This is a genomic window from Pseudoalteromonas sp. FUC4, from assembly GCF_008370255.1.
GTDB lineage: Bacteria > Pseudomonadota > Gammaproteobacteria > Enterobacterales > Alteromonadaceae > Pseudoalteromonas.
Window position 1 is genome coordinate 173,014 of sequence record NZ_SEUI01000004.1, and the last position, 346,076, is coordinate 519,089.

At 39.5% G+C, this 346,076-nt stretch carries 300 protein-coding genes, 12 tRNA genes, 1 other RNA gene, 2 pseudogenes and 1 riboswitch (1 of these 316 running past the window's edge); of the genes and pseudogenes, 198 read left to right on the forward strand and 117 right to left on the reverse strand.

Annotated elements, in window-relative coordinates; translation table 11 throughout:
• The 4 genes in view from EU510_RS13020 to EU510_RS13035 are tightly spaced (at most 48 nt apart) and all read left to right on the forward strand, a layout consistent with a single transcriptional unit that may run on beyond the window.
• Positions 1–663: the 3' portion of a Fe(3+) ABC transporter substrate-binding protein gene (locus tag EU510_RS13020; protein ID WP_149593842.1), read on the forward strand. 342 nt of this gene lie to the left of the window's left edge; 663 of the gene's 1,005 nt are visible here — the last part of the coding sequence; its start codon lies beyond the left edge, outside the window; its stop codon occupies positions 661–663.
• Complete coding sequence (locus EU510_RS13025; protein WP_149593843.1) at positions 663–2,294, forward strand: ABC transporter permease; 1,632 nt, start codon at positions 663–665, stop codon at positions 2,292–2,294. The genes EU510_RS13020 and EU510_RS13025 overlap by 1 nt, the downstream gene beginning before the upstream one ends.
• On the forward strand, positions 2,295–3,344 hold the full coding sequence (locus EU510_RS13030) for an ABC transporter ATP-binding protein (protein WP_149593844.1): 1,050 nt from the start codon (positions 2,295–2,297) through the stop codon (positions 3,342–3,344).
• 48 nt (positions 3,345–3,392) lie between these two features.
• A complete protein-coding gene (locus EU510_RS13035; RefSeq protein ID WP_149593845.1) occupies positions 3,393–4,292 on the forward strand; it encodes a Dyp-type peroxidase in 900 nt (299 codons plus the stop codon).
• 7 nt (positions 4,293–4,299) lie between these two features.
• On the opposite strand, the gene argR is transcribed toward EU510_RS13035, so the two are convergent.
• Positions 4,300–4,767 carry a transcriptional regulator ArgR gene (argR, locus tag EU510_RS13040; RefSeq protein WP_002957753.1) on the reverse strand — a complete coding sequence of 156 codons (468 nt, stop codon included), beginning with the start codon at positions 4,765–4,767 and terminating at the stop codon, positions 4,300–4,302.
• Between the two features lie 225 nt (positions 4,768–4,992).
• On the opposite strand from argR, the gene mdh reads away from it, so the two are divergent.
• Entirely contained in the window at positions 4,993–5,925 is a 933-nt protein-coding gene (mdh, locus tag EU510_RS13050; protein ID WP_002957751.1) for a malate dehydrogenase, read from the forward strand.
• A gap of 247 nt (positions 5,926–6,172) precedes the next feature.
• On the opposite strand, the gene ispB is transcribed toward mdh, so the two are convergent.
• Positions 6,173–7,144 (reverse strand): octaprenyl diphosphate synthase, encoded by a 972-nt coding sequence (gene ispB, locus EU510_RS13055; RefSeq protein WP_149593846.1) that lies wholly within the window; start codon positions 7,142–7,144, stop codon positions 6,173–6,175.
• Between the two features lie 422 nt (positions 7,145–7,566).
• On the opposite strand from ispB, the gene rplU reads away from it, so the two are divergent.
• From rplU to EU510_RS13090, 7 genes are all read left to right on the forward strand, one after another.
• Positions 7,567–7,878: a 50S ribosomal protein L21 gene (gene rplU, locus EU510_RS13060; protein WP_002957748.1), complete on the forward strand. Its 312-nt coding sequence runs from the start codon at positions 7,567–7,569 to the stop codon at positions 7,876–7,878.
• A 16-nt stretch (positions 7,879–7,894) separates the two neighbouring features.
• On the forward strand, positions 7,895–8,152 hold the full coding sequence (gene rpmA / locus EU510_RS13065) for a 50S ribosomal protein L27 (protein WP_002957747.1): 258 nt from the start codon (positions 7,895–7,897) through the stop codon (positions 8,150–8,152).
• Between the two features lie 138 nt (positions 8,153–8,290).
• Entirely contained in the window at positions 8,291–9,448 is a 1,158-nt protein-coding gene (gene cgtA / locus EU510_RS13070) for an Obg family GTPase CgtA (protein ID WP_149593847.1), read from the forward strand.
• A gap of 73 nt (positions 9,449–9,521) precedes the next feature.
• On the forward strand, positions 9,522–10,013 hold the full coding sequence (gene folA, locus EU510_RS13075) for a type 3 dihydrofolate reductase (protein WP_149593848.1): 492 nt from the start codon (positions 9,522–9,524) through the stop codon (positions 10,011–10,013).
• 78 nt (positions 10,014–10,091) lie between these two features.
• The gene (locus tag EU510_RS13080) at positions 10,092–10,469 is read left to right on the forward strand and encodes a DUF3718 domain-containing protein (protein ID WP_149593849.1); all 378 of its coding nucleotides are present in this window, start codon (positions 10,092–10,094) and stop codon (positions 10,467–10,469) included.
• A gap of 294 nt (positions 10,470–10,763) precedes the next feature.
• Entirely contained in the window at positions 10,764–11,648 is an 885-nt protein-coding gene (gene galU / locus EU510_RS13085) for a UTP--glucose-1-phosphate uridylyltransferase GalU (RefSeq protein ID WP_149593850.1), read from the forward strand.
• Between the two features lie 130 nt (positions 11,649–11,778).
• Positions 11,779–12,252 carry a peroxiredoxin gene (locus EU510_RS13090; RefSeq protein ID WP_149593851.1) on the forward strand — a complete coding sequence of 158 codons (474 nt, stop codon included), beginning with the start codon at positions 11,779–11,781 and terminating at the stop codon, positions 12,250–12,252.
• A 103-nt stretch (positions 12,253–12,355) separates the two neighbouring features.
• Here EU510_RS13090 and EU510_RS13095 read toward each other — a convergent pair whose 3' ends face one another.
• Positions 12,356–14,482 (reverse strand): S8 family peptidase, encoded by a 2,127-nt coding sequence (locus EU510_RS13095; RefSeq protein WP_149593852.1) that lies wholly within the window; start codon positions 14,480–14,482, stop codon positions 12,356–12,358.
• A gap of 328 nt (positions 14,483–14,810) precedes the next feature.
• Between EU510_RS13095 and EU510_RS13100 the strand changes: the two genes are divergently transcribed.
• Positions 14,811–15,995, forward strand: coding sequence for an NAD(P)/FAD-dependent oxidoreductase (locus tag EU510_RS13100; RefSeq protein WP_149593853.1), 1,185 nt, complete (start codon positions 14,811–14,813; stop codon positions 15,993–15,995).
• Here the strand turns inward: EU510_RS13100 and EU510_RS13105 are convergent.
• From EU510_RS13105 to EU510_RS13115, 3 genes are all read right to left on the reverse strand, one after another.
• On the reverse strand, positions 15,992–17,110 hold the full coding sequence (locus EU510_RS13105; RefSeq protein WP_149593854.1) for a GGDEF domain-containing protein: 1,119 nt from the start codon (positions 17,108–17,110) through the stop codon (positions 15,992–15,994). The genes EU510_RS13100 and EU510_RS13105 overlap by 4 nt on opposite strands.
• 171 nt (positions 17,111–17,281) lie before the next feature.
• Positions 17,282–18,388, reverse strand: a complete 1,107-nt coding sequence (locus EU510_RS13110; RefSeq protein WP_149593855.1) for a DUF917 domain-containing protein — start codon at positions 18,386–18,388, stop codon at positions 17,282–17,284.
• Between the two features lie 74 nt (positions 18,389–18,462).
• Complete coding sequence (locus EU510_RS13115) at positions 18,463–20,604, reverse strand: TonB-dependent receptor (RefSeq protein WP_149593856.1); 2,142 nt, start codon at positions 20,602–20,604, stop codon at positions 18,463–18,465.
• A gap of 195 nt (positions 20,605–20,799) precedes the next feature.
• Here EU510_RS13115 and EU510_RS13120 point away from each other — a divergent pair, with 195 nt between their 5' ends.
• On the forward strand, positions 20,800–21,330 hold the full coding sequence (locus tag EU510_RS13120) for an Lrp/AsnC family transcriptional regulator (protein WP_149593857.1): 531 nt from the start codon (positions 20,800–20,802) through the stop codon (positions 21,328–21,330).
• A gap of 12 nt (positions 21,331–21,342) precedes the next feature.
• Here the strand turns inward: EU510_RS13120 and EU510_RS13125 are convergent, their stop codons facing one another.
• The 4 genes from EU510_RS13125 to EU510_RS13140 form a co-directional block, all read right to left on the reverse strand.
• A complete protein-coding gene (locus EU510_RS13125; protein ID WP_149593858.1) occupies positions 21,343–22,620 on the reverse strand; it encodes a purine-cytosine permease family protein in 1,278 nt (425 codons plus the stop codon).
• A gap of 232 nt (positions 22,621–22,852) precedes the next feature.
• On the reverse strand, positions 22,853–24,052 hold the full coding sequence (locus EU510_RS13130) for an AGE family epimerase/isomerase (RefSeq protein WP_149593859.1): 1,200 nt from the start codon (positions 24,050–24,052) through the stop codon (positions 22,853–22,855).
• Positions 24,049–25,026, reverse strand: a complete 978-nt coding sequence (locus EU510_RS13135) for a carbohydrate kinase family protein (RefSeq protein WP_149593860.1) — start codon at positions 25,024–25,026, stop codon at positions 24,049–24,051. The genes EU510_RS13130 and EU510_RS13135 overlap by 4 nt, the downstream gene beginning before the upstream one ends.
• A 16-nt stretch (positions 25,027–25,042) precedes the next feature.
• Entirely contained in the window at positions 25,043–26,344 is a 1,302-nt protein-coding gene (locus EU510_RS13140; RefSeq protein ID WP_149593861.1) for an MGH1-like glycoside hydrolase domain-containing protein, read from the reverse strand.
• 196 nt (positions 26,345–26,540) lie between these two features.
• On the opposite strand from EU510_RS13140, the gene EU510_RS13145 reads away from it, so the two are divergent.
• The 4 genes from EU510_RS13145 (at position 26,541) to EU510_RS13160 (ending at position 33,244) form a co-directional block, all read left to right on the forward strand.
• Positions 26,541–28,982, forward strand: coding sequence for a TonB-dependent receptor (locus EU510_RS13145; RefSeq protein WP_149593862.1), 2,442 nt, complete (start codon positions 26,541–26,543; stop codon positions 28,980–28,982).
• Positions 28,983–29,179: 197 nt separating this feature from the next.
• On the forward strand, positions 29,180–30,760 hold the full coding sequence (locus EU510_RS13150) for a sodium:solute symporter (protein ID WP_149593863.1): 1,581 nt from the start codon (positions 29,180–29,182) through the stop codon (positions 30,758–30,760).
• 10 nt (positions 30,761–30,770) lie between these two features.
• Complete coding sequence (locus EU510_RS13155; protein WP_149593864.1) at positions 30,771–32,012, forward strand: glycerate kinase; 1,242 nt, start codon at positions 30,771–30,773, stop codon at positions 32,010–32,012.
• A gap of 74 nt (positions 32,013–32,086) precedes the next feature.
• On the forward strand, positions 32,087–33,244 hold the full coding sequence (locus tag EU510_RS13160; RefSeq protein WP_002957728.1) for an ROK family transcriptional regulator: 1,158 nt from the start codon (positions 32,087–32,089) through the stop codon (positions 33,242–33,244).
• A 74-nt stretch (positions 33,245–33,318) separates the two neighbouring features.
• On the opposite strand, the gene EU510_RS13165 is transcribed toward EU510_RS13160, so the two are convergent.
• The 3 genes from EU510_RS13165 to coaBC form a co-directional block, all read right to left on the reverse strand.
• The gene (locus tag EU510_RS13165) at positions 33,319–36,087 is read right to left on the reverse strand and encodes a prolyl oligopeptidase family serine peptidase (protein ID WP_149593865.1); all 2,769 of its coding nucleotides are present in this window, start codon (positions 36,085–36,087) and stop codon (positions 33,319–33,321) included.
• A 140-nt stretch (positions 36,088–36,227) separates the two neighbouring features.
• Positions 36,228–36,815 carry a nucleoid occlusion factor SlmA gene (slmA, locus tag EU510_RS13170; protein ID WP_004335558.1) on the reverse strand — a complete coding sequence of 196 codons (588 nt, stop codon included), beginning with the start codon at positions 36,813–36,815 and terminating at the stop codon, positions 36,228–36,230.
• Between the two features lie 111 nt (positions 36,816–36,926).
• Positions 36,927–38,120 carry a bifunctional phosphopantothenoylcysteine decarboxylase/phosphopantothenate--cysteine ligase CoaBC gene (coaBC, locus tag EU510_RS13175; protein ID WP_149593866.1) on the reverse strand — a complete coding sequence of 398 codons (1,194 nt, stop codon included), beginning with the start codon at positions 38,118–38,120 and terminating at the stop codon, positions 36,927–36,929.
• A 144-nt stretch (positions 38,121–38,264) separates the two neighbouring features.
• Between coaBC and radC the strand changes: the two genes are divergently transcribed.
• The 3 genes from radC (at position 38,265) to rpmG (ending at position 39,617) form a co-directional block, all read left to right on the forward strand.
• Positions 38,265–38,939 carry a RadC family protein gene (radC, locus tag EU510_RS13180; RefSeq protein ID WP_149593867.1) on the forward strand — a complete coding sequence of 225 codons (675 nt, stop codon included), beginning with the start codon at positions 38,265–38,267 and terminating at the stop codon, positions 38,937–38,939.
• A 274-nt stretch (positions 38,940–39,213) separates the two neighbouring features.
• Entirely contained in the window at positions 39,214–39,450 is a 237-nt protein-coding gene (rpmB, locus tag EU510_RS13185; RefSeq protein WP_016708423.1) for a 50S ribosomal protein L28, read from the forward strand.
• 11 nt (positions 39,451–39,461) lie between these two features.
• Positions 39,462–39,617, forward strand: a complete 156-nt coding sequence (gene rpmG / locus EU510_RS13190) for a 50S ribosomal protein L33 (RefSeq protein WP_004335545.1) — start codon at positions 39,462–39,464, stop codon at positions 39,615–39,617.
• Between the two features lie 448 nt (positions 39,618–40,065).
• Here the strand turns inward: rpmG and EU510_RS13195 are convergent, their stop codons facing one another.
• Positions 40,066–40,992: a manganese-dependent inorganic pyrophosphatase gene (locus EU510_RS13195; RefSeq protein ID WP_101216007.1), complete on the reverse strand. Its 927-nt coding sequence runs from the start codon at positions 40,990–40,992 to the stop codon at positions 40,066–40,068.
• A 118-nt stretch (positions 40,993–41,110) separates the two neighbouring features.
• Between EU510_RS13195 and EU510_RS13200 the strand changes: the two genes are divergently transcribed.
• Positions 41,111–41,626, forward strand: coding sequence for a hypothetical protein (locus EU510_RS13200; protein ID WP_149593868.1), 516 nt, complete (start codon positions 41,111–41,113; stop codon positions 41,624–41,626).
• Positions 41,626–42,435, forward strand: a complete 810-nt coding sequence (gene mutM / locus EU510_RS13205) for a bifunctional DNA-formamidopyrimidine glycosylase/DNA-(apurinic or apyrimidinic site) lyase (protein ID WP_149593869.1) — start codon at positions 41,626–41,628, stop codon at positions 42,433–42,435. The genes EU510_RS13200 and mutM overlap by 1 nt, the downstream gene beginning before the upstream one ends.
• An 86-nt stretch (positions 42,436–42,521) precedes the next feature.
• Here the strand turns inward: mutM and EU510_RS13210 are convergent, their stop codons facing one another.
• The 4 genes from EU510_RS13210 to EU510_RS13225 are packed head-to-tail and all read right to left on the reverse strand — an operon-like array spanning position 42,522 to position 46,099.
• Positions 42,522–43,022, reverse strand: a complete 501-nt coding sequence (locus tag EU510_RS13210) for a DUF3299 domain-containing protein (protein ID WP_149593870.1) — start codon at positions 43,020–43,022, stop codon at positions 42,522–42,524.
• Between the two features lie 14 nt (positions 43,023–43,036).
• Complete coding sequence (locus tag EU510_RS13215) at positions 43,037–44,326, reverse strand: ABC transporter permease (protein WP_149593871.1); 1,290 nt, start codon at positions 44,324–44,326, stop codon at positions 43,037–43,039.
• Positions 44,323–45,021 (reverse strand): ABC transporter ATP-binding protein, encoded by a 699-nt coding sequence (locus EU510_RS13220; protein ID WP_149593872.1) that lies wholly within the window; start codon positions 45,019–45,021, stop codon positions 44,323–44,325. Before EU510_RS13220 ends, EU510_RS13215 begins: the two co-directional genes overlap by 4 nt.
• A 7-nt stretch (positions 45,022–45,028) precedes the next feature.
• Positions 45,029–46,099, reverse strand: coding sequence for a CDP-glycerol glycerophosphotransferase family protein (locus tag EU510_RS13225; RefSeq protein WP_149593873.1), 1,071 nt, complete (start codon positions 46,097–46,099; stop codon positions 45,029–45,031).
• A 178-nt stretch (positions 46,100–46,277) separates the two neighbouring features.
• Here EU510_RS13225 and EU510_RS13230 point away from each other — a divergent pair, with 178 nt between their 5' ends.
• From EU510_RS13230 to EU510_RS13260, 7 genes are all read left to right on the forward strand, one after another.
• Positions 46,278–47,381, forward strand: a complete 1,104-nt coding sequence (locus EU510_RS13230; protein WP_149593874.1) for a phosphoribosylaminoimidazolesuccinocarboxamide synthase — start codon at positions 46,278–46,280, stop codon at positions 47,379–47,381.
• 122 nt (positions 47,382–47,503) lie between these two features.
• Positions 47,504–48,166 carry a methylamine utilization protein gene (locus EU510_RS13235; RefSeq protein ID WP_149593875.1) on the forward strand — a complete coding sequence of 221 codons (663 nt, stop codon included), beginning with the start codon at positions 47,504–47,506 and terminating at the stop codon, positions 48,164–48,166.
• A complete protein-coding gene (locus EU510_RS13240; RefSeq protein WP_149593876.1) occupies positions 48,159–50,474 on the forward strand; it encodes an EAL domain-containing protein in 2,316 nt (771 codons plus the stop codon). Before EU510_RS13235 ends, EU510_RS13240 begins: the two co-directional genes overlap by 8 nt.
• Entirely contained in the window at positions 50,461–51,294 is an 834-nt protein-coding gene (locus tag EU510_RS13245) for a DUF3034 family protein (protein ID WP_149593877.1), read from the forward strand. The genes EU510_RS13240 and EU510_RS13245 overlap by 14 nt, the downstream gene beginning before the upstream one ends.
• On the forward strand, positions 51,294–51,713 hold the full coding sequence (locus EU510_RS13250; protein WP_149593878.1) for a group I truncated hemoglobin: 420 nt from the start codon (positions 51,294–51,296) through the stop codon (positions 51,711–51,713). The genes EU510_RS13245 and EU510_RS13250 overlap by 1 nt, the downstream gene beginning before the upstream one ends.
• A 180-nt stretch (positions 51,714–51,893) precedes the next feature.
• Positions 51,894–52,988 (forward strand): capsular biosynthesis protein, encoded by a 1,095-nt coding sequence (locus EU510_RS13255; RefSeq protein WP_262501230.1) that lies wholly within the window; start codon positions 51,894–51,896, stop codon positions 52,986–52,988.
• On the forward strand, positions 52,988–53,821 hold the full coding sequence (locus EU510_RS13260) for a sulfurtransferase (protein ID WP_149593880.1): 834 nt from the start codon (positions 52,988–52,990) through the stop codon (positions 53,819–53,821). Before EU510_RS13255 ends, EU510_RS13260 begins: the two co-directional genes overlap by 1 nt.
• 153 nt (positions 53,822–53,974) lie before the next feature.
• Here the strand turns inward: EU510_RS13260 and EU510_RS13265 are convergent, their stop codons facing one another.
• Positions 53,975–54,334: a DUF5522 domain-containing protein gene (locus tag EU510_RS13265; protein WP_149593881.1), complete on the reverse strand. Its 360-nt coding sequence runs from the start codon at positions 54,332–54,334 to the stop codon at positions 53,975–53,977.
• Between the two features lie 43 nt (positions 54,335–54,377).
• On the opposite strand from EU510_RS13265, the gene EU510_RS13270 reads away from it, so the two are divergent.
• Complete coding sequence (locus EU510_RS13270; RefSeq protein WP_149593882.1) at positions 54,378–54,704, forward strand: hypothetical protein; 327 nt, start codon at positions 54,378–54,380, stop codon at positions 54,702–54,704.
• A gap of 93 nt (positions 54,705–54,797) precedes the next feature.
• Here EU510_RS13270 and EU510_RS13275 read toward each other — a convergent pair whose 3' ends face one another.
• Positions 54,798–55,766, reverse strand: a complete 969-nt coding sequence (locus tag EU510_RS13275) for a class 1 fructose-bisphosphatase (protein ID WP_149593883.1) — start codon at positions 55,764–55,766, stop codon at positions 54,798–54,800.
• A gap of 154 nt (positions 55,767–55,920) precedes the next feature.
• Between EU510_RS13275 and EU510_RS13280 the strand changes: the two genes are divergently transcribed.
• The gene (locus EU510_RS13280) at positions 55,921–58,350 is read left to right on the forward strand and encodes a zinc-dependent metalloprotease (protein WP_149593884.1); all 2,430 of its coding nucleotides are present in this window, start codon (positions 55,921–55,923) and stop codon (positions 58,348–58,350) included.
• 98 nt (positions 58,351–58,448) lie between these two features.
• Here the strand turns inward: EU510_RS13280 and EU510_RS13285 are convergent, their stop codons facing one another.
• Positions 58,449–59,222, reverse strand: a complete 774-nt coding sequence (locus EU510_RS13285) for a YggN family protein (RefSeq protein ID WP_149593885.1) — start codon at positions 59,220–59,222, stop codon at positions 58,449–58,451.
• 325 nt (positions 59,223–59,547) lie between these two features.
• The gene (gene rapA / locus EU510_RS13290) at positions 59,548–62,442 is read right to left on the reverse strand and encodes an RNA polymerase-associated protein RapA (RefSeq protein WP_149593886.1); all 2,895 of its coding nucleotides are present in this window, start codon (positions 62,440–62,442) and stop codon (positions 59,548–59,550) included.
• Between the two features lie 306 nt (positions 62,443–62,748).
• Here rapA and EU510_RS13295 point away from each other — a divergent pair, with 306 nt between their 5' ends.
• Genes EU510_RS13295 through EU510_RS13305 form a run of 3 tightly spaced genes read left to right on the forward strand, consistent with a single transcriptional unit; the run spans position 62,749 to position 68,890 of the window.
• Positions 62,749–64,146 carry a PhoH family protein gene (locus tag EU510_RS13295; RefSeq protein WP_149593887.1) on the forward strand — a complete coding sequence of 466 codons (1,398 nt, stop codon included), beginning with the start codon at positions 62,749–62,751 and terminating at the stop codon, positions 64,144–64,146.
• Positions 64,147–64,197: 51 nt separating this feature from the next.
• On the forward strand, positions 64,198–68,007 hold the full coding sequence (locus EU510_RS13300; protein ID WP_149593888.1) for a PAS domain-containing hybrid sensor histidine kinase/response regulator: 3,810 nt from the start codon (positions 64,198–64,200) through the stop codon (positions 68,005–68,007).
• Positions 67,991–68,890, forward strand: a complete 900-nt coding sequence (locus EU510_RS13305) for a diguanylate cyclase (RefSeq protein ID WP_149593889.1) — start codon at positions 67,991–67,993, stop codon at positions 68,888–68,890. Before EU510_RS13300 ends, EU510_RS13305 begins: the two co-directional genes overlap by 17 nt.
• Positions 68,891–68,955: 65 nt before the next feature.
• On the opposite strand, the gene EU510_RS13310 is transcribed toward EU510_RS13305, so the two are convergent.
• Both EU510_RS13310 and EU510_RS13315 read right to left on the reverse strand, forming a co-directional pair.
• Positions 68,956–69,336: a DUF3192 domain-containing protein gene (locus EU510_RS13310; RefSeq protein WP_149593890.1), complete on the reverse strand. Its 381-nt coding sequence runs from the start codon at positions 69,334–69,336 to the stop codon at positions 68,956–68,958.
• 185 nt (positions 69,337–69,521) lie between these two features.
• The gene (locus EU510_RS13315) at positions 69,522–70,466 is read right to left on the reverse strand and encodes a D-2-hydroxyacid dehydrogenase (protein ID WP_149593891.1); all 945 of its coding nucleotides are present in this window, start codon (positions 70,464–70,466) and stop codon (positions 69,522–69,524) included.
• Between the two features lie 412 nt (positions 70,467–70,878).
• Between EU510_RS13315 and EU510_RS13320 the strand changes: the two genes are divergently transcribed.
• Positions 70,879–72,012, forward strand: a complete 1,134-nt coding sequence (locus tag EU510_RS13320; RefSeq protein WP_149593892.1) for a 1-acyl-sn-glycerol-3-phosphate acyltransferase — start codon at positions 70,879–70,881, stop codon at positions 72,010–72,012.
• A 108-nt stretch (positions 72,013–72,120) separates the two neighbouring features.
• Entirely contained in the window at positions 72,121–72,366 is a 246-nt protein-coding gene (locus tag EU510_RS13325) for a DUF1289 domain-containing protein (RefSeq protein WP_149593893.1), read from the forward strand.
• Here EU510_RS13325 and EU510_RS13330 read toward each other — a convergent pair.
• Entirely contained in the window at positions 72,363–73,061 is a 699-nt protein-coding gene (locus EU510_RS13330) for a transporter substrate-binding domain-containing protein (RefSeq protein WP_149593894.1), read from the reverse strand. The genes EU510_RS13325 and EU510_RS13330 overlap by 4 nt on opposite strands.
• A 120-nt stretch (positions 73,062–73,181) precedes the next feature.
• Here EU510_RS13330 and EU510_RS13335 point away from each other — a divergent pair, with 120 nt between their 5' ends.
• The 3 genes from EU510_RS13335 to EU510_RS13345 are packed head-to-tail and all read left to right on the forward strand — an operon-like array spanning position 73,182 to position 78,329.
• Positions 73,182–73,385: a DUF3283 family protein gene (locus tag EU510_RS13335; RefSeq protein ID WP_149593895.1), complete on the forward strand. Its 204-nt coding sequence runs from the start codon at positions 73,182–73,184 to the stop codon at positions 73,383–73,385.
• Positions 73,386–73,399: 14 nt separating this feature from the next.
• Complete coding sequence (locus EU510_RS13340) at positions 73,400–73,801, forward strand: GNAT family N-acetyltransferase (RefSeq protein ID WP_149593896.1); 402 nt, start codon at positions 73,400–73,402, stop codon at positions 73,799–73,801.
• Positions 73,802–73,826: 25 nt separating this feature from the next.
• The gene (locus EU510_RS13345; RefSeq protein WP_149593897.1) at positions 73,827–78,329 is read left to right on the forward strand and encodes an EAL domain-containing protein; all 4,503 of its coding nucleotides are present in this window, start codon (positions 73,827–73,829) and stop codon (positions 78,327–78,329) included.
• Between the two features lie 16 nt (positions 78,330–78,345).
• Here the strand turns inward: EU510_RS13345 and EU510_RS13350 are convergent, their stop codons facing one another.
• Both EU510_RS13350 and EU510_RS13355 read right to left on the reverse strand, forming a co-directional pair.
• Positions 78,346–79,299: an ion transporter gene (locus EU510_RS13350; protein ID WP_149593898.1), complete on the reverse strand. Its 954-nt coding sequence runs from the start codon at positions 79,297–79,299 to the stop codon at positions 78,346–78,348.
• Complete coding sequence (locus EU510_RS13355; RefSeq protein WP_149593899.1) at positions 79,299–81,968, reverse strand: bifunctional acetate--CoA ligase family protein/GNAT family N-acetyltransferase; 2,670 nt, start codon at positions 81,966–81,968, stop codon at positions 79,299–79,301. The genes EU510_RS13350 and EU510_RS13355 overlap by 1 nt, the downstream gene beginning before the upstream one ends.
• A 114-nt stretch (positions 81,969–82,082) precedes the next feature.
• Between EU510_RS13355 and EU510_RS13360 the strand changes: the two genes are divergently transcribed.
• A complete protein-coding gene (locus EU510_RS13360) occupies positions 82,083–82,799 on the forward strand; it encodes an SIMPL domain-containing protein (RefSeq protein WP_149593900.1) in 717 nt (238 codons plus the stop codon).
• A 275-nt stretch (positions 82,800–83,074) separates the two neighbouring features.
• Positions 83,075–83,518, forward strand: coding sequence for a hypothetical protein (locus EU510_RS13365; RefSeq protein ID WP_149593901.1), 444 nt, complete (start codon positions 83,075–83,077; stop codon positions 83,516–83,518).
• Here EU510_RS13365 and EU510_RS13370 read toward each other — a convergent pair.
• The 8 genes from EU510_RS13370 to EU510_RS13405 form a co-directional block, all read right to left on the reverse strand.
• The gene (locus EU510_RS13370) at positions 83,501–84,169 is read right to left on the reverse strand and encodes a hypothetical protein (RefSeq protein WP_149593902.1); all 669 of its coding nucleotides are present in this window, start codon (positions 84,167–84,169) and stop codon (positions 83,501–83,503) included. The two genes, EU510_RS13365 and EU510_RS13370, sit on opposite strands and share 18 nt — an antisense overlap.
• 90 nt (positions 84,170–84,259) lie before the next feature.
• Positions 84,260–86,095 carry a DUF885 domain-containing protein gene (locus EU510_RS13375; protein WP_149593903.1) on the reverse strand — a complete coding sequence of 612 codons (1,836 nt, stop codon included), beginning with the start codon at positions 86,093–86,095 and terminating at the stop codon, positions 84,260–84,262.
• Between the two features lie 79 nt (positions 86,096–86,174).
• On the reverse strand, positions 86,175–87,311 hold the full coding sequence (hemW, locus tag EU510_RS13380) for a radical SAM family heme chaperone HemW (RefSeq protein WP_149593904.1): 1,137 nt from the start codon (positions 87,309–87,311) through the stop codon (positions 86,175–86,177).
• The gene (gene rdgB / locus EU510_RS13385) at positions 87,308–87,907 is read right to left on the reverse strand and encodes an RdgB/HAM1 family non-canonical purine NTP pyrophosphatase (protein ID WP_149593905.1); all 600 of its coding nucleotides are present in this window, start codon (positions 87,905–87,907) and stop codon (positions 87,308–87,310) included. The genes hemW and rdgB overlap by 4 nt, the downstream gene beginning before the upstream one ends.
• Before the next feature lie 4 nt (positions 87,908–87,911).
• Positions 87,912–88,355, reverse strand: a complete 444-nt coding sequence (locus tag EU510_RS13390; protein WP_149593906.1) for a DUF4426 domain-containing protein — start codon at positions 88,353–88,355, stop codon at positions 87,912–87,914.
• A gap of 57 nt (positions 88,356–88,412) precedes the next feature.
• Positions 88,413–88,946, reverse strand: coding sequence for a YggT family protein (locus tag EU510_RS13395; protein WP_149593907.1), 534 nt, complete (start codon positions 88,944–88,946; stop codon positions 88,413–88,415).
• Between the two features lie 26 nt (positions 88,947–88,972).
• Positions 88,973–89,794 carry a pyrroline-5-carboxylate reductase gene (proC, locus tag EU510_RS13400; protein WP_149593908.1) on the reverse strand — a complete coding sequence of 274 codons (822 nt, stop codon included), beginning with the start codon at positions 89,792–89,794 and terminating at the stop codon, positions 88,973–88,975.
• A gap of 17 nt (positions 89,795–89,811) precedes the next feature.
• Complete coding sequence (locus EU510_RS13405; RefSeq protein WP_149593909.1) at positions 89,812–90,525, reverse strand: YggS family pyridoxal phosphate-dependent enzyme; 714 nt, start codon at positions 90,523–90,525, stop codon at positions 89,812–89,814.
• A gap of 2 nt (positions 90,526–90,527) precedes the next feature.
• Between EU510_RS13405 and EU510_RS13410 the strand changes: the two genes are divergently transcribed.
• Together EU510_RS13410 and EU510_RS13415 are read left to right on the forward strand one after the other, a co-directional pair.
• Complete coding sequence (locus EU510_RS13410; protein ID WP_149593910.1) at positions 90,528–91,568, forward strand: type IV pilus twitching motility protein PilT; 1,041 nt, start codon at positions 90,528–90,530, stop codon at positions 91,566–91,568.
• 9 nt (positions 91,569–91,577) lie between these two features.
• A complete protein-coding gene (locus EU510_RS13415) occupies positions 91,578–92,711 on the forward strand; it encodes a PilT/PilU family type 4a pilus ATPase (protein ID WP_149593911.1) in 1,134 nt (377 codons plus the stop codon).
• A gap of 77 nt (positions 92,712–92,788) precedes the next feature.
• Here EU510_RS13415 and ruvX read toward each other — a convergent pair whose 3' ends face one another.
• From ruvX to EU510_RS13445, 6 genes are all read right to left on the reverse strand, one after another.
• Positions 92,789–93,238 (reverse strand): Holliday junction resolvase RuvX, encoded by a 450-nt coding sequence (gene ruvX / locus EU510_RS13420; RefSeq protein WP_149593912.1) that lies wholly within the window; start codon positions 93,236–93,238, stop codon positions 92,789–92,791.
• Positions 93,239–93,276: 38 nt separating this feature from the next.
• On the reverse strand, positions 93,277–93,834 hold the full coding sequence (locus EU510_RS13425; RefSeq protein ID WP_149593913.1) for a YqgE/AlgH family protein: 558 nt from the start codon (positions 93,832–93,834) through the stop codon (positions 93,277–93,279).
• Between the two features lie 156 nt (positions 93,835–93,990).
• The gene (gshB, locus tag EU510_RS13430; protein WP_149593914.1) at positions 93,991–94,941 is read right to left on the reverse strand and encodes a glutathione synthase; all 951 of its coding nucleotides are present in this window, start codon (positions 94,939–94,941) and stop codon (positions 93,991–93,993) included.
• A gap of 54 nt (positions 94,942–94,995) precedes the next feature.
• Positions 94,996–95,730 carry a 16S rRNA (uracil(1498)-N(3))-methyltransferase gene (rsmE, locus tag EU510_RS13435; protein ID WP_149593915.1) on the reverse strand — a complete coding sequence of 245 codons (735 nt, stop codon included), beginning with the start codon at positions 95,728–95,730 and terminating at the stop codon, positions 94,996–94,998.
• 69 nt (positions 95,731–95,799) lie between these two features.
• Positions 95,800–96,294, reverse strand: a complete 495-nt coding sequence (locus tag EU510_RS13440; RefSeq protein ID WP_149593916.1) for a hypothetical protein — start codon at positions 96,292–96,294, stop codon at positions 95,800–95,802.
• 66 nt (positions 96,295–96,360) lie between these two features.
• Positions 96,361–97,254, reverse strand: coding sequence for a hypothetical protein (locus tag EU510_RS13445; RefSeq protein ID WP_149593917.1), 894 nt, complete (start codon positions 97,252–97,254; stop codon positions 96,361–96,363).
• A 77-nt stretch (positions 97,255–97,331) separates the two neighbouring features.
• On the opposite strand from EU510_RS13445, the gene glnE reads away from it, so the two are divergent.
• On the forward strand, positions 97,332–100,127 hold the full coding sequence (glnE, locus tag EU510_RS13450) for a bifunctional [glutamate--ammonia ligase]-adenylyl-L-tyrosine phosphorylase/[glutamate--ammonia-ligase] adenylyltransferase (RefSeq protein WP_149593918.1): 2,796 nt from the start codon (positions 97,332–97,334) through the stop codon (positions 100,125–100,127).
• A gap of 69 nt (positions 100,128–100,196) precedes the next feature.
• Here glnE and EU510_RS13455 read toward each other — a convergent pair whose 3' ends face one another.
• The 3 genes from EU510_RS13455 to tolC all read right to left on the reverse strand — a co-directional run bounded on the left by EU510_RS13455 (position 100,197) and on the right by tolC (position 103,207).
• Positions 100,197–100,769, reverse strand: coding sequence for a toxin co-regulated pilus biosynthesis Q family protein (locus EU510_RS13455; RefSeq protein WP_149593919.1), 573 nt, complete (start codon positions 100,767–100,769; stop codon positions 100,197–100,199).
• Positions 100,770–100,810: 41 nt separating this feature from the next.
• Positions 100,811–101,740, reverse strand: a complete 930-nt coding sequence (gene lpxL, locus EU510_RS13460; protein WP_149593920.1) for an LpxL/LpxP family Kdo(2)-lipid IV(A) lauroyl/palmitoleoyl acyltransferase — start codon at positions 101,738–101,740, stop codon at positions 100,811–100,813.
• Between the two features lie 111 nt (positions 101,741–101,851).
• Positions 101,852–103,207: an outer membrane channel protein TolC gene (gene tolC, locus EU510_RS13465; RefSeq protein WP_149593921.1), complete on the reverse strand. Its 1,356-nt coding sequence runs from the start codon at positions 103,205–103,207 to the stop codon at positions 101,852–101,854.
• A gap of 151 nt (positions 103,208–103,358) precedes the next feature.
• On the opposite strand from tolC, the gene EU510_RS13470 reads away from it, so the two are divergent.
• The 10 genes from EU510_RS13470 (at position 103,359) to EU510_RS13515 (ending at position 114,528) form a co-directional block, all read left to right on the forward strand.
• Entirely contained in the window at positions 103,359–103,985 is a 627-nt protein-coding gene (locus EU510_RS13470; protein ID WP_149593922.1) for an NUDIX domain-containing protein, read from the forward strand.
• 26 nt (positions 103,986–104,011) lie between these two features.
• Positions 104,012–104,470, forward strand: coding sequence for a DUF1249 domain-containing protein (locus tag EU510_RS13475; protein ID WP_024596230.1), 459 nt, complete (start codon positions 104,012–104,014; stop codon positions 104,468–104,470).
• Positions 104,457–105,242, forward strand: coding sequence for a metallophosphoesterase (locus tag EU510_RS13480; protein WP_149593923.1), 786 nt, complete (start codon positions 104,457–104,459; stop codon positions 105,240–105,242). The genes EU510_RS13475 and EU510_RS13480 overlap by 14 nt, the downstream gene beginning before the upstream one ends.
• Complete coding sequence (locus tag EU510_RS13485; protein WP_149593924.1) at positions 105,227–105,787, forward strand: YqiA/YcfP family alpha/beta fold hydrolase; 561 nt, start codon at positions 105,227–105,229, stop codon at positions 105,785–105,787. Before EU510_RS13480 ends, EU510_RS13485 begins: the two co-directional genes overlap by 16 nt.
• 107 nt (positions 105,788–105,894) lie before the next feature.
• Positions 105,895–107,784 carry a DNA topoisomerase IV subunit B gene (gene parE / locus EU510_RS13490; protein WP_149593925.1) on the forward strand — a complete coding sequence of 630 codons (1,890 nt, stop codon included), beginning with the start codon at positions 105,895–105,897 and terminating at the stop codon, positions 107,782–107,784.
• A 29-nt stretch (positions 107,785–107,813) separates the two neighbouring features.
• On the forward strand, positions 107,814–108,908 hold the full coding sequence (locus EU510_RS13495; protein WP_024605067.1) for a PQQ-dependent sugar dehydrogenase: 1,095 nt from the start codon (positions 107,814–107,816) through the stop codon (positions 108,906–108,908).
• A 10-nt stretch (positions 108,909–108,918) separates the two neighbouring features.
• Positions 108,919–111,213, forward strand: a complete 2,295-nt coding sequence (gene parC / locus EU510_RS13500; RefSeq protein ID WP_149593926.1) for a DNA topoisomerase IV subunit A — start codon at positions 108,919–108,921, stop codon at positions 111,211–111,213.
• Positions 111,214–111,398: 185 nt separating this feature from the next.
• The gene (locus EU510_RS13505; protein WP_149593927.1) at positions 111,399–112,112 is read left to right on the forward strand and encodes a 1-acylglycerol-3-phosphate O-acyltransferase; all 714 of its coding nucleotides are present in this window, start codon (positions 111,399–111,401) and stop codon (positions 112,110–112,112) included.
• Positions 112,112–112,447, forward strand: coding sequence for a ribonuclease E inhibitor RraB (rraB, locus tag EU510_RS13510; RefSeq protein ID WP_007376503.1), 336 nt, complete (start codon positions 112,112–112,114; stop codon positions 112,445–112,447). The genes EU510_RS13505 and rraB overlap by 1 nt, the downstream gene beginning before the upstream one ends.
• 893 nt (positions 112,448–113,340) lie before the next feature.
• On the forward strand, positions 113,341–114,528 hold the full coding sequence (locus tag EU510_RS13515) for a polysaccharide lyase family 7 protein (RefSeq protein WP_149594089.1): 1,188 nt from the start codon (positions 113,341–113,343) through the stop codon (positions 114,526–114,528).
• A 76-nt stretch (positions 114,529–114,604) separates the two neighbouring features.
• Here the strand turns inward: EU510_RS13515 and EU510_RS13520 are convergent, their stop codons facing one another.
• The gene (locus tag EU510_RS13520; protein WP_149593928.1) at positions 114,605–115,576 is read right to left on the reverse strand and encodes a zinc transporter ZntB; all 972 of its coding nucleotides are present in this window, start codon (positions 115,574–115,576) and stop codon (positions 114,605–114,607) included.
• 286 nt (positions 115,577–115,862) lie between these two features.
• Here EU510_RS13520 and EU510_RS13525 point away from each other — a divergent pair, with 286 nt between their 5' ends.
• Genes EU510_RS13525 through EU510_RS13535 form a run of 3 tightly spaced genes read left to right on the forward strand, consistent with a single transcriptional unit; the run spans position 115,863 to position 118,250 of the window.
• A complete protein-coding gene (locus tag EU510_RS13525; protein WP_002961974.1) occupies positions 115,863–116,297 on the forward strand; it encodes an ATP-dependent zinc protease in 435 nt (144 codons plus the stop codon).
• Positions 116,298–116,299: 2 nt separating this feature from the next.
• A complete protein-coding gene (gene rimK / locus EU510_RS13530) occupies positions 116,300–117,205 on the forward strand; it encodes a 30S ribosomal protein S6--L-glutamate ligase (RefSeq protein WP_002961977.1) in 906 nt (301 codons plus the stop codon).
• Positions 117,192–118,250: a succinylglutamate desuccinylase/aspartoacylase family protein gene (locus tag EU510_RS13535; protein ID WP_149593929.1), complete on the forward strand. Its 1,059-nt coding sequence runs from the start codon at positions 117,192–117,194 to the stop codon at positions 118,248–118,250. Before rimK ends, EU510_RS13535 begins: the two co-directional genes overlap by 14 nt.
• 358 nt (positions 118,251–118,608) lie before the next feature.
• Here the strand turns inward: EU510_RS13535 and EU510_RS13540 are convergent, their stop codons facing one another.
• The 4 genes from EU510_RS13540 to recQ form a co-directional block, all read right to left on the reverse strand.
• Entirely contained in the window at positions 118,609–119,181 is a 573-nt protein-coding gene (locus tag EU510_RS13540; protein ID WP_149593930.1) for a mechanosensitive ion channel domain-containing protein, read from the reverse strand.
• 64 nt (positions 119,182–119,245) lie between these two features.
• Positions 119,246–120,955, reverse strand: coding sequence for a ShlB/FhaC/HecB family hemolysin secretion/activation protein (locus tag EU510_RS13545; RefSeq protein ID WP_149593931.1), 1,710 nt, complete (start codon positions 120,953–120,955; stop codon positions 119,246–119,248).
• A gap of 160 nt (positions 120,956–121,115) precedes the next feature.
• Entirely contained in the window at positions 121,116–121,400 is a 285-nt protein-coding gene (locus EU510_RS13550; RefSeq protein ID WP_149593932.1) for a DUF3630 family protein, read from the reverse strand.
• Positions 121,401–121,407: 7 nt separating this feature from the next.
• Positions 121,408–123,231, reverse strand: a complete 1,824-nt coding sequence (gene recQ / locus EU510_RS13555) for a DNA helicase RecQ (RefSeq protein WP_149593933.1) — start codon at positions 123,229–123,231, stop codon at positions 121,408–121,410.
• Positions 123,232–123,364: 133 nt separating this feature from the next.
• On the opposite strand from recQ, the gene EU510_RS13560 reads away from it, so the two are divergent.
• Together EU510_RS13560 and rarD are read left to right on the forward strand one after the other, a co-directional pair.
• The gene (locus tag EU510_RS13560; RefSeq protein ID WP_024596241.1) at positions 123,365–123,820 is read left to right on the forward strand and encodes a thioesterase family protein; all 456 of its coding nucleotides are present in this window, start codon (positions 123,365–123,367) and stop codon (positions 123,818–123,820) included.
• Between the two features lie 51 nt (positions 123,821–123,871).
• Positions 123,872–124,792, forward strand: coding sequence for an EamA family transporter RarD (gene rarD / locus EU510_RS13565; protein WP_149593934.1), 921 nt, complete (start codon positions 123,872–123,874; stop codon positions 124,790–124,792).
• Between the two features lie 23 nt (positions 124,793–124,815).
• On the opposite strand, the gene EU510_RS13570 is transcribed toward rarD, so the two are convergent.
• Positions 124,816–126,051, reverse strand: a complete 1,236-nt coding sequence (locus EU510_RS13570; RefSeq protein ID WP_149593935.1) for a diguanylate cyclase — start codon at positions 126,049–126,051, stop codon at positions 124,816–124,818.
• Between the two features lie 87 nt (positions 126,052–126,138).
• Positions 126,139–126,513, reverse strand: a complete 375-nt coding sequence (locus EU510_RS13575) for a DUF413 domain-containing protein (protein ID WP_104643301.1) — start codon at positions 126,511–126,513, stop codon at positions 126,139–126,141.
• A gap of 91 nt (positions 126,514–126,604) precedes the next feature.
• On the opposite strand from EU510_RS13575, the gene EU510_RS13580 reads away from it, so the two are divergent.
• The 8 genes from EU510_RS13580 to ung all read left to right on the forward strand — a co-directional run bounded on the left by EU510_RS13580 (position 126,605) and on the right by ung (position 134,664).
• Entirely contained in the window at positions 126,605–127,477 is an 873-nt protein-coding gene (locus tag EU510_RS13580; protein ID WP_010553277.1) for a LysR family transcriptional regulator, read from the forward strand.
• Between the two features lie 480 nt (positions 127,478–127,957).
• Positions 127,958–128,890, forward strand: a complete 933-nt coding sequence (locus EU510_RS13585) for a porin (protein ID WP_002961381.1) — start codon at positions 127,958–127,960, stop codon at positions 128,888–128,890.
• 67 nt (positions 128,891–128,957) lie between these two features.
• Positions 128,958–129,082, forward strand: a riboswitch (cobalamin riboswitch).
• 163 nt (positions 129,083–129,245) lie between these two features.
• Positions 129,246–130,058, forward strand: coding sequence for an ABC transporter ATP-binding protein (locus EU510_RS13590; protein WP_149593936.1), 813 nt, complete (start codon positions 129,246–129,248; stop codon positions 130,056–130,058).
• Position 130,059: 1 nt separating this feature from the next.
• Positions 130,060–131,064 carry a FecCD family ABC transporter permease gene (locus EU510_RS13595; RefSeq protein WP_149593937.1) on the forward strand — a complete coding sequence of 335 codons (1,005 nt, stop codon included), beginning with the start codon at positions 130,060–130,062 and terminating at the stop codon, positions 131,062–131,064.
• Between the two features lie 4 nt (positions 131,065–131,068).
• The gene (locus EU510_RS13600; protein WP_149593938.1) at positions 131,069–132,553 is read left to right on the forward strand and encodes a cobyric acid synthase; all 1,485 of its coding nucleotides are present in this window, start codon (positions 131,069–131,071) and stop codon (positions 132,551–132,553) included.
• Entirely contained in the window at positions 132,546–133,145 is a 600-nt protein-coding gene (gene cobO, locus EU510_RS13605) for a cob(I)yrinic acid a,c-diamide adenosyltransferase (protein WP_007376484.1), read from the forward strand. Before EU510_RS13600 ends, cobO begins: the two co-directional genes overlap by 8 nt.
• On the forward strand, positions 133,145–134,005 hold the full coding sequence (locus EU510_RS13610) for a cobalamin-binding protein (RefSeq protein ID WP_149593939.1): 861 nt from the start codon (positions 133,145–133,147) through the stop codon (positions 134,003–134,005). Before cobO ends, EU510_RS13610 begins: the two co-directional genes overlap by 1 nt.
• Positions 134,002–134,664 (forward strand): uracil-DNA glycosylase, encoded by a 663-nt coding sequence (ung, locus tag EU510_RS13615; RefSeq protein ID WP_149593940.1) that lies wholly within the window; start codon positions 134,002–134,004, stop codon positions 134,662–134,664. Before EU510_RS13610 ends, ung begins: the two co-directional genes overlap by 4 nt.
• 107 nt (positions 134,665–134,771) lie before the next feature.
• Here the strand turns inward: ung and EU510_RS13620 are convergent, their stop codons facing one another.
• Positions 134,772–134,960: a DUF3545 family protein gene (locus EU510_RS13620; protein ID WP_007583746.1), complete on the reverse strand. Its 189-nt coding sequence runs from the start codon at positions 134,958–134,960 to the stop codon at positions 134,772–134,774.
• Between the two features lie 212 nt (positions 134,961–135,172).
• Complete coding sequence (tal, locus tag EU510_RS13625) at positions 135,173–136,123, reverse strand: transaldolase (protein ID WP_149593941.1); 951 nt, start codon at positions 136,121–136,123, stop codon at positions 135,173–135,175.
• A 225-nt stretch (positions 136,124–136,348) separates the two neighbouring features.
• Here tal and yaaA point away from each other — a divergent pair, with 225 nt between their 5' ends.
• Positions 136,349–137,128, forward strand: a complete 780-nt coding sequence (yaaA, locus tag EU510_RS13630; protein ID WP_149593942.1) for a peroxide stress protein YaaA — start codon at positions 136,349–136,351, stop codon at positions 137,126–137,128.
• 120 nt (positions 137,129–137,248) lie between these two features.
• Entirely contained in the window at positions 137,249–138,205 is a 957-nt protein-coding gene (locus EU510_RS13635; RefSeq protein ID WP_149593943.1) for a mechanosensitive ion channel family protein, read from the forward strand.
• Between the two features lie 571 nt (positions 138,206–138,776).
• Here the strand turns inward: EU510_RS13635 and EU510_RS13640 are convergent.
• Positions 138,777–139,097, reverse strand: coding sequence for a BON domain-containing protein (locus EU510_RS13640; protein WP_002961403.1), 321 nt, complete (start codon positions 139,095–139,097; stop codon positions 138,777–138,779).
• A gap of 273 nt (positions 139,098–139,370) precedes the next feature.
• A complete protein-coding gene (gene srmB, locus EU510_RS13645) occupies positions 139,371–140,597 on the reverse strand; it encodes an ATP-dependent RNA helicase SrmB (RefSeq protein WP_149593944.1) in 1,227 nt (408 codons plus the stop codon).
• Positions 140,598–140,672: 75 nt separating this feature from the next.
• Here srmB and EU510_RS13650 point away from each other — a divergent pair, with 75 nt between their 5' ends.
• The 3 genes from EU510_RS13650 to EU510_RS13660 all read left to right on the forward strand — a co-directional run bounded on the left by EU510_RS13650 (position 140,673) and on the right by EU510_RS13660 (position 142,543).
• Positions 140,673–141,371, forward strand: coding sequence for a tRNA1(Val) (adenine(37)-N6)-methyltransferase (locus EU510_RS13650; RefSeq protein WP_149593945.1), 699 nt, complete (start codon positions 140,673–140,675; stop codon positions 141,369–141,371).
• 120 nt (positions 141,372–141,491) lie between these two features.
• Positions 141,492–141,938: a DUF2147 domain-containing protein gene (locus EU510_RS13655; protein WP_149593946.1), complete on the forward strand. Its 447-nt coding sequence runs from the start codon at positions 141,492–141,494 to the stop codon at positions 141,936–141,938.
• 137 nt (positions 141,939–142,075) lie between these two features.
• Complete coding sequence (locus EU510_RS13660; RefSeq protein ID WP_149593947.1) at positions 142,076–142,543, forward strand: YHS domain-containing (seleno)protein; 468 nt, start codon at positions 142,076–142,078, stop codon at positions 142,541–142,543.
• 383 nt (positions 142,544–142,926) lie between these two features.
• Here EU510_RS13660 and fldB read toward each other — a convergent pair whose 3' ends face one another.
• Entirely contained in the window at positions 142,927–143,448 is a 522-nt protein-coding gene (fldB, locus tag EU510_RS13665) for a flavodoxin FldB (protein WP_024605911.1), read from the reverse strand.
• 94 nt (positions 143,449–143,542) lie between these two features.
• Here fldB and xerD point away from each other — a divergent pair, with 94 nt between their 5' ends.
• The 16 genes from xerD to EU510_RS13745 all read left to right on the forward strand — a co-directional run bounded on the left by xerD (position 143,543) and on the right by EU510_RS13745 (position 160,457).
• Complete coding sequence (gene xerD, locus EU510_RS13670; RefSeq protein WP_002961416.1) at positions 143,543–144,469, forward strand: site-specific tyrosine recombinase XerD; 927 nt, start codon at positions 143,543–143,545, stop codon at positions 144,467–144,469.
• A gap of 63 nt (positions 144,470–144,532) precedes the next feature.
• On the forward strand, positions 144,533–145,261 hold the full coding sequence (gene dsbC, locus EU510_RS13675; RefSeq protein ID WP_002961417.1) for a bifunctional protein-disulfide isomerase/oxidoreductase DsbC: 729 nt from the start codon (positions 144,533–144,535) through the stop codon (positions 145,259–145,261).
• A gap of 78 nt (positions 145,262–145,339) precedes the next feature.
• Positions 145,340–147,061: a single-stranded-DNA-specific exonuclease RecJ gene (recJ, locus tag EU510_RS13680; protein ID WP_149593948.1), complete on the forward strand. Its 1,722-nt coding sequence runs from the start codon at positions 145,340–145,342 to the stop codon at positions 147,059–147,061.
• Between the two features lie 144 nt (positions 147,062–147,205).
• Positions 147,206–148,304, forward strand: a protein-coding gene (gene prfB, locus EU510_RS13685; protein ID WP_149593949.1) for a peptide chain release factor 2 whose coding sequence is annotated in 2 segments (ribosomal slippage) — positions 147,206–147,280 and positions 147,282–148,304 — 1,098 coding nt in all. Because the reading frame shifts where the segments join, the coding sequence is not laid out codon by codon here.
• A gap of 26 nt (positions 148,305–148,330) precedes the next feature.
• Positions 148,331–149,866: a lysine--tRNA ligase gene (gene lysS, locus EU510_RS13690; protein ID WP_149593950.1), complete on the forward strand. Its 1,536-nt coding sequence runs from the start codon at positions 148,331–148,333 to the stop codon at positions 149,864–149,866.
• A gap of 322 nt (positions 149,867–150,188) precedes the next feature.
• The gene (locus tag EU510_RS13695) at positions 150,189–150,371 is read left to right on the forward strand and encodes a hypothetical protein (protein ID WP_149593951.1); all 183 of its coding nucleotides are present in this window, start codon (positions 150,189–150,191) and stop codon (positions 150,369–150,371) included.
• A 128-nt stretch (positions 150,372–150,499) separates the two neighbouring features.
• Positions 150,500–150,592: transfer RNA gene (locus EU510_RS13700), tRNA-Ser, on the forward strand.
• Between the two features lie 38 nt (positions 150,593–150,630).
• A tRNA-Arg gene (locus tag EU510_RS13705) sits at positions 150,631–150,707 on the forward strand.
• Between the two features lie 73 nt (positions 150,708–150,780).
• Positions 150,781–150,857 (forward strand) — tRNA-Arg (locus tag EU510_RS13710).
• 148 nt (positions 150,858–151,005) lie between these two features.
• Positions 151,006–151,082 (forward strand) — tRNA-Arg (locus EU510_RS13715).
• 115 nt (positions 151,083–151,197) lie between these two features.
• Positions 151,198–151,274 (forward strand) — tRNA-Arg (locus tag EU510_RS13720).
• A gap of 895 nt (positions 151,275–152,169) precedes the next feature.
• The gene (locus EU510_RS13725; protein ID WP_149593952.1) at positions 152,170–153,345 is read left to right on the forward strand and encodes an exo-beta-N-acetylmuramidase NamZ domain-containing protein; all 1,176 of its coding nucleotides are present in this window, start codon (positions 152,170–152,172) and stop codon (positions 153,343–153,345) included.
• A 9-nt stretch (positions 153,346–153,354) separates the two neighbouring features.
• Entirely contained in the window at positions 153,355–155,013 is a 1,659-nt protein-coding gene (gene pbp4b, locus EU510_RS13730; RefSeq protein ID WP_149593953.1) for a penicillin binding protein PBP4B, read from the forward strand.
• A gap of 191 nt (positions 155,014–155,204) precedes the next feature.
• Complete coding sequence (locus tag EU510_RS13735) at positions 155,205–156,581, forward strand: Na+/H+ antiporter NhaC family protein (protein ID WP_149593954.1); 1,377 nt, start codon at positions 155,205–155,207, stop codon at positions 156,579–156,581.
• Positions 156,582–156,818: 237 nt separating this feature from the next.
• Positions 156,819–158,561, forward strand: coding sequence for a potassium/proton antiporter (locus EU510_RS13740; RefSeq protein WP_149593955.1), 1,743 nt, complete (start codon positions 156,819–156,821; stop codon positions 158,559–158,561).
• A 219-nt stretch (positions 158,562–158,780) separates the two neighbouring features.
• Positions 158,781–160,457, forward strand: a complete 1,677-nt coding sequence (locus tag EU510_RS13745) for a P-loop NTPase fold protein (RefSeq protein ID WP_149593956.1) — start codon at positions 158,781–158,783, stop codon at positions 160,455–160,457.
• Between the two features lie 79 nt (positions 160,458–160,536).
• Here EU510_RS13745 and EU510_RS20175 read toward each other — a convergent pair.
• The 7 genes and pseudogenes from EU510_RS20175 to EU510_RS13780 form a co-directional block, all read right to left on the reverse strand.
• Positions 160,537–160,755: pseudogene (locus EU510_RS20175) on the reverse strand (hypothetical protein); the annotation flags it as partial.
• 190 nt (positions 160,756–160,945) lie between these two features.
• Complete coding sequence (locus EU510_RS13755) at positions 160,946–162,565, reverse strand: methyl-accepting chemotaxis protein (RefSeq protein WP_149593957.1); 1,620 nt, start codon at positions 162,563–162,565, stop codon at positions 160,946–160,948.
• A 179-nt stretch (positions 162,566–162,744) separates the two neighbouring features.
• Positions 162,745–163,368, reverse strand: a complete 624-nt coding sequence (locus EU510_RS13760; RefSeq protein ID WP_149593958.1) for a hypothetical protein — start codon at positions 163,366–163,368, stop codon at positions 162,745–162,747.
• A pseudogene (locus tag EU510_RS13765) lies at positions 163,355–163,912 on the reverse strand (sigma-70 family RNA polymerase sigma factor). The gene EU510_RS13760 and the pseudogene EU510_RS13765 overlap by 14 nt, the downstream one beginning before the upstream one ends.
• 65 nt (positions 163,913–163,977) lie before the next feature.
• Positions 163,978–164,613 carry an energy transducer TonB gene (locus tag EU510_RS13770; protein ID WP_149593959.1) on the reverse strand — a complete coding sequence of 212 codons (636 nt, stop codon included), beginning with the start codon at positions 164,611–164,613 and terminating at the stop codon, positions 163,978–163,980.
• A 119-nt stretch (positions 164,614–164,732) separates the two neighbouring features.
• Positions 164,733–167,033, reverse strand: a complete 2,301-nt coding sequence (locus EU510_RS13775) for a TonB-dependent siderophore receptor (RefSeq protein WP_262501233.1) — start codon at positions 167,031–167,033, stop codon at positions 164,733–164,735.
• A 15-nt stretch (positions 167,034–167,048) separates the two neighbouring features.
• Positions 167,049–168,632 (reverse strand): PepSY-associated TM helix domain-containing protein, encoded by a 1,584-nt coding sequence (locus EU510_RS13780; RefSeq protein WP_149593960.1) that lies wholly within the window; start codon positions 168,630–168,632, stop codon positions 167,049–167,051.
• 664 nt (positions 168,633–169,296) lie between these two features.
• Between EU510_RS13780 and EU510_RS13785 the strand changes: the two genes are divergently transcribed.
• Together EU510_RS13785 and EU510_RS13790 are read left to right on the forward strand one after the other, a co-directional pair.
• On the forward strand, positions 169,297–169,803 hold the full coding sequence (locus EU510_RS13785) for a DUF3087 domain-containing protein (protein ID WP_149593961.1): 507 nt from the start codon (positions 169,297–169,299) through the stop codon (positions 169,801–169,803).
• Between the two features lie 34 nt (positions 169,804–169,837).
• Entirely contained in the window at positions 169,838–170,287 is a 450-nt protein-coding gene (locus EU510_RS13790; RefSeq protein WP_149593962.1) for a low molecular weight protein-tyrosine-phosphatase, read from the forward strand.
• Positions 170,288–170,337: 50 nt separating this feature from the next.
• Here EU510_RS13790 and EU510_RS13795 read toward each other — a convergent pair whose 3' ends face one another.
• Positions 170,338–171,450 carry an energy transducer TonB gene (locus tag EU510_RS13795; RefSeq protein ID WP_149593963.1) on the reverse strand — a complete coding sequence of 371 codons (1,113 nt, stop codon included), beginning with the start codon at positions 171,448–171,450 and terminating at the stop codon, positions 170,338–170,340.
• 249 nt (positions 171,451–171,699) lie between these two features.
• Here EU510_RS13795 and EU510_RS13800 point away from each other — a divergent pair, with 249 nt between their 5' ends.
• The 6 genes from EU510_RS13800 (at position 171,700) to csrA (ending at position 177,772) form a co-directional block, all read left to right on the forward strand.
• Positions 171,700–172,323: a GTP cyclohydrolase II gene (locus EU510_RS13800; protein WP_149593964.1), complete on the forward strand. Its 624-nt coding sequence runs from the start codon at positions 171,700–171,702 to the stop codon at positions 172,321–172,323.
• Between the two features lie 81 nt (positions 172,324–172,404).
• On the forward strand, positions 172,405–173,193 hold the full coding sequence (locus EU510_RS13805; protein ID WP_007378958.1) for a BPSS1780 family membrane protein: 789 nt from the start codon (positions 172,405–172,407) through the stop codon (positions 173,191–173,193).
• On the forward strand, positions 173,193–173,645 hold the full coding sequence (locus EU510_RS13810; RefSeq protein ID WP_138489623.1) for a regulatory protein RecX: 453 nt from the start codon (positions 173,193–173,195) through the stop codon (positions 173,643–173,645). The genes EU510_RS13805 and EU510_RS13810 overlap by 1 nt, the downstream gene beginning before the upstream one ends.
• A 19-nt stretch (positions 173,646–173,664) precedes the next feature.
• Positions 173,665–176,265 carry an alanine--tRNA ligase gene (alaS, locus tag EU510_RS13815; RefSeq protein ID WP_149593965.1) on the forward strand — a complete coding sequence of 867 codons (2,601 nt, stop codon included), beginning with the start codon at positions 173,665–173,667 and terminating at the stop codon, positions 176,263–176,265.
• Positions 176,266–176,271: 6 nt separating this feature from the next.
• The gene (locus EU510_RS13820) at positions 176,272–177,489 is read left to right on the forward strand and encodes an aspartate kinase (RefSeq protein ID WP_149593966.1); all 1,218 of its coding nucleotides are present in this window, start codon (positions 176,272–176,274) and stop codon (positions 177,487–177,489) included.
• 91 nt (positions 177,490–177,580) lie between these two features.
• A complete protein-coding gene (csrA, locus tag EU510_RS13825; protein ID WP_004587515.1) occupies positions 177,581–177,772 on the forward strand; it encodes a carbon storage regulator CsrA in 192 nt (63 codons plus the stop codon).
• A 50-nt stretch (positions 177,773–177,822) separates the two neighbouring features.
• Here csrA and EU510_RS13830 read toward each other — a convergent pair whose 3' ends face one another.
• The 3 genes from EU510_RS13830 to EU510_RS13840 form a co-directional block, all read right to left on the reverse strand.
• Complete coding sequence (locus tag EU510_RS13830; RefSeq protein ID WP_149593967.1) at positions 177,823–178,290, reverse strand: YcxB family protein; 468 nt, start codon at positions 178,288–178,290, stop codon at positions 177,823–177,825.
• Between the two features lie 133 nt (positions 178,291–178,423).
• Positions 178,424–178,615 (reverse strand): hypothetical protein, encoded by a 192-nt coding sequence (locus tag EU510_RS13835; protein ID WP_002961938.1) that lies wholly within the window; start codon positions 178,613–178,615, stop codon positions 178,424–178,426.
• A 58-nt stretch (positions 178,616–178,673) separates the two neighbouring features.
• Positions 178,674–178,847 carry a DUF1328 domain-containing protein gene (locus tag EU510_RS13840; RefSeq protein WP_002961939.1) on the reverse strand — a complete coding sequence of 58 codons (174 nt, stop codon included), beginning with the start codon at positions 178,845–178,847 and terminating at the stop codon, positions 178,674–178,676.
• Positions 178,848–179,366: 519 nt separating this feature from the next.
• Here EU510_RS13840 and EU510_RS13845 point away from each other — a divergent pair.
• From EU510_RS13845 to EU510_RS19920, 5 genes are all read left to right on the forward strand, one after another.
• Positions 179,367–179,612, forward strand: a complete 246-nt coding sequence (locus EU510_RS13845) for an OadG family protein (protein ID WP_149593968.1) — start codon at positions 179,367–179,369, stop codon at positions 179,610–179,612.
• An 11-nt stretch (positions 179,613–179,623) separates the two neighbouring features.
• Positions 179,624–181,405, forward strand: coding sequence for a sodium-extruding oxaloacetate decarboxylase subunit alpha (oadA, locus tag EU510_RS13850; protein ID WP_149593969.1), 1,782 nt, complete (start codon positions 179,624–179,626; stop codon positions 181,403–181,405).
• A gap of 13 nt (positions 181,406–181,418) precedes the next feature.
• The gene (locus EU510_RS13855; RefSeq protein WP_149593970.1) at positions 181,419–182,549 is read left to right on the forward strand and encodes a sodium ion-translocating decarboxylase subunit beta; all 1,131 of its coding nucleotides are present in this window, start codon (positions 181,419–181,421) and stop codon (positions 182,547–182,549) included.
• Between the two features lie 128 nt (positions 182,550–182,677).
• On the forward strand, positions 182,678–183,649 hold the full coding sequence (locus tag EU510_RS13860) for an aldo/keto reductase family oxidoreductase (RefSeq protein WP_149593971.1): 972 nt from the start codon (positions 182,678–182,680) through the stop codon (positions 183,647–183,649).
• A gap of 13 nt (positions 183,650–183,662) precedes the next feature.
• Positions 183,663–183,839 (forward strand): hypothetical protein, encoded by a 177-nt coding sequence (locus EU510_RS19920; RefSeq protein WP_188085425.1) that lies wholly within the window; start codon positions 183,663–183,665, stop codon positions 183,837–183,839.
• Positions 183,840–183,914: 75 nt separating this feature from the next.
• On the opposite strand, the gene EU510_RS13865 is transcribed toward EU510_RS19920, so the two are convergent.
• The gene (locus EU510_RS13865; RefSeq protein WP_149593972.1) at positions 183,915–185,228 is read right to left on the reverse strand and encodes a peptidoglycan DD-metalloendopeptidase family protein; all 1,314 of its coding nucleotides are present in this window, start codon (positions 185,226–185,228) and stop codon (positions 183,915–183,917) included.
• A gap of 323 nt (positions 185,229–185,551) precedes the next feature.
• Between EU510_RS13865 and tyrS the strand changes: the two genes are divergently transcribed.
• The gene (tyrS, locus tag EU510_RS13870; protein WP_149593973.1) at positions 185,552–186,751 is read left to right on the forward strand and encodes a tyrosine--tRNA ligase; all 1,200 of its coding nucleotides are present in this window, start codon (positions 185,552–185,554) and stop codon (positions 186,749–186,751) included.
• Positions 186,752–186,814: 63 nt separating this feature from the next.
• Here tyrS and EU510_RS13875 read toward each other — a convergent pair whose 3' ends face one another.
• The 4 genes from EU510_RS13875 to folE2 form a co-directional block, all read right to left on the reverse strand.
• Entirely contained in the window at positions 186,815–187,759 is a 945-nt protein-coding gene (locus tag EU510_RS13875; protein ID WP_149593974.1) for a cobalamin biosynthesis protein, read from the reverse strand.
• Positions 187,760–188,467: a 5'-methylthioadenosine/S-adenosylhomocysteine nucleosidase gene (gene mtnN / locus EU510_RS13880; RefSeq protein ID WP_149593975.1), complete on the reverse strand. Its 708-nt coding sequence runs from the start codon at positions 188,465–188,467 to the stop codon at positions 187,760–187,762.
• 121 nt (positions 188,468–188,588) lie between these two features.
• Entirely contained in the window at positions 188,589–189,185 is a 597-nt protein-coding gene (locus tag EU510_RS13885; protein ID WP_149593976.1) for a DUF2726 domain-containing protein, read from the reverse strand.
• A gap of 115 nt (positions 189,186–189,300) precedes the next feature.
• Positions 189,301–190,221, reverse strand: a complete 921-nt coding sequence (folE2, locus tag EU510_RS13890; RefSeq protein ID WP_149593977.1) for a GTP cyclohydrolase FolE2 — start codon at positions 190,219–190,221, stop codon at positions 189,301–189,303.
• Between the two features lie 232 nt (positions 190,222–190,453).
• On the opposite strand from folE2, the gene arcB reads away from it, so the two are divergent.
• Positions 190,454–192,772: an aerobic respiration two-component sensor histidine kinase ArcB gene (gene arcB, locus EU510_RS13895; RefSeq protein ID WP_149593978.1), complete on the forward strand. Its 2,319-nt coding sequence runs from the start codon at positions 190,454–190,456 to the stop codon at positions 192,770–192,772.
• Between the two features lie 16 nt (positions 192,773–192,788).
• Here the strand turns inward: arcB and arcA are convergent, their stop codons facing one another.
• From arcA to trmB, 4 genes are all read right to left on the reverse strand, one after another.
• Positions 192,789–193,505, reverse strand: coding sequence for a two-component system response regulator ArcA (gene arcA, locus EU510_RS13900; protein ID WP_002962549.1), 717 nt, complete (start codon positions 193,503–193,505; stop codon positions 192,789–192,791).
• A 490-nt stretch (positions 193,506–193,995) separates the two neighbouring features.
• A complete protein-coding gene (locus tag EU510_RS13905) occupies positions 193,996–195,600 on the reverse strand; it encodes a sensor histidine kinase (protein WP_149593979.1) in 1,605 nt (534 codons plus the stop codon).
• 151 nt (positions 195,601–195,751) lie between these two features.
• Positions 195,752–196,777, reverse strand: coding sequence for a methyltransferase (locus EU510_RS13910; protein ID WP_149593980.1), 1,026 nt, complete (start codon positions 196,775–196,777; stop codon positions 195,752–195,754).
• Between the two features lie 66 nt (positions 196,778–196,843).
• Positions 196,844–197,569 (reverse strand): tRNA (guanosine(46)-N7)-methyltransferase TrmB, encoded by a 726-nt coding sequence (trmB, locus tag EU510_RS13915; protein WP_149593981.1) that lies wholly within the window; start codon positions 197,567–197,569, stop codon positions 196,844–196,846.
• 161 nt (positions 197,570–197,730) lie between these two features.
• Here trmB and mutY point away from each other — a divergent pair, with 161 nt between their 5' ends.
• Entirely contained in the window at positions 197,731–198,792 is a 1,062-nt protein-coding gene (gene mutY / locus EU510_RS13920; protein WP_149593982.1) for an A/G-specific adenine glycosylase, read from the forward strand.
• A gap of 35 nt (positions 198,793–198,827) precedes the next feature.
• Positions 198,828–199,100 carry an oxidative damage protection protein gene (locus tag EU510_RS13925; protein ID WP_149593983.1) on the forward strand — a complete coding sequence of 91 codons (273 nt, stop codon included), beginning with the start codon at positions 198,828–198,830 and terminating at the stop codon, positions 199,098–199,100.
• Positions 199,101–199,157: 57 nt separating this feature from the next.
• Here the strand turns inward: EU510_RS13925 and EU510_RS13930 are convergent, their stop codons facing one another.
• On the reverse strand, positions 199,158–201,941 hold the full coding sequence (locus EU510_RS13930) for a hybrid sensor histidine kinase/response regulator (protein WP_149593984.1): 2,784 nt from the start codon (positions 201,939–201,941) through the stop codon (positions 199,158–199,160).
• 339 nt (positions 201,942–202,280) lie between these two features.
• Here EU510_RS13930 and EU510_RS13935 point away from each other — a divergent pair.
• The 11 genes from EU510_RS13935 to EU510_RS13985 all read left to right on the forward strand — a co-directional run bounded on the left by EU510_RS13935 (position 202,281) and on the right by EU510_RS13985 (position 210,719).
• Positions 202,281–202,356, forward strand: a tRNA-Phe gene (locus tag EU510_RS13935).
• A 71-nt stretch (positions 202,357–202,427) separates the two neighbouring features.
• Positions 202,428–202,503 (forward strand) — tRNA-Thr (locus EU510_RS13940).
• A gap of 55 nt (positions 202,504–202,558) precedes the next feature.
• Positions 202,559–202,634 (forward strand) — tRNA-Phe (locus EU510_RS13945).
• A 57-nt stretch (positions 202,635–202,691) separates the two neighbouring features.
• Positions 202,692–202,767, forward strand: a tRNA-Thr gene (locus tag EU510_RS13950).
• Between the two features lie 51 nt (positions 202,768–202,818).
• Positions 202,819–202,894 (forward strand) — tRNA-Phe (locus EU510_RS13955).
• Positions 202,895–202,996: 102 nt separating this feature from the next.
• Positions 202,997–203,072 (forward strand) — tRNA-Thr (locus EU510_RS13960).
• A gap of 191 nt (positions 203,073–203,263) precedes the next feature.
• A complete protein-coding gene (gene nfsB / locus EU510_RS13965; protein ID WP_149593985.1) occupies positions 203,264–203,932 on the forward strand; it encodes an oxygen-insensitive NAD(P)H nitroreductase in 669 nt (222 codons plus the stop codon).
• A 56-nt stretch (positions 203,933–203,988) separates the two neighbouring features.
• On the forward strand, positions 203,989–204,621 hold the full coding sequence (locus tag EU510_RS13970) for a putative quinol monooxygenase (RefSeq protein ID WP_149593986.1): 633 nt from the start codon (positions 203,989–203,991) through the stop codon (positions 204,619–204,621).
• A gap of 296 nt (positions 204,622–204,917) precedes the next feature.
• The gene (locus EU510_RS13975; protein ID WP_149593987.1) at positions 204,918–206,333 is read left to right on the forward strand and encodes an efflux transporter outer membrane subunit; all 1,416 of its coding nucleotides are present in this window, start codon (positions 204,918–204,920) and stop codon (positions 206,331–206,333) included.
• Positions 206,323–207,639, forward strand: coding sequence for an efflux RND transporter periplasmic adaptor subunit (locus EU510_RS13980; RefSeq protein WP_149593988.1), 1,317 nt, complete (start codon positions 206,323–206,325; stop codon positions 207,637–207,639). Before EU510_RS13975 ends, EU510_RS13980 begins: the two co-directional genes overlap by 11 nt.
• Positions 207,636–210,719, forward strand: coding sequence for an efflux RND transporter permease subunit (locus EU510_RS13985; protein WP_149593989.1), 3,084 nt, complete (start codon positions 207,636–207,638; stop codon positions 210,717–210,719). The genes EU510_RS13980 and EU510_RS13985 overlap by 4 nt, the downstream gene beginning before the upstream one ends.
• Before the next feature lie 139 nt (positions 210,720–210,858).
• Here EU510_RS13985 and ssrS read toward each other — a convergent pair.
• A non-coding RNA gene (ssrS, locus tag EU510_RS13990) (6S RNA) lies at positions 210,859–211,041 on the reverse strand.
• A gap of 193 nt (positions 211,042–211,234) precedes the next feature.
• Here ssrS and EU510_RS13995 point away from each other — a divergent pair.
• From EU510_RS13995 to EU510_RS14010, 4 genes are read left to right on the forward strand one after another with little or no spacing between them, the layout of a single operon-like run.
• Entirely contained in the window at positions 211,235–211,798 is a 564-nt protein-coding gene (locus EU510_RS13995) for a UPF0149 family protein (protein WP_149593990.1), read from the forward strand.
• Positions 211,799–211,836: 38 nt separating this feature from the next.
• Positions 211,837–213,159, forward strand: a complete 1,323-nt coding sequence (gene pepP / locus EU510_RS14000; protein ID WP_149593991.1) for a Xaa-Pro aminopeptidase — start codon at positions 211,837–211,839, stop codon at positions 213,157–213,159.
• A gap of 14 nt (positions 213,160–213,173) precedes the next feature.
• A complete protein-coding gene (gene ubiH / locus EU510_RS14005; RefSeq protein WP_149593992.1) occupies positions 213,174–214,361 on the forward strand; it encodes a 2-octaprenyl-6-methoxyphenyl hydroxylase in 1,188 nt (395 codons plus the stop codon).
• A complete protein-coding gene (locus tag EU510_RS14010; RefSeq protein WP_149593993.1) occupies positions 214,358–215,524 on the forward strand; it encodes an FAD-dependent oxidoreductase in 1,167 nt (388 codons plus the stop codon). The genes ubiH and EU510_RS14010 overlap by 4 nt, the downstream gene beginning before the upstream one ends.
• 288 nt (positions 215,525–215,812) lie before the next feature.
• Here EU510_RS14010 and EU510_RS14015 read toward each other — a convergent pair whose 3' ends face one another.
• Positions 215,813–217,012, reverse strand: coding sequence for an alpha/beta hydrolase-fold protein (locus EU510_RS14015; RefSeq protein WP_149593994.1), 1,200 nt, complete (start codon positions 217,010–217,012; stop codon positions 215,813–215,815).
• Positions 217,013–217,357: 345 nt separating this feature from the next.
• Between EU510_RS14015 and rpsF the strand changes: the two genes are divergently transcribed.
• The 9 genes from rpsF to alr all read left to right on the forward strand — a co-directional run bounded on the left by rpsF (position 217,358) and on the right by alr (position 223,512).
• Positions 217,358–217,699, forward strand: coding sequence for a 30S ribosomal protein S6 (gene rpsF, locus EU510_RS14020; protein WP_149593995.1), 342 nt, complete (start codon positions 217,358–217,360; stop codon positions 217,697–217,699).
• A gap of 43 nt (positions 217,700–217,742) precedes the next feature.
• Positions 217,743–218,060 carry a primosomal replication protein N gene (gene priB / locus EU510_RS14025; protein ID WP_004588456.1) on the forward strand — a complete coding sequence of 106 codons (318 nt, stop codon included), beginning with the start codon at positions 217,743–217,745 and terminating at the stop codon, positions 218,058–218,060.
• Positions 218,061–218,072: 12 nt separating this feature from the next.
• On the forward strand, positions 218,073–218,300 hold the full coding sequence (gene rpsR, locus EU510_RS14030) for a 30S ribosomal protein S18 (protein WP_007378475.1): 228 nt from the start codon (positions 218,073–218,075) through the stop codon (positions 218,298–218,300).
• Between the two features lie 35 nt (positions 218,301–218,335).
• Entirely contained in the window at positions 218,336–218,788 is a 453-nt protein-coding gene (gene rplI / locus EU510_RS14035; protein ID WP_149593996.1) for a 50S ribosomal protein L9, read from the forward strand.
• 186 nt (positions 218,789–218,974) lie between these two features.
• Positions 218,975–219,523: an RNA polymerase sigma factor gene (locus EU510_RS14040; protein ID WP_149593997.1), complete on the forward strand. Its 549-nt coding sequence runs from the start codon at positions 218,975–218,977 to the stop codon at positions 219,521–219,523.
• Positions 219,510–219,992, forward strand: a complete 483-nt coding sequence (locus EU510_RS14045; protein WP_149593998.1) for a hypothetical protein — start codon at positions 219,510–219,512, stop codon at positions 219,990–219,992. Before EU510_RS14040 ends, EU510_RS14045 begins: the two co-directional genes overlap by 14 nt.
• Before the next feature lie 9 nt (positions 219,993–220,001).
• Positions 220,002–220,940, forward strand: coding sequence for a DUF4097 family beta strand repeat-containing protein (locus EU510_RS14050; protein ID WP_149593999.1), 939 nt, complete (start codon positions 220,002–220,004; stop codon positions 220,938–220,940).
• 113 nt (positions 220,941–221,053) lie between these two features.
• Positions 221,054–222,433, forward strand: coding sequence for a replicative DNA helicase (dnaB, locus tag EU510_RS14055; RefSeq protein ID WP_149594000.1), 1,380 nt, complete (start codon positions 221,054–221,056; stop codon positions 222,431–222,433).
• Positions 222,433–223,512 carry an alanine racemase gene (gene alr / locus EU510_RS14060; protein ID WP_149594001.1) on the forward strand — a complete coding sequence of 360 codons (1,080 nt, stop codon included), beginning with the start codon at positions 222,433–222,435 and terminating at the stop codon, positions 223,510–223,512. Before dnaB ends, alr begins: the two co-directional genes overlap by 1 nt.
• A gap of 31 nt (positions 223,513–223,543) precedes the next feature.
• On the opposite strand, the gene EU510_RS14065 is transcribed toward alr, so the two are convergent.
• Positions 223,544–223,783 carry a DUF2960 domain-containing protein gene (locus tag EU510_RS14065; RefSeq protein ID WP_002963045.1) on the reverse strand — a complete coding sequence of 80 codons (240 nt, stop codon included), beginning with the start codon at positions 223,781–223,783 and terminating at the stop codon, positions 223,544–223,546.
• Positions 223,784–223,883: 100 nt separating this feature from the next.
• Between EU510_RS14065 and EU510_RS14070 the strand changes: the two genes are divergently transcribed.
• The 3 genes from EU510_RS14070 to EU510_RS14080 all read left to right on the forward strand — a co-directional run bounded on the left by EU510_RS14070 (position 223,884) and on the right by EU510_RS14080 (position 225,762).
• Positions 223,884–224,135, forward strand: coding sequence for a YkoF family thiamine/hydroxymethylpyrimidine-binding protein (locus tag EU510_RS14070; protein WP_149594002.1), 252 nt, complete (start codon positions 223,884–223,886; stop codon positions 224,133–224,135).
• A gap of 199 nt (positions 224,136–224,334) precedes the next feature.
• Entirely contained in the window at positions 224,335–224,952 is a 618-nt protein-coding gene (gene pnuC, locus EU510_RS14075; protein WP_149594003.1) for a nicotinamide riboside transporter PnuC, read from the forward strand.
• A gap of 3 nt (positions 224,953–224,955) precedes the next feature.
• On the forward strand, positions 224,956–225,762 hold the full coding sequence (locus EU510_RS14080; RefSeq protein ID WP_149594004.1) for a phosphotransferase: 807 nt from the start codon (positions 224,956–224,958) through the stop codon (positions 225,760–225,762).
• A gap of 3 nt (positions 225,763–225,765) precedes the next feature.
• Here EU510_RS14080 and EU510_RS14085 read toward each other — a convergent pair whose 3' ends face one another.
• The gene (locus EU510_RS14085) at positions 225,766–225,948 is read right to left on the reverse strand and encodes a helix-turn-helix domain-containing protein (protein ID WP_149594005.1); all 183 of its coding nucleotides are present in this window, start codon (positions 225,946–225,948) and stop codon (positions 225,766–225,768) included.
• Between the two features lie 245 nt (positions 225,949–226,193).
• Here EU510_RS14085 and EU510_RS14090 point away from each other — a divergent pair.
• The 3 genes from EU510_RS14090 to EU510_RS14100 all read left to right on the forward strand — a co-directional run bounded on the left by EU510_RS14090 (position 226,194) and on the right by EU510_RS14100 (position 227,721).
• Positions 226,194–226,268, forward strand: a tRNA-Arg gene (locus tag EU510_RS14090).
• Between the two features lie 213 nt (positions 226,269–226,481).
• Positions 226,482–227,015 (forward strand): hypothetical protein, encoded by a 534-nt coding sequence (locus EU510_RS14095; RefSeq protein WP_149594006.1) that lies wholly within the window; start codon positions 226,482–226,484, stop codon positions 227,013–227,015.
• A 1-nt stretch (position 227,016) separates the two neighbouring features.
• On the forward strand, positions 227,017–227,721 hold the full coding sequence (locus tag EU510_RS14100; RefSeq protein WP_149594007.1) for an NRDE family protein: 705 nt from the start codon (positions 227,017–227,019) through the stop codon (positions 227,719–227,721).
• 113 nt (positions 227,722–227,834) lie between these two features.
• Here the strand turns inward: EU510_RS14100 and EU510_RS14105 are convergent, their stop codons facing one another.
• A complete protein-coding gene (locus tag EU510_RS14105) occupies positions 227,835–229,598 on the reverse strand; it encodes a lysophospholipid acyltransferase family protein (protein WP_149594008.1) in 1,764 nt (587 codons plus the stop codon).
• Positions 229,599–229,947: 349 nt separating this feature from the next.
• On the opposite strand from EU510_RS14105, the gene EU510_RS14110 reads away from it, so the two are divergent.
• A complete protein-coding gene (locus EU510_RS14110) occupies positions 229,948–231,162 on the forward strand; it encodes an HD-GYP domain-containing protein (protein ID WP_149594009.1) in 1,215 nt (404 codons plus the stop codon).
• Here the strand turns inward: EU510_RS14110 and EU510_RS20105 are convergent.
• On the reverse strand, positions 231,122–231,445 hold the full coding sequence (locus tag EU510_RS20105; protein ID WP_149594010.1) for a hypothetical protein: 324 nt from the start codon (positions 231,443–231,445) through the stop codon (positions 231,122–231,124). The two genes, EU510_RS14110 and EU510_RS20105, sit on opposite strands and share 41 nt — an antisense overlap.
• 283 nt (positions 231,446–231,728) lie before the next feature.
• Between EU510_RS20105 and EU510_RS14120 the strand changes: the two genes are divergently transcribed.
• Entirely contained in the window at positions 231,729–232,967 is a 1,239-nt protein-coding gene (locus EU510_RS14120) for an outer membrane protein transport protein (RefSeq protein ID WP_149594011.1), read from the forward strand.
• Between the two features lie 113 nt (positions 232,968–233,080).
• Here the strand turns inward: EU510_RS14120 and EU510_RS14125 are convergent, their stop codons facing one another.
• From EU510_RS14125 to pepA, 3 genes are all read right to left on the reverse strand, one after another.
• Positions 233,081–235,936 carry a valine--tRNA ligase gene (locus EU510_RS14125; RefSeq protein WP_149594012.1) on the reverse strand — a complete coding sequence of 952 codons (2,856 nt, stop codon included), beginning with the start codon at positions 235,934–235,936 and terminating at the stop codon, positions 233,081–233,083.
• A 53-nt stretch (positions 235,937–235,989) separates the two neighbouring features.
• Entirely contained in the window at positions 235,990–236,436 is a 447-nt protein-coding gene (locus tag EU510_RS14130; protein WP_002962020.1) for a DNA polymerase III subunit chi, read from the reverse strand.
• 149 nt (positions 236,437–236,585) lie between these two features.
• The gene (pepA, locus tag EU510_RS14135; RefSeq protein WP_149594013.1) at positions 236,586–238,097 is read right to left on the reverse strand and encodes a leucyl aminopeptidase; all 1,512 of its coding nucleotides are present in this window, start codon (positions 238,095–238,097) and stop codon (positions 236,586–236,588) included.
• Positions 238,098–238,406: 309 nt separating this feature from the next.
• Between pepA and lptF the strand changes: the two genes are divergently transcribed.
• On the forward strand, positions 238,407–239,519 hold the full coding sequence (gene lptF / locus EU510_RS14140; protein ID WP_149594014.1) for an LPS export ABC transporter permease LptF: 1,113 nt from the start codon (positions 238,407–238,409) through the stop codon (positions 239,517–239,519).
• Positions 239,516–240,583 (forward strand): LPS export ABC transporter permease LptG, encoded by a 1,068-nt coding sequence (gene lptG, locus EU510_RS14145; protein WP_149594015.1) that lies wholly within the window; start codon positions 239,516–239,518, stop codon positions 240,581–240,583. The genes lptF and lptG overlap by 4 nt, the downstream gene beginning before the upstream one ends.
• A gap of 81 nt (positions 240,584–240,664) precedes the next feature.
• Here lptG and EU510_RS14150 read toward each other — a convergent pair whose 3' ends face one another.
• From EU510_RS14150 to EU510_RS14165, 4 genes are all read right to left on the reverse strand, one after another.
• Positions 240,665–241,165, reverse strand: coding sequence for an RDD family protein (locus tag EU510_RS14150; RefSeq protein WP_007587274.1), 501 nt, complete (start codon positions 241,163–241,165; stop codon positions 240,665–240,667).
• 169 nt (positions 241,166–241,334) lie between these two features.
• Complete coding sequence (locus EU510_RS14155) at positions 241,335–242,099, reverse strand: DUF6515 family protein (protein ID WP_149594016.1); 765 nt, start codon at positions 242,097–242,099, stop codon at positions 241,335–241,337.
• Between the two features lie 378 nt (positions 242,100–242,477).
• Positions 242,478–242,735: a hypothetical protein gene (locus EU510_RS14160; protein WP_149594017.1), complete on the reverse strand. Its 258-nt coding sequence runs from the start codon at positions 242,733–242,735 to the stop codon at positions 242,478–242,480.
• A gap of 384 nt (positions 242,736–243,119) precedes the next feature.
• Positions 243,120–244,259: an alkene reductase gene (locus EU510_RS14165; protein ID WP_149594018.1), complete on the reverse strand. Its 1,140-nt coding sequence runs from the start codon at positions 244,257–244,259 to the stop codon at positions 243,120–243,122.
• An 80-nt stretch (positions 244,260–244,339) separates the two neighbouring features.
• Here EU510_RS14165 and EU510_RS14170 point away from each other — a divergent pair, with 80 nt between their 5' ends.
• The 7 genes from EU510_RS14170 (at position 244,340) to EU510_RS14200 (ending at position 253,552) form a co-directional block, all read left to right on the forward strand.
• Complete coding sequence (locus EU510_RS14170; RefSeq protein ID WP_223176419.1) at positions 244,340–245,257, forward strand: LysR family transcriptional regulator; 918 nt, start codon at positions 244,340–244,342, stop codon at positions 245,255–245,257.
• Positions 245,258–245,389: 132 nt separating this feature from the next.
• On the forward strand, positions 245,390–246,751 hold the full coding sequence (locus tag EU510_RS14175; RefSeq protein WP_149594019.1) for a TolC family protein: 1,362 nt from the start codon (positions 245,390–245,392) through the stop codon (positions 246,749–246,751).
• Complete coding sequence (locus EU510_RS14180; RefSeq protein WP_149594020.1) at positions 246,748–247,893, forward strand: efflux RND transporter periplasmic adaptor subunit; 1,146 nt, start codon at positions 246,748–246,750, stop codon at positions 247,891–247,893. The genes EU510_RS14175 and EU510_RS14180 overlap by 4 nt, the downstream gene beginning before the upstream one ends.
• Positions 247,893–251,081 (forward strand): efflux RND transporter permease subunit, encoded by a 3,189-nt coding sequence (locus EU510_RS14185; protein WP_149594021.1) that lies wholly within the window; start codon positions 247,893–247,895, stop codon positions 251,079–251,081. The genes EU510_RS14180 and EU510_RS14185 overlap by 1 nt, the downstream gene beginning before the upstream one ends.
• Positions 251,081–251,764: a response regulator transcription factor gene (locus EU510_RS14190; protein WP_149594022.1), complete on the forward strand. Its 684-nt coding sequence runs from the start codon at positions 251,081–251,083 to the stop codon at positions 251,762–251,764. Before EU510_RS14185 ends, EU510_RS14190 begins: the two co-directional genes overlap by 1 nt.
• Positions 251,761–253,053 carry a sensor histidine kinase gene (locus EU510_RS14195; RefSeq protein ID WP_149594023.1) on the forward strand — a complete coding sequence of 431 codons (1,293 nt, stop codon included), beginning with the start codon at positions 251,761–251,763 and terminating at the stop codon, positions 253,051–253,053. Before EU510_RS14190 ends, EU510_RS14195 begins: the two co-directional genes overlap by 4 nt.
• A 154-nt stretch (positions 253,054–253,207) precedes the next feature.
• Complete coding sequence (locus EU510_RS14200) at positions 253,208–253,552, forward strand: PDZ domain-containing protein (protein WP_149594024.1); 345 nt, start codon at positions 253,208–253,210, stop codon at positions 253,550–253,552.
• A 248-nt stretch (positions 253,553–253,800) separates the two neighbouring features.
• On the opposite strand, the gene EU510_RS14205 is transcribed toward EU510_RS14200, so the two are convergent.
• Together EU510_RS14205 and EU510_RS14210 are read right to left on the reverse strand one after the other, a co-directional pair.
• Positions 253,801–254,658 carry an MBL fold metallo-hydrolase gene (locus EU510_RS14205; protein ID WP_149594025.1) on the reverse strand — a complete coding sequence of 286 codons (858 nt, stop codon included), beginning with the start codon at positions 254,656–254,658 and terminating at the stop codon, positions 253,801–253,803.
• Positions 254,659–254,856: 198 nt separating this feature from the next.
• Entirely contained in the window at positions 254,857–256,740 is a 1,884-nt protein-coding gene (locus tag EU510_RS14210; protein WP_149594026.1) for a propionyl-CoA synthetase, read from the reverse strand.
• 186 nt (positions 256,741–256,926) lie between these two features.
• Here EU510_RS14210 and EU510_RS14215 point away from each other — a divergent pair, with 186 nt between their 5' ends.
• Positions 256,927–257,328, forward strand: a complete 402-nt coding sequence (locus EU510_RS14215) for a nucleotide triphosphate diphosphatase NUDT15 (RefSeq protein WP_188085427.1) — start codon at positions 256,927–256,929, stop codon at positions 257,326–257,328.
• On the opposite strand, the gene EU510_RS14220 is transcribed toward EU510_RS14215, so the two are convergent.
• The 3 genes from EU510_RS14220 to EU510_RS14230 all read right to left on the reverse strand — a co-directional run bounded on the left by EU510_RS14220 (position 257,329) and on the right by EU510_RS14230 (position 260,650).
• Positions 257,329–258,426 (reverse strand): polysaccharide lyase family 7 protein, encoded by a 1,098-nt coding sequence (locus tag EU510_RS14220; RefSeq protein WP_149594028.1) that lies wholly within the window; start codon positions 258,424–258,426, stop codon positions 257,329–257,331. It lies immediately after the preceding gene.
• A gap of 345 nt (positions 258,427–258,771) precedes the next feature.
• Complete coding sequence (locus EU510_RS14225) at positions 258,772–259,545, reverse strand: substrate-binding periplasmic protein (protein WP_149594029.1); 774 nt, start codon at positions 259,543–259,545, stop codon at positions 258,772–258,774.
• Positions 259,546–259,645: 100 nt separating this feature from the next.
• Positions 259,646–260,650 (reverse strand): AraC family transcriptional regulator, encoded by a 1,005-nt coding sequence (locus tag EU510_RS14230; RefSeq protein WP_149594030.1) that lies wholly within the window; start codon positions 260,648–260,650, stop codon positions 259,646–259,648.
• 97 nt (positions 260,651–260,747) lie between these two features.
• Between EU510_RS14230 and EU510_RS14235 the strand changes: the two genes are divergently transcribed.
• Together EU510_RS14235 and EU510_RS14240 are read left to right on the forward strand one after the other, a co-directional pair.
• Positions 260,748–261,194 carry an SRPBCC family protein gene (locus tag EU510_RS14235; protein ID WP_149594031.1) on the forward strand — a complete coding sequence of 149 codons (447 nt, stop codon included), beginning with the start codon at positions 260,748–260,750 and terminating at the stop codon, positions 261,192–261,194.
• Positions 261,191–262,021 carry a sterol desaturase family protein gene (locus EU510_RS14240; RefSeq protein WP_149594032.1) on the forward strand — a complete coding sequence of 277 codons (831 nt, stop codon included), beginning with the start codon at positions 261,191–261,193 and terminating at the stop codon, positions 262,019–262,021. The genes EU510_RS14235 and EU510_RS14240 overlap by 4 nt, the downstream gene beginning before the upstream one ends.
• On the opposite strand, the gene EU510_RS14245 is transcribed toward EU510_RS14240, so the two are convergent.
• Positions 262,018–262,401, reverse strand: coding sequence for a hypothetical protein (locus EU510_RS14245; RefSeq protein ID WP_149594033.1), 384 nt, complete (start codon positions 262,399–262,401; stop codon positions 262,018–262,020). The genes EU510_RS14240 and EU510_RS14245 overlap by 4 nt on opposite strands.
• Complete coding sequence (locus EU510_RS14250) at positions 262,398–262,703, reverse strand: hypothetical protein (protein WP_149594092.1); 306 nt, start codon at positions 262,701–262,703, stop codon at positions 262,398–262,400. The genes EU510_RS14245 and EU510_RS14250 overlap by 4 nt, the downstream gene beginning before the upstream one ends.
• 273 nt (positions 262,704–262,976) lie before the next feature.
• Here EU510_RS14250 and EU510_RS14255 point away from each other — a divergent pair, with 273 nt between their 5' ends.
• Both EU510_RS14255 and EU510_RS14260 read left to right on the forward strand, forming a co-directional pair.
• Positions 262,977–263,396, forward strand: coding sequence for a VOC family protein (locus EU510_RS14255; RefSeq protein WP_104642088.1), 420 nt, complete (start codon positions 262,977–262,979; stop codon positions 263,394–263,396).
• Between the two features lie 176 nt (positions 263,397–263,572).
• On the forward strand, positions 263,573–264,367 hold the full coding sequence (locus tag EU510_RS14260; protein WP_262501234.1) for a hypothetical protein: 795 nt from the start codon (positions 263,573–263,575) through the stop codon (positions 264,365–264,367).
• 2 nt (positions 264,368–264,369) lie between these two features.
• Here the strand turns inward: EU510_RS14260 and EU510_RS14265 are convergent, their stop codons facing one another.
• Positions 264,370–265,974, reverse strand: coding sequence for a diguanylate cyclase (locus EU510_RS14265; RefSeq protein WP_149594034.1), 1,605 nt, complete (start codon positions 265,972–265,974; stop codon positions 264,370–264,372).
• A 75-nt stretch (positions 265,975–266,049) separates the two neighbouring features.
• Complete coding sequence (locus EU510_RS14270; protein ID WP_149594035.1) at positions 266,050–266,934, reverse strand: AraC family transcriptional regulator; 885 nt, start codon at positions 266,932–266,934, stop codon at positions 266,050–266,052.
• A gap of 184 nt (positions 266,935–267,118) precedes the next feature.
• Here EU510_RS14270 and EU510_RS14275 point away from each other — a divergent pair, with 184 nt between their 5' ends.
• Positions 267,119–268,264 carry an iron-containing alcohol dehydrogenase gene (locus EU510_RS14275; protein WP_149594036.1) on the forward strand — a complete coding sequence of 382 codons (1,146 nt, stop codon included), beginning with the start codon at positions 267,119–267,121 and terminating at the stop codon, positions 268,262–268,264.
• Between the two features lie 357 nt (positions 268,265–268,621).
• Positions 268,622–269,068 carry a DoxX family protein gene (locus tag EU510_RS14280; protein ID WP_149594037.1) on the forward strand — a complete coding sequence of 149 codons (447 nt, stop codon included), beginning with the start codon at positions 268,622–268,624 and terminating at the stop codon, positions 269,066–269,068.
• A 70-nt stretch (positions 269,069–269,138) separates the two neighbouring features.
• Here EU510_RS14280 and EU510_RS14285 read toward each other — a convergent pair whose 3' ends face one another.
• Positions 269,139–272,234 carry a beta-galactosidase gene (locus EU510_RS14285; protein WP_149594038.1) on the reverse strand — a complete coding sequence of 1,032 codons (3,096 nt, stop codon included), beginning with the start codon at positions 272,232–272,234 and terminating at the stop codon, positions 269,139–269,141.
• A 112-nt stretch (positions 272,235–272,346) separates the two neighbouring features.
• Between EU510_RS14285 and EU510_RS14290 the strand changes: the two genes are divergently transcribed.
• From EU510_RS14290 to EU510_RS14310, 5 genes are all read left to right on the forward strand, one after another.
• Positions 272,347–273,165 carry a helix-turn-helix transcriptional regulator gene (locus EU510_RS14290; RefSeq protein ID WP_149594039.1) on the forward strand — a complete coding sequence of 273 codons (819 nt, stop codon included), beginning with the start codon at positions 272,347–272,349 and terminating at the stop codon, positions 273,163–273,165.
• Between the two features lie 80 nt (positions 273,166–273,245).
• On the forward strand, positions 273,246–273,554 hold the full coding sequence (locus EU510_RS14295; protein ID WP_149594040.1) for a hypothetical protein: 309 nt from the start codon (positions 273,246–273,248) through the stop codon (positions 273,552–273,554).
• A gap of 150 nt (positions 273,555–273,704) precedes the next feature.
• On the forward strand, positions 273,705–274,967 hold the full coding sequence (locus EU510_RS14300) for a TolC family protein (RefSeq protein WP_149594041.1): 1,263 nt from the start codon (positions 273,705–273,707) through the stop codon (positions 274,965–274,967).
• Positions 274,964–276,211 (forward strand): efflux RND transporter periplasmic adaptor subunit, encoded by a 1,248-nt coding sequence (locus tag EU510_RS14305; RefSeq protein WP_149594042.1) that lies wholly within the window; start codon positions 274,964–274,966, stop codon positions 276,209–276,211. The genes EU510_RS14300 and EU510_RS14305 overlap by 4 nt, the downstream gene beginning before the upstream one ends.
• Before the next feature lie 8 nt (positions 276,212–276,219).
• Positions 276,220–279,357 carry an efflux RND transporter permease subunit gene (locus tag EU510_RS14310; RefSeq protein WP_149594043.1) on the forward strand — a complete coding sequence of 1,046 codons (3,138 nt, stop codon included), beginning with the start codon at positions 276,220–276,222 and terminating at the stop codon, positions 279,355–279,357.
• A gap of 72 nt (positions 279,358–279,429) precedes the next feature.
• Here the strand turns inward: EU510_RS14310 and EU510_RS14315 are convergent, their stop codons facing one another.
• Complete coding sequence (locus tag EU510_RS14315) at positions 279,430–280,665, reverse strand: TMEM143 family protein (RefSeq protein ID WP_149594044.1); 1,236 nt, start codon at positions 280,663–280,665, stop codon at positions 279,430–279,432.
• Between the two features lie 194 nt (positions 280,666–280,859).
• Here EU510_RS14315 and EU510_RS14320 point away from each other — a divergent pair, with 194 nt between their 5' ends.
• From EU510_RS14320 to EU510_RS14335, 4 genes are all read left to right on the forward strand, one after another.
• On the forward strand, positions 280,860–281,444 hold the full coding sequence (locus EU510_RS14320) for a YqaA family protein (protein ID WP_149594045.1): 585 nt from the start codon (positions 280,860–280,862) through the stop codon (positions 281,442–281,444).
• Positions 281,445–281,542: 98 nt separating this feature from the next.
• On the forward strand, positions 281,543–282,448 hold the full coding sequence (locus EU510_RS14325) for a GGDEF domain-containing protein (protein ID WP_149594046.1): 906 nt from the start codon (positions 281,543–281,545) through the stop codon (positions 282,446–282,448).
• 164 nt (positions 282,449–282,612) lie between these two features.
• Positions 282,613–283,974 carry a hypothetical protein gene (locus EU510_RS14330; RefSeq protein WP_149594047.1) on the forward strand — a complete coding sequence of 454 codons (1,362 nt, stop codon included), beginning with the start codon at positions 282,613–282,615 and terminating at the stop codon, positions 283,972–283,974.
• A gap of 127 nt (positions 283,975–284,101) precedes the next feature.
• Positions 284,102–286,759, forward strand: coding sequence for a DUF2339 domain-containing protein (locus tag EU510_RS14335; RefSeq protein ID WP_149594048.1), 2,658 nt, complete (start codon positions 284,102–284,104; stop codon positions 286,757–286,759).
• Positions 286,760–286,876: 117 nt separating this feature from the next.
• Here the strand turns inward: EU510_RS14335 and EU510_RS14340 are convergent, their stop codons facing one another.
• Entirely contained in the window at positions 286,877–290,317 is a 3,441-nt protein-coding gene (locus tag EU510_RS14340; RefSeq protein ID WP_149594049.1) for a PAS-domain containing protein, read from the reverse strand.
• Positions 290,318–290,729: 412 nt separating this feature from the next.
• Here EU510_RS14340 and EU510_RS14345 point away from each other — a divergent pair, with 412 nt between their 5' ends.
• The 13 genes from EU510_RS14345 (at position 290,730) to EU510_RS14405 (ending at position 305,814) form a co-directional block, all read left to right on the forward strand.
• Positions 290,730–290,993 carry a DUF4212 domain-containing protein gene (locus EU510_RS14345; RefSeq protein ID WP_002961535.1) on the forward strand — a complete coding sequence of 88 codons (264 nt, stop codon included), beginning with the start codon at positions 290,730–290,732 and terminating at the stop codon, positions 290,991–290,993.
• A 10-nt stretch (positions 290,994–291,003) separates the two neighbouring features.
• On the forward strand, positions 291,004–292,728 hold the full coding sequence (locus EU510_RS14350) for a sodium:solute symporter family protein (protein WP_149594050.1): 1,725 nt from the start codon (positions 291,004–291,006) through the stop codon (positions 292,726–292,728).
• A 124-nt stretch (positions 292,729–292,852) separates the two neighbouring features.
• Entirely contained in the window at positions 292,853–294,691 is a 1,839-nt protein-coding gene (locus EU510_RS14355) for a DUF294 nucleotidyltransferase-like domain-containing protein (protein WP_149594051.1), read from the forward strand.
• Between the two features lie 15 nt (positions 294,692–294,706).
• The gene (locus EU510_RS14360) at positions 294,707–295,330 is read left to right on the forward strand and encodes a 3'-5' exonuclease (protein WP_149594052.1); all 624 of its coding nucleotides are present in this window, start codon (positions 294,707–294,709) and stop codon (positions 295,328–295,330) included.
• A gap of 169 nt (positions 295,331–295,499) precedes the next feature.
• The gene (locus tag EU510_RS14365; RefSeq protein ID WP_149594053.1) at positions 295,500–296,753 is read left to right on the forward strand and encodes a DUF3644 domain-containing protein; all 1,254 of its coding nucleotides are present in this window, start codon (positions 295,500–295,502) and stop codon (positions 296,751–296,753) included.
• Positions 296,754–296,782: 29 nt separating this feature from the next.
• A complete protein-coding gene (locus EU510_RS14370; RefSeq protein ID WP_149594054.1) occupies positions 296,783–297,511 on the forward strand; it encodes an SIMPL domain-containing protein in 729 nt (242 codons plus the stop codon).
• Positions 297,512–297,585: 74 nt separating this feature from the next.
• On the forward strand, positions 297,586–298,248 hold the full coding sequence (locus EU510_RS14375; protein ID WP_149594055.1) for a peroxiredoxin-like family protein: 663 nt from the start codon (positions 297,586–297,588) through the stop codon (positions 298,246–298,248).
• A 178-nt stretch (positions 298,249–298,426) separates the two neighbouring features.
• The gene (gene epd, locus EU510_RS14380) at positions 298,427–299,443 is read left to right on the forward strand and encodes an erythrose-4-phosphate dehydrogenase (protein ID WP_007587176.1); all 1,017 of its coding nucleotides are present in this window, start codon (positions 298,427–298,429) and stop codon (positions 299,441–299,443) included.
• A gap of 64 nt (positions 299,444–299,507) precedes the next feature.
• The gene (locus EU510_RS14385) at positions 299,508–300,683 is read left to right on the forward strand and encodes a phosphoglycerate kinase (RefSeq protein WP_002961525.1); all 1,176 of its coding nucleotides are present in this window, start codon (positions 299,508–299,510) and stop codon (positions 300,681–300,683) included.
• A 201-nt stretch (positions 300,684–300,884) separates the two neighbouring features.
• Entirely contained in the window at positions 300,885–301,949 is a 1,065-nt protein-coding gene (gene fba / locus EU510_RS14390; protein WP_149594056.1) for a class II fructose-bisphosphate aldolase, read from the forward strand.
• Between the two features lie 718 nt (positions 301,950–302,667).
• Positions 302,668–303,357 (forward strand): phosphate regulon transcriptional regulator PhoB, encoded by a 690-nt coding sequence (gene phoB, locus EU510_RS14395; protein WP_006791869.1) that lies wholly within the window; start codon positions 302,668–302,670, stop codon positions 303,355–303,357.
• A gap of 65 nt (positions 303,358–303,422) precedes the next feature.
• A complete protein-coding gene (gene phoR, locus EU510_RS14400; protein WP_149594057.1) occupies positions 303,423–304,730 on the forward strand; it encodes a phosphate regulon sensor histidine kinase PhoR in 1,308 nt (435 codons plus the stop codon).
• Positions 304,731–304,845: 115 nt separating this feature from the next.
• Positions 304,846–305,814, forward strand: coding sequence for a PstS family phosphate ABC transporter substrate-binding protein (locus EU510_RS14405; protein ID WP_002962686.1), 969 nt, complete (start codon positions 304,846–304,848; stop codon positions 305,812–305,814).
• Between the two features lie 232 nt (positions 305,815–306,046).
• Here EU510_RS14405 and EU510_RS14410 read toward each other — a convergent pair whose 3' ends face one another.
• From EU510_RS14410 to sfsA, 8 genes are all read right to left on the reverse strand, one after another.
• The gene (locus tag EU510_RS14410; RefSeq protein ID WP_149594058.1) at positions 306,047–306,283 is read right to left on the reverse strand and encodes a hypothetical protein; all 237 of its coding nucleotides are present in this window, start codon (positions 306,281–306,283) and stop codon (positions 306,047–306,049) included.
• A 33-nt stretch (positions 306,284–306,316) separates the two neighbouring features.
• The gene (gene panC / locus EU510_RS14415) at positions 306,317–307,165 is read right to left on the reverse strand and encodes a pantoate--beta-alanine ligase (RefSeq protein WP_149594059.1); all 849 of its coding nucleotides are present in this window, start codon (positions 307,163–307,165) and stop codon (positions 306,317–306,319) included.
• Complete coding sequence (gene panB / locus EU510_RS14420) at positions 307,165–307,959, reverse strand: 3-methyl-2-oxobutanoate hydroxymethyltransferase (protein ID WP_149594060.1); 795 nt, start codon at positions 307,957–307,959, stop codon at positions 307,165–307,167. Before panB ends, panC begins: the two co-directional genes overlap by 1 nt.
• Positions 307,960–307,989: 30 nt before the next feature.
• Positions 307,990–308,475, reverse strand: a complete 486-nt coding sequence (folK, locus tag EU510_RS14425; protein WP_149594061.1) for a 2-amino-4-hydroxy-6-hydroxymethyldihydropteridine diphosphokinase — start codon at positions 308,473–308,475, stop codon at positions 307,990–307,992.
• 4 nt (positions 308,476–308,479) lie between these two features.
• Positions 308,480–309,961, reverse strand: coding sequence for a polynucleotide adenylyltransferase PcnB (pcnB, locus tag EU510_RS14430; protein ID WP_262501235.1), 1,482 nt, complete (start codon positions 309,959–309,961; stop codon positions 308,480–308,482).
• Positions 309,962–310,039: 78 nt separating this feature from the next.
• Complete coding sequence (gene gluQRS / locus EU510_RS14435) at positions 310,040–310,984, reverse strand: tRNA glutamyl-Q(34) synthetase GluQRS (RefSeq protein ID WP_149594062.1); 945 nt, start codon at positions 310,982–310,984, stop codon at positions 310,040–310,042.
• Between the two features lie 20 nt (positions 310,985–311,004).
• Positions 311,005–311,448 (reverse strand): RNA polymerase-binding protein DksA, encoded by a 444-nt coding sequence (gene dksA / locus EU510_RS14440; RefSeq protein ID WP_149594063.1) that lies wholly within the window; start codon positions 311,446–311,448, stop codon positions 311,005–311,007.
• A 307-nt stretch (positions 311,449–311,755) separates the two neighbouring features.
• Positions 311,756–312,475, reverse strand: coding sequence for a DNA/RNA nuclease SfsA (gene sfsA / locus EU510_RS14445; protein WP_149594064.1), 720 nt, complete (start codon positions 312,473–312,475; stop codon positions 311,756–311,758).
• Between the two features lie 123 nt (positions 312,476–312,598).
• Here sfsA and pepB point away from each other — a divergent pair, with 123 nt between their 5' ends.
• Entirely contained in the window at positions 312,599–313,894 is a 1,296-nt protein-coding gene (gene pepB / locus EU510_RS14450; protein ID WP_002962668.1) for an aminopeptidase PepB, read from the forward strand.
• Positions 313,895–314,077: 183 nt separating this feature from the next.
• Complete coding sequence (locus EU510_RS14455) at positions 314,078–314,644, forward strand: phosphoribosyltransferase (protein WP_002962666.1); 567 nt, start codon at positions 314,078–314,080, stop codon at positions 314,642–314,644.
• A gap of 65 nt (positions 314,645–314,709) precedes the next feature.
• Here the strand turns inward: EU510_RS14455 and EU510_RS14460 are convergent, their stop codons facing one another.
• Complete coding sequence (locus EU510_RS14460) at positions 314,710–315,366, reverse strand: Crp/Fnr family transcriptional regulator (protein ID WP_149594065.1); 657 nt, start codon at positions 315,364–315,366, stop codon at positions 314,710–314,712.
• Positions 315,367–315,654: 288 nt separating this feature from the next.
• Here EU510_RS14460 and EU510_RS14465 point away from each other — a divergent pair, with 288 nt between their 5' ends.
• Complete coding sequence (locus EU510_RS14465) at positions 315,655–315,891, forward strand: YgjV family protein (RefSeq protein WP_149594066.1); 237 nt, start codon at positions 315,655–315,657, stop codon at positions 315,889–315,891.
• A 353-nt stretch (positions 315,892–316,244) separates the two neighbouring features.
• On the opposite strand, the gene rdgC is transcribed toward EU510_RS14465, so the two are convergent.
• Positions 316,245–317,162: a recombination-associated protein RdgC gene (gene rdgC, locus EU510_RS14470; RefSeq protein ID WP_149594067.1), complete on the reverse strand. Its 918-nt coding sequence runs from the start codon at positions 317,160–317,162 to the stop codon at positions 316,245–316,247.
• Between the two features lie 103 nt (positions 317,163–317,265).
• On the reverse strand, positions 317,266–319,035 hold the full coding sequence (locus EU510_RS14475) for an ATP-binding protein (protein ID WP_149594095.1): 1,770 nt from the start codon (positions 319,033–319,035) through the stop codon (positions 317,266–317,268).
• Between the two features lie 355 nt (positions 319,036–319,390).
• Here EU510_RS14475 and EU510_RS14480 point away from each other — a divergent pair, with 355 nt between their 5' ends.
• From EU510_RS14480 to EU510_RS14545, 14 genes are all read left to right on the forward strand, one after another.
• The gene (locus EU510_RS14480; RefSeq protein ID WP_149594068.1) at positions 319,391–319,759 is read left to right on the forward strand and encodes a response regulator; all 369 of its coding nucleotides are present in this window, start codon (positions 319,391–319,393) and stop codon (positions 319,757–319,759) included.
• 228 nt (positions 319,760–319,987) lie between these two features.
• Positions 319,988–322,405 carry a bifunctional aspartate kinase/homoserine dehydrogenase I gene (thrA, locus tag EU510_RS14485; protein WP_149594069.1) on the forward strand — a complete coding sequence of 806 codons (2,418 nt, stop codon included), beginning with the start codon at positions 319,988–319,990 and terminating at the stop codon, positions 322,403–322,405.
• Between the two features lie 9 nt (positions 322,406–322,414).
• Positions 322,415–323,350: a homoserine kinase gene (gene thrB / locus EU510_RS14490; protein ID WP_149594070.1), complete on the forward strand. Its 936-nt coding sequence runs from the start codon at positions 322,415–322,417 to the stop codon at positions 323,348–323,350.
• A gap of 11 nt (positions 323,351–323,361) precedes the next feature.
• Positions 323,362–324,645: a threonine synthase gene (thrC, locus tag EU510_RS14495; RefSeq protein ID WP_149594071.1), complete on the forward strand. Its 1,284-nt coding sequence runs from the start codon at positions 323,362–323,364 to the stop codon at positions 324,643–324,645.
• Positions 324,646–324,914: 269 nt separating this feature from the next.
• Complete coding sequence (glyA, locus tag EU510_RS14500) at positions 324,915–326,171, forward strand: serine hydroxymethyltransferase (protein ID WP_149594072.1); 1,257 nt, start codon at positions 324,915–324,917, stop codon at positions 326,169–326,171.
• Positions 326,172–326,275: 104 nt separating this feature from the next.
• Complete coding sequence (nrdR, locus tag EU510_RS14505) at positions 326,276–326,725, forward strand: transcriptional regulator NrdR (RefSeq protein ID WP_002961761.1); 450 nt, start codon at positions 326,276–326,278, stop codon at positions 326,723–326,725.
• Positions 326,726–326,727: 2 nt separating this feature from the next.
• Positions 326,728–327,861: a bifunctional diaminohydroxyphosphoribosylaminopyrimidine deaminase/5-amino-6-(5-phosphoribosylamino)uracil reductase RibD gene (gene ribD / locus EU510_RS14510; RefSeq protein ID WP_149594073.1), complete on the forward strand. Its 1,134-nt coding sequence runs from the start codon at positions 326,728–326,730 to the stop codon at positions 327,859–327,861.
• A gap of 16 nt (positions 327,862–327,877) precedes the next feature.
• Entirely contained in the window at positions 327,878–328,531 is a 654-nt protein-coding gene (locus EU510_RS14515) for a riboflavin synthase (protein ID WP_002961757.1), read from the forward strand.
• Between the two features lie 29 nt (positions 328,532–328,560).
• Positions 328,561–329,673 (forward strand): bifunctional 3,4-dihydroxy-2-butanone-4-phosphate synthase/GTP cyclohydrolase II, encoded by a 1,113-nt coding sequence (gene ribBA / locus EU510_RS14520; protein ID WP_149594074.1) that lies wholly within the window; start codon positions 328,561–328,563, stop codon positions 329,671–329,673.
• A 100-nt stretch (positions 329,674–329,773) separates the two neighbouring features.
• Positions 329,774–330,238, forward strand: a complete 465-nt coding sequence (gene ribE, locus EU510_RS14525) for a 6,7-dimethyl-8-ribityllumazine synthase (protein ID WP_002961753.1) — start codon at positions 329,774–329,776, stop codon at positions 330,236–330,238.
• A 15-nt stretch (positions 330,239–330,253) separates the two neighbouring features.
• Positions 330,254–330,664 (forward strand): transcription antitermination factor NusB, encoded by a 411-nt coding sequence (gene nusB / locus EU510_RS14530; protein ID WP_002961751.1) that lies wholly within the window; start codon positions 330,254–330,256, stop codon positions 330,662–330,664.
• Between the two features lie 46 nt (positions 330,665–330,710).
• A complete protein-coding gene (thiL, locus tag EU510_RS14535) occupies positions 330,711–331,685 on the forward strand; it encodes a thiamine-phosphate kinase (RefSeq protein ID WP_149594075.1) in 975 nt (324 codons plus the stop codon).
• Positions 331,682–332,167 (forward strand): phosphatidylglycerophosphatase A, encoded by a 486-nt coding sequence (locus EU510_RS14540; protein WP_024596288.1) that lies wholly within the window; start codon positions 331,682–331,684, stop codon positions 332,165–332,167. Before thiL ends, EU510_RS14540 begins: the two co-directional genes overlap by 4 nt.
• Positions 332,168–332,204: 37 nt before the next feature.
• Positions 332,205–335,291: a ligand-binding sensor domain-containing diguanylate cyclase gene (locus EU510_RS14545; protein WP_149594076.1), complete on the forward strand. Its 3,087-nt coding sequence runs from the start codon at positions 332,205–332,207 to the stop codon at positions 335,289–335,291.
• Positions 335,292–335,363: 72 nt separating this feature from the next.
• Here the strand turns inward: EU510_RS14545 and dxs are convergent, their stop codons facing one another.
• From dxs to EU510_RS14560, 3 genes are all read right to left on the reverse strand, one after another.
• On the reverse strand, positions 335,364–337,226 hold the full coding sequence (gene dxs / locus EU510_RS14550; RefSeq protein WP_149594077.1) for a 1-deoxy-D-xylulose-5-phosphate synthase: 1,863 nt from the start codon (positions 337,224–337,226) through the stop codon (positions 335,364–335,366).
• 105 nt (positions 337,227–337,331) lie between these two features.
• Positions 337,332–338,219, reverse strand: coding sequence for a (2E,6E)-farnesyl diphosphate synthase (gene ispA / locus EU510_RS14555; protein ID WP_149594078.1), 888 nt, complete (start codon positions 338,217–338,219; stop codon positions 337,332–337,334).
• 2 nt (positions 338,220–338,221) lie between these two features.
• Entirely contained in the window at positions 338,222–338,464 is a 243-nt protein-coding gene (locus tag EU510_RS14560) for an exodeoxyribonuclease VII small subunit (RefSeq protein WP_002961738.1), read from the reverse strand.
• A gap of 321 nt (positions 338,465–338,785) precedes the next feature.
• On the opposite strand from EU510_RS14560, the gene pomA reads away from it, so the two are divergent.
• From pomA to EU510_RS14580, 4 genes are all read left to right on the forward strand, one after another.
• A complete protein-coding gene (gene pomA / locus EU510_RS14565; protein ID WP_007587114.1) occupies positions 338,786–339,553 on the forward strand; it encodes a flagellar motor protein PomA in 768 nt (255 codons plus the stop codon).
• A 2-nt stretch (positions 339,554–339,555) separates the two neighbouring features.
• Entirely contained in the window at positions 339,556–340,476 is a 921-nt protein-coding gene (locus EU510_RS14570; protein WP_149594079.1) for a flagellar motor protein MotB, read from the forward strand.
• A 152-nt stretch (positions 340,477–340,628) separates the two neighbouring features.
• Positions 340,629–341,117, forward strand: a complete 489-nt coding sequence (locus EU510_RS14575) for a hypothetical protein (RefSeq protein WP_149594080.1) — start codon at positions 340,629–340,631, stop codon at positions 341,115–341,117.
• 70 nt (positions 341,118–341,187) lie between these two features.
• Positions 341,188–343,128 (forward strand): DNA topoisomerase III, encoded by a 1,941-nt coding sequence (locus EU510_RS14580; RefSeq protein ID WP_149594081.1) that lies wholly within the window; start codon positions 341,188–341,190, stop codon positions 343,126–343,128.
• A gap of 24 nt (positions 343,129–343,152) precedes the next feature.
• On the opposite strand, the gene EU510_RS14585 is transcribed toward EU510_RS14580, so the two are convergent.
• On the reverse strand, positions 343,153–344,463 hold the full coding sequence (locus tag EU510_RS14585; protein WP_149594082.1) for a M20 family metallopeptidase: 1,311 nt from the start codon (positions 344,461–344,463) through the stop codon (positions 343,153–343,155).
• A 111-nt stretch (positions 344,464–344,574) separates the two neighbouring features.
• On the opposite strand from EU510_RS14585, the gene EU510_RS14590 reads away from it, so the two are divergent.
• On the forward strand, positions 344,575–345,432 hold the full coding sequence (locus tag EU510_RS14590) for a tetratricopeptide repeat protein (protein ID WP_149594083.1): 858 nt from the start codon (positions 344,575–344,577) through the stop codon (positions 345,430–345,432).
• Positions 345,433–346,076: the final 644 nt, after the last annotated feature.

Consider the following 346,076-nt stretch of genomic DNA (forward strand, 5'->3'; position numbering starts at 1 on the left):
GTTGCGCTTACTAAGAGAGTGCGTAATGTGTATTCATCAAAAGAGCGAGTTGGTGAGTTACCTAAGCTCACTTATGAAGATTTAGCAGATCCTAAATACAAAGGACAAATTTGTACGCGCTCTGGCAAACATCCATATAATTTAGGTTTAGTAGCTTCTATGATTGCACACCATGGTGAAGCGCATACTAAAGAGTGGCTTGAAGGTGTTAAGGCTAATTTAGCACGCAAGCCTCAAGGTAACGATCGTGCTCAAGTTAAAGCTGTTAAAGAAGGTTTATGTAACTTGGCATTAGGTAATAGTTACTACCTTGGCAAAATGCTAGAAGATAAAGAACAAAAAGGCTGGGCTGAGGCCGTAAATATTAACTTTCCGAATCAAGTTAATCGTGGCTCACACATAAATGTATCGGGTGCGGTTATTACCAAATACGCTAAAAACCCTGAAAATGCATTAAAGCTCATAGAGTATATGACCGACAGCAAAGCACAAAACATGTATGCCTCATTAAATATGGAGTATCCAGTTAAGTCGGGTGTTGAATTATCAAGTTTGGTTGCCTCTTGGGGTAGCTTTAAAGAAGACAGCTTGCCACTTGATGAGATTAGTAAATATCGTCCGTTAGCACTTAAGCTAATTGATGAGGTGAAGTTCGATCTTTAATGACTAATAAATTTAAGCTGTCTAAATGGCAGCTATTTGCGTGGTCGACTGGCTTAATACTATCGGCCCCGTTGTTTTTTCTTCTTTTTGAATCTCTACAAGGTAGCTCTGAGGTGTTTTCTCACCTGTGGGATACCGTGCTTTGGGATTACATAACTAATACCGTATTGTTAGTTTTAGGTGTTTGCGTCCTGAGCTGCGCCATAGCTTTGCCGCTTGGGTGGCTAACGGCTTACTGTAGTTTCCCAGGTAAAAAACAGTTTGAATGGGCACTTATGCTGCCCCTTGCTATGCCCACCTATATTATTGCCTATGTATACACCGATTTATTAGATTATGCGGGCCCGGTGCAAATAGCACTGAGAAAATGGTTTGGCTGGCAATCACCTAGCGACTATTGGTTTTTTGATATACGTACATTACCCGGCGCCATAGTTATGATTGCCTTGGTACTTTATCCGTATTTATTTTTGATTTTTAAAACGGCCCTTCGCGAGCAGTCATTCAAATTAGTACAAGCTAGTCAGTTAATGGGGTTATCTCCTTGGCAAAGCTTTTTTAAAGTCAGCTTAGTGCTCTCTCGTGGGGCTATTGTGGCGGCTCTTGCACTTATTAGTATGGAAACCATGGCTGACTTTGCAACAGTGAGTTATTTTGCCGTAAGTACATTAACAACCGCCGTATACGATACGTGGTTTGGTTATTACTCACTTACAGCGGCCGCTAAAATATCGGGTGTGATGTTACTGCTGTTATTTTTAGCATTAATGGCAGAGCGTTTTAGTCGTCGTAATCAAGCGGTATTTGAGCGCCAATCAAGTGTAAATAGTGAATCGCTTTATGTATTAAAAGGAAAGTCTGCTTGGCTCGCAACCGCATTTTGCTGCTTTATTTTACTTATCGCTTTTTTAATCCCTATTGCAGTACTTATAAATTATGCCATTACCTACTTTGATAAAGCATGGAATGTTGAGTTTTTTAGTTACGCTTGGCAAAGTTTAAAAGTGGCAGGGGTTGTAAGTGTTATAACCATTACATTGAGTGTTTTTGTGGTTTTTTATCAGCGTGTGGCAAAGCAAGCGTATCCGCTTATTCCTGGACGTTTAGCAAGCACAGGCTATGCGCTGCCAGGAACTGTACTCGCTATTGCGGTTTTGTTACCTCTTACATTGTTAGAGAACACCATTAACACAGCGCTTGAGCCGTATGATTTAGATATTGGCTTACTGCTTACAGGTAGCATTCTTACTATTATTATTGCTTATATTGTTAGGTTTTACGCCATTGCACACGGAGCAATTGAGTCGAGTTTTTTACGTATTAGTCCATCACTTGATATGGCAAGCCAATCAATGGGTAAAAGCCAAGGGCAAACGCTGCGTTTAGTGCATCTACCTTTACTGCGAAGAGGGTTACTCACTGCAGCCCTATTGGTATTTATTGAGTGTATGAAAGAGTTGCCAGCTGCGCTATTGCTCAGACCGTTTAACTTTGAAAGCTTAGCCACTCATGTATTTCAGTATGTTAGCGACGAGCAATTAGAGCTTGCTTCAATATCTGCATTATTTATTGTTATTGTTGGGTTTATTCCTTTGTATTTTATTAATCGTTCTATGGAGCAGCGTAGTTAAATGAGTAGTTTGATTTTACAAGGCGTGAGCTATCACTATAACGGCACAAAGGTTATTCACGATTTAGATTTAACAGTGGGTAAAGACGAAATTGTTTGCCTACTCGGGGCGAGTGGGTGCGGCAAAACAACCACATTAAAAGCGATTGCAGGTTTAATTGAAGCCAAGCAAGGGTCTATTTTTATAGACGGTAAGTTAGTGAGTGATGAGCAATCTTTTGTCTCACCTGAGCATCGTAACATCGGTATGATGTTTCAAGACTATGCGTTGTTTCCGCATTTAACGGTGGCAAACAATATTGCATTTGGGCTTAGTAATATGAGCAAAGCTCAAAAGCAACAACGCGTTGATGAAATGCTTAAGCTTGTGCATTTAATTGGCTGTGCTGACAGGTTTCCACATCAGTTATCGGGTGGCCAACAGCAACGCGTCGCTATCGCTCGTGCATTAGCTTATAAACCTAGTTTATTACTCCTTGATGAGCCTTTTTCAAACATCGACACACAAGTACGCTTTGAATTAATTGCCGATATACGTCGAATTATTAAGGCAACTCAAGTATCTGCTGTGTTTGTTACACACTCAAAAGAAGAGGCGTTTGCGTTTTCAGATACACTTGCCATTATGCATCGCGGTAAAATTGCACAACAAGGCACGCCAGAGCAGCTTTTTGCAGCTCCATGTTCAAAGGAGGTTGCAGAGTTTCTGGGTCAGGGCATATACTTAAGCGCAGAAGTGTTAACCGCAACTGAATATAAAACACCATTTGGTTTAGTCGAATCTTATGTTGAGAGTAAGCATAATGTAAGTGCAGGGCTTATATACGTGCGCCCCCATCAAATAGAATTAATGGCAGATAACCAAAGTGACAAATACAGCAAGCGAGCTACAATCATAAGTCGTCGCTTTATTGGTTCGGCGTATGTTTATTCGCTTGTTATTGATGAACAAGAAATTGAAGTTGCTGCACAATATGGCCAGTCATTTGAAAATAATGATCAGGTTATAATAAAAATAAAACCTCACACGGTGAATTTTTTCGAATCGTAATTAATTTGTTATTCGCTGTGTTTTTATCTGTAAAACTAAGGAATAACAATGGCGCAAGCGCAATCAGGGATTTGTGCTGAAGCAAACTTACACGGTTTGCACTTATTTTTTAATGTGTTTGATGGTCAAGACGAATCACTTCGCGCAAAGTTAAAACAAGTAAGCGCTATAGAAGAAGAGTTTAGCGATCAATTTTCAGAATCAATGCTCTCTTGTATGGTTGCTATTGGTGCGCAATACTGGCCGCATATCCTCCCTGAATATATTCCAAGCGAATTGCAGAGCTTTCCTAATATAACCCATAGCGATCACCAAATGAGCGTACAACCGTGCGATTTATTTGTGCAAATTCGCTCTGACCGTGAAGATGTTAACCATTTATTTGCACTGCAAATTTTAAAATTATTTGCACCCGATGTAGAGCTAGTGGAGCAAATTCGTAATTTTCGCTTTTTAGATGGTCGTGATTTTAACGGTTTTATTTATGGTGGCGACACCGCGCATGGAAGAAAAAAGCGCGCTACGGCTTTAATCAGCAACCCTGGTAGCTTTGAAGATCAGGGGAGTTATATTCATGTTCAGCGTTATAAACATGATTTAACTATGTGGCAGCATTTATCATTGAGTGAGCAAGAACAAATAATGGGGCGTACGCGTCTAGATAACACGCTAATTACCCCAGCACTCGAAACCAGCCATGCTTCGCGAAGTGAGCTAAAAGACGAAGACGGACAACCGCTACTATTAAATCAAAGCATGCCTTATGGCGACGTGTATGAGCAGGGAATGTTATCAATTACATGCGCTTGTACGGGCACCGCATTTGAAAAAGTACTTAATAGTCGTTTAGGGGAAGGGGATTGCTACGACCACTGGCTTGATTTTACTCAAGCCGATATGGGCTCTGCTTTCTTTGCACCTTCAATAGGGTTTTTAAAACAAATTTAATTTGCTATTAAACCGTATCAAATAAAATGCGAACGCGTTCAAGTGTTACATCTATTTCAGATATTTTAGCAGGAGCGATAAAAATAGTGTCATCGCCGGCAATAGTTCCTAGTACGCCATCAGCTTTACCTAATGAATCTAATAAACGTGCAATAAGCTGAGCAGCACCTGGGCTGGTACGAATAATGATCATCATTTCGTTGTGCATAATGTCGATTACTAATTGGCGTAATGGGCTTTTAGCCGTAGGTACACCCATTTCAGCAGGTAAGCAGTAAACCATTTCTTGTTTGGCATTACGTGTGCGTACAGCGCCAAATTTACTTAACATGCGTGATACTTTACTTTGGCTTATATTGTCGAAACCTTGATCTTTTAACGCATCAACTATTTCGCCTTGAGAGCCAAAATTTTCTTCTTTTAATAGTGATTTAAATGCTTTTACCAGTGCTTCTTGTTTATCTTGTGGTTGCATAGTCTTTATTCGTTTTTGTTATTTATGCCGCAAATTCTACACAAAAATGAATAATTATGCAGCAGTTGTTTAGTTAACTTGCCAGTTTGATGCGTTAAATCACATAAGTTTACGACTATGGTCGAAAATATACTTGAAATAGACAGGATAAATTTGTTTTTAGTCGCTAATTTCATTATCTTAAGAGCCACAAATGTTTCCTACCTCAAATTACGGAGAATTCCAATGAAAGTTGCTGTATTAGGTGCTGCAGGCGGTATCGGCCAAGCGTTGTCTTTATTATTAAAAACAGGCTTACCAGCTGGCTCTGAATTATCACTTTATGATGTTGCACCAGTAGTACCAGGTGTTGCGGTTGACCTTTCTCACATCCCAACAGATGTTAAAGTTGCAGGCTTTGGCGCAGACGATTTAAATAAAGCGCTTGAAGGTTCTGACATCGTTCTTATCCCAGCGGGTATGCCACGTAAACCAGGTATGGATCGTGCTGATTTATTCAATGTAAATGCTGGCATCATCAAAACTTTAGCAGAAGGCATTGTTGCCAGTTGTCCTAAAGCGTTAGTAGGTATTATTACTAACCCAGTAAACGGCACAGTTCCAATTGTTGCTGAAGTATTCAAAAAAGCAGGTACTTACGACGCTAAACGCGTATTCGGTATTACTACGCTTGACGTTATTCGTTCAGAAGCATTTGTTGCTGAACTTAAAGGCGTAGACGTAGCAACTGTAAAAGTACCAGTAATTGGTGGTCACTCAGGCACAACTATTCTGCCTCTACTTTCTCAAGTTGAAGGTGTTTCTTTCACTGATGAAGAAGTTGCTGCACTTACTCCACGTATCCAAAATGCGGGTACTGAAGTTGTAAATGCTAAAGCAGGCGGTGGTTCAGCTACGCTATCTATGGGTGCTGCTGCAGCTCGTTTTTGTATGTCTTTAGTTAAAGGCCTACAAGGTGAAGAAGTTGTAGATTACGCTTACGTTGCTGTTGAAAATGGCGATGCAGAGTACTTTGCACATCCAGTACGTTTAGGTAAAAACGGCGTAGAAGAAATTCTTTCTTACGGCGAACTAAGCGCATTTGAAACAAAAGCAAAAAATGACATGCTTGAAACTCTGAAAAAAGACATCAAAGAAGGTGTTGATTTCATGGCGTAATAGCCAGTTTGAGCGATACCAATTGCATTAAATAAATGAGCAGTTATTACGATGGATAAATAGCTCGTTAGCAAGGCAAATATTACGATGTATAGTTGTTCTATATAAATAATATTTAACGCAGCTAATGAGTTATTTAGCCCGAAAGAATGCTTAATGTTTTGATAAAATTGGTATATAAAAAAGCCTGCATTTGCAGGCTTTTTTATTGCTCAGAATTAATGTCACACTGTGTAACTAGTTAAAACTAGTGGTCGCGGTCAACCGCAATACGGGCAAGACTTATAAGTGCTTGCTTATAGTCAGACTCAGCTAAAAAATCTAAACAGGCAATGGCTTTGTCGGCCTCAAGCTCTGCTTTTTGCATTGTAAACTCAAGCGCATTAGTTTGTTCTAGTGCAGTTAAAATTTCTTCTAAATGCTCCATACCATTACTGTGCTCTATTGCATCACGAATAAGCTGCGTTTGCTGCTCGCTACCATGTTGCATAGCATAAATAAGCGGAAGGGTTGGTTTGCCTTCAGCTAAATCATCGCCAATGTTTTTACCTAGCTGCTCAGCATCTGCATTATAATCGAGTACGTCATCTACTAGTTGAAACGCAGTACCTAAATGCATACCGTATAGGTTTAGTGCATCAAGTGTCGCTTGGTCTTGCTCTGTGATAATGGCAGCAAGGCCTGTAGCTGCTTCAAATAATTTAGCCGTTTTAGAGTAAATAACCTGCATATAGCTGGCTTCAGTCGTATCTGGGTCATTGCAGTTCATTAACTGTAATACTTCACCTTCAGCAATAATGTTTGTTGCATCGGCAAGTACTTGCATAACCTGCATTTTTCCAAGGCCAACCATAAGCTGAAATGAGCGAGTGTAAATAAAGTCACCAACCAATACGCTAGCAGCATTACCAAATTCAGCATTTGCTGTAGGCGTGCCACGTCGTAAGTTTGATTCATCTACAACATCATCATGCAATAGCGTTGCTGTATGGATAAACTCAACAATTGTTGCAAGTGTTATGTGATCTTTACCCTGATAGCCGAGCGCTTTGGCTGCTAAAATAGCCAGCATTGGACGAACACGTTTACCGCCACTGCTAACTATATATAAACCAAGCTGATTAACTAACGCCACATCTGAACGCATTTGCGCATGTATAAGTTGATTGACGTCATTCATATCGCTTTCGATTAACGCCTGGATAGCTTTTATATCCATTGATCTCCGAGCCAATTTTTATGTGTGAACGGCGCAGATTGTACAACAAAAAATGCACTAGCTCGATATTTTGTGACGATTGATTGAAAAAACACTATTAAAGTACTTAATTTAGACTGAATTAGCCAAGATAACTGATTAATTGATAACCAATACACAGTTGGTAGCGTGCTTAGATATTAAGCTGTGAAGGTCATATTTGAGAGCATTAACTTATTTCGGCTAAGAGTTAAAAAGCGCTTGGCAAAAGGGCTAATTAATATAAAATGGGGTAAATATTGAATTGCTCTCAAAGCAGCTACTTTTTATTCATTTTAATTACAAAATAGGCTTGCTAGTTATTTCGCGTTAGCGTAAACTTCGCGCCCTATCGAAGAATATTTTAGTTGCGCCGATTTGAGGGTGCACAGACGGAGTTAATTATGTACGCGGTTTTCCAAAGTGGTGGTAAACAGCATCGTGTGACTGAAGGTCAAACGATTCGTCTTGAAAAATTAGACGTTGAAACTGGTGCGGCAGTAGAATTTGATTCAGTACTTTTAGTTGCTGATGGTGAGAAAATCGAGATCGGTGTACCGTTCGTAAACGGTGGCAAGATAACAGCTGAGGTTGTTTCACATGGTCGCGGTGAGAAGATTAAGGTTGTTAAATTTAGACGCCGTAAGCATTCTCGTAAGCAAATGGGCCATCGTCAATGGTTCACTGAAGTTAAAATCACTAGCATTAGCGCTTAATTAGAGGTACTTAGAAATGGCACATAAAAAAGCAGCTGGTAGTACTCGTAACGGTCGCGATTCAGAAAGCAAACGCCTAGGTGTTAAGCGTTTTGGTGGCGAATCAGTTCTAGCGGGTAGCATCATTGTTCGTCAGCGTGGAACTCGTTTCCACCCTGGTACTAACGTAGGTATCGGTAAAGACCACACTATCTTCGCAAAAGCAGATGGTAAAGTTCAGTTTGAACAAAAAGGTCCTTTAAACCGTAAATACGTAACTATCGTAACTGAGTAATCAGTAAGGTAGTTAAAAACCCCGCCTTTGCGGGGTTTTTTGTTTTGTAGTCAGCCAATATATACCCAAGCCTGCATTTGTGTTGGCTTGGGTATATAATAGAGTTATTAAACAAGCCAATCCCTAAAGTGAGTAATCATGAAGTTTGTAGATGAAGTAGAAATTCGCGCAGAAGCTGGAGACGGTGGCAGCGGCATCGTGTCTTTCCGTCGTGAAAAATATGTTCCAGATGGTGGACCAGACGGCGGTGACGGTGGAGACGGTGGTAGTGTTTATCTACAAGCGGATGAAAACTTAAATACCTTAATTGATTATCAGTTTGAGCGCTTCCATAGAGCTGAACGTGGTACTAACGGTCGTAGCCGTAACTGTACAGGCCGAAAAGCTGATGACTTATTTGTTATGGTGCCTGTAGGCACACGCATCATGGATGTTGACACCCAAGAGGGACTTGGCGACTTAACTCAACATGGTCAACGAATTTTGGTTGCAAAAGGTGGTTTCCACGGCTTGGGGAATGCGCGTTTTAAATCAAGTACTAACCGAGCGCCTCGTCAAAAAACATTGGGCACACCAGGTGAAGTACGTAACTTAAAATTAGAGTTACTATTATTAGCTGATGTTGGCTTACTTGGACTACCAAATGCCGGTAAATCTACGTTTATCCGCAGTGTATCTGCAGCAAGACCAAAAGTAGCTGATTATCCATTTACGACGCTTATTCCAAACTTAGGTGTAGTACGTCCTGAAGCAAATAAATCATTTGTTATAGCTGATATTCCGGGCCTAATTGAAGGTGCATCTGATGGCGCAGGCCTAGGTATACGCTTTTTGAAACATTTAGAGCGTTGTCGTGTGTTATTACACATTATTGATGTAATGCCGGTAGATGGTTCAAACCCTGTTGATAATGCGTTTTCGATTATTAACGAGCTGCACCAATACAGCCCTAAATTAGCTGAGAAGCCACGCTGGTTAGTATTTAATAAAATAGATTTATTACCAGAGGATGAAGCAAAAGCGTTATGTGAAACGATTGCAGAAGAGCTGGGCGAAACTGAAAATATCTATCACATTTCAGCAATTAATAAACTTAACACTCAACCATTAATCCACAACATAATGACACTACTTGATAGCATGCCTAAAGAGAAGTTTGTACAAGTGGAAGATGAAGAAGTTGAATTTAAGTGGGATACCTATCATGAAAAAGCCACTAAAGGTAAGGGCAATGATGATGATTGGGATGACTGGGATGAAGATGATTACGACGTAGAAGTTGTCTACGAGCGTTAATTAAATAGAATTTACTAAAAAGGAGCTTATGCTCCTTTTTCTTTGTTTAAGAATAAAGTACTAGGTGTTTATTATGATAATTTCAATGATTGCAGCAATGGCAAATAACCGTGTAATTGGTCTAGATAATAAAATGCCATGGCATTTACCTGCAGATCTTCAACATTTTAAAAAAGTGACAACAGGTAAGCCTGTCATCATGGGTCGTAAAACTTTTGAGTCTATAGGCCGTCCATTACCTGGGCGCCGTAATATTATTATTACTCGAAACAGCGAATATACTGCAAAGGGTATTGAAGTAGTAACTACGCCAGATGCCGCATTAGAACTCGTTACTACAGCTGAAGAAGTAATGATTATTGGTGGTGGTAATATCTATGAGCAATTTTTACCAAAAGCAGAACGCTTGTATTTAACCTTTATTGACTTAGATGTGGAAGGTGATACCCAATTCCCTGATTACAATAAAGTCGCTAATTGGAACGTAAAAAAAGAGCAAGAAAACCTTCCTGATGAAAAGAACAAATCTAGTTATAAATTCGTAACCTTATATAAAGCACGTTAACATTATTGCGTAATTTTTAGTGGGTTGGTATAATATTAAACAGTCTATATAAGAATAAAGTACTATAAAGGGTTTGTCATGTTTAAATTATCAAAGCTAGTTGTACTTACTGCTGTTATCGCTGTAAGTTCGTTTTCGTACACAGCACCTGCAAGTGCTGAAGATCAATTAGCGGTATCTATTTGTGAGTATATTGCTGCAGACGATAAAAACCGATTACGCAGCAAGCTTAAAAGCTCTCGTGTAAAAATCCGTAATATTTATGATGCAGTACAATGTAATGGTAATAATTTATTACGCCATGCTGTTGCTAGTAATGCAGTGGATACTGGTGAGTATATAGTTAAGAATCTATCGAAAAGCTCTTTAGCAGATGGTGCTGACATTAGCTGGGCTGAAGGCAACTTTGCCAGCTCACCACTTATTGCAGTAATTAAAGATCGCGCTGGTCTTTAATCATAAACAGATTTTATAGCTCTACCTTCAATAGGGGATTGTTAAATATTGATTAGTCTGAAGTTGTTATTAATAACAACTCCAGACTTTTTTATTTGGCTAAGGTAATCACACCCCACCAACACAATCATTAATAAGTTTTCTATTTACCTATCTATTTTGTATTCCCAAAGTGTAAAGTCTTCATTTTAAAAGCAGCTTCAAATTTACTTCTTCAAAAGAGCTAACTTTATTCAGCTGGTATCTATTTTGTATCTGCTAGTTTATTTACAAACTTAATCACTAAGGACAGATATGAAAGCTGTAATTCCAGTAGCAGGCTTAGGGACGAGAATGCTCCCTATGACAAAAGCTATCCCAAAAGAAATGCTCCCAATAGTCGATAAGCCTCTAATTCAATATATTGTCAGCGAATGTGTGTCCGCTGGTATTAAAGATATTGTGTTAGTTACGCATAGCTCTAAAAATGCAATCGAAAACCACTTTGATACAAGTTATGAACTAGAAGCGACTCTTGAGAAGCGTGTTAAACGGGCTTTATTAGATGAAATTCGCTCTATTTGTCCGCCTGATGTAACTATTATGAGTGTACGCCAAGGTGAAGCTCAAGGGCTTGGACATGCTATTTTGTGCGCTAAACCAATCGTTGGTGATAACAACTTTGTTGTGCTCCTGCCTGATGTGATACTTGATGCCTATACTGCGGATCAAGAGACTGAAAACTTAGCAGCAATGATCAAACGCTTTGAAGAAACACAAGCAAGTCAAATAATGCTTGAGCCGGTAGCTAAAGAAGACGTTAGTAAATATGGTATTGCGGATATTAATGGCGTTGATCTAATGCCAGGCAAAAGTGCTGCAATAAAAGCAATGGTTGAAAAACCTGATGCAGATTTAGCACCTTCAAATCTTGCTGTTGTAGGGCGATATGTACTGAGTAAGAATATTTGGCCTCTTCTTGCAAAAACGTCTGTAGGTGCTGGCGGTGAAATACAACTTACAGATTCTATTGACGCATTAATGGCACAAGAAACCGTAGAAGCATTTCATATGAGTGGTCGTTCTCACGATTGTGGAGATAAGTTAGGCTACTTAAAAGCAATTGTTGAGTACAGTCTACGAGATGAAAAGCTAGGTAATGATTTTTCAAGTTTTATAAACGATTTGAATTTACCTTAATACAGCGCGTATTCTTCGTTCTATGGTAGGCTGTTTTGAGCTACTAAGTTAGCCTTACTTTTTATACATAGAAGTAGGCTACGTAGTACAATTATTACTTATTCTGTATTAATTTTTTCAAGGAATTACCATGATTGAGCAAGGCCAAGAATTACCAGCAGTTACACTAACGCAATTAACTGACGATGGTATTCAGTCTATTACAAATAAAGAGTTGTTTGAAGGTAAAAAAGTCGTGTTATTTGCAGTACCAGGTGCATTTACACCAACATGCTCTAATGCACATTTACCTGAATTTATTACCCTTGCTGATAAAATTAAAGCAAAGGGCGTTGATGCTATTTACTGTGTATCCGTTAATGATGCATTTGTAATGAAAGCATGGGGCGACTCACAAAACGCACAAGAAATTTCAATGCTTGCTGATGGCGATGGAAGTTTTACTAAATCGTTAGGGCTTGATAAAGATACTGCTGGCTTTGGTGGTGTACGTTCAACGCGTTACGCTATGATTATCGAAAATGCAGTAGTAACTGGTTTATTTGTAGAGCAAGACAAAGAGTTTGTTGTAAGCCGCGCAGAATCAGTACTAGATAAGCTATAACAGTAATAAAGTGTAGATTTTAGCTCTAGCTAATCAGCTAGTTACTATAAAAAACCGATGTTGGAAACAACATCGGTTTTTTATTTAAGGCTCAAACTTTAAATTACGGTTGGTATTGTCCGCTAAGTGTTAAACCAGAAAAAGTTTGATAAGCGTTAACGCTTAAGTGCCAAGTACCTGCTTGTGGATTGGTAAATGTACATGTTTCTGCATTGCCATTTTTATAAGGGCGACAATCGTACGTGGTGGTTGTTGGTTGGCTGCCATATTTTACAAATAAATCAGCATCGCCACTTCCACCTGACGTTGTTACTGTAAACGTACTCATTCCTGCAGGTACATCTAACGTGTAATGTTTCCACTGACCAGTATTGGCTGTCACATCGCTTATAGTGCCGCCGCCAGCTTGTGGAGTACCTGAACCGCCACCAGATGATGAACCACCAGTAATATTACCCACCAAGCTCACAGCTGAATACGCAGAGTAGCCGTTAAGCATTACATGGTAAGTTCCTGCAGTAGGGTTATCAATAGAACACTCTTCGCTATTTCCGCCTTTATAAGGGCGACAGTCATAGGTAGTTGTTGTAGGTTTGCTGCCCGCACGTACGTATAAATCAGCATCACCAGTACCACCACTCATAGTGAATGTTACGTTAGTAGCACCGCTTGGCACTGTCATCGTGTAAAATGCTTGTGCGTTCGCAGCCCCACTTAAACCTGTTTTAGCTTCACCATTAATAAGCTCGCTATCGCCACCTGTAGGCGGGGTAGTGCCGCCACTTGCTGCAGCAACAGCTGCGGCTGCATCAACAATACCCGTACCACAGCTAGTACATGTCGCAGGGAACGAACGAGTTGTTGATTTTAAAATACTTTCTATTTCGTCAGGCGTTGCATCTGGTTTTGCTTGCTTAATAAGTGCCGCAACACCTGCTACGTGAGGCGCAGCCATTGATGTACCTTGTGAAAAGCCATAGCTGTCGCTTGAAGGTGTAGACGAACCTGAATTGTAAGTTGATAGAACGCCTTCGGAGTCGTTTGCAAAGCTTTGTGCGCCACCTGGCGCTGCTACATCAATATTGCTACCGTAGTTAGAGTAATAAGCTCTGCCGCCATTACGGCCCACTGAGGCTACGTTTACTACACCGTTACAGTTGCCTGGGTTGTAGTTTGCTGAGTTATCGTTATCGTTACCTGCAGCAATAACTACCACAGTGCCGTTACTACGTGCTGTGTTAATTGCATTTTGAGTTGTAGAGCTACATGAACCGCTGCCACCTAAACTCATATTAATTACATCAGCAGGGTTTGAGTTAGCAGGAATACCTGAAACACTTCCACCAGATGCCCAAATAATACCGTCTGCAATATCTGAGGTTAAACCACCACACTTACCAAGTACACGAACAGGCACTACTTTTGCGTTATAAGCTACGCCTGCAACACCTTCACCGTTATTGGTTACCGCAGCAACTGTGCCGGCAACGTGCGTACCATGCCAGCTAGAGTTTTGTGCACCGTTAGTACCACACTCATTTGCTGCAACAGCATCACCAGGATCACGTGCATCGCTATCGCGACCACCACCGTCATTTGCTACCGATAGGTTAGAGATCATATCGTAGCCTGGCAAAATATTAGCGTTTAAATCAGCATGTGGGCGGTAACCTGTATCTAGTACCGCTACAACTACACCGCTACCTGTTGCAGTATCCCATGCAGTAGGTAAGTTTAAACCACCGGCTTGCTCGTAGTAGTGCCATTGGTCATCAAAACGTGGATCGTTAGGAGTTGAAAACGGCTTTAACATTTGATCCACTTCAATGTATTCAACATTGCCAGAATCAACCATTTCTTGCATAAACTCTTGAGCCTCTGCAGCACTTAATTTTTTATCGGCACGCATTACGTGATGGTTATTAAGTGCCATTGCACGGATGTATTTTGCTTTTACTTTACCTTTTTTAGAAGCGAAGTTTTTAACAAAGCTTTGTGCGCGCTTCTTCATGCTAGATGGGCTTGCCTCTGCAGTTGAGAGGCTCGCCATTTTGTTATTATTTTTATATTTAATAATGAACTGAGTTTCGAAACCGCCTTGGCTTTGTAGTTTAGCCGATGTTTCAGCCATTGAACTTGAAACTGATTGAGCCATGCCAGATGTTGCAGCAAAAAGCGTACTAACTGTAATTGCAATTGCGCATCTTTTAAAAGTTTTACTTGTTGTCATAATTATCCCTAGATTTTTATTCATTATTTCGTGATGCAAGATCACGATCCAGGAACGAAAGTAAATCATATGTTAACTAGGTTAAAATATCAATTTATTATGTACCTCTTTCATTTAGTTATAACTCAGGTTTTTAGCGGTTTACTCGTTGTTTAGTATTTGTAATATAAATTAAAAATAAGTATAAAGGATTGATTTTTTGTGCGGGTAATTATTCCCGACTTATTACTAATGCGTTTTTGTTGTGTTATTGCTAATAATTTAAATGCTAGGTTGTTAGCTATCAAACTTTGCTATAATCGAAAAAATTTTTTTGTAGGGTAAAATAATGAGTCAAGTAGATGTAATTGTAATAGGTGCGGGAGCAGCAGGATTAATGTGTGCAGCGCAAGCTGGATACCGTGGCCGAAGCGTTACAGTACTTGATATGGGGAAAAAGCCAGGTCGCAAAATTTTAATAAGTGGTGGTGGGCGTTGCAATTTTACAAATGAAAATGCAACCCCTGATAACTACTTATGCGCAAATGCTCATTTTGTTAAATCATGCTTAAGTCGTTATACACAGCATGACTTTATTGAGCTGGTGGACAGACATGGCTTGGCGTATCACCATAAAACACTAGGTCAGCTTTTTTGCGATAACAATGCACAAGACATTGTTAATATTTTACTGACCGAATGTGAGTGGGCCGGGGTAAATATAAAACTACGCAGTGAAGTGATCAGTGTATCAAAAACCGAAACCGGCTATAGCGTTACCACAGAGCAAGAAACCTTAAGCTGTGAGTCGTTAGTTATAGCATCAGGTGGCTTAACTATGCCAAAACTAGGGGCTACACCAATAGGTTATAAAATTGCAGAGCAGTTTGGCTTAAGCGTGTTACCAACTATGGCTGCACTTGTGCCGTTTACTCTGCATCAGCATGATAAAGAGCGTTTTGAAGGGCTTTCGGGAATTAGTATTCCATGTGAAGTTTCAAGCGAAGACGGCACCGTATTTAAAGAAAATATCCTCTTTACTCACCGAGGGTTATCGGGCCCTGCAATATTGCAAATAAGCTCATTTTGGCGAGCAGGGCAGGCTGTAACTATAAACCTGCTACCTGAAATTGATTTAAGGCAACAACTTGCTGATTGGCGTGAAACACAAGCCCAAAAGTCGTTAAAAAACAGCCTTGCGACTATTTTACCTAAACGCTTTATAGAAATACTGCATGAAAGCAAAGCGATTCCAGATTGTAATATTAATCAGCTTACACATGCTCAAATAGATGAGCTGGTAAATTACATTCACGCTTGGCAAATTAAACCCAATGGCACAGAAGGTTATAGAACAGCAGAAGTAACATTGGGCGGTGTAGATACCGACGAGTTGAGCTCAAAAACCTTTGAAGCTAAAAAAGCTAAAGGCCTATACTTTATAGGCGAAGTAACCGACGTAACTGGTTGGTTAGGGGGCTACAATTTTCAGTACGCCTGGAGCTGTGGATTTGCTGCAGGGCAATATGCTTAGGCGTTAACTTTATTTAGATTTAGCTGTTTTATATAGTCTGGATAAGCGGTAATAGTTAAATTGTTATCGCTACAACAGACTAAATTACGGCCATTATTTTTAGCTTCGTATAGTGCTTTATCAGCCCGTTCCAATATCTTTAGTACAGTATCATCCGTTTGAATAGGGGCTAAACCTATACTGATAGTAAGAGATATATTTACAATTGGATGAGTGCCCACATACTCTTTTAGCTCATTAGCTTGTGCCATCGCATCGGTTATAGAGGTGCCTGATAAAATAACAGTAAACTCTTCACCTCCCCATCGTGCAATTAGAGAGCTCTTTGGCATTTTATTTTTTAGTATATTGGCAAATTCACTTAAAACGCTATCACCTACTAAATGACCATAAGTATCGTTAATGTTTTTAAAGTAATCTATGTCGCAAATAAGTAAGCAGTTAGACGTTTTTGACACTTCATTTTTTGCAATTAACTGAGATAGTTCAGAATCAAATTTTTGTCTGTTATACAGGCCAGTCAATTTGTCTGTCTCAGCTAAGTGTTGTATTTCTATATTACGCGTTGCTAAATGTTGGTAGGCTGAAAATCGTGTTTTTTCGTAAAATCTAAAAATTAAAATATGAGCAAGGCTTACCTCTATAAGGTTAAATAAAGAGCCTAAGCCAATTGTTACAGTTTGCTGTTGTTGTAAATACACAAGATATGCACAAATAGCAAAAGCGACTGTACTAAATAGGCTTCCCCAGTTTCTTCCAACTAAAAAAAAGCTAAAAGGCGGGATCAACGTTGCCCAAAATAAAGAATGCGCATGTCCGCCTACAGAAATCACAAACATCATTATTAAGCTAACAACCATAAGGGCAACGGCCCATGCTGCTGCATTTACATTGGCTGTTTTATTAAACCAAGTATAAATACCTAACGATATAGCAAGCCCTAAGGCATCAATTAAAGCAATGTCATAACTTTCAAAGTAGAAAAGGTTGAGGAGTGTTAAAACTAAAAAATAACTCGTAGTTATTAGTAAAGAGTGGGCTATTAAACGAGTACGCCAAAAGTCTTTATGATCTTTAGGGTATTGCGGAAACTCCTTATACCAAAAACCTAGCATACCAAATAATCCTTGAGTCCTTTAATTTAAAGATTATTACCTATATAAGATTTTTATTATAGCTTTTTAACTTTGATTAAAAGAGTATTGCAGGTTGGAAGTGAGTTATTTATATAAAAGCTTAACGGGTTAAACGCTAAGCTTTATAATAATTCAGGTAGAGCTGAATAGTTAACTATTTATAGCAGGGCGATAATCATTCTTAACACCTGCGTAATTAGGGCCAAATATAGAAAGTCCTTTTGGCGTTGTAAACTCAACAGGTGCTGGCAAAATAATAACGGATACAGGCATACCTATTTCATAATTTGGGTTGGTGATTGGCGTACCCGCTTGTGTGTTTAGGCAACAAATTAAATCAGGAATGGTAACGTGTACTTCTCGATTTAAAAACGCAGCCATATTTTCGTTTTTAACCGTAATTTTATAACTGTTACCAGCAAATTTGCCAGTACCAGCAAGCATAACTTCGCCTATGGTAAAGCCTTCAAGTGTTTTAAATTCAAACCCACTAACAACTCCTTCAAACGCGACAAATCCATTACCTTGCTCGGCAACTACATTAATAGTGTTTTCATTTGAGTTGTTGGCTTCGCGCATGGCTCTTCCAAGCTTTAATGCTTTACTTATCGTGCCGTGAATAACCGCATCTTTCATGTGTTCAATAGGAAGAATATGATCAATGGCTGCGATGTCGCTACGGCTTATTTTGGCAAGGGCACGCACTACGGTTTCAGCGCGTAAGTCATCCATAACGTTTTCACAAATAAAGCATTCGCCAAATTCGTTTGCGGTAATAATTGGTGCCGCGGGTAAATTATTTAAATAATAGGTTGAGTGGGTAATTTCAGGAACAGCTCGTCCAGCAGGGTCGGCATCAATAATATAGCCGTCAAACATAGCCGCTAAATAAAACGATACCGCAGTATTAGCACCACCTAGTTCGCAACAAATCGTTCCGTAAATGGACTCTTTATTAATGTACTCAAGGGCGCGATCGTAGGCCGCTAAAATAGAATGCTTACCTGTACGTGGGAGATTAGCGTAAGCGCGCTCTTCCGTATCTGTTAGTGGCGAGATTGCCCCTAAAATATAAGGTGTGCATACAAGCTCACCCGCGGGTACTTCATCTGCGCTAATAAGTTTAAACGTTTTACCTAGTGCAAGGGCTTCGTCAATGTAATTTATGCCTTCACTTAGCTCACCGCCACCACCGGTACCTAAAATGGCGCAGCCGTATAAAATATCAATTAGTTGTTCACGATTAAGAATTTGCATGTGTGTATCGCTATTGGTTATCTAAAAAAGAGGCTGCCTTAAGATTGTTTAAAGCAGCTATTTGAGAGTAAAAATTAAAAGTTGTAGCTTAGCTCTACGCCGTAACTACGTGGTTTATTAGGTTGGCGCGCAAGTTCAGTAATCCCATCGCCATATAAAAATATATCTTCAATGGCACGCTCATCAGTGAGGTTGTCTACGTAAACTTGCACTGTCCATTGCTCAGATTTAATGCCAACCCCGGCATTAAGGTAGGTGTAGCGTGATGACTCTACATCTGGAATATCAATGCTGAAGGTTTTAGGCCCTTCTATTAATACCTCCGCGCGGGAAAACAGTGACCACTGGCCGTTTAATTGCGTATTATGATTGGCCGATATGCTGTAGTTGTATTCAGGGACCCAAAACTGTGGTCTGCCAGTAAGCTCAGGGCGCAGTGCAAAGCTTTTTATTTCTGAATCAATAATACCTGCGCTTAGGTTTATGCTTAAATTGCTGGTGGCTGCATAGGCCGCTTCTAGCTCTAAGCCTTTGGTTTGCACTTCATCAATTGATAGATTTTCGAGGGTGTATGTATCTACATTAAATTGCGTAAATTGAGCATCGTCTTGGTCAATAATAAACGCAGCTCCATTAAGGGTTAATTTGCTACCAAACAAAGACGTTTTAAAACCCATTTCGTAGCTATCAGACACTTCTTGATCAAAGGTACGGCTAATTCCTTCTGCAGGCTCATTAAAGCCGCCACTTCTAAATCCGTGCGAATAACCCGTATAAAGTAAAAAGTCATCCGTAACTTGGTATCCTAAAGTTACTTTTGGCTGTAGTTGGCTAAACGACTTTTTAGCGTAAGTATCTGTTTTATTAGTTGGGTCAAACGACTCGCGAGTATCGTGATCGTAACGTAGTGCACCGGTTAGCTCTAACTTCGAGGTAATATCGTAGTTAAATTGCCCCGCAAGAGCCCACGCATCACTGCTGTTATTATCGATAATAGATAAGTAAGGTTCATCGTTTGCAAAGTCTTTACGGGTGAGTATTTGTGCATCCGTAAAGTCATCATAAAAAAGTACCGCAGTGTCGCGGTCGCGCTGTTGATAAAATGCCGACACAGACCATCTAAACTCCTGATCTGACTGAGATATAAATCGAGACTCAACAGTTAACGATTCAATGTCGTATAATCCCTCAGTACCAAACGGTGCTCTAAAAAAACCGTCTTCGTCAATAAAGGTTGCATCAGCTGAGTAGTCGCCATCGTAAAAATGTTCATTTTCAGAATTGCTGTAAGCGGTAACAAATTCAAATTTACCTAAATCGTAATGTTGCGTCAGCTTAGCGCTTAGCTCATATACATCACGCTCATCTTCGTTAATAATATTTTGTGAGGTATTAATAGAGAAGTCTTCAATGGTGTCATCGTTTACTCTTTGATAGTAAGCAAAACCTGCTTCGCTTGACGTGTATTTACCTTTAAGGTTTATTGATGTGTCTTCAGTCAATTCAAATTCTAATTGCGAAAATACAGATTGTTCTTTTAATGGATCGGCTTTATCGCCCGTGTAAGTATTTTTAATAAGGCCATCGGTATCTTTTATATAACCACCGGCTCTAAAATAAGCTGTGTTTTCATCATTTAACGACCCTGATACAACCGCATTTAGGTTATAGGTATTGCCGTTACCAATTGATCCTTTAACTCTACCTTCAAAGTCTTCAATAGGTTTTTTTGTCGTAATAATAATCGCGCCACCAATAGCGCCTCTACCGTACAGTGCGCCTTGCGCGCCACGCATAACTTCAATGCGCTCAATATCTACTAAGTCTTGGTTAATAAACTCTAAATCGGGGGCGGTTACACCATCAACAACAAACGCCAGTGGCGGATCGCCTACTTGCGGTGTAATTAACCCTCGAATAGTTATGCGCGCAAGGCCGGGTCTAAAGTTATCAAGTTGCGATAGATTAGGCGTTAAATTAGCAACATCACGAAAGCTGGTAATACGAGATTTTTCAATCGTATCGGCGCTAAAGGCGGTAACAGAGTCTGGCACGTTTTGAATTGACTCAACACGTCCTCGAGAGATAACAGAAATTTTTTCGATAGTGTTAGCTGTATTATTTTGTTCTTGTGCATTAACGTGTGACAAGCACGATAAACTCACCGCCGATGCTAAAAGCGTTTTATGGAATTTTGTTCTATTGTATCTGCTCATGTTATATGTCCTAATGTCACGACTAAGGTAATGTTTTTAACGTACAAACATTGTCGCTTTTTCAGACAAAATAATATTTTGTAAAACCTCAAATGAGCACAAACATATTGTGAAAATATCCAATAGGCGCTAAGTTTTATGTACATTTTGACAAGAGGTTTACAAAATTAATTATTTTTCAATGTGAAACCAGTTATGAAAAAAACGATAAAAATAGACAGATATAACCAAAAAATATTAGCAATAGTGCATCTTACTGCTGATCTCACTAATGTAGAGTTAGCAGAGCGAGTAAACCTTTCTCCCAGCGCTTGTTTTCAACGCGTTAAAGCATTAAAAGAAGCTGGGTATTTTCGTACATTTCATGCCGATATTAATCTTGAACAAATATGTGAGCATGTGTTTGCCTATATGGAGTTTACTCTTGAGGACAATAATTTAGCTGCTAGACGTAAGTTTTTAGCTGAAATACACGATATCCCTGAAATAATGGATTGCATGCAGTTAAGTGGTGATATTGATTATATTTCGTTTTGTTGTTTTGCAGATATTCAGGCGCTTAACGCAATGTGCGATAGGTTAACGGGCAGTAGTAATTATACGATTAAAAAATTAACCACACGTATCGTGCTTGAGCGAGCCAAGTTCTTTTTAGGCTACCCGCTTGAAAAGCTAAGATGGCGAGACGAAATGAAAATAGAAGAAGACGAACAAGGCGCTGATTAGCGCCTTGATTAGTTATAAGTGCTTATCAACTGGTTTTGGCTTAATTACCTTTACAAAAAAAGTATAAATAATTGCGGTTAAAATAATGGCATCAATAACAGTAATGCCACTCAATGACACGTTAAATATTGCCCCATTACACACAGCAAATGCCGCACCTACAAACCAAGCCGTAAATGCAGGTACCGAAAAGCGCGCGTTATTAGTAAGCGTACTGGCGTTGTACGCATCAGGCTTTATGAATAATGCATCAACAATAATAACGCCTGCAACGGGCACAAAAATATCTGACAAAAATGCTAAAAAGCTAATAAACATATCTAAAATATTTATAAATGCCGCGCCAATTCCTACTAGCCCTAATAAAACAATAACCCACTTTTTATGCCAGTACGGAAAAGTTGCTTCTACACTGAGTGCGGTACTGTATAAGTTTAGTGAATTTAAAATCCAACTTCCTGCAATCACAATAAAAAAAGCCGAAAACCCTAGGTTGAGCGCAAGCATTAAACTGAGTATTTCTGTTTCTTGCATGGCGGCTGCTGCAAATACAGCTACAAAAATAACGAGCAGTTCAATAATCATATAAGCAATAAAAGAGGTGTATATGCCGCCACGTTTTTGTTTAGAAAAACGGGTTATATCGGGCAAGATAATTGCGCCAATAATAACGCCACCAACAATAGCGGCTACACCATCTTCAAGTGATAAGTCTGCTGACTTTTCTAAATTAATAAAATCAATAAATGGCATGTTATCTAATGCGCCAAATAGCATCATAGCGGTGACCGCAGCCAAAATAGGGATCATGATAGAGGCCAGCACATTAATAGCTTTAAATCCGTATAATGTGGTTATGAGCATGGCGCAGCCAGCAGCTATATCAATTGGCCATTCAGGCATAATAATATTAAATTCAGCGCTCAGTAGACGTACTACTGCATTCGAAAACAAGTCAATATTTACTCCAAACCAGCCAATTAATGACAAAGCAAAAGCTATATTTACAATGCCAGCACCTGCATTACCAAAGGCTATTTTTACTAACAGATAAGAGCTTAAGCGGCTTTTTACACCTATTGTGCCCATGGCACCGCCAATTACGGTTAAAATGATAGATCCAATGACTAACGCCCAAAGTGTATTACTCACAGTTGAACTTTGATGAATTTCTAAGCCGGTTATAAATGTGGGTAATGAAAAGCTTAGCATTGCAGCAATTGCGGCAATACGTGGCCAAGCAACTTGTTCGTTTGTGCATATGGCGTGGGGATCTTTCTCGTTGGGCATTACCTGTTCTCTTATTTTTATATCTTTAATATTACTATACGCTGCTGGCGTGCAAAATTTTCTATTATTGGTGTGGTATTCAAAAGATTAGGTTTAAAAAAATGGCTGTAAAAAAATATTATTTTGTTAAGTTGATAACCCTTTTTGAGGTGAATAAAATCCAGCGCAAAAAAAACCGCCAAACTGGCGGTTAAAAGGTCTACACAACACTGTAAAAGTTATAACTACATAGTTACTTTAATAGTTCGAGCACATCAAAGCAGGCACCCATTGTATGATAATCAGTTTTACCTATTGGGCTTTTCATCGTGTCTATTTTTTTATTGTCAGCGGTTAAAATTCTAAACCACGCACCGTATTTATGATCAACTAAATGCTGCCACGAATACTGCCAAATTTTGTCGTACCATTGCTGATATTTTTCATCCCCTGTTGCTTGATAAAGATAGGCTGCACAACACAGAGTTTCGGCTTGAACCCAAAAGTACTTATCGTCATCGCAAATAGTTTTATCAGGAGCAAAGCCGTAGCAAATACCGCCGTGTTTTTTATCCCACGCTACATTTATTGAGTTATCAAATAAGGCTTGAGCGCGTTCAATAAGCCATTTTTGTGGCTTATGCTTATTTAAAAACATAAGCAGTTTTGACCACTCTGTTTGATGGCCAGGTTGAAAGCCCCACGGGCGAAATAAATTTTTAGGATCATCTTTGTTGTACTCTAAATCGACCTGCCAATTTATATCGTAATGCTCCCAGATTAATCCGCCCATTAAATTAGCTTGGCGATTAACCATGTTGTCGGCAAGTGTGAGCGCACGGTTTAAAAATATCTCGTCTTTTGTGGCTTCATAGGCGGCAATAAGTGCTTCGCAAGTGTGCATGTTGGCATTTTGGCCGCGGTATGAATCACATTGTGTGAAGTTGCTGTTGTGCTGATCTTTATATAAACCGGCTTTTGCATCCCAAAAATGTGTTTCCATTGTTTGAAATGTATCGTTGAGGTATTCGCGCGCCTCTGTAACGCCTGCGCGGTACGCCCAGCTGTACGCTAAAATAACAAATGCAAAGCCATAGCAATGATTGGTGTTATCAAGCACGGTTGCTTGGCCGTTTTCAACTTTTAATAACCAGTTGTAGCCGCCTGTTTGCTCAACAAGGTGATGCTTACGAATAAACTCAATCCCCGATTTAACACGGTTTAGGTACTTTTCGTCATTAAAGGTTTGATACGCGCGTGCATAGTTAAATACAAAACGGGTAGAGCTTACTAAATGGCGTGTTTGTTTATCAAATACCTCACCATTATCAGAAAAGTTTTGGTAAAAACCACCGTGTTCGTCGTCAATATTTGGCTCATAAAACGCTAACGTGTCGCTAATGTGCTGCGTTAAAAACTCACGGCTTTTAAAGTTATCAGGTGTACTTTTCATAGTTCGCTCCTAAAATCGTGTAGAGACTTTTGGTTAGGTAGGGAGTTAAATGCCCCTTTGTAAGATGCGGCATGGGCACCACATAACGAAGCAAATTCAAAAATAGTTGTTAGTGTTTCGGGCGTGTTGCAAAGCTCGCTAAAAGAGCTGGGTGTCAGGTTTTGTAAGCCTAGTTGATACAGCAATCCACCTACAAACGCATCTCCTGCAGCGGTGGCATCAACCATAGTAACCTTTTTAGGGTGAAGCGTTTGCTTGGCATTTTTTGTATACCAATGCATAGGGTTGCCTGCATCGGTAACTACAAATAGCTCACAACCGTTATTAAGTGTTTGGGTAATAAACTCATTGCTCGATTGCTCACCCGCTAAGTATTCAAGCTCTTCTTTTGAGGCTTTAATAATTGAGCAGTCTTTTAATAACGGTAAAATATGCTTGCGAGGGTTGGCATCGCTTGGCCATAAATTGAGGCGCAAGTTAATATCAAAGCTCACAATTGAATTATTTTGTTTTGCAAATTTAACACCGTAAGCGGTGGTGTTTCTGATGTTTTTTTCGGTTAATGTGTTTGAGCAAATATGAAAAATATCGCATTGCTCAAACCATTCGCGACTAAAGTCATCGTTACTAAAGTGCAAATCGGCGGTGTTATCACGGTAAAACTCAAACGTGCGATCGCCATCGTTATCGAGTGATACAAACGCGAGAGCTGTTTTTGCTTGGTTGGTAAAACGCATAAAGTCGGTTTTTACACCTTGCTCTTTTAATGCATTATGTAAAAAGTCGCCAAAGCTATCAGTGCTTAGCATTCCTGCAAAGTAGGCATTACCGCCTAGCTTTGCAATGGCAACGCTTACGTTTGCAGGCGCACCGCCTGCAAACTTTGTAAACGCTTCGTGTTCGTTGCTGTTTTGGCTTAATTTATTTGAAAGTAAATCAACCAGTACTTCACCAAAGCATATTGTGTGTTTCATGATCTTGCCTTAGTTGTTAGTCAAGTAGCCAATGTAATGCTATTGCAGCTGTCCACGAGAAATCTTTACCACCACAGCCTGCACCTGTTTCTGGGTTAAAATATTCGTAGTAGCCTGACTTAACAACTAGGTTGCGAGTGTCATCTTGAATTTTGTCAGCCGTTGTTGCAAAGCCTGCCTCTTTAAGGCCTATGGCTATCATCCAGTTGATGTGTAACCAAATCGGGCCACGCCAGTAGCGTTGTGGCTCGTATTTTTCCTCTTTAGGGTGAGTAGATGCCACACTAAATTGGCTCGACTCAATAAAATCTTCGGTGGCTGTATTAATTATTTTAGTTTGCTCATCGCTTGTTAAACCTGCATATACAGTTAATAGTGCAGCTGATGTTTTAACTTTAGCCAAGCTGTTAGTTAATACATCTCTGCAATAAAAGTACTGGCTTTGTTCACACCATAAAGTGTTTATGGCTTGCTCTGTTATTTGTAAGCGCTGTGCTAAGTAATCAGTGCGAGTATCGTTTAAGCCAAGTTGTTCACCCATTTTGAGTAAATCTTTGGTTGCACGGTGTAAAATAGCAATAATACCTAGGTCATTCATTTTATACGGACAGGTTTCGTAAATTACTTTACTGTCAAAGTTGTTACGTTTAAAAAAGTCTACAAGGTATAAAAAGCGGTCGTATTCACTTTTATGTGGACGCTGAGAAGAATCTACATGACTTGTATCACGGCGCGTATATTCCCAATCCACACATGGCACAGCATGAAGAGCGTCATCCCACGATGGGCTGTTATCCATGCCCGATTCCCACGGGTGGTAGGTTACTACTAAGCCTGTTTTTTCAGGATCTCGGTCGTTGTACCACCATAAATGATAATCAACTACTTGTGAGAATAACGCTTTAACTTTTTGTTCTGCAAGTGCTTTATCTTTAGCGCTGGCAAGCATTTCTTTCATTATAGTGGCGACTACTGGCGGCTGTGAAATAGACGTACTTTTAATTTTTTTATCCGAACCCCATACGTCAGGGCCAGGAAAATAAGTATCAGAATCTTTATGAAACAAGATGTGCGGCACCATGCCATCATCCCATTGGCCTGAAAATAACACATCAATTTCTTGCCATGCGCGGCTTTCGTCTGATTTCATCCAGCCTAGTGCTGTAATGGCTGAATCCCAGTTCCACTGAAACGGGTATAGGCCATGTGTTGGTACTGTATAGCCACCTAAGTCGTTTGCTATAAGTGTTTTAGTAGCAAGGTCTGCAAGCGATGAAGCCGTTGCTGAGTCAATTTTACCGCTGTTTATAGTAGTCATATTGGGTGCTCTTTGTGTGTTATTTTCGATTTGGATAATATTAAAGCACTCATTATGGGTTGTAAATGTTTTTTTTCTGTGCTTAAATCCTGTTCGAAGTAACAAAAAACTAACATGTTTACTTGATTATTTCGGCTTTGCTTAGCCACACTCTAAGTAAATACACACAGACAACTAGCACAATTGGAGAATACCCGTGAATAAAACAACGATCGCCTCTATTGTATCTTTATGCCTTGCACAGGGCGCTTATGCAGCAGAAGAAACTGCACCAGATACAGCAAAAAAAGCTAACAACGTTGAGCGTATTATCGTCTCTGGTACCAGTAAAGGGCGTGTTATTTCAGACACTCCACAATCAGTAACATCTATTAGTGAAGACGAGCTGGTAAAGCTGTCTTCAAGTAGCCAAGCGGATGTGCTTCGCTATATTCCGGGTATTAAAGTGGAAGGCGGTGGCGGTGAAGTCGCTACAAATCTTCAAGTAAGAGGATTACCTTCATCGGGTCAGTTTCAGTTTACGCCACTGTCGTACGACGGTTCACCTAGTTTGAGTGTTTTTGGTTTAAACTCATCGGCGTTTGATGTGTATTACCGTAATGATTTGGGTATTGAGCGTGTAGAGTTTGTACGGGGTGGTGTATCTAATTTATTTGGCCAAGGCTCTGTGGCCGGCATTATTAACTACATTTCTAAAACGGGCAGTGACGATCCGCAAAGTACCGTACAAATGGAGCTTTCTGACCAAGGGCGTACTCGCTTAGATTTTGCAACGAGCGGTCCACTTAATGAAGATGGCTTATATTACGCACTTTCTGGTTTTTACCGTTACGATGAGGGCCCGTTAGATACAGGCCTTGAGACTAAAGGTACACAGTTGCGTGGTAATATTCGTAAAGAATTTGATGATGGCTCTGGCTCATTTACTGTTTACGGACAGTACATTGACGACCAAGCGCAGTTTTACTTACCTATTCCACTTGATGGCGACAGCCGCGAGCGCTTAATTGGTAACGATGGTCGTGAAGTCGAATCACTGCAAACGGCGCAAGTATCTAACTTAACGTACGATACAGCAAATGGTCGTTATGAATCGCCAATCAGCGATGGTGTAGTTACTAAAGGTGGTTCTATTTCAGTGGTGTTTGAAAAAGAACTCGCTAACGATTTTGCCATTAACATGCGCAGTAAATACGCTAAATACCAACACGAATTTAATTTATTTTTAGACGGCGACGGTATTATTAATGTACCTGAAAGCCAAGACGACTTCTTAGCTAACAGAGGGCTAGGTGATGCAAGCGGTGCTGAGTTTTCTTATGTTAATTCAGGTGTCGCACTTGCAAGTGATGACTTACTATTTGCTAACCGTATTTTAGACCGCGACCGCCCAGCTGAAGATTTTTCTGCAGAATTTAATATCATCAAAAGTATTTTTGTAGGTGATTTTAGCCACGATATTACAGTTGGTACATTTTTCTCGCACAGTGAAGCCGACGACGATAACGTTATTACAACTTATTTAGGTGAGTTTAATAACAATCCTCGCTTAATCGACTTAACGTATACCGATGTTAATGGCGATGAGGTTCAGTACACTCAAAATGGTATTAGTGGCCCAGGTATTTCTTATACTAACCAAACCATTAGCGCTACCCGCAGAGCATTGTACGTAGCGGATCAAATGGAAAGTGACGATTGGATTTTTGACTTTGGTGTTCGCTACGAAGAAATTGAAGGAAAAATTAGTCGCGAAGGCAGCCAAGTAGTTCAGATTTCAGATGATCCAACGCTTGCACCTAACTTACAAGTTAACACTACGGGCAGTGGTGTAATGACTTACGGCGAAGTCGACACGTCTGAATTTGCTGTATCAGGAGCGGCGTTATATCGCTTAACTGACAATTTAAATGTATATGCCAATGCATCTCGCGGGTTTTTCTTCCCAGAAATTAGGGGTATTCAGTTTAATGATTTAGGCGAGCCAGCTAGCTACGAAGCCGAAATTGTTGAGCAAGGCGAGCTAGGTGTTAAGTTTTTTGATAACGACTTTAGCGGCAGCATTGCGTTATTTAGAACTGACTTAAAAGACAGACGCAGCGTAGACTTTGTAAATGATGGTAATGGGGGCGTATTAGAGCTGCCAGTAATGCAATCAACTAAAGCAACGGGTGTGGAGCTTACCGGTCGTTACGATATTACCGATGAGTGGGCTGTTGATGCCAATATGACCTATACCGATCACGAATTTACTGAGTTTGACTCAGACCCTTCTATTATTGGTAACGAATTACGTCGTAAACCAAAAATATTATTTAACTCATCTATTAGCTACACCGCAGATAACTGGGATGCATCGATTTACCATAACTTTACCGGTAAAAACTATGCTAACGACTCAAACTCGGTAGAACTTGATTCATTCCACTTATTTAGATTTGATGCAGGATATAACTGGCAAGTTGCACCAGAGCAAACAGTACGCTTAAGCGTTGGGGTATTTAATCTGTTTGATTCTGACGGTGTTACTGAAGGTTCACCTCGTCTAGGTAACAGCCAAACGGCAGATAACCCATACTTTGTAGGTCGCCCAATTCTCCCACGACGCGTTACTTTAAGAGTTAAATACGACTTTTAAATAAATGCTTTATGCCTATTAACTCACTTTGGGGTTAATAGGCTTTTTGCATTGTGATGCATTTTTCAGCTAAGTTAGCTACAGGTTTATCTTTTTGACTAGGCTCGTTTATTCAAAAAGGTAAGGGCAGGTAGCCGCTTGGTATTTTAATTTTGAAAAGGCGCAGTGTTTTCATATTGTGAATACGCGAATTAATTATGAATATATTAGATTTTTCAATAGTTGCTCTTTATCTTGGTGCCTTATTGGTAATGGGATTTATGCTACGCGAACAAACCAATAAAAGTGATTACTTTTTAGGGGGTAAAAGCTTAGGTTGGAAACCTTTGGCTTTGTCGGTAATGGCCACTCAGCTTTCGGCTATTAGCTTTATTTCGGCTCCTGCATTTGTTGGTTTGCGTGAAGGCGGTGGTATGCAATGGCTCTCGTATGAGCTGGGTGTTCCGCTGGCGATGATTTTAATTTTAGCGACTATTTTACCCAAGCTTTATAAAAGCGGCATTGTCAGTATTTACGATTATTTAGAAATGCGCTTTGGCCGCTCAACCCGTGTGCTTATTAGTGTGGTGTTTCAATTTAGCCGTGCGTTTGCCACCGGCATTATGATTTACGCGGTATCGCTTATTTTACAAGGCACCATGGGGATAGAAGCATGGCAAGCAATTGTACTAACGGGAGTTATAACCGTTTTGTATTCACTGCAAGGCGGGATGAAAGCTGTAGTGTACGGTGATGCGATTCAAATGATCATCATTGTATTGGGTACTATTGCTTGTATTGGATTTGGATTATATCACTTAGGTGGGGTTGATACCTTTATTGCCAATATTGATTCGAGCCGATTAGAAGCGATTAAGTTTGATTCATTTGGTTTTAGTGGAGATGGCTTTGGCTTTTTACCGATGATTTTTGGTGGTGTGGTACTTTACGCCTCTTACTATGGGTGTGACCAAACGCAAGCGCAACGTGCGCTCAGTGCAAAAGATCCTAAAAACCTACGCTACATGATTTTAGCAAATGGTGTAGTGCGCTTTCCTATTACTATTTTATATTGTGTGTCGGGTTTAATTGTAGGCACACTGGCAATGAGTAACCCTGAATTTTTAGCAAAAATTCCAGCAGATAACCCTGATTGGATGATGCCTATATTTATTTTAGATTACCTACCGCACGGCTTAATTGGTTTGTTAGTTGTCGCTATTTTGTCGGCAGCGATGTCGTCACTTAGCTCTGCAATTAATTCACTTTCGGCGGTAAGTATTGAAGATTACAGCCGTATATCTAATAAAGAGCTAGACCAACCATCTTACTTAAAGTTAGCAAAATACTTAGGTTTAGCATGGGGCGCAATTACCTTAGTACTATCACTTTTTGCCGGTGACATAGCGCCGACCATTATTGAAGCTATTAACAAAGTCGGCTCGTTATTTTATGGCCCAATACTGGCAGTATTTTTAGTTGCTGTATTAAGTAAACGCAGTGCTGCATTGCATGCCAATATTGGCTTAATTAGTGGTGTATTAATTAATTTGTTGGTGTCGGTATTTGCGCCAGATGTTTTTTGGTTTTGGTGGAATTTTATCGGTTTTGTAAGCGCTGCGGTGATCATTTATGTTACGAGTCGTTTAATTCCAAGAGAGGTAAACGAAGTCACAAAAGTACAAAATGCCGAGACAGTATCAAACTCAATTTTAACTGGCAAAGATATCGTTATGCTACTTAGCATGTTTATTGTGATGATATTAATTTGTTTAGCTATTCCTTCAATTTTTTCGTGAGCTGTGACTAATGGATTCTAAAAAGTTGTTTTTAATTGATTTATTTACCACTGCGGTAAATGCCTGCAAACCGAGTGCTTGCATGAGTAAGTATTTAGAAAATGTAGATGCAAGCAAAGGTTTGTGTGTAGTTGGGGCGGGTAAAGCCGCCGCTGAAATGGCCGCCGAAGTTAATCGCTTTTATGGTGATAAATGTTTTGGCGCAGTGGTAACACGTTATGGCTACGAAAGTAGCGGTGATACTGGGCGAATTAAAGTGCTTAGTGCAAACCACCCAACACCAGACGATAACAGCTTAGCTGCTGGCAAAGAGTTATTGGAGCTTGTAAAAAATAATCCGGCTGATATTCCTATTTTGTTTATTATTTCGGGCGGCGGTTCGTCGTTGATGTGCCTACCTGTTGATGATGTGCCTTTTTCACAAAAGCAAAAGCTTAATCAGTTTTTACTTAGAAGTGGTGCAAGCGTTGATGAAATAAATGTAGTGCGTAAGCAGTTGTCACTTGTTAAAGGCGGTAAGTTAGCGCAGGCCGCTAAGTCGGATTACGTTACGCTTATTATTTCAGATGTAGTGGGGGATAAACCAAGTGATATAGCATCAGGCCCTACTATTAGCGATGGCAGTACTAAAGCCGCTGCACTGGCTATTTTACAAAAGTACAATTGGCCGGTAATTACAGAGGTTCAAGCGCATTTATTAAAACCAGAGCAAGAACGAGTTGCTGATACCGTGGGTGAGTACTTTATTATTGCAAATGCGCAGCATGCTATTGATAGCGCTATAGGTGTTGCACAGCACGAAGGCTGGGAAACCCAGGTACTAGGGTATGATATTCAAGGCGAGGCTAAAGAAGTTGCAAAGCAACATGCGGCTATCGCTCTTGAGCAAAAAGCCCAAGGCAAGCGCGTTATGTTGTTCTCAGGTGGCGAGCTTACCGTAACCGTTGCTGATGTTTATGGCGATGGCGGGCCCAATCAGGAATACTTAATGGCGTTGGCTGAGGTACTTAATGGCGAAGCGGGTATTTACGCACTTGCTTGTGATACCGATGGTGTTGATGGTAGTAAAGATGTAGCGGGTGCGTATATAAATAACAGTACGATTGCTCGCGCACAAGATGCAGGCGAAAACTTACACGCACAGTTAGAAGGACATAATAGCCATCAGTTTTTTAAAGCCATTGATGATTTAATTATTACTGGGCCAACTAACACAAATGTGAATGATTTTAGAGTGATAGTGATTGAGTAGGCGCAGTTTGCCCACTTGTTCTTTATAATGGTTTCACGTAATCTTGTGCTCCAATTTTGTTAGGGTTAATAGCTATGTTTTCGTTAAACAACAGTAACTTATTACGCTCTGGTTTTGAGCTTGGAAAAGGCGAAAAACTATTTCAAGATATTGAGCGCGATATTATAAAAGTGGTGTTTTGGGAAAAGTGCGTAACTCAAAGTCATATTGTGAGCGCAACTCGTATTCCACAGCAAACTGTGTCGCGTTTACTTAAGTCGTTAACCCAACACGGTGTAATTGTACAAACTGATACGCTAATACCTAATAAAAAAGGCAAACCTGGGTTTGGCATTGCCCTTAATCCCGATTACGGATTTACCTTTGGCTTAGCTATTTTGCTTGATGCTATTTCGCTTGCTGTAATGGACTTTACGGGAAAGGTGGTTTACACCCATATGCAGCTAATGTCGGATATGAGCATTAATAATGTGCTTAAATGTGCACAAAAGCTGGTGGAAGATATAAGCGCAGAGCGCGATATTCCGAGTGAAAAAGTACTGGGGATGGGCGTGGGGATCTCTGGCTTTTTTAGCTCAATGGACGGTAAAATGAATACCCACCATATGCTAGAAGAGTGGTCGCAGGTTGATATTATCGATATTGTGTCGCAGCATTTTCAACTCCCTACTTGGGTTGTTAACGATGCAACAGGCGCAGCTGCAGGCGAGGGCGTTGCAGGTATTGGTCGTGAGTACAAAAACTTTGTTTATATGTTTGTATCGGCCGCATTTGGTGGTGGTATTGTAAATAATGGCGACGTACTGCGCGGTACATACGGAAATGCAGGTGAGCTTGGCGACATGCTACCGCCTAAATTATATGCCCACCCTAATCTTGAATTATTAAAACGTATTTTGAAAAAAAATGGCGTAGCGGTTACTTCTATTTACGACCTGCATGACAACTTTGACCCCGATTGGCCAGGCGTTGAAGAGTGGCTGTTTAAAGTTCAAGACTCATTTGATTTAGTGGCAACCTGTTGCTCTGCATTATTAGATGCTGAAGCGATTATTATTGGTGGCCATATTCCAAAAGAGTTGGCTGAAAAGGTTATTGCACGTACAGAGGTTTATGCACAATTTAGACGTGGCGCTAAACGCCCTATGCCTAAGTTGGTGGTATCTAATATTGATAATTTTCCGGTATCAATTGGCGCAGCCACATTGCCATTTAGAGAATTGTGTTTGTAGGGTAAAAAACACACATTTTAAAAACAAAAAAGCCGATATTGTTTATGCAATATCGGCTTTTTTGTTTGGGTTACTTACTCTTCAACGAATGCCTCGCCTTGTGTCATCCACTTTGCAGCTGGTTTGCCTTTTAAGTAATGATCAAAGTATTGCATCATACGCACTGAAAAATCGACCTGATTAGGAAACTTTTTCAAGTGGTGTGGTTCACCCTCGTATTGTAAAAATGTAGCGTCTTTTCCTGCACGGCGTAGTGCTAAATAATACTGCACGCTTTCATGCCAAGGCACTGCATCATCTTTGTCGCCAGACATGATTAAAATAGGCGTATTAACTTTGTCTGCAAAAAATACTGGTGAGTTTTCTATGTACAGCTCTGGTGCTTCAAATAAGTTTTTACCTATACGGCTTTGCCCTGTTTCGTATTGAAATTGACGTGCAAGACCCGATTTTAAACGTATGCCACTGTAAGCACTTGTCATGTTTGATACTGGCGCGCCAGATACAACCGCTTTAAACATATTTGTTTGGGTTATCATAAACGCACTTTGATAACCTGCCCAAGAGTGACCTTGTAAGCCTATTTTACCTGGGTCGGCTATGCCTAAATCTATTAATTTTTGGGTGGCGTTTATCATGGTTTGCGTTGACGATTTACCTGGGTGACCTATTTCAAAACGAATGTCTGGTAAAAATACTGCATAACCGTTTGAGGTAAACATAGGGAAGTTAGGGCGATGGTTTAATTCCATTTTAGGAAAATCAAACATACGCTGGCTCATGTAACGGTAAAAATACACAACCACAGGCACTTTATCGCCTTTTTTATAGCCCGCAGGTTTTATTAGTACGCCTTGTAAGTCTTCGCCATCAAAACCTTTATAGCTTATCAGCTCTGGCTTTTCGCCCCAGGCAAAATTACTAATTTGTGGGTTTAGCGTGGTCACTTGTTTTGGTGCGCTAAAGCTAAAATCTGTTTGGTAGTAATCAGGAAATTGATTATAAGTTTGCTCGGTAAATATGTATTTATCAGCCTTTTTAGCTTTTTTAACCATATCAAAGCGTTTATTACCGCTAAGTACCTTAGTTAGTGTGTTAGTGGCTAAGTCGAGCTTTGCAACTTCGCTTTGTTTAGTTTGTAAGTTAATTGCAGAGACAAGTAATGTATCGCCTTTTTTAAAGCCTACTTGGGTTTTATCAAGCTTAATAATACGGTACTGCGTATTGCTTTGTTTACCATTAGTTAAGCGTTTAGCTTGCTGCGTTTTTACGTCAAATGCCCAAATATCGTATTTACTATAAGCAAGCACTTGGCTGCTATCGAGCATCCAACCAGCAAAACCATAACCAGGTTGAGTAGATGGGTAGTCGTGTTTATCATCAGCAAAGGTTGCCTGAATCGCTTTTGTAAGCGGTGTTACTTTATTATTTTTTAAATCTTTTAGCTGTATTTGGCTATCGTTAAAATAAGCCGCAAATTCACCATTTGGTGCAAGGCTTGGTCTAAATGGGTAGTTGCTAATAATGGGTGTTTGCTTACCTGTATTTATATTTACTGCAAAGTAATCAGCAAAAAAACCGCCGTACATTATTTTTTCTAGGTAGGGAATGTTTGATGAGCCAAGTAAAGATACATCTCGCTGAGGGTTTAGTGCAACCTCAGGCATATTAGTGGTACTTAGCTGTACCACTTTTTGCGAGTTAACGTGATATACCACACTGTAATGGCGATTTTTATTAACTTCGTTCCATTGCTGCTCTTCACGTGGTTTTATTTGCGCATCGTTGTTGTGCCATACATCTAAACCTTTGTGTTCACGAATTGTGTCAAAATCGTATAGTGAGGCTTCATCGGTATATTCTTTGGCTTTTACTTTAGCTGCTAATTTTGGATGGTTTTCAAAATATAAACGCTCGCCATTTTCTGACCATTCAAGGGAGGCTGTTTTACCTAGGGTCCATGTTTTATTAGGTGAGGCTATTGTTGAAAGTTTATCGTTTTTATATAGCTGTAAAGTGTAGCTTCGGCGGCGCGTGTCATCATTTACATAATTACCCAGTGTAAACGCTGCAATATTGTCAGTTGGGTGCCACGCTATTTTATTTGCGATTACGCCCGGTTCATCAATTAATACGCTGCAATTAAAGTCACTTAGCTCAATTAACGCTATTTGGTTGTTATTACCATCGCTGTAACTTTGACTCACTAATAGCTGGCTGTTAGTTGAGTTAATAGCGTAGCTAAATACGTTTTCTATTGTATGGGTGCGTTTATCAGATAAATTTACGATAACAAGCGCATAGCTCTTATCTTTTTTATCGGGCGTGATAGCGTTATCTTCTTCGTTTTTAGTGCTATCGGTTTTATCGTCTACTTTTGCGTCATCGTCTTTTTTATTCAAACGATAAGCAAGCCACATTCCGTCATCTGATAACGTGTAATCTTTTACATCAGCAAAGCTTTGTTGGGCACCTGATTGTGTGTTTACGAGTACCAGATTGTTTTTAAGAGTGTCTTTTTTTTTGGTTGTTTCTTTTTCAAGTAAGGTAGGTACTTGTGTAAAAGCGACCCAGTTAGCGGCTTTATTAATATGAGGCTTAGTGCCGCGTTCTACTTCTGCGATGAGTGTATTGCTTTGTAGTGAGTAAACTTGGCCAGTTGCATTTCCACGATACGGCGTTGCACTAAAAGTGAGTACTTGACCATTGTCAGACAGTTGTGTGCTTTTAGCTGATTTAAAACCAAATACGTCTTTAAATTGCAGCGATTCTTTAGCGTGTATAGCGGCGCTAGTTAAGCTGGCAATGAGTGCTGTGCTTAATAGGGTGAGTTTTGTTTTCATTATTGATTCTCGTATTATGACATTGTTTCATTGTAACGAGTTTGGTTCATAATTCGAGCGGATCAGATAAATGGCAGCTATATACGACAAAACGACCCGCAGGTCGTTTTTTAGTATTCAATTTATTAATTTAGCAAACATTACAGCCAAATTTTTTGTAGCTCAAGCCATTGCTTTTCAAATTGAACACTTGGTTTGGCTTTAAAATCACTACGTACAAACTGATTCATTTTGCCTTCAACGTAGGCAAGCAAAAAGTTTGCAAGTGTAAGCTCATCACTTTGAAAGTTTTTACCCTCACGTAATTTGCGCTCACGAAGTACTTGTTTAAACTGAGTTTCTAGTTTTTCAAACAAGGTTTGTACACGTTCACGTAAACGTTCCTGCTCACCTTGCAGAGCATCGCCCGTTAAAATGCGAGTAATACCTGGGTTTTTTTCAGCAAAGGTTAGAAGTAATAATAGAATGTTATAAATGCGCGTTTGGCTTTCTTTTTCGTTTTCAATAATAATATTTATACGAGATAAAAGGGTATCTTCAATAAACTCAATTAAGCCCTCAAACATACGCGCTTTGCTCGGAAAATGACGATATAGCGCAGCTTCAGACACACCCACCTCAGCAGCTAGTTTTGCTGTGGTGATGCGTTGTCCTAAATTAGTTTCTAACATTTGTGCGAGTGCTTGCAGTATTTGCTCTTTGCGATTACTTCTTTTTGTCGCAGGCATGAACATTCCTTTTTATTAGTTATTCTTAGTGGCGCAGTTAAGAACCCTAGTCATTTTTTGTTCAAATGAATGGCGTATGTTAATGTTTTATTCAGTTTGTTTCCAGCCTTTTTATAGATGTTTAGCCAGCTGTTCGATCACCTTGCGAGCTATTTCTATTTTACTTGTTGTTGGTAATTCTAGTTGTTCATTGTGCCAGTACAGTGTTAAAGCATTATGATCGGAATTAAACCCTAAGCCACTTTTTGATACGTCATTAGCGCAAATCATATCTAGATTTTTATTTTGTAGTTTACCTTTAGCATAGCTTTCTACATTTTGAGTTTCGGCGGCAAATCCAACCGTATAGGGGCGGTTTTGTGTAAGGTTTGCAATAGCTGCAATTACGTCAGGGTTTTTAGTTAAAGTAAGGGTAAGTTCGTCGCCTTGCTTTTTCATTTTTTGAGTCGCAATGTTTGCAGCTCGATAGTCCGCAACAGCAGCGCAACCTATAAAAGCATCTGATTGTGGTGCATAGGTAAGTGACTCAGTTAATAGCCCCTCAGCGCTTTCTATATTGATAAGGTTTACACCAGTAGGGACTTTTATAGTGACAGGACCCGAAATTAAATTAACCTTAGCACCGAATTGCAAAGCAGCTTCTGCCAGTGCATAACCCATTTTTCCAGAGCTGTGATTAGATATAAAGCGTACCGGATCGAGAGGCTCTCGCGTTGGGCCTGCCGTTATTGTAATTGTTTTTCCTGCAAGTAATTGCGGTTGCTCTTTCGCTGTACATAGTGCAACTAGCTCATGTGGCTCTAGCATGCGTCCAGCGCCTACATCGCCACATGCTTGCTCACCTTTACCTGGGCCCCAAATAAGTACGTTACGTGCTTTTAATGTGGTCAAATTTGCTTGCGTAGCTGCGTGTGCATACATTTGCTGGTTCATGGCTGGTGCTATGGCTACTTTTGCAGGCGTTGCTAGCAATAGCGTTGTTAGTAGGTCGTCAGCAATGCCTGCTGCCATTTTAGCAATAATATTGCAGGTAGCTGGAGCAACTAAAATTAAGTCAGCCCATTTTGCAAATTCAATATGCCCCATTGAAGCTTCAGCAGAAGGGTCAAGTAACGAGTCAGAGACTGTTTCTCCACTAACAGCTTGCATGGTCAGTGGTGTAATAAAGTGTTTAGCTGATTCAGTCATAACTACTTTTACTTCACAACCAGCGTCTTTTAATCGCCTAACGAGTTCTGCACATTTATAAGCTGCAATACCGCCGGTAATACCTAGTACAATTTTTTTGTTTGTTAAGTTAGTCATGGATGTTCATCAGTTTTTATTAAATATTGGGCTTAAAATAACAAATCTTTACCCGTACAGCGAAGTTTTTTAATTCGAAATAACAGGCTAAATTTTAAATTTGCATTACATTTATAAGACACTTTCGCCTCTCAAGGATGAATAATGCAACTTACTTCACTTCCAAACTCACTTCGACCTCGTGAAAAATTGATCGCAAAAGGAGCTAAAGCGCTTACTGATGCTGAGCTCCTTGCCATATTTTTACGAACAGGGTTACCAGGAATGAATGTAATTGAGTTGGCTCAGCATCTATTAAACGAGAATAAAACACTGCATAATTTGTTTAATGCCAGTATTGAAGAGTTTTGCTCTCAAAAGGGGTTAGGGACCGCTAAATATGTACAGCTACAAGCTGTGTTAGAGCTAAGCCAGCGCTATATGCAGGAGCGTTGCCAGCGAGATGCGGTATTTAATTCGCCAAACTCAGTTTATGACTACCTAACAATTCAAATGCGAGGCTTGCAACAAGAAGTATTTATGGTGTTATACCTAGATAGCCAAAATAGATTAGTAAAAGATGAAATACTTTTTTATGGCACAATTAATTCTGCCAGTGTTTATCCGCGTGAAGTGGTAAAGGCTGCCCTTAAAAATAATGCAGCCGCTGTTATTTTTGCACATAATCACCCAAGTGGTATTGCAGAACCGAGCCAAGCAGACAAACTTATTACGAATAAATTGCAGCAAGCACTGCAATTGGTCGACATAAGTGTGCTTGATCACATCATTGTTGGTGGGGAAGCGTGTGTTTCGTTTGCAGAGAGAGGCCTTATTTAGCTTTGTTAGATACAGAAGTGTGTTAAAAATGAGCTGTTTAACGTATTTTGGCAAATTAGTTTAATTTAAATGCAGTTTTTACTTTCCCTAAGGGCATTCGATCTTTATAATTAGCCGCTATCAAATTTACATATATGAGCTGATTGGATAGATCAGTGTTTGATCTTTGCCTGTAAAAGCTGTATAAAGAGCGCCCTTCGATTTATCTCTAGGGCGGAAATACACGGCCTTAGATTAAATTAAGCTCGAGCGAAGTTATTGGAGATATATAGACATGTCTAAAGTATGTCAAGTTACAGGTAAGCGTCCTGCGGTTGGTAATCACCGTTCACACGCGAGAAACGCGACTAGACGTCGTTTCCTACCTAACCTACAAACACACCGTTTCTGGGTTGAAAGTGAAAAACGTTTTGTAACATTACGCACTACTACTAAAGGTATGCGTATTATCGATAAAAAAGGCATCGACACGGTTCTTACAGAAATCCGTGCTCGCGGCGAAAAAGTTTAAGGATCTGAATCATGCGCGATAAAATCCGTTTAGTTTCAACTGCCGGTACTGGTTTTTTCTACACTACTGACAAAAACAAACGTAACATGCCTGAGAAGATGGAAATCAAAAAGTTTGATCCAAAGATTCGTAAACATGTTCTTTTTAAAGAAGCTAAAATTAAGTAATTTTATCTCTTTTAGAATTTAAAAACCCAGCTTAGGCTGGGTTTTTTGTTTTTTAAAATATGATTAGGGCGTGTTAATCGTTGTGGATTGAAATTTGTTCAACCTAGGGGCACAATTAAATCGCGGCGCGAGGTTTGTAACCTAGTGGGCTAAGTAAAAATCGAGCAAAGCTTCCGCGTCCTGCTTACGCCCCTTACCTACGTTCATGTAGGCGACAAGGAGTTAATTGTCCCTAGAAAGAACCCACCGGGCAGCGCATGTTTGGCATTTATGCTGCATTATCGCCTATTTATGGGGAGCAACCACGCACGATAGGCTCTGCCTTGCCTTAATACCAACATGCTGCTGCAAATTCAACCACCAAAAAACAACACGCCCTAACAAATTGACATAAAAAAACCTCGTTGGCATAACCAACAAGGCTTTTAAATTAATTAGCGAAAACACATTAGATTTTTGTGAATGCATCTTGTAGTGGTGGTACTACTTGCTTTTTACGGCTCAGTACACCATCTAACCATACTTTATCATTCTCAGGTTTTACACCGTAAGCCTGCTCAACTAAGTTTGCATCGTCAGATACAATTAGCATTTCTGAGCCTTCTTTCATTATATCGGTAAGCAGTAAAAATACAGAGTGGCGGTTGCCCTCAACTTTTAGCTTAGCAATATCGGCTGCAAGGTCTGCTTTAATATCGTCAAAAACAGCAAGGTCGATTACTTCTAGTTGGCCAATGCCTACTAGGTTTCCGTTCATGTTGAAATCTTTAAAGTCACGCATTACTAAATCACGTGCTGGTGTGTCTTCTACCGCAGATTTAACGCGGAACATATCCATACCAAGCTCTTTAAAGTCTTCGATGCCTGCAATTTCAGCAAGCGCTTCAACACATTTAATATCGGCTGTGGTACATGTTGGCGATTTAAATATAACGGTGTCGCTTAAAATTGCACACATCATAATACCCGCGATGTCTTTAGGGATTTCTACGCTGTAGAAGTCGTACATCATTTTAATAATGGTGTTTGAACAACCAACAGGACGAATCCAACATTCAAGCGGAGTAGATGATGTTAAGTCACCTAATTTGTGGTGATCTACCACGCCAACAACGCGCGCTTGGTCGATATCATCAGGTGCTTGTGTTTTTTCTGTGTGATCTACAATATACACATCTTCACCCGCGTAGCTTAATTTAAGCTCTGGTGCTTCGAAGCCAAATTTATCAAGGATAAATTGAGTTTCAGGTGAAATTTCACCAAGACGAGTTGGAATTGCTGGCTCATCGATTTGGTTTTTTAAATAAGCCAGTGCAATTGCACCACAAATAGAATCTGAATCTGGGATTTTATGGCCCACTACATACATAGACATTGACGGAACTCCTTTAAATTTGCCAATATTCTAACAAAGTCTGCGCCCTTTAACATATAGACAGTGCAATTAAGTTTTAGTTACACTTTAAAATCTTGAATTTACTAGGTGTATAAATATGCGACTGGGCCGTAAAGGTTGGAACAACGTTATAATATTTTCGATGTTGATTATGATCTTCTTTTTAAATGGCTGGCATAAGCAACTTTTTGGAGGGGAGGATAAACAAACATTACAAGCTGTACTCCCCCAGCAAAGTTTTGTACTGACACTGCAATTTGTTGATCAAAAAATTGAGCGCATAGGAACAAGTTGGCGTACAACACCACTACAAAAAGATATACCGCTTGTGTGGCAAGCATCTGAGCAGCAGCTTAGTGATTTAGTTAACCAATGGCAAAGCGCGGCGTTAATGGGGGTTAATGAGTCTGTTGTTTTTAACCCTAATGCACCTTTATACGTTGCTACATTTGAGTTAGCTGGCGAAAGTATGCCGTGGGTTTATTTGCTCTACAAAGGCGATGGGCAATATTATTTACTCGAAAAGAGAAGCCAGCGAATACTCGCACTCGATTTAAAAACTGCTCAGCAGTTATTTCCTAGTTTTGATTTTTCACAAAGTGAGTCTAATTAATGCCTGAATTACCAGAGGTAGAAGTGAGCCGAATGGGCATCACTCCCCACGTACAAAACCAAGTTGTTACTAAGGTAAATATTTACAATGCCAGTATGCGCTGGCCAGTGCCCGATGACGTGTATCAACTTGAAGGGCTAGTTGTTACAAGTATTGAACGACGAGCTAAATACTTACTTTTACACTGTGAGCTTGGCAGTACTATTTTACATTTGGGTATGTCAGGTAATTTACGTGTTGTAGATAAAAGTGAGCCGCTTAAAAAGCATGACCATGTAGAGTTTATTTTTGGCAACGGTAAAGCACTGCGCTTAAACGATCCTCGTCGCTTTGGTTGCTGCTTATGGCAAGAGCCCGGTGAAGTGCATAAGCTACTCTCTAAGCTTGGTCCTGAGCCGCTTACCGATGATTTTTTTGCTAAACGCGTGTACGAACAATCGCGCAATAAAAAAGTACCCGTAAAGCAATTTATTATGGATAACGCAGTGGTGGTTGGTGTTGGTAATATTTACGCGAATGAATCGTTATTTAAAGCGGGTATACATCCAAAGCGAGAAGCGGGAAAAGTATCGCTCAAACGTTATCAAGCACTTATCCCTATTATAAAAGACACGCTTGCTGCGGCCATTATGCAAGGTGGTACAACGCTTAAAGACTTTGCACAAAGTGATGGTAAGCCCGGGTATTTTGCTCAAGAGTTATTAGTATATGGGCGCAAAGGCAAGCCATGTATGACGTGCGAAAACGAATTAGAAGAAATTAGATTAGGGCAACGCAGTACTATTTTTTGCTCAAATTGCCAAAAGTAGTTATTTAAATATTTAGTTATTTGAATTTTATCGATTCTAAATTTAATGAGATTTAAGGGGCCAGCTTTAAAAGCGGGCCCTTTATTTTAAAGCTCAAACGGTGCTACACCGACTGCTTTCATTTTATATCCTACCTGTGCGATTTCGCCCGACCATGTTTCTGTGCTTATTATTCCGGTTACAACGATTGCGTCGTACAGACTATCTATAGGCACACCACCTTTAATCGTTACATGGATTATTTGATTTGGCGGTGGTGGTGGTACGTGTATACAGGCGCCAAAATAAGGCACGAGTAAAAACTCAGTAATGACTTCGCTATCGCCCTCAAGTGGCACAACAAAACCTGGCAAACTTACCGATTGACCATCAAGCGCTTTTACCACTGGTGCATCTAAATCAGGTTGCACCCAGTTTTGATCGCTACCTTCGTGATTAGCTTGTGCTTGAGTGTCTATTTGCATATGACCTTTGGGAATTAAGTCTTCCCAAAAAATTTCTTTTGGTGGATTGGCATAGCTCGCTACGCTTATAAATAATAAGCTAATAGCTGCAATGTATTGAAAAGCTGTTTTAAAAAATGTCATAAAATACCTAAAAATTATGCTTTTATACTCATGCCATCGCTGAGTGAATAAAAATAAGCGCGAGTAGCGGGTATTAAGCCAATAATAAAACCTGCGGCCATAATAACCCCGATTAAGCCCAGTTCATAGTAAGAGAGCATTGTGATATTTACGCTTATACCAGCATGGCTTTGTAAGTAACCGCCAGCTGAAAAAATAACTAAGTAATAAAGCGCACTACCTACTAGGCAACCAAGTAAAGTTGTCAGTAATGACTCAATACTTATAAGTGTAAATAAATGCCAAGGGCGAGCGCCTACTGAGCGCAATATAGCAAGTTCGCGACGTCGCTGGCTCAAGTTTGCAAGCAATGTCGTTAACATGCCAAGTAAGCTTACTAACACGACAACAGCTGAGAATAGCAATAGTATTTTTTCTACTATGGCGAGCATTTCCCATAACTCTTTAAGTGTTACGGTTGGCATAATGCCAAGTAAGGCTTCTTGCTTATATTGATTTATATTGCGCCTAATTTGTAATGTGTACAAAGGCGAATTAAATCCCATTAGAAATGCTGTAATTTGCTTTGGATGACCAACTAGGTTGTTATGTTCGTCATGCTCATGCTCATGCTCATGCTCATGCTCATGCTCATGCTCATGCTCATGCTCATGCTCAAGGCTCGCTTTACCGCCGTGAATTAAATCGATTGCAGCCAAAGGAATATGCAGCGTTTTATCAACTGGCGTGCCTGTAGGGTTTAAAATGCCGACGATTTTAAATGGATTATCGTCATGATGATGAAAACTAGTATTCCCCATGCCGTGCGATATAACAATAGAGTCGTTAAGTTTGTAGCCTAACTTATTAGCGACTTCACTACCTAGCACCACTTCGTTAATTGCGGCAAAAGGGTGGCCTTTGTTAAAGGTTAAATTTTGTTTTTTTGCAAAGCGATAATGGCTAAAGTAATCAAATGTTGTGCCTAGTACCGCTTGGCCTTTATGGCTGTCGCCTAGGCTTATAGGTATGCTCCACTTTACGCCTCGCTGACTTGTTATGTATTCATAACTTTTCCAACTTACGCCGTTATTAGTATGGCCAATTCTAAATACCGAAGAAAGCAGCAACTGTATGTCGCCGGTACGCGCACCCACAATTAAATCAGTGCCCGAAATAGTATTACTAAAACTACTTTTAGCATCAATTCGTACACGTTCAATACTCAAAAGTAGCATTACACTAATTGCGATAGTAAATAATGTAAGCAGTACACTTGCGCGGCGATTTAATAAGCTTTTGTAAGCAAGTTTAGCGATGATCATACCTGCTCCTGCAAATTTATAAGGTCAATGGAGCGGTTAAATAAAGGCTTTAGTGTTTCATCGTGGCTCACAAATACCAGCGTACTATCAGATAACTTTGCTTGTTTAAACAGTAGCTTTATAAAGTTTTCACGATTATTTGTATCGAGTGCTGATGTGGGCTCATCTGCAATTATTATTTCAGGGCTGCCTATAAATGCACGAGCGGCAGCAACGCGCTGTTGCTGTCCAATACTAAGCTCTGCTACATCCTTATGATGATACTGCGCAGTAAGCCCTAAAGCATTTAATAATCGTATGGCTTCTTGTTGTAAGGCAGAGTTTTTATTTGATGATTGCTTTAATATTTTTTGTTTTCGGCTTTTTGAAAACTCACACCCAAGCGTTATATTTTCAATAGGAGTTAAATAAGGAAGCAGGTTAAAGTTTTGAAAAATGTAGCCAATGTGATCCGCTCTAAAAACATCACGGGTGGTATTGCTTAATGTAGTTAGGTTTTGTTTTAAAATTAATACCTCACCGCTAGTGGCTGTATTAATGCCAGCAAGAATCGCTAATAAGGTCGATTTACCTGAGCCACTAGGGCCGTGTAAAAAAATATGCTCCCCTTTTTCTATAGCTAACTCTTTTATGTTGAGCGTGAGTGAGCTATCGCTTTTATGCCACTTAAAAGTTACGTTTTTCAGGTTTATCATTATCAGGTTACCAACCCCAGTAGTTTAGATCTTTACGCATTTTTAGCTGTCTTATTATATTTAATGGTTTGGGTTTTAGTTTTTCGTTACTTTGTAAAAATTCATTAGCTGCATTTAATACGCGCTGACTAGATTGGCCATCGGTATACGGGTGAAGTTCTTGGCAATAGCTTTCAATATTTTGCATTAAATCACTAGGTTTAGTAAGCGCGTGTTCAACAGCTGCTTCTACTTCATCAGCGTCGGTAATATCAAGTAAATGAGGAAGTGGTTTTTGATTACAAAACGTGACTACCGGTTTGCGTAGTAGTAAAAACATTAAAAGAACTGACGATGTATCGCACAGCATGACATCAGCAGCTTGCAGTAACGGCAAAACGTTATCGGTTTCAATAAATGTTAGATTTTCGTTACTCAGCGCTTTATATTTTTTAACCCATTCGGTAGGCATTTTAGGATGAAACTGCATTAAGATACGCCACTTACCTTGTTCACTAAAATGTTTTATTTGCTCATATAATTTAGGAGCAAGTGATAGCTTTCGTGAGAAAGTAGAGCATATAAGTAAAGTAGGACGAGGGTCGTCGCTTACATAAGGATTATTTGAAGTATTACTAAAAAGTGGATCGAGTGTTGGCCAGCCAGTTTCTGTTACTTTAAAGAAACCATGCTGCTTAGCTAGCTCTTTAAATCGGGTTGTTGTATTTGGGCCTTGCGTACAATATAAATCGTAACAACCACGAATAGTAAAATGACCACGATTACCTTCAGAACTGCGCTTTTCAGAATTAAAACCATGAAATACAGCTACTTTTTTACCCGGAATAAAACTAGGTACTATATTTCCCGGTATAAATGTAATGTTTGGAGCCCAGCTTTTAACATCTTTTATGGTATGTAAACGTGGCTCGTCTGTGGTTAAAAAATCGGGGTTTACTTCACTACCCGCTAAAAACCAGCGTACTTCACCACCATGTGCCAATATTTGCGCCTGCAAGGGTCTCAAGATAGCGTATGAATAATTCTGAGAAATATACATTAAGTATTTTTTATTTTTAGTGGCAGTTAAGTAGTTCAAGCTATCTCCTCAGGCTGGTTAGCACATTAAGTTTACCCCATTGCGAGTCGCTTATAAATATATGCCTTTATTTGTTTTAAGCATCCGATTGAGCTTTGAGGTTGGCTAGATTATTATACAGCCCATATAACCCCATACCATACTTTGCTCGAAGAGCATCCCTAACCCCGGAGATAGCATGACTAGCTATAAAGTTTTAGACGTAAACGATGATTTACCCATCCGTACCAAAGGTGAAGTACACAGCGGTAAAGTTCGTTCAGTTTATTGGTTAACTGATGAAGACAGCGCTCGATTAATCAAAGACAAAAGCTACCAAGTACCGACAGGTACTGAGCTTGCGATTATGGTTATTTCAGACCGAATTTCTGCATTTGATTGCATTTGGCAAGGCGAAAACGGTTTAAATGGCGTACCAGGTAAAGGTATAGCGCTAAACTCAGTTGCAGCCCATTGGTTTAAGTTATTTGATAAAGCGGGCCTTGCGGGTAATCATATTGTTGATATTCCACATCCGTATGTGTGGATTGTACGCAAAGCCAGTACCGTAAAAGTAGAGGCAATTGCTCGCCAATATATTACGGGTAGCATGTGGCGTGACTACGCTAAAGGCATACGTAACTTTTGTGGTATTGAATTACCAGAAGGTTTAAAAGCAAACCAAAAACTTGATAACGTTTTAATTACGCCATCAACAAAAGGTATTATTGAAGGCGTTGCTGATATTCCATCTGTTGATGATGTAAATATTACTCGCGCTAACATTACTAATAACTTAGATGTATTTAACTTTAAATCGGCAGATGATGTAACCAAATACGAAAAACTGTTAGTTGAAGGTTTTAAATTAATTAGTGATGAACTAGCGAAGCTTGAGCAAATTTTTGTAGATACTAAATTTGAGTTTGGTTATGTAGAGGATTTAAATGGCGCGCAACAGCTTATATATATTGATGAAGTAGGCACACCTGATTCGTCACGTATTTGGGATGAAGCTGCTTATAAAGACGGTAAAATAGTTGAAAATTCTAAAGAAGGTTTTCGCCAATTACTTATTAATAACGTGCCAGAGAGCGACGTATTATTAAATAAAGATCGGATGAGTGAGCGTGAGCAATTAGCTAAAGATTATATTTTACCTGAATCAGTAATGCTTGAAGTGTCAAATACCTATGTTGGCATAGCGAGTAAAATTGTTGGCCGAGATATTGTGATCCCTGAAGATCCTCGTCAAGAAGTTATTACTATTTTAGATAATGATTACGGATTAATAGTTAAATAACAGTACTTAAGTGCTAATAAAGCCAGTAACTAAACCTTTATTTTTAGTTACTGGGCTATAATTCTTGCAATTAGTGCTCGTCTCTAATTAACTTAACCTAACATTAATGTTTAGGTGTTGTTATGTTTGAACGGGCATTGCAAAAGTTTGCTAAAAGTTATTACTTTTTAGCTATAGGATTGTTTTTTAGCCATTTTGCTTTAAGTGCAAATATTGAATTAGTAATAAAAGATCAACACGGCCAAAAGTTATCAGGTGCTGTGGTTGAGCTTAATATTGCTGACAAACAAGGCACACCATCAAACTTGCCCATTGCTATAATGGATCAAGTCCATAAGCAGTTTTTACCCGAGTTATTAGTTGTACAACAGGGTCAAAAAGTTAACTTTCCTAACAGCGATAATATTCGCCATCATGTTTATTCTTTTTCACAAGCTAAGCCTTTTCAACTAAGATTATATTCAGGGCAACCAAAAGAGCCCATTACGTTTGAGCAACAAGGTGTTGTTGTTTTAGGGTGTAATATTCATGATTCTATGGTTGGCTATATCTATGTAGCGAGTAGTGAATCCGTATATAAAACAGATAAAAAAGGCTATGTTAGTTTGCCTATTAATACGCTGCCTGCGCAAATGAGTGTGTGGCATTCTTTACAAACAGCACCATTGGAGAATAAAAAAATGATAACAATCAATTCTCAAAAACAGTTACAAATAACAGTAAACACATCAACCCCAGCACCTAGAAATACCTTTGGTAGTAAGTTTAAGGTTGGTAATGACTAATAGTTTACGAAATCGAATAACCATTTTATGTGTTGGCTTAGTGTTATTAACCACTATGGTCAGCTTATTTAGTTTTTGGTGGTCTACGAGTAAATTTCAAGAACAAAAAGTAAATCAAGATATTACTGTAGCGCAAAATGTTTATAAGCAATATTTGAAATCAAAAGAAAGCTTACTACTAACCGCAGCAAAAGTACTCACCTCCGATTTTGGTTTTAAGCAAGCTGTAGCTACGCGAGATGCTGGAACAATAAGCAGTGTGCTATTCAACCATAGCCAACGTATTGATGCTGAATTAATGCTGTTACTTGATTTATCGGGTAAGTTAATTTCGGCTAATACAAATGAAGATGCTTTTGCACATGACTTAAAGCCGTTGATGGAAGAGCTTTTAAGTGCGCCAGAAGAGTCTAGTTTTGTGGTGTTAAATAACGAGCTTTACCAAATTATTTTATTACCAGTAAGAGCGCCGCGAACAGTAGCCTATAGTTTGGTGGGTTTTAAAATTGATGGCAATGTAGCCCATGAACTAAAAAGCTTAACAGGCATGGATGTAAGTTTTATAGGCAGTGCTGACGATATTGTTATTAGCTCATTAGCTAATCGCCCTGAGCAATTTGAACCGGTTAACTATTTTAGCACTGTAACCACGTCACGCTTTTTTGGTGAATACTTGGTGTACCGTAACCGCGATATAGACCTACCATCGTTATTGACTCATCCCATAATTATTTTACTGAGCGCTGATTTAACACAAAGCTATAATGACTTCGAAAAACTTCTTTTTACACTTATTATTTTAGCTATTTTAACTATGTTTGTGGGTGTAGTAACGAGCAGTATATTTGCAAATAATTTAACTACGCCACTTACTCAATTAGCTGTAATAGCAAGGCAATTTGCGCAAGGTAATTATGCATTTGAATTTAAAGGGCGAAGGCAAAGTACCGAAATAGACACTTTAGTAGCCGCGTTTGATAGCATGGGTAACGACATTAATCAGCGCGAGCAACAAATTAGCTTTCAAGCCCGACACGACTCCCTAACAGGCTTTTATAACCGCTCAGCAATGCTTGAGGTGCTTGATGATGAGCTAGATTCATCAGGCGAGTACACGCTTGTTGCAATAGACATAAAAGGTCTTCGTCATATTAACGACAAGTTAGGCCCGCGCATCGGTGATGACTGCCTAAAGGCGGTCGCTTACAGAATAAGTGAATTTTCGGACGAGTTAGGGGGCTTTCATGCACGCATTGGTGGCGATGAGTTTTTAACGGTATTTCCGACTGCTGCAGTACGTGAGCAAAAAAGCGGTATTGTGGGTTTAATGGCACAATTACAAGCGTGCTATACAATTCAAACACTTAAAATTAATTTACGCTTCAGTGCGGGCATTGTGCAGTATCCTACGCAAGGTATTGCGAGTGATGACTTAATGCGCCGTGTATTAATTGCAGTAGAAAGTGCAGCCAATAATCAAGAAAGCATACATCACTATCAAAATGGTGAGGACGAAGCGCATTTAGAACGCTTAATAATGCTTGATGAATTAAAGCAGGCAATTAGTGGTGACGATGGCCAGTTATTTATGACTTATCAGCCTAAACTACACATGAAAACGCAAAAAATAGATAAAGTTGAGTCACTTATTCGTTGGCAACGAAAAGACGGAAGCTGGGTTAATCCCGAGCTATTTATTGACTTAGCGGAGCAGTCGGGGCTTATCGTTGAGCTAACCGCGTGGGTAGTTAATACGGTTATTGCACAAGTCGCAGATTGGCAATCTAAAAATATAAACTTACAGGCTGCAATAAATGTATCTGCGCAAGATATAGCATTTCCAGGCTTTCATGCTGCATTAGTTCGCACGCTTAAAAAGTACAAAGTAGATCCTAAGCTGATCACTATTGAGCTTACAGAGCGCGATATGATAGAAAACGAAGAAAAAGGTATTAAAGCGCTTGAAAATCTTAAGGCAATTGGCGTTAAAATATCATTAGATGATTATGGTGTAGGGCAAACTTCACTTGGCCGATTAAAAATGCTGCCTATTGATGAGCTTAAACTAGATAAGTGCTTTATTTTAAAGCTTGATGAATCACAAAAAGATCAATTTATAGTGCAATCATCAATTACGTTGGGGCATCAGCTAGGTTTCTCGGTTGTAGCTGAGGGGGTTGAAACGCTTGGCTCATTAAATTTACTAAGGGGTATGCAGTGCGACCATGCACAAGGCTATTACTTAAGTAGGCCTTTAAAAGCAGAGCTATTAGAAGAATGGCTGGAGGAATACTATGCAAAAAATTAAGTACTTATTAGCAAGTTTGTTTTTAATAGTTAGTGTGCCGAGCATTGCAAGCAATGGAAAACTGTTAGCTACGCCGGGAGTTTCTCAAATAGAAGGCAGTGGCGGCGGGGGGATTGTACCGTGGGCACAACTTGCTGGGTACGCAAGTGATGATGAATTTTCGGTAAATGGCTTTTGTAGCCGCGCAGATGTAACCGACTACACACTTGATGTATGTGGTGCGCAGCTTAATTTATTTAATCGTGTTGAACTGAGCTATGCCCAACAGCGCTTTGATGTACCAGCACTTGATACCGAAATAGAGCAATCAATTACAGGTGCTAAAATACGTTTGTACGGCGATATTGTTTACAGCGATTGGCCGCAGCTAAGTTTAGGTATTCAACATAAATCACTGGATGATGGCAGTATTGCAACACTTGTAGGTGCAGAAGAGACTAGCGGCACTGACTACTACCTAGCTGCTAGTAAATTACATTTAGGGGCTATTGCTGGCTACAACTGGTTTTGGAACGTAACTACACGATACAGCGAAGCTAATCAACTTGGTTTACTGGGTTACGGTGGAGAAAATGCTAGCGGAAAAGTGTTATTTGAAGGCAGTACAGCACTATTTTTTAGTCGCGAAGTTGCCGTTGGTATTGAGTATCGTCAAAAATCAAATAACCTAAACTTAGGTGAGCAAGATTGGAAAGATTTATTTATAGCGTGGATGCCCAATAAGCATGTGAGTGTAACGGCTGCTTATCTTGATTTAGGGAGTATTGCAGGGGCTGACGATCAAACAGGTTGGTACCTATCGGTAACAGGGTATTGGTAATGAAAAACATTAGTATTTTTTTAATCTGTATCGGATTACTTTGCGGGTGCGCGAGCTCAACTCAGTTATCACTTTATCAAAAACTAGACGGTAAAGCGGGCTTGGCTCGAATAGTCGATAGTTTTATTTATCAGATAGGTAATGATGAGCAAGTTATTCATTACTTTGAACACAGTAATATAGAACATTTTCGTCAAGGCTTTATTACTCATATGTGTATGTTAGTTGAGGGCCCATGCACATACGATGGCGACTCTATGGTGGCTATTCATACAGGTATGCATATTACAGAGAAAGACTTTAACCGTGTAGTTGATTTACTTATAAGTGCAATGAATGAGCAAAATATCAGCCATAGCTTACAAAACGATATTCTTTCTAGAATGGCTCCTCTTCGTAGTGAAATTATAAAAATATAATATTAACAATGCCTTTAAAATAGTTAACAAACAAGGGAACTTTGTATTTTAAATATTGTCTATATGGCATTATTACAATAGAAACAATAGTTGACGTGTATATCCTGTATGGCTTATCTATTTATCTCTCGCAAAAATGTACATGCAAAATACTATAAAAAAATAATCAAAAAATTGTCGATGGATTGCCAATTACATATCATGGGAGCGCCTAAGCTTTCTGCTGTTAAATATTTAAAAAATGCGTTTCAAGTTAATTTTACTGATGTAGTTAACTCTCAACTAAAACGTAAAAGAGCACGTAATGCTATCTGGAATAACCCTGTTATTACTGCTGTTTATACTGCAGGATTAGTTTTATTTGAACGGTTACGATACGCTAAGTATTTTGCCTTATTAACCGAGACTAATCCTGAGTGCATTGTTACCTGGAATGGTAATAAACTTCCAAATACCACAGTTGCTATGGCTGCAAAAGCATTAGGTATTAAGCAATTTTATTATGAGAATGGCTTGCTTCCCGGTACAAGTAGTTTAGACCCTAGTGGTATAAATTATAATGCATCATTAAGCCGCGACCCTTCTTTTTACTTAAATTTTGATCCACAAGATGAGTTAAATTTTTGTGCGCCGGATTTAATTCCAAGAGCTGATCATAAAAAGCGCTGTGAATTTGAATGCGCCGATGTGCCAGAACGCTATATATTTGCACCTTTTCAGGTCCCTCACGATACTCAGTTAGCGAGTTTTTCGCCTTGGATAGATTCCATGGATATGTTTTACGAGGAAGTGATTAAAGCCCTCAAAAGCTTAAACGATCCAAGTTTAAAAGTGGTTTTTAAAGAGCATCCGTCGTGGCATAAGCATTACGCTCATCTTTATGAAAAAGACTCGATTGCAGTTTTTGCTAATGGAAATCAAACGAGTGATTTGATTAAGTGCGCTGAAGCGGTAGTAACGATTAATTCAACGGTCGGCTTAGAAGCATTACTACTAAATAAACGAGTTTTAACACTTGGACAAACCTGTTACAACATTGAGGGTTTGGTAAAGCATGCAAGCACTGCAGAGCAACTAGCAGAGAATATGAACGAAGTAGTGCAAGGCTGGCAACCAAACACATTATTAAGGGATAAGTTTTTTAGTTTTATTGAGCATGTATATTGCATTCCTGGTGTTTGGAAACACACTGAAGATAAACACATTAAAGCGATTGAAGCGCGTTTTACGGGTAATGATGAGTTTGCTAAGTATCATGGCAATAAGGAAAACTAATGAAAAACCTAATCAGCTGTCAGCAATTACACGAGCAACTTAATAATCTTGCATTAGTGATATTTGATGCAGGCATGCTGCGCCCTGGTGTTTTAGGTACTTATTCGCCGCAAGCTATGCTGCCAAGCGCTAGACGTTTTGACATAAAAAACGAGTTGGCAGATAGATCAAACCCCTTACCAAGTACAGTTTGCAGCGCTAAGCAGTTTACTCAAGCTATGCAAAATGCAGGTGTAAATAACGATTCACTTATAGTTGTATACGAAGATGGCGGTTTATTTAGCGCAGCAAGGGCGTGGTGGATGTTTAAAGCTATGGGGCATCACAACGTAAAAGTACTACATGGTGGCCTTAAAAAGTGGTTAGAGAGTGGTTACGCCACACAGCAAGGTTATAGCAAATCGTTAGGTAAAGGTGATTTTACGGCAAGCTATAATTCTGCGTGTTTTATCAATAGCCAACAAGTGATTGACGCAATTGATGAGCCCAGCACTGTATTGCTAGATGCACGTGCTTATAAACGTTTTACAGGCGAAGAAAGTGAACCCCGAAAAGGCATGCGTAGCGGGCATGTCCCAAATAGTCGCTCGTTACCTTTTATGGATTTACTTAATAAAGGTGAAGCTAAACCACTTGCCGAAATTAAAGCGATATTTAATGACGTAATCGGTGATGCGCAGCAGTTACAATTTAGCTGTGGCTCAGGTATTACGGCGTGCGTTTTAGCGTTATTTGCTACCGAATGTGGTTACAGTAATTTAAGAGTTTATGATGGCTCGTGGAGTGAGTGGGGTGCAAGTGATTCATTACCCATCGCCACAGGAGAAAAGTAGATGTGTTGGATATGTAAAGCTTGCTCACGTTAAAAACGCAGCGCCTCTAAACCTCTTTGTGAATAACAGTATTTAAAATATTACTCACAAGGAGAAGTGAATAAAATGAGAAGGTAAAAACCAATGTTTGCTCGTATTTGTATTAAATAGTTTTTACTTTCTAAAACCATAAGGGCAGTTTTTACAACCATTTTTACAGCACGAACCACGCTTTAAAAAAAACCACTTACTAAATATCATGTAACCACTTTGCATGGTGTAGTCGAGCCCTTCAATTAAATTGTCGTTACCTCTAAATTGCTTTGCAAAGTCTATTTGGGTTTTAATAGGTTGTGTATAAACACCCTCTAAAAAAGTATTTATTTTATTAATCGTGCACTTGCGGCATAAACAACTTGTTGCTGTGGTATCTAGCGGTAAAATAGCCGGCAGCTCATTGCACCAACACGTTGATATATCGTCTACATTACACGTTAGAGTGCTGTGACACTGAGTGCAGTTAAGTTGAGTCATTATAATTCTTTTTAGTAACAGTGAGCCAAGAATAACAAATATTATGAACACACAAAAAGCATTAGCTGAATTTATTACATTTGGTGAGCAAAGGGACGAAGCTATATCGGTTATCGTTTCAAGCCCTGCTGATAGCAATCAAACTCATTATACTCTCTCAGCCGAGGTTTTAATTGATGTACTTAAGCGCTGTTTAAGTAACGAAATAGACTTAGATGATTTAGAGCTTTGGGCAAACGTAATTGAATCGCGAGATGACATTGATTGTGCTGAGTACGAAGGTTTTATTTATGCGCTCAGTAATAGCGAGCAAATGGGAGTGCTTAATCATCAAAAGCTTGCTCAAATAGTTGCGTTAGTAAAAGTTTGATTTGTTTAAAAGCGAGGTACAAAACCTCACCTACAAAAAACCGCACTTCAATTGAATGCGGTTTTTTAAATTGAGGATAATCGTTTTAAGCGATTATTTATGATATCCCAAGCACGTTTCGACTTCGTTTTTAGAACCTAAAATAACGGCTACTCGCTGGTGGATTGCATCAGGCTGAATATCCATAATACGCTCAGTACCGGTTGATGCTATGCCGCCAGCTTGCTCTACTAACATAGCCATTGGATTTGCTTCGTAAAGCAGGCGTAATTTATTTGGCTTTTTAGGATCTTTGGTGTCTGTAGGGTAAGTAAACAAACCGCCACGGCTAAGCACGCGATGTACATCGCCCACCATTGCTGCAATCCAGCGCATATTAAAGTTTTTAGCGCGCGGGCCTGTATCGCCTGCTAGCAAATCATCGATGTAGTTTTGCATAGCTGGCTGCCAATGGCGTTGGTTAGACGTATTAATTGCAAATTCATTTGTGTCAGCAGGAATGCTTGCAAAATCTTGTGTTAGTAAAAAACTACCTTGGGTTTTATCAAGGGTAAACATGCGAGTGCCTTTACCTGTTGTAAGGGCAAGCATAGTTGATGGGCCGTAAAGCACGTAACCCGCAGCCACTTGTTTGTGGCCAGGCTGCATAAATATGCTTTGATCAGCTGCATCTGAGCCTTCAGGCGCTTCCATAATCGAAAATATAGTACCTACCAGCGAGTTAATATCGGTATTTGATGAGCCATCGAGTGGGTCAAATGCAACTATGTATTTAGCGTCTTGATTACCGGCAACTGTGTAGTCTTCTTCTTCAGAGGCAATTGCTTTAACCGTACCTGATTCCAGCAAAATATCTTTTAACAGCTGATTAGATAATACATCAAGCTTTTTTTGAGTTTCACCTTGAATGTTTTCATCAAGGGTTGAGCCTAATACGCCAGAAAGCGCGCCTTGACCAACGCGAAACGAAATTTCTTTACATGCCGCTAAAACTGTTCGAATTAATGATAAAAGTTCTCTTGAACAACCATCTTCAAGTAATACTGGAGGGAGTCTACGCATTCTATTTTCCTGATAACGTGTTAAAACCAATCATAATGTGAGAGAGATTAGCTTAGAGCGCTGAAATTCGTCTTAAATAACTGTATTGTTTAAATAGCACCCTATAATGGGACCACCTAATCGTACTTAAAACACAAATAACAAAGATAAGATTATGAAAAAAATACCACTACTAAGTTACATATTCTTTACTGTGCTGTGCTCTATCATAACTCAAGCGCACGCAGCAATTAAGTCAATTGATGAATTTACTACGCAAATGAATCATTTTCCGGGCTATTATTCGTTTTTTTACGATACCCAAAACGGAAAAGTATATTTAAAAGTAGATAAGTTTGAACAACAATTTTTACTGCAGCAAAGCTTGCCTTACGGTATTGGCTCTAACGACATAGGCCTTGACAGAGGTCAACTTGGTAATACTCACCTTGTGCAGTTTGAGCGTTTTGGCGACAAAGTAATGCTGCGGGCTGTAAATACTTACTATCGTGCCAACACAAGTAATAAGGCTGAACAGCAAAGTATTAAAGAAGCGTTTGCATCAAGTATACTTGCTGGTTTTAAAGTGGTCGCAGAAGATAAAGCCACAGCACTTATTGATTACACGCCTTATTTATTAAGTGATGTACACGGTGTAAGCCGCACGCTTGCTGCACGTAAGCAAGGGAACTTTAGCCTTGATGAATCACGTAGCGCCGTTTATATGAATCGCTCAAAAGCATTTGTAAAAAACACCGAGCTTGAAGCTGTACTTACATTTAAAGGCACAAAACCAGGTGAATTTGTTCGCCAAGTAAGTGCCGACCCTTATGCGCTTACTGTTCATATGCACCATTCACTGATTCAATTACCAGATGATAACTACACGCCTCGTAAGTTTAATCCGCAATCAGGTTTTTGGAGTATAGAACATAAAGATTACGCAGCGCCGCTTGGCGAATCAATGTATGTGCGTTATATACCGCGTCATCGTCTAACTAAAAAGGACTCAAGTTTACCTATTAGTGAACCTGTTAAACCAATTGTTTATTACCTTGATCCTGGCGTTCCAGAGCCCGTTAAAAGCGCTTTGCTTGAAGGTGGAAAGTGGTGGAACGACGCATTTACTGCTGCAGGATATAAAAATGCATTTATAGTAAAAGTGCTGCCAAGTAGCGCCGACCCTATGGATATTCGTTACAACGTCATTCAATGGGTACACCGTGCAACGCGTGGTTGGTCGTACGGAAGTTCTGTAATTGACCCACGTACAGGTGAAATACTTAAAGGGCACGTAACACTTGGCTCATTGCGTGTTCGCCAAGATATTTTAATAGCTGAAGCACTCGCTGCTCCTTATTTAAAAGGTAATGAAGTTGCTAAAAACTTACAAGCTATGGCGCTTGATCGTATTCGTCAATTAAGTGCACATGAAATTGGCCACACGTTAGGTATTTCTCATAACTTCGCGGCATCGGTAGGTGATAGAGCTTCTGTAATGGATTACCCACATCCGCTACTTAGTTTTAATGAACAAGGTAAGCTTGATGTAACGCGCGGGTATGCAACAGGCATGGGCGTATGGGATACCCAAGTAATTAAATACGGCTATAGCGATTTCACTAACCAAGATGAAAGCGCAGAACTCGCTGCTATTTTAAAAGAAAATAAAGCCAAAGGCCTTGAGTTTATATCAGATAGCGACGCTCGTGCTAAAGGTGGCGCGCATCCAACAGCTCATTTATGGGATAACGGCACTAATCCTTCGCAGGAACTTTTAAGAGTACTCGACGTACGTAAAAAAGCGCTTTCGCAGTTTGGTATTAATAATATTAAAACGGGCGATTCATTATCGCAATTAGAGGAAAAACTAGTTCCGCTTTATCTGTTTCACCGTTTTCAGGTTGAGGCTGCGGTTAAGCTTATAGCCGGTGTTGATTACGAATACGAAACACGTGGTGATTCACCCATAAAAGGTGCACAAGTCGTTAATAAAAAAACACAGCAAGAAGCGGTAAACGCTATTTTTGCAACGCTTAAGCCCAGTAACTTATTACTTCCTGAATCTGTACTATCGCTAATTCCGCCAAAAGCGTATGGCGAGTCTAAGTCGCGCGAGAGCATAGTTGGACGCACAGGATTAACGCTCGATGCAATGGCATTACCCGAGGTTGCAGTGCAGCATAGCTTGTCGCTTTTATTAAATGCACAACGTTTAAACCGCCTAGCGCAGCAACAAGCACGTAGTAATGACTTTTATAGTTTAGATGAGTTACTTGAGGAGCTATATGGCCAAGTGTTTAGCGTGTCATCACCTAATACAATGACAGGTAAAATAACTCAGCGCGTGCAATTTTTAACTGCGAAAACCATGGCTGATTTAGTAGCAAGCGATAGTGCAAGCCCTGAAGTGCAGGCGCAGTTACGTTACTACTTAGTTAAATTGAGTGAAGACTTTAACCAAAACTCAATGCTGAGCCATACAAGTATTGGCGAGAGTGCATTTAAGCAATATTTAGCTGAGCAAGTAAATCAGTTTTTAATTAAAGGACAATGGCCAAATAACTTTAAAGTGCTGCCAATCCCACCGGGCTCACCAATTTAGAATAAAAAGTAGAAGCGCTTATTTTTAATCAATCATAAAGCAAAACACCGAGTATATTTATACTCGGTGTTATTTGATTATAAAAATGAATACGTAATCTAAGATTTTATTTGCACTAAATCGTAATCAGCCATGCCAGGTACTATTGCCTGTAAGCGAGACTCGGTTACATCGAGTGCATTTAAACATTCGCAATACTCAGAAGCCTTAAGCTCTAATTGATGTGCCTTTTTTTGTAGCGACTTATCAATTTCTCTTGAGATAATATCCATGCGTTGCCCCATGTCGTTAATGCGATCTTCTATATTACCTTCACGCGATTTAAACGCATCGCCAAGTGATACCAAAATAGCACCTAACGATCCATGAACAGCAGAGTGAATTTGTTGGCTGATCTCTTTAGTAAAAAAATCATCTATTTGCGAAAGTGATTGAGGGGCTATAAAAAAGAAGTCATCTCCGCGCTTAAACTTATCCATTAGCGCGCGTTCTACATACTGCAGTTGTGTTTTAAGTACTTCAGGTTCTTTGTCTGACATACCTTCAACTACGTGTTCAATAGCGCTTAAACCTAAGTTAACACCATCGGTAGCAAGGTTTACTAATTCGGGGACTGTGTGGCGAATACCATTACTAAACTGTTCGAGTACTTTGCTTTCGTCATCGCTTAAATCAACCCAATAACCGCGAATAAACAGTTGGTTATTGTTATTAATTTGTACACGAGTTTGGCCTTTATCTAATATGCGAATTGCATCGTCAGTAATAATTAAACCATGACGTAATTCAACATCGCATTGGGCTTGAGCAAAGACACTGCTGCTTGAGAGCGCTATGGACAACGCCAATATCGAACGAGATAGAAACGCCATAAACACCTCAAAAAGACTAAAATGGAAGGCGAGTAGGTTAACAAAAAAACAACTTTATGCAAGGGAAAATAAACCTGGCAGCTATCTCACAGAATAGTTGTATACAGTGCAGCTTGAGTTTTTAGACACGGTTATGTTGGGCAAAATCAACAGTCCAACAAAGGGCTTAATATATAGTTAAAAGGGTAGAATTGGCTCACTACAGAATAAGAACACGTGGCTTTGTAATGAAGTTTAAAAAGATACAGCTATTTATATCAATTAAGGCTTAATAGCCGACTCTAAATTTACTACGGAGTCGGCTCAAAAGACTAAAACTAAATATTTAGTGTGAAACCACTATTAATCGAATTGCATCAAGTTGTAACTGCGTTTTTTCAATATACGTAGTTAGGTCGTTGCGTTGCTTATCGTAGAAGGTAATTTCTTCTTGGCGAATATTCGGATTAATTTGCTTAAGGGCAACAAGTCGCTCTTGCTCTTCACTGAGTGACGTTTGCATTTTAGCAAGTGACGCTGCGCGAATAACTTCAAGTTTTTCTTGTGCCATATCTTTAGCGGTAGTGATCATCGGGTGAACAGCGCTTTGCAATGCACCGGCAAGCTTACTTGCTGTTTGGCGGCCAACGGCAGATAACTGCTGATTAAAGCCTTCAAATGCCACGTTTTCACCTAGGTTATTACCTGCTTTATCTAGCAATATACGAATTGGTGTAGGCGGTAAAAAGCGACCAACTTGTAGTACTTTTGGTGCCATTGCTTCTGCAACAAAAATAAGCTCAACAAAAAAAGTACCTGGTGGTAGTTTTTTGTTTTTAAGTAAAGCCACCGATGCGCTACCAAAGTCGTCGTCACAAATCATATCCATGGTGCCTTGCACCATAGGGTGATCCCAGCTGATAAAGTGTACGTCTTCTTGCGAAAGTGCCGTGTCGCGATCAAAGGTAACCGTCATGCCATCTTCTTTAAGCGATGGGAATGATGGGTTTAACATATGTTCAGTTGGTTTTAAGATAATGGTATTTTCACCTTTATCTTCTTGGCTTACACCAAATGTGTCGAACACGTTGATCATGTAGCTTGGTAATTCAAACTGGTTATCAAGTTTTTCTATTTCAGTCACAAGCGAATCTGCAGCACCTTGACCCGATGAATGTAGCTCTAGTAAACGATCTCGTCCACTTTCCATTTTTTTACGCAGTACTGCATTTTGTTGTGCTACTTGCTCAAGTAATGGATCGAGTTCGTCTTCATCGCAGTTATGCGCAGAAATATATTCAAGTAGGTCATCACGGAACTCTTTATAAAGCATTTGCCCCGTTGTTGATGTAGATTCGAATGCATCTAGACCTTCGTTATACCAACGTAGCAGTACTTCTTGAGCGGTGTTTTCAAAATATGGCACGTGTATGTTCACATCTTGCGTTTGGCCTATACGGTCTAATCGACCAATACGTTGCTCTAGTAAATCTGGGTTCAGTGGTAAATCAAACAACACTAAGTGATGCGAGAACTGGAAGTTACGACCTTCTGAGCCTATTTCTGAACACAGTAATATTTGTGCATTATCGTACTCGTCTGCAAAAAATGCAGCAGCGCGGTCACGCTCAATAATCGACATACCTTCGTGGAATACTGACGCTTTAATTGCTTCGCGTTCACGCAGTATTTGCTCAAGGCTGATAGCTGTTTCAGCTTTAGCGCAGATAAGCAGTACTTTTTCACGCTTAAGTGTTTTAAGGGTGTCGATTAACCAATCTACACGTGGATCGAATAAGCCCCAGCTTGCGCTTTCGCCTTCAAATTCTTGAAATATTTTTTCAGGAAAAAGTGCACGGTGTGCACTTAGTTCAGGGTTTTGAATGCCGCCCATATTACCAAGAACCGACATAGCCGTTTTATACTGCTTTGGTAATGCCATTGGGTAGGCGTGTAATTTACGACTTGGGTAGCCATCAATGCCGCTGCGGCTGTTTCGAAATAATATACGACCCGTGCCGTGGCGATCGAGTAGCATGTTAAGTATTTCTTTACGTGCTGGTAAATCACCTTGCTGTACTTTTTCAAGAATATCAGTAATATCGGTTTCTTTTAATAGCTCAATTAGCGTGGCTTTGGCTGCGTCGTCTAGCCCTTGCTCTTGCAGTAATTGATTTGCAGCTTGCGCTACATCTTTATAATTAGCTTCTTCTTCTTTAAACACGTCATAGTCGTAAAAACGATCCGGATCGAGTAATTGTAAACGCGCAAAGTGACTGCTGTGACCAAGTTGATCAGGCGTTGCTGTAAGCAAAATAAGGCCCGGAATATCTTGGCTAAGCTCTGCCATACGTTGATACTCTGAGCTTGGCTTGCCGTTATTGATACTTAGATGATGTGCTTCATCTATTACTAAAAGATCCCAATCAGCAAGCGTTGCTTGTTCAAACCAACGTTTTTTCTTGGTTAAAAACTCAAGGCTGGTAAGTACTAGTTGCTCAGTATCAAACACGTTTGGTGAGTCGGCAAACGCTTCGTCGCAGCGCTCTTCATCAAAAATAGAAAAACGTAAGTTAAAGCGGCGTAGCATTTCTACTAACCATTGGTGCTGTAGATTTTCTGGCACAACAATGAGTACGCGACTTGCACGGCCACTAATAATTTGTTGATGTAGTATCATGCCCGCTTCAATTGTTTTACCAAGGCCTACTTCATCTGATAAAAGTACGCGTGGGGCAAAACGTTTACCCACTTCTTGGGCAATATAAAGCTGGTGCGGAATAAGATTAGCACGTTGACCAATTAAGCCTTTAATAGGCGATTGTTCACGTTCAAATTTATGTAGCCACGTTTGGTAGCGAAGTGTGTAGCGATCAAAACGATCTACTTGGCCTGCAAATAAACGATCTTGTGGTTTATTAAACTTAATAAAATGATCTAAAAAGGTTTCTTTAAGTTTAGCTGTTTCGCCATTATCAACACGGGTGCCGTGATAACAAAGTAACTCGCCTTGTACTTCAATAGACTCTACTTCTAATTCCCATTCTTCAACGCTTTTGATCACATCGCCAGGATTAAATGCCACACGGGTAACAGGTGCTTCTGCACTAGAATAAACACGGTTTTCACCACTGGCAGGAAATAATATGCTGACCTGACGGCCTTCAATGGCAACAACGGTGCCTAATCCTAAATCTGACTCTGTATCACTGATCCAACGCTGACCTAAGGAAAAATTCATGTATGTCTCGTCTATGATGAAAAAGGCGGCTATGTTACCTGTAAGCTAACACCACTGCAAGGCGCTATTTGGCTCACTTTTAATTAATTTTGTAAGTGTTAATTATTACTATTAAAACAACTTATATGTGGCTCTTTTTTTAAGTAAATAAAAACTAATTACAGTTTGTAATAAAACGGACTTTTATGACAAATAGACTAAACTTACATTATGCCTTGGCAATTAAGTATTGCAGGTTTAAGTTTTGCCCGTTTTACTTAGTTATTTTGGTATAGCATAAAAATCATAAAGCGTAAGGAAAGTGCTATGGAAAAAGCTTCGAACCTTGAAAGTAAAATGTATGTGCTAGATACCAACGTACTACTTCACGAACCACTCGCTTATTTGTCTTTTCAAGAGCATGACGTTGTTATCCCAATGACGGTGCTTGAAGAACTTGACCACATAAAAGACAGAAAACACGATGTAAGCCGTGATGCGCGGGTCGCTATTCGTGGTCTAGATGAAGTACTTAAAAATGCAACGCCTGAACAAATGCTACAAGGCGTGGCGCTGCCGAGTAACAAAAAGGCAAAAGCGAGCTCTGCAGGTACCCTCATTATTGTAAACGATCATTTATTTGCCGACTCTATTTCTGGTCTGCCGGGTAACGAAAACGACCATCGTATTATCAATTGCGCTGTGTATTTACAAAAGCAGCACAGCGATTCAAAAGTAATACTTGTAACAAAAGACATAAACATGCGTTTAAAAGCCAAAGGCGCAGGGCTTAAATATGTTGAGGATTACCGCACCGACCAACTTATTGACGATATAAGCTTACTCACTAGTGGTTATAAAAAAATTGAAGGGGATTTTTGGGACCATGTAGGGGAGTGTAATACGCAGCAACACGGACGTGATACGTTTCATGATGTGCCTAAAAACTTAATACCTGATGTATTTTGTAATGAATATTTACTTGATGGAGGGGAGCAGTTTGCGGCGCGTGTTAAATGCTACGATAACGAGCACATAACACTAAAAGATATTGGCGTTGAGCGCCTAATGCATCAACAAGCATGGGGCGTTAAGCCAAAAAATATTTATCAAGGAATGGCGTTTGATGCGCTGCTCGATACAAGTATAGAGCTTGTTATTTTAACTGGCCCAGCAGGGTGCGGTAAGACTTTATTAGCGCTTGCCAGTGCGCTTGAAATGGTAATCGAGAAAGGTATTTACGATAAAGTAATCGTCACCCGTAATACGCCAGAAATAGCAGAGTCTATCGGCTTTTTACCAGGCACGGAAGAAGAGAAAATGGCGCCTTGGCTTGCAGCCATTACCGATACGCTAGAGGTACTCCATAAAGGTGACGAAAACCCGATATCGAGCCGAAACTACATAATGGAGAAGGCGAATGTACAGTTTAAGTCGGTTAACTTTATGCGTGGGCGTAGTATTCAAAATGCAGTGGTCATTTTAGACGAGAGCCAAAATTTAACGGCTTCTCAGCTAAAAACTATTATTACCCGCTGCGGCGAAGGTACTAAATTAATTTGTACGGGTAACTTGGCGCAAATAGATAGTAACTATTTAACACCAGTAACATCGGGCTTAACGTACATAGTAGAGCGCTTTAAAAACTTTGAAGGCAGCGCAACTATAAACCTCAACGGTGTTGTACGTAGTCGCTTAGCGTCATTTGCAGAAGAGAATTTATAACTTGCGCTTAACAAATTGGCTCGATAGTCTATCGATTGATTTTCGAGCCAAATGGCAGGCAGTATATTGAATTTTTTACCTCTGAAGCATTATTATCGTTCATTATTTATTGCGCTGTTAGTGCCATTGATTGCTGCTTTTTTACTGTGTTTACACTTATATAATATAAAGCTTGAACGTGCAGTTGAAAAACGTGAAGCCGATTTTACGAATGTTTCAGCGCAGGTTACTCACGGGATGGAATCGGTGAGTAATTTACTTACCACAATGTTTAGCTTGTACGAGCAAACGACTTATCCAAAAATAAACCAAGATTTGCTCGAAGGCATAAATCAGTATGATGGTTACTATTATCGTCATTTTATTGATCAAAGTACTGAAATTGTAGGTAAAGGTGAGTTTGCGTTATCTGCTAAGGCATTAATGCAGTGGCAAAAGGCTATTACATTAGGGCCTTCGTTTAATACAACGCTTGCGTTAATGCAGTCGTTATCTGCTGTAGCGTATGTTGATGATAATGGTTTTGCTTATGTAAGTAGGCGCAATAAAAGCCAAAGTTTAATGCTTACTGAAATTCTAAATGGAAAATTTAAGCCAAAATTTTCGCAAAACAAACTTACTTCAAGTCCTATTGTTAAAGTTAATGACAAATCATATTTTGCTATTGGTCGACAACGAAGCACTGGCTCAGCCGATTACATTATTTTAATTTATGATGTTCAGGCAATTTCTGGGTGGTTAAAAAAGGTCTCACCGAGTAGTGGTGAATACGTTTTTATGAACCAATCACATCAAATTATCGCCAGCTCTAAACAGTTAATAGAGCAAGCGACAGCGTTAAAAAATTATTGGCCAGACTTGGCCGAGCATCAGAGTCAAAAAACTGTGTTAACTAGTGATAGTAATTACTTTATGCAGCCTATGGGTGAGTTACCCATTCATGCAGCATTTTACGAGCACAAACCTCAATTAATAAGCTCAATTAAGTATGAGATATTACTAGAGTTTACATTTTTAACGCTATTTTTAAGCATTATGTTTGGCGTGTTTTTTTGGTTAAGTCAGCGCATTTTTATAAAACCAATGACTCACTTGATGTCCTATCTTGAGAATAACGGTACACAACCCCAAGAGCAGCTAAACTACAAAGTACCGTTGAGCTGGCAGCCTTGGTTTTCTAAAGTTAAACGCGTATTTAATAAAAACAAAGAATTGGTTGATTCGTTACAAAGTGCGAATAAGGCGCTGGATAACCAAGTTCAGCTGCAATCAGAAAAACTAAGCCGCAGCTACGAAGCCAAAGAGCGCCACCTAGCTTTGCTCAACACGATGCTAAACAGTGTGCCTGATCTTATTTATTTTAAAAATATTGATGGATCATTTTTAGGATGCAATAAAGCATTTGAAGCATACATTGGTAAAGATCAAACTGCGTTAGTCGGTAAATATGTAGATGATTTAGGCGACAACGATCAGCAAATAAATACGCTTGAAAAACAAGTATTACAAAATAGAAATAGTGTTGAACAGCGAATAGAAACCGATACGAAATCGTATCAACTTACTATTGCCCCTTTTTACAATGAGCACCAACACCTGTTGGGAACTATGGGGATTGGCCGTGATATTACCGAGCAACAGCAAACATTACTGGCTTTAAAAGCGTCAGAATCTAAATTTAGAAGTGCGATTGAATTTGCAGCTAATTGTGTGGTTTTACTTTCGTTAGAGCACACCATATTACAAGTAAATAAAGCAGCAAGAAAGCAGTTTTCTGAACATCCAGTACTTGTGGGGGAGCAGTTAAAAGCACTATTTGATGATTCTCAATGGCAGCAAGTAAAAAGTACTTTAGCGCAATTACTAGATGATAAAAAACGCGTGTACCACTTAACTTTATCGCAAGGGCGGCTAGCAAGCTGGTTGCAACTGAGTGTATCGCTTGTATGGGATGAAAACCGCGATCCAGCCTATTATGTTATTCACATTCAGGATGTGAGTGCGCTAACTAAATCAAAACTAGATGCTGAGCGGGCAACTCTAGCTAAAAGCCGCTTTATAGCCAATTTAAGCCATGAAATACGCACCCCGCTTAACGCAGTTTTAGGGTTGCTTGATATGCTAATTGAGCAAGGGTTAACTCAAAAGCAATTACAGCAAACTGACCAAGCAAAACATGCTGCACAAAGCTTATTACTAATGCTCAATAGAATGCTTGATTTTGCACGTATAGAAAGTTCGCAAACTGATTTAAAACAAGCATCTTTTAGTATGGTTGAGCTGGTGGATATCTGCGAAAGTCTAACGGCTCCATTGTGCGAAGGAAAAGGTATTGAATTTGTTATTGATATCGACCCTTTAATAGCGCCTGATTTGATATGCGATAGTATTCGTTTACAGCAAATATTAGGTAACTTATTAACTAATGCTGTTAAGTTTACAAAAACAGGTTCCATTACTTTAAAAATGGAACTCATTAAAAGCGATAGCCTAGAGCAACAGCATATTTGCTTTAAAGTAATTGATACCGGTATGGGTATAGATGAAGCCGATCAGAGGCGTTTATTTGACGCCTTTACGCAAGGTGATGAATCTTCAACACGCATACATCAAGGTGTTGGACTCGGTTTAGCGATTGTTAAACATGCCGTGTCGTTAATGGGTGGGGAGATTGCTTTAAAGAGTAAAAAAGGCCAAGGTTGTGAGTTTTATTTCAGCATTAGTTTTTTAGTTGATACGGGTAAAAACACGATGTTACCGACTAACACTTTGGCTATTTTATCTGAGCAAAGCAAAGAGCTTAAACAAATAACAAATGCATATAAAGAATTTGCTAATATTAATTTAGATGAAGTACTAAAATACCCAATTAAACTCTCCAATGTTCAGCAGATAATAATAGATGCTGCTGACCTACCAGCACTGTTAAATATTGAAGCGATTAATGATTCGTTGTCAGCTAAAGAAACATCGGTGATTATCATTAATCATCAGCACACGCTTAATTTACCAACGAGTGAGCATCTAGCAGCGCATCACGTTAAAGCATCGGCGTTAGGGCAAAGGTTATTTAGTTTGAACACGGTGCAAAAGCCAAAAGTCGATACCTGTACTCCAATACATAATATAACTGAAATTAAAGCTGATATATCGGGTCTACTTGTATTAGCAATTGATGATAATCAGCTTAATTTAGAAATAATTAGTAGTGTATTACGCCAAGCAAACGTAAGTGTTGTTACGGCTTTAAGCGCATCGATTGGCATGGAATTACTACACGTTTTAAAGCCAGATTTAATATTGATGGATGTGCAAATGCCTCAAATAGATGGCTGCCAAGCTACGGCTTTAATTCGTCAACAGTTTGACGCAAAACAACTACCTATTTTTGCATTAACGGCCCATTGTGAACCTGCGGATATTGAGCGTTCTTTAAAGTGTGGTATGAATAAACATTTAACCAAGCCAGTAGTTGCTAAGGTGCTTATTGACGCAATTGCCGATTTAAACTTGGTTAAACCAAGCTTTTTCGAAAAATCATTCGCTTTAACTCAATTTAGTATGGATGAAAAACTGCTCAATACTATGATTGATAAGTTTGCTAGCTTGTGTGAAACACAATTATCTCAAATTGAAGAAACAACCAATAAAGATGATTTGGTACGCTTAGTGCATAGTATAAAAGGTGTTGCAGGTAATTTAGGTTTTATACGACTATCACACTGTGCTTTATTATGTGAAAGAGAGATTAAAACAACTAACAAGCCTATTGAAATAACACTCAAAGAGCTTATTATGCAGTTAGAACAGGTAATTGTTTTTATTAAAGGGTTAGGGGTTAGGGATGTCGAAAAGAGCTAAAGTACTTATTGTAGATGATGATCCAATCAATAGATTAGTACTTGAAAAAACACTTAAAGGAGAACACGACGTGTTCTTGGTTGAAAGTGGTGAAAAAGCACTTACCTTTGTAAAAACAGCGCAAGTTGATTTAATAATCCTTGATGTGATTATGCCCGGAATTGACGGCTATCAAGTACTTGTAGAACTTAAAGAAAACCCGATAACTCAGTCTATTCCTATCATATTTATATCAGCCAATCGCAGCCATGACGATGAAGCAAAGGGTTTAGAGCTCGGTGCAATGGACTATATAACTAAGCCATTTAGTCCTTCTATCGTTCGCGTTAGGGTACGTAACCAATTACTTATAAAACAAAAAAATGATTTGCTAGAAATGCTAGCTTCAATAGATGGCTTAACCGAAATTCCAAATAGACGCTATCTCGATGAAAATTTATCTCGAGAATGGCGCCGCAGTAAACGCAATGGCACACCGCTATCGGTTCTACTTATGGATATAGACCACTTTAAACGTTACAACGATTGCTACGGACACCGTGCAGGTGATGAATGTTTAAAGGATGTTGCGCAAGCACTCGCAGCACAATGTGAACGAGGTAGTGACTTTATTGCTCGTTATGGCGGCGAAGAATTTGCAGCTGTGCTACCTGGAATGGATAAGCATGAAGCTATGGAGTTTGCTAACAAATTACGCAATGCTGTAAACGCTTTGAACATAGAACATAAAGCCTCATTAAATGCGGACCACATTACTATAAGTATAGGTATTGCTACAACTCAAATGGGCAGAGTGTATGCTGAACAGGCATTACTAGAAGAGGCCGATTTAGGCTTATATGCTGCCAAAGATGCAGGGCGGGATAGAATAGTCGCACGGTAAAAATTTAATACACAAAAACGCCAATATTTATATTGGCGTTTTTGTATCAAACTGCCTTTTATTAGTTACTGCGTGATCATACCTAAAGCGGTCTCACCAATGCCCACTAACTTATCATTTTTAAATACAAGTGGCGTACATTCATCTTTTGTTGTTTTTGAATCTGAATGCTTGCTATGCGTTACATAAAAAAGTACTTGGTATACATCGTCATCTTTTTTTAATAGCTCTGTAAAATTAGGCGTTTTTAATTGCGTTAAAACAGATTGGTAGCTGCTATCCATTTTTAGCTCTGATATAACTTCACGATTATTTTTATGTCGTGCTTGCCAGCTTGATGAATTTTTCCCTGCCCAATGAGTCTCAGCTTCACCATCTGATACGGCAATAACACAGCCTGTTAAAAATGGAGCGATTAAAGCGGCTGCTAAAAGTGATTTTTTCATTTTTATTTACCTTAATAATATTTTTAATTGGTTATTAACAGTATTAAAGCAAAGAGTAGACCATACTGATAAGTTTTTATGAATCAGCTTGTTAAGTGAGTTAAGCTGTTTTTATGTAATAAAATATTAAATATATTAGTAAAAACAGCCATTTTTTAGCTTATTTGATTACTACAATAAAATGGCTAAACCAAGCGGTTGCGTAATTCACCTTTAGTAAATGCCGCAATGTTTAAATTTACTTCATTAATTAAGCGCACAATAGATTCAGTACTTGCCCATGCAATATGTGGAGTAAGTAATAAGTTATTGCCTTTGTAATTAGCTAGCGGGTTTGAAAGCTCTGCAGGTTCTTTAGTGAGTACATCAACACCGGCTCCTGCAATTAAGTTTTGCTCAAGTGCTGTTGCTAAGTCGGCTTCGTTAATAATACCACCACGTGCAGTGTTAATAATTATAGCGTTTGGCTTCATCATTTTAAGCTCATTAAGTGCTATTAGATCGCGTGTTTCATCTGTTAGCGGGCAGTGTACACTGATTATATCGGCTGTTTTAATAACGTCTTCAAAAGGCGTACGATCATCGCGACAAGCAACTCCTTTACGCTCTGCAACAATAACATTAGCGCCAAATGCCTCAGCCACTTTAGCAACGCCTTTGCCTAATGTACCGCCACCTATAATGGCAAATGTTTTACCTTGTAAATCATTAAAGCTGTAATCGAGTATGCAAAACATTTCGCTTTTTTGCCACGCGCCTTGCTGGCAATCTGCCTGATAGCGATGTGTATTACCCAGTAAGTTAGTAATTAAAGAAAACGTATGTTGAACAACAGAAGGTGTTGAATAGCCAGCTACATTAGTAACGGCAATACCAAATTCTTTAGCGGCTTCTAGATCAACATTATTAGTACCAGTTGCACTTACACAAATTAATTTAAGCTGTGATAGTTGGCTAATAGTGTCGCGATTTAAAACCGCTTTATTAGTGATTAATACATCTGCGCCTTGGCAATGTTCAATAACTTGCTTTGGGCTAGTAAGTTCATAAGTCGTTAATTTACCAAGCTGTTCAATACAAGTAAGAGACGTTTTAGCTAACGTAGCGTTATCGAGAATAGTAATGTTCATTATGAGCCCTAAAATAAGTGGATCTAAAAGAGTTAAAATCGTAAAAAGAGGCCTACGATCCAGCAAAAATCTAAAATATGGGCTTAAGGTACTACGAAAGAAAGGCTTTGTTAATGGTATTACTACCAAATGATTAGAGGGCATGTAATTAAAGGGTTTAGTATTAGTGGTCTGCCCACTAGCTGATTAAGAACATGGTATTTTGATCAACTGATCAGTTTTTTGCACTTTTAAGCAAGCTCATGGTCATAGAAGCTAATTAAACTCGGCTGTAAATAGATTTTTTAGCGAGTTGCTAAAAATAAAAATCGTTTTTTGATTATTTCGCATTTTAGATTGGCTGAGTTATAATCGGATATAGACATAAACGGTGCGCTTTGGCGTGCCGTTTTTTAACATTGTAGATGTAGTAATGAGTGAATTAGAAGATAAATACGCAGATATACGCCCATACAACGACGACGAAGTTGCGGCGTCGCTTACTCGTTTAATTAACGATAATGCGTTTATTGATGTAATAGCAAAGTATAATTTACCGCGCTTCTTATCGGCAGTGCCTTTTATTGCACGCCCATTAGTAAGAAGTCAGTTACGTAAAAAGTGGGGCAAAGTAAGCACCGTTGAAGACGTACAAAACGAAGTGGCGCAATACTTAGATAAATTAGTAAAACGCACCACGTCAAAAGTAACCTTTTCTGGGTTAGATCAGTTAGACCCAAACCAAGCTTATTTATTTATTTCAAACCACAGAGATATAGTGCTCGATCCTGCATTAGTTAACTGGGGTTTATATCAACATAAAATGAAAACAGTGCGTATTGCTATTGGCGATAATTTATTGCAAATACCTTACATTACTGAGCTTATGCGTTTAAACAAAAGCTTTATTGTTAAACGCTCAGCAAAAGCGCCAAAAGAAATGCTCAAAGCGCTCACCCAGCTTTCATCTTATATTTACGACTCTTTAGTTGGCGGTAATTCTATTTGGATTGCGCAAAAAGAAGGGCGTGCAAAAGATGGCTTTGATCAAACTGATCCGGCACTTTTAAAAATGCTGCAACTAAATGGTCGTAAGCAAAAGAAAGAGTTTGGTGAATATATTAAAGAGCTTAAAATTGTTCCTGTGTCTATTTCGTATCAATATGAGCCGTGTGCAATCGCTAAAGCAAAAGAGCTTTATCATAAGCAACACCATGGTGAATATATAAAATCAGCAGGTGAAGACATTGCAAGTATTGTTGAAGGCTTTAGCACCGCGAAAGGGCATGTACATTTAGCATTTGGGCAACCAATAGAAGAGCAATGCGATAGCGCAGAAGAGCTTGCTAAAACAATTGATCAGCAAATAGTGGATTCATTTTACTTACACCCAGGTAACTATATTGCTGGTGGCTGTAAAAAGGCGGTTATTGACTCTCCAGATACCGCTAAGTTTGAGCAGCGTTTAGCACTGGTACCAGAGGAGTTAAAACCGTTAGTACTGGCTATGTACGCTAAACCGTTTCATCGTAAAACAGAGATAAATACGAATAGCTGCGAGCATTAATACTCTTAGCTTAATAGCCTTAAAAGTAAGCAGCAATTAAATTGCTGCTTTTTTTTTGCTCAAAAATGACGCTATACTAAGCACCTCTAATTAAACGGTGCTAATGCTATGCAACAAATTGAAATATTTGATATTCCAAGCCCTTGCAAAAGTATTTGTTTAGTTAATAACAGAGGATATTGTAAGGGGTGTTATCGCAGTCGTGATGAGCGCTTTACATGGAACTCACTTACTAACGCCCAAAAAAAGAAGGTGCTTAGTTTATGTCAGCAGCGTTATAAACGTTACCTACAAAAAAAGCAGCAAAGTGTAGTTCTAAATAAACAGGCGCAGCAGCAAGGATTCGACTTTTAAAAGCTCAACCCATACTTGGCTCTTAGTGCGTATACGGTACCGTTGTCAGTTAGGTTAATTAATGACATTTTAAGTTTTTCTACTAGGTTTTTATTACGTTTATTTAAATAATGATAAAGCGGATACGTACTCAACACTTCTTTTTCAAAGCAACCTTGGGGTGTAGGGAGATCGTTATTTTGCATTATAAAGTTAATCATTAAAGCCCCTTGTACTTTTTTCTGGGCTAGTAAATTAAGCTGGGCATTCATACTTTTAACTTTAATAATATTTCCTGCAAATTGTGTACTTCCTAAATAATGCTCTTGGACAGGGTAGCCATCAACAATTGCGACACTATCGAGTTGTTCTAAACTGCGAGGTAAACAATTTTTATATAATACTAAGTCAAACTTGAACAGTTCATAATCAACTCTAATTAAGTTCTCATAGTTTTCTTCAATGCTTGCGTCTCTCCCTAACTGCCCATCAAGTACGCCATTATTTGCAGCGAGCAAAGCATTTTGATGGTTAAAATCGATTATATTTATTTTAAAACCTATATCTGCGTATGCTAATTTTAAAAGCTCTAAGGCATAATCAGCTTGAGGTGTGCTTTGCGGACGGTTAAAAGTAAGGTTGTATTGATGGCTAAAACAAGGTGCAATAAAAAATAAATTTACCAATAATAACAAGATACTAAAACGTCTGTTCATTATCGGTTCCAATTACTACAGAAATAAATAAAATAAGACGCGTATAATAACAAGTAGATTACCTCTTGCCCAGTTTAGAGAGGGGAATCAAATAATCTTAAAAACGAATGAGGAAGTATTGTGAGTTTTAATTTATGCCTATTACCACGTGAAGAAAAATATCAAATTCAGTTAGATTATGAAGCGTCTTTTTGGGCGTATCAAATTAAGCGTAACAAAAAAACGAGAGAGCAAGTTTACAGCACAATCCATAGCCGCCCAATGGCAGAGCAAATGGTCTTGAAACAAAAATTTGAACAGTATTTAGCGCTAATGCTTAGCTAAATATCGATATAAAAATGTATAAAGTTGAAGTGTTAAATGAACTAAAAACCCCACTTGTGAATAAATTTTACAAAAAGCACAGCGTAAGAGGGCGTGCTAATAAACAGGATAAGGTATGGGTTACTTACTATAATAATGAAATAGTGGCAGCATGTAGATTACAAGATAAAACAGCGTTTTTATTTTTATCTACCATGTTTGTTGCGCTGGAACATCGCGGTAAAGGGATTGCAAAACAATTGCTATCCACACTCTTGAAGTCCCAAAATAGAGAGATAAAGACCTTCGCATATGAAAACGTAGCTGATTTATATCGCGCTATTGGTTTTAACCAGGTGTTAACATATACTCTTGCTTTACAAGTACTTTTTGATACTTACAAACATCGAAATATAGTCGCTCTAGAGTACCCATAATAATAAATAATAATATGGAATAAGCATGAGTAAATGCGTTAATGGGATAATTAGTTGCTTTGTAGTTTTAATAACTATTCTAAGTTGCCAAGTAGAGGCACAAGTAAAACGTTTATCTCCAAGCGAAGGTTTATCACAAAGCTACGTTAATACTATGCTTATAGACACTAACGGTTACCTGTGGCTTTCGACTGAGGCCGGGCTCAATCGTTATGATGGCTATCAAGTTATTCCAATAAATGGACCTAATGGTGAATTAGAAGAGGCGATCATCGATCGTATTTACCAAGACCCTCAAGGACATATTTGGATTGCCTCGTTACTTGCAGGCCTATTTAGGTACGACCCCGTAACAGATTCATATCAGCAATTCCTTGAAAAACCTACCAGTGAAGAAGAAATTATCAATCAGTCTGTTTTTAGTATGGTGGCCGTTGATAAAAAAACGCTTTGGATTGGGCGAGGCCGCGATTTTGCAAAGCTTGATATCGCAACCGGAAAAATAACAACTATTTTTGAGCTGCCTGCTAAATATAAAAATACCCTTGTGAGAAAGCTGTTTGCTTACAATGGTTATATATTTATAGGTACAAGCCATGGCGCATACGTATTTGATATTGCCACAGAGCAAGTTAGACCTCTACAGCATTTAAAAGGTGAAGCTGAACATATTTACCAAAATAATGTTAAGTCGTTCGCATTAGGTGAAAATAAACAGTTGTTAGTCGGGGCGGTACAAGGCTTATACGAAGTTGATATTAGTAACTTATCAAAAATGTTTGAACGCCCAGATTTACCTTTTAAGAGTAAAGTATTACTAAGTGACCTAAATGTTTGGAGCATAGTAAACGAACACGGAACAATAGATTTAGCTACCGACAAAGGCTTGTTTAAATTTGATTTAAACACCGGTGAGATGATTAAAAATACTCGAATAGCCCAAAGTAAGTACACACTTGCTGATACCAGCATTATTGATATGGCTAAAGATAAATCGGGTGGTACATGGGTTGCGACTAAAACTGATGGAGCGTTTTACTTATCTCACGACAGTTATCATTTTAATAATGTCGATGGCACTTTGCTCGGTGGGGATGGTTTATCACATCACTCTATCTGGGGGATTACCGAATATAAAGACAAGCTTTGGCTTGCAACGCATAATGGTATTACCGAGGTTGATTTAAAAACAAACATTGGTAAAGCTTATTTAAAAGACTACAAAGTTGACTTACTCACCACTGAGTTTACCGTATATGAAATAATGCCCTATAAAGATAATTTATGGCTTTATACAAACCGTGGTTTATTTATTTTTGACCCTGTAACGCATCAAGTGAGCGAACCTAAAGTACATAACCCTGCTAATCAAGAGCTGATTACTGGTAGGGTGCATGGCGTTACACTAATGCCAAATGGCGATCTATACTTTGTACACTCAGATCATGGGGTATTTATATACAATATAGATTCACAGGTAGTAACGCGTTTGGGTGGTCAGTTTGAACAATTTGAACCCTTTTTAGCTCATGGCTTTTTACCCGCGTTGAGTAATAAGCCAGACTCGCCACTATTTTTTAATGCTGGAATTTTATATCAAGTAAACCCAAGTGATTTAGCACTTAAAATGATTTACAAAGTGCCAAAGCAGCATGAAAACGTAGCCATTAGCGTGCTTTCTTATTTAATAGATAACAACAATATATTGTGGATATCACTTTCTAATTTTGGATTGATAGGCCTTGACGCATCTACTTATCAATTAGTACATACAATCGATTTAGAGAAGAATAAATTAGGCACATTGCTTTACGATATGGTGCTAGATGATGATGGCATGATTTGGATGAGTAGCCATAAAGGCATTTGGCGATTAAACCCAGAAACACTTCATTTTCAACAATTTTCTACGTCAGAAGGACTACTCTCTGCTGAGTTTAATAGTAACGCCATGGCACAGCTTAAAGATGGCCATATTGCGTATGGTAGCTTAAAAGGTTTTACTTATTTTCACCCGATGGAAAACCAAAATTACCAATCACTTATTGATCACGTAAATATTACGCGAGTTGATTTAATGTCACGAGATTTATCGCTTGATTTAAAGCAGCCGCTCAACGAGGTTGTGTTAAACCATGATGATATAGGGCTTGAAGTGGCATTTTCTGCCATGGCATTTAGCAATCAAGAACGCATCATTTATGAGTATCAACTCGATAATGGACAAAAAAGTTATACTCGAAATAACAACCGCGTATTGTTTCCAAAATTGAATCCAGGTAATTACCAATTAAAAGTTTGGGCTAAAGACCCCCTGACTGGAGAATATACCTCGCCTGCTATTTTAAAAATAAAAGTAAAATATCCGCTTTGGCGTGCACCTTATTTTATGGCGCTTTACGCCATGCTGTTTATTGGCTTTGTTGCTATGTGGGTTATGCGCCGTAATAAAATTCAGCGTATTTTGTTGGCAGCAAATAAAGAAAGTAAAGAAAGCGAAGCGCGTTTAAAACTAGCGCTTGAAGGCAGCGAATCGGGTGTATGGGATTGGGAATCAAGCAATCCAAGTATTTACCAACCTCGCTTAGCGAGTGAGCTAGGCTACGAAAATGAAACCGTGAGCCTTGATGAATATTTATCTAAAATTCATCCTCAAGATAAACAATTATTTCGCTTAGAGTGGCTTGAATTTTTATCTACCGATAAAGGTTACTTTAATTGTACTTATCGCCTGCGTCATGCAAAAGGCTATTGGCGCTGGTATAAGGATTTTGGAAAAGTAGTTGAGTGGGATGATAAAACACCACAAAAAGTGGCGGGTACGTATACAAATATGACCCGTGAAATGGTGTTTGAAGAGCATGCTTTACTATTTACAGCAGCGTTTGAGCAAACGCGTGATTGGGTGTTTATACTCGATAAAAATTTAAATATTCGGGCTTCTAATAAATCACTACAAACCGCCTTTAACTTCTCCGCAGAGTCGTTATCTAGCCGGACTTTAAATTTAGGTATATCGCGCAGCAATCGTTTTGATTATTTACGCATTATGCAAAAGCTATCTGTTGGAGAGCACTTTTCGTGTGAAGACAGTGTGGTTTTAGCTAATGGTGAGTCGCGTCATGTACTTGTGAAAATAAGTGCAGTAGCCGATAACGAGCAGCGCCTTAATAGTTATGTGATTATTTTAACCGATATAAACGCACAAAAATCAGCTGAAAACGAGCTGCACTTACTGGCCAACTACGACGCCTTAACTGGGCTGCCAAATCGTACATTATTTAATGACCGGGTTGAACACGCCCTAGAACAAGCAAAACTGCATGGATGCAAAGTGGCTTTGTTACACATCAATATTAAACGTTTTAAATACTTTAATGATTCTTTAGGGCACGAAGCGGCTGATGAGCTAATTAAAGAAGTTGCTGAGCGCTTAAAGTGTTCTTTGCGACCATCGGATAGTGTTGCGCGATTTGGTGGCGATGAGTTTGTTGTGCTAGTAGAAGATATTCATCAGATAGAGCAAGTACTTATAATATGCACTAAGTTAATGGATTGCGTGAATCAAAATATTACGATTAATGGCCAAGTTGTAAACGTTAATTTAAGTATTGGTGTGTCGATATCGCCAGATGACGCAGAGCAAGGCCCTGCACTTTTAAAAGCTGCGAGCATAGCGTTATATCATGCAAAAGACTCTTTAGAGGGGCGTTATCAGTTTTATAAGCAAGAGATGAATCAGCATGTTCAAAGAGCGCTGCATCTTGAATCTCAGCTTACTAGAGCGTATCAAGAAGAAGAGTTTTGTAATTATTATCAGCCCATTATTAATGCTAAGAGCCAAAAAACAGAAGGCTTTGAAGTACTGCTGCGTTGGCCCGAAAATAAACTAGTACAAACTCAAGAGTTTTCGATGGCAGCAGAGGGAATAGGCTTAATTACAAAAATTATGCTGCAGACCTTTGCGCGCGCTTTATTGGAGTTAAAAGAGTGGCGAAAAGCCTCACCTAACCTGTATTTATCTATTAACTTATCAGCACTAGATTTTGAGTTTAAAGACCTTGTTCCTGAAATTAGAAGAGCGTTAAGTAAAGCGGGTGTATCGTCTGAGGCAATTGTTTTTGAAATAACCGAATCAATATTAATGCGTGATTCAAAAGAAGCGCTGCATAGCATGGATCAACTTAAAAAGTTGGGTTGTAGATTGTACATGGATGATTTTGGTACAGGTTACGCATCACTTACGTATTTAAAACGTTTTCCTATTGATGTACTAAAAATAGATAGAAGCTTTGTACAAGACATAGGCATAGATTCTGACGATGAAGCTATTATCCAATCAACACTTGCCCTTGCTGATAGTTTAGGTAAAGAGTGTGTTGCGGAAGGCGTAGAAAGCTCGCATCAACTTGCTTTTCTAAAGGCGAGAGGGTGCAAGCATTTCCAAGGGTATTTATTTAGTAAACCGGTACCTAATACCGACGTACTCGCGCTTATTAATCGCGATTGGAGTGACATATTCAATTGAGAATAGTCGTACTGATTTAGGGTCTTTTACCGCAGTGTCTGCAAAACATATGGCTGTTATGCTCATTTAACTGCGTTTTAATGGCCTTATTAGCTTCTAGCTTACTCAAGCCTAACTTATGACGTAGCTCTTCTAGGTGTATTTGTTGAGTGTCATTAAGTGTGCCACCTTGAATTGACTCGTGCACAGCGTCTTCAAAAAACTGACGGCGCTTACGTATTTGTTCTGAAAAACTAGATGCCAATAACCCTGTAGGAATTGCGATCATGCCCATGCTTAGAAGAGTGATCACACCGCCAAAAAATTTCCCCATTGCCGTTATAGGCACTACATCGCCATAACCAACGGTCGTCAGCGTTGCCATTGCCCACCACATTGCCGCAGGAATAGAGCCAAATTTATCGGGTTGAATATCGTGCTCAATTAAATAAATTCCGCATGAAGCTAAAATAAGCACGACGGCCATTATAAAAAAAGCAGCCATTAATGAACTACCTTCATCCATAAATGCTTGTAACAATAACTGCATTGCACGGGAGTAACGAGTGAGTTTAAATACTCTTAATAACCTAAGTACGCGTAAAAAACGTAAATCGAGCGGGAATAAAAACATCATTAAGCTCGGCAAAATCGCGATTAAATCAACAATTGCCAAAGGGGAGAAAAAATAGCTAAGCCGACGTTTGGTATGAGACCCTTCCATTGCTGCATATTTTGTTTTATCTACACAGGCCCAAAGCCTGGCTAAGTATTCAATAACAAAAATAGCGACCGAGACAATTTCTAACACCAAGAATTCGTTGTAATATTGCTCAGCCACACTTGGAATTGACTCAATAACAATGGCTACAACGTTAATCATTATTATGCTAATGAGTGCAATATCAAGAATATGCCCTGGACGTTGATATTGACCTGTGCCTTCAAACAGGCAAGCCATTTTTTGGCGTAACGTTTGCGGTTCATTCATTATTTAAGTTTAAGCACCATGTTAATACTGCCTTCTTCAAAGTCGCGACTAATTGTAAAACCTAGCTTACGGGCAAGTTTAATCATCCCTGTATTCTCTGGTAAGGTGATGCCCTCAACTGACTCCACACCTTGGTGTTTGCAGTGATTAATTGCAGCGCTCATTAGTATACGACCAAGCCCTAAGCCTTGGCAGTCTGAGCGCACTACTATAGCAAACTCAGCATGTAGGTTATCGGGGTCCATAATGACGCGAGACACACCCAGAGTGCGGGTTTTACCTTCAAAGCGTTGGCAAACAATAAACGCCATTTCACGGTCGTAATCAATTTGCGTCATTTTAGCGAGTTGATCGTGGTTAAACTGTGGTAGTTCGCCAAAAAAGCGTTTATATCTGTCCTCTTTATTAAGTGATTCATCAAATGCTTTATGGGCTTGCTCATCTTCTGGCTTTATCGGTCTGAGCGTAGCTTGGGTGTTGTTTTTAAGCGTTACTACTTCAACAAGTTCAATAGGGTAGGGACGAATAGATAAGCGCTTACGATTGCTCTGAGTTTGATAGCGGCTAAGTGTCATGGTGGCATCGAGCACTAAAAATTGACCATTACTGGCAAGTATAGGATTAAGTTCCATTGAGCTTATGTCAGGTTGATCAATAACTAACTGAGAAATACGCGTTAGCAGTGCACACAAACGATACTTATCAACCTTTTCGGGGAGTATGCGCTCCTTTAGTACGCCTTTATCGTGCGCTGCGGCAATTAAATACTTTGCTAAGTTCATATTCAGAGGAGGCAGAGCAACGGCGGCTTGTGCATATTCAAGGCCGGTGCCTGCTTCACCTAATAATATAACTGGGCCAAAATTAGGCTCGGTTTTAATCGCAATTCGCAGCTCATTTGCGCCTGCTCGCGGCGCCATTTTTTGTAATGAAAACCCTTCAATAACAGCATCCGGATACGTATTTTTAATACGAATAAGCATTGCAAAAGCAGTTTGTTCAACCTCGTTCGCGTCATTTAAGTTAAGCACCACACCACCTACTTCAGACTTTGAAGCAATACTTGGGCTAATAAGTTTCAGCGCGACCGGAAAACCAAGCTCTATGGCTTGCTCTTTGGCTTCTGTTGGGGTGTAAGCCACTTCAGTTTGAATGCATTTAATACCATAGTGGTTTAATACTTGGCTTGCCTGATGGGTAGGTAAGTAGCTTTGTCCGTCATCTAAAAACTCATTAATAAGCGCTTTAGCGGCTACTTTATTTATTTTTGCGTCATCAGTGTTCGACTCAGGTGTTTGCGTTAAATGTTTTTGGTTTCGACGATACGTTACCAAGTGCATAAATGCACCAACAGCCCCTTCGGGCGTACGATAAGTAGGTATTGCGTTGTTTGAGCACACTTTTCTGGCAGCGTAAGATGCGTCTTCACCCATAAAGTTAGTTATAACGTAAGGGCGCGCCATTTTAGGCAATGTTTGTAAGGTTTCTACAATAATGTTGGCGTAGTCTTCGCTGGGCGCAAGCGCTGAGGGAGTATGGATAATCAGTAAATTTTTAACTTCTTTTGCGTGCAGTAAAATTTCTAATGCTTGCTTGTACCGAGCAGGTGCTGAGTCGCCAAAAATATCCACAGGGTTTGAGGTGGTTTCGGATTGTGGGATGACTTTATTTAGCGCATTTCGGGTTTCAATGCTTAGCTCTGCTAATTTACCGGAGTTTTGAATAAGCTCATCAACGGCCATAACACCCGGGCCGCCACCATTAGTTAAAATTGTTAGTTGTTCTACTTTTAATAATTTTGGATGCATGGCGAGTGTTTGTGTCGCTGCAAATAGTTCTCGTAAATCATTTACCCGCAGCATACCCGCTCGTTGAAATAACGCATCGTAAACAGCGTCAGAGCTTTGCTTTCCGCCGGTGTGAATTTCGGCTGCAAGTGCGCCCGCAGTTGTTTTACCTGTTTTAATCGCAATTACAGGTTTACTAAAGGCCGCAGCTCTTGCTGCTGATATAAAACCACGAATATCTTCAATGTTATCTATGTAGAGTAAAATAGCTTTGGTTTTGGCATCACGACCTAAAAAGTCGAGTAGTTCATTAAAGTTTATATCAAGGCAATCGCCTACAGATACAAAATATGAAAAGCCAATTTCTTTGTTTTTAGCCCAATCTAAAATGGTTGAGCATACTGCTGCTGATTGCGATACAAATGCAATTTTACCAGGACTTGCCACGGTATGTGAAAAGCTCGCATTTAAACCAATATGAGGGATCAGCAAGCCTAAGCAATTGGGTCCAAGCAAAGTAACTTGCTTGGCTTGAGCGCATGCTTTAAGCGCGCTTTTTTGCTCCCCAGATAGTCCATCGGCAATAACAATAGCCGTTTTACAGCCCAGCTCTCCAAGCTGCTCAATAATATCAATTAAGGTATTTTTGTTAGTACAAATAACAGCAAGGTCAGGTACTTTTGGTAAGTCAGCAATAGAGGGGTAAGCAAGTACGCCATGTACTGCGCTATGGCTTGGAGTAACAGGCATTATCGGCCCTTTAAAGCCACCCTGAAGTAAGTTGCGCATAACCACAAAACCAGCCCGAGTTGATATATTCGAGGCGCCAATAACAGCCACTGAGCTTGGGTTAAAAAATTGGGTTATACGCTTAAGGCTCATGGTTTTTCCTAGGCTGATTAAATTTTGCGTTATTTATAGTCTCAATGTACCCTGTTTACTGTGTTATTTCGAGCGTCTAGATGCTTATTATTGATATCAATCAAGGAGATTATTGTGAATAAAACCCCCGGTTTTTACATTGTTATAGCGGCTATTTGTTTAAGTATAGGCTTAATTAGCTTAGGGTTTATTTTAAAAAGTACCGCTCTAAGTGTAAAAGGGATGGAACGTACTGTGCAGGTTAAGGGATTGGCCGAGCGAGAAGTAATAGCCGATACGGTAATTTGGCCTCTGCAATTTAGTGATGCCGACAATAATCTTGAAAAATTAGTAAGCCGAGTTGAGAAAAAAAATGATGCGGTAACTGCTTTTTTAAAACTCCATGGTTTTGACGACGATGAAATAACAATAGGTAGCCAGTCAGTTATTGACAAGCAAGCGCGTGAATACAGCAATGAAAATCAGCAATTTAGATACATAGTGCGCTCAAATATTACTGTTTATTCTGCTGCGCCAGATAAAGTGCAAAACGCGCTGAGTAAAGTAAGCCAGCTTGCTAAACAAGATATCGCAATAGTGCAGGATAGCTACGAGACAAAAGTTGAATACATCTTTACTGGCCTCAATGATGTAAAACCTGCGATGGTGCAAGAAGCTACTGAAAAAGCGCGTGAAGTCGCTAATAAATTTGCTAAAGACTCTAATTCAAAATTAGGCAAAATAAAAACAGCTCGCCAAGGGCAATTTAGTATCAGTAATCGAGATTCAAATACACCGCAAATAAAAAATATAAGAGTGGTGACCAGCGTTGAATATTATTTAAATGATTAGGGCCTGTTGACCTTTCAGGATTAAAATTTGTTCAATCTAGGGGCCGATTTAATCGCGGCGTGAGGTTTGTAACCTAGCGGGCTAAGTAAAAACCGAGCAACAAAGAGTAAATTGCCCCTAGGCAGAACCCTTCGGGCAGCGCATGTTTGGCATTTATTCCACGTTATCGCCTATTAATGGGGAATAATCACACTGCATAGGCTCTGCCTTGCCTAAATACCAAACATACTGCTGCAAATTTAACCTCGAAAGATAAACAGGCCCTAGGAGATAATATGTCAGAGTCTAAATATGGTCAGTTTGTACTGGCTCCCCGTTCGTACTTCTTTACTGCTATAGCGAGCGTAGTATTTGCGTTTATAGGCTTTAGTTATAATGCATGGCGGATGGAGGCAAGTGAAGAGAATAACAATACACGCATTGCTAGCTTTCAAATCTTACAAGAGCTAGCCGAGCTTGAGCTTATTGTATTTGCGGCACATTACGATAATAACAAAATAGATGGCAGCCCCAGAAAAGGCTGGGTTAAAGTTAACTTAATTCATGACTTAAGCTACTTGGCCGTTGATGAAGTACATTTAAAAACAAAAGACTTACAAAAGGTCTGGCAAACAAATTGGCCAAATATGGTTGATCACCAAAGTGCTGCGCAATCTATTACACATGCCATAGACAGTGTGCGTACAGAAGTTGTGAGTGAATTAAAGCGCCTTGATTAAGTGAGCAACTTGCGCCGTTGAGCGTTGCAAGTAAGCGGCGCTCAGTAAAATTGTGGTCTCGTTAACTTTTTGCCCTTTTAGTGCGTTGGCAAGCTGCTGTTTTGCGTTAGGATTTTGTTTTTGCTCTATTTCCATTAATGCTAACAAAGCTGAAAATTCATGCTTTACCGGTGTGCTCGGTTTATGTGCATAGGCTATGTAGCAGGCAACCGGTGTTAAGCCATGAGAGTTGGGCTGCGCGAGCGCTTTAGCTAACTCATCATTTGATTCAAACAACATCAAAGAGCGCACATAGTTAAATGGCAGCTTTGTCGCATCGGCATGCTTAAACACATTGTGTAGTACGTTATTTCCTTGTGTATCTTGTACTAAAAAGCCTTTATTTACTTTCAGCGCAGGGGTAAAAAAGCTCAATGCGTCAATATTAGTGAGTTGATTAATAAAAGAAGAAGGCGCTGTGTTAGAGCTTAATATCCGCGTTGCTATGTTTTGCATAAAGTCATACTTAACACTCAACCTTTGGGCGCTGTCATATAAATGGTTAAGCTGCAAAGTTTGCTGAGCAGGACTTAACTGCTTAAAGTCGTTATCGAGCTCATTTAACTGTTGCTTTGAAATACGCGCATTAAGTAGTTGTATGCTTAAATCCATTATTATTTCCAAAAATCTTTTTTACTACTATAAAACAAAAAAGGCCGCAAATGCGACCTTTCATATTTAAAGCAATTGTTTAAATTGGTTTTAAGCTTTTTTGCTTGCTACCCATTCATTAACAAAGTTTTCTAGTACATTAAGTGGTACAGGACCATTTTTAAGCACTACGTCGTGGAACTGGCGAATATCAAACTTATCACCCAGTTGCTTTTTAGCGTCTTCACGAAGCTCTAAAATCTTAAGCATACCCACTTTATAAGCCGTTGCTTGTGAAGGCATTACAATGTGACGCTCAACCATTTTAACACCGTCAGATGTTGCATTAGGCGTGTTATTTACGTAGTAATCAATACCTTCTTGGCGAGTCCACTTCATCGCGTGAATACCCGTATCAACCACTAGACGACATGCGCGCCATAGCTCCATTGAAAGACGACCAAAATCTGAGTAAGGGTCTGAGTACATGCCCATTTCTTTAGGAATGAACTCTGAGTATAAACCCCAACCTTCAATGTACGCTGTGTAGCCACCAAATTTACGGAACTTAGGAACGCCTTCTAGTTCTTGCGAAATAGCGATTTGCATGTGGTGACCCGGAATACCTTCGTGGTAAGCAAGTGCTTCCATTTGATATGTTGGCATAGCTTCCATATCGTAAAGGTTTGCGTAGTAAACACCTGGGCGTGAACCATCTGGAGCTGGCTGTTGGTAAAATGCCTTGCCCGCTGCTTTTTCACGGAATGCTTCAACTGCTTTTACTTTTAAATCAGCTTTTGGCTTAACAATAAATAGCTCATCTAAACGCGTTTTCATTGTATCAATAAGTCCAGTGGCTTCATCAAGGTAGCGTTGCTTACCTTGTGCATCATTAGGGTAGTAAAATTGTTTGTCAGTTTTCATAAACTGCATAAACGCTTTTAAGTCACCTTTAAAGCCTACTTTATCTTTAATTTCGCGCATTTCATCATGAATACGTGTCACTTCAGATAAACCAATTGCATGAATTTCTTTAGCGGTTAAATCTGTTGTTGTAGTGCGCTTAAGTGCGTTGTTATAAAACGCTTCACCGTCAGGTAGTTTCCATGCGCCATCGCGATCGTCAGCACGTTTTTCAAGCTGTGCTAGGTAATTAATTAGCTCAGAGTAAGACGGTTTAACAGCCGATTTTAATGCATCTGATGCATCGCTAATTAACGAGTCTTTTTCGTCTTGGCTAATTTCAAGCGCTGTTACTTTTCGTTTAAAGTCGGCAAGTAATGTAGAGTCATCGCCTTTTTCAAACGGCGCACCGTGGATAATATTTTTGCTTGAATCAATAACATGCGGAAACACAAACTTAGGAGCAATAATCCCCTTATCAGCACGAGTTTCTAAATCAGTAATTAGCTGATCAATAACGTCAGTTACACCGTTTAGGCGTGAAATGTAGTCTTTAGCTTCTTTTACATTACTAACTGAGTGTTGATTAATTAAAAACGCAGGGATCATAGAATGCGTACCAAACATTTGGTTCACAGGGTAATTATGGTAACGCCATTTAAAGTCAGCAATTGAGCTTTCAAGATCCTGTTTTTTTAAGTCGTAGCTAACTTTAGTTGCGTCATCTAATAAGTCACGGTTAATGGCTTTTAGTGTAACTAAGTCTGCTTTTGTTTGTGCTAAATCTTTAAGCTTTCTTTCTTCGCTGCCATCGTCCCACTTATCGTAATCTTGCTTAATCCCCATGTATGTTTGATATACAGGGCTGCTCATTACATCGCGGTTAAATGTATCTTCAAAAAATGCATTGGCTTTGTCTATTTCACTTTGTTGTGATTGAACTGCTTGTGCAATAGGGGCTGAAGTAGACTGTTGTGTTGTTTGCTGGCAACCAGCAAGTAGTGCAACGCTTACTGCGGCCGCAATAAAAGTGAGTTTACGCATTGTTTTCCCTTTTGTTGTTAGAAACCCATTAGGGTGATTTATATTTATTAGTTTTATATTGCTGTGCAGTGCCTTCGCGCTACACAAACAATTCTAGCAGGTCATTTAAAAAGCGATGACCTTTTAAGGTTACCTGCCAATGGTTATCTGTTTGAGTCAATAAACCTTTATTTACTGCTTGGTTTAATGCACTTTGCTGACTTTGCAGCGCCAGTGTTGTTAGTTTATTAAAATCATTAATTGGGCAAGGCTCAACAAGGCGAAAGCGATTCATAAAAAATTCAAACGCTAAATCGTCTTGCTCTACATGCCAGCTTTTATACATATATGGTTTAATTAAATCCATATAGCCGCGTGGATGTTTAACCTTTTCGGTACGCGTTATAAGCCCTGTATTTGCATCAGTAACCTTACCATGCGCGCCACAGCCAATACCGAGATAATCGCCAAAACGCCAATAATTTAAGTTATGTTGGCATTGATAGCCCGGTTTTGCATAGCCCGATATTTCGTATTGCACGTAACCGGCTTGCGCGAGTAACTCAACCCCTTGTTCTTGAATGTCCCACAGTGTTTCGTCTTGTGGCAAGGTAGGGGGCTTTGAAGCAAACTGAGTATTGGGTTCAATAGTTAATTGATACCAAGATATATGCGGAGGATCGAGCGCTATTATTTGTTTTAAATCACTCAATGCATCATCAAGTGTTTGGCCCGGTAAGCCATGCATTAAATCAAGGTTAAAGCTTTTTAAACCGGCTTCTTTAGCTTGCTGCGCGGCATAATTTGCCTCGTCGCTGCCATGAATCCGACCAAGTGCTTTTAATTTGTCGTTTTGCATGCTTTGCACACCAATAGAAATACGGTTAATGCCTGCTTTTACGTAATCTTTAAAGCGACCTGTTTCTACTGTACCAGGGTTGGCTTCAAGGGTAATTTCACAATTGTCTTCAAGCCCAATTAGGTTGTCGACTTCATTTAATAATCGGGTATAAGCTGCACCAGTTAATAAGCTTGGCGTGCCGCCACCAATAAAAATACTGTGAATTTTACGCCCTTGTACTAGGTGCAAATCCGCTTTTAAGTCATCAATTAAGTGTTGAACATATTCAGCTTCAGGTATTTCACCTTTTTGCCCGTGGCTATTAAAATCGCAGTACGGACACTTTTGCACGCACCAAGGCACATGCACATATAAGCTCAGTGGTGGAAGGTTCACAGGCCGCCTTTTTGCTGTAGTTCTAGTAATAATTTTTGCAGCGCTTGTCCGCGATGACTCACTGCATTTTTTTGCTCTTTTGTAAGCTCAGCACTCGTACAACTTTGCTCTGCTACAAAAAACACTGGATCGTAACCAAATCCACCGTTGCCATTTTGAGTGAGCGTAATTTCGCCTTCCCAACTAGCACTACAAATAAGCGGAGTAGGGTCGTTTGCGTGGCGCATTAACACCAGTACACACCAAAAACGAGCACTACGGATAGGGTTATCACCTAAATCAACGAGTAACTTATCGATGTTATCTTGATCGCTAGCACCTGGGCCTGCAAAGCGAGCTGAATACACACCGGGCGCACCATTTAAGCCATCAACTTCTAAACCTGAGTCATCGGCAATTGCAGGCATGCCAGTAATTTTAGCGGCATGGCGTGCTTTAATAATGGCATTTTCAACAAAGGTAGTGCCGGTTTCGGCAACTTCACCTACGTTAAAATCGCTTTGTGGAACTACATTAATATTCAAAGGGCTTAGCATGTTAGCGAGCTCTTTTACTTTGCCAGGATTACCTGTAGCAAGTACTAAAGTTTTGGTCATGTTATTAATCTACGTAAAATTTTTGCTGAAACTGTAATTTTTGAAATTGATTATTTTGTTGTATCTCAATCTCAAAGCGTAAAATCTCTTCGTTGGTGTAATCAACTTGGGCAAGGTAATAAATTGAATCACCTTCTTTTACTTCTTTAAAAGTAAGCGTTTGTTTGTTGCCAAGTAGGTTTTTAGCTGTGCCTGTAAGCTTTGCCGTTTGTGCTGTGTTTTCGGTATTATTTTTTAATATAGAAATATTCACAATGCCTTTGTATCCGCTCCGTTCAAGGCCATACGCTGTTGCTATTTTTGGCTGAATAAAAGTAGAAGGAAAGGCGATGTAATGTACTTGCCAAGGGCCAAGCTCTTTGTATTGTGCGCCTTGCATTTCTTCACTTTGCGCGTTAAACGTAAATGCTAAACAAGCAATAAAACAAAACTTAATTAAACTGTTCATTATGGTGTCCTATATAAAAAAGAGGCCATAAGGCCTCTTTTACTTAAAATTGAGTGCTTACGCTAAAAAGTCCATAAACAGCATTTGTAAAAACTGAATACCAATAATAAGTACTAATACTGATAAATCTAAACCACCCATTGGCGGAAGAATTTTACGAATAGGTTTAAGCATTGGCTCAGTAAGCTGATGAAAAACCGCTTCAATAGGGTTATAGCCTTGGCTAACCCAACTTAAAATAGCGCGTATAATAAGTACCCAAAATACTAAATTAAGGCCTTCTTTTAGTACCGTTATAAGTGCTTGAATAAGCACAGGCTGTATTGCCCACGCATTATATATAACAAGCATTAAAGTACTAATTTTGGCTACAGCCACTATAAATGCCAACAATAGAGATGCTAAATCAAGCCCACCAAATCCAGGAATGATTTTACGCAGTGGTTTTACCGCAAACGAAGTGGCTTTAACCACAAACTGGCTCATTGGATTATAAAAGTCGGCTTTTGCCCACTGCAGCCAAAAGCGCAGTAATACCACCATTAAAAACAAATCAAACAGGGTACTGATTAAAAATTGCATGGCATTCATAGTGTAACCTTCAATAAAAAGTGGTTTTAAAGTTCTTTTTCCATTTGCTCCGCGCGTGCAATACACGCATCCATAGCATCGCCAACGGTTTTAGTTAAGCCTTCATCTTTTAAGTGCTCAACAGCTGCGTGAGTAGTACCGCCTTTAGATGTTACGTTTGAACGTAGTTGCGAAATACTAATATCAGGCTGGCTAAGTGCCATTTCGGCAGCTCCAAGTGCTGTTTGTTGCACTAAACGTCGAGCATCTTCATCGTTAAACCCCAGTGCTTTGGCTTTTTCTTCTATTGCTTCCATAAATAAGAAAAAGTAAGCAGGAGATGAGCCCGTAACCGCAATAATATCGTTAATTTGCGACTCTTGCTCAACCCATACAGCGATGCCAGTACATTCAAAAACTTGCTGTACAAATTCGTGCTCGCTTTGTGTTTCGCCAGCGCCATATAAACCTGATACACCACGCCCTAATAAAGACGGTGTATTTGGCATACAACGTACCATTTTAACGTCTTGGCCTAGCATTTCACGTAAACGCTTAACGGTTAAACCTGCGGCAACCGATATAAATAATTTATTACTAAAGTCTACGCCTGACTCTTGAAACGATTTACATAAATCGCCCATCATTTGAGGTTTAACAGACAAAACAATTACATCAGCATCGCGCAGGGCTTCGTTATTGTCACTGGTGGTTTGCACCTTGAAATCGGCTGCTACCTTTGCAAGCTTTTCTTGGTTGCGGTTAGTAGCAATAATATTACTTGCGTTAAAACCATTTTTTACCATGCCACCAATAATGGCGTAGCTCATATTACCTGTGCCTATAAATGCGATTTTTTTATCTGACATAAATCTGTTATCACCTTTTAAGTTCGTGTTCCAAAAATGTCTGTGCCGACTCTTACCATGGTTGAGCCTGCAGTAATGGCAGCTTCAACATCGTTACTCATACCCATCGACAAAGTATCTATTTGAGGATATTGGGTCTTTAGTTTATCAAAGCAAGTTTGTAATTGCTCAAAAGATTGAGTTTGAGCTAACGGATCGTCGCTTTTTGCGGGAATAGCCATTAAACCGCGAAGTGTTAAGTGCTCACATTGGTTAATAAACTCAGCAAGTTCAGAAATTTGCTCAACACTACAACCCGATTTGGCGTCTTCTTCGCTTATATTTACTTGAATAAGTATATTAAGAGGCGGTTTATCGTTTGGGCGCTGTGAATCTAATCGCTTTGCTATTTTTATGCGATCAATACTTTGTACCCAGTCAAAGTTGGCAGCCACTAATGCACTTTTATTTGATTGAATAGGGCCAATGAAATGCCAAATGATGTCGCTATATGACTGCAGTTGAGTTATTTTATCTATAGCCTCTTGAACATAAGATTCACCAAATTCGCGCTGGCCATGCTCATAAGCTGCTATAACATCTTCGCTTGGTTTAGTTTTAGACACTGCAAGTAGAGTGACTTCGTTAGTGCTTCGCTGTGCAATTTTTGCCGCGTCTGCAATTCTAGCGTAGGCGGATGTGAGTCGTTCTGCTATTGTAACCATATATTTATCAGTTAGTTGTGGAGTCATAAATGGATATTACCGAATTATTAGCGTTTAGTGTGCAACACAAAGCATCCGATTTACATTTATCATCGGGTGTTTCACCTATGATACGCGTAGACGGTGATGTTCGTCGCATTAATATACCAGCCCTTGCAGATAAAGACGTAAACAGTCTGGTTTACGATATTATGAACGATAATCAACGCAAGGACTATGAACAAAACCTCGAAGTGGATTTTTCGTTTGAAGTACCTAATTTAGCACGTTTTCGTGTGAATGCGTTCAACTCTAATCGCGGGCCAGCTGCGGTATTTCGTACCATACCAAGTGAAGTGTTAACACTTGATGATTTAGGTGCGCCAGATATTTTTAAAACAATTTCTGACACCCCTCGTGGACTCGTATTAGTGACAGGGCCTACAGGCTCAGGTAAATCAACAACACTTGCCGCTATGGTTGATTACATAAATCAAAATAAACATCACCATATTCTAACAATCGAAGATCCAATTGAGTTTGTTCACGATAATAAATTAAGCCTTATTAATCAACGAGAGGTACATCGCGATACTCATAGCTTCTCAAATGCGCTTCGTAGTGCACTGCGTGAAGACCCTGATGTAATACTTGTAGGTGAGTTACGTGATTTAGAAACAATTCGTCTTGCAATGACCGCAGCCGAAACCGGTCACTTAGTATTTGGTACGCTGCATACGACGTCTGCACCAAAAACCATTGACCGTATTATTGATGTATTCCCAGGTGAAGAAAAATCGATGGTGCGTTCAATGTTATCTGAATCTTTACGTGCTGTTATTTCGCAAACTTTACTTAAGAAAGTAGGAGGTGGGCGAGTTGCCGCACACGAAATTATGATTGCAGTACCCGCAATTCGTAACTTAATCCGTGAAGATAAAATTGCACAAATGTATTCATCTATTCAAACCGGCGCGTCTGTAGGCATGCAAACAATGGATCAGTGCTTAACTAATTTAGTTAATCGCGGGATCATCACTACTGCCGCAGCGAAAGAAAAAGCACAAGACAAAACACAATTTGGTGGGTAAGAAATTATTATGGCTTTATCTTTAAACGACTTTTTATTAGTAATGATTGAAAAAAAGGGCTCGGATTTATTTGTATCGAGTCAACTACCAGTAAGTGCCAAAATTAATGGTGAATTAATCGCGCTAAGTGACGATAAACTTACTGATGAGCAGGCTTTAGATCTTGTTGAGTCAGCAATGAGCGAAAAGCAAAAAAATGAGTTTCATACCACCAAAGAGTGCAACTTTGCGATAGCAACAGACGAAGGTCGTTTCCGTATTTCTGCTTTTTGGCAGCGCGATAGAGCGGGTATGGTTATTCGCCGAATAGTAACGCAAATACCTGATGTAAGTGAGCTGGGTCTACCTTCTACACTTACCGATGTCATTATGTCTAAGCGTGGATTAGTTTTATTCGTTGGTGGTACTGGTACCGGTAAATCAACTTCACTAGCTGCGCTTATTGGCTACAGAAACCGTAATCAACGTGGTCATATACTGACTATTGAAGATCCGATTGAATTTGTTCATGAGCATCGTAAAAGTATTATTACTCAGCGCGAAGTCGGGCTTGATACCGAAAGCTTTGAGTCAGCACTTAAAAGTTCATTACGCCAAGCGCCAGATGTAATTTTGATTGGTGAAATTCGCTCTCAAGAGACTATGGAATACGCACTAAGCTTTGCCGAAACCGGGCACCTGTGCGTTGCAACACTTCATGCAAATAACGCCAACCAAGCAATAGACCGTATCATGCACTTAGTACCAAAAGAAAAACACGATAAGCTCAAGTACGACTTAGCACTTAACTTACGTGCAATTGTTGCTCAGCAATTAGTCCCTACTGCTGATGGCGAAAGCCGAGTTGCAGCTATTGAAATATTGCTTAACTCACCGATGGTTGCTGAACTGATTAAAAGTGGTGATATTGGCGGTATTAAAGAGGCAATGGCTAAATCGAAAGAAATGGGCATGCAAACCTTTGACCAAGCCTTATTTGAGTTGTACAGACAACAACGAATCAATTACGCTGATGCACTGCACCATGCTGATTCGCCAAATGATTTACGCTTAATGATTAAGCTGCGTAATAACGAACAACAAGGCGCGGGCTTTTTACAGGGCGTTACTATTGATGGGCTTGATGATAAAAATAGCGATTAATAATTTAAAAGCAATCAATAAAAAAGCGCCAATAGGCGCTTTTTTTATTTGTATAACGGGTTGTTTATATAGCAGGCTTATTCACCATAACTAGACTCAAAAAAACTTTCTAAAATAATAACCGCAGACATATTATCTACGTTACCTTTGCCTAAGTTTTTATAGCCGCCACTTTCAAAAAGTCGCGCTTTAGCATCCGCGGTCGTTAAACGCTCGTCTTGTGTTTGCACAGGAATGCCATAATGATTATGTAATCTGTTGGCAAACTTTTTTGCTTTAAAGGTAACCTCTTGTGAGGTTCCATCCATATTTAGTGGTAAGCCAACAACCATTAAGTCAGGTTGCCATTCAGTCACTTGTACTGCAATATGCTCCCAATTAGGAATACCATCTTGTGCTTTTACAGCCTTAAGGCTAGATGCACTGCCTGTTAGTTCTTGCCCAATAGCAATCCCAATACTTTTGGTGCCAAAGTCAAAGCCCATTACAGTGCGTTCGCCTTGCGGCTTAAGCGATTTTTTTGTCATGTGTATCTTGTTTAAGTTTACTAAGGGTTAAGTTACTATTATGCGTGACCCGCTTCAGGGCTGAGTTGGCTAATATCGAAGCCCAACATTGAAACTGCTTTTTCCCATCGTTTTTCAACGGGGGTATCAAAAATGATCTTCGGATCTGCTTCTATGATCAACCAGCTGTTATCAAGTAACTCTTGTTCGAGTTGGCCTTGTTCCCACCCTGAATAACCCAGTGTAATAATAAATTGATCAGGTGCTTGTGCAGTGGTTAAGTTTGCTAAAACGTCTTTTGAGGTAGTGATCATAATGTCACTACTGAGTTTTTGACTTGCTGAATAACCCGATTGAGGAGAGTGTAGTACAAAGCCACGGTCCGTTTTAACGGGTCCACCTGCAAACACAGTTACTTTTGCTGCGTTTTGAGTTTTGTCGTTATCAATTTCTATTTTATCTAAAAGCTCGCCAACAGTAACATCAATAGGTTGGTTTATTACCAAGCCCATAGCCCCATCTTCATTGTGCTCACAAATATAGGTAACAGCACGTTTAAAAAAAGGGTCTTGCATCGACGGCATCGCGATTAAAAAATGATTTTCTAATGATTGCATAGATCTCACCCTTTTTAGTTAATGAACTTTGAGTATGGCACATACCTTTGTTTTTAAAACTAAAAAAGCACTTTCATACAGTTTAAAAATTAATAATCAACAATTGTATTAAGATTTATAACACGAAAGCGCTTTTTAATAGTGATAGGTAGGTGCTTATTTACCTAACTTTCTTTCAATGGCATCAAACAAAATACCTGTAATAGAAATATCATAAGCTGCTTCAATTTCGCGTACGCACGTTGGTGCAGTTACGTTAATTTCAGTTAATTTATCGCCAATAATATCTAAACCTACAAATATTAAGCCTTTTTCTTTAAGCGTTGGTGCGACTGCTTGCGCTATTTTTAAATCTGATTCGCTAAGTGGACGCGCTTCGCCTCGACCGCCAACAGCTAAATTACCGCGTGTTTCACCATTTTGTGGAATACGTGCTAAACAATACGGAATCACTTCGCCATCAATAACCAATACGCGCTTGTCGCCTTGTTTGATCTCTGGGATGTAATTTTGCACCATCGCAAAACGACTGCCGTGCTCGGTTAGTGTTTCGCAAATTACACCAATGTTTGCATCGTCTTCTTTGATACGAAAAATTGATGCACCACCCATACCATCAAGCGGTTTTAAAATAATGTCTTTATGCTCGGCTAAAAACTCACGAATTTGCTTTTGGCTGCGTGTTACTAACGTATCAGGTGTGTGTTCGCTAAACCAAGCTGTAAATAGTTTTTCGTTAGCATCGCGTAAGCTTTGTGGCTTGTTAATTATTAACGTACCTTCTTGCTCAGCACGCTCTAAAATATACGTCGCGTAAATGTATTCAGTATCAAAAGGAGGATCTTTACGCATTAAAATTACATCAAGGTCGGCAAGGGCTATAGTGGTTTTTTCTTCAAGCTCGTACCATTTTTCTGCATTGTTGAATACTTGCGCTTTAGACGCTGTAGCGTACGACTTACCTTTACGAAGTGATAAATCATCCATCTCCATATAATAAATTTCGTAGCCGCGTTCTTGCGCTTGCATCATCATTGCAAAACCGGTGTCTTTTTTGATGTTAAATCCACTAATAGGATCAGAAATAATACCTAACTTAATTGCCATGCGCTGTGCCTTACTATAAATGTTACTGTTTATATGAGGGTGCTTTTAGTTATTTCAATTAGCTAAATCGCCAAATTGAAGTTGTAATGCACTTAAGACCGTTAAAGCAGCGGTTTCCGTTCGTAAAACACGCGGGCCTAAGCGAATATCTACAAATTCTAGTTGTTTAGTTAATGCCATTTCATCGTCGGTAAAGCCACCTTCAGGCCCCACTAAAAAGCGTACGCCATCTTTAGGTACCGTAATGGTTTTAATACTGTGCTCAGCACGAGGGTGAAGCGTGAGCTTAATTTCATTGGTTTGCTGTGCAAGCCACTGCTTTAAATCTACAGGAGGATGAATAATTGGCACAAAATTACGCCCAGATTGCTCTGCCGCTGCAATTGCTATTTTTTGCCATTGTTGGTGTTTTTTCTCAAGGCGATCGCCCATTAGTTTTACACCACAGCGCTGACTAAAAAGTGGGGTGATTTCGGTAATACCCAGTTCAACCGACTTTTGAATTGTAAAATCCATTTTGTCACCACGTGAAACACACTGGCCTAAATGAATTTTAAGTGGGGATTCTACGTCATGAAGGTTTAGCTCTAACGGCATTACAACGACTGTTTTTTTTGTTACCTCAATTATTTCACTAAGGTATTCGCCGCCTTCGCCATTGAAAATAGATACTTGCTCGCCTACTTTCATGCGCAGCACTCTGCCAATATGCCCTGCAGCATCGTCATCTAAAGTTACAGGGGTGTTTAAGGCAATATTCGATGTTTGATAAATATGAGGAACTCGCATAGGGCGTCACTTACTACTTAGCGTAAAAATATATACTGCTATGGTAAGTAAGCTCGCAGCTGTGCGCAATTATTTATTTTTATTAAGTTGCTCGGCGAGATCTATTAAATCTTGTGGTGTGTGCGCTATATCGTGGTGATTTTGCGAAGGTTCGGTTAACGTCTCATCAGTAACCCGGCTTAGTGTATAGCCTGTATCATCAAGGTTTATTAAAAAGCGATCCTTATGCAACGAGTTATAAATAAAGCGCTGCTTATCACTTGCGAGTAAGTAGTCGGCATTATTAAAAAGTACACCATTTAAATTATGATGTTCTTTTAAGTAGTTAATGAGTTCAGATACGCTAATTTCGTTTTCAAGATCGCAATAACTATAGTCTTTAATAAGCTCGTCAAACATCATTTTTACTAGCTGACGGGTATTACTGCCTGCTGCAATAAGCGTACTGGCTTTTGTTTTGCCATTATTATTTACATAGTGTTCGGCAAATGCTCGGCTAAATTCGTTATCTATGTCGATTAGCAAATAGTTCGTGGCTTCAAGTGGCATAGGGCCTCGTTGCATCTAAGCAAAGTAATTACCTTAATACTTAAATGCAAACGATTTAATCGCTGTATTTTTAGTAAAGGCCTAAAGAGAAAACATACTAATAAGTAAATAACCTATAGCACAAAAAACAGCAAACTCTATACATGCAACACCAATGTTATCTTGGTGGTCTATTTCAAGAGCCGTATCAATATTTGGTAAAGAGATAGCTTTTATCACATACGTTAAGCTGTAAAGTAGTATCCACATTACACCGCAATGCATAACGAGTGTAAATATGTTTTCTACCATTTTACCGTTTTGAAATGCAGCACTAGATAAGCCAGCGTACACAGCCAGTGCTAAACCAATAGATTTGCCTGCGTACCTTATTCCAATTGACGTATTTTCTAGATTAAAGTTACTTTGCAATGAGGCACCTTGATTTGCTTTTGCGAAACGGTGTTCTCGTATTTTACTATCAAGTGCAAACATTCCCTGAAGTGTAAAAAAGCTAACAAAAGCAATAAGTAAGTTACTAAACCCTTGTGTATGCGTCCACGTGTATAAACCAAGTGCAATTATACAGTTAGCTATTAACATGCCGGAATCTACCAGTGCGGCACATACATTTTGTTTTAATATGGCAGCTTCTTCGTTAAACCTGTGTAGTATCCATTTTCTGTGAATTAAATGACCCACTTTTATAAAAGTGAATAAAAGAATAATAATAATTAACACTTTTAATGGGTTTGACTGTGCCGTGCTTACGCTTATTTCGTCAAATAAAAAGGCTATAGTGGCTATAACAACCGATATTTCAGATGCAAAACTAATACCCATGGCAAAGTTGTCGTGTTGCGCTAACTCATCTTTAAGCGCTTGTTTTGCTTTGATTTGAGTGGCAACTCGTAAACAAAAAATAGTTATGCAAATAACCGCAAAACTAATGGCAATCGCAATAAAACTAGTGTTAGATAAAGACAAATATGACATGGTGATCCTAATTAAGTTAACCTTTCTAGGTTTTAATCATTCTAGTACGGTTATTGATGATATAAAAGAGAGGATTGATGAGTAACGTAAAGCAACTTCCTATTCAATTACAAAAACTTGGCTTGATGCGCTTTGAACAGTTATACCCGCAGCAAAGTAAACAAAGTGAAGTTGTAAGGTTATTAGCATTAAGTGACTTTGCTTGGCGCAGTTTAGAGTCTCAACCTGATTTAAAAGATTGGCTTTTGTGCAAAGACGAAATACAAAACAGGCATGTTACTTCTCCCTTTGATGGCCTAGAGCTTACTGATATAGATGAAGCAAAGTGCAATCAAATTTTACGAAAGTACCGCGAAAAGTACTGGCTGAAGGTTGCATACCTCGATCTGTGCTGCGCCAACCCAATTGCCGATAGCATAAACTATATTAGCCAACTGGCTGATATGCTAATTAATAGTGCCAACCAATGGGCGCATGCACAGGTGGCTAAAGTAAATGGTGAGCCGCTTGATGAGCAAAACCAAGCAATGCCATTAATGGTTTTAGGGATGGGGAAGCTCGGCGGGCAAGAGCTAAATTACTCCTCTGATATTGATCTCATTTTTGCATATCCGCGCAGTACAAAAACCCAAGGTGGCCGCAGAAGCCTTGAGGCCCAAGTATTTTATACCAAAGTTGCACAAAAGCTCATTGCATCACTTAACCAAGCGACCGGTGATGGACAAGTATTTAGAGTTGACATGCGGTTGCGTCCGTTTGGCGAAAGCGGCCCTTTGGTTATGAGCTTTAACGCTATTGAAGATTACTACCAAGAACAAGGGCGCGATTGGGAGCGCTACGCCATGTTAAAAGGACGCTTAATTGGCATGCCTAATAAATATTGGGATGAATTTATTAAGCTTTTAAAGCCGTTTGTTTATCGCCGGTATATTGATTTTTCGGTGATTGAATCACTGCGTAAAATGAAGCTAATGATTGCACAAGAAGTGCGCCGAAAACGCTTAACTAATAATATAAAGCTCGGTGCAGGTGGCATACGTGAAGTAGAGTTTATAGTACAAGCCCTGCAAATGGTACGAGGTGGGCGAGAGGCTAATTTACAAACTCAATCACTACTTAAAGCATTAAATGAGCTATCACTTAGCCAAGTTATAGACGAGCAAGAAGCCATAGAGCTTAAAAGCAATTATCTTTATTTACGAAAAGTTGAGCAGTACCTCCAAATATTTGACGACCAACAAACACAAACACTTCCCGATGATGAATTAAATCAACAGCGTTTAAATTTATTATTAGAACAAGCCGATTTTGATGCCACTTTAAGCAGTATTGAAAAGGTGATGAAGCAAGTTAACGGTGAGTTTGCACTGGTTATCGGCGAGGAAACTGTGCCATTAGATACCTGTGAAGGCGCATTTATTAGTGCTTGGGATCATGGCGATGTGAGCTTTTTAAAAGAAGCTAGAGATGAATGGCAAACACCCCTTAACGATTTTAAATTAAGGCTGTCTAAGGTAAATATAGGTAACCGAGGGCGTGACACTCTTGATAAATTAATGCCTGTTCTATTAAGTAAGTTAAATGACTTTAATGCCAGCGCAGCTGCTTTTACAATGGTTTGCCAAATTTTTAATAAAATAATTTCACGCACTGCTTATTTAGAACTACTGCATGAAAACCAAGGGGCATTAAAGCAACTCGTTTTACTGTGTTGTCATAGCAAATGGATAGGCGAGCATATTTCTCGCTACCCTATATTGCTTGATGAGCTAATAGATCCGGCGGTTCTTTATAAACCGACACCATTAACGGCTTATAAAGATGAAATAAGACAGTATTTTTTACGAATAGAGCATGACGATTTAGAACTGCAAATGGAGTCGCTTAGGCAGTTTAAGCAAACGCATCAATTACGAATTGCAGCTGCAGATGCAACCGGTGTTCTCGATGTAATGAAAGTAAGCGATCACTTAACGGTACTCGCTGAAGTGATTGTTGATCAAGCTGTTAATATTGCATGGCATAACACTGTTAAGCGTTTTGGTATGCCTCCTGGCACTGATGACGAAAACAAAGGCTTTGCTGTTATCGCATATGGTAAAACGGGCGGCTTAGAAGTAGGGTACGACTCAGATCTAGATTTGGTATTTGTACACAATCATGATGGCTCAAGCCAAACAAATGGTGAAAAATCGATAGATTCTCGGCAGTTTTATTTAAAGCTCGCTCAGCGCTTAATGCATTTGTTTAATACTCGTACTGCTTCAGGAATTTTGTATGAGCTTGATACACGACTTCGCCCTGAAGGTGCATCGGGTTTACTGGCTATCAATCTAGAGAGCTTTAATCACTATCAGCAAACTCAGGCATGGACGTGGGAGCATCAAGCACTTGTTCGAGCTCGTCTGATTTTAGGTCAAGATGATCTGATAGATCGTTTTTCACAAATCCGTAAAAATATACTATGCCAACAGCGCGATGATGCCGTATTAAAAGCGGATGTAATAAAAATGCGCGAAAAAATGCGGGATCATTTAGCGAAAGGAAATACTGAGCAATTTGATTTAAAACAAGATGTTGGTGGTATGGCTGATATTGAGTTTATTACGCAATATTTAGTACTTAAGCACGCTAATCAATTTGAGCAGCTTAGCGTTTATTCAGATAACGTAAGAATATTAACAGATGCAGCAAATATAGGGTGTATTACCAAAGAGCAAAAACAGCAGTTAATTAAAGCGTATATTGATTATCGCTCGTGTTATCACGTATTGAGCTTGGATCAAAAGGGCAAATTAATATCACGAGAAACGTTCTTACAAGATATAACTAACGTAACGAACATTTGGAATAGTATTTTTGAATTGAATTGAATTGAATTGAATTGAATTGTAAAACCCAAGTGCTTGCTTGGGTTTTTTTGTATTTAAACATTTAAACAGTTAAACGTTTAGTTTCAAACAGTTTGTACGTACAAATTCTGAGGGTAACTCTGTAATAACAGCCGCTCTTTGTTTGTGGCAAAAGTAAGTATAAACCTCATACTCAAAGTCGTCATTTATAGCGCGGCCAATTTGATAAAGAGCAGAAGTAAAGTTACTGTCTACTCTAAAATGATCTTTAACTACGTAGTCTTTACTTAAATACCAGTAAAGCTCAATACCTTCATTTTTTGCGTATTTATTGAGTACGTTTTTAAGTGTTGTGCCATTTTCAAAGCGCCTCGGTTCAACTTTTCCAGTCCAACTTGTTGGCATAGGATCAACTGTACGCGCACGTTCAGCTAATACTCTATCTAATGTTTGTTCTGGTGTTTTAAGTTTTAAAACAAATTGATCTCGTTCTTTATTACTTTTTACTTGGTTACGAATAGAAGAGTAAAATCGTGACAATCCTTCTGCGGCTGCATTTTTAGATTTTTTAATATCGAATACAGAACCATCACCCAACAAAAAGTATACGGCGAGTGCTATTAACACAACTGCAAATGATAAATGCCTAATCCAAAACCACATTATTATTCCCCACCTTATTTGTTCCTATTATTGTTATACCATTACTTTTTATAAAAAGAAGGGGTATTTTTATCAGGTCGAGTTTTAAAGCGACGGTGCAGCCACATGTATTGTTCAGGAGCTGCATTTATACATAGCTCTACGCGTTGATTAACGCGTGTTACATCAGCTTTATCATCACCACTTGGGAAGTTTTCAAGCTCAGGCACTACCTCTAAATGATACTTACCATTTTCGTCACGGCGCGAGATTAAGCTCATAGTTTCGCAGTTTTTACTGCCAGCAAACATGAGAGTACCCGTTGTTGTTGCTGTGTCAGGAACTGCGTAAAATGGCACAAACTCACAGCGGTTACGGCCGTAATCTTGGTCAGGTAAGTAATAGCATACTTTTTTATTTTTTAATGATTTTAGTAAGCCTTTTACATCTTTCCTGCCAATTAAGTATTCGTTAGAACGAAGGCGGCCATTAGTTGTAAAGTATTCCATTAGAGCGTTGTTATGAGGGCGATAAAAGCCTAAACCTTGGCATTTTAATCCCATTACACGACTTGCCATTTCAAGATGCAAAATGTGGGGAACAAGTAATAAAACACCTTTACCAGATGCCTGTACGCGCTCAAAATGCTCCAAACCTTTGATTGAGCCATATACACTTTTTACTCGCCACTGCGGCCACCACCAAGCCATGCCAGTTTCGACCATTGCAATGCCGGTGTTTTCCATATTTTTGAGTACAAGTTTTTTTTGATCTGCTTCGCTCATATCAGGAAAGCACAGCTTAATATTTACTTCTGCAATATGGCGACGGCGCTTCATAAATTTATGGACTAAGCGGCCAAGTTGCTTACCCATTGCCAGCTGTAGCTTTTGTGGTAGCCAAGAAATTAAATATAAAAATAAAACGCCAACCCACGTTAGCCAGTATCGAGGGCCTAAAAAAGATGCTTTAAAAGGAGATGAGGTGACCACAAAAATCTCTCTGAGAATAAAAACGATAGTTTAACGCTAAGCGCTATAAAATACAAAAAGCCAGCTACATGCTGGCTTTGAATAAATCTATATTATGTTTAGCTGTAAAAGTTAAGCTGATTTTAAACCTTGATTTATAGCAACTAAATCTTCACTTGTTAGTGTACCCGCAGCTTGTTTTAAGCGAAGGGTAGATAACACATAACGGTAACGCACATCAGCAAGGTTACGTTTTGCATCGTATAAATTTTGCGTACTCACAAGTACGTCAACAATGGTACGAGTACCTACTTCAAAACCAGCTTCAGTTGCTTTAAGGGCACTTTGAGCTGAAACAACGGCTTGCTCTAGCGCTTTGTAAGTAGCAATGTCAGAAACAACTTGATTATAAGATGTAATCACTGTGCGAGTTACTGCACGGTAATTTGTTTCATAGTCTTGGCTAGCACCTACGTAAAATGCTCGGGCTTGATTTGTTGCAGCAACTGTTGCACCACCTGAATACAAAGGTACGCTAAAGTTAAGCGCTACAGAGCTTGAGTCTGAACGTGGCTGATCATCAAAGTTAGCGCCATTTATTTGATTGTCTGTAAGAGAGTCACCATAATTTGCACTTAGTGTTAGTTTTGGATAATGACCCGCTTTTGCTAATTCAATTTGATCTTTTGCAATATCAACCGTTACTTTAGACACCTGCAGGTTGATATTTTTATCTTCAGCTACTTTAACAAAGTCGCTTGAGCGCTTAGTTGGTTTAGTTGTTGAGAAAGTATCTGTATTTAAAAAATCTAATTTTTCGTGGTATTTACCTGTAATCTCACGAAGCTGCTCGCGTGCTGTTTCTACAGCATTACCTGCAATAATTTCTTGAGCTACCGAGTTATCAAACTGAGCTTGCGCTTCGTGTACGTCTGTAATTGCTGTTAAGCCTACCGCATAACGTTGTTTTGTTTGCTCAAGCTGACGTTCAATTGCACGTTTTTCAGCTTCAACAAATTCAAGGTTATCGCTGGCACTTAATACGTTAAAATAACCCTCAGCAACGCGTACAATTAAGTTTTGTTTAGCTGCATCGTATAGGCCGCTTGCTTGAAGTGCTTGCTTGTCGGCAATATCTAACGTATTCCAGGCACCTAAATCAAATAATGTTTGGCTTAAACTTACACCACGAGAGAATTGGTCTGTGTCACTTTCAACTTTTACTTGGTTAGATAAGTCGCCAACGCTTTGGTACGACGTTGCATCGCTTTTTGTATAACCCATGGTTAAACCAATTTGAGGTAGTAGTGCACTCATCGCCAAATCGCTTTGGTAAGACTGTGCATCAGCTTGGGCTTTGGCTTTTAAAACAGTAGGATCGTTAGCTGTCGCTATTTCAAAAACTTGTAGTAAATCTTCAGCTTTCACTGCTGTTGCACCTAGTGCGCATGATAAACTAACTAGCGCCGCAAGAATGTTCTTTTTCATGTGGGGTTCGGTCCTTAGACAATTTTTGTACTAAAAGCATGTTAACCTGTTTTACTGCATAACAAAAAAAATAATTAGTAAAACAGTATGTTCAAGTGTAACAGAATATATTAACGCATTTTAAAACTTTAGATAAGTAGGAAGTAAGTACATGATTGATAAAAAGCTCGTTCAATTTACACATAAAGATGTGGATTTAAAGCCAATTAAAAACCTTTATAAAGGTTTTTTTCAGGTTGATTTATACCAGTTTGAACATGCTCTTTTCGCAGGTGGAAAATCTAAAGTAATTAGCCGCGAAATTTTAGAACGTGGCGATGCCATTGCAGTACTGCCTTACGACCCAATATCAGATACTGTTCTTTTGATTGAGCAAATACGTATTGGCGCTATTAAAAGTAAGCATTCGCCGTGGCTACTAGAATGTATAGCCGGAATGACAGACGGCAGTACGGATTACGAATCTGTTGTAAAAAAAGAAGCGTATGAAGAAGCAGGGCTTGAATTAACCGAGCTTGAATTTATGCTCTCATACCTATCAAGCCCAGGTGGAACAACTGAGCGCTTACACTTATATTTAGCACGTGCTGATTTAAGCCAAGTAGAATCAGGTGTATATGGTCTTGAAACTGAAGGCGAGGATATAAAAACTCATATTTTATCGGTTGATGATGCGCTAATGCGCCTCAATAACGGTGAAATAGATAATGCGGCAACGGTTATTTGTATGCAGTGGCTTGCGCTAAATCGCGAAAAAATGGCAAGCAAATGGGCATAAACTCTTACTAATATTATGGCGGAACTTTGACAGCACAATTAGCAACAAATCGATATATTCAAAACCTCCCAAAGTATTTAACACTTTGTGAGCATAACTATGTGCGACTATTAAAGTTGTTACCGAGCGAGCGCAATATAGGAAGCATTCGTGAAGTAAAACTTGGCAACAGTGAATTTGCTACAAAAATTGATGGCAGCGCAAAATACACTATGGATATTTCAATTAAGCAGCTAACAGGAATGGTTAAAGGGATAGCGCCGCTGTATTTAACGGCTCGCTTGTATCACGATGCGAAAGTAGCTGAAATTATTCATCACGATTATCATCAACGCATAAAACCATCGTACGGATACCCCAATCCTAAAATGCATCAAAAAGATGAAAAGTATCAACTTAATGCTTTTTTATACGACTGGTTAGTGGCCTGTGTAGAGCACGGGCAAGCAACATTAAATTGGGATGTAAATAATGGCTTGGTTTGATGATACATATACATTTGATAAATCATCTCTGTGCATTGCGCATATTACCGACAGCCATTTATTTGCAGATAAAAATGATGAATATTTTAATGTAAATACTGCAGCTAATTTTGAACAAGCTTTGGCACACATCGCTGAGCAGCCAGTAGATTGCGTAATTTTTGGTGGTGATTTAACACAAGACCATAGTTTCGAATCGTACTTATTATTTAGTGAACTTGTAAATGCAAGTGACATCACTTGCCCTGTATTTTGGGTGCCAGGTAATCATGATGAACTAGCAATGCTTAGCCGAATAAGTGGCGGGCAAATAAATTCGGCTAAACATATTATTGCTAACGGGGTTGAGCTACTTCTTATTAATTCTAAAGGGCCTACACCCGCAGGATGGGTTACTGGCGCGCATTTAGATGAAATAACTGATGCTTTAGTCAACTCGAATAATAGTAAAGTTATCTTTTGTCATCATAATCCGCTACCAATAAATGGCTATCTTGATAAGCACTTATTAGAAAATGGTCCACAGCTTTTAAATATTTTAGTTAATGGTAATAATGTATCTGCGCTTTTTCATGGTCATGTACACAACGACTATGAACAAAATTTTAGAGGCTTGCCTATATATGCAAGTCCTGCCAGTTCAGTACAGTTTGTAAAATACACTCCAAAGTGGGAGCAAAAAAATGCGGGGCCTGCTTACAGAATGCTAAATATAAAGAGTACAAAAGATAAAGTTGAATTAAAAACGGAAGTGGTATGGCTAAGCGCGTAATTTATATTCATGGCTTTAATAGTTCACAAAAATCATATAAAGCTGTGCGCTTTGGTGAGCTTATGGCAAACTATGACGTTGATTATTGTGTACCGAACTTAAACCACGAGCCCCTACAAGCTATAATTGAGCTTGAACAATTGCTAACGCCCGATACCGTTTTATTAGGTAGCTCGTTAGGTGGTTTTTTTGCCACGTATTTATCGCAGCGTTATCAAATCCCTGCAGTGGTTATTAATCCCGCGGTCGCACCCTATAATTTATTACAGTCGTTACTTGGGCCTAATTATAATCCGTATCAAGATTATCATTACGATTTAAATAACAGTCATATTGAGGCGCTGAAATTACTCGCTGTAGATAAATTAGCATACCCTGATTTACTGTACTTATTACAGCAAACAGGTGATGAAGTGTTGAACTTTCAACACGCAGTAAAATATTATTCGCAATGCAAGCAATTGATAGAGTTTGGTGGCGATCATAGCTACGTTGAATTTGAACGCACCTTTGCAAGTATTGTAGATTTTCTTAAAATCACGTAAAACTAGTTAGCCTGAACTGAGGTTAGTTACTATATTAACGCTTTAGCGCATATAACAATAAAACTAGTAAACGTATTAGAGCCTTAGCGGATATAAAGACAAAAACTATGAGTGATCAAAATTATAACGCCGAAGCCATTGAAGTACTTAATGGATTAGATCCGGTAAAACGACGCCCAGGGATGTACACCGATACCGTACGCCCAAACCATTTAGGCCAAGAGGTTATCGATAACAGTGTCGATGAAGCTATGGCGGGTCATGCCACTCGTATCGACGTAATACTCCACGAAGATAACTCGCTCGAAGTGAGCGATGACGGACGTGGTATGCCTATTGATATTCACCCTGAGGAAGGTATCCCAGGGGTTGAACTAATCTTCACTAAGTTACACGCCGGTGGTAAGTTTTCTAATAAAAACTACCAATTTTCGGGTGGTTTACACGGTGTAGGTATTTCTGTAGTAAATGCGTTATCTACACGTGTAGAAGTAACGGTAAGGCGCGACGCTCAACAATTTAGAATGGCTTTTGAAAACGGCGACAAGGTAGAAGACTTGAGCGTAATTGGTACTGTTGGTAAGCGCAATACAGGTACCACCGTTCGTTTTTGGGCTGATGTTAGCTATTTTGATTCTGCAAACTACTCAATTACCAAGCTTAATCATTTATTAAAAGCCAAAGCGGTGTTATGCCCAGGACTGCGTATTAAGTTTGTTAATAAGCAGACGAAAGAAACCAAAGAATGGTTTTACGAGACGGGCTTAAAAGATTACCTAATTGAAGCCGTGAAAGGGTTTGAAACATTACCGCAAGACCCATTCGTAGGTGAGTTTAAAAGCTCAATTGAAGGCGCTGATTGGGCTGTTGTATGGCTACCTGAAGGTGGCGAATCAATAGCGGAAAGCTACGTAAACTTAATTCCTACCGCGCAAGGTGGTACACATGTAAATGGTCTGCGCCAAGGCTTGCTTGAAGCAATGCGAGAGTTTTGTGAGTTTAGAAATTTACTACCTCGTGGCGTAAAGCTAACACCGGATGATATTTGGGAGCGTTGTAGTTACGTATTGTCGGTTAAAATGCAAGACCCACAATTTGCAGGGCAAACCAAAGAAAAACTTTCATCGCGCTCATGTGCCGCATTTGTATCGGGAGTTGTAAAAGATTCGTTTAGTTTATGGCTAAATGAACATACTGATACCGCAGAACTATTAGCTGAACTATGTATTTCAAACGCGCAAAGCCGGTTGCGCGCAGCTAAAAAAGTCGTACGTAAACGAGTTACTGCAGGTCCTGCATTACCAGGTAAATTGACCGATTGTAGTGCTGCCGATAATGACCGAACCGAGCTGTTCTTAGTGGAAGGTGATTCTGCTGGTGGTTCTGCGAAACAAGCGCGAGACCGTGAATTTCAGGCAATTATGCCGCTACGTGGTAAAATTTTAAATACCTGGGAAGTAGAGTCGGGGCAAATACTAGCATCACAAGAAGTACACGATATTTCAGTGGCACTGGGTATTGACCCAGAATCAACAGATATGTCGGGACTGCGTTACAATAAGATTTGTATACTGGCCGATGCTGACTCGGATGGATTACATATTGCAACATTGTTATGTGCACTGTTTGTTCGTCACTTTCCAGAGTTAGTAAAAACAGGGCATGTGTATGTTGCAATGCCGCCATTATTTAGAATAGATATTGGTAAAGAAGTTTATTACGCCTTAGATGAAGAAGAAAAAACCGCTATTTTGGCGCGCATAGAAGCCGAGAAAAAACGCGGAAAAGTAAACGTACAACGATTCAAAGGTCTGGGTGAAATGAATCCGTTACAGCTTCGTGAAACCACGATGGATCCTAATACGCGACGCTTAGTGCAGCTTACGCTTGATGAAGAAATAGAAACCATGGAAATGATGGATATGCTACTTGCTAAAAAACGATCGCCTGATCGTCGTCAATGGTTAGAAGATCATGGCAATAAGGCGCTCGTTTAATTGCTTGTGCCTAACACTAGGAGAGACAAATGAAAAAATTACTAGGAAGTTTGCTGTTACTTGGGCTGACTAGCGCTCCTGCAATGGCTAAAAATATACTCGATAAGCTCACCGTAGCACCGGGGTTTGAAATTAGCTTATTTGCAAATGATGTAGAAAATGCACGTCAAATAGCCGTTTCAAAAAAAGGTATTGTGTATGTTGGCTCTCGTAAAGCGGGCAACGTATATGCGCTTATTGATCACAATAGCGACGGCGTAGCAGATAAAAAAATTGTTGTGGCTAAAGGCTTAAACATGCCCTCTGGTATAGCAATTAAAGATGGCGACTTATATGTTGGCGAAGTGCATCGTATTATTCGCTTTAAAAATATTGATACCCAATTAAAAGATCCAAAGTTTGATGTGGTTTATAACAAACTACCGAGTGAGCGTCATCATGGCTGGAAATTTTTACGTTTTGCACCAACGGGAGAATTAATCATTCCAGTGGGTGTGCCGTGTAATATTTGTGCTGAGGATGAGCGTTTTGGTCGTATTTTTGCACTTAATGTAGAAACAAAACAAATAAAAACAATAGCTAAAGGCGTTAGAAACACAGTGGGTTTTGATTTTCATCCTGCTACTCAAGCTTTATGGTTTAGTGATAATGGTCGCGACATGATGGGCGATGATATTCCACCTGATGAGTTAAACCGTGCAACACAAGAAGGAGAGCATTTTGGTTTTCCGTATGTTCATGCCGGTGCAATTATTGACCCTGAGTTTGGTGAAGGTAAAAACATTGCCGATTACACGTCGCCAGCACTTGCACTTCCAGCGCATGTAGCGCCATTAGGTATTCATTTTTATAACGGTAAGCAATTTCCAGCAAGTTATAAGCAACAATTATTTGTTGCTGAACATGGCTCATGGAACCGTTCTAAAAAGTCAGGTTATAAAGTAGGCCTAGCAACAATCGAAGTAGGTCGCGTAACTAAATATACGCCATTTATTACTGGCTTTATGAAAGACGAAACAACATTTGGACGCCCTGTTGCATTTGCAGAATTAGGTGACGGCAGTCTGTTAGTAAGCGATGATTACGCCAATGTAATCTACCGTGTAAGCTATAAGAAAAACTAGGTAAGCTTTAATGAGTGATACAGATACCTTGCTAATGCAAGGAATTGAGCAACAAACAATGGGGCGTTTTACCGAAGACGCCTATTTAAATTATTCCATGTACGTAATCATGGATCGTGCCCTACCGCATGTAGGTGATGGCTTAAAACCAGTACAGCGTCGTATTATTTATGCGATGAGCGAACTGGGTTTGTCAGCTAACGCTAAGTACAAAAAATCAGCTCGTACAGTGGGTGATGTACTCGGTAAGTACCATCCACACGGCGACAGTGCCTGTTACGAAGCCATGGTATTAATGGCGCAACCGTTTTCTTATCGCTACCCTTTGGTAGATGGACAAGGAAACTGGGGTGCAGCAGATGACCCTAAATCGTTTGCGGCAATGCGTTATACCGAAGCGCGTTTATCTAAGTTTTCAGAAGTACTGCTTAAAGAGCTTGGCCAAGGCACCGTTGATTGGACACCAAACTTTGATGGCACAATGGATGAACCTGTTGTACTGCCTTCTCGTTTACCACATATTTTACTCAATGGTATAACGGGTATCGCCGTAGGTATGGCAACAGATATTCCGCCACATAACGTACGTGAAGTGGCTAGCGCATGTTGTTTATTACTTGATAAACCAAAAACAGAGCTTGAAGAATTACTTGAGCTTGTACATGCACCAGATTACCCAACAGATGCTGAAATAATTACCCCAAAAGCCGATATTCATAAAATATATAAAACCGGTCGTGGGTCTATCAAAATGCGTGCGGTTTACACCGAAGAGCATGGCGATATTGTTATTACAGCGCTGCCGCATCAATGTTCTGGTGGTAAAGTACTTGAGCAAATTGCAGCGCAAATGAACGCTAAAAAATTACCTATGATTGCTGATTTACGTGACGAGTCAGATCACGAAAATCCAACGCGTATTGTAATTATCCCGCGCTCAAACCGCATTAAAGCTGAGCCATTAATGGCGCACTTATTCGCAACCACCGATCTTGAAAAAAATTACCGCGTAAACTTAAACATGCTAGGCCTAGATGGTCGCCCGCAAGTTAAAGACTTGCGCTGTATTTTAAGTGAGTGGCTAACATTTAGACGCGAAACAGTGCGTCGTCGTTTGCAGTACCGTTTAGATAAAGTATTAGCGCGTTTGCATATTTTAGAAGGTTTATTAGCCGCCTTTTTAAATATTGATGAAGTGATTGAAATCATCCGCAGCGAAGATAAACCAAAGCCTGTATTAATGGATCGCTTTGATTTAACTGATACGCAAGCAGAAGCTATTTTAGAATTAAAACTTCGTCATTTAGCAAAACTTGAAGAGTTTAAAATTCGCGGTGAGCAAGATGAACTAGCCAAAGAGCGTGATAAATTAGTGCAAATTTTGGGCTCAGAACGTCGTATGTCAACGCTTCTTAAAAAAGAGATTCAAGAAGCTGCAGAAATGTATGGTGACGATCGTCGTTCGCCAGTGATTGAGCGCTCAGAAGCGAAAGCGCTTAACGAAAAAGATTTAATTCCATCAGAGTCAGTTACTGTTGTGCTATCAGATAAAGGCTGGGCACGTGTTGGTAAAGGCCATGACTTAGATGTACAAGGCTTAAATTACCGCTCAGGTGATAGTTACAAAGCCTCAGCTCGTGGTAAGAGCAATCAACCGGCTGTATTTTTAGATTCAGCAGGGCGGGCATTTGCAACCGATGCGCACAGTTTGCCTTCGGCGCGTAGCCAAGGGGAGCCAATGACAGGTCGCTTTAACTTAACATCAGGTGCTAATTTTGAGCACGTGGTGATGAGTGAAGACGAGCAAGTATTGCTTATGGCGTCAGATGCAGGTTACGGCTTTATTACCGACTTTAAAGACTTAGTAAGTAAAAATAAAAATGGTAAAGCGCTGGTAAGTGTCCCTAAAGGTGGCATATTACTCTCTCCTATTAGGGTGAACGATGTTGCTAGCGATTACTGTATGGCTATTTCTAACGAAGGTCGAATGCTTTTATTCCCGCTGCGTGACTTACCAAAATTAGGTAAAGGTAAAGGGAATAAGATTATTTCTATACCAGGTGCCAAAGTACAAGCCCGTGAAGAGTTTGTAAAAGTGCTTGCTGTTGTGCCACAAGGAAGCAGTGTTACGCTTCATGCTGGTAAGCGTAAACTAACACTTAAACCAAGTGATTTAGAGCATTATCATGGTGAGCGAGGGCGTAGGGGTAATAAACTACCTCGTGGCTTACAGCGTGTTGACGAAGCCGTTGTTGAGCTGACCCCACAAAATGATGAGCCAATAGAAGCCATTAACGAAGAGTAACCAATTACTTTTTTTGTATAAATAAAAACGGTCTGCATTTGCAGGCCGTTTTTGTTTTAAAACCATTTTAAAGCAATATAAAAACAAAGAGCTTGCATATTTCAGCTTACACTTGTGCGCTATTGACTCGTCTGTGTCACAAAATAACGTTATAATAATCATAATTGATCTTTGGAGAAGCCCATTTGCTAGCTGTTATACGCGTTTTTATTATGCTGATGTTTATATTATTCAGTTGTATTTTTGGTTTATTACTTTCGATTGTAAGACCATTTCACCCCAATAATGTACATGTTATAGCGGGCTGGTTTGGCTCAATGGCTAAAATGATTGGCGTTAAATTAGTTTTAACACGTCATAAAGATGCCGTTGATGCAGGCCCTGCAGTTTATGTTGCTAATCATCAAAATAGCTACGATTTATTTACAGTGCCAGCAATGGTGCCTAAAAACTGCGTAAGTTTGGGGAAAAAGAGCTTAAAGTGGATTCCATTTTTTGGTCAGCTTTATTGGTTGTCGGGTAATATATTAATAGACAGATCGAATCGCTCCAAAGCAGCGGGAACTATTTCAAAATCCGCTGAAAAAATTAAAAATAATGGCTTATCTGTATGGATGTTTCCAGAAGGAACTCGAAGCTATGGAAGAGGGTTGCTACCGTTCAAAACGGGTGCATTTCACACCGCAATGAGCGCAGATGTACCCATAATTCCGGTATGTATGAATACAACACATAAAACCATTAAGCTAAATCGTTGGGATAATGGTACAATTTACATCGAAATGTTAGCGCCTATACCGCTTGATAAAGAAATTAGCGCGCGTGAGCATGCTAAAAGCGTGCATAGCATTATGGCTGCTAAAATAACTGAATTAGATGCTCAAGTGAGAGAAAAATAATGGAAAACTGGCGTGAAATAAGTGAAGACATCGTAAGTTCACTACTTGAAGATGGATCAGATCCTGAAATACTTTATGAAGTAGAACACCATTTTGTGTGTGAAGACTTCCCTAAACTAGAGCAAGCTGCATTGGCTGCTTTTAAATTAGGCTACGATGTTGAAGAGCCAGCAGAGCTTGAGCTTGAAGATGGCAGTAAAATTTGGAGCTTCGACATAGTAGTTGAGGCTGAGCTAGACGTAGACGTTATTATGGAAGACGTTGATAAACTAGCGCAACTAGCCGTTGAGTGCGAAGTAGAGTACGACGGTTGGGGCACTTACTTTCAAGAGTAATGTAATAAACGAGTATTTAGATTAACTAGTTTAAAAGCGAGTGTTGTAAAAACACTCGCTTTTTTGTGCCTATAATTAGGGTATGTTTATTTTCGAGGTTATACCAATACGCAATAAGACTTAATCAATTAGAAGGATTAAATCTGATGCTAACTACATTAAAAATATCTGATATGGAGCAACTAAATAACGAAAATTTGCTTTGTTATCGACACGATTTTCTTACCTCAAAGTAGATCACTTAATTAATCGAATTGGTATTAAATAAATACCCTGCCACAAATTCAATCATCAAAGATCAACACGCACTAGCTAGAGACTAATAAACCTAAATATTTAAGGCTTTACTATGCTAGTTAATGTGTTAATTAAAGCTCCGTGTAATTAATTATTCGTACTAAATCTATTTTCAAACCAAGCTATGTTAGCGCTTTATTGGTATGACCAGTTTCTCTCAATTACAATTTAATCGAAATTTAATTCGGTTTATTCATAAAGCATTAAGCTATAAATAGAAAATTGGTAATAGATGGTTTTATTTTAATTACTACTATTTTCTGAAATTAACAAATAGTAACATTCGTTTTTTTGAACTCATTTGTTTTTTAACTCATTGTTTTTAAACTCTTAATATTGCTTTTTTTATTCTTTTTAGAACGTTTAACTGATTTCATGGTAACAATTCGCTTGTTGACATATTAGATACAAAAAATATAGCCTTGATTTACCGGTTTGGTGATGTTTTGGTAATGCCAATTTAAATTTTTAATTTGTTTTTTGGTATTACCAATTTTTTTGAATTGAAAGTCTGTTTATACGATGCAAGCTAAGTTTGGTATTTATTACTAAGTTAGCTGTTAAATTATTTATACAGATTTAAAGGAATAAAAATGATGGTTAAATATAAAAAGTTACTGATTTGCTCTGCAATCGCTGCGAGTACTTCTTTTGCGCATGCTGCCACGATTGATAATTCTGGTTTTGAAGATGGCTGGAGTAACTGGAATGAAACAGAGCCCGCAGCACTATCTTCAGACGCATACAAAGGCTCAAAGTCACTGAAAATACAAGGTAGTCCAGGACGTGTTTACCAAAATGTAGATGTAGATCGAAATACTCAGTACACATTGAGCGCCTACGTACTCGGTAAAGGGCAAATTGGGATTAACGATCTTAATGGCTTATTTGCAAGTGAGAAATTTAATGTTTCTTCGTGGACAAAAGTATCTAAAACTTTCACCACAGCTAGCACTAGTTCACTACAAGTTTTTGCTAAGCATGACAAGAGCTCAAACGATGTTCGCTTTGATAACTTCTCATTAACTAAGGGGAGTTCTTCTGGTGGCGGAGACACGGGGGGCGGTGATACTGGTGGCGGCGACACAGGTAATGGCTCTGGTATAGCAAGCAACATCACCAACGGTAGCATTTTTGACCTTGAAGGTAACGATCCTCATCCATTAGTAAATAGTGACACTTTAGAGTTTGTTCCTCTAGAGGCGCGTCATATCACTCCAAACGGTAATGGCTGGCGTCATGAATATAAAGTAAAAGAAAGTGCACGTGTTGCTATGACCGAAACCTATGAGGTTTTTGAGGCAACTGTAAAAGTTGAAATGTCTGATGGTGGTAAAACGATTATTTCTCAGCACCATGCTAGCGATACAGGTACGATTTCAAAAGTATATGTTTCAGATACTGATGAATCAGGCTTTGATGATAGCGTAGCGGGTAACGGAATTTTTGATGTATATGTTCGCCTGCGTAACACTAGTGGTAAAGAAGAAAAACATGCACTAGGTACTATCAGAAGTGGTGGGTCATTTAATCTGAAAGTAGTAAATGATTACGGTGATGTAGATGTAACTGCACTAGGTACTACCTTTGGTATTCCTGTAGAAGATGATTCAGAATCTTACTTCAAATTTGGTAACTACCTACAATCGCAAGACCCATATACACTAGATGAGTGTGGCGAGTCAGGTAACTCAGACTCTTTCAAAGAGTGCTTTAAAGATTTAGGTATTACTAAGGCTAAAGTAACAATGACTGACGTTAGTTACACACGTAGAACTAACTAATTATTTAATTGTTAAGTAGTTTAAAAGGCCATTCAGTTTAAAGCTGAGTGGCCTTTTTTAATGTTTTAAAATTAATTTATAACCATTTTTTATTTTTAAAATACACACCAATACCGCCAGTAAGTACAATTAAAAATATAACAAAAGCACTAAACGCATAAGGGCTCTCTGTACCAGGAATACCGCCAACGTTTACACCTAAAAGCCCCGTTAAAAAGCCCAGCGGTAAAAAAAGTGCTGCCACTACAGACATAACATACATTCGCTGGTTTAACTGCTCAGAGACTTGGTTAGTGATTGTTTGCTGAATAATTTGCGCACGCTCAATCGAACTATCTAGCTCTTCAAGATAACGAATTAATAAGTTGGTGGTTTCATTAAGTTTTGCTTTATCGTCATCTAATAACCATAGGTAGTGGTTATTTACCATTGAACTAAGGGCTTCTTTTTGCGGTTTTAAATAACGTTTTAAGGCAATAGTTTGGCGTCGCAATTGTGATAAACCTTGGTTGTCGAACTTTTTACTTGGTTCATCTATTTCTTCTTCAAATTCGTCGAGTGTTTCATCTAGTGAATCAATAACGCTTTGCATCCGTGAGGTTAGTTTTTGTGTAATAGAACACACTAACTCAGAAATATTGCATGGACCTTTATTTTCATTTAAACAGGCGAGCGTATCTTGCACCGATAATAAACGGCGCTTACGGGTGGTAATTAAAATATTTTCGCTGATAAATAAACGAATTGAAACCATGTCTTCAGGGCTTTGAGCTGGATTTAAATTCACACCACGTAAAAATAACATATGGCCATTAGTTGTAGCTGTAATACGTGGGCGTGTTTCATCAGCAATTAAAGACTCTAATTCGTAATCGTTTAAATGAGGCTGTGCCTTGAGCCACTCAACTGCCTCACCTTGGCTATAGTCCATGTGCACCCAAAGTTTACCTTGGTTTGGTTGCCAGCTATTTAGCTCATTAGTGCTTCCAATAGGGCGAGCGCCGCCTTGTCCATCAAGTACAAGTGCATGTAGTAAACCATTAATCATAATTGTTTCTCATAATAGTGTGTTTTTAATACCGTTAACTATAGTGTATCTACTTAGGTATTTTAAACTTACCTTTATTTTTAATAAGTTAAGTTTAAATAGCAAAATATATGCAGAGCCTCTGGGATGAGTAAAATGACATTAACGTACGACTTAGCAAGGCGTGCATTGTGTGACCAGTTGCTTTAAAAGATCAATTTAATTTACTAATCGACTAGATAAATTTATTTCGTTGGTGTTTTTTGACCGGTAGCGTATAAGTCACTTTTTTATTAAGGGCACATTTATGACAGCAAAGATCACAGTTGGTTGGCGTGAGTGGTTAAGTTTACCTGAGCTTGGTATTAACGAGATAAAAGCAAAAATTGATACTGGCGCTCGCACTTCATGTATCCATGCAATTAACATTGAAGAATACGAAGTTGACTCAGAAAAATGGGTTAAATTTACGGCCCAACCACTGCAAGATGATGAACAAACGCAAGTCACTTGCAATGCAAAAGTTAAAAAAATGAAGTACGTAACCAGCTCAAGTGGGCAAAAAGAGCTACGCTACTTTATAGAAACTACATTACATGCAGGCGAGCATAGCTGGCCTATCGAGCTTACTTTAACAAGCCGCGCAACAATGAAGTTTAGAATGTTATTAGGGCGTACAGCCATGGAAAATCGTATAGTCGTTGACCCGGCTTTATCTCAACTATTAGGTCGTAAGGTTTAACTATGAAAATCGGTATTTTATCTCGTAACAGAAAGCTATATTCGACACGTCGCTTAATTGAGGCAGCAGAAGCACGCGGCCACGAAGTTAAAGTGATTGATGCATTGCGTTGTTATATGAATATCAACTCTGAGCAACCAGAAATTCACTATCGCGGTGAAAACTTAAAAGAATTTGACGCAATTGTCCCGCGTATTGGTGCATCGGTTACATTTTATGGCTGTTCGGTACTTCGTCAGTTTGAAATGATGGGTGTTTATCCTGTAAACGAATCAGTCGCTATCTCTCGTTCGCGCGATAAATTACGCTCACTTCAGTTACTTTCGCGCAAAGGCGTTGGTATGCCAGTAACAGGCTTTGCTAGCAAACCCGATGACGTAAAAGACTTACTAGAAATGGTAGGCGGTGCACCTGTTGTAATTAAATTACTTGAAGGCACACAAGGTATTGGTGTTGTACTTGCTGAAACACGTAAAGCAGCTGAAAGTGTTATTGAAGCGTTTATGGGCTTAAAAGCCAATATTATGGTTCAAGAATATATTAAAGAAGCGGGTGGTGCAGACATACGTTGTTTTGTACTTGGCGACAAAGTAATAGCAGCAATGAAGCGCCAAGCACAAGAAGGTGAATTCCGCTCTAACCTTCACCGTGGTGGTAGCGCTACATTAGTTCGTATTACTCCAGAGGAACGTAAAACGGCAGTAGCAGCGGCTAAATCAATGGGCTTAAATGTAGCGGGAGTTGATTTACTTCGCTCATCTCGTGGACCACTTGTGATGGAAGTTAACTCATCACCAGGTTTAGAGGGCATTGAAATAGCAACAGGTAAAGATATTGCAGGTATGGTGATTGATTTCATCGAAAAAAATGCCTCAAGTAAAGGAACAGCAACACGTGGCAAAGGTTAAAATTAACCGTCCTTTTTCCTTATTAGGAGAAAATGTAGGCGTAGGCGAGCGTAAAACGCTTGCCTTAGAAGCAGCTAAGCTTTACACCCATTCACCACTCAATATTCCTATTGAAGTGGTTAACGGTGTAATGGAAGGTCCTGTGCTTATGGTGTGTGCGGCTATTCATGGTGATGAGCTAAATGGTGTAGAAGTTGTGCGTCAGTTACTTGCTAAAATAGACCCAAGTCAACTGCGCGGAACAATAATCGCTGTGCCTATTGTGAATGTGTTTGGCTTTATTCATAAATCGCGTTATTTACCAGATAGACGCGATATGAATCGCAGCTTCCCAGGTTCTGAACGTGGTTCATTAGCTGGGCGTATGGCTTATATGTTTTTTAATCAAGTGGCGGTACATTGTACTCACATTATTGATTTGCATACTGGCGCTATTCATCGTACTAATTTACCGCAAATTCGCGCTAATTTAGAAGATGAAGCAACCGCTGAAATGGCTAAAGCATTTGGTACGCCGGCGGTTATAAATGCATCATTGCGTAATGGTTCATTACGCAGTGAAGCCGCAAACTTAGGTATACCGGTTATTACTTATGAAGCAGGCGAAGCGCTACGCTTTGACCCTATCGCTATTGCGGCAGGTGTGCAGGGCGTTGATTACGTTATGCGTCATTTAAAAATGATCCGTGGCAAGCGACCTAAAAAGTTACCAGATCCTATTATTGCAGGTTCGACTAGTTGGATACGTGCAGAGGTTGATGGCATTGTGCGTGCACAAGTATCACTAGGCGAGCATGTAACTAAAGGGCAAGTGCTTGCATATATAAGTAGCCCTCTAGGGGATTCTGAGCTTGAGCTTTTAGCGCCTAAAGGCGGTATTGTTATTGGTCAGCAAACGATGCCATTGGTTAATGAAGGTGATGCGGTATTCCACCTTGCTTACTTTGCAAATGACAATAGTTTAGTAGAGCAGCAACTAGAGCACTTTATTGACGAGATAAATGATTTAGATGACGAGCTTAAAACAGCTGAGCTAAATAACTAATAGCTAGGGCGTGTTGATCTTTGCGGATTGAAATTTGTTCAATCCAAGGAAGATTAAATCGCGGCGCGAGGTTTGTAACCTAGTGGGCTAAGTAAAAACCGAGTAACAAAGAGTTTATCGCCCCTAGGCAGAACCCGAAGGGCAGCGCATGTTTGGCATTTATGCTGCGTTATCGCCTATTTATGGGGAGTAACCACACTTCATAGGCTCTGCCTTGCCTAAAAACCAAACATGCTGCTGCAAATTCAACCATCAAAGTTCAACATGCCCTAGTCTCAATTCTGTTTAGCTAAGCATTAAAAAACCGCAGTAGGTATTTTGCCTACTGCGGTTTTTTTTGTGAATATGATTTTTTAAACTATGTTTTTTTAGGACCAATAATACGCTTTATAACAGGGGTTTTAGTTGGTTTTGGTTCTTTATTTAAAACCATGACAGGACGGGTCACAAATAAATTGTTAGGGTAAATTACACGGTGCCCATCAATATGTTCAAGTACTACATTCATTAAGCCCATTTCAACAATGCGGCCTTCAATATGATTCGCACCATCAATAATTCGTACCCAATAACCAACGCGGCAATCGTTTTGAATAAACATCAGTAAAAATGCAGTGAGGTTACTCAATAATGACCAAGCGGCAAAAAGTGCTACCCCTAACATGGCAAATAAAGAAGAGCCTAAAACCAATAAACCACGCAGCTCTATACCCCAAAATACTAAAACCAAACACAGGACTACAAAGGCGAGTATAATTTTTAGTAAAAGCTCTGCACGGTATTTTCGGTGTAAATCTACTTTGCCTTTAATCGCTTTTTCGAGTAGTTTTTTGGTTATTTTTAATAGAAGAGGGAAAACCAAAATAGCGATTATAGTTACAACCAACTTATATTGTGATGCAAACAATTCTAAAACTTCTATTATTTCCACATTAGGTCCTGAGCTTTCATAACAATTTAATGCAATTGGTATTAGTTTAACGTGTTTGTATTATTTAAAAAGTGTTTTTAACGCTTACTAGCCACTGGACTGAGTCTACATCGTCGTAGCTATCAACAGGGGCGGCAATATCAATGTGGATCATGGTTCCTGAGTTTGCACGACTCGGTGCCAAACGAAGACCAACGCCTACATTTTTCAATACATGGGCATTTTCGCCATTATCTTTATCGTTAAACCATGCTCTGCCTACATCTACAAAAGCGGCTCCACCCACTTTAAATAGCTGTAGTAAATCGTACTCCCAGTAATAGCGCTTTTCTAGATTAACTAAAAAGCTGCGGTCGCCATGTTGATAATCCATTGGGTAACCACGCAGGCCTGTTTCGCCACCTAAAGTAAGCTGTTGATCAGCAGTCAGGTTTTTGGCGTATTGCACGCGGGCTTTAACATACCAAGATTGGTCTTCACTGGTATTTAAATAATATTGTATTTGGCTGGTGGCCATAAAGTTTTCGAGCTTTTTTTGTTCTTTATTCCAATAGCCATCAATATCAGCACTAAAACGCCATAAGGTATTATCGTTAGTAAAGTGGGCTTTTTTAAAGTTAAAAGAATACACCGCGCGGCTGTCGTCATTACTTAATGACTCATCAGAATAGCCAATTAAGCTTTTAATATTCCAACCTAAATTTAAATCTTCAGTGCGAGATATACTGTCAAAATTGCGTACTTTTATGTAGTTATCTTCAAACCAATGGCCGCTTATAAAGGGGTAACTTAAACTTCTGTCATCGGCAAGTGGTGCAAATGTAGTGTCTATCGCTTCAAAGGTATGCTGCTCGTCGGTATAACCTAACGTTAGTCGCTGGGTCCAATTATTATTAAGTGCCTTTGAGTGCCCAATAAATGCACGATTTAAATCGGTAGTTTGATCAAATTCACTAAACTCTTCGCCGCGTTTATATAGTGACTCTTCGCGCTGCTCAGAATAACTTAAAATACCGTAACTAAACGGGGTGTCAATTGCGTAAAATGGATAGGTTAGCTCAAGCAAATGACGCTTGCCGTCGCTATTATCGGCGTACTCTAAACGCCCTCGGTAGCGAGTAGATAAAATATTAGGATCGTCGTAAACAAATAAGTAACCGCTACGATCGCTGTCGGTCGTGCGCGATAAAGAAAGGCGCTTCCCCCAACCAAGTAGGTTTGATTCTCTAAAACCTATACTCGATTTATTTTCTCCGCCGCTACGGCTAAAGTTTACTTCAGGTAAAAGTGTCCATAAATCACGGGTAACCACTTCTACGTTAACGTCACCGTCGCAGTTTTCGATTGCACTAATTTGTGCATCATATAAGTAGCTTTCTTTACGAAGTAGGCGCTCAGACTCTGCAAGCTTTTTAGCGTCGTACTTGTCACCTGGGGAGAATAATAAAAGGTTATTAATAACATCGGGCTCTGTTTGAATATGAGCGCGATTAGCAAATCGGAATAAGGCATTATTTTCCTCTTCAAGCTCAGTATTAAATACATTAAGTTGCTTGAGCTTTATTGAGGCTATTTTAGCGTTACTATTACTGTGTGTGAGGGTTGTTTTGTCTTGAACTTCTCGGCGTAAGTTTTTATTTGTGCTTAAATCTGTCTGTTCTACAAGGCAGTTATCAGTTTTCGTTGAAGATTGTTGTGCGAATGTATTTGGCACATAAAAGCTTAAAACCGTTAAGCTAATACAACATTGTGCTATCCATTTCTTGTTCACCATTAAACCTCTTTACTGCTACGTAGCAAATGACTATCGTAATATCAGCTTACATCATTGTTATTATAATGTAAGTAAAAGGTATGGATTTTGAAACTAATTAATTGTTACCCGTTTTCACTTTTGTTAATGAAGGCTGCTTAGGTAAATTTGACGCCTAAAATTAGCCTAAATAAAAGGCAAGTGCAGCTAATAAGTGTTCTGCTTCAACACCTTCGCCATTAATCCAGACACTTTGACTGTAATGTTCGTAGTTTAAGTTAAAGGTATGGTGATTATAAGTAAAACGAACTTGATGACGATCGGCGCCTGCAGAGTATTCGTTGATGGTTATGTCATTTGAGTGTAAAAAGAGTGTACTCCACAGTTCAAAGTCTTCATCGTGTGGAGGCTCGACTGGTGTAATTAAAATGAATTTGTGAGCGTGGTCGTATTCTATTTGAGTCATAAGGTTCTTAATTTGTGGCTAGGTAATGTCGAATCGCAGTTAAAAATTCGCCGCCGTATTTATTTAACTTAGTAAAACCGACACCCGACACTTTTAAAAATTCACTGTCGTTTGTTGGCATAAGCTGCGCCATTTCGGCTAACGTTTTATCATTAAATACCACATAAGGTGGTACATCATCGGCATCAGCAAGTTCTTTACGTAGAGCGCGCAGGCGAGCAAATAGCTTTTTATCGTAATTAAATTGCGCTAACTTATCTTGGTAAATGTGTTTAGCTTGCAGGCGAGGCTCGGCTAACTGCAGTGCGTACTCACCTTTTAAAATTGCACGCGCGGCTTCTGTTAATCTAAGTGACGCACCTTGCGTTATATCTTGGCTTAGTAAACCCTGATGAATAAGCTGGCGTAAAATACTAAGCCAGAACTCACTGCTTTTATCTTTACCTATACCGTAAGTACTTAACTCATGATGGTTGTTATCGCGTATACGGCTTGTATTAGCCCCACGTAATAATTCAACAATATAACCTAAGCCAAAGCGTTGCCCGGCTCGGTATACACACGAAAGCGCTTGTTGGGCAACTAAAGTTCCATCAAAGCTTTTTGGCGGGTTTATACAAATATCGCAGTTACCGCATTGCTCGCGTTTGTATTCACTAAAGTAGTTAAGGAGTATTTGACGTCTACATGTTTGCGCTTCGGCAAAGCTTGCCATTGCGTTAAAGCGTTGCTCTTCTACGCGGCGGCGTTGCTCATCGTCTATATCTTCAAAAAAGCGCCTAACACGACCAATATCGGCCGGATCAAAATACATTATGGCTTCTGCGGCTAAGCCGTCACGACCGGCTCGTCCGGTTTCTTGATAATAGGCTTCTATGCTTTTTGGAATATCGTAATGCAGTACAAAACGTACGTTAGGTTTGTTTATTCCCATACCAAAAGCAACGGTTGCGACCACTATTTGAATGTCGTCACGAGCAAACCCCGTTTGTACAAATTGTCGTTGTTCGTTACTCATACCCGCATGGTAAGCGGCAGCGTTTAGCCCTGCATCTGCAAGCTTTTCAGCAATGTCGTCTACGCGTTTACGGCTGGTGCAATAAATAATACCGCTTTGGCTTTTTTGCTCTTTTAAGTAGCGAAGCAGTTGCACCATAGGTTTAAATTTTTCTTCTATGGTGTAACGAATATTGGGGCGATCAAAGCTGCCAGTATGAATATAAGGCTGTTGTAGTTTTAATTGCTCAACTATATCAAACCGTGTGGCTTTATCGGCAGTTGCAGTAAGCGCCATCATTGGAACATGTGCAAAACGTTGCTTTAATTCGTTTAAGCGAAAGTAGTGCGGCCTAAAGTCATGGCCCCAATGCGATACACAGTGCGCTTCGTCGATAGCAAATAAACTCACATTTAAATGCGACAAACGCTCTAAAAACTCGCGTTGTAATACTTTTTCAGGCGCTACATATAAAAGCTTAATTTGCCCCTGATGAAGCTGTTGATAAACCAATTGCTGTTCTTCTCGCGCTAAGCTGTTATTAACGTAAGCGGCTTTTACTCCAAGTGCTTGCAGTTGCGTTACCTGATCTTGCATTAGCGATATAAGCGGAGATATAACAATAGTTACACCTTCAAGCACTAAAGCAGGAATTTGGTAGCATACTGATTTTCCGCCGCCAGTAGGGAGCAATACAAGCGAGTCTCGGCCGTTAATTGCAGCATCAATAACTGCTTTTTGACCGTCGCGAAATTCACTGTAACCAAACACTTGTTTGAGGACAGTTTCGGGTTTACGCACTAGGGTGCTAGAAGGTGGAGTTGATGTATTCATTGGCGGGTATTTTWGTGGTTTTTTWGTGAGATGTCTTTAGCTGAGTTACTTGATAAATTATTTAAGTGGAGTCTCGTAGTTTTACACTATGTATGTTTTACTCATCTTACCTGTTTTGACATAGAGAATAATAATGAATAAAGAAATGTTAATTGAACAAGTGGGCGCGTTATTTGTAAATGGCATGCCGTTTAACCAGTTTTTACAAATATCGGTTGAGTCGTTAAGCCCTGAACAGGCCAAAATTACGTTCCCGTGGCAGGATGTACTCATTGGTAATCCTGCGCAAAAAATACTCCATGGTGGTGTTATTTCAGCCGTACTTGATAATGTAGGCGGTATGCTCGCTGCAGCAAGTGTAATTGATAAACTCACCGATTTAGATATCACAAGCGTGCAAACAAAATTAGCCACGCTTGGGACTATCGACTTACGTACTGATTATTTGCGCCCTGGTAAAGGAGAAAGCTTTACTGCCAGTGCAACACTTATTCGTTCAGGTAATAAAGTATGTGTATGCAGAATGGAATTACATAACGAACAGTCTGTTCAAATTGCTTTTGGAACCGGCACGTATTTAGTTGGATAAAACGCGTATGGCAAGTAAACTAGCGACCTTTTAAATCACTAAGTGTTTATTATGTCGATTGATACTGAGCAGCGTAAAGGTGCTATTTTTGCTTGTCTTGCTTTTTTAATGTGGGGCCTTGCGCCAATATACTTTAAGTTGATTCAGCATGTTTCTGCTTTTGAAATTTTAATGCATCGGGTTATTTGGTCGGTTGTGTTTTTAGTATTGGTAGTAAGTGTTTTACGGTATTGGAGTAAAATTAAACGCATTATCGTTCAACCCAAGCTTTTGCTTATGCTTGTTATAACCTCTGCACTGCTTGGGTTTAATTGGGGTTTATTTATATGGGCTATAAATAATAACCATATGCTTGACGCAAGCTTGGGCTATTACATAAATCCTCTTTTAAATGTATTACTGGGTATGCTTTTTTTAGGCGAACGCCTGCGTAAGTTCCAAGGCGTAGCAGTAGCCCTTGCCTTTAGCGGCGTAGTGCTGCAGCTAATTAGTTTTGGCTCGTTTCCTGTAGTTGCTTTTTCACTGGCTATATCATTTGCACTTTATGGTCTATTACGTAAAAAATTACCGGTTGAAGCCTTGCCTGGCATTTTACTCGAAGCACTTATATTACTGCCTGTCGCACTTATTTATTGGTGGTTAATGGTGCCAACACCGACTTCAAGCTTAGCAGCTAACGATTGGCATACTAATGTACTACTAATTAGTGCTGGTATTGTAACGACATTACCACTGCTGTGTTTTACCGGTGCAGCTAAGCGTTTGCAATACACTACACTTGGCTTTTTTCAATACATTGGGCCAAGCTTAATGTTTATACTCGCTGTGGTGTTTTATGGGGAAGTGTTTGACGCAGAGCGTGTAGTAACATTTGCATGTATTTGGAGTGCACTGGCTATTTTTAGTTGGGACTCTTACCATCAATCACGTAAACGTAAAAAAGCGGCTATTACTGCCGCAGAAGTTGTTTAACTTATTATTTAACTTCAATAGCCTTAGCTAACCACTTTATTACGACCTGATTCTTTAGCGTCGTAAAGTTTTAAGTCGGCCTGTTTTAAAAGTTCATCAATTTGATAAACAGGCCCGTTTGCAAAGCCAATAGAAATAGTGAATTTTATTTTAGCTTTACTAAACTCTTGGCTATTCATTTCTATAAAATACCTAAAGCCTTCAAGGCGCTTAAGTGCTTCTTGCTTGTTTATATTCATAAAGCAAACTGCAAACTCTTCACCGCCTAAACGTGCTACCAAGTGCTTTTTAAAATATTTACTGAAGCAAATAGAGAGCCCTTTTAATACTTCGTCGCCAACATCGTGTCCGTATGTATCGTTAATTGATTTAAAGTGATCAATATCAAGCATCGCTAAAGCACCATCACCTTTAGCACGTTTAATTTTCTTTAGTGACTTTTCAGCTTTTTCGAAAAAGTAACGGCGGTTTGGTAAATTAGTAAGGTAATCAGTATTTGCCTGTCGTTTTATGGTGGCCATAAGTTCTAACATATCGACGTTTTGGCTAAGTCTGCAATAAAACTCTTCATTATTAAAAGGTTTATGCAGGTAATCGTTTGCGCCATTTTTTAAAAACAAAGTTGATAAATCAGACGAGTCTGCGGCTGAAATACCTATAATCACTTTTTCATCGTTATTATATAAACGGCGAATTTCGGTACACAATTCATCACCGTTCATATTTGGCATTTCATTATCAGTAATAATAACCGAGATGTCAGGAGCAGCTTCAAGCATAGCAAGTGCTTCTTTTCCATCTTCTGCTTGTAATATTTGATATTTATGGCGTGCAAGTAAATTACATATATAACTTCGTGTAGAGGCTAGATCGTCAACAACGAGTACTTTTACATTTTCGTTGCGAGTTAGTCTCAGTAATTGCTTTTCTAAATATTGGTAAGCTTGTTTGTTTTCTTTAATGATGTAATCGATGATTGGATATTTTTCTACTGTATCGCGAGTTTTTTTATCAATATTGCCCGTCATTACAATCGTCGGTATATCAGCATTAACAGTACAAGGTACCGCTTCACCAGACGGGGCATCTGGTAAAATAAAATCGACTACAGCGCAAAAATAGGCGTTTGAACTTAATAGTTCTTTAGCTTGAGCTAACGACTCGGCGATATCAACTTCGTAGCCAGCTTTAAGCGCAATGTGCTTTTGCACACGCGCTATAGTAGGCGTATCTTCAATTATTAGTATTTTTCGCGTCACGTAGCTACCTTGTTTAATATTTTGCAAAAGTATTTGCTAATACAAGTTGTAACTGCTAAAACGCAAAAAAGCAAATAACTTAGTGGCTTACAAGCTATCTGCTTCTGAATAATACTCTTGGCTAATGGGGGCTGGCCCTGACATTTTAGAACGACCAAATAATGTGTGGAATTTAGTTTTACAGGTTGTTAGCTTTAAGTATTTAACCCACGCACGCTCAATTGGGTTTGTAGGCTCTAAAGAACCCGTAACCACCGCTACAAATTGTTCTTGGTGTTCATTTTGTGGCGCTATAGTTTTAGAGTATAAGCCTTTTAAAACAACTCCGTGCTGTTCTAATATGCTGGCTTCTAACAAGGTGAAGTTTCCGCTGCGGCCAAAACCACGTGGAAAGTTTTGATCATCATAAAATTGACGTTGGCTAACAAATGCTTGGCGTAGTAATGAAATGTTATTGCTCATAGCTTTATCCTCATACCTTAGTAATTAGCTGGAGTATGATGCAAGTTTGGCAATTTATTAAACAAATTATTTTTATCGTGAGGATAAAAAATTGGATATCGATTTATTAAAAACATTCGTTGAGGTAGTGCGCACGCGTCACTTTGGTAAAGCGGCTGAAAACCTTTATATTACGCAGTCTGCAGTGAGCTTTAGAATTCGTCAATTAGAGCAAGGACTTGGTGTTAATTTGTTTATTCGCCAGCGTAATAACATTCAACTTACAGCACCTGGCGAGCGTTTATTACCGCACGCGCAAATGATTATTACAGGTATGCAGCGCGCCAAAGTCGATGTTGCTCTTGCCGATAATATGCATAAGCAAATTAGCTTAGCAGGAACGCCTAATATTTGGGATGCTTTTTTACAGTTTGGTATAACAAATATTGTATCGGCGATGCCGGGCGTGTCGTTGGTTGCAGAAGTTAAAGCACAACAAGAAAGCACTCGACTATTATTAGAGCGCACTCTCGATTTGGCAATATTGTTTGATCCACCAAAAGTGGACGAATTAGTGGTAGAGCGAATTTGTGAATTGCCTATCATTCCAGTAAGCGGATATGACACTGCAACGAACGAAAACTTTTTTGATAATCAATATGTATATGTTGATTGGGGAACTACTTTCTCACTTTGGCATGCACGCCAGTTTACCGGTAAAACGCCTCCTTACTTTAGAACAAGCACAGGACGTATTGCACTTGATTTAATACTGCAGTGTGGTGGCAGTGCGTTTATACCTCAAGTATTGGTAGAAGGGCATTTAGAAAAAGGTGAACTGTTTCATGTTAAAGGGGTAGAAAATACCTCGCGAGACGTGTTTATTGCATACCACAGAGACAACGAGCAAAAAGAGCTAATAGAAACCTTAGTTAATTTACTATCGCAAATGACGCCAAGCTTGTCATTAAAGCAAGGTAAGTAAGAGAGACCATTTAGTAGGGTCTGTTGATTTTTCAAGGTTAAATTTGCAGCAGTCTGTTTGGTATTTAGGCAAGGCAGAGTCTATGTAGTGTGGTTATTCCCCATAAATAGGCGATAACGCAGCATTAATGCCAAACAGGCGCTGCCCAAAGGGTTCTTCCTAGGGGGTTATTTACTCTTTGTTGCCTACATGGATGTCGGTAAGGGGCGTGAGCAGGACGCGGAAGCTTTGCTCGGTCCTTACTTAGCCCACTAGGTTACAAACCTCGCGCCGCGATTAAATAGCCCCTAATTTGAACAAATTTTAATCCGCAAAGAACAACAGACCCTAAGCTTTCATGTTATTTTGATTTCACATTTAATGCATTTTTATTAACAAAAAAAGACATTAATATTTCCGTTGTAATATTACTGTCATTTAGCGATGACAAAATGCAGCAGTTTTAAAAATTAGTCTTTTGTGATTATCCAAGGAAATAACATGAAATTTGTAAAATCGAGCTTATGCTTAGCGCTATTAAGTGGTTTATCTTTTAATGCACTTGCTGATGTAGACATTTACGGTAAAGCGAATGTAACAGTGCAATCATCTGATGATGGCGAAGGGTCTTTTACTGAAATTAAAAGTAATGCTTCTCGCCTTGGTGTTAAAGGTTCTGAAAAAATAAATGATAGTTTAGAAGCCGTTTATAAGTTCGAATTTCAAGTTGATGTGTCTGATGCTGATTCAAAAGGCGATAACGACGACAATATTTCTGCGCGTAACCAATACGTTGGTTTAAAAGGTGCGTTTGGCCAAGTGGTTATTGGTCGTAACGATACTGCGCTTAAGCAATCTCAAGGTAAGTTAGATTTATTTAATGACCTTGAAGGCGATATTAAAAATGTATTTAAAGGTGAAAACCGCTTAGGAAATACTGTTAGTTATTCATCAAACTCATACGAAGGCTTTAAAGTACTTGCTACTTTTGTAGCTGAAGATGATGTAGACGCTGATAACGGTTACTCAATGGCGGTTACTTACGGCGACGTGGCACTTAAAAAGAGCGCAGTATATGCCTCTATCGCAGCCGATAGTGAAGTAAATGGCTACGATGTAGTACGTGCATCAATCCAAGGTAAAGTTGAAAACTTTAAGTTAGGTGCAATGTACCAAACACAAGAAAAAGTTGACGGCAGCGCAGAAGCGGATGGTTACCTATTAAATGCAGCTTACAGTATGGGTAACAACACATTTAAAGTGCAATACCAAGACATGGATTTTGACGACAGCGACGATAAGTCAGCAATATCAGTTGGTCTTGATCACAAATTAAATAAAAACATTAAAGTATTTGGCTTTTACTCAAGCTTCGATATGGACAACAACGTTGACCAAGACTACGTAGGCTTAGGTATGGAATACAAGTTTTAACTATTCGCTAAATTAGTTTAAACACTCCCTTTTTAACCGCGCTCTTTTGAGTGCGGTTTTTTTTGCTTTAAATTATTTACCCGCCCATAATAGACCCTCATTTGGAATGAGGTGCAAATCCTCAACTATTCCCGTAACTGTAATTAGTACAACGCTTTAAGTCAGATACAAATGAGCAATACCAATCAGCATAAATATTTGAACAATTTAACGAATTAAATTTATCGCTTAATAGGTTCTATATCTAAATAGATTGGTATAATTTTTTAACGAGCGGGTTTACTCATTTTTTATTAATACACTAGTTATTGTTAGCTGTATTGTTAGTGAGTTCACGCCAACCAAGGACTCACTGTTGCACACTAAATCAGCGCTAAACACGCCTTTACTTAACGTTAAAAATGTTTCGTGGGGGATTGCCAATAAAAGCATTTTAAATGATATTAATTTGCAAATATCGCCAGGTAAATTTGTTGGTTTAATTGGCCCAAATGGGGCGGGTAAGTCGAGTTTGCTGCGTTGTTTATATCGTTTTAACCGGCCAACATCAGGGCAGATTACTTTTAATAATCATGATATTTGGCAACTTAAAAGTGAAGATTATGCAAAGCAAGTCGCTGTGGTACTTCAAGAAACCCCTTCGCAATTTAACTTAAGCGTATTTGACGTTATTGCACTTGGGCTTACTCCTCATAAATCGCTATTTAGTTCAGTAACTAACAATGATAAACAAAAAATTACTCAAGCAATAAATACTGTAGGGCTTGAACAACACAGTAATCAAAGCTTTGAATCGCTCTCAGGCGGTGAAAAACAAAGAGCGCTTATTGCTCGTGCTATTGTGCAGCAACCTCAGTTATTAATAATGGACGAACCAACCAGCCATTTAGATGTTAAATACCAAATACAGGTAATGGAGCTGGCTAAATCGTTGGGTGTAACTGTATTTGCATCGTTTCATGATTTAAACCTAGCCGCTGCAATGTGCGATGAGTTAGTGGTTATTAAAAATGGTGAAATTACGCATACAGGCACGCCAAGTGAGGTATTAACCGAAAACATGCTAGGCGACGTTTTTGGTGTATGCGCCCAAGTAAATAGCCACCCGCAAATATCGAAGTCGGGAAATAGCATCCCTCATATCACTTACTTTTATGGTTACGAATAATATGCGTGCAGTTAATACTCGTCACTCACTTGCACTATGTATAAGTATTGCAGCTGCTTTATTTAGCTTATTTGCAGCACTTAGTTTTGGCGCCGCAGAAACCTCGCTTCAAGACGTACTTAATAGTTTTTTACTCTCAAATGATGCGTCTTTTAATACGCGTATTATTTTTGAACTAAGAATGCCACGTACGTTACTTGCGTTTATGGCTGGCGCAGGATTAGCAATTGCAGGGCTTATTTTACAAACCGTCACGCGCAATCCTTTAGCCGATCCTTACTTGTTTGGTATATCGTCAGGTGCCTCATTTGGCGTGGTGTTACTTATGGCATTTGCCGGTATTAGCGCAGGCTTTATGCTGTCTGCAGCAGCGTTATTAGGTAGCTTACTCGCTATGAGTTTATTAATATTGATTGCAGGTAGGCAGCAAAGTGCACAGGTAGAATCAATGCTATTAGCAGGCGTTGCTCTGTCGTTTTTATTTAGTGCATTTACCAGCTTGTTGCTTTATTGGAGCGACCCTCAGGCGGTAGCCGCTATTTTATTTTGGACACTGGGCAGCTTTGCTCGTGCGCAGTGGGCAACGCTTTGGTTGCCTTTGTTGGTAATTACATTATGTACATTTGTAATGCTGAGCTTTAGAAGGCAGCTCAATGCTATGTTGCTGGGCGATGAAAGCGCAATTACGTTAGGTGTTAGGGTCCAGCGCTTTAGAGTACTTATGCTGGTTTTGAGCTCATTAATTACCGCTGTGCTGGTGGCTATGTGTGGTGGGATTGGATTTGTAGGATTAATGGTGCCGCATATTGTGCGCTTTTTTATCTCCCAAGGCACCATCGCGGGATTGCTAGTAACCAGCTTAGTGGGCGGTACATTTATGGTGTGGGTTGATGTACTTTCGCGCTCATTGCTAAAAAACCAAGAGCTGCCCGTAGGTGTTATAACCGCTGCTATTGGTAGCGTGTTCTTTTTGAGTTTATTGTTTTTTAGAAAGCGAAAGGTGTAACTCCATGAAGACCTTAATGGTGCAAGGCACTACATCAGATGCAGGTAAAAGCACCCTAGTTGCAGCCCTTTGCAGAGCGTTTGCTAAGCGAGGGGTAAAGGTTGCGCCTTTTAAACCACAAAATATGGCACTTAATAGCGCAGTAACAAAAGATGGTGGCGAAATTGGTCGTGCGCAAGCTTTGCAAGCAATAGCAGCTAAAGTAGAGCCCGAAATAGACTTTAACCCTATATTACTTAAACCTAATAGCGACACTGGCGCACAAGTGATTATTCACGGAAAAGCCATTAGTAATATGGAAGCGGGCAAATATCACGACTATAAAAAAGTAGCGATGGATGCAGTAATTACCTCACATAACCGCTTAGCTAAACGCTTTGAATTACTCCTTGTTGAAGGGGCTGGGAGCCCTGCTGAAATAAACCTACGTGAAAACGATATTGCCAATATGGGTTACGCCGAAGAGGTAGATTGCCCTGTCATTATTATTGCCGATATAGATAAAGGCGGTGTGTTTGCACATTTGGTAGGTACGCTTGCGTTGTTAAGCGAGTCAGAACAGGCGCGCGTAAAGGGCTTTGTTATAAACCGCTTTAGGGGCGATTTGAGTTTGCTACAAGGCGGGCTTGATTGGCTTGAAGAATACACAAACAAACCCGTGCTTGGCGTATTACCTTATTTGCACGACCTCGCGCTTGATGCTGAAGACGCCGTCGCAATTGATAATAACGTAACCAACGCCTCAATTAATATTGCAGTGCTGCTTGTACCACACATTAGTAACCATACCGATTTTGATGCACTGCGTTTGCACCCAAACATTAATATAAATTATGTGCGCCATACGCAAACGATCCCAGACGTTGATCTGATAATTCTCCCAGGCAGTAAAAACGTGCTGGGCGATTTAAGTTTTTTGAAAAATGAAGGCTGGGACACTCAAATTAAGCGCCACTTACGCTATGGTGGCAAAGTACTTGGTATTTGTGGCGGCATGCAAATGCTGGGCAATACACTCAACGATCCCGAGGGTATTGAATCGTCATTAAAGCAAGTAAATGGACTTGCCCTGTGCGACTTTGAAACCACGCTAACAACACAAAAAGTATTAACTAAAATAACCGCTACACTGCTTTTAAATAACCAATCAACACCCTGTAGTGGTTACGAAATACATGCAGGGATTAGCCAAGGTGCAGCGCTTAATAAGCCATTTTTAACCTTTGATGAAAACCACCCACATGGTTTTACGTTTGACGGCTTTATTAGTGATGATAACGCCGTTGCGGGTACGTATTTACATGGTTTATTTGATGAAGCCGGTGCTACATCGCAAATTTTAAAATGGGTAAAACCAAGTGCCTCAATTAACCCAATTAGTATTGCTGCTCACCGCGAGCAGCAGTTAGAACGGTTAGCAACCATGTGTGAAACGCATTTAAATATACAGCAAATTATCTCGATTTATGAAGGGCACAATAATGACTGAACAAAACAACGATAAGCACAAGCAGCGCCAACAAAAAGTAAAAGAACAAGTGGATGCGCGCGTTGCCGCTGCGCAAGATGTAAAAGGTATTTTTCAGGTAATTACCGGTAACGGTAAAGGTAAATCAACCTCGGGCTTTGGCGTTGTAGCACGCTGCGTTGGGCATGGTAAAAAAGCCGCTGTTTGCCAATATATTAAAGGTACGTGGGAATGTGGCGAGCGTAATTTATTACAAGGTGCAGGCGTTGAGTTTGTTGTAATGAACACCGGTTTTACTTGGGATACGCAAAATAAAGAAGCCGATACCGCAGCCGCGCAAGCAACATGGCAAGAGTCAAAACGCATGCTTGCTGATAGCAGTATTGATTTAGTATTACTTGATGAGCTTACGTATATGGTGACCTACGGCTACGTTGATTTAGATGAAGTAGTAACAGCGCTTAATAACCGCCCACCAATGCAGTCAGTTATTATTACAGGGCGTGCAGCGCATCGTACTTTAACCGACCTTGCCGACACCGTAAGTGAAGTGCGTAATGTAAAACATGCATTCGACTCAGGCATAAAAGCGCTCGAAGGGTTTGATTACTAATGTTTAAAGCGTTTTTTATTGGGCTACTGCTTTTTAGTGTATCGGGCAGTGCACTTGCAGAGCAGACCAAGGATTCTAAAAAGCTACGGATAATCGCGCTTGCACCGCACATTGTCGAAAACCTATTTGCCATAGGAGCGGGCGATAATATTGTGGGCACGGTTGATTACGCCGACTATCCAAGTGAAGCCCAAAGTATTGAGCGCATAGGGGGTTATTACGGCATCTCGCTTGAAAAAGTATTAGCGCTTAAACCCGACTTAGTTATTGCGTGGAAAAGCGGAAATCAAAGCGAAGACTTAGCCCAAATAGAGCGTTTAGGTATAAAAGTGTATTTGAGTAATCCCACCACAATCGCAGGTGTTGCGGACGAGTTACTTACTTTTGGTGAATTTACAGGGAATATTGAGCAAAGCCAGCAAGCGGCAAGCGCATTTAAACAAAAGCTAAACGCGATTGTTAAAAGCCAGCAAGATAAAAAAAATATTACCGGATTTTATCAGTTATGGGCTGAGCCCATGATGACAGTAAGTAAAAATACATGGATAAGCCAACTGATTGAAACATGCCATGTAAGTAATGTATTTGCACAAAGCATTACAGATTATCCGCAAATTAGTATCGAAAATGTCATTGTTACTAAGCCACAAGTTATTATTATCCCTGATGAAAAATCAAAAACACCACAGCCGGTTGTTAATTGGCAAAAGTGGCCAGAAGTGCCCGCTGTTAAAAATGATCAATTTATTAGCGTAAATGCCGATTTATTACATCGTTTTACTGTGCGCATGCTAGATGGACTCGCGGATATGTGTGATAAAATAGACGCATCACGTAAACAGATTAAGAGTACACAATGAGCAATTGGGCTACATTTTTAGAAAGTGAATTACAACAACCTTACATGCAGCAAACGTTAGAGTATGTGGCTAATCGCCGCAATGAAGGTGTTGCTGTTTATCCGCCTGAAGCTCAAGTATTTAGTGCTTTTGATGCCACCGCACTTAATGACATCCGCGTTGTAATTTTAGGACAAGACCCATACCACGGAGAAGGGCAAGCGCATGGCTTGTGTTTTTCGGTATTGCCTGATGTAAAAAAGCTGCCGCCGTCGCTTAAAAATATGTACAAAGAGTTAGCTGTCGATATCAGAGATTTTATTATTCCTGAGCATGGTTACCTGCAAAACTGGGCAGATCAGGGCGTGTTTTTACTCAATACAGTATTGACCGTTGAGCAAGGGCAAGCGCATTCGCATAAGCATTTAGGATGGGAGCAATTTACCGATAATGTAATTGCGCACATTAATAAGCACTGCGAAGGTGTGGTATTTATTTTATGGGGTGCACATGCACAAAAAAAAGGTAAAGGCATTGATAGCGCTCGCCATTATGTTTTAAAAGGGCCGCACCCATCACCGCTTTCGGCGCATAGAGGCTTTTTTGGCTGTCAGCATTTTTCAAAAACGAATGAGCTATTACAAGCCCAAGGTGAAAAACCGATTAACTGGCAGGTATAAATAACCTGGCTCTGAATAATAAAATTTATCTCATGCAGCTATTTTCAGCGCATTAAAAAAGGCTTCCATGTAATGGAAGCCTTTTTGTTTAGTTGGGGCGTATTGAATTAAAAGTCGAGCTCTTCAATTGCAATACTGTCTGTAAAGTAGTCTAGTTCTTGTAGTTCTTTACGTAGGCGCTGTTTGTCTTTTATTGCTTCTATTTCACGCCATTTTCTTTTTTTATTTTTCTGAGAGGTTTTCCTTGTTGTATCTGGTCCTTCTAATATCTCTAATATATCGTTTAGGCTATCCATGAACTTCTCCTATTGATTTTATTGACCTCAAGAATACCTATACCACAGGCCTAGTTAAAATAGAATAAAAAAGTGACAGTTATGTTACACAAGTGTGATTAATTGATGAAGGTTTATACGAAGATTATATGAAGGTTAAATAGAGGAATAGCCTATTTTAGGCATAAAAAAACGCCGCTATTGCGACGTCTTTAATACACGATTATAGCAAATTACATTGCTTTAAAGCGCGCTTCTAGTTGTTCTTGTGCATCAGCAAAAGAGCGAATACCTTCAGCTAGTTTTTCAGTAGCCATAGCATCTTGGTTATGTAACCAACGGAACTGCGCTTCTGTAAGAGGCTCTGGTTTTGGCTCTTGTGGAACATTGCTTTCTAGCAAGTATTCCTGTGCGCCTTCAAGGTTACCTAAATCTTCTAAAAGATTAGGGCTAATTGTTAGCTTGTCGCAACCAGTAAGAGCAATAATTTCGCCCGTGTTACGGAAACTTGCACCCATCACAACTGTTTTGTAGTCATGACGTTTGTAAAATTCAAAAATGCTGCGTACAGACTGAACGCCTGGATCTTGTAGCGGATCAGTTGGTTTTTCCATACCGTTAGCAACATGCCAATCTAAAATACGGCCAACAAATGGCGAAATTAGAAATACGTTTGCATCGGCACATGCGCGAGCTTGGGCATCGCTAAATAATAAAGTAAGGTTACATTTAGTACCTTCTTTTTCTAGCTGCTCAGCGGCTTTAATACCTTCCCACGTAGACGCTACTTTAATTAAAATTTTGTCTTTGCTTACACCTTCTTTTTCGTAAAGGCTAAGTAGAGTATGTGCTTTATCAATAGTCGCTTGCGTATTAAACGAAAGGCGTGCATCTACTTCAGTTGAAATATAACCAGGTACAATCTCGCTAATTTCTTTACCAAGTAATACGGCAAAGTAATCACATGCTAATTCAAGTTGTTTAGCTGGCTCTTGCTCGGTTTCTTTTGCATAGCTCCAAGCTTTATCTAGGTAAGGCTTATATGCTTCAATCTCGCTCGCTTTTAATAAAAGCGACGGGTTTGTAGTTGCATCTTCTGGCTGATGCTTTTTAATAGCTTCAATATCACCAGTGTCGGCTACGATAGATGAATGTTGTTTTAGCCTTTGTAGAGCTGAAGTCATTTGCTTTCCTCATTCCAAGCAAGTTAAAAGAAAAATCTAATCACTCTTAATATATACAATCCATACTGCAACAGTGTGACAATGCTTGATAGGTCTTATGTCCTTATCAATAGAAAAACGGCAATGCATGGGTTATTAAGAGAGGATTTATTTAAACAAAACGTGCTTTTCGTTTCATTTAATGTTGAAATTGACACTAAATAAATTACAAGTCAATAGCTAACTATGATCACTGTTATTTCACCTGCAAAAAATCTTGATTACGAAACGCCACCCGCAACAGACAAGTTCACTCAGCCTGAATTACTAGAGCACAGCGAAGAGCTCATAAAAGTATGCCGTGAACTAACACCAGCGCAAATTGGCAGTTTAATGAAAATTAGCGATAAGCTATCTGGGCTTAACGCAGCACGCTTTAGCGAGTGGGCGCAGCCGTTTACACAAAGTAATGCTAAACAAGCAGTGCTTGCCTTTAATGGCGATGTATACGGCGGTTTAGATGCAAGTACGCTTAAAGCTAGCGAGCTTGATTACGCACAAAACCACTTACGTATCCTTTCGGGTTTATACGGCTTATTAAAACCACTTGATTTAATGCAAGCTTACCGTCTTGAAATGGGCACCAAGCTTGAAAACTCGCGTGGCAAAAACTTATACGAGTTTTGGGGCAGCGTAATAGCGAACAAACTAAACGACGTATTAAAAGCGCAAGACGCACAATACTTAGTTAACCTTGCTTCAAACGAATACTTTAAAGCGGTAGATAAAAAAGCATTAAATGCACAAATTATTACCCCACACTTTAAAGATTGTAAAAACGGTCAATACAAGGTAATTAGCTTTTACGCTAAAAAAGCACGCGGCATGATGGCCCGCTATATTATCGAAAATAAAGTAACGCAGCTCAGCCAATTGAAAGAGTTTACTGTTGCGGGTTATTACTTTAGCCCAGAGGCAACAGTTAAAGAACTAGAGCCGGTATTTATGCGCGACGAACAAAATTAGGTTATAAGCTTAAATAAAAAATTTAAAAGCCATGCATTGCATGGCTTTTTTGATGTTGGCGTTATATTTGCAATCTCATCTAATATTAATGAGAACACTAATTAAATAGGTGTAAATAAAATGATCAGCATTCCGTCAGTTGGCGAAGCCGAAAAACTAATAGAAGAAAAGCTCGGAGGGTGGTTTGATGTTGTAATAAGTCATATCCCTAATTTTATAGTTGCGATACTGATCGCAATTGTGTTTTCAATATTGGCACGCTTTGCTGGCAAGCTGATGAAAAACGTATTACGCCGCTCACTCGACTCAAAACAAATTGCCGATTTAATGGCGTCAATATTTAAAGTTATTGTGTTGTGCATAGGTTTATTTATTGCACTCGATTTTGTTGGCTTAAAAGGCACCGTTACTTCGCTACTTGCTGGTGCGGGTATTGTGGGTTTAGCCATTGGTTTTGCGTTTCAAGACATGACCGAAAACCTAATTGCAGGTATAGCAATGGGGGTACGTAAGCCATTTAAAACAGGTGACGTAATAGAAACCGATGATGTGTTTGGTTCAATACATTCAATAAACCTACGTAACACGCTAATAGAGAGCTTTTACGGGCAATTAATACTGGTGCCAAATAAAGTCTTATTTAGAAATATACTCAAAAATTACACCACTTTAGGTGTTAGGCGCATAGAAGTGCCAGTGGGCATTTCGTACGGTGACGACATAGAAAAAGCAAAAGACGTCATAGTCGAAAAAATTAACGAATTTGACTTTGTAATACGTAAAGACGAAACAGCTGTATACGCTGAAGGTTTTGGCGACAGCAGCATTAACTTACTAGTGTGGTTTTGGATTAAATACCCAGGCGAGCCTGACTTTATGACGGTACGCCATAAAGGTGTTGTTGCTGTTAAGCAAGCACTAGACGAAGCTGACATTAGCATTCCTTTCCCAATTCGTACTTTAGATTTTGGCATTAAAGGCGGCGAAAAACTCGATGCTATGATAAGCGACAAAATAAGCCAGCAGTCATCAAACAAGGGAAGTTGTGATGGTGCTGACTCTAGCCCAAGTGAGTAATTTAGTTAAAGCTCATTAGGCAAAAGTATTGGGAAATAGTTACTTACCAACAGCGCAATTTTACAGAGTGAAATTGCGCTTTTTTATAAATGGATTATTAGCTAAAAGTTTAAATACTTAGTTTTGTGTTTATTGAATATCAATTCTGATTAGTTGTGTTTGGGCATAGCGGTATTAACAAGTAAAAGTAGTATTTACCCAACGATTTCTTTACTACCTTTGCAGCACACTCTGAAATAACGCCTTCACCTATTTCAATAACTAAATCATCCTTTTTAAGCTCGTTAGGTCGGCTAAAGAATCTGTGTAAGTTTTTACAATATTAATTGAGTTAACTTAAGGGCTAAAAAACAAAGACAAATACGCTAGCGTCAATTCTAAATCACTCTTCTTCAGTATAAGCGTGAGCTATCATTTTAGGGGGAGGGATAATCGTATTACCTGGGCTTTATCTTATCTTTTTTATAGCAGCAAAGCTTGCCTTAAACAGAATATAAAAAAGCGCAGCTTGTGTTGGAGTAACAAGCCGCGCTTATGAATTGGTTATACGAATAGGTTTTTTTGGTGCGTATTAAATAACGCTAATTTTGTTACGAATGATTTTAACCCCATCTATATTTTCTAGAAATTTTTGAGCTAGTGCGCGCTGAAAACCAGTTTGTGCTTCACCGTATAAATCTACTTCACCATTTTTTACCTGCACACGAATATCACTTAACGCTAGGTTAGGATTAGTTCGTAGGGTGTTGGTGATAGTTTGTTGTAGGTTAGGTTGAGTGGCTACACTGCTTACTACGGCCATGTTGGTTGCTGCACTTACCTTTGTAGCGCAAGCTAATAAAAATAAACAACAAAATGATACTAAAGCGATAGTTAACTTGAAGCGGTTCATAACTTAATCCTTACATTACGGTGAATAGTGCAGCCACAATATGGAAATTCCATCGGCTAGGTTATCTATGTAGTTACAATTTCGGTGCCAATATTAACGCTATGAAATATAAGGGAATTTTATTAAGTGGGAATTCAGGTGGGCAAAAATTACATTTAAATGAGTATGAGTTACATGCTTGGGTTACATATGTAACAGGTACAAACACCAGAGTCTGTAAGGCTTGCATTAAAAAAGCCGACAAAAGTCGGCTTAGAATAAAAATATGTTAGGTTACTTTTTCTTTTTAACCTTAGCCTTTTTCTTGGCTTTCATTTTTACTGGATCTTTACGCTTCTTAGCCGGCGGCTTAGCTTCTTTATGTTGTGGCTCAACACCTTTAATTACACGGCGTTTTAGTTTTTGTTCAACGTAGCGCTCTACTTTATATAAAATACCAATGTCGTGTGCTTCAACTAATGATATTGCAATCCCTTTTTTACCAGCACGGCCAGTACGACCAATACGGTGTACGTATACGTCGGCAGTACGCGGCATATCAAAGTTAATAACGTGGCTGATGTCAGATACGTCAATACCACGTGCAGCTACGTCGGTCGCAATTAAGATACGTGTTTTGCCACTGTGGAAGTTTTCCATGGCTTTCATACGTTTGTCTTGTGGCATTTCGCCGCGTAACCAAGCTGCTTTAACGCCATTATTGGTTAGCTCGCCAATCAGTGTTTCTAAACGCTCACGTGTTTTAACAAACACAATTGCTTTAGTCACGTCTGGACCATTTAAGGTATTTACTAAAAGCTCTAGTTTGTGATGATAGTCATCGGCTAAATGTACCCACTGGTGAATTTTAGCTTTTTCTTTACGTGACGATTCAGCTTCAAGCAGTGCAGGGTCGTTTAATGTTTTTTCAGCAAACCTTTCTACGCTGTCACCTTCAAGTGTTGCTGAGAATAAAAAACATTGGCGACGATTTTTAGCTTCGTCACAAATACGGCTCATTTCTTTTTTGAAACCCATATCTAACATGCGATCTGCTTCATCAATAATAAGCATTTCTACGTGTTCAGCATGAAAGTTTTCGGTTTCTAGGTATTCCATTAATCGACCTGGTGTGGCGATTAAGATATCGTTATTTTTTTCAAAAATTTCTTTATGCGTGCCGTAGTTAATACCGCCTGTTACTACACCAATTTTTAGGTGTGTGCGTTTAGCTAGCAGTTCACATTGTTCATGAATTTGATAAGCCAACTCACGGGTCGGGGTCATAACGAGTACGCGCGCAAAACCAGGGTCACGACGTGGGAAATCCAGTAAGTACTGAATAGCCGGAATTAAAAATGCCGCTGTTTTACCTGTACCAGTAGGCGCAGATGCTAAAATATCGCGCCCCTGTAGTGCTTCAGGAATAGCTTGTTGTTGAATGCTGGTTGGCGTCTCGTAGCCCATTTTATTAATGGCATCGAGTAGCTTGTTATCAATATCAAATTCAGAAAATTGCATAGAGTGTCTAAAATAAGGGACAATTACCCTGATTATACGCGCTATGCTGCGCTTGGTGAATGAAAAGGTGAAAAAATGTCTGGTTTTGTATTTAAACAATTTAAAGTTGAACACGACCACTGTGCAATGAAAGTTTCTACCGATGGCATTTTGCTTGGCGCATGGGCTAATTTAAGCGGTGCAAAGTTATTACTTGATATAGGCACCGGCACCGGCTTGTTAGCACTAATGTGTAAGCAGCGCAGTAATGAGCTTGATATAACTGCGGTAGAAATTGACGAAAGCGCCTATACCCAAGCATTACAAAATGTAGCTAATAGTCCGTGGCCAACAATAAGTATTAAGCACCAAACTATTCAAAGCTTTAGTAGTGAAGTTAAGTTTGATGTTGTTATTTCTAATCCACCGTATTTTAATCACAGCTTAAAAGGCGACAATGCTGCGCGTAATACCGCACGCCATACCGACGGCTTAAGTTTTGAAGAGTTAATAAATGCCTTTAAACGCTTAAGCCATAGTGGTTCTCGCTTTAGCTTAATACTCCCAAGCGTTGAAGGCGCATTATTTATTGAGCTTGCTACTCAAAATGGGCTTTATTTAAATGCTCATTGCCAAGTAAAAGCCACGCCCAATAAAGATATTAGCCGCAGTTTAATGACATTTAGCTACGTAAAAAGCGATATAGAATCATCAACCCTGTGTATTAGAAACTTAGATAATACTTACACAGCTGATTATATAGCTCTGTGCAAAACATTTTATTTGAAAATGTGAAGCAATAAATTTGAGTGAGCTCTATTGAGTTATTCCTAATTTGAGATGCGCTTTAATAGTGTGTTTATAAATCACCTGATATGATTTAGCCATTAGCCACTTAATTTAAAAGGCAACACAATGAAAAAGTTAAATAAATTAGCATTACTTAGCACGTTAGCAGCCACCATTTTTGCAAGCCAAAGCGCGTTTGCTGCCATTACGCCAGTTGGACTTTGGAAAACCATTGATGAGGATACAAACCAAGCTAAGTCGTATGTACGTATTACCCAAACCAATGGTGTATTAAGCGGCAAAGTTGAAACCATTCTTAACCCTGCAAAACAAAACGATATATGCAGTGAATGCGATGATGAATTAAAAGACCAACCTATTCTTGGCATGACTATTATTAAAGACGTAAAAGCACAGGATGATGGCATCTGGGGAGACGGCGAAATACTCGACCCAACAAATGGCAAAACTTATACCTTACAACTAACCCCGCAAGAGGAAGGTAAAAAGCTCGAAGTACGCGGCTACATTGGCTTTTTTTACCGAAACCAATATTGGCTAAGAGTTGAGTAAGTTTAACTACTTACTTAATTACTAAACGTTAAATAATTAAGCATTAACTGAAATCATTTTTGCGCTTTGCCTTTCTTACTCACTAAGCCTGCCATATTTAATTGGCATAAAATTTTGAGTAAATAAAAGGGTAAAATATGATTAAGTACATAGTTGCTTTAATAATGCTTAGCACACTGTTAATAAGCGGTGGGGCAAACGCAAAGGATGATGCGGTAAACACGGGTTGGTTTAATAACACGGCTATTAAAGGGTACGACAGTGTTGCTTATTTCACCCAAAATAAAGCCGTTAAAGGCAGCGACAAATATACGTTTAGTTATTTAGGTGCCGACTGGCATTTTTCGAGTGAAGAAAATAAAACGGCATTTGCAGAAAACCCAAAGCGTTATGCTCCGCAATACGGAGGCTGGTGCGCTTATGCAATGGCTGATGAGGGTAATGCCGTAGGAATAGACCCAGAAGCATTTTATATTCACGAAGGTAAGCTTTACTTAAATTACAGCCAAAGCGTACAACAAAAATGGTTTAGTAATTTACTGCCGTACATTGTGATGGCTGATGGATATTACCCACAAACAACTAATGTTATGACGTTTCAATAAATTACTCATATTATTAGGGTCTGTTGAACTTTGCGGATTAAAATTTGTTCAAACTAGGGGCTATTTAATCGCGGCGCGAGATTTGTAACCTAGTGGGCTAAGTAAAAACCGAGCAAAGCTTCCGCGTCCTGCTCACGCCCCTTACCTACATCCATGTAGGCAACAAAGAGTAAGTAGCCCCTAGGAAGAACCCTTTGGGCAGCGCCTGTTTGGCATTAATGCTACGTTATCGCCCATTTATGGGGAATAACCACACTGCATAGGCTCTGCCTTGCCTAAATACCAAACAGACTGCTGCAAATTTAACCTTAAAAGATCAACAGACCCTAGTCAAAAAGCCCGCAACTAAACTAGTTGCGGGCTTTTACTTATTAGCTAATTAATTAAAGCGTTTCGCTATATTCAGTCATTACTTGTTCAACCCATGTTGCAATGCGCTCATCGCTTAGCTCGTATTGGCTGTCTTCGTCGAGCGCAAGACCTACAAACTGTTTACCATCAGGGGTTAATGCTTTTGAGGCTTCAAACTCGTAGCTACTGTCATTTGGCCAAAAACCAAGTTGAGTAAACGTTTGCGTATTTATTTCATCGTGTAGCATGCCTAGGGCATCTTGAAACCATTGCCCGTAACCTTGCTGATCGCCCATGCCAAATAAAGCAATGGTTTTACCGTTTAGGTTTACGTCGGCTATGTCGTCCCACTTTGACTCCCAGTCTTCTTGTATTTCACCAAAATCCCATGTTGAAATACCAAAGATGATAAAGTCGTACTGCTCTGCATTTTTTAGTGGCTCGTCTTTWATATTGTGCAGGGTAACTATATCGGCACCAATAATGTCACGAATCTTTTCTGCTGCCATTTCGGTGTAGCACGTAGTAGAACCAAAAAATAAACCAATTTGCATCGTATTTATCACTGTGTAATTGCCTGATATGATAGGCTCAAGTTTACCGTAAGGTATTTTTAATTGATACCTTAGCAAAGCATGAGAGCATAATGTGACAACGCTATCTGACGATTCTTTTGAAAATAACAGCAGTATGAGCAGTAATAGCGACTACCTAGAAACCTTTTTAGATAGCCTGTACTTAGAACAAGGCGTAAGCGAAAATACATTAAGCGCTTATCGCAGTGATTTAGATAAGTTTTGCCTATTTTTAAAGGGCGAAAATTTAATGACGGTAACGGGGCTAGACATAGAAAGCTACTTAGCCCATCGAGTTGATTTAGGTCTAAAACCACGCAGTACAGCACGTAGCATTAGTGCGCTAAAGCGTTTTTATCAGTACTTTGTGCGCGAAAAAATAATTAGTGATTCGCCTATGCTAAACATAGCTCAACCAAAAGCAGGGCAGTCGTTACCTAAAACACTCTCAGAAGCTGAGGTTGAGGCATTATTAAATGCGCCCAACACAGAAGAAGCGATGGGACTGCGCGACAAAGCCATGCTAGAGCTACTTTATGCAACGGGTTTGCGTGTAAGCGAGCTTGTTGGGCTGCGTATGGAGCAAATTAATTTGCGCCAAGCGGTGGTGTTTGTAAAAGGTAAAGGTAATAAAGAGCGCTTAGTGCCACTGGGTGAAGAGGCCATGTATTGGCTGGAGCAATTTTTAAAGGGTGGGCGTGCACAAATGATAAAACACGCCACCGATTTTGTGTTCCCCTCTAAACGCGGAGTCGGCATGACGCGACAAACCTTTTGGCATAGAATTAAACACTATGCTATTTTGGCATCAGTTGAGTCTCCATTATCGCCCCATACCATGCGCCATGCTTTTGCTACGCACTTATTAAATCATGGGGCAGATTTACGTGTGGTACAAATGATGTTGGGCCATAGCGATTTATCAACGACGCAAATTTATACCCATGTTGCCAATGAACGGTTAAAGTCGGTACACGCAGAGCATCATCCGCGCGCGTAAATTTGAAAGTAAATGTTATTAAGCCGGTCAATATATTAAGTATTTTTAGGATAGAGAGAAGTTATGAAAAAATTAATGTTAGCAGGTGCCATGTTGTGCACAAGTATTAGTGCATTTGCAAATGGCGTTGCTGTAACACCAGATGCTAATGATCCTATTATTACTAAATTTGCCGAGCTTGGTGTAACTGTAAAGCAAATTAACCCAAGCCCAGTAGCGGGTTTAAAAGAGTTGATCACTAATAAAGGCGTACTTTACGCAAGTCCAGATGGTCAATTTTTAATGCAAGGTACGTTAATTGATTTAAATAATCGTAACAACTTAACAGAGCAAGCATTAAACGGCGTGCGTGTTGAGGGCATTAAAGAATACGAAGATTCGATGATTGTGTACAAAGCACCAAACGAAAAACACAGTATTACCGTATTTACCGACATTAGTTGTGGTTACTGTCGTAAATTACATCGCGAGTTAGACGATTTACTTGATGCGGGTATTACCGTTAAGTACCTTGCGTTTCCACGTGGAGGCTTACAAGGTTCAGGTTACGCCGATTTAATGAACGTATGGTGTGCACGCGATCAGCAAGAAGCACTAACAGAAGCTAAGTCGGGCACAAGCACTAAAGTAGTTGCAGGTTGTAGCGCACCGGTTGCAGAGCATTACCAGCTTGGTCAAAGCTTTGGTATTAGCGGTACACCTGCCATTATTTTAGAAGATGGTACTATGATTCCAGGTTACCAGCCAGCAGCAGCACTAAAAGCAGCATTAGATGCTAACAAAGCGTCGTAATACGTTTTATAGCTAATAAAAAGGCCTTAATGGCCTTTTTTTGTCTTTTTAATACGACCCAATAAGTTAAAACTCTGCATGAAAAAACTAATCATTGCGCGTGAAAACGTTGACGACTCGCATCTACCGAGTAATTTACACCCTGTAATTAAACAAATTTATGCTAACCGCAATGTATTTAATGCCGACGAGCTAAATAACAGCGTAGCTACGCTTCACGACTTTAAATTGTTTAAAGATATCGACAAAGCCAGCGATTTACTAATTGAGGCATTAAGGGCGCAAAGCCAAATATTAATAGTCGGTGATTTTGATGCTGATGGCGCAACAAGCACTGCAACATTAATGCAGGGCCTCGAGATGTTTGGCTTTAAGCATTTAGATTATTTAATACCTGACCGGTTTAGTTTAGGTTATGGCTTAAGCCCCGCGCTTGCAGAGCAAATAGTACAAATAAAGCCTGATTTAGTGATCACCGTAGATAATGGCATATCGTGTATTGCTGGTATTGATATTTTAAAAGCGGTTGGTATTAAAGTGCTGGTAACAGATCATCACTTACAAGGTGAGCAGCTGCCAAATGCCGATGCAATAGTAAATCCAAATAGACATGAATGTGATTTTCCGTCTAAATCTATAGCAGGCGTTGGCGTTGCTTTTTACTTATTAATAGCGCTGAGAAGCGTAATGCGAGACCTTGGTTATTTTGAGCAGCAACCGCCGCCTAATTTAGCTAACTTGCTCGACATTGTAGCGCTTGGTACGGTTGCTGACGTGGTCGCACTTGATGCAAATAATCGCACCTTAGTACATCAAGGTTTAGCACGTATTCGCAGTGGTAAAACACGCCCAGGCATTACCGCGCTTATTGAAGTGGCTAACCGCAATGCTGCGCGCTTAAGCGCAAGCGACTTTGGCTTTTCACTTGCGCCGCGTTTAAATGCTGCAGGGCGATTAGACGACATGAGTTTGGGTATAGCATGCTTACTTAGCACCGATATAAACCAAGCACGTAGTATAGCGGGCGAGCTCGATAGCTTAAACTTTGCAAGGCGCGAAATAGAACAAGGCATGCAAGCAGAGGCGCAAGCCGTGCTTGATAGACTCGCATTTAGCGACGATAACGTCCCTGATGCAATCTGCTTGTTTCAAGATGATTGGCACCAAGGCGTTATTGGTATTTTGGCTGGTCGCTTAAAAGAAAAATACCACCGCCCAACCGTTATATTTGCTGGTGGCGAAAACGGGGAAATAAAAGGTTCGTGCCGCTCTATAGAAGGGTTGCACATGCGCGACTTACTCGAAGGGCTTAATACCGCAGACCCTCACTTAATTAATAAATTTGGTGGTCACGCAATGGCCGCTGGTCTAAGTATTAATGAGCAACACTTTAACGACTTTAAAAAGGCATTTGATGCCGCCGTTAGCGCGCAACTGAGTGAAGAGAGTAAACGCTGCATTGTATTTACCGACGGTGAGTTGCCAAATGACTGCTTTACTATGGAGTTTGCTCAGCTATTAAAGCAATCGGGCCCGTGGGGGCAGCAATTTCCTGAGCCGGTGTTTGAGCACACCTTTGAGGTAATACAGCAGCGCATAGTCGGCGAAAAGCACTTAAAGCTTGTGTTAAAGCATAAATCGGGGCGATTAGTTGACGCCATTGCCTTTGGTATTGATGTAAAAGAATGGCCCGACACAGAAGCGAAGTTTGTAAAAGTAGCGTACCAGCTCGATATAAATGAGTTTAGAGGTAAATTTACACTGCAATTAATAGTTAGAGAGCTTGAAAAAGTGCACTAAAAAATATGCACAAATCATGCATAAAAGGCTAATAAAGCGCGCGGTTTTTTGTTAAAATCGGGCGTTTTTATCATTTGACGATAATTTGTTGCGAAAATCCCATGTAAAGGGGCGCAATTACCTAGCCATTTTGGAGTGATGTACATGTTTGAAGTGAATCCTGTGATTAATCAAATCAAGGAAATTCGCGAACGTACTGAATTGCTTCGGGGGTACCTTTGACTACGCTCTTAAACAAGAACGCCTAGAAGAAGTTAACGCCGAACTTGAAGATTCAGCCGTATGGAATGAGCCTGAACGCGCACAAGCGCTTGGCCGTGAAAAGTCAGCATTAGAGGCTGTTGTTGAAACAATCGACAACCTTGTAGCCGGTACTGACGACGTTGAAGGTTTACTTGAACTTGCTGTAGAAGCCGAAGATCAAGATACCTTTGATGAAGCACAAAGCGAGCTTGCTGATCTAAACGAGCAGTTAGAAGGTTTAGAGTTTCGTCGTATGTTTTCAGGTCCTCATGACTCAAACGATGCGTATCTTGATTTACAATCGGGTTCTGGCGGCACTGAAGCACAAGACTGGTGTAACATTCTACTTCGTATGTATTTACGTTGGGGCGAGGCTAAAGGCTTTAAAGTTGAGCTAGTTGAAGCAACCGACGGTGATGTTGCCGGTATTAAAGGTGCAACAGTTCGCTTTGTTGGCGAATATGCTTACGGTTGGTTACGTACAGAAACAGGCGTTCACCGTTTAGTGCGTAAAAGCCCGTTTGACTCTAGTGGTCGTCGTCATACTTCGTTTGCTTCTGCGTTTGTATACCCAGAGATTGACGATAACATTGAAATTGATATTAATCCGTCAGATCTACGTATAGACGTTTACCGTGCATCAGGCGCGGGTGGTCAGCACGTAAACACCACCGAATCGGCGGTTCGTATTACTCACGTACCAACAAATACCGTAGTGCAGTGTCAAAACGAACGTTCACAGCATAAAAATAAAGCCCAAGCGATGAAGCAATTAAAAGCTAAATTATTTGAGCTTGAGCTACAGCAGCAAAATGCTGAAAAGCAAACGCAAGAAGACGCTAAATCTGATATAGGTTGGGGTAGCCAAATACGTTCATACGTACTTGATGACGCACGTATTAAAGATTTACGCACAGGCGTTGAAAACCGCAATACCCAATCGGTACTTGACGGTAACTTAGATAAATTTATTGAAGCCAGCCTTAAATCTGGCCTATAACCACCAAGCTAATAAAGAGCTAAAAAATGACTGATAAAATCCAAGACGAAAACAAGTTAATCGCTGAGCGTCGCGGCAAGTTAGACGCGATACGCGAAAATTGCCCAGCCAACGGTCATCCAAACCAATTCCGTCGTGAGCATTACACGGCTGATTTGCAAGCCCAGTTTGGTGATAAGAGCAAAGAAGAATTAGTTGAACTACAAGAAGTTGTGTCTATTGCTGGACGTATTTTAGCAAAGCGTGGACCGTTTTTTGTTATTCAAGACATGAAAGGTCGCGTACAAGCGTATGCATCTAAAGATGTTCAAAAAGACCTGAAAGAAAAATATGGTCAGCTAGACACTGGCGATATTATAGGTGTTAAAGGCGCGTTAAATAAATCGGGTAAAGGCGATTTATACGTAGAAATGACTGAGTATCAATTACTAACTAAGTCACTTCGCCCGTTACCTGAAAAATTCCATGGCTTATCAGATCAAGAAACAAAGTACCGCCAACGTTATGTTGATTTAATTACTAACGAAGCAACGCGCGAAACATTCCGTATTCGCTCGCAAGTGGTTGAAGGCATTCGTCGCTTTTTAGCAGACCGTGACTTTATGGAAGTAGAAACACCCATGCTACAGGTTATACCTGGTGGTGCATCTGCGCGTCCGTTTGTGACTCACCATAACGCGCTTGATATCGACATGTATCTACGTATAGCGCCAGAGCTTTACTTAAAGCGCTTAGTGGTAGGTGGTTTTGACCGTGTATTTGAAATTAACCGTAACTTCCGTAACGAAGGGTTATCTACACGTCACAACCCAGAATTTACAATGATTGAATTTTACCAAGCATACGCTGATTACATCGACCTGATGAACATCACCGAAGATATGCTACGTACTGTTGCAGAAAACGTACTAGGTAGTGCAATTGTAGTTAATACAACTAAGGACGAAAACGGCGAAGTTATCGATTCAGTTGAATACGACTTTGGCCAACCGTTTACACGTTTAAGCATGGCAGACGCTATCTTAAAATATAACCCTGAGTTTGATGCTGCGGTATTTAACGACCCAGAAAACCACTTTGACGAATTAAAAGCGTACGCTAAACAAGTGCACGTTAAAATTCCTGAAAACTGCGTTTGGGGCCCAGGTAAGTTTCTTTGTGAAATATTTGAAGAAACAGCAGAGCACATGCTCATTCAACCTACGTTTATTACTGGTTACCCATGGGAAGTATCACCACTTGCACGCCGTAACGACGAAAACCCATTTGTTACCGACCGTTTTGAGTTTTTTGTTGGCGGCCGTGAACTTGCAAATGGTTTCTCTGAGCTTAACGATGCACAGGACCAAGCTGAGCGCTTTACTCGTCAAGTTGAAGAGAAAGACGCAGGCGATGATGAAGCAATGCATTACGATGAAGACTACATACGCGCACTAGAGTACGGCTTACCGCCAACGGCTGGTGAAGGTATTGGTATTGACCGTTTAGTAATGTTGTTTACTGACTCATCTACAATTAAAGACGTTATTTTGTTCCCGCATATGCGTCCACAAGCTGACTAAGCTTTGGGTAAAACAAAGTAAGTTAATAAACGCCGCCTAATAGCGGCGTTTTTTTACTTTATATTAGTATTTTAATTAATAAGTACTACACTAAAAATTAAATGTAGTTATTAGTGCTGGTTAATGTGCAATTCAGCTTCGCTAATTTATTGTTATTGGAAGTTTTTAATATTAAAACTAACAGTGCTATAACTTTTTATTATGTTTGTTTTTTAAACATATGTTGTGTTTGTACAAAGGTTTTAGCTAGAATACGCACGAAAATTACACTGCAGGTATTTAGCAGTTAAATATAGATTCTTAAAGGACTTAGAATAATAGTATGAAAGATAAACGAGTAGATGATTTATTAGAAGAATGCACATCAGAGCAAGAACGAAACGCTTATTACCGTGCTTGTATCGCTGAATTTCAACAATTAGGTTACCAAGAACAGTATTTGGCTCAGTTAACTGATGACTTAGTTCCTGTGCTAGGTGTTAATCCTTCAAATAAAAATACGTAACCCGCTTAAATTTCAAACTAATTACACTTTTAAACCAAGCATATGTGCAATCTATAACCATATAGTCGTTTTTGGTAGAAAAGTGTTTGACATATTTTCTGAAATCTTTATTATACGCCCCACAAGACGGAGAGGTGTCCGAGTGGCCGAAGGAGCTCCCCTGCTAAGGGAGTATAGAGTTTGTAGCTCTATCGAGGGTTCGAATCCCTCCCTCTCCACCATTTCTTTTAATGGCGTGTTTTGTGAAATTTTAAAGTATGGGTGCATAGCTCAGCTGGATAGAGTACTCGGCTACGAACCGAGCGGTCGGAGGTTCGAATCCTCCTGCGCCCACCATACTTTAATAACTCGCTTAGAGTCTAAATAAGCAAAAGCTCTACTTAGAGTTTAAATAAGTAAACCATAAAGTGGGTGCATAGCTCAGCTGGATAGAGTACTCGGCTACGAACCGAGCGGTCGGAGGTTCGAATCCTCCTGCGCCCACCACTTTATAGACTCTCACTTAGAGTATAAAAAAGTAAAGTGTTGGCTAAAGCCAAACAGTCGGAGGTTCATTCTTACAAGATACGTCCTGCGTCCACCACTTTATAGACTCTCACTTAGAGTAAAAACAAGTAATAGTAAAAATGAAAGTGGGTGCATAGCTCAGCTGGATAGAGTACTCGGCTACGAACCGAGCGGTCGGAGGTTCGAATCCTCCTGCGCCCACCACTTTCATATTTTCATACACGTTTAAGTGTAAGAAAAATAAACCGATGGAAATCGGTTTTTTTATGCCTGAATTAATACGCTCTGCTTAGAGTATAAATAAGCAATCTATGAAAGTGGGTGCATAGCTCAGCTGGATAGAGTACTCGGCTACGAACCGAGCGGTCGGAGGTTCGAATCCTCCTGCGCCCACCACTTTCATAACAAGCCGACATTAAGTCGGTTTTTTTGTGCCTAAAATAAAGTGAAATAAAATAAAATAAAGTGAAGTGTAGGTGAATTGAGAACCAAGCAGTCGGAGGTTCATTCTTACAAGATACGTCCTGCGCCCACCACTTTCATAACAAGCCGACATTAAGTCGGTTTTTTTGTGCCTAAAATAAAGTGAAACGTAGATTGATAACCTGTAGACGCTGAGCTTGCTCGCGTGAGAAGCGCCAGCTTCTAATTACTTACCATCGATATAACTCAGACTTTATTTACGAGCTAAGCTCATCGCGTCAGCAAGCTGCACGCCTACAAGTAAAACTAGCCCTAATCTTTAAATCTAAACTCCGAGCTTATTCACCTGTTGTAGACGCTGAGCTTGCTCGCGTGAGAAGCGCAGCTTCTATTCCCCCTCAAAATATAATTTATAAGATTTTATTTGTTGGCAACGCCAGAAATAAGTAATTTATTCACAAAGAGGTTAAGAGGCGCTGCGCTTTTAGAGGTAGTAATAAAGCTAAGCTAAACTAATAAACTCGGGCTTATGTCTTCTCATTTACTTCTCTTTGTGTAATAGATCTTTAAGTGGTTCATTGACCAAGAAGTTAAATAACTAGAAGCGTTTAGCTCTAAGAAGGTTAAATACGGTCTTTAAGCTTAAAATGAGAGGTGGTATTTTCAAGTAAAACTAGCTCTAATCTTTAAATCCAGACTCCGAGTTTATTTGTCCGTTGTAGACGCTGAGCTTGCTCGCGTGAGAAGCGCAGCTTCTAATTACTATATCCATTCAAAGCCTAATCAAGCCCACTTAACCCTTTTCTAAAGCTGCTCTTTAATATTACCTATGTTATTTTAAACGCCTTGTTTAAAAGGATATTGCAGTATGTTTAAAACCCTATTTATTACGTTATTTTTTATTTTTAGCGCCATTTTCATTCCAAGCGCACAAGCCAACGAAGCTAATAACTCACTTGTGGTAGGTGCGCAGCAATATGCTAAATATTTACCGCAGTTAAAAAATAAACGTGTAGGGCTAGTAGTTAATCAAACATCAATGGTGGGGCAAACTCACTTAGTCGATGCGCTGCTGACTAAAAATATTAATATAACTAAAATTTTTGCACCTGAGCATGGCTTTCGTGGCGATCACGATGCGGGCGCACATGTAAAAAATGCCGTTGATAGTAAAACTGGTATTCCGCTTATTTCTATTTACGGTAAAAATAAAAAACCAAGCCAAGCTGCTTTAGCCGATGTTGATGTCATTATTTTTGATATTCAAGATGTAGGAGTGCGCTTTTATACCTACATAAGCTCTATGCACTACATGATGGAAGCCGCTGCAGAGCAGGGGATAGAATTTTTAGTACTCGACAGACCCAATCCAAATATTGCCTACGTTGATGGGCCAATATTAGAGCCAGAATTTAAATCGTTTGTAGGCATGCACCCAATTCCTGTTTTACACGGCATGACCGTTGGCGAACTTGCCAAAATGATCAAAGGTGAGGGCTGGATCAATAAAGCACCCGATTTAAAATTAACTGTGATCCCTGTTGATCATTACACTCGCAAAAGTACTTACAGCTTGCCGATAAAACCCAGCCCTAATTTACCTAACGATCAGGCCATTGCACTTTACCCATCACTTTGCTTTTTTGAGGCAACGCCTATTAGCATTGGTAGAGGCACCGACTTTGCATTTCAAGTAATTGGCTATTCGCCAGTTGCATTAGGTGATTTTAATTTTACGCCGCGTGCAATTAAAGGCGCTGCTTTAAACCCTAAATTTAAAAATCAAACCGTGCAAGGGCTCGATTTAAGACAAGAAAATATTACAGGCCTAAATTTAACTTACTTAATAAATGCGTACACGGAGCTTAGTAAAAACAACATCTCGTTTTTTGAGCGCGCTGACTTTATGGATAAGCTAGCGGGTACTAATAAATTACGCTTAGCTATTGAAGCAGGGCAATCAGAAGCGCAAATAAAACAAAGCTGGCAGGCGGGGCTTGCGCAATTTAAAGCGCAAAGAGCGCCTTACTTGCTATATAAATAAGGGCTAAGCATGTTTATTGCTTTAAAAAATCAAAGGTGTAGTTATATAAAACAAGCATTTATAGCGGCGTTAAGCTTTATTATTGTGGGTTGTAGTTCACCATCTGAGCCTATTAGCTCGGTGCTACCACTTACAAAAAGCCAACTTGTAGAACTGCCTAATGCACAAGTGGTTGTAACGTTTCCTGAGGCAAATCCAAGTAGCCGGTTTTATGTAAATAACCGAGGAACGTTTAAAGCTTACAAAGGGCGCGGGCAATTATTAATACAAAACCATAACGCACAAAGTGCCGATATTTACATTAATAATCAAAAGCTTGACGTTAACCAACTAAGCGCCAACACCTTATACAATTACAGTTTGGCAAAAAATACTCACAACGGTGTTAATACCTTTAAAGTTGAAAATATTCTCCCTGCTGGCGCAAGCTTAACACTGCGTTTTGCATTTCCTACTTTAAGTGATGAGCCAAAAAAGCATATAGATTTTACTGAAGTAGACACATTAATTGAACGCGATGTAAAAGCGGGTTTTCCTGGGGCTGTGTTGGCCGTTGTTAAAAATGGCGAGCTAATAAAGTTAACCGCCTATGGCGATGCAAAGCAATATCAGCAAAGTGATTTAATGCTACTACGCCCAGAGCCCATGCAAACTAATACTTTGTTTGATCTTGCCTCAAACACCAAAATATTTGCCACCAATTTTGCACTTATGAAATTAGTAAGCGAAGGGCTATTAAATATTAATAAACCCGTACAAATCTACCTAAGCGAATATAAAGGTGAAGGCCGAGCAAAGCGCGCAGTAAAAGACTTACTCACACACAGCGCCGGATACCCGCCAGTATTTGACTTTCATCGTAAAGATGGCAGCTATGGTGACGCGTTTTATTCGCAAAATAGTAAAACCACCAAACAGCTATTACTTACCAGCGTGCCTTTTAGTAGTAAACCATCTGGGCAGCATGTTTACTCAGATATTGATTACATGATTTTAGGCGTACTCATTGAGCGCATAACTGGGCAGCCGCTTGACGAATACCTAGAGCAGCAAGTGTATGCGCCACTAAAATTAACTAACACGTTATTTAATCCACTTAAAAAAGGCTTTAAGCCACAGCAATTTGCAGCCACTGAGCTTAGCGGCAACACGCGAGACGGGCGCATTAAGTTTGATAATGTTCGCACTGGGGTTTTACAAGGCCAAGTGCATGACGAGCGTGCTTACTACTCACTTGATGGCGTAGCAGGGCATGCAGGGTTGTTTAGTAACGCTCACGATTTAGCCGTACTTTGCCAGCTATTACTAAATAATGGTGGCTACGGCGACCAACAACTATTTAGTGCAAGCGCCTTAGCGCAATTTTTAACGCCGCAATCAAGCGACGAAACCTACGGGCTAGGCTTTAGGCTTGCAGGTAATAACCAAGCAAGGCGCTGGCACTTTGGCCCTTATGCAAGTGCGCAGGCTTATGGACATACAGGTTGGACGGGGACAGTGACCGTAATTGACCCCGCTTACGATTTAGCTATTATTTTACTTACCAATGCTCGCCATAGTGCAATTAAAGGCTCGCAAAAACGTTACGAATTTACAGGCAAAAAATTTGAAACCGCACAGTACGGATCGGTTGTGTCGCTTATTTATGAAGCACTACTAAATCAATAAGCTATCGTATAGGTTAAAACGTGCTAACAGTGCCACCTTAAGTGATTTATTTACAGGTGACTTGAGTAAGGCAATCCATTAAGCTAAGCGGTTTACAAATCTAAGCCAGTTTATGCTGCTAGGCTTAACAAATAAGCGATAAAACGCGTACAAAGCGAGAGTGGCTCGCTAATAATTAAGGTTAACTTTTTATGCATTGGTATTCTATTTTACCGCCGCTAATTGCGATTGCTATCGTGTTTTGGCGAAAAGAAGTGATTATGGCGCTACTTGTTGCTGTTGCTTCTTCTGAGTTTTTACTCGCCTTTCAGGGCGAAGGTAATAGCTTGTTTGACACTTTTTTAAATACCATAGAACGTATTATTTCGGTTGCTAGTTCGCCAGGTAATACACGCATATTAATATTTAGTATTTTAATTGGTGCCTTGCTTGCCTACATTCGCGAATCTGGCGGCGTTGCAGCAACTGTTAATATGTTAATGAACAAAGGCATTGCAAAAAGTAAGCGCCAAGTGGGATTTTTAACCATGTTTACCGGCATTGCGGTGTTTATAGAATCTAACTTGAGCGTACTTACCTCAGGTATTTTATCGCGTGGCTTATTCGACAAATTTAAAATGAGCCGAGCGCGTCTAGCGTATATTATTGACAGCACCAGTGCGCCAGTGTGTATTTTAATTCTGCTTAATGGCTGGGGTGCATTTGTACTTGGTTTGTTAGGTAACTACGAGCTAGGTGAGTCGGCCGTATCGGTGTTATGGGGCAGTGTAGGGTATAACTTTTACGCCATAATTACCCTCGCCATTGTTTTTTACACCATTGCGTTTGATAAAGTGCACGGCCCAATGAAAGAAGCTGAACAAAAACTAGAGCTTCAAACAACTGACTTAAAAGAAGAAGTAGAAGGCTCTAAAGCGCGTTACATGTTAATCCCGCTTATTACGCTTATTACCAGCATGGTTGGCTTTATGTACTACACCGGTAATGGTGTACTAGCCGAGGGCAGCGGTTCTAAATCAGTATTATATGCAACGGTTTTAGCCATTGTTGTTGCTTACTTTTTAATGATTGTCTCACGTAAATTTACCCATCATCAATTAGTTGATACCGGTTTTAAAGGTATGGGCGAATTAATGCCGTTAGTCGCCATTGTACTGCTTTCGCTTACACTTGGCGCAAGCTTAAAAGAATTGGGTACTGGCGTATTTGTAGCGTCGCTTGTTGGCGACTACCTACCTATTTACTTAATAGTACCGGTGCTGTTTTTAACCGGTGCGGTAATGTCGTTTACTACGGGTACATCGTGGGGCACGTTTGCTATATTAATCCCAATTGGTGTGCCACTTATTCAAGCGTTGGGCTTACCACCGTCGCTTGTTGTTGGTGCTATTTTGGGTGGTGGTATATTTGGCGATCACTGCTCGCCTATATCCGACACCAGCGCTGTATCGGCTATTGCATCGGGGTGTGACTTACTCACCCACGTTAAAACGCAGCTACCGTATGCCTTATTTGGTGGCGGCCTTACGTTTTTAGCGTACTTAGTAACAAGCATTATTGTGTTATAAAATACAATTGCTTAAATAGTCAAAAGCCTGCTTATTGCAGGCTTTTTTGTTTTTAAATTAAGACCGAGCCGAGTAATAACAAGCTTAACGACGCTCTAGATATTAAATAAACTATTTAAATATAGACTTAAGTACCCGTATTTATATTTTTTAGGTTATTGTATAGCATGAGCTTTAAGCTTTTTGGTAGCTATAAATTCTTACTTTTTAACTCATATAAGGCTGTAAACCCACACTATGTTTGTAATTGATAATATCATTCTCGTCAGTGCCATTTTAATTTTACTTGGAGTAATTTCGAGCAAGCTCTCTGCACGCGTTGGCTTACCAGTGTTGGTGCTATTTTTACTTGTAGGTATGCTCGCAGGTGAAGATGGTATTGCAGGTATATCATTCGACAACGCTGAGGCCGCACATGCTCTGGGTACTCTCGCGCTTGCTATTATTCTATTTGATGGCGGCTTACAAACGCCCACTAGTTCAATTAAACAAGTGTGGAAACCTGCGTCTGCTTTAGCAACTGTCGGGGTGTTATTTACCGCTGTAATTACAGGCCTTGTGGCCACTTATATTTTAGACCTGCCCATATTACAAGGTGTATTACTGGGCGCTATTGTTGGCTCTACAGATGCCGCAGCAGTGTTTGCACTTTTACGAAGTGCGGGTATTCACTTAAATAAAAAGCTTAAATCGACCCTTGAAATAGAAAGTGCCTCGAACGATCCAATGGCTATTTTTCTAACGGTTGGTTTGCTCGAAATGATCGTTAACGACATGCCAATAGGGCTGGATTTACTACAGTTATTTGCCCAGCAAATGGGTGTTGGCGCTATTTGTGGTCTTTTAATTGGTAAAATATCGGTTTGGTTTATTAATCGAATTAAACTAAATGCATCGGGTTTGTATTTAGTGATGGTAACCGCGTTTGGACTGCTTTCATTTGGCCTTTCTGCAACGCTCGGCGGCAGTGGATTTTTAGCTGTATTTATAACGGGTGTTATTTTAGGTAACAGTAAATTTGTATATAAGCGCGGTATTTTTCTGTTTCATGACGGCTTAGCATGGCTTGGGCAAATAACCATGTTTGTTGTATTAGGACTCCTTATTAACCCATCGTCATTGGTTGATGTATGGTTAGAAGGATTGCTTATTGCACTGGCACTTATTTTTGTTGCTCGCCCATTAGCGGTAGCGCCTATTTTAAAACTATTTGGCTTTAATAATCGCGAAACCTTGTTTGTATCTTGGGTTGGTCTTAGAGGCTCAGTACCCATTATTTTAGCTATATTCCCATTATTATTTGGCCTTTCAGGGGCTGAACTTATTTTTAATGTCGTTTTTTTCGTGGTGTTAATTTCAGCCACGTTGCAGGGCTCAACAATGCCTTGGATGGCTAAAAAACTAAATTTAGTAGAGCCGCCACCTGATTTGGCTGCTGCAACACTCGAAATTACTGCACTAAACGATATTGATATAGAAATTGTAGAATACACTTTAAGTGACGTTTCTCGGGTTTCTGGGCGCAGTTTGTCACATGCCGCACTGCCTGAAAGTGTAGTTGTTGCTATGATCACACGGGGTCCGTCAATCATACCGCCACGAGGCTCAACTAAGTTAAAGGCAAACGATCACTTATTTGTTGTTTTAAAACCAGATAACAGACCTTTTGTTGATTTAGTTTTTACAGCAACCGATAAAACAAACCATCAAGATAGCCACTTAGCGCACAACGAACTTAAAGTGAAAGGGGTAACGTTGGTAGGCGATATATTTTACTCTTACCACATGCAAATAGATGCCCCAGAAGATATAAGCTTGGAAGAAGTAATTAACCAAAAGCTCTCAGGAGAAGTCAGTAAAGGCGATATTGTTGTTATTGGTAATGTGCAAATACGCGTTATAACAATGGTGCATACACGGATAGTTACCATTGGCTTAAAGTATTTAAATAATCCAGAAAAGCGACTTTTAAAGCCGTAATCATTAACAATGATTTATTAAGTGGTGACAGCACATTTATAGCGTACGTAGGTTGGTTTGAGTGACACGAAACCCAACGGATCTCCAATGTAGTTTGCACCTATAAAGCCAAGTATATGTATATTTTTGTAGGCGCATAGCTTGCTGGCGCGTCGGGCGTTAGCCCGAAATAAATTCAACTGTTGATAATTCGATATTGGACTATTTAAAAGGAATTAAATGAAAGAGATTAAAGAATTCAATTGGAGTAAAGCAACTAAGCCTCCATTAGAAGAGTATTTTCCTGCAGATAAATTAGATCGTGCTCGCTACGCCACATTCTTATCAAGATTATTAGCCCAAGAAGGGTTTGATCTAAATCGCCCTGAAGGAACTCAAAAGAAAAACTATGTATTAAACTTAAATGCAGAATGGGGGGCAGGTAAAACATATTTTCTTAAGCGTTGGTCACGAGAATTAATAGTAGATTTTCCTGTTGTGTATATTGATGCATGGCAGCAAGACTATTCAGACGACCCATTTTTAACTGTAATTGCGGGGATTATTAAGCAGCTTCAATTTCAGGCTAAGTTTAATATAACAATACCTAAAAGTGCCGTTTCGATGTTTAAGGCTGTTGCACCCGCTATTGCACAAGGTTTAACTAAAAAGATATCTGGTATCGATTTAGATGAACTACACACATTACTATTTTCTGATGAAGAAATTGATAGTGACCAAAATCAAAACTCTAATAAGCCGACGAGCAGCGACTTTTCGCCCGCAGTAAAGGCGCTTGCGCAGAACTTGATTAAAGATCATGAGGCTAAAAACAAAAGCATTAAAGTAATAAAGTCTAAGTTGGATGATTGGGTCAGTAAGTTTGAGAAGCAGGAAGGTAAGTCGTTACCCATATTTATTTTTATTGATGAATTAGATCGTTGCCGCCCAAGTTATGCAGTAGAAATGCTTGAGACGATTAAACATATTTTTGATGTTAAAGGTATCGTATTTGTTGTGGCAACAGATACAGGACAACTCCAACATACAATTAAATCAATTTATGGAGAAGGGTTTGATGCAAAGGTTTATTTAGGCCGCTTTTTTAATAGCCGCTATAGTTTAAAGCGTCCTGTTTTAAAAGACTTTTTATCAGTACATAGTGATACAACTAAATTTGAATCTGGGTACTTAGAAAGTAAAAATATTGAGCTACTCCCTCGCACAGAAACACCCGAAACCGCTTTAGCTAATATCTCAGTTGTATTGGATGCGTTTCATATACAACCCAGAACAGCCATTCAAATTACTGAACGCATTACTGCCATTATTGCTAATTTACCAAGTGGTAAAAAAGTGGATGTACTTGTGCTCGCTATTTTGTTTTGTATCTATGAAAAAGACCACCCACTTTATGAAGAGATAATTAGTGGGCGATTTCAACGGAAAGAGCCAGACAATAAAGGTGATATACAAAATATAAATTTGAGTACTTTTTTACAAAAAAATATATTAAAAGAACACCTGTCAGCCGAGTTGACCTATTTTATTGATCCTCAATCATACACTCCCGATTTCTATGATGAGAATTTAGGCCGTAAGAAAAACAACTATTCTGATGGAAAGTATCCAATAATATTTTCTAAATTTATAGATGATATTTTTTGTGAAATATTTTTTAAAAAAAGGCTCTTTGCTATAACTACTATGATTTCTAGTACTGCGGGAGGGAGCGAAAAAAAGTTAAATAGAGTAGAACAACAGTTGGCCAGCAACTCGGTTAAAATCTGTGAGAAAGCAACCACATTATGGTTAAATTATATTTATATTAAAGATGGTTATGGAGAAATTACCAAAGATCAATATCGTGATTTTATAGAGCTTTCCTCACCATTAGATTACATGGGCGATAGTTAAAATATTGTGCCGTAACATTTAAATACCTCTGTGCAGCGCTAAGCGCCTCTGTGTTCTTGGTGGTAATTCTCTATTTAAATTACCACCACCCAAACCACCCAAACCACCCAAACCACCCAAACCACCCAAACCACCTAAGTCCCACATTGCTAACCCTAGCTCCCGCATGTTTAAGCGCAATAATCTGCTCTTGTCCGCTATGCGCCATAGCCAGCATCTCATCCGTATTTATATTACTTTCGATCGCATGCTTACCTTTTAAATCACTCAACAGTGAATGCTTAATTTGTACAATTAGTTACCTACTTTCAGTAATATGCCGTATTCAATATAGTGATTTAGCGTAATTTAATGGCAGGTAATTATAAGTATGGTATCCATTGTTTTTCGGGGGAGATTACCCTATTTACTAAATTCACTTTTAATTTTTAAACAAGAGAATAGGGCATTACGCCCCTTTATACTTAAGCTGAAACTTAAGCCAAACTCTAAATTTTAAAGCGTGTAACAAGGTTGCTAAGTTGAGCTGCAAATTGGGTTAGTTCTTCTGTAGCAATGTTGATTTTTTCAGCCCCTGCGCCTGTTTGTTTCGATAGTTCTTTTATTTCTATTACTTGCTTACTAACATCTGTTGCAACTGCATTTTGTTCTTCAGTGGCACACGCTATTTGTGAGTTCATATCAATAATTTGATGAACCGACTCTTTTATTTCGCCAAGGGCTTGTTGCACGTCAGTGGTTTGAGTAACGATGTTATTAGCTCGCTCTCGACCAAGCATCATTGCTTCAACAGATGCTTTTGCTTGTGCTTGCGCTTTAGTGATTTTTTCTTCAATTTCGGCAGTCGATTTTTGAGTGCTTGACGCTAATGTACGAACTTCTCCGGCAACAACCGAAAAGCCTCTGCCAAATTCTCCAGCGCGAGCCGCTTCAATGGCAGCATTTAATGCAAGTAAATTAGTTTGCTCTGAAATGCCTTTAATAACGCTAAGAATACTCGTAATGTCTTGTGTGCTTTGAGCTAGTTCGCTGATGATTGCAGATGCATTATCGAGATCGTCTGATAGCTTCGTTGCACCACTAAAAGATTGTTCTGCTTTTTCGTTACCTTGATCAACGAGTAAGCGTGCTGCTTCTGTTGCGCTAGCTGCTACGCTTGTATTTTTGGCAACATCGGCTGCCGTTGCTTGCATTTGGTTAATAGCTGTAGCTACTTGTTCTGTTGCTAAATCTTGTTCTGAAACATTATTTTTTGTTTGAGCCGATATTAAAGCGAGCTCTTCAGCCGCTGTTGCTTGAGAGGCTGCGGAGTCGGAAATTTGTTGCATCATTATTTTAAGTTTTTCTACCATTAACTGCATTGCTGAATAAATACCAGTCACGTTCTGTGTATTATTAAAGCTCATACTTAAATCGCCTTTTGCAATTCTATGAGTCAGTATTTCAATGTCTTTGGGCTCTCCACCAATTGGCTTTAAAATAGAAACCGAAATTTTCCATGTTAGTAATACCGCGACAATAACACCAATAAGTACTAATATTACTAAGTTAAATATTGCCGATTCGCCTTGAGTAATTGATTTGTTGGTAAACTCCTTGGCTTTATTAGCTGCAAACTCTTCAAGAGAAAGCAGTTGTTCGGTTAGGTTTTTAATATAGAGGGTTTCTTGTTTTGTGATTTTTTCAGCTTCTGCACGTTTATCTTCTTTCATTAATAAAATGATGTCGTTTCTAATCGGAGCCCAATCAATAAACTGTTTTTTAAGAGAATGTATTTCAGATTTATTCCCGAGGTAGCGTTCTCCTAATACAGAGAATAGTTCTAATGTGTTTTCCTCTAACTTAGCTATTTTTTTTGCAACTTCGTTTATTTGCTCTGTTGTATTGACCTGTGCAATATCTTTCATTGAACTGTTTATCGTTGCTACATTAAGCTCAATTTTTGCTATCGATACGCTTACTGTATAGGGATGTTTGTAGAGTTGTTGAGTGAAGCTAGAAATCGTTCGCATTTCTACCACTGCAAAACCTGTCATAATCAATAAAATAGTAATAAGAATAAAATAAGATGAGCCTAATCGCTTACCTAATGACAGATTTTCAAACATGAAGTTTCCCTAAAATAAAACGTTGAGTACTTATAAACATGACTTGATATTAAAACGCTAATATAAGGTTGTATGTAAAAAACAATAAAGTACAAGGTATCAAAATTAGTAGACCTTAATAGTAGTAAAAAAATTGTTAAATATTATTTTTAATTTATAAATCAATATATACATTGAGGTTAAGCCCCACACTGCCTAATCCCATCACCCGCATGTTTAAGCGCAATAATCTGCCCCTTACCGTTATGTGCCATAGCGAGCATATCACCCGTATTTAGACCACTTTCAACCGCGTGTTTACCTTTTAGCTCACTTAACAGCGAATGCTTAATTTGCACAAGCACCTCGTCATTACAGCTAGCTATGTACCAGTCGTTATCTACCTTCACTAGCGTGCCGTATTCTATGTGGCGTTGTTGGTGGCGGCGTAAATCGTTAGCTAATTGGCTGTCGAGTGCGTGTTTTTGCTCGTTTATAGAGCTTGCGTAGCTACCAGCTTGGTCTATTTCGTGTGTTTTTATAATTGAATAGTCGTGAATGTCGATGGTGTTAAATACGCTGTTAAGCACGGTTTTAGGCGTGGTATTTATGCTGTTGTTATTATCAAACACAATAAAAGCAAACACACCCAGTGCGCAGGCAAGGCTAGTTAGCTGCAGCGTAAAGCTGAGTTTTTTAGGCTTTGTGTGCGTGGCCTTTTTAAGTAGCGTTTTTTGCTGAGCGCTTGTAAGTGTAGTGCGCGCTTTTCGCTCTTTGTAATGTTGTGTGAGCTTTTGATCAAGCGGCTCATCAGGCTTGTTCATTGTTTGCTCCTAATAAACGTTTAAGATTTTGCTTGGCATAGCGCAGCCTTGTTTTAATGGTCTCGAGGCTGCTTTGCGTTATAAGTTCTATGTCGGTGAGCTAAAAGCCTTCTTGTTGTAATGTAATGGCTTCGCGCTGTACAAAGCTGAGTTGTTTTAGCGCGGCGTCGAACGCGTCATAGCTTATGTTTGAGCTGCCTATATGCGAATCTTGACTAATTAAGTGACCACTAGTTAAGTCACTTTCGTTTTTATCATTTTGTGCTGCTAAATGTGTGTTTTCGTCAAGCTCTACAAAGTGCTGTTGCTTGCGGTATTCGTCTATTAGTGTGTTGCGGGCAAGTTTAAACAACCACGCTTTGGGTGTGGTTTGTGCTTGGTAAAGGTGGCGTTTTTCGATTACTTTTAGCCATGTTTGTTGGCTTACGTCGTATGCTAAATGCGTATTAGATTGCGTAACAAGGTAGTGGTATAAGTCGTTACTGTAGAGGGCAATAAGCTGCTCTAAGTAACGATTGTCGCCACTTTTTGCGTAACTTGCCATGCAGTCCTTGCTTGGCGTTTCAAATAACCATGACTTAATACTTAGTAGCATAGGCGTTTAGTCCGTTAAATAGAGTTATCTAATTTAAAATCGAGCTGTACAGTTTGACCTGTTTGTAATTGTGCCACACCTTCAATTACTTTGGGGCGATATTTCCAGCGTTTAATGGCTCTTATTGCTTCGCGGTCAAAGGTACGTTTTGGCTCGGCATTAATAACTACTGGGTCGATTACTTCACCCGTTGGCGAAATACTAAAGCTTAGTTGTACCCAACCTTCAATACCATCGCGCGCGGCTGTAGTTGGGTATTTAGGGTTTATGCGCACTATGGGTGTTGCATCCCCAGTAGGGCGATTAATAGTATTGTTAATGTCGCCACCAAAATCGTCAATCGTAACTGGCGTAAAGTCGCTAATTGCCAGCACAGGATCGTCTGATGTATCCAGCGGTGGTGCTTTTGGCGGCACTTTAGGCATTGGCGGTGGCGGCTGTATTTTTTGTATATGCCTTAGCTTTGAATCCTCAGGTGCTTGAAAAATCTCTACTATAATATCGCCTTCTGGTTTTACCGGTGCGCGTTGCTCGCCACTTATTAAATATTGCATAAACGCAAAAGCTACAAAAGTCATCGCGGCGCCGCCAATTATTGCGGTCGATGTTTTAATAAATACTGGATTGTTAGGTACTTCAAATGTGTGCATAAGCCGCTCCGAATTAACTCATTAGGGTGTTTTCAAAGCTATAACGGGTGGCAAACAAAAAAGGGGTGAAATATTTTTATAGTGCGAGAGGCTAAATAAGCCTCTCGCTTGTTATTGGTTTAAAAAGCGAATGATACCGAAGCAAATACAGATCTAGGTGTGCCTATATTAATTCTTAAGTCGCCACCACTTGCTGAATAGTACTCTTCATCTAATAAGTTTTTAACGGCTAATTGAAATCTCACAGTGCCATCCTCTCCTAAACCTGGAGTAGCCAGCGTGTACCAAAGCGATAAATCAACTAAGCCATAGCTATCTAGCGTATAGCTATTGGCGTCATTACCAAATCGATCATCAACAAAAAAGTAACCGCCACCTATACCTAAGCCTTCTAAGCTACCTTTTTGAAATTCATATGAAGCCCAAAGGTTAAATGTGTTGTCGGCAACATTACGAGGTTTATTACCTGTTACTCCATCAACTTCTATTTCTGCATCGGTATAAGCATATCCAGCAATAATGTTCATGCCTTCGGTTGGTTGCCCTGAAATTGAAAATTCAATACCTTCAGATGTTTGCCCGTCTCTTAACGTTGTTATACCGTCTTCGGTGCTTAATACATTCGTTTTTTCAATATTATAAATTGATACGCTTGACTGTAAACGGCCGCCAAAAAATTCAGCTTTAACACCTAGCTCTATTTGCTCTGAATCTTCAGGGTCAAATTGTTCGCTATTGCTTACTTCGGTATTGGCTGTATCAGTATTAGGCGCAAAAGACTCTGAATAACTTGCAAATAATGATGAGTTTGACGTCATCTTATAGTTAACAGCTACTTGAGGCGAAAACTCTGAAATAGAATCTAACTTAAGATCTGTTCCTGTAGTCTCACCGTTAGTGAATGCGGTTACACCGTCATTAAAGCCACTTTTAACAGAATCTAAGCGTCCACCAATTAATACACCAAGGTCATCGGTTAAAACAATATAATCATTAATGAAAAAACCGTAATCTTCAGAGCTAAATGTACGTCTTGCAAAGTCGTCTGTATTTAAGTCAATGGGTAAGTTTCCGTAAACAGGATTACTAACATCAAATAAAGGGATACCACTAAAACCAAATGCGGCTGGTAAGCCATCAGAGTTTGCTGAATTAACAAAATTGTCTTTTCGTTCAAAATCGCGATAACTGCCTCCAATAGCTATTTTATGTGTGATATTTCCGGTTTGTACTTCACCTGTGGCAATTGCATTTAAATATAAAACATCAACATCGGCATTTTGGTTACCGTCTGTTCTGCGAATAAGAAATACTTGATCTGTTGGATCGTCAAATACACCGGTTAAACCTTCATTTATATTTGCTGAAATGTCGGCAGGGCTTTGAAACTCTATAAATCCGTCTTCGCTAATTGGTCCATCGGCATCAAAAATGGCAACGGCAAGCGGTCTAGCTTGAAGGTCATTTGCTGAACTTACTTCGTAAGCGGTGCTAAAGCGTAGGTTCCAATTATCTCCTAGTTCTTGCTCTAACGTTGCATCGAAGAAGTTAAAGTTACTTTCAAATACTTCGTGTTGCTCGCCAAAACGAGTTGATAAAGGTATATCAAGTACTTCGTTGAGCACAGCACGACCATCTGGAGTAGGTACTGTGATAGTTCCTCGGTCAAGCGGTCTTGATTCATCTCGGTATTCGTACGATAAATTTAAACGTGTAGAAGGAGCGAGATCAAATGTACCAGAGATTGAAAGTGTGTCTCTATCAATATCGCTAAAGTCACGAAACGATTCGGCATCTTGTATTGAACCCACAACACGAATAGCGGCACTATCGTTAATAGGCGTTGACCAATCGAGTAGTGCAAATTGATCATTAAATGATCCAACACGTGCTTCACCAGCAAATCGTTTTTCAGCTAGCGGTTTTTTAGTGGCTATATCTACAAGCCCACCAGGCTCAACTTGACCATAAGTTATTGATGCAGGACCTTTAACAACTTGGGTATATTCTACATTTGATAGATTAGTTTTAAAGTTAGTAGCACGGCGAAAGCCATCTCGGTAAACGGCATTGCGTCTAAATCCGCGAATTAAAAAATCGTCGTTAGTACCACCAAAACCATCGCCTAACGATACTCCGGGTGTGTTGCGTAACGCTTCTGATAAATCGGTAATTTTTTGATCAAGTATTAACTGCTCTGGAATAATATTAACGACACGTGGCAATTCTAAAAAATCTAAAGGAAACCCAGTTAACGATGATGACTCTTTAATGACGTAACGAGATTGAGCTGTTCCTGTTACGCTGATTCTTTCTATTGAGTCTTCTTTTGTTTTACTATTTATTTCATTTTGTGCGTAAGCTAATTGACAGCTACACATAAGTGCAGTTAGTGCGAATGTTTTTTGAATGGTTTTCATAAATCTTCCCAGAGATTATTGTTTAGTCGTTTTTGCAGTATTGTTAGTTAAATTAAGGATTTGATTTTCGCGTAAAATAAACTGTTTTGTCTCACCTGTTAAAAGCGTTACTTTTAAAGTAAGTTTTTTGTATTGCTCTGTATTTTTATTCGGTAATGTGGCGGCGAAAATAGTTGTTGATGAGAACGTTTTAGCCTTTAATTTGTATGTATTATTTAGCGTATCTACCACGCTTATAGAGTCTATTATTGAGTATCCATTTGGGTGGGTAATATTTACTTGTAGATTGTATTTACCGTTATTTACTTTTTTATATAATGTATTTTTAAAAGTGTAATTTTTATATGATTCAACGCTTTGCGATATTTTATTAACAGGTTCGGAGTCGCCATTTTGTTGTTTAACATAAAAGAATCCAGCGATCATTACGGCTACTATAACTGGAAATGTTTTAATTTGAGCCGGCGATAAGCGTGAGGTTTTTAGCCTGCGATAGGTCATTAACACACCTGTTACTGACATTCCGGTAAGAATAATGCCAAAAATAAACCATATAATTTTTGTAGTGAGATTTCCGAGCGTTCCAAAATGAATCGGATCTGCTATTTCGTTTAAATAAGCTACCATTCCTATATTTTTGGATTTTTGAACTTTAATAATAGAGCCGTCAACGGGATCAATAAATACCCTGTTGGCTCTAGAACGCACTAATATATCGCTTGTGTAACCAAGGACTGTTATTGCTTGTGATGCAGACCTAGGGTATTGAATTTGAGTTGGTTCCCAGTTAGGGAAAGCTAATTTTGAATTTTTTATTATTATATCGGCTGGGATTATATTCATTGCATCCCCAAATTCTTGAATTCGCTCAACACTGGGGCCCGGTCGGGGAGGCTCGAAGCTATGCTTTGCAACAGCAAAACCAAATTCAATGAGATACCACATTGCTGTTATTACAATAAGAGCAATAAACCATATTGCCCATATGCCAAAAACCTTATGTAAATCGCTTAGCATAACGCGAGTGCCTTTGTTTTTCCGTAAGCGAAATGCTGATTTTTTTAATCTTCCTGTTGTTTTTAATCCTGTATACAAAGAAATAATAAGCACAATAGCTAGAGAACTCGTGATTGGTAAGCCAATAAAATTTGGCATAAAGAAGTAGCGGTGTAGGTCTCTAAAAAATCGCTGAACAGTTAAAAATGGAGTTGTGCCAGTGACTTCACCAGTCCATTGATTAATATGAATAAAGTAGCGAGTTCCATCGGCTCGTAAAAAGGTAGCTCGGTATGCAAAATAATCACTTTCGCCTTGACTAAATGTTGTCAGCATATCTTGCGCTGGAGCTGCTTTTTTTACGGTATTTTCTAGCTCACCCCAAGGTACTTTAACCTCCGTAGGTGTTACTCGCATGTCGTCTTGTATGAGCCAATCTATTTCGTTTGATAAAGTCGCAATAGTGCCAGTTGCCAATAATAACGTCATTAAAAAGGCGAGGTTGAAACCTAACCAAATATGTAAATCGTAAAGTTGACGCTTTTTATTTTTTGGCTTGGTGAGAGTGTCTGTTTGAGTAACACTACTGCTAGTATCGTGCATTTTTTACCTTCAGTTAAAACAAAGTGGCTATTGGTTACTTTGGATTAGCGATATCAATAGATTACAGATGTTAATGCAAATCCATATCATTATCAATTGTAAAAAATAGAATGGTTCTAATTTAAGAAGGCGTTAGTTGTGTGTTAATTTTACTTTTTAAAATATAAAGTGTGGAAAATAAAAATGAGTGAAATTTTATAAAAAGTATGGGATTTAGTTACATTAGCGAGATCACGAATATTAAAATTTAACTTTTTAAGTTGTTATGCACGAATGAGATTTGTAAATTACGTTTGTTTAAATGAGCCGGTTTTGACAATAATAAAAGTATTGTTATTTAGCAGAACGATAAAATAAATATAAATTTTAAATATAACGTTTAGGTCATATAAGACTTATAAATGAATTTATTTTTTAATAATATCTACCTTTGCCCTCTTTTTTAAAATTATATAAAAGATCACATTGAGTATTATTTGATTTTTAATAGAAATATTCCGTTTTTATAAAGCTTTGAGGTTTCGATATAGCTCCATTCCCCTTAATTTAGCGTTAAGCGTATTAAAGCCAAATCAAAAAGGGGTGAAATAATTTTATAAAAAAATCTGGGGTTTAGTTACAATAGCTATTCGCATTCTTTTACTTATTAACTTTTTAGGCTGTTATGCAACTCATTGAAATAAATAAAGCACGTTATCGTAAACATTTAAACCGTGTTATTGCAGGGTGTGGTATTGGTTTGGCTGTAGGCAGCTTGGCTATATCGCAAACGCTGATTGCTTTATTTCCTGATGAAAGTGGTAGCCATTTTCATTGGAACTTAATAGGCGTTGCTATTACAAGCGTTGGGCTTGCGTGGTTACTTAATAAATACCGTACACATAGCTTTATGACTGAAGTTGTTTATGTGTGGGAGCTTAAAAAAGCACTTAATAAAATAACCCGTAAAATGGCTAAGTTAAAAGCTGCTGGCCGTGAAGGTAATGCCGATGCGTTATTAGCGATTCACTATAGCTACGCGGGCTCTCGGTTATTGTGGCAGCTAGACGATAACCTAATCACCATGGACGATTTAGCCATCAAACAAGCTGAGCTTGAATCTGTTGCAGCACAACATAACGTAACGCTTAATGTTGAAGATTACGATGTAAGCATTTTAAAACAGTTTTAAAGCTTAGGTTTTTAAATTAGTTAGAGGAGCCTTAATGAAAAAAGTACTCATAGTGTGTTTAGGTAATATTTGCCGCTCGCCAACCGCAGAGGCGGTATTAAAAGCCCGTGCTAAAAAGCTAGGCGTTAACGTTAAAGTTGATTCGGCAGGCACTATTGGTTATCACGAAGGTAAAACGCCTGATAGTCGCTCAATGGCAGCAGGGGAGAAACGCGGTTACAGCTTTAAAGGTATTTATTCGCGTAAAGTACGCAGTAGCGACTTTACTGAGTTTGATTTAATTTTAGCGGCCGATACGCAAAACTTAGCTGATTTAATAGCGCAATGCCCTGAGCATTTACGCTATAAGCTGGCGCTATTTTTAGAATATGGCGAGCAAGCCCAAAGCGCTATTCCCGATCCTTATTACGGCGGCGATGATGGCTTTGAAAATGTGCTCGATTTAATAGAAGCGGCTAGCGATAAAATACTCGCTAAAATTTAGGACTAATTTATAAAGTTAAAAAGCGCCAAATGGCGCTTTTATATTTTAGCTTAGCGGTTAATTTTAAAGTCGAGTTGTACCTGAGAAATAGCGCTAACAGGTTTGCCATTTTCAAACTTTGGCGCGTAACGCCATTGCTCAAGCGCTGCTTTGGCTGATTTTTCAAATGCTCTGCCGCCTGCTGAGCTAAGTACTTTTGGGTTTTTTACAAAGCCAGCTGCGTCTACCTCAAACTCCATAACAACGCTACCATCGGTACTAGATCTGGCTTTGTTAACTGGGTATTTAGGATTAACACGGTAAAGTGGTGTTTGCTCTTGCGATTCTTTCCATGGCACCATTTTAGCAATTGCTAGACAGTGTTTAGTTGCTTCTTCGCTTTTACCTTGTTTTTCGTACAGGCCAATAAGCTTAGAGTGAGCGCTTAGCTCTGCGCTGTGATCAAAGTTTAAGTTACTATCGAATACATTCACTATACGGTTTAGCCTTTCAATTGCTTGATTGTATTTTTTACGACCTTCTGCGAATGAGGCCATTAAAAAATCGGCTTTTATGCGCTCTAGTGAGTTTTCGGGTAAGTTTTCTTGGTAGTACTCGTCGGCCTCTTCTAGGTAGTTTTTAGCTTCTCGATATTTTTTAGAGCTATGCTTTCTAGCCAGTAGCGTTGCCGCTTCTAGTTTCATATCGGCTACAAACTTAGGGTTATTTTGTGTTTTAGCTATTTCAATTACTTGTTCTAAAAGGTTAGCGGCTTGATATGCTGATGTTGTGTAGTTAGCTTGGCCGAGTAATGCATCAACTGTTTCTATTGATTGTTTGCCGTGGTTTGCAGCTAAAATAATATGGGCTTCATTATAAAGGGTATAACGCTGCTCGTTTAGCTCATCACCGAAGCCTTTAATGGCTTTAGCGTAGTTAATAGCTAAGTTAGCGGTGTTATCTGAGCTTTTACCATAAACAGTTTTACCCGATGTGTAAGCAAGTTTGGCAGTTTGTTGTACGTTTTCGTCTGCTTTAACTGCTGCTAAATAGCTTTGGTATGCTTGGCTAAATACCGTTTGAGGATCGCTTGCTTGGCTGGCAAGTGCTGTAGTACTTAAAGTTGTTGCGCTTAAAGCAGACAAACTTAAGCCTATAAATAAAGCGAGTTGCTGACGTTTCATAATAATCCCTATCGTTGTTTAAAATACAAAATACCAAACGCGTCTGTAGGTGTCACTGATTAAGGTAAATCAACGTAAATAACATTGGCTGTTATTTGTATTAATTTATTGCTTAACAATCATTGAAAATAACGCCTGTCGTCGCCATATATTTGCCATAAACAGTCTTGTACTACGGTGTATTCATCCTATCTTGTGATATTATCACTTTATTGTCGTGTCGTAGTTATTTAAATATTTGGATTTGTCGTGGCGCAAGTAAGAGCAAGAGTCCAGCTTAATGTTGGCAGAAATAGTGATATCCCTGCAGAAATAATCTCATTTACTGATTTAAAAGATGGTAAAGAACATATTGCTATGGTGTTTAACAACGCTGATACAAAGCAAGATGTACCGCTTATTCGTATGCATTCAGAGTGTTTAACAGGTGATGTATTTTACTCATCGCGTTGTGATTGCGGCGAGCAGCTAAATGAATGTATTGAAATGATGCACGAGCAAGGCGGTATTTTATTGTATTTACGCCAAGAAGGTCGTGGCATTGGTTTATACAACAAAATTGATGCTTACGTATTGCAATCGCAAGGTATGAACACCTACGAAGCTAATAATCATTTAGGCTTTGCTGATGATTTACGTGATTTTTCGGATGCTGTGTTAATGCTTAATGCGCTTAATTTAAACCACGTTAAATTAATGACCAATAATCCTAAAAAGCTTAACGCACTAAAAGATGCCGGTATTAATGTTGACTCGGTTGTGGGCACGCATGCGCACATTAAAGCGGGTGTTGCGGGTAATAAATCGTACCTAGAAACAAAAATTAAGCATGGCGCACATATGTTAGATATTAAGAAAATTAAAAAACCTTAATCATTTAATTACGTTTCGTCTATTAATACCCCCTCACGCCAAGTTATACTTGGCGTGTTTCGTTTTAAATTAAGAGCAAGTATGTCTACACAATTACGAATTTTTAAAGCCGATGCAGGGCTAAAGTGGTTAAAAGCCGGATGGCTTATTTTTAAAACCCAGCCAGCAACCTTTATTTTTATGCATTTATTTATTGGTATTGTAGGGCTGCTGTCTTTATTTTTACCGCTGCTGCAAGTAGTAGCAGCACTAGCTACGCCATTTTTAACCGCAGGGTTTTACCAAGCGGTGCTTAGTAAGCAGCAGGGCGGAAAAATTATGCTAGCCGATATTCTCAAGCCATTTACGGCTAAGGGAAATCGTTTAGGGTTATTGCGTTTAGCACTTTATCAAATGGGTGCGGGCATTTTAATGGCGTTACTTGCTAATGGCTTATTTGCCGATGCAGTGGCTGTTATGAGCCAACCGGGACTTGATCCAAACGTAGCACTTGAACAAATGCTTGAGAGTATTTCGGGCGCGAATGTCATTTTGTTTTTTATGGCAATGCTAATTTATTTAACGGCGTTTGCTTACGCTGTACCGCTTGTTTATTTTAGTAAAGAAACACGTATTTTAACGGCGCTTAAAAAATCGTTAATGGTGTTTTATCATAACATTTTGCCACTTGGCGTTTTTGGCCTTATTTGCGCATTATTTATGGCGCTTTCGATGTTCTTATCGTTCTTACCACTGTTGATTTTAATGCCGATTTGCTACATTAGCTTTTTTGTATCTTATCAAGCCATTTTTATGCCTGTTGTACCACCGAGTGACGACATTAATGTTAAGCCACTTAGTAGTGAAACAAGCGGACGTTTTGACGCTTAATGGATGATAAATTAAAGCAAAAACTAAAAAATTATGTACTTTGGTTACTAGGGCGCCAAGAATACTCGCGTCGTGAGTTAACGCTCAAATTACAGCAAAAAGAAGCGACAGAAGAGTTTATTGAAACGCTGCTTGATTGGTGCGAAAAGCACAATTTTATTAACGAGCAGCGATACTGTGAAGGCTTTGTAAGAAAACACATATTTAAATGCCACGGGCTTAAGCGAATACAAAGCGAAGCTATGGGCAAAGGGATTGATCGTTCGCTACTTGAAATGGTAGTTGAAGAGCTTGAAATAGATTGGTTTGAGCTTGCGCAGGATGCGTACAATAAAAAATATTCGAATACACCGGCCGATCTCGATTACAAAGATAAAGCTAAGCGCGTGCGCTACTTAATGTATCGGGGTTTTAGCTACGATGAAATTAATTTTGCAATGCAAGCACAGTAAATACAGGTGAGACTTTCAAATGCAGCACATGACTACCGCACAAATTAGGCAACAGTTTTTAGACTTTTTTGCCAGCAAGCAACATCAAATAGTACCTTCTAGCTCGCTTATACCGGGTAACGATGCCACGTTGTTATTTAATAATGCCGGCATGGTGCAATTTAAAGATGTATTTTTAGGCGCAGAAAGCCGCCCTTATACACGTGCGACAAGCTCGCAGCGCTGTGTACGTGCTGGCGGTAAGCATAACGATTTAGAAAACGTAGGCTACACGGCGCGACACCATACATTTTTTGAAATGTTAGGTAACTTCAGCTTTGGTGATTACTTTAAGCAAGACGCGATTAAGTTTGCGTGGGAGTTTTTAACTGAGGTTGTTAAATTACCTCAAGAAAAACTGCTTGTTACTATTTATCACGATGATGAAGAAGCGTTTGAGTATTGGTCAAAAGATATCGGCTTAAGTGAAGATCGTATTATTCGTATTGCGACCTCTGACAACTTTTGGTCTATGGGCGATACCGGTCCGTGTGGTCCGTGTTCTGAAATATTTTATGATCACGGCGAGCATATTTGGGGCGGACCTCCGGGCTCACCTGAGGAAGACGGCGACCGTTTCATCGAAATCTGGAACCTAGTATTTATGCAGTACAACCGTCAAAGCGACGGTACAATGTTGCCTCTACCTAAGCAATCTGTTGATACAGGAATGGGCCTTGAGCGTATTTCTGCTATTTTGCAGGGTGTGCATTCAAACTACGAAATCGATTTATTTCAAGGTTTAATTGCAGCAGCTGCAAGTGTAACTAACGCGCAAGATATGGACGATAAGTCGCTACGCGTAGTGGCGGATCATATTCGTTCGTGTGCGTTTTTAATCTCAGACGGTGTTATGCCATCTAACGAAGGTCGTGGTTATGTACTACGTCGTATTATTCGTCGTGCGGTTCGCCACGGTAATAAGTTAGGTGCACAAGGCGCGTTTTTCTTTAAATTAGTTGCTGCACTTATTGAGCAAATGGGTCAAGCGTACCCTGAGCTTGCTAAGCAACAAGAAATTATCGAAAAAGTATTACGCATTGAAGAAGAGCAGTTTGGTAAAACACTTGAGCGTGGCTTAGCTATTTTAGAAGAAAGCTTAAGCGATCTTAAAGGCGATATTATACCGGGTGATTTAGTATTTAAACTTTACGATACGTACGGCTTTCCAGCTGATTTAACGGCTGATGTTGCGCGTGAGCGCCAGATGACGATTGATCATCAAAGCTTTGAAGAATGCATGGCTGTACAACGTAAAACAGCGCAACAAGCAGGTAAATTTGGTGCTGATTACAACGAGCAATTAAAATCAGAAAAGCTTACTGAGTTTAAAGGCTACGACAGCACGCACCATAGCGCGACAGTGGTAGAAATTTTTGCCGGTGGCGAAGCTGTTCAGTTATTAGAAGATGGCCAAGAAGGTATTGTAGTATTAGACCGCACACCGTTTTACGCTGAATCAGGCGGCCAAACGGGTGACACGGGTACTATTACAGTTGCTGGTGGCGAATTTAATGTTACTAATACCACTAAACTTGGTAATGCTTTTGCTCACCACGGTACTGTGCAAGGCCGCATTGGTGTTAACGATAAAGTGGATGCGACTATTGATGATGCACGCCGCGATAGCATCAAGAAAAACCACACAGCTACACATATTTTACACGAAGCACTACGCCAATTATTAGGCGACCATGTAGGCCAAAAAGGCTCACTTGTTCAAGCTGACCGTTTACGTTTTGACTTTTCGCACTTTGAAGCGGTTACTAAAGACGAGCTACGTGAAATTGAGCGTGTAGTTAATGACGAAATTCGTCGTAACTTTGCACTTAATACTGAGCTTATGGCAATTGATGATGCTAAAGCGAAAGGCGCTATGGCGTTATTTGGTGAAAAGTACGATGACGAAGTACGTGTAGTTACTATTGGCGACTACTCTATTGAGCTTTGTGGTGGTACTCACGTTGAGCGCGCAGGTGATATTGGTTTATTCAAAATAGTATCTGAAAGCGGTATTGCCGCAGGCGTTCGCCGTATTGAAGCGGTAACTGGTGCAGATGCTGTAGCGTACGTTAGCGAGCAAGAGCAACAACTTAGCGATGTTGCAGCTTTAGTTAAAGGTGATAGCGCATCGGTACTTGAAAAAGTAACTGCGTTACTTGAAAAGTCAAAGGGCCTTGAAAAGCAAATTGCGCAACTTAACGATAAGTTAGCAAGTGCAGCGGGTGCGTCTTTACTTGACTCAGTGGTTGAAATTAACGGCATTAAGCTACTTGTAGCAAATGTTGAAGGTACTGAATCTAAAGCACTTCGCGGTATGGTTGATGACCTTAAAAACAAAATTGGCTCAGGTGTTATTGCCCTCGGTGTTGCCAGTGGCGACAAAGTAAGCCTAATTGCTGGTGTAACTAAAGACTTAACAGGCAAAGTAAAGGCCGGTGAGTTAGTTAACCACATGGCAGGCCAAGTAGGTGGTAAAGGTGGCGGTCGTCCAGATATGGCACAGGCCGGTGGTAGTGAGCCACAAAACCTTGCTGCTGCACTAGATAGCGTTACAGCTTGGTTAACTGAGCGTACTTAAGCCTAAGTGGCGCTTATTGTTCAAAAATTCGGTGGCACTTCGGTCGGCTCAATAGAGCGAATTGAAGCGGTCGCCGACCTTGTTGTAAAAACCAGGCAACAAGGACATCAAGTGGTTGTGGTGCTCTCGGCTATGTCGGGAGAAACCAACCGCTTAATTAATCTCGCCAAACAAATTGATACTCGCCCGAGTAGCCGTGAACTAGACGTACTTATTAGCACCGGAGAGCAGGTTTCTGTTTCGCTCCTTGCTATGGCTATTATAAAACGTGGCCACTCTGCTGTGAGCTTATTAGCCGATCAAGTCAATATTTTAACCGATAACATGTTTGGTAAAGCTCGTATTGCAGAGGTTGCTGCTACGCGTTTAAAGCATGAGCTTGAACATAATCGTATTGCTATTATTGCTGGGTTTCAGGGGCGTGATGTTGAGGGCAACATTACAACGCTTGGGCGCGGCGGCACCGATACATCGGCTGTAGAAATAGCTGCGGCTATAAAAGCTGACGAATGCCAGATCTATACCGACGTTGACGGCGTATACACTACAGATCCTCGTGTTGAGCCTAACGCGCGCAGAATGAGCCAAGTTACATTTGCCGAGATGCTGGAGCTGGCAAGTTTAGGGGCGAAAGTTTTGCATATTCGCTCGGTAGAAGCCGCAGGCAAACATAATGTGCCACTTAGGGTGCTTTCGAGCTTTAATCCTGATGAAGGTACATTAATAAGTTTTGAGGAGAACGATATGCCAAGCAAGGTGGTATCGGGGATTGCGTTTAATCGTGACGAATGTTTAATTAAGGTACAAGGTGTGCCAACGGGCACGCAATATCTTTCAAAAATATTGAAACTTTTTGCTGATAATGGCATCGAAATAGATATGATTAATCAAGTTAATCATAACTTTGAAAAAATAGACTATGCTTTTACTGTGCACTCGAATGATTATCTGCAAGCACTTGAATTATTGAGTGAAGATCAAGCTCAACTCAGTGCTCAAAATATAAGCGGATTGCAAGCAGTAGCTAAAGTTTCTGCTGTTGGCATGGGTATGAAATCACATTCTGGTGTCGCTAGTTTATTTTTTGATGCATTAGCGCAGGAAAATATTAATGTGGTTTTAGTCTCGACTTCAGAGATTAAAATTTCAGTTTTAATAGATGAAAAGTACTTAGAGTTAGCTGTTCGTGCATTACACAAGGCATTTTTAACAGAAAATGGATAGATTGCGAGTTTTTACTTACTTTTCAGTCTAATTTTCATTAGTATGTTTAAGCGGAATCTTATAATTTTTATTGGAACATGGGAGCAAGAGAATGCTAATACTAACTCGTAGAGTAGGTGAAACCCTAATGATTGGTGACGAAGTAACAGTTACTGTTCTAGGTGTTAAAGGAAATCAAGTTCGAATCGGTGTTAATGCACCAAAAGACGTATCAGTGCATCGTGAAGAGATTTACATGCGCATACAAGCTGAAAAGTCGAACCCTAATCCGGGCAATGCTTAATCAACACGTATACGTAGTTGAGTAATTAACTCAACTAGACTAAAAGCCACTCACTGAGTGGCTTTTTTGTTTATAAAAGCGAGTGTTTCTGGGCTAAGTATTTGTTTTGATATGTACTGCATGCCGCTTTTGTTTTTAATAATAATACCTTGCTGGGTGTCTATTACTTCGCTTATATTTTGCCATTCTAATTGATAGGTTTTGTAATGATTAGCAGATTTAATACCTTCTTCATCAAAGGTAAGTGTTACCTCAGAGCCTGATGCTCTGCTGAGCATTTGTCTGGTTACCCACCATGGTCTGCGATAGTAAAAAGCGACGCACTCGAGTACCGCTAACATGATCATAAACGATCCTAAGTAATGATCGTCTAAAATATAAATGCCAAATAAACCAAGCGCAACTAACAACACAAGTAAAAAGTATTTAGGTTTTGCACGCTTACTATAAGGGAGTGACTCATCAAAACACTCGTAAAAGTAGGATTTATCTAATGTGTAGGTGGTTGTGAATGCCATTTTGCCTTGCTTTAAATATCGTTTTTTTTATTTTAACAAGCTAACTGCTAAATGAGCAGCTTTATAGTTAGTGATTTTATTACTGGCACAAAAAAACGGCTCGAGAGCCGTTTTTTTAGCGGTACAAGAAGAATTAACAGTTAGTTTCTTCAGCGTTCACGCCTTCTTTAACATTTTCACATGCATCTTCAACAGAGTTTTGCACGTCAGTTACTGCTTCGTCGATACGTTCGCCAGCATCTTCTGCATGGTTGTCTTCACAACCCATCATGAAAAAACCTGCAAATACTGCGATTAGTGCTGCTTTTAAAGTTGTAGAGTTCATAGTGTAATTCCTTGTAAGTATTAATTAAATTTTAGTGTTTGTTAGTTGAATGCTTTATCTACCTGGGTGATTTACCACGTAGTGCACCTGAAACTAATGAAATCACTAAAAGTACTAAAAAGATAAAAAATATAATTTTTGCTATACCAGCTGCGGCACCTGCGATGCCACCAAAACCTAACACTGCAGCGATTAAAGCAATAACTAAAAATGTAATTGTCCAGCGTAACATTGTTTTCTCCTTGGTTATCAAATTTGCTCATAACAACTAATGCCAGTTATATGCCAAGGTTTATTTGCTATAAATATCAATGGTTTATTATTTTTTACTGTTGTTCTAGTTATTAGTTGGTTAGTAACTTTTACGCTTTGTTATGTAAGTTATTCACACTGTTGCAAATAACTGCTAAATGTCTACTAAATAGGCTTGACTTGGTAAGACCAATTAACAATTGGTGTGTGGCTTTGCATTTAACATTAAAAGTTGGTGTTTATTTTTACTTAGCTTGATAGTTAATTAACAACTTCCATATAACTATTAGCTATAGTCGTTATTTCTTGTATGTATTGTAGAGCGCGTGATTGCTGAGTTATAGCATGTAAATTAATTGAGTGTTATGTTGTGTATTGTTTAATTGGTTTTACCAATTTACAAGATATAGACAAAGCGATTAGTTTTGTTATTATCCAGTGAATAAATATTTAATTAAATCGATTTTTTATTTTCGATATGGGTTTCAAGGGGAGAAAAATGGATATAGGTGCTCTACTCACAACGGCTGGTAACTTAATGCTTACTGGCATGGTTGGGGTGTTTGTATTTCTGTCGATATTAATTGGTGCAGTAACGCTTATGTCTAATTTGGTGACGCGCTTTAGCGAACCTGACGTGGCGACACCAGTTAAATCACCATCTTTTAAATCTCAAGGTGTGCCTAATGAGCACATCGCTGCTATTAGTGCTGCCATTGCTCAGTACAAATCAAATAATAACTAAGGGGCACACACATGGCTAAATTAAAATTAACAGAATTAGTATTACGCGACGCTCACCAGTCTTTATTAGCAACACGTATGCGCCTAGACGATATGCTACCGATTGCTAGCAAATTAGATGATGCGGGTTATTGGTCTATTGAATCGTGGGGCGGTGCTACATTTGACTCGTGTATTCGTTATTTAGGCGAAGATCCTTGGGAGCGTATTCGTGCACTTAAAAAAGCGATGCCTAATACTAAACAGCAAATGCTATTACGCGGTCAAAACTTATTAGGTTACCGCCATTACGCTGATGACGTAGTTGAAAAGTTTGTAGAACGTGCACATAAAAATGGCGTTGACGTATTTCGTATATTCGATGCAATGAACGATGTTCGCAACCTAGAAACAGCTATTAAAGCGGCTGTGAAAGTAGGCGCTCACGCTCAAGGTACTATTTCGTACACAGTTAGCCCAGTTCATACACTTGATATGTGGCTAACTCTTGCAAAACAGCTTGAAGATATGGGTTGTCATTCAATTTGTATTAAAGATATGGCGGGTTTATTAAAGCCGTACGATGCTGAAAAACTAATTAAAGCACTTAAAGAAACTGTATCAATTCCAATTGCTATGCAGTGCCACGCTACAACAGGTTTAAGTACTGCTACTTACCAAAAAGCAATTGATGCCGGCATTGATATGCTCGATACCGCTATTTCATCAATGAGTATGACTTATGGGCATTCTGCAACTGAAACTATTGTATCGATAGTTGAAGGGACTGAGCGCGATACTGAGCTCGATTTAAACCACCTAGAAGAAATTGCTGCTTACTTTAGAGATGTACGTAAAAAATATGCGGCATTTGAAGGTAGCTTAAAAGGGGTTGATGGGCGTATTTTATTAGCTCAAGTACCAGGTGGCATGCTTACAAACATGGAAAACCAACTTAAAGAGCAAGGCGCAGCCGATAAGCTTAATGAGGTTTTACTTGAGATCCCACGTGTACGTGAAGACCTTGGCTTTTTACCTTTAGTAACACCAACGTCGCAAATTGTTGGCACTCAAGCGGTACTTAATGTGCTAACGGGTGAGCGTTATAAAACAATTACTAAAGAAACTGCTGGCGTATTAAAAGGTGAATATGGCTTAACACCAGCACCAATGAATAAAGAGCTACAAGAGCGTGTACTTGATGGAGCAGAGGTTATTACTTGTCGCCCTGCTGATAACATTGCACCTGAGCTTGCAACGCTTGAAGCTGAATTATTAAAAGAAGCACAAGAGCAAGGTTTAACACTTGCTGATGATCAAATTGATGACGTATTAACTTATGCATTATTCCCACAAGTTGGTTTGAAGTTTATTAAAAACCGCAACAACCCAGATGCATTTGAGCCAGTACCTTCTGTTGAAGATAAAAGCAGTAAAGCGCCTTCTAAATCAGCTTCAAATAGTAACAAAGTGAAGGCTGAGCAGTACAGCGTAAAAGTAGATGGTAAAGTTTATGACGTAGTAGTAGCGCAAGGTGGTGAACTTAAAGAAGTAACATTAAAAGACTCTGAGCACATTCCTCAGTCTGCATCGGTTGCATCAGGTGAAACACTTAACGCGCCTCTAGCCGGTAATATTTTTAAGATTAAGGTAAAAGCTGGGCAAGTTGTTAACGAAGGCGATGTAGTGATTATTATGGAAGCCATGAAAATGGAAACTGAAATACGCGCTACGCATACCGGAACAATTGCTGAAGTGTTAGTTAGTGAAGGCGATGCTGTAACTACCGGCGACGCTATGATTGCATTAGCTTAGGAGTAAATAGAGGATGGAAGGTATTTTAAACCTCTGGAATGCGACAGGCATTGCTAACTTTACAATCCCATCGTTAATAATGATTGCGGTAGGGTGTTTACTACTGTTTTTAGCGATAGCTAAAGGCTTTGAACCACTATTACTATTACCTATTGGTTTTGGTGCAATTTTAACAAATGTACCAGTGGCAGGTTTGTCAGACCCCGGTGGGCTTTTGTACTACGTTTATTATGTGGGTATTGATACGGGGATTTTTCCGCTGTTGATATTTATGGGAGTAGGGGCGCTGACCGACTTTAGCGCGCTTATTGCAAACCCACGTATGTTGTTATTAGGTGCGGCTGCACAGTTTGGTATTTTTGCTACATTGTTTGGCGCTATATTACTTAACTATGTACCAGGTTTTGAATTTACTCTACAGGACGCATCGGCTATAGCCATTATAGGTGGTGCCGATGGGCCAACGGCAATATTTCTAGCATCAAAACTGGCACCTGATTTACTAGGTGCAATAGCAGTAGCTGCATATTCATACATGGCACTTGTGCCAATTATTCAGCCGCCAATTATGCGTGCGCTAACCACACCAGAAGAGCGCCAAATTAAGATGCCTGAATTACGTAAGGTATCTAAAAAGGAAAAGATCATTTTTCCTCTTATGGTACTTAGTTTAACGGCAATGTTTTTACCGGCTGCTATACCGCTTGTAGGTATGTTTTGTTTAGGTAACTTAATGCGGGAGTCGGGTGTTGTTGATAGATTAAGTAACAGTGCTCAAAACGAAATCATCAATGTTACAACTATATTTTTAGGCTTAGCTGTAGGCTCAAAGCTTGCTGCAGATAAGTTTTTAACTGTTGAGACGATTGGTATTTTAGTGCTTGGCGCACTGGCTTTTGCAGTAGGTACGGCATCTGGCGTATTTATGGCAAAAGGACTTAACCGTATATCTAAAACACCTATAAATCCATTAATTGGGGCGGCAGGTGTATCGGCTGTGCCAATGGCTGCACGAGTAGTTAATAAAGTGGGCCTTGAAAGTAACCCACATAACTTTTTACTTATGCATGCAATGGGTCCAAACGTAGCCGGTGTTTTAGGTAGCGCAGTAGCTGCTGGTATATTACTAGCACTTGTTGGCTAAGCTCTCGCTTTAAAATTTAACCAACCATTAAGCGCAGTTTACTGCGCTTTTTTTTGTGCCTAATTTGTAGATAGATACAGCGTTTTTGTTTACAGTGATGACTCTTCTAAATTTTAAGGACAGTTATCATGCTTCACACACCTTTAGCAAAACACTTACCTCATGTTAGTAAACTTGTATTTGGTTGCATGGGTTTAGGCGGTGGTTGGAACAAAGATGCAATTACTAGCGCACACCTAAAGCAAACTCATGAATGTATAGATAACGCTATTGAAGGTGGAATTAACTTTTTTGACCATGCCGACATTTATACCTTTGGGAAAGCAGAGCAGGTTTTTGGTAAAGCATTAAGTGAGCGCCCAGAACTTAGAGAAAAAATGTATATTCAATCTAAGTGCGGTATTCGCTTTGAAGATGAGCAAGGACCAAAGCGTTATGACTTCTCTGCAAAATGGATAGAGGAGTCGGTTGAAGGCTCGCTAAAGCGTTTAAACACAGATTACCTCGATGTACTTATGCTACACCGTCCAGATCCGCTTATGGAAGTAGATGAAATAGCGCAGATATTTAGCTGCTTAAAAGAAAGCGGCAAAGTGCGTAATTTTGCAGTATCTAACATGCAGCAACACCAAATGAATTTTTTACAGCACGCACTTGATATGCCTATTGTAGCTAATCAAATTGAAGCGAGCTTGCAAAAACACCAGTTTGTTGATGAAGGTATATATGCGGGTAACGCTGATGGTAAAAATCTCAATTTTACTCCAGGAAGCATTGAATACTGTCGTCATTTTGAAATTCAAATTCAGAGCTGGGGCAGTTTATGCCAGGGTTTATACAGCGGTAGTGATGTATCAAACGCATCGCAAGCCGATATAAACACCAGTCTTTTAGTTAGTAAGCTAGCTGCACTTTACGATACTTCTGCTGAGGCTATTGTGCTGGCATGGTTGCTTCGCCATCCTGCATCGATTCAGCCAATAATTGGTACTACTAATGCTAAACGCATTAAAGCATCGTGTGATGCTGTAAACGTAAAACTAACTCGTGAGCATTGGTATGCACTTTATGTAAGCGCTAAAGGCCACGAATTACCATAAGTAGGGCACTAATATGAATATATTCGTTATTTTAATTGGGTTGTTTGTAGCACTTGCAGTACTCATACCTTTACTTGAAAAGTATCAGAGTAAAATGGGACTTGATGGTGCAACCAAATACAGCAAATATATTTGGCCGTTAGTGATGGTATCTTTAGTTATTCAGCTCATTTATGTATTAGTGTATTAATGAGTAGATAATTTACATAAAAAAGCCTTTGCAAGTGTAACTTGCAAAGGCTTTTTTAATGCTTATAACTAAACTTTATTTAAGTGCAACTTGTAGTTCGCGGTTGCGCTCAAGTTGGGCAATAAAGTTATCCGCAATAGGTTTAAACTTAGCAAGTTCTGAGCGAGGTAATGGCTCTGACTTAGGAAGCTTTACAGTTTTAGGGTTACGGTGAACGCCATTTACTAAAAATTCGTAGTGTAAATGTGCGCCAGTAACACGACCTGTAGACCCTACAGTACCAATTTGTTGGCCCTGTTTAACTTTTTGGCCAGTTTTAACTAGTTTCTTATTTAGGTGTAAGTACTTAGTTACATATTGTGTGCCATGGCTAATAAATACATAGTTACCGTTGTATTTGCTGTAACCCGCTTTAATTACTTTACCATTACCTGATGAAACCACTGGTGTGCCGGTGCGCGCAGCAAAGTCGATACCACGATGCGCTCTAACTTGCCCAGTAACTGGGTGTAAGCGGCGAGGGTTAAAGCTCGAACTAATATATTTAAAGTTTACTGGTGCACGTAAAAATGCTTTTTTCATGCTACGCCCTTCTGGCGTATAAAAATTGCCGTCGGTATGGCGAATCGCTGCAAAGCGCTGACCTTGGTTTACAAATTCAGCAGCAATAATCTTACCAGTGCCAATAAACTCGCCATCAACATAATGAGATTCGTAAATTAAGCCAAATACATCGCCTTTACGAATATCATTTGCAAAATCAACATCCCAACCAAATATGTCAGCAAAGTTCATTATTTGACGTTCGCTTAAACCTGCCGCAATTGCTGAAGTCCAAAAGTTATTAGATATTTCGCCGCCAGCGGTTTTGGTTAGCGTTTCAATTTCTTTACTATCAATAGCTGTATCGTAATTACCTTCGTCATTTAAGGTAACAAATAAAGTATCTGTTTTTGAAATTACATAACGCAGTTGAGCTAAAGAGCCGTCTTCAGCTGTGGCAAAACTAAGTATTTCACCAGGATGAATTTTAGTTAGCTTGCGGGTCTCTGCATTAGTGTTAATTAATTTATGAAGCGTTTGAGCTGAAAAACCAGCACGCTTAAAGATAATTGCTAAATTGTCGCCATTTTTAACTTTATGATCGACAAAGTCGTATTCTGGTAACTTTTCTGCTGCTTGCTCTGAATTTAGCTCAGTTAATTTTTCGTTGTCATCAACTTTAACTTGTAACTCATAGCGCTTACCAATCTCTAGTGCATTCGCACTATTGTCTTTGGAAGCAGTGGCTTTTTCAGAAGGAAGAAAGGCTAAGCCAACAATAGCAGAAACCAAACCTAGAATAAGCAATTTGTGTTTTTTGGGGAGCGTGTTAACCACGTGAACCATAACGTGCCTTTTTCTGCTGTCAAGATAATAAATACATAATATTGCAGGATATACTTAATAATGTACGAATACTAGTGTTTTGTAGATTTAAACTAACCTTAAACTGCGCTAAAATCGAGGTTAGGAAGCCTTTTTTAACGCTCTACCTCGCTAAGACTTAATTGATTTAGTTTAGTTGCATGAATCACTTAAAAAGTTGTTTTAATTAGGTAGAAATTTGTTATGTTAGCTACATCTATTTATTCGGTTTAAACCTTTATTAAACCGTGACTACGCAAGTAACTAGTCGCCCCTTCGTCGGCAGAATTTTGGAGTAATACACAGTGGATTTACAAACCGCTCTAGCAGAGATAAAACGCGGTGCAGAAGAAATATTAATTGAAGACGAACTAGTTGAAAAACTAAAGTCGGGCAAGAAGCTAAAAATAAAAGCAGGCTTTGATCCTACAGCGCCCGATTTACACTTAGGGCACACTGTACTAATTAATAAAATGAAAACCTTTCAGGATTTAGGTCATGAGGTTATTTTCTTAATTGGCGACTTTACTGGCATGATTGGTGACCCAACGGGGAAAAACGTAACGCGTAAACCACTTACCCGTGAAGACGTACTAGCCAATGCCGAAACATATAAAGAACAAGTATTCAAAATTCTAGACCCTGCTAAGACCACTGTTGCATTTAACTCTACTTGGATGGAAAATTTAGGCGCTGCAGGCATGATTAAACTTGCTGCAAATCAAACCGTAGCACGTATGCTTGAACGCGACGACTTTAAAAAGCGTTATGGAAGCGGCCAACCAATTGCAATTCATGAGTTTTTATATCCACTGGTACAAGGTTGGGATTCGGTTGCACTAGAGTCTGATGTTGAACTAGGCGGTACTGATCAGCGCTTTAACTTGTTAATGGGCCGTGAGCTACAAAAAGTAGAAGGCCAAAAGCCGCAAACAGTATTAATGATGCCATTACTTGAAGGTACTGACGGCGTTCAAAAAATGTCTAAGTCGCTTGGTAACTACATTGGTATTACTGATGCGCCTAACGATATGTTTGGTAAAATAATGTCAATTAGTGATGTGCTAATGTGGCGTTACTACGACTTATTAAGTGCGCTTTCTATTGAAGAAATTGCAGCTCAAAAAGAACGTGTTGAGCAAGGTACGAATCCGCGCGATATTAAAATTGAACTAGCTAAAGAGCTAATTGCTCGTTTTCATAGTGAAGCTGATGCACAAGGTGCACATGATGATTTTATTCAGCGTTTTCAGAAAAAAGCGTTACCAGATGAAATCCCAGAGCTAACAATCACTATTGCAGAAGATACTATTTTAATTGCTAACTTGCTTAAAGAAGCAAATTTAGTAGTAAGTACATCAGAAGCAATGCGTATGATTAAGCAAGGTGCAGTTAAACTCAACGGTGAAGATAAAATCACTGATACTAAACTTGAAGTAGCAAAAGGCACGACGGCTATTTACCAAGTAGGTAAACGTAAGTTTGCAAACATCACTGTAGCTTAAGCACAGTTTAAAAACGCAAAAACCAGCCTCGGCTGGTTTTTTTGTGCTCGTATTTTGAGCCCTTTAAATCAATTTTAATATTTCAATGCAGGCTATCACTAACAACCAAAATACACGTGCCTGATTTAACCTATTAATTATTACAGGTACATCCTCGGGTGTAGGTAGTCTATCAGTACCAATACGCATTTTATTAAAGCGAGCACCTAAATAAGCAGCAGGTCCGCCCAACTGCACGCCAAGTGATGCAGAACATGTGCTTAAGAGCCAACCTGTATTTGTTTGATAAAAATGCCTGCCATAATGCTTTATATAATGCATGCTTTGTTTGCTTGCTCGACTTGCTGCAATAGTTAAAGCGAGTAAGCGCATCGGAATATATTCAATAATAAACAAGAGTGTTTTAAGCGGTTTTAAAAAGTAACTATTTGGGGGGATATCACTACGCCATGCTTGTTGTATTAAGGTAAGTAACCGATAGGCAAGGGCGGCTATAGGGCCAAATGCTAAAAATATAAATATGACCACGAAATAGTATCGAGCGGTACGCAGTATTAAGCTCTCAATTAATGCTTTGATAATACCAGCTGATGAAAGTCTATTAACTTCACGGGCAAGCAGTGGTTTTAGTAATTCGCGTGCTGTGGATTTTTGATTTTGTTTAGTTAGCTTTGCAATGCGAAGTGCTTTTTTATCGATGCTCTTACTTTCTAGGCATAAGTATAAAATAAGGCCTGCGAGTAATTCAGGGTAAAAAGCAAACTCGAGTAGTAACACTACAATAATGAGAATAACACTTAAAATAAGTGAGCTTGCGAGTATAGCTGCCAAATATTGATAGCTTTTAGGTTCTTTGCTTTTGTATATGCGCTTGCCAATAGCACTAAAAACAGCATTTAACGCTGTATTGGGATGATACCAGCTAATAAGAGGAATAAAGCGCTCAGCAAGGAGCGCTAGTATAAAGGCAATAAAGTCCAAGTGATTTTGAACAATATTGCTAAGCATTTACAGAGATACTGCTGTAAGCTTTTCTAAAAGTGAGACAACCATTTTAGATGAGTTGATTGATGCCGTTTCTAAATATTCTTCAAATGATTGTGGTGACTCTTTACCTGCAATATCAGACATAGAACGAATAACAACAAACGGTGTATTAAGTGTAAAACACGTTTGAGCAATTGATGCGCCTTCCATCTCAACAGCTAGCATTGATGGAAAATCACTACGTGCTTTATCAATGCGTACAGGGTCACACATGAATGTGTCGCCAGTACAAATTAAACCAACAAGTGTTTTAACATCACTAATTTTTGCGATTGTTTGCTGTGCTGCTTCAACTAATTTAGGGTGAGCTGCAAAGCCTGCTGGCATTTGTGGAACTTGGCCAATTTCGTAACCAAAAGCAGTCACGTCTACATCGTGATGACGTACTTCTGACGAAATTACTACGTCGCCAACACTTAGTGATGGATCGAATCCACCGGCAGAACCAGTGTTAATTACGCAATCAGGTTTAAAGTTATCAATAAGCAAGGTAGTTGCAATCGTTGATGCTACTTTACCAATACCAGATTGAACAAGTGTCACTGTGTTACCAGCTAATTCGCCAGTATAAAAAGTAAAACCTGCTTTAGTTAAAATTTGTGGATTTTGCATAGCTTCACGTAAAATTTTAACTTCTGGCTCCATTGCGCCAATAATACCAACATTCATAATGTTTAATTCCTGAGTTTGAATCATTTGATTATACGTGAAGTTAGCAATAAAAAACAAAAAAGCGAGCTTGTTTATGAGCTCGCTTTAAATACTTTTAGGAGAGTATTTAATTCAGTTTTTAAATTTCAGCTAAAGCGGTGGTTTGTGCTTTAGCTTGTGACGGTGAAAGTACCGCAGGTTTTTGAGACCTATTACGAACAGGGCGCTGCGTTTGTGCTGTAGCAGGCTTACCTATTTTAAACATAATTGCGTCGCGTACTTCTGAAGGACGGTAGCCCGATTTAACTTTCATACGAATATGTGGAATACCCGCAGACTCTAATGCACCGTTTACAAACCAGTCGCGTTGAGCTTTATGGCCATCTTTGTTGGCATTGTTAACTAGGTCAACAGCGGCAACAATAGTCATTTTTTCTTTGTCGATTAATACAAAGTCGAGTTGTTTATTTTTAGCTTTAGCTAAAGCAGCTCGCTTGGACTTAACCGATAGGCCTTGCTTACAATCAATCACGTCAATTAACTTAACGCGACTAACAACTTTATATTGATCGCCAACAGCACGTTCTAGAAGATTTAAAAAAGCGCCTTCAACCTGCGTAAAAACAGTTTGCTTGCGGGTAAAAGGATACGGGTTTCCGCCATCGTCATTAAATTTTGACGCAACAACAGAGGCCCCGACAACTAACACTAGGATTAATAGTAAAGCGAATTCCATACGGTAACTCCATAACAACAAATTGACACTGCTCAAATAAAGCAATTTACGTGCCTAAAAAGTGTTAGTTATAAAATAAATACCGTCTATTTTTAAAAGTGAAACTACGCAGCAATTAAGCTTTGTAGCCACCTTCAATACCTTTGACCGCAATAGCTACAGCATCATGAGCATGGAGTGATTCATAATGGTTTATTTGCAGCCAGTAATCACTGTAAGCGTCTGCTTCTAACAATGCTTTAATTTTACGTGCGGCATCTTCACAAAACATCAGGTTTTGACCATTCAAACGGGCAAATTCTTGCTCGTCTTCACGCTTAACTGCCGCTTGTACTGGTGTTTTTAGCTCAGCTTCAAGGGTATTAATTAGCGTCACAACGTCAAATTCTTGAATATTGCTATCAAGTTTTACTTTTACATTTGCGATAGAACGCTGCGAGTGAGGTGTAGCTACAATGCCTTGTGTGGTGCCTAGCCATTCGTGCACATCTTTTTGGCTTAAGGTTTCTTGGTTAAATTTTTCGTTAAATGCATTTTGTATAAGTTGGCGCGCAAGTGCTGCAGAGCATGGGCAGGTTGAGGAATAGGTAACATCTACGGTTAGCTCGTAACTAATAATGTTATTTTCAATTGTGCTAGTTAGTAAAACAGGGTAGCTTTTCCAACCCGCTTTACCACTTAATAATGATTTACGGCGTAGCGGTAATTCAAATTTAAATTCAATTTGTGCTTTATCACTCAGCCCTTCGTGGCTCGTTATAAAGGTGTCGAGTGCTTGCGCTATAGTTTGCGGATTAACTTGCTGCTCGGTTGAAAGCAGATCAAGTGCCAAAAATAAGCGTGACATATGAATGCCTTTCGCATCTTCTTTATGCAAATTTACAAATGCACGCGCTTTAGCATTAACTGTAACCGGTGATAAGTCTCGTGACTCAAAAATAAATGGCAGTTCTATTTCGCCCATGCCCACCCAGTCTAATTTACCTGTTTGTAAAGCGGGTGCAGTGTCTGCTATATCTGGCATATTGGTTTGCATGTGCGCTACTCATATTTTGGAGATAATAAAGCGGGGCATTTTACACTAAATAATTTATTGCTGAAATGATGAGTTGAGGAGAGATGCGAAATCAAACATGAAAAATTCTGTTTTTATCGCACAACATGAATATAGGGAGAAGAAAAATGCTAAAATCTGGGGAAATGGCATATTTATACATGCGCATTGCCTTCTTTATATTTAAGCACACAGCTAAGAGATAAAATTACGTATGACCGATTATTCTTTGAGTCCCTGGGCTCGGGTACTTTCCAGCTCAATAACGCGATTTGGTGAATTTAAAACCGCAGCTATTTGTTACACCTTATTTTTAACGGTATCTCTTATTTTATCGAGCATGTTTTATTATGTTGCTATTGGTGAATTAAACCTTGTTGATATTTTGGCTGTGGTGTTTTTTACTGCTGTGGTTTCCCCTTTAATTATAAGTGTATTGCTTAATTCAATTCGTCAATTAGATGCCTCGTACGCTTATTTAGATAGCGCAACCAAACAAGAAAAGCTTTTAAATCAAACCTTAAAAGATAATATTAGTCGTTTAAATATTGAAATTGATGAACGTAAAATGGCGTTTCATGCCAAGCACCGCGCTATTGAAGAACTACGACGAGAAATTGCTGAGCGTAAAAAAACACAACAAGAACTTGCTCAACAAAGTATGTTGCAACGCTCAATAGTTGATTCATCTCCTGATTTATTTTATTACCGCGATAACAACGGTGTATTTGCCGGTTGTAATAAAATGTTTGAAGAAGTAATGGGAAAATCAAGCAGCGAACTCATTGGCAAAACGGTTGAGCAAATATTTCCTAGTCACTTTTTAGCTGAAGTTTTGAAAACCGACAAAGAAGTAGAGCAAAGCCATAAAGCGCTGACTATAGATGTAGGCTATGAAGTGGACGGTGAAACACGTTGGTTTGAGCTTCGTAAATTACCTTTTATAAATGATGACGGTGACTATATTGGTTTACTGGGTTTTGGTCGTGATATTACTAGCCGTAAAGAAGCGGCTCAAGCACTTGAAACTGCCTACAAAGATAAAGGTAAGTTTATTGCTACGCTAAGCCACGAGCTGCGTACTCCGCTTAATGGTATTGTTGGTTTAACACGAATGCTGCTTGATACTGATTTAAACAAGCAGCAGCGTAGTTGGGGTAATACTATTTTTTCGAGCGCTGAAACACTCGGTAATATTTTTAACGATATTATTGATTTAGATAAAATAGATAGAGATCAGCTCGATATAGCGACCAACTCTATTAATGTGTCAGACTTTATAAACGATGTAGTTAACTTTGCGGGTTTAATAGCAGAGCAAAAAGAACTTGAGTTTGATATTGAGCGCAATGGCATGCTTGATATTTATGCACAGCTCGATCCGACTCGTTTACGTCAAGTTGTTTGGAACTTAATTAATAACGCCGTTAAGTTTACTCAGCAAGGCAAAGTAACACTCGAATGTAGCCGAGAAAATCGTGTAGAAGGCCCATGGTTAGTTATTAAAGTGTCGGATACAGGTCAAGGTATTCCGCCGGAGCAGCTTGCTCATATATTTGATATGTATTACAAAGCTCCTGATTTAAAAGGTACTAATGCCATAGGCTCTGGTATTGGTTTAGCTGTAACTAAGGCACTTGTAAGTGCAATGAAAGGGATAATTACAGTAAATAGTACTGAAGGCGAAGGCAGCTGCTTTACAGTGCAAATACCACTTAGTTTATGCGTAGCACCAACAGAGCAAAGTTATGTTGGCCGTGGTTTGTATATTCTATTAGTAGAAGATGTACCTCTTAACGCCGAAATTGCTACAAACTTATTAGAGCAACGCGGTCATGAAGTGTTATGGGCTGAAACGGGTGAAGATGCACTCTCGTTTGTTGAAACCGAAGATGACTTAGATTTAGTACTACTTGATATGCAATTGCCAGATATAAACGGTGACGTGGTTGCTAAACAAATACGCTCAGATAGCCACTTTGATAAGCTCCCAATAGTTGCTTTAACAGCTAATGTACGCAGTGCTGAAAAAGAGCTTGAAGGTATTTCAATACAAGGAGCGCTTGCCAAACCAATTAATACAGTGAAGCTTGATAAAATGCTGGCTGACTTATTTGGTATTAAGCAAAGTGAATGCACAGAGCCACAGTTAAAAGTAAGTGAAGAAGCCCTTGAGAGTATTGATGGACACTTATTAGATATTGAAACAATAGAAGACTTTGTAAATTCGATGGGCTTAGTTGTGTTTAGACGCAGTAGCCAGCTATTCGAAAAGCTAAGTCCGCAGTATCAGCAAGAGTTACTTATTTCATTAACTGCCGGCGATAGAGAAGAATATGAATCAGTAGCGCATAAGCTTAAAGGTGCTGCTGGATCAGTCGGCCTAAATGATGTGCAGCTTCATGCCAAAACAATGGAGCATGGTGCGATTGATGAATCTGATGAAGTGTTAAAGCAGTGGTTAGATGTTCTATCAGATAAAATAAATGAAGGACAAAAAACCCTTCATTTATTTTTACAACAATTAGAGTAAAGCTAATTTACTCTAATTAAGCGTCAATTTTACCGATAAAGCGGTAACCTTCACCATGGATGGTGCTGATTAACTCAGACGTTGAGTTATCACTTTCAAAATGCTTACGAATGCGACGAATAGTAACGTCAACAGTACGGTCATTAGCACGAAGCTCACGGCCCGTCATATGCTTAATTAATTGCTCACGGCTGAAAATACGACCTGGAGAATCAAGCATTAAACGAAGTGCTCTATACTCACCTTTTGGTAAACGTTTTGCGTCGCCATTTGGAGAAGTAAGACAACGGCTGTTTTCATCAAGTTCCCAACCATTAAATGTAATAACACCATTTGTTTCTAGTGCAGACTCTTCACCGCCTAAAGCAGTACGAGTAATTAGGTTGCGAGCTCTAATAGTTAATTCACGCGGGTTGAATGGCTTAGTAACATAGTCATCTGCACCAATTTCAAGACCTAAAATACGGTCAACATCGTTGTCGCGACCAGTTAGGAATATAAGGCCTACTTTACGCTTTTGGCGTAATTCACGGGCTAAAATAAGACCGTTTTTACCAGGAAGGTTGATATCCATAACTACAAGATTAACGTCATCGTTATTTGTAAGCTTGTCATGCATATCATCGCCATCAATGGCTTCAATAACTTTGTACCCTTCAGCTTCAAATAAACTAACTAGGTTCAGTCGAGTTACGTCTTCATCTTCTACGATTAGAATGACTGGCGTTTGCATTATTAATTAACCTTTTGGAATATTTTATTTATAAAAAACCGGTGATGAACTTATAACCGATTACTAGAGATTATAGGATTATACCCATTTGTTAACAAGGAAAAAACAAATTGGATAAAAATAAAACAGCAGGGTGTCCAAAGTCTACTAAAAAGGGCAGTGCAAAAACTACTGTTTAATTGATATATACGTAGATGTAGTCATTTGAATCATAAAGTCGAAGCCATTTTCCTTTGATAATTGATACATCATTCAATCAAGCAAGGTATTTAAAATAATCAGACTAATTCAAAGCAAAACTATATCACTTTCTAACTTTTCATCAATATATGTGATACAGCAAAGATAAAAAAGTTCATAAATCGCTTGGTAATATTTATTTAAGGTAATTAAATAATGTTACGCGCTTATCACATGCCTCATTAATGAGGTCATTAAATGCTAATTCAAGGATGAATTTTAAATATATGTACTTTTTAGTGATCTTTATTTAAGGAATAGTAATTATAAAGCGAGCACCGTGTTCTTCTTCAAGATCAAACATTACTCTTCCGCCAAGCGCTTGTGTTACTAGGTTATAAACTAAGTGCATCCCTAAGCCACTTGCACCTTGCCCGCGCTTTGAAGTTACAAAGGGGTCAAAAATTCTATTTTTAATGTTTTTATCAACGCCTAGGCCATTGTCAGAATAAACGATTGTTAATTTCTTCCCTACCAGCTCTACGTCAAAGCGAATTTCGTTGTTTTCTTTACCTATAAATCCATGAATTACAGAGTTCATAAGTAACTGTTGAAACACCTGCTGTAGAGGTTCTGACTTACTATGAATGATTAAGTCGTTCGGACAGTTAATAGTAACAATAGGCTTTTTAGACAGTAAATCAGATTGAATTGATGTTAAAACGTCAGTTATTAATGTATGTACATTAATATAGGTATTAACACCGTCGTCTTGGATTACGGCTACTTTTTTAAAGTTGGATATAAGGTCTGCGGCGCGATTTAGGTTACGATAGATTAAATCTAAGTTTTCTATGCCTTCATCTATAAAGCGTTTTAGGTGGCTTGAAGTCAATTTTTTATCATTAAAGCTTTGTTGTATATCTGCTAATTTATCGCGAAGTAAGGTTGAGCCTGTAATCCCAAGCCCTATTGGTGTATTAACTTCATGTGCAACACCTGCCACCATTTGCCCTAAAGACGCCATTTTTTCGTTTTCAACAATTTGTGTTTGATACTGGTGCATTCGCTCAAGGGTTGATAAAAGCTCTTGATTTGCTTCTCTGAGAGCGATTGTTCTCTGGTTTACTTTTTCTTCAAGACTTTGGTTTAGCTGTTTTATTTCCTGTTTATCTTTTTCGTGGCGCTCAAGTTGCCTTTTTGTGCGTGCAAGCATGATATTTAAGCTATTTGAAAGAGCGGTTATTTCTTTTACATCAGTTACTGGCGCTCGCGCATCGTAGTTATGATTTTTAGATACATCTTGCAATAACATACTTAATTGTTCTATCGGTTTAGCTATTCGTCGTTGAACTTTTGCTGCGATAAAGTACACAACTATTAATATTAATAGAGTGAGCAATACATCAATAAATATTTTTTGTTCTATATATACTTCTAAGCTCTCTAGGCTGCCACGCATATAAACATAGCCAATGAGTTTTTCATTATTATAAATAGGGCGAGTTAGCTCTATATGTGCACTCGTAATACGTGGGGTGGCTAGCTCATCTACACTGTCTATTCTCAGTGGAACTGGAGGCGTTTTTTTTGCATTAAAGCTAATAAAAAAAGCAGGTTTTTGAGATGCTTTTTCTATTGAGTAAATATGTATGTTTTTTACAAGAGGAATATTTTCAAAGGACTTGAGGCGTTTCTCTTCAGTTTTTCTATCATCTTCAGCTACTGATTTAGCAGCATCGAAAGCTACAATTTCAGAAAGTATAACGAGTTTATTAATAATTAATTGCTTTTGCTCTTTAACACTCAAGTACGTTGAAATAGAAATAGATAGCGATAAACAAATAGCTGTAATAAGCATAATTAAATTTATGAGTGCTTTACGAATGCTACTTTGATGAACTTTTTTAGGCATTATTTCATTATCGCCTGAATTAATTTTAATTATTTAGAATTTTAGTTTAGCAAAAAAGAAGGAAAGTGAAGGGTAAAAACTAAATTAATTCTTATATTTATTCGAAAGTTAGATTAAGCACGTTTGTGCTTAATCATTGTATAGAGTTAAATTAGCTACTGTACACAGCAAATTTATTGTTCTTAAAAACGGTTTGATAGCTCTCAAATTGCGTTTCCAAAATAGGTGGGTATTTTAAAAAGCTGTTAGCGACGATATTTAGCTTTCCAACTTTAGTTAAATGCTGTTTTGCATTTGCTAAAAATGTTTCTGCTACTGTGTAGTCGGTTGCAATACCAGTATGAAAAGGTGGATTGCTAATAATTAAATCAAATTTACCGGTGATACTTTTAAGGCCGTCGCTTAATATAGCTTCGCCTTTGATGTTGTTAAGCTTTAAAGTTTGCTCTGTTGCATAAGTTGCCAGTGCACTTACATCACTACACACAAACTCAAGAGATGAGTTGTGTAGCCCTAAAAAGGTCGCGATTAAGCCAGCACCACAACCAAAGTCGAGAACCCTACCTTGCTTAATTGTTGGTGCGTTTTCGAGTAGAACTTTCGTTCCTATATCTAAACTACCGTGATTAAACACTCCAGGAATACTGATCGCTGTAAACTCGGTGTCGGCAACATTAACGACAAACTTTTTATGATAAGTCGTAATATCAAAGTGAGGGTGTTTAGAAATTTCAGCAAATGAATAAAGAACGCAATGCTTTGCTGAATCAATTTTGTTACTAAACTCAGCTTTACCCGCTAATTGCTTTTCAATTGATTTAACACCACTTTTGTTTTCACCAACAACTAATAGCTCGGCATCATCAGTAATAGCAGAACGAATATTATCAAGTGCCATTAATAACTCTGGTTTTGATTTAGGGTAGTAAAGAATAACTAAATCGTAGTCGTTACCAGGTATTGTGTGGCTTACATGAATATCAACATTTTTGGTGTTTTTAGCAAACTCCCCGTTAGCATGATTGTAACTAAACGCAGTTATCTTACTTTGCGGGTTCAGTTTTTTAAGCTCTGTTAAAAAGCCATCTTGAACAAAGTTGACCACCAAGATAGATTTGCCCGTTAGTGCCTCGCTATTACGAAGTAACAGTAAACTTGGGTTGGTTAATACGCTCATAAATGGCTTTGCCTTACAGTATGTTGAGTTTTATTAAAAATAAAAGTGAGTGTTTAAAGTTACAAATTACTCAGTGCGTTCAAACATTAAATCCCACACGCCGTGACCTAGGCGATGTCCGCGCTGCTCAAACTTAGTAAGCGGGCGCAAATCTGGACGAGGAACATAATCATTTGTTTCTGATTGGTTTTTAAAACCAGGCGCTACATTCATAACTTCGAGCATATGCTCTGCGTAATTTTCCCAATCTGTTGCCATATGAAAAACACCACCCATTTTAAGTTGGGCTCTTAGCTTTTCAACAAATTCAGTTTGTACAATACGGCGTTTGTGATGACGCTTTTTATGCCAAGGATCTGGGAAAAACAACTGTAGTGTTGTTAAGCTTTCATTAGGTATGCAATCTGCAAGTACTTCAACTGCATCGTGTTCAAAAATGCGTAAGTTGGTAACGCCTGCTTCATCGGCATCCATTAAACAAGCACCAACGCCTGGGCGGTGTACTTCAATACCAATAAAGTTTAGGTGGGGAGCATTTGCTGCCATTTCGACAAGCGACTTACCCATACCAAAACCAATTTCTACTACTACATCGTTGTTGTTGCCAAAAACTTCGCTTAAATCAAGCATACCGTTTTTATGCTCTAGGCCCATTGTTGGCCAGCATTTTTCGATTGCAGCGGCTTGGCCTTTGGTTAATCGACCTTCGCGTTTTACAAAACTACGAATGGTGCGGATGTATTTACCTTCTTGCTTAGCTTGCTCAAGGTTAGTGTTGCTTGATTCACTCATATTATTGGCCTGACAAAAACAATGTGTTTAAAAATGGTTGCATATTATCCCTGACCGAGACCGCAATCACAAGTATTAGCTGGTTTTACACTCCGTATAGCTTGATCTTTTTGTTAACTGCAATAGACTGAGCCGCCATTGGGCATCAGTAAAAGTTAAAAATGTTGGATTTAAATAAAGAACAGTCAGGCTGGTTTTCTAATCAAGTTGTTGATTGGTATCACCTTCATGGGCGTAAAACACTCCCGTGGCAGCTAGGTAAAACACCTTATAAAGTGTGGGTGTCTGAAGTGATGCTGCAGCAAACCCAAGTTATTACTGTTATTCCATACTTTGAAAAGTTTATGCAAAGCTTTCCAGATATTATCGCTTTAGCTGATGCGGATGAAGACTTAGTACTGCATCACTGGACCGGCTTAGGGTATTACGCTCGTGCGCGTAACTTACACAAAACAGCTAAAATAGTGCGTGACAAATACCAAGGTGAGTTTCCGAAAACACTCGATGAAGTAATAGATTTACCAGGAATAGGGCGCTCTACTGCAGGGGCTGTTTTATCATTGTCGCTTGGGCAGCATCACCCTATTTTAGATGGGAACGTGAAGCGAGTTTTAGCGCGCTATTTTATGGTTGAGGGCTGGTACGGCGTTAAAAAAGTCGAAAACCAGCTTTGGCATTTATCAGAGCAGTTAACACCTAAAAATAATGTCACCGAATTTAATCAAGCTATGATGGATTTAGGGTCTAGCGTTTGCTCACGCAGTCGGTTTGATTGCGAGGCTTGCCCATTAAATTCAGGTTGTGGTGCTTTTAATGCAGGTAAAGTAAAAGAGTTTCCACATTCTAAACCTAAAAAAGCAGTACCAAAGAAGAGTTGTCATCAGTTAATTGTTCAGTGCGGCGATAAAGTGCTTATGGAAAAACGCCCTAACAGCGGTATTTGGGGAGGACTATTTGGCTTTTTTGAATTTAATGAGTATAAAGAGCTTGAGGTGTTTTTAGCTCAGCAAGGGTTAGAAGTTGATTTGGAAGAGCTTGAAGCATTTATTCATGTGTTTTCACACTTTGAGCTGACTATTAGCCCGCATGTGCTCAATGTTGAGAAAATACCTGATGTAGTAAATGATAAACAATTGGTCTGGTATCCGCTTGATCAATCAATAGAGGTTGGCTTAGCAGCGCCAACTAAAAAGTTGGTTAAACAAATTACAGCAATAGTATAGAATAGCTCCATATTTAGCGTTAGAGAGAATCAATCATGGCACGTACAGTATTTTGTCAAAAGTTACAAAAAGAAGCCGAAGGGCTTGGCTTTCAGTTATACCCTGGTGAAATTGGTGAAAAGGTTTTTAATAACATCTCTAAAGAAGCTTGGAGCCAGTGGCAACATAAGCAAACAATGCTTATTAACGAAAAGCATTTGAATATGATGGATCCAGAGCATCGCACGTTTTTAGAAGAACAAATGGTTGGTTTTTTGTTTGAAGACAAAGATGTAGAAATTGAAGGTTATCGACCGCCTGAAAAGTAATTTTTAGACATAAAAAAGGGCTGATTAGCCCTTTTTTATGTCTAAAGCATAGTTATATTAATCTGCAAGTTCATCTTCTTGCTGTGCTTGGGCTGTTCTAACTTGTTCTTTTAAAAATTGAGCTGCCTTGGAGTATTCAATTTCTAACTTATCTCTTAAGTCTATTAATTCATCGGTTGTGAGATCACCTTCTTTACATTTATCTTCAAATGCACTTGAAAGATCGGCCACCGTTTGGGCACCAATGGTTTTGGAGATAGATTTTAATTGGTGACAGCCTTCAATAATCTCATCTAAATCGTTAACCATTACCCCTGAGTTAATACTCTTAATTAAGCTTTGGCTTTGTTCTAAATACATTTTGAAAAAGCGGATTTGCTTAGCGTCATCACCATTTATGTATTTAGCAACTGCTTCCATATCAATAGGTAGCGCAGTTGCTTGGTGAATAATCACATTTTGATTTTGGCTTTGCTTATCGCTCCAACGTTTTAGAGTGTCTTCTAATGCGTTTAGCTCTATGGGTTTGGTAATGAAGTCGTTAATACCTACCGCTAAACAACGTTCTTTTTCGCCTTTAAGCGCATTTGCTGTTACAGCAATAATGTAAGGCTGTGCATCAATAGACTCTAATAGCTCAGCTTCATTACGAATTTTTTCAACCATATCGTAACCTGACATTTTAGGCATGTGTAAGTCGGTTAAAATAAGCGAATAATCACCTTTTCTCCACATATCTAAGCCTTCTTCACCGTTGTTGGCTATTTCAACGCCAAAGCCTAGTATGTGTAGTTGATCGGTCAGCACTTGCTGGTTTAGGAGGTTATCTTCAACCAGTAAAATCAATTTATTTGATTTACGAGCCTGCTCAACATTTAAATAGTTATTAAGTGTTTTGGTTTTTTTAATTTGCTTAGGAGTATGCAGCCCAGCAGCCACCAAAATAGACAGCATAAAGTTAGATTTACATAAAGGAGAAGCATTAATATAAAAAATATTTTTATGATTTATAGCTGCTTCATCAAGCTTGCTTAGTACAACAACTTGTTGGTTATAATCTTCTAATGAATAAAATAAACGTCTTAGCAGCGCGTTTGTTTTATCCATATTGTCTATGCCATCAGCCACCCAAATAATATCTTGCGCATGCTGATATTCTTCAGCTTCTTCTTCAGTATGTACATAAGTAATTTTAGCGCCCATAAAAGATAAGTAGCGGTACATTACTTTTTCACGTTCTAGATGATTACTAACTACAATAATCCTCTTACCATTTAATGCACCTTTGTGTGCGTACTTAATTTTTCCCGATGTACTAAATGGTAATTCAACAGTAAATTCACTGCCAATTCCTGTATGGCTAGTTACATGAATAGTCCCTAGCATAAGCTCAGTTAAGCTTTTACAAATAGAAAGACCTAAACCTGTCCCTCCGTATTCGCGGGTAATCGAGTTTTCGGCTTGAATAAACGGATTAAATATTTCGCGTAGTTGTGCCTGCGACATGCCTTTACCGTTATCAGTTACGCAAAAGCGTAAAGTAAAGTGATCGGTAGTATTATGTACCACCTCTACTGATATTTTTACATGGCCTTGAGTTTTTTCATCAGTGCTCGTAAATTTAATTGCGTTGCTACATAGGTTATACAGAACCTGACGTACACGTACGCTATCACCGGTAAGATTTATAGGAATGTCTGGTGCTATTGCTAGCTCTAAATCAAGCTCACGTTTTTTAGCAACAGAGGAAAGTACTCGAGCAACTTCTTCAATAGTATCGGTTACCGAAAACGGGATAGGGTCAATATTTAGTTTTCCAGCCTCAATTTTAGAAAAGTCTAAAATATCATCCAAAATGCTCAATAGCGAGAATGCTGATTCACGAATAATCGTACTTAAGCGATGCTGGGCGCCATCAAGCTCGGTCTGGCGCAGTAAATCAATAGTCCCTATAACGCCGTTCATTGGCGTTCTTATTTCATGACTCATTGTTGCTAGGAAGGTTGTTTTAGTTTCGCTTGCTCGCTCAGCTTTTAATGTGGCTTGCTCAAGCGCTAAAGTACGATTTTGTACTTCGCCTTCTAGACTATTTTGTAATTTATAAAGTTCTTTTTGTGCAGCATCACTCTCACTCATTGCACTTTGTACTTTTTGCAATAATAGATTGATGTGTTTTGCAACTACACCTAGGCCAATATCGAGTTGCTCGTCAACATTACTATTGTAATTAGCATCGTCGGTGATTGCCTGCAGCTCTTGCGTAAGAGTGTCAGTGCTTTTACGTAAGCGAATATTAATGTACATATTAAACATTAAAGTAAGTATAAATAATGCAGCAACACACGCTATAGCAATTATATAAGCAATTACTTGAGAATCTTGAGTGCTTAAAGGTGTGGAAGGTAAATTTTGCTTAATGATAAGCTCGCCAATTGGCTGATCGTTCAGCAGTAGTAAGTGATGCAGGATACCTTCTTCAACTAAGTGCTTTTCAGTTTTAACAGAAGCGATGGCTGGTTTACTGCTGCTATATACCAACTGAGTATCTGATGTAGCATTGAAGCGATATAAAGTATATTCAAAGTCATTATCTAATAAATGTGTTAAATCGAGTAACTGCTTTACTTTACCTTGACCGTACATAGTTAATGCATCAACCATAGGCAAATCTAATCTATCGGCGAGCGTTACTATATTAACCGGCGGTTTGGATTGAGCTGTGCTAACTTGAGTTTGCGCGTAGAATGAATGGGCAACAATTGCAAGTGCTGTTACAGCAATATTAATGCTCAAAAAAAGAGGCAGTAGGCCTTTTACCGGTGAAGAGAATTTACTCTGCATTTAACGTTCCCTGGTTGGTATATTTAAATACAATAAGTCTTTATTGTATTATTGCAGTAATCGTAACATTTACGAAAAATAATTCACTACGTTTTTAGTCTGATTTAGTTATATTTATTCATAGTTATAGTCTGATTTGTGGTAAAAATGAACGTTATTAATAAAAAACGCACTGAGTTGCTTGAAAACCGTTCAAACAGTTATAAAGAATAAAAAAAAAGTTGACTTGTAAGGGCAAAACTCGTTTAATACGCCGCACGCCCAGATAGCTCAGTCGATAGAGATGAGTGGGAATTGCATTGAAAACCCTTTAAGGTTTTTAATTAGCACTGTTAAAGTGCCTCGATAGCTCAGTCGGTAGAGCAGAGGATTGAAAATCCTCGTGTCCGTGGTTCGATTCCGCGTCGAGGCACCATTTATTAAAGTAGTGGTGTTTAATAAAAAGTTTAAACATTATTACGCGTGCCTTAGCACACAGTTTTGTGTGCCGACTTAGCTCAGCTGGTAGAGCAACTGACTTGTAATCAGTAGGTCAACCGTTCGACTCGGTTAGTCGGCACCATTTATAAAGCTAAAAGTTAAATAATTATTTTACTTTTAGTTAGCACAGTTTATGTGCCTCGATAGCTCAGTCGGTAGAGCAGAGGATTGAAAATCCTCGTGTCCGTGGTTCGATTCCGCGTCGAGGCACCATTTACTATAAGTTCTCAATCTTTAAAATTGAACGTGCCTTAGCACACAGTTTTGTGTGCCGACTTAGCTCAGCTGGTAGAGCAACTGACTTGTAATCAGTAGGTCAACCGTTCGACTCGGTTAGTCGGCACCATTTTTAAAACTAGAGTTAAATATTTTTATCTTTAGTTAGCACAGTTTATGTGCCTCGATAGCTCAGTCGGTAGAGCAGAGGATTGAAAATCCTCGTGTCCGTGGTTCGATTCCGCGTCGAGGCACCATTTATTTTAAAGCCTTGCTTATGCAAGGTTTTTCTATTTTAAGTGCTTTATAAAAGTTCTCAATCTTTAAAATTGAACGTGCCTTAGCACACAGTTTTGTGTGCCGACTTAGCTCAGCTGGTAGAGCAACTGACTTGTAATCAGTAGGTCAACCGTTCGACTCGGTTAGTCGGCACCATTTATTTAAAAGCCTCGCTTATAGCGGGGCTTTTTTGTATCTGGAATTTATTCAACGTCATTATGGATAAAATGTTCCATATTAATTGGATTGTTTCTCTCTTTTTCTATTGCCGTATTTTGCGCACAATTATCTCATCGAAAAGCAAATACCTTTGCTTATATGTTTTCAACCTGAGATAGGGGAAGTTTATGACTCAAGATATTACCCATTACGCAAAAAATAGACAGTCAGCTAAAGCGTACAATCCAACTAAAAAGATCTCTGCTGACAATATTGAAAAAATTAAAGAGTTACTTAGATTTAGCCCTTCAAGTGTTAACTCACAACCTTGGCATTTTATACTCGCGTCTAGTGACGAGGCTAAAGCCAAAATAGCTAAATCAACAGAGCGTTTATTTCCATTTAATAAAAAGTCAATTTTAGATGCATCACATGTACTCGTGTTTGCTAGTAAGTTAGATATTGAACAAGACTATTTATTACGTGTTTTAAAGCAAGAAGAAAAAGATGGCCGTTTTGTAGCAGATCCAGTCGTATTTAAAGATCGCATGCTTGTTGGCCGTAACATGTTTATTAACTTGCACAAACAAGATTTTAAAGATGTTCAGCATTGGATGGATAAGCAAGTTTATTTAAACCTAGGCGCATTTTTACTGGGTGTATCTACCTTAGGAATTGATGCAACGCCAATGGAAGGAATTGAAGTTAGCGTACTTGATGAAGAATTTGGTTTACGCGAAAAGGGTTATTCAAGCTTAGTTGTTGTGCCTTTGGGATATAGCGATGATAAAAATGACTTTAATGCCACTCTTCCAAAGTCACGTTTAGAGTATTCAGAAATTTTAACTGAAGTTTAATTTTTACTTACTGCATTGGTTTAACTGATGCATCGCTAATCTCTTTGGAGCTAATTATGATCACGCAAATAGTTAAATTTAATATTAAAGATGAATACATCAATCAATTCAAAGCACTGCTTGAAGATGATAAGCAAGGCGCTAAAGCCGAAACTGGCTTACTAGAAATGCGCTTATATCAAGATAAAAACACATCGGGTGTATTTTTTGCTTATGAGCGTTTTGAAGATCAAAATGCAGTTGATTACCATGGCGCTCAAGGGTATACACAAGCTTTATTACAAGTGTTACCAGAAATTAGCCAATCAGCACCAGAGGTTATGCTTCTTGAAAACACTGCTCCCGCACCACTTCACGAAAGTAATCCAAAAGCTATAAGCCCAGAAGACGATGTGTTTATTTTATTTTTTATATTTAAAATTAAGCCAAGTTTTAAAGATCAGTTAATAAAACGTTTTGAAACGCATGTAGAGCATACTCGTAGCCAAGAGTCGGGTAATCTAGTGTTTGACTTATATAGCATTGAAAACAACAACGACACATTAGTTGTATACGAACATTGGCGAAATGAGTCGGCCCTTTGGGATATTCACTTTAATCAGCCGTACGCGCTAGAAACAGCAAAACTATTAGAGCAAGCTGTTATTGGTGATATGAAACAGTACATGAGCTTTGTTACTGAAATTTAAGCTTCTTTCAATTCGCTATAATACTGTCTTGTTAGTGACCTATTTTATTATTGCGTCAATAGGTTGCTAATTTAATACAGTGTGTACAACTTCCCACCTAGCAAATGTTATGCGTTATGACATTTGCTTTTTAATATTTAAACCTGAACAAACCCTCATTTTTACCGTATAACTGGCTATTATGTTAATTCATCGCTAGCTATGTAATGCTATGTAATGTTATGTAAAGTAGGTTGAGCAAAATTTGTCAAAGTGCTTGAATTAACCTCATAAATAGCAGTAATTCAGGTTTAATTATGATTTGGCAATGCAAGCCAACCCTATTGGCAATTAGTGTGATGCTGCTTAGCGGCTGTGCGAGTGATTTAAACCCGTCGCAGCGCATGCAAGCGCCCAATAATATGCCACAGCAATGGCAACAAGAGGCATCAAGCTCGGCATTAAAAGTGCAAGAGCAATGGCTTACACAATTACAAAACCCTACGCTTAATAAATTTGTACAACAGGCACTTAAAAATAACCAACAGCTTTTACAAACTAGCTACGATGTAGAAATTCAAAAACAGCAATTAATTGTATCTGGTGCAGCTCTTTGGCCTAGTCTCGATTTATCGACCCGTACAAGCCGCAGTAAAGACAATCGCCCTGTAAGTTATAATAACGCGAGCTCTGTAAGTTTAGATTTAACGTACGAAGTTGATTTATGGGGTAAGCTTACTGATTCAAAACGCGAAGCTAATCTTAATTACTTAGCGCAGCAGGCAAGGTTTGAGCAAGCTAAGCAGCAGCTTGTGGCTGATGTAGTAACAGGTTGGTTTGATGTGGTTAGTGCACAGCAACTGCTCGATTTATTTAAACGCCGAGAAGAAAACTCACAACAAAACCTCGATATTATTGAATCGGGCTACCGCCAAGGCATAAACGAAGCACTCGATGTATATTTAGCCCGCAATGAGCTTAATAATGAGCGCTCTCGCATAGCAACGCAAACAGCGAGTCTATCGGCTTCAGCTCGAATACTTGAACGTTTGCTTGGCGAATACCCTAAAGGCGCTATTTCTGCTAGTAGTGACTTGCCAGTTATTAATACTGAGATCCCACTTGGCTTACCTTCAGAGCTTATAACGCGTAAACCTACGTTGCGTGCCAGTTGGTATGAATTATTGGCTGCCGATGCTTCACTTGCGTATGCGCACAAACAACGCTTTCCAAGTTTAAATTTAACAGCTAGCTTAAGTGATAGCACCGACAGAGTAAGCGACTTGTTTTCTCCATCAAGCCTTGCATGGTCGTTATTAGGTAGTATTTCGGCGCCACTTTTTGAAGGCGGACGCTTAAAAGCGAACGAAGAAATAGCGCGCCTTAATATCCAAAAGCAAGAGCAACTTTATTTGCAAACGCTTTACGATGCATTTGGTGATGTAGAAAATGCAATTTCGCAGCAGCAGTCTCTTAAAGCACAATATAGCAGTACTCTTGAAGCGCAAGAAAACGCGCTTGCAGCAGAGCAGCTTTCGTTTGAGCAGTATCAAAGTGGCTTGGTTACCTACACCACAGTGCTTGACGCGCAAGCCAGATCTTTTGATGCGCAAAGCTCCTTAATCGAAATTAAAAATCAATTAATAGCAAATAGAATTAACTTACACGTTGCCCTTGGTGGTGATTTTGCAAAACCCTCAAGCGAACTAAAGAGCAATAACGATGAAAACTAAAACAGCAAAAATTATTATTCCAGCGGTGGTTATTGTTGCCACTATTTTAATTGTTATGTTTATTAGGGGTAATCCACCAGAAGCTAAACGTTTTGGAACGCCGCCTAAGGCTTCTATAAGCGTGGCTGCATTGGAGCTTAAACCACAAAATTACCAAGTGATGATAGACAGCTACGGTACGGTAAAACCGCGAACGCAAAGTTTGTTAGTCGCTCAAGCATCAGGACAAATAATTGAAGTAAGTGATGAGTTTAGAGAAGGCGGCTTTTTTGGAAAGGGCGATGTACTTTTAAAGCTCGACGATAGAGATCATCAAGCTGAAGTTAAATCTGCACAAGCTAATTTATTAACCGCAGAGCAAGGCTTACTAGAAGAAAAAGCACGTGGGCAGCAAGCTATTACAGATTGGAAGCGCCTTGGCGGCGAAAATCAGGCGAGTAGCTTAGTACTACGTGAGCCACAGTTAGCAGCCGCAGAAGCTGAGGTTTTATCGGCGCAAGCCACACTTGAAAAAGCCATGTTAGATTTAGAGCGCACTGAAGTAACCGCGCCATATGCTGGACGCATCCTCAGCCGTAGTGTCGATTTAGGTCAAGTCGTTAGTGATAATATGCAGCTTGCCACCATTTACGCAATCGACAGTGTAGAAATTCGCTTACCAATTAAAAATAAAGATCTTCCGTTTGTAAATTTACCTGAGCAATATCGCGATGGTGCTAAAAACCAAGCAGGATCTGTAGTTGAGTTTTCATCTGACTTAGTTGGTGAACAAATTTGGCAAGGGCAGTTAGCACGTACCGAAGGTGCTATAGATGAAGGCGCACAACAGCTTTACGTCGTCGCTAAAATTAACGACCCATACAAAGCAACTGCGAATAACCAATACCCGATAAAAATAGGCCAATATATTAAAGCGCAAATTACAGGTAAAACAGTACCTGATGCGTTAATTATTCCTAACAGTACTATTTACCAAGGCACGTACGTTTATATTGTTGAAGGCGATGTACTTAAGCGCAAAGACATTACACTTGCTTGGCAAAATGCCACACAAGCTATGATAAAAACGGGATTAAATGCCAATGATAAACTGGTTATTACTCCACTTGGGCAAGTAAGTTCTGGAACTCAGGTAAGTATTTTAGGTGAGCAAAGCACAGAGCGAACTAAAGGGGAAAGTGCGCAGGGGCAAGGCAGAGGAAAACGCATGTCACGAGAGCAGCTTGAGGAAAAAGCAAAAGAATTAGGTATTAGTGTTGATGAGCTAAAAAAACGTCGCGCAGCAAAGCAAGGAGATAAGCCATGATAGCTTGGTTTGCCAAAAACCATGTTGCTGCTAACTTACTGCTAGTAACGTTGTTACTGTCGGGACTTTTTAGTTTATCGACTAAAATACCGCTTGAGGTATTTCCATCATTCGAAACCGACATGATAAGCGTAAATGTGAGTTTGCGCGGTTCAACACCAGAAGATGTGGAACAAGGCGTAACGATTCGAATAGAAGAAGCCGTTCAAGATTTAGAGGGGATAAAGCAAATATTTAGTCGCTCTTCTGAGGGCTCAGGCTCTGTAACAATTGAAGTAGAAAGCGGCTACGATCCTCGTGAGCTACTTGCTGATATAAAAAGCCGAGTAGATGCAATTAATACCTTCCCTGCGGATGCAGAAAAGCCAATTGTGGCACTTGCAGAGCGAATTCGTGAAGTAATAGCCGTTACAGTCTCGAGTGACTACGGCGAAAAAGAAACACGTGAGTACGCAGAAACAGTTCGCGATGAAATTCTACGCTTACCTAATGTAACGCAGGTAGAGCTAAGTGGCGTACGCGATTACGAAATTGCCATAGAGGTAAGCCAAGACGTTCTTCGCCAGTATGATTTAAGCCTTGCACAAATATCGAGTGCTATTGCTAACTCAAGCTCTGACATTTCTGCAGGTAACTTAAAAACAGAAGGCGGGGACGTACTTATAAGCTCTAAAGGGCAAGCGTACCGTAAAGATGAATTTGCTAGCATAGTTGTTAAAAATCAAGCCGATGGCACTATTATTCGTTTAGGCGACATAGCAATAATTAAAGATGACTTTGAAGAGACCCCTGTACGCACTCGCTTTAATGGTAAACAAGCTGCATTTATCGACGTATATAGAATTGGTCCACAAAGCGCTATTACAGTAGCTGACGATGTTAAAAACTATATAAAAGAGCAGCAAAGCTCGCTTCCTCAAGGATTCGAACTTAGTTACTGGGATGATGATTCAGAACTTGTTAAAAGCCGTATTTCTACCCTTACTACCAATGCTTTACAAGGCGGTATTTTGGTACTAGCTTTATTGACTTTATTTTTACGCCCTGCAATTGCATTTTGGGTGTTTATTGGTATTCCGGTTTCGTTTATGGGCGCGTTTATAGCGATGCCTATATTTGGCGTAACACTTAATATAATGAGCTTATTCGGTTTTATATTGGTATTGGGCATCGTGGTGGACGACGCCATTGTAACCGGCGAAAACGTCTATACGCATTTAAAAACAGCTAAATCGGGCGAACAAGCCGCTATTTTAGGTACTCAAGAAGTAGCAACACCAGTAACATTTGGTGTATTAACCACTGTTGCTGCATTTCTACCTTTGGCTTTTATTGAAGGGGCGCGTGGTGCCTTGTTTGCACAAATACCGGTAGTAGTTATTCCGGTATTACTGTTTTCATTAATTGAATCTAAATTTGTACTACCAGCGCATTTAAAATATATAAAACTGCGCCACGAAAAAGGTGAACCTTCAAAGCTTGATGTTCTTCAACAGCGTTTTGCAGATGGATTTGAAAACGCGATTTTAAAATACTATCAACCGACTTTAAATTTAGCACTGCGTCATAAATTGGCATCGGTAAGCTTGTTCATAGGTATATTTGTAATAATTTTAACTATGATCACCAGTGGTTGGACAAAGTTTGTATTTTTCCCACGTATCCCAAGCGAAACGATAAAAGTAGAGCTTACGTTGCCTACCGGCACTCCGTTTGAAGTGACTAATAAATATGTGATTGATATGTCGAAAAAAGCGCAGCAATTACAAGAAAAATATCGTGATGCCGATACGGGCGAAAGTGTTATTTTAAATATCTTAGCAACAACTGGCGGGCGAGGAGGTGTTTCTAATTCAGGCTCTGTGCGCTTTGAAATTACACCTGCTGAAAAGCGTGAATCAGACATAGGTTCTAGTGAACTTGCAAGTGAGTGGCGTGATTTAATTGGTGTCATTCCAGGCGCCGAAAGCTTAACGTTTAGAGCCGAAATTGGCCGAAGTTCAGACCCAATTGATGTTCAGCTTAGCGGTACTTCGTTGACTATTTTACAAGATGTGGCTGAGCACATTAAAACCCGTTTATCGACCTATCCAACTGTATTTGATATTGCCGATAGTATGTCTGACGGTAAAGAAGAGTTACAAATAGAGCTTACGCAACAAGGTTTAGCGCTAGGCTTAAACAGAGTAAATGTAGCAGGGCAAGTACGTAACTCGTTTTTTGGCTCAGAAGTACAGAGAATTCAGCGAGGCAGGGATGACGTACGTGTAATGGTACGCCTACCTATTGAAGAGCGTCGCTCAGTTGCTGACTTACAAAACATACTTATTAATACACCTACCGGTGGCTCTGTGCCATTGTCGCATGTGGCAACACTTACTGCAGGGCAAAGCCCATCGACTATTAATCGAATTGATCGTTACCGTACTTTAAATGTAACGGCTGATATCGAAAAAAATAACACTAACATGACTATCCTGCAGGCTGATTTATCTGAGTACCTTGATGGACTAATGCAGCAATACCCTGGAGTAGATTACAAACTAGAAGGCGAAGCTAAAGAGCAACGCGAGTCGTTTGGCTCATTAGCGTGGGCACTCGTATTTGTGTTTTTCATAATTTATGCATTATTAGCAATACCGCTTAAATCTTACTTACAGCCAATTATAGTCATGAGTGTAATTCCATTTGGTATGATAGGTGCTGTAGTAGGGCATTGGATTATGGGTATGGACTTAACCATTATGAGTTTACTAGGTATGCTTGCGCTAACCGGTGTGGTAGTAAATGACTCACTTGTACTGGTCGACTTTATTAATAAAAAGCGCAGTGAAGGCGGTAAAGTTCTCGATGCTATAAAGCTTGCAGGTGCATCACGTTTTCGCCCAGTAATGCTAACCAGCTTAACAACCTTCATTGGTTTAATGCCGCTATTATTTGAAAAAGCGACTCAGGCGCAGTTTTTAATCCCAATGGCGGTAAGTCTAGGGTTTGGTATTATTTTTGCGACCTTTATTACTTTATTGTTAGTACCAATAAATTACATGCTAATGGAGCGTTTTCAAGGTTGGTTTAAATAGGTCATTATTAAAAGCGTTCAAGGAAGCTGTGAGTAAGAAATTGCTTGCAGCTTTTTTTTGCCAAAAATTATAAAAATAATGTACGAAGGTGTAGCAAAAAAAATGAATAAGTAATAAGAGGGAGTATAAAAATAAGAAGGTGTTCCCCAAGATACGGTACCCGGTTTCAGTCCTGAAACCAGAAGGTTTCAGGGCGGAAATCTGCGGTCTACCGTAGGCTTCTCGGTACATGCCGAGCTTGCACAATAGTAGACGAACAAAAATCCTGGTATAAAATTTATCGGCTCAGGGACTTAACCAAGCTCCGGTACCCCAGGGAACAATTTAAGTATATAAGACATAATCCAATCCTTAAACCCTAAACGTAAAAAATTAAACCGTTCGCTTAGTTTTCCCACAGCTTTAACTCATCATTTACTTTATCGCATGGTTTTTGAGCTTGATCATACAATTAATTGGAGTTGCTTTTTATCGAGTGGTAGCATTGGTTTAACTAGCAAAGTGAAGATATAAACATGAGCGATTTACCAGATTACGAAAAAGCCCAGCTGCTTTTAGAAAAAAATGAAATTTTTGTATCACCTGCAGAAGCCCACGGCGTTATTAGTGGCTTATTAGCATGTGGGTTGAGTATTGACGATAAAGAATACTTAGGCTTATTAAGCGACGTATTTAACGATGGTGAATCGTTTAGTAACGATTTAAAGCAATTTTTTGGCACTATTTATAAACAAGTAGTTGCAAGCTTTAACGATGAAGCCTTTGCGTTTGATTTATTTTTACCAAGTGATGACGAAACACTCATCGATCAGGCAAATGGCCTCGTATCATGGGTTGCAGGCTTTATGCTTGGCTTTGGTTTAAAGCAAAAAGATTACGGTAAGTTATCGGCAGATGTTAAAGAGGTTATTAGTGATTTTAGCGAAATCACTCGTCTAGATACCACCTTTGAAGAAACCGAAGAAGACAGTAATGCGCTTCATGAAGTGATTGAGTACGTGCGTGTGTCGGCACTACTGTGTTTTGCAGAGTTAGGTAAAGAGCAAAAAGCACAAACAACTAAAAAAACTCTGCATTAGACATTCACTTTTAAAACAGCAAAACGGGTTGGTAAATAATGGTTGAAATAGATAAGTCAGAATTTAAAGCACGTCGCGAGCGCTTACTTGCACAAATGGATGCAAACAGTGTGGCAATTATTCCTGCCGCCAGTGAAGTAACCCGCAGCCGCGACACTGAATATGCTTTTAGACAAGATAGCGACTTTTTTTACTTAACCGGTTTTAATGAACCCGATGCTGTTTTAGTGCTTAGTAATAACAGCGATATACCTAGTACGCTCTTTTGTCTTGATAAAGATAAACTAGCCGAAATTTGGCATGGCCGCAGAATAGGTTTTGATAAAGCTAAAAGCGACTACTTGTTTGATGAAGCTTACCCGCTAAGTGAGTTAAACGATAAGCTAGTAACTATGCTAACTGAAAAAGATGCAATTTATTTTGCACAAGGCGCTTATCCTTCATTTGATACTAAAGTGTTTTCGTTACTAGGTACGCTTAGAAGTGGTGCGCGAAAAGGCCTTAAAGCACCGGGTACTTTAAAAGAAATACGTGGCCTTATTCATGAGATGCGTTTGTTTAAATCGCCAAGCGAAGTAAATGTTATGCGTGAAGGCTGTGAAATTAGTGCCCGCGGACACATGCGCGCTATGCGCTATTCACATGTTGGGGCTACTGAATTTCAGCTAGAGGCAGAGCTGCATCATCATTATGCAATGAACGGTGCACCACACCCAGCTTACGGAACTATTGTTGGTAGTGGCGATAACGCTAATATTTTGCACTACACACAAAATAGTGATGTGCTCAAAGACGGCGACCTAGTATTAATTGACTCTGGTTGTGAGCTACAAGGCTACGCAGCTGATATTACGCGTACTTTTCCCGTAAATGGACAATTTAGCGAGCCGCAAGCCGCGCTTTATAACATTGTACTTAAGGCGCAAGAAGTGGCTTTTGAAGAGGTTAAACCCGGTGGGTTTATGTCGCACGCTAATAAACGTGCAATGGAAGTAATGACTCAAGGTTTAATCGAACTCGGTATTTTAACCGGCGACTTTGATGAATTAATGGCAAAAGGAGCGTGCAAAGAATACTACATGCACGGGCTCGGGCATTGGCTTGGTTTAGATGTTCACGATGTAGGTGATTACAAACAAAATAATGTTGAACGCGCATTTGAGCCGGGTATGGTACTCACTATAGAGCCAGGGCTTTATATAAGCGAAGATTCAAACGCACCGCAGCAATACAAAGGTATAGGTATTCGTATTGAAGATAACTTACTTGTCACTGAGTCGGGGCACGAAAACTTAACTCAAAGCGTACCTAAAACCATAAACGATATAGAAGCACTTATGCAAAGCGCTAAAAGCGCATAAGCTTGGAGAGTAAAGTGGCTAAGCAGTTTGATGTTGTAGTTATTGGGGGCGGGCTTGCAGGAGCTAGTTGCGCGCTAAGTATTGCTAAAACAAACCCTTCACTCACTATTGCGGTAGTAGAAGCAAATCAAGTAACGGGTGATTACCACCCAAGCTTTGACGACAGAAGCATAGCGCTTGCTCAGCAATCGGTTGAGTATTTACAGCGCTTAAATTTGTTTGATAAAACCGCATCGTATACTGCGGCAATAAAAAAAGTAAGCGTGTCGGATCGCGGTCACTTTGGTAAAGCACATATTAGTTGCGACGAGTTTGCTAAGCCTTCATTAGGTTATGTAGTTGAAGTAAACCCGTTTGGCCGAGCACTCTATCAGCGGTTAACACAGGCGAGTATCTCACTTTATTGCCCCGACAGCGTAAGCACCATTAAGCAAAGCCTAAACAGTAACGAGCTTACTTTACAAAGCGGCGAGCAATTAAATACCAAGCTACTTGTTATTGCCGATGGTACACACTCTCCAACCCGAAAATTACTCGGTTTACGCTTTAACACTCAGCCCTATGAGCAAGGCGCTATTATAGCCAATGTTGAAGTAGCAGGGGGGCATAACAACCATGCCTACGAGCGGTTTACTGAGCACGGGCCTATGGCGCTTTTACCAATGAGCAATAACCGTTACTCGTTAGTGTGGTGTATGACAAAGCAGCAAGTTGAGCAGTATACTGCCTTAAACGAAAGCGACTTTTTAAATGCCCTACAACGTGCATTTGGTTACCGAGCAGGGCAATTTACAAAAGTGGGCACACGCACAAGCTACCCACTGGTTTATGGGCAAGCAGAATCATTAACGGCGCATCGCACAGTAGTAATTGGTAACGCCGCACATGCTATTCACCCTATTGCAGGGCAGGGCTTTAATTTAGGCCTGCGTGATGTACAAGTACTTAGTGATTTAATAGCAACAAGTAAAAACGAGTTAGGCTGTTATGCGTTTACCCGTGAGTATTCACAAAAGCGCAGTAGCGATATAAATACTGTAATGACATTAACCGATGCACTGGTTAGGCTTTTTTCAAACTCGTCACGGGTATTGGCGCTTGGGCGCAGCATTGGGCTTTTCTCAATGGATTTATTTCCCGCATTAAAAGCACCCTTGGCAAAGCAGCTAATGGGGCAAGTTAAACAAGGTACACGTTTATGAAGCAAGCACAGGTTTGTATAGTGGGTGGTGGCTGCGTAGGCTTAACCCTCGCCTTAGGGCTGGCAAAAGCCAATGTAAGTGTTGTGGTGTTAGATGCCGGGCCAAAACAAGCGCCCCCAACTGATGAATACGCCTTGCGCGTAAGTGCGTTGAGCATAGCAAGCCAAACCTTGTTTGAACAATTAAACGTGTGGCCACACATAATGGCAGAGCGAGCGTGTGCCTATACGCATATGGACGTACGCGACGCCGACAGCTTTGGTAAAATAGCCTTTAACAACGAGCAACTTGAACTAGAACATTTAGGTCACATTGTTGAAAATGATATTATTCGCTATGCACTTATAAAGCAGCTTGAGCAACAACCAAGTGCCACTCTTATGTTTGATACTTCTTATCAACAAATACACCAAAGCGAATCTGATGTGTTTATTACTCTAAAAAGTGGCGAGCCAATTATAGCTAAATTGCTGGTGGCGGCTGATGGTGCAAACTCGGCTATTCGTAAGCAATTTAACATGGCGCTTAGCTTTAAAGATTACGACCATCATGCGCTAGTTGCGACTGTTAAAACTAAGGAGCCGCACGCAAATACCGCGCGCCAAGTGTTCTTACCAACTGGCCCTTTGGCATTTTTACCACTAAGCGATGCCAACACGCATTCAATAGTATGGTCTACCAGCCCAAACCACTGTGATGAACTCCTTGCAATGGACGACACCGCCTTTAATAAAGCGGTAATGGCTGCCATAGATGGCCAATGCGGCCTGTGTGAAGTGCAAAGTAAACGCGCAGCATTTCCACTTAAAATGCGCTACGCCCAGCAATGGGTTAACGGTAAAGTAATGTTAATGGGCGATGCAGCTCATACCATTCACCCTCTTGCAGGGCTGGGTATGAACTTAGGCCTAAAAGACGCCGCTTATTTAATTGAGCTGTTAAGCAACGAAACTAAAGAGTTTGCAAGCACCCGTACACTTCGCGATTACGAGCGCACCCGCAAGCTCGACGCGCAAAAGCACATAGCCATGATGCAAGGGCTCAAAGAGTTATTTGCAGGTACAAACCCGGTTAAAAAACTTATACGTGGAGTCGGGCTAACACTCGTTGATAATCTAGGTCCAATCAAGCACTTGTTCGCCAAAGAAGCGATAGGCAAATAACGTAGGTTGGATAGAGCGAAGCGAAACCCAACGAGAAAAGCAGTAGTTTTAGCTGCTAACTTTAAGCTTTCAGTAAGAGAAAAACCGATGTGTAATTTAAACATCGGTTTTTTGTTTTTAAGTAGTTTAAAACAGATTAAAAACTGCGCTTTCACGCGAATAAGCTTGGCGTCTACATGCAAAGTTTAACACTGAGCTTAATTTCACCTGTAGGCGTTTAGCTTGCTAACGCGACGAGCATAGCTCGTAATTACTATCGTTAGTCAAAAGCGCTTTGCGTTAAATCAATTATAAATTCTCTTGCGCTTCATTCACCATATCTTGTAGCGCATCAACTAACATTGGGTCTCGCGAGTTTTGTTTAGCAAGCTCTAGTGCGTGTTTCATACTGGTAACGGCTTCTTTAAACTGCTTATCAGCAGTGTACCCTTGCGATAATCGCATGTGGGAGTAAGCAGCATTAGGATAATCGCTAGTAAAGTGTTTAAGCGTAGTTATCGCTTTTTTAGTGTTGCCAAATTTTTGCTGGCTATGCGCAAATTCTACGTATACATCTTGTGGGATTTTAAGCTCAAATCCGTATTTATCACTCAGTGCTTGGTAGTAACCGGTAATAAGCGATACATCAGCAAATCTTCCGTGCTCGTCAGTCACTTTAAATATTAGGTCGTCAAATAGGTTAATTAGGCTATCGCTAAGTGCTGGTAGTATGGTGCCCATGTGACTAAAAGTAGGGTAATGCTTATATTCCCATTTTAGCTGCGTAGGCATTTGCTGTTCTAAATTTACTAAAGTATTTAAAACACCTGTATAAAAGCGTGCCCCTTCACTTGCTACACTAATAAATAACGATTGGCTGCCTTTGGGGTTTTTAGTGTATTTGATAATATTGTTTTTTAACTCTTCATCACTCCACCAACTATTTGGACTTATAGCTATGTAGTTGTTAAATAACTTAGGCTGATTAACTAAGGTATAAAGCGCTAATGTACCAGCATTAGAGTGACCAATTAAGGTGCTGTAGCCGTTAGTTGAGTAGTTGCTATTTATGTAGGGCATTAGTTCGTCTGACACAAACTTTAAAAAATTGTCGGTTTGTCCTGCGTCAGGCCATTTGTTTTTAACAAAAGTTTGAAACTCTGTTTTAGGCTCGCCTTCTACTGCTGGTAAATAATCACGAACACGGTTAGTTGTATCAATACCAACGAGCATTGCGTTAGGTATCTGCTCGTAATCAACAAGGGATTTTATAACTCCAGACGCTGTATGAAAGTGCTCAACACCATCTAGCAAATAAATAACATAAAGCGGCTGATCATCTTTTACAGTGTCAGGTATGAAAATTTTGATAGGCCTGTCTTCGTTAAGTACTTTTGATTGTAGAATGATTTTTTTACCAACGGTTATGTCGGTTGTAGAGGTGTCAGCGTAGCTTAAAAAAGGTGTACTAAAAGTAAGTGTTAATACAAGTGATAGTAAGAGGTTCATAAATATCCTTATTTAATAATGTATTGCTTAATAATTACACGCCTTTAGGTTTGAGTAAATGTTTATATTTTAGGTGAAAGCGTAAAGTTTAAGTAATTAAAAGCTGCGCTTTTCAAGCGATCAAGTTTGGCGCCTACTTATAGGCGTGCAGCTTGCTGGTGCGATGAGGGAAGCTCATAATAATTACCTTTAAATACTTATCTATAAAAGCTTAAAAAACCTGCTTGCTTAATTATCCATCTAAGCGTAAAATGCGCGCTCATTTCGGCTTTTAAACTATTAATTCCTTGCCTTAAACCGACCGGCCGAAACGGTAGAAGGCTCTATTAACCGTAAGGAATATCCATGCGTCATTACGAAATCGTATTCATGGTTCACCCTGATCAGAGTGAGCAAGTAACTGGTATGATCGAACGTTATACTGGTTCTATCACTGAAGCTGGTGGTACTATCCACCGTCTTGAAGACTGGGGCCGCCGTCAACTGGCTTACCCAATCAACAAGCTTCATAAAGCTCATTATGTTCTTATGAACGTTGAAGCACCTACTGAAGTAATCAGCGAGCTAGAAACTACTTTCCGCTACAACGATGCAGTGCTTCGTAACTTAGTTATCCGCACTAAAACTGCTGAAACTGAAGCGTCTCCTCTTGCAAGAGAAGAGAAGAAAGAAGCACCAGCTGCTTAATTGTTTTGAGTCCTAGCATGGCACGTAGTCAGCAGTTAGTGTAATGGTTAGCCCATATATGAATCAGCTGGTTATATCTGGGGTAGTTTGTAAAACGCCCAAGTTTAGCCAAAGCCCTGCAGGCATCCCGCATTGTATTTTTGTTGTAGAACATAAATCGATGCAAACCGAAGCAGACCTTAACCGTAATAGTTATGTGAGGCTTCAGGTGGTTGCTAGTGGAAAGCAAATGCAACAACAGACTCAACATTTGCACGTTGGGCAGGCATTGCAAGTGAGTGGTTTTTTAAATCGCCACGAAGGTCGTAACGGCCTTAGCCAATTGGTTTTGCATGCTCAGCATATAGAAAGAATTATTTGAGGAATTAATCTCATGGCACGTTATTTCAGACGTCGTAAGTTCTGCCGCTTTAAAGCGGAAGGCGTAAAACAAATCGATTACAAAGATCTAGCTACTCTTAGAAACTATGTTACAGAAAGTGGCAAAATCGTACCTAGCCGTATCACAGGTACTAGCGCTAAATTTCAGCGCCAGCTAGCAACTGCTATTAAGCGTGCTCGCTACTTAGCCCTTCTTCCATACACTGACTTACATAAGTAAGCAGCGGATTAACAGTTTTTAAAAGGTGTAGAAACATGCAAGTTATTCTACTAGATAAGATCGCTAACCTAGGTAGCCTAGGTGAACAGGTTGTAGTTAAATCTGGTTTCGCACGTAACTTCCTTTTCCCTCAAGGTAAGGCAGTTCCTGCGACTAAAGCTAACATTGAAACTTTTGACGCACGTCGCGCAGAACTTGAAGCGAAAATCGCTGAACAGTTAGTTGCTGCACAAGCACGCGCTGACAAACTAGAAGCATTAGCAGAAGTTACATTAGTATCTAAAGCTGGTGACGAAGGTAAGTTATTCGGTTCAATCGGTACTCGTGACATCGCTGACGCTATCTCAGCTGTTGGTGTTGAAGTTGCTAAGTCAGAAGTTCGTTTGCCTCTAGGTACTATCCGTGAGACAGGTGAATTTGACGTATCAATTTCAGTTCACTCAGACGTAACGGCTACTATTAAAGTAATCGTAATCGCTGAAGCTTAATTTTTAATTAAGCGACAAAAGCCGTGCTATTTATTAGCGCGGCTTTTTTGTGTCTAAAATTCCTCAATTACTCCCTATGTAAAATTATTTAACTCTTTTTATTATTTATTTAAACCTTTCTTACCTGTATTTGCGTCTAACTTATCAATACACTAATTCAATAATAATTAAAAGGCGACATCACGGATGTTACACGTTAAGCCCGAACAAGCGCCATTGTGTGAAACTACGCTTATTGAACGTGTTAAGTCGGGTGATGAAGGCGCATACACAACGCTTTATAAGCTGCATATAAAACGCGTATACGGTTTATGTTTACGTTTATTAGCAGACCAAGCATACGCTGAAGATGCAGCCCAAGAAGTATTTGTACAGGTATGGCATAAAATAGCGCAATTTGACGGTCGCTCACAGTTTTCTACTTGGCTTTACAGCGTTGCCAGTAATGTGGCGATTAACTACTTACGAAAGCAAAAAAGTTGGCTGCAAAAAGTAGTGAGTATTGAGCACAGCGGCATGGATGAACAATCAGCTAACGACTGTGTTGGTTTAAATGGCCTTGATAAATTAATAGTAAGGCTTCCTGAGCGAGCACGTATGGTATTTGTATTATTTGCTATTGAAGGTTACAGGCACGAGGAAATAGCTGAGCAGTTAGGTATGGCTGTAGGGTCGAGTAAATCGCAATATCATCGTGCTAGGCAGTTATTACAAGAGTGGTATGAAAATGAATAAACCAAACTTTGACGACTACTTAAATGAGTCATTAAACACGCTTGATAAAGAAATTACACCACAAAAAGACCTGTGGGCGGGAATTGAGCGAGCAATGGTTAGTAATAAACAGGACCTAAAAGGCACTGTTATTTGGCCAAAACTAACAGCAATAGCTGCCTGCACATTAGCTACTTTAATCGCTATAAACACATTTATTATAACGCTTGAGCCACAACCGGCAGTGGCAATAAGTGACTACTTTTCGGCGCAAAAAAACAGTTTGTTAGTTGAGTATAAAAATGAAGAAGCATTGACCACTAATTGGCAAACACAACTACAAGAATTAGAAGAGGCTGAACAAGCAATAAAGCAAGTTCTTGAAAAAGAACCACAAAACCAAGCGCTGCTGACAATGCTAGCGCAAATATATCAACAGCAACTCGATTTAATTAACAAGGTGCATGCGCCACGTTGGCAGCACATTTAGGAGTACGACATGAAAGCGATTTTATTAGGACTGAGCTTATTTCCATTAGCGGTATTTGCGGGGGAAAAAATAGATAAGCAAATAGACGTACCAAATGGCGGCACTATTTTTATTGAAAACCAACGCGGTGATATACATATTGAAGGTTGGGATAAGAACGAATTTAAAGTATCTGGCGAGCTTGATGACAAAGCAGAAGGTTATGAGCTTAAGACGAATGGCGATAAAACGCAGTTTATTGTAAAAATGCCACGTAAATCAAATTGGGGTAATAATGGCGATGGCTCAAGCCTAACTATATTTATGCCAAAAAGCAGTAGTTTAGAATTTGCTGGTGTAAACGTGTCGGTAACGGCAAAAGAGCTTAAAAACGGCGCTGAAGTTGATGTAGTTAACGGCGAAATTACGGTAGATGATATTGCGGGTAATATTAAATTGACCACTGTTAATGGCGACGTAAATGCACAAAATTTAAGTGGCAATATTCAGTTTGAAACCGTAAACGGCGAAATTAACGATAGGCAATCAAGTGGTGAGCTACGTTTTAGTGCTGTAAATGGCGATATTAAATCGTCTACAACTGCTAATGATGTGCGCCTTGAAAACGTAAATGGCGATATAGACTTTATGTTATCGGCTATTAAAAACCTACGCATTAACACGGTAAATGGCGAAGCCGAAGTACACATTAAAGAGCTTTTAAAAGGCGGTGATGTACGTTTTGAATCGGTAAGTGGTGATGCCGATTTTTACTTCCCACAAAGGGTATCAGCAAAGTTTGAAATTAAAGCTCACGCTAATGGCAAAATCATTAATAAAGTGACTAGCGATAAGGCCAGTAAAGCTAAATATGGCCCAGCCAGTGATTTAGAATTTAGCATTAATGGCGGTAATGCTAATGTTGAAATGGATACTATTAGCGGTCGCATAGAGCTTCGTACTAAATAACACTCATTCCCCATCACGATTACAAAAAGCAGGAAAAGATTTCCTGCTTTTCTATTTGCACAGCCCCTGCAAGTAGATAGAATAGAGCCATTCAATTTTAGTACTGTGAAGTTATGGCCAAACCAGATAAGCAAGTCGATACTCTTAAAGTTCCTCCCCATTCAATAGAAGCTGAACAATCTGTTTTAGGTGGCTTAATGCTTGATAATCAAGCTTTTGACCGCGTAGCTGAGCTTGTTGTATCACAAGATTTTTATACCCGCACGCACAAGTTAATTTTTGAGGCGATGACGGCGCTTGCTGAAATTGGCGATCCAATCGATTTAATTACGATTTCTGAAAGCCTAGAAAAAAATAATCAACTGGCAGGTATTGGTGGTTTTGCTTACTTAGCCGAAATTGCTAAAAATACCCCAAGTGCAGCCAACATTGATGCCTACGCAAACATTGTACGTGAGCGTGCTGTTGTACGTGAAATGATAGGCGTGGCAAATGAAATAGCCGAAGCGGGTTTTAATACAGAGGGGCGTACTAGTCACGACCTACTCGATTTTGCCGAAAGCAAAGTATTTAAAATTGCCGAGCAACGTACAAAAAGTACGGAAGGCCCGCAAAGCATTCATAACATACTCGAAAAAACCGTTGATAAAATAGAAGAGCTTTATCAATCGCCACAAGATGGTGTAACGGGCGTAAGTACAGGTTATGCCGATCTTGATAAAATGACGACGGGCCTGCAGCCGTCTGACTTAATTATTGTTGCAGCGCGTCCTTCAATGGGTAAAACCACCTTTGCGATGAACCTTGCAGAACATGCTGCAATGACTCAAGACAAACCCGTGCTAATTTACTCACTAGAGATGCCTTCAGAACAAATTATGATGAGGATGTTAGCGTCTCTTGGCCGTATTAACCAAACTAAGGTACGTACAGGTCAGTTAGATGATGACGATTGGGCGCGACTTTCATCAACAATGGGTTTGTTGATGGAAAAAGGCAAAATGTATGTTGATGATGCCTCGGGCTTAACGCCTACCGATGTTCGCTCTCGTGCACGTCGTATTGCGCGTGACCACGGCGGTATCAGTATGATCATGGTCGATTACTTGCAGCTAATGCGCGTACCTAGCCTTGCTGATAACCGAACGCTTGAAATTGCTGAAATTTCACGTTCACTTAAATCACTAGCAAAAGAGCTAAAATGTCCGGTTGTTGCGCTTTCACAGCTAAACCGTACGCTTGAGCAACGTGCCGATAAGCGCCCAATTAACTCAGATTTACGTGAGTCAGGGTCGATAGAGCAGGATGCCGATTTAATCATGTTTATTTACCGTGACGAAGTTTACAACGAAGACAGCACCGATAAAGGTATTGCCGAAATCATCATAGGTAAACAACGTAACGGCCCAATTGGTAAAGTGCGTTTAACATTCCAAGGTCAATTTTCTCGCTTTGATAATTACGCGGGGCCAGCGGTAGATGACGATTACTAATGCGCTTAGCCACTGCTGAAATTAACTTAACGGCACTTGCGCATAATTTAGCGCAAGTTAAGTGCTTTGCACCTAACAGCAAAGTAATGGCGGTGCTAAAAGCAAATGCTTACGGGCATGGATTAGTAACGATTGCGCAGTATTTAAATAATGCTGACGCATTTGCTGTGGCACGTATTGATGAAGGGCTTGCCCTTCGAGCTGGGGGCTTAACAAAGCCAATTGTTTTACTAGAAGGCTTTTTTAACAAAGCCGACTTACCGATTCTGCTCGCCAACAATTTTCAAACTATTATTCACGATGAGTACCAATTAGCGGCGCTTGAAAAAGCAAAACTTGATGCACCAATAACATGCTGGTTAAAAGTAAATACAGGCATGCATCGATTAGGTATTGCGCCAGAGCAGTTTGAAGCGTTTTATAACCGCTTACAAAAAACACCTAATGCTAAAAACACGGTTAATTTAATGACCCACTTTTCGTGTGCTGATGACGTTGATAATGCTAAAACGGTTCAACAAATTACGTTGTTCGATAATTTAGTGAATGGCATTGACCAAGCGCATTGTTTATCAAATTCTGCTGGTATTATTGCCTGGCCAAGCGGTCATGGCGATTGGGTACGTCCTGGGCTTATGCTCTATGGTGTATCGCCAATGGCAAATAGCATTGGGCAGCAACACAAATTAAAACCAGTTATGCGCTTAACTACGCGCGTAATTGCAGTGCGTAATGTGCCAGCCAAAGAAGCGGTTGGGTATGGCGGTCGTTGGAAAAGTGATAAACCAACCAAGTTAGCTGTTGTGGCTATGGGKTATGGCGATGGTTACCCTAGGCATGCTAAAGAGGGTACACCGGTAATAATTGGTGAGCAGCGTTATGGTATTGTAGGTAGCGTAGCTATGGACATGATTAGCGTTGATATAGGCGCTAATGAGCATAATATTAAAGTAGGCGACAGAGTCACTATGTGGGGCCCTGAGCTACCAGTTGAAGAAATAGCACTGTGCGCTGATACTATCCCTTACGAGCTATTATGTAATATTACACCACGCGTAAGTTATGAGTATCAGCCATAGTTAGTTTTTAGCGTATACCAATTGGGTATAATTACTCTTTTATAAAGTAAATATCGCTAAAACCCATACGGGCAAATTCTTGGTCGCGAAAGTTACGAACAGAAGCAGACCCTTTTGAGGTCATTTCTATTTGGCGCACCATATTTAAGTAATTTGTTAAATCAATACCTTCGGCAGCGGCAATAGCTTGATACATGTCGTGGTATTTATCTTTTGCGAAATTAATTTCGCGAGGTTGGTTTTTAAACGTATACGTTATTCTACGTGCCATAATAAGCTCAGTTAAATTGAGTGTTAGCGTAATTTTACACTGTATTGAACTGGCATTGAATGATTTGTTTAAATCAAATAATTAAAAAGTAGAGTTTAAAATGAAATTATCAGTAGAGATCAGTAAATATCCACTTCACCAAGATTACATCCCGTTTATTCAGGGCTTTATTGACAGATTAAACGAATACGAAGATTTAAAAGTGATTACTAATACGCTATCAACGCAAATTTTTGGTGATTATGATTTAGTAATGCAGGTGCTAAATACCGAAATTAAGCACTCATATGAAGAATTTGGTAAAGCTATTTTTGTATGTAAGTTTCTCTCTGGCGACTTATCGCCTGAATAACCTATAATACCAACCAGCACAAATCTTTGATCAATTTAACGAATTAAATTGCACTATAACGTCGTTAAAATTTTTTATTTAGAACAACTAGATACAAAAATTTTTGCCTAGTTCTAGCGTAATTTTCTTAACGTTAAATAGACCCCGTATATAAGCAGATTGATATAACAATCGGCACAACTAAACGGTAACTGCATATATGGACTTTTTAACACAGACCCTAAGTGGTTTTACAGCGATGTCGCATTGGGAATACATAGCGGTGGGGTTGTCGATGGCGTACTTATTATTGGCAATAAAAGAAAGCTTATGGTGTTGGCCTGCAGCATTTTTTAGCACCCTTATTTATACAATAATGTATTGGAATGGCGCATTACTTATGGAGTCATTACTTAATTTTTATTATATGTATATGGCTGTATTTGGGTGGGTAGTATGGCGAAAAGGCAAAGCTGCAAATTTAAATATTACGTCGTGGTCGATGAATCGCCATGCTGTTTTAATTAGTTTAACAACCGTAGCTGCAATTATTATTGGCTATGTTATGCAAAACTATACTCATGCCGATTTTGCTTATCTTGACAGCTTTACAACGTGTTTTGCCGTAGTAACTACTTACTTAGTTGCTAAAAAAGTTCTTGAAAACTGGCTGTACTGGATTGTAATAGATGCAGCTTCTATGTACTTATATTACGAAAAAGGCTATTACCCAACGCTAGCGCTCTTTATATTTTATACCATTATGGCAGCGTGGGGCTTTAAAACCTGGTACGAAGAATACGAGCAAAGCCAAGCTAAGCTTCTAGCACAGCTTTAATTAATGATTGAGCATCATCAGTTAGTAAAAATATGTAGTGCGTTTATAGAGCCTACAAGCATTGTTTCAAGCGAGCGATTACTTAATGGCTTTAGTAACGATAATTTTTTGATACGTACCGAGCAACAAGGGTACTTATTAAAGTGTTATAAAAGCCATTGGCCAAATGCCGGCCTTGAAGCGCAGCACTTTTTAAGTGACTTTAATATATGCCCAGCGCCTATTTGGCTTGATAAAGAAAACGGTCGAGCAGTATTTAATTATATTGAAGGCAAGAGCGCGCAATCGGATATAACGCTCAGCTTTATTAATAAACTTGCTCAAGTGCACAAGTACAATGTGTCAACCGCGACAATGGATATAGCTAAAGAGCTACAATTTTATCAACGTACAGATGTATATATCCAACATAAATCTCAAATAGAGCAAGCATTAAAAGTGGTTGCAACAATGCAATTTAATGAAGGCTTTTGTCATAACGATTTAGTAAAAGACAATATTATTGTGAATGCTTCAGGCATGTATTTAATTGATTTTGAATACGCACAAACTAATGATGTGTATTTTGATTTAGCGGCGCTTGCAGTGAGCTTTAATCTTAATGAGCACAGTAAAACAGCGTTGTTAAAAAGCTATAAAAATAGCGTTGATAAAACAAAAACGTTTAACCTTTCAATGGATAAGCTGAATTACTATAAGCTGTTTTTTTTAGTATTATGTATTGGTTGGTATGAGGAGCGCAGCATAACCAATGAATCTGTAATGTTACGCGCGCAGCTAACTAAACTCGTTAATAGTACTTTTGTATAAAAGCTAAAGGCCGCCAAAGCGTTCAGCAAGTTCTTTGTATTTTGTTACTTCGGCTGTATCAAATTGTGGTTCGCCATTTTCATCTTCTGATTTAGCAATTAATAAACTTTCTCTAGCTAGGCGTTTTACACGCTCTGCTTTTACACCTAAAAACTCAGCAACTTGCTCAGTAGACATTAAACTCATTATTACTTCCTCGTATTAAATCCATTTTCACAGCGACAATCATAGTTTCAATGTTGCCAAACCGTTACTGTTTCTTATTCAATAAGAATAAATAGCCTGTTTTTAAGACATTGTGAAGTGTTTTATTTAAAAGAGTTTAATTAATAAGCATATAAGCTGATCTTACTGGTATTTATTTGAAGATCTCTTTATCATTGCGGATGCTAAAGCACTGATATCGCGAGTTGGTGTGGCGGCACAAATGTGCTCTCGTGGTGAAATGGATATCACGTGGCCCTCCGGAGGCTGAGTTGTAGGTTCGATCCCTACCGAGAGCGCCATTTGCTTTTACATTTATTAATTATCCCCTCCTACATTATCTAGCTTCTCATTAATTACTTTTGTATTTAAAAATGCACTTACTGAATAAACTTTGAAAGTTAATTTTAAAAAACGCTTTCTAGTTATTTATACAGTGCAAAATTAGCGTCCAAAATTCATGTTGTACTTTTTTTGCATACACAATTTAGTAATAAATGAGGGAAACCGATTCAATGTTAAATAGTCAATTAGAGATACTAGCTCAAGGACATGCTTATCTTGAAGGTGTAACTAAAGAGGACTATTCACAAGTCGTTACTCCTAACTTTATTAGCTCTGCTGGGGCTCACATGCGCCATATTATCGATCATTATCAATCGTTAATGCTCGGTTTTAGCTCGCAAAAAGTAGATTATGATTGCCGCTTAAGAGGAGGGGATATTGAAAACTCTCCAATTGCTGCAATAAAAAAGATTGCCGAAATAACAACGTGGATTGAACAGCTAAGTTCAGATGATTTTAATAAACCGTTATCACTTTCAAGCGAAGTTTCGATTAAAAGCAAAAATGTACAAACAGTAACAACATCACTTGCGCGAGAGCTTATTTTTGTAGGCAGTCACGCTGTGCACCATTACGCGATGATTTCACAAATTTCTTTTGCTCAAAAGTCGCAGCTCGATAAAAGCTTTGGTTTAGCACCAAGTACAGCTACTTTTTTAAGAGAAAATAGCCAGCTAGCACAACCAAAATCGATGCAAAATTAAAATGTGCACGTTAAGCTACTTTTTAACTGATGATGGCTACGAGCTATTTTTTAATCGCGATGAGCAAAAATCACGAGAAACGGCAATCGCTCCAAGTAAGCACCAGGGCAATGCAATTTTCCCCATTGATCCGCAAGGAGGAGGTACTTGGCTTGGTGTATCGCATTTTGGGCAAACACTAGCATTATTAAACGATTACCAAAGTGTATTTGATATAACTGCCGTAAAGCATAGTAGAGGTCTGTTAATCCCTCATTTACTGAGTAATAAAGCCCCTGCATTGTCCCAATTACAAAACATGGATTTATCGGGCTACGCGCCTTTTAAGTTGTGTATTTTTCCAGATGGACTATCGATAAATAACAATAACGTGGTTTTTATTAGGTGGGATGCAAAGCAGTTAAGTCACTGCCAAGTTGAACCACTTGCTACGTCATCAGGTGTTGAGCTTGAAACGGTGACACAAAAGCGTAAACATCAATTTAAGCAACTTATTGATTTAAGACATCCTGAAAGTGAACAATTTTTAGCGTTTCATTACAGTAAAGCCGAACAAGGGCAATATGGCGTAAATATGCTAAGAGAAGATGCAATGACGGTCAGCATTAGCCATATTAAGGTAGGCAATACTATTCGCTTTAATTATTTTGATAAACAGTCTCAGCTCATTAGCAGCATTAGTTGTTTAAAAGTGACTGCAGCTTAACTAGATATTTTTATAATTTTTAAATAATTAAAAACAAAAAAGTCGATGTAATTAATTACATCGACTTTTTTATTGCTCTATTTTACCTGCTGTATTAATACAGCAGGTAAAAATTATAAGTGATTTATATAACCATCTTTTTTATCGCCAAGATAAAGCTTAAGTAGCTTCTCTGGTGCACTTGGCAAATGCACACTTAATAGTAGCCCTGGCGTGTGATTAAAATTGCTATCAATCCCCATGCAATGAAATTGAGCACCTAGCTTGTGATATTGTTTTAATAAAATCGGTATGTCTTTTTTATCTTCTTCGATTCCCATAACCAACGCTGATACATGATCGATGTTTAACGTATGGTGACTAGTGAAGTCTTCAAATTCAGGGTGAATCTTATTATTAAAAGGCGTATTGGCGCTAACACCTTGCTTATTATTAACCATGATATGGTCAATAATTGCGACAGAACGAGGGTCATAAAGTTTACTTAATGAAACCGTGCCATACAAAGTCCTGTAGCGTGGATTTTGCGCCATAAACGCACCAATCCCTTTAAATAGCAGTAATAAACCATGGTAACTGCCCTGATGTTTTTGAACTATAAACGATCGACCCATTTCTAAGCACGGCTCTTGCTGATTAATAAAAGAAGGTTCAAAGTTAAACATTTGCGATAAATAAAGGGCGTTTACGTCGCTATTTTTTTGTAATATGTCAGTTTGCCCAATGCGATAAGATCCAATGAGCTCTTCATTTTTATGATCAAAAATAAATAAATGCATATAAGTTGCGTCAAACTTATCGGTATCGCAAGGCTCGCCGCTTCCTTCGTTTAGTGTACGAAAGGTTATTTCTCTAAGGCGTGTTATTTCATCAACGCAATTAGGTATTTGCTCTTGGTAGCCGTAATAAACGGAGTAACCTTTAAAGTCAACTAAGTGCTGCTCGCTTGGTAAGCTGGCCAGCTCATTTACCATTTTTGTTTTATCAACGCCCTGCATAATAGCTTTGAGCTGTGTTGATTGGTTGTCTTCTTGCCAAGGCACTATAAAGCGCCCATCGTTTAAATAACACTGCAGGCGTGCAATATCGTTAACATCGTCAGTTTTTTCAAACTTATTTAATAACTTGGGTGTAAGTAAATTACCAGCACTTAAGTTAATGGATCTTTTTTGAACTTTTAGTAATTCGCGTATTAGCATTAATAATCTAAATCGGTAGTAAATACGTCCCAAACTGTAAAACATAGAGCTATTTTGACCACTAATAAATACAGGTAATAAAGGTGCTTTTGTTTTTAAAGCTAGTTGAGCTGCTAAGCGATTCCACTCTCCGTCGGTTACACGTTGCTTTTCTGATTGAAAAAATGACACTCTGCCCGCAGGAAAAACCACAAGTAGGCCATCATTTTTAACATGACTAAAACATTGTTTAATTGCGCTGGTATTAATGGCTGCTTTTGGTTTTAGTGGATTAGCAAAAATAAAATAATCTTTAATTTCTTTAAATATTTTTAAGCCAATGTTAGCCATTACTTTTGTATCACTGCGATAGTGAGTGAGTAATTTTGCAATTATGACACCCTCAACCATGCCATAAGGGTGGTTACATACCACTATGCAAGGACCTTGCTTTGGTATTTTGTTAATAACACCTTGTGCACCAAGTACATTAATACCTAATACATTTAAAAGCTTTTCACTAAATTCTTGTTTATCCAAACCCGATAAGTTATTAGATAGATAAATATCACGCAGTTTATTTATGCCCAATAGGCTATCGAGCAGTGGAGCAGCTACTTTTAATATATGACCCAAAGGCGAGGCTGTGTTTATTGCCGCGACACTTAGGTTTGATACGGGTTGGTTTAGTTTTGTCATAAATTAGTACTCTTAAGTATTTAAAGTAGTTGTTATTAAGTGCTGTATATATTGAGACCGAGACAAAACAATATTGTGTTCAATGAAGGTTAACAAAGTTCGCTTTTTTATAATGATTAGATAATCCTGTTAACTAAACCGTCTGCTCTTAACGATAAATACTCAAGCGTAGCTGAGGTGAAGGTGTTTAATTATTAAAAAGCCAAATAACTTAAAGTAACAATTGGCATGGCTGTAAATAATACTTTTAGTTATATATAACTACTTACAACTAAAAAACTAGACTTTTAAGCTTAATTAATGCTATTTAAGGTACATATTCCTTTATTGTAAAAAAATCCTACTTTTTATGCTTATTACTTTACCTGTGTCTGAGCTTACTCCTGGTATGTACGTTGATAGCGTTACTAAACAACATGAAGGGATTAACAGCATAAAAATTAAGACCAGTGGCTTGGTGCGCGACAAATCTATTATTAAGCGCTTAGTCTCTGAAGGTGTATTAGAGCTACTTATAGATTTTACTAAAGGCGATGCGGCTATTCCTGCTAAATATAAGCCGCAAAGCACACCTAAAACATCTAATAGCCAACAAAAGGTAAAAAAAACACCTATAGCAATTTCAATTGAACAAGAATTTGCTAAAGCGACCATAAATTACGATAAGCACGGCCGAAAGCTGCAATCGTTATATGGCGATTTAACATCTGGTCTGAGTGTTAATATAAAAGTGCTTGATGAAATAGCAAACGAGATAGTTAGCTCAGTTTTTCGTAATGCTAACGCCATGACTATTCTTACTCGTATAAAAGATAAACACAGCTATAACTGGCGTCATATGATCAACTGCGCCATTTTTGCCGCTGTATTTGCTAAATATTTGGGGTATGAGCAGGCTGTTGTACAAGAGCTTGCTATGGGCGCATTACTTCATGATTTAGGCCAAGCAAAATTACCCCAAGGTATATTTTCAAAGCCAACCAAGGTTACTAATAATGAGCTGGCAGCGATTAAAAAGCATGTAGCGCAGGGATTAGGTTTAGTTAAAGGTGAAAAGGGCATAACACCGCTCATGCTCGATATGATAGTAAATCATCATGAACGCTTAGATGGCTCGGGTTATCCGCGAGGTCTGCAGGCTGAAAAGTTAAGTCGCCCGGCGCGTATAATGGCAATTGTAGATGTGTACGATGCAATGACTGCCGATAGAATGCATCAAGATGGTGATGAGCCTATAAATGCATTGCGTTATTTATTAGCCAATAAACACTTGTTTGATGGTGAGTTAGTACAGCGCTTTATAAAATGCTTGGGGGTTCACCCGGTAGGAACTATTGTAAAATTAACGAATGAGCGTTTAGCGCTAGTGCTTGAGGGGAATGTACTTAATCCTATTAAACCTAAAATTAAGCTATTTTATAACGCTAAGCATAACCATCATGTTACACCTAAAGACATAGACTTAAGCGATCATACTCAAGAGCTTAAAATACTAGCAAGTGTTAAGCCCTTAGATTATCAGATTAATTTGTCTCGCCTGCTAAAAGAGCATTTGTTGAATTAGTTTTACTACATTGTCTTTTTTTAGTTTGCTTTGCAGAAATAAACGCCCCTAGAAAGCAATTTCCCATCAGTGTTAACCATAGCAAAGTACCTAACTCCACGTGCAATGCAAAACAACACAGTCCTAAAGAGATCAACGCATTCAACATTGCCCCTAGCCAATAATGGTTTACAGGGTTATCGCATTGTCCTGCTTGAGTGCATGCGCAGTAGTTTGCTTTGTAAAAGCAAAATACACTCGCCCCACAAAATATTAGCCCTGTAATAATAAATAAAATGATCACAGTTTTACTTCCTTTGCGATTTTATAGTGAGTGTAAGTGGCTACTAATTCCAAGTCAATCTAAATGATAATTAATTACAATTAGAGCTTTAACTCTAATAGCACATTTCTCATCCGATGAGCTTTAAATAGTTGTTAAAATGTCGTTAAATAACGTGTTTTTTGCTGTTTTTTGACGCATTCATAGAGTTTTTTACAAAAAATTAAGGTAGTGTAGCAAAGTTTCAAATCCTAATAACAACACACATAGTACCCAGACAGTCAGTTTGGTTAAGGACTCAACAATGAAATTTTCAAAAACTCTTATTGCAGCCTCGCTTGCATTTGTATCGGCTGACACTTTTGCTGCCGCGTTTCAATTATCAGAGCAAAATGCATCGGGTTTAGGCCGTGCATACGCTGGTGAAGCTTCTATCGCTGACGACGCGTCTGTAGTTGCACGTAACCCAGCACTAATGACTTTATTTAAAGACAAGCAGTTAAGTGTTGCTGCTATTGGCGTAATTCCAGATGTAAGCCTAGAAGGTGAAAGTGCGCCAACAGGTATTGATGAGTCATCATTAGATGACGACAGCATTGCACCAAGTGCAGTGGTACCAGCTGCTTACTTTACTATGCCTTACAACGATAAAGTATCACTTGGTTTTGGTGCGTTTTCTAACTTTGGTTTATCTACAGAGTTCAACGATGATTACGCGGCAGGTCAAATTGCTGGCGAAACAGAAATTTTTACCGTTAACCTAAATGCAAGCGTTGCATACAAAGTATCAGAGCAATTTAGCTTTGGTATTGGTTTAAACTACATTTACGCGGATGCAACGATAATACGAAATGTAGGTGCTAATCCTGGGATCCCATTCTCAACAAATGTGGTTGACTTAGAAGGTGATGATACTGGCTACGGCTTAAACGTTGGCTTGATGTATCAATTAGATGAAAATAGTCGCTTTGGTTTTAATTACCGTACAGAAACTGATATTACATTCGAGGGGACTTATTCAAGTACTGCCCGCGGTATTGCTGAGCGTTCTGGGTCTGTTGATGTTACATTACCAGCTATTGCCGAGTTTTCTGGTTCACACCAGTTAGATGAAAAATTAGGTTTACACTACAGCGTATTGTGGACAGGCTGGAGTAGTTTTGACAAATTAGAAGCAGAAGTAGGTTTGCCGCCAGAGCAAAGTTTTGAAAAAACAGAAGATTTTTCTGACTCTTTTCGTTATTCAATCGGAACAGACTACCAGCTAAATGAAAGTTTACTGCTTCGTGCTGGTGTTGCATTTGATGAATCGCCAGTTTCAAAAAACCATTTATCAATCTCTATTCCAGATACTGACCGTTTTTGGTTCTCTTTTGGTGGTAACTACACAATAGATAAAAATTCTAACGTTGATCTTGGTGTAAGTATTATCCGTGGTAAAACACAAAACTTTAAAGAAACTGATGGCTCAGGTAGCGAATGGGGCTTCGAGTCTAAAGGCCACGCAGTATTACTTGGCGCTCAGTACAACTACAAGTTTTAATGTAGACATGCCTTGTGGTTAATCACAGGGCACAAAAAAGCCGCTCACTTTAATTAAAGTGAGCGGCTTTTTTTTTGCCTATTAAATAGTGTTAATAGGCATTTTATGAGAGCTTATAAACTTTCTATTTTAGTTTTTTGCTCAAGCAGTTTAGTTTTAGCGTCAGTGAACTCAGCTAATTTAGCGTTTTCTTTAGCAAGTACCGCTTCAGGTGCGTTGTTAACAAACTTTTCGTTAGCTAGTTTGTTTTGTACCTGCGCTAAGCCCTTTTCAGCTTTTTCTAGCTGCTTATTAATACGTGCAAGCTCTGCTTCAACGTCAATTAAGCCCGCCATTGGGATCATGATCTCAAGGTTGCCAACATAAGAGGTTGCACACGCAGGTGCCCCGTCTTTGTTTTCAAGCATTGTAAACTCTTCAATTTTTGCAAGTGATGCCAAAAATGATTTGTTTTCTTCAATGCGGCGCACGTCGTCGCTCGATGCATTAGCAAGTAATACACTAAGCGGTTTACTTGGGCTAATATCCATTTCACCACGAATGACACGAATAGCTAAAATGAATTGTTTAACCCACTCTAAATCGTCCATCGCTTTAGCATCAACGCTTGCTTCATTATATACAGGGAACGGCTGAACCATAATGCTGGTGTTCTCTGTTTCAAGGCCTGCAAGAGGTGCAACACGCTGCCAAATAGTCTCCGTAATGTATGGCATCATTGGGTGCATTAAACGCAGTAAGCTTTCAAGTACGGTAATAAGTGTATTACGTGTACCACGTTGTTGCGCTTCATTACCTTTAAATAATACCGGCTTAGTTAGCTCTAAGTACCAATCACAGAACTGGTTCCAAGTGAATTCGTAAAGCGTGTTAGCAGCTAAGTCAAAGCGGTAGTTATCTAGGTGTTCTGTGTACGTTTTAACTGTTGACTCAAATTGACCTAAAATCCAGCGGTCAGCTAATGAAAGTTCTTTTTGTGCATCGTTTGCAAAACCACAATCTTGCTCTTCTGTATTCATTAATACGTAACGACTCGCGTTCCATAGTTTATTACAGAAGTTACGGTAACCTTCAAGGCGGTTCATGTCCCAGTTAATATCACGACCGGTAGAGGCCATTGCAGCAAGAGTAAAGCGAAGGGCGTCGGTACCGTGAGCTTCAATACCATTTGCAAATACTTTACGGGTGTCTTTTTCGATTTTAGCGGCAAGTTTTGGTTGCATCATATTGCCAGTACGCTTTTGTACTAGGTCTTCAAGCTCGATGCCGTCAATCATGTCTAGTGGGTCAAGTACGTTACCTTTTGACTTAGACATTTTATCGCCGTTGTCGTCACGTATTAAGCCCGTTACATACACGGTTTTAAACGGAACTTGTGGTTTGCCATTTTCGTCTTTTATAAAGTGCAGCGTCATCATAATCATGCGCGCAACCCAGAAGAAAATAATATCAAAACCCGTTACCAATACATCAGACGGATGGAAGGTTTTTAAATCATCGGTATTTTCAGGCCAACCTTGTGTAGAAAAAGTCCAAAGCGCTGATGAGAACCACGTATCAAGTACGTCTTCGTCTTGGCTAAGTGTTACGCTGTCAGCAATGTTGTTTTCACGGCGTACTTCAGCTTCGTCGCGACCAACAAATACGTTGCCTTCATTGTCGTACCAAGCTGGAATGCGGTGACCCCACCAAAGCTGGCGTGAAATACACCAATCTTGTACGTCGTTCATCCACGAAAAGTACATGTTTTCGTATTGCTTAGGTACAAATTGAATGTCGCCATTTTTAACTGCGTCTTTTGCAGGTTCAGCAAGTGGTGCAACACGTACATACCATTGGTCGGTAAGTAGTGGCTCAATTACCACACCAGAGCGATCGCCATAAGGAACGGTTAAACCATGGTCTTCAATTTTTTCTAGTAGGCCTAGCTCTTCAAATTCTGCCACAATTGCTTTACGCGCAGCAAAACGATCAAGGCCGTGTAAGCGCTTAGGAATTGGCGCATCAAACTCAAGCTCTTTACCGTCAAAGGTGTATGTTTCACCTTGGGTAAGAATAGCGGCGTCTTTATCGAAAATGTTGATCATCGGCATTTGATGACGCTTGCCCACTTCGTTATCGTTAAAGTCGTGCGCCGGAGTTATTTTTACACAGCCCGTGCCTTTATCTTTATCGGCATGTTCGTCAGCAACAATTTTAATACGACGATTAACGATAGGTAATAAAATCTCTTTACCGATTAAATCTGTATAGCGCTCATCATCAGGATTTACTGCAACACCCGAGTCACCCAACATGGTTTCAGGACGAGTTGTAGCTACTACTATGTAGTCTTTTCCGTCTTGTGTTGTAACGCCATCAGCTAGTGGGTAACGTAAGTTCCACATGTGGCCTTGCTTGTCTTTGTTTTCAACTTCAAGATCAGAAATAGCAGTGTGTAATTTAGGATCCCAGTTTACTAGGCGTTTGCCTCGGTAAATTAGGTTTTCTTTATGAAGGCGAACAAACACTTCTTTAACGGCTTCAGATAAACCATCATCCATTGTAAAGCGTTCACGATCCCAATCAACCGATGCGCCAAGGCGACGAAGCTGCTTAGTGATAGTGCCGCCAGATTCTTTTTTCCATTCCCAGATTTTATTAATAAAATCTTCGCGGCCTAAATCGTGGCGTGTTTTGCCTTCTTCGGCATGCAGTTTACGCTCAACCAACATTTGCGTTGCAATACCTGCGTGGTCAGTACCTACTTGCCATAATGTGTTGTTACCTTGCATACGTTTAAAACGCGTTAGGGTATCCATTATTGTATCTTGAAAGGCGTGGCCCATGTGTAAGCTACCAGTGACATTTGGCGGCGGGATCATAATTGAATATGGTACGCCTTGGCCAGATGGCTTAAAGTAGCCTTTTTGTTCCCAGTCTTGATATAGAGACTGTTCAATATCTTGCGGATTGTAGGTTTTATCCATTACACAGAACCTTAAATAAGTACTTAAATTAGTTGGTTAGTTTGCCTGATTGGCTAGCTATTAATATCTTGCGTGGTGAGATTGGCACCGAGTTGGCGTAGCTTTTTAAAACGCTCGCGGGCTGCTTGCTTAGCAGCTGGTTCTACGGGTACAAAATCAAAAACTTGGTTAAATCGACGAATGTAATCCGGTAACTGAGTAGCCAAGTTAATTAAAACTTTACGATTGCCAACAGGTGGCGTAATACCAATTTCTACAGGTGCGCCGCCTTTAGGGCCTTCACCTTGTAAATTATGTGGCACAAAACTATCTGGATCGAATGCCCAAATTATTTCATCAATGGCACAGGCTGCTTCGTTATCGTTAACACAAATAAACACACGCTGCCCATTTCGATACTGATCGGCCGCAATTTGAGCTGCCAATGCAAAATGATCGTCAGCCTTCGCTTTAGACTCATCTTGTTGCTTTAGAACGAAAAATTTAGCGTTCATGTTCATTGTATCGGGGCTTCCCATGACATTGAATGTATACCAAATTGATATACATAAATTAAGAGGCAGATTTTGCCATATAACGGGGTTTGCTTCAATTAATACACAAATAAATAAGGCGCCAAATGGCGCCTTATTTATAGCTAAATAGATTATTAATCGTGCGTAGCTTCGCTTACACCCGCTCGGTTTAATAAATACTGAGTAAGCATAGGAACAGGGCGGCCCGTTGCGCCTTTTTTAGAGCCACTGCGCCACGCTGTACCGGCAACATCTAAATGTGCCCAATTATACTTTTTAGTAAATTTAGATAAGAAACATGCTGCAGTAATAGTACCTGCAGAGCGCCCGCCTAAGTTTGTAAAGTCAGCAAATGGGCTTTCTAGTTGATCTTGATAGTCATCCCATAACGGTAACTGCCATGCGCGGTCACCACTTTGCTCAGACGCTTTTAATAAATCGTGCGCAAGTGGGTTATGGTTTGATAGTAAACCAGTCGCATGCGCGCCAAGGGCTACAATACATGCACCTGTTAGTGTTGCTACGTCAATAACCGTATCTGGATTAAAGCGTTCAACGTACGTTAGTGCATCGCACAACACTAAACGACCTTCAGCATCAGTATTTAACACCTCAACAGTTTGGCCCGACATAGTTGTTAAAATATCACCTGGGCGATACGCATTTGAGCCAGGCATATTTTCACAACCAGCTAAAACACCAATAACGTTAATCGGCAATTGCATTTGTGCCAGTGCACGCATTGCACCAATAACGCCTGCTGCTCCGCCCATGTCGTATTTCATTTCGTCCATGCCTTCGCCGGGTTTTAATGAAATACCGCCTGAATCAAACGTTAAACCTTTACCAACAAGTACAATAGGGGCTTGGTCATCAGCGGCGCCTTTGTAGTTAATAATCGACATAATTGATTCGTTATCACTACCTCGGCCAACAGCTAGGTAAGAATTCATACCAAGCTCTGCCATTTGCTCTTCGCCAATCAGATCAACAGTGATGTTGTCAAAATCAGTTGCCAGCTCTTGTGCTTGTTCACCTAAGTACACAGGGTTACAAATATTTGGTGGCATATTAGCTACGTCTTTACATAGCTTACTACCTGCAGCAATGGCTAAACCATGCTCAATAGCGCTTTCGCCAATAGTTAGTTCGCGTCGTGTTGGTACGTTAAACACCATTTTACGAAGTGGACGACGAGGGTCTACTTTTTTACTTTTCAGTTGGTTAAACGTATATAAACAATCTTGCGTTGTTTCTACTGCTTGACGTACTTTCCAGTAGGTGTCGCGGCCTTTAACGTGTTGCTCTGTTAAAAAGCAGACTGCTTCCATAGAGCCCGTTTCGTTTAAGGTATTAATAGTTTTAGAAATGATTTGTTTATATTGCTTATCATCAAGCTCACGCTCTTTACCACAACCAACAAGCAATATACGCTCGCTTAATACATTAGGTACATGATGCAATAATAAAACTTGGCCTGGCTTACCTTCTAAATCGCCACGGCGAAGTAAATTAGAGATATAACCATCACTAATTTTATCGAGTTGTTCACCAATGGGGGATAACCTACGTGGCTCGTAAACGCCAACCACAATACATGCGCTGCGCTGTTTTTCTGGGCTACCACTTTTTACGTTAAATTCCATTGTTACTCCTGGTTTTGAGTCGTTTAAGTTACTAAGTTGGGGCTAAAAAAGTATTTTCTAGTCTTATCTACGTAACTTGTGTAGAGATAGCTTTAATTTTAACTGACTTTACTAGACTCTTACTGTGTAATTGAACTTTATATGCTTAAGGGCTACTAATGCAACATTATATCGTGCACTTAGGTAGGATAATTAATTTTGATGGCTTATAATAATAGCCTATTTGCCGGTATTAATTGGGTAAAATAGCTATTTAACTATTCAAATTTCACTATCGTAGTGAAATTCCATGTTTAACAGGGGCGAGCATTGCTAATTTTCCGTTATTTGACCGCTGAGGTTTTAAAATCGCAGGTCGCCGTATTTTTAACTTTGATGACAATATTTTTGTCACAAAAGTTAGTTGGTATTTTAGGTGATGCGTCTGAGGGCAGCATTCCTGCTAAATTAGTGCTATCGATGATTGCACTAAAACTTCCACAACTAGCCTCGCTAATACTTCCGCTGAGTATATTTTTAGGCATTATTTTAGCCTACAGCCGTATTTACGCCGATAGCGAAATGACCGTACTTAAAGCCTGTGGCGTAAGTGAATGGTATGTTGTGCGCGTAACACTTATATCAAGTGCAGGGCTTGCTATATTAGCCGCAGCTCTGACTATGTATATAGCACCGTGGGCAAGCGAGCAAGAGTATCAATTAAAAGAGAAAGCCAAAGCCGATGCGGGGTTATCTGCACTCAGGGCTGGGCGGTTCCAAGAAACCGGTAACGAAAAAGCCGTGGTGTTTATTCATAATATTGAAAAGGGCGGCAAAGAGCTCAATAAGGTATTTGTTGCACAGTTACCTGATAGCGAAAAAGGTAACCTAGCGCGCTTAGTCTATGCAGAGCAAGGTGTTGTGGTTGAAGCTGTAAATGGAGAGCAGCAGCTAGTACTAACAGACGGTAAACGTTACGAAACAGATGGCACAACGCCTGCACTTAATTTAACAGAATTTGATGGTTATAGCGTACAAATACGAGAGCAAGAAATAGAGCATCAACGCCGTAAATTAGAGGCTGTGCCTACTAATCAGTTACTCGCCATTAATACTCCCGAATCTATTGCTCAATGGCAGTGGCGGCTCGCTATTCCGTTATCAATCCCGCTACTTACCTTACTGGCAGTACCGCTAAGTGTGGTTAATCCTCGCCAAGGTAAATTTGCAAAGCTAGTGCCTGCTATTAGCTTGTACTTAGGCTATTTCATTTTACTAAATGCCGCTAAATTTGCAGTTGAAGATGGCAAAATCCCGCCTTCGATTGGCTTGTGGTGGATTCACCTAAGTGCTTTATTTATTGGTGGATTGTTGATCATTAAAGGTCGTCCATTAGGAGCTTGGCTAAAAGCGGTTGTTACTAAGCGGGAGTTAGGCGCATGATGAAAACGCTTGATTGGTATTTAGGCCGCAGTGTTTTACAAACAACCGGCTTTGCATTGCTAGTGCTTGTTGGCATTAGCACCTTAATTAAATTTATCGACCAGTTAAAGTCTGTAGGACGCGGCAGTTACGATTTAATGACCGCAATGCTTTATACGCTTTACACAATACCAGGCGATTTAGTGGTGTTTTTCCCGATGGCTGCGCTAATTGGTGGCTTAACGGGGTTAGGGGCACTTGCCTCAAACAGTGAGCTGGTAGTGATGCAAGCGGCTGGTATGTCGCGCTTACAAATAATTGGCTCAGTGATGAAAACGGCCATATTTATGGCTGTATGCATGATGGCACTTGGCGAATGGGGTGCACCTGAAGCGCAATTACACGCCAAAGAAATGCGTAACCAAGCAATACATGGCGGCGATGTATTTAACACACAAAAAGGTGTGTGGGCTAAAGACGGCAGCAACTTTATTAATATTGAAGATGTTGACGAAAACGGCAGGCTCAATGGGGTACACATGTACCATTTTGACAAATCGTTAGAGCTTACCCAAATTACTAAAGCAAAAGATGCACTGAGCCGAAAAGAAGGCTGGCTACTTCGTGATGTAAATAAGGTTATTATTACGAGCGAAAAAACCACAACAGAGCAACTACCAGAAGAGTTTTACCCTTCACAATTGACTGCTGAAAAGTTAGGGGTTGTTTCGGTAAAACCAGAGTCGCTTTCGTTTACTGGGCTTTGGTCGTATTTAACTTACTTAGAGCAAAACGAACAAGACACCAGTACCTACGAGCTTGCACTGTGGCGTAAGCTTATGCAGCCTGTATCTGTAGCGGTAATGCTGCTGGTGGCGCTCTCGTTTATATTTGGCCCACTGCGTACCGTTACGATGGGCGCTCGTATAATTATGGGGGTTGTAACGGGGATCGTGTTTCATTTAACTAATGAGATATTTGGCCCTGTAGTTATGGTTTATCAAATACCCGCCATTATAGGGGCGGTATTACCCAGTATTATATTTATAGGCTTTGCGACATATTTGATGAATAAACGGGTATAGATTTACTTATTCAAAGTATGAAAAAGGGTGACCAGTGGTCACCCTTTTTGCTTTTTAACTACCAGTTTTGAAAAGCTGGTATTAATCAAGCTCACTATAAATACGTCTGTTTTCTTCTTTAGTAAGTGCAATAACTTCTGTTTTAGAGATGTAATCTTGCAGTGCTTTTTTGTTTTTAAAATCGACTAACACCACTAAATTACCTAAACCGAGTAAAGCGCTAACGCTGCGGATAATTGATTGCGGCCAGCTAATTAAATTACCTTCAAGAGTTTGTACTTTTAAACGCCATGCACGCATGCCTATGGTTTGCCCGCTTTTAGTCCAAAAGTAGCCAAAAAATACTAAGGTAACAATAATTAAAAGAGCGGTACGAATACCCGAAAGAAGATTTGAATTTTGAATAAAGGCAGATACATCCTCTGCGCCATTTAAACTAATTACATCGAGAGAAATAAGCCCCTGTACTGCAAATAAATACAGCACTACAGTTAACATCGCAAACGCAATAATGGCTAACGTATCGTAAACTAACGACGCAAAACGGCGCCAAAAACCAGCACGTGGAAACTCACCCGACATAAATACACTCTCACTATTAATATGCGAGCTAGTTTAGCAAAAAAGCTTACAAATACTAAGACATGTTAATGTTTAGAGAGAATTGATTTTATTGCTTTAAGTTATTACCTACAGGGGAAATGGAAAAGACCCTACTATTTACAGCAAGGCCTTTTAATTTATAGCGGGTTTAACCTAGCTTAATGGCAAGGTATTTTATGTCGTCACCACTTATTTGTGGTAAAAAATAAATATCGCCGTATTTAAAATACTGCTGCGAGTTAATTATTACGGCCTGTGCTGCCTGAGGCAATGAGTCGTAAGTTTTGCCCAAGCTATAATCATTCACATTACCCACTTTTATTGCCTGATTAAGGCGAGTTGATGGCTCATCAACCACCGTATAACCATCGTTATCCGCAATGTAGTACACATTTTGATAAGTGTAGTAAGTCGTATTATGGTGTTTAAAATGCCTGTAATTTCTTGGTAGCGTATTTATACGCAGGCCTCTAGGTGGTTTAACAACATGGTAGCCTCTTTTAGCTTTACGGTAATAAAGGCCGTCGTTAAACGTAAACGAAATACCATTAAATCTGATCGATGCGCTACTGCGTGGTAAATGGTTTATAAATCGGTTTTGTCTGTAAGCGACTGAATTATGATGGTTTGTTAAGTAGTTATATTTTCGCTGGTTGTAGCGGTGTTGTTCACGCTTTTCCTGCTTGTACTTAGCAAGTTTACGTTTTTCTTGCTTACGGTCTTCTCGTTTTTCTTTTTTATGCTCAATACGCTGCTTTTTTTCATGGCGGCGTTCATCGCGTTTATATTCAACACGTTTGTCGTGGCCGCGTTTAAAGCTTTTATCATTCTCTCGCTCGTTTTGTGCTCCAAGCGCAGAGCCTGATACTGCGCCAATAGCGAGCAGGGCAGGTAGTAAAAAAGTAAGTTTCATAGTATTGCCTCGTTTATGTTTTTACATAACTGGGTTCAATACTAGCGGTTCAAACTGAATGTTAACTGACATATAACAGCAAACGGAACTATGCTTACAGCTTTTTACATTTTACTGACGGTTCTTGACATAATCTCTAGTTTTTGACGATTTTTAAGGGTAACTCTGTTCTTTATGAGTGTATTTATTATGAGAGATATTTTAATAATATTGCTATTAAATTATGTATTTGGACTTTTTTGTAGTGCTTAGAAAACGTTATTTTCGTGTATTTTTAGATAGGAAATACCAATAACAGAGTTTAAATGATGTAAAAAGTTAAGTTTGCGGCACGTTGTTTATTGCCGCAAACATGATTTTATATTTTAAAGTGCGCATCTATCTTTTAATAAATTTAAAGCTTGGGTGGTACGTTATGGTATTAACTTTAACAAATGCTGTGTTATTAGCGTTTCTTTTAACAACTTTAACGGGAACGTACTTGATTACCTTAGTGTGGTTAATTTTTTTCAGTTCTCGTTTTAGTTGAACCTTTTTATATTCTTGCTTTGCATATCTATCATGTGGTGCTGCAAATGCAGAACTAGATAAAGTGCCAATAACTAATAGTGCAGGTAGTATAAATGTAAGTTTCATAATATTGCCTCGTTTGTGGTTAACATGGCTAGTATTGACGTTTGAAACTGAATGCCAACTGCATGTAAGGGCAACTGTAGGGAGGCTTTACACCCTTTTACTTATCTTTACTATTCTTGACGCTAATACCAATCCGCAGTAATACTTAATCAATTCAAGAGATTCAATCTAACGTTAATTCTATTAAAAAATGACTGATATATGGCGCATAAATGCAGAAGATAGGGCAATAAAAGAGCAGTTATCGAGAACAATTAACAATAAAATTCAGCAGTGTTATCAACATTGTTCTCTACATAAAAATAGAACGCTTGATTAAGCGAATTGGTATAAAGCCGTATCGGTTCTATACCAATTACATATATCGTTTAGAGTTTAGGTTGGCTACTTTTGATAAAACGGGTAATCGCTATAACCCACTTCGGTGCCGCCATACATGGTAGCTGCATCGGCCTCGTTAAACGTCCAATTATTCGCTATACGCTCTGGTAAATCTGGGTTAGCTATAAATGGGCGACCAAATGCAAATAAATCACCGTAACCTTCACCTAAAATACGTACCGCTTTTTCTACTGTGTATTTACCTGCATAAATAATGCGACCTGAAAATTCAGCTCGTACTGCTTTATAAAATTCTAGTGGTAAATCGGGAGCGTTATCCCAATCAGCTTCAGCAATCGATAAGTAAGCAATACCCGCTTGCTCAAGTAATTTAACGGCTTGGATATAAGTGTGATGAGGATTTGATTCAACAAGCCCTAAATACACTCGTGTTTCATCTGTGCTTTCAAATAAAGGAGCAAAGCGAACACCTAAACGGTTTGCGCCTACAACGTCACTTACCGCTTCAACTATTTCTTTTAAAAATCGCAGGCGATTAGTAAGTGTTCCACCGTATTGATCGTCACGGCTATTAGTATGCTCAGAAATAAACTGATTAACTAAATACCCGTTAGCACAATGAAGCTCCACACCATCAAAGCCTGCTTCTAGAGCATTGCGTGCAGCTTGAGCATACATGTTTACCAGTTCACTAACTTCAGCTGTTGTTAGTGCACGAGGCTCACTTGGGTCAGCCAATGCGCCTTCACCAGGTGCGGTTTCAATAAATACTTTTACATTGTCAGCAATAATATCTGAAGGGCCAATCGGTTTACCTGAATTTGGTTGCAGTGTGGCGTGCGATACGCGGCCTACATGCCAAAGCTGAGCAAAAATAACGCCGCCTTTAGCGTGTACGGCTTTTGTTACTTTTTTCCAACCTTCAATTTGTGCTTGTGAGTGAATACCTGGGGTCCAAGCGTAACCTTGTCCACGAGGTTCTATTTGTGTGCCTTCGGTAACCATAAAACCAGCCGATGCGCGCTGCGCATAATACTCAGCCATTAATTCATTAGGAATATTGCCAGGCTGAGTACTGCGAGAGCGAGTAAGAGGAGGCATCACAATACGGTTTTTAAGTGTAAAAGGGCCAAGCTCAATTGATGAGAATAAAGGAGCGGTATTAACTAATTCTGATTTCATTTTAAATTCTCTTATAAAGCAAACAAAGGCTTAAATAGTGGTTAAGCAACATTGGCAGCATAGAGATTTAAGGATACAATTTGAAACAACACTTTTTTGTGCAGCATACAATTATGAATGGTATTAGTCGACTCGATATAAAGCAGTTAAGAGTACTCAGTAGCTTATTAGAACTGCAAAATCTTTCGCAAGTAGCCAAAAAAATGGGGTTAACGCAACAAGCCATTAGTGAGCAACTACGAAAGCTACGAGATTTATTTGACGATCGCTTGTTTATTCGCCAAGGTAATAACATGGTTGCTACTCCTAAAGCGCAAGGACTCAAGGCGCCTGTTAATCATATTTTAAAGCAATTAGAATCGTTACTAGAGCCTGAGCTGTTTAGCCCGCAAACTTATAAAGGTGTGTTTACCATAAGCGCAACCGACTACGCCACGCAGGCCTTATTGCCGCAATTATTTAATATTACCCGCCGCGAAGCGCCGGGTTTAAAGTTGATTGTGCGCGACTTTGCGTCTGACAACGTTAACCAACTTATAACGGCAGGCGAGCTTGATTTATTGATTAGCTTTCCAGAATTTATACCCGACAACCTTTCTTATATCACTTTGTTTGAAGAACAGCATTTGTGTATTACCGGTATAGGTAATACTACTTACACTGAACCTTTGAGTTTGGCGCAATTTGCAAAGCATTCACAGCTAGTGGTGTCGCCATCTCGTGCAAATTTGCGCGGATCGCACGATCAGTGGTTTGAAAGCCAAGGGCTAAAACGTAATATTGTAATGTCGGTGCCGAGCTTTTCAGCGGTGCCCGACATTTTACATACAACCGATATGCTCGCGTTTTACCCATCAAGATTATTACCAAGCAGCAAAGTTAAACAGCTAAAAATAGAAGCTCTGCCCCCTACATTTAAAGTTATAGCCGCATGGCATCCACGTACTAATAACAGCCCAATTCATAAATGGTTGATAGAGCAATTACAAAACTTATAACCATATAAACCATTTAAAGTGACTACTTTTACTGTTAAATTAGCAACCCAATATTTAGATTAAATCATTTAACCCCTCCTTAACCCTCGACCTAATAAGCTATGTGCAATGGTACTAATTAGGCATAGTTAAATGGTTTATTTAAAAAAGCACTCAACCGGTTTGTTACTTGCACTTAGCTGTATGCTTGCTGCGTGTAGTAGTCAGCCAAGCTATCAAGGTAATAGTACTGAGCAGTCGCTAAAGCAACATACAAACTGGCAATACACGCAAAGTAACGCACAGAACGTAAATTACATTACCGATTTGGTGAATATAGAAGGGCTTGATTCACTTATTGAGCAAGCTATTGCTAATAACCCATCATTTAATCAAGTGCATGTTGCATTAAAACTAGCTTATGCGCAGCGTGATGTAACTGCTGCAAGTCAGTGGTTTAGTGTAGATGCAGGATTTGACGCGCAGCGCAGTGAGACCGAAGGCACGCAATATAGCTCATCAGTAGGTATAAGTTGGGAAGCCGATATATGGCAAAAAATTGCTGACAACGTAGCCGCGCAAGATATGACTATTGCCAGTAACCAAGCTACTTATCAAGGCGCTAAAGACACATTAGTAGCGAGTGTTATTCGTACTTATTTAAATATTATTTTGCAGCAAAATTTACTCGATATAGAGCAGCAACGATTAGTTGTTTTACAAAATAATGAGCAAAGTATTGTAGAGCGCTACCAATATGGATTGGGTGATTTAGAAGCGCTTGATACCGCCCGTACTAGCACGGCATCTACTCGCGCAACCATTGCCGATTATCAAGAGCAAATAGCAAAAGCAAAGCGTGCTTTAATGCTAATTGTAGGCACTGATAAACTTCAAAACCTGCCAAGTACATTAACACTGCCAAGCGTTATTGAGCCATTAAGTACATTACCAGAGCAAGATTTAGCGCGCCGACCTGACTTACAAAGTGCCTATTACAACATTCAGGCAAAGCATTACTTGGTTGATGTATCGTACAAAGAGCTACTACCGAGTATTTCGCTTTCGGCATCACTGAGTAATTTAGCAAGCACGCCAAGCCAAGCATTATTAACTAGCCCAGTGTGGAGTTTATTGGGTAGTTTAAGTGCCCCTTTATTTGAAGGTGGAGCACTGCGTGCGCAAGTTGATATTGCAAAATTAAATGCCGAGCAAGCGTTTTGGCAGTACCAAGATACGCTGCTAAGTGCGGTAAACGAAGTTGAAAATGCCCTCGGGCAGGAGCAATCATTAACCGATCAACAACTGCAAATTAGCAATGCACTTGCCAGCGCTCAAAGCAGTTTTAGTAACTATCAAAGTAAATATCAACAAGGTTTGGTTGATATTTTAGATTTGCTAACAGTGCAACAAAAAGTATACGACCTGCAAGCCCAGCTTAGTCAAATAAACTACACCCTTTTAACTAACCGCATAGGTTTAGGCCTTGCTTTGGGCCTTGGAGTATCGTCATGAGAATTTTGCCAACACCTGTTGTTGTAACCCTTGTTGCAATTATTAGTATAGGGCTTGCTGTTGCGTATAACGCTAAAAAAATGGATGAACAATCTAATAGCTCAAAATCTGCCACGGTTAGAACTATTGCACCAAATATATCGGTAATTAATGCTGTTGCGGGTACTTACCAAGCTTATGTGAACGGACATGGTCAAGCAAAGGCGCATTGGACACTAACCTTAAAAGCACAAGTTAAAGGCGAAGTGACTAATATGAGTGAGCAGTTTGCAACCGGAAAATTTGTATCTAAAGGGCAGGTGTTTGCACAAATAGATAATACCGAATACTTACAAGCCCTCGCAAATGCCAAAGCCACACTCGCTGATGCGAAACTAGCACTGCAAGAAGAGCAAGATTTAGGGGAACAAGCAAAACGTGAATGGGGACGCTCAGGTGTTACGCAAGCGCCAAGCTCACCACTGGTATTTAGAACGCTGCAATTAGAAGCCGCGCAAGCCACGCTTGATGACGCTCAATATGCACTTAAAACAGCACAGCGTGATGTAAATAATACCCAGTTAAGTGCACCATTTAATGGTGTTATTTTATCGCGAGATATCGATTTAGGTACTTATGTTGGTATTGGGGATACGCTTGCCACATTAAACAGCACTGACAAAGTAGAAATAACCGTACCGCTTTCATTGAGCCAGTGGCAAAACCTAGCAAAAAATAAATCAGGCGAGGTTATTTTAAGTGATGTAGCTACTAATACCAAATGGACTGGTTACATTGAGCGTTTTGAACAACACCTAGACGAAAGCTCTCGCCAGCGCAGCGTCATAGTTGCTCTTGATAAACCGTTTGAGCAAGCGACGCCGTTACTGCCTGGCACATTTTTAGCGGTTGAAATTGCCGGTAAACAATTAAGTAACGTAATTGAATTGCCTGCTTCAGCGGTATCGCAAGATGGCTTAATTTGGTACGTGAATGATCAAAATAACTTAGTAAGCACTCAAGCCAATAAAGTATTTGAGCGTGGAGATTACGTATACATTTCACCAATAGAGGGTGTTAGTAATTTAAAAGTAGTTGTGCGTCCACTTGTTAGTTATTTAAACGACATGAGAGTAAATCCAATTGTTGAGGGGGTACAATAATGAGCCCTCATCAACCACCCCAAGTACCTAGCAGTAACAATCCACTGCACGGTATTATTAACTGGTTTGCAAATAACTCTGTTGCCGCTAATTTATTGTTAATAAGCGTAATTGTAATGGGGATTATGTCGCTTTCTACGTTGCGTAAAGAAGCTTTTCCGAGTTTGGAGCCTGATACGGTATCGGTATCAGTTGTTTATGACAGTGGCGATGCATTGCAAGCCGAAGAAGGAATAGCGCTAAAAATTGAAGAAGCGCTCGAAACCGTGTCGGGTATCAAACGCATTACCTCTACATCTGATGCTAGCGGCAGCTATGTAAACATTGAAAAAGATACTGATTATTCACTAGATGAGCTACTCGTTGATGTAAAAAATCAAGTTGATGCAATTAATAACTTTCCGGCAGATGCTGAGCAACCTGTTATTGATAAAGCGCGTAGGCAAGATCATGCATTAACGCTGCAACTTTTTGGGGATGCCGATCGCCATACATTACAAAACCTGGGTGAAAAACTTAAAGCCGATTTATTAGCGCAATCAGGTATTAGCGACGTAACTCAGTCGGGTGTTCTCGATCCTATGATGTCAGTAGAAATCGATGAAGGTAAATTACAAGCCTATGGCTTAACCATCAGTGACATAAGTGAGGTGATTAATAACGAGTCATCAAGCCCACTATCAACTAGTTTACGCGATAGCAGTAAAATTATACGTTTAAAAGCGGCTGACCAAGCTTACTGGCAGCGCGACTTTGCCAATATCGTTTTACTCACTACCGCATCTGGCGCACAAATCAAATTAGGTGATGTTGCTATTGTTAGCGACAGTTTTTCTGAAGATAACAACTCACTAAGTCGTTATAACCAACAAAATTCAGTCGGCGTTGAAATATTAATGGGTGATAACAGCGACATAATCACCATTGTTGAACAGGCTAATAATGTAATAAAAGCGTGGCACGAAAGTGGTTTATTACCTCAAAATGTAGAGTTAGAAAGCTGGAATGACAAAAGCACCATGATCACCGAGCGTTTATCGCTACTGACTAAAAACGCGGTGACCGGTATTATTATGGTGTTTGTAATACTTGCCATATTTTTAAATGTACGCGTGGCTTTATGGGTTGCTGGTGGCTTGCCATTTGTGTTTTTTGGCACCCTTTATTTTATGACCGATGGCTATACTGCACTGACCATAAACGAAATGACCACATTTGGCTTTATTATGGCGCTGGGCATAGTGGTAGACGATGCCGTTGTTGTCGGCGAGAGTATTTACACTACACGTAAAAAACATGGCGATACAATAAATAATACGGTTTTGGGTACAATGAAGGTAGCTGTACCGACAATATTTGGGGTATTGACTACTGTTGCTGCATTCATGGCACTGTCGAATGTATCTGGTAACCTAGGTAAAATTTACTCTCAATTTGCCACTGTAGTGACCATCTGTTTACTGCTTTCGGTCGTTGAATCAAAGCTTATATTACCCTCGCATTTAGCCCATGTAAGTACCAAACGCCAAATTAAAAAAGGGTTAAGTGGGGTATGGTCCAAAATACAACATGGCGCCGATAGCGGTCTAAGTTGGTTTAGCAAAAATATTTATTGCAAGGTTATTGAACTCTCATTGCGCTTTAGATATGCAGTCGTTGCTGGGTTTATTGCTTTTTTTATACTGGTTATTGGCATGCCAATGACAGGCACAGTAAAAGTTGGTTTTTTCCCAAGTATTGCAGGCGACACCGTATCCGCCAACTTGGTTATGCAAAACGACGCTGCTTATGGGCAAACAAATACAAATTTACTAACGCTTGAGCAAAGTGCAATACAAGCTGAGCAAAACTTAATGACTAAGTTGAGTTCAGATAAAAGCGAAATAACCAGTTTGCAAGTAATTAGTGGTAGCGACACAAGTGGTACGGTAAGCGTTGAGCTATTAGATGATGGCGCTTTCACTGCAAGTGAATTTGCTCAAGAATGGCAGCGTTTAGCCGCAAGTCCTGAGGGCAGTAAAAAGCTACAAATATTAGCCACGCGTAAAATGGTTGATAACTTTAAAGTTGAGCTTAAAGCGTGGGACGACGAAACCGTAATGGCGGCGGGCGCACTATTTAAGGAACGCTTACAAAATACCGCAGGCGTTAACGGAATAGACGACAACTTAAACCCAGGTCAACCACAACTTAAATTTACTCTTAATGCACAAGGGCGCGCGCTTGGCATGGATACAGCCAGTTTATCAAAGCAAGTACTGCAAGCTTTTGGTGGTGCAGTTGTACAGCGTTACCAACGTAATAAAGACGAAGTTAAAGTACGTGTACGCTACCCTGAAAATGCTCGTAAAACACCTGCCGATATAATGCAGTCGCGTATTCGCCTGCCTGATGGCACGGTTGTCCCTTTAATTAACGTAGCCACAGTAAGCAGTGAATATCAGCAAGATGAAATAACCCGCATTGATGGACTTCGTGCAATTTATTTAAGCGCCCAAGTGGATAAAAGCGTGATTGCTCCAAACGAGTTAGTTGCTAACTTAAAGCGCGACTTAATCCCTGAATTAACACAGCAATTTCCTAACTTAAGTGTGTATTTTGCAGGAGAGGCAGAGCAACAAAGCGAAACCACCAGCTCAATGAGCACTATGTTTGTAGCGGCTTTATTAGTTATTTACGTGTTGCTGGCTATTCCGCTTAAATCGTACATTCAACCTATGTTGATTATGGTAGCAATTCCGTTTGGCATTGTGGGCGCTATTTTAGGACATTGGTGGAACGACTTAACCATTAGCATATTGTCATTAAACGGTATATTGGCGCTCAGTGGGGTAGTTGTAAACGACAGCTTATTACTTGTTTCGCGTTTTAACGAACTAACAAAAGAAGAGGGCATGAATACGCATGATGCCATAGTTGAGTCGTGTACAAGTCGTTTGCGTGCGGTATTACTTACCTCAATTACGACGTACGCAGGCTTAGTGCCGCTTCTTAGTGAAACCTCAATTCAGGCACAATTTTTAATCCCTGCGGCTGCATCACTTGGCTACGGTATTTTGTTTGCCACGGTTATTACCTTAATACTTATACCAGCATTATTGATGATTCAAACCGATGCTAAGCGCGGTATTGATGCTGTGCTAAAATCGCTAGGTGCTAAAAATAAAACGCAGGAAACAGCCTCTTAATGATAAACGTACTACTGGTTGAAGACGACATAGATTTGGCAACCACCATTGTTGATTATCTCGAAATTGAGTCAATAGAGTGTGACCATGCAAACAATGGCGTAATGGGTTTAAATTTAATAGAACGTAATCAATATCAAATGATTATATTAGATGTAAACATGCCCAAAATGGACGGTTTAACCATGTGTAAAACATTGCGAGAGCAAGGCATTGATACACCAGTATTAATGCTAACAGCGCGCGATAGCCTCGACAATAAGCTTGAGGGGTTTGCAGCTGGTAGTGATGACTATTTAGTAAAACCATTTGCCATGAAAGAGCTCGTAGCGCGGGTTCAAGTATTAGCAAAGCGTAAAAGTGGTGAGGTAAAGCGACTTGCATTTGCTAACTTAACACTTAATTTAACCGCGCATACAGCAACAGTGGCAGCGCACAGTTTAAAGTTATCACCCATTACTTTTAAGTTATTAGAAGTGCTTGTACGAGAGCAGCAAAAACCGGTAACCCGACAGGTAATTATGCAAGCAATATGGGGAGACGATCAGCCAGACAGCAATAGCTTAAAAGTGCATATTCATCATTTGCGTAAACAGCTAGAGCAAGCGCATTGCCAAGCCGTACTAGAAACAATACCCAGTGTAGGGTTTGCGCTAAAATTAAAAAATGAGACACAAGCATGAAAATTAGACCCAGCCTGAGGTTGTATTTTTTTGCCACCATGGTGCTTTTAAGTTCATTAATGGCAATTGGCTTTTCGTTTTTAAGTGTTAATTATTTTATTGATGGCTTAGACCGAGGGTTAAACGGAGTTATGTTTGAACTTTCGCAAACCACTGAAGTTGAAGACGGTCAGCCAAAGAATATTGTTGGATTTAATGTGGCAAGCCGTTGGGAAGACATGCCAGAAATAATACAGCAAAAATTTGAAGTTATGCCAAATGAAGCAGGCGTACTACAAAAAATGAAAGATAACACCTCATTGTTTGCTATGCCTGCAGACTTGTTTTTTGTTGTTTATTATCAAAACCCAAATGGTGAGGCGCGTTATATATCGCGCATTATGCTTGAAAAAGATCGCCCTAAAAGAATGGGAACTATAAAACCAATACACCGGATGACATTGATAGCCATAACAGGTTTTGCAGCCATTGCCTTATTTACCTTCTTTTTGTTTATGGTAATGAAAAAAATAGCTAAGCCAGTTGAATCGCTACGTAATTGGGCTAAGTCGTTAAATCAAAATAATTTACAAAACACGCCGCCCGATTTTACCTATAACGAACTAAATACCTTAGCAACGTTAATACGCAGTAGCTTACTTTCAGCTCACGACAGCCTTGAGCGAGAACAGCGCTTTTTAAGTTATGCGAGCCACGAGTTACGTACACCAATTTCGGTTATTCGCAGCAACGTTGAATTACTTAACCGCTTAAGCGAAAAAGCGCCTTTAAGCGACAAACAGCAACTTACACTGCAGCGAATAGAGCGCGCCGGTTTAACCATGAGCGATTTAACCGAGACGTTATTGTGGCTTAGCAGAAATGACGACCAGCAAAGTTCCCCAGAGCCTGTAAACCTAGCTGTTAAAATAACGACCTTGGGTAACGAACTCGATTATTTACTCAATTCAAAACAAGTTAATGTACTTATAAATACTGATAACCAAAGTACAACTATTAGTACCGAAGCCACCGCATGCCACATTGTGCTTACTAACTTAATACGTAATGCGTATCAGCATACGCAACAAGGGCAAGTGCGTATTACTCAACAAGGTAGCCGCGTAATTATAGTAAATAGCAGCAAACAAACGGATATGCCCCACACTGCTAATAATACAAACAAGCCCGCCAATATTGGCTACGGTTTAGGATTAGAGTTAAGCGAAAAAATAATAAAACGACACGGTTGGGTATACGAAGTAAACGACATGCCTGGGCGTTATGAAGTGGTGGTCGATTTTAGTTAATAGACTTTTTTATACTTAGGTTTTTACATTCAAAAATATTTAATTTAACGCTGGGAATATAAAAAACTTAGTGATAGTAATGTGTTAAGTAATTTGTTAAAACTGTGAATAGTAAAGAATATTAACGATAGACTTACATGGAGTGTTAATTCATATGTTCAAATTCATAATTATTTTAATCTCAATTACTTCTTTCAATGCCTTGGCTGCAGAGGAGGTTAAACTTGGAGTTGTGGGGAACGTTGGCGCTGATGGTTTTTTTAGCCCGACGGTAACATCATTTGTTATTGAAAAAGTAGAGCCTAATTCACCCGCTGAAAAAGCAGGGATTGTTGCAGGACAGAAAATCATTTCTATAGAAGGCTGTAAAATTCCAGGCTGCCCTGCCAGTGAAGCAAAAGAATTAATGCGCAAGGAGTCTGGGGAGATTTTACAATTACTTTTAGAGAATGAAGATGGTAGCCAAGTACCTTTAAAAATCCCTATGAATGCTTGGTAAACCTAAGACGTTTTTAAAATACCTAAATATATCCAGCCTATAAAGTATGTTTATTCCCAAAGCGTGGGTTTGTGTAAATGAACTAGATGCAATTGGAGTATTACTTACTCGGTTTGTATGTAGGTTACTGCTTAAAGTAATTGAGATAGATTAAAAAGGTTTGATCAGTAATAACTTTATTTAACTAATTAATGAATACATTGGTATTGCGTTAAATACGGCAATACCAATAATTATTAGACTAAAGCTTATAAATCGCTGCGCCAACCCATGCCTGACTCTTCCATTAAACGCTCGTACACGCCTTCTATGTTAAGCGGTAACCATGCATCAAACTGTTTAAAGTCACTAAATTGGTCTAATTTTACATTTTGTTTAATTTCATCAAGCGTATTACCGGCTAAAACGCCTGCTATTACTTGGCTGTATAAAAGCTCTAAATAACTTAAATAGCGCGCTACATCAGCCTTGCTGCCAATATCGGCATGTCCGCCTACAAAGGTATCAAAGTTATATTTGAGTACCGCTTGGGTTGAGTTAATCATGCCTTGAATATCGTAACTCCACAGCTTTTGCCACGGCATTCTGCCAATAACAATCCAATCAACTACAAACAAGGTTTTTTGCTTTTCGAATAATATACTAACCGAACCACGACCATCGTTTGGACCATGGTAGTTAAGCTTTACTGTGGAATCACCAAGGGTAAGTAGTAGCTCATCATCAAAAGTAAGGCTGGGCATGACCGTTTTCATTTGTGTGTTTTTAATATCTTGCGCAGCGAGTTTATGTGCTACAAACGTGGTGTGCGGGCTTTTAAACACCTCGGCGCCGTAAATATGATCGCTGTGATTATGGCTATAGATTACATATTTTACCGGTACGTTAAAGCGGGTTTTAATTTGCTCGTTTAACCAGGTGGCGGCTTTTTTATTAAGCGGGTCAGTAACAATTGCGCCCTCAGGAGTGATTAAAAATACTGAGCGGTGTCTGTCGTCTATAAAGCGGTGTAAGCCGTCCCCTAAGTCTTCTATTTCATAGGCTTGTGTGGCAAAGCCTATAAATAATAGGGCTGTAGTTAATAGTTTTTGTAGCAAGCGGGGCATACACCACTCCTTTTAAATTGATTAAATTAATAACGCTATTAAAAGAAGAAAGCATAAAGCTGTAAAAAATTTCAGCTGCTAGTTAAATTAAAACTTAAAACTAAACCTAAACCTGAGCCTAAGCCTAAGTCAAAGGATCAAATATAAGGATGAAATAAAAAGCCATTATAAAAATGGCTTTAGATAGGTTGGTTAGGTTTATCTTTGTGTTAGTTGTTGGTTTATTTCTTCAAAGATACTGGCATCATCTATGGTTGAAGGTATTTGTAGCTCTTCGCCATCAACTAGTTGGCGCAAATTTTTACGCAGTATTTTACCCGAGCGGGTTTTAGGTAACCTCTCTACGCTAACTATATTTTTAAGGCACGCAATAGCGCCAATTTGATTACGAACACTTAAAACAAGTGCTTCTTCCACGTCGATACTTGAGCCCATAAAATCATTTTTAAGCACGATCATTCCCATAGGAAGCTGCCCTTTTAGAGGATCGTTTACACCAAAAACAGCGCATTCGGCAACAGCAGGGTGCGCGGCTACTATTTCTTCCATTTCGCCGGTAGAAAGCCTATGCCCAGCTACATTTATAACGTCGTCGGTTCTGCCCATAATAAATAGGTAGCCGTCTTCATCAATATAACCACCATCGCCAGATAAATAATAACCTTCGTATTCATTTAGGTAGCTTGCTTTAAAACGCGAGGTATCTTGCCAAATTGTTGGCAGGCAACCCGGTGGAAGTGGCAGTTTAATTACCACGGCGCCTTGCTCGTTAGCTGCGCATTCATTGCCATCCATATCTAATATTCGCACGTCAAAACCTGGAGTCGGCACGGTAGAGCTGCCAGGTTTTGTTGCTAAGTACTCAAGCCCTACAGGGTTACAGGCAATAGCCCAGCCGGTTTCTGTTTGCCACCAATGATCGAGCACTGGCAGTTTGGTTTTTTCTTTAAGCCACTCGTAAGTGGGAGGATCTAATCGCTCGCCTGCTAAAAACAAACGTTTTAAGCTTGAGGTATCGTATTGATTAAAACCATCGGCATTTGGATCTTCTTTTTTGATTGCTCTAAATGCGGTGGGAGCACTAAATAATGCATTTACTTTATATTCTTCAACCACGCGCCAAAATGCACCGGCGTCGGGTGTTTTAACTGGTTTACCTTCATATAATACGGTCGCGCAGCGATACATTAACGGCGCGTAAACTATATAAGAGTGCCCAACTACCCAGCCAATGTCAGACGCTGCCCAAAATACGTCACCGGGCTTCATACCATAAACGGTTTCCATGCTGTATTGCATTGCCACGGCGTGACCGCCATTTTCGCGTACTACGCCTTTGGGTGTGCCTGTAGTACCTGAGGTATATAAAATATAAAGCGGATCATCTGCATTTACAGGCACCGGATCTGCGCAGGCAGCCGTTTGCATAGCCTGAGCCCAATCTATGTCTCGTTTAGGCTTAAGAGTGGCGGTTACTTGTGGGCGCTGATAAATAACGCAGTGTTCTACCTTGTGCGCAGCTAAGTCTATTGCGTTATCAATAAGTGGTTTGTATTCAATAACGCTGTTTACTTCAACACCGCATGAGGCGCTAAGTATAAGTTTGGGCTTGGCATCATCAATGCGTACAGCCAGTTCGTGTGCAGCAAACCCACCAAATACCACCGAATGAATAGCACCAAGACGAGCGCACGCCAACATACCAATAACCGCCTGTGGGATCATTGGCATATAAATAACAACGCGATCGCCTTTTGTAACACCTAATGACTGCATAACGCCTGCAAATTTAGCAACTTCTTGTTGTAGTTGTGAGTAGCTATAAGTCTGCTTTGTATTAGTGACTGGGGAGTCATAAATAAGTGCAGTTTGCTCGCCAAATCCGGCAATAACGTGCTGGTCTAACGCTAAAAAACTGGTGTTTAATTGCCCGTCGCTAAACCAATGATAAAACCCGTCGTCGTCTTGTGTGTATGCTTTTGTGGGAGCTTTGTACCATGGAATATTTTTACTTTGTTCGAGCCAAAACTCGGCTGGGTTTTGTTTAAAGGCATTATATTGCTGTTTATATTCGCCTGACATGTAAGGCTCCTAAAGCTAAATTTGTGTGTGAGAGACCTTACAAAATGTAGGCTTTTTTTAGCAAGCAAGCTATTCGACCTTGGTCGGCTAAAAGTTAATCAACACACTGGTCTTAAAAATACAAAATTGACAATACAAAGCGTGTGGTTCAGCATGGCGGGCAGTAAAAATAAGAGAAAATACGATATGAGTAACGTAGTAAGAGTAGGGGTTGCGGTTATCATAAAGCATCAAAACACAATTTTACTAGGTGAGCGCATTGGCGCGCATGGTGCTAATACATGGGCAACACCTGGTGGGCATTTAGAGTTTGGTGAAAGTGTTGAGCAATGTGCAATACGAGAAGTGTTAGAAGAGACAGGCTTAAAAGTAAGTAAAATTACCAAGCTTGATTTTACCAATGATATTTTTACAGCAGAGAAAAAACACTATATTACGTTGTATGTAAAAGCTGATTTTGAAGGCGGAGAGCCTGAGCTTAAAGAGCCTAATAAATGTTTAAAGTGGCGCTGGTGCGATATTAATAATCTACCAACGCCACTGTTTACATCACTAAAAAATTACTTATCTGAGGCTGTACTAGCCTAGTTATTTTTTTGGCGGTGTCGCTGGGCTTAACGCTAGTTTACTAAAGCTTACTTGAGCGTAATCGCCATTTTGCTTATCTGTAGCCCAATCGCCAGTACCTAAACAACCTGGGTACCAAATACCTTTCGCGCTTTTAGTACTGCATTGGTTATAAGCGCCGGCTTTAAAGTAATGCCAATCTGCTGCGTAGCCATGTGGATGATCTTTTTCGTCCACTTTGCCATAAGCGTCTACGTTATTACCTAAGTTAATCGAGTAGTTAACGTCTTCTTTGCCTTCTGCGCTAAATGTAAGGTGCATAACATTTTTATACACATTTACCGTGTAGCTAAATTCTTCACCTAGTGAAATACCGGCGCTGCCTGGCTCGTTAGGGTTTTCCCATGTATTACCCCAAACTGGGTAAGTAATATCTGTACGGTCAGGATTGGTTTTAGCTAAGTTACGTTCGTAGTTCCAAAAAACTGAGCCTGTTTTATGTCCTGGCCATTTTTTGTAATATATTTTAAGTGGCTCATTGCCCCAGCCATAACCAAGTTTGGTATCAATAAGTGCCTGATCTTTACCTGCGTGAATTTGCCCTACAACAACCGAGTAAGCTGCTTTTTTATTAGGATCAGTCGCACGTAGCGCAACGTGATCTACTTTTAACGTTGCTTCCATTTTTCCACCAACAGAGCCAAATCGATCAGATAGAGGGTGAACAGCTAAAGCAAAGTTGTTTTTTGAGTTTTTAGTTTTAATTTTAGTATTTGATCCACGGATCATTTGTCTAAGTTCGCTACGCGTATTAGTAGAGTTGGCACTTGTAAGCGCTTTATTAGGGGAGGTAAATACCATGTAGCCTTGTTCATCAAGATAGAAAAAATCAGGGTGTGCGTAAGTCTGAATTTCTTCAACGTCAATTGTGTCAATTTTACCATCGTTATTTAAATCAACAGGTACATTTATTTTCCATTGCGATAAATCAAATTTAGTTGCAGGTACTAGCGCATCGCTTTGTTGATTAGTGCTTCGGGTATTTGAACAAGCGGTAAAAAGTAGAGGTGTTATAACGGCTAAGGCTGTGAGTTTAAATGTAGATGTATTTTTTATCATTATTGTCTCTGTGTGATGAAGTAAAAATTGTGCGATACAGGCATCGTTTAATCTCAATCTAGCATACCAATTTAACAATTAAAACTTACCAATTAGTAAAGTTAAATGTTTTTTTAAATAGTTTTTGTTATACCAATTTGGTTACGGTGTTTTTTAATGGCTTTTATGGAGGTGTTTGCGGTAGTATTTTTTATCTCCAGGCTATTCACTCAGTGATGTTTAACGTTGTCTCTGGCGCTAAAGTATAGTCTATCTGAGAGAGAGTAACTTTGTAGTTGCTTTGCAACGTTTAGCAAATGACTAAATTACCACTGCCGATAAATAATATTGGGCTTTAACTTACAGTTAGTGCTGTAAGTTAGTAGTGCTTGGTAATGGAAGTTGCCATTTTTTTAAAATGGTATGGTACTCACCACTTTCTTTTATATTATTTAATGCGTCAGAGAGTGCTTTAGCTGTTTTAGGATTAAGTTTAATACTTGCTGAAAAATTAAGTGAAGAGGGTAGATCGCTTAAATGAATTCGTTTTGTTATTAGGCTAGGATCTAGTCCTAGGCTTTTTAGCTCGTTATCAATAGTTAGTGCATTAGTCACTACAAAGTCGATTCGGTTTTTATAAAGCATTTGCCAAAGCTGATGATAGTAGCTGACCAGTATTAAATTTTTGTTTTCGGTAAAGCCTTTTTGTTTTAAGTAGGCTTCGCTTAGGTAGCCACGAATGGTTGCTACTTTATATTCTTTTGCAAAATTTAAGTGAACGACTTCATCTATATGACTTTTTAAACTAACTAAATAGGCGTCTGCAACGTACACCTCACCTAACCACGTATATTTATTAATCCGCTTTGGGGTTTTTAACAAAGACAACATTATGGCGTTGGTATTTGTTTGATGCTCCTTAAAAACGCGAGCCATGGGCATTATTTCAAAGTTAGCGGTTAATTTTGTTTGCTTTACAACGGCTTTGGCAATGTCGACTAAAGCGCCAGTTACTTCACCTTGCTGATTTTTAAAGTGATAAGGAGGAAGGTCTTCAGCTATAAATGTGATCGTATCTGCGTTACATATGACGCTATAAAACATAAATACACAGGCACTAAATACAACACGAACTAACATAAACAAATCTTTTTAAATAATATTATAGCTAGTGTAAAGAGTGCTGGTTAAAAGGTATACACGTTATGTTTATTTAATGTAAATAAACAACGCAGTGGCCTTACTTTGATGTGGATATTTTTATAAACTTTAAAGGCGAGCACTCATGCCAGCGTAAAAAAGCACGATTAAAAGAGCTTTGATCTTGAAATCCTAAAATATTAGATAGCTCAGCAAGTGGCATGTTACCGATTAAGGTATTAGCTCGTTTTATACGTTCATTTTTAAGTAGCTGAGCGAAGGTTAAGTTTTGTTGTTTTAAGCGTCGTTGTAGCGTTCGGGGTGTCAAATTAAGCGCATTAGCTATGGATATTAGGTTGCAGTTTTGCAAGGTGGTTTTAGCTGTAAGTAACTGATTAACTTTATCGTCAATGCACTGCTGGCTTTTAAAGTTAGAGAGTTGCTGCTCTGACAATTGCTTGAAAGTAGAATTAATAATGGCGTTATCGGTTTTAAAGGGCAGCGTTAAATAATGGTTCGGAAAGCTAATTTGATTATATTCAGCACTACTTTTTACAGGGCATTTAAACCATGATTCAAGGGCGCGCCTTTGCGATGGCAACCAATTATAAGTGAAACTAATACTACTTGGCGAAAGCGTTAAATTTATTAACTGGCGAATTACACTTACCCACGCGGTCATGTTTCGTAAAACAACATGCTCATTACAACTTTGGTGAGCAATCCAACGAATAGTTGCTGTATCAGTATTTAGTTCAAACTTGGCTTTACCAATATCAGCCACCAAGCTGTCGTAGCTTAACAATGCTTTAATGGCACTGCTTAAGTTATCGCTTGATTCAATTAAGTAACCTAAAACGCCGTAGTCAGCAGTGCGAATTTGCTGACCTAGGGTAAAACCAAAAAGAGGATCGTTAAGTGTTTTTTTGCCATAAACTAACAAGGCATTGTAACTATTTAAACTAATGCGCGGCGCTAATTGATGAGTGTGCTGACTGCTAAACTCGTCAAAGTTAATTGCCTGCAAAGCAGTTTTAGCATTAACGCCTTGAGTTTGTAAGTAATCTAAAATACTTGAAAAGTAATGATCAGCTAATGTGTGCATTTGTCATCTAAAGCTAAAAAATAGTCGCGTATTAGCAAGTTTGCCATGTTAAATTTTTATATGCTAGTTGAATCCCTAATAACCTCTTGCTGTAAAAATGATACTTATAACAATTAAACAAACGCTTAATGCACAGCCAAAGCAAATAATAAGCACACTATTGGATCATCAACAGTTGCATCGATTTTTTAATGCCAAATTTACGCTGCTACAAGCACAAGACGAAGGGCAAATAGAAGGCGGAAAAGGATCTGTTAGGCAAGTGAAAATAGGTAAAATAACGTTTTCAGAGCAAATAATCAGTGCCGATAAAAATCAGATCAGTTACCAAATAGTAGGCGATAAACCAGTAGCTAATCATCGAGGCGATATATACATCACTGCAAATAAAGACATCAATACTTTAGTTACCGAACTTAACTATTGCATAAGCTGCTCAGCTCCATGGTGGATGCCAAATGCATTACTTAAATATGTTATTACAAAAGATATAACCCAAGCGTTAAGCAATTTAAATAATTATTTTTTGGCTGGTAAAGTATGAACTCAGAAATTATTTTGCTCGCCCTCAGCCCAATATTTTTACTGTTTGTATGCTTTGAGTTTGTTAAGTTTAAGCGCCATTACGATATAAAAGATAGCCTAGCAAATACGGCTTTAGCATTACTGCACCAAGGAGCTGATGCCCTTGCTTTACTCCTGCTAATGCCGTTTTTTTATTGGCTTTATGAATACAGGTTGTTTGATATAGAACTGAGCGTCTTAAGTATTGCTTTCGCGTTTTTATTACAAGATTTTTTATATTATTGGTTTCATAAAGCATCACATCATATTCATTGGTTGTGGGCTGCGCATGTAGTTCACCATAGCTCAACTAAAATGAATTTCACCACCGCATTCAGGCAAAGTTTAATGTACCCCATAGCTGGTATGTGGATGTTTTGGCTACCTATGATTTTAATTGGATTTGAACCGCTTACGGTATTTAGCGTGGTTGCATTAAATTTGGCATATCAATTTTTTGTACATACTGAAATAGTGGGTAAGTTAGGCTGGTTTGAAAAAGTATTTAATACGCCTTCGCATCATCGAGTTCATCACGCAATAAATGCAGGTTACCTTGATAAAAACTTTGCCGGTGTACTTATCATTTGGGATAAGCTATTTGGCACCTTTGTAGAAGAAGATAAATCAAAGCCTTGTAAATACGGAATTATAGGGCAGCTTAATAGTAATAATCTATTCGTTATTACGTTTCATCAGTGGGAGCACTTATTTAAAAGTGTTTATAAGGCATCGGGAATAAAAGCTAAATGTAAGGCAGTACTTGGCTACCCAACAAGTAGCGTTAAAGATAAAGCAGCCAGTTAACCTAGCGGCTTTTTACTTCTTGGGGCGCCTAATAAAATGCACATATGGCAAATACATACAGATAAAAATGCACTAATACCCAATGCACCACCGTAGCCGTCAAGTTTTGGTACAAGAAATTCAAATAATATTGAAAACAAAACAGATGAGCTTGCTACAGTATAAATACCAAATCGATGGGGGGCGCTCATGCCAATAAATGTACCGCCAAAAAATACAATTGCGTATAAATCGGGGTTTAAATTTAAGGCGCTAAAAATTAAATAAGCAATAATAGACAGTGAAGATGACGCTCTTACACCATCAAAGCGGCTATGTTTAGCCAAATAAAATGTTAAAAAAGCACCAAGCAGTACAAGTAACGGGTATTCAATACTCATAATACAATTCCTTTAGCTAATACAAAAAGTGCCACACTAGCAAAGGCAACACTGCCAAGCTTACCGCCAAAGCCTGTAAACATATTCATAGTAAGCACATACAAACTTGAGCCAATAAGCGAAATAATAGCAATTTCCCAGTAACTGGTAATTAAATGGGTTGAACACATACCGGCAAAGCTACCAGCATAAATTGCAGCATAAGGATGGTTTTTATAACGCGCAGGAAAAGGAATAAACGAGCCAATAAGCCCCGTTAGCGCAGCAGAAATCACTAAAGGCAAGGAAAAAGTAGTGTGCATCGCAAAGCAAGCTACAAAGCCTAAAAAGAAAGTGATGAATTTTAAAAGTAGGAATTTAATCATAGCGGCGCATTTTAAACTAATCCTTTAGCGCTTTCTAATAATCTCTAACAAATAAATGTTATAAGTAATTACAAACCTAAAAAGAGTGTTTTTCAAACAACTTTTAGGTATTAAATATGCTTAATAGTATTGTTGTTAATGTTCTATAAATCACAAGTTATGTATAATGGCGATAATTTAATGTATTAAAGAGTTAACCAAGGGTAATTTATGTCTAACTGTTTGCATCTGGCTATTCCAGCTGGCGATTTAAAAGTAGCTAAAGCGTTTTATTGTGACGTACTAGGCTGTAAAACGGGAAACAGTGAAGAAGGTCGCTGGGTAGATATAGATTTTTGGGGTAATGAGTTAACACTGCATCAAAGTGTTGAGCGCTTACCAACCGTTCGCCACGATGTAGATATGGGCGCAGTAGCTGTACCGCATTTTGGTATTCATTTATCAGAAGATGAATTTAACGGTTTAAAAAAACGTATTGAAGCAGCTGGGCTTGAGTACCTTGATAAACCGTACCGCCGTTTTGTAGGTGATGAGTTTGAACAAGAAACTTTTTTTATTGAAGATCCAAACGGTAACGTGCTTGAAATGAAAACCATGGTAAACCCTGAGGTTTTATTTAAAAAAGCGTAATTAGTGTTTTATTTATTAAATATTAGGCCACTTTTATAGTGGCCTTTTTTGTATCCTGTGGGGTTTTGTGTACCCACAGGTGAAAATAATTGCATTATATGCGTTACTTTTATTCACTCTACAACACATAATTTAAAACGTAGACTTTAGAGTAACTCTCATACTTTATAATTATTATGTTGCTTTTAAAACTCACCATTGCGCCTCTACTTTTATTATTAATTAACTATGCTCAAAAACGCTTTGGCAGCTTTGTGAGTGGCATTATTCCTGGCCTGCCAATTACATCAGGACCTATTTCTTATTTTATTGCGCTTGAGCAAGGCAAGTTATTTGCCAGTAATTCAGCGGTTGCATCTTTGTATGGTATGAGTGGTATAGGCCTATTTTGTTTTTGTTATGCGGCAATGCTTACAAAACACTCAGTTATTAAAGCTCTTTTTGCTGCGTTAACGCTGTGGTGCTTATTTAGTGTATTTACCTTGGTATTACCCATTAATATTGCGCTTGCGTGTGTCATTTCGCTGAGCGTTTTATTTGCGTTGGCATTTGCATCGAGTAAGTTAAATTTTGCACCTGACGCAAAGCCATTTACCGCTGCGTGGGAGCTGCCGGTAAAAATGCTGTTGGTTACGAGCTTTATTGTTTTAGTTACGTTTATTTCGGCAAATATTGGCGCTAAGTGGAGTGGGTTACTATCTACCTTTCCGGTGATATTAGCGGTTATGGGCTGCATTGCCCATGCAAGTGATAAAAAGTTCTCGGCTTATAAAGTACTTAATGGTGGCATTATTGGCTCGTTAGGGGGCTGTATATTTTTTGCTGTAATTGCACTCGCGCTTAAATTTAATTTTGTTATTTGGCAGGTATATGCAGCCGCAGCGGTTTGCTCAACATTGTTTACTATTATTATGAGCCACTATATAAACCGTAAACAGTTTGCTAAGCCGGTTACGGTTTTAAATACTTAAAGCTAGCCATCAACTAAAGTGAGTGGCTTTACTTTTCGCTGTAGTTTTTCATGATACATAGCGGTGTCGCCGGCTTTTAAAATTTCGTCAATATTTTTAGGAGGCTCACTAAATACACTGCTGCCAATGCTTGCTTTTATAGAAATAGGTTGGTCGTTATGCGTAATGGTGAGTGTGTTTAACTCTGTTTTTAGGTGGTGCGTTTTTGGATTTACCTGCGCTTTGGTATAAAAGTGGGCAAGTACTACAAATTCATCACCACCTAAGCGACCGACTGCATCGCTGGTACGTACAATACTTTTTAAACTGGCGGCTACTTTGCATAAAGCTTCATCGCCTACGGCATGCCCATAATTGTCGTTTATCTGTTTAAAGTCATCTAAATCAATATACATTAAGCATAAAACACCGCCTTTTTTGGCGTGCTGCTCAATAAGTCCTGCTGATTTTTTACCCCAGCCACGGCGGTTTAAAATGCCACAAAGGTGATCGTAATCGGCTTCAGTTTCGGCGCGTCTTTGTGCGATTCGCATACGGCTAATGCGCCTAGAAACAGCCACTGCTAGTAAAAATGACTCTACAGCGAAAGCCAAAATAAATCCGTAGCGCTGCATAAATGGGCTTTGATTAATAAGTAACACTCTAAATATCATGCTTACTAGTACCAAGCTCAAGGCTACAAAAACAAGGGAGGCCTCGCGTATACCCTTGCGAGCTTGTTGAGCAGATAAAACAAAAATTACAGTCACGATGGTTAGTGAGCCGTAGGCCATTATGTTGCCAGCTACTTGCCAAACCAAAGTGTTATTGAACAATATCTTTATTAAACAAAAGCACATAACAATACTGGCCATAATTTTTAAAACCTTACTTGTTTTTGGCCAGCTGCTGTTTAGTTCAAGTAGTGCGCACATAAACCATGTAGCACTGAGTACTGTCAAGCCTATGCTGAGTAAATATAAATCAAATAGGAGTGATGAAACGTGGTCAGCTATAAATAAATAGAGCTGCCCCTCTTGAAGTAATATAAAGCTACCAATACAAAAAATATAGGCGCTGTATAGCTTAAAGATCTTGTCGTGAAGCCTATGCCCCATTATTAAGACGTAAAAAATGAGTGTGATACATAGCCCATAAAAAGCACCCATAATGAGGTTATGTTGCTGTGTTTCTCTAAAGAAAATTTTTGTATCTTGCCACTTAAATCGAGGTGTATAGTTAAGTTTTGACTCAATTGTAATAATGGCTGAAAAGCTTCCTGAATCCATTAAAAATGCTACTTGCGCAGATTTTAATGGCTGTTTTGTCACACCATTTTGCTGCCATGTAAAGCCATCAACACCTGGGCGCAAAAATGAAAGTACGCCGCCATGCTCTAACAAGCAGTTAAGTTGAAACTGGTTTGCACCGCGTTTTGCCTGAAGTTTGGACGTTGTATTAAGTTGTAAATATGATGGAGAAGATTGGCTATTTAAAGGAGTAATATTGCAAAATTCTGCTGCATTGCTATTAAATGCTATTAGGCAAATAAAAAATAGAAATAAGTATTTAGCACCTCCTTGCAAAATATTAGAGACTGTATTTTTATGATATTTTTCATCAGCCATAAGCACTTCCAAGCTTAACTACATTTTTTTATACTAGCAGAGCCCGGCTATTTAGCTATCAGTTAATTTGTAAAATTAACTGTGCAATTGAGTTAACATTTCGCTTGGCGTTTTATTAAAGTGGCGCTTAAACTCGCGGCTAAATTGCGAGGGGCTGGTATAACCTACCTTTAATGCGGCCTCATTTGCTTTACTGCCGCTGCTTGTAATGAGTTCTTTTGCTTTGGCTAAGCGTACTTTTTTTAAGTATTGCAATGGTGACTCAAACGTTATTTGCCTAAAAGCACGATGAAACGACGACACACTCATATTTACATCTTCAGCTAACCCTTCAACCGTAATTTGATTGGCATAACTACTGTGCATGGTAGAGAGCGTTCGTGCTATACGTGCATAGTGCCCGTCGTGCATGGCCAGGCCTATTAACGTGTCGCCTTGTGGGCCGCAAAGCACGCGGTATACTAATTCTTTTACTATATCTTCGCCAAAAACATCTGCTTCAATAGGGTTATTAAGCACGCTAAGTAAGCGGTGAGTTACTTGCTCCATGGCGCCATCTATTTTAGCCGATTGAACGCCACTCATTTGCCCTGAAGTGAATGGTTTATGTGTACCAATTTGGTTTACTAGCTTGTGTAACATTACTGGGTTTATATCTATAACAATGCCCATTACAGGCAGGTTGTTATCGGTAAAAGCTTCGCACTCAAGTGGTACAGGCACTCCTAAAACAAGGTAGTCACCTTCGCCATACTTTATTTGATGTTCAGGAAAGTGAATTATTTTATGTCCTTGGCCAACAATAATAATACCTGAGTTATATATAAGTGGCTGACGTGGCGAGCTTTTACTTGCGCGATGAAAATACACACCTGAAATAATGGTTTCCATGTTGCCTTCAAAGTTGAGTAAATTATTGTGCTCTGCAAATTTTTGCATCATGTTGGCTATTGAGGACATTAAAACATCTATTATCGTACGAATTTTGCGTAAAATATCAATGTTGACAGTTTTAGGCAAGCTTTTGCGAGTTATTGGGCTTTTTTAATGTTTGTTTTGCCACTAATATGCATTCATTGAAATTTAGCTTAGTGAGTAGCTAAGCATTCTATTTAGTATTTAACCGTCACCTAGGAGCAAAATAATGAAATTTAGCTACGTAAATCCAACGCTTATCCAGTTCGGCCAAGAACAAATTGCCTCACTAACTGATTTGATCGTAAAAGATCAAAAAGTATTAGTAGTGTACGGCGGCGGTTCAATTAAAAAGAACGGCGTGTACGACCAAGTTGCAGCAGCACTTGAAGGCTTTGATTGGGTTGAGTTTTCGGGCGTTGGCGCTAACCCAACAATTGAAGTACTAGATCAAGCAGTAAAAATTTGTAAAAAACAAGATATCGACTTCGTATTAGGTGTAGGCGGTGGCTCTGTAATTGACGGCGTTAAATACATTGCAGCGTCGGCAGTATATGACGGCGAAGGTTGGGATATCCCTACTGGTAAGCATAAAGTAACAAGTGCATTACCTATTGGGGCAGTACTTACGCTTCCAGCTACAGGTTCTGAGTCTAACCAAGGTTCTGTTGTGAGCAAAGCTGCGACTAAACAAAAACTTCCATTTATGTCTCCTGCGGTACAACCTAAGTTTGCAATTATGGACCCTGATGTAATGAAAACATTACCACAGCGCCAACTTGTAAATGGCTTAGTAGACGCTTGGGTACACACCTGTGAGCAATACCTAACATTCCCTGCAGGAGCACTTGTACAAGATGGTTACGCTGAAGCGCTATTAAAAGCACTTAAATCATTAGGCGATAACTTTGAAAACCAAGACGATGCATGGCGTGCAAATCTCATGTGGGCAGCAAACCAAGCACTTAATGGTTTAATTGGTTCTGGCGTATCACAAGATTGGGCAACACATATGATTGGCCATGAGCTTACAGCTGCTTACGGCGTTGATCATGCACGTTCACTTGCTATTGTTCAGCCTTCTTTACTACGTAACCAATTTGCAGTTAAAAAAGCGAAACTAGAGCAAATGGGTAAAAACGTATTTGGTCTTGCGCAATCGGATGATTTAGCAGAGCAAACAATTCAAGCAATTGAAGCGTTTTACCACAGCCTTGACGTAGCTACTGTTCTTACTGAACATGGCGATGACAAAGCCGCTGCTATTGACAATATTATTGGTAAACTTGAAACTCACGGTATGGTTGCACTTGGTGAAAACCAAGCAATTACACTTAAACAAAGCCGCGAAATTTTAGAGCAAGCAATTGCTTAAGCGCTTAAAGTAATACAAAACTAAAAGCCGCTAGCGTTTACGTTAGCGGTTTTTTTGTGAGTTATACCAATCCGCAATAATACTTAATCATTTTGCGGGGCTAAACGTATCGCTATCTGCGTTAAAAAATTCTCATTTAGAACAACTAAATAGCAAATTTTTTGCCTAGTTATCAACACGTTTTTCCATCCTCAAAATAGATTACTTAATTAAGCGAATTGGTATTAAATAAATTAAAAACACTACGTTTATAATTAACCAATAATACCGGTGTTAATGTTTTAAAGTGATGATAGTAAACTGTGTTCATCGGTTAGCAAAACTAACACCTTATAAATTTACACAGGATAAAAACTCATGACACTACTACAAAAAATATTAAACTCTAAAGCAGGCGCAGCAGCAGTTATTTTACGTGTACCAGTCGGTTTAATTTTAGCAGCGCACGGCGCGCAAAAATTATTTGCTTGGTTTGGCGGTTACGGCCTTGAAGGCACAGGGCAGTGGATGGCAAGTATTGGCTTAGAGCCAGGATACTGGTTAGCTTTAATGGCAGGCAGCGCTGAATTTTTTGGCGGCATTGCATTAGCACTTGGTTTATTAACACGCCCAGCAGCCGTAGTTACGGCGTTTACAATGTTGATTGCAATATTTAGTGTACATATTAACAATGGTTTATTTATGGCTAACAACGGTTATGAATATGCACTTACTTTATTAGTTGCAACTGCAGCGCTTGCTATTCAAGGTGCAGGTAGCTTTTCGGTTGATAGTGTTATTGCTAAAAAGCTAGCTGATAAATAGCTGCAGGAATTTATAATTAAAAAAATAGCGGCTAATTTAGCCGCTATTTTTGCATGGGTTAAGCGTTATTTTACTTAGCCGAAAAACTTAAAGAGTAGTTGTACTGCGTTTGCTCAAGTAAATATTCTTTATGTGTACTTGGGCTCCACGAGTCATCGCCGCCAATCCCCATATGTTGATGGTCAATATGCACATGTACGCCATCATCAGCAATGAGTTCGTTAGTGTGCTTAGCTTGCGTTAGCATACTTTGTGAGAACTCACTGGCGGCAAACAAAAACGCACCAGTTACGGTTAAATTATTAATGCGAAGTAATTGGCAATCACTTCGCACGCCGTTGTCGGTTGGGAATATATACGGGGTATGTAGCTCATTTAAGCTCAAGCTGTAATAACCTAAACGCGCAGCCGCTTTGCGATCGGGGTAGTTTTCAAATGGGCCTAAACCAAGCCAATTTACTTGTGCATCGCTTTGTTTATTAAGCGTTGTACTTAACCCTATGCGTGGCATGGGCGGCAAAGCATCATTTAGTTGCACATCAACATTTAAATTAATTTCACCGGTACTATTGAGTGTATAAAGCCATGTTGTTTTTGCTTGTACTGCGCCATTAAATTCATAGCTAAATACACAGGTAATACGTATATCTACGGTTGATTGCACAACTTCAAACGAGCGACATGTACGCTGCCACTGACCGATACCCGCTCTTAGCCAGCGCGCTTCCCATGCATTAGGATCTAGGTTATCTACTTCGCTTACGCCTATGTCGTTATCAAGCGGGGCGCGGTAAAAATTATCAACTAATGGGCTTTTAATAACTTGGATTTGATTGTGTAGCCATTGCTCAATAAGACCTGATTGGCTATTAAACACAAGTTTAAAGCTATCGCCTTCAATACTTAGCTGTGTGTTAGTTTCGCTAATAATTAGAGCGCCATGCGCTGAGGCGGCTAGAGTGGGCGTAAATACATCAGCGCTTAAACTGTGGTTATTTATAAGCTTAAACTGCTCGGTGTTTAATACATGCTCGGCGCTTGCAAAGCTGCAATCGTTAATAAGTGCTACATCTAAATTAAGGTGATATTGCGCACCTTGCTCAAACGCTGCTTTAGTTTTAATTGTTAACGTGTGTGTACTTTGCGGAGCAATATTAAGTACATGCTCGCCTTGCTCTATACACACGCCATTTTGCATTAATTGCCAAACCAGTTTTTCGTTATCTGTGTGTCTAAATACGTAATCGCTAAATACATCAATGGTGTATTGATTTTTAGTTTGCTCACGTAGCGTAAATTGTAAATGCTGCTGGCTGTATTTAGCTTCAAACAGGCTAGGATGCGGCGTGCGGTCTGGGAACAATAAGCCATTTATACAAAATTGGCGGTCGTTTAGTTCGTCACCAAAATCGCCGCCGTAGGCCCAGTAATGCTCACCGTTTTCATCAGTTTTAGATAAACCTTGGTCTACCCAATCCCAAATAAAGCCACCTTGTAGGCGTGGGTATTCTCTAAACGCCTGCCAGTAATCGTCAAAACTACCTAGGCTGTTACCCATTGCATGGGCGTACTCGCATAAAATAAGTGGGCGCGTTTCACCCGGTAGGCTTAACCATTTTTTAATTGAATATTTTGGTACGGCGTCATCAGCTATATGCGTATCTACACGAGCGTACATTGGGCAAATAATATCGGTTGCTGTTGTGTTTGCGCCGCCACCTTCGTATTGCACTGGGCGCGACGGGTCAAAGCTTTTTGACCAGCCATACATGGCATCGTGATTTGCGCCGTGTCCGCATTCGTTACCCAATGACCAAATAATAATTGAGGCGTGGTTTTTATCGCGCTCAACCATTTGTGTATAACGCGACATAAATGCGCCAGCCCACTGCGGATCGCTCGCTAAACGCCCCATAGGGAACATGCCATGGGTTTCTATATTCGCTTCGTCCACTACGTATAAACCTAGCTCGTCACATAATTCGTAAAAACGAGGATGATTAGGGTAATGAGCAGTACGCACAGCATTAAAATTATTTTGCTTCATCAGCTTAATATCTTCAATCATGTCGGCGGTGCTTACTGTGTGGCCGTTTTCAGGATGGTGTTCGTGGCGATTAACACCGCGTATGAGTAGCGGCTTGCCGTTTAAACAAAGTTGCCCGTTAAGCATTTCTACTTTTCTAAAGCCAATATTGTAGGCTTCTGCGTCTATAGTATTGCCTTGTTCATCTAACAGGCTTACAACACAGCGGTATAAATAAGGGGTCTCGGCGGTCCATTTTTTAGGATTTTGTATATCAATTGTTTGAAATACAACATCGCTCCAGCCGCCTTTTTCGTCAACACGTTTATTATTAGTGCTTTGTATTTGCGGCTCACACAGTGCTTGCTCACCATCAAAAACCTGTACGGCTACTTGGAAATTATTTGGCGCGTCTATCGCGGTTTTAATATGTAAAGTCGTATCGCGGTAGCATGCGTCTAAATCGGGAGTAATAAATACATCGCGTATTTGATTTTGTGGTTTAGTAAGTAAATTAACATCGCGGAATATACCGCTTAGCCACCACATGTCCTGATCTTCTAAATAACTGCCATCACTCCAACGAATTACCATAACCGCAATACGGTTAGTACCGGCAACTAAAAGCGCGCTTAAATCAAATTCGCTGGGTAAGCGGCTATCTTGCGAGTAGCCTACCCATTGGCCGTTACACCAAAGGTGAAATGCTGAGTTAACGCCTTCAAAAATAATATGGTTACGCTGCGCTAATTGATCCTCCGTAATAGTAAATTCAGTGCGGTAGCAACCTGTTGGGTTATCGCTTGGTACAAATGGCGGGTTTACTGCAAATGGATATTTAACATTACAATAAATAGGTTTATCAAAGCCATGTAATTGCCAGTTAGAAGGCACTGGAATACTTTGCCAATCGTTACTTAGTGTTTCACTTAGTAATGACTCATCAACCGCTTCGGGTTTATCAAATAATTTAAAATCCCATTGGCCGTTTAAACTTTGTTTTTGTGATTGTGTGTTTTTACGGGCATGGTCAACGCTTTTAAAACCATTAAGTGGGCTGTGCGCTTTTACTTGATTAACTTGCACCGAAATTGGATTTTCCCAATCGCGGCGGTTAATTATGTGCTGTAGTGAGTTCATTAGTGTCCTATTGCATGTGTGGCAATTATAGTGGCTTAAATATAGCTAAAATAATGCGTTGAGGTTATGCTTAAAGCTCTCTTTTATTTATCCAAAACTATCATTTTTAATTATGCGTAACACCATTGTAGATATGCTTGATATTGGCCCAGAGTGTGCAGAGCGGTTTATTGATTTAACGACGCTGTCGCAATTGCCAAACCTTGAAATAGAGCTGGCAGGTTGCTCTAATTTATTGGGTGATTATTGTGTTGCACGTACCAACCCGCTTGAACACACGCTTTTTTATACTTTGGCTGGTCAGGGCATGCTAAAAACCATTAATAACCAATATTCATTAACTGAAAATAGCTTAGCTATATTGCCTGCGCGGCAAAGTTTTGAGGTTCAAATAGCAAGCGAAAAGTGGGATGTGATTTGGCTAAACCTTGCAAATACCAAGCGTTGGCAGCATTTAAATTTAGCGCAGGCTAAGGTATTAACTAATCAGCAGCTAGCGCCATTACATTTAGCTATGGAGCTTTTATATAGCGAAAGTAACGCTACTTTGCGCGAAGGCGTTATGCCTATTTTAAGCCACTATTTAAACACTACGCTTCAAAGTGAGCCGCAAATAGGCGGGCAAAACAGATTAACCAGTTTGTTTTTAGAGGTAGAAGAGCGCCTGCAGTTTGATTGGACAATAGACGCTATGTGCGAACACGTGCATTACTCAGCACCGCATTTACATAGGTTATGCCAAGCGCAATATGGCAAAAGCCCAATGCAGCAGCTTATTTATTTACGTATTAAACGAGCTAAAAGCTTACTACTAAATACCCGCTGGCCTGTTGCTCATATTGCCGCTTATGTGGGGTATCCTAATATATTTAATTTTTCTAAACGGTTTAAAAAATCAGTGGGTGTTTCACCAAGTGAATTTAGAAAATAACGTGAGTGGCTCTCTACATTTGAATAAATTTAAGGTATTGTGCGATTTCTTAAATTTCATTTTATAGTTTTAGGTAGGTAATGCGTTCAAACTACTTTTTAGTCGTGATACTTTTAGTGCTTGTGCACAGCTTTATTAGCTGTGATGCTGCCGCGTATCATTTACAAGAAGAAGTAGATCATGCCACGCATATTCACGCTCATAGCGATACCAATGATGACGATGCGCAATCACCTACAGAAATTCATGCCCATCAGCATTGCCACTGTGGCTACTACAGTACGATAAACCATTCAATAAGCCCTGAGCAAAGCCAAGCCACAAACAATGCTTGTTACAATGGTTTAAATTACCCACCAGATGTTCCGCCACCTAATTTTTATAGCTAGTTTCTAATTTTAAATACTTTGTAAATAACTGCCTGCGCATAAGTGCTGTTAGGCTAGTTGTGTGCATATTTAGGTTGCTTGATCGCGCATGTTTTTAATACAAGTGCAGTGATTAAGCCAACTCTGTTTGTTAAAAAACGGACATGCTATATGAATAAAAAACCACTAATGCTGGTGGCGCTACTGTGCGCATTATCCACACAGAGCGCTTTGGCAAAAAAAGAGCCTCAAAACGTATTAACGCTTAAGCAAGCGCTAATAAATACCGAGCAGCAAAATGCAGTGCTTAAGCGCTATCCTTATCATCAAAAAATCTTAAGCGCTTTAAAAGACCAAGCTGCACTTAAGCCTAATCCCGTTGTAAGCTTTGAAGCTGAAAATATTATGGGCACTCAGGCCTATAGTGGCATTAAAGGGGCGCAATACACATTGGCGCTAAGCCAATTAATAGAGCTGGGTGATAAACGCCAAAAGCGCGTAAATTACGCAACAGCTAATATAAAAGCGCAAACAATTGAGTATAAAAATACCCGTTTGGCGCTTTTAGCTACAACGGCTGAGCGTTACTATCAAGCACTAAAATACCAAGCTCTAATTGCACTAAATACAGAGCGAAGAAATACAGTACAGCAGGCGCTTAAAGCAATAGAGCAGCGTGCAAATGCAGGCGCTGCATCCCTTGCTGATGTAACACGTATGCGTTATGCATTAAGCCAAGTAAAATTAAATAGTGCTTTACTAAACAGCGAATTATCGCGAGCTCGTTTAGCGCTTAATGAGCTTTGGCAAAAACAAGTATATAGCGATTATTATGCCGGTGATTTAAGTTTTATTACCCCTCTTAAAAGCGAGCAAGCATTGCTTGATGCGGTTAATAGTGCACCTGAGTTTGCATTGCTACAGCAACAATATTTGCAACAAACTGCCAACTTAGCACTGCAAAAATCAACGGGTCAAAGTGATTTAACGCTTGGCGGCGGTGTGCGCTATAACCAACAAGCTGACGCCAGCTCGTTTGTGTTTTCGTTTTCAATGCCGCTGCAATTAAGCAATTCTAATAGCGGTAATATTAAGGCGGCGCAGCATCAACTTACCCTACTTAATGAGCAACAAGGGCAATTGCGTATTCAGTTGCGCCAACAAATACGCACGCTGTATGCGTACTACCAAGGTAAAACTGAGCAAGCACAACTTTTAGCGCAGCACGTTATTCCTCAAGCTAAAACGCTGATAGAACAAAGCTTAAAGAGCTACCAACAAGGGCAAATATCGGTATTGCAATTGCTAGATGCACAGCAAGCTTTATTTGACTCTAAACGAGCACTTATCAACACCCATAGCGAACTATATCAAGTACTACTTACTCTTGAGCGCTTAACTGGCCAATCTTTAATTGAGACTCATCAATCATGAACAAAACACTTATCGCATTATTAATTACGCAACTTTTTGCACTCCCATTATTAAGTAGCACGGCTATGGCGTCGGCTAATCATCACGCAGAAGCTCACGAAGAAGGCCATGAAGATGAACACCAAGAAAAAGGCCCTCACGGCGGATTTTTACTAATCAATAACGCGCTTGATTTAGAACTTAAATTAACCCAGTTTGCAGGTAATACCGAGCTGCGAATATATGGGTTTAATAACGATAAAGCTGTGGATATAAATCAGTTGGACGTAACCATAAACGTGCAGCGTTTAAGTGAGGAGCCACAGCTTATTCGCTTTAAAGCCGAAGGTGATTATTTAGTTAGTACCGTGAGCGTGAATGAACCGCACTCATTTAAGCTTGATGTAATGGCAAGTTATAAAGGGCAAAAAATTAACTACCACTATGAGCAAGAAGAGGGGCGTACAACGCTAAGCGAGGCAGCAATTGAACGAGCCGGTATTAAAACCGAGATTGCAAAGGCGGGTAGCGTTGAACTAACCGATACTTTATTTGGTGTTATAGCACCCACCGCACACGGCACCGTGGAAGTAATGGCGCCTTATACCGGTTTAGTTAACGACATTTTTGTGAGCATTGGTCAAAACGTTAAAAAAGGCGATAGGCTTGCAAGTATCACTAATCGTGAAACACTGCAAAATTACACCATAAAAAGCCCAATGACAGGCGTTATTACCGAGCAATATTTAAAGCGCGGTGAGCTTGCTAGTAGCGCGTTGATGCAAATAGTCAATCTTGAAACGGTATGGGTTGAGCTCTCGGCGTTTCCTGAAAATATTGAAAAACTCGCCATAGGGCAAAGCGCTAAGGTGTACGACTTACATCATCATTTAAATGCCCAAGGCGAGGTGTTTTTTATTGCACCTATGATGACGGGCGGACATATTGCGCGTGCGCGAATCGAGCTTAAAAACCAAGATGGCCATTGGCGCCCAGGCATGCACGTAAATAGCGACGTTAGTATCGCAAATGTAAATGCTGCTGTGCGAGTAAAGGCTACTGCTGTGCAAGAATTTAACGGTAAAGCAAGTGTGTTTATTAAAAGCGGTAATGTGTTTGAAGTACGCCCTGTAAAACTTGGTGCTAAAAACAGCGAGTGGGTAGAGGTACTTGAGGGGCTTTCGCCAAACAGTGAATATGTAACGCAAAACAGTTATGTAATTAAAGCCGATATATTAAAAAGTGGCGCAAGCCACTCACACTAGGAGGCAGCATGATTAACTGGATAGTTTCGTTTGCGGTTAAACGCCGCATGATGGTGCTTGCACTCACGCTTTTATTTGCAGGCTTTGGTGTATACAACACACAAAATTTAGCGGTGGATGCCGTACCTGATATAACTAATGTGCAAGTGCAAATTAACACCAAAGCACCCGGGTTTACCCCGCTTGAAGCAGAGCAGCGAATAACCTATTTAATTGAAACTGCGATGGCAGGTATACCTAAGCTTGATTACACCCGTTCGATTTCGCGTTATGGGCTTTCGCAAGTAACCGTTATTTTTAACGAAGGCACCGATATTTACTGGGCTCGCCAGCAAATTAGTGAGCGGATTCAAAGTATTCGATCAGATTTACCTGCCAATATTGAGCCAAACTTAGGACCAATTGCCAGCGGGCTGGGGGAGATTTTTACTTACTCTGTGCATGCAAATAAAGGCGCGATAAAAGACGATGGCACCCCATTTAATGCAGAAGACTTACGTACTTTGCAAGATTGGGTAATTCGTCCGCAGCTTTTAAAAGTAAAAGGTGTTACCGAAATAAATAGCCAAGGGGGATTTGAGCGCCAATACCAAGTAGCGCCGATGCCTGAAAAGCTATTAGCTTATAAGCTCACGCTCAGCGATGTAATTACGGCGCTTAAATTAAATAATAGTAACCAAGGCGCAGGGTTTATAGAGCGTTTTGACGGGCAATATTTAGTGCGCTCGCCAGGGCAATTAAAAACCATTGATGATATAGCTAATACCGTGGTTGCAAAACGTGATGATGCGCCTGTACGCATTAAAGATGTCGCAAATGTGCGTTTAGGCAAAGAGCTAAGAACAGGGGCAGCCACTTATAACGGCAAAGAGACCGTACTTGGCACCGCTATGATGCTCATTGGCGAAAACAGCCGCGTAGTGGCAAAAGCGATGGCAGATAAACTTAACGACGTACAACTAAGCTTACCTGAAGGGGTTGTAGTTGAGGCAGTTTATGACCGTACAACCCTTGTAGATAAAACCATAGAAACCGTAAAAACTAACCTGTTCGAAGGTGCAGTATTAGTGATTGTTATTTTGCTGCTGTTATTAGGTAATGTAACTGGTGCGCTTATTACGGCAATGGTTATCCCGCTTAGCATGTTATTTGCCATTACCGGTATGGTTGGAAATCGTGTTTCGGGGAATTTAATGAGCTTAGGCGCAATCGATTTTGGTTTAATTGTTGATGGCGCAGTCATTGTGGTTGAAAACTGTTTAAGGCAACTTGGCCTTGCGCAGCACAAACATGACAGGTTACTTACATTAAATGAGCGTTTAAGTGTTGTAACCGCCGCGACTAAAGAAGTATTTAGCCCAGCAGTATTTGGCATTTTAATTATTATGCTGGTGTATTTACCGCTATTTGCACTAAGCGGGGTTGAGGGCAAAATGTTTCAGCCAATGGCGTTTACAGTGGTTGCTGCATTAGTTGGCGCACTTATTTTTGCTGTAACGTTTGTACCTGCCGCTATTGCGGTATTTGTACGCGGTAAAGTGAGTGAGAGCGAAAATGCGGTTATGCGCGGTATTAAAAAAGGCTACAAACCGCTACTTGGCTTATCGCTTAAGTTACCGTGGGTAATGCTAAGCATTGCTGCTGTGCTTGTAATTGCACTTGGCTTCAAAGTTAAAAATATGGGTGCTGAATTTTTACCACAGCTTGATGAAGGCGATATAGCTATGCATGCACTGCGTATTACCGGCACCGGCATTGAGCAATCGGTAAAAATGCAAAAAGAGTTAGAGCAAGCTATTTTAGACATACCTGAAGTTGAAAAGGTCTTTTCAAAAATTGGTACGCCTGATGTCGCAAACGATCCTATGCCACCTAACGTTGCCGATACATTCTTAATGTTAAAGCCGCGCGAGCAATGGCCTAATCCAGCTTTAAGTAAAGAAGAACTGGTTAAGCAAATTCGCCATTTAGTAAACGAAGTACCAGGTAACAACTATGAGTTCACGCAGCCAATAGAAATGCGCTTTAACGAGTTAATTGCTGGCGTGCGCGCCGATGTGGCAGTTCGCATTTATGGCGATGACTTATCAACATTAAAACAGTACGGTGAAAAAGCCACAGCGCTGGTGCAAAACATTACTGGCGCAACCGATGTACGCCTTGAACAAATGGAAGGTTTGCCTACGCTTTCGGTAACGCCGCTTCGCGACCATATGGCGCTGTTAGGTTTAACAGTAACCGATATACAGCAAAGTGTAAGTGCTGCTATAGGCGGTGTGCAAACGGGGCTTATTTATGAGGGTGATAAACGCTTTTCATTATTAGTGCGGTTAGATGAGCGTTGGTCGAGCGATGTATCGCAGCTTGCGCGTTTGCCGGTAGCAGTGCCTAAAAGTGCTAACCCCGACCTTGCATTTGTACCGCTTGGCGAAGTGGCAACAATTAGTATTGATAAAGGCCCTAATCAAATAAACCGTGAAAGCGGTAAGCGTAATGTTGTCGTAACTGCAAATGTAGAAGGGCGTGATTTAGCAAGCTTTGTAAGCGATGCGCAAACTGCTTTAAATTCAGATCTTAATTTACCAAGTGGTTATTGGATTGAATACGGCGGCACGTTTGAGCAGTTAGAATCGGCAAGTAAGCGGCTATCGCTGGTGGTACCGGTTACTTTATTGCTTATATTTGGGCTGCTTTACAGCGCGTTTAATTCACTGCGTGATTCGTTAATTATATTTAGCGGCGTACCACTTGCACTGACAGGTGGCGTGCTTGCGTTATTGTTACGCGATATGCCGCTTTCAATATCAGCAGGCGTTGGTTTTATTGCGCTAAGCGGTGTAGCGGTATTAAATGGTGTGGTGATGCTGTCGTTTATTAAACAGTTAAGAGCCGATGGGCTTAGTTTAATTGATGCGATACAAACCGGTGCGCTTTCGCGCCTGCGCCCAGTCCTTATGACCGCTTTAGTGGCAAGTTTAGGATTTATTCCTATGGCGCTAAATACTGGCACCGGCGCTGAGCTTCAACGTCCGCTGGCGACGGTTGTTGTAGGGGGGATTATTTCATCAACCCTACTTACGCTATTAATATTGCCCGCGCTTTATAAGTTAGTGCATGCAAAGTTTAACAAGCAACAAACAGCTTAGTAGTTGCACCTAGTTAAGTAAAAAGCAGCTGAAGTTTCAGCTGCTTTTTTGTTGTTAAGTAAATCATGCAGGTTAATTATATTGAAACAGGTTATCCCAGCGCTCATCCAAAATAGTTTTCGCGTGCTCCAAATTTATTGCGCTATACACATCATTAGTGCTCGTCACTAAGCGCATACGCTCCAACTTTTCAAGTGCATCGCTAATTTCAAAATCAAGATCGCACTGGTATTTGCTGTTAAACCACGCCTCTATTTGTTCATCAAGCGTTTGGGCGGTTAAGCCGCTTTCTGATTTTAGTAAAAACGTATAGGCAAGCAGGGCTTCTTTTATGTCTTCTTCTTCGGCGGCGTCTATAAGGGTATGAAAAACACCGGCGTTATTATCGAGGTTTTTAAAGTAGAGGTTATCGCTAAGCGCTTTCATAAATTTAATTTTACGGTTTTTAAATTTACTCCATTCTTTAAAAATAAAGCTGCCAAATACCCCCATACCAATGGCAAAGGTAATAAAGTGTTGTTGTGTCATTTCTACAGCTTCACTTCTAAAACCACCCCAAAAGGCAAACAAAGCAAATAACAATAAAATTGATGCGCCAAGCTTAGTAATTAATACCACCGCACCGCCAACTAAAGCCGATGAGCCAATAATCACTTTATCAATAGGGCGCATGCGTACTTCGCTATTAGGAAATAGCATTTCAAGGTCGGCTTTTGGTACATTTTGAAACAGCTTAACTATGGTCGAGCTTGGCTCGAACCCTAAAGGTGTTTTATTTTTAGCTTCAAAGTGGGCTTTATCTTTAAAACGAATAAACACCGCAACACGGTCGTAATTAGTAAAGTGCAGCGGCTTTTTACGAAGGCCCCAAAAGCTAGTTATGGTTTCGGTCAGTTGCGACTCGCCACGGCGATAAAAAACCACTTCTTCAAAGTCGTCAAACTCCACTTCAAGGCGCACTTTAAATAGTGACTCTTCGTTTAATGCATCTTGTAAATCTTGATTAGTGATCACTTCAAAGTTAGCTGCGTTGAGTACTTTGGCAAAGTCGCGCGCAAATTCACGTTGGCACTGCGCTTTTTGATCGTTTGAAACCGGCGCTAATGATCGCGTGTCACTATTAGGATCAAAGGGGGCGTAGTTATTTTTAAGCGACTCAAGTGTTGTGTGGTAATCGTAATGAATAAGGCTTGCTAGTAAATCGCAAAATTGTTTAAACGATGTTTGCTCTATGCTGTTAGTGAGCTCAGCGCTACACATATCAACAATATCTTGTTTTCTAAAGGGAATAAAACGCGCACTTTGCATAAGTTTTTAACTGCTTTGGTAGGTATTTAACTGCATTGGCACATAATAAAATATTCTTATGGATATTACTAATTTGTTAACACCCTAGGACCTGATAAATTTAGTACACAGTTTTCAGCGTGTATTAACCTAAATATGTAATTATTGGTTTATTGAATACTCTTGTTCTTACTGATAAGTGAAAAGGATTTACTATGGCCATTCAAAAAAAGCTAAAAGAAAAAACACGTAATTTTATTGACTCTAAGCATATGCTTAGCGGTATTACAGTGGCGTCGTTTTTAGAGTCAACCATAGTTCCTATTCCACTTGAAGCAGTGCTTGTGCCTCTTATGCAGGCTCGTCGAGAAAAGCTATGGCTGATAGCATTAATGGCGACCTTAGGCTGCATAGTGGGTGCATTGTTTGGTTATGCATTGGGTTACTATTTATTTGATGCGGTAGGCGATTGGATTATTAATACACTTTCGAGCCCTGAGCAATTTGAGAACGTTAAACAAAAAATGCAAGATCAAGGTTTTTGGTTTGTAATAACACTGGGCATTGTGCCCATTCCGTTTCAAATAGCGATGCTCGCAGCAGGCGCGACTAAGTACTCTATTTGGCTGTTTTTGTTGGCCTCAGGTATTGCGCGTTCAATTCGTTACTTTGGTCTGGCTATTATTGTTTATTATGCAGGTAATGAAGCTGAGCGAATTATTAGTAAACATAAAACTAAGGCGATGGTTGGCATTACTATTTTAGTTTTGGGATTGTGGGGACTTAGTACCGTAGTTTAAGTTTAAATTTGGGAGTTATTAAGGGTTTCATCTTCGTGGTGGTTTTTATTATTGTGCTATAGTTTTCAAATGAAGTACTGAAAAACCTAGCAATTAATATGATTGAAACAGTAAAACTTACCGTTAAACTTTCTAACTTTTATAAAATGCCTTTGATCAATAAAGTTTTAAGTTTAGCTTTATTGATCTATATTGCTATTTTTTCAGCCTACTCCTTAACTAACTTTCCTCCCTTACAAGTTCAAAGCAATGTGTACGGTTTTACTACCGATTTTATTAATTTAATTGTCATTGTATTTCTGTTTTGGATGGTTCAATGCTCTGAACTATCTAAACAAGCATATATTTTTTCAAGTTTCGGTTTATTACTATGGAGCATTGGCACCACGGCAGATGTGCTTGATGAGTTAGTTGTGCAACCTTACTGGGTAAGTGTTTATTTTGAAGACTTATGTAGAACCAGCGGCATGCTTTTAACTTCTTATGGTTTATTTAAAACTATGCGCTTTGTACAAAGTATTAATAATAGGTTAGCCGCAGAGTTAATAATAGATGACTTAACTAAAGTGCATAATAGGCGCTATTTTTATCGACATGTTAAAAGTGCAAACATTGTATCTTATGTTATTTTAATTATTGATATAGACCATTTTAAGTCTATTAATGATGAGTTTGGCCATGATGTGGGCGACTCAATTCTTCAGCAGTTAGCAACTACATACAATAATGCATTTGAAGGAAGCGCGCAGTTTGCTCGCTTGGGCGGTGAGGAGTTTGGAGGTTATTTACCAACAAGTAATATAGAGCAAGTTAGTGAGTTTTGTCAGCAATTAATAGACCTTGCGCACACTATTAATGTTAAAAATACGCGCCATTTAACAGTAAGTATTGGCGTAGCAAAACAAACCCCTAACGAGCCCCTCGATAAAGTCATGAAACGTGCCGATCAAGCTCTATACGTAGCTAAAAAAACAGGTCGGGATCGTTTTGAAGTTGCCCCGTAAGCGTTTTTAATTATATAAAAACACGTCCTTATTGTTTGCACATTTACTACACTTTTTAACGTTTTCGTAAGGAAGTGTCAGTGAGGGTAATGCTTTGTAAATCATGAAATTAAAATAGAATGTTTGGGTCATAATGGGGATATTAATAATAAGGAATAACCTTAATGACCAACTCCCTTTTAAAAGCTGCATTACCCTTAAGTCTAATTACTATTTTGTCGGGCTGCGGCTCTGACGATAGCTCAAGCTCTACAGGTTACATCCAATTGTATAACGGCTCTTACAATAGCCCATACACACGTTTGTTTGTTGAAGAAACAGAACGTTCAGGCGCTGATTTTGCTGATGTAACTACTCGCCATAACTACAGCACAGACACTTATGATGTAAGTTTTGAGTACCTAGATGCTAACGACAGCTATATAACAATTAGCGATCAAGAAATTTCTATTAAGGGTGACAAAACACAGTTAATAGTAATGAGTGGTAACTTTGATGAGCCTACATTTACAGAGCTTAGCGTACCTATTACAAGCGATACGGGTGAGTTTAACTTAGGGTTTTATAATATTGCAGGAGAGGACACTAACTACGATATTTACTTAGCAACTGATGATGGTGTATTTGAAAGCGCGACACTTTTCTCATCAGCTCAATATTTAAGTGAGTTAGATCTGCAAAGCGTTGATGAAGGTTATTACACTATTTACATAACAGAAGCGGGCAGCAGTGATGTTGTGTACGAGTCGTCATCTGTTTATTTATACGACGAAGCAAGCTATGTAGCAATGATCCGCCCAAGTTATGCAACGGAAGAAGGCGGTATTACGCTTGATGTAGTAACCGATAATAACTACGTTACTGAGCTTAAACACCAATCTGCCTTGGGGCAATTACGTTTTATAAATACAGTTGATGATTATTCGCCAGTGAGCTTTAGTACTACACGCGGCACGACTGTAAATAAAACAAATACAGTAGTAAGTGACTCGTATACTGACTACGTTGAGCTTTCGCCTAATAGTTATAGCATTGCTATGTATGATGAAGAAGGCACCAAACTCGCTGATAACTTTTTAATGACGCTAGAGCGCGAGCAAAGCGCTGTGGGTATTTTTTATAACGACGTTGATAACGGCTTACGAATGATGAGCGTTGAAGAAAACTTAACACCAAGTAGCTACAGTCATACGGTATCGGTTGTAAACCTAATTGAAAGCTACGCAGGGCAGTCGGTTTCAGATGTTGATGTATACTTTACTCTTAACGGCGAAACAGTAGACGACACCAGTAACGTAGTTGACGGGCTTGATAAGTATGACCAAGAAGAGCAAGTTGTAGATAACCAAGTCTACACTGTTTATGCTGTATATGAAGATAACGGTCAGCAAATTGTGCTTATTCAACAAAGCGATATGGACTTTACACAAGAGGGTAACTACATATTGATTTTAGAGCATGATGAAACAACAAGCTCAGGTTATAAAATGACCCTAGAGCGCACTATTACCGATAGTATTGAATAAATTTACATATTTTAAGTAGTTTAAAGCCTAAACGCCTACAAGCGCTTAGGCTTTTTTATCGAACAAAATTTACCTACTTATTAATAATTAGGTACACTCAGGGCATAATAATTAATAAGAGTGTGCCATGGATGATTTAGTTGGGTTAGCCGTTATCGTAATACTGGTTGTAGTTGGCGGTGCTATTTGCGGCTTAATAGCGCTAGTGCAGTTAAATGGATTAAAACAAGAAGTTGCTGTTTTAAGGGCCAAAGTAACACACTTACAAACACATAAACCGATATCGCAAAGTGAACCTCAAAGTGGAGCATCTACGGCTCAGGCAGCGCTTTCAAGAACAGAGCCTATTGCTCATAAAGCACAGTCAAACTTAACGTCCCAAAATGCGTCGCCACCTGTAATAAATCAGCTATCAGCGCCTCCTAAAAAAGCCAAACCAGCTGAAGCATCAGCCATAGCATTACTATTTAATAAATTGCGCGCAGGGTTTGAAGAGAACTGGATGACCTGGATAGGCGCAATAGCGCTTGCGTTTGGGGGCATATTTTTAACTAAATACAGTCTAGAAGCGGGGTTACTATCGCCTGTAATGAGGCTAAGTTTAGGCGGCTTATTTGGGCTTGGCCTAATTGCAGCCGCGGCTTATTTACACCATAAACGCATTGTATTTGAAGGCTTTAATAATTATATACCCGCAGCGCTTGCAAGCGGCGGGTTTATTACCTGTTTTGCTTTAACGCTTTTAGCTTACAGTAGCTACGGTATGCTTAGCCCTACCGTAGCATTTTTTGCACTGGCAGTTATTGCAATTAGCGCAAGTGCTATGGCGCTTAGGTTAGGCCCATTATTAGCCGTGCTTGGTATTATTGGTGCTTACAGCGTACCAATATGGGTTAATACAGGCAGCGGTAACTTGTTTGCGTTATTTATGTATGTTGGTTTTGTAAGTTTGTCAGCTGCGTTAGTTGCACATAAAGTACAGCGAGCTTGGTTGTGGTATTTATTATGGGCAGGGCACATTGGCTGGTATTTAGTTGGTTTTACATTACTTAAAATTAATACCGTTTGGTTAATGGGGGCATTTGCTTTACTTAGTATTGTAGGGTTAATTGCTATACCGCGCTTAGGTCTAAAACTGAATGTTATTGAACATCGCCCGCACAGTTTAAAACGCTTAATTAAAGTGCTTCCAGATCATGCATTATTATTCGCTTTTATGGCGCCCTTAATATTTACCATGCTCATAAGTCACTTTGATATGCAATGGCAAACAATCGGCGTGTTAAGTATTGTATTGGTGCTGTTTTTAGTCCTTAAAAATAGCCGTTGGGATATTTGGCAGGGCGTAGCGTTAGTTATTTCAGTACTATTAGTGATAAGCGCTGAGCGCACGCATCTTTCGCCAAATCTATTTGATGACGCACTCTTTATATTCAAAAATGAGTATGGTTTGGGTTTATTACTCGGATTGTTACTTACCGCTTTTGGGCTTTATTACGGTAAAAAACAGATTAAGCGTTTAGCGTTTCATATTACGGGAGCATTTAGTGCATTTGTAATGATAGCTACTTTATATACGCTTATTCCTAATTCTGCGTTAAGTACTGCATACCCACTTTGGGCCGTTGTATTGTTTGTAGTGGCCGCTATTTTAATAAAGTGTGCGCAGCATCTCGCGCAACATAGTACAACGCTATTTCAGCGTTTTACTTATTGGGTAGGCGCTAATGCCAATATTACGTTAGCAATTACCATGCTATTAAGTGACAGCGGCCTAACCATTGCACTTGCTGTACAAGTATTACTTATAAGCGTACTTATTAAACGCTATAGCGTGCCTATGCCGCATTGGCCTATAAAAGCCTTGGTTGCTGCGTTATTAATGCGCTTAACGCTTGCGCCTTGGACGCCAAGTTACGATGCACTTACGGTATTTGGTTTGCATTGGAGTATTGTGGTTTACCCGTTATGTATCGCGTTATTTTTTGTCGCAGCTAAGTGCTTTGACTCATCAAAACTAAAAATATGGCTCGAAGGTGCAGCCCTTCATTGTTTAGCGCTTTTTATTACTACCGAAACAAGTTATCAGTTAGTAGGGCATTATCCGCAATTTGATTCACTTAACTTTTACGAACAAATACTCCTTACCTGTAACTGGCTAGCATTAGGGTGCGTGTACTCACACAGAGCAAAGCTTGCCGGTGCTTTAGCTAAGTTATACCAAGTGGCGGGTTTTGCACTTGCAGGGTTAGCAGGGCTTTTTGCTATTAAAACGCTGCTTGACGATAACCCATTATTTGAATCACTTTACATAGGTGAGTTGCCAATATTTAACTGGTTATTACTATTGTGGTTAGTACCTGCAGGATTAACGCTTTGGCTGGCCAAGCTTGTAAAACCAATAAATGCTAAAGCTACGCCATTTATATTGGCCGTTGCAGGTGGCTTTATATTATTGGCAATAAACAGCTTTATTCGCCAATATTGGCAAGGTCCTTACATATACTTATCAAAAGGGGCGAGCAATGCAGAGCTTTATAGCTACTCTGTTATTTGGTTAGTATTGGGTGCGGGTATTGTTATTTTTGGTCATTTAAAAAATCAATTATTAATACAAAAAGTAGGCCTAGGCATACTAGCTGCAGTTATTGTTAAAGTATTTTTAATTGATATGGCTAACTTGGAGGGCTTACTTAAAGCGCTTTCGTTTATTGGATTAGGGCTTTCGTTGGTTGGGTTAAGTTGGTTGTTCCAAAAGCTTAGAAGCCGAGTAAATCCAGTTTAACTTTATAAACACTTTATAAAGCAAAGCCCAGTGAAAATACTGGGCTTTTTGTTTTACGCTATTACTTGATAGCTTTTAACTAGAACACTTTTTACTAGATCACTTTTTACTAGCTTATTATGTACTGTGATTAAGCAGTGCCTTTAGTTTACCCGGTTTAATTGGCTTACTTAAATAATGAATATTAGCGGCTTTGGTTTCTTGTTTAAGCTCTGTGTCGCGCACTGCGGTAATTAAAATAGCAGGTACTTGGCTTTGCCAAATTTCGCGCAGGGTTTTAATGAGCGTTATCCCATCGCAGTCGCTACCTAATTGATAGTCCATTAAAATAACATCGGGTGCAGCGTTTTGCTTAGCATGCGCTAGTACATTACCTACGTTATCAAACAGGGTGTAATTAGCTTGCCACTTTTTAAGTAAGCTTGCCATTGCTGCTAAATTTTCAGGGTCGTCGTCTACGGCAACAATATTAATTGCTGCGCGGTTTTCTATTAGGCTGCTAGCGGTTGGTTTTTGTTGCACAAACTGCTCTTCGCCATAAGGCACCTCAATGCTAAAACGGCTACCTTTATTAGGCTCCGAATGCACATCAAGAGGCAAACTTAGTAAGTCAGCCATACGTTTTACTACACCTAGGCCTAAGCCTACGCCTTTGTTGTCGCCCGACTCAACACGGTAAAAGTCGTTAAATATTTTAGCTTGCTCTACTTCGCTAATACCTGGGCCTGTATCCCATACTTCTATTCGTAAATTATGCTTTCGGTTCCTGCAGGCAATTAATACACGGCCATTATCGGTGTATTTAACTGCATTAGAGACCAAGTTTTGAATAATTCGGCGCAAATAGGTTATATCGCTGTGCACAATTTGCTGGTTTGAACGCACACTAAGCTTAAGGCCTTTATCACTTGATAAAATAGCGTATTCACTTTGTAGCGGCGCTAAAATATCTTCAATATAAAAGTGGCGAGGGGTAGGGGTCATAGCGCCTTGCTCAAGCTTAGCTATTTCAAGCAATGCCGACATTAAATGTACGGTTGAATCGAGACTGTCGCCTAATTTTTCAAAGCTGTTTTGGTTAGTGCTGTCGAGCTGTTTTTCGTCAATGGCGGCAAGGTATAAACGTGCTGCATTTAACGGCTGTAAAATGTCGTGGCTCGCCAGTGCTAAAAAGCGCGTTTTACTGTCGTTGGCTTGCTCTGCTTCTCGTTTAGCTAAAGTAAGTGCTTGCTCGGTTTGTACGCGGCTATCTATTTGAGCTTGTAAGTCTTTATTAATAGTTTGTACTTCTTGAGTACGTGCTTCTATGCGATTTTCAAGATCCATGTTTACTTCTTCAAGCGCATTTTGCGTACTTATGTGGTTTGTAATATCCGAAAAGCTGGTAACAAATCCGCCATCGGGCAGTGGATTACCAATCATTTCGTATACTTGGCCATTACGACGGTGGCGAATAAAATGATGCGAGCTGCCATATTTTAAATGCTGTACACGTTTTTCTACTTGGCGTTCTATTTCACCGGGGCCACATTCACCACGGTTAGCGTTGTATCTAATAATGTCTTCTATAGGTTGGCCTACTTCTAAAAAGCCTTCAGGGTAGCCAAACATTTCATTGTAGCGTTTGTTCCATGCAACGAGTTTTAAATCTTTATCAACAACTGAAATACCGTGACTTAAATTTTCGAGTGAAGTAAATAACAGGTTTTGATTAAATTGCAGCGCTTGTGTGGTTTCGTCAAAAAAGTTTACAACTTCTTCAAACGCCATACGCTTACCCGACGATACCGTATGTATTAACGCTTGTGCTGACGATGCACCAAGCACGCCCGTTAATGCGCGTTCGCAGTAAGCTATAAATTCAGGCTCTGGGTGTGCGTTGTTATCGCTTAAATGATGGGCGAGTGCGTAATGGGCCAATACTTGTTGGCTGCGCTGAATACCTAGAAAGGTTTGCAGTAGTATTTTAAAGTCGTAAACGGTGGCTTTTACGTCTTTATTTAAGCGCCTTGATAAAATAGCCTGATCTTTAGGGTTAACAAAAGCAGCGGCCTGAATTTTATCAATTAAGCGCTCCTCAGCCCCAAGTGAAAAACTAATATAACAACCAATATTGGCAAACAAAGCTATCAAGGTTCCACGCGTTATAAGCGTTTGTTGCAGCTCGCTATCAAGGGTTGTGCCGACATCGAGTATTGGCAGCATTAAAAATAGTATCCAGCAAATAAAGCCTGCTACTAAACCTGCATACACCCCATAAGCATGACCTTTTCGCCAATATAAACCACCCACAATAGAGGGCAGCAATTGGGTAACAAGTGAAAACGCCACCAAGCCCATACTGGCCAGTGCGCTACTATGGCCAAACCATTGCTGATAGAAATAGGCCAAAATTAATATGCCTGCAATAGCAAAGCGCCTTACAAGTAATATACGAGACTTATAACTGCTGGTAATTAAGTTACGTTTAAACTTTCTACGCAGCATTAACGGCAGTACCACATCGTTTGAAATCATCGTGCTTAATGTAAGTGTTGCTACCACTATCATTGCGGTTGCGGCCGATAGTCCACCTATAAATACAAAGGTGGTTAAAAAGGCGTTATCGTTAATTAGCGGTAAGGCCAGTACAAAGCTGTCGGGTGAATAGCCGCTGCCAATTTCAGGATGAATGGCCGCAGTCGCAATAGGTAAAATCATTGCAGCTGTTAGTAGTAAATACAGCGGAAAAGCCCAGCGAGCGGTAAGTAAGTGGCGTTTATTTTGGTTGTCGACCACGGTTACATGAAACTGGCGAGGCAAACATATAATAGCTGCTGCAGCCATTAAAGACTGGCCAATAAAGTTAAAGCTAAAAAAGTTAAAATCGCTCCAGTGATCCCAAATAGACTCAGTTACTTTGTTTGTGGTGGCTTCGGGTAAATTAAAAAGTGTAAATACTGCAAGCCCTGCAACTGCAATAAGAGCAATAAGTTTGATCATCGATTCAAATGCAACAGCGAGCATTAAGCCCGAACGATATTCAGTTACATCAACTTTGCGAGTACCAAAAAATATAGCAAATAAAGCCATAATTAGTGTGGCAGAAAGCGCGAGCATATCGCCGGATATTTTATTGCTGTTTTGCAAAAGTAAAAAGCTGGTACTGAGCGCTTTTAATTGCAGTGCAATGTAGGGAATGGTTGCCAGTAAGGCGATTACAGTAACCATTATTGCGGTAGTTTGGCGTTTGCCGTAACGAGCTGAAATAAAGTCAGCAATAGTGGTTATGTTTTGTTTTTTGCTTACCAGTACCAACTTACGCAAAAACCCTTGGCCGAATAAAAACAGCAGCGCAGGGCCCAATAATATTGGCAAATAACTCCAACTGCTGGTGGCGGCTGTACCCACTGAGCCGTAGTAAGTCCAAGAGGTACAGTAAATCCCAAGTGAGAGTGAATACACAAAAGGGTGATGGCTAATACGCTTTGCCAAAGGGGTTGTTTTATCGCCCCAATTGGCGAGCCAAAACAGCACACCTATATAACTTAAAGCAACAATAATGAGTACGGCAGTCATGTTGTTATTAAACCTTATTATTTTAAATAGTTCCTCAACCCTATGAGGAATTAACACAATACCAGAACTCCTAGCGAGTGTGCGTGCAGATTTTTATTTATAAATGGCATTTATTTTTTAAGTTTATGAATTTAAAGGTTTAAATTTAAATTTGTAATTGTATTAGACTAATGTCGCAGTATTAACTAATTTGTAACATTTTCTGTATTTTAAATATCCATACATAATTAACTTCATGTAATTAAAGGGTTTTTGATGTTTTAAATAAAACCCAATCTGCAGTTTACGTAAACGTTAACAAGCTGTTACGACTATGGTCTCAATTCAATATTTAACCAGCGTTGCTAGATTGGTAAGCGAAGATAAAAAACCACTCATCGCGATATTGCGGTGCTTAAAGGGGAAAACAAAAATGGCTTTTAAAGATGAAGAACAAGCAAAAGCTTATTGGGCAGAAAACATTTCGCTGTTATTTAAACTGTTAGCAGTGTGGTTTGTTGTGTCTTTTGGCTTTGGCATATTACTGGTTGATGTACTTAATGAAGTACGTTTTTTTGGGTTTAAACTTGGCTTCTGGTTCGCCCAGCAAGGCGCGATTTATACCTTTGTTGCTTTGATTTTTGTGTACGTTTTCAAAATGAATACGTTAGATAAAAAATACGGCGTAGACGAATAGGAGCTAAGCAATGGATGTTCAAACACTCACGTTTTTAATTGTTGGTTTAAGCTTTGCGCTTTATATCGGCATAGCAATATGGGCCCGAGCGGGTTCAACCAAAGAGTTTTATGTAGCGGGCGGCGGCGTACCTCCTCTTGCTAATGGTATGGCAACAGCTGCCGATTGGATGAGCGCCGCGTCGTTTATTTCAATGGCGGGTATTATTTCGTTTGCAGGTTACGATGGCAGTGTTTACTTAATGGGGTGGACAGGTGGTTATGTACTATTAGCCATGTGTTTAGCGCCTTACTTACGTAAATTCGGCAAGTTTACTGTGCCAGATTTTATTGGCGACCGTTACTATTCACGTACCGCGCGTTTAGTTGCTATTTTTTGTGCCATATTCATTTGTTTTACTTACATAGCAGGGCAAATGCGTGGCGTAGGCGTGGTATTTTCACGCTTTTTAGAAGTAGAAATTGAAACCGGTGTTTACATTGGTATGGTGATTGTATTCTTTTATGCAGTACTTGGCGGCATGAAAGGCATTACCTACACACAAGTAGCGCAGTATTGTGTACTTGTATTTGCATACCTTGTACCAGCTATTTTTATCTCGATGATGATGACGGGTCACTTCTTCCCACAAACCGGTTTTGGTGCCACGTTAATAGGCAGCGATGGCGTGTACGTACTTGATAAACTAGACGGCTTAAGTGCTGAACTTGGTTTTGCACAATATACCGAAGGCTCTAAGAGCATGATTGACGTATTCGCTATTACGGGTGCGTTAATGGTAGGTACTGCGGGTTTACCACATGTAATTGTTCGCTTTTTCACTGTACCTCGCGTAAAAGACACGCGTATTTCTGCGGCATGGACTCTTGTGTTCATCGCGATTGTTTATACCACAGCACCAGCGGTTGCCTCGTTTGCTCGTGTAAACATGATTGATACTATAAATGGTAAAGACGGCAGTGGTACAGAGTACGCAGAAGCACCAGGATGGATTAAAAACTGGGAACGCACAGGTTTAATTACGTTTGATGATAAAAACGGCGATGGCAAAATGTTCTACACGGCGGGTAAAATCACCGATCCGAACAGTGCTAACGAAGTAAACGTAGACCGTGACATTATGGTATTAGCAAATCCAGAAATTGCTAATTTACCAGCATGGGTAATCGCACTTGTAGCTGCCGGTGGTATTGCCGCTGCACTGTCTACAACCGCAGGTTTACTACTGGTTATTTCGACCTCCGTTTCGCACGATTTACTCAAGCGAACCCTCAAGCCCGATATTACCGACAAGCAAGAGTTACTTGCAGCGAGGTTGGCAGCCATGGTCGCTATTGTTATCTCCGCGTACTTTGGTATTAACCCACCTGGATTTGTGGCATCGGTAGTGGCATTTGCCTTCGGCTTAGCGGCAGCGAGTTTCTTCCCAGCAATTATTATGGGTATATTCTCTAAAACAATGAACCGAGAGGGCGCAATTGCAGGCATGGTAACGGGTATTGGCTTTACCGCTGCTTATATTATCTTCTTCAAGTTTGTAAGCCCTGAGCTTAACAATCCTGAACATTGGTTTTTAGGTATTTCGCCTGAAGGTATTGGCTTGGTGGGTATGATTATTAACTTTGCAATAGCTGCAGTTGTTCTTAAATTTACTCAAGCTACACCTATTGAAATTCAAGAAATGGTAGAAGGTATTCGTAACCCTAAAGGGTCAGCTGAAGCGCACGATCACTAGGCAACATTTATAGATATAGTTTACAAAATATAAAGCACCAAAAGCCCGACTTTAGTCGGGCTTTTTATTTGTTTAATAAATAAGTACATTAGATTGGTACATCACCATTTAAAGAGCGAATACAATGAGTGTAGAACAACAAGAAATAGCCCAATACGTTTGTTTGCAAGCGCCTTTTAGTATGCTTGATAGCAGCGCATGCGAATACTTTGTAAATCATCTTGATATTATTTACCTTACCCGCGAAAACCAAACTCAGTGGTTACAAAGTGAAAACCCTAAACTATTTTTAATTCGCTCTGGTTTGTACGACCTAGTTGATGGCAAGGGCGATGTTGTTACACGCTTAGCACAAGGTGACTATTTTGGTTTTCCGTCGCTGTTAACCGGTGAGGCAATTCAAAATAGGTTAGAAGTACAAAAAGAGGGGATAGTGTATATGCTCTCTCAAACGCATTTTGATTTTTTACGCAGAGAATATAAATCGTTTGAGCAATACTTTGTACGCGCTCACGCTAACCGGTTGTTGTCATCGCATTATAAAAGTAAAAACGATAGCTGGTCGGAACGTAAAATATCAGAGCTGATGACGCGCACAGCAATTACGCTTACGCCTGATGCAAGTATTAGGCAAAGCGCTAAAAAAATGAAAGAGCATGGTGTGTCGTCAATAATGATAACGCAGCACGCGCACTTAGTAGGGGTTGTGACCGACCGCGATTTACGCAACCGAGTACTTGCCGACGAGGTAGATCCACAAGATGCAGTAAGCAGTATTATGACCGCCAAACCTAAGTTTATATTTGAAAATAACCGGGTGTTTTCGGCGCTGCACTTAATGCTTAAATACAATATTCATCATTTACCCGTGCTTGACGAAAATCATAACCCGATAGGGATGATAACCAGCACCGATTTACTGCGCCAACAAAAAAGTGACCCCGTACAGCTTATTGGGCGCATATATAAAACGCATACTGTTACTGATTTAAAACGCTACGCTAAAGAAATTCCCGAACTTTTGCGTAGCTTTTCGTACAACATTGACGACATATCGTTAATTGGTAAATTACTCAGTGGTTTAACCGATGCGCTTACATCGCGCCTGATTCACTTATTTCAAGAAGAGCATGGCGCAGCGCCAACCAGCTTTAGTTTTATTTGCTTTGGCTCGCAAGCACGCGAAGAACAAACCCTGCATTCAGATCAAGATAACGGCTTATTACTCCCTAACGACTTAACCCCCGAGCAACACGCTTACTTTAAAAGTATGGGGGAGTTTGTATGCGAAAATTTAGTTGAGTGCGGCATTAGGCGTTGCCCAGGTAATATTATGGCAAGCAGTGATGAGTGCCGTATGAGCGTAAACGACTGGAGCGAGCGCTTTTTTAAATGGATAAAAAGCCCGACACCCAATGCAATGCTTAACTGTAAGATATTTTTTGACCTGCGATTTATTGAAGGTTCAAACGCTTTATACACGGCTTTTTGCGAGCAACTAATTCGTATATCGCGTAACGACTTATTCTATGCCGCAATGGCAACCGACATAAGCAGCAACAGCGTGCCAATTGGTTTATTTAATAAATTTAAAACCGAAAAAACAGATCAAAATAATAAATACATAGATTTAAAAAAACGCGGTGTTGTAATTATAAATGACATAGTGCGGTTATACGCTTTAAAAGCGGGTATTAGGCGCGCCAACACGCAAGAGCGATTAGACGCACTATTAAAACATAAACTGATCAGCAAAGAAGATATATACAACCTAAAAGACTGTTGGCGGTTCTTAACACAGCTGCGCTTAAGCACACAAATAAACGAAGAGGGCTTACCTAGTAATTGTATTAATCCTAATAAATTAAACTCACTAGAGCGCCATCAACTAAAAGAAGCGTTTTACCTTGTTAAACAAGCGCAGCAAGCCGCCGCGTTTAAGTTTGCTCGTGGCAGTTTATAATGATGGATTACTAACATGGTAAAAAAGCTGCTCACTCGGTATTTAAAGCGCCGTAAATTACTAGGCAAAAATGCCTTACAACAACGTTACTTAGTGATTGATTTAGAGCTAACTGGTCTTGATGCAAAACAGCACGAAATTGTATCGGTAGCGTGGGTGATAATAGATAACCAATGTATAAAAATGAGCGAGTCGCAGCACCTTATAAATAAAGACGTAAAAAGCCTTGAGCAAAGTCCTGTTTTTCATGGGATTAGCGACGATGCTATAACAAAAGGACAGAGCTTGTGCAGTATATTAACTCAACTAAGCAGCCATTTTAGCGACTGTATTTTAGTGTTTCATAATGCCATGCTCGATTGGGGGTTTTTAAAAATAGCGCTTAAAAATGCCAATATAACTATACGTCCTAAACTTATAATCGACACACTGCATATTGAACAAAAGCGCTTACTCCATCATTCAACTGAAATAAAACAAGATGATTTAACCCTTAATGCTTGCCGCACACGTTATGAGCTACCAGGCTATCATTGCCACCACGCATTAACCGATGCACAAGCGACCGCCGAGTTACTGCTAGCCCAGTGCCATCAAATAAGCCGTGGCAAAGAGTTAAAATTAGGCGAGTTGATGTAGGTTGGCTGTAGGACAGCGAAACTCAATGATAAAATGCCTTATCGGCTAACATTGAGGTTTAACGATAGAAAGTTTACTTTTATTGTTATCCGTATGATTATAGGTACTTGTATATTTAATATTAAAAATATAAATATCATAAATAGAAAACGCAGATGGAATAGCGAAGATGAATAAATACGAAAAAGTTGATTTAGCTTATAATTTTCTTGTTGAAAAAGAAAAAGAGAGTGAAGCGTTTACTGTGCTTCAATTAATGGAAGCAACGGAGTGGAAGGCTGACACATGTAGAACATATTTATCTAAACGCTGGTATCAATATCTAGAAAAAGATGGAGAGCAGTATTCAAGTTCCGGAATAGCTTTTTTAAGTAAAAATGAATTTAGAGCGGTTCATAGCCAAAAGTTACAACAAGTAATTGATCATTCAGTAAAAGGAATACTACTTCACAAGGCTAAAGAGTTCGCGTTGCTTGCCGTATCAACTTATAACAATCCCTATACTGAATTTAAAACTTATGGGTTTATAGTAAATATAGTAATTGCTTACACATCACTTATGCATGCCATATTTGAGAAGAAAGGAATTGATTATTTCCATAAAGATACAAATGGAAGAACGATTTTTATCGATGGTGAAGAAAAGTCATGGGAATTGAGAGAGTGCATCGATGGGTATTGGCAGGGATTTGAAGCTCCAGAAAAAGCGAATATAAAATTTTTGATCGGGTTAAGAAATAAGATAGAACATCGAAGCTTACCTGCTATTGATTTAGCCGTAAGTGGTGAATGTCAGTCAGCATTAAGTAATTTCGAAACAATACTAGTTGAAGAATTTGGAGATGAGCATGCTTTAACTGCCAGTCTTGCGATTGCAATGCAATTAACAAGAATCTCCGAACAAGCTCAGATAGATGCTTTGAAACAGCTTCAAAAAGATAATTACAAAGTTGTTCGCCGATATATGGAAACATATCGAAATGATCTAAACGATGATGTAGTTCAAAGTCAAAAATATAGGGTTCGAGCCTTTTTGGTTCCTAAACTAGGAAATCATGCAAAGTCAGCAGATATGGCTATAGAGTTTATTAACGTAAATAAGTTAAGTGAGCAAGAGTTAGAAAACTACGAACAAGGTGTTGCATTTATCAAAGGGGTCGAAAATCCTTTTAAGTTAAGACCAAGTAAAGTTGTAGATCTTGTTTCTAAAAAAATCCCTTTCTTTAATATAGCTTTACATACTAAATGTTGGAAATTTTATGATGCAAGACCACGTGGTGAGCAAAGAGGTTTTAAAGGTGAATTTTCAGGTTTTGTAGAAGGTTTTGAAGGTTATTTGTATTCATTGTATTGGAGTAATTTTTTAATAGAAGAATTAAAAAAACCAGAAGTCCTATCACTCGTTAAGCAACAAGCGATTTGATAATAAATTATTGCTATTCAAGGACGACCATGAAACTCATCACTGCCATTTTCTTAACATTATTCCCACTCATCACTTTTGCTAATTCAAGCTTACCTACAAGCCGTCAAATTTCGGTTCAAGGTAGTGCAGAGGTGCTTGCCAATCCTGATATCGCTAAAATACTATTTCAAATTATAAGTATTAAAAACGAACCTTTAGCAGCTAAGAACGATCTTGATAATAAAGTTAATTTACTAATTGACGGGCTAAATCAATTTGAAATTACTGCCGATGATATAGTCGCCTCAAGTGTCAAAGTTGAAAAAACGGGTATGGATTACATTGAAACAGGGCATCATGCTCCCGCAGAATACGCAGCTATAAGAACCTTTGAAGTAACACTAAAAAATATTGAAAGAGTGGATGATTTAAGTGATTTTATATTGAGTTTAAAAGTAAATGCGATTCAAAATACTGAGTTTTTATCTTCAAAAGCTGAGCTTTTACAAGCACAAGCTACACAGCAAGCACTTAATAACGCAAAAGAAAAAGCAAATGTGCTTGCTAACTCCTTTGGTACAAAAGTGGGTGAAGTACGCACTATTAGCTCAACTCAAAAAAGCGTTTACAGTGGCTTTGGTGCAGCGGTTAAAAAAATAGATAGAATAAATCCAATGAGCGATTCATTTCCTAAAGCTCGCAAAAATTATTTACAACAAACGGTAAGCTTTAAATCATCAATAAACGTGGTGTTTGATTTGGAAATAACTAACTAAAATTTTCATTCCAAATACACTTTCGTACTGTAAGCTGGCTTTAAGTTTTTTATTAATTTGATGGTAGCCATATTATGAGCAATGGAAATAACACGTTAAAAGCACAAACTGAGGCAAAAATAGCAGCAGGGCGTAAAGGTAATCCTGATTTTATGAAAGGTGTTGATGAAACGATTGCACAGGCAAAAGCGTTTCAACAAGGTGCTAATGCACTTGATTTAAACCAAATCGCACCAAGTTTTGAGTTACCAAATCAGCATGGTCAATCAGTGCAGTTAACCGAGTTACTTGCTAAAGGGCCTGTGGTTGTTACTTTTTATCGTGGAAGTTGGTGTCCGTACTGTAATTTACAACTGAAAGCGCTTCAAGCACGTTTACCTGAAATTCAAGCATTAGGCGCACAATTGGTGGCTATTAGCCCGCAAGTACCCGATGGTTCAATGAGCGAAAGCGATATAAGTAAAATGGATTTTGTAGTGCTGTCGGATCAAAATGCTGATGTAGCAGCAAGCTACGGCGTAGCATGGCAAGTACCTACATTTTTACTCGAGCATATGCGAGTAGACCGAGGCTTAGATTTAGAGTCGCTGAATAACGGAAATGGCAGTATTTTACCTATTCCTGCCACCTTTGTTTTAGATAAACAAGGTAAAGTGACTTGGCGTTATGTTGATGTTGATTATCGTACTCGTTCTGAGCCAGAAGATATAATTAACGCATTGAAAAATTTAGTATAAAAAACTTAATTTTAAAAGTCAGAACTCTTGAAGAGCTTGCAATGCCTAAGCTCTTTAACCTTAATTTAAAGTTTCTAATGCTTCCCTCTTATAATCAGATGCAAGGTCGATTACAATACAGACATCTAAAAGGCGTATTGCCTTTATCTGCACGCTAAAAGAGTGGATTTTATATTTCATGGCAATCAAACTTGCAATTAATGGTTTTGGTCGTATTGGTCGAAATATTGTCCGCGCGTTATACGAGTCTGGTTTGAGCGACGATATAAAAATTGTTGCGATTAACGAACTTGCTGATCCTGAAGCTATTGCTCATTTATTAAAATACGACACATCCCACGGTCGTTTTTCTTTTCCTGTAAAACTTGGTGAAGACACCATTAGTGTTGCAGGCGATACCATTGCACTTTTTTGTGAAGAAAACCCAATTGAATTACCTTGGCAAACGCTCGATGTAGACGTTGTGCTTGAATGTACGGGTGTTTATCACTCGCGTGAACATGCGCAGTTACATATTACCGCAGGCGCTAAAAAGGTGTTGTTTTCGCATCCGGCCGATAACGATGTTGATGCAACGATTGTGTATGGCATTAACGACGATGAGCTTAAAAACGAGCACACAATTGTGTCTAACGGCTCGTGCACAACTAACTGTGTAGTGCCGGTTATTAAAGTATTAGATGATGCATTTGGTATTGAGTCGGGCGCTATTACAACGATTCATGCGTCGATGAACGATCAACAAGTGATTGATGGTTATCATCATGATTTACGCCGTACTCGTGCTGCAAGCCAATCAATTATTCCAGTTGATACAAAGCTCGCCCGTGGTATAGACCGTATTTTACCTAAATTTAAAGGCCGCTTTGAAGCCATCGCCGTACGTGTACCTACTATAAATGTAACGGCAATGGATTTAAGTGTAACGGTTAATACCGATGTAGATTTAAATGCAGTAAATAATGCACTTAAAGCACAAGCAAAAGACCGCTTAGAAGGTATTTTAAGTTATACCGAAGAGCCGCTTGTATCGGTTGATTTTAATCACGATCCGCATTCTTGTATTATTGATGGCACACAAACACGTGTTAGTCACAAACGGCTGATAAAGTTATTAGTATGGTGTGATAACGAATGGGGTTTTGCTAATCGTATGCTCGATACAGCGCGTGCTATGATGGCAGTGAATAAGTAATTTATTAATATAATAATTTTAAACGTATTTTTCAGGTTCAGTATCGTTAACTAAGGAGATGTTCATGTCGGTCATAAAAATGGCAGATTTAGATTTAAACGGCAAACGCGTATTAATTCGTGAAGATTTAAATGTACCAGTTAAAGCAGGTAAAGTGACGTCAGATGCGCGTATTCGTGCAGCACTACCTACTATTAAACTAGCCCTTGAGAAAGGCGCTAAAGTAATGGTTATGTCACACCTTGGCCGTCCTACGGAAGGGGAATACGATGAAGCGTTTTCGCTTGCACCTGTCGCTGATTACTTAAACGATGCCCTAGAGCAAACTGTACGTTTAGAAAAAGATTACCTAAACGGTGTTGATATTGCTGATAACGAAGTGGTTGTTTTTGAAAATGTACGCTTTAACAAAGGCGAGAAGAAAAACGACGAAGCGCTATCTAAGCAACTAGCAGCACTGTGTGATGTATATGTAATGGATGCATTTGGTACGGCTCACCGTGCACAAGCATCTACGCATGGCGTTGGCTTATTTGCCGATGTTGCATGTGCAGGTCCATTGTTATCAGCTGAACTTGAAGCGTTAGGCAAAGCACTTGATAACCCAGCTCGTCCATTAGTGGCGATTGTTGGTGGTTCTAAAGTTTCAACTAAATTAACCGTTTTAGATTCACTTTCTAAAATTGTTGACCAATTAGTTACCGGCGGTGGTATTGCAAATACCTTTATTGCTGCATCAGGTAGCCCAGTTGGTAAATCGCTTTACGAACCTGATTTAATGGATGAAGCGAACCGTTTATGTGCAGCAGCGATTGCTAATAATGGTGAAATTCCGGTCCCGACTGACGTAGTGGTTGGTAATGAGTTTTCTGAATCTGCTGTAGCTACACTTAAAGATGTAAGCGAAGTAACAAGCAATGATATGATTTTTGATATTGGCCCTGATACAGCGAGCAAGCTTGCAAAAATTATTGCAAATGCAGGCACTGTTGTATGGAATGGTCCAGTTGGCGTGTTCGAGTTTGACCAATTTGGTAATGGCACACGTGCTATTGCACAAGCAATTGCTAACTCAAATGCGTTTTCAATCGCCGGTGGTGGTGATACCTTAGCCGCAATCGATAAATACGGCATTGCCGATAAAGTATCTTATATTTCTACTGGTGGTGGTGCGTTCTTAGAGTTTTTAGAAGGCAAAAAACTTCCAGCAGTTGAAATGCTAGAGTCGCGCGCTAAGTAATTTTAGTGGCGTAAGGTGAGGGTGTAATACCCCTCACCGACAATTAATTATTAAATACCTCTCACCCTAATTTAATAGTTAATTTAGACGGAATATTACTGCAAAGCAGTGGTTTTTCGTGGCGTTGCTATAACGCCAAACTAACACATCCGTTCAAACTAGATGGTAGGGAACTACTGTCGATAAATTGGAGAATACCCAATGGCTTTAATCAGTATGCGACAACTTTTAGATCATGCAGCAGAGCATGGTTACGGCGTACCTGCTTTTAACGTTAACAATCAAGAGCAAATGCGCGCAATAATGGAAGCGGCTGACAAAACAAACAGCCCAGTAATCGTTCAGGGATCAGCTGGCGCACGTGCTTATGCTGGTGCTCCATTTATTCGTCATATGATTTTAGCAGCCGTTGAAGAATGGCCACATATTCCCGTTGTTATGCACCAAGATCACGGTACATCGCCAAGTGTATGTCAACGTTCAATTCAGCTTGGTTTTTCATCAGTAATGATGGATGGCTCGTTAATGAGCGACGGCAAAACCCCTTCAAGCTACGAATACAATGTAGAAGTAACGCGCGAAACAGTTGCTATGGCGCATGCCTGTGGCGTATCAGTTGAAGGCGAGCTAGGTGTACTTGGTTCACTGGAAACAGGTGAAGCTGGCGAAGAAGATGGCGTTGGTGCAGAAGGGTTATTAACCACTGATCAAATGCTAACAGACCCTGAAGAAGCGGCTGATTTTGTAAATAAAACACACGTTGATGCACTTGCAATTGCTTGTGGTACTTCACACGGTGCTTATAAATTTACTCGTCCACCAACAGATGATATTTTAGCGATTGATCGCATTAAAGCGATTCATGCCCGTATCCCTAACACGCATTTAGTAATGCATGGCTCATCTTCTGTTCCTCAAGAATGGTTAGAAATTATTAATCAGTATGGTGGCGAAATTCCAGAAACTTATGGTGTGCCAGTTGAACAGATTGTTGAAGGCATTAAATTTGGTGTTCGTAAGGTAAATATTGATACCGATTTACGTTTAGCATCTACCGGTGCAATTCGCCGTCATATGGCGCTTAACCCATCTAACTTTGATCCACGTAAATACCTAGCTGAAGCAACTAAAGCAATGACAGAGATTTGTGTTGCACGCTATAACTCGTTTGGTACTTCTGGTCAGGCTAGTAAAATTAAGCCAATTTCACTTGATGAGATGCACCTTAAATACTTAAGCGGCGAACTAGACCCTAAAATTAGATAATGGATCAATTTATAATACTAAGCCAGTAACTTTGTTACTGGCTTTTTTAATGTCAGCCCTTTTTATATTACAGATTACGGTTTTTTGATCAGATCACTGCATTACCAACGCGGAATTTTGGGATCACGCATTTACTAACACAGCCTTTTTCGGATCATTACTTTACTAAGCCAAATACACTTTAATGCTATTTTGGGCTCTGAGATAATTTGATCGTTATTTATTTGTATAAAGAATCAACAACTTATGGCTTTGACTAGGTACAACTCTGATCTGAGGGGTGATCGGCTTGGTAAAACTCTGATCCTTTATTTAGGGCTTAGTAAAAATTAGATCTATTTTTGAACGTATTGTTTGTTACACAGCCGAGTTTGTTGATTTTAAAATGGCTTTAAAGCTACTTTTAAACGATCGATCTGTAAAAATGTCTTGGTTAGTAAAACAATGATCCCAGCTAGTTTAATATTGTTTAGTGGTTTAAATAGCGATACAAAAAAGATAATTTCAAAAAGTTAGCCATTACATAAATTTATCGTAGATCACTTTTTATTACGTTAAATATTAAAAAGGTTTAAAAAATATGACGTTAATGATGTTTTTTGTCACTAATTTGTGTTTTTTTTACCACCATTTTAATTTACACGTTACACTTTCATAAAAATGTCATACTTAGTCATAATAATGAAAACTAATTCGATAGCGTAAGAGATAAATTGGAATGTCACGTAAAGTACTAGTCGTAGATGACGAAGCTCCTATCAGGGAGATGTTGGTTTTTGTTTTAGAGCAAAATGGATTTCAAGCAATTGAAGCAGAAGATTACGACTCTGCTATTGCAGCTATGGTTGAACCTTACCCAGATATGGTTTTACTTGATTGGATGTTACCAGGTGGAAGCGGTATTCAAATTGCTAAAAAGTTTAAGCAAAACGAACACACCCGCCAAATCCCAATTATTATGCTTACAGCTCGCGGCGAAGAAGAAGACAAAGTACGCGGTCTTGAAGTAGGTGCTGACGATTACGTCACTAAGCCGTTTTCTCCTAAAGAGCTTATGGCACGTATTAAAGCGGTTATTCGCCGTGTATCGCCAACCTCATTAGAAGAAGCTATTGAAGTACATGGCCTGCGTTTAGACCCTATTTCGCATCGTGTTACCTCAGAAGGTAACGAGCTTGATATGGGGCCAACCGAATTTAGATTACTACACTTTTTTATGACTCACCCAGAGCGTGTTTATAGCCGTGAACAACTGCTTGATCACGTGTGGGGAACTAACGTTTACGTAGAAGATCGCACGGTTGATGTGCACATTCGTCGCCTGCGTAAAGCAATTGGCCCACTCGGACATGACCGTTTGGTACAAACAGTACGTGGTGCTGGGTATCGTTTTTCAAGTAAGCTGTGATCAGCTTAAAGCTTAGCTAATGTGTAAAATACGCATGTATTACTACTCTAAGGTAAAGTGAGTGTATGTATCGAGTTGTTAATAAACAGGCGTTAGTTAAACGCCTGTTTATCTATTTTTTACCCTTACTATTAATTGGTGTGCTAGTTGGCGCGCCATTTTTGCTTTTATTTTTAGGATCTTTTTCCCTCCTTATTTGGCACTACCATCAACTTTATCGTTTGAGCGATTGGCTACTTAATCAACGTAGCTTTAATCCACCTGAGGGCGAGGGTGCATGGGAGCAAGTGTTCGAAGGTATTTATCATCTACAGCACCGTAATCGTAAAAAACGTAATGAGCTTGCTGATTTAATTCGTCGCTTTCGCGATGGAGCTGAGGCAGTACCTGATGCGGTAGTGGTATTACAAAACGATTTAAGTATTGTGTGGTGTAATCAATTAGCCCTTAAAGTGCTTGGTTTGCAGTGGCCTACGGATCATGGTCAGCGTCTTGATAATTTAATTCGCGAACCGAAGTTTGCTAAATACATGCACAAAGGCGAATTTGATGACGCGCTTGAGCTGGATAACGGTCATAGTATTGAGCAGGTGCTTGAGTTTAGGGTAATGCCATATGCAAGTACGCAACTTATGGTTGTGGTACGTGATGTAACGCGCTTAAAACAGCTAGAACAGATGCGTAAAGACTTTGTAGCCAATGTGTCGCATGAACTACGTACACCGCTTACAGTGGTTACAGGGTATCTTGAGATGATGGATGGCGACATGATGCCGCCGCCAGCAATGTGGAACAAAGCGCAAAATACTATGCTTGAACAATGCAAGCGCATGGATAGTTTAGTCAGCCAATTATTATCGCTTTCGCGTATTGAAGGTGCACGGCGCCAAGATAACGATAAAGCGATAAATGTGCCGCAATTACTTGGTTATATTCACACTGAAGCAAACTCAATTAATCAAGACAAGGGCCACGAACTTATTTTTGATATTGATAAAACCCTTGATATTAAAGGCTCTGAGGATGAGCTGCGTAGTGCGTTTTCTAATTTAGTATTCAATGCGATCCATTACACAAAACCAGGCGGTAAAGTAGAAGTATGCTGGCAGCGCAAAAACAATAAAGCGTGTTTTAGTGTTACTGATAATGGTGATGGTATTGCGCCTGAGCATATTAACCGATTAACTGAGCGTTTTTATCGTGTAGATAAAGCTCGCAGTAGAACAACAGGTGGCTCAGGCTTAGGGCTCGCTATAACAAAACATGTACTAACGCGCCATGATAGTAAATTAAATATTAGCAGTGAAGTTAACAAAGGTTCGTGTTTTTCTTTTGAGTTTTCAATAGATAAGATAGTTTCGCTAGCTAAGTAATTAGGCTGAAAAGCAAAGTCATAAAAGTGTCATTTAAGAGTAATGTAACTGTCATGTACTCACTTTAGAGTAGGCAGCAGTTAGAAAATGGGACGAACAAACCGGAGAACCCTACATGAAATTTAAAAACTTAGTTGCCGCAATGGGTGTGGCTGTTACAACTTTCGTATCTGCACAAGCAGTTGCTCTAGATCAAAATATTCCTGAGTATCAAAAAATTAGTGGTGTTTCAGGTAACTTCTCATCAGTAGGTTCTGACACTTTAGCCAACATGATGACGTTCTGGGCTGAAGAGTACAAACGTATTTACCCAAATGTAAACATTCAAATTCAAGCGGCAGGTTCTTCTACTGCACCACCGGCACTTACCGAAGGTACAGCTAACCTAGGTCCAATGAGCCGTAAAATGAAATCTAAAGAAATCGAAGCGTTCGAAAAACGTTACGGTTACAAGCCAACGGAAGTTCGCGTAGCTATTGATGCACTTGCTGTATTTGTACATAAAGATAACCCAATTGAAGGCCTTCGTATTGACCAAGTAGATGCTATCTTTTCATCTACTCGTAAATGTGGCGCACCAGAGCAAGTTAACCGTTGGAGCGATGTTGGTCTAACAGGTGATTGGGCAGCTAAAGATGTGCAACTTTACGGACGCAACTCAGTATCAGGTACGTATGGTTACTTTAAAAAGAAAGCACTGTGTAAAGGTGATTTCCGTAATAACGTAAATGAGCAACCGGGTTCTGCATCAGTAGTACAGTCAATTTCATCTTCATTAAATGCAATTGGTTACTCAGGTATTGGTTATAAAACATCGGGCGTACGTACAGTACCGCTAGCTAAAAAAGGCGATAACTTTGTTGATGCAACACTTGATAACGTTGCACAAGGTAAATACCCATTATCTCGCTTTTTATACCTTTATGTGAATAAGCACCCAAACAAGCCGTTGTCTCCAATGGAAGCGCAATTCTTAAAAATGGTACTTTCAAAGGATGGTCAGCAAATTGTAGAAAAAGATGGTTATGTACCACTTTCTGCAAAGCTAGTAGAAACAGAACTTAAGAAGCTGGGTTTGAACTAATACCAATTGCATTAAATTAGTGAGTTATTATAGCGATAAGAAAATAGCGCAATAACAAGGCTAAAATTATGATACATAGTTGTTCTATATAAATAATTTTTAACGTAGTTAGTGAGTTATTTAATACGCTAGAATGGTCATGTTTTTAATAAAATTGGTATGATAAACCATACGCAATAAAAAACCGCTCATTGAGCGGTTTTTTTGTGCCTAAAACTAAAACTTTAAGGAATTAAATATTACCTAATTTTTCGGCTTGTGCTTTACATTGATTATAGCTCTCAACACACTTTGCAGAGCATACTTGTTGCTTTAAGCCCTCAGCAGTTGTTTGCTGTTCACAACTACTTTCACACTGGTAGTTTTGTTGAGCACACTGATTCATTTCATGGTTTTCAACTTGGTTTTGACAACCTGCTAATAGTGCAAAAGTAAGGGCGACTACGCTTGTTTTTATTAAAGTGTGCATGCTTCTGATCCTTAAAATGGAGTCGCAATAATATTAAATTTCGACTTGGATATTGTCGATCAATCTAACACCACCAAAATAGGCTGCGGCTAAAATAACAAATTGAGTATCTTCGATTGTAGCAGTTTTTAATGTATCTCGTTGAGCAATCTCAAAATAGTCTGGTTTTAGGCCTGCTTGCTCTAAACTTTGTTTAGCTAAGCTTTCAAGTTTTACGAAGTCTTTTTCGCCATTTTTAAGTTGCTCAGCGCACGTATTAAGCGCTTTAAATAATACGGTTGCAGTCGCTTTTTGATCATCAGATAAGTAACCATTACGTGAGCTCATAGCAAGGCCAGAAACTTCTCGCATTGTAGGTACACCAATAACTTCAACCGGAATAGATAAGTCGCGTGCCATAGTTTTGATTACTTGTAGTTGCTGAAAATCTTTTTCACCAAAGCAGGCGTAATCTGGTTGGACTAAGTTAAATAACTTAGTCACGATTGTTGCAACACCTCTAAAGTGACCTGGACGTGAGCCACCGCAATAGCCTAATGAAATGTCAGGCACATCTACAAAGCTTTGTGCACCTAGTCCGTTAGGATAGATTGTTTCTACGCTTGGGGTAAATACAATATCAGTGCCTAATTCAGCAAGGCCTTGTTTGTCTTCGTTTAGCGTACGAGGATAGTTATCTAAATCTTCGTTAGCACCAAATTGCATTGGGTTTACAAAAATACTTACAACGACTTTGTCGGCCAAGTTTTTTGCTTTCTCTACTAGTGAAAAATGCCCACGGTGCAAGTTGCCCATTGTTGGCACAAGTGCCACGCTAAGACCTGCTTGGCGCCATGCTTTAATTTGACTACGTAACGATCTGATTTCAGTTATTGATTGCATTATTTAAACTCATGTTCAGCGCTTGGAAATGCGCCACTTTTAACATCTGTACAATATTTTTGAACGGCTGCAGGCATATTGCCTGTTTCGAGCAAAAAGTTTTTAGAAAATTTAGGAATGTAACCTGCCGAAATACCAACCAGGTCATGCATTACAAGTATTTGGCCGTCAGTTAAGCTGCCTGCACCAATACCAATAGTTGGGATACTTAGAGCATCTGTAATGCGTTTTGCCAGTGCACTTGGAATACACTCAAGTACTAATAATTGCGCCCCAGCAGCTTCAAGTGCTTTTGCGTCATCAATCATTTTTTGTGCTTTATCTTCTTCGCGACCTTGTATTTTAAAGCCACCAAATACATGTACTGACTGTGGTGTAAGGCCTAAATGTCCGCAAACTGGGATACCTTGTTGAGTGAGTGTTTTAATGCTCTCGTAAAGCCACTCTCCGCCTTCAAGCTTAATCATGTTTGCGCCAGCGCGCATAAGCTCAGCTGCATTTTTACAGGTATCACTAACGCTTGAGTAGGTCATAAAAGGTAAGTCAGCAATTACAAATAATTCACGGCTACCAGCGCGTACACAGCGGGTATGATATGCAATATCTTGATTTGTTACGCCAAGGGTGTCATCGCCGCCTTGTAGTACCATGCCCAATGAGTCGCCCACTAAAATAACTTCAACGCCGTTATCATGAAATAACTTTGCAAAACTAGCGTCGTAGGCTGTTAATGCAGTAATTTTGTTATTTTCTGCTTTCATTTTATTTAAAGTAGAAACGGTTATTTTAGACATAATATCCTCGCAGGCAAAAGCCTAGGTTAATTACAGAGGTAATTGTTGTAAGTCGTTGAGCGGTAAGTTATTTGCAATGGTTTTTAATGCAATGCCGCTAGGTAAAATAAGTTCAGGTGCAAGCTCTAATAGTGGGTAAACTACAAACTCGCGATCACTCAAACCATAATGAGGCACGGTTAAGCGCGCCGTATTTATAATTTGATCATCAAATAATAGGGTATCGATATCAAGTGTGCGTGGGCCCCAACGCTCAGCTTTTCTTACTCGACCATGCTCAAGCTCAATGCTTTGTGTTAAATCAAGTAATTGCTCTGGATCAAGGGTCGTTTTAATGCAGGCTACGGCATTGATATAGTCTGGTTGATCTTGTGGGCCCATAGGCTTACTTGCATAGTAATGCGAAACGTTTACAAATTCACAATTAGGCAGCTTTTTAAGCGCAATTACCGCGTTATCAAGCTGCTCTTTTGGTGAGTTTAGGTTGGCACCTAAACCCAAATAAACACAATGCATGTTATTACTCAGTTGGCTTTTTAGTAGGACGACGGCGCTTTCGCGGCTTAGGACCACCTTGATGGCCTAAGTTTTTAACCATCTCTTTTTGGCCGTTTATATCTTTACTTAAGTATTGTGTCCACCACTGAGCAAGCTCTGTATGCTGAGTTTCGCCTGCATCTACGCGTAATAATAAAAAGTCGTAAGCGGCTTTAAAGCGAGGCTGTTGCGTTAGTCTGTATGCACGTTGGCCAGCACGTTTATCTAAGCGGTGCTGAATATGCCAAATATCGCGAGCACCTAAAGTAAAGCGCTTAGGAACAGCTATATGCTGTGAATTATCGCTTAGTACTTTATTCATTGCTTGTGCGAAAGCATCGTATTCAGATAATTGCTCTTGGCTTTGAATTTTTTTAGTGCGCTCAAGCAGTGGGAACCAAAGTAGGGCTGCAAAAATAAACGCCGGTGTTACTTTTTTATCGGCATTAATACGCTTGTCAGTATTTTGAAACATTTGCTGAATTAGCGTGTGCTCTAAGCCGCTTGGGTTTTTATCTAAAATTTTATCAAGTTCAGGAAAAAGTGAACGGAATAAGCCGTATTTACGCAGCATTAAAAAGTTAGCTTCGGCCTTGCCGTTTAAAAACAGTTTAAGAATTTCTTCAAATAAACGGGCTGGCGGTATGTTATCAAGCAAGCTTGCAAGCTCGCTAATTGGCTTTTCACTTTTAGGCGCAATGCTCATATCAAGTTTAGTGGCAAAACGGACTGCGCGTAACATACGAACAGGGTCTTCGCGATAACGCGTTTCAGGATCGCCAATAAGCTCGATTTGTTTAGCTTTAATTGCAGCTAAGCCGTTGGCGTAATCGTGAATACTAAAATCTTTGATTGAGTAATAAAGTGCGTTGATTGAAAAGTCGCGGCGCTCTGCATCTTCTTCAATACTGCCAAAAACGTTGTCACGCAGTAATTGACCTTCGTTGCTTGATTGGCTTATTTGATTTTTGTCTTCTTGCGCTTCGTGGTGGCCACGCATTGTTGCCACTTCAATAATTTCACGGCCAAATACAATATGTGCTAAACGAAAACGACGGCCAATAAGACGACAGTTTCTAAATAGTTTTTTTACTTGATCTGGTGTTGCATTAGTAACTACGTCAAAATCTTTTGGCTGTTGGCCTAACAATATATCGCGAATACAACCACCAACAAGGTAGGCATCGTAGCCACCGTCTTTTAAGCGGTATAATACTTTGATTGCATTTGGGCTAAATTGTTTGCGAGAAATACCATGCTCACCACGAGTGACAACAATAGGTTCACTGCTTACAGAAGCGCTTTGTGCACTTGTATTCGGGCCGATTATTTGTCGGCAAAATTGAAAAAGCTTGGAAATAATAATCTGTCTCCTAGAAGGTGTGATTGACTCTGTATCGCAATCAAAAGTTACAGCAAATAGGGCGGTTATAGCCCAGTACAAGCTGTTTGACGTAATTAGCATATATTTAGGCGGCTATCATATACCAGCAGGGTTTAAAAATTAAGTTGATGTGTTGAAATTAAGCCGTTTTTAGCTATTTTATTTACTTAAATGTGTAAATTGGACTTTCTGGCTATGTGGATGTTGAGAAATTTGTATTTCGGATACTTTTGGTACCTGTTTTAAGCTAAAGTTTTTAATTCCCCAAGCGATTAATTGTTCTATATTTAAGTCGCTTAAATCAGCTATAACAGGCAGCCCTAAAAATTCAAAAGCGCTAAGTAAAGCAGGTTTTGGATTTTGCTTACAAATGGCGGGGGCATAATTTTGTTTAGACAGTTTAAAGCCAGGCTTGGCAACTGCTAAAGGTAAATGAGCAAATTCAGGTACGGGGCTGTCGAGTTGTTTAAACAAACTAATTTGCCGTGCTGTTGGTTCAATTAAATCTGCGCCTCTTACGATTCGATTAATCCTTTGATCAATATCATCGACGACTACAACAAGTTGATATGCAAATAAACTGTCACTGCGTCTAATTAAGTAATCTTCGTGGGATAATGCACTATTTACTGTTATATCACCTTGAATTAAATCACTAAATTGGGTCGTTGGATGTTGCTGAACTAAACGAAGTGCGCCGGATTGAGTATGATGATTAAGTGCTTTGCAATGCCCCTGATAAATACCGCCAATGGCCTTTATTTGCTTGCGAGTACAGGTACAACCATAAACAAGGTTTTGCTCTAAAAGTGAGTAGGTAATATCTTGATATAAAGACAGACGCTGCGTTTGATATACAACAGGTTCATCCCAGTAAAGGGCGTAGGCTTGTAAGGTATTTAGAATATCGGAGTCGGCGTTTTTAACCACGCGCGTAGTGTCAATGTCTTCTATACGAACTAACCATTTTCCTTGGTTAGCTTTTGCATCTAGGTAGCTACCCACAGCCGCTACAAGTGAGCCAAAATGTAATGGCCCAGAAGGAGACGGTGCAAAACGACCGCGATATTTACGCATAGGCGCAGTAACGGCTGTAGGAGACATAACTAACTAATAAGTTTTAATTAGCCGCGTCCAGATTGCTTTTCTTTGATTTCTGCAAGTGTTTTACAGTCTACGCATAAATCGGCAGTAGGACGTGCTTCTAAGCGACGTATGCCAATTTCGATGCCACAAGACTCACAAAAGCCAAAATCATCTTCTTTAATCAAATTAATTGTTTTTTCAATTTTTTTGATTAATTTACGTTCGCGGTCACGAGTACGAAGTTCTAAAGAGAATTCTTCTTCTTGTGCAGCGCGGTCAACTGGGTCAGGAAAGTTAGCAGCTTCGTCTTGCATGTGCGATTTAGTGCGATCAACTTCGTTACGTAAATCGTTACGCCAAGTCTCTAAAATTGCTCTAAAATGAGCACGTTGTGCTTCATTCATGTACTCTTCGCCTGGTTTTTCTTGATATGGTTCTAAACCGGCTTGAGCCAATAAACCATGTTTCTTTTGGTCTGGCATAACTCTCTCCTAAATCCTTAATTTAATGCCTCAGCATTAGCCGGCGGTATAGATAACAGAATCTTATACACTAGGCAAATTTATTTTTAATTAATCGAATTAGCTTCAACCATGCTTACTGAGTAAAAAGTGTATTAATAGTTTATTTACACTTTTAATTAATTCACATATTCGCTTTCTAAAACTTGCCTTGTTATATGGGCAAAAGCTTTAAAAACAAGTTAATTTTTATAATTCACTTTTTACCACTTTCTTTAATTAGAGTACTTTGTAAATTACGCTTAGTTCAATCCCTTGGTTTATTACACTATTCTATAAATGCTATTCTTTTATGAAGTAAGATTCCATTAGCTGAAATTTTGGCTTTGTATGCTAATACTTCAACACCGGCTATTATTGCTTGGCTTAATAACGTGGCGTATTTTTTATCAATATGCGCAGCTGCACTTACGGTATTTATTCCTTCATGTAAAACGGCGAACAGTAATACTGCTCGGTGGCCTTGTTCGATCATTTCTATTAGTTCGCGAATATGTTTTTGCCCGCGCAGTGTTTGCGCATCAGGAAAGTAGCCTTGCCCGCTTTGTGGTGCATCTTCGCTTAATAATGTGACTGATTTAACTTCTACATAGCAATCGGGCTTATTTTCGTTTGTGAGTAAAAAGTCGATACGACTGTTTTCGCTGCCGTACTTAACTTCGCTTTGCAATTGACTGTAGTTAAGTAGCTCACTTATCACATTATTGTTTATTGCCTCTTCTACTACTTTATTAGCCACCGCTGTATTTACACAAATAAGCTGCGATAAGTTATTTTGCGTAAGCTCTAATGAATGCGGGTATTTTCTTTTTGCGTTATCGCTCGTTGAATAAAAAGCAGTAAAGCCTGGCTCAGCGCATCCCGTCATTTTACCTGTATTTGCACAGTGGGCGGTAAATTCGCTGCCATCACTTAATTGTAAATCAGCTAAAAAGCGTTTATAGCGCTTTAATAATATGGCCGGTTGCAGCGCTGGCGTGTACTTCATAATAACTTCCAAAGCGTAAACACTGCTCAGCAGTGTGATTTATGTTATTTACCTCAAGCTGTTGGGAACTTAAGCGCTCTATAGTAAACTCGGTGGCACATTTAAGTGCAAGGGAATTCTAACATGAGTGAAAAATTTGTTGTTCAACTAAGTGAACAAGCAGCAGCGAGTCATTGGGGCGATAATGCGTCATTGTCTTTTAACGAGCGTGGTGCAACTGTTCATTTATCTGAGCAAGACACATTAAAAAATGTTCAAAAAGCAGGCCGTACTATCGCAAGCCAAGGCGTTAAAAATGTTGAATTAGCAGGTGATACTTGGTGTACAGAAAGCCAGTGGGCTTTTTATCAAGGCTTTGTAACACCAAAATCGTTAAATGGTGTTGAGTTTGTTGATAACGCACAATCAGATATTAAAGAACTTGCTCACTTAAAAACGTCAGCAATTTGGGCACGTGAAATGGTTAACGGCACTGCCGATGACATTTACCCAGAAAGCCTAGCTGAAAAAGCAGCTGAGTTTATTCAATCATTAGCGCCTGAACATGTAAGTTACCAAATCATTAAAGGTGATGCGTTGCTAGAGCAACAGTGGATTGGTATTCATGCAGTTGGTCGCGGTAGTGTTCGCCCACCAGTATTGCTTGAGCTTGATTACAACCCAACAGGCGACGAAAATGCACCAGTAAGTGCTGCGCTTGTAGGTAAAGGTATTACGTTTGACTCAGGTGGTTACTCAATTAAATCAAGCGAAGGTATGCTTGGTATGAAGTGCGACATGGGCGGCGCTGCAACAGTAACAGCAGGTTTAGCATTGGCTATTAACCGTGGTATTGAAAAACGTATTAAGCTGTTTTTATGTTGTGCTGAGAACTTAATTTCAGGTCATGCATACAAATTAGGTGACATTCTTACTTATAAAAATGGCACAACAGTTGAAATTGTAAACACGGATGCTGAAGGTCGCTTAGTACTTGCTGATGGCTTAATGGCAGCAGGAGAGACTGGCGCTCCACTTATTATTGATGCAGCAACACTGACTGGCGCAGCGCTTGTTGCTGTTGGCCAAGAGTACAATGCACTATTTGCTCTTGATAAAGAACTTGCACGTGAAGTTGAAAGTTTTGCATCTCAAGAAATGGAAGCTGCTTGGCCACTGCCTCTTGAAAAATGGCATCAGCAAAACTGCCCATCTCCTTATGCTGATACGGCAAATAGCCGTGCACAAAAGGGTGGCGGTTACGGCGGTGCATCGAATGCGGCAGGCTTTTTATCACGCTTTGTGCCAAACGATGGCAAAGGCTGGGTACACATAGATTTAGCGGCTGCTTTTAACATGGGCAGTACAAGCCAGTGGGCAGCGGGCGCAACAACTCAAGGTATGCGTACGGTTGCTCGCACCCTACAAGAAAAAGCATAATATTTACTAAATTACGCTTTTTACACTAAAAAGAGGCGCCCTTGGGTGCCTATTTTTTAATTTACAGGCAAGCAATTTTATTTCATTTGCGGTAAAATCTGTCGCCAATACCTTTTTGAGTTTAATTTTTGCTTAACTCTAAGCTGCGCTCAAATCTTATATCCACCACTGGGGTTTCTAATTATGTCAGATAAGTGCTACATCACAGCTCAACAGCTGCTTGAAGATTCGTTCCGCGTAGCGGCACAAGTATACCAAGATGGCTTTCGTCCTGATTTTATTATTGGTATTTGGCGAGGTGGTGCACCGATCGGTATTGCTGTTCAAGAATATTACGATTACAAAGGCATTGAGACTGACCACATTGCAGTACGTACATCGTCTTATTACGGTATTGGTAAACAATCTAAAGAAATTAAAGTCCACGGCTTGCATTACATTGTTGAAAACGCAAATGCAGGCGACTCATTATTAATTGTTGATGATGTATTTGACTCTGGACGTAGTATTGTTGCATTAAAAGAAAAGCTTTCAGAGCTTATGCGCTTAAACTTGCCACGTGATATTCGTATTGCATGCCCGTACTACAAGCCAAAAAACTCAAAAGTAGACACTGTTCCAGATTATTATATTCATGAGTCTGAAGAGTGGTTAGTGTTCCCGCATGAACTATCGGGTTTAACACCGGATGAAATTATTGCAGGTAAATCTGATCTTGTGAAAATTCATGACATTTTGCTAGAGAAGTAATCAGTAATTTGTATAAATAAAAAAAGGCCGTTAAGGCCTTTTTTTATGGGTAAATTTTAAATAACTTAAAGCTGAGCAAAGCTATCTACGTATTCACTTAGCTTTGGAATATCGACTGCTCGTAAGCCATCGTTACTTCTAAGTACTAATCCTTTTTCGACAAGTTCTGTAACAACACGTCTGTAAGCTCGCTCAGTGGTAGCAAAGCGTTCGGCTTCAGCATTTACAGTTGGATAGGCTCTAAGTAGCGTAGGGTTATTGTTCTCGGCTCTTAACAAGCAATCTTTAGCTATATTGTAACTTAGCGGCAGTAATAACTTATCTAAATTGATTTTTTGGTTTTCCTGAAATTTAGCCGCAATAGTTTGTGCGGTGTATAAACTCAGTTCTGGTTTTTCAAGCAGCAGAGCACGCCAATGCCTTAATTCAATAAGGTTATAAGTTACATCGCTAAAGCAAGTTACCGTATAAATACACGGATTATTATTTAGCGCTTCTATTTCACCAATAAGGGTGTTGTTACAATCCAATTGTCCTAACAGCAGGCGTCGTCCATTACCTACGTCGTAACTAAACGACACAGTGCCACTGCGTACAAGCACAAGCTTGCTTAAAGGCTGATCTTGATGGATCAGAACTTCTTTTTTTGATTGTTGATAGCTACTACCGGCAAAGGTTAAAAGCTGCTCAACAAGGTAACTAGAAAAATGGTATTGAAACATCAATGTGCTCTTCGGACATTTGTCCTATTTATTACATCTTAATGACGTTAGCATTAAGACACTAAGAATTTACGCTAACTTGCTACTAATATTATTAGCCTTGCTAATAGTATTATTTTACCTTCATTTCCCGTGTAATGATTTAAGAATTTGCTGGTATTTTCCGGCAACATTTTTCAGGTTTTTTAAGCAAGTTAGCTTTTTTATTTTGTTGTAACTTTGCAATACTTATAGGTGCCATAAGTTAGCAGTACATGTAATGCTAACCTAAAGGCTAGGAGAGAACAATTGAGTTGGGAATATTTAGGTTATATTGCATCAGCTTTATTGGTTGCATCGTTAACAATGACAGATGTAGTAAAACTGCGTTGGTACAACATGTTTGGTTGTATTGTATTTACTGCATACGGTGTTGCCATTGGCGCAGTACCTGTTATTTTTACCAACGGCTTATTGTCGCTTGTAAATTTATACCACATTATAAAAATATATCGCCAACCTAAAGCTGAAGACGTTAAAAGCTAAAATGAGCTATCTGCACAAAATAAGTTAATGATTTTAATTAAAATCAAAACTTCAGTTTTTGTGCAGTCCGGCTTGAAGTGAGTACAGATAATCTCATATCACTCTACATAACTTACCTTTGAACCATGCTGTAACCTCTTACTGAAAGATGATTCCCTTAGGTTTTAATACGCCGAACGTTAGCTAAATTCTGTTAGCGGATAACAAATATATAAATAAGTACTTCTAAAATTCCATTAAAAAATCCGATAGCAGTAAACTGCTATCGGATTTTTATCTGTTATACCAACCTGCTTATATATGGCTCTATTTAATGCTTTAAAGCGTTTAAATATTTATATAGGTTGTGGTATTTACGCTTTTTCTAAATCTTCAACGTCACCTAAGCCAGCAGTTAGTTCTTCAAGTAATTGCTTTATTTCCTCAGAAGCTAAAATAAAGTCAGCATCAAGTTTTAAAGCCATATCTTCTTTAGGAATATCTGCGTTCTCTTCTTTTAGAGTTTCAGAGTAGCTTAAACGCTTGATAGAGCCATCGTTTTGCAGCATAAACTTAAGGCGTTCTTGCCAATCAAGTGCCAGTTTAGTTACGCGTTTACCACTTTCTAAGTGCGATTTAACTTCATCACATGCCAGATCATGGCCTTTTAGTTTTACTTGTGCGCCGCTGTCGTCAGCTTCTTCAAGCTCAGCGTCAGAGCCAATAGCAAAGCCTTCTGGTGTACTAAAGTTAGTTAACCAATCAGTTAAGAATACATCTAGGTCGTAGTTAGCAAACGCAGGTACAACTGGGAGCGTTCCTAACGATTTACGAAGTAGTGCCAGTAGCTCTTCAGCTTTATTAAAACTGCCACTATTTACAACCACCCAGCCGTTTTCTTGGTCAATAAAGGCAAATTGTAAGCTCGACTTTTTAAATGCCTGGGGTAGAAGAGTATGAAGAATGTTTTCTTTTAATTCGTCTTTTTCTTTCTTTTTAACAGGGCGGTTTTCTTCGGCTTCTATCTGATCAATTTTCTCAGCAACTAGTTCGTTAATAACAGAAGCTGGGAGTACTTTTTCTTCACGTTTAGCGCAAACTAAAATACTTTTTTGAGAAAAATGCGATAGTGTTTCGCCATGCTTTCCAAACGCTTTTGTCCAACCAAATGTTGCAAGCTCTTGACCAGTACATGGGCGAAATAAATCTTGCTCTAATGCTTTATCAAAATCATCTTGAGTGTATGAAACGTCTTGCTTAAAGCGGTAACAAATAAGGTTACTAAACCACATAGGGGAATTGATCCATTTGAAAAATTTGTCCAATCATAACAATAAAAACAGCATCTCGAAATGACTGATTTGTTACTAATAAATTTAACGCATGTACTTTTATTTATTCATATTTATCAAAAATAGGTAGAGGCTTAGCCATGTTCTTTGGAAATTGAATATAGTAACGCAAGCCTTTGCCTGATTCACTCGTTGCATCAATAGAACCACTAAGGGTTTGTTTAACTAAATTAAGGATTATGTGGGTGCCTAATCCGCTACCGCCTTCATCTCGTTTAGTCGTAAAGAATGGGTCAAATAATTTTTTTAATTGCTCGTTGGTAACACCGTTACCATCATCTTTGTAATCAATAGTTAAGTTAGTGTCATCTGCGCTTATTTTAATATCCATAACACCGTTGCTTTTACCTTCAAAGCCATGAATGAGTGAATTCATAATTAGATTAGTAAAAATTTGGCTTATAGCACCTGCGGGTAAATTTAAAACTAAATCATCAGGGCATTCTAACTTTATAGAATGGGATGTCTTTTTTAGTTGTGGGTGCAGTGAGCGTATTACTTCGTTAGTATAATCTTTAAAGTTAATGGTTCTTACTGCTTCACTGGCTTGATCGACCGCTATTTGTTTAAAGCTAGCAATAAGCTCTGAAGCTCTATCTAAGTTAGTCGTTAGTAAGCTTGTGCTTTGTTTCGCTTCGTTAATAAATTCTTCTAGTGCTTTTGGCGAAAGTGTTTTTTCACTATAAGCATTTTCGAGTTTATTTAAACGCTCTTGCAAAAACGATATTGCCGTTACACCAATGCCAATGGGGGTATTTATATCGTGCGTAATACCTGCCACGAGCCCGCCTAGCGCAGCCATTTTTTCTGTGCCTAACAAACGTTCCTGTGCAAGGCTGAGCTCTTCTATATATCGCTGAGATTCAGTTTGTTTTGTAATTAACTCTTGCTCTGTACTTCGGCGTAAATCAATTTCTTCCGTGAGTACAATTTTTTGCTTTTCGAGTTCGTACTTTTGCTGTTGTAAATCCATCATTGCTTGGCTTAAGTTTGATGTTTTACGAGCTACGTCTTGTTCAAGCTGTATGTTGTGATGGTCGAGTTTTTCGTTACTAATAATGAGTTCTTTTTGGGTGTGCTCAAGCTCTTTCCTATACTGAACCACTTTATCTATTAGTTTGTTAAACGACTGCTCCATTACTTTTAGTTCGTTATGCTCCTCTGTTTCTATTTCTATGTGCTGGCCTTCTAGCTCATCTATTTCTAAATTTTCTAGTTGTTCAGTAAGTTCAGTTAAAGGCTCTGTTAGAAGTTTTCTAAATGCCATTAAAAATAAAATGATCAGAAATGTTGTTTTGATCATCGCATTACCAATCAAAAAATAGATTGATACCATAATGCGACTGAATACAACTTCACGACTAGAAAATAGCGTAACGTCACCGACTTGGGTTGCGCGTCCTGAAAATTCAAAAATAAGTGGAAAAGTGTAACCAAATAAACCAGATTTAGTATCTTCTAAAATAACCTCTTCTTGAACAAGTTGTTGATTGTATAGCTTGTGTATATCAAGTGATCGCCCTAACTGTGAAATAATTTCGCCACTGTCGTCACGAACAATAATCCCTTCAATCATAGGGATGGCCAGTAGACCTTCTGCCGTTGTAATTGTTTGTTTGGTATTAAGTTCCCAAATAGCACGCGTTAAGCTGCGGCTAAATGTTTTTTGTAAGGTACTGAGTTCATTGCGAATGTAATCTTTAGTATTAACGTATTCAGCAAGCACTTGTCCGCAAGTCACTACAAAGGTAAGTAAAAAATAAACGGACAAAACGCTAGTTAGTAACTTCTTAGAAAGGCTCTTTTGTAACATAAGTGACTTGTTCATCCATTATTATTTTTATAACGTTACGGTAGTTACTTAAAAGTTAGTCAATAAACCTCTAAAAATAAATAAAAAAGTTAAAATTTAATAAGATAAATCTAATTAAGTAGGTATGTAGTATTAATGTAATTAAACTCAGCTATGAATTAGTAAATTCGTTAGACGTTAAGTTTTGTAAGTTTGATTAGAATTTAGTTTCGTTAATCATATTTAAATGAATTAATTCTATATTTATCATTGCATTGAATTATTAATGCGCTAAGTATTTAGATGCGTGTTAAAGTGTCCTTAGTGCAAAGAAAGATGGTCTTTTAATAACTTTGATGGTTGTGTAGTAGTAAACATGATGAAATTTTCGATATTAGTCTGTGATGATTCTGCTGTTGCTCGTAAACAAGTCGTGCGGTGTTTAAATGAATGTATAGACGCAGAAATACAACAAGCTACAAATGGGGCGCAGGCTTTAGCGCTTTTGCGAGCACAAAACTTTGATTTACTATGCTTAGATCTCACCATGCCTGAAGTCGATGGTATACAAGTGCTCGAGACTATAAAAACAGAAAAAATAGAGTGCTTTGTGTTGGTCATTTCTGCTGATATACAGGAGAAAATGAAGCAACGAGTCGCCCAACTTGGCGCAATTGATTTTATTGATAAACCTATTAACAAATCAAGCTTGAATGAAATATTGCATAAATTTGGCATTCGTTAGGTTTTTTCATGTTAAAAAAGGCTGTTTTATCTTTTAATTTAGGGTTGACAGCATAGCCTTTGTTAAGGCAGTCTTAACATATGAAAACAATTAATCGCGTACTGACCATTATTATTACAACCATCATTCTTACTGGATAGTGGCATAGGTCGGTGCAACAAATTTAAAGGCCTGTGTTCACTTAGAACACAGGCCTTTTTTCGTTTTATGGGATGAGGAACATAAACAATGCGAGTTTTAAAATTTGGTGGGTCTTCACTTGCCGATTATGCATGCTTACAACAGGTAGCTCAGTTAGTTAAAGCACAGTTAAAAGATGAAATGTTATTGGTGCTTTCTGCTCCAGGTGGAATGACCGATTCGCTAGTTGCACTCGCAAGTGCCGCAGAGCAAGGCTTAGATTTTTCGCAGCAATGGCAAGCATTAGCGAGTCGCTGTGAAGGCCTAAAAGCTGACGTTGAAAAAAGTGGCGTAGTAGTTACAAGCTGGCCAGATCTAAGGGAACTTAAAAATAAACTAGATGGCGTGTCGCTTATACAGTGTTGCCCTGATCAAGTTCGCGCATTTGTAATTAGCTTTGGAGAGCGCGTTAGCGTTTCTTTAATGCAGGCTTTATTGAACTCGCACGATGCAAAATACTTAGAAGCAACAAGCTGTATCGCCTCAACTGGTGGTTATATCGACGCCGAGGCTGATTTAGTAACAAGTAAAGCGCGCTTTCAAGCTGTGCTTAAAGAAAATCCTGCAACTATTTATATCATGCCTGGTTTTACTGCGAGAAATGACAAGGGCGAGCTTACAACGCTTGGCCGTAATGGCTCAGACTACTCAGCAGCAATTGCAGCAGCATGTTTAGAAGCTGAGATTTGCCAAATTTGGACAGACGTTGATGGTGTATACAGTGCTGATCCTCGTTATATTAAAAAAGCGACTAAAGTAGATTTCTTATCTTATAAAGAAGCGATGGAGCTTTCTTACTTTGGTGCAAAAGTACTTCACCCTAAAACAATTTTACCGTGTGCTAAAGCCGGCGTGTCATGCGAAATTAAAAATACGCATAACCCAGACGCACAAGGCTCATTAATTGGTAACGATTATTCATCAGATGAGCCAGTAAAAGCGCTTTCGAGCCTACAAGACCTTGCAATGCTAACTGTTTCAGGCCCAGGCATGAAAGGTAAAGTAGGCATGGCGTCTAAGGTATTTAATGCGCTTGCTCACGATAACGTATCAATTGTATTGATCACGCAATCATCATGTGAATTTAGCATTAGTTTTTGTGTGCACGAAACAGACCTAGCACTTGCACTCGATGCGCTACAAACTGCATTTGAGCTTGAATTACAAGCAGGGCTTATTGAGCCTGTACAAGTACAGCGAAATTTAGCCATTGTTACTTTAGTGGGCGACAACATGCGCGCACACCGTGGTTTAGCGGCTAAGTTTTTTGCATCGCTTGCACAAGCGCAAGTAAATATTGTGGCAATTGCACAGGATTCTACAGAAAGTGCTATTTCTGCGGTAATTGATGGCGAGTTATGTAATGACGCCGTAAAAATATGCCATGAAAACTTTTTCACGCATGTGCCGTCAATTGATGTGTTTTTACTAGGTTGTGGCTTAGTAGGGCAAGAGCTTATTAATCAGCTTGAACGTCAGCAAGCTTGGCTTGAAAAGCGTAATATTAAACTTAACTTGTATGGTGTTGCTAACTCTCGTCAATTACACCTTGATAACGAAGGCATCGCTTTTAGTGATTGGCAGCAAAAACTGGCCTCATCTGAGCAAGCATTTGATTTAAAGTTAGTAGAGCAATTTGTTAAGCAAAACCACTTAGTAAATCCGGTATTAGTAGATTGTACATCTTCAGATGCACTTGCTGCGCAGTATGTAGACTTTTTAAATGCAGGTTTTCATGTGGTTGCAGCTAATAAAAAAGCGACAACAAGCTCATACACGTATTACCAAGATTTACTAGCTGCTACGCAAAAGAATAATCGTAAATTTTTATACGAAACTAACGTTGGTGCAGGTTTACCAGTTATCGACAACTTACAGTCATTATTTGGTGCCGGTGATGAGTTACTAGAGTTTAGCGGTATTTTATCAGGCTCACTTTCGTATATGTTTGGCGCACTTCAAGATGGTTTATCACTTTCTGAGGCAACTATTAAAGCCAAAGAAAGCGGTTTTACAGAACCAGATCCTCGTGATGATTTATCGGGTACCGATGTAGCACGTAAGTTACTAATCATTGCTCGCGAAGCAGGTATGAAGTTGGAGCTAAGCGATATTGAAGTTGAGTCAGTATTACCACAAGGTTTTGCACAAGGTGATAGCGTTGATGAGTTTATGGCAAAACTACCAAGCCTAGATGCTGATTTTAATGACCGCATTCAAAGCGCTGCGAGCGAAGGTAAGGTACTTCGTTATGTAGGTACAATTAAAGAAGGTCACTGTAAAGTAGGTATTGAGGCTGTTGATGAAAAACATGCGCTTAATGTAATTCGCGATGGCGAAAACGCGCTTGCTATTTTAAGCCAATACTACCAGCCACGTCCGTTTGTTATTCGTGGTTATGGTGCAGGCTCTGAAGTAACAGCAGCGGGTGTATTTGCTGATGTTTTAAAAACATTATCGCGCTAGGAGCTCGTTATGATTGAAGTATATGCTCCGGCCTCTATTGGTAATTTTGCAGTAGGTTTTGATGCCCTTGGTGCAGCACTTGCGCCAATTGATGGCAGTTTATTAGGTGATGTAGCCGTTGTAAGTGCAGCACCAAGTGACGAATTTATTTGCACTGGCGACTACGCTCACAAGTTACCAAGTGATGCGAATGAAAACTTAGCATACCAGTGTTTAGTACATTTTAGAGCGCATGTTGCGCCTGATATGCCAAGCGTAAAGCTCGAGCTTAAAAAGAATTTACCAATTGGTTCTGGACTTGGTTCTAGTGCATGCTCGGTCGTGGCTACCTTTGCTGCCCTTGATAAGTTTGCACAAACTAACTTAAGTCAGGTTGAGCTTATTGAGCTTATGGCTGACTTTGAAGCAGTAGTGAGCGGTGGTCGTCATTACGACAACATCACGCCATGTTATTTAGGTGGTTTGCAATTAACAGGTGATTTAATCCCTGATAAATCGATTGCACTGCCTGTTGATGAAAATTGGTACTACGTTGCTGCGTTCCCTGGTTTTTCACTCAACACTGCAAAAGCGCGCTCGGTTTTACCAAAAGAGTTGAGCATGCATGCAAGTGTTGAGTTTGCACAGCGTTTATCGGCATTTAGTAGCTTACTGTTAACTAATCGTTTTGACGAAGCGCTGAGCATAATGAAAGATGAAATAGCAGAACCTTACCGCGCCCCGCTTATTAAAGGTTTTAGTGAAGCCAAAGCAAGCTTACCAGCGCTGGGCGCTGAAATAGTGAGTATTTCGGGCGCAGGACCGACCTTGTTTAGTGTATGTAAAACACTTGAAGCTGCACAGCAATGCGCGCAGTGGTTAGAGGCAAATTACATTAACGAGCAAGGCTTTTGCCACATTTGTAAATTAGATAACGACGGCACGCGTCAATTAACAGTTTTATAGGATAGGTAGTCATGCAATTACATAATTTAAAAGATAGCTCACAAAAAGTGTCGTTCGTTGAAGCCGTAAAAACAGGTTTAGGTCGTAATCAAGGTGTGTTTTTCCCTGAATCCCTTGTCCCACTGTCTGATGTTGATACATTGCTTGATATGGACTTTGTTACACGCAGTGGCAAAATATTATCTCACCTAATTGGCGATGAGCTACCAAGCGACACTGTGGCACAAATGGTTAAAAATGCATTTAACTTTCCAGTTAAGCTGGTGGAAGTTGAAGAGAATACATACTGCTTAGAGTTGTTTCATGGTCCTACGCTTGCGTTTAAAGACTTTGGTGGTCGCTTTATGGCAGAGTGTTTAGCGCAGTTTAATAAAGATGAAAAAGTAACTATTTTAACCGCAACATCGGGCGATACCGGTGCAGCCGTTGCACATGCTTTTTATAACAAGCCGAATATCGATGTTGTCATCTTATATCCTAAAGGCAAAATTTCACTTGCTCAGCAAAAGCTATTTACTACATTAGGTAACAATATTCATTGTTACGCAGTTGATGGCAGTTTTGATGATTGCCAAGAGTTGGTTAAAAATGCCTTTTTAGATGAAGAAGTTAAATCAACACTTGGACTTAACTCAGCTAATTCAATTAATATTAGCCGTTTGGTTGCTCAGGTTTGTTATTACTTTGAAGCAATTGCACAGCTACCAAAAGAAAAACGCGCAACAGCGCATATATCAGTGCCAAGTGGCAACTTTGGTAATGTATGTGCTGCAATGATTGGTGCGGTTATTGGTTTACCTGTCGGTAAATTAAGTGCAACAACCAATCAAAATGATACTGTGCCGCGCTTTATGCTTGATAAAACGTGGATGCCAAACGCAACACTTGAGTCGCTTTCAAATGCAATGGATGTAAGTAAGCCAAACAACTGGCCGCGTGTACAAACAATGTTAGATAATAACTGGTTTAGCTACGATAACTTTTATTCAACCAGCGTAAACGAGGAAGACACGCAATCGGTGATGAAAAAAATTCAACAAACAGGTTATGTTGCAGAACCTCACACTGCGATTGCTTACCAAGGTCTTGTTGAAAATCGAGCGCCAGGGGCTGCGGGTATCTTTTTAGCAACGGCTCATCCTGCTAAGTTTAAAGAAAGCGTAGAGGGTATTTTAAATATCGAATTAGGTATGCCAAAACCACTTAGCGACGCACTAGCAAAACCATGCCTAGCAAGCGATATAAAGGCCGATTACGACGCATTACGTACAGAAATACTTGCTAAACTTGGCTAAGTTAATTAATTCAAAAAGGCGGTTAAGCCGCCTTTTTTTATAACTTTAGGCTATTAAATCTAGTGAGTTGCATTTACTAATTAAATGTAGGAAATAGCATTCATTTAAAATCGTTATGGTTTTATAAGAAAATATCATCTTAAAAAGTCTGTGAAATAGTTTCAATCCCTGTTTAAATATCCTCAACTTAAGAGCGTAGGCAAAGAGTCGTTTAAAGCGTACAATAAAGCCTCTAAAAAACACCATACACGTTGCCCTAGGAGACCCCAATGTTAGAACGTAGCATGAATATTTCGGATTTTGATCCAGAGTTATTTGACGCGATAAACAAAGAAACTGCTCGCCAAGAAGAGCACATTGAACTAATCGCTTCAGAAAACTACTGTAGCCCACGCGTACTAGAAGCGCAGGGTTCACAGCTTACAAATAAATACGCAGAAGGTTACCCTGGCAAACGTTATTATGGCGGTTGTGAGCATGTTGATGTTGTTGAGCAATTAGCAATTGACCGTGCTAACGAGTTATTTGGTTCTGACTACGCAAACGTACAGCCACATGCTGGTTCGCAAGCTAATGCTGCTGTTTTTCTAGCGCTATTAGAAGCAGGCGACACTGTACTTGGTATGAGCTTAGCTCATGGTGGTCACTTAACTCACGGATCACACGTAAGCTTTTCTGGTAAGCTTTACAATGCAATTCAATACGGACTAGATGAAACAACGGGCGAAATTGATTACGCACAGGTTGAAGCACTAGCACTTGAGCACAAACCAAAAATGATTATTGGTGGTTTCTCAGCGTACTCAGGTATTGTTGATTGGGCTAAATTCCGTGAAATTGCTGACAAAGTAGGTGCTTACCTGTTTGTTGATATGGCTCACGTTGCAGGTTTAATTGCGGCAGGCGTTTACCCAAGCCCAGTTCCTCATGCACATGTTGTAACTACAACTACGCATAAAACACTTGCTGGTCCTCGTGGTGGTTTAATTATCTCTGCATGTGGCGACGAAGCTATCTATAAAAAGCTTAACAGTGCTGTATTCCCTGGTGGCCAAGGTGGTCCTTTATGTCATGTTATTGCAGCAAAAGCAGTGGCATTTAAAGAAGCGCTTCAACCAGAGTTTAAAACATACCAAACACAAGTTGTTAAAAATGCACAAGCAATGGTTGCTGTTATGCAAGAGCGCGGCTACAAAATCGTATCTGATAAAACTGAAAACCACTTATTCCTACTCGATCTAATCGATAAAGATATTACTGGTAAAGATGCAGACGCAGCCCTTGGTAACGCTAACATCACAGTTAATAAAAACTCAGTGCCAAATGATCCACGCTCACCATTTGTAACATCTGGTTTGCGTATTGGTTCTCCTGCAATTACTCGTCGTGGTTTTAAAGAAGAAGAATCAAAAGAGCTTGCTGGCTGGATTTGTGACGTACTAGATAACATCACTGATGAATCTGTACAGGCACAAGTTAAGGAAAAAGTTAAAGCAATTTGTGCAAAATTACCTGTATACGCTTAATTTTATAAGCAGTAGTAATTTAGATCACAACTGTTTAGTTTTTTGCTAAGATAAAAGGCCGCTATTTAGCGGTCTTTTTTGTTTTAAAACGGAAGTACCGAGCTATGCATTGCCCATTTTGTACCGCAAAAGATACTAAAGTTATTGATTCTCGCCTAGTCGGTGGAGGCCACCAAGTTCGCAGGCGCCGTGAGTGCAACGACTGCCACGAGCGCTTTACTACATTTGAAGGCGCTGAACTGGTTATGCCTCGTGTTATTAAACAAGACGGCAGCCGCGAACCATTTAACGAAGATAAATTATTAAATGGCTTAAATCGCGCACTCGAAAAACGTCCAGTGAGCACAGAGCAAGTAGATGAAGTGGTGAATATAATAAAATCGCAGTTGCGTGCTACAGGCGAGCGAGAAATTTCAAGCCATTTGGTGGGTGAATGCATTATGGAAGCCCTCAAAAAGCTCGATAAAGTAGCGTATGTAAGATTTGCCTCTGTTTATCGCTCGTTTGAAGATATACGCGAATTTGGCGAAGAAATTGCCCGTTTAGGGGAGTAACAATGCAAAGCCAAACTACTTTTACCGAACATGATGAAATGTATATGGCACGCGCCATAGAACTTGCCAAAAAAGGGCGATTTACTACAACGCCTAATCCTAATGTTGGCTGTGTATTAGTTAAAAATAATCAAATAATTGGTGAGGGTTTTCATCAATTAGCAGGTCAAGGCCATGCTGAAGTAAATGCACTGGCAATCGCTGGGAAAAATGCACAAGGTGCAACGGCTTATGTAACGCTTGAACCGTGTAGTCATTATGGCCGTACGCCACCGTGCGCCGAAGGCTTAAAAGCTGCCGGTGTGGTAAAAGTAATTGCCGCTATGGTTGATACAAACCCACAAGTTGCTGGCAAAGGCCTTAAAATATTGAGCGATGCCGGTATTGACGTTGCTTATGGGTTACTCGAATCACAAGCGCGAGCACTTAACGTTGGCTTTTTTAAGCGAATGGAACAAGGCTTACCTTATGTGACCTGTAAAATGGCAGCAAGCATAGATGGTAAAACAGCCCTTAAAAATGGGCAAAGTAAGTGGATCACAAGTCCCGCTGCTCGACAAGACGTACAATTATACCGAGCGCAAAGCTGTGCTATTTTAACCGGTGCCGATACTGTGCTAGTAGACGATGCTAAACTTAATGTGCGATTAAGTGAGTTACCGTGCAAACTACCTACAGATTTACCGCTTCGCCAGCCTGTGCGTGTTATAATTGACTCTCAAAACCGTTTAACACCTGACCTTGCTTTATTTGAAATCCAAAGTGATGTAATAATATTTACGACTAAGGTTGATAAATCATTGCAATGGCCGCATTTTGTAAAGCATATTGAAGTTAGTGAAAGTAACGGTAAAGTTGATTTACAAGCCGTTTTAAAAAAACTTGGGCAACTGCAGTTTAATAATGTTTGGCTTGAAGCTGGTGCAACACTTGCTGGTAAAATGACAGAGCTCAATTTAGTTGATGAGTTTGTTTTTTATTTAGCGCCTAAACTAATGGGCCATGATGCAAAAAGTTTAGTTAACTTTCCTGAATTGACGAGTATGCAAAACACCGTTGATTTAACATTTAATGAATGTGCGCGCATTGGTGACGATTTACGTATCACCGCGTCAAAACTCATTAAAATCACTTAATAAAAAGAGTAGTGCTATGTTTACTGGGATAATAGAAGCCACAGGCAAAATTGCTTTATTACAAAAAAAACAAGGCGACTTAGCCATTCGTATCCAAAGTGCTGATCTTGATATGACAGACGTAAAGTTAGGCGATAGCATTGCAACCAATGGTGTTTGTTTAACTGTAGTTGATAAACATATTGATGGTTTTAGTGCGGATTTATCTAATGAGACGATTAGTTTGACCGGTTTTGCTCACTATGCTTTAGGACAAACGGTGAATCTTGAAAAAGCCATGCAACCTGTTTCGCGTTTAGGCGGTCATTTAGTATCTGGCCATGTTGATGGCATTGCAACGATTACAAGTATTACAGCAAACGCTAGAGCAACAGAATATTGGCTTACAACTGACGAAAATTTAATGAAATACATTCCGTACAAAGGTTCGGTATGTATTGATGGTATAAGCCTGACAGTAAACGCTGTAGAGGGCAATAAATTCAAATTAACAATTGTCCCGCACACGAGTGAGCAAACCACAATTGCTCATTTTAAAGTAGGTACCCAAGTTAATTTAGAGGTCGATCAAATTGCACGTTATTTAGAGCGCCTTATAAAGGGGGCAGAGCAACCAACGGGCTCTGATATTTCGATGAGCTTACTCGCTAAAGCGGGTTTTATTAAATAACGAAACTGACAACTTACACGAGCAAATTTATGAATTTACACAGCGCGCAAGAAATCATCGACGATATTAAAGCCGGTAAAATGGTTATTTTAATGGATGATGAAGATAGAGAAAATGAAGGCGATTTAATAATAGCAGCTGAGCATATTAGCGCAGAAGCGATTAATTTCATGGCTACCCATGGCCGTGGTTTAATTTGTTTAACCATGACGCAAGAGCGTTGCGAGCAACTTGATTTACCGTTAATGGTTAAAAACAATGGTGCAGCATTTTCTACTAACTTTACAATGTCGATAGAAGCATCAAAAGGTGTTACAACCGGTATTTCAGCAGCAGACAGAGCACGTACAGTGCAAGCGGCTATAGCTAAAGGCGCAGTCCCAAGTGATATTGTTCAGCCTGGACATATTTTTCCTATTATGGCGCAACCTGGTGGCGTATTAACTCGCGCAGGACACACTGAAGCTGGCTGTGATTTAGCGCGTTTAGCTGGACTTGAAGCATCATCTGTTATTGTTGAAATACTTAATGCTGATGGCACTATGGCACGTCGCCCTGATTTAGAAGTTTTTGCGAAAGAGCACGATATTAAAATTGGCACCATTGCTGATTTAATTGAATACCGCAACTTAAACGAAACAACAATTGAGCAAGTAGCAAAATGTAAGTTACCAACTGTTCATGGTGAATTTGATTTAGTTACTTACAAAGACACAATTGACGGCCAATTACATTACGTATTGCTCAAAGGCGATATAAAAGATCAAGAGCCGACAAATGTACGTGTACATTTGCAAAGTACCTTTAACGATATTCTACTTTCAGACAGAAGTGCTGACCGTAGCTGGGGTCTTTCTGAAGCAATGGCCTATATTGCTAAAAATGAAGGTGCTTTAGTTATTTTAGGTAAGCAAGAAAGCACTGAAGAGTTAGAGTCAACTGTGAAAGCATTTGCAGCAGCTGATGCAGGCGAAAGCGTTACGCCACGTAAATTCAAAGGTACATCTCGTACTGTTGGCGTAGGTTCGCAAATACTTGCCGATCTTGGAATTAAACAAATGCGATTAATGAGTCGCCCTAAAAAGTACCATGCACTTTCGGGCTTTCATTTAGAAGTTGTTGATTACGTTGAGCCACAATAAGCATCACGCTTAAACTAGGCTATTATTTTATTTTTATGGTATGATGCGCAGCAATTTTTGCGCAATCGCAACCGCTTGAACTTATTTTTAGGGTTATCAAATGAAAATTATTGAAGGTAATAAGTACGCTCCAGGCAAAAAATTTGCCATTGTCATTTCTCGTTTTAATGACTTTATTGGTAGCAGCCTCCTTGCAGGTGCTGTTGATGAGCTAAAACGCACAGGTGGCGTATCAGATGACGATATTACCGTTATTTATGTGCCAGGCGCGGTAGAATTACCTTTAGCGGCTAAACGCGTTGCGGCAAAAAAAGAGTATGATGCAATCATCGCATTAGGCGTAGTGATCAGAGGTGGTACACCACACTTTGACCTAGTTGCTGGCGAATCAAACAAAGGTCTTGCGCAAGTATCACTTGAGTATGATATCCCGGTTGCATTTGGCGTATTAACCACAGAAAGCATTGAACAAGCAATTGAGCGTGCTGGCACCAAAATGGGCAATAAAGGCGGCGAAGCTGCTTTAGGCGCGCTTGAAATGGTTAATGTGTTAGATAAAATTTAAGTTTAAGGAATTTTTGTGAAACCAGCAGCAAGACGTAAAGCACGTATCTTAGCACTCCAAGCCGTTTATTCTTGGCAAATAAGTGGCAATTTAATTGCCGATATCGAACAACAAATGTTGATCGAAACAGACGTTACTAAAATTGATGTTGAATACTTTAAAGATCTAGCGACGGGTGTTGCTGTAAATTACAAGCAACTAGACGAAGCTGTATCACCACATTTAACACGTCCGTTTGATGACTTAGATATGGTTGAGCGTGCAATTTTACGTTTAAGCAGCTATGAGCTTAAGTTCCGTGAAGACGTACCTTATAAAGTTGCTATTAACGAAGGTATTGAGCTGGCCAAAATTTTTGGCGCTGAAGACAGCCATAAATTTGTAAACGGTGTACTTGATAAAGCTGTTAAGCATTTACGCAAGTAAGTAAACCGTTAAAGAGGGGAGCCGGCATAGGCCGGCTTTTTTGTGTATGAAGGAATTTGAATTAATTAACCGCTACTTTAAAGGTCGCGGTATCACCCGTCGTGATGTAAACCTAGGTATAGGGGATGATTGCGCTTTAGTAACCGTTCCACAAAACTGCCAACTTGCCGTTACAACAGACACTCTTGTTGCTGGCGTACACTTTTTTGATGATATTTCCCCTCGTGCATTAGGTCACAGAGCGCTTGCTGTTAATTTAAGTGATTTAGCGGCCATGGGCGCTGAGCCAACTTGGGTTTCAGTTGCGTTAACTTTGCCAAGTATTGACCCACAGTGGATTGAAGAGTTTACTGATGGCATGCATGAAATTGCTGAATATTTTAATGTGCAGATTATAGGTGGCGATACAACTCAGGGCCCATTAACCATCACTATTTGTGCGAAAGGGACTGTACCCGAAGGTACTGCACTTCGTCGTAGTGGCGCAAAAGTGGGTGATTGGATTTATGTTACGGGTCCGCTAGGTGACGCTGGACTTGCAATTGAGTCTCGCAAACAAGGTATAAGTATTGAGCCAGAGCATTTAAAGTACGTAAATAAACGCTTTGACTTTCCAACCCCACGTGTTGCTGCAGGGCAGGTATTACGGGGCCTAGCATCATCGGCTATCGATGTGTCGGACGGCTTAATCGCTGATTTAAGCCATATACTAGATATGTCTCAAGTAAGTGCTGTGGTGAATATTGAAAGTATTCCAACTTCAGATGCGATGCAAGCAAGCCTTGATTTTAATCAACAGCTGCCATTTATTCTCAGTTACGGTGATGATTACGAGTTAATTTTTACGGTCCCTGATAGCAATAAAAGTATGTTAGAAATAAAGTTACGCCAGTATGGTGTAGATGCGACATGCATTGGCCAAGTTAAAAGTGGCGATGGCCAAATTGAGCTTTTACACAATGGTGAAAAGTTTGATTTTGAACCGCAGGGTTTTGAGCATTTTGTAAAGGAGCTGGTTTGAACAATAACCGCAAGTTTAATTTAAAGCGCCCACATCAGTTTTTTGGTCTGGGCTTTGGTACTGGGTTAGCCCCTAAAGCGCCCGGTACATTTGGTACATTTGCTGCCTTGCCATTCATTTTTATGACCATGTATTATCCGTTATGGCTGCAAATTGTATTTGCCGTTGTGATCAGTATATTTGGTATATGGGCGTGTGGTAAAACGGCTGATGATCTAGGCGTGCACGATCATCCTGCTATTGTATGGGATGAAGTGGCGGGTTATTACATCACTATGATTGGCGCAGCACTTAGCTGGCAAACATTACTCGTAGGTTTTTTGTTATTTCGCTTTTTTGATATAGCAAAACCCGGCCCAATCCGTATGCTAGACAAACGAGTACATGGCGGTTTAGGTATAATGGCCGACGATATACTTGCGGGTATTTTTTCGCTTATATGTTTACAAGCGTTAATAAAAGTGGGTTTACTGCCCTTTTAATTTTTATATTTGATTTGTTTAACTAGGTGGCAGCAATATGATGCGATTTTTACTGGTTTGTGTACTTATGTTGTGCGCGACGCCAAGTTGGGCTTCAATTACTGATTACGTAGTTAAGCAATGGAATATAAAAGATGGCCTACCGTCGCAATCACTTAAAAGTGTTGTGCAAGACCAGCAAGGCTATATGTGGCTTGGTACGCAATTTGGTTTAAGCCGTTTTGATGGTACAACATTTACAAATTACAACACACAAAATAGCCCATTCTTGCCTAGTAATGGTGTTAATAAGCTTTTAGTCGATTCTAGTGGTTTGTTATGGGTAGGCACTAAAAGTGGCTTGGTAGTTATTAACCCAGCCACATTTGCAGCACAAGAATTTAATATTAAAGGTCCAGTAAGGGATATTCTTGAGGACTCTAAAGGTAGCATATGGATTGCGGCCAACGGCTTATACTATGTAGATAGAGGGCAAGTTGATTTACGCACTGAAGTAAATGGTCCTCTACCTATTGTTAATGCTACTGTGATCACACAAATAGTTGGCTCTGTTAGCCAAATGGCACTCTCTCCTGAAGGCATTTGGCTGGTTAATGATCGTCATTTATTACGCCTTACAAAAAACTCATCAGATTTTTCTAAACTACGTTTAGAGCTTACTGCAAAAATATCTTTACCAGAGCGCTTAGCGCAAACCATAGTGCACGATTTATCATTTTTAAATGGTAATTTGTACATAGCCTCTGAGTTAGGTGCATACTTTTTAGATTTAGATGACGAGCTAAGACCTTTTCCTTTACCTAATGCAAATAACTCAGCCGTTTATAAGTTTATGAGTGATACGGATGGTGGCTTATGGGTTTCGACCTATGGGCGCTTATTGTTCAGAGATAAAACTGGTGAGTGGCAATGGGTAGAGCCTAGCCAACTTGATCAAAGTATATGGTTTGCTGATATTTTTAGAGATGATAAAAATAATGTTTGGTTAGCAAGCTTTAGTGAAGGCTTGTGGCTTGCTCATGAAGGGCGAGTCGAAAGGCATTCAGCAGTTTCAAATATGACCGAATCTGTTATGGCTATTAGCCAAGCACCCGATGGTAAACTGTGGGTTGCTAATAAAAGCGGCATTGGTTATTTCGATTTAGATAAAAGTTTTATTAATTTAGTCCCAAGTAGTAAATATGGATACGCGTCAGTACACGATCTACAATTTGATGGTGAGCGATTATATATAGCAACAGGGCGCGGCTTATTTGTTTTTGAAAACAAGACACTTTACACCGTCCCTGGTCGAGCACTTCGTGATAACCCGGTATTTGCAATAAGTCGCTCTAGTAAAGGTGGATTTTGGATTGGTACAGGACGTGGTTTATACAGATTAAATTATGCGGGTTTAACGCCTTTTGCTTATAACGCATTTTTAGGTAGTAAGTTTATTACCTACGTGTTGGATAAAACAAACTTTGGTGTAATTGGTACGAGTAAAGGCGCGTATTACTTTACAGACCGTGGTATAGAAAAAATTGGCGACCAAACAACACTAGAAAGCGCATACGTAACGAGCGTGCTACATATAAATGGCGTAGGTATTTTAATTGGCTCTCTTAACGATGGGCTTTTTTACAGAAGTACACAAGGGCAGTGGCGTCAACTCGATGCAGCTAATGGTTTACCTTATGGTTCTATATTTAGTTTAGAATATGATGAAAGGTTAAAGCATGTTTGGGTAAGCACTATGAAAGGTGTTTACAGAATGCCCGTAGAGCAATTTAAAACAGAGATAAAAAGCTTAAAAGTTGAAGAAGTAATTTCATCTTTTGACCGTCAACTTGATGGTAAAGCGAATCAATGTTGTAGCGGACTTGGGCATGATGCGGTAGCAGACACCGGAAATTCTATTTGGTACCCAAGCTTACAAGGTGTTGTTGAAATACCTAAAAATGTAGAGCTATTTGGTGTGCTTGCATTAAAGCCAACAATAGAGACAATAACAACGCCACTTCGTCATTTAACTACCGCTGCGCTTGGTAAAAAACCATCATTAGAAACAGACGAGCGTGATATAACGCTAACTTACACAGCTATTGATTACTATGCACCAAGCAGCATTGAATTTAGATATAAACTAAGTGGCTTAGATAGTGACTGGCGCTATGCAAATACGCGACGTGAAGCTATTTATACTAACTTGCCTCCTGGCTCGTTTTTGTTTCAATTAGAAGCTAAGCGCCAAGGTGAAGATTGGGCTAAAGCGCAAGATGTAGAGTACGGTTTTGTAGTGCCTGAGCGCTTTGACGAAACAATTTACTTTAGGCTTTTAATTACCAGTGGTTTTATTTTGCTTTTTTATCTCATTTTTTGGGTGTTTAGAGCACAAGAGCGTAGAAAACAAGAAGCATTAGAGGGCTTAATCACTGAGCGTACCTTAGAGCTTCGCCAAGCTAATGATAAATTAGGCCAAGTGAATTCACAGCTTAAATTAGTGAGTCACTCAGATGAGCTAACAGGGCTACGTAGCCGCCGCTTTTTGTTTGATCAGCTCCCTAAAGATATTGAACACTTTCAACGTAATTCACAATCCCTACAGGCTCAGGGTAAGTCGCTTGTTTTAGTTATTATTAATTTTGATAACTTTAGCCGTATTAATGATGCCTATGGCCCAATTGCAGGTGATAGCTGCTTACAGCAAATGGCTGCATTACTTAACTCTCGTACACAAGGTTCTGACTATGTGGCACGTTGGAGTGGTGATGAGTTTTTATTATTATTACGCGATTTTAAATGTAATAAAATAGACAGCTATGCTTCAGATCTTTGTAAAGTGATTGCGACTAATTTATTCCAATTACCAAATGGAAAAACTACGAATATTACTGCTTCAATAGGTTGGTCATTTTATCCATTACCACTTTTGGGTGGGCAGGTAATTAGCTGGGAAACATCTATTAATTTAGCTGATATTTCATTGCACCAAGTTAAAAAGCGCGGTGGTGATGGTGTTGCAAATATTACGTTTGATGAACAACTAGATGCATTTGAATTTGAACAAAACTCTAATGTTGATCAGCAATTAGGTATTTTACAAAGCAATGGCTTAGCTGATATTAAAGTGTGGATGCGCTGATCAGCAATATTGATATTAAAAAAGGAGCCTAGGCTCCTTTTTTAATGTGCTCTACTTTAGATGTATAGGAAGTTAATTAATAAACGCTTTAATAGCGGTTAATATTCCTTGCTCACCTAATCCCATTTCATCGTGCATTTCATCTTGTGTGCCGTGTTTAATAAACTCATCAGGAATACCTAAGTTAAGAATATTAATATTAGCCTTTAGTGTTGCTAAGTATTCGTTAACTGCAGAGCCGGCACCGCCAGCAATCGCATTATCTTCAAGTGTCACTAGTACATCGTGGCTAGTCGCAAGCTCATTTAATAGAGCAGTATCAAGAGGTTTAATAAAACGCATATTAACAAGCGTTGCATCTAATTCATTTGCAGCAAGCTGTGCGTTTTCAAGTAATGTACCGAACGATAAAATGGCAATTTTACTGCCTTTCTTAATTGTATCTGCCCTACCTATTTCAAGCAGTTGCATAGTGTTTTCAATGTCTGCAGTACCGGCACTACCTCGAGGGTAACGAACTGCAACTGGGCAATTTGCTTTATAACCGGTGTATAGCATTTGGCGGCACTCGTTGGTATCGCTTGGTGCCATAATTATTATATTTGGAATGCAGCGCATAAAGCTTAGATCGTACGCACCTTGGTGAGTTTCACCATCGGCTCCAACAATACCAGCGCGGTCAATGGCAAATAATACAGGTAAGTTTTGCAGTGCAACATCATGTATTAATTGGTCATACGCACGTTGTAAAAAGCTTGAGTAAATAGCAACAACAGGTTTTAAACCTTCACAGGCAAAACCAGCAGCTAAAGTAACTGCATGTTGCTCTGCAATGGCCACATCAAAGTATTGATCTGGAAACTCTTTAGAAAAACGTACCATGCCTGAACCTTCGCGCATTGCAGGCGTGATAGCCATTAACTTGCTGTCTTGCTTTGCCATATCGCATAACCAATCGCCGAAAACTTTTGAAAAAGTAGCAGCGCTAGGTTTAGATTTTGGTAGGCTAGTTGTGCTCGGATCGAATTTTGGTACACCATGGTAGCCAATAGGATCGGCTTCAGCCGGTTTGTAGCCCTTACCTTTTTGCGTTTTTATATGTAAAAGCTGTGGGCCTTTTAAATTACGCATATTACGTAATGTATCTACAAGCATGTTTACATCGTGACCATCAATTGGGCCTATGTAATTTAGGCCTAATTCTTCAAAGAAGGTCCCCGGGATCATCATACCCTTAATGTGCTCTTCCATTTTACTGGCAAGTTGCTTTACCGGAGGCACACCTGAGAGTAACTTCTTACTACCTTCACGAATGTTAGTATAAAAGCTACCTGATAAAATTCGGGCAAAGTGATTTGTTAATGCGCCAACATTTTCAGAAATCGACATTTCGTTATCATTTAAAATAATAAGCATGTCTGATTTTACATCACCTAAATGATTCATCGCTTCAAATGCCATGCCTGCGGTTATAGCTCCGTCACCAATAATGGCTACAGATTTTCGACCTTTGCCTTCTTTTTGGGCGGCAATAGACATACCTAAGGCAGCTGAAATAGACGTGCTTGAATGGCCTACGCTAAACGTATCGTATTGACTTTCATCGCGAAATGGAAAAGGGTGTAAACCGTCTTTTTGACGAATAGTGTGCATTTGGTCGCGACGACCTGTAAGGATTTTGTGTGGATAAGCTTGATGACCCACATCCCAAACTAGACGATCGTCTGGAGTGTTATAAACATAATGCAGCGCAACGGTTAGTTCAACCGTCCCTAAACCAGACGCTAGATGACCGCTACTTTGCGATACTGAGTTGAGTAAATAATCGCGCAGCTCATTGCTAAATGCAGGGAGTTTGTCTTGCGCTAAATCACGCAATTGGGCTGGCTCGTCAACCAAATTAAGTAATGGATACTTGCTACTATCAAGTGTCATGGTTTTATATATATCCTTCGCTAACATTAATTAATCCAAAGCTTTTACGAATAATTAATGTTGAGTAATAATGTCAGTGCTAATTGCAATACGTATGAGCAAAAATTAGTGGTCACGCTCAATTAGGTAATTTGCTAGCGACGCAAGAAGTGTTGTGTCAGCATCTATATTAGCCAACGCTTCATGGGCTTGTTGTATTAAATTTTGCGCCTTTTCTTTAGCGCCTAGCATACCTAATAACGCCGGATATGTCGCTTTATTCGCGGCAATATCGGAGCCTTGTGGTTTACCTAAAGTAACCGTATCGCCTTCAACATCTAAAATGTCGTCGTGTACTTGAAACGCCAGCCCTATAGCATACCCAAAAACGCTTAAATTTTCTAAGGTTTGTTGATCAGCCTTTTCACTGCACAGTGCACCAAGTGTAATTGCGCAATTAATTAGAGCCCCGGTTTTTAGTTTATGTATTCGCTCCAGCTCTTGTACGGTAATGACTTTATCAGTTGCTGCTATATCAAGGCCTTGGCCACCAACCATTCCCTGAAGGCCTGATGCGTGGGCAAGTGTAGCAATCATTTTTACTTGTACTTGCGATGAGCATTCAAATTTATGATTTGCAATAAGTTCAAAGGCAAGCGTTTGTAGAGCATCTCCCGCTAAAACTGCATTTGCCTCGCCAAATTCTATGTGGCAAGTAGGGCGCCCACGGCGTAAGTCGTCATCGTCCATAGCTGGTAAGTCATCATGAACTAACGAATAGCTATGAATGCACTCAATTGCAGCAGCAAGTACATTTAAGTCTTGCTGGTTTGCGCCAAGCATTTTACCTGTGGCATAGACTAAAAATGGACGTAATCTTTTACCGCCATTAAATAATCCATACTGGGTGGCGTTCTTTACAGTTTCTTCTGTATCGAGAGGTTGTTTAAAATGCTGTTGTAAGGTCGCTACTACATCTTTTTGAGCACGTTCAATATGATTTTTTATGCTCACAACTATTCCATATCATTATCAAAATTTGTAAGTACTGACTTTTCGCCATTTCCCATCAAAATTGATACTTTTTGTTCTGCTTGCTGTAATTTCCCAGATGAAGCACTTGCTAATGCAATTCCACGCTCAAATTGCTTTAACGATTGCTCAAGCGATAAGTCACCTTGTTCCATGTCACTAACGATTGTAGATAATTCTTCTAGTGCTTGTTCGAAACTTAAGTTTTCAGGTTTTTTAGTCGCCATCTTTATTTCAGCTTACATAATAAATTTAGGGGTCAATTTTAGGGGGAATGCTAAACTAGGTCAAAGGATGATATGGGTTTTTTACCTTTATAACGTTAAATTATATTTCAAGTGCATTAATAAAGCCTTAATAGCGGTCTGTTGGTTTAATAAATCAATTGATAATTAGGTAGCCCTTATAACTTGATCTAAAATAGTGCTAAAGGCTGCTTTTTATGTTTATTTATAAAAATGGCTTAAGCAATTCAATATGTTGCCGATAAGCAGTTAATAATAAAAATTTATGATAAGGCCATTAAGCATGAAACTTCTGGAGGAAATGTGGATTTAGCAACCATAATCGGGATTCTAGGCGCAATTGGCTTAATTGTCATGTCTATGTTTATGAGTAGTAGCGGTGAAATGGCTATGTTTTACAATACCCCGTCTGTGGTTATTGTATTTGGTGGTTCACTCTTTATTGTTTTATCAAACTTCACCATGTCGCAATTTTTGGGGATAGGTAAAGTTGTTGCCAAAGCGTTTATGTTTAAAATCGAGACGCCAGAAATACTTATCGAAAAAGCAGTAGAGCTTGCGGATTCAGCTCGTAAAGGCGGTTTTTTAGCACTCGAAGAAGCTGAAATTCCAAACCCCTTTATGCGCAAAGGCGTCGATATGCTCGTTGATGGCCACGACGCAGATGTAGTTCGCGCTACACTTCAAAAAGATATTTCTCTAACCACGACTCGCCATGAATTGGGCGCGGGTTTATTTAAGTCGTTAGCTGATATAGGGCCTGCAATGGGCATGATTGGTACTCTAATTGGTTTGGTTGCAATGTTGTCTAACATGGATGACCCTAAGGCAATTGGTCCAGCAATGGCAGTAGCACTATTAACAACTTTATATGGTGCGTTTTTAGCCAATGTTGTGGCAATTCCTATTCAGGTAAAACTTGAACTGCGTAAAGACGAAGAGGCTATGAATCAGCGTTTAATTTTGGATGCTATTTTAGGTATACAAGATGGTCAAAACCCAAAAGTAATCGAAGGTATTTTGAAAAATTACTTAGCTGAATCTAAACGTAAAGTAGATACCGAGGAGTAATTATGTCTGATCAAGAGTGCAAATGCCCACCACCAGGCCTACCAGCATGGATGGGAACGTTTGCCGATTTAATGTCACTGTTAATGTGCTTTTTTGTACTCTTGCTTGCGTTTTCAGAAATGGATGTACTTAAGTTTAAACAAATTGCGGGCTCTATGAAGTTTGCTTTTGGTGTGCAGAATAAAATTGAAGTGAAAGATATTCCTAAAGGTACCTCTGTTATTGCCATGGAGTTTACCCCAGGCAAACCAGAGCCAACCCCAATAGAAACCATTCAGCAGCAAACAGTCGAAATGACTCAACAAATGTTAGAGTTTCAGGCTGGTGATGAAAGCTCAGCTGGCGGCAGGCAAGAGCAACGCGGAGATAAACGCGGTGGGGAATCTCGTAGTACTTCTCAAGAGCAATCGTCAGAGCAAGCAACTTCAGCAGCCGATCAGGAACAAACTAACGAGCTTGTTAAAAAAATTGCACAACAACTTGAAAAACAAATAATTGATGGCGCAATTGAGCTTGAGTCTTTAGGGCAGCAAATTATTATTCGCATAAGAGAGAATGGTTCATTTCCTTCAGGTAGTGCATTTTTACAGCCTAAGTTTAAACCTATAATTCAAGATATTGGTGTGCTGTTAAAAGATGTACCCGGTGAAATAACAGTATCTGGACATACTGATGATTTTCAGGTGTCGAATGAGTTATATATTAATAATTGGGATTTATCGTCAAAGCGAGCAGTAGCCGTTGCAAGTGAACTGCAAAAAGTCCAAGGATTTGATAAAACCCGAATGATGGTGGTTGGTCGAGCTGAAACACGACCACTTGTACCGAATGACACCGATGAAGATCGCCGCAGGAATCGCCGAGTAGAAATATCTATATTACAAGGTAAAGCAAAAGAGTCAGCTCCTATAGATGTAAGATAACTTTTATTGGCAAACACACTTATTTATCATAAAGTATGGTTCCTTTAACAAATGTAATGGAATAGTTTATGAAAAAGGTCGATAAGTTTAGTTATATGCCAGGAAATGGTGGCGGTAATGACGAAGATGAAAAAAAGACTTGATTAACTCTAATGCCTGAATGGTTTTTAACGACTATATTAATATTAGATACTAGTTGGGTGTTTGTTTTAAGCCCTGCTATTTTCATCTTTTATTTTAGAAAAGATTATTTGGCCCTGCGTTTCGCTTTAATTACAGCTGCTTTTTTTTTATATGGAACCATTATTCATCCTTACTTGAAAGAGTTTGATAGTGGGATTTATGTTTATCGATATCTTGTATGGGCTTTTAATGACATTGCTTGGATGGCACTTATTGCATATCTAGGTTTAAAAGATAAAGTTTATTTATGGCAATGTGTGGTAGGCCAGTTAGTTGTTATTATGGCACCAATTTTACAACTTTTCCGTGTTGTCGACCGCCATTTATGGGATATTTCTTATAGTACATACATTTATAAAACCTTATTGCCATTTATTAATATAGGCACCGTTGTTGTTTGTTATCTTCCGCTTATTTATATTTTAACAAAAGACAAAAAAAGCCCAGCTAGCCAATAGTTACAAAAAGTTCCCTCCTTTAAAATAGCTGTGCTAAACTACTGTTTATACAAACAGTGGTGAGCAGGCTATGAAACTCTACATTGCAGAAAAACCGTCACTAGGCCGTGCTATTGCAGACGCCTTACCCAAACCACATAAAAAGCATGATGGTTATATAGAGGTTGCTAATGGCGATTGTGTCTCATGGTGTATTGGGCATTTGCTAGAACAAGCAGAACCCGATGACTATGATGAGCGCTTTAAAAAGTGGCAGTTTAAACACTTACCTATCATACCTGAACAGTGGAAGTTAAAAGCTAAAACCAAAACACGCAAACAGCTCACTGTTTTAAAAAAATTAATTAAACAAGCTTCACAACTTATTCATGCTGGCGATCCAGACCGTGAAGGCCAGCTTCTGGTCGACCAAGTAATAGAAGAAGCTAAAATAAGTCAGGCTAAAAAACAAAGTGCGCAACGTTTACTCATTAGTGATTTAAACTTATCGGCGGTAAAAAAATCACTGGGTACTATGCGTTCTAATCGAGATTTTATTCCGTTAAGTGTATCTGCTTTAGCGCGCTCTCGTGCTGATTGGCTATTTGGTATGAATTTAACGCGTGCATATACATTAGCTGGGCAAAAAGCAGGATTTGGTAATGTGCTTTCGGTAGGGCGGGTTCAAACCCCTATTTTAGGTCTTGTTGTTAATAGAGATAACGAAATAGCGAACTTTGTACCTAAGCCTTTTTACGATGTATTGGCGCATTTACTTACTCCAGATAATCAGCCATTCATAGCTAAGTGGGTTCCTAGTAAAGCATGTGAGCCACATCAAGATGAAGAAGGACGAATACTTAACAAAGCACTCGCACAAAATGTTGCTTCACGCATTACAAAGCAAAATGCTGAGCTTACTTCACTCGATCAAAAACAAAAAAAACAAAGTGCTCCATTACCGTATAACTTATCAGCCCTACAAATAGATGCGGCTAAAGCATTTGGTATGCCAGCTCAAAAGGTGTTGGACATTTGCCAAATACTTTACGAACGTCATAAACTAATTACTTACCCACGCTCTGATAATCGTTATTTACCTAAAGATCACCATCAAGATGCATCTGCTATTTTTAAAGCTATAAGTGCTAATGGTGGGCAAAGTAGTGAATTAGTAAACGGGGCTGATGTAAAAAAGCGTAGTAAATGTTTTAACGATTCAAAAGTGGCTGCTCATCATGCCATTGTGCCTACGGCTAAGCAGTTAAAGTCAGCGAGTTTGAGCGGTGACGAAATGAAGGTATATCAATTAATAAGCCGCCATTACCTAATTCAGTTTTATCCGGACTATATATATAACGAAACTAAAGCAGAGATAACAATCGCTGGCGGATTATTTAAAGCAAATGCAAAACAAGATGTAAGTTTGGGCTTTAAGGTGTTAATGGGTAAGTCTGAATTAAAAGATGAAGCTACGTTACCTCCTTTAACAAAGGGTATGTCTCTTTTTTGTGAGCAAGGCGAAGTAGTCGAAAAGCATACATCACCCCCTGCTTATTTTACCGATGCTACATTATTGGCTGCGATGACCGGTATTAGTCGTTATGTTAAAGATCCACAAATTAAAAAAGTATTAAAAGACACTGATGGTTTAGGTACGGAGGCAACACGTGCGGGAATAATCGAGTTGCTATTTAAGCGGCGTTTTTTAAAACGTGAAGGTAAGTCAATTAGAGCGACCGAAACGGGACTTGCTCTTATTAGCGTATTACCACAAGGTTTAGCGAGTCCTGATTTAACCGCAAAGTGGGAATCGAGCCTAGGTGATATCGCGCAGCAAGTAATGAGTTATCAGCAATTTTTGCAACCGTTACTTGCAGACTTAAATGGGTTTGTACAATTAGCAGCAAACTGCGATAGCAATGCATTTGCAAAGTTACCAAAAACCTCAGCTAAAAAACGTTTTGCTAAACGGAGTGGGAAAGCAACGTCTAAAAAATCGAGTTATAAAAATAGCTCAGCAGCAACTTAACGCTGAGCTATTTAAAACAACGTTTTATTGATTAAACAAAGCGACCGCAGCATTACTCATAGCTTTTATTCCGGTAGGAATAGCAACTTTATAATCAGGTGCGAATTTACTAGAGTGTAGGGAAGGGAGAACCTCACCTGTTTTTATCGAATCTGCATATTGTGCTTGGTTTACACCACCTAGCCAAAATAAGGTAATAGGGATATTTTCTTTGGTGCGTCCGTATAGGCCAAAGTCTTCACCAGCCATTACAGCTTGTGTTTCAAGTACATTAGTATCGCCAATTGCGCTTGCGATAGACTGTCTAACAATATCTGTTTGTGCTGGGTTATTATAAGTAGATGGAATAGATTCATCTTCATGTACATATACTACAGGGTAGTTTGATTCATCTAATCCAGCACTTTGTGCAATACCTGCAGTGATTCGTTTGATTGCTGCTATTTGAGCGCTTCTTACATCGGGGTTATAGCTTCTGAGAGTGAGTTGTAACTTTACTTCATCCGAAATAACATTATGTTTTGAACCACCATGAATAGACCCAACAGTAATAACTGAAGGCTCAAGCGGTGACAGTTCTCGGGAAGTAATTGTTTGCAGAGCAAGTACAGTGCGTGCAGCTATAACTACAGGATCTATAGTTGTATGCGGGTAAGCACCATGACCACCTTTACCTTTAATTGTAATATCGACAGAATCTACACTTGCCATCGTATATTCATTTTTCATTGATACCTTACCAGCGGGGACGCTAGCGCTTACATGTAAAGCAATTATATGATCAGGTTTTTCATATTTACTAAATAGTCCTTCGCCTAACATGGCTTTAGCACCGCCACCTACTTCTTCGGCGGGCTGTGCAACCATCATCAAAGTGCCTTTCCATTGATCTTTGTGTACTATTAATTGCTCAGCAGTACCAATAAAAGAGCTCATGTGAATATCGTGGCCACAACCGTGCATTACACCTACTTTTGCACCGTGCTCATCTATTACTTTGACTTTTGAGGCATAGGACTTTCCTGTCTGCTCTATAATAGGTAAGCCATCGGTGTCTGTACGGATCATCACGGTTGGACCGTTTCCGTTTTTGTAAATGCCGACAACACCAAAGCCACCTACATTACTTGTTACTTTAAAACCCAGCTGAGTTAATCTATCTGCTAATTTTTTACCTGTTTTTTGTTCGTGATAAGAGAGCTCTGGGGATTGGTGTAAGTCGAGGTAAAACTTTTCAATAGCAGGCATGGTTTTGCTTAAATTCAGATCGAGTCCATTTGCTTGTATTAATGGGCTTGCTAATAAAAGTATTGCACTTAGGTAAGTTAATTTCATATTTTTCCTTATTGTTGAATATGTATACCGAGTGATTTAGGTATATGACTTGTAATTATTATGTTCACCACCATATAAAAACCTAAATAGATGAATATGGCAATCAATTCAATGAGCAACATAGTTAGTATTAATGCGCAAAACCTTCAACAAGTACTCGGTGAAACATCACAGCAAAAATTGGTGTTGCTTAATTTTTTCTCTCCTCAAAGTCCTGACTGTATCGGACAGGCTGCAATTTTAGAAAAAGTAGCGGCTGAATATGCAAGCTATATAGTAGTAGCAAACCTAGATTGCGATGCAGAGCAAGCTCTTGCTTCTCAACTTGCGCAACAAGTTGGCCTTCAAACACTGCCTACGCTTGTATTATTAAAAGATTCTGCACCAGTAGATTTACTTGCAGGTGTTCAAAGTGAGGCACAAATACGCGAAGCCCTAGCAAAGCATTTACCTGCGCAACAAGACTTACTGTTAGAGCAAGCAAAACAAGCGTTATTAAAGTCAGATTTAAATGCTGCATTTAATTATGCAAAGCAAGCTTATGAAATAGACAGCAGTAATGCACGCATTAAATTAGTGCTTGCAGACATATGTATTCAAATTCACAAGGTAGATGAAGCCCAAGCGCTTATAAATACAATAGATGCACAAGAGCAAGATGCTTACTTTAATAATATAAAAGCAAAATGCGAAGCTGCGCTTGAAGCAAAAGACTCACCAGAGATTAAAGAAAAGCAACAACAGGTAGAAAAGTACCCAAATGACTTAGAATTAAAAGAAGAGCTCAGTATTTTACTCAATGAAGCTGGCAGAAAAGAAGAAGCATTGGATGTACTATTTACCGTGCTGCAAAAAGATCTGAATTTCAATGAAGCAAAATCAAGCTTTTTAGCAATTATTGCCTCTTTACCCGATGGCGATGCACTCGCAGCTAAGTATCGTCGCAAGTTATATAGTATTTTATATTAGAATCTAATAACTATTACTTTTGAGAAGCACCTACATAAGGTGCTTTTTGCATTTTTAGGGTTTTAATTAAAAGCTTTATCATGGTTTAGCTATGTAAAAACAAGAGTTATCAACAGGTTTTTGTGGGTAACTTGTGCTTATCATGTGTGCTTGCTTGGGGCTTAATTTTAATTACTATTTTATGCAAATAACGCTTGCGTAAAATTCGCCGCTCCCTATAATGCGACCCCACTGAGACGGGAAACGCCAACGCATAGCGAGGCACGAACTACTCAGGGTGTTAAGTAAAACTTAGATTGAATCTTTTTAGAAAGTTTAAATTTAAGTATTGACAAAAAAATAGGAAAGCGTAATATGCGCAGCCCTAGCGAGATAAAGTTTAACTATATCATCGCAACGTTCTTTAACAATATAAAGCAATCATCTGTGTGGGCACTCGTACAGATTGAGTTCTAACAGCCAACCTACTTAGGTAGCGAGGCAAACAAATTAGAGTCTCAATTGAAAACTGAGTGACCAACAGAATAGTTATTTCGGTAATTATTCGGCACAGTCAATTCAATATCGAAAGATATTAAAAAATTCAGAATTCATTGAGCTGTCGAAAGACATAAAACTTTTTAATTGAAGAGTTTGATCATGGC

Coding starts and splice junctions, on each gene's coding strand:
- EU510_RS13025 (WP_149593843.1), top strand. CDS start 663: ATGACTAATAAATTTAAGCTGTCTAAATGGCAGCTATTTGCGTGGTCG.
- EU510_RS13030 (WP_149593844.1), top strand. CDS start 2,295: ATGAGTAGTTTGATTTTACAAGGCGTGAGCTATCACTATAACGGCACA.
- EU510_RS13035 (WP_149593845.1), top strand. CDS start 3,393: ATGGCGCAAGCGCAATCAGGGATTTGTGCTGAAGCAAACTTACACGGT.
- argR (WP_002957753.1), bottom strand. CDS start 4,767: ATGCAACCACAAGATAAACAAGAAGCACTGGTAAAAGCATTTAAATCA.
- mdh (WP_002957751.1), top strand. CDS start 4,993: ATGAAAGTTGCTGTATTAGGTGCTGCAGGCGGTATCGGCCAAGCGTTG.
- ispB (WP_149593846.1), bottom strand. CDS start 7,144: ATGGATATAAAAGCTATCCAGGCGTTAATCGAAAGCGATATGAATGAC.
- rplU (WP_002957748.1), top strand. CDS start 7,567: ATGTACGCGGTTTTCCAAAGTGGTGGTAAACAGCATCGTGTGACTGAA.
- rpmA (WP_002957747.1), top strand. CDS start 7,895: ATGGCACATAAAAAAGCAGCTGGTAGTACTCGTAACGGTCGCGATTCA.
- cgtA (WP_149593847.1), top strand. CDS start 8,291: ATGAAGTTTGTAGATGAAGTAGAAATTCGCGCAGAAGCTGGAGACGGT.
- folA (WP_149593848.1), top strand. CDS start 9,522: ATGATAATTTCAATGATTGCAGCAATGGCAAATAACCGTGTAATTGGT.
- EU510_RS13080 (WP_149593849.1), top strand. CDS start 10,092: ATGTTTAAATTATCAAAGCTAGTTGTACTTACTGCTGTTATCGCTGTA.
- galU (WP_149593850.1), top strand. CDS start 10,764: ATGAAAGCTGTAATTCCAGTAGCAGGCTTAGGGACGAGAATGCTCCCT.
- EU510_RS13090 (WP_149593851.1), top strand. CDS start 11,779: ATGATTGAGCAAGGCCAAGAATTACCAGCAGTTACACTAACGCAATTA.
- EU510_RS13095 (WP_149593852.1), bottom strand. CDS start 14,482: ATGACAACAAGTAAAACTTTTAAAAGATGCGCAATTGCAATTACAGTT.
- EU510_RS13100 (WP_149593853.1), top strand. CDS start 14,811: ATGAGTCAAGTAGATGTAATTGTAATAGGTGCGGGAGCAGCAGGATTA.
- EU510_RS13105 (WP_149593854.1), bottom strand. CDS start 17,110: ATGCTAGGTTTTTGGTATAAGGAGTTTCCGCAATACCCTAAAGATCAT.
- EU510_RS13110 (WP_149593855.1), bottom strand. CDS start 18,388: ATGCAAATTCTTAATCGTGAACAACTAATTGATATTTTATACGGCTGC.
- EU510_RS13115 (WP_149593856.1), bottom strand. CDS start 20,604: ATGAGCAGATACAATAGAACAAAATTCCATAAAACGCTTTTAGCATCG.
- EU510_RS13120 (WP_149593857.1), top strand. CDS start 20,800: ATGAAAAAAACGATAAAAATAGACAGATATAACCAAAAAATATTAGCA.
- EU510_RS13125 (WP_149593858.1), bottom strand. CDS start 22,620: ATGCCCAACGAGAAAGATCCCCACGCCATATGCACAAACGAACAAGTT.
- EU510_RS13130 (WP_149593859.1), bottom strand. CDS start 24,052: ATGAAAAGTACACCTGATAACTTTAAAAGCCGTGAGTTTTTAACGCAG.
- EU510_RS13135 (WP_149593860.1), bottom strand. CDS start 25,026: ATGAAACACACAATATGCTTTGGTGAAGTACTGGTTGATTTACTTTCA.
- EU510_RS13140 (WP_149593861.1), bottom strand. CDS start 26,344: ATGACTACTATAAACAGCGGTAAAATTGACTCAGCAACGGCTTCATCG.
- EU510_RS13150 (WP_149593863.1), top strand. CDS start 29,180: ATGAATATATTAGATTTTTCAATAGTTGCTCTTTATCTTGGTGCCTTA.
- EU510_RS13155 (WP_149593864.1), top strand. CDS start 30,771: ATGGATTCTAAAAAGTTGTTTTTAATTGATTTATTTACCACTGCGGTA.
- EU510_RS13160 (WP_002957728.1), top strand. CDS start 32,087: ATGTTTTCGTTAAACAACAGTAACTTATTACGCTCTGGTTTTGAGCTT.
- EU510_RS13165 (WP_149593865.1), bottom strand. CDS start 36,087: ATGAAAACAAAACTCACCCTATTAAGCACAGCACTCATTGCCAGCTTA.
- slmA (WP_004335558.1), bottom strand. CDS start 36,815: ATGCCTGCGACAAAAAGAAGTAATCGCAAAGAGCAAATACTGCAAGCA.
- coaBC (WP_149593866.1), bottom strand. CDS start 38,120: ATGACTAACTTAACAAACAAAAAAATTGTACTAGGTATTACCGGCGGT.
- radC (WP_149593867.1), top strand. CDS start 38,265: ATGCAACTTACTTCACTTCCAAACTCACTTCGACCTCGTGAAAAATTG.
- rpmB (WP_016708423.1), top strand. CDS start 39,214: ATGTCTAAAGTATGTCAAGTTACAGGTAAGCGTCCTGCGGTTGGTAAT.
- rpmG (WP_004335545.1), top strand. CDS start 39,462: ATGCGCGATAAAATCCGTTTAGTTTCAACTGCCGGTACTGGTTTTTTC.
- EU510_RS13195 (WP_101216007.1), bottom strand. CDS start 40,992: ATGTCTATGTATGTAGTGGGCCATAAAATCCCAGATTCAGATTCTATT.
- EU510_RS13200 (WP_149593868.1), top strand. CDS start 41,111: ATGCGACTGGGCCGTAAAGGTTGGAACAACGTTATAATATTTTCGATG.
- mutM (WP_149593869.1), top strand. CDS start 41,626: ATGCCTGAATTACCAGAGGTAGAAGTGAGCCGAATGGGCATCACTCCC.
- EU510_RS13210 (WP_149593870.1), bottom strand. CDS start 43,022: ATGACATTTTTTAAAACAGCTTTTCAATACATTGCAGCTATTAGCTTA.
- EU510_RS13215 (WP_149593871.1), bottom strand. CDS start 44,326: ATGATCATCGCTAAACTTGCTTACAAAAGCTTATTAAATCGCCGCGCA.
- EU510_RS13220 (WP_149593872.1), bottom strand. CDS start 45,021: ATGATAAACCTGAAAAACGTAACTTTTAAGTGGCATAAAAGCGATAGC.
- EU510_RS13230 (WP_149593874.1), top strand. CDS start 46,278: ATGACTAGCTATAAAGTTTTAGACGTAAACGATGATTTACCCATCCGT.
- EU510_RS13235 (WP_149593875.1), top strand. CDS start 47,504: ATGTTTGAACGGGCATTGCAAAAGTTTGCTAAAAGTTATTACTTTTTA.
- EU510_RS13240 (WP_149593876.1), top strand. CDS start 48,159: ATGACTAATAGTTTACGAAATCGAATAACCATTTTATGTGTTGGCTTA.
- EU510_RS13245 (WP_149593877.1), top strand. CDS start 50,461: ATGCAAAAAATTAAGTACTTATTAGCAAGTTTGTTTTTAATAGTTAGT.
- EU510_RS13250 (WP_149593878.1), top strand. CDS start 51,294: ATGAAAAACATTAGTATTTTTTTAATCTGTATCGGATTACTTTGCGGG.
- EU510_RS13255 (WP_262501230.1), top strand. CDS start 51,894: ATGGATTGCCAATTACATATCATGGGAGCGCCTAAGCTTTCTGCTGTT.
- EU510_RS13260 (WP_149593880.1), top strand. CDS start 52,988: ATGAAAAACCTAATCAGCTGTCAGCAATTACACGAGCAACTTAATAAT.
- EU510_RS13265 (WP_149593881.1), bottom strand. CDS start 54,334: ATGACTCAACTTAACTGCACTCAGTGTCACAGCACTCTAACGTGTAAT.
- EU510_RS13270 (WP_149593882.1), top strand. CDS start 54,378: ATGAACACACAAAAAGCATTAGCTGAATTTATTACATTTGGTGAGCAA.
- EU510_RS13275 (WP_149593883.1), bottom strand. CDS start 55,766: ATGCGTAGACTCCCTCCAGTATTACTTGAAGATGGTTGTTCAAGAGAA.
- EU510_RS13280 (WP_149593884.1), top strand. CDS start 55,921: ATGAAAAAAATACCACTACTAAGTTACATATTCTTTACTGTGCTGTGC.
- EU510_RS13285 (WP_149593885.1), bottom strand. CDS start 59,222: ATGGCGTTTCTATCTCGTTCGATATTGGCGTTGTCCATAGCGCTCTCA.
- rapA (WP_149593886.1), bottom strand. CDS start 62,442: ATGAATTTTTCCTTAGGTCAGCGTTGGATCAGTGATACAGAGTCAGAT.
- EU510_RS13295 (WP_149593887.1), top strand. CDS start 62,749: ATGGAAAAAGCTTCGAACCTTGAAAGTAAAATGTATGTGCTAGATACC.
- EU510_RS13300 (WP_149593888.1), top strand. CDS start 64,198: ATGGCAGGCAGTATATTGAATTTTTTACCTCTGAAGCATTATTATCGT.
- EU510_RS13305 (WP_149593889.1), top strand. CDS start 67,991: ATGTCGAAAAGAGCTAAAGTACTTATTGTAGATGATGATCCAATCAAT.
- EU510_RS13310 (WP_149593890.1), bottom strand. CDS start 69,336: ATGAAAAAATCACTTTTAGCAGCCGCTTTAATCGCTCCATTTTTAACA.
- EU510_RS13315 (WP_149593891.1), bottom strand. CDS start 70,466: ATGAACATTACTATTCTCGATAACGCTACGTTAGCTAAAACGTCTCTT.
- EU510_RS13320 (WP_149593892.1), top strand. CDS start 70,879: ATGAGTGAATTAGAAGATAAATACGCAGATATACGCCCATACAACGAC.
- EU510_RS13325 (WP_149593893.1), top strand. CDS start 72,121: ATGCAACAAATTGAAATATTTGATATTCCAAGCCCTTGCAAAAGTATT.
- EU510_RS13330 (WP_149593894.1), bottom strand. CDS start 73,061: ATGAACAGACGTTTTAGTATCTTGTTATTATTGGTAAATTTATTTTTT.
- EU510_RS13340 (WP_149593896.1), top strand. CDS start 73,400: ATGTATAAAGTTGAAGTGTTAAATGAACTAAAAACCCCACTTGTGAAT.
- EU510_RS13345 (WP_149593897.1), top strand. CDS start 73,827: ATGAGTAAATGCGTTAATGGGATAATTAGTTGCTTTGTAGTTTTAATA.
- EU510_RS13350 (WP_149593898.1), bottom strand. CDS start 79,299: ATGAATGAACCGCAAACGTTACGCCAAAAAATGGCTTGCCTGTTTGAA.
- EU510_RS13355 (WP_149593899.1), bottom strand. CDS start 81,968: ATGAGCCTTAAGCGTATAACCCAATTTTTTAACCCAAGCTCAGTGGCT.
- EU510_RS13365 (WP_149593901.1), top strand. CDS start 83,075: ATGTCAGAGTCTAAATATGGTCAGTTTGTACTGGCTCCCCGTTCGTAC.
- EU510_RS13370 (WP_149593902.1), bottom strand. CDS start 84,169: ATGGATTTAAGCATACAACTACTTAATGCGCGTATTTCAAAGCAACAG.
- EU510_RS13375 (WP_149593903.1), bottom strand. CDS start 86,095: ATGCGTAAACTCACTTTTATTGCGGCCGCAGTAAGCGTTGCACTACTT.
- rdgB (WP_149593905.1), bottom strand. CDS start 87,907: ATGACCAAAACTTTAGTACTTGCTACAGGTAATCCTGGCAAAGTAAAA.
- EU510_RS13390 (WP_149593906.1), bottom strand. CDS start 88,355: ATGAACAGTTTAATTAAGTTTTGTTTTATTGCTTGTTTAGCATTTACG.
- EU510_RS13395 (WP_149593907.1), bottom strand. CDS start 88,946: ATGAATGCCATGCAATTTTTAATCAGTACCCTGTTTGATTTGTTTTTA.
- proC (WP_149593908.1), bottom strand. CDS start 89,794: ATGTCAGATAAAAAAATCGCATTTATAGGCACAGGTAATATGAGCTAC.
- EU510_RS13405 (WP_149593909.1), bottom strand. CDS start 90,525: ATGACTCCACAACTAACTGATAAATATATGGTTACAATAGCAGAACGA.
- EU510_RS13410 (WP_149593910.1), top strand. CDS start 90,528: ATGGATATTACCGAATTATTAGCGTTTAGTGTGCAACACAAAGCATCC.
- EU510_RS13415 (WP_149593911.1), top strand. CDS start 91,578: ATGGCTTTATCTTTAAACGACTTTTTATTAGTAATGATTGAAAAAAAG.
- ruvX (WP_149593912.1), bottom strand. CDS start 93,238: ATGACAAAAAAATCGCTTAAGCCGCAAGGCGAACGCACTGTAATGGGC.
- EU510_RS13425 (WP_149593913.1), bottom strand. CDS start 93,834: ATGCAATCATTAGAAAATCATTTTTTAATCGCGATGCCGTCGATGCAA.
- gshB (WP_149593914.1), bottom strand. CDS start 94,941: ATGGCAATTAAGTTAGGTATTATTTCTGATCCTATTAGTGGATTTAAC.
- rsmE (WP_149593915.1), bottom strand. CDS start 95,730: ATGCGAGTTCCTCATATTTATCAAACATCGAATATTGCCTTAAACACC.
- EU510_RS13440 (WP_149593916.1), bottom strand. CDS start 96,294: ATGCAACGAGGCCCTATGCCACTTGAAGCCACGAACTATTTGCTAATC.
- EU510_RS13445 (WP_149593917.1), bottom strand. CDS start 97,254: ATGTCATATTTGTCTTTATCTAACACTAGTTTTATTGCGATTGCCATT.
- glnE (WP_149593918.1), top strand. CDS start 97,332: ATGAGTAACGTAAAGCAACTTCCTATTCAATTACAAAAACTTGGCTTG.
- EU510_RS13455 (WP_149593919.1), bottom strand. CDS start 100,769: ATGTGGTTTTGGATTAGGCATTTATCATTTGCAGTTGTGTTAATAGCA.
- tolC (WP_149593921.1), bottom strand. CDS start 103,207: ATGAAAAAGAACATTCTTGCGGCGCTAGTTAGTTTATCATGCGCACTA.
- EU510_RS13470 (WP_149593922.1), top strand. CDS start 103,359: ATGATTGATAAAAAGCTCGTTCAATTTACACATAAAGATGTGGATTTA.
- EU510_RS13480 (WP_149593923.1), top strand. CDS start 104,457: ATGGCTTGGTTTGATGATACATATACATTTGATAAATCATCTCTGTGC.
- EU510_RS13485 (WP_149593924.1), top strand. CDS start 105,227: ATGGCTAAGCGCGTAATTTATATTCATGGCTTTAATAGTTCACAAAAA.
- parE (WP_149593925.1), top strand. CDS start 105,895: ATGAGTGATCAAAATTATAACGCCGAAGCCATTGAAGTACTTAATGGA.
- EU510_RS13495 (WP_024605067.1), top strand. CDS start 107,814: ATGAAAAAATTACTAGGAAGTTTGCTGTTACTTGGGCTGACTAGCGCT.
- parC (WP_149593926.1), top strand. CDS start 108,919: ATGAGTGATACAGATACCTTGCTAATGCAAGGAATTGAGCAACAAACA.
- rraB (WP_007376503.1), top strand. CDS start 112,112: ATGGAAAACTGGCGTGAAATAAGTGAAGACATCGTAAGTTCACTACTT.
- EU510_RS13515 (WP_149594089.1), top strand. CDS start 113,341: ATGGTTAAATATAAAAAGTTACTGATTTGCTCTGCAATCGCTGCGAGT.
- EU510_RS13520 (WP_149593928.1), bottom strand. CDS start 115,576: ATGATTAATGGTTTACTACATGCACTTGTACTTGATGGACAAGGCGGC.
- EU510_RS13525 (WP_002961974.1), top strand. CDS start 115,863: ATGACAGCAAAGATCACAGTTGGTTGGCGTGAGTGGTTAAGTTTACCT.
- rimK (WP_002961977.1), top strand. CDS start 116,300: ATGAAAATCGGTATTTTATCTCGTAACAGAAAGCTATATTCGACACGT.
- EU510_RS13545 (WP_149593931.1), bottom strand. CDS start 120,955: ATGGTGAACAAGAAATGGATAGCACAATGTTGTATTAGCTTAACGGTT.
- EU510_RS13550 (WP_149593932.1), bottom strand. CDS start 121,400: ATGACTCAAATAGAATACGACCACGCTCACAAATTCATTTTAATTACA.
- recQ (WP_149593933.1), bottom strand. CDS start 123,231: ATGAATACATCAACTCCACCTTCTAGCACCCTAGTGCGTAAACCCGAA.
- EU510_RS13560 (WP_024596241.1), top strand. CDS start 123,365: ATGAATAAAGAAATGTTAATTGAACAAGTGGGCGCGTTATTTGTAAAT.
- rarD (WP_149593934.1), top strand. CDS start 123,872: ATGTCGATTGATACTGAGCAGCGTAAAGGTGCTATTTTTGCTTGTCTT.
- EU510_RS13575 (WP_104643301.1), bottom strand. CDS start 126,513: ATGAGCAATAACATTTCATTACTACGCCAAGCATTTGTTAGCCAACGT.
- EU510_RS13585 (WP_002961381.1), top strand. CDS start 127,958: ATGAAATTTGTAAAATCGAGCTTATGCTTAGCGCTATTAAGTGGTTTA.
- EU510_RS13595 (WP_149593937.1), top strand. CDS start 130,060: ATGCGTGCAGTTAATACTCGTCACTCACTTGCACTATGTATAAGTATT.
- EU510_RS13600 (WP_149593938.1), top strand. CDS start 131,069: ATGAAGACCTTAATGGTGCAAGGCACTACATCAGATGCAGGTAAAAGC.
- cobO (WP_007376484.1), top strand. CDS start 132,546: ATGACTGAACAAAACAACGATAAGCACAAGCAGCGCCAACAAAAAGTA.
- EU510_RS13610 (WP_149593939.1), top strand. CDS start 133,145: ATGTTTAAAGCGTTTTTTATTGGGCTACTGCTTTTTAGTGTATCGGGC.
- ung (WP_149593940.1), top strand. CDS start 134,002: ATGAGCAATTGGGCTACATTTTTAGAAAGTGAATTACAACAACCTTAC.
- EU510_RS13620 (WP_007583746.1), bottom strand. CDS start 134,960: ATGGATAGCCTAAACGATATATTAGAGATATTAGAAGGACCAGATACA.
- tal (WP_149593941.1), bottom strand. CDS start 136,123: ATGACTTCAGCTCTACAAAGGCTAAAACAACATTCATCTATCGTAGCC.
- yaaA (WP_149593942.1), top strand. CDS start 136,349: ATGATCACTGTTATTTCACCTGCAAAAAATCTTGATTACGAAACGCCA.
- EU510_RS13635 (WP_149593943.1), top strand. CDS start 137,249: ATGATCAGCATTCCGTCAGTTGGCGAAGCCGAAAAACTAATAGAAGAA.
- EU510_RS13640 (WP_002961403.1), bottom strand. CDS start 139,097: ATGAACCGCTTCAAGTTAACTATCGCTTTAGTATCATTTTGTTGTTTA.
- srmB (WP_149593944.1), bottom strand. CDS start 140,597: ATGCAATTTTCTGAATTTGATATTGATAACAAGCTACTCGATGCCATT.
- EU510_RS13650 (WP_149593945.1), top strand. CDS start 140,673: ATGTCTGGTTTTGTATTTAAACAATTTAAAGTTGAACACGACCACTGT.
- EU510_RS13655 (WP_149593946.1), top strand. CDS start 141,492: ATGAAAAAGTTAAATAAATTAGCATTACTTAGCACGTTAGCAGCCACC.
- EU510_RS13660 (WP_149593947.1), top strand. CDS start 142,076: ATGATTAAGTACATAGTTGCTTTAATAATGCTTAGCACACTGTTAATA.
- dsbC (WP_002961417.1), top strand. CDS start 144,533: ATGAAAAAATTAATGTTAGCAGGTGCCATGTTGTGCACAAGTATTAGT.
- recJ (WP_149593948.1), top strand. CDS start 145,340: ATGAAAAAACTAATCATTGCGCGTGAAAACGTTGACGACTCGCATCTA.
- lysS (WP_149593950.1), top strand. CDS start 148,331: ATGACTGATAAAATCCAAGACGAAAACAAGTTAATCGCTGAGCGTCGC.
- EU510_RS13695 (WP_149593951.1), top strand. CDS start 150,189: ATGAAAGATAAACGAGTAGATGATTTATTAGAAGAATGCACATCAGAG.
- EU510_RS13725 (WP_149593952.1), top strand. CDS start 152,170: ATGTTTAAAACCCTATTTATTACGTTATTTTTTATTTTTAGCGCCATT.
- pbp4b (WP_149593953.1), top strand. CDS start 153,355: ATGTTTATTGCTTTAAAAAATCAAAGGTGTAGTTATATAAAACAAGCA.
- EU510_RS13735 (WP_149593954.1), top strand. CDS start 155,205: ATGCATTGGTATTCTATTTTACCGCCGCTAATTGCGATTGCTATCGTG.
- EU510_RS13740 (WP_149593955.1), top strand. CDS start 156,819: ATGTTTGTAATTGATAATATCATTCTCGTCAGTGCCATTTTAATTTTA.
- EU510_RS13745 (WP_149593956.1), top strand. CDS start 158,781: ATGAAAGAGATTAAAGAATTCAATTGGAGTAAAGCAACTAAGCCTCCA.
- EU510_RS13755 (WP_149593957.1), bottom strand. CDS start 162,565: ATGTTTGAAAATCTGTCATTAGGTAAGCGATTAGGCTCATCTTATTTT.
- EU510_RS13760 (WP_149593958.1), bottom strand. CDS start 163,368: ATGAACAAGCCTGATGAGCCGCTTGATCAAAAGCTCACACAACATTAC.
- EU510_RS13770 (WP_149593959.1), bottom strand. CDS start 164,613: ATGCACACATTTGAAGTACCTAACAATCCAGTATTTATTAAAACATCG.
- EU510_RS13775 (WP_262501233.1), bottom strand. CDS start 167,033: ATGAAAACCATTCAAAAAACATTCGCACTAACTGCACTTATGTGTAGC.
- EU510_RS13780 (WP_149593960.1), bottom strand. CDS start 168,632: ATGCACGATACTAGCAGTAGTGTTACTCAAACAGACACTCTCACCAAG.
- EU510_RS13785 (WP_149593961.1), top strand. CDS start 169,297: ATGCAACTCATTGAAATAAATAAAGCACGTTATCGTAAACATTTAAAC.
- EU510_RS13790 (WP_149593962.1), top strand. CDS start 169,838: ATGAAAAAAGTACTCATAGTGTGTTTAGGTAATATTTGCCGCTCGCCA.
- EU510_RS13795 (WP_149593963.1), bottom strand. CDS start 171,450: ATGAAACGTCAGCAACTCGCTTTATTTATAGGCTTAAGTTTGTCTGCT.
- EU510_RS13805 (WP_007378958.1), top strand. CDS start 172,405: ATGTCTACACAATTACGAATTTTTAAAGCCGATGCAGGGCTAAAGTGG.
- EU510_RS13810 (WP_138489623.1), top strand. CDS start 173,193: ATGGATGATAAATTAAAGCAAAAACTAAAAAATTATGTACTTTGGTTA.
- alaS (WP_149593965.1), top strand. CDS start 173,665: ATGCAGCACATGACTACCGCACAAATTAGGCAACAGTTTTTAGACTTT.
- csrA (WP_004587515.1), top strand. CDS start 177,581: ATGCTAATACTAACTCGTAGAGTAGGTGAAACCCTAATGATTGGTGAC.
- EU510_RS13830 (WP_149593967.1), bottom strand. CDS start 178,290: ATGGCATTCACAACCACCTACACATTAGATAAATCCTACTTTTACGAG.
- EU510_RS13835 (WP_002961938.1), bottom strand. CDS start 178,615: ATGAACTCTACAACTTTAAAAGCAGCACTAATCGCAGTATTTGCAGGT.
- EU510_RS13840 (WP_002961939.1), bottom strand. CDS start 178,847: ATGTTACGCTGGACAATTACATTTTTAGTTATTGCTTTAATCGCTGCA.
- EU510_RS13845 (WP_149593968.1), top strand. CDS start 179,367: ATGGATATAGGTGCTCTACTCACAACGGCTGGTAACTTAATGCTTACT.
- oadA (WP_149593969.1), top strand. CDS start 179,624: ATGGCTAAATTAAAATTAACAGAATTAGTATTACGCGACGCTCACCAG.
- EU510_RS13855 (WP_149593970.1), top strand. CDS start 181,419: ATGGAAGGTATTTTAAACCTCTGGAATGCGACAGGCATTGCTAACTTT.
- EU510_RS13860 (WP_149593971.1), top strand. CDS start 182,678: ATGCTTCACACACCTTTAGCAAAACACTTACCTCATGTTAGTAAACTT.
- EU510_RS19920 (WP_188085425.1), top strand. CDS start 183,663: ATGAATATATTCGTTATTTTAATTGGGTTGTTTGTAGCACTTGCAGTA.
- EU510_RS13865 (WP_149593972.1), bottom strand. CDS start 185,228: ATGGTTCACGTGGTTAACACGCTCCCCAAAAAACACAAATTGCTTATT.
- EU510_RS13875 (WP_149593974.1), bottom strand. CDS start 187,759: ATGCTTAGCAATATTGTTCAAAATCACTTGGACTTTATTGCCTTTATA.
- mtnN (WP_149593975.1), bottom strand. CDS start 188,467: ATGAATGTTGGTATTATTGGCGCAATGGAGCCAGAAGTTAAAATTTTA.
- EU510_RS13885 (WP_149593976.1), bottom strand. CDS start 189,185: ATGGAATTCGCTTTACTATTAATCCTAGTGTTAGTTGTCGGGGCCTCT.
- folE2 (WP_149593977.1), bottom strand. CDS start 190,221: ATGCAAACCAATATGCCAGATATAGCAGACACTGCACCCGCTTTACAA.
- arcB (WP_149593978.1), top strand. CDS start 190,454: ATGACCGATTATTCTTTGAGTCCCTGGGCTCGGGTACTTTCCAGCTCA.
- arcA (WP_002962549.1), bottom strand. CDS start 193,505: ATGCAAACGCCAGTCATTCTAATCGTAGAAGATGAAGACGTAACTCGA.
- EU510_RS13905 (WP_149593979.1), bottom strand. CDS start 195,600: ATGCCTAAAAAAGTTCATCAAAGTAGCATTCGTAAAGCACTCATAAAT.
- EU510_RS13910 (WP_149593980.1), bottom strand. CDS start 196,777: ATGAGCGTATTAACCAACCCAAGTTTACTGTTACTTCGTAATAGCGAG.
- trmB (WP_149593981.1), bottom strand. CDS start 197,569: ATGAGTGAATCAAGCAACACTAACCTTGAGCAAGCTAAGCAAGAAGGT.
- mutY (WP_149593982.1), top strand. CDS start 197,731: ATGTTGGATTTAAATAAAGAACAGTCAGGCTGGTTTTCTAATCAAGTT.
- EU510_RS13925 (WP_149593983.1), top strand. CDS start 198,828: ATGGCACGTACAGTATTTTGTCAAAAGTTACAAAAAGAAGCCGAAGGG.
- EU510_RS13930 (WP_149593984.1), bottom strand. CDS start 201,941: ATGCAGAGTAAATTCTCTTCACCGGTAAAAGGCCTACTGCCTCTTTTT.
- nfsB (WP_149593985.1), top strand. CDS start 203,264: ATGACTCAAGATATTACCCATTACGCAAAAAATAGACAGTCAGCTAAA.
- EU510_RS13970 (WP_149593986.1), top strand. CDS start 203,989: ATGATCACGCAAATAGTTAAATTTAATATTAAAGATGAATACATCAAT.
- EU510_RS13975 (WP_149593987.1), top strand. CDS start 204,918: ATGATTTGGCAATGCAAGCCAACCCTATTGGCAATTAGTGTGATGCTG.
- EU510_RS13980 (WP_149593988.1), top strand. CDS start 206,323: ATGAAAACTAAAACAGCAAAAATTATTATTCCAGCGGTGGTTATTGTT.
- EU510_RS13985 (WP_149593989.1), top strand. CDS start 207,636: ATGATAGCTTGGTTTGCCAAAAACCATGTTGCTGCTAACTTACTGCTA.
- EU510_RS13995 (WP_149593990.1), top strand. CDS start 211,235: ATGAGCGATTTACCAGATTACGAAAAAGCCCAGCTGCTTTTAGAAAAA.
- pepP (WP_149593991.1), top strand. CDS start 211,837: ATGGTTGAAATAGATAAGTCAGAATTTAAAGCACGTCGCGAGCGCTTA.
- EU510_RS14010 (WP_149593993.1), top strand. CDS start 214,358: ATGAAGCAAGCACAGGTTTGTATAGTGGGTGGTGGCTGCGTAGGCTTA.
- EU510_RS14015 (WP_149593994.1), bottom strand. CDS start 217,012: ATGAACCTCTTACTATCACTTGTATTAACACTTACTTTTAGTACACCT.
- rpsF (WP_149593995.1), top strand. CDS start 217,358: ATGCGTCATTACGAAATCGTATTCATGGTTCACCCTGATCAGAGTGAG.
- priB (WP_004588456.1), top strand. CDS start 217,743: ATGGTTAGCCCATATATGAATCAGCTGGTTATATCTGGGGTAGTTTGT.
- rpsR (WP_007378475.1), top strand. CDS start 218,073: ATGGCACGTTATTTCAGACGTCGTAAGTTCTGCCGCTTTAAAGCGGAA.
- rplI (WP_149593996.1), top strand. CDS start 218,336: ATGCAAGTTATTCTACTAGATAAGATCGCTAACCTAGGTAGCCTAGGT.
- EU510_RS14040 (WP_149593997.1), top strand. CDS start 218,975: ATGTTACACGTTAAGCCCGAACAAGCGCCATTGTGTGAAACTACGCTT.
- EU510_RS14045 (WP_149593998.1), top strand. CDS start 219,510: ATGAAAATGAATAAACCAAACTTTGACGACTACTTAAATGAGTCATTA.
- EU510_RS14050 (WP_149593999.1), top strand. CDS start 220,002: ATGAAAGCGATTTTATTAGGACTGAGCTTATTTCCATTAGCGGTATTT.
- dnaB (WP_149594000.1), top strand. CDS start 221,054: ATGGCCAAACCAGATAAGCAAGTCGATACTCTTAAAGTTCCTCCCCAT.
- EU510_RS14065 (WP_002963045.1), bottom strand. CDS start 223,783: ATGGCACGTAGAATAACGTATACGTTTAAAAACCAACCTCGCGAAATT.
- EU510_RS14070 (WP_149594002.1), top strand. CDS start 223,884: ATGAAATTATCAGTAGAGATCAGTAAATATCCACTTCACCAAGATTAC.
- pnuC (WP_149594003.1), top strand. CDS start 224,335: ATGGACTTTTTAACACAGACCCTAAGTGGTTTTACAGCGATGTCGCAT.
- EU510_RS14080 (WP_149594004.1), top strand. CDS start 224,956: ATGATTGAGCATCATCAGTTAGTAAAAATATGTAGTGCGTTTATAGAG.
- EU510_RS14085 (WP_149594005.1), bottom strand. CDS start 225,948: ATGAGTTTAATGTCTACTGAGCAAGTTGCTGAGTTTTTAGGTGTAAAA.
- EU510_RS14095 (WP_149594006.1), top strand. CDS start 226,482: ATGTTAAATAGTCAATTAGAGATACTAGCTCAAGGACATGCTTATCTT.
- EU510_RS14100 (WP_149594007.1), top strand. CDS start 227,017: ATGTGCACGTTAAGCTACTTTTTAACTGATGATGGCTACGAGCTATTT.
- EU510_RS14105 (WP_149594008.1), bottom strand. CDS start 229,598: ATGACAAAACTAAACCAACCCGTATCAAACCTAAGTGTCGCGGCAATA.
- EU510_RS14110 (WP_149594009.1), top strand. CDS start 229,948: ATGCTTATTACTTTACCTGTGTCTGAGCTTACTCCTGGTATGTACGTT.
- EU510_RS14120 (WP_149594011.1), top strand. CDS start 231,729: ATGAAATTTTCAAAAACTCTTATTGCAGCCTCGCTTGCATTTGTATCG.
- EU510_RS14125 (WP_149594012.1), bottom strand. CDS start 235,936: ATGGATAAAACCTACAATCCGCAAGATATTGAACAGTCTCTATATCAA.
- EU510_RS14130 (WP_002962020.1), bottom strand. CDS start 236,436: ATGAACATGAACGCTAAATTTTTCGTTCTAAAGCAACAAGATGAGTCT.
- pepA (WP_149594013.1), bottom strand. CDS start 238,097: ATGGAATTTAACGTAAAAAGTGGTAGCCCAGAAAAACAGCGCAGCGCA.
- lptG (WP_149594015.1), top strand. CDS start 239,516: ATGATGAAAACGCTTGATTGGTATTTAGGCCGCAGTGTTTTACAAACA.
- EU510_RS14150 (WP_007587274.1), bottom strand. CDS start 241,165: ATGTCGGGTGAGTTTCCACGTGCTGGTTTTTGGCGCCGTTTTGCGTCG.
- EU510_RS14155 (WP_149594016.1), bottom strand. CDS start 242,099: ATGAAACTTACTTTTTTACTACCTGCCCTGCTCGCTATTGGCGCAGTA.
- EU510_RS14160 (WP_149594017.1), bottom strand. CDS start 242,735: ATGAAACTTACATTTATACTACCTGCACTATTAGTTATTGGCACTTTA.
- EU510_RS14165 (WP_149594018.1), bottom strand. CDS start 244,259: ATGAAATCAGAATTAGTTAATACCGCTCCTTTATTCTCATCAATTGAG.
- EU510_RS14175 (WP_149594019.1), top strand. CDS start 245,390: ATGGTTTATTTAAAAAAGCACTCAACCGGTTTGTTACTTGCACTTAGC.
- EU510_RS14180 (WP_149594020.1), top strand. CDS start 246,748: ATGAGAATTTTGCCAACACCTGTTGTTGTAACCCTTGTTGCAATTATT.
- EU510_RS14185 (WP_149594021.1), top strand. CDS start 247,893: ATGAGCCCTCATCAACCACCCCAAGTACCTAGCAGTAACAATCCACTG.
- EU510_RS14190 (WP_149594022.1), top strand. CDS start 251,081: ATGATAAACGTACTACTGGTTGAAGACGACATAGATTTGGCAACCACC.
- EU510_RS14195 (WP_149594023.1), top strand. CDS start 251,761: ATGAAAATTAGACCCAGCCTGAGGTTGTATTTTTTTGCCACCATGGTG.
- EU510_RS14200 (WP_149594024.1), top strand. CDS start 253,208: ATGTTCAAATTCATAATTATTTTAATCTCAATTACTTCTTTCAATGCC.
- EU510_RS14205 (WP_149594025.1), bottom strand. CDS start 254,658: ATGCCCCGCTTGCTACAAAAACTATTAACTACAGCCCTATTATTTATA.
- EU510_RS14210 (WP_149594026.1), bottom strand. CDS start 256,740: ATGTCAGGCGAATATAAACAGCAATATAATGCCTTTAAACAAAACCCA.
- EU510_RS14215 (WP_188085427.1), top strand. CDS start 256,927: ATGAGTAACGTAGTAAGAGTAGGGGTTGCGGTTATCATAAAGCATCAA.
- EU510_RS14220 (WP_149594028.1), bottom strand. CDS start 258,426: ATGATAAAAAATACATCTACATTTAAACTCACAGCCTTAGCCGTTATA.
- EU510_RS14225 (WP_149594029.1), bottom strand. CDS start 259,545: ATGTTAGTTCGTGTTGTATTTAGTGCCTGTGTATTTATGTTTTATAGC.
- EU510_RS14230 (WP_149594030.1), bottom strand. CDS start 260,650: ATGCACACATTAGCTGATCATTACTTTTCAAGTATTTTAGATTACTTA.
- EU510_RS14235 (WP_149594031.1), top strand. CDS start 260,748: ATGATACTTATAACAATTAAACAAACGCTTAATGCACAGCCAAAGCAA.
- EU510_RS14240 (WP_149594032.1), top strand. CDS start 261,191: ATGAACTCAGAAATTATTTTGCTCGCCCTCAGCCCAATATTTTTACTG.
- EU510_RS14245 (WP_149594033.1), bottom strand. CDS start 262,401: ATGAGTATTGAATACCCGTTACTTGTACTGCTTGGTGCTTTTTTAACA.
- EU510_RS14250 (WP_149594092.1), bottom strand. CDS start 262,703: ATGCACACTACTTTTTCCTTGCCTTTAGTGATTTCTGCTGCGCTAACG.
- EU510_RS14255 (WP_104642088.1), top strand. CDS start 262,977: ATGTCTAACTGTTTGCATCTGGCTATTCCAGCTGGCGATTTAAAAGTA.
- EU510_RS14260 (WP_262501234.1), top strand. CDS start 263,573: ATGTTGCTTTTAAAACTCACCATTGCGCCTCTACTTTTATTATTAATT.
- EU510_RS14265 (WP_149594034.1), bottom strand. CDS start 265,974: ATGGCTGATGAAAAATATCATAAAAATACAGTCTCTAATATTTTGCAA.
- EU510_RS14270 (WP_149594035.1), bottom strand. CDS start 266,934: ATGTCCTCAATAGCCAACATGATGCAAAAATTTGCAGAGCACAATAAT.
- EU510_RS14275 (WP_149594036.1), top strand. CDS start 267,119: ATGAAATTTAGCTACGTAAATCCAACGCTTATCCAGTTCGGCCAAGAA.
- EU510_RS14280 (WP_149594037.1), top strand. CDS start 268,622: ATGACACTACTACAAAAAATATTAAACTCTAAAGCAGGCGCAGCAGCA.
- EU510_RS14285 (WP_149594038.1), bottom strand. CDS start 272,234: ATGAACTCACTACAGCACATAATTAACCGCCGCGATTGGGAAAATCCA.
- EU510_RS14290 (WP_149594039.1), top strand. CDS start 272,347: ATGCGTAACACCATTGTAGATATGCTTGATATTGGCCCAGAGTGTGCA.
- EU510_RS14295 (WP_149594040.1), top strand. CDS start 273,246: ATGCGTTCAAACTACTTTTTAGTCGTGATACTTTTAGTGCTTGTGCAC.
- EU510_RS14300 (WP_149594041.1), top strand. CDS start 273,705: ATGAATAAAAAACCACTAATGCTGGTGGCGCTACTGTGCGCATTATCC.
- EU510_RS14305 (WP_149594042.1), top strand. CDS start 274,964: ATGAACAAAACACTTATCGCATTATTAATTACGCAACTTTTTGCACTC.
- EU510_RS14310 (WP_149594043.1), top strand. CDS start 276,220: ATGATTAACTGGATAGTTTCGTTTGCGGTTAAACGCCGCATGATGGTG.
- EU510_RS14315 (WP_149594044.1), bottom strand. CDS start 280,665: ATGCAAAGTGCGCGTTTTATTCCCTTTAGAAAACAAGATATTGTTGAT.
- EU510_RS14320 (WP_149594045.1), top strand. CDS start 280,860: ATGGCCATTCAAAAAAAGCTAAAAGAAAAAACACGTAATTTTATTGAC.
- EU510_RS14325 (WP_149594046.1), top strand. CDS start 281,543: ATGATTGAAACAGTAAAACTTACCGTTAAACTTTCTAACTTTTATAAA.
- EU510_RS14330 (WP_149594047.1), top strand. CDS start 282,613: ATGACCAACTCCCTTTTAAAAGCTGCATTACCCTTAAGTCTAATTACT.
- EU510_RS14335 (WP_149594048.1), top strand. CDS start 284,102: ATGGATGATTTAGTTGGGTTAGCCGTTATCGTAATACTGGTTGTAGTT.
- EU510_RS14340 (WP_149594049.1), bottom strand. CDS start 290,317: ATGACTGCCGTACTCATTATTGTTGCTTTAAGTTATATAGGTGTGCTG.
- EU510_RS14345 (WP_002961535.1), top strand. CDS start 290,730: ATGGCTTTTAAAGATGAAGAACAAGCAAAAGCTTATTGGGCAGAAAAC.
- EU510_RS14350 (WP_149594050.1), top strand. CDS start 291,004: ATGGATGTTCAAACACTCACGTTTTTAATTGTTGGTTTAAGCTTTGCG.
- EU510_RS14355 (WP_149594051.1), top strand. CDS start 292,853: ATGAGTGTAGAACAACAAGAAATAGCCCAATACGTTTGTTTGCAAGCG.
- EU510_RS14360 (WP_149594052.1), top strand. CDS start 294,707: ATGGTAAAAAAGCTGCTCACTCGGTATTTAAAGCGCCGTAAATTACTA.
- EU510_RS14365 (WP_149594053.1), top strand. CDS start 295,500: ATGAATAAATACGAAAAAGTTGATTTAGCTTATAATTTTCTTGTTGAA.
- EU510_RS14370 (WP_149594054.1), top strand. CDS start 296,783: ATGAAACTCATCACTGCCATTTTCTTAACATTATTCCCACTCATCACT.
- EU510_RS14375 (WP_149594055.1), top strand. CDS start 297,586: ATGAGCAATGGAAATAACACGTTAAAAGCACAAACTGAGGCAAAAATA.
- epd (WP_007587176.1), top strand. CDS start 298,427: ATGGCAATCAAACTTGCAATTAATGGTTTTGGTCGTATTGGTCGAAAT.
- EU510_RS14385 (WP_002961525.1), top strand. CDS start 299,508: ATGTCGGTCATAAAAATGGCAGATTTAGATTTAAACGGCAAACGCGTA.
- fba (WP_149594056.1), top strand. CDS start 300,885: ATGGCTTTAATCAGTATGCGACAACTTTTAGATCATGCAGCAGAGCAT.
- phoB (WP_006791869.1), top strand. CDS start 302,668: ATGTCACGTAAAGTACTAGTCGTAGATGACGAAGCTCCTATCAGGGAG.
- phoR (WP_149594057.1), top strand. CDS start 303,423: ATGTATCGAGTTGTTAATAAACAGGCGTTAGTTAAACGCCTGTTTATC.
- EU510_RS14405 (WP_002962686.1), top strand. CDS start 304,846: ATGAAATTTAAAAACTTAGTTGCCGCAATGGGTGTGGCTGTTACAACT.
- EU510_RS14410 (WP_149594058.1), bottom strand. CDS start 306,283: ATGCACACTTTAATAAAAACAAGCGTAGTCGCCCTTACTTTTGCACTA.
- panC (WP_149594059.1), bottom strand. CDS start 307,165: ATGCAATCAATAACTGAAATCAGATCGTTACGTAGTCAAATTAAAGCA.
- panB (WP_149594060.1), bottom strand. CDS start 307,959: ATGTCTAAAATAACCGTTTCTACTTTAAATAAAATGAAAGCAGAAAAT.
- folK (WP_149594061.1), bottom strand. CDS start 308,475: ATGCATTGTGTTTATTTGGGTTTAGGTGCCAACCTAAACTCACCAAAA.
- pcnB (WP_262501235.1), bottom strand. CDS start 309,961: ATGCTAATTACGTCAAACAGCTTGTACTGGGCTATAACCGCCCTATTT.
- gluQRS (WP_149594062.1), bottom strand. CDS start 310,984: ATGTCTCCTACAGCCGTTACTGCGCCTATGCGTAAATATCGCGGTCGT.
- dksA (WP_149594063.1), bottom strand. CDS start 311,448: ATGCCAGACCAAAAGAAACATGGTTTATTGGCTCAAGCCGGTTTAGAA.
- sfsA (WP_149594064.1), bottom strand. CDS start 312,475: ATGAAGTACACGCCAGCGCTGCAACCGGCCATATTATTAAAGCGCTAT.
- pepB (WP_002962668.1), top strand. CDS start 312,599: ATGAGTGAAAAATTTGTTGTTCAACTAAGTGAACAAGCAGCAGCGAGT.
- EU510_RS14455 (WP_002962666.1), top strand. CDS start 314,078: ATGTCAGATAAGTGCTACATCACAGCTCAACAGCTGCTTGAAGATTCG.
- EU510_RS14460 (WP_149594065.1), bottom strand. CDS start 315,366: ATGTTTCAATACCATTTTTCTAGTTACCTTGTTGAGCAGCTTTTAACC.
- rdgC (WP_149594067.1), bottom strand. CDS start 317,162: ATGTGGTTTAGTAACCTTATTTGTTACCGCTTTAAGCAAGACGTTTCA.
- EU510_RS14475 (WP_149594095.1), bottom strand. CDS start 319,035: ATGTTACAAAAGAGCCTTTCTAAGAAGTTACTAACTAGCGTTTTGTCC.
- EU510_RS14480 (WP_149594068.1), top strand. CDS start 319,391: ATGATGAAATTTTCGATATTAGTCTGTGATGATTCTGCTGTTGCTCGT.
- thrA (WP_149594069.1), top strand. CDS start 319,988: ATGCGAGTTTTAAAATTTGGTGGGTCTTCACTTGCCGATTATGCATGC.
- thrB (WP_149594070.1), top strand. CDS start 322,415: ATGATTGAAGTATATGCTCCGGCCTCTATTGGTAATTTTGCAGTAGGT.
- thrC (WP_149594071.1), top strand. CDS start 323,362: ATGCAATTACATAATTTAAAAGATAGCTCACAAAAAGTGTCGTTCGTT.
- glyA (WP_149594072.1), top strand. CDS start 324,915: ATGTTAGAACGTAGCATGAATATTTCGGATTTTGATCCAGAGTTATTT.
- nrdR (WP_002961761.1), top strand. CDS start 326,276: ATGCATTGCCCATTTTGTACCGCAAAAGATACTAAAGTTATTGATTCT.
- ribD (WP_149594073.1), top strand. CDS start 326,728: ATGCAAAGCCAAACTACTTTTACCGAACATGATGAAATGTATATGGCA.
- EU510_RS14515 (WP_002961757.1), top strand. CDS start 327,878: ATGTTTACTGGGATAATAGAAGCCACAGGCAAAATTGCTTTATTACAA.
- ribBA (WP_149594074.1), top strand. CDS start 328,561: ATGAATTTACACAGCGCGCAAGAAATCATCGACGATATTAAAGCCGGT.
- ribE (WP_002961753.1), top strand. CDS start 329,774: ATGAAAATTATTGAAGGTAATAAGTACGCTCCAGGCAAAAAATTTGCC.
- thiL (WP_149594075.1), top strand. CDS start 330,711: ATGAAGGAATTTGAATTAATTAACCGCTACTTTAAAGGTCGCGGTATC.
- EU510_RS14545 (WP_149594076.1), top strand. CDS start 332,205: ATGATGCGATTTTTACTGGTTTGTGTACTTATGTTGTGCGCGACGCCA.
- dxs (WP_149594077.1), bottom strand. CDS start 337,226: ATGACACTTGATAGTAGCAAGTATCCATTACTTAATTTGGTTGACGAG.
- EU510_RS14560 (WP_002961738.1), bottom strand. CDS start 338,464: ATGGCGACTAAAAAACCTGAAAACTTAAGTTTCGAACAAGCACTAGAA.
- EU510_RS14570 (WP_149594079.1), top strand. CDS start 339,556: ATGTCTGATCAAGAGTGCAAATGCCCACCACCAGGCCTACCAGCATGG.
- EU510_RS14575 (WP_149594080.1), top strand. CDS start 340,629: ATGCCTGAATGGTTTTTAACGACTATATTAATATTAGATACTAGTTGG.
- EU510_RS14580 (WP_149594081.1), top strand. CDS start 341,188: ATGAAACTCTACATTGCAGAAAAACCGTCACTAGGCCGTGCTATTGCA.
- EU510_RS14585 (WP_149594082.1), bottom strand. CDS start 344,463: ATGAAATTAACTTACCTAAGTGCAATACTTTTATTAGCAAGCCCATTA.
- EU510_RS14590 (WP_149594083.1), top strand. CDS start 344,575: ATGAGCAACATAGTTAGTATTAATGCGCAAAACCTTCAACAAGTACTC.